Annotated in this window: 414 protein-coding genes, 8 tRNA genes, 3 pseudogenes, 2 CRISPR repeat arrays, 2 riboswitches and 3 other annotated features (2 of these 432 cut by a window edge); of the genes and pseudogenes, 342 read left to right on the top strand and 83 right to left on the bottom strand. The window is 40.1% G+C overall.

All coding sequences use genetic code 11. The annotated features are described in order from the left end of the window. On the top strand, positions 1 to 844 hold the 3' portion of the coding sequence (locus FR7_RS05650) for a zinc-dependent dehydrogenase (RefSeq protein ID WP_007931523.1). 197 nt of this gene lie to the left of the window's left edge; the window shows 844 of its 1,041 coding nt (coding positions 198–1,041); the start codon falls outside the window, past its left edge; the stop codon is at positions 842 to 844. Between the two features lie 58 nt (positions 845 to 902). Here the strand turns inward: FR7_RS05650 and FR7_RS05655 are convergent, their stop codons facing one another. Further along, entirely contained in the window at positions 903 to 1,667 is a 765-nt protein-coding gene (locus FR7_RS05655) for a DeoR/GlpR family DNA-binding transcription regulator (RefSeq protein WP_007931522.1), read from the bottom strand. Between the two features lie 392 nt (positions 1,668 to 2,059). Between FR7_RS05655 and fsa the strand changes: the two genes are divergently transcribed. The 5 genes from fsa to FR7_RS05680 all read left to right on the top strand — a co-directional run bounded on the left by fsa (position 2,060) and on the right by FR7_RS05680 (position 5,242). Then, positions 2,060 to 2,707, top strand: coding sequence for a fructose-6-phosphate aldolase (fsa, locus tag FR7_RS05660; RefSeq protein WP_007931521.1), 648 nt, complete (start codon positions 2,060 to 2,062; stop codon positions 2,705 to 2,707). Positions 2,708 to 2,789: 82 nt separating this feature from the next. Then, entirely contained in the window at positions 2,790 to 3,620 is an 831-nt protein-coding gene (locus tag FR7_RS05665) for a transketolase (protein ID WP_007931520.1), read from the top strand. A gap of 2 nt (positions 3,621 to 3,622) precedes the next feature. Then, entirely contained in the window at positions 3,623 to 4,591 is a 969-nt protein-coding gene (locus tag FR7_RS05670) for a transketolase family protein (protein ID WP_007931519.1), read from the top strand. Further along, positions 4,591 to 4,854 carry an HPr family phosphocarrier protein gene (locus tag FR7_RS05675; protein ID WP_007931518.1) on the top strand — a complete coding sequence of 88 codons (264 nt, stop codon included), beginning with the start codon at positions 4,591 to 4,593 and terminating at the stop codon, positions 4,852 to 4,854. Before FR7_RS05670 ends, FR7_RS05675 begins: the two co-directional genes overlap by 1 nt. Then, complete coding sequence (locus FR7_RS05680; RefSeq protein ID WP_017531431.1) at positions 4,844 to 5,242, top strand: phosphoenolpyruvate-utilizing N-terminal domain-containing protein; 399 nt, start codon at positions 4,844 to 4,846, stop codon at positions 5,240 to 5,242. The genes FR7_RS05675 and FR7_RS05680 overlap by 11 nt, the downstream gene beginning before the upstream one ends. Before the next feature lie 140 nt (positions 5,243 to 5,382). Here the strand turns inward: FR7_RS05680 and FR7_RS05685 are convergent, their stop codons facing one another. Together FR7_RS05685 and FR7_RS05690 are read right to left on the bottom strand one after the other, a co-directional pair. Then, positions 5,383 to 6,261, bottom strand: a complete 879-nt coding sequence (locus FR7_RS05685) for a hypothetical protein (protein ID WP_007931516.1) — start codon at positions 6,259 to 6,261, stop codon at positions 5,383 to 5,385. Between the two features lie 137 nt (positions 6,262 to 6,398). After that, complete coding sequence (locus FR7_RS05690; RefSeq protein WP_007931514.1) at positions 6,399 to 7,337, bottom strand: cation diffusion facilitator family transporter; 939 nt, start codon at positions 7,335 to 7,337, stop codon at positions 6,399 to 6,401. A 231-nt stretch (positions 7,338 to 7,568) separates the two neighbouring features. Here FR7_RS05690 and FR7_RS05695 point away from each other — a divergent pair, with 231 nt between their 5' ends. The 25 genes from FR7_RS05695 (at position 7,569) to FR7_RS05815 (ending at position 33,301) form a co-directional block, all read left to right on the top strand. Continuing rightward, positions 7,569 to 8,789: a Bcr/CflA family multidrug efflux MFS transporter gene (locus tag FR7_RS05695; RefSeq protein WP_007931512.1), complete on the top strand. Its 1,221-nt coding sequence runs from the start codon at positions 7,569 to 7,571 to the stop codon at positions 8,787 to 8,789. Positions 8,790 to 8,904: 115 nt separating this feature from the next. Then, positions 8,905 to 9,591, top strand: coding sequence for a GntR family transcriptional regulator (locus FR7_RS05700; RefSeq protein ID WP_007931511.1), 687 nt, complete (start codon positions 8,905 to 8,907; stop codon positions 9,589 to 9,591). Positions 9,592 to 9,880: 289 nt separating this feature from the next. After that, the gene (gene uxuA / locus FR7_RS05705; protein ID WP_007931509.1) at positions 9,881 to 10,951 is read left to right on the top strand and encodes a mannonate dehydratase; all 1,071 of its coding nucleotides are present in this window, start codon (positions 9,881 to 9,883) and stop codon (positions 10,949 to 10,951) included. A gap of 22 nt (positions 10,952 to 10,973) precedes the next feature. After that, positions 10,974 to 12,593, top strand: coding sequence for a mannitol dehydrogenase family protein (locus FR7_RS05710; protein WP_007931508.1), 1,620 nt, complete (start codon positions 10,974 to 10,976; stop codon positions 12,591 to 12,593). Between the two features lie 195 nt (positions 12,594 to 12,788). Next, entirely contained in the window at positions 12,789 to 14,078 is a 1,290-nt protein-coding gene (locus FR7_RS05715; RefSeq protein WP_007931506.1) for an MFS transporter, read from the top strand. Positions 14,079 to 14,100: 22 nt separating this feature from the next. Next, complete coding sequence (gene uxaC, locus FR7_RS05720) at positions 14,101 to 15,507, top strand: glucuronate isomerase (RefSeq protein WP_007931505.1); 1,407 nt, start codon at positions 14,101 to 14,103, stop codon at positions 15,505 to 15,507. A 103-nt stretch (positions 15,508 to 15,610) separates the two neighbouring features. Next, positions 15,611 to 16,558, top strand: coding sequence for a sugar kinase (locus FR7_RS05725; RefSeq protein WP_007931502.1), 948 nt, complete (start codon positions 15,611 to 15,613; stop codon positions 16,556 to 16,558). Between the two features lie 227 nt (positions 16,559 to 16,785). Continuing rightward, positions 16,786 to 17,949 carry an LL-diaminopimelate aminotransferase gene (locus FR7_RS05730; protein WP_007931500.1) on the top strand — a complete coding sequence of 388 codons (1,164 nt, stop codon included), beginning with the start codon at positions 16,786 to 16,788 and terminating at the stop codon, positions 17,947 to 17,949. A 257-nt stretch (positions 17,950 to 18,206) separates the two neighbouring features. Next, positions 18,207 to 19,187 (top strand): hypothetical protein, encoded by a 981-nt coding sequence (locus FR7_RS05735; RefSeq protein ID WP_007931498.1) that lies wholly within the window; start codon positions 18,207 to 18,209, stop codon positions 19,185 to 19,187. A 358-nt stretch (positions 19,188 to 19,545) separates the two neighbouring features. Then, the gene (nifH, locus tag FR7_RS05740; RefSeq protein WP_007931496.1) at positions 19,546 to 20,373 is read left to right on the top strand and encodes a nitrogenase iron protein; all 828 of its coding nucleotides are present in this window, start codon (positions 19,546 to 19,548) and stop codon (positions 20,371 to 20,373) included. A 35-nt stretch (positions 20,374 to 20,408) separates the two neighbouring features. After that, positions 20,409 to 20,735 (top strand): P-II family nitrogen regulator, encoded by a 327-nt coding sequence (locus FR7_RS05745; protein WP_007931494.1) that lies wholly within the window; start codon positions 20,409 to 20,411, stop codon positions 20,733 to 20,735. Positions 20,736 to 20,747: 12 nt separating this feature from the next. Further along, on the top strand, positions 20,748 to 21,155 hold the full coding sequence (locus FR7_RS05750) for a P-II family nitrogen regulator (RefSeq protein WP_007931492.1): 408 nt from the start codon (positions 20,748 to 20,750) through the stop codon (positions 21,153 to 21,155). 51 nt (positions 21,156 to 21,206) lie between these two features. Further along, complete coding sequence (gene anfD / locus FR7_RS05755; RefSeq protein WP_007931490.1) at positions 21,207 to 22,772, top strand: nitrogenase iron-iron protein, alpha chain; 1,566 nt, start codon at positions 21,207 to 21,209, stop codon at positions 22,770 to 22,772. Positions 22,773 to 22,784: 12 nt separating this feature from the next. Further along, positions 22,785 to 23,135 carry a Fe-only nitrogenase subunit delta gene (gene anfG / locus FR7_RS05760; protein WP_007931489.1) on the top strand — a complete coding sequence of 117 codons (351 nt, stop codon included), beginning with the start codon at positions 22,785 to 22,787 and terminating at the stop codon, positions 23,133 to 23,135. Between the two features lie 67 nt (positions 23,136 to 23,202). Next, positions 23,203 to 24,591: a Fe-only nitrogenase subunit beta gene (gene anfK / locus FR7_RS05765; RefSeq protein ID WP_007931488.1), complete on the top strand. Its 1,389-nt coding sequence runs from the start codon at positions 23,203 to 23,205 to the stop codon at positions 24,589 to 24,591. A gap of 163 nt (positions 24,592 to 24,754) precedes the next feature. Further along, complete coding sequence (gene nifB, locus FR7_RS05770; protein ID WP_007931487.1) at positions 24,755 to 25,678, top strand: nitrogenase cofactor biosynthesis protein NifB; 924 nt, start codon at positions 24,755 to 24,757, stop codon at positions 25,676 to 25,678. 33 nt (positions 25,679 to 25,711) lie between these two features. After that, positions 25,712 to 26,797 (top strand): homocitrate synthase/isopropylmalate synthase family protein, encoded by a 1,086-nt coding sequence (locus FR7_RS05775; RefSeq protein ID WP_007950390.1) that lies wholly within the window; start codon positions 25,712 to 25,714, stop codon positions 26,795 to 26,797. A 27-nt stretch (positions 26,798 to 26,824) separates the two neighbouring features. After that, positions 26,825 to 27,691 carry a beta/alpha barrel domain-containing protein gene (locus FR7_RS05780; protein ID WP_007931485.1) on the top strand — a complete coding sequence of 289 codons (867 nt, stop codon included), beginning with the start codon at positions 26,825 to 26,827 and terminating at the stop codon, positions 27,689 to 27,691. 40 nt (positions 27,692 to 27,731) lie between these two features. Continuing rightward, positions 27,732 to 28,277, top strand: a complete 546-nt coding sequence (locus FR7_RS05785) for a gamma-glutamylcyclotransferase family protein (protein WP_007931484.1) — start codon at positions 27,732 to 27,734, stop codon at positions 28,275 to 28,277. Positions 28,278 to 28,318: 41 nt separating this feature from the next. Further along, a complete protein-coding gene (locus tag FR7_RS05790) occupies positions 28,319 to 29,032 on the top strand; it encodes a type 1 glutamine amidotransferase (protein WP_007931483.1) in 714 nt (237 codons plus the stop codon). Beyond that, complete coding sequence (locus FR7_RS05795; protein ID WP_007931482.1) at positions 29,032 to 29,565, top strand: pyridoxamine 5'-phosphate oxidase family protein; 534 nt, start codon at positions 29,032 to 29,034, stop codon at positions 29,563 to 29,565. The genes FR7_RS05790 and FR7_RS05795 overlap by 1 nt, the downstream gene beginning before the upstream one ends. Positions 29,566 to 29,957: 392 nt before the next feature. After that, complete coding sequence (locus FR7_RS05800) at positions 29,958 to 31,196, top strand: ABC transporter substrate-binding protein (RefSeq protein WP_007931480.1); 1,239 nt, start codon at positions 29,958 to 29,960, stop codon at positions 31,194 to 31,196. After that, the gene (locus FR7_RS05805; RefSeq protein WP_007931478.1) at positions 31,187 to 31,873 is read left to right on the top strand and encodes a GTP-binding protein; all 687 of its coding nucleotides are present in this window, start codon (positions 31,187 to 31,189) and stop codon (positions 31,871 to 31,873) included. The genes FR7_RS05800 and FR7_RS05805 overlap by 10 nt, the downstream gene beginning before the upstream one ends. A 49-nt stretch (positions 31,874 to 31,922) precedes the next feature. After that, entirely contained in the window at positions 31,923 to 32,942 is a 1,020-nt protein-coding gene (locus FR7_RS05810) for an ATP-binding cassette domain-containing protein (RefSeq protein WP_007931477.1), read from the top strand. A gap of 155 nt (positions 32,943 to 33,097) precedes the next feature. Further along, complete coding sequence (locus FR7_RS05815) at positions 33,098 to 33,301, top strand: TOBE domain-containing protein (RefSeq protein ID WP_007931475.1); 204 nt, start codon at positions 33,098 to 33,100, stop codon at positions 33,299 to 33,301. A gap of 118 nt (positions 33,302 to 33,419) precedes the next feature. Here the strand turns inward: FR7_RS05815 and FR7_RS05820 are convergent, their stop codons facing one another. From FR7_RS05820 to FR7_RS05835, 4 genes are all read right to left on the bottom strand, one after another. Then, positions 33,420 to 34,124: an ATP-binding cassette domain-containing protein gene (locus FR7_RS05820; RefSeq protein ID WP_007931473.1), complete on the bottom strand. Its 705-nt coding sequence runs from the start codon at positions 34,122 to 34,124 to the stop codon at positions 33,420 to 33,422. A 16-nt stretch (positions 34,125 to 34,140) separates the two neighbouring features. After that, positions 34,141 to 34,809: a molybdate ABC transporter permease subunit gene (gene modB / locus FR7_RS05825; protein ID WP_007931471.1), complete on the bottom strand. Its 669-nt coding sequence runs from the start codon at positions 34,807 to 34,809 to the stop codon at positions 34,141 to 34,143. A gap of 150 nt (positions 34,810 to 34,959) precedes the next feature. Beyond that, positions 34,960 to 35,763 carry a molybdate ABC transporter substrate-binding protein gene (gene modA / locus FR7_RS05830; protein ID WP_007931469.1) on the bottom strand — a complete coding sequence of 268 codons (804 nt, stop codon included), beginning with the start codon at positions 35,761 to 35,763 and terminating at the stop codon, positions 34,960 to 34,962. A 378-nt stretch (positions 35,764 to 36,141) separates the two neighbouring features. Next, complete coding sequence (locus tag FR7_RS05835) at positions 36,142 to 37,077, bottom strand: substrate-binding domain-containing protein (RefSeq protein WP_007931456.1); 936 nt, start codon at positions 37,075 to 37,077, stop codon at positions 36,142 to 36,144. Between the two features lie 160 nt (positions 37,078 to 37,237). Here FR7_RS05835 and FR7_RS05840 point away from each other — a divergent pair, with 160 nt between their 5' ends. From FR7_RS05840 to FR7_RS05935, 20 genes are all read left to right on the top strand, one after another. Then, the gene (locus FR7_RS05840; protein WP_007931454.1) at positions 37,238 to 38,047 is read left to right on the top strand and encodes a beta/alpha barrel domain-containing protein; all 810 of its coding nucleotides are present in this window, start codon (positions 37,238 to 37,240) and stop codon (positions 38,045 to 38,047) included. Positions 38,048 to 38,114: 67 nt separating this feature from the next. Further along, on the top strand, positions 38,115 to 38,918 hold the full coding sequence (modA, locus tag FR7_RS05845) for a molybdate ABC transporter substrate-binding protein (protein WP_007931452.1): 804 nt from the start codon (positions 38,115 to 38,117) through the stop codon (positions 38,916 to 38,918). Between the two features lie 126 nt (positions 38,919 to 39,044). Continuing rightward, positions 39,045 to 40,499, top strand: a complete 1,455-nt coding sequence (locus FR7_RS05850) for a DEAD/DEAH box helicase (protein ID WP_007931451.1) — start codon at positions 39,045 to 39,047, stop codon at positions 40,497 to 40,499. Positions 40,500 to 40,714: 215 nt separating this feature from the next. Beyond that, on the top strand, positions 40,715 to 41,860 hold the full coding sequence (locus FR7_RS05855) for a tRNA nucleotidyltransferase/poly(A) polymerase-related protein (protein ID WP_007931450.1): 1,146 nt from the start codon (positions 40,715 to 40,717) through the stop codon (positions 41,858 to 41,860). 417 nt (positions 41,861 to 42,277) lie between these two features. Further along, entirely contained in the window at positions 42,278 to 43,966 is a 1,689-nt protein-coding gene (locus tag FR7_RS05860; RefSeq protein ID WP_007931430.1) for a methyl-accepting chemotaxis protein, read from the top strand. A 359-nt stretch (positions 43,967 to 44,325) separates the two neighbouring features. Then, positions 44,326 to 45,447, top strand: coding sequence for a YibE/F family protein (locus FR7_RS05865; protein ID WP_007931429.1), 1,122 nt, complete (start codon positions 44,326 to 44,328; stop codon positions 45,445 to 45,447). 73 nt (positions 45,448 to 45,520) lie between these two features. Then, a riboswitch (cyclic di-GMP riboswitch) is annotated at positions 45,521 to 45,606 on the top strand. An 81-nt stretch (positions 45,607 to 45,687) separates the two neighbouring features. Further along, positions 45,688 to 47,394 carry a methyl-accepting chemotaxis protein gene (locus FR7_RS05870; protein WP_007931428.1) on the top strand — a complete coding sequence of 569 codons (1,707 nt, stop codon included), beginning with the start codon at positions 45,688 to 45,690 and terminating at the stop codon, positions 47,392 to 47,394. Between the two features lie 300 nt (positions 47,395 to 47,694). Then, entirely contained in the window at positions 47,695 to 48,675 is a 981-nt protein-coding gene (locus tag FR7_RS05875; protein WP_007931427.1) for a GGDEF domain-containing response regulator, read from the top strand. Further along, entirely contained in the window at positions 48,644 to 51,307 is a 2,664-nt protein-coding gene (locus FR7_RS05880) for a chemotaxis protein CheA (RefSeq protein WP_237769506.1), read from the top strand. Before FR7_RS05875 ends, FR7_RS05880 begins: the two co-directional genes overlap by 32 nt. Further along, on the top strand, positions 51,304 to 51,732 hold the full coding sequence (locus tag FR7_RS05885) for a chemotaxis protein CheW (protein ID WP_007931425.1): 429 nt from the start codon (positions 51,304 to 51,306) through the stop codon (positions 51,730 to 51,732). The genes FR7_RS05880 and FR7_RS05885 overlap by 4 nt, the downstream gene beginning before the upstream one ends. A gap of 26 nt (positions 51,733 to 51,758) precedes the next feature. After that, the gene (locus FR7_RS05890; RefSeq protein WP_007931424.1) at positions 51,759 to 53,765 is read left to right on the top strand and encodes a methyl-accepting chemotaxis protein; all 2,007 of its coding nucleotides are present in this window, start codon (positions 51,759 to 51,761) and stop codon (positions 53,763 to 53,765) included. 56 nt (positions 53,766 to 53,821) lie between these two features. Continuing rightward, the gene (locus FR7_RS05895; protein WP_007931423.1) at positions 53,822 to 54,697 is read left to right on the top strand and encodes a CheR family methyltransferase; all 876 of its coding nucleotides are present in this window, start codon (positions 53,822 to 53,824) and stop codon (positions 54,695 to 54,697) included. Next, positions 54,675 to 55,049, top strand: a complete 375-nt coding sequence (locus FR7_RS05900; protein WP_007931422.1) for a response regulator — start codon at positions 54,675 to 54,677, stop codon at positions 55,047 to 55,049. The genes FR7_RS05895 and FR7_RS05900 overlap by 23 nt, the downstream gene beginning before the upstream one ends. Positions 55,050 to 55,052: 3 nt before the next feature. Next, the gene (locus FR7_RS05905; protein WP_007931421.1) at positions 55,053 to 55,526 is read left to right on the top strand and encodes a chemotaxis protein CheX; all 474 of its coding nucleotides are present in this window, start codon (positions 55,053 to 55,055) and stop codon (positions 55,524 to 55,526) included. Positions 55,527 to 55,984: 458 nt separating this feature from the next. Continuing rightward, a complete protein-coding gene (locus tag FR7_RS05910; RefSeq protein WP_007931420.1) occupies positions 55,985 to 56,422 on the top strand; it encodes a flavodoxin in 438 nt (145 codons plus the stop codon). A 336-nt stretch (positions 56,423 to 56,758) separates the two neighbouring features. Further along, positions 56,759 to 56,835: transfer RNA gene (locus FR7_RS05915), tRNA-Pro, on the top strand. Positions 56,836 to 56,858: 23 nt separating this feature from the next. Next, positions 56,859 to 56,933 (top strand) — tRNA-Gly (locus FR7_RS05920). 5 nt (positions 56,934 to 56,938) lie between these two features. Further along, positions 56,939 to 57,013, top strand: a tRNA-Cys gene (locus FR7_RS05925). Between the two features lie 50 nt (positions 57,014 to 57,063). Next, positions 57,064 to 57,152, top strand: a tRNA-Leu gene (locus FR7_RS05930). 311 nt (positions 57,153 to 57,463) lie between these two features. Then, positions 57,464 to 59,308 carry an APC family permease gene (locus FR7_RS05935; RefSeq protein WP_007931419.1) on the top strand — a complete coding sequence of 615 codons (1,845 nt, stop codon included), beginning with the start codon at positions 57,464 to 57,466 and terminating at the stop codon, positions 59,306 to 59,308. A gap of 137 nt (positions 59,309 to 59,445) precedes the next feature. Here FR7_RS05935 and FR7_RS05940 read toward each other — a convergent pair whose 3' ends face one another. Further along, complete coding sequence (locus FR7_RS05940) at positions 59,446 to 60,348, bottom strand: RluA family pseudouridine synthase (protein WP_007931417.1); 903 nt, start codon at positions 60,346 to 60,348, stop codon at positions 59,446 to 59,448. Between the two features lie 269 nt (positions 60,349 to 60,617). Between FR7_RS05940 and FR7_RS05950 the strand changes: the two genes are divergently transcribed. From FR7_RS05950 to trsM, 20 genes are all read left to right on the top strand, one after another. After that, positions 60,618 to 62,225, top strand: coding sequence for a gamma-glutamyltransferase family protein (locus tag FR7_RS05950; RefSeq protein WP_007931416.1), 1,608 nt, complete (start codon positions 60,618 to 60,620; stop codon positions 62,223 to 62,225). A 39-nt stretch (positions 62,226 to 62,264) separates the two neighbouring features. Beyond that, positions 62,265 to 64,163, top strand: coding sequence for a sigma 54-interacting transcriptional regulator (locus tag FR7_RS05955; RefSeq protein WP_007931415.1), 1,899 nt, complete (start codon positions 62,265 to 62,267; stop codon positions 64,161 to 64,163). 365 nt (positions 64,164 to 64,528) lie between these two features. Beyond that, positions 64,529 to 64,825, top strand: a complete 297-nt coding sequence (locus FR7_RS05960; RefSeq protein ID WP_007931414.1) for a UxaA family hydrolase — start codon at positions 64,529 to 64,531, stop codon at positions 64,823 to 64,825. A 17-nt stretch (positions 64,826 to 64,842) separates the two neighbouring features. After that, positions 64,843 to 66,003 (top strand): UxaA family hydrolase, encoded by a 1,161-nt coding sequence (locus FR7_RS05965; protein ID WP_007931413.1) that lies wholly within the window; start codon positions 64,843 to 64,845, stop codon positions 66,001 to 66,003. A 109-nt stretch (positions 66,004 to 66,112) separates the two neighbouring features. Next, positions 66,113 to 67,408 carry an MFS transporter gene (locus tag FR7_RS05970; RefSeq protein WP_007931412.1) on the top strand — a complete coding sequence of 432 codons (1,296 nt, stop codon included), beginning with the start codon at positions 66,113 to 66,115 and terminating at the stop codon, positions 67,406 to 67,408. Positions 67,409 to 67,444: 36 nt separating this feature from the next. Then, complete coding sequence (locus FR7_RS05975; RefSeq protein WP_007931411.1) at positions 67,445 to 68,722, top strand: nickel pincer cofactor-dependent isomerase, group 22; 1,278 nt, start codon at positions 67,445 to 67,447, stop codon at positions 68,720 to 68,722. A 270-nt stretch (positions 68,723 to 68,992) separates the two neighbouring features. Next, a complete protein-coding gene (locus FR7_RS05980) occupies positions 68,993 to 70,399 on the top strand; it encodes a sodium:solute symporter family protein (RefSeq protein WP_007931410.1) in 1,407 nt (468 codons plus the stop codon). Position 70,400: 1 nt separating this feature from the next. Next, a complete protein-coding gene (locus tag FR7_RS05985) occupies positions 70,401 to 70,826 on the top strand; it encodes a HutP family protein (RefSeq protein ID WP_007931405.1) in 426 nt (141 codons plus the stop codon). A 158-nt stretch (positions 70,827 to 70,984) separates the two neighbouring features. Beyond that, entirely contained in the window at positions 70,985 to 71,230 is a 246-nt protein-coding gene (locus FR7_RS05990; protein WP_007931404.1) for a hypothetical protein, read from the top strand. Between the two features lie 241 nt (positions 71,231 to 71,471). Continuing rightward, the gene (gene kduI / locus FR7_RS05995) at positions 71,472 to 72,299 is read left to right on the top strand and encodes a 5-dehydro-4-deoxy-D-glucuronate isomerase (protein WP_007931401.1); all 828 of its coding nucleotides are present in this window, start codon (positions 71,472 to 71,474) and stop codon (positions 72,297 to 72,299) included. Between the two features lie 106 nt (positions 72,300 to 72,405). Then, the gene (kduD, locus tag FR7_RS06000) at positions 72,406 to 73,164 is read left to right on the top strand and encodes a 2-dehydro-3-deoxy-D-gluconate 5-dehydrogenase KduD (RefSeq protein ID WP_007931399.1); all 759 of its coding nucleotides are present in this window, start codon (positions 72,406 to 72,408) and stop codon (positions 73,162 to 73,164) included. Between the two features lie 169 nt (positions 73,165 to 73,333). Further along, entirely contained in the window at positions 73,334 to 74,302 is a 969-nt protein-coding gene (gene kdgT, locus FR7_RS06005; RefSeq protein ID WP_007931397.1) for a 2-keto-3-deoxygluconate transporter, read from the top strand. 133 nt (positions 74,303 to 74,435) lie between these two features. Further along, positions 74,436 to 75,371, top strand: coding sequence for a sugar kinase (locus tag FR7_RS06010; protein ID WP_007931396.1), 936 nt, complete (start codon positions 74,436 to 74,438; stop codon positions 75,369 to 75,371). A gap of 199 nt (positions 75,372 to 75,570) precedes the next feature. Continuing rightward, positions 75,571 to 76,338: an IclR family transcriptional regulator gene (locus FR7_RS06015; RefSeq protein ID WP_007931395.1), complete on the top strand. Its 768-nt coding sequence runs from the start codon at positions 75,571 to 75,573 to the stop codon at positions 76,336 to 76,338. Positions 76,339 to 76,473: 135 nt separating this feature from the next. Next, entirely contained in the window at positions 76,474 to 78,480 is a 2,007-nt protein-coding gene (locus FR7_RS06020) for a sigma-54-dependent Fis family transcriptional regulator (RefSeq protein WP_007931394.1), read from the top strand. 430 nt (positions 78,481 to 78,910) lie between these two features. Continuing rightward, positions 78,911 to 79,936 carry a molybdopterin-binding protein gene (locus FR7_RS06025; protein WP_007931393.1) on the top strand — a complete coding sequence of 342 codons (1,026 nt, stop codon included), beginning with the start codon at positions 78,911 to 78,913 and terminating at the stop codon, positions 79,934 to 79,936. 64 nt (positions 79,937 to 80,000) lie between these two features. Continuing rightward, entirely contained in the window at positions 80,001 to 82,739 is a 2,739-nt protein-coding gene (locus FR7_RS06030) for a molybdopterin-dependent aldehyde oxidoreductase (RefSeq protein ID WP_007931392.1), read from the top strand. A gap of 112 nt (positions 82,740 to 82,851) precedes the next feature. Beyond that, on the top strand, positions 82,852 to 85,188 hold the full coding sequence (locus FR7_RS06035) for a pyridine nucleotide-disulfide oxidoreductase/dicluster-binding protein (RefSeq protein WP_007931391.1): 2,337 nt from the start codon (positions 82,852 to 82,854) through the stop codon (positions 85,186 to 85,188). A 9-nt stretch (positions 85,189 to 85,197) separates the two neighbouring features. Further along, the gene (locus FR7_RS06040; protein ID WP_007931370.1) at positions 85,198 to 85,398 is read left to right on the top strand and encodes a DVU_1557 family redox protein; all 201 of its coding nucleotides are present in this window, start codon (positions 85,198 to 85,200) and stop codon (positions 85,396 to 85,398) included. Beyond that, complete coding sequence (gene trsM, locus FR7_RS06045; protein ID WP_007931368.1) at positions 85,398 to 86,102, top strand: DVU_1556 family methyltransferase; 705 nt, start codon at positions 85,398 to 85,400, stop codon at positions 86,100 to 86,102. Before FR7_RS06040 ends, trsM begins: the two co-directional genes overlap by 1 nt. A gap of 238 nt (positions 86,103 to 86,340) precedes the next feature. Here trsM and FR7_RS06050 read toward each other — a convergent pair whose 3' ends face one another. After that, the gene (locus FR7_RS06050) at positions 86,341 to 86,793 is read right to left on the bottom strand and encodes a hypothetical protein (protein ID WP_017531254.1); all 453 of its coding nucleotides are present in this window, start codon (positions 86,791 to 86,793) and stop codon (positions 86,341 to 86,343) included. A gap of 139 nt (positions 86,794 to 86,932) precedes the next feature. Here FR7_RS06050 and FR7_RS06055 point away from each other — a divergent pair, with 139 nt between their 5' ends. The 8 genes from FR7_RS06055 to moaA are packed head-to-tail and all read left to right on the top strand — an operon-like array spanning position 86,933 to position 94,039. After that, on the top strand, positions 86,933 to 87,715 hold the full coding sequence (locus tag FR7_RS06055; RefSeq protein ID WP_007931364.1) for an XdhC family protein: 783 nt from the start codon (positions 86,933 to 86,935) through the stop codon (positions 87,713 to 87,715). Then, positions 87,696 to 88,007: an XdhC family protein gene (locus FR7_RS06060; RefSeq protein WP_007931352.1), complete on the top strand. Its 312-nt coding sequence runs from the start codon at positions 87,696 to 87,698 to the stop codon at positions 88,005 to 88,007. Before FR7_RS06055 ends, FR7_RS06060 begins: the two co-directional genes overlap by 20 nt. Before the next feature lie 30 nt (positions 88,008 to 88,037). Continuing rightward, positions 88,038 to 89,165 (top strand): DVU_1551 family NTP transferase, encoded by a 1,128-nt coding sequence (locus FR7_RS06065; protein WP_007931350.1) that lies wholly within the window; start codon positions 88,038 to 88,040, stop codon positions 89,163 to 89,165. Positions 89,166 to 89,199: 34 nt separating this feature from the next. Further along, complete coding sequence (gene trsS / locus FR7_RS06070) at positions 89,200 to 90,582, top strand: radical SAM (seleno)protein TrsS (RefSeq protein ID WP_007931343.1); 1,383 nt, start codon at positions 89,200 to 89,202, stop codon at positions 90,580 to 90,582. A gap of 36 nt (positions 90,583 to 90,618) precedes the next feature. After that, entirely contained in the window at positions 90,619 to 91,926 is a 1,308-nt protein-coding gene (locus FR7_RS06075) for a DVU_1553 family AMP-dependent CoA ligase (protein WP_237769507.1), read from the top strand. A 14-nt stretch (positions 91,927 to 91,940) separates the two neighbouring features. Further along, the gene (gene cobC, locus FR7_RS06080) at positions 91,941 to 92,537 is read left to right on the top strand and encodes an alpha-ribazole phosphatase (RefSeq protein ID WP_237714785.1); all 597 of its coding nucleotides are present in this window, start codon (positions 91,941 to 91,943) and stop codon (positions 92,535 to 92,537) included. Between the two features lie 28 nt (positions 92,538 to 92,565). Next, the gene (locus FR7_RS06085) at positions 92,566 to 93,006 is read left to right on the top strand and encodes a DVU_1555 family C-GCAxxG-C-C protein (protein WP_007931338.1); all 441 of its coding nucleotides are present in this window, start codon (positions 92,566 to 92,568) and stop codon (positions 93,004 to 93,006) included. A 52-nt stretch (positions 93,007 to 93,058) separates the two neighbouring features. Beyond that, positions 93,059 to 94,039, top strand: a complete 981-nt coding sequence (moaA, locus tag FR7_RS06090) for a GTP 3',8-cyclase MoaA (protein ID WP_007931337.1) — start codon at positions 93,059 to 93,061, stop codon at positions 94,037 to 94,039. A 242-nt stretch (positions 94,040 to 94,281) separates the two neighbouring features. Here the strand turns inward: moaA and lepB are convergent, their stop codons facing one another. Further along, positions 94,282 to 94,848 carry a signal peptidase I gene (lepB, locus tag FR7_RS06095; protein WP_007931335.1) on the bottom strand — a complete coding sequence of 189 codons (567 nt, stop codon included), beginning with the start codon at positions 94,846 to 94,848 and terminating at the stop codon, positions 94,282 to 94,284. Positions 94,849 to 95,202: 354 nt separating this feature from the next. On the opposite strand from lepB, the gene FR7_RS06100 reads away from it, so the two are divergent. The 13 genes from FR7_RS06100 to FR7_RS06160 all read left to right on the top strand — a co-directional run bounded on the left by FR7_RS06100 (position 95,203) and on the right by FR7_RS06160 (position 110,588). Continuing rightward, positions 95,203 to 95,550 carry an ASCH domain-containing protein gene (locus FR7_RS06100; RefSeq protein ID WP_007931333.1) on the top strand — a complete coding sequence of 116 codons (348 nt, stop codon included), beginning with the start codon at positions 95,203 to 95,205 and terminating at the stop codon, positions 95,548 to 95,550. A 220-nt stretch (positions 95,551 to 95,770) separates the two neighbouring features. After that, on the top strand, positions 95,771 to 96,760 hold the full coding sequence (gene galE / locus FR7_RS06105; RefSeq protein ID WP_007931331.1) for a UDP-glucose 4-epimerase GalE: 990 nt from the start codon (positions 95,771 to 95,773) through the stop codon (positions 96,758 to 96,760). Continuing rightward, positions 96,714 to 98,276 carry a UDP-glucose--hexose-1-phosphate uridylyltransferase gene (galT, locus tag FR7_RS06110; RefSeq protein ID WP_007931329.1) on the top strand — a complete coding sequence of 521 codons (1,563 nt, stop codon included), beginning with the start codon at positions 96,714 to 96,716 and terminating at the stop codon, positions 98,274 to 98,276. The genes galE and galT overlap by 47 nt, the downstream gene beginning before the upstream one ends. Before the next feature lie 128 nt (positions 98,277 to 98,404). Continuing rightward, entirely contained in the window at positions 98,405 to 99,259 is an 855-nt protein-coding gene (locus FR7_RS24550; protein ID WP_007931328.1) for a 3D domain-containing protein, read from the top strand. A 132-nt stretch (positions 99,260 to 99,391) separates the two neighbouring features. Next, positions 99,392 to 99,967: an anthranilate synthase component II gene (locus tag FR7_RS06120; RefSeq protein WP_007931327.1), complete on the top strand. Its 576-nt coding sequence runs from the start codon at positions 99,392 to 99,394 to the stop codon at positions 99,965 to 99,967. Continuing rightward, the gene (gene pabB / locus FR7_RS06125; RefSeq protein WP_007931326.1) at positions 99,967 to 101,367 is read left to right on the top strand and encodes an aminodeoxychorismate synthase component I; all 1,401 of its coding nucleotides are present in this window, start codon (positions 99,967 to 99,969) and stop codon (positions 101,365 to 101,367) included. The genes FR7_RS06120 and pabB overlap by 1 nt, the downstream gene beginning before the upstream one ends. An 11-nt stretch (positions 101,368 to 101,378) precedes the next feature. After that, on the top strand, positions 101,379 to 102,257 hold the full coding sequence (locus FR7_RS06130) for an aminotransferase class IV (RefSeq protein WP_007931323.1): 879 nt from the start codon (positions 101,379 to 101,381) through the stop codon (positions 102,255 to 102,257). Between the two features lie 263 nt (positions 102,258 to 102,520). Continuing rightward, a complete protein-coding gene (locus FR7_RS06135; RefSeq protein ID WP_017531255.1) occupies positions 102,521 to 103,135 on the top strand; it encodes a GntR family transcriptional regulator in 615 nt (204 codons plus the stop codon). Positions 103,136 to 103,611: 476 nt separating this feature from the next. Next, positions 103,612 to 104,769, top strand: coding sequence for an ABC transporter ATP-binding protein (locus FR7_RS06140; RefSeq protein ID WP_007931314.1), 1,158 nt, complete (start codon positions 103,612 to 103,614; stop codon positions 104,767 to 104,769). Next, complete coding sequence (locus tag FR7_RS06145; protein WP_007931312.1) at positions 104,763 to 105,407, top strand: ABC transporter permease; 645 nt, start codon at positions 104,763 to 104,765, stop codon at positions 105,405 to 105,407. Before FR7_RS06140 ends, FR7_RS06145 begins: the two co-directional genes overlap by 7 nt. A gap of 17 nt (positions 105,408 to 105,424) precedes the next feature. Continuing rightward, complete coding sequence (locus FR7_RS06150) at positions 105,425 to 106,321, top strand: ABC transporter substrate-binding protein (RefSeq protein ID WP_007931310.1); 897 nt, start codon at positions 105,425 to 105,427, stop codon at positions 106,319 to 106,321. A gap of 419 nt (positions 106,322 to 106,740) precedes the next feature. Continuing rightward, entirely contained in the window at positions 106,741 to 109,695 is a 2,955-nt protein-coding gene (locus FR7_RS06155; protein ID WP_007931309.1) for an EAL domain-containing protein, read from the top strand. A gap of 41 nt (positions 109,696 to 109,736) precedes the next feature. Next, positions 109,737 to 110,588: a pyridoxamine kinase gene (locus tag FR7_RS06160; protein ID WP_007931308.1), complete on the top strand. Its 852-nt coding sequence runs from the start codon at positions 109,737 to 109,739 to the stop codon at positions 110,586 to 110,588. Between the two features lie 67 nt (positions 110,589 to 110,655). Here FR7_RS06160 and FR7_RS06165 read toward each other — a convergent pair whose 3' ends face one another. From FR7_RS06165 to FR7_RS06175, 3 genes are all read right to left on the bottom strand, one after another. After that, complete coding sequence (locus FR7_RS06165) at positions 110,656 to 111,717, bottom strand: AbrB family transcriptional regulator (protein ID WP_007931307.1); 1,062 nt, start codon at positions 111,715 to 111,717, stop codon at positions 110,656 to 110,658. A gap of 240 nt (positions 111,718 to 111,957) precedes the next feature. Next, positions 111,958 to 112,731 carry a hypothetical protein gene (locus FR7_RS06170; RefSeq protein ID WP_007931306.1) on the bottom strand — a complete coding sequence of 258 codons (774 nt, stop codon included), beginning with the start codon at positions 112,729 to 112,731 and terminating at the stop codon, positions 111,958 to 111,960. Positions 112,732 to 112,948: 217 nt separating this feature from the next. Next, positions 112,949 to 113,551, bottom strand: coding sequence for a hypothetical protein (locus FR7_RS06175; protein WP_007931305.1), 603 nt, complete (start codon positions 113,549 to 113,551; stop codon positions 112,949 to 112,951). Between the two features lie 203 nt (positions 113,552 to 113,754). Here FR7_RS06175 and FR7_RS23780 point away from each other — a divergent pair, with 203 nt between their 5' ends. The 18 genes from FR7_RS23780 (at position 113,755) to FR7_RS06260 (ending at position 134,565) form a co-directional block, all read left to right on the top strand. Next, positions 113,755 to 113,910, top strand: a complete 156-nt coding sequence (locus FR7_RS23780) for a hypothetical protein (protein WP_007931304.1) — start codon at positions 113,755 to 113,757, stop codon at positions 113,908 to 113,910. Positions 113,911 to 114,383: 473 nt separating this feature from the next. After that, positions 114,384 to 114,668: a CC/Se motif family (seleno)protein gene (locus FR7_RS06180; protein WP_007931303.1), complete on the top strand. Its 285-nt coding sequence runs from the start codon at positions 114,384 to 114,386 to the stop codon at positions 114,666 to 114,668. 102 nt (positions 114,669 to 114,770) lie between these two features. Next, complete coding sequence (locus FR7_RS06185) at positions 114,771 to 115,685, top strand: TIGR01777 family oxidoreductase (protein WP_007931302.1); 915 nt, start codon at positions 114,771 to 114,773, stop codon at positions 115,683 to 115,685. 269 nt (positions 115,686 to 115,954) lie between these two features. Further along, entirely contained in the window at positions 115,955 to 118,147 is a 2,193-nt protein-coding gene (locus FR7_RS06190; RefSeq protein ID WP_007931300.1) for a DNA topoisomerase III, read from the top strand. Between the two features lie 389 nt (positions 118,148 to 118,536). Further along, entirely contained in the window at positions 118,537 to 120,381 is a 1,845-nt protein-coding gene (locus FR7_RS06195) for a HAMP domain-containing histidine kinase (protein WP_007931298.1), read from the top strand. A 23-nt stretch (positions 120,382 to 120,404) separates the two neighbouring features. Then, positions 120,405 to 121,097, top strand: coding sequence for a GNAT family N-acetyltransferase (locus tag FR7_RS06200; RefSeq protein WP_007931296.1), 693 nt, complete (start codon positions 120,405 to 120,407; stop codon positions 121,095 to 121,097). Positions 121,098 to 121,133: 36 nt separating this feature from the next. Continuing rightward, positions 121,134 to 121,850 (top strand): aspartate/glutamate racemase family protein, encoded by a 717-nt coding sequence (locus FR7_RS06205; protein WP_007931294.1) that lies wholly within the window; start codon positions 121,134 to 121,136, stop codon positions 121,848 to 121,850. 137 nt (positions 121,851 to 121,987) lie between these two features. Further along, positions 121,988 to 122,302: a pyrimidine/purine nucleoside phosphorylase gene (ppnP, locus tag FR7_RS06210; RefSeq protein WP_007931293.1), complete on the top strand. Its 315-nt coding sequence runs from the start codon at positions 121,988 to 121,990 to the stop codon at positions 122,300 to 122,302. A gap of 100 nt (positions 122,303 to 122,402) precedes the next feature. Beyond that, the gene (locus FR7_RS06215) at positions 122,403 to 123,644 is read left to right on the top strand and encodes a GDSL-type esterase/lipase family protein (RefSeq protein WP_237714783.1); all 1,242 of its coding nucleotides are present in this window, start codon (positions 122,403 to 122,405) and stop codon (positions 123,642 to 123,644) included. Between the two features lie 141 nt (positions 123,645 to 123,785). After that, positions 123,786 to 124,460 carry a response regulator transcription factor gene (locus FR7_RS06220; RefSeq protein ID WP_007931291.1) on the top strand — a complete coding sequence of 225 codons (675 nt, stop codon included), beginning with the start codon at positions 123,786 to 123,788 and terminating at the stop codon, positions 124,458 to 124,460. A 2-nt stretch (positions 124,461 to 124,462) separates the two neighbouring features. Then, positions 124,463 to 125,734 (top strand): sensor histidine kinase, encoded by a 1,272-nt coding sequence (locus FR7_RS06225; RefSeq protein ID WP_007931290.1) that lies wholly within the window; start codon positions 124,463 to 124,465, stop codon positions 125,732 to 125,734. A gap of 237 nt (positions 125,735 to 125,971) precedes the next feature. After that, the gene (locus FR7_RS06230) at positions 125,972 to 127,249 is read left to right on the top strand and encodes a TolC family protein (protein WP_007931289.1); all 1,278 of its coding nucleotides are present in this window, start codon (positions 125,972 to 125,974) and stop codon (positions 127,247 to 127,249) included. A 43-nt stretch (positions 127,250 to 127,292) separates the two neighbouring features. Further along, positions 127,293 to 128,378, top strand: coding sequence for an efflux RND transporter periplasmic adaptor subunit (locus tag FR7_RS06235; protein ID WP_007931287.1), 1,086 nt, complete (start codon positions 127,293 to 127,295; stop codon positions 128,376 to 128,378). Positions 128,379 to 128,392: 14 nt separating this feature from the next. Continuing rightward, positions 128,393 to 129,076, top strand: a complete 684-nt coding sequence (locus FR7_RS06240; protein ID WP_007931285.1) for an ABC transporter ATP-binding protein — start codon at positions 128,393 to 128,395, stop codon at positions 129,074 to 129,076. 4 nt (positions 129,077 to 129,080) lie between these two features. Then, positions 129,081 to 130,292, top strand: coding sequence for an ABC transporter permease (locus tag FR7_RS06245; RefSeq protein WP_007931283.1), 1,212 nt, complete (start codon positions 129,081 to 129,083; stop codon positions 130,290 to 130,292). Between the two features lie 301 nt (positions 130,293 to 130,593). Beyond that, positions 130,594 to 131,772: an MGDG synthase family glycosyltransferase gene (locus FR7_RS06250; RefSeq protein WP_007931281.1), complete on the top strand. Its 1,179-nt coding sequence runs from the start codon at positions 130,594 to 130,596 to the stop codon at positions 131,770 to 131,772. Continuing rightward, positions 131,772 to 132,509, top strand: coding sequence for a zinc dependent phospholipase C family protein (locus tag FR7_RS06255; protein WP_007931279.1), 738 nt, complete (start codon positions 131,772 to 131,774; stop codon positions 132,507 to 132,509). Before FR7_RS06250 ends, FR7_RS06255 begins: the two co-directional genes overlap by 1 nt. 322 nt (positions 132,510 to 132,831) lie before the next feature. Beyond that, positions 132,832 to 134,565 carry an ABC transporter ATP-binding protein/permease gene (locus FR7_RS06260; RefSeq protein ID WP_007931276.1) on the top strand — a complete coding sequence of 578 codons (1,734 nt, stop codon included), beginning with the start codon at positions 132,832 to 132,834 and terminating at the stop codon, positions 134,563 to 134,565. 222 nt (positions 134,566 to 134,787) lie between these two features. Here FR7_RS06260 and FR7_RS06265 read toward each other — a convergent pair whose 3' ends face one another. Beyond that, positions 134,788 to 135,345 (bottom strand): site-specific integrase, encoded by a 558-nt coding sequence (locus FR7_RS06265; protein ID WP_007931252.1) that lies wholly within the window; start codon positions 135,343 to 135,345, stop codon positions 134,788 to 134,790. Positions 135,346 to 135,512: 167 nt separating this feature from the next. Between FR7_RS06265 and FR7_RS06270 the strand changes: the two genes are divergently transcribed. The 3 genes from FR7_RS06270 to FR7_RS06275 all read left to right on the top strand — a co-directional run bounded on the left by FR7_RS06270 (position 135,513) and on the right by FR7_RS06275 (position 136,654). Continuing rightward, positions 135,513 to 136,115, top strand: a complete 603-nt coding sequence (locus FR7_RS06270; RefSeq protein ID WP_007931246.1) for an HD-GYP domain-containing protein — start codon at positions 135,513 to 135,515, stop codon at positions 136,113 to 136,115. Further along, entirely contained in the window at positions 136,115 to 136,273 is a 159-nt protein-coding gene (locus FR7_RS23785) for a hypothetical protein (protein WP_007931244.1), read from the top strand. The genes FR7_RS06270 and FR7_RS23785 overlap by 1 nt, the downstream gene beginning before the upstream one ends. Before the next feature lie 159 nt (positions 136,274 to 136,432). Continuing rightward, the gene (locus FR7_RS06275) at positions 136,433 to 136,654 is read left to right on the top strand and encodes a DUF1653 domain-containing protein (protein ID WP_007931242.1); all 222 of its coding nucleotides are present in this window, start codon (positions 136,433 to 136,435) and stop codon (positions 136,652 to 136,654) included. Positions 136,655 to 136,705: 51 nt separating this feature from the next. On the opposite strand, the gene FR7_RS06280 is transcribed toward FR7_RS06275, so the two are convergent. After that, positions 136,706 to 137,149 (bottom strand): Lrp/AsnC family transcriptional regulator, encoded by a 444-nt coding sequence (locus tag FR7_RS06280; RefSeq protein WP_237715522.1) that lies wholly within the window; start codon positions 137,147 to 137,149, stop codon positions 136,706 to 136,708. A gap of 102 nt (positions 137,150 to 137,251) precedes the next feature. Here FR7_RS06280 and FR7_RS06285 point away from each other — a divergent pair, with 102 nt between their 5' ends. The 5 genes from FR7_RS06285 (at position 137,252) to FR7_RS06305 (ending at position 143,842) form a co-directional block, all read left to right on the top strand. Continuing rightward, a complete protein-coding gene (locus FR7_RS06285; RefSeq protein ID WP_007931240.1) occupies positions 137,252 to 138,010 on the top strand; it encodes an MBL fold metallo-hydrolase in 759 nt (252 codons plus the stop codon). 236 nt (positions 138,011 to 138,246) lie between these two features. Continuing rightward, a complete protein-coding gene (locus FR7_RS06290) occupies positions 138,247 to 138,843 on the top strand; it encodes a DedA family protein (RefSeq protein WP_007931239.1) in 597 nt (198 codons plus the stop codon). A gap of 55 nt (positions 138,844 to 138,898) precedes the next feature. Further along, positions 138,899 to 140,539, top strand: a complete 1,641-nt coding sequence (locus FR7_RS06295) for a putative polysaccharide biosynthesis protein (protein ID WP_007931238.1) — start codon at positions 138,899 to 138,901, stop codon at positions 140,537 to 140,539. 525 nt (positions 140,540 to 141,064) lie between these two features. Then, entirely contained in the window at positions 141,065 to 143,461 is a 2,397-nt protein-coding gene (locus FR7_RS06300) for an anaerobic ribonucleoside triphosphate reductase (protein WP_007931237.1), read from the top strand. A gap of 81 nt (positions 143,462 to 143,542) precedes the next feature. Then, the gene (locus tag FR7_RS06305; protein WP_007931236.1) at positions 143,543 to 143,842 is read left to right on the top strand and encodes a putative quinol monooxygenase; all 300 of its coding nucleotides are present in this window, start codon (positions 143,543 to 143,545) and stop codon (positions 143,840 to 143,842) included. A gap of 265 nt (positions 143,843 to 144,107) precedes the next feature. Next, a CRISPR array of direct repeats spans positions 144,108 to 145,470; the repeat unit is 33 nt; unit sequence GTCACGCCTTGCGTATGGCGTGTGGATTGAAAC. A 209-nt stretch (positions 145,471 to 145,679) separates the two neighbouring features. Here the strand turns inward: FR7_RS06305 and FR7_RS06310 are convergent. The 3 genes from FR7_RS06310 to FR7_RS06320 form a co-directional block, all read right to left on the bottom strand. Next, positions 145,680 to 145,937 (bottom strand): Txe/YoeB family addiction module toxin, encoded by a 258-nt coding sequence (locus FR7_RS06310; protein ID WP_007931234.1) that lies wholly within the window; start codon positions 145,935 to 145,937, stop codon positions 145,680 to 145,682. Then, positions 145,930 to 146,187 (bottom strand): type II toxin-antitoxin system Phd/YefM family antitoxin, encoded by a 258-nt coding sequence (locus FR7_RS06315; RefSeq protein ID WP_007931232.1) that lies wholly within the window; start codon positions 146,185 to 146,187, stop codon positions 145,930 to 145,932. Before FR7_RS06315 ends, FR7_RS06310 begins: the two co-directional genes overlap by 8 nt. Before the next feature lie 143 nt (positions 146,188 to 146,330). Continuing rightward, the gene (locus tag FR7_RS06320; protein ID WP_007931226.1) at positions 146,331 to 146,561 is read right to left on the bottom strand and encodes a helix-turn-helix domain-containing protein; all 231 of its coding nucleotides are present in this window, start codon (positions 146,559 to 146,561) and stop codon (positions 146,331 to 146,333) included. A 262-nt stretch (positions 146,562 to 146,823) separates the two neighbouring features. On the opposite strand from FR7_RS06320, the gene FR7_RS06325 reads away from it, so the two are divergent. The 26 genes from FR7_RS06325 (at position 146,824) to FR7_RS06450 (ending at position 177,587) form a co-directional block, all read left to right on the top strand. Further along, positions 146,824 to 147,117: a hypothetical protein gene (locus FR7_RS06325; RefSeq protein WP_007931224.1), complete on the top strand. Its 294-nt coding sequence runs from the start codon at positions 146,824 to 146,826 to the stop codon at positions 147,115 to 147,117. A gap of 183 nt (positions 147,118 to 147,300) precedes the next feature. Further along, positions 147,301 to 148,044 carry a Fic family protein gene (locus tag FR7_RS06330; protein ID WP_017531534.1) on the top strand — a complete coding sequence of 248 codons (744 nt, stop codon included), beginning with the start codon at positions 147,301 to 147,303 and terminating at the stop codon, positions 148,042 to 148,044. 466 nt (positions 148,045 to 148,510) lie between these two features. Continuing rightward, positions 148,511 to 148,792 (top strand): hypothetical protein, encoded by a 282-nt coding sequence (locus FR7_RS06335; RefSeq protein ID WP_007931221.1) that lies wholly within the window; start codon positions 148,511 to 148,513, stop codon positions 148,790 to 148,792. A gap of 264 nt (positions 148,793 to 149,056) precedes the next feature. Further along, positions 149,057 to 151,597 carry a CRISPR-associated helicase/endonuclease Cas3 gene (locus FR7_RS06340; protein WP_007931220.1) on the top strand — a complete coding sequence of 847 codons (2,541 nt, stop codon included), beginning with the start codon at positions 149,057 to 149,059 and terminating at the stop codon, positions 151,595 to 151,597. 2 nt (positions 151,598 to 151,599) lie between these two features. Beyond that, on the top strand, positions 151,600 to 152,316 hold the full coding sequence (gene cas5c / locus FR7_RS06345; protein WP_007931219.1) for a type I-C CRISPR-associated protein Cas5c: 717 nt from the start codon (positions 151,600 to 151,602) through the stop codon (positions 152,314 to 152,316). After that, positions 152,313 to 154,244: a type I-C CRISPR-associated protein Cas8c/Csd1 gene (gene cas8c / locus FR7_RS06350; RefSeq protein WP_007931218.1), complete on the top strand. Its 1,932-nt coding sequence runs from the start codon at positions 152,313 to 152,315 to the stop codon at positions 154,242 to 154,244. The genes cas5c and cas8c overlap by 4 nt, the downstream gene beginning before the upstream one ends. Next, on the top strand, positions 154,241 to 155,146 hold the full coding sequence (gene cas7c, locus FR7_RS06355) for a type I-C CRISPR-associated protein Cas7/Csd2 (RefSeq protein ID WP_007931217.1): 906 nt from the start codon (positions 154,241 to 154,243) through the stop codon (positions 155,144 to 155,146). Before cas8c ends, cas7c begins: the two co-directional genes overlap by 4 nt. A gap of 3 nt (positions 155,147 to 155,149) precedes the next feature. Then, positions 155,150 to 155,857 carry a CRISPR-associated protein Cas4 gene (cas4, locus tag FR7_RS06360; protein ID WP_007931216.1) on the top strand — a complete coding sequence of 236 codons (708 nt, stop codon included), beginning with the start codon at positions 155,150 to 155,152 and terminating at the stop codon, positions 155,855 to 155,857. Then, positions 155,842 to 156,873 (top strand): type I-C CRISPR-associated endonuclease Cas1c, encoded by a 1,032-nt coding sequence (gene cas1c, locus FR7_RS06365; protein ID WP_007931215.1) that lies wholly within the window; start codon positions 155,842 to 155,844, stop codon positions 156,871 to 156,873. The genes cas4 and cas1c overlap by 16 nt, the downstream gene beginning before the upstream one ends. Before the next feature lie 10 nt (positions 156,874 to 156,883). After that, the gene (cas2, locus tag FR7_RS06370) at positions 156,884 to 157,174 is read left to right on the top strand and encodes a CRISPR-associated endonuclease Cas2 (RefSeq protein WP_007931213.1); all 291 of its coding nucleotides are present in this window, start codon (positions 156,884 to 156,886) and stop codon (positions 157,172 to 157,174) included. Positions 157,175 to 157,339: 165 nt separating this feature from the next. Next, positions 157,340 to 159,679: a CRISPR direct-repeat array (repeat unit 32 nt; unit sequence GTCACGCCTTGCGTAGGCGTGTGGATTGAAAC). 212 nt (positions 159,680 to 159,891) lie between these two features. Further along, positions 159,892 to 160,611 (top strand): DUF6904 family protein, encoded by a 720-nt coding sequence (locus FR7_RS06375; RefSeq protein ID WP_007931212.1) that lies wholly within the window; start codon positions 159,892 to 159,894, stop codon positions 160,609 to 160,611. Between the two features lie 110 nt (positions 160,612 to 160,721). Next, positions 160,722 to 161,261 carry an anaerobic ribonucleoside-triphosphate reductase activating protein gene (gene nrdG, locus FR7_RS06380; RefSeq protein ID WP_237714779.1) on the top strand — a complete coding sequence of 180 codons (540 nt, stop codon included), beginning with the start codon at positions 160,722 to 160,724 and terminating at the stop codon, positions 161,259 to 161,261. Between the two features lie 248 nt (positions 161,262 to 161,509). Next, the gene (locus FR7_RS06385; protein ID WP_007931210.1) at positions 161,510 to 162,241 is read left to right on the top strand and encodes a GntR family transcriptional regulator; all 732 of its coding nucleotides are present in this window, start codon (positions 161,510 to 161,512) and stop codon (positions 162,239 to 162,241) included. A 213-nt stretch (positions 162,242 to 162,454) separates the two neighbouring features. Further along, positions 162,455 to 163,888 carry an N-acetylglucosamine-specific PTS transporter subunit IIBC gene (gene nagE / locus FR7_RS06390; protein ID WP_007931209.1) on the top strand — a complete coding sequence of 478 codons (1,434 nt, stop codon included), beginning with the start codon at positions 162,455 to 162,457 and terminating at the stop codon, positions 163,886 to 163,888. A gap of 151 nt (positions 163,889 to 164,039) precedes the next feature. Next, a complete protein-coding gene (gene murQ / locus FR7_RS06395; protein WP_007931208.1) occupies positions 164,040 to 164,918 on the top strand; it encodes an N-acetylmuramic acid 6-phosphate etherase in 879 nt (292 codons plus the stop codon). Continuing rightward, positions 164,918 to 166,054: an N-acetylglucosamine-6-phosphate deacetylase gene (nagA, locus tag FR7_RS06400; protein ID WP_017531532.1), complete on the top strand. Its 1,137-nt coding sequence runs from the start codon at positions 164,918 to 164,920 to the stop codon at positions 166,052 to 166,054. Before murQ ends, nagA begins: the two co-directional genes overlap by 1 nt. Before the next feature lie 4 nt (positions 166,055 to 166,058). Then, positions 166,059 to 166,811 carry a glucosamine-6-phosphate deaminase gene (nagB, locus tag FR7_RS06405; RefSeq protein WP_007931206.1) on the top strand — a complete coding sequence of 251 codons (753 nt, stop codon included), beginning with the start codon at positions 166,059 to 166,061 and terminating at the stop codon, positions 166,809 to 166,811. Positions 166,812 to 166,827: 16 nt separating this feature from the next. Continuing rightward, positions 166,828 to 167,307 (top strand): PTS sugar transporter subunit IIA, encoded by a 480-nt coding sequence (locus tag FR7_RS06410; protein ID WP_007931205.1) that lies wholly within the window; start codon positions 166,828 to 166,830, stop codon positions 167,305 to 167,307. Positions 167,308 to 167,621: 314 nt separating this feature from the next. Next, positions 167,622 to 169,169, top strand: a complete 1,548-nt coding sequence (locus FR7_RS06415; protein WP_007931204.1) for an acyl CoA:acetate/3-ketoacid CoA transferase — start codon at positions 167,622 to 167,624, stop codon at positions 169,167 to 169,169. Between the two features lie 25 nt (positions 169,170 to 169,194). Then, positions 169,195 to 170,376 carry an acetyl-CoA C-acetyltransferase gene (locus FR7_RS06420; protein ID WP_007931203.1) on the top strand — a complete coding sequence of 394 codons (1,182 nt, stop codon included), beginning with the start codon at positions 169,195 to 169,197 and terminating at the stop codon, positions 170,374 to 170,376. A 103-nt stretch (positions 170,377 to 170,479) separates the two neighbouring features. After that, the gene (locus FR7_RS06425) at positions 170,480 to 171,619 is read left to right on the top strand and encodes an acyl-CoA dehydrogenase (RefSeq protein WP_007931202.1); all 1,140 of its coding nucleotides are present in this window, start codon (positions 170,480 to 170,482) and stop codon (positions 171,617 to 171,619) included. 75 nt (positions 171,620 to 171,694) lie between these two features. Further along, positions 171,695 to 172,483, top strand: coding sequence for an electron transfer flavoprotein subunit beta/FixA family protein (locus FR7_RS06430; RefSeq protein WP_007931201.1), 789 nt, complete (start codon positions 171,695 to 171,697; stop codon positions 172,481 to 172,483). Positions 172,484 to 172,501: 18 nt separating this feature from the next. Continuing rightward, on the top strand, positions 172,502 to 173,701 hold the full coding sequence (locus FR7_RS06435) for an electron transfer flavoprotein subunit alpha (RefSeq protein WP_007931199.1): 1,200 nt from the start codon (positions 172,502 to 172,504) through the stop codon (positions 173,699 to 173,701). A 179-nt stretch (positions 173,702 to 173,880) separates the two neighbouring features. Next, complete coding sequence (locus tag FR7_RS06440) at positions 173,881 to 174,741, top strand: 3-hydroxybutyryl-CoA dehydrogenase (RefSeq protein ID WP_007931197.1); 861 nt, start codon at positions 173,881 to 173,883, stop codon at positions 174,739 to 174,741. Positions 174,742 to 174,887: 146 nt separating this feature from the next. Next, complete coding sequence (locus FR7_RS06445) at positions 174,888 to 175,673, top strand: short-chain-enoyl-CoA hydratase (protein WP_007931195.1); 786 nt, start codon at positions 174,888 to 174,890, stop codon at positions 175,671 to 175,673. Between the two features lie 186 nt (positions 175,674 to 175,859). Then, the gene (locus tag FR7_RS06450; RefSeq protein ID WP_007931189.1) at positions 175,860 to 177,587 is read left to right on the top strand and encodes a methyl-accepting chemotaxis protein; all 1,728 of its coding nucleotides are present in this window, start codon (positions 175,860 to 175,862) and stop codon (positions 177,585 to 177,587) included. Between the two features lie 80 nt (positions 177,588 to 177,667). On the opposite strand, the gene FR7_RS06455 is transcribed toward FR7_RS06450, so the two are convergent. Together FR7_RS06455 and FR7_RS06460 are read right to left on the bottom strand one after the other, a co-directional pair. Continuing rightward, the gene (locus FR7_RS06455; protein ID WP_007941272.1) at positions 177,668 to 178,084 is read right to left on the bottom strand and encodes a MaoC family dehydratase; all 417 of its coding nucleotides are present in this window, start codon (positions 178,082 to 178,084) and stop codon (positions 177,668 to 177,670) included. 132 nt (positions 178,085 to 178,216) lie between these two features. Continuing rightward, complete coding sequence (locus FR7_RS06460; protein ID WP_007931187.1) at positions 178,217 to 179,614, bottom strand: GntP family permease; 1,398 nt, start codon at positions 179,612 to 179,614, stop codon at positions 178,217 to 178,219. A gap of 570 nt (positions 179,615 to 180,184) precedes the next feature. On the opposite strand from FR7_RS06460, the gene FR7_RS06465 reads away from it, so the two are divergent. The 6 genes from FR7_RS06465 (at position 180,185) to ilvN (ending at position 189,472) form a co-directional block, all read left to right on the top strand. Continuing rightward, positions 180,185 to 182,275, top strand: coding sequence for a sigma-54-dependent Fis family transcriptional regulator (locus FR7_RS06465; RefSeq protein ID WP_007931186.1), 2,091 nt, complete (start codon positions 180,185 to 180,187; stop codon positions 182,273 to 182,275). Between the two features lie 353 nt (positions 182,276 to 182,628). After that, on the top strand, positions 182,629 to 182,835 hold the full coding sequence (locus FR7_RS06470) for a hypothetical protein (protein WP_007931185.1): 207 nt from the start codon (positions 182,629 to 182,631) through the stop codon (positions 182,833 to 182,835). A gap of 90 nt (positions 182,836 to 182,925) precedes the next feature. Beyond that, positions 182,926 to 184,518 carry an ABC-F family ATP-binding cassette domain-containing protein gene (locus FR7_RS06475; RefSeq protein ID WP_007931184.1) on the top strand — a complete coding sequence of 531 codons (1,593 nt, stop codon included), beginning with the start codon at positions 182,926 to 182,928 and terminating at the stop codon, positions 184,516 to 184,518. 424 nt (positions 184,519 to 184,942) lie between these two features. Then, on the top strand, positions 184,943 to 186,646 hold the full coding sequence (locus FR7_RS06480; RefSeq protein ID WP_007931182.1) for a DUF885 family protein: 1,704 nt from the start codon (positions 184,943 to 184,945) through the stop codon (positions 186,644 to 186,646). A gap of 123 nt (positions 186,647 to 186,769) precedes the next feature. Then, positions 186,770 to 187,033 (top strand) — a binding site (T-box leader). 244 nt (positions 187,034 to 187,277) lie between these two features. Then, positions 187,278 to 188,978: a biosynthetic-type acetolactate synthase large subunit gene (ilvB, locus tag FR7_RS06485; RefSeq protein WP_007931172.1), complete on the top strand. Its 1,701-nt coding sequence runs from the start codon at positions 187,278 to 187,280 to the stop codon at positions 188,976 to 188,978. Next, complete coding sequence (gene ilvN, locus FR7_RS06490) at positions 188,975 to 189,472, top strand: acetolactate synthase small subunit (RefSeq protein WP_007931166.1); 498 nt, start codon at positions 188,975 to 188,977, stop codon at positions 189,470 to 189,472. Before ilvB ends, ilvN begins: the two co-directional genes overlap by 4 nt. Before the next feature lie 64 nt (positions 189,473 to 189,536). Here ilvN and FR7_RS06495 read toward each other — a convergent pair whose 3' ends face one another. Then, complete coding sequence (locus FR7_RS06495) at positions 189,537 to 189,995, bottom strand: DUF441 domain-containing protein (RefSeq protein ID WP_007931164.1); 459 nt, start codon at positions 189,993 to 189,995, stop codon at positions 189,537 to 189,539. Between the two features lie 305 nt (positions 189,996 to 190,300). Here FR7_RS06495 and FR7_RS06500 point away from each other — a divergent pair, with 305 nt between their 5' ends. From FR7_RS06500 to FR7_RS06525, 7 genes are all read left to right on the top strand, one after another. Then, positions 190,301 to 190,900: a TetR/AcrR family transcriptional regulator gene (locus FR7_RS06500; protein ID WP_071524675.1), complete on the top strand. Its 600-nt coding sequence runs from the start codon at positions 190,301 to 190,303 to the stop codon at positions 190,898 to 190,900. A gap of 92 nt (positions 190,901 to 190,992) precedes the next feature. Then, positions 190,993 to 191,121 (top strand): hypothetical protein, encoded by a 129-nt coding sequence (locus tag FR7_RS24410; RefSeq protein WP_007931162.1) that lies wholly within the window; start codon positions 190,993 to 190,995, stop codon positions 191,119 to 191,121. A 37-nt stretch (positions 191,122 to 191,158) separates the two neighbouring features. Further along, positions 191,159 to 192,031, top strand: a complete 873-nt coding sequence (locus FR7_RS06505) for a radical SAM protein (protein WP_007931161.1) — start codon at positions 191,159 to 191,161, stop codon at positions 192,029 to 192,031. Positions 192,032 to 192,353: 322 nt separating this feature from the next. Then, complete coding sequence (locus FR7_RS06510) at positions 192,354 to 193,493, top strand: acyl-CoA dehydrogenase (protein WP_007931159.1); 1,140 nt, start codon at positions 192,354 to 192,356, stop codon at positions 193,491 to 193,493. Between the two features lie 127 nt (positions 193,494 to 193,620). After that, positions 193,621 to 194,406 (top strand): electron transfer flavoprotein subunit beta/FixA family protein, encoded by a 786-nt coding sequence (locus FR7_RS06515; protein ID WP_007931157.1) that lies wholly within the window; start codon positions 193,621 to 193,623, stop codon positions 194,404 to 194,406. An 18-nt stretch (positions 194,407 to 194,424) separates the two neighbouring features. Continuing rightward, positions 194,425 to 195,621 carry an electron transfer flavoprotein subunit alpha gene (locus FR7_RS06520; protein WP_007931155.1) on the top strand — a complete coding sequence of 399 codons (1,197 nt, stop codon included), beginning with the start codon at positions 194,425 to 194,427 and terminating at the stop codon, positions 195,619 to 195,621. Between the two features lie 62 nt (positions 195,622 to 195,683). Beyond that, complete coding sequence (locus FR7_RS06525; protein ID WP_007931152.1) at positions 195,684 to 196,472, top strand: short-chain-enoyl-CoA hydratase; 789 nt, start codon at positions 195,684 to 195,686, stop codon at positions 196,470 to 196,472. Between the two features lie 68 nt (positions 196,473 to 196,540). Here FR7_RS06525 and FR7_RS06530 read toward each other — a convergent pair whose 3' ends face one another. Together FR7_RS06530 and FR7_RS06535 are read right to left on the bottom strand one after the other, a co-directional pair. Beyond that, complete coding sequence (locus FR7_RS06530; RefSeq protein WP_237769508.1) at positions 196,541 to 196,951, bottom strand: MarR family transcriptional regulator; 411 nt, start codon at positions 196,949 to 196,951, stop codon at positions 196,541 to 196,543. A 239-nt stretch (positions 196,952 to 197,190) separates the two neighbouring features. Then, complete coding sequence (locus FR7_RS06535; protein ID WP_007931148.1) at positions 197,191 to 197,862, bottom strand: response regulator transcription factor; 672 nt, start codon at positions 197,860 to 197,862, stop codon at positions 197,191 to 197,193. Between the two features lie 356 nt (positions 197,863 to 198,218). Between FR7_RS06535 and FR7_RS06540 the strand changes: the two genes are divergently transcribed. After that, positions 198,219 to 198,809 (top strand): hypothetical protein, encoded by a 591-nt coding sequence (locus FR7_RS06540; protein ID WP_237715524.1) that lies wholly within the window; start codon positions 198,219 to 198,221, stop codon positions 198,807 to 198,809. A gap of 65 nt (positions 198,810 to 198,874) precedes the next feature. Further along, the gene (gene lpxA, locus FR7_RS06545; protein ID WP_007931145.1) at positions 198,875 to 199,699 is read left to right on the top strand and encodes an acyl-ACP--UDP-N-acetylglucosamine O-acyltransferase; all 825 of its coding nucleotides are present in this window, start codon (positions 198,875 to 198,877) and stop codon (positions 199,697 to 199,699) included. 121 nt (positions 199,700 to 199,820) lie between these two features. On the opposite strand, the gene FR7_RS06550 is transcribed toward lpxA, so the two are convergent. From FR7_RS06550 to FR7_RS06560, 3 genes are all read right to left on the bottom strand, one after another. Then, the gene (locus tag FR7_RS06550) at positions 199,821 to 200,420 is read right to left on the bottom strand and encodes a nitroreductase family protein (protein ID WP_007931143.1); all 600 of its coding nucleotides are present in this window, start codon (positions 200,418 to 200,420) and stop codon (positions 199,821 to 199,823) included. A 162-nt stretch (positions 200,421 to 200,582) separates the two neighbouring features. Continuing rightward, positions 200,583 to 201,329 carry a YoaP domain-containing protein gene (locus tag FR7_RS06555; protein ID WP_007931141.1) on the bottom strand — a complete coding sequence of 249 codons (747 nt, stop codon included), beginning with the start codon at positions 201,327 to 201,329 and terminating at the stop codon, positions 200,583 to 200,585. Positions 201,330 to 201,421: 92 nt separating this feature from the next. Beyond that, a complete protein-coding gene (locus FR7_RS06560; protein ID WP_007931139.1) occupies positions 201,422 to 201,952 on the bottom strand; it encodes a CBO0543 family protein in 531 nt (176 codons plus the stop codon). A 203-nt stretch (positions 201,953 to 202,155) separates the two neighbouring features. On the opposite strand from FR7_RS06560, the gene FR7_RS06565 reads away from it, so the two are divergent. After that, positions 202,156 to 202,638 (top strand): CBO0543 family protein, encoded by a 483-nt coding sequence (locus FR7_RS06565; protein WP_007931137.1) that lies wholly within the window; start codon positions 202,156 to 202,158, stop codon positions 202,636 to 202,638. A 294-nt stretch (positions 202,639 to 202,932) separates the two neighbouring features. After that, positions 202,933 to 204,051, top strand: coding sequence for a trans-sulfuration enzyme family protein (locus tag FR7_RS06570; protein ID WP_007931135.1), 1,119 nt, complete (start codon positions 202,933 to 202,935; stop codon positions 204,049 to 204,051). Between the two features lie 212 nt (positions 204,052 to 204,263). Here FR7_RS06570 and FR7_RS06575 read toward each other — a convergent pair whose 3' ends face one another. After that, positions 204,264 to 205,961: a methyl-accepting chemotaxis protein gene (locus tag FR7_RS06575; RefSeq protein ID WP_007931132.1), complete on the bottom strand. Its 1,698-nt coding sequence runs from the start codon at positions 205,959 to 205,961 to the stop codon at positions 204,264 to 204,266. 412 nt (positions 205,962 to 206,373) lie between these two features. On the opposite strand from FR7_RS06575, the gene FR7_RS06580 reads away from it, so the two are divergent. The 4 genes from FR7_RS06580 to FR7_RS06595 all read left to right on the top strand — a co-directional run bounded on the left by FR7_RS06580 (position 206,374) and on the right by FR7_RS06595 (position 211,402). Next, the gene (locus FR7_RS06580) at positions 206,374 to 207,375 is read left to right on the top strand and encodes a DnaJ C-terminal domain-containing protein (protein WP_007931130.1); all 1,002 of its coding nucleotides are present in this window, start codon (positions 206,374 to 206,376) and stop codon (positions 207,373 to 207,375) included. A 40-nt stretch (positions 207,376 to 207,415) separates the two neighbouring features. Next, entirely contained in the window at positions 207,416 to 210,013 is a 2,598-nt protein-coding gene (gene clpB / locus FR7_RS06585) for an ATP-dependent chaperone ClpB (protein WP_007931128.1), read from the top strand. Positions 210,014 to 210,109: 96 nt separating this feature from the next. Then, positions 210,110 to 211,021: a 5'-nucleotidase gene (locus FR7_RS06590; RefSeq protein ID WP_007931127.1), complete on the top strand. Its 912-nt coding sequence runs from the start codon at positions 210,110 to 210,112 to the stop codon at positions 211,019 to 211,021. A 60-nt stretch (positions 211,022 to 211,081) separates the two neighbouring features. Next, on the top strand, positions 211,082 to 211,402 hold the full coding sequence (locus FR7_RS06595) for a carboxymuconolactone decarboxylase family protein (RefSeq protein ID WP_007931126.1): 321 nt from the start codon (positions 211,082 to 211,084) through the stop codon (positions 211,400 to 211,402). 73 nt (positions 211,403 to 211,475) lie between these two features. On the opposite strand, the gene FR7_RS06600 is transcribed toward FR7_RS06595, so the two are convergent. Both FR7_RS06600 and FR7_RS06605 read right to left on the bottom strand, forming a co-directional pair. Next, a complete protein-coding gene (locus FR7_RS06600; RefSeq protein WP_007931125.1) occupies positions 211,476 to 212,765 on the bottom strand; it encodes an aspartate aminotransferase type Ic in 1,290 nt (429 codons plus the stop codon). A 161-nt stretch (positions 212,766 to 212,926) separates the two neighbouring features. Continuing rightward, entirely contained in the window at positions 212,927 to 214,252 is a 1,326-nt protein-coding gene (locus FR7_RS06605) for an aminotransferase class V-fold PLP-dependent enzyme (protein ID WP_007931124.1), read from the bottom strand. A 213-nt stretch (positions 214,253 to 214,465) separates the two neighbouring features. Between FR7_RS06605 and FR7_RS06610 the strand changes: the two genes are divergently transcribed. Both FR7_RS06610 and FR7_RS06615 read left to right on the top strand, forming a co-directional pair. Then, complete coding sequence (locus tag FR7_RS06610) at positions 214,466 to 214,855, top strand: bacteriohemerythrin (RefSeq protein ID WP_007931123.1); 390 nt, start codon at positions 214,466 to 214,468, stop codon at positions 214,853 to 214,855. Positions 214,856 to 215,359: 504 nt separating this feature from the next. Beyond that, on the top strand, positions 215,360 to 216,661 hold the full coding sequence (locus tag FR7_RS06615) for a M18 family aminopeptidase (RefSeq protein ID WP_007931122.1): 1,302 nt from the start codon (positions 215,360 to 215,362) through the stop codon (positions 216,659 to 216,661). Between the two features lie 157 nt (positions 216,662 to 216,818). Here the strand turns inward: FR7_RS06615 and FR7_RS06620 are convergent. Continuing rightward, a tRNA-Arg gene (locus FR7_RS06620) sits at positions 216,819 to 216,895 on the bottom strand. Positions 216,896 to 217,090: 195 nt separating this feature from the next. Here FR7_RS06620 and FR7_RS06625 point away from each other — a divergent pair. Together FR7_RS06625 and FR7_RS06630 are read left to right on the top strand one after the other, a co-directional pair. Next, complete coding sequence (locus FR7_RS06625) at positions 217,091 to 218,014, top strand: YIEGIA domain-containing protein (RefSeq protein ID WP_007931121.1); 924 nt, start codon at positions 217,091 to 217,093, stop codon at positions 218,012 to 218,014. Positions 218,015 to 218,016: 2 nt separating this feature from the next. Then, complete coding sequence (locus FR7_RS06630; RefSeq protein ID WP_007931119.1) at positions 218,017 to 218,226, top strand: capping complex subunit for YIEGIA; 210 nt, start codon at positions 218,017 to 218,019, stop codon at positions 218,224 to 218,226. 71 nt (positions 218,227 to 218,297) lie between these two features. Here FR7_RS06630 and FR7_RS06635 read toward each other — a convergent pair whose 3' ends face one another. Continuing rightward, on the bottom strand, positions 218,298 to 218,963 hold the full coding sequence (locus tag FR7_RS06635) for a DUF421 domain-containing protein (protein WP_007931116.1): 666 nt from the start codon (positions 218,961 to 218,963) through the stop codon (positions 218,298 to 218,300). A 10-nt stretch (positions 218,964 to 218,973) separates the two neighbouring features. Continuing rightward, a complete protein-coding gene (locus tag FR7_RS23790; protein ID WP_007931114.1) occupies positions 218,974 to 219,111 on the bottom strand; it encodes a hypothetical protein in 138 nt (45 codons plus the stop codon). 195 nt (positions 219,112 to 219,306) lie between these two features. On the opposite strand from FR7_RS23790, the gene FR7_RS06640 reads away from it, so the two are divergent. After that, positions 219,307 to 219,729 (top strand): VOC family protein, encoded by a 423-nt coding sequence (locus FR7_RS06640; protein WP_007931112.1) that lies wholly within the window; start codon positions 219,307 to 219,309, stop codon positions 219,727 to 219,729. Between the two features lie 163 nt (positions 219,730 to 219,892). Next, the gene (locus FR7_RS06645) at positions 219,893 to 220,747 is read left to right on the top strand and encodes a Cof-type HAD-IIB family hydrolase (RefSeq protein ID WP_007931109.1); all 855 of its coding nucleotides are present in this window, start codon (positions 219,893 to 219,895) and stop codon (positions 220,745 to 220,747) included. Positions 220,748 to 220,943: 196 nt separating this feature from the next. Here FR7_RS06645 and FR7_RS06650 read toward each other — a convergent pair whose 3' ends face one another. The 6 genes from FR7_RS06650 to FR7_RS06675 form a co-directional block, all read right to left on the bottom strand. Beyond that, a complete protein-coding gene (locus tag FR7_RS06650; protein ID WP_007931100.1) occupies positions 220,944 to 221,162 on the bottom strand; it encodes a hypothetical protein in 219 nt (72 codons plus the stop codon). 252 nt (positions 221,163 to 221,414) lie between these two features. Then, entirely contained in the window at positions 221,415 to 222,116 is a 702-nt protein-coding gene (locus FR7_RS06655; RefSeq protein WP_007931098.1) for an energy transducer TonB, read from the bottom strand. 7 nt (positions 222,117 to 222,123) lie between these two features. Then, the gene (locus FR7_RS06660) at positions 222,124 to 222,531 is read right to left on the bottom strand and encodes an ExbD/TolR family protein (RefSeq protein ID WP_007931097.1); all 408 of its coding nucleotides are present in this window, start codon (positions 222,529 to 222,531) and stop codon (positions 222,124 to 222,126) included. Beyond that, the gene (locus FR7_RS06665; protein ID WP_007931095.1) at positions 222,518 to 223,165 is read right to left on the bottom strand and encodes a MotA/TolQ/ExbB proton channel family protein; all 648 of its coding nucleotides are present in this window, start codon (positions 223,163 to 223,165) and stop codon (positions 222,518 to 222,520) included. The genes FR7_RS06660 and FR7_RS06665 overlap by 14 nt, the downstream gene beginning before the upstream one ends. 92 nt (positions 223,166 to 223,257) lie before the next feature. Continuing rightward, complete coding sequence (locus tag FR7_RS06670; protein WP_007931092.1) at positions 223,258 to 224,508, bottom strand: TolC family protein; 1,251 nt, start codon at positions 224,506 to 224,508, stop codon at positions 223,258 to 223,260. 764 nt (positions 224,509 to 225,272) lie between these two features. Then, a complete protein-coding gene (locus FR7_RS06675) occupies positions 225,273 to 226,217 on the bottom strand; it encodes a helical backbone metal receptor (protein ID WP_007931089.1) in 945 nt (314 codons plus the stop codon). 344 nt (positions 226,218 to 226,561) lie between these two features. Here FR7_RS06675 and FR7_RS06680 point away from each other — a divergent pair, with 344 nt between their 5' ends. From FR7_RS06680 to FR7_RS06715, 8 genes are all read left to right on the top strand, one after another. Further along, the gene (locus FR7_RS06680; protein ID WP_007931088.1) at positions 226,562 to 226,750 is read left to right on the top strand and encodes a Com family DNA-binding transcriptional regulator; all 189 of its coding nucleotides are present in this window, start codon (positions 226,562 to 226,564) and stop codon (positions 226,748 to 226,750) included. A 328-nt stretch (positions 226,751 to 227,078) separates the two neighbouring features. Beyond that, positions 227,079 to 228,044: an ABC transporter substrate-binding protein gene (locus FR7_RS06685; protein WP_007931086.1), complete on the top strand. Its 966-nt coding sequence runs from the start codon at positions 227,079 to 227,081 to the stop codon at positions 228,042 to 228,044. Continuing rightward, positions 228,041 to 229,045 carry a FecCD family ABC transporter permease gene (locus FR7_RS06690; RefSeq protein ID WP_007931078.1) on the top strand — a complete coding sequence of 335 codons (1,005 nt, stop codon included), beginning with the start codon at positions 228,041 to 228,043 and terminating at the stop codon, positions 229,043 to 229,045. Before FR7_RS06685 ends, FR7_RS06690 begins: the two co-directional genes overlap by 4 nt. Beyond that, on the top strand, positions 229,042 to 229,848 hold the full coding sequence (locus FR7_RS06695) for an ABC transporter ATP-binding protein (protein WP_007931075.1): 807 nt from the start codon (positions 229,042 to 229,044) through the stop codon (positions 229,846 to 229,848). The genes FR7_RS06690 and FR7_RS06695 overlap by 4 nt, the downstream gene beginning before the upstream one ends. 72 nt (positions 229,849 to 229,920) lie before the next feature. Further along, the gene (locus FR7_RS06700; protein ID WP_007931074.1) at positions 229,921 to 230,469 is read left to right on the top strand and encodes a flavodoxin family protein; all 549 of its coding nucleotides are present in this window, start codon (positions 229,921 to 229,923) and stop codon (positions 230,467 to 230,469) included. Beyond that, the gene (gene hutW, locus FR7_RS06705) at positions 230,466 to 231,872 is read left to right on the top strand and encodes a heme anaerobic degradation radical SAM methyltransferase ChuW/HutW (protein ID WP_007931073.1); all 1,407 of its coding nucleotides are present in this window, start codon (positions 230,466 to 230,468) and stop codon (positions 231,870 to 231,872) included. The genes FR7_RS06700 and hutW overlap by 4 nt, the downstream gene beginning before the upstream one ends. A 183-nt stretch (positions 231,873 to 232,055) precedes the next feature. Continuing rightward, positions 232,056 to 233,999 carry a TonB-dependent receptor plug domain-containing protein gene (locus FR7_RS06710; RefSeq protein WP_007931072.1) on the top strand — a complete coding sequence of 648 codons (1,944 nt, stop codon included), beginning with the start codon at positions 232,056 to 232,058 and terminating at the stop codon, positions 233,997 to 233,999. 122 nt (positions 234,000 to 234,121) lie between these two features. Further along, positions 234,122 to 234,883, top strand: coding sequence for a ChaN family lipoprotein (locus FR7_RS06715; protein ID WP_237714778.1), 762 nt, complete (start codon positions 234,122 to 234,124; stop codon positions 234,881 to 234,883). Positions 234,884 to 235,029: 146 nt separating this feature from the next. Here FR7_RS06715 and FR7_RS06720 read toward each other — a convergent pair whose 3' ends face one another. Next, entirely contained in the window at positions 235,030 to 237,210 is a 2,181-nt protein-coding gene (locus FR7_RS06720; protein ID WP_007931070.1) for a TonB-dependent siderophore receptor, read from the bottom strand. A 408-nt stretch (positions 237,211 to 237,618) separates the two neighbouring features. Here FR7_RS06720 and FR7_RS06725 point away from each other — a divergent pair, with 408 nt between their 5' ends. After that, positions 237,619 to 238,611 (top strand): helix-turn-helix transcriptional regulator, encoded by a 993-nt coding sequence (locus FR7_RS06725; RefSeq protein ID WP_007931069.1) that lies wholly within the window; start codon positions 237,619 to 237,621, stop codon positions 238,609 to 238,611. Between the two features lie 305 nt (positions 238,612 to 238,916). Further along, positions 238,917 to 239,951: an epoxyqueuosine reductase gene (locus FR7_RS06730; RefSeq protein ID WP_007931067.1), complete on the top strand. Its 1,035-nt coding sequence runs from the start codon at positions 238,917 to 238,919 to the stop codon at positions 239,949 to 239,951. A 105-nt stretch (positions 239,952 to 240,056) separates the two neighbouring features. Here the strand turns inward: FR7_RS06730 and FR7_RS06735 are convergent, their stop codons facing one another. Beyond that, entirely contained in the window at positions 240,057 to 242,288 is a 2,232-nt protein-coding gene (locus FR7_RS06735) for a TonB-dependent siderophore receptor (RefSeq protein ID WP_007931065.1), read from the bottom strand. A 406-nt stretch (positions 242,289 to 242,694) separates the two neighbouring features. Between FR7_RS06735 and FR7_RS06740 the strand changes: the two genes are divergently transcribed. Continuing rightward, positions 242,695 to 243,678 (top strand): helix-turn-helix transcriptional regulator, encoded by a 984-nt coding sequence (locus FR7_RS06740; RefSeq protein ID WP_026084553.1) that lies wholly within the window; start codon positions 242,695 to 242,697, stop codon positions 243,676 to 243,678. An 85-nt stretch (positions 243,679 to 243,763) separates the two neighbouring features. Here the strand turns inward: FR7_RS06740 and FR7_RS06745 are convergent, their stop codons facing one another. After that, a complete protein-coding gene (locus FR7_RS06745; protein WP_337459438.1) occupies positions 243,764 to 245,779 on the bottom strand; it encodes a TonB-dependent siderophore receptor in 2,016 nt (671 codons plus the stop codon). A 274-nt stretch (positions 245,780 to 246,053) separates the two neighbouring features. Between FR7_RS06745 and FR7_RS06750 the strand changes: the two genes are divergently transcribed. Then, complete coding sequence (locus FR7_RS06750; RefSeq protein ID WP_007931061.1) at positions 246,054 to 247,040, top strand: helix-turn-helix transcriptional regulator; 987 nt, start codon at positions 246,054 to 246,056, stop codon at positions 247,038 to 247,040. Between the two features lie 146 nt (positions 247,041 to 247,186). Here FR7_RS06750 and ahpF read toward each other — a convergent pair whose 3' ends face one another. From ahpF to FR7_RS06765, 3 genes are all read right to left on the bottom strand, one after another. Then, entirely contained in the window at positions 247,187 to 248,716 is a 1,530-nt protein-coding gene (gene ahpF / locus FR7_RS06755) for an alkyl hydroperoxide reductase subunit F (RefSeq protein ID WP_007931057.1), read from the bottom strand. A gap of 12 nt (positions 248,717 to 248,728) precedes the next feature. After that, complete coding sequence (ahpC, locus tag FR7_RS06760) at positions 248,729 to 249,292, bottom strand: alkyl hydroperoxide reductase subunit C (protein ID WP_007931056.1); 564 nt, start codon at positions 249,290 to 249,292, stop codon at positions 248,729 to 248,731. A 275-nt stretch (positions 249,293 to 249,567) separates the two neighbouring features. Next, a complete protein-coding gene (locus FR7_RS06765; RefSeq protein ID WP_007931055.1) occupies positions 249,568 to 249,864 on the bottom strand; it encodes a hypothetical protein in 297 nt (98 codons plus the stop codon). Between the two features lie 746 nt (positions 249,865 to 250,610). On the opposite strand from FR7_RS06765, the gene FR7_RS06770 reads away from it, so the two are divergent. After that, positions 250,611 to 250,904: a hypothetical protein gene (locus FR7_RS06770; protein WP_007941153.1), complete on the top strand. Its 294-nt coding sequence runs from the start codon at positions 250,611 to 250,613 to the stop codon at positions 250,902 to 250,904. 84 nt (positions 250,905 to 250,988) lie between these two features. On the opposite strand, the gene FR7_RS06775 is transcribed toward FR7_RS06770, so the two are convergent. Beyond that, positions 250,989 to 251,672, bottom strand: a complete 684-nt coding sequence (locus tag FR7_RS06775; RefSeq protein ID WP_017531310.1) for a Crp/Fnr family transcriptional regulator — start codon at positions 251,670 to 251,672, stop codon at positions 250,989 to 250,991. A 145-nt stretch (positions 251,673 to 251,817) separates the two neighbouring features. Between FR7_RS06775 and FR7_RS06780 the strand changes: the two genes are divergently transcribed. The 7 genes from FR7_RS06780 (at position 251,818) to FR7_RS06810 (ending at position 259,250) form a co-directional block, all read left to right on the top strand. Further along, on the top strand, positions 251,818 to 253,779 hold the full coding sequence (locus FR7_RS06780) for a TonB-dependent receptor plug domain-containing protein (RefSeq protein WP_007931051.1): 1,962 nt from the start codon (positions 251,818 to 251,820) through the stop codon (positions 253,777 to 253,779). A gap of 46 nt (positions 253,780 to 253,825) precedes the next feature. Next, the gene (locus FR7_RS06785; protein ID WP_007931050.1) at positions 253,826 to 254,332 is read left to right on the top strand and encodes a hypothetical protein; all 507 of its coding nucleotides are present in this window, start codon (positions 253,826 to 253,828) and stop codon (positions 254,330 to 254,332) included. Further along, positions 254,290 to 255,429: a [Fe-Fe] hydrogenase large subunit C-terminal domain-containing protein gene (locus FR7_RS06790; protein WP_007931049.1), complete on the top strand. Its 1,140-nt coding sequence runs from the start codon at positions 254,290 to 254,292 to the stop codon at positions 255,427 to 255,429. Before FR7_RS06785 ends, FR7_RS06790 begins: the two co-directional genes overlap by 43 nt. Then, the gene (locus FR7_RS06795; RefSeq protein ID WP_007931047.1) at positions 255,429 to 255,989 is read left to right on the top strand and encodes a hypothetical protein; all 561 of its coding nucleotides are present in this window, start codon (positions 255,429 to 255,431) and stop codon (positions 255,987 to 255,989) included. The genes FR7_RS06790 and FR7_RS06795 overlap by 1 nt, the downstream gene beginning before the upstream one ends. Positions 255,990 to 256,265: 276 nt before the next feature. Then, a complete protein-coding gene (locus tag FR7_RS06800; protein WP_007931046.1) occupies positions 256,266 to 256,490 on the top strand; it encodes a CsbD family protein in 225 nt (74 codons plus the stop codon). Positions 256,491 to 256,529: 39 nt separating this feature from the next. Continuing rightward, complete coding sequence (locus tag FR7_RS06805; RefSeq protein WP_237715527.1) at positions 256,530 to 257,285, top strand: PRC-barrel domain-containing protein; 756 nt, start codon at positions 256,530 to 256,532, stop codon at positions 257,283 to 257,285. A gap of 252 nt (positions 257,286 to 257,537) precedes the next feature. Next, positions 257,538 to 259,250 (top strand): ABC transporter ATP-binding protein/permease, encoded by a 1,713-nt coding sequence (locus tag FR7_RS06810; protein ID WP_007931043.1) that lies wholly within the window; start codon positions 257,538 to 257,540, stop codon positions 259,248 to 259,250. Between the two features lie 101 nt (positions 259,251 to 259,351). Here the strand turns inward: FR7_RS06810 and FR7_RS06815 are convergent, their stop codons facing one another. Then, entirely contained in the window at positions 259,352 to 261,502 is a 2,151-nt protein-coding gene (locus FR7_RS06815; protein ID WP_007931042.1) for a TonB-dependent siderophore receptor, read from the bottom strand. 433 nt (positions 261,503 to 261,935) lie between these two features. Between FR7_RS06815 and FR7_RS06820 the strand changes: the two genes are divergently transcribed. The 5 genes from FR7_RS06820 to FR7_RS06840 all read left to right on the top strand — a co-directional run bounded on the left by FR7_RS06820 (position 261,936) and on the right by FR7_RS06840 (position 265,313). Continuing rightward, entirely contained in the window at positions 261,936 to 262,919 is a 984-nt protein-coding gene (locus FR7_RS06820; RefSeq protein ID WP_007931041.1) for a helix-turn-helix domain-containing protein, read from the top strand. Between the two features lie 124 nt (positions 262,920 to 263,043). Next, a complete protein-coding gene (locus FR7_RS06825; protein ID WP_237715528.1) occupies positions 263,044 to 263,289 on the top strand; it encodes a hypothetical protein in 246 nt (81 codons plus the stop codon). Positions 263,290 to 263,544: 255 nt separating this feature from the next. Then, positions 263,545 to 263,862, top strand: a complete 318-nt coding sequence (locus FR7_RS06830; protein ID WP_007931039.1) for a type II toxin-antitoxin system Phd/YefM family antitoxin — start codon at positions 263,545 to 263,547, stop codon at positions 263,860 to 263,862. 47 nt (positions 263,863 to 263,909) lie between these two features. Then, on the top strand, positions 263,910 to 264,161 hold the full coding sequence (locus FR7_RS06835) for a type II toxin-antitoxin system RelE/ParE family toxin (protein ID WP_007931037.1): 252 nt from the start codon (positions 263,910 to 263,912) through the stop codon (positions 264,159 to 264,161). A gap of 285 nt (positions 264,162 to 264,446) precedes the next feature. Further along, the gene (locus FR7_RS06840) at positions 264,447 to 265,313 is read left to right on the top strand and encodes an inverse autotransporter beta domain-containing protein (RefSeq protein ID WP_007931036.1); all 867 of its coding nucleotides are present in this window, start codon (positions 264,447 to 264,449) and stop codon (positions 265,311 to 265,313) included. A 74-nt stretch (positions 265,314 to 265,387) separates the two neighbouring features. On the opposite strand, the gene FR7_RS06845 is transcribed toward FR7_RS06840, so the two are convergent. The 4 genes from FR7_RS06845 to FR7_RS06860 all read right to left on the bottom strand — a co-directional run bounded on the left by FR7_RS06845 (position 265,388) and on the right by FR7_RS06860 (position 270,486). Further along, a complete protein-coding gene (locus FR7_RS06845) occupies positions 265,388 to 265,732 on the bottom strand; it encodes a type II toxin-antitoxin system RelE/ParE family toxin (RefSeq protein ID WP_007931035.1) in 345 nt (114 codons plus the stop codon). After that, positions 265,701 to 266,006 carry a type II toxin-antitoxin system Phd/YefM family antitoxin gene (locus tag FR7_RS06850; protein ID WP_007931034.1) on the bottom strand — a complete coding sequence of 102 codons (306 nt, stop codon included), beginning with the start codon at positions 266,004 to 266,006 and terminating at the stop codon, positions 265,701 to 265,703. The genes FR7_RS06845 and FR7_RS06850 overlap by 32 nt, the downstream gene beginning before the upstream one ends. A gap of 178 nt (positions 266,007 to 266,184) precedes the next feature. After that, positions 266,185 to 267,909 (bottom strand): ABC transporter ATP-binding protein, encoded by a 1,725-nt coding sequence (locus FR7_RS06855; protein ID WP_007931032.1) that lies wholly within the window; start codon positions 267,907 to 267,909, stop codon positions 266,185 to 266,187. A 378-nt stretch (positions 267,910 to 268,287) separates the two neighbouring features. After that, a complete protein-coding gene (locus tag FR7_RS06860) occupies positions 268,288 to 270,486 on the bottom strand; it encodes a TonB-dependent receptor (protein ID WP_007931031.1) in 2,199 nt (732 codons plus the stop codon). Positions 270,487 to 270,884: 398 nt separating this feature from the next. On the opposite strand from FR7_RS06860, the gene FR7_RS06865 reads away from it, so the two are divergent. Continuing rightward, entirely contained in the window at positions 270,885 to 271,871 is a 987-nt protein-coding gene (locus FR7_RS06865; RefSeq protein ID WP_007931030.1) for a helix-turn-helix domain-containing protein, read from the top strand. A gap of 78 nt (positions 271,872 to 271,949) precedes the next feature. Here FR7_RS06865 and FR7_RS06870 read toward each other — a convergent pair whose 3' ends face one another. Next, positions 271,950 to 272,765 carry an ABC transporter permease gene (locus FR7_RS06870; RefSeq protein WP_007931029.1) on the bottom strand — a complete coding sequence of 272 codons (816 nt, stop codon included), beginning with the start codon at positions 272,763 to 272,765 and terminating at the stop codon, positions 271,950 to 271,952. Between the two features lie 214 nt (positions 272,766 to 272,979). Between FR7_RS06870 and FR7_RS06875 the strand changes: the two genes are divergently transcribed. From FR7_RS06875 to FR7_RS06900, 8 genes and pseudogenes are all read left to right on the top strand, one after another. Then, on the top strand, positions 272,980 to 273,696 hold the full coding sequence (locus FR7_RS06875) for a helix-turn-helix domain-containing protein (RefSeq protein ID WP_237769509.1): 717 nt from the start codon (positions 272,980 to 272,982) through the stop codon (positions 273,694 to 273,696). A 409-nt stretch (positions 273,697 to 274,105) separates the two neighbouring features. Then, on the top strand, positions 274,106 to 275,398 hold the full coding sequence (locus FR7_RS06880; protein WP_007931027.1) for a PepSY-associated TM helix domain-containing protein: 1,293 nt from the start codon (positions 274,106 to 274,108) through the stop codon (positions 275,396 to 275,398). Between the two features lie 363 nt (positions 275,399 to 275,761). Continuing rightward, complete coding sequence (locus FR7_RS24610; RefSeq protein WP_369794452.1) at positions 275,762 to 275,836, top strand: putative holin-like toxin; 75 nt, start codon at positions 275,762 to 275,764, stop codon at positions 275,834 to 275,836. 453 nt (positions 275,837 to 276,289) lie between these two features. Further along, positions 276,290 to 276,412: a hypothetical protein gene (locus tag FR7_RS24415; protein WP_017531307.1), complete on the top strand. Its 123-nt coding sequence runs from the start codon at positions 276,290 to 276,292 to the stop codon at positions 276,410 to 276,412. Positions 276,413 to 276,480: 68 nt separating this feature from the next. Continuing rightward, positions 276,481 to 276,924 carry a PTS sugar transporter subunit IIA gene (locus FR7_RS06885; protein ID WP_007931026.1) on the top strand — a complete coding sequence of 148 codons (444 nt, stop codon included), beginning with the start codon at positions 276,481 to 276,483 and terminating at the stop codon, positions 276,922 to 276,924. A gap of 16 nt (positions 276,925 to 276,940) precedes the next feature. Beyond that, entirely contained in the window at positions 276,941 to 277,228 is a 288-nt protein-coding gene (locus FR7_RS06890) for a PTS sugar transporter subunit IIB (RefSeq protein WP_007931025.1), read from the top strand. A gap of 110 nt (positions 277,229 to 277,338) precedes the next feature. After that, a pseudogene (dapA, locus tag FR7_RS06895) lies at positions 277,339 to 278,187 on the top strand (4-hydroxy-tetrahydrodipicolinate synthase). Between the two features lie 281 nt (positions 278,188 to 278,468). Continuing rightward, positions 278,469 to 278,876: a TonB family protein gene (locus FR7_RS06900; RefSeq protein ID WP_237714773.1), complete on the top strand. Its 408-nt coding sequence runs from the start codon at positions 278,469 to 278,471 to the stop codon at positions 278,874 to 278,876. 144 nt (positions 278,877 to 279,020) lie between these two features. Here the strand turns inward: FR7_RS06900 and FR7_RS06905 are convergent, their stop codons facing one another. After that, on the bottom strand, positions 279,021 to 280,733 hold the full coding sequence (locus FR7_RS06905; RefSeq protein WP_007931021.1) for a SulP family inorganic anion transporter: 1,713 nt from the start codon (positions 280,731 to 280,733) through the stop codon (positions 279,021 to 279,023). Between the two features lie 208 nt (positions 280,734 to 280,941). On the opposite strand from FR7_RS06905, the gene FR7_RS06910 reads away from it, so the two are divergent. The 3 genes from FR7_RS06910 to FR7_RS06920 all read left to right on the top strand — a co-directional run bounded on the left by FR7_RS06910 (position 280,942) and on the right by FR7_RS06920 (position 283,097). Beyond that, on the top strand, positions 280,942 to 281,277 hold the full coding sequence (locus tag FR7_RS06910; protein WP_007931020.1) for an ArsR/SmtB family transcription factor: 336 nt from the start codon (positions 280,942 to 280,944) through the stop codon (positions 281,275 to 281,277). Positions 281,278 to 281,449: 172 nt separating this feature from the next. Continuing rightward, positions 281,450 to 282,625, top strand: coding sequence for an MFS transporter (locus FR7_RS06915; RefSeq protein WP_007931016.1), 1,176 nt, complete (start codon positions 281,450 to 281,452; stop codon positions 282,623 to 282,625). 94 nt (positions 282,626 to 282,719) lie between these two features. Continuing rightward, a complete protein-coding gene (locus tag FR7_RS06920; RefSeq protein ID WP_007931015.1) occupies positions 282,720 to 283,097 on the top strand; it encodes a hypothetical protein in 378 nt (125 codons plus the stop codon). Between the two features lie 143 nt (positions 283,098 to 283,240). On the opposite strand, the gene FR7_RS06925 is transcribed toward FR7_RS06920, so the two are convergent. The 3 genes from FR7_RS06925 to FR7_RS06935 all read right to left on the bottom strand — a co-directional run bounded on the left by FR7_RS06925 (position 283,241) and on the right by FR7_RS06935 (position 285,791). Next, on the bottom strand, positions 283,241 to 284,755 hold the full coding sequence (locus FR7_RS06925) for an HAD family hydrolase (RefSeq protein ID WP_007931014.1): 1,515 nt from the start codon (positions 284,753 to 284,755) through the stop codon (positions 283,241 to 283,243). A 145-nt stretch (positions 284,756 to 284,900) separates the two neighbouring features. Beyond that, positions 284,901 to 285,137 carry a hypothetical protein gene (locus FR7_RS06930; RefSeq protein WP_007931013.1) on the bottom strand — a complete coding sequence of 79 codons (237 nt, stop codon included), beginning with the start codon at positions 285,135 to 285,137 and terminating at the stop codon, positions 284,901 to 284,903. 21 nt (positions 285,138 to 285,158) lie between these two features. After that, positions 285,159 to 285,791, bottom strand: coding sequence for a hypothetical protein (locus tag FR7_RS06935; RefSeq protein WP_007931012.1), 633 nt, complete (start codon positions 285,789 to 285,791; stop codon positions 285,159 to 285,161). Positions 285,792 to 285,969: 178 nt separating this feature from the next. Between FR7_RS06935 and FR7_RS06940 the strand changes: the two genes are divergently transcribed. The 3 genes from FR7_RS06940 (at position 285,970) to FR7_RS06950 (ending at position 289,813) form a co-directional block, all read left to right on the top strand. Beyond that, the gene (locus FR7_RS06940; RefSeq protein ID WP_007931011.1) at positions 285,970 to 286,602 is read left to right on the top strand and encodes a hypothetical protein; all 633 of its coding nucleotides are present in this window, start codon (positions 285,970 to 285,972) and stop codon (positions 286,600 to 286,602) included. Between the two features lie 329 nt (positions 286,603 to 286,931). Next, entirely contained in the window at positions 286,932 to 289,151 is a 2,220-nt protein-coding gene (locus FR7_RS06945; protein WP_007931010.1) for a heavy metal translocating P-type ATPase, read from the top strand. Between the two features lie 239 nt (positions 289,152 to 289,390). After that, positions 289,391 to 289,813: a 2-thiouracil desulfurase family protein gene (locus FR7_RS06950; RefSeq protein WP_007931009.1), complete on the top strand. Its 423-nt coding sequence runs from the start codon at positions 289,391 to 289,393 to the stop codon at positions 289,811 to 289,813. 42 nt (positions 289,814 to 289,855) lie between these two features. Here FR7_RS06950 and FR7_RS06955 read toward each other — a convergent pair whose 3' ends face one another. After that, positions 289,856 to 290,404, bottom strand: a complete 549-nt coding sequence (locus FR7_RS06955; RefSeq protein ID WP_007931008.1) for a ferritin-like domain-containing protein — start codon at positions 290,402 to 290,404, stop codon at positions 289,856 to 289,858. Positions 290,405 to 290,622: 218 nt separating this feature from the next. On the opposite strand from FR7_RS06955, the gene FR7_RS06960 reads away from it, so the two are divergent. Continuing rightward, the gene (locus FR7_RS06960) at positions 290,623 to 291,591 is read left to right on the top strand and encodes a Gfo/Idh/MocA family protein (protein ID WP_007931006.1); all 969 of its coding nucleotides are present in this window, start codon (positions 290,623 to 290,625) and stop codon (positions 291,589 to 291,591) included. A 15-nt stretch (positions 291,592 to 291,606) separates the two neighbouring features. Here FR7_RS06960 and FR7_RS06965 read toward each other — a convergent pair whose 3' ends face one another. Continuing rightward, entirely contained in the window at positions 291,607 to 292,047 is a 441-nt protein-coding gene (locus FR7_RS06965) for a MarR family winged helix-turn-helix transcriptional regulator (protein ID WP_007931005.1), read from the bottom strand. Between the two features lie 644 nt (positions 292,048 to 292,691). Here FR7_RS06965 and FR7_RS06970 point away from each other — a divergent pair. The 3 genes from FR7_RS06970 (at position 292,692) to FR7_RS06980 (ending at position 294,795) form a co-directional block, all read left to right on the top strand. Further along, on the top strand, positions 292,692 to 293,396 hold the full coding sequence (locus tag FR7_RS06970; RefSeq protein WP_007931002.1) for a polysaccharide deacetylase family protein: 705 nt from the start codon (positions 292,692 to 292,694) through the stop codon (positions 293,394 to 293,396). A 101-nt stretch (positions 293,397 to 293,497) separates the two neighbouring features. Continuing rightward, on the top strand, positions 293,498 to 294,250 hold the full coding sequence (locus FR7_RS06975) for a hypothetical protein (RefSeq protein WP_007931001.1): 753 nt from the start codon (positions 293,498 to 293,500) through the stop codon (positions 294,248 to 294,250). A gap of 158 nt (positions 294,251 to 294,408) precedes the next feature. Beyond that, positions 294,409 to 294,795: a secondary thiamine-phosphate synthase enzyme YjbQ gene (locus tag FR7_RS06980; RefSeq protein WP_007931000.1), complete on the top strand. Its 387-nt coding sequence runs from the start codon at positions 294,409 to 294,411 to the stop codon at positions 294,793 to 294,795. A gap of 308 nt (positions 294,796 to 295,103) precedes the next feature. Here FR7_RS06980 and FR7_RS06985 read toward each other — a convergent pair whose 3' ends face one another. Further along, positions 295,104 to 296,504, bottom strand: a complete 1,401-nt coding sequence (locus FR7_RS06985) for a sodium:solute symporter family protein (RefSeq protein WP_007930999.1) — start codon at positions 296,502 to 296,504, stop codon at positions 295,104 to 295,106. A gap of 148 nt (positions 296,505 to 296,652) precedes the next feature. Further along, positions 296,653 to 296,858 (bottom strand) — a binding site (T-box leader). Positions 296,859 to 297,143: 285 nt separating this feature from the next. Between FR7_RS06985 and FR7_RS06990 the strand changes: the two genes are divergently transcribed. The 4 genes from FR7_RS06990 to FR7_RS07005 all read left to right on the top strand — a co-directional run bounded on the left by FR7_RS06990 (position 297,144) and on the right by FR7_RS07005 (position 300,621). Next, on the top strand, positions 297,144 to 297,677 hold the full coding sequence (locus tag FR7_RS06990) for a GrpB family protein (protein WP_007930997.1): 534 nt from the start codon (positions 297,144 to 297,146) through the stop codon (positions 297,675 to 297,677). A 141-nt stretch (positions 297,678 to 297,818) separates the two neighbouring features. Beyond that, a complete protein-coding gene (locus FR7_RS06995) occupies positions 297,819 to 298,808 on the top strand; it encodes an NADH:flavin oxidoreductase (RefSeq protein ID WP_017531303.1) in 990 nt (329 codons plus the stop codon). Between the two features lie 33 nt (positions 298,809 to 298,841). Next, positions 298,842 to 299,402, top strand: a complete 561-nt coding sequence (locus FR7_RS07000; protein WP_007930994.1) for a flavodoxin family protein — start codon at positions 298,842 to 298,844, stop codon at positions 299,400 to 299,402. A gap of 226 nt (positions 299,403 to 299,628) precedes the next feature. Continuing rightward, entirely contained in the window at positions 299,629 to 300,621 is a 993-nt protein-coding gene (locus FR7_RS07005; RefSeq protein WP_007930992.1) for a beta-ketoacyl-ACP synthase III, read from the top strand. 192 nt (positions 300,622 to 300,813) lie between these two features. Here FR7_RS07005 and zupT read toward each other — a convergent pair whose 3' ends face one another. Continuing rightward, positions 300,814 to 301,635 (bottom strand): zinc transporter ZupT, encoded by an 822-nt coding sequence (zupT, locus tag FR7_RS07010; RefSeq protein ID WP_007930991.1) that lies wholly within the window; start codon positions 301,633 to 301,635, stop codon positions 300,814 to 300,816. Between the two features lie 147 nt (positions 301,636 to 301,782). Then, a complete protein-coding gene (locus tag FR7_RS07015; RefSeq protein WP_017531302.1) occupies positions 301,783 to 302,106 on the bottom strand; it encodes a hypothetical protein in 324 nt (107 codons plus the stop codon). Positions 302,107 to 302,592: 486 nt separating this feature from the next. On the opposite strand from FR7_RS07015, the gene FR7_RS07020 reads away from it, so the two are divergent. The 4 genes from FR7_RS07020 (at position 302,593) to FR7_RS07035 (ending at position 308,390) form a co-directional block, all read left to right on the top strand. Then, a complete protein-coding gene (locus FR7_RS07020) occupies positions 302,593 to 303,417 on the top strand; it encodes a TIM barrel protein (protein WP_007942764.1) in 825 nt (274 codons plus the stop codon). Between the two features lie 173 nt (positions 303,418 to 303,590). After that, complete coding sequence (locus tag FR7_RS07025) at positions 303,591 to 304,172, top strand: TetR/AcrR family transcriptional regulator (protein ID WP_007930988.1); 582 nt, start codon at positions 303,591 to 303,593, stop codon at positions 304,170 to 304,172. A 109-nt stretch (positions 304,173 to 304,281) separates the two neighbouring features. Beyond that, the gene (locus tag FR7_RS07030; protein ID WP_007930987.1) at positions 304,282 to 305,346 is read left to right on the top strand and encodes an efflux RND transporter periplasmic adaptor subunit; all 1,065 of its coding nucleotides are present in this window, start codon (positions 304,282 to 304,284) and stop codon (positions 305,344 to 305,346) included. Then, entirely contained in the window at positions 305,343 to 308,390 is a 3,048-nt protein-coding gene (locus FR7_RS07035; RefSeq protein ID WP_007930986.1) for an efflux RND transporter permease subunit, read from the top strand. The genes FR7_RS07030 and FR7_RS07035 overlap by 4 nt, the downstream gene beginning before the upstream one ends. An 84-nt stretch (positions 308,391 to 308,474) precedes the next feature. Here FR7_RS07035 and FR7_RS07040 read toward each other — a convergent pair whose 3' ends face one another. Both FR7_RS07040 and FR7_RS07045 read right to left on the bottom strand, forming a co-directional pair. Further along, entirely contained in the window at positions 308,475 to 309,422 is a 948-nt protein-coding gene (locus tag FR7_RS07040; RefSeq protein WP_237715529.1) for a response regulator, read from the bottom strand. After that, the gene (locus tag FR7_RS07045; protein ID WP_007930984.1) at positions 309,419 to 310,711 is read right to left on the bottom strand and encodes a sensor histidine kinase; all 1,293 of its coding nucleotides are present in this window, start codon (positions 310,709 to 310,711) and stop codon (positions 309,419 to 309,421) included. The genes FR7_RS07040 and FR7_RS07045 overlap by 4 nt, the downstream gene beginning before the upstream one ends. 378 nt (positions 310,712 to 311,089) lie before the next feature. On the opposite strand from FR7_RS07045, the gene FR7_RS07050 reads away from it, so the two are divergent. Together FR7_RS07050 and FR7_RS07055 are read left to right on the top strand one after the other, a co-directional pair. Continuing rightward, positions 311,090 to 312,493 (top strand): DASS family sodium-coupled anion symporter, encoded by a 1,404-nt coding sequence (locus FR7_RS07050; RefSeq protein ID WP_007930982.1) that lies wholly within the window; start codon positions 311,090 to 311,092, stop codon positions 312,491 to 312,493. 97 nt (positions 312,494 to 312,590) lie between these two features. After that, positions 312,591 to 313,997 carry an aspartate ammonia-lyase gene (locus FR7_RS07055; RefSeq protein WP_007930981.1) on the top strand — a complete coding sequence of 469 codons (1,407 nt, stop codon included), beginning with the start codon at positions 312,591 to 312,593 and terminating at the stop codon, positions 313,995 to 313,997. Between the two features lie 45 nt (positions 313,998 to 314,042). Here FR7_RS07055 and FR7_RS24705 read toward each other — a convergent pair whose 3' ends face one another. Continuing rightward, entirely contained in the window at positions 314,043 to 314,138 is a 96-nt protein-coding gene (locus FR7_RS24705) for an IS3 family transposase (RefSeq protein WP_139181572.1), read from the bottom strand. A gap of 222 nt (positions 314,139 to 314,360) precedes the next feature. Between FR7_RS24705 and FR7_RS07060 the strand changes: the two genes are divergently transcribed. Next, positions 314,361 to 314,732: an FxLYD domain-containing protein gene (locus FR7_RS07060; RefSeq protein WP_007930979.1), complete on the top strand. Its 372-nt coding sequence runs from the start codon at positions 314,361 to 314,363 to the stop codon at positions 314,730 to 314,732. A gap of 186 nt (positions 314,733 to 314,918) precedes the next feature. Here FR7_RS07060 and FR7_RS07065 read toward each other — a convergent pair whose 3' ends face one another. The 6 genes from FR7_RS07065 to FR7_RS07090 all read right to left on the bottom strand — a co-directional run bounded on the left by FR7_RS07065 (position 314,919) and on the right by FR7_RS07090 (position 320,109). Then, on the bottom strand, positions 314,919 to 315,554 hold the full coding sequence (locus FR7_RS07065; protein WP_071524657.1) for an ATP-dependent Clp protease proteolytic subunit: 636 nt from the start codon (positions 315,552 to 315,554) through the stop codon (positions 314,919 to 314,921). 22 nt (positions 315,555 to 315,576) lie between these two features. Next, positions 315,577 to 316,419, bottom strand: coding sequence for an aldo/keto reductase (locus FR7_RS07070; RefSeq protein ID WP_007930975.1), 843 nt, complete (start codon positions 316,417 to 316,419; stop codon positions 315,577 to 315,579). A 154-nt stretch (positions 316,420 to 316,573) separates the two neighbouring features. Next, positions 316,574 to 316,984: a 3-hydroxyacyl-ACP dehydratase FabZ family protein gene (locus FR7_RS07075; RefSeq protein ID WP_007930973.1), complete on the bottom strand. Its 411-nt coding sequence runs from the start codon at positions 316,982 to 316,984 to the stop codon at positions 316,574 to 316,576. Between the two features lie 96 nt (positions 316,985 to 317,080). Beyond that, the gene (locus tag FR7_RS07080) at positions 317,081 to 318,403 is read right to left on the bottom strand and encodes a class I adenylate-forming enzyme family protein (RefSeq protein ID WP_007930972.1); all 1,323 of its coding nucleotides are present in this window, start codon (positions 318,401 to 318,403) and stop codon (positions 317,081 to 317,083) included. Between the two features lie 3 nt (positions 318,404 to 318,406). Next, positions 318,407 to 319,561, bottom strand: a complete 1,155-nt coding sequence (locus tag FR7_RS07085) for a thiolase family protein (RefSeq protein ID WP_007930971.1) — start codon at positions 319,559 to 319,561, stop codon at positions 318,407 to 318,409. Then, entirely contained in the window at positions 319,561 to 320,109 is a 549-nt protein-coding gene (locus tag FR7_RS07090) for a biotin transporter BioY (RefSeq protein ID WP_007930970.1), read from the bottom strand. Before FR7_RS07090 ends, FR7_RS07085 begins: the two co-directional genes overlap by 1 nt. A gap of 257 nt (positions 320,110 to 320,366) precedes the next feature. Between FR7_RS07090 and FR7_RS07095 the strand changes: the two genes are divergently transcribed. Beyond that, the gene (locus FR7_RS07095) at positions 320,367 to 321,779 is read left to right on the top strand and encodes an aspartate aminotransferase family protein (protein ID WP_007930969.1); all 1,413 of its coding nucleotides are present in this window, start codon (positions 320,367 to 320,369) and stop codon (positions 321,777 to 321,779) included. A gap of 100 nt (positions 321,780 to 321,879) precedes the next feature. Here the strand turns inward: FR7_RS07095 and FR7_RS07100 are convergent, their stop codons facing one another. Then, positions 321,880 to 323,685, bottom strand: coding sequence for a MutS family DNA mismatch repair protein (locus tag FR7_RS07100; RefSeq protein WP_007930968.1), 1,806 nt, complete (start codon positions 323,683 to 323,685; stop codon positions 321,880 to 321,882). A 244-nt stretch (positions 323,686 to 323,929) separates the two neighbouring features. Between FR7_RS07100 and FR7_RS07105 the strand changes: the two genes are divergently transcribed. Then, positions 323,930 to 324,535: a hypothetical protein gene (locus FR7_RS07105; RefSeq protein WP_007930967.1), complete on the top strand. Its 606-nt coding sequence runs from the start codon at positions 323,930 to 323,932 to the stop codon at positions 324,533 to 324,535. A 93-nt stretch (positions 324,536 to 324,628) separates the two neighbouring features. On the opposite strand, the gene FR7_RS07110 is transcribed toward FR7_RS07105, so the two are convergent. Continuing rightward, on the bottom strand, positions 324,629 to 325,462 hold the full coding sequence (locus FR7_RS07110) for a two-component system sensor histidine kinase NtrB (protein ID WP_237714772.1): 834 nt from the start codon (positions 325,460 to 325,462) through the stop codon (positions 324,629 to 324,631). Continuing rightward, positions 325,402 to 327,267, bottom strand: coding sequence for a GAF domain-containing protein (locus FR7_RS07115; protein ID WP_237715530.1), 1,866 nt, complete (start codon positions 327,265 to 327,267; stop codon positions 325,402 to 325,404). Before FR7_RS07115 ends, FR7_RS07110 begins: the two co-directional genes overlap by 61 nt. A gap of 331 nt (positions 327,268 to 327,598) precedes the next feature. On the opposite strand from FR7_RS07115, the gene FR7_RS07120 reads away from it, so the two are divergent. From FR7_RS07120 to FR7_RS07135, 4 genes are all read left to right on the top strand, one after another. Continuing rightward, positions 327,599 to 329,956, top strand: a complete 2,358-nt coding sequence (locus FR7_RS07120; RefSeq protein WP_007930963.1) for a hypothetical protein — start codon at positions 327,599 to 327,601, stop codon at positions 329,954 to 329,956. 15 nt (positions 329,957 to 329,971) lie between these two features. Further along, the gene (locus FR7_RS07125) at positions 329,972 to 330,739 is read left to right on the top strand and encodes an amino acid ABC transporter ATP-binding protein (protein ID WP_007930962.1); all 768 of its coding nucleotides are present in this window, start codon (positions 329,972 to 329,974) and stop codon (positions 330,737 to 330,739) included. A 93-nt stretch (positions 330,740 to 330,832) separates the two neighbouring features. Then, a complete protein-coding gene (locus FR7_RS07130) occupies positions 330,833 to 331,717 on the top strand; it encodes an SPL family radical SAM protein (RefSeq protein WP_007930961.1) in 885 nt (294 codons plus the stop codon). Between the two features lie 137 nt (positions 331,718 to 331,854). Next, a complete protein-coding gene (locus FR7_RS07135) occupies positions 331,855 to 332,226 on the top strand; it encodes a hypothetical protein (protein WP_007930960.1) in 372 nt (123 codons plus the stop codon). 26 nt (positions 332,227 to 332,252) lie between these two features. On the opposite strand, the pseudogene FR7_RS23155 reads toward FR7_RS07135, so the two are convergent. Continuing rightward, positions 332,253 to 332,366: pseudogene (locus FR7_RS23155) on the bottom strand (winged helix-turn-helix transcriptional regulator); the annotation flags it as partial. 104 nt (positions 332,367 to 332,470) lie between these two features. Here FR7_RS23155 and FR7_RS07140 point away from each other — a divergent pair. The 9 genes and pseudogenes from FR7_RS07140 to FR7_RS07180 all read left to right on the top strand — a co-directional run bounded on the left by FR7_RS07140 (position 332,471) and on the right by FR7_RS07180 (position 343,371). After that, positions 332,471 to 332,980: a flavin reductase gene (locus tag FR7_RS07140; RefSeq protein ID WP_007930959.1), complete on the top strand. Its 510-nt coding sequence runs from the start codon at positions 332,471 to 332,473 to the stop codon at positions 332,978 to 332,980. Positions 332,981 to 333,321: 341 nt separating this feature from the next. Continuing rightward, the gene (locus FR7_RS07145) at positions 333,322 to 333,873 is read left to right on the top strand and encodes a 3D domain-containing protein (protein ID WP_007930958.1); all 552 of its coding nucleotides are present in this window, start codon (positions 333,322 to 333,324) and stop codon (positions 333,871 to 333,873) included. 186 nt (positions 333,874 to 334,059) lie between these two features. Further along, positions 334,060 to 334,983: a peptidoglycan recognition protein family protein gene (locus FR7_RS07150; protein WP_007930957.1), complete on the top strand. Its 924-nt coding sequence runs from the start codon at positions 334,060 to 334,062 to the stop codon at positions 334,981 to 334,983. Between the two features lie 232 nt (positions 334,984 to 335,215). Continuing rightward, positions 335,216 to 336,385 (top strand): ROK family transcriptional regulator, encoded by a 1,170-nt coding sequence (locus FR7_RS07155; RefSeq protein ID WP_007930956.1) that lies wholly within the window; start codon positions 335,216 to 335,218, stop codon positions 336,383 to 336,385. A gap of 231 nt (positions 336,386 to 336,616) precedes the next feature. Beyond that, a complete protein-coding gene (xylB, locus tag FR7_RS07160; protein ID WP_007930954.1) occupies positions 336,617 to 338,107 on the top strand; it encodes a xylulokinase in 1,491 nt (496 codons plus the stop codon). A 43-nt stretch (positions 338,108 to 338,150) separates the two neighbouring features. Beyond that, positions 338,151 to 339,464 carry a xylose isomerase gene (xylA, locus tag FR7_RS07165; protein WP_007930953.1) on the top strand — a complete coding sequence of 438 codons (1,314 nt, stop codon included), beginning with the start codon at positions 338,151 to 338,153 and terminating at the stop codon, positions 339,462 to 339,464. Between the two features lie 56 nt (positions 339,465 to 339,520). Next, a complete protein-coding gene (xylF, locus tag FR7_RS07170; protein WP_007930952.1) occupies positions 339,521 to 340,600 on the top strand; it encodes a D-xylose ABC transporter substrate-binding protein in 1,080 nt (359 codons plus the stop codon). A 61-nt stretch (positions 340,601 to 340,661) separates the two neighbouring features. After that, positions 340,662 to 342,190 (top strand): annotated as a pseudogene (locus FR7_RS24425) (xylose ABC transporter ATP-binding protein). After that, positions 342,187 to 343,371 (top strand): sugar ABC transporter permease, encoded by a 1,185-nt coding sequence (locus FR7_RS07180; RefSeq protein ID WP_007930950.1) that lies wholly within the window; start codon positions 342,187 to 342,189, stop codon positions 343,369 to 343,371. The pseudogene FR7_RS24425 and the gene FR7_RS07180 overlap by 4 nt, the downstream one beginning before the upstream one ends. Before the next feature lie 161 nt (positions 343,372 to 343,532). Here FR7_RS07180 and FR7_RS07185 read toward each other — a convergent pair whose 3' ends face one another. Further along, on the bottom strand, positions 343,533 to 345,116 hold the full coding sequence (locus FR7_RS07185; protein WP_007930949.1) for an AsmA family protein: 1,584 nt from the start codon (positions 345,114 to 345,116) through the stop codon (positions 343,533 to 343,535). Between the two features lie 586 nt (positions 345,117 to 345,702). On the opposite strand from FR7_RS07185, the gene FR7_RS07190 reads away from it, so the two are divergent. From FR7_RS07190 to FR7_RS07225, 8 genes are all read left to right on the top strand, one after another. Further along, positions 345,703 to 346,350, top strand: a complete 648-nt coding sequence (locus FR7_RS07190; RefSeq protein ID WP_007930948.1) for a TonB family protein — start codon at positions 345,703 to 345,705, stop codon at positions 346,348 to 346,350. 214 nt (positions 346,351 to 346,564) lie between these two features. After that, complete coding sequence (locus FR7_RS07195; protein WP_007930947.1) at positions 346,565 to 347,749, top strand: FTR1 family iron permease; 1,185 nt, start codon at positions 346,565 to 346,567, stop codon at positions 347,747 to 347,749. Next, on the top strand, positions 347,746 to 348,300 hold the full coding sequence (locus FR7_RS07200; RefSeq protein ID WP_007930946.1) for an iron transporter: 555 nt from the start codon (positions 347,746 to 347,748) through the stop codon (positions 348,298 to 348,300). Before FR7_RS07195 ends, FR7_RS07200 begins: the two co-directional genes overlap by 4 nt. A gap of 180 nt (positions 348,301 to 348,480) precedes the next feature. Next, the gene (locus FR7_RS07205) at positions 348,481 to 349,743 is read left to right on the top strand and encodes a Fe-S-containing protein (RefSeq protein ID WP_007930945.1); all 1,263 of its coding nucleotides are present in this window, start codon (positions 348,481 to 348,483) and stop codon (positions 349,741 to 349,743) included. A gap of 14 nt (positions 349,744 to 349,757) precedes the next feature. After that, positions 349,758 to 351,041, top strand: a complete 1,284-nt coding sequence (locus FR7_RS07210) for an ABC transporter permease (protein WP_007930943.1) — start codon at positions 349,758 to 349,760, stop codon at positions 351,039 to 351,041. Beyond that, positions 351,038 to 352,177, top strand: coding sequence for an ABC transporter permease (locus FR7_RS07215; RefSeq protein ID WP_007930941.1), 1,140 nt, complete (start codon positions 351,038 to 351,040; stop codon positions 352,175 to 352,177). Before FR7_RS07210 ends, FR7_RS07215 begins: the two co-directional genes overlap by 4 nt. Positions 352,178 to 352,192: 15 nt before the next feature. After that, entirely contained in the window at positions 352,193 to 352,882 is a 690-nt protein-coding gene (locus FR7_RS07220; RefSeq protein ID WP_007930939.1) for an ABC transporter ATP-binding protein, read from the top strand. Next, the gene (locus tag FR7_RS07225) at positions 352,879 to 353,346 is read left to right on the top strand and encodes an FMN-binding protein (RefSeq protein WP_007930938.1); all 468 of its coding nucleotides are present in this window, start codon (positions 352,879 to 352,881) and stop codon (positions 353,344 to 353,346) included. The genes FR7_RS07220 and FR7_RS07225 overlap by 4 nt, the downstream gene beginning before the upstream one ends. A gap of 297 nt (positions 353,347 to 353,643) precedes the next feature. Here the strand turns inward: FR7_RS07225 and FR7_RS07230 are convergent, their stop codons facing one another. Then, positions 353,644 to 354,324, bottom strand: a complete 681-nt coding sequence (locus tag FR7_RS07230) for a LexA family protein (protein ID WP_007930937.1) — start codon at positions 354,322 to 354,324, stop codon at positions 353,644 to 353,646. A gap of 156 nt (positions 354,325 to 354,480) precedes the next feature. Between FR7_RS07230 and FR7_RS07235 the strand changes: the two genes are divergently transcribed. After that, positions 354,481 to 354,765, top strand: coding sequence for a hypothetical protein (locus FR7_RS07235; protein WP_237715531.1), 285 nt, complete (start codon positions 354,481 to 354,483; stop codon positions 354,763 to 354,765). 15 nt (positions 354,766 to 354,780) lie between these two features. Beyond that, positions 354,781 to 355,449: a DAK2 domain-containing protein gene (locus FR7_RS07240; RefSeq protein ID WP_007930933.1), complete on the top strand. Its 669-nt coding sequence runs from the start codon at positions 354,781 to 354,783 to the stop codon at positions 355,447 to 355,449. Between the two features lie 300 nt (positions 355,450 to 355,749). Here FR7_RS07240 and FR7_RS07245 read toward each other — a convergent pair whose 3' ends face one another. Further along, entirely contained in the window at positions 355,750 to 356,217 is a 468-nt protein-coding gene (locus FR7_RS07245; protein WP_007930932.1) for a hypothetical protein, read from the bottom strand. 512 nt (positions 356,218 to 356,729) lie between these two features. On the opposite strand from FR7_RS07245, the gene FR7_RS07250 reads away from it, so the two are divergent. The 12 genes from FR7_RS07250 (at position 356,730) to FR7_RS07305 (ending at position 368,777) form a co-directional block, all read left to right on the top strand. After that, complete coding sequence (locus FR7_RS07250; RefSeq protein ID WP_007930930.1) at positions 356,730 to 357,713, top strand: Gfo/Idh/MocA family protein; 984 nt, start codon at positions 356,730 to 356,732, stop codon at positions 357,711 to 357,713. Between the two features lie 189 nt (positions 357,714 to 357,902). Then, positions 357,903 to 358,088, top strand: coding sequence for a 4Fe-4S binding protein (locus FR7_RS07255; protein WP_007930928.1), 186 nt, complete (start codon positions 357,903 to 357,905; stop codon positions 358,086 to 358,088). Between the two features lie 15 nt (positions 358,089 to 358,103). Continuing rightward, positions 358,104 to 359,231: a 2-oxoacid:acceptor oxidoreductase subunit alpha gene (locus FR7_RS07260; RefSeq protein ID WP_007930926.1), complete on the top strand. Its 1,128-nt coding sequence runs from the start codon at positions 358,104 to 358,106 to the stop codon at positions 359,229 to 359,231. A gap of 19 nt (positions 359,232 to 359,250) precedes the next feature. Beyond that, complete coding sequence (locus tag FR7_RS07265; protein ID WP_007930923.1) at positions 359,251 to 360,069, top strand: 2-oxoacid:ferredoxin oxidoreductase subunit beta; 819 nt, start codon at positions 359,251 to 359,253, stop codon at positions 360,067 to 360,069. A 1-nt stretch (position 360,070) separates the two neighbouring features. Next, positions 360,071 to 360,598, top strand: coding sequence for a 2-oxoacid:acceptor oxidoreductase family protein (locus FR7_RS07270; protein ID WP_007930922.1), 528 nt, complete (start codon positions 360,071 to 360,073; stop codon positions 360,596 to 360,598). 317 nt (positions 360,599 to 360,915) lie between these two features. Beyond that, the gene (gene sufC, locus FR7_RS07275; protein WP_007930921.1) at positions 360,916 to 361,695 is read left to right on the top strand and encodes a Fe-S cluster assembly ATPase SufC; all 780 of its coding nucleotides are present in this window, start codon (positions 360,916 to 360,918) and stop codon (positions 361,693 to 361,695) included. Beyond that, the gene (gene sufB / locus FR7_RS07280; protein WP_007930920.1) at positions 361,688 to 363,094 is read left to right on the top strand and encodes a Fe-S cluster assembly protein SufB; all 1,407 of its coding nucleotides are present in this window, start codon (positions 361,688 to 361,690) and stop codon (positions 363,092 to 363,094) included. Before sufC ends, sufB begins: the two co-directional genes overlap by 8 nt. Positions 363,095 to 363,105: 11 nt before the next feature. Then, positions 363,106 to 364,209, top strand: a complete 1,104-nt coding sequence (gene sufD, locus FR7_RS07285) for a Fe-S cluster assembly protein SufD (RefSeq protein ID WP_007930919.1) — start codon at positions 363,106 to 363,108, stop codon at positions 364,207 to 364,209. Further along, complete coding sequence (locus FR7_RS07290; protein WP_007930918.1) at positions 364,202 to 365,428, top strand: cysteine desulfurase; 1,227 nt, start codon at positions 364,202 to 364,204, stop codon at positions 365,426 to 365,428. The genes sufD and FR7_RS07290 overlap by 8 nt, the downstream gene beginning before the upstream one ends. After that, positions 365,418 to 365,882 (top strand): Fe-S cluster assembly sulfur transfer protein SufU, encoded by a 465-nt coding sequence (gene sufU, locus FR7_RS07295; protein ID WP_007930917.1) that lies wholly within the window; start codon positions 365,418 to 365,420, stop codon positions 365,880 to 365,882. The genes FR7_RS07290 and sufU overlap by 11 nt, the downstream gene beginning before the upstream one ends. A 246-nt stretch (positions 365,883 to 366,128) precedes the next feature. Further along, on the top strand, positions 366,129 to 366,914 hold the full coding sequence (locus tag FR7_RS07300) for a polysaccharide deacetylase family protein (protein ID WP_007930912.1): 786 nt from the start codon (positions 366,129 to 366,131) through the stop codon (positions 366,912 to 366,914). Positions 366,915 to 367,280: 366 nt separating this feature from the next. After that, the gene (locus FR7_RS07305; RefSeq protein ID WP_007930911.1) at positions 367,281 to 368,777 is read left to right on the top strand and encodes a DASS family sodium-coupled anion symporter; all 1,497 of its coding nucleotides are present in this window, start codon (positions 367,281 to 367,283) and stop codon (positions 368,775 to 368,777) included. A gap of 26 nt (positions 368,778 to 368,803) precedes the next feature. On the opposite strand, the gene FR7_RS07310 is transcribed toward FR7_RS07305, so the two are convergent. Next, a complete protein-coding gene (locus tag FR7_RS07310; protein ID WP_007930910.1) occupies positions 368,804 to 369,532 on the bottom strand; it encodes a LytR/AlgR family response regulator transcription factor in 729 nt (242 codons plus the stop codon). Continuing rightward, on the bottom strand, positions 369,522 to 371,168 hold the full coding sequence (locus FR7_RS07315) for a LytS/YhcK type 5TM receptor domain-containing protein (protein ID WP_007930909.1): 1,647 nt from the start codon (positions 371,166 to 371,168) through the stop codon (positions 369,522 to 369,524). Before FR7_RS07315 ends, FR7_RS07310 begins: the two co-directional genes overlap by 11 nt. Positions 371,169 to 371,591: 423 nt before the next feature. Here FR7_RS07315 and FR7_RS07320 point away from each other — a divergent pair, with 423 nt between their 5' ends. From FR7_RS07320 to FR7_RS07480, 33 genes are all read left to right on the top strand, one after another. Further along, entirely contained in the window at positions 371,592 to 372,824 is a 1,233-nt protein-coding gene (locus FR7_RS07320) for an aminopeptidase (RefSeq protein WP_007930906.1), read from the top strand. A 229-nt stretch (positions 372,825 to 373,053) separates the two neighbouring features. Next, positions 373,054 to 373,860, top strand: coding sequence for a transporter substrate-binding domain-containing protein (locus tag FR7_RS07325; protein ID WP_007930904.1), 807 nt, complete (start codon positions 373,054 to 373,056; stop codon positions 373,858 to 373,860). Then, on the top strand, positions 373,847 to 374,539 hold the full coding sequence (locus FR7_RS07330; RefSeq protein ID WP_007930903.1) for an amino acid ABC transporter permease: 693 nt from the start codon (positions 373,847 to 373,849) through the stop codon (positions 374,537 to 374,539). Before FR7_RS07325 ends, FR7_RS07330 begins: the two co-directional genes overlap by 14 nt. A 269-nt stretch (positions 374,540 to 374,808) precedes the next feature. Then, a complete protein-coding gene (locus FR7_RS07335) occupies positions 374,809 to 375,432 on the top strand; it encodes a YczE/YyaS/YitT family protein (protein ID WP_007930902.1) in 624 nt (207 codons plus the stop codon). A gap of 84 nt (positions 375,433 to 375,516) precedes the next feature. Next, positions 375,517 to 376,161, top strand: coding sequence for a glucosaminidase domain-containing protein (locus FR7_RS07340; RefSeq protein WP_007930901.1), 645 nt, complete (start codon positions 375,517 to 375,519; stop codon positions 376,159 to 376,161). Between the two features lie 234 nt (positions 376,162 to 376,395). Continuing rightward, positions 376,396 to 377,580, top strand: a complete 1,185-nt coding sequence (locus FR7_RS07345; protein ID WP_007930900.1) for an efflux RND transporter periplasmic adaptor subunit — start codon at positions 376,396 to 376,398, stop codon at positions 377,578 to 377,580. An 11-nt stretch (positions 377,581 to 377,591) separates the two neighbouring features. Continuing rightward, a complete protein-coding gene (locus tag FR7_RS07350; protein WP_007930899.1) occupies positions 377,592 to 380,741 on the top strand; it encodes an efflux RND transporter permease subunit in 3,150 nt (1,049 codons plus the stop codon). 181 nt (positions 380,742 to 380,922) lie between these two features. Beyond that, positions 380,923 to 381,033, top strand: a riboswitch (TPP riboswitch). Between the two features lie 236 nt (positions 381,034 to 381,269). Next, on the top strand, positions 381,270 to 382,079 hold the full coding sequence (gene thiD, locus FR7_RS07355; RefSeq protein ID WP_007930898.1) for a bifunctional hydroxymethylpyrimidine kinase/phosphomethylpyrimidine kinase: 810 nt from the start codon (positions 381,270 to 381,272) through the stop codon (positions 382,077 to 382,079). Beyond that, entirely contained in the window at positions 382,069 to 383,301 is a 1,233-nt protein-coding gene (gene cytX, locus FR7_RS07360; protein ID WP_007930896.1) for a putative hydroxymethylpyrimidine transporter CytX, read from the top strand. The genes thiD and cytX overlap by 11 nt, the downstream gene beginning before the upstream one ends. Then, positions 383,265 to 384,077 (top strand): hydroxyethylthiazole kinase, encoded by an 813-nt coding sequence (thiM, locus tag FR7_RS07365; protein ID WP_007930894.1) that lies wholly within the window; start codon positions 383,265 to 383,267, stop codon positions 384,075 to 384,077. The genes cytX and thiM overlap by 37 nt, the downstream gene beginning before the upstream one ends. Continuing rightward, a complete protein-coding gene (gene thiE, locus FR7_RS07370) occupies positions 384,070 to 384,699 on the top strand; it encodes a thiamine phosphate synthase (RefSeq protein ID WP_007930892.1) in 630 nt (209 codons plus the stop codon). Before thiM ends, thiE begins: the two co-directional genes overlap by 8 nt. A 173-nt stretch (positions 384,700 to 384,872) precedes the next feature. Further along, positions 384,873 to 385,310 (top strand): peptide-methionine (R)-S-oxide reductase MsrB, encoded by a 438-nt coding sequence (msrB, locus tag FR7_RS07375; RefSeq protein WP_007930888.1) that lies wholly within the window; start codon positions 384,873 to 384,875, stop codon positions 385,308 to 385,310. 13 nt (positions 385,311 to 385,323) lie between these two features. Beyond that, positions 385,324 to 386,010: a DNA/RNA nuclease SfsA gene (gene sfsA, locus FR7_RS07380; protein ID WP_007930887.1), complete on the top strand. Its 687-nt coding sequence runs from the start codon at positions 385,324 to 385,326 to the stop codon at positions 386,008 to 386,010. Positions 386,011 to 386,195: 185 nt separating this feature from the next. Next, entirely contained in the window at positions 386,196 to 387,092 is an 897-nt protein-coding gene (locus FR7_RS07385; RefSeq protein WP_007930886.1) for a radical SAM protein, read from the top strand. 55 nt (positions 387,093 to 387,147) lie between these two features. Next, positions 387,148 to 388,521, top strand: a complete 1,374-nt coding sequence (locus FR7_RS07390) for a lipase family protein (protein WP_007930885.1) — start codon at positions 387,148 to 387,150, stop codon at positions 388,519 to 388,521. A gap of 209 nt (positions 388,522 to 388,730) precedes the next feature. Next, entirely contained in the window at positions 388,731 to 390,617 is a 1,887-nt protein-coding gene (gene pepF / locus FR7_RS07395; RefSeq protein WP_007930884.1) for an oligoendopeptidase F, read from the top strand. Between the two features lie 255 nt (positions 390,618 to 390,872). Continuing rightward, complete coding sequence (locus FR7_RS07400; protein WP_007930883.1) at positions 390,873 to 391,817, top strand: sugar-binding transcriptional regulator; 945 nt, start codon at positions 390,873 to 390,875, stop codon at positions 391,815 to 391,817. 130 nt (positions 391,818 to 391,947) lie between these two features. Continuing rightward, a complete protein-coding gene (locus FR7_RS23795) occupies positions 391,948 to 392,118 on the top strand; it encodes a hypothetical protein (protein WP_007930882.1) in 171 nt (56 codons plus the stop codon). Between the two features lie 74 nt (positions 392,119 to 392,192). Continuing rightward, positions 392,193 to 392,966: a sorbitol-6-phosphate dehydrogenase gene (srlD, locus tag FR7_RS07405; RefSeq protein ID WP_007930881.1), complete on the top strand. Its 774-nt coding sequence runs from the start codon at positions 392,193 to 392,195 to the stop codon at positions 392,964 to 392,966. A gap of 100 nt (positions 392,967 to 393,066) precedes the next feature. Next, on the top strand, positions 393,067 to 393,486 hold the full coding sequence (locus FR7_RS07410) for a transcriptional regulator GutM (protein WP_007930879.1): 420 nt from the start codon (positions 393,067 to 393,069) through the stop codon (positions 393,484 to 393,486). A 34-nt stretch (positions 393,487 to 393,520) separates the two neighbouring features. Beyond that, a complete protein-coding gene (gene srlA, locus FR7_RS07415; protein WP_007930878.1) occupies positions 393,521 to 394,090 on the top strand; it encodes a PTS glucitol/sorbitol transporter subunit IIC in 570 nt (189 codons plus the stop codon). A 16-nt stretch (positions 394,091 to 394,106) separates the two neighbouring features. Then, a complete protein-coding gene (srlE, locus tag FR7_RS07420) occupies positions 394,107 to 395,096 on the top strand; it encodes a PTS glucitol/sorbitol transporter subunit IIB (protein WP_007930876.1) in 990 nt (329 codons plus the stop codon). Positions 395,097 to 395,172: 76 nt separating this feature from the next. Next, positions 395,173 to 395,535, top strand: a complete 363-nt coding sequence (locus tag FR7_RS07425; protein WP_007930871.1) for a PTS glucitol/sorbitol transporter subunit IIA — start codon at positions 395,173 to 395,175, stop codon at positions 395,533 to 395,535. A 150-nt stretch (positions 395,536 to 395,685) separates the two neighbouring features. Continuing rightward, positions 395,686 to 395,909 (top strand) — a binding site (T-box leader). A gap of 50 nt (positions 395,910 to 395,959) precedes the next feature. Beyond that, positions 395,960 to 397,204, top strand: coding sequence for a threonine ammonia-lyase (gene ilvA, locus FR7_RS07435; RefSeq protein WP_007930870.1), 1,245 nt, complete (start codon positions 395,960 to 395,962; stop codon positions 397,202 to 397,204). Positions 397,205 to 397,252: 48 nt separating this feature from the next. Beyond that, positions 397,253 to 397,897, top strand: a complete 645-nt coding sequence (locus FR7_RS07440; protein ID WP_007930869.1) for an alanine--tRNA ligase-related protein — start codon at positions 397,253 to 397,255, stop codon at positions 397,895 to 397,897. Between the two features lie 216 nt (positions 397,898 to 398,113). Next, a complete protein-coding gene (locus tag FR7_RS07445) occupies positions 398,114 to 399,586 on the top strand; it encodes a sigma-54 interaction domain-containing protein (RefSeq protein ID WP_007930868.1) in 1,473 nt (490 codons plus the stop codon). A gap of 307 nt (positions 399,587 to 399,893) precedes the next feature. After that, a complete protein-coding gene (locus FR7_RS07450) occupies positions 399,894 to 400,199 on the top strand; it encodes a (2Fe-2S)-binding protein (RefSeq protein WP_007930867.1) in 306 nt (101 codons plus the stop codon). Continuing rightward, complete coding sequence (locus tag FR7_RS07455) at positions 400,196 to 401,284, top strand: NAD(P)/FAD-dependent oxidoreductase (protein ID WP_007930866.1); 1,089 nt, start codon at positions 400,196 to 400,198, stop codon at positions 401,282 to 401,284. The genes FR7_RS07450 and FR7_RS07455 overlap by 4 nt, the downstream gene beginning before the upstream one ends. A gap of 1 nt (position 401,285) precedes the next feature. Beyond that, entirely contained in the window at positions 401,286 to 401,729 is a 444-nt protein-coding gene (locus FR7_RS07460; protein ID WP_007930865.1) for a 4Fe-4S binding protein, read from the top strand. Beyond that, positions 401,726 to 402,004 carry a (2Fe-2S)-binding protein gene (locus FR7_RS07465; RefSeq protein ID WP_007930864.1) on the top strand — a complete coding sequence of 93 codons (279 nt, stop codon included), beginning with the start codon at positions 401,726 to 401,728 and terminating at the stop codon, positions 402,002 to 402,004. The genes FR7_RS07460 and FR7_RS07465 overlap by 4 nt, the downstream gene beginning before the upstream one ends. After that, entirely contained in the window at positions 401,997 to 403,145 is a 1,149-nt protein-coding gene (locus FR7_RS07470; protein WP_007930863.1) for an NAD(P)/FAD-dependent oxidoreductase, read from the top strand. Before FR7_RS07465 ends, FR7_RS07470 begins: the two co-directional genes overlap by 8 nt. Positions 403,146 to 403,192: 47 nt before the next feature. After that, the gene (pruA, locus tag FR7_RS07475) at positions 403,193 to 404,740 is read left to right on the top strand and encodes an L-glutamate gamma-semialdehyde dehydrogenase (RefSeq protein ID WP_007930862.1); all 1,548 of its coding nucleotides are present in this window, start codon (positions 403,193 to 403,195) and stop codon (positions 404,738 to 404,740) included. Positions 404,741 to 405,080: 340 nt separating this feature from the next. After that, on the top strand, positions 405,081 to 406,250 hold the full coding sequence (locus FR7_RS07480) for an ABC transporter substrate-binding protein (protein ID WP_007930861.1): 1,170 nt from the start codon (positions 405,081 to 405,083) through the stop codon (positions 406,248 to 406,250). A gap of 76 nt (positions 406,251 to 406,326) precedes the next feature. Here FR7_RS07480 and FR7_RS07485 read toward each other — a convergent pair whose 3' ends face one another. After that, positions 406,327 to 407,082: a DeoR/GlpR family DNA-binding transcription regulator gene (locus tag FR7_RS07485; RefSeq protein WP_007930860.1), complete on the bottom strand. Its 756-nt coding sequence runs from the start codon at positions 407,080 to 407,082 to the stop codon at positions 406,327 to 406,329. Between the two features lie 352 nt (positions 407,083 to 407,434). Between FR7_RS07485 and FR7_RS07490 the strand changes: the two genes are divergently transcribed. From FR7_RS07490 to FR7_RS07550, 13 genes are all read left to right on the top strand, one after another. Further along, positions 407,435 to 408,952 (top strand): CoA-acylating methylmalonate-semialdehyde dehydrogenase, encoded by a 1,518-nt coding sequence (locus FR7_RS07490; RefSeq protein ID WP_007930859.1) that lies wholly within the window; start codon positions 407,435 to 407,437, stop codon positions 408,950 to 408,952. A 33-nt stretch (positions 408,953 to 408,985) separates the two neighbouring features. Beyond that, positions 408,986 to 409,831 carry a class II fructose-bisphosphate aldolase gene (locus FR7_RS07495; RefSeq protein ID WP_007930855.1) on the top strand — a complete coding sequence of 282 codons (846 nt, stop codon included), beginning with the start codon at positions 408,986 to 408,988 and terminating at the stop codon, positions 409,829 to 409,831. Between the two features lie 91 nt (positions 409,832 to 409,922). Then, entirely contained in the window at positions 409,923 to 411,326 is a 1,404-nt protein-coding gene (locus FR7_RS07500) for an aldehyde dehydrogenase family protein (RefSeq protein ID WP_007930853.1), read from the top strand. A 51-nt stretch (positions 411,327 to 411,377) separates the two neighbouring features. Beyond that, on the top strand, positions 411,378 to 412,949 hold the full coding sequence (locus tag FR7_RS07505; RefSeq protein ID WP_007930850.1) for an acyl CoA:acetate/3-ketoacid CoA transferase: 1,572 nt from the start codon (positions 411,378 to 411,380) through the stop codon (positions 412,947 to 412,949). 189 nt (positions 412,950 to 413,138) lie between these two features. Beyond that, a complete protein-coding gene (locus tag FR7_RS07510) occupies positions 413,139 to 414,293 on the top strand; it encodes an iron-containing alcohol dehydrogenase (protein WP_007930847.1) in 1,155 nt (384 codons plus the stop codon). 62 nt (positions 414,294 to 414,355) lie between these two features. Continuing rightward, positions 414,356 to 415,372 carry a 5-dehydro-2-deoxygluconokinase gene (iolC, locus tag FR7_RS07515; RefSeq protein ID WP_007930845.1) on the top strand — a complete coding sequence of 339 codons (1,017 nt, stop codon included), beginning with the start codon at positions 414,356 to 414,358 and terminating at the stop codon, positions 415,370 to 415,372. Between the two features lie 12 nt (positions 415,373 to 415,384). Next, a complete protein-coding gene (locus tag FR7_RS07520; RefSeq protein WP_007930844.1) occupies positions 415,385 to 416,173 on the top strand; it encodes a 5-deoxy-glucuronate isomerase in 789 nt (262 codons plus the stop codon). A gap of 87 nt (positions 416,174 to 416,260) precedes the next feature. Continuing rightward, on the top strand, positions 416,261 to 417,157 hold the full coding sequence (iolE, locus tag FR7_RS07525) for a myo-inosose-2 dehydratase (protein ID WP_007930843.1): 897 nt from the start codon (positions 416,261 to 416,263) through the stop codon (positions 417,155 to 417,157). A gap of 65 nt (positions 417,158 to 417,222) precedes the next feature. Then, positions 417,223 to 419,160, top strand: a complete 1,938-nt coding sequence (gene iolD, locus FR7_RS07530; protein ID WP_007930842.1) for a 3D-(3,5/4)-trihydroxycyclohexane-1,2-dione acylhydrolase (decyclizing) — start codon at positions 417,223 to 417,225, stop codon at positions 419,158 to 419,160. A 350-nt stretch (positions 419,161 to 419,510) separates the two neighbouring features. After that, the gene (locus tag FR7_RS07535) at positions 419,511 to 421,004 is read left to right on the top strand and encodes a sugar porter family MFS transporter (RefSeq protein ID WP_007930841.1); all 1,494 of its coding nucleotides are present in this window, start codon (positions 419,511 to 419,513) and stop codon (positions 421,002 to 421,004) included. A 247-nt stretch (positions 421,005 to 421,251) separates the two neighbouring features. After that, complete coding sequence (iolG, locus tag FR7_RS07540; RefSeq protein ID WP_007930840.1) at positions 421,252 to 422,265, top strand: bifunctional inositol 2-dehydrogenase/D-chiro-inositol 1-dehydrogenase; 1,014 nt, start codon at positions 421,252 to 421,254, stop codon at positions 422,263 to 422,265. 186 nt (positions 422,266 to 422,451) lie between these two features. Continuing rightward, entirely contained in the window at positions 422,452 to 423,471 is a 1,020-nt protein-coding gene (locus tag FR7_RS07545) for a LacI family DNA-binding transcriptional regulator (protein WP_007930839.1), read from the top strand. Between the two features lie 100 nt (positions 423,472 to 423,571). Next, on the top strand, positions 423,572 to 424,405 hold the full coding sequence (locus FR7_RS07550) for a sugar phosphate isomerase/epimerase family protein (RefSeq protein WP_007930838.1): 834 nt from the start codon (positions 423,572 to 423,574) through the stop codon (positions 424,403 to 424,405). Between the two features lie 78 nt (positions 424,406 to 424,483). Here the strand turns inward: FR7_RS07550 and FR7_RS07555 are convergent, their stop codons facing one another. Then, a complete protein-coding gene (locus FR7_RS07555) occupies positions 424,484 to 425,248 on the bottom strand; it encodes a DeoR/GlpR family DNA-binding transcription regulator (RefSeq protein WP_007930837.1) in 765 nt (254 codons plus the stop codon). A 580-nt stretch (positions 425,249 to 425,828) separates the two neighbouring features. Here FR7_RS07555 and iolG (FR7_RS07560) point away from each other — a divergent pair. The 19 genes from iolG (FR7_RS07560) to FR7_RS07650 all read left to right on the top strand — a co-directional run bounded on the left by iolG (FR7_RS07560) (position 425,829) and on the right by FR7_RS07650 (position 449,757). Then, positions 425,829 to 426,854 (top strand): inositol 2-dehydrogenase, encoded by a 1,026-nt coding sequence (gene iolG / locus FR7_RS07560; protein ID WP_007930835.1) that lies wholly within the window; start codon positions 425,829 to 425,831, stop codon positions 426,852 to 426,854. Positions 426,855 to 426,957: 103 nt separating this feature from the next. Beyond that, positions 426,958 to 428,475 carry a sugar ABC transporter ATP-binding protein gene (locus tag FR7_RS07565; protein WP_017531548.1) on the top strand — a complete coding sequence of 506 codons (1,518 nt, stop codon included), beginning with the start codon at positions 426,958 to 426,960 and terminating at the stop codon, positions 428,473 to 428,475. Further along, positions 428,456 to 429,457, top strand: a complete 1,002-nt coding sequence (locus FR7_RS07570; protein WP_007930831.1) for an ABC transporter permease — start codon at positions 428,456 to 428,458, stop codon at positions 429,455 to 429,457. The genes FR7_RS07565 and FR7_RS07570 overlap by 20 nt, the downstream gene beginning before the upstream one ends. Positions 429,458 to 429,569: 112 nt before the next feature. Further along, a complete protein-coding gene (locus FR7_RS07575; protein WP_007950476.1) occupies positions 429,570 to 430,514 on the top strand; it encodes a sugar ABC transporter substrate-binding protein in 945 nt (314 codons plus the stop codon). A 216-nt stretch (positions 430,515 to 430,730) separates the two neighbouring features. Further along, on the top strand, positions 430,731 to 431,510 hold the full coding sequence (locus FR7_RS07580; RefSeq protein WP_237714771.1) for a hydroxypyruvate isomerase family protein: 780 nt from the start codon (positions 430,731 to 430,733) through the stop codon (positions 431,508 to 431,510). Positions 431,511 to 431,587: 77 nt separating this feature from the next. Next, positions 431,588 to 433,372 (top strand): methyl-accepting chemotaxis protein, encoded by a 1,785-nt coding sequence (locus FR7_RS07585; RefSeq protein WP_007930828.1) that lies wholly within the window; start codon positions 431,588 to 431,590, stop codon positions 433,370 to 433,372. A gap of 199 nt (positions 433,373 to 433,571) precedes the next feature. Next, entirely contained in the window at positions 433,572 to 434,660 is a 1,089-nt protein-coding gene (locus FR7_RS07590; protein WP_007930827.1) for a DUF362 domain-containing protein, read from the top strand. Between the two features lie 131 nt (positions 434,661 to 434,791). Continuing rightward, entirely contained in the window at positions 434,792 to 435,532 is a 741-nt protein-coding gene (locus FR7_RS07595; RefSeq protein ID WP_017531547.1) for a FadR/GntR family transcriptional regulator, read from the top strand. Positions 435,533 to 435,812: 280 nt separating this feature from the next. Beyond that, positions 435,813 to 436,724, top strand: a complete 912-nt coding sequence (locus FR7_RS07600) for a sugar phosphate isomerase/epimerase family protein (RefSeq protein ID WP_007930823.1) — start codon at positions 435,813 to 435,815, stop codon at positions 436,722 to 436,724. Positions 436,725 to 436,884: 160 nt separating this feature from the next. Then, complete coding sequence (locus FR7_RS07605) at positions 436,885 to 437,844, top strand: D-2-hydroxyacid dehydrogenase (protein WP_007930822.1); 960 nt, start codon at positions 436,885 to 436,887, stop codon at positions 437,842 to 437,844. A gap of 181 nt (positions 437,845 to 438,025) precedes the next feature. Then, positions 438,026 to 439,183 carry a glycerate kinase gene (locus FR7_RS07610; protein ID WP_007930820.1) on the top strand — a complete coding sequence of 386 codons (1,158 nt, stop codon included), beginning with the start codon at positions 438,026 to 438,028 and terminating at the stop codon, positions 439,181 to 439,183. Between the two features lie 255 nt (positions 439,184 to 439,438). Next, positions 439,439 to 440,584, top strand: coding sequence for an ABC transporter substrate-binding protein (locus tag FR7_RS07615; RefSeq protein ID WP_007930817.1), 1,146 nt, complete (start codon positions 439,439 to 439,441; stop codon positions 440,582 to 440,584). A 32-nt stretch (positions 440,585 to 440,616) separates the two neighbouring features. Continuing rightward, entirely contained in the window at positions 440,617 to 442,995 is a 2,379-nt protein-coding gene (locus FR7_RS07620; protein ID WP_007930814.1) for a cache domain-containing protein, read from the top strand. Beyond that, positions 442,982 to 444,547 (top strand): response regulator, encoded by a 1,566-nt coding sequence (locus FR7_RS07625; protein ID WP_007930813.1) that lies wholly within the window; start codon positions 442,982 to 442,984, stop codon positions 444,545 to 444,547. Before FR7_RS07620 ends, FR7_RS07625 begins: the two co-directional genes overlap by 14 nt. Positions 444,548 to 444,755: 208 nt before the next feature. Next, positions 444,756 to 445,166 carry an ATP-binding protein gene (locus FR7_RS07630; RefSeq protein ID WP_007930812.1) on the top strand — a complete coding sequence of 137 codons (411 nt, stop codon included), beginning with the start codon at positions 444,756 to 444,758 and terminating at the stop codon, positions 445,164 to 445,166. Positions 445,167 to 445,201: 35 nt separating this feature from the next. After that, positions 445,202 to 445,507, top strand: coding sequence for an STAS domain-containing protein (locus FR7_RS07635; protein WP_007930810.1), 306 nt, complete (start codon positions 445,202 to 445,204; stop codon positions 445,505 to 445,507). A gap of 15 nt (positions 445,508 to 445,522) precedes the next feature. Beyond that, positions 445,523 to 446,575 (top strand): SpoIIE family protein phosphatase, encoded by a 1,053-nt coding sequence (locus FR7_RS07640; protein WP_007930805.1) that lies wholly within the window; start codon positions 445,523 to 445,525, stop codon positions 446,573 to 446,575. Positions 446,576 to 446,660: 85 nt separating this feature from the next. After that, a complete protein-coding gene (locus tag FR7_RS07645; RefSeq protein ID WP_007930801.1) occupies positions 446,661 to 448,391 on the top strand; it encodes a methyl-accepting chemotaxis protein in 1,731 nt (576 codons plus the stop codon). 181 nt (positions 448,392 to 448,572) lie between these two features. Beyond that, a complete protein-coding gene (locus tag FR7_RS07650) occupies positions 448,573 to 449,757 on the top strand; it encodes a metallophosphoesterase (RefSeq protein WP_007930800.1) in 1,185 nt (394 codons plus the stop codon). Between the two features lie 80 nt (positions 449,758 to 449,837). Here the strand turns inward: FR7_RS07650 and FR7_RS07655 are convergent, their stop codons facing one another. Then, positions 449,838 to 450,251 carry a hemerythrin domain-containing protein gene (locus FR7_RS07655; protein WP_007930799.1) on the bottom strand — a complete coding sequence of 138 codons (414 nt, stop codon included), beginning with the start codon at positions 450,249 to 450,251 and terminating at the stop codon, positions 449,838 to 449,840. A gap of 206 nt (positions 450,252 to 450,457) precedes the next feature. Here FR7_RS07655 and FR7_RS07660 point away from each other — a divergent pair, with 206 nt between their 5' ends. The 6 genes from FR7_RS07660 (at position 450,458) to FR7_RS07685 (ending at position 456,386) form a co-directional block, all read left to right on the top strand. Next, positions 450,458 to 452,212: a DNA repair helicase XPB gene (locus tag FR7_RS07660; protein ID WP_007930798.1), complete on the top strand. Its 1,755-nt coding sequence runs from the start codon at positions 450,458 to 450,460 to the stop codon at positions 452,210 to 452,212. Continuing rightward, positions 452,169 to 453,974, top strand: coding sequence for a helicase-associated domain-containing protein (locus FR7_RS07665; protein ID WP_007930797.1), 1,806 nt, complete (start codon positions 452,169 to 452,171; stop codon positions 453,972 to 453,974). The genes FR7_RS07660 and FR7_RS07665 overlap by 44 nt, the downstream gene beginning before the upstream one ends. Before the next feature lie 55 nt (positions 453,975 to 454,029). Next, a complete protein-coding gene (locus FR7_RS07670; RefSeq protein WP_007930796.1) occupies positions 454,030 to 454,350 on the top strand; it encodes a BON domain-containing protein in 321 nt (106 codons plus the stop codon). Between the two features lie 11 nt (positions 454,351 to 454,361). Continuing rightward, positions 454,362 to 455,156 (top strand): HD domain-containing protein, encoded by a 795-nt coding sequence (locus FR7_RS07675; RefSeq protein WP_007930795.1) that lies wholly within the window; start codon positions 454,362 to 454,364, stop codon positions 455,154 to 455,156. Between the two features lie 41 nt (positions 455,157 to 455,197). After that, complete coding sequence (locus FR7_RS07680) at positions 455,198 to 455,725, top strand: arsinothricin resistance N-acetyltransferase ArsN1 family A (protein WP_007930794.1); 528 nt, start codon at positions 455,198 to 455,200, stop codon at positions 455,723 to 455,725. Positions 455,726 to 455,951: 226 nt separating this feature from the next. Next, the gene (locus FR7_RS07685; protein ID WP_237715532.1) at positions 455,952 to 456,386 is read left to right on the top strand and encodes an 8-oxo-dGTP diphosphatase; all 435 of its coding nucleotides are present in this window, start codon (positions 455,952 to 455,954) and stop codon (positions 456,384 to 456,386) included. A gap of 65 nt (positions 456,387 to 456,451) precedes the next feature. Here FR7_RS07685 and FR7_RS07690 read toward each other — a convergent pair whose 3' ends face one another. Next, positions 456,452 to 456,682 carry a hypothetical protein gene (locus tag FR7_RS07690; protein WP_007930792.1) on the bottom strand — a complete coding sequence of 77 codons (231 nt, stop codon included), beginning with the start codon at positions 456,680 to 456,682 and terminating at the stop codon, positions 456,452 to 456,454. A 273-nt stretch (positions 456,683 to 456,955) separates the two neighbouring features. On the opposite strand from FR7_RS07690, the gene dcuC reads away from it, so the two are divergent. From dcuC to FR7_RS07730, 8 genes are all read left to right on the top strand, one after another. After that, a complete protein-coding gene (gene dcuC, locus FR7_RS07695; RefSeq protein ID WP_007930791.1) occupies positions 456,956 to 458,323 on the top strand; it encodes a C4-dicarboxylate transporter DcuC in 1,368 nt (455 codons plus the stop codon). A 130-nt stretch (positions 458,324 to 458,453) separates the two neighbouring features. After that, positions 458,454 to 458,729 (top strand): hypothetical protein, encoded by a 276-nt coding sequence (locus FR7_RS07700; protein WP_007930790.1) that lies wholly within the window; start codon positions 458,454 to 458,456, stop codon positions 458,727 to 458,729. A gap of 104 nt (positions 458,730 to 458,833) precedes the next feature. After that, complete coding sequence (locus FR7_RS24145) at positions 458,834 to 458,974, top strand: hypothetical protein (protein WP_007930787.1); 141 nt, start codon at positions 458,834 to 458,836, stop codon at positions 458,972 to 458,974. A 41-nt stretch (positions 458,975 to 459,015) separates the two neighbouring features. Continuing rightward, positions 459,016 to 459,849 carry a polyamine aminopropyltransferase gene (speE, locus tag FR7_RS07710; protein ID WP_007930785.1) on the top strand — a complete coding sequence of 278 codons (834 nt, stop codon included), beginning with the start codon at positions 459,016 to 459,018 and terminating at the stop codon, positions 459,847 to 459,849. A 95-nt stretch (positions 459,850 to 459,944) separates the two neighbouring features. After that, positions 459,945 to 460,020, top strand: a tRNA-Asn gene (locus tag FR7_RS07715). Between the two features lie 5 nt (positions 460,021 to 460,025). Continuing rightward, positions 460,026 to 460,100, top strand: a tRNA-Glu gene (locus FR7_RS07720). 10 nt (positions 460,101 to 460,110) lie between these two features. After that, positions 460,111 to 460,186: transfer RNA gene (locus tag FR7_RS07725), tRNA-Val, on the top strand. 218 nt (positions 460,187 to 460,404) lie between these two features. Beyond that, on the top strand, positions 460,405 to 460,923 hold the full coding sequence (locus FR7_RS07730) for a transcription repressor NadR (RefSeq protein WP_007930781.1): 519 nt from the start codon (positions 460,405 to 460,407) through the stop codon (positions 460,921 to 460,923). Positions 460,924 to 461,109: 186 nt separating this feature from the next. On the opposite strand, the gene ldhH is transcribed toward FR7_RS07730, so the two are convergent. After that, positions 461,110 to 461,373: the final stretch of an L-lactate dehydrogenase (quinone) large subunit LdhH gene (ldhH, locus tag FR7_RS07735; protein ID WP_007930779.1), read on the bottom strand. Its footprint extends 1,905 nt past the window's final position; 264 of the gene's 2,169 nt are visible here — the last part of the coding sequence; the start codon falls outside the window, past its right edge; its stop codon occupies positions 461,110 to 461,112.

The following is a 461,373-nucleotide window of genomic DNA, read 5'->3' on the forward strand; positions in this document are numbered from 1 at the left end:
AGAAAATATCGGGAGTGAAGTGGAAGATTATCAAGTTGGGGATAAGGTGCTAGTAGTTCCTCAAATGACTTGCGGCAAATGTCATTACTGTTTGCAAGGCAAAAGCAATCTTTGTGAAGAAGTGTTATTGTTTGGCTATTCTCTGGATGGTGGCTTTGCTGAATATATAAAAATACCTGCACAAGCTGTAAATCGAGGAAATGTGATAAAGTTGGATGATACTGCAGATCTGGTGGATGCTACTCTTACAGAACCTTTATCTTGTGTTATTAATGGTCAAGAACATTTGCAGATTGGCATTGGTGATGAAGTTTTGGTCATTGGGGCGGGAGCAATTGGTGCTATGCATGTAGCCTTGGCTAAAGCAAAAGGGGCCGCAAAAATTATTCTTGCAGATGTAGCACTGGATCGGCTGGAACTTGCGGGAAAATGTGGAGCTGATTATCTTATTAATTCAAAAAGTGTAGATCTTATGCAAGAAGTAATGTCTCTTACCAATGGTAAAGGGGTCGATGTGGCAATTACTGCTTGCTCAGTGCCTATTGCCCAGTCACAAGGGCTGCAACTTCTTAAAAAAGGCGGAAGACTTAGCTTATTTGCAGGTTTGCCTAAAGATCATGCTATAAATCCTTTAGATATGAATCTTGTCCATTATAGAGAAATATCTGTTTATGGAGCCTATGCTTCAACCATACCTCAGCATATGACGGCCTATCAGTTATTGGCTAAGAAAATTGTGGATGGGAAGAAAATCATTACGAATGTCTTGCCAATGGAACAGTTGGTTGAGGGATTCGGTATGGTGAAAAAGGGCGAAGGGTTAAAAATTGTCGTAAAATTATAAAAAAATCACTGTTTGCTCGATGAAGAGCAAACAGTGATTTTTTTATTCATTGACCTTACTAGCCGATTAGAACATTGATGTTCATATTTCGTAATTGTGCAATTATTTCTGCTGGTGCACTGTCGTCGGTGATAAGGGTATCCATTTGATCAGTGGCAGCAAAAGAAGCCAGAGAAGAAGTGTCGAATTTACTGGAATCCATGAGAGTGACCAATTTAGCTGAAGACTCAACCATCCGTTTTTTTAGATCTACCTCATATACATTGAAATCCATCAGCCCGTCTTTTATCGTAAAACCGCTGGCGGAAGTGAACATGATATCAATTTTAAGCTGAGTTAAGATGTTGGTTCCTAATGTTCCCTCAAGAGCCGTTGAGCCAACCCGAATGACTCCGCCAAGCAGAATGACTGTTATTAAGGGATTATCTCTCAATTCGAGAGCTGTATAGATGCCATTTGTAATTACTGTTAAGCGTACTGGCATAGTTTTTAATAGTTTAGCAAATTCACGTATGGTAGAGCTTCCATCTAAAAGAATGCATTGACCATTAGTAACCAATTCAGCTGCTTTTTTGGCAATGGCGGATTTTTGATTCTGATTCTTTTGCTCTCGTACCGAAAAAAAGTTTTCTGGATCAACTTGTTCGGAGATAATAGCACCACCGTGAAACCTCTTAATAAGACCTTCTTCTTCCATCGTTTTCAGATCATTGCGCAGAGTAACCTCTGTAACACCTGAAAATGATGACAATTCTTTCACTGTAGCTTTTCCATGGCTACTGAGAAATTCGAGAATTTTTTTTCTTCTTTCAATTAAAAACATAGTTTCTCCTTGTTGATCGTTTATCATGTTCTTGCTTTATAAGCAAAGTATATAAAATATAGTCTGGCAAATGATTACGGTTAAGTAAATTCCCTAAAAGTTGTATATTTACAATTACAGTTATCATAGCAAAAACTAAGAAAACAATCAATACTAGATTCATTAAAAGAAAAAATAATAAAAAATAAAAAGAAAAAGCAAGAAAAAAGATAGTAAAAATAAGATAAAAGATAATAAAATAGTTGACAAAGTAAAGTCTAGTGATAAAATATAAGTAAGAACTTGCATTGCTAAATATTGTGGTTCATGATATTTAGAAATGCTGTACAATATCATTTATAATGTGTATCTTAACTCAGATTGGAAAAAAATATGTAAAAGGGGAGATTTTGATGAAAATATTTATTGATACTGCAAACGTTAGTGACATTGCTAAAGCAAATGATCTGGGAGTTATTCGCGGAGTTACTACCAACCCTTCCTTGATAGCAAAAGAAGGACGTAATTTCCAAGAGGTCGTGCAAGAGATATGCGCGATCGTTGACGGTCCTATTAGCGCTGAGGTTATTAGTCTGAAAGCAGACAAAATGGTGGAAGAAGCATTGCCTTTAGCTGCATTAAATCCTAATATTGTTATTAAAATTCCTATGACAATTGAAGGACTGAAAGCTGTTAAGGTATTGACAGCAAAAGGTATTAAAACAAATGTTACGTTAATCTTCTCTTCCAATCAAGCCTTGTTAGCTGCATCGGCAGGTGCCAGCTATGTAAGTCCTTTTATCGGGCGCTTAGAAGATATTAATGAAGATGGTTTAAAAGTGGTTGAAGAAATTGCTGCTATTTTTAAAATTTATGGTTTTAAGACGGAAATTATTGCTGCGAGCATTCGTACCGTGCGCCATGCTACACAAGCAGCCTTAGCAGGTGCTCATATTGGTACTATGCCTTATAGTGTAATTGAACAGATGGCTAAGCATCCTTTAACCGATGCCGGCATCAGCAAATTCTTAGCTGATTGGGAAAAAGTTAAAAATAAATAATATAGTAAAAGGTTGAAAGGTGAAATACGGCCTTAATTGGCCGTATCTTATCTAATGACAATCGGGAGGTATCGTAAATAGAGTGAATATTGAATTAATTAATAGTTTAACAGAGAAAACATTGAATATACGTAAGAATATTATTCGTATGATTACACAAGCGCAATCAGGTCATCCGGGTGGTTCCCTGTCGGCAGTAGAAATTCTGACCTATCTGTATTTTAAAGAAATGAATATTGATCCTTCAAATAGTAAAAATCCTAAGCGGGATCGATTTGTTTTAAGTAAAGGGCATGCGGCACCCGTATTATATGCTGCGTTAGCTGAAAGAGGGTTCTTTTCTGCCGATGAATTATTAACGCTGCGTAAAATAAATAGTCGATTGCAGGGACATCCTGATATGAAGGGAATTCCTGGCGTGGATATGTCTACAGGATCTTTGGGACAAGGATTGAGTGCTGCGGCTGGAATGGCTTTAGCTGGCAAAATCGATGGCAGCGCTTATCGCGTCTTTGCATTGTTGGGCGACGGTGAACTAGAAGAAGGACAAATATGGGAAGCAGCAATGTTTGCAGCTCATTATAAGTTGAATAATCTTACCATTTTTATTGATTTCAATGGTCTTCAAATTGACGGTTCGATTTCCGAAGTGTTATCACCTCTGCCTATTCCAGAAAAATGGAGTGCTTTTGGCTGGAATGTTATTGAGATCGATGGTCATGATCTCGAAGAAATCCATTGTGCTGTTCAAAGTGCCAAAGGAGTTCTTGATAAGCCAACTGCAATTATTGCTACTACCATTAAGGGAAAATGTATCAGAAAGATGGAGAATGCAGCAGAATGGCATGGGAAAGCTCCATCCATTAGCGAATGTGAAGAATTTTTATTTGAGCTGTCAAGGGGAGGGCTATAGAAATGGCAAAAGCTACACGAGAGGCCTACGGTGAGGCATTAGAAAAAATGGGTGGCCTTTGCTCTAATATTGTAGTGTTGGATGCGGATTTATCCAAATCAACGAAAACCTGCATATTTGCTAAAAGTTACCCTGAACGATTTTTTAACGTTGGTATTGCAGAACAGAATTTAGCGGGAGTTGCTGCAGGTTTGGCAGCAGCGGGAAAAATTCCTTTTATCTCTACATTTGCTATGTTTGCCAGTGGACGTGCTTACGAACAAATACGAAATTCGATTTGCTACCCGAAGCTAAATGTGAAAATTGCCGCCACACATGCTGGTTTGACAGTAGGGGAGGATGGGGCTTCTCATCAGTCGATTGAAGATATCTCTTTAATGCGCAGTATTCCTAATATGACGGTGCTAGTACCGGCTGATGGGAATGAAACCTGCCAAGCAATACAATTCGCTGCTGAGTATGATGGACCTGTGTATATTCGTTTAGGACGTATGGCAGTACCTGATCTATTTACAGAAGAATATAGGTTTGAGCATGGCAAAGCTGTTTGCTTAGTGGAAGGAACGGATGCAACCATTGCTGCAACAGGAATAATGGTTCATATTGCTAAAGAGGCTGCTGAAAAATTGCAAGCAGAAGGTTTCAGTATTAGAGTATTGAATATTCATACCATAAAACCAATTGATAAAGACGCGATTGTAAAAGCAGCAGAGCAAACAGGCGCTATTGTTACTTGTGAAGAACACAGCATTATTGGGGGGCTCTCCAGTGCAGTAGCAGAAGTGCTGGTGGAGAATCTTCCTGTACCGATGGAACGTGTTGGAGTACGTGATACCTTCGGTGAATCAGGCATTCCAAAAGAGCTTTTAAAAAAGTACGGACTTACTGTGGATGATGTGGTGTTGGCTGTTAAGAAAGTCATTGCCAGAAAACATAGATTACGATCCTATGAAAAGAAAGGGGAATTGTAATGGAACTCAATTTGCAAATTAAAAATAAGGCGGGGCTGCACGCAAGACCAGCAGCTATTTTTGCTCAAAAATGTTCTACCTTTAAATCCAACATTACGATAATAAAAGAGAATAAGCAGGCTAATGGGAAAAGCCTAATTAATCTTATGGGGTTAAGTGTAAAACAAGGAGATACAATCACATTGAAAATTGATGGACCCGATGCTGCTGAAGCAGGCGCTGCTTTGAAGAAAATCGTGGATGATAAGTTTGGTGAAGAGTAATAACAGAGGAAAAGGAGAAGAACCTGCAGCTTCTTCAGGAAGTATTATGAGCCAAAAAGCAAAAGAAAAAAATCGCTTTTTAGCGGCACAGCAAGCAGCGGAAGCAGAGATTATCAGTTTGCAGCAATTAAACGAAAAAGATAAAGAAGGGCAGGCTGAAGTTTTAGCTGTTCATAGGGAATTAGTGAGTTCCCGATCATTTAGTGATTCTGTTATGACTTTCATCAATAAGGATCATGCAAATGCAGAAGCAGCGGTGGAATATACTGTGAACGAAATTGTTTCTATGCTGGTTCTCCTCGAGAATGATTATATGCGGCAACGAGCAGTAAATATTAAGGAAATTGGCAATCGTTTATTGCGCCACTTACGAATAACAAAGACCTAGATTACCTTCACGCGAATCCATTCGTATTTTAGTGGAGATAGTTTTTTTATAATAAAATAGCTAGAAACCTTATTGAAAAGGTTTCTAGCTATTTTTGGTTTGTGTGACATTTATGCTATTAAAGGGGAAAGTGCCCAATCTTAACGATACGTTGCTGCGTAATTGGCATTATTTGTTCCACGTACTCCAGTAATATTCCAATCACCGCCTTGACTTCTCACAAGATCCATTTTAAAGCGTTGATTGGTATCTTGTTTTACCACTTGAACTGTGGCCCGATTGCCTGATTGGGAAAGAAGGGAAAAAGAATCACGGTTTGCATCAAATCCGTATCTGGCTGCAGAATCTTTAGCAACGGTTATAGGGCTGGTTTGGTAATAACCGGAATCATAATAGCCATTATAGCGATTGCTGTCACTGCCATAATAGATACGGCCATCTTTGTATACTGCCCGGTTATCGCTAGAACTTGGCCAGCTGCGATTGTGTTGATGCCAGCCATTTCTATTATTGTGCCGGGTATCATATTTACTGCCATTGCCATCATAGCGAGTATCATAACTAGCGCTGGCGTAAGTGCCTCTAGTATTCGTATTTTTACTGCTATCATACCGGGTATCATAACTGGAACCATTGTTATATCTGGTATTATATCTCGAACTATCATTATATCTGGTATCATAGCTGGCACCGGTATTATGTCTGGGAGCGTAAGTGGCATCATTGCTTGCTCTAGTAACATTTTTGTTATTACTGCCATTATACCGAGTGTCATAGCTGGAGCCGTTGTTCTGCCTCGTGTTATAGTGGGAACTATCATTATACCTGGTATCATAACTGGCACTTGCTTTGGTTTGCTCTATTTTTATAGGATGAATATTAGGATTTTCAGCAGCAAAAGTGGTAGCAGGAAGTGCAGTACCTGCAGCACCTGTCATAATAGCAGCACCTGCTAAAGCGGCAGCGTATTTTTTATATTTTCCACGGAGCATTTTTCGTTTAGATAATTTTCTTTCCATACATATCCTCCTCCTTTGATTTTATTTTTAGTCTTCCAAAAAGTCATTGTCAAAATTCATGGAAAATTAAACAAGAAAAAATAATAAAAAGCCTTCCAGCGTTATAGCTGAAAGGCTTTTTATTATTTTGTCTGCCCTTAAGTTCGTGTATGGACGGGCAGAGCTGCTTGCAGGCATGTTTCATGATTGAAGTCTGCTATTTCAATTTGGATCGTAGTGTGGTGAATTTGAAACTGGTCGCGAATGCTGCTGATTGCCTCCTGCAGGATAGTTTGGGCATTCTTGCTCTCTTCAATTAGCAGATGGCAGCTTAGTGAGTCGAGGCCGGAGGTGATTGTCCAGATGTGCAGATCGTGAACATCACGAACGCCATCGATACGCTGCAGGGACTCTTTTACTTCCAGCCAATTGATTGTAGGAGGCGTTCCTTCGAGCAGGATGTTCACCGATTCATTGATCACACCCCACGCGCTTCGCAGAATTAACAGTGCAACAATGACGCTGATGATGGGATCAGCCGTATACCAGGAGAAAAAATACATCAATAATCCTGCGATTATGGCCCCGACAGAACCAAGGGCATCGCCGAGAACATGAAGATATGCACTGCGGAGATTAATGCTCTTGTCCATATTTCCCTTTTTCGTCAATACGAGGGCACTTAATAAGTTGGCGAGCAGGCCGATCACAGCAATGGCGATCATGTAGATACTATTGACTGACGGCGGTGCGAAAAAGCGTCCGTAGGCTTCCCAAACAATCAAGCCGGCAATCATAAATAAAGTCACTCCATTGAAAAAAGCAGCCAGTATTTCAAAACGGTAAAATCCATAGGTTTTTTGGGGTGACGGCGGTTTAAGTGCCAGAACAGTTGCAAACAGGCTTAATCCCAGGGAGGTAGTGTCACTGAGCATGTGCCCGGCATCAGAGAGTAAAGCAAGACTGTTTGTAAACAATCCTCCCAGGAATTCAAGAACCATGATACCTGCAGTGATAATCAGTGATATTGTAAGTGCAGTACGGTTGTTTTTTACATGAAGAGGTCCTTCATGACTATGACCATGATGATGCCCCATATGATGCCTCCTTGTGTAGCGTTCAAAGTTTTCATTTTTCCATTATATCACAAAGTAGGACGACGCTTCTTGACGGCGATAATATTTCTCTTTACAATAAGGAGAAGATAATAAATTGCTGTTAGACATTAGTAAAAGTGCGGGCACTATTTGTCGTTAAGAGGAATAGTGCTTTTTGTTATTGTAGATTTTCTATACTGCTCACCTATATTTTAGAAAAGGATTGATGATATGAATTGTACCTTGCAAGATCAAGAAAATATAATAAAGGATAAGGGAAAATCCTCTGTCTTATGGATTGCGTTTCTCTTAGGAGCATTGGCTTCTTTTGGACCCTTATCCATTGATATGTATTTGCCTGCATTGCCGAATCTGGTCACTGAGCTAAATTCCAGTACCTCTTTAGCGCAGCTGAGTTTGACATCGTGTCTGCTGGGTATTGCCTTAGGGCAATTATTTGTGGGACCTTTCAGTGATGTATTTGGACGTAGGGGACCTTTATTAATCGGATTATGTATTTATGTTGTCTCGTCCTTATTATGTATGTTTGCCACTACAATTTGGACATTTATCACAATGCGCTTTATTCAAGGGGTAGCGGGATCAGCAGGAATTGTTATCTCGCGAGCAATTGTAAGGGATCTTTATTCAGGTTCGGAAATGACGAGGTTTTTTTCCCTGCTAATGTTAGTAAATGGAGTAGCCCCCATTCTGGCACCGATATTAGGCGGGCAGGTTTTGCAGGTTGCCTCTTGGCGAGGTATTTTTTTAGTACTGTTTGCTGTTGGAGTGGTCATGTTATTTGCCGTATTTTTGGGTCTGCGGGAAACGCTGCCTCTTAGCCGCCGCTCAAAGGGCGGTTTAAGAAATACGATACTTACTTTTCGTGAATTAATAAAAAATCGAACTTTTATGGGTTATGCACTAGCACAAGGTTTTGTAATGGCTGGCATGTTTGCTTATATCTCTGGTTCTCCTTTTATCCTGCAAAACATTTTTGGTGTTTCACCGCAGATGTTTAGTTTGCTTTTTGGGATTAACAGCATTGGCATCATTATTGCCGGACAAATTACAGGACGACTTGCAGGGCGAATTCCTGAAAAGAAACTTTTGATTACTGGGCTGACTCTTTCTTTTGCAGGCGGGGTTTTGCTGCTGATTATGATTCTAATTGGGGGAGGACTTTACTCCATCTTGCTGCCATTATTTGTGGTGGTTTCCAGTGTCGGGATTGTTGGCACCAGTAGTTTTTCCTTAGCCATGCAGGATCAAGCAAAAGCGGCAGGCAGTGCATCAGCTCTTATTGGAGTGTTGTCTTTTGTCTTTGGAGGGCTGATGGCACCTCTTGTTGGCATTAGCGGAAGTCATACTGCTATCCCTATGGGAATTACCATTGCGGTTGCTGAAACCGCTGCAGTATTATCCTATTTCTTTTTAGTCAGGCGTGCATAGTCTAGTATCTTAAATGACGTAATGTACTAGTTATATATATTTAGCTGGAAATGTGGAGGAAAAATTGATATACTAATATATTAGTATATCAATGAAGATGGATTTGGAGGACACTATGGAAGTAAGTATAATTGAAAAAAATCCGCGGGAATCTACGCGAGAATATGTATATCGATTTTTAAAATTTAATATAATGGAATTGAAATTAATTCCAGGCAGTGCTTTATCGGAAAAAGACATAGCGCAATTGTTAAATGTAAGCAGAACTCCGGTCCGAGAGGCATTTATCCAATTATCTCAGGAATATTTGCTCGATATTTTACCACAAAAAGGAACATATGTATCCCTTATTGATATTGAAAATGTTGAAGAATCCAAGTTTTTACGTGAAACCATTGAGAAGGCAGTCATGGCTATGGCTTGTGTTGATTTTCCAAGTGATAAGCTTTTTGAACTTCAATCCAATATTGCTTTGCAAGAATTATGCTTTAAGGAAAAAAACTATTTGCGGTTTTATGAACTAGATGAAGAAATGCATAAAATTATCTTTGTAGGCTGCAAAAAGGCACGGATTTGGTCCATGATTCAGCAGATGAATACACATTATAATCGAGTTCGAATATTGAATATAGCTGGCGGATATGATGCTCTGCCTGTCTTAAAGCAACATAAAGAAATTCTTCTTGCTATTAAGGAAAAAGATGGAGAACTGGGAATGAAGACGATTGATCTTCATTTAAATAAGGTGAAGTTTGATATTGAGGATCTGCGGAGGGATTATAAGGATTACTTTAAACAATAAACTAATCCTGCATTATACCGTTTTATAAATACTGTTGGCATAGCCACTTGAAAGAGATGTACTCTTTTGGGTGGCTATATTAATTGTAGGCATGATGCAGCAAAAAACTAAAAATACTGACTTTATTATAAAATACTGATAAATGGTATTTACACTAGTATGGTAGTATGTTAGAATTTGAGTAATAAACAAATGGGAATGAATTCTCCTTACGTTGATGAATTCGTAGTTATCGATAATGCTAGTACATCCATTTGTTATTTTAACTTTAAAGGGGGTCCGAATGTAAATGATTATGTCATTTCGTTGGTACGGCACAGAAAATGATTCCATATCCTTACAAAATATCCGGCAAATTCCTGGAATGAAAGGAGTAGTAGGAGCATTATTTGATGTTCCAGTTGGTGAAGTTTGGCCATTAGATAAAATCCTTGCATTGAAGAAGGAGATCGAAGATCAGGGATTATTACTGGAAACGATTGAAAGTGTTAATGTTCATGAAGATATTAAGTTGGGACTTTCATCACGAGATCAGTATATTGAAAATTACATCATATCGTTGAAAAATCTAGGGCAAGCTGGAGTAAAGGTGGTTTGTTACAACTTTATGCCAGTATTTGATTGGACACGAACCGATTTAGCCAAAGTGCTGCCAGATGGTTCAACTGCTTTGGATTTTGATGTTCGATTGATTCAAGGCAAAGATCCGCAAAAAATGGTAGAAGAAATGCAGGCAAATTCCAATGGATTTGAGCTTCCGGGCTGGGAAGACTGGCGCTTAAAAGAATTAAAACATCTTTTTGATTTATATAAAGATATTGATGAAGAAAGGCTATTTGGTCATTTAGAGTATTTCTTGAAAGCAGTAGTACCTGCCGCAGAGGAATATGGCATCAAAATGGCAATCCATCCGGATGATCCACCCTTCCCGGTATTTGGGCTTCCCAGGATTGTAACTTCCAAGAAAAATTTGAAAAGAATTGTTGATATGGTCGACAGCCCTAGCAATGGCTTGACCATATGCAGCGGATCATTGGGAGCAAATCTGGAGAATAATATACCGGACATTATTCGTTACTTTGGTGATCGCGTTGCTTTTGGACATGTGCGTAACGTACAGGTTCATGAACCTGGAATCTTTAATGAGACGGCTCATAAAGCGGATGAAGGTTCTATTGACATGTATGAAGTTATGAAGGCATTCCACGATATTGGTTTTACAGGGCCGATAAGACCTGACCATGGGCGAATGATCTGGGATGAAAAAGGCAGACCGGGTTACGGCTTATATGATAGAGCCTTAGGGGCCAATTATTTGTGTGGCCTTTGGGATGCTATTGTGAGAAGTGCGGGTAAGTAATAGAAGTGAAAGGAGCTTTGTCATGTTAGTCCTAAACAAAGAAAGTATAAAAGATACCAGCTTATGGGAACAAGCAGGCATAGAAAATTTGAATTTCAATCATGAGAAAATGACCGCTTTGACAAAGGAAAATCCTACATGGGTGCACTTCGGGGCTGGTAATATTTTTAGAGGATTTATTGCCATGCTGCAACAATCACTTTTGAATTCAGGAACAGTAGATTCAGGAATTGTTGTAGTGGAAACCTATGATAGCGAAATTATCGATAAAATATATGCTCCTTATGATAATTTAGGTTTGTTAGCCATTATGAATACCGATGGCAGCTTGGATAAAAAAATTATTGGCAGCATAGGCGAAAGTCTAGTGGGAGACCCCTCAAGAGCAAATGACTGGCAGAGAATACAAACCATCTTTTCGAAACCTTCGCTGCAGGTAGCAAGTTTTACAATCACAGAAAAAGGTTATAGTTTAAAGAATGCAGCAGGAAATTATTCTGCCGATGTACGGGAAGATATGAAGAAGGGGCCGGATAATCCAAAAAGTGTGATGGCTAAAATTGCATCATTAGCTTACACCCGTTATCAACATGGAGAGCTGCCAATTGCTTTTGTTAGTATGGATAACTGCTCCCATAATGGAGATAAACTTTATCGCGCTGTAGAAGCAATTTGTAGAAAATGGGTTGAGCTGGGTTTGGTGGAAGAGGGCTTTTTGAACTACATAAATACTCCGGAAAAAGTATCTTTTCCCTGGAGTATGATTGATAAAATCACACCTCGACCTGCCGAAAGCGTTAAAAACACATTGAATCAAAGTGGTTTTGGAAGTACAGATATTCTTTGTACAACAAAAAACACATTTATCGCTCCTTTTGTGAATGCCGAAAAGCCTCAGTACTTAGTAATAGAAGATAAGTTTCCCAATGGACGTATGCCGTTAGAGCACGTAGGCGTGATCTTTACTGATAAACAGACCGTAGATAGAGTTGAGAAGATGAAGGTGTGTACCTGCTTAAATCCCCTGCATACTTCTCTTGCAGTTTTTGGTTGTTTGTTAGGGTATACATTAATTGCCGATGAGATGAAAGATCCAAATTTAAGAAAATTGGTAGAAAAGATAGGCTACGAGGAAGGTATGCCGGTAGTTGTAGATCCGCAAATTGTGGATCCAAAAGCTTTTATTAAAGAAGTGATTGAAGTAAGGTTTCCTAATCCGTATATCCCCGATACCCCACAACGGATTGCATCCGACACATCGCAAAAAGTAGGAATACGTTTTGGAGAGACAATCAAAGCGTACTCTGAAAGGGTTGATTTGGATCCAGCGAGCCTTACCTTTATTCCTTTGGTAATTGCCGGATGGTGCAGGTATTTGATGGGAATCGATGACCAAGATGCTGAAATGAGTTTAAGTTCTGATCCATTGTTATCTACCTTAAAAACCTATATTTCAGGAATAAAAATGGGGAATGTAGAATCTGTGGGAGATTCTTTGCAGCCGATACTTTCCAATGAAGAAATTTTTGGTGTAAATCTTTATAGCGTTGGCTTGGGAGAAAAGATTGAAGACTATTTTAAAGAAATGATTTCTGGCCCAGGTGCTGTAAAAGCTACCTTACAAAAATATGTAAAGAATTAAAAAAAACATAGTATTACATAAGATGTATATAAAAGATAAACTCAGGAGCATCGGCTCAAAAACGCTTCTGGGTTTATCTTACAGAGAATGGATACTGTTGCTTGATCTAATGTAGATATAAAGAGAAAAAACAAAATCTTTACATTTATCAAAACATATTAAATTTGCTGAATTATTATTAGGAGGAATTTAAAAATGTTTAAAAAGTATCGGTGGAACATTGTACTCATGCTATTTCTAGGTAATGCTCTAAACTATGTTGATAGAACAGCCATGTCAGTTGCCTTACCAATATTGAATAAACGATTTGAATTGACACCTTTTGAATCAGGGTTGATTTTGAGTAGTTTTTTTGTAGGTTATGCCCTTTTTAATTTCGTAGGCGGTTATCTTTCAGATAAAGTGGGACCCAAGAAAGTTATGGGATCAGCCATGGTTGTTTGGTCACTTTTTTGTGGACTAACAGCAGGAGCATATAATTTTGTGTCATTGCTTATCGTCCGACTTTTCTTTGGCTTTGGTGAAGGACCAATTACCGCCACCACAAATAAGACTATGAACAATTGGATACCTGTCAAAGAAAGGGCGACTGCAGTTGGGATTTGTAATGGGGGTGCTCCCGTTGGCGGAGCGTTATCTGCTCCAATTGTCGCATTTGCCTCTTTGGCGTGGGGGTGGGAAGCAACTTTCATTATTTTAGGGGTAATTGGTTTCATATGGGCGTTAGTATGGTGGAAGGTAAGTGCTGATAAGCCAGAAGACCATCCCATGGTATCTAAGGAAGAAGTAGCAGAAATAAATGCAGGCAGGATTGAAATAGCAAGTACTGAGCCAACTGCTTCAGCTCAAGTTAAAGTTTCACTGCTGTCGATTATTAAGCAAAAGAGGATATTTGCTTTGTTGTTGGGAATGTTTGGATATAATTATACGCTATTCTTTTTTCTTACATGGTTTCCTACCTATCTAGTAGATGCAAGGCATCTGAGTATTAAGGAAATGGGCTTTGCTGCGATGATTCCATGGATAGCGGGAGCTATCGGCCAACTTCTTGGCAGTATTATTATTGACTATATATACAGGAAGACAGGAAAATTGCTCTTTTCCAGAAAAGTCGTTTTAGTGACTTGTCTGATGCTAGCTGCGCTATGTGTTGGCTTAACCGGTTTTGTTAATGATGTGGTGTCGGCGGTTTCTCTAATGACCGTAGGTATTTGCTTTTTATATTTACAGGCTACAACGTATTGGGCTATTATCCAAGATATTGTGCCAAGGGATAGAGTTGGCGGAACCAGCGGATTTATTCATGCAATGGCCAATGTTTCCGGAATCTTGGGACCATCAATAACGGGATGGCTGGTACAAACAACTGGTCAATATACATCTGCATTTGTGTTGGCAGCAAGTCTGGCTATGATAGGCGCATTAGCTGTTGCTTTCTTCGTAAATGGACCTAAAGTTCCTAAGAATCAGGAAGTAATTGTATAAAAATGAATGATAGGTGATATACATGAATGGATTTATGGATGAAAATTATCTTTTGGAGACAAAAACGGCTAAAAAATTATATTTTGAGTATGCAAAAGATATGCCTATTTTTGATTATCATTGCCATCTCCCTGTTCAAGAAATTGCAGATGACAAAAAGTTTGAGAATATAACACAGCTCTGGCTCAGTGGGGATCATTACAAATGGAGAGCATTAAGAGCTAACGGCATATCGGAAGAGTATATTACAGGCAATAAAAGTGATTATGAGAAGTTTAAAAAATGGGCTGAAACAGTTCCCTATACTATAGGAAATCCTTTATTCCAATGGACATATTTTGAGCTTCGACACTATTTTGGAATTCAGAATCAGCTAACCCTGGAAACTGCAGATGCAATCTGGAATAAATGTAATGATATGCTCCAGCAAGAAGATTTTTCAGCAAGAAATCTGATCAAACGGTCCAATGTCAAAGCCCTTTGTACAACGGATGATCCGGTAGATACCTTAGAGTATCATAAGAGGATAAAGGCGGATGAAACATTTGACGTAAAAGTTCTTCCAACATTTAGGCCTGATATGGCTTTAGAAGTTGGTCATGAGAAATTCCGTAACTGGCTGAATAAATTGGGGAATATTACTGGCATTGCCATTGAAACATTTGAGGATTATCTTGCGGCATTAAAACGTAGGATACAGGATTTTCACGAAGTTGGCTGCCGTTTATCTGATCATGGGTTACCGGAACATTTTTATAGGGAAGCCAATCTCGCTGAGATACATAACATATTTGATAAACGTTTTGATAAGCAAGCGATATCGATTGAAGAACAAGTTAAATTTCGTTCGGCAATTTTAATTTTTTTGGGAAAAGAATATGCACGGCATGGCTGGGCTATGCAAATCCACCTTGGAGCAATACGTAATACAAACACTAGAATGTTACGTTCAATTGGCATTAATACTGGCTTTGATACGATAGCAGATTATAATATTGCCGATGAATTATCTCTTTTCTTGGATGCACTAGATACAGTACAGTTACTTCCTAAAACAATCTTGTATTGTTTGAATCCTAGAGATAATTATATGCTGGCAGCGATGGCGGGAAATTTCCAAAGTGATATACCGGGGAAAGTTCAATTTGGATCGGCATGGTGGTTTAATGACCATGAAGAAGGTATGATCGACCAAATGAAGGCTCTGTCAAGCATTGGATTATTTTCCCGGTTCGTTGGGATGCTAACTGATTCCAGAAGTTTTATTTCTTACACAAGGCATGAATATTTTAGACGAATTGTATGTAATCTTGTAGGAAACTGGGTAGAGCAAGGCAGCTATTATCAAGATTTTGATTTCTTAGGTAAAATGATAAAAGGTATATGTTTTAATAATATTAAAGATTATTTGAATGTTGAAGTAGAGTAAACCTCACCCTAAAAACAGTACAAATAAGTTTACTGTCAAAAATCTGTTATGCTTGTCTATAAAAACAATAGGCAAACAATTGAAATGAGGTGCCGAAAAGCGTATGCCAGCAGTAATAACGATTGGTGAGAGCATGGTTCTAATGATTGCAGAGCAAAGCGGGCCGCTAGAATTTGTAACCAGTTTTACCCGTAAAGTTGCCGGCGCAGAATCGAATGTAGCCATTGGCTTATCCCGTTTAGGCCATCAGGCCGGATGGATTAGTTCCATTGGTGATGACCCCTTTGGTACATATATACGGAAGAACATTCGTGGTGAGGGCGTAGATACTGAACTTATTACGGTATCTCCAAACTATCGAACAGGTATGATGTTAAAAGAGCAAAGTGACATAGGTGATCCTAAAATTTATTATTATCGGGAAAACTCAGCTGCTAGCCATATGAATCCATCAGCCTTAATTGATAGTTATTTTGATAATGCAAAAATACTCCATATTACAGGTATCTTTCCTATGCTGAGTCCAGAATGTCAGGAAACAGCATTTGCTGCAATTGCCCTTGCCAAGGAGAAAGGGTTACTTATATCCTTCGATCCTAACATACGCAAACAACTTTGGAGGGGTGAGGAGTCAAGGCGCATACTATTAGAGATTGCGCAGCAAGCCGATATTATACTGCCTGGAATCCAGGAAGCGGAGCTATTAGTAGGGAGCTTGGAGTGGAAGGATATTTCAACAGCTTTCCATTCCAAAGGAATTCGCTTTGTCATTATGAAAGACGGCGCAGTAGGAGCATATTACTCAATGAAAATGGCAGATGATGAGATAATTGATGGGTATGAAAAGGGATTCGAAGTCAAACGTGTTGTAGATACTGTTGGTGCTGGTGACGGATTTGCAGTCGGTGTACTTTCCGGGATTCTTGAGGGACTACCTCTAAACGAATCTGTTCGCCGCGGAAATGCAATTGGTTCACTTGCTGTTATGGTAAAAGGCGATTCTGATGGCTATCCCACACGTAAAGAACTTGACGAATATCTTAGCAGGTAAGGCTAAAGAGTTTGTTGAGAAAGTTAAAGCTGCCCGTAATCGATAAAAAGTAAATATGCAGCGGTAGAATAATGCTTTGTAAATTGCGATTTCGTCATTTATAAAGCATTATTAATTTTTTTTGCAGGGGTGCAGAGAGTATATGTAGAAATCTGTAGTAAGCTATTAAATAAATACAATTGAAGTTAACTAAGGAATGAAAATTGTTTGAGGAGATGAAAGATCATATGATCCAGCAAGCTGAGCGCATGAAAGGATTGACATCAGCAATTTTTTCGCAATTAGAAGAACTGCAGAAGAAGGCAGCAGCCTCTGGTGTGGATATCATTCAACTTTCCATTGGAAATCCGGATATGGCTCCGGCACCACATATTATAGAAGCCATGAAACAGGCAGTGGAGTGCGGTGGTAATTATGGCTATACCTTATCCAAAGGTAAACCGGAACTGCTGCAGGCGATTGCCGGGTGGTATAATAAAAAATTTGATGTACAATTAGATCCCAATACCGAAGTTCATTCTCTGATTGGTTCTCAGGAAGGTTTGGCTCATATTGGACTTTGTCTGGTGAATCCAGGAGATGTAGTGCTTATTCCTGATCCGGGATATCCTATTTTCAGCACAGGTCCACATATTGCCGGAGCCCAGCTGCATAAGATGTGTTTAACTGCCGAAAATAATTATCTGCCAGATTTGGACGGGATTGACGAAGACATATTAAAACGTACTAAACTCATGATTTTGAATTATCCCAATAACCCATTAGCTGCTACGGCAACACGTGAGTTTTATGAAAAAGTGGTGGCATTGGCACATCAGTATCAGTTTGTGGTTTGTAGTGATTTTGCATATAGTGAATTAGTCTTTGATGATTATCGTCCAGAGAGCTTTTTGAGTATTCCAGGGGCGAAAGAAATTGGCATCGAGTTTAATTCCCTGTCCAAAAGCTATAACATGTGCGGCTGTCGGATTGCATATGTTGTTGGTAATTCCCAGGTTATATCGCTGCTGGGGCGTCTAAAATCAAATTTTGACTATGGAATATTTGCACCCGTGCAGCTTGCTGCAATTGCTGCGTTAACAGGTCCCCAGGATTGTGTAAGAGAAACGGCCGCAGCTTATCAAAGGCGTCGTGATATCATTGTGGATGGTTTTAATCGTATAGGATGGCATGTAGAACGTCCAAAAGCGTCTATGTACATATGGGCTAAGGTGCCTACAAAGCAAAGTTCTTTTGATTTTGCTGTTGACCTGCTCAATCATACAGGCGTAGCAGTCGTTCCGGGTAAAGCCTTTGGTGATTGCGGGGAGGGCTTTGTCAGAATTGCTTTGGTACAGCCAGAAGAGCGATTGGCGGAAGCAGTGGCAAGAATAAAGAAATGGCTGAGATAAACAAGACGTATCAAGGGGATGAGACTGTTGCTATTGCAGGTCATGAATTATAGAGAATAAGAGATGAAAATCAGAATATAACAACAATAATAAAACTAACTTAAATGTATTGCAATGCATAAAAACATGATGTATAATCAAAACAAGTTAAGTTAATGATGTTTAAGTTGTCTTTGGTTAAGAGTACAACGAAGTGCCGACCGAATGCCTGTGTGCATTCTGGTCGGCTATTACTTTTATAAGGAGGTGTGAGTATAGTGTCGGATGATAGCACATTTGTTTTGACAGGACTGCAGCTAGTGATAATGGGAGATGTAGAAGCGGATGCGCCAGATGGATCGATTGGGTTTACCAGGGATTCGTATTGGAGTGAGAAAAAGCAGGCTACTATTGTTTCTGAGACTATCCCTTCTGCCGCAAGTAATAACGTTGCTAGTGAAAAACTTAGAAATCTATTAATGACGATTTGTTTGGACTATCCCTTCTGGAATGATTTTCGTATATTGGATTTTTTTAATAAGCGCAGTATTTCTATGACAATGGAAGAGTTGCGAGATTTGCGCAGAGAATGTGGCATTGAAAGGAGAGAAGATGTTTGCCTGGAGTTAATGCGGCTCTATTTTAATAACGAAATAGAGTTAGACAAAAAACAGGTACAGTTTATCGAAAGGCTGAATCCGGCATTTCGTGATCGAGATTTTCTGGCAGATAGACCTGGTGAATTACTTGTATATGAATGTGTCTTTTTTCGAAGGTTAAATAAAATGTTTTATCTTCACTTAGTATTTGATTTATTTAATGGCTATGCTTTTGGTAAAGTGAGTCGTCGTTGCTCAGGAGAAATAGGATTAAAGCTGCTGCAGGAAAAAATTGTTCCCTTTTATCAAAGCAGAGGTTATGAGATTCATGGAATTTTACATTCTGTCAAATCGACTCGAGATCATTGGGAAGCAGAAGAAGCCAAAATTAAGGACAGTATTATAGCAATGGGCATTGAGTGGTTAGAGCCTAAGCATGAGTTTGGGATCATACAACGTTTTCAGCGAGATTTTTTAGATAGCTTTTTTAGTAATGCAGAAGCACTTGACGTATCATTATTAATGATTCAGCCAGCTTTTGATCGATGGATGATAAAATATAATGCCTTCTGTCCCTTTCATCAAAGGCGTAATCTCTTAGGTTTCGCGGATGAGTTAGAGAGTACAGGCAGGATATCTTTAGAAGCCAAATGTAATTGAAATCATAAAAACAATAAAAGCTTCATGAGTATTCGTGGTACTCATGAAGCAAAGTAAAAACCTTTATCAGTATTCGTGGTACTTGTAAAGGGAGTGAAAATTTTAATCCCAGTGGCGCTAGGTCTATTTGGTTTACCCATTTTTCACATATAAATAGGTCTCATTATTAATTGAAGGGGGTGATTTTATAGGAGTAAGCGATAAAATGCTTCATGAGTATTCGTGGTACCCATGAAGCCAGGCAAACTTTTTAATCCCAGTGGCACTAGGCTCATTTAATTTACCCGTAAATAGTATAACACTCCGTTTCTGTTTTTTCAACAAAGAGAATAAAAAAAGTAAAAGGTGGTTTTTGAAAATGACAAGAAAAATTGCAATATATGGTAAAGGCGGCATTGGTAAATCTACTACTCAACAAAATACTGCAGGAGCAATGGCGCATTTTTATGATCAAAAAGTATTTATCCATGGCTGTGATCCAAAGGCCGATTCCACTCGTCTGATTCTTGGCGGAATGAATCAAAAAACATTAATGGATATGCTGCGAGATGAAGGAGAAGAAAAAATTACCGTTGAGAAGGTTGTAAAAGATGGGTACTTGGGAATTCGCTGCGTGGAGTCAGGCGGTCCGGAACCTGGGGTAGGGTGCGCAGGTCGTGGTGTAATCACAGCAATTGACCTTATGGAAAAGAATGGTGCCTATACATCGGATTTGGATTTTGTGTTCTTTGATGTACTTGGTGATGTTGTATGCGGTGGATTTGCAATGCCGATCCGTGATGGCAAGGCGCAGGAAGTATACATCGTTGCTTCGGGGGAAATGATGGCCATCTATGCAGCCAACAATATTTGCAAAGGCCTTGTAAAATATGCAAAACAAAGCGGTGTTCGTCTTGGCGGAGTCATTTGCAACAGCCGTAAAGTCGATAAGGAAAGAGAATTCTTAGAAGAATTCACGGCTGCAATCGGCACACAAATGATTCACTTTGTACCTCGTGATAATATTGTTCAAAAAGCTGAATTCAACAAAAAAACAGTGGTTGAATATGATGCGGAATGTAACCAAGCGTTAGAATACGGAGAGCTGGCACGCAAGATCATCGAAAATAAGAATTTTGTGATTCCTAAACCTCTCAGTATGGATGAATTAGAAGCCATGGTTGTTAAATACGGTATTGCTGATTAATTGACTAACAAAAAAAATAGGGGGAGAACACATATATGATTATGGTTAGAGCAATTGTTAGACCAGATAAAAAAGAAGTAGTTCTTGACGAACTTTCCAGCGCTGGGTTTCATGCTGCTACTGTAGTAGATGTTGTAGGCCGCGGGAAACAAAAGGGGATCAAGTTTGGTGATGTTATATATGATGAAATTCCGAAAAGTCTTATTATGTTAGTCATTAATGATGAAGATAAAGAGGATGTACTGGATGTTATTATCCGCCATGCTAAGACCGGTGATGAGGGGGCTTTTGGCGACGGGAAAATATTTATCAGTTCCACGGACGAAGTGTATACCGTTTCCAGCGGCGTTGCTGGGCTATAGGGGGGCGGTCTTATGAAAGAAATTATAGCTGTAGTACGGATTAATAAGGTCAGTGCTACCAAAAAGGCATTGGTACAAGTAGGGGCTGCCGGTTTTACAGCTTTAAAGGTCATGGGGCGGGGCAGATTAGTAGAGGATAAAGCTGTAATTGCTGAACGTAGAGCGACCCTATTAGCCTTAGCTCAAAAAGATGATTATAATACGGAAAAGCTGATAACCGAATTCTTAGACGGGACTCGTTTGTTTCCCCGCAGGATGTTTACAGTTTTAGCTCATGACGAAGATGTGTCTAAGATTGTCGCGGCCATCATTGAAGCCAATAGAACGGATTACAATGTTGGTGATGGGAAAATCTTTGTATTGCCAGTGCTTGATGCAGTAAGGGTAAGAACGAGAGAATCCGGAGATGCGGCAATATAGTGGAATGATCATAACGTAATTATATTAGTAAAAAAAGAGGAGGAACCCAATATGCCATATCATAAATTTAAATGTAGCGAGTGTATTCCTGAAAGAGAAAAACACGCTGTTATAAAAGGTCCCGGCGAGGATATAACTTCGGCTCTTCCTCTCGGATACCTCAACACCATTCCGGGGTCGATCTCAGAACGCGGCTGCGCTTACTGCGGAGCAAAGCATGTTATCGGTACACCGATGAAAGATGTTATTCATATGAGCCATGGACCAGTTGGATGTACCTATGACACCTGGCAAACCAAACGCTATATCAGCGATAACGATAACTTTCAGCTTAAATACACCTATGCCACAGATATGAAGGAAAAACACATCATATTTGGTGCTGAAAAACTGCTCAAGCAGAATATTATTGAGGCATTTAAAGCATTTCCAACTATTAAGCGGATGACTCTCTACCAAACTTGTGCTTCCGCATTGATCGGGGACGATATTAATGCTATTGCAGCAGAAGTAATGGAGGAAATGCCGGAAGTAGATATCTTCGTTTGCAATTCTCCTGGCTTCGGGGGACCGAGCCAGTCAGGAGGACATCACAAAATCAATATCGCCTGGATTAATCAGAAGGTAGGCAATGTGGAACCTAAAATCACCAGTGACTATGTCATCAATTATGTAGGTGAATATAACATTCAGGGGGATCAGGAAGTCATGGTGGACTATTTCAGAAGAATGGGCATTCAGGTTCTTTCCACCTTTACTGGTAATGGCTCTTATGATGATCTTAGGTCTATGCATCGAGCGCATCTTAACGTACTTGAATGTGCCCGTTCTGCTGAGTATATCTGCAATGAGCTTAAAGTAAGATATGGGACACCACGGCTTGATATTGATGGATTCGGCTTTGAAGCATTGGGGACATCACTCAGAAAAGTGGGCTTGTTTTTTGGAATTGAAGACAGAGCTCAGGCGATCATTGATGAAGAAACTGCCAGATGGAAACCGGAAATGGATTGGTATAAAGAACGTCTGCAGGGTAAGAAAGTATGTTTGTGGCCGGGCGGTTCCAAGCTTTGGCACTGGGCTCATGCTATTCGTGAAGATATGGGTGTCAATGTTGTCTCTGTCTATACAAAATTTGGTCATCAAGGTGACATGGAAAAGGGTATAGCCCGGTGTGAAGAAGGTGCCCTTGCTATCGATGATCCTAATGAATTAGAAGCACTCGAAGCTTTGGAGATGTTAAAGCCTGATATTATCTTCACTGGGAAACGTCCAGGTGAAGTTGCTAAGAAACTGAGGGTTCCCTACCTCAATGCCCATGCCTATCACAATGGCCCTTATAAGGGATTTGAAGGCTGGGTCAGGTTTGCCAGGGATATCTACAATGCGATCTATTCGCCGATTCATCAGCTTTCCTTCGTGGACATCAGCAAGGATGAAATACCTGACCAGACAAGCTTCTTAACACAAAAGATGATCTCTGATGTGAATTTGAGTGAAGAAGTAACTGCTTCAAAAGAACTAAGAGAATATACGGGTAATTATGATACCATTACAGCATTGCGCAACAAGACGTATCCTGATTTCCCAGCAGAAAAAAAACTCTCAGCGGTATAAGGGAGGATAGTTATGGAGGATATGATGAAAGACAGAGTTGAGCAACTAGTAGATTATATTATGAAAAATTGTTTGTGGCAGTTCCACTCTCGTGCCTGGGACAGAGAGAAACAAAATGAGGGAATCTTGACGAAAACCATGCAGATATTATGCGAAGAACCTGTTGAAAAAGAAACTCCCATGGATAAAGTGTATTGGGTGGATGCCGTATGTTTGGCAGATGCTTTTAAAAAGCGTTATTCCTGGTTGGCTGCTTTGGACAAAGACGAAATCAAACTGCTCATGCAGGGACTCAAAGAGCGCATGGATTATTTAACGATAACAGGATCTCTTAATGCAGAGCTTACCGATCCTCATTATTAAAGTGTATAGATAAAAACTGTGCCGTCACGGCGGACGCAAAATGAAACGAAAAGGAAGGAGTATTTCTATGCAATGTGAAGTGAAAAACAAAGAGCGTGCCGGCGTTATCAATCCAATATTAACATGCCAGCCTTGTGGCGCGCAGTATGCCAGTATAGGAATAAAAGAATGTATTGGGATTGTTCATGGAGGTCAGGGCTGCGTTATGTTCGTCCGCCTGCTGTTCTCTCAGCATTTTAAAGAAAGCTTTGAGCTTGCATCTTCTTCCCTCCATGAGGATGGTGCAGTGTTTGGTGCTACCCATCGTGTGGAAGAAGCGGTAGATGTGCTCTTGATGCGGTATCCTCATGTGAAAGTTATACCCATCATCTCAACCTGCTCAACAGAAGTTATCGGTGATGATATTGATGGTGTCGTTTTGAAGCTGAATAACGGACTTTTAAAAGAAAAGTATGCTGGTCGGGAAGTTCATCTCATTCCCATTCATTCCCCTAGTTTTAAAGGGAGTATGGTGAGCGGCTACGATGTTGCGGTAAAGGACATTATAAGTCATTTTGCCAAAAAAGATAAACCAAACGGAAAAATTAACCTGTTCACTGGATGGGTGAATCCGGGGGATGTAACAGCAATTAAACATCTTCTATCCGAAATGCAGGTAGATGCCAATGTTCTTTTCGAAATCGAAAGTTTTGATTCTCCGCTGATGCCAGACGGCAACTCGGTATCTTATGGTAATACGACAATTGCGGATCTGACCGAAACAGCCGATGCCCTGGGGACGATTGCGCTAAACAGATATGAAGGCGGTCAGGCTGCTAAATATCTTGAAAATGAATTTGATATTCCGACTATTATTGGACCGACTCCGATCGGCATCCGCAATACGGATATTTTTCTTCAGAATGTGAAGAAAATGACTGGCAAGCCAATTCCTGAGTCTCTTGTTCGTGAGCGAGGCATTGCTATTGATGCACTGACGGATCTTACCCATATGTTTTTTGCTGACAAGAAAGTCGCTATCTACGGGAATGCTGATCTTGTCATCGGTCTTGCAGAGTTCTGTCTTGATCTGGAGATGAAGCCTATGTTGTTACTCTTGGGTGATGATAACACATCCTATCCCAACGATCCCCGCATTAAGGCACTGCAGGAAAACGTTGCTTTTGATATGGAAGTCATTATGAATGCGGATTTGTGGGAACTGGAAAACCGGATTAAAAACGAGGGACTCGAACTTGATCTAATTCTGGGGCACTCTAAGGGGAGGTTTATCTCCATCGATTACAATATTCCCATGGTACGTGTAGGTTTCCCCACTTATGACCGTGCAGGACTGTATCGTCATCCAGTTGTCGGCTACGCAGGTGCCACGTGGCTGGGTGAAGAAATGGCAAACACGCTGTTTACCGACATGGAATACAAGAAGAACAAGGAATGGGTTCTTAATGTTTGGTAAGCACATGGAATGCATAGGATTCTAAAGCAAGCAATGAATGTAAGATATATTCCGTTATGTATTGAGATTCTGCCAGTTCCTGATGATGATCAGGTTCTGGCAGAATCATTAAAAAGAGGATTCCGGTAGAGGATCAATATAGAAGAAGTTTGAGGTGAAAAATATGGATTGCCCAGGTTCAACGTCGGATACGAAAATGCAAACGGCTGCTGCTATGTTGGAGAAAACCCAGAAGCATCCTTGTTACTCCTTTGACGCTCATCAAAAATTTGCTAGGATGCATCTGCCTGTTGCGCCTTACTGTAATATTAGCTGTAATTATTGTAATCGTAAATTTGACTGTGTAAATGAGAGTCGTCCAGGTGTAACCAGTGAAATACTTACGCCACAAGCGGCCAAGAAAAAGTTTGACAGGGTAAGTGAAAAGGTTGAAGAGCTTAGTGTAGTAGGGATTGCAGGACCTGGGGATGCTTTAGCTGATTGGGAAAATACAAGGAATACTATAGAACTGATTCGTAAAGAAAAACCGCAGATTGTTTTTTGTCTTTCGACAAATGGCTTGCTGTTGCCTGAATATGCCCAGGAAATTGTAGAACTTGGCGTGAGCCATGTTACAGTAACGGTAAATTGTTTAGATCCTGCTATTGGGGCAAAGATCTATAAACATATTAATTACAAGGGACAGCATTACGAAGGAGAAGCGGGTGTTGCCATTCTGATTGCAAACCAATTGGCTGGTATTTCAAAACTCACAAGCCAGGGGATTATTGTAAAAATTAATATTGTAATGTTAAAGGGCATCAATGATCATCACATTCCAGAAGTGGTTAAGAAGATGAAGGAACTTGGTGTTTATATTACCAATATTATGCCGCTGATTCCAGCTCCGGGCAGTGTGTTTGAAAATTTCCCTCAGACTACCATGAAAGATGTTAATGAGATGAGAAATTCCTGTGAATTAGATGTCATGCAAATGCGCCACTGTAAACAATGCCGTGCAGATGCTATCGGATTGCTTGGTGAAGATCGTTCCCAAGAATTTCGGGATCATGAGGAATCCCTTACTGTTTTTCAACAGGTAATGTAATGCTAGTTAAAGATTGGAAGGAGAGTGGTCCAAATGAGACAGATGGTTATGGTGTCTGATCAGACGATCAATGAAGCATTACGCTTAGGTACATCAATGGCTGCTATTGAGTTGATGATACCGATTTTGAAAAAATATGGAATAGCAAACTTCGATGTATCTCTTGATTATTTGCCAAGTGATGGTGTTCCAAAGCAGCTTCTTTTACACCCGCTGCTGCGCTGTAAAATTCATTCTTCCTTGGACGAAATAGCAAAGGTCAGACAAATGGGATTTTCAAAAGTAATCCTTTCCTGGTTTCATCAGCCCTCTCAGTCTTCATTGGATCAACTTACAGAAGCATTAACGGCAGCCCAGGAATTTGCTCAGGAAATCTATTTATGTATTGAAAATGCAGAAGAACTTACTATACCTGAGTTAACTTCCTATTGGTCACTACTATCTCGTTATCGGGTGAAACGATTTATTTATCAAGATGTGAGAAGCAGCTTGGAGCCTTTGGGTGTCTGCCGAAAATTAGAGAGCTTGCAGCAGACAGTACCTTGTCCCATCGAATTTCATGGACATAATACCTATGGATTAGCTACTGCCAATAGCTTGGCAGCGCTAAGGTCAGGAGTTCAATATGTGGCAGCAGCAGTGAGTGGTATCGGATCGCCAAATCATGCTGCCATGGAAGAAGTCTTGATGGCGGTGAAACATTTATGGAAACAAGATCAAGTGCCGTCAGGAAGTTCCCTGACCGCAGATTGTATAGAGATACTATCCTATATGGGGATTTCACTGCCTGTTGATAAGGCTTTGATTGGCCGGGATGTATTCGCTCATGAATCAGGAATACATGTGGATGGCATTACCAAAAACCCGCTGCTTTATGAAGTCATTCAACCAGAGGAAGTGGGGCAAACCAGGCAATTGATCATTGGTAAGCATTCGGGAACTGCGTCTCTTAAAATAAAATTTTTGCAATGGAATTTAGAATTGGATCAGGCAGAAGCCTTAGAATTGTTAGAAAAGGTCAGGAGACTCGCATCTGTGCAAAAAAGACCGTTATCTGATTTAGAGCTGCATCAGCTATATTGGCGAAGGAATCAAATGGATCAAAGTCAGTTGGGGTAGCTTCCAGGGATAGAGGAGGATTGTACCATGGATGGTAAAATGGGATTCCAACTTGTTGACACTACCTTTCGTGATGGCGAGCAGTCAGCAGGGGTTGTTTTTTCTACTGAAGAAAAAATAAATATGGCGATTGCTTTGGATCGGGCTGGTGTTGCTTGGATTGAGGCTGGTACACCAGCAATGGGGCAAGAAGAGCAAGAAACCTTACGTTCTCTTTTGGCATTACCTTTGCGGACAACCTTAATTGCTTGGAATCGGGCAGAATTGGCTGATATTCGTGCATCCTTATCCTGTGGCTTTTCTTGTATTCATATTTCATTACCAGTATCTGATTTGCATATATCCCAAAAGCTGAAAAAAGATCGTGAATGGGTGATTCAGCAATTGAAGACGGCATTGCAGCTAGTCCAAAGTTATGGCTGTACGATTACAGTAGGTGCGGAAGATACTTCAAGAGCAGATTCTGATTTTTTCCTGAAATTTGCTGATGTTGCTGCTCAATATGGGGCCACGAGAATTCGATTTGCCGATACGGTAGGCTGCTTGGACCCGTTTATGACATTCGATCGTTTGCAGGATGTAGTCAAACGATGTTCCCTTCCTATTGAATTTCATGGTCATAATGATTTTGGTCTGGCTACAGCCAATACGTTAGCTGCCTTTCAGGCTGGAGTTCAGTTTGCAAGTGTTACCTTAGCAGGGATTGGTGAACGGGCGGGAAATGCATCCTTAGAGGAAGTTGTGGCTTCCTTGGAAAAATTTTATGGATATCATTGCGGCATTGAAGCAAGTCATTTAGGTTCATTAGCCGATTTAGTTGCGAAGGCAAGCAATAGACCTTTATTTCCTTATCGTCCCGTGGTGGGATCCGTTTGCCGAAAGACTATATTGTAGTGAGTACAAGGAAGTGTACTACCCAAAAGAGGAGAAAAATATGAAAAATATTGCTCATCATTATTTCGCCTATGGTTCGAATATGAATTTAATGCAAATGCAGCAACGATGTTTGAACCCTAAAGTGCTCGGAATTGCTCGTTTACCTGGATACAGAGTTGAATTTTATGGATATTCTGCCATATGGGACGGAGGACAGGAAACGGTAGTTACTGATCTTGATTCGGAAGTTTGGGGTGTGTTATACGAATTGCAGTTTTCTGATCGGGAGCAGCTAGACTTTTATGTAGACGCCCGTTTTGATGGAACAGGACAGTATTTTCACTATCCCTTGGATGTAATCGATAGTGAGCAAAGAGCAATCGATGCTGTGATTTATAAAAAAGATAAAGGCGGTGAAGAGACATCTCCTAGTGCAGAATATTTAAGTTTCATTATACAAGGTGCAAAAGAACAAGGCTTACCGGAAGGGTATATAGCATTATTGCAGAATAGAATAACCAAGCCCGCTGCATATGCGGTGCCTCTCGTGAGAAAATCGAAGTTCAGTTATATGAACATCAGTTGCGGCGATTGTGGTGAATAAAATTCTCTTTAAAATCCAGTTATGAAAGGATAGAAACAAGCATGAGACTCCATTATTTGCAGCATGTCCCATTTGAAAATCCCGGCAGCATTTTAACATGGGCAAAGGAAAATGACCATGTTATAACCAATACACAATTATATCAAAATGCCTCATTGCCAAAACAGCAGGATTTTGATTGGCTTGTGGTCATGGGTGGTCCAATGAATATTTATGAAGAAGAGAAATATCCCTGGCTTGCCGCTGAAAAGGCGTTCATCCGAGAAGCTATTGCATCTGGTAAAGTAATTATTGGTCTATGTCTGGGAGGCCAATTGATTGCCGACGTGATAGGCGGCAAAGTAACGCAAAACCCTTATAAGGAAATTGGCTGGCTTCCTCTCCAATTAAGTGAGAAGGCAAGGCTATCACCTTTATTTTCTTTTTTCCCTGAGCAGCCGATTGTTTTTCAGTGGCATGGGGATACTTTCAGTGTTCTGCCGGAAGATGCAGAGTGTATCGCCCAAAGTCAAGCCTGCAGGCATCAGGCCTTCATTTATAAAAAAAGAGTGTTTGGATTTCAATATCATATGGAGAACACATTGTCCATTATAGAAGGTCTTGTAGAAAATTGCCGCGACGAAATGGTACCGGATCTTTATGTGCAGACGCCGGAAGAGCTCCTAGCTCACCCTGAATATATCGAACAAAACAATAGGTGGATGAATCAGTTTCTTACACAGCTGGAAAAAATGTATAGAGAGGAGGAACTTTGATGCATCAGGTTAGTTATACCAAGAGAAATTGTACAGATCAAAATAAAATTGAAACATTTCTTTTGCAAGAAAGAGTGGGCGTACTTGGAATGGTAAGCGATAGTTTGCCCTATGCCGTTCCGGTAAATTATGTATGGCACAACGGTTCTATTTACTTTCATGGTATGGGTTCAGGGAAAAAGGTAGAGATCCTTTCTCAAAGTCCTCCTGTTTGTTTCACTATATATAAAGAACATGGAACAGTAACCGATCCGGTTCCCTGTCATGCCGATACATCCTATATGAGTGTTATGATTTTCGGTAAGGCTGAAAAGGTGACTGATTATGAAGAGGCTGCTGCGGTTCTTCAGGAATTGCTTGAAAAATTCATGCCTGAATATTATAGCCATCCCTTAACCAGCAATTTGATTGAGAAATACCGCTCGGGAATGGATGGGAATGGGGTTGCAGTTTATCGGCTAACGCCACAGGAAATGACGGCGAAAGAAAACGCGGTGGAAGCGGATCAATTGTTTAACCAAAAAGAGCAGTGATTCATGATAAATTCTTTGCTACTGTCAGTAATCGCAGAGGCGCAGAGTACGCTGAGGGGGATTTTTTAATCCGATTTATTTCTCCTCTGTGTTCTCTGCGCCTCTGCGGTTAAAAATATTGATCTTTTTTTTAGTTTACATAGAAGCCAACATTTTGCTGTGCAGCAGGATGTTGGCTTCTCTATGTAAATAAATAGATTGAAAGCGATGAAACATATGGGTATAATGAAAATAAACTAAAATCATCCTTTGTGTACAATGACGTACCGGTCGGATGTGCTGATGCACTCTGGAACCGGTTTTAATTTTAGGTAAGAGAAAAAAGTTAGTAATTAAAAACGATAAAAACGGATATTCTGTAAATGACCAGGCAGTAAAAGGGAGGGAAGGATATGGAGCAAATACAACTGACGATGACAATTGGTGAAATTATTAAGAACTATCCTGAAACGCGTGAGGTCTTCATTAATAATGGCTTTGCTATTTTTGCCGATGATACGGTAATACAGCAGCTGGGAGTAGTCCTAAAATTAAAAACGGCATTAAAAAGTAAAAATATAAATGAAGAATCTTTTATGAAACTGCTGCAAGGAAAAATTGCAGAAACAGACAGATATAAGAACTTACAAACGACAGTGCTTGAAAATGACACAAACCACTTAAATATGCTGTCCCTATTGCCTTGCCCATTAAAAGTTCCCATGCAAGGGGAATTAAAATTATTTCTGGACTATTTGCGTGAAGAAAAAAATCTGCCCTTGAATTACTGCATCGAATCTTTTTTCAATGATCATTTGGATTATGAGGATTATCTGGAGCATTTTGAAGAGGCAGATGAAATTCCTGATATTATCATGACTGCCGGCTACGGTTTTTTTTATAAAAACTTCATGGATCGCTTTGTTGCCAAAGGAATCTTTGCTGACGTGATCAATCGTCCCGTAAATTCTCGTCTGGCTGAGGCTGGTATCATTGATCCTGATGGGCATTTTACAGTGATTGGAGCCAATGTTCTTGTTATGGTAGTGGATCAGAATCGCTTAGGAAACATTCCTATGCCTAAGACCTGGGGGGATTTATTAAAACCTGAGTATGAAAACAAAGTAGTGATGCGCGGGCATGGTGATATTTTTTGTGATGTTGTACAGCTTAATTATTATAAAGATTATGGAGCAGCGGGAGTGGAGCAATTAGGACGGTCTGTAAAGTATGGACTCCATCCGGCACAAATGGTAAAAGAGCTTACCAGCAGCCGTAAAGATGTACCGCCGATTCATATTATGCCTTACTTTTTTTACAAAACCATGAAGGAGTCTGCTCATATAAAAATCCTATGGCCCGAAGACGGAGTCTTAATCTATCCGATATCTGTGCTGATTAAAGCGGATAAGATGCAGGAATTGCAAGAATTAGCGGAGTATCTGACAGGTCCGGAAATTGCACGGATTTGTGCAGAAGCGTATTTTCCGGCCACCCATCGGGATGTGAAGATGAACCTTCCTGAACATGTGAAATTAAAATGGCTGGGCTGGGATTTTATTAAAAATAATGATATGAAATACCTTGTGGAAACCATGAATGATACCTTTATGCGGGTATATCGCGGGGGAGGAAAAGAAGTATGCAGCTGATTACGGTTGCCGGACCACCCTCGGCGGGTAAAACTTCCGTTATGTTAAAGATCATTGAAACTCTTCAGGAAGAAACGCTGAGGGTAGGTGTGATCAAGTTTGATTGTTTGTCTACCCAGGATCAGATTCTCTATCAAAAAAAAGGCATCGAGGCAAAGATTGGTCTGTCGGGAAATCTTTGTCCAGACCATTTTTTTGTGAGTAATGTTCAGGATTGCTTACTATGGTCGCAAAAAAATAATTTGGATATGTTAATTACGGAGAGTGCTGGTTTGTGCAATCGGTGTTCTCCTCATATTCGTGATGTCATGGCAGTTTGTGTAATTGACAATTTGAGCGGTGTGAATACTCCAAGAAAAGTGGGGCCTATGCTGAAATTGGCCGATATCGTCATTATAACGAAGGGGGATATTGTTTCCCAAGCGGAGCGGGAGGTCTTTGCTTTTCGAGTGAAGCAGGCAAACCCAAGTGCAATCATTGTTCATGTAAATGGTATTACTGGTCAGGGTGCCAGGGAAGTTGGCCAGCTCTTTAAAGGAGCGCAAAGTGTGGATAGTCTTACTGATTATCATTTGCGTTTTTCCATGCCGGCAGCTACTTGTTCCTATTGCTTAGGACAAACTCGTATCGGGCAAAACTTTCAAATGGGAAATGTTCGCAAAATGGATCTTAGCTAGAAGCAGATCACATCATAGTAAGTAGGGTTATTAGGAAGGTGGAAATGCCATGTGGGATAGCTTGTCTGTAATGACAATAAAGCAATTATTTAGTTCGTATCCCTATGCAGCCGATTTTTTTTCGTCGCTGCCGAATCTAGAGCAAAGTGAGGAGTCTTCTGTTGGAGCATATTTCGCTGCAATCGAGGAAGATACATTGCAAGATTTAGGGATTGGCCGGCAAGAGTTTTTAGAGCAGTTTCTTTCTTTTATGCTGCAAATGGAAAAATTAAAAGAAGATAAGGTCAAAATTGAATCCATTACGATTATAGGCGGCAAGGACAAGCAGGGAAAAGCCGAAGACATAGAATTAACGATCCATGCGGGAGAAATTGTCTGTATTGTGGGACCTACTGGTTCCGGCAAGAGCCGATTACTTGCTGATATTGAATGGGTAGCGCAGCAGGATACACCAACCAATCGCAAAATATTGATTAATGGACAGCTGCCTGATATGAGGTGCCGATTTTCTGTTGAACATAAGCTGGTGGCTCAGCTTTCTCAGAATATGAACTTTATTATGGATCTATCTGTAGAAGAATTTGTCAGTATGCATGCAGAAAGCAGAATGCTGGAGAATATAGAAGAAGTGACCAGTCATATTATCGCTAAGGCCAACGAATTGGCCGGAGAACAATTTAACCCCGATACACCTGTTACCTCCTTAAGCGGAGGCCAGTCCCGGGCTTTAATGATTGCCGATACAGCCTATTTAAGCTCGTCCCCCATTGTGCTGATTGACGAAATCGAAAATGCTGGTATTGATCGTCAAAATGCTCTGCGGCTGCTAATTGATAAGCAAAAAATCGTATTGATGGCAACTCATGACCCGATATTGGCATTAATGGGGGATAAACGGATTGTGATTAAGAATGGGGGGATCAGTAAGGTTATTTTAACGTCTGAAAAAGAGCGTGGGAATTTAATCCTGTTAACGGCAATCGACCGTAAGATGTTAGCCATTCGAGAAGTGTTGCGCAGTGGTGGACATATTGATGAAATTCCAATGGCGTTGGAAGAAATAATCTGATAATAATAATGGTGAGAAAATAGTTGTAATAAAAGCAAATAAATACCTTTTTTTAGGTATATTTATGTTGAATATGATGTAGAATAATGCTAGAATTTGGAATAAGAAAGCCTGTCATTTTCAGGTAAGTACATATTAAGAGAGGAGATATTATTATGAAAATTAGCGGCAGAAACAAATTGCAAGGCATTGTTAAAGAAGTGGTTAAAGGCGCTGTAATGGCTAAAGTTGTGGTTGACTATAAAGGTGACGAAATTGTCTCTACGATTACTGTGGATTCCATCGATGATTTGGGATTAAAAGTGGGTGATGAAGTAACGGCATTAATTAAATCCACGGAAGTTATGATCATCAAGTAATACCCTTACAGATAAGAAGAAATGGATATAAAAAATAACAGTGCCGCCATCAATATTGATGGTGGCACTGTTTTGTTAAAGATAAAAAGATGCAACGGATTATAAAACATCTTTTTTACTAATAAAAGTATTGAAAAGAACTTCTTGTCGTTTTGCCGTTTCCATTCATATTCCAGGAAGGTGGCGGCTCAGATACTTGCTGTCCTTGGTGGAGAAATAAGACTTCACTGCCTATTGCCTGGGCTTCTTCTGGTGAATGGGTGACAAGGACGAAGGGAATGTTCCAGATTTCCTGCAGTCTTTTTAGCTCATCCTGTAATTCGTAGCGACTTTGGGCATCTAGAGCAGATAAGGGTTCGTCGAGCAAAAGGATCTGAGGTTCAGCCATTAATGCACGAGCCATAGCCACCCGTTGTTTTTCACCGCCAGATAATTGGCTTATGGAGCGGTGGGGGAGATGTTCGATTTTTAATAAAGTAATCAACTTTTCGTATAATTCATTGGCCTCTTGGCTGGGAGTTTTTACTCCATACCAAATATTATGCTTAACATTCATATGGGGAAACAGTGCGAAGTCCTGAAACATATAGCTGACATTTCTCTTTTTAGGTGGTAAATGAATTGCTTTCGTAGAAGAATAAAAAACAGTATCATTAGAAACAATACTGCCTTCATCGGGTTTCAGTAAACCTGCAATACAGCGCAAGATGGTTGTTTTACCACAGCCGGAAGGACCAAATAAAACAATTGTTTTATTTGGAGCAGTAAAGGAGATATTCAGAGTAAAATCAGATAATTTTTTTTTGATATCTACTGTTAGCATGATGTGCTCCTTCCTTTTAGTGCAAAGTAATGTTTTTTCCTTTCCAATGGTTTAATCCGAAAATAATAGAAAAGGTGATTACGCTGATAATGATTACATACATCCCTGCTGTTATTAAGTCATTTGATTCTGTGGCAAAATAAATTGCCAATGGAATAGTTTGTGTCTTGCCGGGGATATTACCGGCAATCATAATGGTAGCGCCAAATTCTCCCAAGGTTCTTGCAAAGGATAGTACCAAACCGGACACCAGCCCCGGCCAGGATAAGGGCATGGTAACTGTCCAAAATACCCGCCATTCGCTAGCTCCTAAGGTGCGGGCAGCATCTTCTAGTGTCTTATCGATACTTTCAAAGGCTGCCTTAGTACTCTGGTACATTAACGGAAAGGATACAACAGTACCTGCCAGAACAGCTGCAGATTGAGTAAAAATAATCTGCATGTCAAAATATTTCGTTAGAAGAATTCCGACGGGTCCTTGTTTACCAACTAAGATTAACAGTAAAAATCCAATGACGACAGGAGGTAAAACCAAGGGAAGAGTAAAAAAAGATTCGAGAGCTGCTTTGCCTGGAATATCGGTGCTGCGCATGACATAAGCCGATAATACGCCAAGAAAAAATACAAAGAGCACTGAAATAGATGCAACCTTGATTGAAAGAATAACGGGCTGCCATTCGACCATACGTTTTCACCTGCACCATCTTGTTAAATTTGTATGATATAAAACGCACTAAGGACTGCTTATATCTGGAAAGTGAAAGATACTATCGCTCTTTGCGCAATTTCTTATTCACAATATCCTGACGGCTAATCGTTAGTGCGTTTGAACTGATTATTTACTCATGGTAAAACCGTATTTTTCAAAAATAGCTTTGCATTCAGGAGTGCTTAAGTAGGCAAGAAAATCAGCAGCTGCTTTTTCTTGCTTGGTTCCTGATAAAACTGCCGCTGGATAAAGAATTGGCTGGTGAGATCCTTCTGGTGCAGTAGCTGCGATTTTCACTTTGTCACTGGATGCAGCATCTGTTTTATAAACGATACCCGCTTCTACGTTGCCTGTCTCCACATAGGTTAAGACGGTACGAACATCTTTGGCAAGAACCGCTTTGCTTTGTATTTTATCCCAGATTCCCAATTTCTTTAGAACTTCCTGTGCATATTGTCCTGCTGGTACCGATCCTGTTTCACCAATACTTACTTTTTGAACATCATCCTTTGTTAAATCTTCATATTTTGTGATGTTGAGGGTAGAGGCTGTAGGAACAATCACAACGAGTTTGTTCTCTACTAAGTTTTTACGTGTAGCCTTATTTACCAGGTTTTTTTCTTCTAAGTCATTCATCTGTTTTGGTGCTGCGGAAATAAAAATGTCAGCGGGAGCACCTTGTTCGATTTGCTTTTGTAAAGCACCTGAGGCTCCAAGATTATAGACCAGCTTAACATTGACATTTTTTGTTTCATAGTTCTTTTGGATTTCAGCAAGAGCATCCTTTAAACTGACTGCGGCAGAGACGTTTAGCTCAACTTTTTCTGGTGGTGTGGCTGGAGTTGCTGGTTTTTCACCACTGCATCCTGTAGTTATGGCAGCTAATATTAATAAGGCTGCCATTAAAAATAATAATAAACGTTTTTTCAATGAATTTTCCTCCCCGATTTTTAATTTGAATAATTCATTCTATAAAAAAACAACTAACTTAGCCCCAACAGAACTAGATTAGTTGATACAACATCGTATCTTTATATTAAATAAAACAAAGGCTGCAGATAATAATATTTATGTAAAATAATAATGACTTTATAACTAAAATACTACAAAATGATACCAGAGTCAATATAAAAGTCTTTGTTTTTATATTAGAAAGGGGTTGAAAGATATATAGCAGCAATGTATAATTGGTTTAAGTTTAATATAGTATTGTTTGGTTGAAATACAACCAATTCTGTGTACAAAGAAGTACCGGCTGAACATGATCATGTTCGCAGCCGGTACTTCTTTTATGATAAAAATAGAATATTAAAGTTCTGCCATTATATCGCCCATCTGGGATACATCATAGCCACCCATACCTGCGATTTCATTGCGGAATATAGGAGAACGCAATATTGACATCAAGGCTTGGAAGTGAGGTTTCTCTAAATCATGCCGTAACATAACTAAATCATAACGTTCTTTTTGCAATGGAATAAATTCAACATTCTGTACCTGCATCGCTGCCTTTTCAATACCTAACCCAACATCAGCATCACCTCGGGCAACTGCGCTGGCGATAGCAAGATGACTGGTTTCTTCCTGGCTATAGTTTGGAATGGCTCTAGGATCAAGTTTGAGTTGCTGAAACTTTTCATCAAGCAATACCCTGGCACCAGAGCCTCGTTCTCTATTGATGAAGCGAATATCTGATCGCAGTAAATCTGGCCAATTCTTTATATTCTTTGGATTGCCAGGAGCTACATAAAACCCTTCATAGCGATAGACTAAATTAATAATAAGTGCTCTTTGACCTGGCAGCAAATGACGAACATAGGGGGTGTTATATTCTCCAGTATCTCCATCCCAAAGGTGAGTAGTAATCAAATTAGCTGTACCGCGGTATAAGGCAATCAAGCCATCCATACTACCATTAAAGCAGCGCAAAGAACGAACTTGAGGCATCTGTTTTTCTAAATGACGTGTTAGCACGTCTAGAACAGCATCCTGTCCATAAATGATTAAACCATCTTGAGCGGCTAAAGAGACATTGGCAGTTTGAGCGGCAGGCGGTGCAGCTATACTATTTGTACCTTTTGCATTGTTCATGTATTTTTCCAGATCTGCTGCTTCTATGCGTAATTTACGGCCTATATGATAAGCAGTCAATTCGCCGCGTTTGATGAATTCATAAACAGTGAAACGTGAAATTTTAAGTATTTTAGCAACTTCTTCCGGGGTGTAAGCTATCGTATTTGCCATTTACTATCACCTCATAGGTTACTTGAATTTAATGTTTACAGCATATCTTATTTTCAATGATTTAACAACGGACAATCTGTAAATTCATGACCCTTTATAAAAAGAAAGATAGCTTCTAAAATATTTTGCACTAATTATAAAAATTTATAAGGAGGAATAAATGATGAAAATCTATCCATTAGAGCGTGGTTTAGAGGAAGATTGTCCCTATGCGGACATTACTACTGAGCTATTAGGAATCCAAGGGCAGGGACGATTAAAATTCGTCACTAGGGAGGAGGCGGTTGTTACTGGCATATTGCGTCTAAAAGAATTTTTTGAAGCCCAAAAGCTAGTGGTGCTGTTCTGGCAAAAATCCCGGGACTTGCTAAAATCAGGGGACACGATAATTGAGGTAATTGGTGATTTAAAAGTGCTTTTTAAAATGTGGCGGATCAGCCAAACCTATCTTACAGCTCTTTGTGCGATTGCGACAGAAACACGGAAAATTGTTGCGGCAGCGAAGGAAATCAATCCAGAAATTGAAATCGTCGTTGCCTGCCGAAAAGCACACCTGGGCATGCGGCAAGAAGAAATTGAAGCAGTTGAGGATGGGGGAGGATTATATCACCGCAATTCATTGAGCGATACGGTACTCATTACCCAAAATCATTTGAAAGTATTAGGGAAATTACCAATTGATATAAAATCATTTCATCATAAAATTGAAATTGAACCGCGTAATGAAGAAGAAGCGTATCAATGTGCTAGTTTTGCGGATGTTATATTGCTGGATCATTTTGAACCAGAGAGCCTGCAAATCGTAGTACAAAAACTTAAACGTTTGAATAGTCGGCTAAAAGTCGGCGTCGCTGGTGGGATTCAAGCCTCCCGGGTTAAAGAATTTGCAAAGTTTGTGGATATCATTGTTTTAAGTTCTGTCTTATATGCTGCTCCATTGGATTTCACATGCAAGATAGAACGTCTTTAATACATCCATCTCAAATTTAGACTTTTAACTTGTATTTAAGCGCTCAATGAATAAGGAGGAATACATGATGTCGATATATAGACTACATGCTATAGTATGTCTAATTGTATGTTTTATGGTACTTTCTTTTGTTGCAGGGTGCGGGAATGTACAGCCGGCTGCAGTTCCCTCAGTTCAGCCAGCAGAAATAAATGTATCGGCGGCTATGGGCCTTAAAGATGCCCTAGGGGAAATTCAAAAGAAATATGAAGCGGATCATTCTGTTAAAATTGTATTTAACTTGGCGTCTTCAGGGGCATTACAAACTCAAATCGAGCAAGGGGCACCAGCGGATTTATTTATTTCCGCTGCTAGTAAACAAATGGATGAATTGCAAAAAAAGAATCTAATTATTCCTGCTACGCGCAAGAATTTGGTCGGAAACCAATTGGTATTGATTGTACCTAAGACTTCTCAACTGGAGTTGCATAGCTTTCAAGATTTGACTAACGCAAGTGTTACTCGTTTTGGCATGGGTGTGCCAGAGACAGTACCAGCGGGTGAATATGCCAAACAGGTACTGGAAAAATTACAAGTATGGGAAACTGTACGAGAAAAAGCTGTAATGCCTAAAGATATTCATAGTGTATTGACTTATGTGGAGACAGGGAATGTAGAAGCCGGGATTGTCTTTTCTACCGTGGCGGCTGCAAGTGATAAAGTAAAAGTTGCTGCCATAGCGCCAGCGAATACCCATGAGCCAATCATATTTCTAGGTGCTGTCGTGAGCAGTGCTAAGCATCCTAAAGAAGCAGAAGCATTTTTACAATATCTGACGAGTTCGGATGGAATGGCAGTGTTTACTAAATATGGTTTCCAAGAGATGCAGTAAAGATAATCATATAAATAGCATTAAAATGATCCCCACTTGTAGGGATCATTTTCTATATTACTCAAAGCTATGCTATGATAGATAAGATAGATACGATAATTCAAAAAAATGAGGTTTTAAAATCATATGGACGAACAAAGCGTGGACAGGTTTGCTCTTAGTAAAGAAATAGCACAGGCATTAGAGGAATTAGGGTACGAGATACTTACTAAGGTTCAGGAAGAAGTCATACCATTGGCTCTTGCCCAGAAAGATATTATAGTGAGATCCCAAACGGGCAGCGGTAAGACAGCTGCTTTTGCTATCCCGATTTGTGAAAAAATAAGAGTAGAGCAAAAAAATCCCCAAGTGCTGGTTCTTACGCCAACACGAGAATTGGCAGTACAGGTAAAACAGGATATTGCCAATATCGGCAGGTTTAAAAGAATCAGGTGTGCTGCTGTTGTTGGCAGGCAGTCAATGGAAATACAAAAAAGGGAACTGAAGCAAAGAGTGCATGTGATCGTTGGGACTCCCGGGAGAACCTTAGATCATCTGGAAAGAAAAAGTATGAATGTAGAAGAAGTGCAGTACCTGATTATTGATGAAGCAGATAAAATGCTGGATATGGGCTTTATTGAGCAGATGGAAGCTGTCATAAAAATGTTGCCCGACGATAGGGTTACCATGTTATTTTCTGCTACTATGCCAGAAAAGATCCAGGAAATATGCAGTCAATATATGAAGAATCCGATAAAAGTAGAAATTGATTCAGAGAATCCTAGTTTACAGAACATTGAACAATGCTATTATGACGTAGAAGAAAATGAAAAGTTGACTTTGATTACGCAAGTGCTGCAGATAGAAAGACCGGGCACCTGTATTCTCTTTTGCAATACAAGAGACAAGGTGGAAATGCTGTTGACAAAGATGAAAGAGAAAGGCTGCTCTTGCGGCAGCTTGCATGGCGGCATGGAGCAAAGAGATCGTTTGGAATCCATTCAAAGTTTTAAAAGAGGGGAGTTTCAGTTTTTGATTGCGACGGATGTGGCGGCAAGAGGTATCCATATTGATGATATATCCCTTGTGGTTAATTATGATATGCCACTAGATAATGAAAGCTACATACATCGAATTGGCAGGACAGGAAGGGCTGGAAATGTAGGCACAGCTATTACTTTTGTAACGAGAATGGAATATAGGGATTTGCAGAGAATAGAGGAATATGTTCAGTATAAGATACCCAAAAAAGAATTGCCAACGATGTCAGAAATAGAAGAAGGACAGCTAAGTTCGAGTATCTATGATGGAATGGAGCCTGCACTAAAAATAGATAAAAGTGAAAAGTTAAATAGACAGATTACGAGAATTCGGATCAATGCCGGAAAAAAAGGGAAGATGCGCCCGGGAGATATACTGGGAGCTATCACTGCCATTCCAGGAGTTAATGGCAATGATATTGGCATTATCGATGTTCAAGATACCTGCTCCTACGTTGAAATTCTCGCCGATAAAGGCGACCTTGTAATAGAGGCGCTTCAAAGTACAAAAATAAAGGGGAAAATATATACCACAAAGAAAGTGAACTTTTCGAGAATGTAATAGGGCGCTTAAATCTGTCATTTGCGAACAAAGTGAAGCAATCTTTGGCAAGCAGGAGATTGCTTTGCTATGCTCGCAATTGACAAAAAAACGTGAAAAATGCATTGTAAATAGATCCTTTGTGTACTTTGCGCCTTTGTGGTTCGATTGGTTTTATATGTTTTAAAAGGACGTGTCAACATTTTCGGGGGAGATAAAAGGAGAAAGAAGACATTATGAGTGATAACGTATTAACTGAGAGAGAGTTCGCTCAAATCATTGCAGAGAATGGCGGGCGTGTATTTAGAGTCGGTGGTTGCGTCCGGGACAGCTTTATGGGCGTCACACCGAAAGATATTGATTTCAGTGTCGTTGGTATGGTTAAGAAAAATTTTAAAATGCTATTTCCCAAGGCGGAAGAATGTGGTAAGTCGTTTCCGGTTTTTCGCCTGGCGATAGACGGTATAAAGCGTGAAGTCGCCTTTGCTAGAACCGAGTGGAAAGTCGGCAGTGGTTATAAAGGGTTTAGAGTATCAGCCAAGCCAAAGATCACCATTGAGGAAGATCTTTTTAGACGAGATACTACTGTTAATTCCATGGCGCAAGATAGCTTAACAGGAGAAATTATTGATCCTTTCCAAGGGCGAGAAGATATAAGGGCTAAGGTATTACGAGCGACTAGTCAGCATTTCTCCGATGACCCAATGCGAGCTCTGCGTCTTGCTGGTCAATCCGCTCGGTTTGATTTTTCAATAGATCCAGCTACATTGCTTCTTGCCAGGGATGTCAAGGAAGAGCTGATTCACGAGCCTGTGGAACGGATGCTTGTGGAATTGGGCAAGGTTTTAGCAGAAGCATCCGAACCAGGGCGATTTTTTAAAGTTCTGGCAGAGACGCAGTTATTGGCGGTTACCTTTCAAGAAATCGCAGAGTTGCCTATAGACGATTTTGAAAAGGCAATGGCTGGGCTTAATTTAGTGGCAAAAGCTACAGCAAGCTCTAAATTACGATTTGCGTCCCTGGGTTTAGTGATGGATCAAATGCGTTTAGCACAATGGAATCAGAGAATGACTTTGCCTGGCGATTGGCTGGATGCGGCCCTTAAAGTGAATCAAATCACAGACTTTTTAGAAGAACCCACTCCTGAGAAAATCGTAGATACGATTGGAAAGTTAAGGCGTGGTTCTCTCCAAATTGAAGAATTAGATCTTATTATTACAGCGGCCAAGATAAAAGTCTTAACATTGGGGCCGCTAAAAGCTGCAATGGTCTTGCCTCAAGGGGAGAGTGTCCCTAAAACCTTACAGGGGAAAGAAATTGGTGAATGGCTGCGAAAAAAACATATTGAGGCTATCACCAAACAATTGAACAGCAGTTCATAATAAATCTACATTCATAAAAAACGTAGATAAATGGCTGCGTTATACCGAAACTCAATGAAATAGACAACATCAAGGTAACACAATTTGCTTATGTTACCTTGATGTTGTCTATTTTTAATACATTACGTCATTTTTTGGCGTTTTCCTTCTTCTGCCACGTAATATTTTGAAAAAATGGATTGATTTCCCGGGAATATTACATAATGTACCAACTTGAATTTAAAAAAACAAGTAGTTTCTCAAATTGTGTAATGTTTTTAAGATTATCTAAACGTATTTGGCTTTAATACTCTTATTTGATGTAACATAAGCAAATTGTGTTACATTAATATAAAAGCATTGGCAAAGCAGAGAATCTTTGACAAGCTAAAAGTCATTTTTAACAAATTTATTAAAGGGATAAGGTGGGAGAATTTTATGCGGATATCAATTAGCAAGCAAATACTATTTGTATGTATCATGATCGTTATAGCTTTTACAGGGCTTAACGTGTATACATATTATGAAATTAACAATGTGAAAGATGGCTATGATAATGTGCTAAAGCGAAGCGTTCCTTTAGTAGTTGAGGTTAAGGATCTTAATATTGAATTAAATGTTCAATCATCCCAAGTTCGAGGATATATTTTAACGATGAATCCTACATATATTCAAGGGTATGAAACCTCTAGAAAAAATATGGAGGCAACTTTGGTTAGCCTGGAAAAGAAGTTAATTACACCTGAAGGCAAAGAACAGGTAGCTGCTCTTAGGGCAGCACTAGCTGAATATCATAAGGTTTCTGATCAAGGAATTAATGCTCGTAAGACATTAGGTCAAGAGGAAGCCTTAAAAGCAGTAGCTGCTTCAGGAGCAAAAATCCAAGCCGCTGAAAAAAACATGATTGATACCGTAAAGTTTTTAACCGAACGAATGGATCTTAGAATACAACAAAATATTGATGCAACAGAAAACATGCAGATGCTGCTTGGAATTTTAGATGTAATTATCTTAATCTTGGCTTGCATTTTGGCGATCTTTTTGGCACGGCGTATTTCCAAACCTCTTGGGAAAGTAGCTGCATCAGCCCAAAGTATCGCCAGCGGTGATTTGCGAGTGGTTAATATTCAATATACTGCCAAAGATGAGATTGGCGATATGGTTCAAGCATTTACGGCTATGACTGATAATCTGCGCAATGTGGTAGGACAGGTGTCGAAATCTGCTGAGCAAGTAGCAGCAGCCAGTGAAGAATTAACAGCCAGTTCTGAGCAGTCCGCTCAAGCGGCAGGTCAAGTTGCTGAAACGGTTACGAATGTAGCCAGCGGTGCATCCAGCCAACTGGTGACAGTAGACCAAACGGTTTCAGTCGTAGGGGATATGGCATCAGCCATTACTCATATTGCCAACAATGCCAATCAGATATCTGCAAAATCAGAGGAAACGGCTCAGGTGGCAAGTGATGGTGGAGAGGCAGTGAACCTGGCAACGAAACAAATGCAGATCATTGAAGAGTCCGTTGCCCAATCCGCACAAGTCGTACAGCAATTAGGGATAAGTTCGCAGCAGATTGGTGAAATTGTCGATGTCATCAGCGGCATTGCCGGGCAGACCAACTTATTGGCGCTTAATGCTGCTATAGAGGCAGCCAGAGCTGGCGAGCAAGGACGAGGTTTTGCAGTGGTAGCTGATGAAGTACGAAAGCTAGCTGAGCAGTCCCAAGAAGCAGCGCAAAGAATCGCTGTCATTATCCGTGACATCCAAGCAGAGACTGGTAAAGCAGTAGCAGCCATGAATCAGGGAACGATTGAAGCCTCCAAAGGCACAGAGATTATTACGAGTGCTGGTGAACGATTTCATGCTATTACTACAATGATTGAACAGTTAAATGGTCAGATCCAGGATATTGGTACAGCTGCTGAGAAACTTTCCATTTCCAGCGGTGATGTTGTTTCTTCTGTAGATAGTGTGAAAAGCATAGCAGGTAATACAGCAGGAGATACCCAGACTATTTCGGCGGCAACAGAAGAACAATCTGCTTCTATGGAGGAAATTGCATCTTCCAGCCAAGCCTTAGCTAGTATGGCAAACGAATTGCAAGTTGTTGTTTCTCAATTTCGCCTATAAGTAAAAATTGGAGAATGACTTCTTAAATAAGGTTTTATCCTAGCTAGGTACCTTTCTCGTGAGGAATAGGTGCCTAGTTTTTCTTATAGTCTAAAAGTATAATTTGCTTCAAGGGACAACGTTAAACACAGAGACTGTGTTTCAAAATGGCTATGTTTTAAAGGGGGCGTCAGTCTTTTTCTTATTGCTTAGTCCGGTTTGCAGGAAAATATGTAGGTAGTAGTCGAATTTCTTAGATTAGGATTGTAAGAGTGTGATTCTAATTAATAGTGGAAGCATAAATTGCCTCTCAGGATAACATTATGCTTCTATTCATGTACGGCTATCACATTATATTTTTTATAACAAGGAGATCTTAAATGAAATTAAGACGCATTTTTCCCAGCTATATTTTAGTCGCTTTCATAGCCTGTTTACTTTTTGGTACCCTGCCCGTTCTAGGGGCAGGAAGTAATGCGGAATCCATTGAGTATGTAAATGGTGTAGTATTGACTATACAATCTTTGGATGTCACACCCAATAAAAAAGTAGGTATCAGCAGTAAAAGTTTAGTTACAGTCCTGCTCACGTCAGGAGCGGAGTCAGGTAAACAAGTACAAAGCATTAATTATATTACGAATCAGCCTTTATTTGACATCATTCCCAGCCCTGGCGATAAAATTATTCTTGCTGTAAGTGAAGTGCAGAATGAAAAACAGTATCATATTGCTGATTATAATCGTCTTTTTCCTACGTATGTCCTGGTTGGCCTCTTTGTTTTATCTTTATTAATTCTAGGGAAGACTATAGGTATCAAAACAATTTTTGTTATTTGTTTTTCGGTGGTCGTTATTCTTAAAGGTATGGTTCCTTTAATCCTAAATTATCATTGGAATTTTATCATTGCTACGATGCTTGTTTGTGCAGTGATTACAGCCATTACTCAAATTACCATTAGCGGCTGGAATGCAAAGACCTGGGGTGCTATTTTAGGAACCGTTGGCGGCGTACTTATCGCTGGTGTATTGGCTGCTATTTCGATTTCCTGGATGCATCTGACTGGGCTGGATAGTGAAGAAGCAATGATGCTAAAGGTGACGACTCTCACCTTTATGAACTTTCAAGAGGTACTATTTGCAGGCATTATTCTAGGATCATTAGGTGCTGTTATGGATGTTACCATATCCATTGCGTCGACTCAATACGAGATCAAGCAGTCTTGTCCTCATTATGGTTTTGCTGAAATATTCAACTCTGGTATCAATGTTGGGCGTGATGTTATGGGAACGATGGCAAATACCTTGATTTTGGCTTATACTGGCAGCTCCTTGCCTCTGATATTTTTGATTGCATCACAAGATAGTGTATCATTCATGCGAATTATGAATTTGAACATTGTCGCAACAGAGATCACAAGAGCCCTCACGGGAAGCATAGGGCTTATTTGCTCCATACCCCTAACAGCGATTATTACAGCATTTCTTTTGAGTCGAAAGTCGTGATATATACCCTTAATGCTAACAATCATGGGAGATGTTGACAGTTTATGTAATATAATGTAATATTGAGTAGAAAAATATATTGTGGCAAACTTATCAAAAGATAAGGACGCAAAGCCGTGGGTCTAAGGGAAGATATCCTATGATTGCCAGGTTGCCGATTCAATGTAGAATTGTAATTAGCACCAGTGCGTCTTGGCCTGGTGTTATATTTTTACATTTGTATTATTTTAGGAGGTTGGCGTGAAGCTAAAGGTTAAAGGGAAAATACTTGCAATTATCTTAATAATATCAATGGCAACACTTTTAGTTGGTTCTATCGGATATTATTATACCAACACGATGAGTAATGAAATGAAAATTATGTATAGTGAAAATCTGTTGTCGATTAAAAGGTTAAATGAAACGCGACATAATTTTAGAGCCGTCCATGGAATGATCCTGGAAATGATTTTTGGCAATCTCGATAAAGCAAGAGAAGATGCCTTGGTCACGCAGATGAAATCCTTATCGGCAGAAACAGACCAAACATTAAAGGCATATGAAAGTCAAAATTTGGGGTCCTTCGAACGAGAAAAGCTAGTAGTGCTAAAAGAAGCAATCGGTCAATATCGAACAGAGCGTCAAAAAGCTATCGAATTATCTCAGCAAGGGCGCAAGCAGGAAGCATATGTTTACTTCACCCAGCAGGCAGCCAGTAAATTGGAAATTGTCAATTCGACTCTTAAGGAGTTAGCTGACTTCATGTCAGATAAAAGTGAAAAGGCGAATAGTAAGGGGCAAGAGTATGCTGGATTTGCGGGAATCGTTATTTTCACATTAACAGGATTTTTTGTTCTACTCTGCTTGTTCTTAGGCTGGCGATTATCCAATGCAATTGCCAGAAGGTTAAAATCTGTTTGTATGTTTCTAAATGAGATCGAAAAAGGAAATCTTGGTGTAGAGAATATTAATGTGGTAGACCAGGATGAAATTGGTGATATTGGGGTTGGGTTAAATAGCATGGCTGGCAGCTTGCAGCGTTTGGTGCGCCAGGTCGCATCTTCATCTGAGCAAGTTGCTGCCTCGTCAGAAGAGCTGACAGCAAGCGCAGAGCAATCGGCTCAAGCTACGAATCAAGTAGCAGCGACGATTAGTGAAGTAGCACAGGGAGCTGAGCAGCAGGCAAGTGCAGTGAATGTTACGACTGTTGTAGTGCAGCAGCTTTCTGCAGGCATTGAGAAAGTTGCTGAGAATTCAGCAATCATAAGCGGCGTATCCGATCAAACCTCTAAAGCTACCCAAGATGGTACACAAGCCGTAAATGCGGCAATTAGTCAGATGGAAATCGTAGAGAAAACGGTGACTAAGTCAGCTCAAGTGGTGACGAGACTGGGAGAACGATCCAAAGAAATTGGACAGATTGTCGATACGATATCGGGAATTTCTGCTCAGACTAATCTTCTAGCGCTAAATGCTGCTATAGAAGCTGCACGGGCAGGTGAACATGGCAGGGGCTTTGCTGTTGTTGCTGAGGAAGTTCGTAAGTTGGCAGAGCAGTCCCAAGAAGCCGCCAAGAAAATTGCCGATTTAATTACGGAAACCCAGTCGGATACCGAAGAAGCAGTGGTTGCGATGAAGGAAGGCAGCCATGAGGTTAATGTAGGAGCACAAGTGGTTAATACCGCAGGGCAAGCTTTTAGGGATATATCAGCACTCATTGACCAATTAGCGATGCATATAAAAGAGACTTCAACTTCTATTGAAGAGATGGCTTCTGGCAGTAAACAGATTGTGGAATCGGTACATGACATTGATACGATTAGTCAAGAAACGGTTGGCAGGACACAAATCGTGTCTGCCGCCACCGAAGAGCAGTCGGCATCTATGGAAGAAATTGCTGCGTCCAGCCAAGCATTAGCTAAAATGGCAGAAGAACTTCAAGGGATTGTTAGACAATTTAGAATGTAGAAAATCTACCTGAATAGAAAACCTTTCTATAATACATAAAAAAACCCTACAGAGGAGACTTTTTTAGTGTCTCCTCTGTAGGGGATATTTTATATTAGAAAGGTTTTTATTATTTACTCATGGACACTTGTGATTTGCATGGTAAAGCATGATTCCCTTGATTTTTTGATCAAATCTCTTTAAAGTAGAAGGCAAGATAAATCATAATAAGATCTAGCGGATTAAAGCGAATCATTATATAGTAGTAAGACAGCTGCGAGTATAGAGCCGAGGATAATTTTAAAAATAAGGTGAGGTCAAATGAAAGTATTAATCATTGATGATGAAAAAAGCATTCGCACCATCCTTTCAGAAATGGTACAGCAATGGGGATATGAAGTGATCCTTGCTGCTGATGGTGAAAGTGGATGGAAGATATTCCAGATTATTAATGAGCCTGTTATTGTGCTCTTAGACTGGATTATGCCCGGTATAGATGGAGTGGAGCTATGTAAGAGGATAAAACAAGGCACAAAAACGTCCCATACGTATGTCATTATGCTGACAGCAAGAAAAAGCGATATAGAAGATATGGTTATTGGCTTTGATGCCGGAGCAGATGATTTTTTGACTAAGCCAATTGATCCAAGAGAACTGAGTTGCCGATTATCCGTTGGCAGCCGTATTTTAAGTTATCAATATGAATTAGAGCAACGCAATGCCACCTTATACGAGACTACACGAGTGATGGAAAATATTATGCGGGAGTTACAGACTGTAAATGGAAAGTTAAAAGATCTTTCTATGGAAGATGAAGTTACAGGTATTGCCAATAGACGATGTTTGGAAAACTATTTGGCTAAAGAGTGGTGGCACGCATTGCGAGAGAAAAAAATAATGACGTTTATCATGATTGATGTAGACTATTTCAAGCTTTATAATGATACCTATGGACATCTGGCAGGAGATGAATGCCTAAAAAAGGTTGCAGCAGTATTGGATCATAGTGTAAAACGCAATTCAGATATAAAGGCACGTTATGGCGGTGAAGAATTTGCAGTTGTTTTGTATGCTGCCGATTATGCTGGAGGACAAAAGATTGCCGAAAAAATCAGGTTAGCTGTTGAAGAACTGCAGATACCTCATAGTGCTTCTGCAATTAGTTCCTATGTTACGATTAGTTTAGGCGTTGCCACAATGATGCCAGATCCTGATTCCTCTTATGAAATGTTGATTAAGAAAGCTGATGATGCGTTATATCGGGCGAAACGTGAAGGCAGAAATAGATGGATTGCTGTTTGACTTAGGAAGAGGTGGTAGCATGCTGAAGGATGAAAAACTGATTCAGGAATTTGTTGTAGAGGCAAAAGAACATGTAGAAAAGATAGAGTCAGGACTGCTGTCCTTTGAACAAAAAGAGTATGATGAAAATGTGATCAATGCAATTTTTCGCTCGGCCCATAATATTAAAGGGACAGCAGGTTTCTTTGGCTTTCAGAAAATCGTTGAATTATCGCATGCCATGGAAAGTGTACTGGGAAAGATACGGAGCAGGGAACTTGCTCTCACATTTGACATCGTAGATGCATTATTAATGGCTAATGATGAGCTGCGGGAACTATTAGATCATATCACTATAAGTGAAGAACGAGACATTGCTTCTTTGGTAAAAAGGCTGCAGCATATTTATATAAGTGGAAAGGAAGCTCAGCTGATTGAACCATTAGATGATGGGGATGAGACCTTCATACCTGAAATACCCCAAAAAGCAGCAAAGAAGCACAAAGATGATGCCGATAACAAGATGATTAGTGAATTGGGAAAGAAAGGCCATAAAATATATAAATATGTACATGCACTTGATTCTCAACAGATTGATGTAGAGCGATTTTCTATCAATATGTCAAAGAGTATTCAGTCCATTGGAACCATCTTGAACTGTTATATTCGAAACAAGAATTTTGTAACAGAAGAGAATTTTTCGGGGCAAGAAATAGTATTTTTGTTTAGTACTGTGCTGGAAAAAGAACTGGCAGTAATGGCAATTGGTGCCAACCCAAGAGAGATTGAGGAACTTTCCATTTCCACTCAAAGTGCAGAAATTTTTCAACTATTATCGGAAACAGAAGACAAATCAGCTGATCCTAAAGAAGAGAAATTGCTTAATACTAAGCAGAGGGCTTTAGATCTTTCGGAAGAAAGAATTAAAAATGATTTGGTTGAAGAACGGATTAAAGTGGATGTTGCTTTACTTAATAATTTAGTAAATTTGTCTAGTGAAATGGTACTGGCAAGAAACCAATTGCTGCGATTATTAGAATCACATGTGGATGGGATACCGGGTATTCGCGCTGTTTTACAAAAGATTGATCATACCACCACCGAAATGCAAGAAAAGATTATGCGTACGCGGATGCAGCCCATTTCCATTTTATTTCATTCCATTCCACGTTTAGTACGTGATCTGTCAAAGAAATTGGGGAAAAGCCTTACACTAAAAATGGAAGGAAAGGAAGTGGAAATGGATAAATCCATTCTGGAAGGATTGATCGATCCATTTACCCATCTGATACGTAATGCATTAGATCATGGTATAGAAAAGCCTGAGATGCGAAAGGCTTCAGGGAAAGATCCTACTGCAATGATCGAGATAAAAGCTCGGCACGAAGGCGGTCGAGTGATTATCGATATCATGGATGATGGAGCAGGAATTGATATAGAGAAGGTTAAGCAGCAAGCTTTGCAAAAAGGGCTGATTGGACAAGATGAAGCAATGGATATCAGTGAAGGTAAAATGGCAGAATTAGTCTTCTCACCAGGTTTTTCAACCGTCTCTCAGGTAAGTGATATTTCAGGCCGGGGCGTAGGTTTGGATGTGGTCCGATCGAATATTGAAAAGTTTGGCGGTATTGTAGAGCTGCATACCTTAAAAGGAAAAGGAACGACCTTTCGTTTGCTGCTGCCGTTAACCTTAGCGATTATACCTTCTCTCATTTTAGCAGTTGGCAAGTATAATTTTGCTTTGCCTCAGACTCATTTACAGGAAATTGTGCGAATCGTAGATGGAAAAGAGGCAGGGAGATTGCAGTGGATTCAAGGGCGAAGAGTACTGCAGCTGCGTGGGAAATTGGTTCCCATTGTTCATCTTGCGGATGTAATTAGTTTGGAAAAAAACTTCGAAGTAACAAGCCCTATTACACGAATTCTGATTATAAAAATTGCCAAAAGAACCTTTGGTATCATTGTTGATGCCATTCATGGTCAGGAAGAACTTTTAGTAAAGCCCATGCCTAATCATTTAAAAGAAGTAAAAGTGTACTCAGGAGTAACGATCTTAGGTGATGGCAGTATTGCCATGGTTCTGGATATTGACGGGATTGCCAGTATGGGGAATTTAGTGTTTTCCGAAGAAGGGGTGGAAAGTTCTCAATCGGAAATGGTATCATTAGAGAACCAAATACAAGAGATGCAGGATTTATTGCTATTTCAATGTTCCGGACCGGAGATACTTGGCCTGCATTTGTCCATGATCGCAAGGGTTAACGAAATCAGCCCTCACCAGATCGAAGAGGTTGGGAATAAACAATACTATAATTCTCAAGGCGATATCATCCAATTAATCCGATTGGAACAGTATCTGCCAGTTGCTTCTAAAGAACAATCAGGTGAGAAAATGTATGTGATTACACCTAAAGGGAATAACCTTTCATTAGGTCTTCTGGTAAGAGCAATAAAGGATACAGTACAAGTAGATTCCTTGATGGTAAAAGGGGATATCCAAGGAAAAGGACTATTAGGATCCACGATCATCAATGAAAAAATCGTGCTGTTAGTGGATTTGCATGAAATCGTTGAGATGAGTGTTCCGGAGCAGTATGCCCAATTGAAATTTGATAAGGCAGATGTGCAAGTTTTAAGAGGAGAATTCTCATGACAGGAAAAATTTTAACCTTCTATCTTGGCGGCAGTTTGTGTGGCATTGATATAGTTTTTGCTAAAGAAATTAATCGAAATGTCAAGTATACGACTGTCCCAGGGGGGGCATCCCACGTAGTAGGTCTTCTGAATTTGCGTGGACAAGTAGTGACTTTATTTGACTTAGCCCAGATATTACATTTAAATCAGAAACAAGAAGATAAGCAAACAAAATGCATAATTCTAAAAGGGCTTTTTCAGGGAGATCATATAGGGTTTTTCATTGATAAACTGGCAGAAGTAATTGATATAACACCCGATATGTGCGAATTGCCGCCAGCAAATATAAAAAATCTGCAAGGACGATTTATATCGGAAATAGTAAAGTATAATAAAGAAATGATTTTAATGTTAGATATAAATAAAATATTTGATGCGATATAAATGGAACATGGGAAGGAGAAAAAGGTATGAAGTGGTTTAATGACTTAAATATTGGCAAAAAACTAATGATTTGTTTTATGCTGATTGTCTTTATTGCGTGTCTTATGGGGGTAATGGGAATACGTAATATTAAGGAAATAGAAGTGAGTGATCAGCAGTTATATGAGGTCAATACCATTCCTCTGGGAGATCTTGCTCAGGCGGCGATGTCCTATCAGCAGATTCGAGTGCTTGTCGGTCAATCCATTATTGAAACAGATACAGAGAGGAAAAAGCAATATCGTACTTCTATTGATGAATTGCATAATAAGATGAATATGGAATTGGCGGAGTTTGAACAAAGTATTAAATCGCCAATGGTTCGACAGGAATTTAATAAGTTGAAAATCATACAAGGTAAGTGGAGCGTTATTTTGGATGAAGCATTACGTCTTATCCAGGCAGGAGATAATCAGGCTGCTTATGCTATTTATGCCGGGCAAGGCAATCAATTTTCATTAGAACTGACTCAGCTTATTGATCGGTTAATTGATCTACAAATGGCACATGCAGGCGAAAAGGCAAGAAGTAACTCGGCAGAAGCGGAAGAGACAATTAAGAATATGGCGATTTTACTTGGTATAGGCTTTTTGGCAGCGATGAGTTTAGCTGTATTTATAACTAGGAAAATTACAGAGCCTGTGAAGGAACTGCAAAATCTCATGTCCCAGGTAGAAGACGGTAATCTTACCATAACAGGAAAAGCAAGTTCTCAAGATGAAATAGGGCAGCTGACGTTGTCTTTTAATAAACTCATTGAGACAATGCACCAAATGACGAAAGAAATCTATGACACCGTTATTGTTTTGAATCAATCCTCCAATAGCATGCTGATGGTTGCGGAGGTCGTAGCATCCAACAGTGAAGAAATGAGCGCTGTTATTAACAGTGCCAGTGAGTCTACAGAGGAAATCAATATAAGTGTTACTCATGAAGCGAATGCATCTTTGGAGTTAAACGGAAATATACACTCCATCTCTGTGGCCACGGAAGAAATTTCTTCAACCATTCATAGTCTGGCTTCTGCTTCTGAGCAGGCATCTGTCAGTTTAGATCAAGTAAGCAGTCTTATTGAGAAAATATCTGGAGGTATCAGCCTAGTTGCTGGTTCTGCCAAAGATGTATCAAGTTCTGTATCCGATGTGGTAATAGCTGTAAAAGAAATTAATTTTTCTTTAAATGAAGTGGGAAAAAATTGTCAGCAATCCATTTCCGTAGCCAAAGATGCAGAGCTGCGAGCACAGGAAACTACAATTATTATTCAGACTTTAAGCGGCGTATCAAAACAGATTGGTAAGGTAGTTAATTTGATCAATGACATTGCCGATCAGACTAATATGCTGGCGCTAAATGCAGCTATTGAAGCTGCAGGTGCAGGCGATGCAGGCAGAGGATTTGCTGTTGTGGCTAATGAGGTCAAGGAATTAGCCAAGCAAACATCAGGAGCAACAGATGAGATAAGAGCCCAGATCGAAGCGATGCAAGATAAAATGCAAGAGGCAGTACAAGCAGTAAATGGTATTACCCAGGTTATTGATGTAATGAATACGAATAGTAATAACATTGCAGCAGCTGTAACAGAACAATCTACTGTAGTGGGAGATATATCTTCTGCTGTGATTGTTGCTTCTGATAAGATACATCTGATCTCCAATGAAATTGGTGATATTGCAGAGAAATCCCGCCATGTAGCCCGAGGGGCTGGGGAAAGCACACAGGGAGTGAAAGAAATTGCTCATTCTGTCAGCGAATTGTCCTTAACAGCAGGGGAGTTGGCTAAAAATACAGAAGGTGCGTCGATAAAAATGAGTGAGGTAGCTAATACTTCCCAGAAAATCGCTGCCAACGTTGAAGAGATAGCCATTAGTATGAATGAGATCAATAAAGCCTCACATAACACAGCCAGCAAAGGAGTGGAGACCACTCAGGCTGCAGATGAGCTTGTCCTGGTTTCTGGAAAATTAGAAGAATTAGCAAAACGATTTCGAGTATAAAATCGACATTAAAAGAGTATAGAGACAATAAAAAGATATAGTTAGGGGGGATGATGATGAATGGACACCTATCTTCCCAGGCATTTCAATTATTTCAGAAATATATTGAAGAACACTGCGGCATTGTAATTCGAGATGAGAAAGCGTATTTGATTGAGAGCCGGCTTTCCAAGTTCTTAATACGATTTGGACTATCCAGCTTTGACGAATTATATAACATGCTGCGTCAGCAGAAGCAAGCCGCTTTGACAGAAGAAATTATTGATGCGATTACAACAAATGAAACATTATGGTTTCGAGACAAAACGCCTTGGGAAGTTCTAGAAGATCAGTTGCTGCCGAGATACATTGCAGCAATCAGGCAAGGTATGGGCGGAAAAATTCGTATTTGGAGTGCTGCCTGTGCTACCGGGCAAGAGCCCTATTCCATTGCTATGTGTATTGATCGTTATCTCCTGCGGCATGGAATTGCCGATATTACATTGAATCATTTCGAGATCGTAGCCACCGATATTTCACATACGGTTTTGCAGCTTGCTAAACTGGGAAAGTATGACAATATAACGATGGCTCGTGGAATGACCTTGGATTATCGGGAACAATATTTTCGCCAGGAAGGACGTACATGGCTGCTGGATGAAAGGATCAAAAACAGCGTTCAATTCAGGCAGTTTAATTTGCAAAATAGTTTTATAGGATTAGGATTTTTTGATTTGATCTTTTTTAGGTATGTAGCAATTTACTTTTCAGAAGCATTAAAAAAGGAAATCATCAAGAAAATTACGAACTCTTTAACTAAAGAAGGTGTGTTAATTCTAGGAAATTCAGAAGTGTTCCTGGATTATAACGAATACTTTGAAGCCGAGTATTATAAAAATGCTAACTTTTATACTGTGAGGGGTGGATGTTATGAAAATATTATCCGTAGATGACTCGGCCATCATTCGAAAAATTATACGCAGTGGCGTAGAGGTACTTGATTATGAATTGGTGGAAGCCGCGGATGGGATAGAGGCCTTAACCATTTTAGAGGAATCTTTTGAAGAAATTATTCTAATATTATTAGATTGGAATATGCCTGGTATGGATGGATTAGTTTTTTTAGAGAAAATTAAAAATACAGCATCTCTTAAGCATATACCCGTAATGATGGTTACTACAGAGAGTGAGAAAGAAAATATTATAAGAGCGATTCAGGCTGGAGCTATTAATTACTTAGTAAAGCCCTTTACCATTGAGGAACTAATGAAGAAAGTATTAGAATGTATGGGAGAGGGGAGGTAGCCTATGGAATTGCAGAAAGAATTATTTTTGCAAAAATGTTTAGCAGAGTCTGTTTCTGATGTTTTTAGCACTATGGTTGGAGTAGAACTCTGCCCGGTACAAGAAAAAGCAGCTGCTCCTAAAGGGTATAAAAGTGAAATTACAGGAGTGATGATGATTTTAAGTACCCATAATGCCTTGCTTTCCATAGCACTAAGCAAAAAAAATGCGGCGATGATTGTTTCCTTTATGACAGGCATTGCCTCTGTTGAATTGGCAGATGAAGAACTGTATGATGGCGTTGCCGAATTAGTAAATATGATAGCCGGCAGGGCAAAAGCCTTATTAGCAGGAACAGACTATCATTATCAAATCACACCTCCTCTTACCATTGTTGGTGAAAATCATTTCATTCTGTATAAAAAGAACGTATCTCAGCTCAGTATGGAATTTGAAGCCGGAGAAATAAAACTTCATTTAGATTTGACCTATTTATGAATGCAGGGAGTATAAGTTTCTACTGTTATATAAAAAAATAATGAACCGCGAAGACACGAAGAAATACAAAGGTCGCGAAGGGGTATTATAGCATTCACAGTTCTTTGTTTTCTTCGCATCTTCGCGTTTCAAATTGTTTTTAAGACTCTTAGTGTTTTTCTATTTTTTTTATTGACAGGAAAGAATCTTATTGATAGAATATAGTCATTGAATTGAGAATTAATATCAGAAACTCAATTACATACTTCACTGGCTATGTAACTACAAACTTCTTACATACAGCAGCTTATAACGTTTGAACAGCCCATTAGGGTATTTTTTTCAGTCCTGACATGATAATGAATATCGTTATCATGTCAGGACTGAATACAGGATGTATTCTCCATAAAAAATCAAAAGAATAAGCGAGTGTAAGTAAGAGGTTAAGGCAATCAAATAAAAAATGGGGGAATGAGTGTATGAAGAAGATTTCCGTTATTTATTGGAGTGGGACAGGTAATACTGAAGAAATGGCTAAAGCCATTGCAGCAGGCGCTGGGGTAGATGGAGTTTCGGTGAATTTACTTTCTGTGGATAAAGCGAGTAAAGATGATGTACTAAAATCTGATGCAGTAGCATTGGGTTGTTCTGCAATGGGCAATGAAGTATTGGAAGAAGGAGAATTCGATCCTTTTATTACGTCATTAGAAGGGGAAAATCTATCTGGGATTCCTTTAGTTTTATTTGGCTCTTTTGACTGGGGAGATGGTCAATGGATGAGAGACTGGGTAGAGCGAATGGAAGGACAAGGGGCTAAACTTGTAGATGAAGCCTTGACGATCCAAAACGCTCCTGACGATGAAGGACTTGCATCATGCAAAAAACTTGGAGCAAAACTTGCATCCGCTATCGCTTAAGGATAAAAAAACAATAAATCGCGAAGGTCGCGAAGAAATACGAAGAGCACGAAGGAATATTATTCTTCGTGCTCTTTCGCGTCTTCGCGTTTAAAAAGGTTTATTTTTTAAGGGGCAAATTTATGTTTTATAACATTAAAAAATTTACTATATAAAATGTTGTTGACGGATATTAATTCCTCTGCTATAATTAGAACTCGTCACCACAGTTTAAATTTTAACGATAATAACGGATGTTTTTATTAATAAATTACTGGTATATAGCAAAATAAAAAGACCATTGAAGATCGTTTTCTTTGAGAGAATGTTTTGCTGGTGATCCGGCCATTTTTTAAACGGGGCGTGGCTCAGCTTGGTAGAGCACCTGGCTTGGGACCAGGGGGTCGCAGGTTCGAATCCTGCCGCTCCGACCATTTTTATTTTCAAATATGTGATTGCGGGAATAGCTCAGCGGTAGAGCATCGCCTTGCCAAGGCGAGGGTCGCGAGTTCGAATCTCGTTTCCCGCTCCAATGATGGCGACATAGCCAAGCGGTAAGGCAGAGGTTTGCAAAACCTTTATTCCCTAGTTCAAATCTAGGTGTCGCCTCCAAAAAAATAGTTTACTACACTGCCTTTAACAGTTTGGCATATGACAAATATGCCGGGGTGGCGGAACTGGCAGACGCAACGGACTTAAAATCCGTCGGAGAGAAATCTCCGTACCGGTTCGATTCCGGTCCTCGGCACCACGTACATTTGAAGCTTCGCAAATCATGCGAAGCTTTTTTGCTGTTCCAAAAATGTATGAGCTGCAAAAGTTTTTTAGTATATTCAACGTTTTTTTACTGTTTATTAAAAGTTCATGAAAATATAACCTTTCTTGAAAAATAATAGGATATATAATCTCATAAAAAGCGTATAATAAATTCTGTAGACCTGCATCTGGTATTCAATTTAGGCAATACTTGATGCAGCTGGATTTTGAAAAGAAGGGACGGACTTATTACTAAAATGTAATGGCGTATATAGAAAAAGGATCATAAGGAGGTCTAGATTAAAGTTGATCAACATTGCTCGCCGCCTTCTCATTGGCAAGCCCCTTCATAATAAGGAAATGATGCATGAGCGGCTGCCCAAGTGGAAGGCTCTGTCCATATTTTCCTCAGATGCCCTATCATCGGTGGCCTATGGACCAGAACAAGCCTTACTCGTGCTGGTGGCCGCTCAAGGGATTATCGCTTATGGATATTTATCCCCCATCATTATTGCAGTATCGATTCTATTAATTATTGTGGCGTTATCCTATGTGCAAGTATCCCGGGCAAATCCTGGAGGCGGTGGTGCCTATGCCGTTGCCAAAAAGAACATTGGCGAGCTTCCCGCGCTAGTAGCTGCCGGTGCGGTTTTTGCTGACTACGTTCTAACGGCAGCTGTAAGTGTGGCCGCAGGAACAGCAGCCATAGTATCGGCTTTTCCCAGCTTAGCGGGTAGAGAAGTGGGAATCGATTTAGGTATTTTATTTTTCATATTGATGCTGGTGAACCTGCGTGGAATGCGAGAATCCTCCAACATGTTTGTATATCCGACCTATGCCTTTTTACTGGGGATGGTCGCTCTCATAGTAACAGGAATGTACCAAGCCATTACCCAGGATGGTGCCTTGCTGCCTGCTGCCTCCTTAGAAAAACAGCCCCTCAACATGGCAATGCTGTACATTGTACTAAGAGCCTTTGCCAATGGGTGCAGTTCCATGACGGGTGTGGAGGCAATTGCCGATAGTGTACCCTTATTTGAAAAGCCTGAAGCGAAAAATGCAATCATTACAACCTATTGGATGGCAGGCATCTTAGTAGTGATGCTAAGTGGAGTGACCTTCATGATGATGCATTTTCATGTCATTCCCATACTGGAAGTAACGGCTTTATCCCAGCTTGCAGAACATGTCTTCGGCAGATCCTTTGTCTACTATTACATTCAAGTTACGACGATGATTGTCTTATACCTGGCGGCCAATACAGCCTATAATGGTTTACCTGTATTATTGTCAATTGTAGCCAGAGATGGATATCTGCCAAGGTATCTTAGCTCTCGTGGCGAGCGTCTGACCTTTTCCAATGGCATTATCGTCATCACTGTTTCTGCCGCGGCATTAATCGTGGTCTTTGGAGGACATCTGGACCACTTAATCGCCTTATATGCAATTGGTGTATTTATCTCGTTTACCATTGCACAATGCAGTATGGTGGTTCACTGGAAGAGAGAAAAAGGAAGCGGCTGGCTGATCCGAGCTGTTGTAAATGGCATAGGAGCCATTGCTACCGGATTGGTTGTTATCATCATTACCCTCACGAAGTTTTCCCATGGTGCTTGGGCAGTATTAGTGTTCATTCCGGTGATGGTGTTCGTATTTAAGAAGATCCGCTCCCATTATGATGATATGGCAGAGCAGCTGCATCTTCCCTTGGAGGAAAACGTACAATATGATGATACCCTGATGGTGCGCAATTATGTAATAGTACCCATCTCATCCCCAACACGGGTAGTATATGAATCCTTAAAATTTGCGAAAACCCTGAGTAAAGACATTATTGTATTACATATTGCCAAAGACGAGGAGAGCGCTGCCAAAGTACAAATGAAGTGGGATCAATGGAACCCGGGGATGGATCTGGAGATCATTCAATCCCCGTATCGTCTGACCATTCAGCCCTTGCTGGATTATGTAGAAGCATTAAAAAAGAGAAAAAACCCCCAGGACTATATTACAGTTGTCATACCTGAATTTGAAACAAGGAAATGGTGGCACAGACTATTGCATAATCAAACAGGCTGGCTATTACACGCCATGCTGGTAATAAAAGAAAATGTAAGTGTGACAACCATTCCGTATCACTTAAATAAATAGGAAAAAACATTTAAAACCAAAGCTTTTGAAACGCGAAGATGCGAAGATGAATACGAAGGACACGAAGAATAAAAAAGAATCATTCTTCGTGTCCTTCATTTTTCTTCGCGTCTTCGCGTTTAAACGTTTTTTCTAGTTTAGGAATTTTCGCTTCGGCAAAAGTCAACAGCCCGGGTCAGGTCTGGGGGAAGAGGAGCTTGTACAGTAATCTCATTCTGATCTTTTACATGATGAAAGCTTACAGAAGATGCGTGCAAGGCTTGTCTGGTTAGCCAAGAAGTGCGTATGCCATACATGCCGTCTCCCAGAAGGGGGTAGCCGATATGAGCAAGATGTACTCGAATCTGATGAGTTCTTCCTGTATCTAACCGCAGCTCGATTAATGATGTCTCTGAAAAAGTATGGAGAGTATGATAATGGGTAATAGCCGGATCTCCTTTTTCCTTTACTGCACGTCGATTTGCCATAGTAGGATGAAAACCAATAGGAACATCAATAGTAGCGGAAGGAGGATGAACAATTCCCTTTACCAAAGCCCAGTAAACACGCTTTAGCGTTCTGTCTTTTAACTGCTGCTCTAAGATGAATTGGCTGCGATCGTCTTTAGCAAAAATTACGCATCCGGAAGTTTCCCGGTCTAATCTGTGTACAGGGCGAATAGTAGTGATTATGCCTTGCTGCTGCAGGTGGTAAGCCAGATAATTGGCCAATGTGCCCTTAGTAGTTTGCCCAGTGGGGTGAACAAGCTGATAGGCGGGCTTATTAAGGACTAGCATATAATCATCTTCATATAGAATCTCAACGCTTCCTTCCTCTGGCTCAACTCCGTAAGCCATATCCTGCGCCATAAGAACGCGTAAAACATCGTTGGATTTTACCTTTCTTTGGAGAAAAACTTTCTTTCCGTTTAAAAGGATCCCTTTTTGCCTTGTTAGCTTTTGAATTTTTCTTCCGGAATACTGCAAAATAGTTTTCAGATATTCTTCAAGGGTTAGACCCTCATGTTCCTTCATCACTTTATAGGTTGCAAATGATTTCATCTAGTGAGCCTTCTTTCTCTTGTAAGCAATTTGCTGGGAAGTTTAGTCATACTTATGTGCAATGATACAATATTTATTATCAAAATACAATCATGAAAAAAATAGGAAGATCAAAGAGCTGCGTAAATTCCAGAAGAAGGAAGATGCCTATCAGGGTAGAATAAATAACGTACAAGATCGTCGGAATATAGTTACGCTCACCCTTTACCTGCTTACGGCTAGATGGATTGTTTTTCAGGAGTTCACTATAATATCAGGAGGATGAACATATGGATTTTGATGCTCTTTCTTATCCTTTTCCTTCAAAGCGTACCGTGGTTTTTGCGAAAAATGGAATGGTTGCTACTTCCCAGCATTTGGCTGCGCAATCTGGACTGGATATTCTCAAAGTAGGCGGAAATGCCATTGATGCGGCAATTGCAGCTGCTGCCTGTCTAACAGTAGTGGAACCTACCTCTAATGGAATTGGTGGTGATGCTTTTGCCTTGGTTTGGGTAAAAGGCAAATTATATGGACTAAATTCCAGCGGACCTTCACCCCAAAGCATCTCTCTTGAGGCAGTGCGAAGACAAGGTTTTAAAGAGATGCCTGCGTATGGCTTTACCCCAGTGACGGTTCCCGGGGTGCCAGCTGCATGGGCAGAGCTGTCAGCGTGTTTTGGCAAACTACCTCTAAGTGAGGTGCTAAAGCCTGCGATTTCTTATGCTCAAGCAGGATATCCTGTCTCTCCTATTGTGAGTAAGTATTGGGCAATTGCATTTAAGAAGTATTCGAAATTTCTAAAAGGAAAAGAGTTTGCATCCTGGTTTACTACCTTTGCCCCCTTGGGCAGAGCTCCTTATGCCGGCGAGATTGTTCAATTATTAGATCATGCTGCTACCTTACAGGAAATTGGTGATACAAAGGGAGAGTCTTTTTATCGAGGTTCTTTAGCAGAAAAAATAAGTGAGTTCTCTCGAAGTTTTGGCGGGTATTTACAAGCTGATGATTTGGCTGCATATAAAGCAGAGTGGGTTCAGCCAATTAAAGTTGCCTATCGAGGTTATGAGGTATGGGAAATACCGCCTAATGGCCATGGATTGGTTGCCCTTATGGCATTAAATATATTAAATGGTTTACAGCTTAAAGGGCAAAATCCTATAGATGCTTATCATAAACAAATCGAAGCTATAAAAATTGCATTTGCTGATGGACAAAAATATATTGCCGATCCTAAGAATATGACAATAGGAGTTTCTGATTTACTTTCAGAGGGCTACGGACTGGAACGAAGAAAGTTGATTGGAGATGCTGCCATACTGCCAGAAGCAGGCAGACCTGATTCTGGAGGAACGGTATATTTAGCGACAGCTGATAAGGAAGGCAATATGGTATCGTATATTCAAAGTAACTATATGGGCTTTGGCTCTGGCCTCGTTGTGCCAGGAACCGGGATTAGTCTGCATAATCGTGGCAAAAATTTTTCCTTAGATCCCTTTCATGTCAATCGGCTGGAAGCTGGGAAAAAACCGTATCACACCATTATTCCAGGTTTTCTTACGAAAGATAACAAAGCCCTAGGTCCATTTGGTGTTATGGGAGCTTTTATGCAGCCCCAGGGACATGTCCAGCTGCTGGTCAATATGATTGACTATAAATTAAATCCGCAAGCTGCTTTGGATGCACCACGCTGGCAATGGAAAGAAGGCAAAAGTATTGATTTAGAGCCGGGTTTCCCGATGTATATGGCAGAAGCATTACTGCAAAAAGGTCATATTGTTAATCTGTCTCTTGAAACTGGCAGTTTTGGACGGGGGCAAGTCATCATAAGACAACAAAATGGCACGTTTGCTGGAGGTACGGAAGGTCGTGCCGACAGTGCAATAGCTGCGTGGTGAATGAGCTATTGGGGAATGTATGCATGATGGAGGTATAGTATGTCTGCCGATATTCTGCTGGTTGCTCCTTATCCGAGTCTAAAGGAATTAGCTGAAAAAGTAAAAATCCATAATGACATTTCCTTTGATATCGTTGTAGGAAACCTGAATGAAAATTGGGATGAAGTGGATTCGCTTATTAGGCAAGGGGTAAAGGTAGTTTTGTCTCGAGGGGGAACTGCACAATATTTGCGGGAACGATTAGATATTCCCGTTGTGGATATACCAGCAACATCTTTTGATATTTTAAGTGCAATTAGTCTTGTAAACGGCAAAGGCTTTAAAAAAATTGCGTTTATTACAACTAGAAATATTATTGTGAAAACGGAACATTTTAATGAGATAATGAATGTTTCTCTTTGTTTTGAGCCAGTTAAAAGTTCCAAGGAAATCCCTAGCAAAGTACAAGAGTTAATCCAAGAAGGATTTGAAGCAATTATTGGAGATGTCATTGCGACTCGACAGGCTGTTGCTCAGGGGATATGCGGTCAGTTATTAGAGTCGGGGTATGAGTCCTTGCTTTTAGGTCTTCAGGAAGCAAAGCAAGTTTTAGAAGCAGGTCAAAGAGAGAAAGCTCGCGTGAAACAAATGGAAGCTATTTTGAATATGATAACAGAGGCTGTCTTAACCATTGATAGACAGGGGCAGGTAACTTTATATAATACTGCAGCAGAGAAAGTATTTGGTTATTTAAAAGCGGATGTAATAGGGCATCAACTTCCAGAATGTATACCTGAAAGCAAGTTAATCGAAACTCTTCAACGTAGGAAAGAGGAAAAACACCTTTTAATTGAAATTAATCATAAAAAAATAATCAGTAATCGAATTCCGATAGTAATTGATGATGAAATTCATGGGGCAGTGGCTATATTTGAAGAAGTGAGCCACATACAAAATCTTGAGTTAGATATTCGTACTAAGCTAAATGAAAAGGGGCTGGTTGCCAAATATACATTTGCTCAGATTGAAAGTAATAGTTTACCAATTCAACAGGCGATAAAATTGGCAAGGCAATATGCTAATTCCGATGGAACGTTGCTAATCTATGGTGAAACAGGTACAGGAAAAGAGGTATTTGCTCAGAGTATTCATAATGAAAGCAAGCGTAGTGCAGGTCCTTTTGTCTCTGTTAACTGCGCTGCTTTAAATGAAGGTCTGCTGGAGAGTGAGCTTTTCGGATATGTTGGGGGAGCATTTACTGGAGCAAACAAAGGGGGAAAACTCGGCCTTTTTGAAATGGCTCATGGAGGTACTGTTTTCTTAGACGAAATTGGTGAAATATCTCTCAGCTTTCAAGCAAAATTATTACGAGTATTACAAGAAAAAGAGATAAGAAGAGTTGGTGGAAACCGCGTTATCCCTGTAAATATTCGTGTTATTTGCGCTACAAATCGAAGTCTAAGAGATGAGGTAAGTAACCACAAGTTTCGTGAAGATTTATATTATCGTTTAACTGTATTAGAGATCAATCTTCCACCTTTAAGGGAACGAAAAGCGGATGTAGTGCCAATGGCCATTACTTTCTTAAAGCAAGAGTGTATAAAAGAAAATAGAAATCTATTCTGGTATGATGATCACATCTTTCAGAGTCTTCTCAAATATGAATGGTATGGGAATGCACGGGAATTACATAATTTTATCAATCGGCTGGTAATTTGCAGTGATGCAGGTGAGCTGAAAGAAAGTTTTATAGAAGAAATGATAGATAAAAAGCTGGGTGAGAAGTGTTCTGATGAGCATATCAACATTCAAATTAGCAAGAATTTGAAGCAGATGGAAGCAGAAATAATTTTAAGAATGCTGCAGCGTTATGAAGGTGACAAAGACCGACTATGTCGAGAATATGGCATTAGCAAAACAACATTATGGAGAAAGCTCAATTTCAAAAATGAAAGATGATATTTCATTTTTGAATTATATCAATAAAAGTCTATTACAGTAGGCTTTTATTTTTTTGTATATCATACACTTTCAACGATAAGTTTCTCGAAGGAGAACGTTGAAGAGGCTTTGTATCTTTGTGTTTCAAAACGGCTTTGTTTTCAAAAGATGCGGCAGCGTTATTTCGTAATATTGGCATAAGACTTGCAATAAAATAATGATAAATAAGGATTATGGAGGTTATGAAATGTTTAAAGGTATCTTCACTCCTGTTATTACTGTTTTGAATGAACATGTAAGCAGATGGATATTATTAAAGAACTTCTGGCAAAGATCGGTATAGCGTAATTACTGATTAATTCAGTTTTGAGAGGAAATGAAAAATGGGAGAAACCAAAATTAACGCACTTATTATTAAAAGCACTGATAGTGTTGCTGTCGTTATTGAACCACTACAAGCGGGTACGATAGCTACGTACAAAGTAAAGGGGGAGGAGTTTAATATTCTCGTAAAGGAAAACATCCCGATTTATCATAAAATTGCTGTATTTGATATTGAAAAAGGGCAGGGATTATATAAATATGGTGAAAATATTGGATGTGCTTCACGTGCAATTCAAGCAGGTCAGCATGTTCATATACACAACTTAGAAAGTATGCGAGAAACGATAAAAAGATAGAAAGGAATTAAAGAAGAATGAATTTCTGGGGATACAAAAGACCTGATGAAAAAGTAGGTGTTAGAAATCACGTGCTGATACTGCCGACTTGTGCTTGTTCCAGCGAGACTTGTAGAATGGTTGCGATGCAGGTAAAAGGCACAATCAACATTAGCAATCAAAATGGCTGTGCTCAAGTTGAAGATGATTTAGCAATAACGAAACAAGTCTTAGCAGGGCTTGCTGCAAATCCCAATGTATATGGAACTGTACTTATTGGACTTGGATGCGAAAATGCCCAGGCAAAGGACATGGGAAAACTCATTCGTTCAAAAACGAATAAACCTCTTAAAACATTAATCATACAAGAAGAGGGAGGAACTATATCTACGATCAGAAAGGCAGTGGAATATGCACAGCAGATGGTGGAAGCTGCATCAGCATTAAAAAAAGAACAGTTTCCTATTGCTGAGCTTATCGTGGGGACCAATTGTGGCGGATCGGATCCGACATCTGGTTTGGCAGCTAATCCTGTAGTGGGGAATCTTAGCGATCAATTGGTTGATTTAGGCTCCACTTCGATTTTATGTGAAACCACGGAATTTATTGGGGCGGAACATATTTTGGCAAAGCAAGCTGACACGCCTCAAATTGCTCAGCAGATTTATGATATTATTAAACGCTATGAAGATCATTTAGCCAATGTGGGGCAAAGCTTACGCAATGGGAATCCATCACCTGGAAATAAAGAAGGTGGTATCACAACATTAGAAGAAAAATCATTAGGGTGCATTCATAAAGGGGGGCATAGACCTATTGTAGAGGTTTTGGACTACGCCCAATGCCCCACGAAAAAGGGCTTAGTGATTATGGATACCCCAGGGTACGATATTGCATCTGTAACGGGAGTTGCTGCGGGAGGAGCCCTGGTTATGGTCTTCACTACCGGCAGAGGGACGCCAACAGGAAATCCTATTATTCCAGTGATAAAAATCACAGCAAATCAATCCACATATGAAAAGATGAAAGATAATATGGATTTTGATGCCAGCCCTGTTATTCGCAGTGAAAAATCAATTGAAGAAATGGGAGCAGAGCTTCTTAAAGAAGTCCTTGCTGTTGCTAATGGAAAGGTTGTTAAAGCAGAAGTATTAGGCTTTAATGAAATTGCTATTAGCAGGCTGTGCAACTATGTGTAAGCATTAATAAAAGAAGACCTAGTCAGTAAATTTATTCAATATACAGAATTCTAAAACAATTAGAGCGGCAATTGTTTAGGATAATGGTATAGAAAAAGGAGGAAGAAAAGTGAACAAACACGTTTCAGAAAAAAGAACAAATGTCCGGTGGGTGATAGCTATATTTATGTGGGCGGCAATTGCCATTAATTATTTAGATCGTACAGTTATGTCTGCAGCAGCACCCAGTATGATGAAAGACTTAAATATTGGCCCAACTCAAATGGGAATTGTAATGTCTTCCTTTTTTTGGAGTTATGCCTTTTTTCAAATTCCTTCTGGTTGGCTGGCAGATCGTATTGGACAGCGGGTATGTTTAGCTGGATCCGTTGTATGGTGGTCTTTGGCTACGGCTGTAACGGCTCTGGCTAAAAGTGCAAATGGCTTAATTGGTGCTCGTATCTTTATGGGTATTGGTGAAGCTGGTGCGTATCCATGTAATGCTGGGGTAACAGCCAAGTGGTTTCCAGATAAAGAGCGTGGGCGAGTAACCGCTATATTCGATAGCGGTACTAAATTTGGTACCGCTTTCACGATGCCGTTAGTAGCTTGGATGGTAGCGGTATATGGTTGGCAATTACCTTTTGTAGTATGCGGCGCTGTTGGATTAATTTGGGCGGTATTATGGATGGCCTATTATAAAGATCCTGAACAACACAAATATGTAAATCAAGCTGAGTTGAAATATATTCGTGACGGTCAAGCAAAAAAAGAAGGTATTGATAATATTCAACCAATGAAATGGTATGAACTTCTCAAATATCGTAACGTTCTTGCAATGTGTTTAGGTTTTTTCTTATTCAATTATGCTATTTATTTCTTCATTACCTGGTTTCCTACCTACTTGGTTAAAGATCGGGGCATGCAGCTTATGACTATGGGATGGTTTGCCATGTTGCCACCTTTATGCGGTATTATAGCCCAGTGGACTGGTGGTATCTTGACTGACTATATGTATACGAAGACAGGATCACTAACAAAAGCGCGGAAGATTAATATGGTTGGAGGCATGCTTCTGGCTACATCAATCGCTTTCGCTGGCTTTGCAGAATCCAATACAGTAGCAATAGTACTACTTTGTGTATCTTATGGAGGTCTTGCTTTTGCAGCTAGTGCGATTTGGTGTTTGCCAGGCGATGTTGCTCCTCGTAACATGACCTCAGTGTTGGGTGGTATTCAGAACGCAGCTTCCAATTGTGGTGGTATTCTCGGTCCCATTGTAACGGGATATATAATCGCAACAACAGGTTCTTTTGTTACGGCTCTTATCATTTCAGGTATTTGTTGTCTACTGGGTGCACTTGTATATTTATTGATGCTCAAAGATATTAAACCAATTGATGTTCCTGGAGCGTCTATGAGATAGTTTTAAAAATACAATTCGGCGAAAGGAGAGAGTAAGTTGGATATTATCCAAGAGCTGCTACAAGAGATTCCTTTACCCCGTATGGTGAAAATACGTCAAGAATTTATTGCTGCTGAAGTGGTTGACGTGGCAGGTTCTTTGCAGCAGGAACTTGTGGCCTCTAATGTACTCGAGCAAATAAAACCTGGAATGAGCATAGCGATTGCTGTTGGCAGTCGTGGTGTTGCAGAAATTCCAACACTCACAAGAGTTGTTGTTGAAGAGATAAAAAAACATGGGGGCCGTCCTTTTTTAGTACCATCTATGGGAAGTCATGGTGGCGCTAATGCTGAAGGGCAAAAGGAAGTTCTAGAAAATCTGGGTATTACTGAAACCGTAGTAGGATGCCCAATTCGATCTTCGATGGAAGTTGTGGAAATTGGCTGCTTAGAAAATGGCTTACCTGTATATATAGACAAATTTGCTTCTCAAGCAGATGGAATTGTCGTAATTAATCGTATAAAGCCCCATACTGCTTTTCGTGGAAATAATGAAAGCGGAATATGTAAAATGATTACGATAGGTCTTGGTAAACAAAAAGGCGCGGAATCTTGTCATGCCTATAGTTTTAAATACATGGCAGAAAATATTTTGGAAATGGCCCAAATTGCTTTATGTAGGATGCCCATTTTATTTGCAGTAGGTACTGTGGAAAATGCCTATGATAAAGTTGCTAAAATTGTCGTGGCTCCTAAAGATGAAATTATTGAAATCGATCGCCAGCTTTTAATTGAAGCTAAAGCCAATATGCCGCGAATTTATTTTGATCAAATTGACGTTCTTATTATTGATCGAATCGGTAAAGATATATCTGGTGACGGTATGGACCCTAATATTACTGGACGCTATCCTACTCCTTATGCCAGTGGAGGTCCTAATGTCTCTAAAATGGTAGTATTGGATCTGACAGAACGCACTCATGGAAATGCAAATGGCATGGGGACGGCTGATTTTACTACTCAAAAATTAGTGGATAAAGTGAATTTTAAAATGACATATGCCAATGGACTGACTTCGACAGTGGTTGGTCCGACACATATGCCAATGGTGCTGGATACGGATCGTGATGCAATTCGCGCTGCAATAAAAACATGTAATGCTCTTGATTTATCAAAAGCTAGGGTTGTAAGAATTAAAGATACATTACATTTAGGAGAAATATGGATATCAGAAGAACTCATGGAGGAAGCTGAGAAGAATTCTTCTATTACTATTTTGAGTGAGCTGCAGGAAATGTCTTTTAATAGTGCTGGAAAGCTCAAGGATTTAGAGTGAAATATTGGCAGCTCTTTAGTCAGACAGCTTTGAAAATGATTTTAAAATTGTTTTCAAAGGCTGCCTGGCTATATAACCTGTATTTGACATGGAGCCACTGTTGCTTATATAATCATTATGTAGAATAGTAGTACTAAAAATCTGTAAGATGATGTTGTAGGATGGCAGAATGGTGAATGAAACGATGTGCACTCCTAGTGGGAGTGTTTTTTGTTTTTTGCCGAATTTTGCATATGAATTGTAGGAAGGTAGGAAGGTAGGAAGGTAAAGATGAATATTCAATTGGTTATCATTATTACTTATATTTTTGTTTTATTTGGTATTAGTATTTATGTAAAACGGAGGACTGAAAGTAGTACAGGTTTTCTGTTTGCTGGGCGAAAGCTTACTACTTTGCTGGTTGCGACAAATATCGCGGGTACAGCGATTGGTGCTGCTTCGACAATTGGTGTTGCAGAAAATGCATATCAGTTTGGCATCGCTGCTGGATGGTATAATGTCGCTTGGGCTGCAGGAGCCGTATTGATGGCAATGGTAGCAGCTGAAAAATACAGAGAAATGGATTGTACTACGATTCCGGAATTATTTGAACGCTATTATGATAAAAAAGGGCGAGCAATCAGTGTTTTGGGGATGATTACGATCCAACTGGTAATCACCTCATTACAGTACATTGCTGGCGGAGCGATTTTATCTTCTCTTCTGCCTGGTATATTTTCTTTTCAAGGTGGCATGATAACCAGTGCCATAGTCTTTATTGGAACGACTCTAATCGGTGGATTATGGTCGTCAGGCTTGTCGAATATTTTAAGTGTAACTTTGATTTATATTGGTGTGCTGATCAGTACAGTGACGACTGTTTCCAATCAAGGCGGTTTGAGCAGTATGGCTGCTGCTTTGCCTTCTAATATTGACTGGTTCAGCCCTCTTGGAGGCTTGGGGCTGGCTACTATTATTGGCTGGTTTGCCGTCATGATGACGCAGACGATTACTGCTCAGGGACCAGTACAGGTTGCTTGTTCAGCCGTTGATGGCAAGGCTGCGAAGAGAGGATTTTTATGGGGAGCTCTTTTGATGTTCCCAGTTGGCTTCTCCTGCGCTATTATGGGAATGGCTGCTAGAGTTGCCCATCCAGGTATGAACGCTACATTGGCTCTTCCCCAGATGATTATGGGGCTGGACCCTATCGTGTCTGGTTTGACACTGGCGGCACTTTGGGCAGCAGATGTTGCTACTGCTTGTCATATTTTGCTTGCAGCAGGAACATTATTTTCTCAGGATATTTACAAACGTTTTATCAATCCTAATGTGAGTGACAAGAAATATACGATTGTGAATCGTTATTCCATTCTAGGATTGGGGATTCTTACCTTATGGTTTGCATTTAATGCTGTAGGTATTGTTAAGACGATGCTGATTGGTCTAAGTCTGACTACCGCTTTTACATTGGTGTTTTTGTTTACCATGTTTGCACCGAGTCTTTGCCGTCGTAATTCAGCATTTTATACTACGCTGGCAGGTATGATCGCATTGTTTGCTTGGCAGATGTTCCCGGCAGTTCAAATTTTTGCACATCCCATTTATATGGAATGGCTGGTTTGTCTGATTACGTTCTTTATCGTAGCTGCAGTTGATAAAGAAAAAATTAAAGTTGTTGAAAAGAAGGCGGTTGCTTAAAGTGGAAATTACGAGTATTGATGTGGGAAGAGCGGCGATGGCTATGGCAATTAGTGAAGATCGACAAGATGAACAAGAAATTCGTCAGCGCCTAAATGCTCGTGGTATCTCTTCTGTCGCTGTTGATTTTGGCGGCGAATATTTACTATCTGTCAAGAAAATTATTGAACGTGCAGTGGTAGCAGCCCAGCGCCAGAAGTTGGTGAGTGCCAATCATGTAGGTGAAGGTGCGGTGGCTGGTGCGACTCATGCGGCTCTGGAGCAAATTACGTCGAAAGCCGCTGGACTGAATGTGGGCGGAAAAATCGGAATTGCCCGTTATGGAGAACATATTTGCGTAGCAATTTACTTTGGTGTAGGTGTATTGAATCTTAATGAAGTAGCGGTAGGATTGGCCCATCGTTCTTTGCCATTAGGAGAAGCATAAAAAAATAATATTGTGTTTTTTACAAAATTTACGAAATGTTTACAAGACAGTGTTAAGAATACGTGGTACTATGATAGTGGACAATCTATTATCAGGTTTGTTAAAAAAATGAACTTTACTTAGTCCTAAAAGATGGATAGAAAAAAGGAGTGTGTATTATGTGTGGTTGTGAAGAAAAAGATCCTGAATTAACGGATGAGATTCCAGTGTTGTTTACGGACGATATCGAAATTCTCGAAGACCGTATAGCGGATGTTATTATTGCTATGGGGCTGCCGGAAGAGCAGACTGGGGCAGTGCTAAGACTAATGAGTGACGCGTTAGAAGAACATCATTCCAATATTCTTGACACCTTTGAATACATTATAGCAGACGAAGATGATGAGGAAGAAATCAGCGAATAATCTCGTTGGTTAACCGCATCGTTACGAAGACCCTCTATAACCACAATGTGGTTATAGAGGGTCTTTTTTTTGTATATTCTATCCTCTCTGTGTCCTCTGCGCCTCTGCATTTTCTTTTATTCCACTTGATGGAATAAAATTATTATTTATGAGAAAAAAGAAGGAATTATAACCTGATGCACGAATATAATTTGTGTAAAATGAAAAACAAGTCCATATAGTGAGAAAAGGAGGTTTTTTTATGGATGTCAGACATAACGTTCATCCAGAAGATGCAAAACATTATACGACCCAGGAGCTGCGAAACCGTTTCTTGATTCAAGAGTTATTTGTGAAAAATGAAGTAAAGATGGTTTACAGTCACATTGACCGGATGATAACTGGTGGTGTGTATCCAGTTGAGCCTGTAGTGCTTCAAGCAGGAGCCAATATGGGGGTTGATTATTTCCTTGAACGACGGGAAATCGGAATCATAAACGTTGGCAATGCCGGTTCTGTCGTGGTTGATGGCGTGAAGTATGACCTTAATACTACTGATGGTTTATACATTGGTATGGGTTCCAAAGAAGTTAGCTTCTCTAGTGCAGATGCAAAGCAGCCAGCTAAATTTTATTTTAACAGTGCCCCGGCTCATAAGACGTATCCAACTGTAAAAATTGAAAAAAGCAACATTACTCCAAATCATCTAGGTTCCATAAACCAGTCAAATGAACGCAATATATATAAATATATTCATCCAGAAGGGGTTAAAAGCTGTCAGGTGGTAATGGGAATGACTGTTCTTGAACCAGGCAACATGTGGAATTCTATGCCTTGTCATACACACGATCGTCGTATGGAAGTATATTTTTATTTTAATCTTCCAGAAGATGCTATTGTATTTCATTATATGGGTGAGCCAACAGAGACTAGACATGTAGTGATAAAAAATGAAGAGGCGATTCTTTCTCCAAGCTGGTCGATTCATTCTGGGGTAGGTACACACTGTTATACATTCATTTGGGGTATGGCAGGAGAAAATCAAACTTTTGATGATATGGATCATGTTGATATAAAAACATTGAAATGATGCTAGTCATTTCAAGCGTTGGAAAGACTCAACATTTCCATTGTTTTAGGTGATGCAATGTATTACCGGTAAGATGACAAATAAAATATCAAATGGGGGTTTACACATGAGTACGATGTTTGATTTAACAGGAAAAGTGGCGATTGTTACTGGTGCAGCCATGGGGCTTGGTCAAGGAATGGCTCTTGCTTTAGCCAATGCAGGAGCGGATATTGTAAGCGTAGGTTTAGGTGATAATACCCAGACCCAGGAATTAATTGAAGGTGCCGGCAGAAGGTTCTTAGCAGTGGATGCGAACTTAATGAGCATTGAGGTCATTGCTCCTGTAATTGAAAAAGTGGTCGCAGCTTTTGGAAAGATTGATATCCTGGTTAATTGTGCAGGCACTATTCGCCGTGCAGATGCCATTGACTTTACAGAAAAAGACTGGGATGATGTTATGGATCTCAATCTTAAAACCGTATTTTTCTTCAGCCAAGCGGCAGCAAAACAATTTATTAAACAAGGACATGGCGGTAAAATTATTAATATTGCTTCCATGCTGTCTTTCCAGGGGGGGATCCGAGTGCCTTCCTATACTGGCAGTAAAAGTGGCGTAATGGGTGTTACTCGTCTGATGGCTAATGAATGGGCTAAGTACAACATTAATGCCAATGCAATCGCACCTGGCTATATGGCAACTGCCAACACTGCTCCGATTCGTGCTGATGAAAAACGTAATGCTGAAATCGTGAGCCGTATTCCGGCTGGACGCTGGGGATTGCCAGAAGATTTGGCTGGACCGGTAGTATTCTTGGCGGCGCCTGCTTCTGATTACGTGAATGGCTATACAGTGGCTGTTGACGGTGGATGGTTAGCTCGTTAATACAAAAAAGGATTTGATTAGGCAGCCATTAGTTAGTATCTATAGTTTTAACGCAGATAAGGTACTAGGCTGTCTGATCTGATTGCCATTGAATTCCGAATTTTCGCATATAATTAAATATTTCGTGTAGGTACGCAATTATAAATATTATGAAAAAGGAAGGTATATTATGAAAATCAAACAATCCATTGATAAAATTCCTGGTGGACTGATGTTGGTTCCCTTATTTATAGGAGCGATTTGTCATACCTTTTTCCCTGAATCGGGTAAATATTTTGGTTCCTTTACCAATGGGTTAATCACGGGCACGGTACCCATTCTGGCCGTATGGTTTTTCTGCATGGGTGCTGGTATTGATATTCGAGCAACAGGCACAGTACTGCGGAAATCCGGTACCTTGGTAATAACTAAAATTGCCGTTGCCTGGGTTGTTGCCGTTATAGCTGCTAGAATATTGCCAGGGGATGGGATACAAACAGGTTTTTTTGCAGGATTATCTACCCTTGCTTTAATTGCTGCAATGGATATGACTAATGGCGGTTTGTATGCCTCGATTATGCAGCAATATGGCAGCAAAGAAGAAGCCGGGGCCTTTGTATTAATGTCCATTGAATCAGGTCCTTTGGTGACAATGCTCATTATGGGGACTTCTGGTTTAGCAACATTTGAGCCTCGTTTGTTCGTTGGAGCTGTTCTTCCTTTCATAATTGGTTTTGCCTTAGGAAATCTGGATAGTGAACTGCGAGAATACTTCGGTAAAGCATCCAATGTTATGATTCCATTTTTTGCTTTTGCGTTAGGTAACACCATCGATCTGAATGTAATTGGAAAGACTGGCTTTTTAGGGATTATGCTGGGGATTTCTGTGATTATAGTTACAGGTATTCCATTAATGCTGGCGGATAAATTTATTGGCGGCGGAAATGGCACTGCAGGACTGGCAGCATCGAGTACGGCTGGAGCAGCCGTTACCAATCCTCTCATAATCGGTGAGATGCTTCCAGAGTTTAAAGCTGTTGCACAAGCTGCTACGGCGTTAGTTGCTACATCTGTAATTGTGACCTCCATACTGGTACCTGTATTGACTGCTTGGTGGAGTAACTATATGAAGGGTAAAGAACAATCTGTAGAAGCATAAATTGTGACGACGAGAAGAGGCATACTTTGTACGCCTCTTCTCATTAGATACTGTTGAAAGAGGGGACGTTTCTTAAACAAATACAACAGGCTAATCAATCATGAGGATTTAGTCTGAAAGCAGGAGGTAGAACATGAGCAAGATTCTTACAATTGGTGAGCCGATGGCACTTTTTGTAGCAGACCAGGAAGGTGATTTAAAAGATGTAGAGCATTTTTCCCGTTTTGTTGCTGGGGCAGAAGTTAACTTTTCAATTGGTATGGTGCGCCTGAAGCATGCAGTCACTTATATTAGCAAACTAGGCGACGATCCCTTTGGTAAACAGATAGAAGAATTCTTACAGAAAAATGGAATTGATACTTCTTATATAACCCACGATGCCCAATATTTTACCGGCATGCAGTGGAAGCAAAAGGTTACCAGCGGTGACCCTCACGTTTTTTCTCTGCGTAGAAATTCAGCGGCTTCACATATGGATGTAAGTACCATTGCAAAACTAAATTGGGATGGATTTGATCATATTCATTTAACGGGTATTCCGCCAGCCTTATCCGCCGGATGCCGGCAACTGGTGTATGAGCTAATTAAACAAGCCAGGGGAAAGGGCGTATCCATATCCTACGATCCAAACTTACGCCCTGGTCTTTGGGCAGATCAGAAAGAAATGATCCAGGTAGTTAACGATTTGGCATGCTTGGCAGATATTGTGATTCCAGGCATTTCAGAAGGCAAATTGCTTACTGGAAAAGAAGGCGTACAGGAAATTGCAAATGCCTATCATGCTGCTGGTGTGAAGACTGTTGTGATCAAACTAGGTGCAGAAGGCGCTTATACCAGTTCGGAGGGGCAGCAATTTTATACACCTGGTTTTCCCGTAACAAAAGTGGTAGACACGGTGGGGGCAGGGGATGGCTTTGCTGTTGGTTTAGTAAGCGGGATTTTAGAAGGCTTGTCCTTGCAGGAAGCTGTAAGACGTGGTACTGCAATTGGAGCTTTGGCAGTGATGTCTCCCGGTGATAACGATGGGCTGCCTGATCGGGACAGTCTTGCTGCTTTCATCCGAGTATAAGTTCTCTAATAAAATACTTTATGTCATGTCGTCCTCTTTTCAATTGTGCCCAGCAGCAAAAAGATAAGTATCAGTATATTCATTGACTAAGCTGTATTTGTTAGGATTCGATTCTTTATTATATTAGCTATATTCTATGAAAAAGTGATATAATAATACAATCATAATTGCTGTTGCATGATAAGGAAGGGGTATTGACATGGCTGGCAAGATAGAAGTTCAATCACTGCACAGGGCATTTGACATATTAGAAACGATTGGAAATAGTCAGATACCCATGAGTATTAAGAAAATTACAGAAGAAACGGGACTGCCTAAATCGACTGTATATCGTTTGTTAAATAACCTGGAAAATAGAAATTATGCTTTTTGCGATACGAATGGAAATTACCGGCTTGGATATCAGCTTCTGATGATGAGTCAATGGGCAGAAAAGGATTTTGAAATTAAAAATTTAGCTAAAGCTTCCTTAGAATCGTTAAATGCATTTACGAAAGAAACAGTGCATTTAGCCATTTTGCAAGGAAAAAGAGTCTTATATGTGGATACGGTGGAAAGTCCTTATTCTTCCCGTTTAGTTGCCAAACTGGGAACGACCAATTCTGTTCATTGCACAGCTCTTGGCAAAGCGCTGTTGATTAAACATAAAGATGCTGAGATATTAGAGATTCTCGAGGCGGAAGGTATGGAGAAAAGAACAGAACATACAGTAACAAAACCTCTTGATTATCTCAAGGAGATGGAAGTGGTTCGCAAGTTAGGTTATGCTCTGGATCAGCAGGAAAGCGAAATGGAAGGCAGATGTATCGGTGCTCCCATCTACGATAAGTCAGGAAAAGTCGTTGCAGCGATTAGCGTTTCGGGAATAGCCACTCGATTCTCCTTGGATTTCATTGTAAAAGAAGTAGTCGATAAACTATTAGATAGCACATTGCGGATTTCTCGTATTTTAGGTTATGTGGGCTAACTATAAAATGAAAAAATCACTCCTTACTTTGTACAGTAAGAAGTGATTTTTTTTGAAAGAGTATCTGCTATGATTGCAGGTTTCAATAAAATAATGGCGAAATTCATCACTATAATATTGATGAGGGTGGTTGCCATGAATATTAATAATAGTTATCAAGATGATACTCTTCCTAGCTGGGAACGATTTATTAATGGAGATAAGAGACAATATTCTACGCGTCCGCAAATTGTTGCATCATGGGTTCGATGTTATCAAGCCTGTATAAACCCCTATGATTATAGTACTCATAGGAAATTAGATGATGCTTCAATGTCAACCATGTTATTAGAGAAACAAGAGTTTATAAAGATTGCCAAGCCCTTTATGGTGAATCTTTATAAATTTGTTGAGGGTTCGGGTTTTGTGGTTGCTTTAACCGATGAACGCGGCTATATTGTAGAAATGTTTGGAGATGAGGATACTCTAAATAATGCAATGACCAGCAATTTTTTTCAAGGTGCTCTATGGAGCGAGCAATCAGGTACAAATGCCATTGGTACTTCATTGGTAATGAAGGAACCGATCCAAGTCTCAGGTGCTGAACATTATTGTCAGAGGCTTCATTGTTTGACTTGTTCAGCAGCTCCGATTTTTGATTATCAGGGGAAAATTATCGGTATATTGAATATGTCAGGTGCATCGTATCGATCTCATTTACATACCTTGGGAATGGTGGTAGCAGCTGCTGAAGCTATCATGGCACAGCTTAACATTCAGCGTAAAAATAAAGAGTTATCACATGCCAACAGCTGGTTAACCAATATATTTAATACAATGTCAGATGGAGTATTGATGGTAAATGACAGTGGTATTGTCAGCCAATTAAATCCAGCAGCCCAGGAAATTCTAAATACAACAGAGCAGGAAGTATTAGGATTGTCTATTGACCGGATATTTGGAAGTAAAACAGTTGTTACACAGCGTATGTTAAAAAATAAAGAACCCTATGAAGATATGGAATTTATGGTAAATACTAAAAAGAATATGTTTCATTGCTTAGCCTCTGGTGAGCCTTTGACAAATGAGCAAGGAAAAGTGATTGGCGGCGTTATTATTCTACGTCCCATCAAACAAATACAAAAGTTAGTCAATCGTTATAGTGGCTATTGCGCAGCCTTACAATTTAGTGACATTGTAGGAGAAAGTTTAGAAATACTAGAGGTTATAAGGGTGTCTTCTCTTGCCGCTGTAACATCATCTAGCATTTTACTGCAAGGTGAAAGTGGTACTGGTAAGGAAATTTTTGCTCAAGCTATTCATAATCGAAGCGAACAGCGTAATGGACCTTTTGTAGCTGTGAATTGTGGTGTAATCCCGCGGGAGCTAATCGGGAGCGAACTATTCGGTTATGCTGAAGGTGCCTTTACGGGAGCGATACGGGGAGGCAAACCAGGAAAATTTGAATTGGCTTCAGGGGGGACGCTATTCCTTGATGAGATTGGTGATATGCCTTTGGAACAGCAAATCGCTCTTCTTAGAGTGTTACAGGAAAAAAAAGTAATGCGTATTGGCAGTGATAAAGTAATTCCCGTCAGTGTGCGGGTAATTTGTGCAACTAATAAAAATTTATCCCAAGCGGTAGAAAAGGGAGACTTTCGTCAAGACTTGTATTATCGTTTAAATGTGATCTCAATTACGATTCCGCCTTTGCGTAATCGCGTGAAGGACATTCCTTTATTGTTTAAATATTTTTTAGATAAAATAGCAAAAGATCGGGGTATTATATATTACGTTGACCCAGCCGTCTTAACGTGTCTAGAGAAATTTGACTGGCCTGGAAATGTGCGCGAGCTTCAGAACGTTGTCGAACGAGCTGTGAGCTTAGCAGAGTCAGAACTCATTACCATAGCGCATCTTCCCATAGAAGTGTATGCTCCTCAAAAAGTAGTCCGGAGTCAGACGCAATTATCAATGCTTCCATCATTGAATGAACATTTTGGACGGGAACAGCGACGGCAATTATTAGCTGAAGCGGAGCGTCAAGAAATTTTAGTGCTTTTATCCAAGTGTGGCGGTAATGTAAGTGTAGTAGCACGGCAATTAAGGATTTCACGTAACACTCTCTATCGTAAAATGCACCTATATGCGATACAGAACTAAAAAAATGTATTTATGTCCCATTTGATTAACACAAATGGGACATAAATAGGACACAAGTAAGAATACCATCTTCTAATTATCTTGGAGGTGGTATTTTCCTATTGCTCAAGAAAAAATAGTTTAGCATTCCAGATACGTATATTTCAATGTTTTTACTGCATCATGAAACTTAGTTTTTTAATAGTGATTGATAAAACGATAATTGGCACAATATTTGCATTATTTATAAAAATAACACTAAGGCTGAGACTTGGAATAGATAAAGTCTCAGTTGTTCATGACCTTATTCAATGGGTCAGGTGAAAAAAGGAATACAGTGCTGCCAGAGGGGTAAAAAATGCAAAGCGCTGTCTTTCTTTTTACGCTTTGCTTTGCTGCGTACGCAAAGATATTGTGGATTGGGTCTACTTATACATGAGGAAGTGAGAAGATGAGAGTCATACCAGTGTGGGAGGCGGAAGGTACAGTATTGTGTCATGACATTACGGAAATTATTCCAGGTAAAGTAGCTGGGCGAGCATTTAAGAAAGGTCATGTTGTAAAAAAAGAAGATATATCCAAACTATTAAAATTGGGAAAAGAGCATCTTTATGTATGGGAAGTAAATCAGAATGTTATGCATGAAAATGATGCGGCTATGAGAATTGCTAAAGCCGTGGCAGGTCCAGGAATTATTTTAACAGCGCCAATAGAAGGCAAGGTGGAACTAAAAGCGCAAATCCCTGGGATGTTAAAAATTAATCTCGATGCCTTGGAAGAATTGAATGATATTAATGAAGTGATTGTTGCTTCTATTCATTCCCATCAGTTAGTTTCTGTCGGGGAAATAGTTGCAGGCTGCCGCGTGGTGCCGCTGGTTATCGAAGCTAATAAAATAAACAATGTGGAAAATATCGGCAGATTATCTTTTCCAGTCATGGAAATCAAACCTCTTAAACCTCTTAAAGTAGGAATTGTTACAACAGGCAGTGAGGTTTATCATGGGCGTATTCAAGATCAATTTGGTCCCGTTTTAGATAAAAAAATAACTGCATTGGGTAGCCGGGTATTAAGGCAGATCATTGTGGACGATGCTATCGACATGATTGATAATGCCATCAAAACATTAATACAAGATGGTGCTGAGATGATCATAACGACTGGGGGGATGTCAGTAGACCCTGACGATGTAACCCCGGCAGGAATTCGCTCAGCTGGGGGGCGAGTTGTTGCTTATGGAGCGCCAGTACTTCCAGGTTCTATGTTTATGCTGGCCTACATTGGCAGTATTCCAGTATTAGGCTTACCAGGTTGTGTAATGTATCGCAAAACTACCATTTTTGATTTGATCATTCCTCGCATTCTAGCAGGAGATGAGCTTAACCGCAAAGACATTGTACGTTTAGCTCACGGTGGTTTGTGCACTAATTGTGATCCCTGTCAATATCCTCACTGTGCTTTTGGTAAAGGCAACTGAGATTGGGAAATTTTAGGGGCATATTTCCTCTGAAATAATATGAAATCTTAAAGGAGAGTAGGAAATGCAAAAGAAGGTATTGCATGTTAATGGACTACCGCGAGTTTTAATCGTAAATCCAGAAACCAGTCTGGCAAGTGTACTTCGAGAGCAGCTCTTATTAACGGGCTGCAAAGTGGGCTGTAATCAGGGGCAATGCGGAACTTGTTCGATTATCATGGATGGAAAAGTAGTTCGCTCCTGCATTGTCAAGATGAAGAGAGTACCGGATGAAGCAAACATTACTACCATTGAAGGTTTGGCCAAACCAGAGAATCTCCATCCCCTGCAGGTAGCTTGGATGGCATACGGCTGTGCCCAATGTGGTTTCTGTAGCCCAGGGTTCATTCTATCGGCTAAAGTATTGCTGGACACTAACTCGGCTCCGAAGAGAGAAGATGTCCGTGAGTGGTTTCAAAAGAACCGTAATGCATGTCGATGTACAGGCTACAAGCCACTGGTAGATGCTGTTATGGCAGCAGCTAAGGTAATGCGGGGCGAAATGCACAAAGAAGATTTACTATATAAACCTGTTGGCAATAAAATTTATGGAACGACATATCATCGTCCTTCTGCTTTGCGTAAAGTTACTGGTACTTGGGATTATGGCGCTGATGTTGCGCTGCAAATGCCCCCAGGTACATTGCGAATGGCTTTGGTGCAAGCGGAAGTATCCCATGCTAATATTATGGGTATTGATACTGCAGAAGCTGAAAATATGCCTGGGGTATATAAGGTAATTACTCATAAAGATGTTAAAGGCAAAAATCGCATTACTGGTCTGATTACGTTTCCAACCAATAAAGGGGATGGCTGGGATCGGCCCATTCTTTGCGATGAAAAAGTATTCCAGTTTGGCGATGCTATCGCAATTATTTGTGCTGATACGGAAGAACATGCCAAAGCTGCAGCCCAGAAAGTTAAAGTTGATTTAGAAATTCTGCCCTCTTACATGAGTGCACCTGCTGCAATGGCTGCGGATGCGATTGAAATACATCCAGGCGTACCTAATATTTATTTTGAACAGGGTATTATAAAAGGCGAAGATACAGAGCCTATTATGAAACAATCAGATGTTGTAACTGTAGAAGTAGATACCTATTGTAGTCGTCAGCCCCATCTGCCTCTTGAACCGGATTGCGGATGTGCTTATTTTGATGAAGAAGGTCGTTTGACCATTCATTCTAAGAGTATCGGCCTTCATTTACATCATGCCATGATTGTTGCTGGGATTGGTATTGAACCTGAAAAATGCCGCATTGTTCAAAACCCTGCCGGCGGTACCTTTGGCTACAAATTCAGCCCGACCATTGAAGCGTTGCTTGGTGTTGCCTGCATGGCAACAGGAAAACCTGTTTCCCTTAATTTCACCATGTATCAGAATATTACGTATACGGGTAAACGTTCTCCTGGCTTTGTTAAATGTAAGCTTGCTGCTGATAAAACAGGGAAACTTCTTGCTATGGAAACGGACTGGTTTATTGATCACGGTCCTTATTCTGAGTTCGGTGATTTGCTGACTCTGCGTCAAGCTCAATTTACTGGTGCTGGTTATGATATACCCCGGATACGGGGCAAAGGTCGTACCGTCTGCACCAATCATGCCTGGGGATCGGCATTTCGTGGATATGGTTCGCCCCAAGCCTTTTTAGCCTCTGAAATAGCCATGGATGAACTGGCAGAAAAACTTGGCTTAGATCCATTAGAACTGCGCTTTAAGAATATTTACCGTCCAGGAGCTACTACACCTACGGGGCAAGTGCCTGAAGTATTTTGTTTTGAAGACATGATTAATACTCTCCGTCCTTTATGGGAAGAAGCTAAAAAACGGTGTAAAGAGCTCTCAACGTCGGAGAAAAAACGTGGCGTTGGTTTATCTCTTGGTATTTACGGCTGTGGTCTTGATGGCCCAGATAGTTCAGAAGCTTGGGTCGAATTGACAAAGAATGGCATAACCGTCGGAGATTCTTGGCAAGATCATGGGCAAGGTGCAGATATCGGAACCTTAAGCCATGCTCATGAAACTCTGCGTCCTCTTGGTATTAAAGCAGAGCAAATCAAGCTTGTGATGAATGACACTGCCTTTACTCCTAACAGTGGACCGTCTGGCGGCAGCCGATCCAACGTCATGACTGGTAACGCGATAAAGGTTGCCTGTGAAATGTTATTAAATGCTATGCGTAAGCCGGACGGTACTTACCGCTCCTATGATGAAATGGCAGCCGAAAATCTTCCTCTGCACTACAATGGTAAATGGACAGCATCGATGTGTACTGACTGTGACCCAGTTACGGGTCAAGGAAAACCTTTCCCCATCTACATGTATGAACTATTTATGCCTGAAGTGGAAGTTGACATGAAGACCGGGAAGGCTAAAGTCGTTAAGTTTACCACTGTTGCTGATATGGGAACGATTACGAATAAAACAGCTTGTGATGGCCAGATATATGGTGGTTTAGCGCAAGGTATTGGTCTTGCTCTTACAGAAGACTTCGAAGATCTTAAGAAACACACAAACCTGGTTAATTGTGGTTTGCCCTTCATTTATGATGTACCAGATGATATTCAAATTATCTATAATATTACTCCTCGCGAGCACGGACCTCACGGTGCAGCAGGTGCAGGCGAAGGTCCTTTGAGTGCTCCTCATCCTGGGATTCTTAATGCCATTTATAATGCATGTGGTGTACGTATTTATGCAATTCCTGCACTGCCCGAAAAGATAAAAGCCGGACTGGCAGCACTATCCACAAGGGACAAATAAGAGTTTCTATATAAATGTAACCTAAAACGAATTGAAACGTAAATTCAATTCGTTTTAGGCTTTCCAATATACGAATTTTATTGGCGTATATTATGAAGGAAAGGGAGATAGTATGGAACAAAAAGTCTTAAAGGAAAGAGAGCAGCAATGTGTTCAAGAGCAGCCTCCAGGATGTACAGCTGCCTGCCCGGTTCATGTTGATGTAAGAGGCATGGTTGCTGCTATTCAAAAAGAGGACTATAAAGCTGGAGTGCAATTATTATATAAAATGGTACCCTTTCCGCGAATCATTAGTAAAATTTGTGATCAACCCTGTCAGCAGGCCTGTAAGCGGCAAGAAATAGATGAGTCTATTGCAGTGAATGAGCTGGAAAAAAGCTGCGTGGATAATAGTAATGAATTGATTCTTAAAATCACACCAATGCCGCCTAAGGATAAAACCATCGCAATTATTGGAGCTGGATTAAGTGGCTTAACAGCGGCAGTTGAACTAGGCAAAAAGGGCTATAATGTTGTGATTTTTGAGGCAAAGAAATTATTAGGCGGGAGTATATGGGACATTCCCGAACATCAGCTGCCCAGGCAGAATATTGCTGATGATTTTGCCATATTAAAAAGAATGCCATTAGAAATTAACTTACATGTTATCGTGAATAATCATAAGAACTCAAAGACATCGTTAGATCATATAAGTGCAACTTTTGATGCTGTCTATTTAGCAACAGGCTGCATAGAAACAAATCCCCATTATTGGGGACTTGCTCTTGACGTGGGTGGAGGGATTGCCATTCATCCTGCAACGCTGGCAACGAACGTGCCCAATGTTTTTGCTGGGGGCAGTCTTTACTTGGGACCTGATCGTAAGTCACCAATTACCTCAATCTCTCATGGAAAAATAGCTGCAAATTCAATCGATCGTTACTTACAAAATGCTTCTCTCACAGCCAGTCGGGAAAAGGAAGGATCTTTTACTTCTTTACTTTACACAAATATTGCCGGAGTAGAACCGCAAAAGAGGGTACGAAGTGCTGATCCCAATAAAGGCTATACGACGGAAGAAGCAGTAAGGGAGGCGAAGCGCTGCCTATTATGTGAGTGTTTGGAGTGTGTTAAGGTTTGTGAATATCTGGCTCATTTTCACGCTTATCCAAAGCGGTATGTGCGGGAAGTTTATAATAATTTATCCATTGTGATGGGCGTTCACCATGCTAATAAAATGATTAATGCCTGTAATTTATGTGGTTTATGTGAGCAGGTTTGCCCGGGAAATTTGAATATGGGAGAAATTTGCCAAGAAGCAAGACGGATTATGGTCAAAAGAGGGAAAATGCCACCAAGAGTCCATGATTTTGCTTTACGAGACATGCAGTTTAGTACCAGTGAGAAGTTTGCATTCAGCAGACATCAACCAGGTTTTGCATCCAGCAGTACCGTATTCTTTCCCGGTTGCCAGCTCAGTGCCTCTTCGCCGGAACATGTAAAAAGCATGTACCAATTCCTTTGCAAAAAAATAACTGATGGCGTGGGTTTAATGCTGGGCTGTTGCGGTGTTCCAGCTGACTGGGCAGGACAAGAAAATTTATTTAAAGAAACAATTAAGGCCATTGAAGATAGTTGGCGGAAGTTGGGTTCTCCCAGGGTCATCACAGGCTGTCCCACTTGCTATAGTGTTTTTAAGCGTGAATGGCCTTCTATGGATGTTGAGTCAATATGGACAGTATTAGATAAAATTGGACTGCCGGATCAAAGAAAAAAGCCGCATACGTCATTAAAATTGGTGGTACATGATGCTTGCACCACAAGGCATGAAGCTGCCTTACAGCAAAGTATACGAAAAATTTTGCATACACTTGGCCACCAAGTGGAGGAATTGGAAAACAGTAATGAATTTACAGAGTGTTGTGGTTATGGCGGTCTTATGCTGTTTGCTAATAAAGAAATTGCCCATAAAATGATAAAAAAGCGCAGTCAACAGAGTGAAAACGATTTTCTTACTTACTGTGCAATGTGCCGTGATAATTTTGCCAGTAAAGGAAAGCAGAGCTATCACCTTTTGGACTTGATTTTTCCAACAAGGCAGCAAGATGTGGCTGGCAAAAAAGGTCCCGGCTATTCTGAGCGACAGGAGAATAGGGCAAGGCTGAAAAGGACGCTGCAAAAAGAGGTGTGGGGAGAGTTGGCAGACAAAGAACAGTGCAACGTTAAGTTGATCATTTCAGAGAATGTACGGCAGACCTTGGAAGAGTTGATGATTCTTGATAGTGATATTATAGCTGTGATTTCACAGGCAGAACATACTGGTAATAAATTTAAAAACATGGAAAATAACTCTTATATTGCATCTTTTAAACCTGCCAGTGTAACGTATTGGGTAGAGTATTCTCCTCAGGAAGATGGCTTCCTAGTGCATAATGCCTATAGCCACAGATTAGAGATAAAAGGATCATGAGGTGACTTTATGGATAAGCAAGTTCAGAATATCATTATATGTAATACTTGCGATATTCCTCTTGCATTAGGAAAGGTAACCCTAGCCTACTTGGGGAATGAGTTTCCTGTTGAACTTTATAAATGCCCGCAATGCGGGTTGGTATATATTCCTGAAGAGTTAGCAAAGGGGAAGATGGACCAGGTGGAAAAAGCACTGGAGGACAAATGATGGGCCAACATAGTGATCGTCTTACTACAGATTTGCATGGATGTAGTTCGAATGTATTTGAAAATAAGATTTTTGCTAACATGGCCGAAGGAGCCCGTCCAGGGGGATTACAATTAACACGGAGACTTGTTGATTACTGTAACTTTGACCATCGTTCTATAGTTGTTGATATGGGGTGTGGCACGGGAACTACTGTAGAGTATCTGCGGGATGTACGAGGAGTGCATGCCCTGGGTGTTGACTTGTCCACTCCATTATTGCAGCAGGGAAAAGAACGCAAGGCTGATTTACAGCTCATTCAATCATCAGGCGCAGACATGCCTTTTGCCGATCATTCTATTGATGGTGTCTTGGCTGAGTGCAGTTTATCGGTTATGCCTGATGTCTCTAAGGTTTTAACTGAAATCAATCGTATTCTTGTTTCTGGGGGGAAGCTTGCCATAACGGATCTTTATATCCGAGAAGGAGACTGTGATATACCCGGCATCATGACTCATAGTGATCTTTTTCAGATATTACAGAAGCATGATTTTAATATACTCGTCTTTGAGGATCAGACTGCTTTTCTAAAAGAATTTGTCGCAAGTTTTATTATGGAGCATGGCTCACTAGAAGAACTCTGGCAATGTACAGGAAAAAAGAAATTGGATAAAAAAATACCTGGATTAGGCTATTATTTGCTGATAGCGGAAAAAGGTTCGTGAGAAAGAGGTGCAAATTGGATACTCAAGCATGTCCCCGATGTAAGAATGAGCTGATAGATACTCTTCTTTATAAATGTGTGCGCTGTTTTACCGTATATTGCAGGGAATGTACAGAAACTAGTGAAGGGCGCCTTTGTCCGAATTGTAAAATGTCTCAGCGCATGTTACTGCCTTTAGAGCAATCGAAGATAAAAAAAGAATAAACATCTCACTTGAGATGTTTAATATGCCGGGCAGATTAAGATGTATCGCCGCAGCGAGGAATATCTGGTCCCTTGCCTAAGAGATCATTTACTTTGGTGATGGCTGTTTCTGAAAGAAAAACGATTTGGGAAGGATTGCCTTCCATTGTTTCGCCTGTCAAAAGTAAGCCATTGTCCGTTTCAAGATAGTTGATTGGTAGGCTGCGCCTAAAAACCCTGCCAGTATTATTGTCGATGATTTCGACAACAACGGAATCGGCTTCGATTTTATCTAAGAGATTACTTTCATCGGGAGTGTCTGAACCATATTTTTGGGACCATTGCTCAAGATGTTTAGCGGTGGTATCAAGATATATAGTATGTAATTCCTGCTGCAGAGTTAGTAGTTCACCATAACTTTCCCTATGATGATCAGCTAGTTGTTTTAGCATATCATTGCAGAAAGTAGTAAATTTCTCTTTCCATTGGGAATCATTGCTGTTATTCACTGTATCAACCTCCAGAGAAAATAAATACATATTGGCACTCATTCTATATGCTAATCGAATCGCAAGGTAATTTCAAGATAAATGTGATGAAGATTACCAGTAAAGGATGATATAACCTTCCGAATAAAGGAGGATTTATATGATATTTAGTAGTCTGCTTTCGGCTCAAAATAGTGGCAGAACCGCTGACTGTTTTACTGTTATTGCTAGCAGTCTTAATAATGACATTGGAAAAATGCTGATCATCCATCAAGACGGAAGAATAGAAAGTCAATTGGAAGGGATGATTAGGCAGCATGTATTAGATACGGTGAAAAATCTGCCATGGAGCAAAGCCATGATACTTTCCCTTGAAGATCAATCAGGAGAAACGTATCGGATTTTTTGGGATAGGATGACAACTAAATACCATGCGATTGTATTTGGTGGCGGGCATATAAGTCAACCCTTAGTCCAAATGCTTATCCAATTGGATTTTATTGTGACAATAGTGGATGATCGCCCTGAATTTGCAAATCAGGCCAGATTTCCAGGAGCACATACTATCATTTGCGAAAACTTCCACCAAGCTTTTAAGAAATTGGTCATAAGCACTGATACCGCTGTGATTATTGTAACCCGCGGGCATAGATATGATCTGGAATGTTTGCGTGCTACCATGGGTAGTAAAGCTCGATATTTGGGGATGATTGGCAGCAAGAAACGGGTAAAAGAAGTATTTGCTGTTTTGCGGGAGGAAGGAAGAGCAGAGGACCTTGAAGGGCGTCTAAAGGCTCCGATTGGTCTTGACATTCGAGCAGAAACGCCCGTAGAAATAGCCGTGAGTATTGTTGCTGAAGTAATTGGAGTTTTTCGCGGCGGTGGGTCTGGTCGGTCATTAAGTGGACCCAGGGAGGGAGACTATGGACTCAGAAATCCTTAACCGAATTTGCGAACTGCAGAATAAGGGGGAAAAAGCTGTCTTAGTCACTATTGTGGAAACTCGTGGATCAACGCCTCGTAAAGCAGGAAGTAAAATGTTGATTTTACCAGATGGTACCTCTTATGGAACCATTGGCGGCGGATGCGCAGAAGGGGAGGTCAGGCGCCAAGCGTTAACGGCACTAGATGTAAATTGCTCCAGCTTATATACAGTGAGCATGTTAAATGATATGGCTGCAGACGAGGGAATGGTATGTGGGGGTATCATGGAGGTATTTATTCAAATCATCTGAGGAAAAGAAGTAAAGCGCAGGTGAAATAGGATGTGGAATCAAGATAAAATGGGCGCAGTATTATTGGCAGCGGGCTATTCATCTCGTATGGTGAAATGTAAGTCGCTGCTGCCCTTAGGTGGTTTAAGAGTGATTGAAAGAGGAATCAATACATTTAGACAAGCCGGTATAATGGATATCACAGTGGTGGTGGGGCATTGGGCTGATGAATTGATACCTATATTGGATGAACTAAAAGTGTCCTATGTTTTTAATGAAAAGTATAGCGAGGGAATGTTCTCTTCTATTGTCAAGGGAGTGCAGTCCCTGCAGGCAGAAACCAAAGCCTTTTTCCTGCTGCCGTCAGATATGCCTTTGGTAAAAAGTCATACGGTGAGATTGTTGGGGCGGGCGTTTAATAAGATAAAGGCAGATATTATCTACCCTGTCTTCCAGAAACATCGGGGGCATCCTCCTCTAATTGGTGCAAATTGCTTTCCTGAAATTCTGTTGGGTAATACAAGGGGAGGCTTGCGTCAAATTTTAGAAAGACGTGAGGGGAACGCATATGAAGTAGAGGTATTTGATGAAGGCATATTGCTGGATCTTGACACTCATGAGGACTATCAGAAAATTATGACAGGATATCATCGTGGGGATATTCCGACGCAGGCTGAGTGTGAAGCAATCTTAGTGAAAATGAATGTGTCAGAGCCGATTGTGAATCATGGCAGAATGGTAGCAGAGATAGCGAGAAATTTGGCTCTTCGTCTGAATCAAATCGGTCTAAATATTGATGTTCACGCTGTCATAGCTGCTGGAAAGCTGCATGATTTAGCCAAAGGGAGGCCTAATCATGCTCAATTTGGTGGTAGAATACTAAAAAAATATGGATATTATAAGGTGGCGCAGATCGTTGCTGCACATACTGATATGGAAATGAATGAAAAAGCATTGCCAGATGAGGCGGCAGTCGTATATTTAGCAGATAAGCTGGTGAAAGGAGGCGGCATTGTGTCCATTGATGAACGGTTTTCTGCTTCTATGGACGAATATGCAGCAAGTGCAGAGGCGGTTGCTGTTATTAGAGAGCGCCGCTTGCGAGCTGAAAAGATGGAACAAACTGTTGAACAGCTGTTAGGCATTAGTCTGGTAATGGCAGCTAGAGACCTGTGCTGAATATGAGTTGAAGCTAGAAAGGTGGCTAACAGATATGCAGGATAAGGAAACTATATTAGGAATAACGGAAAGTCTTTGCCCAGAGTGTCTGCAGCGTATAAAGGCAAAAAGAGTTGAAGTAAGTCATAATGTTTACCTAAAGAAAACATGTAAAGATCACGGGGATTTTAGCACTGTAATTTGGCGGGGACAGCCGTCTTATACATCCTGGTCTGTTGCCAAGCTTCCTTCCAGGCCGCCTGTATGTGCAACCAATATTAGCCAAGGCTGTCCTTTTGACTGCGGCTTGTGCCCAGACCATCGTCAGCACACATGCTGTGTTCTGCTTGAAGTTACTAAGCGGTGTAATTTGCACTGTCCTATATGTTTTGCCACAGCAGGTTCCGAGGAAAATGATCCGGATAGAACAACAATTGAAGACTGGTATCGCCTATTATTAAAAAGTGGCGGTCCCTATAATATTCAGTTATCGGGAGGTGAGCCGACCTTAAGGGATGATCTGCCGGAAATAATAGCCTCAGGGCGAAGTTTAGGATATGATTTTATTCAAGTAAATACCAATGGACTAAGGCTGGCAAGGGACTATAGCTACGTTAAAAGGCTGAAAGAAGCTGGATTATCCTGTGTATTTTTACAGTTTGACGGAACCAATGATGAAATTTATGAGAAGTTACGAGGAACGGCCTTGCTGGCAGAAAAGCAGGCGGCTATTACTAATTGCGCGAAGCTGCAGCTAGGAGTAGTTCTTGTGCCGACATTAGTTCCTGGCGTGAATACACAAAATATCGGATCCATTATCCAATATGCTATTGAACAAATGCCGACAGTACGCGGCGTTCATTTTCAGCCTGTCAGCTATTTTGGCAGATATCCTCAAGAGCCTTCGGATAGAGAACGGATTACCATTCCAGAGGTTATAAACAAGATTGTAAAGCAGACTGCAGGAAAACTCCAGATAGAAGATTTTCGGCCCCCTAGGGGAGAAAATGCATATTGTTCCTTTCATGGCAATTTTGTATTAATGAATAATGGGGAATTAAAAGCGTGGTCAAATGCAGCTTCAAAGGGATGCTGCCAGCCCCAAGTAGCAGCTGTGGAAGCAAGAAAAGCTCGCACTTTTGTTGCTAAACGCTGGGCTGCGCCCCAAAAAGCAGAGAGGAGAGAGACAGACAATAAAGAGGAGAAATATGGTAATGACATTAATGTTGGCAGTATGGATGCTTTTTTAGATCGTGTGGAAAAGTATTCCTTCTGCATATCGGGCATGGCATTTCAGGATGTCTGGAATTTGGATCTGGATCGTTTAAGAGAGTGTTTCATTCATGTGGTCAGCCCAGACAGCCGAATAATCCCCTTCTGCGCTTATAACTTGACGGATAAACAGGGGAATTCTCTGTATCGTCCCTTAAAGAGGTGACTGTAGGTAATGAGGGTAACAGTACCACAAAACAAAATGTTTGAGGCTTGGAACGCAAAAAAAATGGGATTGGGTTCGAATTTAACCCGAGAGCAAATTGCTCACTATCAATTGCATAAAGTACGGCAAACTATTAAGCTGGCCTACGGGAACAGTCCTTTTTACCGTAAGCTATTAAAAAATTTTGTCAGCAAAGAAATAAATTGTATGGAAGATTTGCAGCAAATTCCTTTTACTACTGCGGATCATCTCAGAGAACAGGCACGGCAGTTTCTCTGTGTATCCCAAAGTGATATCAGCCGAATTGTGACATCAGATAGTTCCGGGACAACAGGTGAGGCCAAACGCATATATTTTACCGATTTTGATCAAGAACTAACGATTGATTTCTTTCAACATGGCATGTCCACTTTTTTGAAAAGGGGGGATCGGGTACTGATTCTGCTGCCAGGTGAACGTGTCGGCAGTGTTGGTGATTTACTGATCAAGGCACTGGAGCGGGCAGGAGTGGTGCCTATTCTTCATGGTCTTGTGCAAAATATTCCTAAAACAGTAGAGTTTATGGTACAGGAAAGAATTGACTCCTTAGTTGGAATTCCGATACAAGTACTGGCATTAGCTCGCTATGCTGAAATGACAAAAAAAGCTATTCAGCTTAAGAGTGCACTGCTCAGCACGGATCATGTACCTGACGTGATTATTCAGGAATTGATCCGCGTGTGGGGCTGTCAGGTATTTGAACACTATGGCATGACTGAAATGGGTTTGGGAGGCGGTCTGGACTGTGAAGCCCATGAGGGTTATCATCTGCGGGAAGCGGATTTGTATTTTGAAATCGTTGATCAAAGAGGAATACCAGTACCTGATGGGCAGGAAGGGGAAGTTGTTTTTACCACGCTGACTAGACAGGGAATGCCGTTTATTCGTTATCGGACAGGGGATCTATCAAGGTTTCTTCCTGATCCCTGTTCTTGTGGTACCATACTTAAAAGATTAGAACGGATCATCAGAAGAAAGGATGGTCTGGTTTTTCTCAAAAGCAATACATTTTTCACCATGTCGGATCTGGATGAAAAAATATTTGCGGTGGATGGAGTAATTGATTTTACAGTTACTGTTGATAGTCTGCAGCAGGCAACACAACTGGATGTTTCTGTTTGGTTATTAGGTCAGTCTAATGAGGCTGCTGAGCGTGCACTTTGGGACGCACTGTATGGTGTGCCAGCGCTAGTTCAGGCAAGAAAAGCGGGGCAGCTCTCCGTAAGTGTAAAAATAATTTGCAGTAAAGATACTTTTTTTCCCAGTGCCCCTAAAAGAAGGATTATGGAGTTGAAAGACAGCTGATGGAAAACAGGACGGTGTATTTGATTAGGCATGGAAAAATTAAATTGGAAGATAATCAGCGAAGGTATATTGGCCAACTCGATTTGCCATTAAGCCTGAAAGGCATACAGCAAGCTCAATGTTTAGAAACAATCTTAAAAGATATAGACATTGATAAGGTATACTGCAGTGATCTTTTACGTTCCCAGCAGACCGCTCAGATAATAGCTGGTAACAAAGCTATTCCAGTTATTGTGCGGAAAGATCTTAGGGAGATACATATGGGAAATTGGGAGGGGCGCACATTCTCTCATATTGTGAAGGAATATCCGGAGGAGTTTAAGGCGCGTGGAGCTGATATTGGCTATTACCGAGTGGCGGGGGGAGAAAGTTTTGCTGATTGTTACAAGCGTGTGATTGACGCGTTTCATGAGATTATGAATTCTTCGTCAGGTACTATTTTGCTTGTCGGGCATGCTGGAGTCAATCGGCTGCTGCTGTGCTATGTACTAGGAATGCCTTTGGCAAACCTTTTTAGAATGAATCAAGATTATGGTTCTTTGAATATCATCACTACAAGGAAATCTGGCTGGCAGGTAAAGTTAGTAAATGAAACAACCTGCAGAGGATAAGGATGCTTTTTTGAAGGGGGAATTTTTAATGTCAGGGGATGTAGCTGCTCGTATAACTAAGCTGCATATGCAAGGATTTCACTGTAGTCAGATTATGATCATGTTAGGGCTAGAAGAGCAGAAAAAAAACAATCCTGATTTAATACGAGCAATGACGGGATTAGCTGGTGGATTAGGCTTTAGCGGCAAAAACTGTGGGACCTTAACGGGGGCGGTTTGTTTATTAGGCTTGTATGGAGGGCGGGGAAGTCTGGAAGAGCGAGAGAGCCAACACTTAAATACTATGATTCAGGAATTGGTAGTATGGTTTGAGGAGACATTTGCCAAAGAGTATGGCGGCATTGATTGTCAGCACATTATGAATAATGATCCTTGGAATCGCTTGACCCGCTGCCCGGATGTAGTGATAAAGACGTATTTAAAAGCTGCGGAAATTCTTGAGGATAATGGCTTCCTCTCAGGTTCCTAACAATAGAAAGGTTAGAACCGTTAAAAATTCAACAGTGAGAGGAGTGAAAAAGATGCAGGACAGTTTTGGTCGTGTCATTGACTATTTGCGAATTTCCATTACGGATCGTTGTAATTTTCGCTGCAGCTATTGTATGCCCCCAGAAGGCGTTCCTTTACTTGAGCACTCTGAAATATTGTCTTACGAAGAGTTGCTTCGTGTGATTCGGATATTGGGACAATATGGCGTGAATAAGATTCGTATTACTGGTGGTGAGCCATTAATTCGCAAAGGGATAGTGGATTTCATTCGTGCTGTTAGAGAAATAGAAACGGTTGCGGATTTGGCAATGACAACAAACGGCAGCTTACTTGCAAATAGAGCTTATCAGCTTAAAAAGGCTGGTTTAGATCGAGTAAATATCAGCATTGACACTCTTAATCCAAAAGAATTTTCCCGTATTACAGGTGGTGGCCAATTGTCAGATGTGGTACAAGGAATAAAAAGCGCTATGAATGCTGGCTTGGCTCCCATTAAGCTAAATGTAGTTGTGACGGAAGTTTTTTCCATGGAGGATCTGTCTTATTTCATAAAACAAACCTATGAGTTTCCTATTGCAGTACGATTTATTGAATACATGCCTGTTGGACGCTGCGGTGTGAAAGCAGGATCTAGTATTAAGGCAATAAAAAACAGCATCAATACAGCAGGGTATGGTATGTTGGAAAAAGCGTTCAGTATAAAGGGAAATGGACCCGCCTATTATTATCGACTGCCCCGGGCAATGGGGGTATTTGGCTTTATTACGCCTATGACAGAGCATTTTTGTCATACCTGCAACCGCATACGTTTGACAGCCGATGGGAAAATTAAACCTTGTTTACTTGCAAACCAAGAATTTGATATTAAGCATGCCTTACGCAGTGGTACGAGTGACAGTAAAGTCGCTGAGCTGTTTGTAAAAGCGCTGCAAGGCAAGCCCCTTCATCATATTTGGGGCAATGATCGAGAAGGGACGAATTTGTTGCGAAATATGTCCCAGGTGGGTGGCTAAGGATAATGCAAAAAAAATAGTTCAGCGATAGTATCTATCTCTAAGCCGCAGCATAACAAAAAAACATCATTTATCTTAACAATAAATGATGTTTTTTGTAAGCATAGAAAGTATAAGTTTTTAGGTGCGGAAAAGGTGAGATATTATGAACCACGAAAAAATAAATAAAACCCCTTTGTGTCCTTTGCGTCTTTGTGGTTCCTTTTTTCGTTTTTATATGTTTAAAAGGACGCACAGCGTTTTTATAGTTTATAAACAACCTTGCCTAGGACTTGATTCTTTGGTACAGGGCCGATATAGCGACTGTCACTGCTGTTGTTACGATTATCGCCCATGACAAATACATGGTTTTCGGGAACGATTATCTTATTATCTGAAGTATAGCTCATGGGTTCTTTCGTATACGGTTCATCTAAGGCCATTCCATTTCGATAAACTTTATGGTCTTTAAATTCTAATGTATCACCTGGCTTGCCAATGACTCTTTTTACCCATACATGATGATCAGGCTCAGTGATCAGTTTCGTCATTGTTAAATATGTATGCATAGGATCGATTAAATCGTCTTTCCAGGTCCTTTCTCGCTGTACACGGCTGTCGATGATAATGATATCGCCGTATTCAGGCAATTGGCCTAAGGTATGAGGTATTTTAGAAACCAATAGATAGTTATTGCTTTGCAAGGTAGGTTCCATAGAACTGCCTTGAACCCTCGTAGGGTGGAACAAAAAGGCATTAATAAGCAATGCGCAGGTAAAGGCAATAACAATACTGTAGAGCCAGTCAAAAAGTTCTTCTTTTATATTCATAGAACTGCTCCTTATTTTGATAAGTATAGTAAAGTGATAATATACTGCTTGATCCAATAGCAAACAATCTATATAGCAACACAATACTACTATAGAATGTTACAAAAAACAATAGTAAGCAAAGAATCCTGCTGATTTTGTGAATTTTCAGTTAAATACTGTGATTTATAGATATGGACGATGTAGAGCAGGAATGATATACTATAATAAATAAATAGCAAAGATGATGCTGAGATTTCATCAATAAAGCAATGGCGCTAAAGACGTAAGTTTTTAGTGCCATTTTTAAAAGAAATACTCAGTGTAATCAAGAGAAATAAGTAGTTAAGTTTTTTTAGATTAAGGAGGAAAACTATGTTTGCATTAAACTTTCAGTCATCACATCATGAGGAGCTGCTGCAGAATCGGGTTAAGAACTGTACTGTTCGACTAGGGGATTTAAGGGATGTCTATGCGGAGAATTCTTTAGTTTGGATCACTTTTGGCAAAAAATTAAGTCCGAGAAGAAAATTGTACCAAGCTATTATTGATAAGATACTGATAAAGAAATTTTCTCAATTAACTGCTGATGATTTAATACATCAAAATCCCACTATCTCTACGACTGAGGAACTGATTAAATTTTTTGAAACCTTGTATTGTAAATCGATATCACCTAACGATATTGTAAGTGTTATTTACTTTTCAGAAGTAACCGAGTGAGTAAAAGAGGTGGATTAAGGCAGGGAAAAGGTATCGTATTAAATGTCCAGAAGCATTTAATACGATACCTTTTCTAAATTTTCCCCAGTCTCTTCCATTTGTGAAGGAGTTATCATTCTTTCGTTGAAAGAATGAAAGTGTAGCTAGAACCCTTAGTGTCCTTTGTGGTTCGATTGTTTTAAGTTCTATCCGGCTTTATTAAAAATAAGGAGGTCGAATCGTGAGTGTTTTAGTTTTAGGGGGAGCGGGATATATCGGTTCTCATGCAGTATATCAGTTAATTGAAAAAGGGTATGAGGTAATCGTGATTGACAACTTGCAGACTGGTCATGAACAGGCTGTTCATTCCAATGCAGCCTTTTACAAAGGGGATATTCGTGACAAAGAGTTTTTAAGACATGTATTTACCAAAGAGAGCATTCATGCTGTAATGCATTTTGCTGCTAGTTCCATGGTAGGAGAATCCATGGAGAAACCTCTTACATATTTTAACAATAATGTATATGGAGCACAGATTTTGTTAGAAGTGATGAAAGAGTTTAACATTAAAAATATTGTTTTTTCTTCTACGGCAGCAACCTATGGTGAACCTAAGCAGGTACCTATTACAGAAGATATGGCGACGAATCCAACCAATCCTTATGGTGAAAGCAAACTGGTCATGGAAAAAATAATGAAATGGTGTGATGTTGCTTACGGGATTAAGTATGTATCCCTTCGATATTTTAACGTAGCAGGAGCCAGGCGAGATGGAAAAATCGGTGAAGATCATAAGATGGAAACCCATTTAATACCCCTTGTACTTCAGGTTGCATTAGGACAAAGAGAATGTATTACCATTTTTGGTGAAGACTATCCTACTGCGGATGGTACTTGCATTCGTGATTACATTCATGTGGAAGACTTAATAGAGGCCCATATTTTAGCCATGAATTACAGTATCAAAGAACAAAAGAGTAATATATTCAACCTTGGCAGCAGTCAAGGGTTCTCCGTTAAAGAAATTATAGAGGCAGCCAGAAATGTAACAAATCACCCCATTCCTGTGAAAATTGGTGAAAGAAGGGCAGGTGATCCGAGTACCTTAATTGCTTCTTCGCAAAAAGCGAAAGAAATATTAGGCTGGCAGCCAAAATGTACATCCGTTCAGGATATTATTGGAGATGCTTGGAATTGGCATCAACGTCATCCATCTGGATATAATGGCTAAACAAAAGGTAAGGGAGATCGGTATGAATATATCTCAAATAATCCAGCAACTAATTGATTGTGTGCTAACGTTGAGATTTATTGAACAAGAGGATGAAATCTATATAAGAAATCAAATCTTATATCTTCTTGATATTCATGAGTTTACGGTGACGGAGCAGAGTAAAGATGATGCGAGTATACCTGACTTGTTAGAAAGATTAGTAGATTATGCATGTGAGAATGGCGTTATTAAAGATCTATTTGATGAAAAAGAAATACTAACCAGCAATATAATGAATTGTTTTATGCCAAAGCCCTCTACCGTAAACCAATATTTCTATGAGAAATATAAAAAAGATGCAAAGGCGGCCACCGATTATTTTTATCAATTGAGCAGAACTAGTAATTACATTCAGACCAAAAGAATTGCAAAGAACATGAATTATAAATATCCTACGGAGTACGGCGACATGGATATCACCATTAATTTGTCTAAGCCTGAAAAAAATCCCAAGGATATTATGCAAGAAAAGAGCATGAAAAGCACAAATTACCCTAAATGTTTATTATGTATTGAAAATGAGGGATATGCAGGAAGAATTGGATATCCTGCTCGAGCCAATCATCGATTGATTCGCCTCACCTTAGAGGGTGAGCCCTGGTATCTGCAATATTCACCGTATGTTTATTATAATGAGCACTGCATTGTGCTTTCTAAAGAACATCGTGATATGAAAATTGATCGCCAGGGATTCTTGCGTCTGGTATCTTTTGTGGAGCAGTTTCCCCACTATTTTGTCGGTTCTAATGCAGACTTGCCAATTGTAGGAGGATCTATTTTATCCCATGATCATTATCAAGGCGGCAGATATGAGTTTGCTATGGCAAAAGCAGCAGATGAGTATCGCTTTGCATTACAGCCCTTTCCCAATGTGAAAGGTGCAATTGTGAAATGGCCTATGTCTGTTATTCGTTTAAGAAGTGAAAAGGCTGAGGAGTTGGTAGCCGCTGCTGACTGTATTCTAGAGTCTTGGAGAGAATATGATGATCCAACTGCAGATATTTATGCATATACAGGAAAAACGCCGCATAATACGATTACACCCATAGCCAGAAAGCGGCATAATGTACTGGAATTGGATCTTGTATTGCGAAATAATCGTATCAGTGACGAACATGTCTTAGGAATTTTTCATCCTCACAGCGATGTGCAGCATATAAAAAAAGAGAATATTGGCTTAATTGAAGTGATGGGATTGGCAGTCTTGCCTGCAAGACTGATCCCTGAACTGCAGGAAGTAGAAAAGTACATACTCGGTAAGGAACATGAAATTGCGGAGTATCATAGAACCTGGGCAGAACAGCTGCGACAAAAATATAAAGAACAAGCTCATACAGAGAATATTGGAGAAATTATCAAAAAAGAAGTTACGGTTAAATTTATGCGGGTTTTAGAAGATGCTGGCGTTTTCAAACGCAATGAGCAGGGAATGGCTGCTTTTAAAAGATTTATAAAACAAGTAAATTGTAAGTAACAAAATGCAGATACTCCAAGGAGCATATAAATGGAGTATTTGTATTTTTTTCCTGAGAATAGTTAGAATGCCTAAAAAAAAACAGTTAATACTATGGATAATAACCTCGTAAAAAGGAGGCAATCCATATGAAACATATGGCTCATAAACGTATTTTACATTTAAAAAGAAGATATAAGCATATTGCAGCAGCATTTGCTGGAGCAATTCTTATATCATCGGCGTTATTGCCTGGTATACCTGTTTCTACCGCCCATGCTGCAATGAAGTCGAATGTTGGCAATACCCGGAATACCAGTGTAGAAAAAATGGAAAATGAAAACCGCGTCAAGAGTTTCGAAGGGAAGAAAGGGAAAAGAAACACCAGTGAAATAAAAAATACCATTAGACAAAATCTTAGAATGAATAAAACTCTGCCCGGGACTTTTTCGCAGACAAACAAGCGAACTAATCCATCGAATCCTCCCGCTTCATCTTCCCAAGAAAAAAATGCCTCAATAAAGCCAGAGTTAGCAAATAAGCCAACCCCTAAGGAGGCATCTCCAACTGTTTCTCCTGAAACAAAGGAGAAGTCAGAAAAAACAAAAAAAGATTCGCAAAAGTCACAGGACAATTCTGTTTCTAAAGAAAATACGGAGAAAAAGCAATCGAAAAATGCACCCAGCAAATATGAAAAAGTCTTGGATATTAAAGCAACTGCCTATTCTCCCGGTCCTTTAGATAACGATCAATGGGGTGACAAAACCTATTTGGGAACAACCATTCGTCCAGGAGTTGTTGCTGTAGATCCAAAAGTGATTCCCTTGGGTTCACGTTTATATGTTGAGTATCCGGATGGACATGGTGAATATGCAGTAGCGGAAGATACTGGCGGCGCTATTAAAGGAAATCGCATTGATATTGCTATAATGAATCGGGACAAAGCCACTGAGTTTGGCATAAAACCAGTAAAAGTATATGTGGTAAATACCCCAAAAGAATGAGGATAAATACTAAATAACCTGATCTTCCCTTTGGAAGTTCAGGTTATTTCTTTTTGAAATGATGAAGTTTTATGTCATAATAGACTATAGAAATGGAATTGCTTTTGAACAAAAGTTAGTATGGAGGCACTAATGATTCTTGTAATTGATAATTATGATTCCTTTGTGTATAATTTGGTGCAATATCTTGGTGAATTGGGACAGGAAATCCAAGTAGCACGTAATGATAAGATTACTATTTCTGAGATCCAGATGTTATCACCTAGTCATATTTTAATCTCACCAGGGCCTTGTACTCCCAATGAAGCCGGTATTAGTTTGCAAACAATCCAGCACTTTAAAGGCATTATACCTATATTAGGTGTATGTCTGGGACATCAGGCTATCGGTCAGGTATTTGGCGGCGACGTCATAAGGGCAGAACGGCTGGTACATGGTAAAACTTCTATCGTTTGTCATGATGGCAAAGGCATTTTTAAAGGCCTTACCAGTCCTGTGCGAGCTACTCGCTATCACTCTTTGATTTTAAAAAGGGAAACATTGCCCGAGTGTTTTACAGTTACGGCAGAAACAAAGCAAGGCGAAATTATGGGAGTGCGCCATAAAGAATATGCGATTGAGGGAGTACAATTTCATCCGGAATCCATATTAACGGAGCATGGGCATAGTATGTTGCAAAACTTTCTAGATATGAGGGGAATTGTATAGTGAAACCAATACTTCGTGAGATTACATCTGACTACTCTGCAGAAGAAGTATATGCATTGTTCTCGAACGAGGAGAATAGTGTCTTCTTAGACAGTGCTATGGATGTTGAAAATATGGGCAGATACTCCTTTATTGGCAGAGATCCTTTTTTATTATTTACCAGTAAAGATGCTAGGATTACGATTCAGGATAATGCAGGAAGACGCAGCGTAGCAGGGAATGCGTTTACAATTTTGAAAGAATTATTAGTTCAATATTCTACAGAAAAGCTTCCTCACTATCCACCTTTAGCTGGCGGGATTATTGGATACTTTGGCTATGAGATGGGATATTTGCTGGAAGATATAGCGAAAAATGAGCATAATAATAATAAGCTGCCTGATTGCTGTCTTGGTTTTTATGACACCATACTTATCTTTGATCAACATGAGAAAAAAACATATATTGCATCTACTGGTTTTCCAGAAAAAAATGAGAAGGAAAGGATAGGTAGAGCCAATCGCCGCATTGCGGAATGGATTGAACTGATGCAGCAAGCTTCTTTTTTAGACGTACCTCGCCAACCGATAGCGCAAGGTACTTATACGTCCCATTTTACCAAAGAATCCTATTGCAGCATGGTGGAGAAAGCCATTGCATATATTGGCGCAGGTGATATTTTTCAAGTTAATGTATCTCAACGATTTTCAGCGGATTTGACGGTGTCTCCTTTCGAGCTATATCGATATCTACGATATATTAATCCTGCGCCTTTTGCTTCTTATTTGAACTTTGGCGAGGTGGTGGTAGCAAGTACTTCACCTGAGCGATACTTACGATTAGAAGATAGAAGGATTGAAACAAGACCCATTAAAGGGACAAGACCTAGAGGCAGTGATAAACACTCTGACAGTCAATTAAGGCAGGAGCTTTTGGCTAGTGAGAAGGACCAGGCAGAATTGGTCATGATCATTGATTTGGAGCGTAATGACTTGGGGCGTGTCTGTGAATTTGGCAGCGTTCGTGTACCCGATCTAATTCGATTAGAAGAGTATCCCACTGTTTTTCATTTGGTGTCGACAGTGACAGGAGAATTAACCAAAGATAAAGGTATTTTAGATGCTGTCATGGCATCCTTTCCAGGGGGATCTATCACAGGGGCGCCAAAGGTTAGGGCAATGGAAATTATAGCTGAACTAGAGCCGGTAAAACGGGGAATTTATACAGGTTCTATCGGTTATATTGATTTTACTGGGGATGCGGATTTAAATATTGTTATACGCACGATTGTTATACAAGGAGGACAGGCATATTTTCAAGTTGGCGGAGGGATTGTTGCTGACTCCGTTCCAGAGCTTGAGTACATAGAAACATTGGATAAAGCACGAGCTTTGATGGAAGCTCTAGGATTTAAGGGATAAGGGGAAAAGATATGCACAATAGCTGGATTTATCTAAATGGCAAGTTGATATTAGGCAATGAGGCCGGCATCTCTCCCTATGATCATGGTTTTTTATATGGTCATGGTTTATTCGAGACTATGAGAGTATATAAGGGGCGAGTATTTTACTTCGCGGAACATGTAAAGCGTTTGCATGCAGGCATGAAAATACTAGGGTGGCCTGGCTGCCCTTCTGCAGATGAATTATCGAAAGCCATTTATCAAACGTTGCAGAGAAATGATTTGCAAGAAGCTACTGTTCGCTTAACCATATCCCGGGGGACGGGGGCAAGCCGCCCAGATCCCGCTACGTGTGGTAGTCCTACGGTGATCGTATTTGCTGCCCCCATTCAGCCTCTTGGCGATGATGCCTATAAGCGAGGATGGAGCTTGGCGACGGTCAATATTTGCCGTAATCTTACCTCGCCTTTATGTGCAGTAAAGGCAGCTAACTATCTTGATAATATAGTGGCAAAATCAGAAGCAAAAGATAAGGGAGCTAATGAAGCATTATTGTTAAATAGCATGGGTCAGGTTGCAGAAGGTACGATGTGTAATCTTTTTTTAGTGGTGGAAGGCAGATTAATTACACCTGATAAAAAAAGCGGTTTATTACCAGGTATTACTAGGAATATTGTTTTGGAACTTGCTCAGCAGGCTGAAATTACCACTGAAGAACGACAAGTAAGTCCTGAGGAACTACTAGGAGCTTCTGAAATTTTTATTACTAGTTCTTTACTGGAAATCATGGCAGTAACCACGTTGGACGGACGTAAAGTAAATCAAGGGAGAAAGGGTAAGATGACAGCCTTTTTAAGACGGCAGTATCAAAAACATATCCAGGAGTGGCTGTCAATTATAAGCGTATAGCTGATAAAATTGGTACTGGAGCCCTGTACTTTTTGTGAGGGTTCTTATGATGAAAATGGATAATTATCGGAAGATGAATAATGGAATATGTTATAATAACATAAGAGCTGCGACTGATGAGAGCTGATCCTGATGATGGCTCAAGAAGAAAGTAAAAAGATCTTGATTTCATGAATAGAATAGTATATGATTACAAATTGTTGAGATGTGTAAGTTATTAGCACATAGGGACTTATATGTAAAAGCAGAGGCGAAAAATGAGAATGAAAAGTAATATACCCGTATATGAGTCCATTGCAATGGATGTAGCGGAGCGGATTGTTAATGGTGAATTTGCTGTTGGTGATAAGATATCAGGACGTACATTGCTGGCTAGTCAGTACAATGTTTCTCCTGAAACCATTCGTAAGGCCATGGGGCTATTAGGCCAGGCAAATGTTGTTGCTGTATCTCAGGGAAAAGAAATTCTAGTACAATCCCAAGAGCAGGCGGAGGAATTCATACGGCATCACCTGTCCATGCATTCAGCGTATTCTTTAAAACAAGAGCTAGAATTTTTAATGGAAAAGAAAAACGAAATCAATAACCGCTTTGATGAAATTATCGTTCAAATTACGCGTTATACTGATCGGCTGAGAAATTTACAACCCTTTAATCCTGTTGAGGTATATGTTTCAGAAAATGCCAGCGCAGTAGGTCGTTCTGTTGCTCAACTTGGGCTTTGGCAGCGTACAGGTGCCACTCTTATTGCCATCAGAAGAGGAATGGAAGTCATCATATCTCCAGGATCAGGTGCACTTCTGCAAGCTGGAGATCGTTTAATCGTGGTTGGTTCCGGTGATATTTTGGAAAAAGTGAATACAGTACTGCAAGAATGAATGTAAAAAAGCCCTTTGATAAACAGCACATATCCTGTGATGCTTATCAAAGGGCTTTTTTACTATACTAATAGCGGTAAAGTAATAAACCGCGAAGGTCGCGAAGAAATACAAAGAACAGGAAGAGATATTATGGTTATTTCAAATTCTTCGCATATTCGCGATTCAAAATGGTTATGTTTTTAAAGTATCATCGATTTGTCATTGCGAAGCACTTTTCTCAAAGAATAAGCATTAATCAATACTAACAACTTCATTAACGTGGAAAAATTGCTAGTGTCTTGTACGACTAACAATTTTATGATATAGTATAAGTTGTCAGTTTAGGAATGCTATGAGAATCTCTTATAGTTTTGAAGATCTTTGTAACGAGTACCTTGTCAGCTTTAACACGGTAGGATAATAGACCGCTAGTATTCACTGATTTAGGGCTGATAAGGTACTAGTGCAAGATAATAGGAAAGAGGGGGATTTTAATGATACGTTTCGAAAATATAGTTAAAACTTATGAAAATGGGCGAACCGTGGTAGATGGTCTGAATCTGCACATTCGCGAAGGCGAAATACTAGTATTGATCGGTCCTAGCGGCTGCGGAAAAACGACAACGATGAAAATGATTAATCGTTTAGTGGAGCCAACGAAGGGAAAAATCTTTATAAAAGATGAGGACATTAGTAAATTAGACCCTGTCCAGCTGCGGAGAAATATTGGTTATGTGATACAAAATATAGGATTACTGCCTCATATGACAATCGCTGAAAATGTAGCTCTTGTTCCGAAACTGAAAAAATGGGATAAGGATGCCTATATAGCGCGTGTTAATGAATTGCTTCGCATGGTCAATCTTGATCCTGAAGTGTATGGCAGTCGTTATCCCAATGAATTAAGCGGTGGGCAGCAACAGCGAATCGGAGTTATTCGCGCAATGGCCGCTGATCCGCCAATTATCTTAATGGATGAACCATTTAGTGCATTGGATCCGATCAGTCGTGAGCAGCTGCAGGATGAACTGGTTCGACTGCAAGAAGTAATTTCTAAGACAATCATCTTTGTTACTCATGATATTGATGAAGCAATTAAGATTGCCAATCGTATTTGTATTGTTAAAGACGGCAATATTGTTCAAGTGGATACACCTGAGAAGATACTGCGTCACCCAGGGAATGAATTTGTTAAAGAGTTTATTGGTGTAAATCGGCTGCAAAAAGCAGAGGTATTGCCATCCATTCGGGACATCATGGCAAAACCAGTTACTGCACGGCCTAGCAAGGGACTTGCCGAAGCCATCGTGCAGATGAGAAAGCAGAAAGTGGATACGCTGCTTATCGTGGATTATAAGCAAAAATTACTTGGCAAAGTGAGTGTATGGGATATTCATAATAACTTTCAGAAGGAAGAAATTCTACTGAAAGATGTACAGAATCCCGTTATTCATAAAATAAATGTAAATCAGTCGTTAGCAGAAGCCTTACAAATCATTAGTAAACATCATATTGCCTATCTTCCTGTTGTTAGTGAAGAGAATGAATTAGTAGGGGTTATTACTCGGTCAAGCTTGGTAGATGTTATGGCTGAACGGTTCCAAGAAGTTGAGGGGGGGCTAGTCATTGAGGAAGGGGCGATTGTATGTTAACGGATCTTTTTAGTATTTTTCAAACTCGATATGAAGATATATTATTAGCATCCTGGGAACATTTGCAGCTAACCTTTATTGCTCTCTTTATTGCCAATCTGATTGCCATTCCCTTAGGTATTTTGTTGACACGTCATAAAAAATGGGCAGAGCCGATTATTGGTGTGGCATCAGTCTTTCAAACGATTCCTAGTTTGGCGTTACTCGGTTTTATGATACCTTTCCTTGGTATTGGCACATTGCCTGCCATTATTGCATTGACCATATATGGGCTGCTGCCGATTCTTCGCAACACCTATACGGGTATTGTCGGGGTAACACCTGCTGCCGTGGAGGCGGGTATTGGTATGGGTATGACATCAATGCAAGTGTTATTTATGGTGGAACTGCCGATGGCTCTATCTGTCATTATGGCGGGAATACGGACGGCAACTGTATTGATTATTGGGGTGGCTACATTAGCAGCACTGATTGGTGCAGGGGGGCTGGGCGATTTGATTTTCCGCGGTATTGCTATGGCAAATTCCCCATTAATCCTGGCTGGTGCACTTCCTGCTGCTTTTTTAGCAATTGCTTTTGATTTTGCACTAAAGCATTTGGAGGATAAAGCACAGCCAAAAGGATTGAGAAGATTATAAAACGAGGAGATGATAGCATGAGAAAGATTGTTATATTGTTACTTAGTGTTTTTATGGTCATGGTGTTTACCGGCTGCTCTTTGTTATCAGGTAAGGATAGCAATAAAGTTGTAATTGGCGGAAAAAACTTTACAGAACAAGATATCCTGGTCTATATGATGAAATATGTGATTGAAGATCAAACCAAAGTGAAAGTAGAAACAAAAGCTTTTCTTGGAGGGACCAGTGTTGTGGCTCAAGCAATTGAGCGTGGGGATATTGATATCTATGCTGAATATACAGGTACAGCGCTTATTAATCTTCTCGGGGAGCCGGCAATGAATGATCCTCAGGCTGCCTATGACAAAGTACAAAAAATGTACCAAGAAAAAAAGCAGATTGTTTGGCTTGAGCCTTTCGGCTTTAACAATACCTATACCTTATCTATGCGCAGTGACGAAGCGGAACGTTTAGGAATTAATAGCATTTCTGACCTGGCATCTAAGGCAGATGGGCTTATGCTTGGATGCACCTCAGAGTTTCTGGAACGAGCAGATGGGCAAAAAGGTTTAGAAGAGAAATATGGATTTAAATTTGGCGCTACCAGCGGCATGGACCCCGGCTTGACATATGCAGCAGTACGTGATAAAAAGGTTGATGTTATTGACGGATTTTCTACTGATGGACGTATTGTAGCATTTAATTTGAAGGTCTTAGAGGATGATAAAAAGTTCTTCCCTCCATATTATGCGGCCCCTATTGTACGAGCAGATGTGTTGGAAAAACATCCTGAAATTGCAGATGCGCTTAAATTACTGGCAGGAAAATTAAATGAAGAAGAGATGGCTAAGCTCAATGCAAAAGTAGATTTGGAACAACAGGATCCAAAGGCAGTAGCCAAAGAATGGCTGCAATCCAAAGGGTTAATTAAATAAAATAGCAAAAGAAGACTTGACCGCAGTATAGCCTGGTCAAGTCTTCTTTTGCTATTTATAGATGCCATTGATAAGGAAAAAGATGTTTCTGTAAGAATACATTTTATAGGTGAAAAAAGATAAGATTGCATGAACCACAAAGGCACAATGCCGCTGATGCGTCACACAAAGGAGTGCACAAAAAATAATAAAAACCCTTTGTGTCCTTTGCGCCTTTGTGGTTCGTTTATCTGTTTTAATTATAGAACTAAATGATTGCTATATCACTATATTTTTATTTATAAAGGTACGAGCGGAGGAAAATAAGTAGTATGGATAGAAGTTATGGAAAGTATTAGGAATGTAATGAAAAATTAAGGCCCTTTTTAGTTATGCAGCTTTTTACGCCATATTATTTATAGATGACTGGAGAGATGATCATGTTCCGTACAGTCCGAGAAAAATTAATTATTAGCTTCCTGTTAGTAGCGATGGTTCCTCTATTACTTTTAGGCTTTAGTACTTATATACAAATGTCGAATTCATTAAAAGATGAAATGGTACTTACTTCGAGTAACCAAATGACTCAATTGGATTACTTGATTGCCAATATGTTAAAAGGTATAAAAGAAGATACGCAAATGATGTCAGCTCTCCCTGCTGTTACCCAAGGAGAAAGTGCGGCGCCGATTTATTTTGATACTAAAGTAGATACACCAGTTACCTATCAAGAGCCAGGAGATTCGATTGACCACCGCATTTTTACCGAATTCTCTAGATATGCAACTACTCATCAGGGTGTGGCTTATGTATACTTGGGTACGGAATCAGGGGGATATATTCAATGGCCTGCTACAAAAGTAAGGAAGGCGGGATATGATCCGCGAAAACGCTCATGGTACCAGCAGTCCATTAAGAATCCAGATCAAATTATGATCTCAGAGCCATACCAATCATACCTTGGTGATAATTTTATTGTCAGTACAACCAATCCGATTAAAGATCAAAATGGGAAAATTATCGGCGTTATGGGGATTGATGTCAGCTTAGAGCACTTTTCCCGGATGATTGAAGAGAGTAATAAAAGCAATTCAGGCTATCAATTCATGTTTACCAGAGACGGGACTATTTTGGCTCACCCTGATCAAAATCTTCATTTCCAAAATATTTCTCTCTTAGCAATGGAAGAGGGAAATAGCCAGCAGGAAAATAGCGGTAAAATGGGTTTTAGTGATTACTATAAATTACTGCATGAGCCAGAAGGTTTTCTGGAAACGACGATCAATGGAACAAAAGTGTTTATCAACTTTCAAACCTCTTTAGCGACAGGATGGAAAATCGCTACCGTAATAGACGAATCGGTACTCATTGCTAAGAATCGGCATGTAGCACTTGTCACAGGTGTATTTATTTTGCTTTTGCTGCTTTTTACTTTTGGAGGAACTTTTTTCATAACCTTATATCTGACCCAGCCTTTAGAAAAAGTGGTTCATCATTTGGAGACGATAGGGAATGGAGACTTTGCACTGCGTATTTCAGATACGCTGCTAAAGCAAAAGGATGAAATTGGGAAAGTGGCGCAAGCAATAGACAGCATGCAGCAAAGCCGCTATCAAGCGGAAATGCAATTAACATGCAGTAATGAAGAATTGACAAGTTTATATGAGCAGCTGGCCAGTACTGAGGAAGAACTTCGTGCTCAATTTGATGAACTCTGGGATAAGCAGAATACAATAGAAAGAAGTGAAGAACGCTATCGGTTAGCAACAGAAGGAGCTAATGATGCTATATGGGACTGGAATATTCAAAGTGGAGAGATGGTAATATCAAAACGCTGGCTGAAAAAATTAGGGTGGTCTGAACAAGAGGAGGAAAACTTCTTATCATCCTGGTGGAAAAGCATTCATCCGGAAGACCAGCTCCAAACCCGTGAAAGTTTAAAGGCACATTTGAAAGGCAAAACAGAGGACTATTTATGGGAGTATCGCGTAAGAGGGCGATCCGGTAAATATTTATGGGTACTCACTCGGGGAAAAGCATTATTTAATGAACAGGGGGTTGCAATACGCATGGCTGGGTCCTATACAGACATCACGGAACATAAGATGCGTGAATTGCAAATTCAGCATATGGCGTATTATGATTCCTTGACCAATCTGCCTAACAGGGCATCGATTGCTGAGCATTTATCTGCAGAACTAGAGAAGAAGGAAGCGAAAGGTGCTATTTTATTTATTGATTTAGATAATTTTAAACTCGTCAACGATTCTTTTGGTTATGAAAATGGTGATCGCTTACTCGTTCAAGTAGCAACGAGGTTAAAGCAAATTGCCAAAAAATATTTTGTTGCCCGCCTAGGCGGTGATGAATTTATTATGATGGTGAAAGGCATTGTGGATGCTGCTACCATTGAGAACTTAGCTCAACATATTACTCTGGCAATTGATCAGCCCTTTGGCGGAGATAAAAACTATTTTATGGTCACTTCTAGTATTGGCATTGCATTATATCCTAAAGATGGCAATAAACCGGATCAGATTATGCGGAGTGCGGATTTAGCGCTTCATCAGGCAAAGAGGGAGGGGAAACGCTGTTATGCATGGTTCCAAGAAAAACTTGAACATGAGATGTTAGAGAAGCTGCGTATTGAGCAGGGGCTGCGGGCTGCCATTGAAAAGGAAGAATTTGTACTCCATTATCAGCCCATCATAGACTTACATACTGGTGAAACTGTTGGTTTAGAAGCGTTGATTCGGTGGAATAGACCAGAGCATGGTCTTGCTTCTCCTGATGTCTTTATGGCAGTTGCGGAAGAAAGCGGATTGATTATTCATATGGGAAAATGGGTTCTAAAGACAGCTTGTTTATTTGGTAAAGAACTGCGAGATCATGGGCGGGATATTTCTATCGCCGTAAATGTGTCTGTTAAAGAACTTTTGCAGCCAGATTTTGTAGAGCAGGTTGCAGAGGTTCTGGATGATACGGGCTTTCCGAGTTCTTATTTGGAATTAGAAATTGTTGAAACCTTACTGATTGAGAAATTTGAAGTAGCACTTCCTAAGCTTCACCATTTGCGGGCGATGGGAGTACAGATTTCACTTGATGATTTCGGGACAGGATATAGTTCACTCAGTTACCTCAAAGAGCTGCCGATTGACACGGTAAAGATTGATCGAACCTTTGTGATTGACGCCATGAAGAAAAGTGCCCATGCAGCGATTATCGAAACTATCATTGAACTGTCTCACCGCCTGCAATTAAAAGTAGTAGCAGAAGGAGTAGAAACAGAAGGACAGCGGTTTTTCCTGCGAAAGAAAAAGTGTGATAAAATCCAGGGCTATCTGATTAGTAAGCCAATGGAAAAGGAGAAAATCTGGCAGTACCTTGAAAATTGATTAAAAAATATAGGAGATTTATGTTTGAAAAGGAGAAAGTAATGCAATATTTCGTGCCCAAAGTGGCGGCTGTTCATGATATTTCCTGTTTTGGACGCTGCTCTTTAACAGTGATTATTCCCGTATTATCAGCAATGGGAATTCAAGTCTGTCCTCTGCCGACAGCTGTTTTAAGCACTCACTTAGGTGGTTTTAAAGACTTAGCATTTTGCGATTTTACAAATTATATGCCGGAATTTTTTCATCATTGGAAGAAAGAAGGAATTACTTTTCATTGTATTTACAGTGGTTTTTTGGCCTCAGAGGAACAAATTGATGTAGTACAGCACTTTATTGATGAATCTTCTTCCAACCATCCCTTGGTAGTTGTAGACCCGGTCATGGGGGATGAAGGGAAGTTATATTCTATTTATACACCTCATATGCAAGAGCGTATGAAGGATTTAGTTCGAAAAGCAGATATTGTTACACCCAATTATACCGAGGCATGTTTTTTACTGGGAGAGAGTTATCAGAATACAATTTATGATACCAAGAAAATGAAGAATTGGCTTATGGATTTAGGAGGCTTTGGTCCATCCAAGGTGATAATCACAGGAATTCCCTTTGTGAATGAGAAAATTCTTACCATAGGATATGACAAAAGAAAAAATACCTTCTGGGAAGTTTACAGCGACCACATTCCAGTCAAATATCCTGGAACAGGAGATATTTTTGCCAGTGTGCTGGTGGGGGCTTTGCTGCAGCAGGACTGTCTGTCAGCAGCTATGGAACGGGCAGCCGAATTTGTTAGGCTCTCCATTCAAAAGACCTTTGCCGCTCAGACTCCCTCCCGGGAAGGTGTATTGGTAGAAAAGGTGCTGCCTTGGCTTTGCCGAGATACCAGGCAATAAAACAGCAAGATTCGCCGGGGATATCGAAGATCCGGCGAATCTTGCTGTTTTTAGGTGGCATTGGATTTTAGAGGGTAGGCTGCAAGGTTTTGTGAACTGCTTTTTTCCCTAGCCACCATCGCAGCAGGGGAATCCCGATAAGCAGCATAGATAATAAGCGAAATAATTGGTAGGCAACAACCAGTGAAACATCAGCATGAACCGTCATGGCTGTGAGTCCCATCTCTGTTATGCCGCCGGGAGCAGTACTGATAAAAGCGGTTAGAAAAGGAATTCCATAGAGCTTCACCAGTATATAATCAATCCCTAATGAACCTGCAATGACAAAAATGACTCCTCCAAAACTATAGGAGACAATGGATTTCCAATTTGTTAATCCATCGAAAGTGATATCGGCTCCCATGCGTATTCCAATGAATATCTGTGCTAATGCTGTGATGTATTGAGGAAGATGAGGAGCGTTATAGCCTTGAATGATAAGGGCAATGGTTCCAATAACAGGTCCCATAAGATAAGGAGTGGGAATTCTGATGACTCTGGCTAGGAAGGCTGAAATAATACATACAATTCCAAAGGGCAGAAATTGTTCAAATTGTAAAGAGGCAGTAGATGCAAAAAGCGGCAGAGGGGTAGAATTGTTTGAAAGACCGTAAATTGCCAGCATTGGTACAATAAATACAACCGTTAGTACCCTGGTTATTTGCATAAGAGTAACGACAGCAACATCAGCACCATCAATTTCTTCACAAATGACAGCCATTTGGGAAAGACCGCCGGGTATACTGCCAACTAAACCATTTATCATCCCCACACCTGTAAAGCGGCAAGTAAACCATCCTGCCAAAAGGCTCAGTGTCATAGTAGTGAAGGTCGTTAGCAGCATGCCGGGGAGCTGGTCTAAAATTTGTTGACCGACCTGAAGGGTAAAAGGACTGCCCATAGCATAGCCAAGAAAAATCAGACCTATATTGCGTATGGATTTTGGCCAATGGATGGGTTTCTTTCTGATTGTCTTCCAAAGTAAGGTGGTCACCAAGGGACCGATGGTCCAAGGAAGAGGTATATGGGCGCTAAAAAAGATGATTCCTCCTATACAAGATAAGAAGAAAATTACAATATTATTTTTCATGTTTCGCCTTTCCAATCGATTTCATTGTAACTATTCAGCGGAATATTTACAAAAAAGTAATATAAATATAAAATACCATGAGATAGTTGCGCGGTCAACTATCTCATGGTATTTTATATTTATTTTTTCTCAGTGTTCTCTGCGGTTTGGTTTACTTTCTATGTTTTAAAGGACGCGCAGCGTTTTTCTTACAGCGGGAAGAATAGCGCTAATATTGCAAGTCCCAAAAGTACGGTCTAGTTAAATCCGTTGCCAAAGAGCAGCTAAACTGTCAGTATTATATTTTTTAACGGATTTTTCTTTAAGTGTGGCAAGGGTATCTGCGCTATATTGAATGGGTTGATTAGACAAAGATCCTGATTCTGTTAATTTCCAGCCGCTTGAAGTTTGGGATAGCGTAAAGGTCATAGCTGCTAAATCCGTATTGCCATGAAGGGTCATCCCATTTACAAGTTCTCGGGTATAGTAACAGGAACCAGTAATAGAAGTAGAATCAGCATCAGAAATATCAACATATAGAAGGGTAAAATGATCATATTTCGCTACCCAATTATCAAACTGCTCTTTTGTAAGCTGCCTGGACACAATATCAATTTCCTGCAGTTTTTCTAAGTCTTTTGTATTAAACGAATCCAATCTTTTTAGTAATAGTTGAATGGCTTTACGCTCTTCTGGGGCAATGGATGATGTAATTTGCGTTACGTTAGAGAGTTCTGCAATTTTTCCCCATTGGAAGGTACTCATGGTATTTACCTTCAGCTTTGCGTCAAATTGAATGATGAGCCCCTCTTTCTTAAATTTACGCGGTAAATTGATTGGCTGATATTTTACCCCATCGTCCCCGATTATGCCGTAAAAGCCTTGAATAGCAGTAGGGGCGGTTACTTGACCAGTCATATGAAAGGTGGTATTGACCTGGGCGGGATCTGCTGCCACAGCTAAGACAGCAGGAGAAAATACAGTAAGCATCAGAATTGAAAATAAACATAGACATCTTTTCGTAATTGTATTCATAAAGCACTCCTATGATTTTAAGTTTTATTGATGAATCGGATACATAGTATTAGGTAAAAAAGGCAATGAACCGCAAAAGTCATGAAGAAATAAAGGAGTGATTTAACCACAAAGGCGCAATGCCGCCGCCCGCGGCACACAAAGGAGTGCACAAAAAAATATAAATAACCCCCTTTGTGTCCTTTGCGTCTTTGTGGTTCATAATGTTTTATTTTTTTTATTCACCTTTAAGTGTAAGAGCATCGGCGGGAACTCTTTTATAAGGCAATTTTCCAATGAGCTCATCCATTGCTTTCCCGACAGAGTTGTAAAGGTTTGTGTCAACTCTCATGGGCTCTAAGCCAGAACTGGAAGCTCTTAGAGACAAATATGTACCGTCCTTGACCGTATATGCATAACATTTTATCAAGACTCTGGTATCCAAATAAGTATCATCATCATCAGAATAAAGACCCCAGAAGGAAGAGGTTACAGTTGCTGATTGGGCATCGACAAGTTCAATACCAATCACGATATCTGCAGAAAGATCGTTTGCCAGCTGTTCCATGGCAGCTTTATCTTTTAGATTTTTTAGCGTGTCTTTTTGTACTGCCCCAGCTGTAGATTCTACGGACATGATTTCATAAAAGGGAAATTTGAATTTATTCTTAACTTTTGTTTGTATCAATTCTAGAATCTCTTCATCTTGGCAATTCGCAGTATTGACTAAAGGTACCACAGCAACATGATACGTGTTATAAGCAAGAGCTGGTAAGGGGGTTAAAATAATATAAAGCTGCAGAAAAGCAATTAGAATCAAAAATTTCTTAAAACGAGTCATAATCTCACCTCATATAATTTTCTTTTCTAAATATAGGATATCATAAAGTACAAGCAGAAAGAAGACTTAATTCCGATTCGATTATTCCATTGGGTCATTCTTCTATATGATGTTATATTTTTTATCTCATGCTTGAAAACATAATAGGATTGCAAAGCATATAATACATAACCAGGGACGTTTGAAAAGAGGGGGGAATAGGGATGGAGTGGGTCAGCTTTGTAATGGATCATTCTGGTATTACTATTATTTTTTTACTGTTATGTTTGCTCTGTTTTAATTTTGGCAGCTTTATCTTTCTGCTATTGATTCTAGCGGCACTTTATTTTGGAGGATCATGGCTGTTAGGATGTATATAAAAAGCGCACCCTCATTGCAGATTAAAAACAAGTATTGCTAGTGCAATGAGGTGGGGATACAATAGTGGAAGAAGGAAGTAACATTAATTTGTCATTATCAAGAAAAGCCCTTTAAAAAGGGTATAGAAAATGCGTGGAAAAAAATAATCGAACCGCAGAGACGCAGAGAACACAGAGAAAAGATAGGGTTAAAAATCTCCTCAGCGTCCTCTGCGTCTCTGCGGTTAAATCGTTCTATTTGCTCTGTTCGTCATTATCAAAAAAGCCCCTTAAAAAAAGCATCGGATGTCTTTTCTGACACTCCTGTGATTTATTTCATGGCCGTTGCGAGCATCGCGAAGCAATTCCAGGTTTGCTGGGGAGATTCTTCACTTTGCTTGCAATGACAAAAGGACGCGAAATGTTGTTCGTATTGAGACAGACTAATGTATTATAAAAGGTTATATCTACTGGTAAGAGAGGAGAGGGAGGATATGCTTAGAATTAGTGATGCGGCCAAGGAGTATATACTTACGAAAAAGAAGCCTGTGTATGTGATCCAAAATGGCCCGACTGGACTTTGCTGTGGCAGTGTTGATTTTGGACCCTCTGTATATTGGGGAAATCCACCAATGGATCAGGAGTATACTATAAATGAAATTGATGGAATTACTGTATATGTGCCCCAGGATTTTTATACAAATGTTCCTCTTACTGTTGAGGTAAGAAGTTTCTTAAAAATTAAAAACTTATATATTGAAGGATGGAAAGTAATCTGACCCCTGTAAGTCCGATCTCTTTTGGGATACATAATGGAGGAGTTTGGCCAGATGAGTAGAAATGAAGGGTGAGAGAAGGATGACTAAAGGAGTGAGCAGCTGGTGAGTCTATTGATAACCGGAGGGACTGGCTTTGTAGGTCGAGCCGTTGTCAAACAATTAGTAGCCCGGGGAAATACATTTCAGATTGTCTCTCGTGACAGTAAGAATCACCCAAGAGACTCTATGGTTCCATTGCCTGAGCCGGGAAAACTATTCACTTCTGCTACGATTGCGGGGACAAGCTGTATTATTAATCTAGCGGGTGAAAGTATTGCAGGCAGCCGATGGAATTCCGTTGTTTGTCAAGACATCATAAACAGCAGAGTAAAAATCACTTCTTGTATTGTTGATAGCATTCTTCAGAATCAAAAAATGGGGCTGCCCTATCCCAAGGTATTAATCAATGCATCAGCGATTGGCTACTATGGCTCTCATCCTAAGCGGCGATTTACAGAAAGTAGTGGAAACGGTCACGGCTTCTTAGCCGATGTATGTCGAGCCTGGGAAGGGGAGGCTGTAAAAGCGGAAAGCTTGGGAGTACGTGTCCTGCGTTTACGATTTGGTCATGTACTTGGATTGGATGGCGGCATGCTGCCGAAGGTTACTCTGCCCTTTCGCTTTGGTGTTGGCGGTTATATTGGAGATGGACAGCAATGGATGTCTTGGATTCATCTTGATGATCTTGTGAACTTGATTCTGCAGGCAGTTGAGTGTGAAGACTGGCAGGGGGCGTATAATGCTTGTACTCCCAATGCTGTCACGATGCAGGAATTTATGGAAATACTGGGAAGAGTGCTGGGCAGTAAAAGCCGTACTCGTATTCCAGCTTTCTTAGCAACAATACTGTTCGGCGATATGGCACAAGAGGTCTTATTAAAGAGCCAGAAGGTGTATCCTAAGCGCTTGCTGCAGCAAGGCTATACCTTTCATTATCCTTGCCTTGCCGATGCCTTAACACATATCTTTAAAAAATAGAATCATAGTAATAATCCTGGCATTTTTCATAAATGCCAGGATTATTACTATGATTCTTATGCTTGGAACTCTATTTAAGGAAAGAACGTTTTCCATTTGTTGACTTGCTTTGAATGAGGAAGGTATAATTGGGGTACATTTTGACTTATAGCGTGTAAAAGATGTAATATAAGCATAGATTGTATAAAAAGGAAATAAACTCCTGCAAGAGAAACTTTGTTGAATCAAAAAGTTTTGCGAGAGCAGTTGTATAGGGAAAGGACTGTATAATGAGTAAAGTATTAGTGTTAGCGGAAAAACCTTCTGTTGGTAGGGATTTAGCCAGAGTATTACGTTGTAATCGAAAAGAAAATGGCTATTTTGAGGGAGAAAAACATATTGTTACCTGGGCATTAGGACATTTAGTAACCTTAGCAGATCCAGAAGTGTATGATGATAAGTATAAATCCTGGAAGCTGGAAGATTTACCCATGCTGCCCGCACAATTAAAACTGGTTGTCATTAAGCAAAGCGGCAAACAGTTCAACACGGTAAAAACACAAATGACGCGCAAAGATGTAAGTGAGATTGTAATTGCCACAGATGCGGGGCGGGAAGGGGAACTGGTTGCCCGCTGGATTATTGAAAAGGCACATATCAATAAACCCATTAAGCGGCTGTGGATTTCTTCCGTTACGGATAAAGCCATTAAGGAAGGCTTTAGCAAACTTAGGCCTGGCAAAGAGTATGAGAGTCTCTATGCTTCTGCCGTTGCCCGGGCGGAGGTGGATTGGCTTGTGGGAATTAATGCGACTCGCGCTCTAACATGCAAATACAATGCCCAGCTTTCTTGCGGCAGAGTACAAACGCCAACTTTAGCCATTATTGCAGCCAGAGAAGAGGAAATTAAAACCTTTAAACCAAAAGAATATTATGGAATTTCTGCAACTGGCAGCAATCATTTAAAATTAATTTGGCAGGATAAGAATACAAAAAATACGCGAACTTTTGATAAAAGCGTTTGTGAAGCACTATTAAATACGGTTAAAAATAAAAATGCTGAAGTGGTGGAAATCGACAAAGCTTATAAAAAGAAGTTTTCTCCCCAATTATATGATTTAACAGAACTGCAGCGAGATGGTAACCGTCTATTTGGTTTTTCACCAAAAGAAACTACCTCTATTATGCAAAGATTGTATGAGAATTATAAGGTGCTAACCTACCCTCGTACGGATTCAAGATATATTTCTACGGATATTGTCGACACCCTCAAAGACCGAGTCAAAGCATGCAGTGTAGGTCCTTATTCTCAAATAGCCTCTGCCATTTTGAAAAAGCCCATCAAAGGGAATTCCTCTTTTGTTGATAATAATAAAGTCTCTGATCATCATGCAATTATCCCAACAGAACAGATGCCAATGCTAAGTTCTATGAGTGATATGGAGAGAAAAATATATGATTTAGTTGTAAAACGATTTTTAGCAGCCTTATATCCGCCATTTGAGTATGAGCAAATCACTCTAAAAGCTAAAATAGGCGGCGAAGTTTTTATTGCCACGGGTAAAACGATTATTGCCCAAGGATGGAAGGCAATTTATGAACATGCTGGTGAGGACGATGAGGCAAAAGAAGATGTAGTAGAACAATTATTACCCAAGATCAATCGAGGGGACACTATATCGATTACTAATGTGAGTCTTACCAAGGGAGAGACGAAACCTCCTGCACCTTTTAATGAAGGTACCTTATTATCCGCTATGGAGAATCCTGTTAAGTACATGAGTAATGAAAGTGAAGCCTTGAAAAAAACCATTGGAGAAACAGGCGGCCTCGGCACGGTAGCTACAAGAGCGGATGTGATTGAGAAATTATTTAATAGCTTCTTAATCGAAAAGAATGGCAAGAATATTTTTATTACTGCCAAAGGAAAACAACTGCTGGCATTGGTTCCTGAAGATTTAAAATCCCCAGCCTTGACGGCTCAATGGGAACAAAAACTAGGCTATATTGCAAAAGGAAGCTTGAATAAAAATATCTTTATTAATGACATGAAAAAATATGCGCAAGTGGTTGTAAGTGAGATCAAAAACAGCCAAGATAAGTTTAGGCATGACAATCTTACTAGAACAAAATGTCCGGAATGTGGAAAGTTCATGTTAGAAGTGAATGGCAAGAAGGGAAAAATGCTTGTTTGTCAGGATCGAGAATGTGGGCATCGTAAAAATCTCTCCATAATAACGAATGCCAGGTGTTCTACTTGCCATAAGAAATTGGAGTTACGCGGTGAGGGTGAAGGGCAGATCTTTGTCTGCAGCTGCGGTTTCCGAGAAAAACTCTCTACTTTCAATGAACGAAAAAAGAAGGAAAGCACCAAAAGCTCAAAGGGAGAAGTTGCTAAATATATGAGAGAGCAAAGTAAAGGAAGCGATGGACCGTTTAATTCTGCTATGGCAGAAGCCCTGGCAAAATTGCAGCTAAAATAGAATCTGAAATGGAAAAGGCCAGTAACCTGCGAAGGTGCTGGCCTTTTTGTAGTATAGGATTTATAAGCTTTTGGAGCAAAAACACGAAACCGTGAAGTTAATAGTTCGCGTATGTTTACTTCGTGTTCTTTCTATTCTTCGCGTCTTCGCGGTTCAAAGGCTTTATTTTTTAAAGATGCAAAGTATTTTTCTTACTTAATTATTCTTAATACTGTTTAATTTTTGCAGTTAAATATATTTTCAAAATTTTTATTAGCAATATAAACAAGGAAATTTCAAATTAACGGAGAAGTTTACAAAAAGTTACATGTAATGCTATTCTTATCAAATTTTTTGGAAAAAGATAAAAGAGGCGACAAAATGATTCCTAAGTTTGTTTTGAGGTTACTATGAAAATAAAAAAACAATCTATCGGATTTCAGTTTATTGTATGGACATTATTAGTTTGTATCGCACCTTTCGTTGCGGGTGGACTCTATATAGAGAAGGTGATAACGAAGCAGGTACATGAGAATTTTGAATATTATACCTATGAAATATTAAGAAAAATACATAATAAGATTGATGATGGATCGATTAAACCAGTTTATGAGGCTATATCATTATTGGCGATGGACGACCGAACAGCAGAAGTCATTAAATTTATAGGCGATAAGCAAATTAAAAATCCTGAGATGCTTGACTCTAAGATTTATCAATTCGTTGTTAACTATTCGGGTATATTTCCCCGTATGATGCTCGTTGGGTTAGGGACAGAGCAAGGGGGATACTTAGAGTATCCTGGTTTTTTTACAGAGTCTGGATATGATTCTAGGTCACGAATGTGGTATCAAGAAGCAGTTAATCATAAAGGTACTGCTTATTTAACAGACCCTTATGCCATGAAAACGACAGGAGAAATAGTTGTTGCATTTTCACGTACTGTTCAATACAAAGATAAAATACTTGGTGTGGTAGTAGCTGGCTGGAATGTGGAAGATTTAGGAAAAAGGATAGAGGAATTTAAAATTGGGACAAATGGTTATGTAATTTTGCTAAGTCAAAATAATAAAGTTATTGTTTGTTCTAAGCATAATGAATGGCTGATGAAAACTCCACTAGAAATTGGTATTCCTGAGTTAGTTGATTTGGCAGATGATGGGAAGATATATCGTGTTATTATTGAAGGTAAAAGACAATTAGTCTCTGTTAATCGATCTCCTATATCAGGTTGGAAAGCCATCGCTATTATTGATGAGAGTGAATTAGCAGAGAAAGTAAGCCAAATAATGAAACCAATTTTTATTACTTGTATTGTGATGCTATTTTTAATTCTAGGCTCGATTTTTTGGATCACCAAAAAATATGTGATAGAGCCAATCAGTGAGTTAACTGAGGGGGTTACAGCTCTTAGTAATGGAGATTTGGAATTTAGGGTACCTTTAGGACGGAAGAATGAATTTGGTATCTTAGCAGTTGCTTTTAATGAGATGGCTGACAAATTGAAGGCTAATTTTAAAAAAATCCAGCAGCAAAATGAAATGATTTTATGGAATACAATTAGGCAAAAAGAAATAGAAAAGCAGATTGCCAGGCTTGATCGCTTAAATATCATTGGGGAAATGGCAGCAGGGATTGCCCATGAAGTACGTAACCCTATGACTACTGTACGAGGCTTCCTGCAAATGCTCGCCAAAAAAGAACATGATTCGCCTAACTTTTCTTTTTATGGTCTTATGATTGAGGAATTAGATCGGGCCAATAGCATTATATCAGAATTTCTATCTCTGGCAAAAAATAAAGCCGTTAATCTTGAATATGCAAATCTGAATCATATTATTGAAGCCATTATTCCTCTTATTGAAGCAGATGCCAGAATCAGTAATAAAAGTATTGTATTAGAATTAAGTGAAATTCCCGAATTGCTGATTGATGAGAAAGAAATTAGGCAAGTAATTCTTAACATGGTGAGAAATGGATTGGAAGCAATGGATGAGAAAGGAGAAGTCAGAGTAAGGACGTACTGTGAAGAGAATGCAGTAGTCATGGCTATTGCAGATCAAGGGTCAGGGATTAAAGTCGAAATATTAGAAAATATAGGAATTCCTTTTCAAACAACGAAAGAAAATGGTACCGGTTTAGGTTTACCTGTTTGCTATAGTATCGCAGCTAGACATAATGCTAAAATTAGCGTGAAAACAGGAGATGACGGGACGGAGTTCTTTGTTAAGTTTGAAAGGCTACAAGATAATTAATATCCATGAAGGGATTGAAAACAATGGCAGATGTAACAAAAATTGACGATAACAGTGGATATGATATCCAGGTCTTAAATGAAAGTCATTTAGCTCAAATCCTTTATTTACAGGAAATCATAGTTAAAAACTTATCTGATCCAACAATTTATTTTGCAGAACCAACACAGTTTTTTCATAAGCAAATCGCTATTGAAAAAAGCGTAATAGGTCTTTTTCAAAAGAAACAGTTAGTCGGTTTCCATATAGCTTCCTTTCCAGATTTAAATGAAGAGAACCTAGGTATTGACATTGGTATAATACAAGAGGAATATTTGCAGGTTGCCCAAGTGGGCCCACTTGCTGTACATCCGGATCATAGAAAGAGAGGACTTTTTAGTAAGCTCCTTGCAAAACATTTACAAATGATTAAAGAAATGGGATATAAGCATGTATGTGCTACGGTTGCCCCCGATAATTATCCATCTATAAAAGGTTTTATTGATAATGGTTTTGCCATTAGGCAGCTAAAAATAAAATTTAATAATCTACTTCGCTATGTAATGTATTTGGATTTAGAAAATTGTTTAAAGCAACCCCAGTATAGTGTACGAGTACTAGGCACAGATACTGAGTCACAGAAATTTATGATTAGTTTAGGTTTTTATGGATATGATGCCTTAAAAAATGAGAATGGTTTTGACATTGTTTTTGGCCGAGATGAAATGATAGTTTAAATTGATTAGTTGAATTAGATATAAGGGGGAGTTATTTTGAAAACTTGTGGTATTGTCGGCGGTATGGGACCGGAGGCAAGCGCACTGTTTTATATGAAGATTGTCAAACAATTTGTACATACTAAAGGATATCCTCCCATTCTTATGTATAGTGTTCCCGAACCTTTTCAAATCGCCGATTGTTTTTTACAACGTAACGAAGAGGGAAACTTGCTGGAACAACTTGTGATTGAAGGTATTAAGACAATACATGATAACGTGGATTTTTGTGTAATTCCTTGTAATACAGCTCATATTTATATCAATACAATTCGGCAGGTTTCAAAAGTTCCTGTGTTTAGTATCGTGGAAGAAACCTGCAGATATCTTAAACTGCATAAAATAAAAAAGGTAGGGATTTTAGCCACTACTGCATCTGTTGACAATCAACTATATACAAAACCCCTGTACGAGAGTAATATAGTTCCAATACTACCCGCGATATATCAGCAAAAAACTGTGTCAGAAATCATATATCGATTGGTAAAAGGAGAAATTTTAGCATCTGATAAAGCAGCATTACTGACGATTATCGGCAGTCTAAAGGAAATGGGTGCTGAATGTGTGATATTAGCTTGTACCGATTTACCTATTCTGCTTTCTCAGGATGATATTGATTTTCCTCTGTTTGATACCTTAGATATATTAGCAGAAGTAGCTAAAAATGCAATAATAGGTGAATATACAGTTGGTAATGCGTTAAGTACAGCATAAACATTATAAATTTAAGCTGCTCTTCAAAATTTCTATCTTTTGCATTTGATAACCGGTGTGTTACAATGAAAAAAAGCAAAAAATATAGATCGCCTACTACTGTATAATGAAGATGGGAAAGACAAGGGGGAAAACGCGTGGATCAATTTAAAAATGTTTCGATTGTAAAAAAGGCAAATGTATATTTTGAGGGGAAGGTAACGAGCCGAACTGTTCTTTTTGCTGATGGAACTAGAAAGACCTTGGGAATTATGCTGCCAGGGGAATATGAGTTTAGTACTGACGCTGCTGAAGTTATGGAGATTTTGGCAGGAGAGCTAGAAGTATTGTTACCAGGTGAAAGCACCTGGAATGTATATACAGGCGGAGATGACTTCCAAGTTCCAGCTAATTCACGTTTTTCGTTAAAAGTAAAAATCGTTGCGGATTATTGTTGTTCATATGAAGAATAATTCATGAAAAGAATGTAGCAGATACATACTGTTGTCACAAGCGTATGCTTGTGACAATCTTTATTTTTTGTACACAAAGAGAGGAGAACGTTTTTTGAGAGTGTTAAGGATCCTATTTTTAAGTATTGCGCTGTTTCTGGTAACGGTAAATGGCTATGCCCAAAACGATAAAATACAGCTTGTATGGCACAATGCTGAGGATGCAGTTATGTATGAATTGGAGATCGCCAATCGTCCCATTAAGAATAATAAGAAAGCTTCTGCCAAGCAATTTGTTTATAGTACAACCAAGATTTCTACTCCTGGTATTGAATTGGATGCAGCTTTATTTAAAGGCGAAAAACTAAAAAAGCTATATTATCGTGTTCGTCCTTTAGATTTCGATAAGAATCCTCGTGCTGCTTTTTCAGATCCGATTCCTTTAAGCGAAGGAGTTCTTAATCCTGTTAAGCCAACCATTACATCCAGCTTAAAAAAGAGTCACCCCCTGCCGCTATATCCTGTATATTCATGGATACCAGTATTAGGAGCTGATTCTTATGAAGTGGAAATATTGAGTGCTTTGCCAGAGAACCCCAACGGAGTGGAAGCATCAAAATATAGAATCCGTTCTTCTATAGTACAAGGCGGATTTGGATTTGATTATTATGACACTCATGCCTATGTAGAGCCAGGGACATTTTACTGGCGAGTACTTGCGTTAGATGAGAATCAAAAGCCGATTGGCAAGTATTCTGATGCAAGCCCATTGACCGTGAAAATAGGCAGCCAAAAATGGGCCGTGTTTGGCGATAGCATTACTCATGGGGGTGGAGCCATTTCGAATCCGCCATCGGATGAACGTTTTGAATATGTCTCATACTTGCCTTTCCCTGTGAAGAATTTAGGCAGAAGCGGAGATACCAGCGAGGCGATGGTGGAGCGTTTTGAACATGACGTACTTCCCTTTAAGCCTCAATATCTGTTTATTATGGGTGGAACGAATAGTATTCGTGGTGGCGTATCTGGAGAAGTAGTCATTGAATCCTTAGAATCACTAAAGAAAAAATGTGAGGAAAATGGAATCACGCCTATTTTCTTGACAGTCCCTCCTGTAAATCCTGAAAGAATACAGCGGGTATTTGATCAGTCAACTGCTGATAACTGGCAGGTAGAATTAGCGAAAGTGAATGCGTTTATTCGAAATCAATCCTATGCGATTGAAATTTATTCCCTGCTGGCAGATGAGGATGGAATACTGCCAGTAAAATATGCTCAGGATGGATTGCATCCTGACATCTCAGGTAAAAAAGTTATGGCTGATTCCATCAAGAATTTTTTAAAAAATCATCCCGAGCTGTAAAGCCGTACTGAATACATGCTATACAAAACACCGATTGCGAATTTTCGCATCGGTGCTTTTGCTTTTCGACCTGAATGCAGACGTTTTCTCTTGGATAAGCTATGTGTAATGAATAAAGGCAGGTCGTAAGGGGAGGCACTAGTGAGAATTTTAGTTGTAGAAGATGATCAGATGCTGCGGGAAGTGGTTGTTGCTGTGCTCAAAGAAGAAGAATACTTGATTCATGAGACAGGAAATGGCGAGGAAGGATTATATTTAGCATTGCAGAATGTCCATGACTTATTAATACTTGATATTATGCTTCCAGAAGTCAGTGGTTTAGAGATTGTAAAAACACTGCGTTTGCAGAACATTTCCATGCCTATTATGCTTTTAACGGCAAAGGACAGCGTACAAGATCGGGTAATCGGCTTAAATAGCGGTGCCGATGATTATTTGGTGAAACCTTTTGCCATTCCAGAGTTATTAGCGAGAGTGAAAGCCTTATTAAGACGTACAGGCATGGGAGGGAAAGAAGGAGAGCTTTTGTATGGCGACATCTCTGTGAATTTCAAATTAAGAGATGGCTTTGTAGATAAAAATGCTTTGCAGTTAACGAGTAAAGAGTATGATTTACTCGAATACCTGATATTAAACCAAGGTCATATCTTGACCAGAGAACAAATCTTTGATCGAATATGGGGCTTTGAGTCAGAAACCACGATTGGAATTGTGGATTTATATATTCACTATCTTCGCAAGAAATTAACGGCTCAAGGCAGCCAGATCGTAATACAAACGATTCGTGGAGCAGGTTTTATGATGAAGGAGAAGTAATCATGTTCCAGAAAACCTTACGAAGATTGACGCTGGTAAATTCCATAGTATTTTTAGTGATTTTTATTATTTTTGGCGGAACCTTGTATGGATACGTAGCCAGGCAGATTTTTGATGATATTGATGAATCCATGGAACGCAGAGTAAATGCTTTTCGCATTCCAAACATTCGTCTAAGGGATGGAGGACCGCCCCTGATTTTTTTTGAATCCCGCATACTGATTTTGCTGCGAGATATAGAGGGAAAGATTATCAATCTTCATACCTATCCCATTGAAGGATTACCACCCGAAGTTCTGGATTTTCTTGAAACAGCCAGTACCGAAAAATGGCAGACACCAAAAATCGATCATCATGTGTATCGCATTTTATCGAATCCCTATCCTTATACGGATGAGACCATTGTGTTTAAGGATCGTCCTATTAAAGTCAAAGATGTTATAGCCATTAGTATAGTTGACTCCGAGTTAGCCATGCTAAGGCGATTTTTAATTATTATATTCATTGGACAGCTTATTGGTATGACAGCCATTGTGTTAGGCAGTTATTATTTGGCTCGCCGTGCCTTAGTGCCCATTCAAGCGGCATGGGAAAAACAGCAGCAGTTTGTGGCTGATGCTTCTCATGAACTGCGCACTCCCCTTGCTGTTATCAAAAGTAATGCAGAACTCTTATTACGTAGTCCTGAGCATACCATAGAGTTAGAAACCATCCGCATTACTAATGTCATTCGAGAAACCATACGCATGAGCAAATTGGTTTCCACTCTTTTTACGTTAGCGAGAGCAGATGCAAATCAAATGGAAATTGAAGCAGTGCCGATACTATTAAATGAAATCATTGATAGGGTTGTAGAACAGTTTGTACCTTTGGCCCAGATGCAGGGTGTTTCCTTAGATGTAAAATGCAGTGATACAATCTGGTTGTCAGCAGACCGGGAAAGACTGCACCAATTATTCGTCATTTTATTAGATAATGCGATTAAATACACACCCCAAGAAGGGAACATCCAAATTATTTGCTGCAAACATTCTAGTAAGGTCTTAATCCAGGTGAAGGATACAGGATGTGGAATTTTGCCGGCTGATTTACCCTATATTTTTGAACGTTTCTTTCGTGGTGATAAAGTTCGTTCTCGTAAGAATGGGGGAGCTGGTTTAGGATTAGCCATTGCACAGTGGATTGTTGAAAAGCATGAAGGAAAAATATGGGTGGAAAGCCAGGCAGGCATTGGTACACAAGTCTATGTTACTCTTCCTATTGAAACATCATAATCAGCGAAAAGACACTTGAAAAGGTGTCTTTTTTTACTATCTGAATTTATAGATTTTTCTATCCTATCTATCTTTTCTCTGTGTTCTCTGCGCCTCTGCGGTTAAAAAACGTTTTCTTGTTTCACCATACAGTACTTACCAAGTGGAATCTAAAGAAAATCAAAAAAAAGAACAGTAGAATAAATTCAATAGTCACCGACTACTGATAGGAAGCAAATTTAAGGAGGACACATAGAAATGTCAAGAAAGAAAGCCTTCGTGAAACCTGCTGTTTTACTGGCAACTGGCTTGCTGGTTTTCAATACCGCTATACCTTTTACTGCTGCTGCCGAGCTATCGCTGGATGATAGTATTGCTTTGGCATTGCAAAATAATCCGTCGATTAAGATGGCAATTGCTGATAAAGATAAAGCGGTTTGGGGTATAAAGGAAAATGAAGGCGGTAAAATGCCGAATCTATCCTTGTCCAATAGTAATAATCGATCTGGTGGAGAAGCAACATCTACGGGTGAGAATTTTAACACCTCCCTTCGTGTAAACTGGCCTTTATATACCGGGGGAAGAACAGAAGGACTGATTGATCAGGCAAAATATAATGCGAATATTGCTACCGTTGGTGTAGCTAAAGTGAAAGAGCAGGTAAAGTTAGATACTACGACTGCTTATTTTAGTGTGTTACAAAATAATAAACTAGTAACAGTGAATCAACAGACTGTTGATAATCTATCAGAGCATTTGAAAAATGTTCAGGCTCAATATGAAGTAGGAACCATCGCCAAATCTGATGTATTGCGTTCAGAAGTAGAATTGGCAAATGCACAGCAGAATTTGACAAAAGCGCAAAATGCTTATGATGTATCCGTTGCGACTTTTAATAATATTATAGGCTTGCCTTTAGATAGTCAGAATACCATGAAAGATGATCTTGCTTTTTCCCAATATGATATGTCATTGGAAGACAGTATTCAAATGGCAAAAGAAAAGAGACCAGAAATCATGCAGTCTCAAGATACGATAAATGCAGCAAAAGCAGGCATTAAAGTTGCCGATAGCGGAAAACTGCCAACGGTGTCAGCAAATGGCACACAAGGCTGGAGCGGCTCTAAATTTCCTGGCGACAATAGCAATTGGACGGTTGGACTTTCTGCCAGCTGGGATATCTTTGATGCTGGCGTGACTAATGCCAAAATCAAAGAAGCCCAAGCAAATATGGAGAAAGTCAGCCACAGTGATCAGCAAACTCGTACTGCAGTTGAATTAGAAGTTCGTCAAGCATATTTAAGTATGAAAGAAGCGGAGGCTCGTATTGAAACCTCAAAAGTAGCGGTAGGCAAAGCCAATGAAGATCTTAAAGCTTCTCAAGCTAAATACTATGCTGGTGTAGGTACCAACTTAGATGTTATTGATGCGCAAGTGGCTCTTACACAAGCCGAAACCAATGCTACGCAAGCCGTATATGATTACAGTGTAAACAAAGCAAATTTGCAAAAAGCGATTGGAGCAGGCGTAGAATGAGCGCAGCCCTAAAAGCTGTTAATGATAAGCAGGAGGTACGAGTATGCCCTTGGTATGGAAAAAAGTTCTTGAAAATAAAGGATGGATTCTTGGCTTGATCTTTGTAGCAGCAATTGGTGGTGCTATTTATATCTATAAAGGAAAAACAACTCCCGTTCAGGTGGGACCAACCGTACAGGTAGAGCGTGGCGATATTTCTTCCATGGTTTCAGCTACGGGGACCATTTCACCGGTAAATCTCGTTGATGTTAGTTCTAAAATTACAGGTTTGATCAAAGAAGTAAAGGTTAAGGAAAATGATGTCGTATCAGTGGGGCAGGTGCTGTTGATGTTAGATGATACGCATCTGCAGGCACTTGTTTCTCAGGCCCAGGCTCGTTTATCCAACGCGACGGGTATCTATGAGCGTACCCAGCGATTAGAAGCACTTGGAGCAGTAACAACTCAGGCTCTTGATACCAGCCGCAGTGATTACAGTGTGGCCCAAGCAGCCTATGAAGATGCGGTATCTCAATTGAACGATACAGTGATTCGCTCTCCCATCAATGGGCAGGTTATTGGTAAGCCGACTCCTGCCGGTCAAGCGGTAGCACCCGGGGTATCAACACCGATGGTACTGCTGACAATCGCTGATATGTCAACAATGCAGATTGAAACTCAGGTGGATGAATCGGATATTGGGAAAATACAAGTCGGACAAAAGGTAACATTTACAGTAGATGCATATCCTGCAAAGACTTTCAGCGGAGTGGTATCGAATGTTTCGCAAAAAGCCACTGTTGTTTCTAATGTAGTCTACTATAATGTATTAGTCGATGTGGATGCTGCTGAGAACTTGCTGAAACCAACGATGACAGCCAGGGTTTCTATTCATGTGGCAGAAAGTAAAAATACGCTGGTTGTGCCCCTCGCTGCTGTTAAATCCAATAATAATGGACAATATGTAGTGGTAGTTAAACAAAATGTGTCGCAAAATGTAGCTGTTACTACTGGAATCACAGGCGATAGTAAAATTGAGATTGTAAGCGGATTATCCGAGGGCGATGAAATCGTGGCATCTTCGGCTAAAACGCAAACAACAAATTCTACCAAGGGCGGTATGAGGGTTGGTGGTCCTGGTGGCATGTAAAGGAGGGGCTTATCTTGTCGATTCTACTTTCAGAAGTTACTAAAGTTTACCAACTAGGCGGAGAACAGGTCAATGCCCTTGCGGGGATCACCTTAAATATAAGCCCTGGCGAATTGACTGCAATCATGGGACCATCTGGGTCGGGTAAATCAACGTTAATGAATATATTAGGATGCTTAGATCGGCCGACAAAGGGTTCGTATATACTGGATGGGCAAGAAGTAGCAACGCTCAATGATGATCAGCTTGCCATCACCAGAAACAAAAAAATAGGCTTTGTATTCCAAAGCTTTAATCTTCTGCCCAGGATGTCCACATTACAAAATGTGGCTCTGCCTATGGTGTATGCCGGAGTTGAAAAAAAAGAACGATTGGCACGGGCAGAGCAGGTTTTGGCAATGGTAGGACTGGAATCACGGATGAATCATCAGCCTAATGAACTTTCTGGTGGTCAGCGCCAGCGTGTTGCCATTGCCAGAGCGCTGGTAAATGACCCTACAATTATTATGGCGGATGAACCAACAGGTAACCTTGATACCAAGTCTGGTGATGAGGTTATGAATATTTTTTCAGAGTTAAACTCCCAAGGACGAACCATCATTCTGGTTACCCACGAACCAGACATTGCCGAGTATGCCGGGCGGGTTGTCTACGTTCGTGATGGGTTGATTGAACGGGATGAATGGAAAGTGAGGTGAGTTTGTGTTTAGTGAAAGTATTTCCATCGCCTTAGCGGGGCTTAAAGCAAATAAATTGCGAGCGATGCTTACCATGCTGGGGATCATCATTGGTGTTGGTGCAGTAATTGCTATGGTATCCATTGGGATGGGGGTCAAAGATAAAGTAGCGACCTCTATTGCAGGACTGGGCAGTAACTTGCTGGTGGTAACACCTGGTGCCTCTAATGCTGGCGGTTCCAGACAAGCCGCAGGATCCAGCATCACCTTGAATGAGAAGGATGCGTTGGCGATAAGCCAAGAGATATCAGGTATTAATCTGGTAGTACCAGCAGTTACTCGTTCCTATCAGGTGGTATTTGGCAATCAGAACTGGACCACAAGTATCCAGGGGACAACTCCTGATATTCAGGGGATACGTAATTACAACATAGAAGAAGGAAGTTTCTTCACGAATCAGGATGTAGAAACTCGAGCAAGAGTCGCAGTACTGGGAAAGACAGTGGCAGAAAACTTGTTTAATGGTGGAACTCCAATCGGACAAACCATTCGAATTAACAATGCACCCTTTCGGGTAGTTGGTGTATTAGAAGCCAAGGGGGAATCAGCCGGAGGCAACCAGGATGATACGGTTATCATTCCATTGAAGACAGCACAGGAACGTTTAATGGGGATTACGTACATTCAAAACATCAACGTTCAGGCAACTGGTACGGATGTGATTTATCAGGTTCAGGATGATATTACAACTTTGTTGAGGGCGCGTCATAAGTTAGCAGCAACGACTCCAGATGATTTTACCGTGCGGAATATGGTAGCGATCATGGAGGCTGCCGATGAAACTACCAGTATGATTACTTCCTTGTTAGCCGTTGTTGCAGGATTATCCCTCCTAGTGGGCGGTATTGGTATTATGAATATCATGCTGGTATCAGTGACGGAAAGGACACGGGAAATTGGCATTCGAAAAGCACTGGGAGCGCGATACCAAAATATTTTATTGCAATTTCTGATTGAAGCCATTGTAATCAGTGTCACTGGAGGAGTACTTGGTATTGTGCTAGGCATTGGTGCATCCTATGGAATTTCATCTGTCGCAGGCTGGAAAACAGTGATTTCGAGTCTGGCCATTGTGGCGGCCTTTGCCTTCTCCGTATTCATTGGTTTATTTTTTGGCATATACCCTGCTCGCAAAGCGGCATTGCTTGATCCGATTGAAGCCTTGCGATATGAATAATGTCATAGAAAACAGGCAGTTTCCTCATTATAAGGAAACTGCCTGTTTTCTTATAAGTATGAAAAGTAGTTAAATATCCCTTTGTGTCCTTTGCGTTTTTGTGGTTCAATCCGTTTTATTTTTTTAACGGGCGGTTGGAGTATTATAGAAATTATAACCGTAGCATTCTTCGCGGTTCAAAGAGTATTATTTTGAAAATCAAGGGATAATATTAACGAAATGTTAATGTAATCCTAATTTTTTTTTATTATGGTTATGATATTGTCAATATAGATACAAAATATTATTAAGAGGTGGGACTATGAAATCAAAAAAGATTCTCATCGTTTCAGCGTCAATTGGCAATGGACATATGCAAGCAGCTTCGACGATCGGCGAGGAGCTGCAGGCAGCTGATTCCTGCAGTGTAACAATTGTTGATTTCTTACAGGTTGGTCAATTTCGTTATCCTACATTAAATCGACTGCAAATCGAGCTGATGAATCTCATGAAATCGTCCTATTATGGAATTTTGAAAGTAGCTCCTAATTTGTATAAGGGACTTTATAGAATAACAGAGAATCAACAGACTCGCAAAATAATCGATTTTATAAATGCAGCCAATCGAAAAATGATGGCCGGTTTAATTGATGAGTATCGTCCCCACGGCGTGGTCTGTACCCATCCTTTCCCTCTTGGTGCGGCTTCTGCCCTGCGATATAAGAGAGGCAGCCATTTCACTCTTGCCGGCATCATTACCGATTTCGCAGTGCATCCTTGGTGGATTTCAAGCGGGGTTGATCACTATTTTGTTGCAAATAAAATGATGGCAAATGATCTGCAGGAATATGGTATTCAGAGGAATCAGATCACTGCCAGCGGTATCCCCGTTAACCGAAGCTTTATGCCTGCTGACAGGAGCATAAAAAAACAAGCTTCCCAAATTTTAGTTATGGGCGGAGGTTTAGGTTTTGGGTCCATGGAAGCAACATTGCGCAAGCTGGAGCAACTGTCAAAGCCTGTTCATATCACAGTTGTGGCGGGAAAGAATGAAAAACTAGAACAGCACCTAAGAGTATTAGCTGCCACATTGCATAATGAAATTACCGTATTACCTTTTTCGTCTCACATAGACTCCCTTATGAAGAAGGCAGATCTATTAATCACGAAACCTGGAGGGTTGACCTGCAGTGAGGCTTTAGCCGTGAATTTGCCCATGGTTTTACTTAACCCATTACCGGGACAGGAAGAAGAAAATGCGAACTATCTGCATTGCCAAGGATCTGCATTATGGGTACAAGAAGAGAATGATGTTGCGATAAAGGTTGCAGCCATTTTAAATGAAAAGTCAAATGTGTTAAAAGAAATGCAAGATAAATGCAGGGAAGTAAGCCCCCATAATGCTGGTAGAATAATAACTGAAAAAATAAATGGTTTTGTTGGAAACCGCCGAAAAAGGTTTACTGGCCTGGAATCTTGGCAGAAAGCGGGTGTTCAATAATGCTAAAAGCAGTAGTTACAACAAGTTTGAGAACCATGTCCTTTATGGAGCATCCAGTATGGCAGCAAATTGATTCTTCTTACTGTGTGACTCATCAATATTGCAATGATCAAGCCTTAGGTATTTTGCAGAAGAATGGATTTATAAAAGAGGCGATGTTACTCGCTGCATATTATCAACAGCTTCAGAATGGCGTAATCTGGGCTGATTTAAACTGGAAAAATATCCATCATTTCCTACATCCCACTACTCGCCGCGGGTTTTGGCATTTTTCCAATGCGGCATGTGATTATCAGCAGTTTTTTTCTATGGCGATCAAACATATACGGCAAGGTTGTATCGAAAGTTCCATTTTTTATTTAGGGGCTGCAGCTCACTTGGTACAAGATATGTGCGTGCCTCATCATGCAAAATGCCAACTGTTTGATGGGCACAAAAAGTATGAATTATGGGTGGAGAAGAACTTGCCGAACTTTTCTTTTACGCAAAATGTAGAGATTGATGGTACGAATCCTAGTGGTATTCTCGTGAAAAATGCAGCAACTGCCTTAGAATTATATTCCTATGTCAATGCAGAAGCTGAAATTGAACAATATAAACAAGCAACAGCGATATTATTGCCTCTGACCAATCAAAGTACGGCAAATCTTTTTTGTTATTTCTTTGCCAGAGTTAAAAAAATTCTTGGTGCTTCATCCCTGGACTCATTATTTAAAGATGCTTTCACTCCGTTTTAATTGCTGTCGATTGGAACTGGAGTATTTATTTAAAAACATAGAAGCAAGAGTCTTCTATTTCATGTATAAAGGTTAAGTGAAGGACGGTTATGCCTATCTAGGTATAACCGTCCTTTTTGCTATTATCAACAATTCGTCATTGGGAGCGTAGCGAAGCAATCCCCTACTTGCCTGAGAGATTGCTTCACTCTGTTCGCAATGACAAAAAGATACGTCTGCAACAAAAGAACTTCATTTACTGCCTAGGCAACTGGCAAAATTCCAAGTTTTTGTTATGGCCTTACTACTAAGTGAATATACAATAAGGAGGTGATAGAAATATATGAGGAGAGGGAAAGCTGCCTTATTATTAACTAGCTGGAAAATTGCCAGATCCTATTGGTTTTCAGAGGAAAAGTGGTCTGCTTGGGGATTACTCGTTACCGTTATTACCTTGAATCTGGGAATTGTATATATGTTAGTTTTAATCAACACCTGGCAAGTTAATTTTTATGAGGTTATACAAAGTCATAATTATCAAGGCTTTATGGAGTCCATTGGCCATTATTGTGTATTGGCTGCCTGCTTGGTTGTGGTACGAGGATATCAAATTTATACGCGAATGATGCTTCACATCGGATGGCGGCGATGGATGACAGAACGATACTTATCCGATTGGCTGGCTCACAAAACCTACTATTTATTACAGCTTTCTCAAGAACATGATATGGATAATCCTGATCAGCGTATTAGCGAAGATATCGAGATGTTTGTTTGGCTTACTCTTAGGCTCTCTTTAGACCTGTTGCAAGATTTAGTAACTATTTTGTCGTTTATTGTGATTTTGTGGAATTTATCAGGTATAATTACCCTATCCGTTGCTGGATATGAGATTCCTATACAAGGTTATTTGGTCTGGGTAGCTATGCTATATGCAATGGGGGGGACCTATTGGACAGTTAAGACAGGACGTCCTTTGGTTAAATTAGATTTTGACCAGCAACGTTATGAAGCTGATTTTCGTTTTAGCTTAATGAGATTAAGAGAAAATGCAGAAAGTATTGCTTTATATGGCGGCGAAAGGCAAGAAAAATGGAGCTTTCATCAAGGTTTCGGCAAAATTGTCGCTACCTATCAAAAGATTATGAAGGTTCGCAGGTCACTCACTTGGCTAACATCTTCCTATACGCAAGTTTCATCCATTTTTGCTTCGATTGCAGCGGCACCCCGTTACTTTACCAGTCAGATTCATTTAGGACAAATGTTTCAGATTGTAGATGCCTATCGACACGTACAAACAGGATTCTCCTTTGTTGTTGATAGTTTTACACTTCTTGCCCAGTGGCGGGCGGTCGTTAATCGCCTTAATAATTTTTTAGTAAGTATGGAAATGGTTCGCGGTCAATTGCCTAGAGCATACAAACTAAATATTTCCCGGGAAAAGTCCTCTGTATATTCGGCATGCAATCTTCAGATATTCTTACCAGATGGGTCTCTTCTATTAAAAGACTTATCCTTATCCATAAAACCTGCTGATAAATTATTAATCATGGGAGAATCAGGCTGCGGGAAAAGTACATTATTGCGTACTTTTGCTGGTATTTGGCCCTATGCTTCTGGCAAGATCATAGTACCTGATAAGCAAAAAGTAATGTTTGTTCCTCAAAAGTCGTATCTGCCTTGCAGTTCTTTACGGGAAACTCTGGTCTATCCAGATATCGTCAAGGAAGATAAGGATAAAGTAATGCGAGAGATTCTAGTCATGTGTAAGCTAGCCCATTTAACAGATAAATTACATATCGTAGCTGATTGGGGTCATACTCTTTCCTTAGGAGAACAGCAAAGGGTTGCTTTTGCCAGAGTGCTATTGCAAAAACCAAATTGGCTTTTCTTGGATGAAGCTACATCTGCTTTGGATGAGAGCACAGAGCAAGCCATGTATAAAATGATTGTTAGTACCATGTCAAATGCAGCCATTATAAGTGTGGGCCACCGCAGCACTCTGATGAATTATCATACTGCAAAAATGGAGTTAAATAGTATGGGAAATTGTGTAGTCACAAAAATTCGTAAATAGTAAATGATAATAGATTAAAAGATCGCACAAAAGGGAGGCTCCGCCTCCATTTTACGCGATTTTAAGAAGTCATTTATTCATAGTAATAACGTAACACAATATACTTGTGTTACGTCAACTAGAAAATTCCATAATAAAACATATTACGTCATTTTTTCTAATTATCCTTTTTTTTCTAGGAATTAAGATTTTTCTCGCTAAAATTTTATATGATCTTAGCTTTTATAAGTTTAAATTGATATAAACGTCATCTAATTCATCTTTTGTAATTCCAATATAAGCTAATGTTACATTTGGTGCAGAGTGATTTAGCAGTTTTTGGATTTTTGTGATATCTACTCCTTTTTTGTGCGCCCAATATCCAAAAGTTTTACGCAGTGTATGGGTGCCAATCGCATCATTAATACCGATTTCTCGTGCTGCACTATTAATAATTCGGTACGCCTGCACCCTGGTAATTGGCCAATTACCTTTTTTGCTTTTAAATAGACAACCATCACTAATTTGTATCGTATTAAGATATTCATCTATGGCTTTTTTACATGTATCGGACAAAGGGAAATCCTTACTTTTTCCTGTTTTCTTCTCTCTGAGCAAGATGCGATCTTTGCCCTTTACATCGGCTACTGTTAATAATAATAAATCCGATATGCGTAAGCCGCTATTAATACCTAAGACAAAAAGTAAGTAATCTCGTAAATTCTTATTCTTTAAATAAAATTTAATTTGATTGATCTGTGTTTTGCATCGTATTGGTTCTACATATTCGATTTCGATCACGTCCTATATCATGTTTCTTATCTGATTTTCAGTATACAATATGTTACTTTAATTTTCAAAAACAACATTTTTAGCATTGAGACAGATGATACTCCTTATCTCACTATCGATGTAACACAAGTATATTATGTTACATTGCTAGTGCTGCTTTTTTGAGGAGGAATGATATGCTTCAAAATTCAATTATAGATGACGATATCATATTTCAATATCCTTGTAAGACTCGATTAGAAATAACAAATTATCTATTAGCCTTAATTCATCAGCATGATGTAGATACTGCCAAGCACTCTTATAATGTAGCAAATATAGCTGTTCGCTTTGCAAGAAGACTCAATCTTTCCTCTCAAATGATTAAAGATATATCCGTTGCTGCATTGCTTCATGATATTGGAAAAATAAAAATTCCACGGCAAATTTTAAACAAACCTGAAAAATTAACTAAGAGTGAATTTGAAATTATGCAAAGGCATTCTCAATATGGTTTTGTAATTTTAAATCAGATACATCCATTGCAAGACATAGCAGAAGCTGTTTGCTGTCATCATGAAAAATTTGATGGAAATGGTTATCCCAGCGGCAAATCTGGGGATGAAATACCATTGATTGCACAAATCTTAAGTATTACGGATGTATATGAAGCTCTTACTTCAGATCGAACCTATCGTAAAGCAATGACCAAAAAAGAAGCTTTACAAGTGATTAATAGCGGCAGGGACACTCATTTTAATTCAGTATTGGTTAATATGTTCTTATTAGGAGGGTACTAATGGTGGAGTTCCATGAAAAAGTGGAGTTTCTTATCAGATTGTTGCAAGAAAATAACAACAATAACTATGATGAAGAAGCATTCAAGCAATTAGAAAACCTTTTAGAAGAATACGCACGAAATTATAAACCTCATCGTTATGCAAAAAATGCAAAGTAACCATATTCTTTATATAGAGGATAATCTAAATTCTGCAGCTTACTAGATTCATAGGATCTTGTAAGCCTTTTTTTTGTAAACGGCATAGTTGTCTTGCATAACAACTATGATAAAATAATAAGCAGATATATAGCCTGATAAGGCAGCAGGAGGATATAGATGATTACAACTGGTACATATCAACACTTTAAAGGTAATTTCTATGAGGTGCTTATGATTGCAAAACATAGTGAAACACAAGAAGATTATGTGGTATATCAAGCCCTATACGGAAAAAAGGGAAGGTGGATACGCCCCTTAGCAATGTTTGACGAAATGGTGGAGTTTGAGGGACAGACAGTGAAGCGATTCACATATATTGGACAAGCAAGTAGTAAGTAAAATGAGATAGCCTAGCTGCGTGAGACTAACCTATGATGGATGTTTACTCCATCATAGGTTAGTCTTCTTTACTGTTTGGATGGACAGATTAATTCGATAGTTACCATACACCAAAATGGCATCCAGCAAATGGTTGAGATCTTGCTGGTTCGATAAAGCTGCTTTTAGCCAATAGCAGCCTTCGCCGCTAATTCGATAGGCTTCTTTAATTTCTTCCTGCATAGATAAAAACTGTTGAAATGCAGCATGATTTGTCGATTTCATAAATACAGTAATAAAAGCCAGCAGGGGCTTGCCAAGCTTTTCCTGGTTCACTGTGATTGTAAAATCTTCGATGATTTCCATATCCTGCAGCCTTTTTATACGAGCAGCTACTGCTTGACCTGTTAAATGAACCATTTTGCCGATTTCCTGCCACTGCATGCGGGAGTTGTTTTGTAGATATTGTAGTATTTTCCAATCGGTTTGATCAAGCATCAGATCATTTCCTTTCATAGTGTAAGTAAAATGGGATGGATTATTTCATGGTACAATTGTTAAGAATGTGTTTATTCGTCATAATAAGAATAGGAATGATAAATAAAGGCAGGAGTTTATATGGAAATTCAATTAGTAAGGCATGCGACCCTATTACTAACAATCAATGATCGATTGTTATTGGTTGATCCGATGTTAAGTCCAGCAGAGGCTATGCCGCCTATTGTCAATTCAACAAATGAACGGCGCAACCCTCTTGTTCCCATCATGAATCCTCAAAATTTTTTGCAGCGGATTGATGCTGTACTTTTGACTCATACACATAGGGATCATTTCGATGATGCCGCTGCTCAGTTAGTGCCTAAGGGGAAGTTGATTTTCTGCCAGCCGGAAGATGAAATAAAATTACAAGCAGAGGGTTTTTCAAAGATCATACCTGTTCATGAGGAGTACCAATGGGAAGGAATCACAATGATTCGTACGGGAGGGCAGCATGGAACGGGAGAAATTGGTGCAAAAATGTCGCCTGTATCAGGTTATATTTTGCAGGCTAAGGGAGAGCCGATTCTTTATATCGCTGGTGATACGATTTATTGTCCTGAAGTAGAGAGGACACTTAAGACCTATCATCCTCATATAACCATTGTGAATGCAGGAGCAGCTCAGTTTTCTACAGGCGATCCAATTACCATGACGGCCCAAGATGTAGCCGCCCTTTGCCAATATGACAGGAATACGATCGTGGTTGCAGTTCATATGGAGGCGATGAATCACTGTCTTTTATCGCGGGAAGAACTTAAATCACATGCTGCAGCAGAAGGTTTAGCCGAAAGGATTGTCATTCCTAAAGATGGTGAAACATTCAGCTTTACAGCATAATCAATATAATGCATTAAAAATGTCATTGCGAACGTTAGTGAAACAATCTCCTTTTTGCAAAAGGGTTGTTTCGATATTGTTTGTAATGACATTTCTTTTTTGTCGTTTTTTATTACTATTGTTTGCAAAATTCTTCTAAAAGGAATAAAATTTCTATGTAGTGTATAGTAAGTAATTTTCAGATTCACACTAGATTAATGGGGTAGGTGTGATATAATTTATTTCTTGGGGGAATTATGGAAACTATCTTTCAATATGTAATTCATTTAATTGGGATATGGGGGTACCCTGCTGTTTTCATTGGTATGGCTTTAGAAAGTGCGAATGTACCCATTCCCAGTGAACTGATCTTTGGTTTTGCCGGATATCTTGTCTTTTTAGGCAGGATGGATTTCAATACAGCTGTAATAGCAGGTGTAGCAGGTGGACTGGCAGGATCGATTGTATCTTACTTGATCGGCTATTACGGAGGACCACCTTTTATTACAAGGTATGGCAAATATATTTTTGTATCCGAAGCCAAAGTAGCCATGGCTCAAAAATGGTTTGACCGCTATGGACTGCTTGCGGTATTTCTGGCTCGTCTGCTGCCGGTGATTCGTACCTTTATTTCTTTACCTGCAGGCTTTGCAAGGGTTCATTTTATTAAATTTATAGTGTATACTATCTTAGGATCTGTACCGTGGACCATTGCGCTTATTTATGCAGGTATGATGCTGGGGGCGAATTGGGAAATGATACGCAGTATTGGTCATGAGGCCAGTTTATTTGTAGCTGGTGCTTTGGTTGTGTTCATAATGTATTATATAATCAAAAAACGTAAGAATGCTTGAACATAATTGGATTGTGTGAATAGCAAGCATTACATTACGAAACAAAGGATATAAGATGACGGAAGAAAATGAAAAAAACAATAAGAATAAAGGAAGTTCCAATTCTTTTCTAAAGGGCACCTTAATATTAACAATAGGTGGCATTGTTGTAAAAGTGATTGGCTTTTTAAACTGGATCATCCTGTCACGGGTGCTGGGCGGTGAGGGAATTGGGCTGTATCAAATGGCTTTTCCCATCTATCTTTTGGCCTTAAGCGTATCCTCAGCAGGTATTCCCGTAGCCATTTCCATTATTACTGCGGAGAAAAGAGCCTTACATGATTTTATTGGTGCCAATCGTGTTTTTCGTATTTCGTTAACTGTATTAGTATTAACGGGACTGTTCTTTAGTTTATTATTGTACTTTGGTGCGGGTTTATTAATTGAATATCGCTTCATTCGAGATCCACGGGCGTATTATTCTTTATTGGCATTAGCACCTGCGGTTTTCTTTGTTACGATTTTATCCAGTTATCGAGGATATCTGCAAGGCTGCCAAATTATGACGCCGACAGCTGTTTCGCAAATTGCAGAACAATTGGTGAGAGTCATTACCATGCTGATATTTGCCAGCTTATTACTGCCAAAGGGCCTCGAATATGCAGCAGGAGGGGCGAGCCTGGGAGCTGCTCCTGGAGCTGTTGCAGGTCTTCTTGTACTTATTTATTATTATATGAAATTGCAGAAAAAAGGTAAAAAGCAAGAAACAGGACAAGTTTCCCAAAGGGCTCAGGAATCGAGCATGAGTATTATAAAACGACTTGTCAAACTTGCTCTGCCCGTATCCTTGTCAAGTATTATGCTGCCTATTGTTGCCAATTTTGATTTATTTATTGTTCCAGCCAGACTGGAAGTGGCAGGGTATACAGTGGAGCAAGCCACAGAATTATTTGGTTATTTAACAGGGATGGCGGTGCCTTTACTCAATTTATCAACGATTTTAACGGCTGCTTTAGCAACTAGCTTGGTGCCTGCCATATCGGAATCCTTTTCTTTAGGGAATATCAAACGAGTCTATCAGCAAACAGCTGCCGCCATGCGTGTCTCAAGCCTGGTTACCATTCCTGCTTTTGTTGCATTATGGATATTGGCAGAACCCATCTCTCAAATGGTGTATAATGCACCTCAGGCGAGTCATTCCATTAGCATCTTATCCATCGGCATTGTTCTTTTAGGCATACATCAGGTAACGACAGGAGTATTACAGGGGATGGGAAAAACGTCTGTCCCTGTGATTAATATGGGATTGGCTGCTGTCTTTAAAGTGATTTTGAATTGGACACTTACAGCGATACCTGACCTTGGTATTAAGGGGGCATCCTGGGCAACGGTAGCGGATATTGGAATAGCAGCAGCCTTAAATATTTATTTTGTACATCGACATGTGGGATATGCTCTTGATTTAAAAAGTCTAGTAAAACCAAGTATAGCAGCAGTTACTATGGGCGGCGTAATTTACTTTAGTTATGATGCCATTATGGCAGCTACTGCGCAGCTTGCCCTGGCTACATTGACAGCAATGGCTTTGGGCGTTGTGGTATATGGCGGAGTATTGTTAGTCATTGGCGGTATCAGTGAGAACGATATGAAGCAAGTTCCTATGATTGGATCGCGCTTAATTCCTCTATTGCGTAAATTTGGAGTACTTAAGGAGTAATTGATTGCCTTATTAATGCAAAAGGAAGCAATTTTAGAGCTGACTATACAGGAACATTAAAAGAATTGGCAGAGAATCTTGGTGAAATCATCAAAAAAACTAAGCAAATTTTATAGCGAATAAACCACCCGATTTCCTATAAAGATTAGGCCGAAGGAGTTAACTTTATTTGCCTAATCTTTTTGAGTTTATCTGGAGAAAACAGGGTGGGATTATCCTGGAAATTTACATAATCATAAAGAGTGCCATACAATATATAGTTTGTGATAAAAGTATTAATACTATATATTGTGTATTGAGCCATTTCTAAATATTATAAATAAAAAAAAGTCAAGTCTTGGTTAAAAATAAAATAGTGATATAATTACTTATGAAGAGCAAATTACTCCATTCCAAATGGATATTTTTTTTGCTGATTTTATGTGAAAAAAGGTGTATTTTTGCGAAACTACGTTGATTTAAAAAAAACGCAAAGAGTGAAGAACGGACAAAATTCATTAAAAAATAAGATGCAGGGTGGTAATTATGAGTAATTTTCAAGTTGTGAAGCGTGATGGCCGTGAAGTAGAATTTAATGGCGATAAAATTTTTGATGCAATTCAAAAGGCGTATACTGAAAATTTTGATGGTATAGTAAAAAAAGAAAAGATCCAGCTACTAACGGATAAAGTGTTTAATACGATTGCATCCAGATCGAATCAGCGTTTGTCAGTGGAAGAGATACAAGATATTGTAGAGGATGTCTTACTGCAGTCAGAAGAAGTGGCAGTGGCTAAGAAGTATATTGCATATCGGGCAAAGCGCACCCAAGTGCGGGAAGCCAACATGCGCTTAATGATTGATTATAAAGACATCACCTTTAAAGATGCAGAACAGGTTGACGGGAAAAGAGAGAATGCAAATGTAGACGGCAATACGGCTATGGGAACCATGCTGCAGTATGGAGCAACAGGATCGAAACAATTTGCCATTCACCATATTTTAAAGCCTGAACATGCCAAATTTCATCAGTCCGGCTATATTCATATTCATGACATGGATTTTGAAGCCATTGGTACTTTGACTTGCTGCCAAATTGATATTAAAACCTTGTTTCGTGATGGCTTTTCCACGGGACACGGACATTTGCGGGAGCCACAGGATATCATGAGCTATGCTGCGCTGGCGGCGATTGCGATTCAGAGCAACCAAAATGATCAGCATGGTGGACAATCCATCCCCAATTTTGATTATGGCTTAGCTGCCGGAGTTGCTAAAACCTTTATAAAATTATACTCGGAAAATATGAAGAAAATATTACTGATTGATTTCATGGAGTTAGATGAAGAAAAAATTACGGGCATTCTCGCAGCTACTGTGCATGAGTATAGCGGTGAGCAGGGCGATTATCCCCGTATTGGCGAAAAGGAATATCAAACTTATCATGCAAATGAGGCTCTGCGTTTGAAAAAGGCTTTACTCAGTCATGATATTCAGGCAGCAGATTCGGATATACAAAAAATTCAGGACTTCACCTACCGTTTTGCAAAAAAGGAAACAGTGAAGAAAACATACCAAGCCATGGAAGGGTTTCTTCATAATTTAAATACGATGCATTCCAGAGCAGGGGCGCAGGTTCCTTTTAGCAGTATTAACTTTGGGACAGACACTACCCCTGAAGGGCGCCTGGTAGTGGAACAATTCTTATTATCTGTAGAAGCTGGCTTAGGCAATGGAGAAACGGCTATATTCCCGATTAGTATTTTCAAAGTAAAAGAAGGCATTAATTATAATGCAGAAGATCCTAATTACGATTTATTTAAGCTATCCTGCCGCGTTTCTGCGAAACGGTTGTTTCCTAACTTTGTTTTCATTGATGCGCCTTTTAATCTTCAATATTACAAACCCGGCCGCCCTGAAACAGAGATTGCTACCATGGGATGCAGAACAAGAGTCATATCTTCGATCTTCCCTGAATCGGATGGCGTGGTATACGGCCGCGGCAATAATTCTTTTACCAGTGTGAATCTTCCTAGACTTGGAATTAAGCATGGTATTGCCCTGGGAGAAAGAACTCAGCCTGACATTGAAGGATTCTATCAAGAGCTGGATTCATTAATTGAACTGGTCATTCAGCAAATTCTAGATCGCTATGAAATCCAGAAAAATAAAAAAGTAAAGAATTTCCCATTCTTAATGGGACAGAATATCTGGTTTGACTCTGAAAAGTTAGATTGGGAAGATACTCTGGAAGATGTTATCAAGCATGGAACGTTAACCCTTGGATTTATTGGCCTTGCGGAAACACTGACAGCGCTTTACGGCAAACATCATGGCGAATCAGAAGCTGCTCAAGAAGCTGGTCTTCGAATTATTGGTCATATGAGAAAACGCATGGATGAAGCAGCAGTCAAATATCAGCAGAATTTTTCCCTGATTGCTACACCGGCAGAAGGTCTATCAGGACGCTTCGTAAAAATTGATGCAAAAAATTATGGCGAAATTCCAGGAGTAACAGATCGGGATTATTACACCAACGGTTTCCATGTTCCTGTATACTATGCTATTCCAGCAGCCAGAAAGATTGAAATCGAAGCTCCCTATCATGCAATGACCAATGCAGGTCATATTACCTACATTGAGTTAGATGGAGATTTAGTTAAGAATCTGGATGCCTTTGAAATGGTCGTACGTAAGATGAAAGAATGCGGTATTGGCTACGGCTCTATCAATCATCCCGTGGATCGTGATCCTAAATGCGGCTTTACTGGCGTGATTGGTGATCAATGCCCTAAATGTGGACGAGTAGAAGGAGAAGGCGGCATGGGATTTGAGCGCATTCGCCGTATCACTGGCTACTTAGTAGGAACCATGGACAAATGGAACGATGGCAAACGTGCAGAAGAAAAAGACAGAGTGAAGCATGGTGTGAGAAATAAATAGCCTTTTACAAATAATAGTAATAAACCTGGCAAAAAAATGTTACAATTAAAGAAATTGCTTAACAGAGGAGACTGTGAAAGTATGATTACATTAGTAGCCAATATGCAAGCAAAACCAGGTAAAGAAAAAGAACTGGAAGCTGCCTTACAGGTTCACTTTCCTAAAGTTCAACTTGAAAAAGGTACAGCAGCCTATGTGCTTCATCGTTCGACGGAAAAAGTAGGACAATTCTTCTTTTATGAAAAATACCAGGATCAGCAAGCGTTAGATTATCATGGGTCTACGCCTTACTTAAAAGAATTATTCAGCAGTATTGCTGATCTGCTTCTCGAAAAACCAGAAGTTAAACTATATGAAGAAGTGGCAGCCATTTCCCGATAAGTAACGTAGAATAGTGAAAAGTTCCTGCAAAGTAATGTTCTTTGCAGGAACTTTGTCTTTTAATGGGAAATAATGAGGTAATATGGGAAAGTCTCCTAATGCGAACCCTAAGTGCTCATCATTTTTGTAGGAGATTCGCAAACCAGATATAAGAAGGCGTTTGACCACTTCTTATATCAAAATTCTCTATTTAAATAAAGCACATTTCGGGGTTCGCAAAATCATAGGATTCAACCCAGGTAGTTATTGCATCTCACAATCGCCAGTCACGCCTTGCGTATGGCGTGTGGATTGAAACGTGTGTCTTGGGTAAATCGAAATAAACTGTATTCGTCACGCCTTGCGTATGGCGTGTGGATTGAAACCACGGTGCAGGAGTAGCTTTGTCTACCCTGTCCGTCACGCCTTGCGTATGGCGTGTGGATTGAAACAGCAACTTAGCCTTAACAGTAAAAGGCACATATGTCACGCCTTGCGTATGGCGTGTGGATTGAAACTGCTAAAGGGGGTTAGTGATTGCCTAAACAATGTCACGCCTTGCGTATGGCGTGTGGATTGAAACTATGATTGGTAAACAGAATGTATCAGCTACTAAGTCACGCCTTGCGTATGGCGTGTGGATTGAAACTTTAACTCGGCAATCTGCTTTGCTACTGAATCAAGTCACGCCTTGCGTATGGCGTGTGGATTGAAACGATCACCTCTTTGTATCTGCCACAAGTACAATTGTCACGCCTTGCGTATGGCGTGTGGATTGAAACAGCAAGCTCACTATTTGTAAACTGATCCAGCTTGTCACGCCTTGCGTATGGCGTGTGGATTGAAACATTCTTCCAACACCAAACCCGACTAATTTATTTCGTCACGCCTTGCGTATGGCGTGTGGATTGAAACTCATTGGCAGGTATCATTAACGAATAGTCGCCAGTCACGCCTTGCGTATGGCGTGTGGATTGAAACTCTTTGTGACGCTACATCGGCGAGTACTCCAACAGTCACGCCTTGCGTATGGCGTGTGGATTGAAACTACTGTCGTTACTAGCCTAGTTTCTTTGGCTGGGTCACGCCTTGCGTATGGCGTGTGGATTGAAACCATCTTTTTACTTAACCAGCTAAACATCCTCAACAGTCACGCCTTGCGTATGGCGTGTGGATTGAAACATCATCAGCGGGTTTACTACGCTCCCAAATAAAGTCACGCCTTGCGTATGGCGTGTGGATTGAAACAATCACGGTTACATGTGTCATTTTGCGTTGCTTAACGTCACGCCTTGCGTATGGCGTGTGGATTGAAACATCGTCTGGGTTATCAGTGCTTTGGCAGCAATCGTCACGCCTTGCGTATGGCGTGTGGATTGAAACGCAGTACTGCGTGACACAGATTGCCCAGCGGTAGTCACGCCTTGCGTATGGCGTGTGGATTGAAACAATGACGTTATCGCTGTTTGTAAAGGTTTAACTGTCACGCCTTGCGTATGGCGTGTGGATTGAAACCGGTAGTTATGGCTACTGGATTTATCGCGTAGTCTCGTCACGCCTTGCGTATGGCGTGTGGATTGAAACTTGACGATGGACCGCAAATAAAACATTATTTCGTCACGCCTTGCGTATGGCGTGTGGATTGAAACTTTGACCACTTAGCCGCCTTTAGTTTCATGGTGGTCACGCCTTGCGTAGGCGTGTGGATTGAAACGCTTTCATGATAGCCGCAATCATTGGACTCTGAGTCACGCCTTGCGTAGGCGTATGGATTGAACTCAATCAATAGCACATTGTTATTGAGATCTGAAAATAGGTAAAAAAAGAACCTTCAGTGTAAACTGAAAGGCTCCTATATTTAGTCATAATGTCCTCTGCATTGTACGATTTCAATGACTTCATCCTCAACCTTATAGATGAGTCGATGTTCAGTGGTAATTCTTCTGCTCCAGTAGCCACTCAAATCATTTTTAAGGGGCTCGGGTTTTCCTATCCCTTCATTGTAGTTACGGTCAATATCCTTAAGGAGTTCATTGATCTTCTTAAGAACCTTTTTATCAGTAGACTGCCAGTAAAGGTAATCATCCCATGCGTTATCCGAGAAAATCTTATTCATCCTCTATAAGTTCCCTGATTTTACCTTTACCAGCCTTTAATTGGGCAATGGACTCCAGAAGTCTGTCATAGGTCTTCTTATTGCTTCTGATATAAAGATTTTCCATAAGATTGTTATACTCATCCTCTGAGATCATAACGACATTTCCACCTTGTTTGCGGGTGATAATAATCGTTTCAAAGTCATTATTTGCTATATCACAATACGTTTTAAGGTTTTCCCGGACATTAGAGTAATTTACTGCTAACATAATAAACACCTCCTGTACTATATATTGTACAACTTAATAGTATATTATGCAAGTTATTTAATTTTGTTGTCTGCATAAAAATAGGATTCGCATTTTAGCGAATCCTATTTTTATAATCACTCTATGTATTGATGCGAAATAAACTACTTCCTATCAGGATTATCTGATCTTCCCACGAGATAATCAAGGGAAACGTCGAAGTAGTCGGCGAGGGCAACAAGAGTATCGGCAGAAGGAATATTAAGGCTTGTTTCAAATTGTCCAATAGAGCCTTTGTTCTTTAAACCAACAGCTTGGGCTAGTGCTTGCATAGATAATTTTTTTTCTGTTCGAAGTTGCTTTAATCTGTACGAAAAAAGTTCTCTGTTTAGCATAATAAAACCTCTTGACGTTTATTATAATTAAACGTATACTTTAAATTAAGTAGTTTAATTATAATAAACCTTATATTTCTATATACAAGATGAAGATCATTAACGTACGCAGTAAGATTGAATTTATATAGATTTAATTATACCTGATATTGCAAAGAGTTCCTAGTCACATTTAAAAATGGTTATATGAGACTGTTTACTATAATGCCTGTTAGTATAGAAATCTGGTGATTAATAACCAATAATAGTGGAGGGATTTACGATGGTAAAAAGTATATTCGATATACTGGTGACTGCTAGCGAGATGGAGAGTTTAGATGGCCTAGACTTGGAGAAAGTTTCTAGTGATTATTATCATGCCTATCAAAGAATGCTTAAATACCAGACACAAATTAAGCATGCATTGCCAGCAGAGATGCAGAAGATATTAATGGAACTGGATGATGAATATACTTGTATGCAGATAAGTAGTGGGGATGTATATTACCGTCAAGGATTTTCTGACGCAATGCGCTTGATAATGCAGACTTTAACATGGGGACCAGCAAGAAGTTGATATACGAAATAACAAAGGGCATAACTAAGTTGTTTCAAATATCATGTTGGGATATAATGGTATTGTAAACGGATTAGTAAAATGATTTTTGTAAGGGAAGAGTCTAAGGCTATTTCATCTTTAACGTATGAAGAATTGAATAAGATTAGTATAATAGTTGAGCAGTTTGGGAGGAGTGTTGGCGTGGACTATTCCTTGTTATTACAAACAATAGACGAGAAAAAAGCGATCTTAGATGGTAAGAAACCCTTTCCATACCATACGCTAAAAAGCCTTAGGGAAAAGTTATTAGTGGAATGGACATATCATTCTAATGCTATTGAAGGCAATACTCTTACTTTGTCAGAAACAAAGGTGGTTTTAGAGGGAATAACCATTGGTGGGAAAACACTGCATGAGCATCTTGAAGTAATCAACCACAAAGACGCCATTCACTATATAGAAGAAATTATAGCAAATCATGAAACTTTATCAGAATGGCAGATTAAAAATATTCACTCCCTGATATTAAAGGGAATAATGCCTGGAAATGCGGGCGTTTACCGCACCGAAAATGTATTCATAAGCGGTGCCGAGCATATTCCGCCTGCATTTGTACAAGTACCTGAGCAAATGACCCAACTAATGGAGTGGTATGCAGGAGAAGGTCAAACATTACATGTAGTGGAAAGGGCTGCTGTTTTACATAGTGAATTTGTAAAAATACATCCATTTGTAGATGGAAATGGTCGTACAGCAAGACTATTATTGAACTTCGAACTAATGAAACATGGCTACGTGCCAATCGTCATAAAGAAAGAGCAAAGGTTAGAATATTATAATGCTCTTGATCATTCCCATATTAAAGGGGAATATGATGTATTTATAAAATTGGTGGCTGGAATTTTGGAAGGTACTTTGGGTTTTTATATACGGCACATTAAGTAGTTATACTCTAAGAAATATTAAGTGAGAGGGTTATGGGTAAAAGACTAGGGCGATTACTGAGAAACCATAGCAACGAGCAGGTAAGTTAATTGACATTCCACTTACCATATGTTAATATTTACCATGTGGTAAGTGGAGGTAGAAATATCCTTGTGATGTTGTCGCGCATTTGCGTGTGGATTGAAATTATAGTTAATATATTGTATAGCGTTTATTCTTGCTAGCGCCTCATATAGAGGCGTAATTTTTTTATGTTATAAAAACCTTTTATAGATAATATATTGTATTAATAATAGAATTAAAAATAAAAGGAGGGATGGATTAGACTATAGAAGAAGAATTCCGAATATCTCTTTAATTAAGATTATAACTAATATGATAAAAAAGTATGGAGCTGGTTATAGTGCTTTACTTCTTTTTTTTAGTGATAAGGCGAAACGAATAGTTACATAAAAGAGGTGTTTTAATGCAAAAGCTTACTGGAAAATATAAAAAGATTACAGCAATCAAAAGAGTAAATGAAAACAATACATTTTCTATTAAAGTAACGCAAGAATCATTTTTGAAGTTCCCTAGGATTTATGATTTTATAGATACACTAAGTGGATATATCTATAAAATATTTTTAAATGGGAATTTGCTGAGCAAGAATAATCATGAGCTAAGCAAATTAAATAAAGAAAATATGGATTTGAAAGCCGAGAATTCCATGTTGAAAAAAATAACAGTTCACTATTTAGAAAAATAAAAATTAACTTTTTAATGGAGAACGTCTAATGTAATTGGAATTGGTCTTAACTTAAATTTAAGTGTATATAGTAATTGAAATAAAAATCCTGCAGCGTAATAGAATCTACTGCAGGATTTTGTATTTTAATGGTAAATAAAGAAGTAATAGGTATTTCATATTATAAATCTTAAAGAATTATCTTAAGTTACAAAGCTAATATAAATAATGAGATCTTTTAAATATACTGCTTAATTTGATGAAAGGAGAGTAACTAAAATAATTATGGATGATTATGAAACTAATGTAAACCTTGAAGGAATTCCTTTAAAGTTGATTTTTGTAGCACATGTTAGAGACTTGGACAAAAAAGTTCAAACATTGTGGGATCACTTGAGAGAAGTTTCGTATTTAACAGGTCAGTTTACAGAGAAGATAGGGCTTCGAAAACATGGAGAACTAATAGGATTATTGCATGATATTGGAAAGGCAAGCAGGGAATTTAATCAATATATTCGATCTGCAACAGGGCTTATTGGTCCGAATGACAGTGAATATATTGATCCAAAAGAAAAACGCGGAAAAATTGATCATGCAAGTGCAGGAGCACAAATAATACATCGTTATTTTTCCAATAAAGGTAGTGAGTATAAGTTTGTACTGCAAATTTTGTCACTAGCAATTGCATCTCATCACTCTGGCTTAATCGATTGTCTTACTATAGAAGGGAAAGATAACTACTCGAAACGAATGAATAAGATCAATGAAAAAACACGATTTAATGAAGTTGTAAAAAATATGGATAATTCGTTAAAACAAAAAATGGACGAATTAATGTTTGATAATGATTTCGCTCCTTGCTTCATTAAAAAAATGAGATCATTACAGGAAAAAAAAGATTCAGTAGAAACTATTAAATTCAAAGTGGGGTTATTAGCACGATTACTTTTTAGTTGTCTAATTGATGCAGATAGACTAAATACGGCAAATTTTGAATTTCCGAAGAATGAAATTTTAAGAAATCAAGGTAATTATGTGGAATGGTCTATTTTAATAGATCGATTAAATATTCACCTAGCCAAGTTTGAAAAGAATAAAAGCAAATCTGAAAAACAGAAAATAGTTAATTCTTTGCGAACCAGGATTTCTAACGAATGTATGAATTATTCTGAAGAAAAGAAAGATGTTTATCAACTTACAGTTCCGACCGGTGGTGGAAAAACTTTATCAAGCTTACGTTTTGCATTAAATCATGCAAAAAAACATCAGATGGATCGAATTATTTACGTCATACCTTATACCTCAATCATTGATCAGAATGCTGAGACAATAAGAAATATATTGGAAATTGAGCAGGAGGACGGTACTTATATTGGTGATGTGGTATTAGAGCATCATTCTAATTTAACGCCAGAAGAAGAAACTGATCGACAAAAGCTACTCGCAGAGAATTGGGATGCACCGGTCGTTTTTACAACGATGGTGCAAGTTTTAGAGAGTCTATTCGGTCATGGAACAAGAAACTCTCGGCGAATGCATCAACTTGCGAATGCAGTTCTCATATTTGATGAAATTCAAACTCTTCCTATTCGATGTGTACATCTTTTTAATATAGCAGTTCGTTTTTTTATACAAGGATGTAATTCGACGGTGGTACTCTGTACTGCAACGCAGCCTTTATTAGGCAAGGTGAAACCAATTGAAAAAGCATTACAAATTGCACCAAGGCAAGAAATGATGTCTGATGTCTCAAAATTATTTGAGGAATTAAAAAGAGTGGAAGTTTATGATAAATGTAAACTTGGTGGCTGGACGGAGGATGAAATTGCTAGCCTTGCAAAACAGGAATTAAAATTGACTGGTAGTGTTTTGATTATAACTAATACCAAAAAAAGTGCGAAAAATCTTTTCAGTTTACTTCAAGATCAACCTAATACCAAAAGATTTCATCTTAGTACAAATATGTGTCCAATACACCGTATGGAAGTATTGGATAAGGTAAAAGAGTGTTTAGAAGCGAATATTCCGGTTATCTGTATTAGTACACAACTTATTGAAGCTGGCGTTGATATTGACTTTGGTAGTGTTATTCGCTACTTGTCAGGTATTGACTCAATTGCACAGGCTGCCGGACGTTGCAATCGAAATGGGGCAAGATCACAAATTGGGAGAGTCTTCATCGTCAATCCCAAAAAGGAAAATCTAGATAAGCTACCAGATATTAAAATTGGCGGAAATATTACAACGCGTATACTTGAAGAATTTAAAACTGATCCAGAGCAGTTTGATAACGATATTATAGGTCCTAAGGCTATAAAACGTTATTATGAATATTATTTTCATGATCGAGCTAAGGAGATGAAATATGAAGTTGATAGTAAGTCCAGTGTTGGTAGAGCAGATAATTTATTCAATCTGTTATCTGCCAACCAAATATCAGTGCAAGAATATCAAAGAATGAATGACAATGCTTCTCCTGACTTGGCCTTATGTCAATCATTTATGGCAGCTGCAAAGTCATTTCAGTCAATTGATTCATCTGGGCGAGGTATTATTGTTCCATATAAAGAGGGAAAGGATATTATTTATGATCTTTGCGCAAGCAATGAATTAGAAAAGCAATATGCTTTATTAAAAAAAGCACAACGTTACTCCATTAATGTATTTTCATATTTATTTGATGAACTTGTGGAAAAAGAAATCATTCATGAAATACAAAAAGGATCAGGAATTTTTTATCTTAATGATCAGTATTACAGCGAAGACTATGGTATGAGTGACTCATCGGTGAATGAAATGGAAGTTCTTATTTATGGAGGTGTATGATGATGGAAAACAAAGTGCAATTTAAAGTTTATGGGAAATATGCCCTTTTCACAGATCCATTGACTAAAATTGGTGGTGAGAAATGTTCTTATCAAATACCAACTTATCAGGCGTTAAAAGGCATTATGGAGTCGGTGTACTGGAAGCCGACCATTGTGTGGATAATTGATAAAGTAAGAATTATGAAGTCAATACGAACGCAAACTCGTAGCGCTAAACCTATTAATTATGGTGGAGGAAATTCTTTAGCGATTTATACTTATCTTTCTGATGTAGAATATCAAGTTCAAGCTCACTTTGAGTGGAATCTGAATCGAGAAGATATGGTAAAAGATCGGAATGAGAACAAGCACTTCTTTGTAGCAAAGAGGATGATTGAGCGTGGGGGGCGAAGAGATATTTTTCTTGGTACACGTGAGTGCCAGGGATATGTGGAAAGTTGTGATTTCGGTGAAGGTGAAGGATTTTATGATTCTTATGGGGAGTTAGCTTTTGACCTAATGTTCCATGGCTTCGATTATCCTGATGAGCTAGGTGAAAATAAGCTTCAAGCAAGATTCTGGCGACCTAAACTAGTAAATGGTATTGTGGAATTTAATCGTCCAGAAGAATGTATTAATAAGTTTGTGAAACTAATGATGGCAGCCCCTCCTATTTCTATTGGATTGCAAGAGGAGGGTATTTTGGAAGGGTATTCCCAAGAGGAGGCTTTGCAATGAGTTGGATGCAAAAGCTTTATGAAACTTACGAAAATTGTGCAAGTGCGAAAGACACATCCCTGTTGTCAATCTGCCATACAACACAAAAGGCTCAAATTGAAATTATTATTGATAATGCGGGGAATTTTAATAGGGCGAGAGTAATTGCAAAAGATCAAGCGCGAACGATTATTCCTTGCACGGAAAGCTCAGGTGGAAGGGCTGGAATAAAACCAGAAGCTCATCCTCTTTGTGATAAACTGCAATATCTTGCTGGAGATTTCGCTATATATGGCGGAGAAGTAACGAAAGGCTATGCCAAAAATCCTACGGAACCATATGAAAAATATACAGAACTTTTGCAGCAGTGGTGTGATTCGGAATTTACTCATCCAAAAGCAAAAGCAGTTTTTGAATATGTTAAAAAAGGTAATTTAATAAAAGATTTGGTTGAGAGTAAAGTGTTATTTTTAGATGATAATAAAAAACTTTTAAAAGAGTGGAGAGGGGATACCAAGCAAGAAGTTCCAGAGATTTTTAAGGTTACCCAAAATTCAATACAAGGAGATGCTTTTGCACGATGGATAATTGAAATACCTACCGATCCGCAAAGCGCAGTCTGGACAGATGAAAGCTTATTTGACAGTTGGACGAGGTTTTATTTATCAACCAAAAAAACTAGTGGGTTGTGTTTGGTTACTGGGGTGAACATAGCTTTGTCTGATCAGCATCCAGCTAAAATAAGAAATGATGGAGATAAAGCAAAATTAATTTCCTCCAATGATATAAGCGGTTTTACCTTTCGGGGGCGTTTCTTATCTGCTGAACAAGCATGTGGTGTTGGATTTGAAGTAACGCAAAAAGCACATAATGCTTTGCGATGGCTTATTAATCGCCAAGGGTATAGGCGAGGAGATTTAGCAATAGTGGCATGGTCAACTGTTGGAAAAAAAATTATTGATCCTCTGGCTGATCCCTATTCTATATTCAATATTGATGAAATGGAAAGTGATTCGGAGATTTTAGCTGCAACTACTCAGGAATTAGCGATCAAGCTAAATAAGAAGATTGCTGGTTATCAAGGAGAAATCGGAAATACAGCAGGAGTTGTTGTCATGGGACTTGACTCTGCAACTCCTGGCAGGATGGCTATGACATTTTACCGGGAACTTACTGATTCTGATTTTTTACATAGAATTGAGGATTGGCATAAGTCATGTTGCTGGATTCATAATTATCATTCGAAAGAGATTATTGATAAAAAAACAGGAAAAAAGCAAAAAATCAAGGTTCGACTTGTTGGTGCTCCTACTCCCAATGATATTGTAGAAGCGGCTTATGGAAGTAAGGTAGATGATAAATTACGTAAGACAACTGTAATGCGTATCCTCCCTTGTATTATTGACGGAGAGAAGATTCCAAGAGATTTAGTAGAATCTGTGGTTAGGCGTGCCATAAATAGGGGAGCGATGGAAGCGTGGGAGTGGAATAAAACCCTCAGCATAGCTTGTGCGCTTTATCGAAAATATCAAGAGAAGGAGAATTATGAGATGGCTTTAGATGAAAAACGAGCAAAAAGAGATTATTTATATGGCAGATTGTTAGCCTTAGCTGATGGCTTAGAAGAGTGGGCATTAAGACAAGGAGGGGAAAATCGTCAAACCAATGCAGCTAGGTTGATGCAACGATTTGCGGATCATCCTTTTACAACGTGGCCTACTATTGAACTTGCGTTACTGCCTTATAAAGCTCGATTAGGGAAAAAAACTGCAAAAATTGAAGGATTAATATCAAAAGTTACGGCGATGTTTGAACCCGATGATTTTATAAGCGATAAAAAACTAAGCGGCGAATTTTTACTAGGATATCATTGCCAGCGAGAAGCAAGATGGTATGAAAAAAGTATAGACAAGGAAATTATATCAGAAATAGAGGAGGAAATAGTATGAGAACTTTGGAAAACAAAATTGATTTTGCAGTAGTCATAAATGTAAAAAATGCCAATCCCAATGGAGATCCTTTGAATGGGAACAGACCTCGTACAAACTATGATGGATATGGAGAAATATCTGACGTATGCATTAAAAGAAAAATACGAAACCGTTTAATGGAGATGGGAAAAGAATATTCTATTTTTGTTCAGTCAGATGACAATAGGGTGGATGGATACAGAAGCCTTCGTGAGAGAGCGGAAGGAGAATTGAAAGATGCTCTTAAAAATGAGGAGAATTTTCGAGAAGAAGCTTGTAAAAAATGGCTTGATGTTAGAGCCTTCGGACAAGTTTTTGCTTATAGTGGAGGAAAAAAAGGAAAGGGAAAAGCTAAGTCTGAAAGTGGTGAAGAGCCTGGGGATGACAAAGGTGTTTCCATTGGGATTAGGGGACCAGTTTCGATTCATCCAGCCTTTAGCGTTAGTCCCATAAGTATTTCCAGTATTCAGATTACCAAGAGTGTTAGTGGTGAAGGAGATGGGAGTAAGCGGGCCTCTGATACTATGGGGATGAAACATCGTGTAGATCATGGAGTATATGTATTTTATGGTAGTATAAATCCTCAGTTGGCTTCTAAAACCGGTTTCAATGACGTAGATGCCGAGGTTATCAAGCAAGCATTAAGTGAGTTATTTCAGAATGATGCATCTTCTGCAAGACCAGAAGGAAGCATGGAAGTCTATCAAGTCTATTGGTGGAGACATGATTCAAAGAATGGACAATATTCGTCTGGAAAGGTTCATCGCTCATTGGAAATTGTATTAAAAGATAGTGTGGCAGAAGCAAAGTCAATAGATGACTATAATATTACAATCCATCCGTTGGAAAATTTAGTGCCAGAAATTATTGATGGTAAATAAATCATGTTATCTATTGATTTAGAAGATGACTTTCTCATGCTCTCAGGAATCCAGCATATAGCTTTTTGTGAGAGGCAGTGGGCACTCATTCATATTGAGCAAGTTTGGGCGGAAAATGTTCGTACCGTAGAGGGGCAGCACCTTCATGAACGTACTGATGATCCCTTTGAAGATGAAACAAGGACAACCTTGCGGACAGTTAGAGCCATGCCGCTTATTTCAAGGAAACTGGGACTTAGAGGTATTGCGGACGTGGTGGAATTTCACCAGGAAAAGGAATTGATTGAAGGTAAGACTTGTCGTCTTGAAGGCAGAGAAGGTTGGTGGCGACCGATTCCTGTAGAATATAAGAGGGGGCGTCCCAAAAAGGATGATCGGGATGCTGTTCAATTGTGTGCCCAAGCCATGGCATTGGAGGAGATGATGCAGGTATCAATTGATACAGGATTTCTCTTCTATGCTCAAACGAAACATCGGGAAAAGATTTTGTTAGATGAAACCCTTCGTTTGCATACCGTAGAACTTGCCAGCCGCATGCAGCAGTTTTTTCGCGAAGGGAAAACACCGAAAGCAACCAAGGGAAAACGCTGCTCCCAGTGTTCTTTGGTGGAAGAGTGTCAGCCAACCTGGACATTGCGTCATCGTCCCGTCAAAGATTATCTGGCACGAATGTGCCGCGAGGAGGTGGATGACTCTTGCGACGGCTTCTAAATACATTGTATGTAACCTTGCCAGATGTTTATTTAGCCTGTGATGGCGAGAATGTACTGATTAAAGTCAATGATGAGATTAAATTTCGGGTTCCTGTTCACAACTTAGAAGGAATTGTTTGCTTCGGCTTTGCAGGAGCCAGTCCAAGATTGATGCATTTGTGTTGTGAGCGAGGTGTAGCCATTTCTTTCTTATCACAATATGGAAAATTCATGGGACGCATTACGGGTAATGTATCAGGCAATGTTCTACTTAGGCGAACACAATATCGCTGGTCGGATGATGAGATAGTGACGACCCGGTTATCACGCCGATTTATTGCCGCTAAAATTATGAATAGCCGGGCGGTATTACATCGTGTTTTACGAGACCATACTGAAGTGGTTGATAATGAAGCTCTGGAGAGAGCACTTCAATTATTAGCAAGGATGCCTGCGAAGTTGGAAATGGCACATCATGGTGATTCTATACGAGGCATTGAAGGAGAAGCAGCGCATCTCTATTTTTCTAATTTTAATCAATTAGTATTAAATCAAAAGGAAGCATTTCGTATGCTAGGGCGAAATCGCAGACCACCGACAGATCGAGTGAATGCTTTGCTATCTTTCTTATATACGCTGCTCACGCACGAAGTTGTAGCGGCTCTCGAAAGTGTTGGACTTGATCCCCAGGTTGGGTTTTTGCATAGGGATCGACCAGGACGACCTAGTTTAGCACTTGATGTCATGGAAGAATTGCGCCCGCATTTTGTGGATCGTCTAGCAGTGACGTTGATTAATCGCAATCAGATTACAGCAAAAGGCTTTGTCGTAAAGGAAAATGGTGCTGTGATTATGGATGATGATACTCGTAAGGAAGTATTGACTGCTTGGCAAAAGCGCAAACAAGAAGAGATTACTCATCCCTATCTGGAAGAAAAAATTCCTTTGGGTCTTGTGCCATATGTTCAAGCTATGCTGCTGGCGAGGCATATGCGTGGTGATTTAGAAGATTATCCGCCATTTTTCTGGAAATGAGGGTTTGGCAATGATGGTATTAATTACTTATGATGTAAGTGTGACCACCGATTCGGGAAAGAAACGTCTTCGCAGAGTAGCGAAACAATGTGTAAATTATGGTCAACGTGTTCAAAACTCAGTTTTTGAATGTTTACTTGACCCAGCGCAGTTTGCAGAGTTAAAGCATCGCTTGGAAAGCATAATCAATCATGAGACGGATAGCCTGCGATATTATTTCTTAGGAAGCAACTGGAAAAATCGCGTAGAGCATGTGGGTGCGAAATCAGGATATGATCCAGAAGGAGTTCTGATGATCTAATGCGAACCCTAAGTGCTCATCGTTTTCCTGGGGCATTCGCAGTCTAGAAGGTACAAGCCTTCTTGATGTTTATATAAGGAAAATCTTTTTAAAAATCGATATAATTTTCTAGTTCGCGAAATCATGTGTTTTGACCCATGGTTTTCTTATATCCCACAATTGCCAGTCACGCCTTGCGTAGGCGTGTGGATTGAAACCGAATATCTTTGTCTGCCACTGCTAATGCTAAGGCGTCACGCCTTGCGTAGGCGTGTGGATTGAAACTATAGTAACTCCGTTTGTTGTCTCTGAGCTTCCTGGTCACGCCTTGCGTAGGCGTGTGGATTGAAACCATATTATGGGGAGCCTTGAATTTCTTTTGCATAGCGTCACGCCTTGCGTAGGCGTGTGGATTGAAACGCTCCGCTGTTTGATCCTGTGTCATTCGAGCTGGTCACGCCTTGCGTAGGCGTGTGGATTGAAACTATGATTGGCGCTAACTCGGAGGCTTGGTATGCTGTCACGCCTTGCGTAGGCGTGTGGATTGAAACAAATAGCCAGTATACAGTCCGTTATCAGACGTAGTCACGCCTTGCGTAGGCGTGTGGATTGAAACATCTGTAAAGCTACCGTTGTCATGGAGTGTCGTAGTCACGCCTTGCGTAGGCGTGTGGATTGAAACTAAGTCCTCTCATGCCAATACCAATATGCCTGAGGTCACGCCTTGCGTAGGCGTGTGGATTGAAACTAGAGCTAGACATTGTTCTATCAAACATTTCTTTGTCACGCCTTGCGTAGGCGTGTGGATTGAAACAATTCACCAGTGCCGGCTTCAGCATCATTAACTTCGTCACGCCTTGCGTAGGCGTGTGGATTGAAACATCGTCTATGAAATCAAACAACGTAGGTGTATCAATGTCACGCCTTGCGTAGGCGTGTGGATTGAAACTGTCTGATGTGTTGACCATGCGTTATTTCTTAGGTCACGCCTTGCGTAGGCGTGTGGATTGAAACTTATTGTTTTGGCTAACACCGTTGGCGTATTGGTCACGCCTTGCGTAGGCGTGTGGATTGAAACTGTTCACCAGTTAACTGGTCTATGTATTCTTCGGTCACGCCTTGCGTAGGCGTGTGGATTGAAACATCATCTGCATTGTCAATAAATGCAGTTTCAACCAGGTCACGCCTTGCGTAGGCGTGTGGATTGAAACATTAGAAGTTGCTTTTTGGATAGCTTTGCAACTGTCACGCCTTGCGTAGGCGTGTGGATTGAAACCCTTAGTAATTGCCAAGGTGACGGTGTGAGCTTCGTCACGCCTTGCGTAGGCGTGTGGATTGAAACACAGAAGAAGAAAAGGAAATGCTTGAAAACTGGGTCACGCCTTGCGTAGGCGTGTGGATTGAAACTCAAATCTGCACCTCTAAAGATATAAGTCTTGCGTCACGCCTTGCGTAGGCGTGTGGATTGAAACAATGTCACATGAGTAACCTCTATAATTCGCCATTGTCACGCCTTGCGTAGGCGTGTGGATTGAAACATTGTTCGTCACTCCGTTTACCTATGATACACATGTCACGCCTTGCGTAGGCGTGTGGATTGAAACCATTTTGATCATTTATTAGGGGCTAAACCCCATTGTCACGCCTTGCGTAGGCGTGTGGATTGAAACTTATTAACTCTGTAGCCAACCATATTTGTTTTACCGTCACGCCTTGCGTAGGCGTGTGGATTGAAACTGCCAAAAACGAGCCGAATTGCTGGCAGGTGAACGTCACGCCTTGCGTAGGCGTGTGGATTGAAACTCACCAAGACTAGCTTTGCCAATAGCCTGTATACTGTCACGCCTTGCGTAGGCGTGTGGATTGAAACACGTATTTGAAATTCAAGGTTTAGACCACCAAGTCACGCCTTGCGTAGGCGTGTGGATTGAAACCAACTGAGTTGATGCTGTTTTTAAGTCCTGTTTGTCACGCCTTGCGTAGGCGTGTGGATTGAAACACGTATCTTAAAGCGATTGAAGCTCTACTACGGTCACGCCTTGCGTAGGCGTGTGGATTGAAACAATTAAACAATATTTTATAGAGCGATTTATTAAGTCACGCCTTGCGTAGGCGTGTGGATTGAAACAGATCTTCGGCAGCCAGTATAAAAGAGGAGTTGGTCACGCCTTGCGTAGGCGTGTGGATTGAAACATAGGTTTTATTTGTGACTACATCCATTCGTGCAAGTCACGCCTTGCGTAGGCGTGTGGATTGAAACATAATTAAAGATAATGAAAAACCTGAGCATAAGCGTCACGCCTTGCGTAGGCGTGTGGATTGAAACATGTAAAACTTGTTAGGGGTTACATTTCCTTTATTGTCACGCCTTGCGTAGGCGTGTGGATTGAAACCCCATTGTAAGGTATTTCCTTGTGCCACTTTTCTGTCACGCCTTGCGTAGGCGTGTGGATTGAAACCGTTTTTCGGGTTTCAACATCAACCCTCTGGTAGAGTCACGCCTTGCGTAGGCGTGTAGATCAAAACTGAGGTGGAATCTCATCCTATCTCCGAATGCTTGGTGTTTATCCAAAGCAGTTGGAGTTATAGAAGAAGAAATGGGAACATACTGTATGGAATGATTAAAGAGGCAAAGAGGAGCTTTGTGAGTACCATTATATTGCCGAGGGAGAAGTCTTAAAAATAAAAGATACATTATGTGTCAAAGAACAAAAAACTTACAAAGTTGAGGGATCATAATGATATTTGTAAAACATACCCCTAATCATGCAGGTGTGGCTATATATGGTGATTGTTTAGATTTTGAGGAACTTTATGGTGCACTGCATGATGTTGTTGGTAAGGAGAATCAATATGTTGCCTACCAAGGTGTTCGTATAAGAGTGTTAGGGTTCTGCTATGAGCTGCGCCATGCTTTAATGGGGAATCGGGAATTTGAATTTGTTGAGAATGGTATGGATGAGAATCGGATGAAAGAGTTAGCAATGATTACTCCTAAGAAAAATATATATATAGGCACTCATATTTTATGGCCGGAAATATTGTTTGTTATTATGTGTTTGAGTGATTTTATTTTGTTACGCCAGAAAAAAAACAAGTATCCAGAATGGGATGCGAATACTGCTGCGGTTCATAAGTTTCAGGCGGCGGTTGTAGAGTGCCTGAAGCAAGTAGTAACGGAGGCTTCCTATAAACGTATACTGAACATGATAACCCATGATTATACATGGTTTTACGGATATACAATACAGTATATTGATATTTTAAATGGTAAATTTCTGGCAATGAATAAGGAAAAGCGCTTAAAGAGTGTAGCAATCATAGCAAAGAGAATTGCAGAACCAGACGATGAATATAGAGAGGTGAGAGAGGAAGTTTTGGAAGAAGCTCTAAAATATAATTGTCCTGCAGATGAAATTCAATATGACTGGGACTATCCTGAAAACATCCAGTGGTGAATACGGATGAACAGGAGACGATTCTGGTTAAAAGTGATATACTATTATTTTGATTACGAATGGATAATGAGGGGAATCATTCCTATGATATTGACATATGAGATGATTTATTGTCTGAAAGTGTAAAACAGGGAGATTGGTGTGGTATGGTGAAAATTCGTTTAGCTTCTCAGATAACAACGGATTCGGTTGTAGATGGAAAGGGATTGAGAACGGTGATCTGGTGTCAAGGCTGTACTCATCATTGCCAAGGCTGTCACAATCTTGATACCCAGGATTTGAAGGGTGGTTTTGAACAAGAAATTGATGATGTGGTACAGACTGTTCTAGCGGTCAAACTGCAGTCCGGGGTAACATTTTCAGGTGGCGAACCAATGCTGCAGCCCGTTGCTTGTACTGCTATTGCTGAGCAATTGAAAAGTAAAGGCGTTAATATTTGGTGTTATACTGGTTTCACTTTTGAAGAGTTAATTAAGAGACCGGATTGTCTGGAATTTTTACAATACATTGATGTATTAATTGATGGCAAATTTGAATTAGCATTGAAAAGTTATGATTTGTTATTCAAGGGTTCTGCTAATCAGCGCATTATTGACGTTCCGGAAAGCCTAAAAGAGAAAAAAGTGGTATTGTATGAACCTTTGCCTTAAATAAAGAGATCATTGCTCGGCAAAAAAAGTGATAAAAAGTAACTGCAGAGGCGCAGAGAACGTAGAGATAGGATGAATATATCCCTCTGCGTACTCTGCGCCTCTGCGGTTAAAAAAATCGTACTCATTTAAATTTCAGAATAATCTTGAAAAAGATAATAGAAGTGTTATAATACAATTGTAAATGTATATACAACATGTCAACATGATGACATTTCAAATTTATGATAAATGTAAAGGTGGTAATCATGAAAAGAGTTGATAAAGATTCGCCGATTCCTTTGTACTATCAGTTGAAAAATATTATTTCCGAAATGATCGAAAATGAAGAACTAGCTGCAGATGAAGTCGTTCCAACAGAAAGAGAGCTGTGTGAATATCACGGAATTAGCCGAATGACTGCGAATAAAGCCATTGCAAGCTTAGTAAATGAAGGATTGCTATATCGGGAACGGGGAAAAGGAACCTTTGTTGTCAAAAACAAAGAAAAACATCCCCTGCATAATTTGCTGGGATTTACGGAAGATATGCAGCGGCGCGGCATGAGTATTCATACGAAAATAATTTCTTTTCAAAGAAAATCTGCAACGAAAAAATTGCAGCATGATCTGCAGTTGGAAGAGCAGGATGAAGTATTTGAAATTACCCGATTGCGCTCTGTTAATGATGAACCCTATGCCATTGAGACTGCTTATTTACCAACAGCACTTTGCGAGGGATTAACGGCTGAGGCGTTAGAGAATAATTCCTTGTATACCATTTTAGAAAAGCAGTTCGGTTTGCAGATTGAATATGCAAACCAGACCATCGAGCCTGTATTAGTAAATGATTATGAGAGTCAAATGCTGCAGGTAAAGCAAAAAACCTTAGCACTTATGTTTTCACGATTAACCTATACAAAAAAGAATATTCCCTTTGAGGTAACAAAGTCCATTTATCGCAGTGACCGCTATAAATTTGAAATAACATTAAAGCGATAATCGGTACTTGCTATGTGTATATAGGGCAAATTGCAAAGTGACATATGAATAGCACTAAATCGGCATTCTTTTATTCGATGACTAACATTCAGTGGAGTTAAAACTTCATCGAATCAAGTCTTCTTTATCTTTAGAAAGTACTATCAAGTTTTCTTTTTGCCAGGTCATTTTGTAGTTTGTAATGTATAAATAAAGAATAGGGGGTTCATAGTTGTGGGAAATTGGTTTGGGAAACTGCAAAAGATTGGTAAAGCGCTGATGCTGCCCGTGGCAGTACTGCCAGCCGCGGCTTTGCTGCTGCGTTTTGGTGCTCCGGATGTTCTTGATATTCCTTTTGTTATGAAAGCAGGAGGGGCTATTTTTGACAATTTGGCATTATTGTTTGCTATGGGTATTGCCATTGGTCTGTCTCATGATAATGGAGGCGCATCCGGTTTATCAGGTGCCATCGGTTATCTAGTACTTACCAATGGTCTAAAGACCATTAATCCTGATTTGAATATGAGTGTGCTTGGAGGTATTCTAAGCGGTTTGGTAGCGGGTTATTTGTATAATCGATTTTATAATATTAAGCTTCCTGATTTCTTAGGTTTCTTTGCAGGGAGGCGTTTTGTTCCCATCGTGACGGCAGCTGCAGGAATCGTTATGGCAGGAATTTTTGGCGTGATTTGGGCACCCATTCAAAGTATCATCCATAGCATGGGTGAATGGATTATTGGTGCAGGATCTCTAGGATTATTTGTTTATGGGATCTTCAATCGTCTGCTCATTCCTTTTGGACTTCACCACATTTTGAATAGTTTTGTTTGGTTTGTCTTTGGGAATTACACGGATGCCACGGGCAAGGTGGTAACGGGCGATTTAAATCGCTTCTTTGCCGGAGATCCCACAGCGGGCGGCTTTATGGCAGGTTTCTATCTCATCTTTATGTTTGCTCTGCCAGCGGCGGCATTGGCGATTTATACATGTGCAAAGCCTGAGAATCGCAGTAAAATCGGCGGTGCTCTATTATCAGTAGGATTTACAGCGTTCTTGACTGGTATAACGGAGCCTATTGAATTCATGTTTATGTTTTTAGCTCCGATGCTGTACTTCTTACATGCAATCATGACTGGCTTGGCGATGGCGTTAGTAAGTTCTATGGGAATTTTACATGGGTTTGGTTTTTCTGCAGGCTTGATTGATTTACTGCTGAATTGGGGTTTGGCAACGAAACCTGCTATGCTGGTTCCCCTTGGCCTGGGGTTTGCTGCTTTATATTATGTGGTATTTGTGTGGGCGATCAAACAATTTAACATCCCTACGCCTGGTCGTTTTGACGATGAAGCAGAGAATACGAAGTTAGACAATGTTGATAGCAGTGATTTCTCCATGAATCTTATAGAAAAGCTGGGAGGCGCAGAAAATATCGAGGTTGTCGATTCCTGCATTACTCGTTTGCGGTTAACTTTGAAAAATGCTGCTCTGTTAGATGAAAATGAGATGAAAGCATTAGGGGCAGCGGGTGTGATTAAGAGTGGCAACAGTGTTCAAATCATTGTAGGCACAAAGGCAGAAATGATTGCTGATGAAATGAAAAAGCTATTGATAGAAAGACGAAATCACATTACAAAAGATATACATAATACTTCAACACCTAATTTCTAAAAAGAGGTATATGGAATTGAAGGTTGGAGTTGATGCGTGCATATCTTCAAGATTCAATTCCTTTTTTCAATGAAATTCCAGGGAATACATAGGGCTAGGATTCATTGGAAGGTTACTCCCTTTGAATCAAGTCTCTTTTCAGGAGGACCATATGGAGCAATGGAATCAAGATACCATAGAGATTGATGAGGTTTCTACCATTGAAATGGTAACTATGTTTAATCGGGAAGATGAGAAGGTAGCTGCTGCCGTGGGAAAATGCACTGGGGTAATTAGTTCAGCCATCGACATCATCGTGGAACAGATGGTAAAGGGCGGGCGGCTGTTTTATATTGGCAGTGGTTCGGGGGGGAAGCTGGGACTGCTGGATGCAACCGAATGTCCGCCAACCTTTGGTACGGATGATAATACAGTGATTGGACTGATTTCTGGAGGAGAAGAAGCGCTCTCTGGCTGGCGGGAAGATACGGAAGATGACGAAGGTTTGGCAATCAAAGATCTTAAGGCAAAAGGTTTTGGAGGTCACGATGTATTAGTAGGGATTAGTGCCAGTGGCAATACGCCTTATGTAATATCGGCGGTTTCTTATGCGAAAGACATGGGAAATAAGACAATTGGAATCTGCTGTTCCTTATCTGGAAGGCTGGAACATATCGCTGATGTGTGTGTGGTAATGGATGTGGGACCGGAAGTCATCATGGGTTCTACCCGTCTAAAGGCGGGTACAGCACAGAAGATGGTACTCAATATGTTATCCTCTTGCGCTATGATAAAACTAGGGAAAACCTATCATAATTTAATGGTGGATGTAAGACCGATTAATCGTAAGTTAAAACAGCGAGTCCTGGATATCATCACTCTTGCTACCGGAAAAGGAGAAGCTCTTGCCCAGCAGGCCTTAACGAAGGCGAAAGGCAATGCAAAACTTGCCATTCTCATGCTGACATTGAATATCAACGCTACAATCGCTGACGCACTCCTTAAGAAACATAATGGATATTTGAAAAAAGCAATAAAGGATGAAGCATGATGAAAGCAATTGTGAATTCAAGAATTGTTACATTGCAAGGAATCCTGTTTAACCATGCAATTCTTTTTGATGATCGAATTAGAGGTATTGTAGCAGAAACCCAGTTGGGCAAGTTTACGATTTCTGAGCAGCTTGATGGGCAGGGGCAATACGTATCGCCTGGATTTATTGATATTCATGTACATGGCTGCAATGGGTTTGATACGATGGATGAAGATAAAAGAGCGTTAGCTGTCATTAGTGAAGGTCTTTTACAAACAGGTGTCACTTCTTTTATGCCAACAACCATGACCATGTCCATGGCGAGGCTTGGACAGTCCATCGAACATATTCGGCAGGCTATGAAAAGGAGCAGCGGCGCCCAGGTGCTTGGCTGCCATATGGAGGGACCTTTCATTCATGAGGAGTATAAAGGAGCCCAGGATAAACAATATATCATTACACCTGACTTGAAGAAGATTGAAGCCTATCTGGATTGCATTAAGATGATCACTATTGCTCCTGAAATTGCAGATAGTAAAGAATTTATTCAAGCTTGTGTGCAGAAAGGGATTGTGGTATCCATTGGGCATAGCAGTGCTACCTATGAACAAGGGATGGAGGCGATTGGAGCGGGAGTTTCTCATATGACTCATACCTTTAATGCATTGCCGCCCTTACATCATCGTTTTCCTGGTGCCATTGGAGCCGCCATGGATAGTGATATTACTTGTGAACTGATTGCTGATAATTTGCATGTCCACCCCGCGATGCAGCGGATACTGCTAAAAGTAAAAGGTCTGGGGAAGATGATTCTGATTACTGACGGGATGCGGGCCAGCCTCTTAGGTGATGGAGAATATGATTTAGGCGGACAGAATGTAATTGTGAAAAACGGGGAAGCCCGATTGACTGATGGAGTGATTGCAGGCAGTATATTGACTCTTAATAAGGCAGTGCGTAACTTCATGGAGAATACAGGGCTGGGCTTAGCAGAGGCGATTCAGCTGGTCACCCTTAATCCTGCCAGGCAAATCAAGGTGGACCAGGATAAGGGGAGTTTAGAAGTTGGCAAGCATGCTGATCTGATCTTATTTCGTGATGATCTGGAGATTTCCGCTGCGTTTGTAAAAGGAAACTTATTATTCAGGAGGTAAACCAGTGCGTATCGTAATTGCTAAAGATTATGAAGATATGAGTGCGCGAGCGGCAAGGATTGTGGCTGGCCAAATCTATTTAAAGCCTAATAGTGTATTAGGAATGGCCACCGGCAGCACTCCCCTTTTAATGTATAAAGAGTTAATTAAAGTGCATAAGGAAGTCGGTCTGGATTTTTCTGAAGTGATAACCTTTAACTTGGATGAATATTTAGGATTACCAAAAGAAGATGAGCAAAGCTATTATTACTATATGTTTCATCATTTCTTTAATCACATTAATATAAGAAAGCAAAATATCTATATTCCCGATGGTATGGCACAAGATGTAGAAGAAGAATGCAGAAACTATGATAGAAGTATTTTGAACATGGGAGGCATTGATCTGCAGATATTGGGAATCGGCAATAATGGACATATTGGTTTTAATGAACCGGATATCAAGTTTGAGGCTACTACCCATAGAGTTAAATTGGATGATGAGACAATTGAGGCCAATGCCCGGTTTTTTGCAACGATTGAAGAGGTACCGCGCTTTGCCATTAGCATGGGGATTAAGACGATTATGCACGCGAAAAAGCTTGTACTCTTAGCTAGCGGTGAAAATAAAGCAGAGGTGCTTTATCACGCACTGTTTGGAGGAATCACTCCTGAAATACCAGCTTCGATTTTGCAGCTTCATCAAGACGTTACTGTAATTGTAGAAGAAAGTGCGGCTCACTTAGTAAAGCATAAATATCAGAATCATAGAATATAAGTAGGAAGGTAGAAATATGTTTCAGTTATTTCAGCGAAATAAGGATCAGTTAATTCTCTTTGCTCCTGTTAAGGGGAAGGTTGTGGATATAACCAATGTTCCTGATGTTGTTTTCTCTAAGAAGATGCTAGGAGATGGTCTGGGGATTGAACCTGATGAAAATGTGATTACGGCACCTTGTGATGGTACTGTCATCCTGGTAGCAAAAACCCTCCATGCAGTCGCTATAGAAGCCCAAGGAGTCGAGATATTAATTCATATCGGCATTGATACCGTAATGTTAGACGGTCAGGGATTTACCCCTCATGTAAATACGGGAGATATAGTAAAACAAGGTGATGCGCTAATTACGTTTGATAAGGACTATATTCTTCAGCAAGGTAAATCTGTAATGACACCCATTGTACTTACTAATATGGAAAAGAGCGTGAACCGTGTGGAAAAAAGATTTAATAGCAGCGATGGAACAATTATGGGGATAGAAGTAAGAAAGTAAGAAATAATAAGATCGATAATGTTAAACATCCTCCTATCAATATAGGAGGATGTTTAACACTATCTATAGACATATGAAAAAAAGATGTACATAATTTTAGACAACTATGTATACATATATGGACGGACTCTTTCTTATGAACTGTCTATTGCAATAGTAGAAATATTAAGAATTAGCAGGAAAAATGCAAAAAGATGCTATGAGTAGGAGGTTTTAATAGGAATACTGCAGACACTGTTTTTTTTGCTCTTAGATTGGCATAATAATTGCATAAGTATTAGCTAAAGATAGCTTGGTAAGGAGAGTCGATAATAATGGCCAAGGTGATAAGTGCATTAGAAGCTGCAAAGCTTGTAAAAAGCGGTGATACAGTTGGTGTTAGTGGATTTGTTGGCAATGGACATCCAGAAGCATTAAGTGCTGCCATGGAGAAACGTTTTTTAGAAGAAGCTGGACCTCGTGATTTAACTCTGTTTTACTGTGCTGGTCAGGGAGATGGCAAGGAGCTTGGTCTGAACCATTTCGGTAATGAAGGTATGGTAAAAAGAGCCGTTGGCGGCCATTGGAACCTAGCTCCAAAGTTAGGTAAGCTGGCTGTAGAGAATAAAATTGAAGCTTATAATTTTCCTCAAGGTACGCTTGCTCATCTTGCCCGCAATATTGCAGGCAGAAAACCTGGGGTAATGACAAAAGTTGGTTTGCACACTTTTGTGGATCCTAGAGTAGAAGGCGGAAAAATTAATGACATTACCAAAGAAGATTTAGTTGAGGTCATCGAACTCGGCGGAGAAGAATGGTTATGGTATAAACCTTTTCCGATTCATGTAGCCTTGCTAAGAGGTACGAGCGCTGATGAAAGAGGCAATATTACCATTGAGCATGAAGCTGTTTCCTTGGAGATTTTGTCTTTAGCCCAAGCTGCTAAAGCATCAGGCGGTATTGTTATTGTACAAGTAGAGAGATTGGTAGCTAATGGCAGTTTATCTCCGATGAATGTAAAAATTCCTGGTATTGTTGTGGATTATATTGTAGTAGTGGAAGATATGAAACAGCATATGCAAACCTTTGCTGAACAGTATAATCCTGCTTATTCCGGTGAAATTGCAGTGCCTTTGTCAGCTCTAACTCCAATGCCTCTTGATGAGCGCAAAGTAATTGCCCGCCGTGCGGTAATGGAATTGATTGCTGATTCTAAGGTGAATCTTGGAATCGGGGTGCCGGAAGGAGTGGCTTTGGTAGCCAATGAAGAAGGCATCGGCAATAAAATGACCTTAACCGTTGAGGCTGGTCCAATTGGCGGCGTGCCTGCTGGTGGATTAAGTTTTGGTGCAGCAACCAATGCCGAGGCTATTTTAGATCAGCCTTATCAGTTTGATTTTTATGATGGCGGCGGTTTGGATTTAGCATATTTGGGACTGGCGGAAACGGATAAATATGGTAATATTAATGTAAGTAAGTTTAAAGGCCGTGTAGCTGGTTGTGGTGGTTTTATCAACATCACCCAAAATGCAAAGCAAGTCATTTTTTGCGGTACCTTTATGGCTGGCGGTTTGAAAGTAACGGTAACGGATGGCAAGCTAACTATTGTCAATGAGGGAAGAGCGAAGAAATTCATTGATCATGTAGAACAAATTACATTTAGCGGCAAATATGCTCAGGAAACAAAGCAAACGGTTATGTATATTACGGAGCGGGCAGTTTTTGAATTAACGAATGAAGGCATGATGTTGACAGAAATTGCACCTGGCGTCGATTTAGATAAAGATATTTTGGCATTAATGGATTTTAAGCCAATCATTTCGCCAAATCTGAAACTGATGGATGCACGTATTTTTCATAACGAATTGATGGGTTTAAAATAATTTTTCAAAGAGGATGGTGTCTGTAATGAGAGAAGTAGTGATTGTAAGTGCAGTAAGAACGGCTGTTGGCAGTTTTAATGGATCGTTGGGGTCTTTTTCTGCTGTGGAATTGGGCAGTATGGCAATCAAAGAGGCAATTGCAAGAGCGGGCATAGAAAAAGAGAAGGTTGATGAAGTTATTTTTGGTAATGTACTGCAGGCAGGTTTAGGACAAAATCCAGCTCGCCAAGCTTCGATCAAAGCTGGTATTCCTGTAGAAGTGCCATCGTATACTGTGAATAAAGTATGCGGTTCTGGCTTAAAAACAGTAAATTTAGCAGCACAGGCAATTATGTCTGGCGATGCTGAGATTGTTGTAGCTGGTGGTATGGAAAGCATGACAAACGCGCCGTATGTTCTTGATAGTAAAGCTCGTCAAGGCTTACGTATGGGACATTCACAAATAAAAGATACCATGATCCAGGATGGTTTGTGGTGCGCATTTAATGATTATCACATGGGCATTACAGCTGAAAATGTTGCAGCAAAATTTGGAATTACCCGTGAAGCCCAGGATCAGCTTGCGTTTTCTTCTCAGCAAAAAGCAATAAAGGCGATTGAAAGTGGAGCATTTGCAAAAGAAATACTGCCAGTTACCATCAAAGGCAAAAAAGGCGATACTATTTTTGATACGGATGAATATCCTAAGAGCGATGCAATGCTTGAAAAAATACAAGCACTGCGTACTGCCTTTAAAAAAGATGGTACCGTAACTGCAGGTAATGCTTCCGGAATCAATGACGGAGCAGCTGCTCTTGTATTAATGTCAGCTGACAAAGCAAAAGAATTAGGCATTAAACCGATGGCACGCATCCGCAGCTTTGCTGCAGCAGGGGTTGATCCTAGTATTATGGGAATTGGTCCAGTGCCTGCGGCACGCAAAGCATTGGCTAAAGCTGGTTTGTCAGTTGCTGACCTTGATCTGATTGAGGCGAATGAGGCTTTTGCAGCTCAATTTTTGGCAGTCGGTAAAGAGCTTGGTTTTGATCAGGACAAAGTAAATGTAAATGGTGGCGCCATTGCTATCGGTCATCCAATTGGTGCAAGCGGAGCTCGTATTTTGGTAACTCTGCTTCATGCGATGGAGGCAAGAGATGCAAAAATAGGCTTGGCAACCTTATGTATCGGTGGCGGACAGGGCGTAGCAACAATTGTTGAACGCGTCTAAGATCGTCTAATGTAGTCCTAATGTCGTGTCAATAGATAAGCTATTGACACGACATTGAAATAGATATGTGACATTTTTCACAAAAAAGAGGAGGCTTATCAGTATGCAATTTCAATTAACAGAAGATCAGCAAATGGTTCAAAAATTGGCACGTGATTTTGCAGAGAAACGATTGGCACCAAGTGTAGCAGAACGGGATGAAAAGGAAGAGTTTTCTCGTGAACTGTTCAATGAAATGGGAGAAATGGGTCTAACTAGTATTTGTTTTCCAGAGGCTTATGGCGGTGCTGCAGGTGATGTTTTAAGCTACATCCTGGCAGTGGAGGAATTATCAAAGGTAGATGATGGCATAGGCATTACTCTATCGGCTACTGTGTCCTTATGTGCATGGCCGATTTATGCTTATGGCACGGAAGAACAAAAGCAAAAATATTTAGTGCCGTTAGTAGAAGGCGAAAAGCTTGGAGCCTTTGGTTTGACCGAACCCAATGCGGGAACGGATGCAGCAGCCCAGCAAACTGTGGCAGTAGCTGATGGCGATGATTATATTTTAAACGGCAGCAAAGTATTTATCACCAATGGCGGTGAGGCTGAAACCTATGTGGTCTTTGCTATGACTGATAAATCAAGAGGAACAAGAGGGATTACTGCATTTATCGTAGAGAAGGATATGCCTGGTTTTACCTTTGGTAAAAAAGAACATAAAATGGGTATTCATACTTCCTTAACAAATGAATTAGTGTTCCAAAACGTTCGCTTGCCAAAAGAAAATATGTTAGGTAAAGTAGGCGAAGGATTTAAGATCGCAATGAGTACCTTAGATGGCGGTCGTATCGGCGTAGCTGCTCAAGCATTAGGAATTGCCCAGGGAGCTCTTGATCATGCCATTAGGTATTCCAAAGAAAGAGTACAATTTGGCAAACCGATTGCACATAATCAGGCATTGGCATTTATGATGGCTGATATGGCTACTAAAATTGATGCTGCCCGCCTTTTGGTATATCGCGCAGCCTATTTGAAAGATCAAGGATTGCCTTATTCCAAAGAAGCTGCTATGGCAAAATTATATGCATCTGATATTGCTATGGAAGTTACAACAGATGCTGTACAGATTTTCGGCGGCTATGGTTATAGTCGGGAATATCCAGTAGAGCGTTTAATGCGTAATGCAAAAATTACACAGATCTATGAAGGAACCAATCAAGTTCAGCGCATGGTTATTTCCGGAAGCATATTAAAATAATATTTTAATAAAAATTTTTGTAGGATTCATTTACTGCGATGTATGGTTTATGAAAAAAACAGGAGGACTTATGTGATGGACATAGTAGTTTGTGTCAAGCAAGTGCCTGATACTACGGAAGTGAGAATTGATCCGGAAACCAATACTCTTATTCGTCAAGGGGTCCCAAGTATTGTGAATCCCTTTGACAAAAATGCAGTAGAAGCAGCATTGCAGCTCAGAGAAAAGTATGGTGGTAAAGTCACCATACTTTCTATGGGGCCCCTACAGTCAAAAGAAGCATTAAAAGAATGTTTGGCAATGGGAGCCGATGAAGCAGTACTTCTAAGTGATCGGGCTTTTGGTGGTTCGGATACCTTGGCTACCAGCCATGCATTGGCAGCCGGTCTTCGAAAAATGGGTAAGGTGGATATTATTCTTTGTGGTAAACAAGCGATTGATGGGGATACGGCTCAGGTTGGTCCTGAAATTGCGGAACATTTAGGGATTACTCAGGTTACGTATGTTTCTAAAATTAACACAGTAGATGAGCAAGTGATTCGTGTGGAACGCGAGCATGAAGAAGGTTATGAAGTGATTGAGGCTCAAATGCCTGTTTTGCTGACGGTAGTGAAATCTATTAATGAACCGCGTTATCCTACAGTCAAAGGAACGATGAAAGCAAACCGCAAGGAAATACCTGTATGGACAGTAGATGATGTAGAAGTGGATCGGGATGCTCTTGGACTAAAGGGTTCACCAACACAAGTACGTCGTATTTTTACTCCTGAGCGTCGTGTGCAGGGTGAAATTATGCAGGCGGATACGGCAAGGGAAGCAGCGGCGCTACTTGTCAAGCGTTTAGTAGAAATAAAAATTATCTAAAAGTAGGGGGTGAAAAACATGGCTGTAAAAGTGAACCCGGAAGAATGTATTGGCTGTACTGCATGCGTCGGCGCCTGTCCATTTGGAGCAATTGTCATGGAAGATGGCAAAGCATTGATAACAGACGCCTGTACCGCTTGCGGTGCTTGTATAGATATTTGCCCGGTAGGGGCTATTCATCGTGAAGTGGAAGAAAAAAATGTTTCCATGAATAAAGACGATTTTAAAGGCGTATGGGTTTATATTGAACAAGTTGACGGACACGCACGCAATGTGGGGTATGAATTGTTAAATGAAGGCCGTAAACTAGCGGATGCTATGGGTCAGGAATTGGCAGGAGTACTTATTGGCGATAATGTCGATCAACTGACCAAAGAAGTGTTTGCCCGGGGTGCTGATAAAATTTATTTGGTAGAAGGCAAAGAATTTTCTCATTACAGTACAGACGCCTATACCATTACGTTGACGGATTTGATCCATACGTATAAACCTGCTGTTATTTTAATGGGGGCAACCAATGATGGAAGAGATTTAGGACCAAGAGTAGCTGGTCGGGTTGGTACTGGATTGACTGCGGATTGCACGAATCTTGGTATTGATCCGGCGACAGGCTTGGTAGCCTGGACTCGTCCTGCATTTGGCGGCAATATTATGGCAACTATTTTATGCCCTGACCATCGTCCACAGATGGGAACCATACGTCCTAATGTTTTTAAACGTTCAGCGCCGGATTATTCACGAACTGGCGAAATCGTAAAAGTAGCCAGTAAGGTAAAAATGACGGATATTCGTACTAAATTGCTGGAGATCATTCGCGAAGGCGTTGCATCGGCTAATTTAGAAGAAGCTGAAATCATTGTCTCAGGCGGCCGTGGTTTAACAAAGCCGGAAAGTTTTGCTTTAATTGAGGAACTGGCCGATGTACTGGGCGGAGCCGTAGGTGCATCCCGGGCAGTAGTTGATGCGGGCTGGAAGCCGGCACTCTATCAGGTTGGGCAGACGGGCAAAACTGTTGGTCCCAAAGTCTATTTCGCCTGTGGCATTTCCGGTGCCATTCAGCATGTAGCTGGAATGTCGTCCTCTGACATCGTAATTGCGATAAACAAAGATCCAGAAGCACCCATTTTCAAAATTGCCAATTATGGTATTGTAGGCGATGTAATGGAAGTCATCCCTGCGTTAATTGATGAGATTAAAAAGGTGAAAGCTGCGGGTTAGTTTGTCAATCACCGACTAGAAGGCAAGTTTTTTAAGAGTATAACATGATTGAACCGCAGAGGCGGACCTCTGTGCTCTCTGCGCCTCTGCGGTTCAAATCTTTTTAGGCTTTTTTGCGTATTTTTATTATCTAAGTAGTATTTATTATATTTTATTTAAAATTAGAGGAGGATTTTTTGATGGAAATTAAACGCGTATTAGTTATTGGGGCTGGACAGATGGGGAGCGGTATCGCTCAAGTTATGGCACAAGGTGGATTAGAAGTAATATTACGGGATATCAAAGATGAGTTTGTACAAAAAGGTATTAAAGGAATTGAAAAAAACTTAACTCGTGCAGTAGAAAAAAACAAATTGACTGCTGAAGAAAAAGAAGCAATCTTAAAACGCATATGTGGAGTGGTAGAATTAGATGCTGCTTCTTGCAATGTGGATCTTGTCATTGAAGCTGCTGTAGAAAATATGGACATCAAACGGGATATCTTTCAAACATTAGATCGATTATGCCCTGCTCATACTATTTTGGGAACGAATACTTCTTCCTTGCCGATTACTGCAGTGGGCGCAACAACCAAACGTGCAGATCGAGTAATTGGCATGCATTTCTTTAATCCAGCACCAGTAATGAAATTAGTAGAAGTCATTAACGGTTTGGCAACGAGTGAAGAAACTTTTGCTTCCGTAAAAGCTCTTGCAGAACAATTAGGCAAAACACCAGTAAAAGTTGCAGATTTCCCCGGCTTTATCGGCAACCGCGTTATGATTCCAATGATCAACGAAGCAGTATTCACTTTGATGGAGGGAGTAGCCAGCGCAGAAGATATTGATAATGTAGCAAAATTAGGTTTTAATCACCCAATGGGACCGTTGGCGCTGTCTGATTTAATTGGTAATGATACTGTGCTGTATATCATGGAAGTACTGCATGAAGGCTATGGTGATCCTAAATATCGTCCATGCCCGTTATTAAAGAAAATGGTACAGGCAGGTTACCTGGGACGTAAATCTGGTAAAGGCTTCTATGACTATACGTTAAAATAACATACATGATTAAGTAGAAACTTTGTTTCAAATAGCTTGGTTATGTGAAGAAGAGGGCAGGCTTATGCTAATGGATCGTAGATTGGCATAAGCCTTAGTCCTTGTTTTAAATACTAGGATTTATTAAAAATAGGAGAGTGCTAATTATGAGTCAGTATACCAATCTTTTATTTGAAGTTAAAGACAGCATTGGGATGATTACGTTACATAGACCGAAAGCATTGAATGCCCTTAATACAGAATTATTACAAGAACTAAGTAACCTATTGGATCGTATAAAAGAAGATACATCAATTGGAATTGTGATTCTTACAGGCAGTGGGGAAAAGGCCTTTGTGGCAGGAGCCGATATTGCTGAAATGCAAACATTAACTGCTATTGAAGGTCGTAATTTTGGCAAGATTGGTCAAGATGTATTTAATAAACTGGAAAGTCTGCCTCAGCCAGTAATTGCTGCCATTAACGGTTTTGCCTTAGGCGGTGGATGTGAACTGGCAATGGCATGTGATATTCGTATCGCTTCTGAAAAGGCGAAGTTTGGACAGCCAGAAGTTTCTTTAGGGATTACCCCTGGTTTCGGAGGTACGCAACGTCTGCCGCGGCTGGTAGGCAAGGGACGCGGGAAAGAATTAATTTATACGGGTGATATAATTGACGCAGGGGAAGCCTATCGTATTGGCCTGGTTAACAAAGTTGCAGCTCCTGATGAATTGATGAATGCAGCCAAGGCTATGGCAGAAAAGATCTTATCGAGAGCTTCTGTTGCTGTACAGCTGTCAAAAGCTGCTGTAAACGAAGGCCTAAATATGGATCTTGCATCAGGCATTGCCTATGAGGCGGAAGTCTTTGGCTTGTGTTTTGCCACAGAAGATCAAAAAGAAGGCATGACTGCATTTGTAGAAAAAAGAAAAGCCAATTTTTCTGGAAAATAAATTTTGATCATCGAATAAAATGAAAAATGGCATTTAACGTAACCTCTTTCAGATGCATGCAGTAGAAATACATGTAGTTACTGAAAGAGGTTTTTTAAAAATAGATGGTGTTCTATGACTTTCGATAGAGGCGAAAATCAGCGTTTTCTGTTAAAATTAATCAATTAAGGCAAAAGGAGGCTGAAAATGAAGATTGGTCAAAAAATTTCATTGTCTTTAGCAGTTATTCTAGGTTTAATCGTAATTATGGGGATTTATTCTATATGGTCGTCTGATAGAATAAAAGATGGTGTTGGAGATATACAATCCAGTAATGCCAGAGCCATTATTTCAGCAAAGGCTGAAAATGAATATACTGGCGCAGTATTAGAGATCAGACGCTATATAGCAGATGGAGATGAAAAATACAGCAAGAACTTTGAGGACAAGTTAGGATCAGTCATTGAATTGGAAAAGCAGCTGCTCAGTATAACGCCCCAGGGAAAAAGAGCAGATGTAGAGAAACTAATTGATGATACCGAAAAGTATAAAAGTGGCGTCGTCACTAGATTGATTCCTGTATTGCGGGAACAATATAAAGAAAAAACCGCTGGAAATCAGTTAAGGGCAAATGACCTATCTCAAACAAGCGGTATTATAACCCGGGAATTGACCCCTTTTGCTCAAGCAATACAGCAAGCCCTCCATACCAGCGTTGAGGCCAATTCTAATGATGCAATTGCAGAAGTTAGCCAGGTCAATCAAAAAGTATCGAGTGGTATTTATACCGCCATTGTATTAAGCCTTGTTGCACTCGTATTTGGGATCATACTCAGCATTTATTTAACGAAGCAGATTACTTCACCGATCAGTAAAATCACCAATGATATCGATCTCATGGCAGGTGGAATTTTTACAGGCAAAGATGACCCTATACTAAAAGCCAGAAGTGATGAATTTGGACATGTAGCAGATTCTCTTTCCAAAATGAAAATGAATTTGAAAGCCCTTATTGTAAATGTGCAAGAAAAGACAGAGCTGCTCGCCAGTTATTCTGAAGAATTGTACGTTAGTGCAGAACAGTCTGCTCAGGCTTCTGGTCAGGTAGCTGATTCGATTATGAATGTAGTGGCAGGTACCGATAAACAGGCAAAATCCATCCATACCACTTTAGCGGTAGTGGAAAAATCGGCAACGGATTCTAAGATGGTAGCTAGTAATGCGCAAAATACGGTTTCAACGTCCGATGCAGCTACTGAAGCTGCTGTAGAGGGCGAAAAGCTGATCACCTCAGCACAGCGTCAAATGAATAGTATTGAAACTACAGTTGGAAGTTCAGCGCAAATCGTAGAAAAATTGGGCGAACGCTCTAAACATATTGGACAAATTGTAGATACGATTACGGGAATTGCTGGGCAAACCAATCTTTTAGCACTCAATGCTGCCATTGAAGCAGCTCGTGCAGGAGAGCAGGGCCGGGGATTCGCCGTAGTAGCAGAAGAAGTACGAAAGCTGGCAGAGCAATCGGAAGATGCCGCCAAATTAATTGCACAATTAATTGGAGAGATTCAGCTTGAGACAGACCAAGCTGTTGCAGCTATGCATAGTGGCACGGAAGAGGTACGAATTGGCGGTAAAGTTGTAGCCGATGCTGGAATTGCCTTTCAGAACATCATACAGCTTGTGAAAGTCATTACCACTGAAGTAACCGAAATCGCTAAATCAGGGGAAGATGTACTAGCCAGCAGTCAAGAGATAGTTGAAATCGTTCGTGAAATCAACGAAGTCACCCAAGACACTGCAGCGCAAACCCAGACTGTATCTGCGGCAACGGAGGAACAAACTGCGTCTATGGAAGAAATAGCAGCAACTAGCCGTAGTCTTACTACCATGGCCGAAGAACTGCAAGTAGCAGCACATAAGTTTAAGATTTAAGAGTACATAGTAAAAAGTCTCTTGGCATCACATTGTGAATGCCAAGAGACTTTTTTCATGGTAGAGAAAGAGCAATTAACTTATTTCTTCATGACAGTGGCTTTACCATCAATCACAATAGTTCCTTCTTGATTGGTAACGAAGGTTCTAAAGATCAAACGATTTTTTGCTTCAATTTTTTCGATTACTTCTACGGTAGCCGTTACGGTATCGCCAATTTTTACAGGAGCTTTGAAGGCTAATTCCTGCCCCATATAAATCGTATTTGCACCAGGTAAGGTAGTGCCTAGCACTGCCGAAATGAAGCCTGCTGACAGCATACCGTGAGCAATACGTTCTTTAAACATGCTGGTTTTAGCAAACTCAGCATTCACATGTACGGGATTGAAATCCCCAGTTAGACCAGCGAATGTATATACATCATATTCTGTTACCGTTTTAGACATGCTGGCTTTGTCCCCAACTTGAATATCTGCAAATTTTACGTCTTGTATCATGAATAATACCCTCCCTTAATTGATTCGTATACTCTTGAAAAAGCAATCCTAGAGTATACCTATATCAGGCAAAGGATGAGTAATGCTCGTCCCTTGCCGTCCTAAATGAGACTTTTCGAAGAGACTTACTGATTATAGTATTCCAGTAGTCGTATGAATCAAAATAATTACAAATACCATCAAGGTTTTGATAGCAGTCAGTACGAAAATATCGCCATAAGAATCTTTATGAGTCATTCCGCAAACTGCAAGCAGAGTGATTACAGCACCATTATGAGGTAATGTATCCATACCGCCGGAAGCCATGGATGCTACTCTGTGAAGGATTTCAGGAGACATGCCGATGGAATTTGCCCAGGCTAACCAATCCTTTGCCATTAAGTCCAGAGCAATGGACATACCGCCAGAGGCAGAACCAGTAACACCAGCAAGAATATTTACCGTTACTGCTTCGGATACGAGAGGTGAGCCTCCCACTTTAATACTCATTAACGCATTGGAAATATTTTTAAAACCGGAAAGGGAAGAAATTACATTACCATAACCAACTTCAGATGCAGTGTTCATAATTGCTAACAAGGAACCAATGGCACCAGCGTTTAAGGATTTGGCTAATATGCCTTTACCTAGGTTGTTGAAACCAAGAGCAATTGCCAGCAAGATACCACATACTAGGGCAATAATGAGTGACCAGATACTAATAACATTTTTAATAGAAGCGGCAGTTAAAGGAAGTTTCATTGCTTTAAAAGGTTCAAGCATATTGGGATCCCATGTGAAGACTTGTGTCATTACATAGTTTACAACTAATACTGTTAACAATGGCAGAATCGCAACTTTGAAAGAAGGCAGCTTAATTGCAGCTGAAGCCTCGGGCTCATTTAATGTGTGTGCGCCATAGCCTTCACCGCGGTCTGCAGCTTGTTTACTGCGACGTTCTAACCAGAACGTACCCAAGGTAAAGATCAGGACACCGCCAATAAGACCTAAGATCGGTGCAGCATAAATGTTAGTACCAAAAAAGTTAGTGGGGATTAAATTCTGAATTTGCGGAGTACCAGGCAGGCAGTCCATCGTTGCAGTAAAAGCTCCTAAGGCAATTGCAGCTGGTAATAATCTTTTAGGAATATCAGCTTCTTTAAATAATGCGGACGCAAAAGGATATACTGCGAACACAACTACGAACAAGCTTACGCCGCCATAAGTAAGTGCTGCACCAGCTAAAACAACTGCTAAAATAGCACGCTCTTTTCCTAAAGATTTCATAATAGTGTGAGCGATGCCTTTGGCAAGGCCAGTATCTTCCATAATTTTACCAAAGACAGCACCTAATAAGAATACAGGGAAAAAGGATTTAATATAGGTGACCGCTTTTGCCATAAATAGTTCTGTATAAGCGGGCATTAATGGCAGTCCAGACAGAGAGGCTGCTAACAAAGCAAACACAGGGGCAAACAGGATAACAGAAAAACCCCTATACGCAAAAAACATTAAAAGAAATAAACTTAAGATAATACCTACTACTTCCAAAATGATGACCTCCTCTATTTTAGTTTAATTATGAACCTAAAAGCAAGCTATTGTCTTGATAAGCCTCCTTTCATTATATCTCTAAATATATGCAAATTTTGTGCCAATTCAAATTAGGGTGAAAATTAGTAGTTTATTGTTTTTTAGATGAGTATCTGTATAGATATATAGACAGTATGTACAAGAAAAGAGACATATATTTAGAACATAATAAATAATAGCTTTTCCAAGAGCCTCTCCTTTTATTCCAAAAGGATACAATTGCTGAAGTTGCGTTAATAATTATATAGGGAGTATAAGCGTTACCCTTTGTGCCCTTTGTGTCCTTTGTGGTTCAATTCGTTTTATCCGTTTTAAAAGGCGTTATATTTTATCCTTTAGTATTCTTCGCACCTTTCGGTTCAAAATGTTTTATTTTTAAAAGAACGCGCAGTGTTTTACTTATTATAATTGAAATATTGTAAATTACCTATTGTATTGATGATGTCTAAGAATGAGTACACCAATTAGCAGGAATAATAAAAGAAATGTCTAATGGCTTATTGTATAGAAGACATTTGGAGGTGGGAAATGCGCATACGGGATTTAATGAACATGAACGTAGTAACGGTGTTGCCTACTATGATGTTGAAGGAAGCTGCAGTCATTCTTAATAATGCTGGTACAGACAAAGCATTAGTCGTTGATGATGATGGGAAATTAATCGGATTCATTAGCCAAAGAGGATTTATTAAGGCGGTAGCGATTAGTAAGATAGAGGATCTTTGTGTTCAAGATATTATGACGAATCGTGTCGTTCCTTTGCTATATACGAAGAGCGTTAGTGAATTAAAAGAAGAATTTACCTTGAATCAATGCCCGTTTTTTCCTGTGGTAGATGGGGAAAATCGTCCAATCGGCATATTGCATCAAAACGATGTAGTTACCTATTTATCAGACAGATCCTTGCTATTAGTAGAAGAAACTCAAGCTATTATTCAGTCTTTGTATAATGGTGTTACTGCAGTAAATGCGGAAGGAATTGTGACGTTATTCAATGCTGCTGCAGAATTTATTACTGGATTAACAGCTGATGCCGTAATTGGACATCATGTAGATCATGTATTACCAAATACGAGGCTTAGCCGGGTATTAGAAACAGGTGAGACCGAAGTCAATCAGCAGCAGACCATTGCTAACTGTACAATTATTACGACACGATCGCCAATTTTTAATGGCAACAAAGTGATTGGAGCAGTGGCTGTTTTTCAAAATATTACAGAATTGCAGACCGTTGCTGTTGAATTAGAGAATGTAAAGAATTTAAAGAGTACCTTAGAGTCTGCAATTGAAAGCTTCTTTGAAGGCATTGTAATTGTCGATCGGAGCGGTAAAATCACAATGATTAATCAATCCTATTGTGATTTTCTCGGAGTCGAACGGGAAAGGGTCATTGGTCTGCATGTGGTTGACGTGATTCCCAATACACGTATGCATGTGGTTGCCCAAGACGGTAAAGCAGAAATTACAGAAATCCAAAGGATAAACGATCATAACTGTGTAGTAACTCGTATTCCGATTGTAAAAGATGGTGAAACAGTTGGGGCAGTGGGAAAAGTTGTATTTAAAGATGTGAAAGATTTAAAAATACTATCAAATAAGCTCAATAAGCTAGAATTTGAGTTAGAGTATTATAAGGAAGAGCTGCGTAAAGCCTATGGAGGTAAATATACCTTTGACAGTATCATTGGGACAAGTGAGAAAATGCAATGGATGAAATCCATTGCGATGAAGGCCGCTAAAGGAAATTCTACAGTACTAATATTAGGAGAAAGTGGTACTGGAAAAGAAGTATTCGCCCAATCCATTCATAATGGAAGTATCCGCAATAATGGTCCTTTTATTAAAGTGAATTGTGCGGCTCTTCCAGAAAACCTGTTGGAAACAGAATTATTTGGCTATGATGAAGGAGCCTTCACAGGGGCAAAAAAAGGCGGGAAACCAGGTAAGTTTGAACTCGCAAATCGGGGGACGATCTTCTTGGATGAAATTGGGGACATGCCAATTTCCATGCAGGTCAAATTGCTCAGAGTGCTCCAGGAGCGAGAGTTTGAACGGGTCGGGGGAACCAAGACGATAAAGCTGGATCTGCGGGTGATTGCTGCTACCAACCGAGATTTGACAAAAATGATTGAAAAAGGTGAGTTTCGTCAAGATTTATATTATCGTCTGGATATTATCTCCTTAGCCATCCCTCCATTGCGGGAACGTACGGAAGATATACCCGCGCTATGTGACATGCTGTTAAAAAAAATTAACAAGCGGGTGCAGCATGATGTTGAAGGAATCGCAGCAGCAACATTAAAGCTGTTAATGGCTTATAAATGGCCAGGCAATGTTCGCGAACTGGAAAACGTGTTAGAAAGAGCATTAAATTTGATGGATGATCATGAAGTGTTAATTGCTCCTGAACATTTACCTCCTATAGTAAAGAAAGTGAATAAAGAAAGCGAACCCATTGAAGTTTCCGATAATTTGGCTGGGATGCTGGATGATACGGAAAAGCAGGCAATTTTAAAGGTATTAGAAGAAGCCGGCGGTAATAAGAGTAAAGCGGCGAAGATTTTAGGAATCCATCGATCGGGATTTTACCAAAAGTTACAGAAACATAATATTAAATAAGACGGTTTACGATTTATACAAAAAAATAATAATGATGTTGACATGATAAAATAATAATGTTATAATGACAAAGATCAATATCGAAAGCTAAGAGCCGTCATATTTGACGGCTTATATTTATATAGAAATTGCAAAAGTAATCGAGTATGTTCTAGCAAAGCAATACAAAAAGTCGATTGTAAAAAATGATTGGTAGATTAGAGTTGTGCTCCTTTAAAAAAGAGTAATCATAAATCCTATCTCTGCATATCCTATAAAATGGTGGTAATGTTGATTAAGTACATAGTGGGCAAATTTACAAGGTGTGTTGTATCATTACCGCTATAGTTTATAGGTTATTAGGGAGGATTCAAATGAGAATAGAACAGCGTATCCAGCAGCTTTATAAGAAGTTGTTAAAACTAGGATATTATCCATTTCAAGTACAAAGTATTATACACTTTGCGATTGGCAATAACGATGTAGAGGCAGCAACTGCTGCTGATAAAATTAAAGTTGTTAATATCTTGGAAGACTATGAAAAATTAGCATATAATTTTTCTCTTGCATATAGTAAATAAGTAAATAAAGAGCCTAGTAGGCTCTTTATTTCTGTCAATTTTAAATAAGTAGATTTTAAGTACCATTAAAAAAGGAAGGCTGGTAAAAATATGATTAGTACAAGTGGTTTGACGTTACGGTATGGAAAAAGGGCATTGTTTGAGGATGTCAATATAAAATTCACGCCAGGCAATTGTTATGGATTAATTGGTGCCAACGGTACAGGAAAATCGACTTTCTTAAAAATATTATCAGGTGAAATTGAGCCCAATTCTGGTGAAGTTATTATTTCATCTGGAGAACGCCTAGCCGTTTTGAAACAGGATCATTATGAATTTGATGAATTTGATGTGCTGAAAACGGTTATTATGGGACATGCCAGACTTTTTGAAATTATGGAAGCAAAAGAAGTATTATATGCGAAAGCCGATTTTACAGACGAAGATGGTATAAAGGTTGGCGAATTAGAAGGTGAATTTGCTGAACTCAACGGCTGGGATGCGGAAACAGAAGCAGCCCGCATGTTGACTGGTCTAGGAATTGGAGAAGAGCTACATACGAAATTAATGAAAGATTTAAGCGGCAATGAAAAGGTCCGGGTCTTGTTAGCTCAAGCTTTATTTGGCTCTCCGGACATTTTGCTGCTGGATGAACCGACAAATCATTTGGATGTAGAATCCATTCGCTGGTTGGAAGAGTTTCTGTATAATTTTGATAACACAGTTATTGTGGTATCCCATGACCGTCATTTCTTAAATAAAGTTTGTACTCATATTGCCGATATTGATTTTAGTCAAATTCAGCTGTATGTAGGTAATTATGATTTTTGGCAGCAGTCAAGTGAACTTGCATTGAAAATGGCTAAAGAAGCCAATAAGAAGACTGAAGAAAAAATGAAAGATCTGCAAAGCTTTATCCAGCGTTTTAGTGCGAATGCTTCCAAATCAAAGCAGGCAACGTCACGTAGAAAACAATTGGATAAGTTGACGCTGGAAGATATCAAGCCATCATCCCGTAAATATCCATATATCGCTTTTAAACCAGACAGAGAAGCAGGAGATCAACTATTAACCGTTGAGAATCTTTGCAAAACCATTGATGGGGAAAAAGTGCTGAATAATGTTAGCTTCGTTGTTACAAAAGCAGATAAAATTGCTTTCGTTGGGGCTAACAGCTTGGCGAAAACGACACTGTTTAAGATCTTAATGGGTGAAATGGAAGCGGACAGCGGTGAATTTAAATGGGGTGTCACTACTTCCCAGGCTTATTTCCCAAGAGATAATGCGGAGTATTTTAATAGTACATTAAACCTGGTAGACTGGCTCAGACAATTTTCTCGGGACCCGGACGAAACTTTTGTTCGAGGATTCTTAGGTCGTATGTTATTTTCCGGTGAGGAAAGTCAAAAAGCTGCCAATGTATTATCCGGTGGTGAAAAAGTACGGTGCATGCTGTCTAAAATGATGCTGAGCGGCGCCAATGTACTGATTTTTGATGAGCCGACAAATCACTTGGATTTGGAGTCTATCACTTCATTGAATAATGGTTTAATCAGCTTTGAGGGAACCATGCTATTTGTTGCTCATGACCATGAGTTTGTGCAAACCATTGCCAATCGTATTATTGAAATTACGGAAGATGGTATCATTGACAAACGTATGACCTATGATGAATATTTGGAAACCGTGGCAACTAGAAAATAAGAATCATTATGAGCACGTACTTCACTTATGAGGTGCGTGTTTTTATGTGAAAGAATAACGAATCGCGAAGGTCGCGAAGAAATGCAAAGGGCACGAAGGGGTTTTCTTCATAGCATCAGAATTTATAAGTTTTGGAGGATGAAAGTACCATTAATCTGTCATTGCGAACAGAGTGAAGCAATCTCTTAACAAGGAGGGGATTGCTTCACTCTGTTCGCAATGACAAAAGAAGGAATATTATGAATATTTTAGTCTTTTGATTCTTCTTCGTGTCTTCGCGGTTCAAACGGTTTTATTTTTTTAGGATGCAAAGTGTTTTTCTGATAAAATGGATATTGTAATTGTTTTTTACATAAAAGTATATACTATATAGATAGTAAGAATTTCTAAAACAGTATAGCTTTAACAGCAGGAGGATATTAGGATGAGAGAATATGATATTTTAATCGAAAAATTTCATGATTTCTTTACTCAGGATGGGAACGCTTGTGTGAGTCTGGGAGTCAATAAGCATTTGGATGATCTGCCTAATCCTAGCTTGGAGAACGCTGCACTACGTATTGCTGCAGGCAAGAAATTATTAGCAGATATTATAAGTTTTCCTAAAGGGGTATTGGAATTTGATCAAATCCTGGATTTAGATTTGGCGGCATTGGCTGTTGAATTTGCCATATATAGTCTCACGTATCGCTTTAATGGTAAAACCCAGCTGCAGCAAAAACCCACTGCAGGTGCTGATATTAGTGATGGAATGTTTCTGCTGTTCATCAACGATCCTCGTCCTTCTCACGAAAGACTGGATCATATTACGGCCCGCTTGGAAAAAGTACCTCAATACCTGGAGCAATTGCTTTTAACGTTAGATACACCTGTAGAGCGCTGGGTCAGCATGGATATTGAAAAAGTAAATGGACTGCCAGAATTCTTTGAGACTCTTTATAATTGGGCGAAGAGTGAGCAGTACAATCAGTTAGAAAGGCTGGCAGCTGCAAAGCAGCAAGCTAATGATGCTTTAGAGGAATATATAGCAAAACTCAAAGCAATGCCTACAACCACCAATTTCTTTATTGGGGCAGAACAGGCTAAAACATGTATTGCATTACGAGGCATTGATAAATCCCTGGAAGAATTACATACAATGGCTGTCCAGTTTTTACAGGATACTGGAAAAGAACTGGAACTTTTGAGTGGGAAGTTAATTGATAAATACAGCTTGCCGCCGACTACTACTTTGGAAGAATTACATACTTTTTTGAACCAGCGATATCAGGTAAAGCTTACCCATAAAGATTCCTTCTCTGATATCCTTTTACGATATAAGGAGGAAAAGGATAAGATTATCAAGTATCTCCAGAAAAAAGAGCTGTTTCCCATCGGGGAAGGACAGGATATGCTGATTATGCAGACACCTGCTTTTATGGCTCCTTCTATTCCAGCTGGAGCTATGGTTTCTCCGCCGCCATTTCGCCCTGGTACAAAGACCAGTGTGATTTACCTTACACTGAGTCAAGAGTTATTAGATGAGCATACGGAACTATCCATCCCTTCGATGATGATCCATGAGGGGATTCCTGGGCATCATTTACAGCTTGCTACTGCAGCGAACCATCCATCCGTAGTGCGACGGCATTTTGATGCAATGGAGCATGCAGAAGGCTGGACCACGATGCTGGAAGATTATATGCTGGATATTGGGTATATGGGTGAACTAACTGATGAAGCCCGCTTTTGTGCGAAAAGGGATATTTCCAGAATTGGTGCGCGAGTGGCAATTGATTTATACTTCATGACAGGAGATATAAAATATTTAGATGTAGGTATTGATGTGGATGTAACTTCTGATGATCCTTTTATCAATGCTGGTAAACTGCTGCAAAAAGTGACTGGATTTGTGGGAGGCAGAGTACAAGCGGAATTAAACTGGTACTCTCAAGAAAGAGCCTATCCTCTTTGCTACCTTACGGGTAATAAATTGGTGTGGGAATTAAAGACAGATATGGTCAAAGCGCAGCAAGGCAAACTCGAGGGATTCGAGTTGGATAAAGTATTTCACAGTATGTATCTGAAGGCGGGAAATATGCCTGTTGCCTTTTTGCGCAAGGTATTTGAACATGAAAAGCTGCTGTAATACAAATGGATTTACAAGGAAAAATGTGAAGTGATTATAGGTTTCTGTAATTAAATGTCCATTTCATAAAGAATGTTGTTGACAGTGTGAAGAATTTTTTGTATTATAATCAAAAAGAAGACTATAATGACGATGAATGGAAGAGTAATTGTATTGGTAATATTCACAGCGAGCTGGAGATGGTGTAAGCCAGTAATATGAAATACAATGAAAATCATCCACGAGTTGCGGGCTGAAGAATTAGTAAGCTGCGCCGGGCCTCTTTTAGAGGAATTGCTGCCCGTTATTGCAGCGAGGTATAGAGTATTTATGCTCCGTACCTATGAGATATTATGGTTTATTCCATAATAATTTGGGTGGTATCGCGGATTAACCTCCGTCCCTTTATAAGGGACGGAGGTCTTTTATTTTACTCTGGTTTATAAAATTCATAGTATTTTCTTACGATATTAGAATGAATATGATTTTAGTGGAAGAGAAAAGAAAGAATGATCTAACCGCAGAGGCGCAGAGAACACAGAGAAATGATGGATAGGGTTATAAATTTACCCCTCAGCGTACTCTGCGTCTCTGCGGTTCAAAAACGGTTTAATTTTTTAATTCTTATTAAGAAAATAAGGAGGAATTTACTTTGAAAATGTTGGGAGCGGAAGTTGTAATTGAATGTTTGAAGGCGGAAGAGGTGGATATTGTATTTGGTTATCCTGGAGGAGCTGTTTTAACTCTTTATGATGCATTATTTAAAACTGATTTTCCCCATATTTTAACTCGGCATGAACAAGGAGCGGTGCATGCTGCGGATGGATATGCCCGGGCAACGGGTAAAACGGGTGTCTGTTTTGCTACCTCTGGTCCCGGGGGAACCAATCTGGTTACTGGTATTGCAACGGCGTATATGGATTCGATTCCCTTGGTAGCGATTACTGGTCAGGTAGGAGTGTCTTTGATTGGCAAAGATTCTTTTCAAGAAGCGGATATTTGTGGTATTACTACCCCTATTACCAAACATAATTATTTAGTAAAAAAGATTCAGGATTTGCCTGGTGTAATGAAAGAAGCGTTTTATATTGCACGCACCGGACGGCCAGGGCCAGTCCTGATAGATATTTCTAAAGATGTTTTCAATGATACGCTTGATTTTGTATATCCTGAGACTGTCTGTCTTAGAGGATATCGATCTTTATTTGCCGGTGATTCTAACCAGATTGATTTAGTGATTGAATCCTTAGAAAAAGCAGAAAAACCGGTAATTTTTGTAGGCGGCGGTGTTAATATTTCAGGCACATCAGAAGAAATGCGCAAAGTGATTAACCTAACTGGCATTCCAGTCATAGCAAGCTTAATGGGATTAGGCTGTATTCCCAGTGATGCACCTGAACACTTGGGAATGGTGGGAATGCATGGAACCTATGCTGCCAATATGGCGACAATGGACTGTGATCTTCTTATGGGTATTGGAGTTCGTTTTGATGATCGGGTTACCAGTCTGGTTCAGAACTTTGCTCCTAAAGCAACGATTATACATTTTGATATTGATCCAGCCGAGGTAAACAAGAATGTCCGTGCTGATTTAAAAGTAATAGGAGATTTGCGCTGGTCTTTGCCTCTTTTGTGCGAAAAAATAGCGGAGCGCAGTTTAACGAAAAAACAGTGGGCAAAAGCAGAATGGGTGGATTTAGTACAGGAATGGAAGCGGGAAAAGCCTTTGGCATCAAGTTTGCCTGCAGGAGGAATTCGGCCGCAAACTGTGATTGAGAAGGTCAGTGAGCTCACTCAAGGTGAAGCCATTATTGTAACAGATGTTGGTCAGCATCAGATGTGGACTGCCCAATCTTATAATTTTAATACACAGCGTTCCTTCCTGACTTCTGGTGGACTAGGAACCATGGGATATGGCTTGCCAGCTGCAATTGGAGCGCAGATAACCTTACCGGAGAAGGATGTTGTATTATTTACTGGTGATGGCAGTATTATGATGAACTGTCAGGAGCTTGCAACGCTTGCTGATAATGGTTTGCCAGTGAAAATTATCGTCATGAATAATCAGGTGCTTGGCATGGTCAATCAATGGCAGCGCATGTTTTATGGGAAACGCTATTCCCATTCCAGTACGAAGGGGTGTACTGATTTTGTGAAGCTTGCTGAAGCTATGGGAGTTGCTGGTCTTAGAGTAACCAAATCAGAAGAGTTAAACATTGTACTGGAAAAAGCTTTGAAGATGGAAGGTCCGGTGCTGGTTGATGTTCTGCTGCCGGAAACTGAAGATGTATTACCGATGGTTGCACCAGGAGGGCGTCTGGATCAAATGGTCTTAAGGGGGATAATTGGATGAAATATATCTTAGCTGTTTTAGTAGAGAATCGGCCGGGGGTATTAACTCATATATCAGGACTCATCAGCCGCAGGGCCTTTAATATTGAAAGTATAGCCGCAGGGCCTACTGAGGAAGTTGATACAACGCGAATCACCATTGGTGTTGAGGTGGAGGATGAATTTGAATTAGAGCAGGTAGTTAATCAATTGTCAAAACTCGTTAATGTGATTAAGATTGCAAATATCACATATGTAGATTCCATTCAGCGTGAACTGGCTCTCATTAAAGTTCGTGCCAACAAAGCTAATCGATCAGACCTTGTTGATGTTGTAGAAATTTTTCGTGCTAAAATTGTAGATGTAAATAGAGAGACCTTAGTCGTCGAATTATCCGGTGAAGAATCTAAAATTGATGCTTTGTGTGAGGTATTAACTGATTTCGGCATTCTTGAAATTGTTCGTACAGGAAGAATTGCAATCTCTAGAGGACCGGTTCCTGCAAAAGATATGTAGACAAATGCTAAAAAAGGACTATAAAAGCCCAGTGCCGCAGCAGCGGCACTGGGCTTTTATGCTTTTAATTTTTAAACAACCCTATTGCACTGATAATCAAAGATACTATTCCACCTGCAATTAGAGGACCGACTGCCAGCCCTTGGAAGAAACACACTCCCACAATGGTACCAACAACTAAAGCCGTTACTGCTTCTGGCGATTCTTTCATAAAAAATACACCTTGGGCAGCGATCCAGGCGACGAGAATGCCAACAAAAATGGCCACTAAACCAATGGGGGTCTTAAATGCTTCCAAGATTCCGCTGATAGATATGCGTCCTTGAGCGATAGGTGTTAATACGGCCAAAGTTAAAATGGTAATGCCAATCGTAATGCCATGATCTTCGATATAAGGAAACCATGTATGAAAGCCTAACAGCTTTATTAGAAGCAGTATGAGTGCAGCAATTGATACAGAGTGGTTATTGCCAATAACGGATAAACATAAAATTATCAAAATAGGTAGGTTTTCCCAATTCATTTTTTCACATCCTTATGTAGTTGCATTGATCAATAAATTGTATAGTGTTATATAAAAACAATAATGAACCGCGAAGATGCGAAGAAATACAAAGGACGCGAAGGGGTGTTACAGTATTTTAATCCTCATATTCTTCGTTGTCTTCGTGTCTTCGCGGTTCAAAAGGTTTTATTTTTTAGTCGCTCAGTGTTTTTCTTAGTATGGCAGAACTTACTTATATATCATACTAACCTTAGTCAAAAAAGTCTAATAGAATCCTAAAAAAAATGTTTGACTTTTCAAGACGACTGGTCTATTATTTAAGTATGAAAAACACGACAAAAGAGAAATTAATTAAAGCAGGAGCCAAAGCAATGGTAGCAAAAAGCTATCATGCGGTAGGAATACAAGAAATACTAACAACAGTAGATGTTCCGAAAGGATCGTTCTATCATTATTTTGAATCGAAAGAAGCCTTTGGTATAGCCATTATTGAATATTACGGAGAACAATTAGCCAAGTCCATCGCAGAAAAATTAGCAAATGAAAAGGGCTCTCCTAGAGAAAAAATACAAAAGTATTTTTTAGGTATTCGGGATTATTATGCCATACATGGCTGCGGCAGAGGATGTTTGGTTGCTAAATTGGCAATTGAAGTGGAAAACCCCAGTGCTGCTATGGGAGATGCATTAAAACGGGAATTTGATAAATGGACAGCACTGTTTGCGTCTTGTATAAGAGAAGGCCAGAAAATGGGGGAAATATCATTGGAGTATGATGCAGAGTCTATGGCAGAATTCCTATATACCTCATGGGAAGGTGCACTCATTCGTATGCAAGTGAATCGCGATCTTGCACCAATTGATAAATTTATTGAACATTCTTTTGATCGAATCATACCAAGGCAGAAGCATGTGGTGAACTAGATTCCTTCACCACATAACAATTTGTGGGATAGGGGTGAATTATACACATTTATAGACGACCAGTCTATTTTAAGAGGGAGGTGACCCTACCTATGCAATATTTTGTAACTTATGATATAACAGGATTATTGCTCTATCTTATGGATTCTCAGGGGATGCAGCAGTTGTTTCTTGATTCTGCTGATAGCAGACCTCTTTTCTTGAACGCCAATTGTGTTTAAATAAAAAGATAAATTCGTAGTAGAAAGGAGCCGTAGTATGCGTTATGAAGGCGTTGTTTATCGCCCGCCTAGTGAAGCCGGCAGCTTACTGATTCAGGCTACTATTGGTTGTCCCCATAACCAATGCACATTCTGCGGAATGTATAAAGAAAAACAATTTCGCATTCGGTCGGTTGCTGATATTAAAGAAGATTTGAACCAAGCACAAAAAGTGTATCGGAATACAGTGGAGACTCTTTTTTTCCCCGACGGCAACACCATCCTGATGAAAACCTCTGATTTGGTAGAAATCATTCATTACGCGAAAGAGACTTTCTCCGGTTTACAGCGTATTACCATGTATGGTTCTTCTAAATATATCTTACGAAAATCAGAAGAGGAACTGCTTTTATTGCAGAAAAGTGGCCTTACTCGAATTCATTCTGGTATGGAATCAGGCGATGACATTGTATTAAAGCGAATTTGCAAAGGTGCAAGTGCTAAGGAGACGATTCTGGCAGGGCGTAAGGTAAAAGAAGCGGGAATTGAACTTAGTGAATATGTCATGCTGGGGATTGGTGGAAAAGAGCGTTCTATGGAGCATGCGCAAAATAGTGCTAAGGTACTCAACCAAATTAACCCGGATTTTATCCGTCTTCGTACATTCATTCCTATGGCAGGGACTCAGCTGTATGAAGAGTATCGCCAAGGGGCATTTAGACTGCTGAGCGCCCATGAAGCATTACGAGAGACTAGATTATTTATTGCCAGCCTTGAAGTAACCAGTATGTTATATAGTGATCATCATTCTAATTACGCCTATGTGAATGGGCGATTGCCTGCAGCAAAAGAAGAGATGCTGCAAACCACTGATCATTTGCTGACATTGCCAGAAGAGCATTTTCGTCCGCCTGAAGTGGGAAATCTGTAAATGATGTCATTATACAAAAAATGATTTTTATTCGATTATGGTCTTGCAATTCTCCAAAGCATGGATTAGTATTTAGAATATACAGTTAATTTTTAGGAGTTATTTTCTTCAATGTTACGTCATAAATTTTCACTCTAGTCTAAAAATTATACTGTTTTATGTTAATCATTTAGTTTGCATGCAAGATATGTTGATGCAAACTAAATGATTTGATAGATAGGAAATAAAGTATTTTTTGATTTTTAATGATTGGTGGCTTACGCCAAATGGCGTATCACATAGATTTTGTCATAATAATAATAAAATGTGGGAGGAAGAAACTATGAATTTTGAATTGACCAAAGAGCAGGAAGACATTCGGAGCATGATAAGAGATTTTGCTGAAAAATCGGTGGCACCGACTGCGGCAGAGCGGGACGAAAAAGAATATTTTCCCCGTGAAATCTTTGACCAGATGGGTGAGCTGGGAATTTTAGGACTGCCGTATCCAGAAGAGTACGGTGGTGCAGGAAGTGACTTTTTATCCTATGCCATGGCAGTCGAAGAAATATCTCGTGTATGTGCATCAACAGGTATTGGACTTTCGGTGCATGTATCATTGTGTTCCTGGCCCATTTTTCACTATGGAACCGAAGAACAAAAACAGAAGTTTCTCAGACCATTAGCAGAAGGGACAAAGTTAGGGGCTTTTGGTTTGACGGAACCTAATGCCGGCACCGATGCAAGCGCTGCTACTACGACCGCAGTGAAAGATGGAGACCATTATATTTTGAACGGTGCTAAAATCTTCAACACAAATGGCGGGGAAGCAGAAATTGAAGTGATATTTGCCTCTACTGATAAAGCAGCTGGTTTAAAAGGCATGAGCGCTTTTATCGTTGAGAAAGGTACTCCCGGTCTTAGCTTCGGTAAAAAAGAAGTAAAAATGGGTATTCGATCTTCTGTACAACGTGAAGTATTTATGAAAGACTGCCGTATTCCAGCTGCTAATTTGCTGGGGAAGGAAGGGCAGGGTTTTAAGATTGCGATGACTGCCTTAGATGGCGGACGTATTGGTGTTGCGGCTCAATCTCTTGGTATTGCCCAGGGAGCTTTGGAACAAGCCATTAAGTATTCCAAAGAGCGGGTACAATTTGGCAAACCAATCTCCAGCAATCAGGCAATTGCATTTAAGATTGCTGATATGGCGGCTAAAGTGGAGGGAGCAAGGCTGCTCGTGTATCGTGCTGCCTATCATAAATCCCACCATCTTCCTTATTCAAAAGAAGCAGCTATGGCAAAATTAGTTGCATCTGATGCTGCTATGTCCGTTACAACGGATGCTGTACAAATTTTTGGTGGTTATGGCTATACTCGTGAGTATCCAGTAGAACGCATGATGCGTGATGCTAAAATCACACAAATATACGAGGGAACAAATGAAGTTCAGCGTATGGTTATTTCAGGTGCTGTTTTACGATAAGAATTACTCGCCAGGATAATCTGCTATGGGCAATGCCCTATCTAAATGAGATATGAGTTTTTAAAGAGATAGGGCATTGTGTAAGGTTTTATATAAAAATGCATTAATTATATTAGGAGGCGAAGAGATGGAAATTCTTGTTTGTATTAAGCAAGTTCCTGATACTGCCGAAGTAAAAATCGATCCAGTAACCAATACGTTGATCCGACAAGGGGTACCCAGTATTGTAAATCCTTTTGATAAAAATGCCTTGGAGGCTGCCCTGCAATTAAAAGATAAACATGGCGGTAAGGTTACAGTGATTTCTATGGGACCGCCTCAGGCGAAAGAGGCATTGAGGGAATGTTTAGCCATGGGTGCTGATAACGCCATATTAGTCAGTGATCGGGCTTTTGGCGGATCGGATACATTAGCTACCAGCTATACCTTAGCGGCAACCATCCGTAAGATTGGTACATATGATTTGATATTCTGTGGTAAGCAAGCCATTGATGGTGATACTGCCCAAGTCGGGCCAGAGATTGCAGAACATTTGGGGATTGCACAGATTACCTATGTAGCTAAAATTGAAGTGAATGGTGATACCGTTTCCGTAGAGCGTGAGTATGAGGAAGGCTATGGCGTCATCGAAGGAAAATTACCTTTGCTGATATCAGTGGTAAAATCCATTAATGAACCCAGATATCCTACGATTAAAGGAACAATGAAAGCCAATCGGGCCGAAATCCCTGTATGGACCATGGCTGACCTTGATGTAGATGAGCAAAAGCTTGGTTTAAAAGGATCGCCTACTCAAGTCCGCAGAATTTTTACACCTCCTCAGCGTACGGAAGGCGTGATCATTCAAAAAGATACAGCATGGGAATCGGTTGCTGTATTGATTCAAAAACTATCGGATGCTAAAATTATATAAAAGAAGGGTGACAGGACAATGGCTATAAAAGTAAACCAAGAAGAATGTATTGCCTGTGGTGCTTGTTTATCTGTATGTCCCTTTGGTGCCATTGTAATGCAGGATGAAAAAGCGTACATAACGGAGGCATGCACTGCTTGCGGTGCTTGTGTTGATACTTGTCCAGTAGAGGCAATCCTTCGTGAAGAAGAAGATAAAGTTGTGGCTATGGATAAAAGCCAATACAAGGATGTTTGGGTATATCTGGAGATTGGTGAAGGAAAACTGCGCAATGTTGGTCTGGAACTACTTGGCGAAGGGCGTAAATTGGCAGATGGTATGGGACAAAGCTTAGCGAGTGTTCTGATTGGACATAACGTTGAAGGGTTAGCGCAAGAAGCTTTTGCAGCAGGTTCTGATAAAGTATATTTGGTAGATGCTGCTGAATTAGCCCAATATAATACGGATAGTTACACTGCAACCTTATTTGATTTAATCAGTAATTATAAACCGTCTGTTATTCTCATGGGTGCGACGAATGACGGACGGGATTTTGGGGCACGTGTTGCATGCCGTGTGGGAACTGGGTTAACGGCAGATTGTACTGGTCTTGGCATTGATGAGGCAACTGGATTCGTTTCCTGGACTAGACCAGCATTCGGCGGTAATATCATGGCGACAATTATCTGTCCGGATCATCGTCCTCAGATGGGGACTGTTCGCCCTTCCGTATTTAAGAAGCCAGTGTTAGATTATAGTAAAAAAGGCGAACTGATTCGCGTAGCCAGCAAAATTAAGCAAGAAGATATGCGGACGAAGCTTATCGATATGATTCACGTTTGTACCGTATCCTGCAATTTGGAAGAAGCTGAAATTATCGTATCTGGCGGGCGAGGTATGTGCAAACCTGAAAATTTCTCACTTGTGGAAGAGTTGGCCAATGTTCTTGGCGCTTCCGTAGGGGCATCCCGTGCTGCTGTAGATGCGGGATGGAAGCCGGCATTGCATCAAGTGGGGCAGACGGGAAAAACCGTAGGACCGAAGATTTATTTTGCCTGTGGTATATCCGGTGCTATTCAGCATTTGGCAGGTATGTCATCATCTGATCTTGTCATTGCGATTAATAAAGATCCTGATGCACCAATCTTTAAAATGGCTGACTATGGTATCGTCGGCGATGTATTAGAAGTATTGCCGATATTAACGGAGGAATTTAAAAAAATAAAGAGCGCTTGATTTGATGCAATTTTAAATAAAAAATCAATATTCCTATTAAATAATAAGGAGAGGTGTTTGTTATGGGAGAGTATACAAATTTATTAGTCGAGATCGATAGTGAGGGTATTAGTACGGTCACCATTAATCGTCCAAAGGCTTTGAATGCGTTAAATGCTGCAACTGTACATGAACTGGATCAACTGTTTGATGAACTAGCTGCTAATGATGCTGTAAAAGTGGTCATCGTTACTGGCAGTGGCGAAAAGTCTTTTGTTGCCGGAGCGGATATACTTGAAATGAAGGATAAGACCGCTGTAGAGGGGCGGCAATGGGGGCAATTGGCACAAGGCGTATTTAATAAAATTGAGAATCTTCCCAAACCTGTTATTGCGGCAGTCAATGGCTATGCCTTGGGTGGAGGTTGTGAACTTGCCATGGCTTGCGATATTCGCATTGCTTCGGAAAAAGCCAAGTTTGGTCAGCCAGAAGTGTCTTTAGGCATACCGCCAGGATTCGGTGGAACCCAGCGGCTGTCACGCTTAGTGGGCAAAGGCAGAGCCAAGGAATTATTGTTTACTGGTGATATGATTGATGCTGCTGAAGCCTATCGAATTGGTCTGGCAAATCAGGTGTCAGTTCCCGAAGAACTAATTGGTAAAGCAAAAGCAATGGCTCAGAAAATAATATCAAGAGCACCAATTGCCGTACAAGTTTGTAAAACAGCAGTCAATAGAGGTCTTGACGTGGATCTGACGTCAGGAATCGCCTATGAAGCAGAAGTTTTCGGTCTTTGTTTTGCGACACAGGATCAAAAAGAGGGCATGACTGCTTTCATTGAAAAACGCAAAGCAAACTTTATTGGGAAGTAAAATATTGGTGTAATAAAAATAAGGTGATAGAGGCATTGCGCCTCTGTCACCTTATTTACCATATCATATTAGCTGTTGAAATTAATGAGAATGCGTTTCAAAATGCTGCGAAACATAAAGATTTCTGCTTCACTGGAGCCTTCTAACATTTTACTTTCAATCTGTTTCATTAATTGCAATATTGTTGCTTTATGGATTTTCGCTTTTTCTGTTAAAATGATTTGGTAAGAGCGGCGATCGTTGGGAGTATCAATTCGCATCACAAAGTCTGTCTTTTCTAAACGATCAATTAGACCAGTAAGTGTTGAATTGTCTAACAAAACATTCTTGCTAAGTTCTGATATGGAGATATTGTCTTTTGTGAACAAGGAATAAAGCACGACCAGTTGTCCTGGTGAGATTTCTAAACCCGATTGATCTAACATTTTCTTTGTATAGGAAAAATGTTTTTGTTCTGATTTTGCTAAAAGAATACACATACTATCAAGGATCTGGAGCAATATCGTATTCACCTCTGAATCATTATTGTAATTTGTATGCAAATTTTATGTATATCAATTATTCTATACAGTTTTTAAGTATTGTCAATAAAGAAGATTGCAGTATAGGTGGAGTTACTCCAGAGATCAATTTACGATAGGACAAAGAAACTAGACCATGTCTTAAAAGATGGTCTAGTTTCTTTGCGTTTGTGAAGTAGTGTATTGCTGTTAAAAGATCATATACACGTATCTTCTTGTAGAAAATATCCGACCCCTCGCACTGTTTTTATATTAGATGAGTTCAATTTCTTTCGTAGATAATGAATATAAAGGTCGATATTGGCGATATTGGTTTCAGAGTTGTAGCTCCAAACCTTTTCCATAATTCGTTCCTTGGTAATAACTTGACCAAAATTGCGCATCAGCATTTCTAAAAGTAATGATTCCTTCATGGTGAGATGGATGGATTGGTTGCCTTTTATTACCTTGCCTTTTAACGGATGAAGAGTAAGACCTGCGGCACAAATATTATCTCCAACAAAATCTTTGTTTTTTCTTCGACTCAAGGCACGCAGCCTAGCCAGCAATTCTCCTGTGAAAAATGGTTTTGCCAGAGAATCGTCAGCACCAGCATCTAATGCTTCAATTCGATACTTTGGCATACTTTTTTCAAGAAGAAAAAGAATAGGAGTATTAATTTTTAGACTACGGATTTTCTTTAAAAAGGAGATGCTGTTACTGCATGGCAAAGAGCGGTACAGGAGGATAATATCATGGACTTGCGTTGTGGCTATTTCCACCCCTGTTTCTTCATCTCCTGCAGTATCAACTGCATAACCATGCTTTTTTAAGAGCTGGAACATCGTTCCATTGCTTTTTGATTCGTCTTCCATTAGTAAAATTTTCATCGCTTACCCTCTTATGGTAACTTCCTTGTCTAAATTAGCCTTCCTTGGATTATTTTTCTATTTTAAAAAAAGAATGTTTGAATTAGATTTGATATTTTCATAAAAAATGAGATTATTCGACATTAAATGGATTATTATTCCTAGAATAGCAATTAAATTGTAAAAAAAACAAATTTTTGATAAATTTATAAACTTTCAATGAAAAAAACAAGACAGCTACGATACAATCAATAGTATTAATACGTCTAACCTTGTTCTATAGGAAAAGGAGACGATGAAGGCATCATATAACAAGAAGAAAATGGATGAAGGAGTGCAGGATGTTGCATATAGCTAAGACATTTATATGTTGTATTATGTTTTTGGAAATTATATTTGGCTTTGGGATTTGTTCCGCTCAAATTGGTGTATCGGATATGTATCAGGAAGCGCTATGGATAAACCTGGATCTTTCCAAAGAACAAAGAGATCAAATTGATGGAATTATTCTAGATGCAGACAAGCAAATGAGAGCTGTAAGAGGGAAACAAAAAATGGTTGATGATCTATATAAATTTGATGATTTATACAACTATGCGGATTCCTTAAGCCAAATGAAAGAAATTCGCATGGATGCAGGCAGTAAAATTACACAAGTGCTGCCTTTAAAAGACCGAGAAATTTTTGAAAGTCAATTGGAGGAAAGCCAACAGCTTACAGAACAATATACGATGATGATGTTACAATTGGATCTTACGGAAAATCAGCAAACTGATATTGTTAAGTCCTTGATAAAATCCCAGCAGCGAGTATGGTCTGTTGTTTCTGATACCTCTCTATCATGGGAACAGAGAAGGCAAAAATTAAAACGCGTAAATGCCATAAATCTAATAACTGGTAAGTTAACAACGACTCAGCGATCAGCGTGGAAAAAATGGAATCAATCACTTAATTTAATGAACTTATAACATATAGTGTAGAGTTTTAGTGTTTTTCATTGGTCCATTAACTTAAATAAGGCGGTGCATTAAGTGTGATACAAAATCAAGCTAAAATACTGGTTTTGAATAAAATACATGAAACGGCAGTAATTTCTCCAAATGCTAAACTTGGCAAAGACGTTGAGATTGGACCTTGTGCGATCATTGGAAACCATGCCAGCATAGGAGACGGTACTAAAATAGGAGCAAATGCAGTAGTTGACAGCTGGACAAGCATTGGCAGAAATTGCAGGATTCATGCAGGTGCATCCATTGGATCGGATCCACAGGATAAAAAATTCATTAGTGAAAAAGGGTATGTGAAGATTGGAGATCATACGCATATCAGAGAGTTTGTAACCATTAACAGAGGGATTGGCAAAGGGCGAAAAACACAAATCGGTTCTAATTGCCTGCTATTGGCATATAGTCATGTAGCTCATAATTGTCTGATAGGCAACCATGTAGTGATGTCAAATGCTGTTAACCTGGCTGGTCATGTAGTAGTGGAAGATCGAGTTACGATTGGTGGTTTTGCAGGAATTCATCGGTTTGTAAAAATAGGACGAAATGCTATGATTGGTGGTTTTTCTAAAGTGGTACAAGATGTGCCTCCTTATATTATGGTGGATGGAAATCTCGCCCGGATAGCAGGCCTTAATAAAATTGGAATGGTTCGCGGGGGCGTTGAGGAAGATACCCGTAAAGTGATGAAGCGTGCTTATAAACTGCTATATTATTCGGGACTTAGTATAGAACAAGCATTAGAGGCAATGGAGCAGGAACTGCCCAAGTCGGAGGAATTGGAGTCCTTCATAACATTTTTACGCAATTCAAAAAGTGGAATCTGCCAAAAGGTATCTAAACACAAACGCTAAGAAAGCATGATGCGCAAAACATTATCAGTAATTCGCTGTATAAGGAATTAATCCTCCATACAAACCATAAAAAAACAGATCGACCCCCTGGCAGGGAATCGGTCTGCTTTTATCTTTTATCTTATTTGAACACTTTAATGCGTTCGTCTAATGGTTTAAATTCTTTCTCACCGGGATCTGCAGTTGGTTTTCCAAAAGGAAGCTGTGCAATCAATTTCCATGTTGTTGGAACATTCCACTTTTGAATGACTTGCTCTTCGATCAGAGCACCATAATGCTGCAGGGAAGCGCCGAGTCCTTCTGCTTCTAATCCAGTCCACACGACTAATTGCACCATGCCGGAAGCATGATGTGACCAAATAGGGAAGTTGTCTTTATAAAGAGCAAATTGAGTTTGAAGATCTTTAATCACAGTTTCATCTTCGAAAAACAATACAGTACCATATCCACTCTTAAAAGAATTTATCTTTTCTTCCGTAGGAGCAAATGCATTTTCAGGAACAATCTTTCTAAGAGCTTCTTTGGTAATATCCCATAATGTATCGTGCTGCTCTCCTAGTAATAAGAGTATTCTAGCACTTTGTGAATTAAATGCAGATGGAGTATGCTTTACAGCAGCTTCAATGATTTCTTGTATCTTCTCATAGGATACAATTTCTTCTTTACTAATACTATAAATCGAACGTCTTGCTTTTAAAGCGGCATAAAAATCTTTGGACATGACTGACACCTCATCTTTACATTTTAATTTTTTATATTTCTAAGCAGGCTTGTATAGAAACCGCCTAAAATAATTGTTTAATGCTTCTTATAGTATTAGTCAAAGTTTTTTCGAAAAAGATACGGCTTCTGCAGCACTTTATAAAAAAAATATGATTTTTCTTTAATTCGAGAGCAATTTGAGAAGTTTAGCTTTATTTAATATTTCATGAGTTATAAATGTACCATTAAAAAAAACACTATAACTTGTTATTGGACAAGTGTGGTTTTGAGCTTGCTCTTTTCTGGTAAATTGATGAACTCGAATGGGTACGGAAGAATCCTTGGAAAGTAAAAGAGCTTCTTGAGCGTAATTTACAGAAAAAGGGCATTGGGCTGTATAATAGATGTCTAAACCATGTCCCAAGTCAACTCTTAGAGTTTTGGCATTGTCACGAAAATAAGGTATAGGGGATGTAGAATGAAATCTTTTTGCCAATAACTCAAAGTAGGGAGGTGCTGTATCACATACTTCAAAACCGCTTTTTAATAAGAATTTTTTATCGGATAAATAGGGTTTTTTCTTGTTACTAGAAATCACGGCAATGCCATGCATGTTTTTAGCATCTTTTTCACATTCTTCTAATAGTTTTTTCCCCCAGCCTTGTCCCTTAAATCTGCCAGCCACCCAGTGGCAATTAATGATCATATAGCCAGGGGCATGAATGGGAACCCAGGCATTTGCGGCGGGAAGATATTCAATAAATACTTTACCCCGCTCATTGAGGCGCTTGAACTTTAAACCTTCCAAAAACTGATTTCTGAGCCATTCCTTTTTAAGACGTACACCGGATTCTGATTGTTTATCAGAAAGGCAGCAGCAGATATGCTCTTTATGTATAGTATCATTTGTTATATCTATGATCTTCATAATAATACTCCAAGTTAAAATCCTTATGTAATATATTTACCATTATACTTGAAAAACCTTCACCATGTCGGGTAAAAACTGAAAAAAATAGACTATTTCATCTCAGCTGTATGAAAATCAAATACAAATAATATGATCGCTGCTAACAAGAATGTGATAGACCAGGCCAAGAAGGGTTTTGAATGATGAATTTTTACAAAGGAAAAAAGAGCAACATCAAACAAGGTTGATATACGCCACGACCAGCCATTTTGATAGGAGATTCCTCCTAACGTGTAATCGATCAATTCAATGGTACTAAAAATGAAAACCCATAAGGCAAAATAAGCATATTGAATCAGCCTTCCAGATGAAGGAAAACGGGATAAGAAAATAAATACCGTAGCTGGTAGGGCAATATAAGAGTTAAGTAATTCAACGACAGTAGATGTTGTTACAAAAAAGTCCGGACCAAACCCCCATAAAATATGATGATAGGTCAAGAGGGAGGAGGTTAAATTCACAACCATGACAAAAAGCATAGTTGGATAATAGCTCTGGAGATTTTTCCAATCTCCAAAGCTATAAACGCCGATGATAAAAGCACATACTAATAAAAGCCTGAAAATAAACAACTCTATCATTTAGCATCCACCTTATTATATTACTTATACAATAGTGTATGTAACCCCTGCATGTACTAATTCTTAATGCGTTAAGAAAATAATGAGCCCTAAAGGTTGAAGCGTTTTTCTCATAAACAAAAGGAGCGTTGAAGGATAAAATAAGGTAATTTGTACAAAATAATAATCTTAAAGACTCTATGAACAGTGGGGGATATACAGAAATGTTTAGTGCAGAGACGATTATTACTATAATTGCAATAGTAATTACATTGTTATTGTTGATCTTCGCCGTTGATTGGCGATATTTTCGGGATTGGATTGTGGTTTTTCTCTTTAAATCCGTTATTGACTTCGCATGGGGAAGTCCAGTTGTGAATTTAAAGTTATTGGACTATCCGATTCGGTTGCTGCCCCATTACTATAACACAAGCATCTTATTTGAATTATGGGTATTTCCCACTGCGTGTATTTTATATAATCAAGTTACAAGAAAACGAGGTTTATGGCCGATCATTTATTATGCAGCGATATTTAGTGCAGTCATTACTGCCATCGAATATCCTATTGAATTATATACTAAGCTGATTGAATATTTAGATTGGAGCTGGTTTACTAGTTTTTATACGATCATGATTACATTTTTATGTTCAAGAGCTTTTATAGCTTTTTTCCGTTGGGGTTGTAATTATTTTGGGTGTAAGTAACAATTTCAATTAGCTTCAACAAAAACATAAATGAGATTCGCGCAGCAAATCCTAGCCAATTGCTCACATATTAGTAGACAGTCCTTTTGATAAGTGATAAACTACTGTCATATAAGTAATGAGATCGTAGAGCATCCATAACAGCATAGGAACATTTTATCTCAATGACGAGGAATGAAATAGCTGATCAGAACTATGAAGGCTAAAGTACGGATTAAACCGGCTTTAACCTTTTTCTTTATTCAATAAGATGTTATAAAAATGATTTTAAACAATATACGAGGAGGATGGGATATGAAAATTGAAACAAAAGCAATTCATCTTGGGCATGAAATCGATAAAGAGACAGGTGCAATAGCACCTCCGATACATTTGTCGACAACCTTTGAACGTGACGCAGATGGCAGCTATCCTCGTGGTTATGTTTATAGCCGTTTAAGCAATCCGAATCGAGATGCTTTGGAAAAGTGTTTGTGTGGTTTAGAAGGGGGAGAAGGAGCCGCTGCATTTTCCTCTGGTTTAGCAGCTATCTTGAATGTATTTCAGGCATTGCTTCCTGGAGATCATGTCATCGTATCTCAGGACTTATATCATGGAACTACGCGTATATTGCAAGATATTTTAGAACCCTGGGGACTACAAGTAAGTTATGTGGATGTAAATGATTTTTCTCAAGTTCGGGCAGTGATTAAAAGCAATACTAAGATTATCTATTTGGAAACTCCTTCGAATCCTTTGTTAAAGATAACCGATATCTCTGCTCTATCAGCCATTGCTCATGAAGCAGGAGCCCTTTGTGTTTGTGATAATACTTGGCCGACTCCGATGCTGCAGAGACCTTTGGAATTGGGAGCTGATATTGTTGTCCATTCTACGACTAAATATTTCGGCGGACACAGTGATGTTTTGGGTGGTGCTGTAATCAGTAAAGTAAAGGATGCTTTTTTTGATAAAATTCGCATGCTGCAGCAAATCGGCGGAGCAGTACCAGCCCCCTTTGATTGCTGGCTGGTACTGCGGGGCATTCAGACCTTAAACTGCCGTATGAAAAATCATTCGGAGAATGCCTTAGAGATCGCCAAGTTTTTACAAAAACATCCTAGAGTCGAAAAAGTATATTATCCAGGGCTAGTCGATCATCCAGGACATGATATTGTATTGCGGCAGATGAGTCAATTTGGTGGAATGCTGTCCTTTCAAGTGCGAGGCAATAGAGATGAGGCTTTGGCATTTATCGGACGGTTAAAGATCATTCAAAGAGCGACAAGCCTCGGTGGGGTAGAAAGTCTAATTGAACATCGGGCTTCCATTGAAGGACCCCAGAGTAAAACTCCTGATAATTTACTGCGATTCTCAGTAGGATTGGAAAATATAGATGATCTGATTGCCGATCTGAATACTGCATTAGGATAAAATAATTTGCGAAAGAGCAAGTATAAATACCCTAAAATATAACCGAACCGCAGAGGCGCAGAGAACACTGAGAAAAGATAGGGTAAGGATTTTCTCTCAGTGTGCTCTGCGTCCTCTGTGGTTCAGCGTTCTCCTTAGCAAACTATTCTAAGCTAAAAAAATAATATTGAAGACGTGCCGTATATATTTACAGCACGTCTTCATTTTTTTTACTAGATTTTAAAAGTAGAAGCTACTTCGTTCAGTTCGGTAGCAAGGGAGGCTAATGATTCAGCATTTGTACGAATTTCATTCATGTTATTTTCTTGCTGGTTAATGGTTTGTGCTACAACGTTGGTATCTGTAGAGGTCTGGTGAGCAATCGAGCTGATCCGCTGAATATGAGATGCTACATTCTGGGTTCCTGAGGCTGTTTCAGCAATGACTTGCGTGATTTGTCCAATACCCGATTTCACAATTGATAGTTTCTCATGAATTAAATCAAATTCTTTTTGTGTCTGATCAACAAATTCTTTCCCTTTGGCTACTTCCTCATTTGCTTTTTCTACCACTCCTACTGCAGTTACAATCTCTTGACTCATGGAATTTATGATGATGGCAATATCGGTAGTGGCATTAGCTGATTGCTCAGCGAGCTTGCGAACCTCATCCGCTACGACTGCAAATCCTCTGCCTGATTCACCAGCCCGTGCCGCTTCAATGGCTGCATTAAGGGCAAGAAGATTTGTTTGTGCAGCAATTGAGTTGATGACTTCTACGATACCTTTGATCTTGTCAGATGAATCAGAAATTTTATCCGTTGCTGTAGTGATTTCTACCATAGCAGTACTTACATTTTTATTCTGGCTGACCACGTTACCCAGTAACTCCATTCCTTTCTGGGCTTCATTTACAGCGTTGTTTGTATTGGTGCTTACTTCCAAAGCTTGTGTGTTCATCTCTTCACTTCCGGCATTAATTTGTGCAAGAGTGCCAGAGATATCATCAATGCTATGAGAATTTTCATTTGCACCTGCTGCAATCTCATCCACAGTGGAGGCAACAATAGAGACGGAGGCGGTATACTCTTCTACAGTCGCGTTTAATTCTTGACTGGAAGAGGACAACGTATCTGTACTCAACTGAAGGGTAGTGACCATTTTTTTTAAGTTATTTTTCATGAGAATGATTTCTTGGTTCATGTCACCGATTTCATCATTAAGGGTTGAAGTAATATCGGCAGTACTCAAATCAAAATGGGCAATATGACTTAATGTTTCTTTTAAGTGATTGAATCGACGGCTCATATGATTGCTATACCAAAAGATTAATCCGATTACGAGAATTAAAACGCCTATATTGGCTATAATTGCAAAGGAATTTTGGGATTTGACACTTGCATCAATATAAGTTGTTTGTTCTTTAATAATACCATCTTGAACTGCAAATAAATTGTCAAAGTCTTTATCAAGATCTTCCGAGGTCTTTACCATGAACTTGATTTGCTTTGCCATTTCAGGCCTATCTCCGGCTTTTTGTGCAAGGATGATTTTATCGCTGTAATCGCGAAAATGGATCACATTGTTAAGAGTTTGATCCGCAGCCGTTTGAGCGGCATCATTGGCAGCTGCCTTACGATAGGCTGTCAATAATTTGATCACTTCAGCAATTTCCGTGCGATACGCATTTTCATACTGTGGGTCATTGTATTGGGTATATTTTAAGCGATCAATGCGAGCCCGTTGCAGCTGGGCAAAGGCTTCTCGAATTTGGAAAGCTTCTGGAATACTGTAGGATTGAACCTTTTCTACCCTATTTCCCATATCACTGAATTTGTAAGAAGAAAATAGAGACAACGCGATTAACAGAACAACCGAAATTAGAAAAATACCTAATAGTTGAAACTTAATTGACCATCTTCTTTTTTCCATATACTTACCCCTAACAAAATTATTTTCTTGCAGAATCGTCCTTTAACTAGGAAATTGAGATTTGTTCTCACTGAACTGGTTGAAAAAAATAACCATTTTTGGCTGATGAAGCACTTTGGTTTATAGTTAATTTAACCAATAAAATCTTTTTCTGTCAATATAAAATGTAAACTTATAAAAAATAAAAGTCAAATGGTCAAATAAAAACATTGACTTTTAATAAGAAAGATTGATAAAATATTAGTAAGGAAAATGGTTAATATTATGTAAAATACACAGGATTTTTGGATTAAGATCAAATTCTATTGCCCCAAAACACAAGGAAGTATAAAAATCACAGTATTGATGCAAAATTTGATAAAACAGCTGCAAGAAATAAATCTGCAGCTATTGGAGAAAGTAGGTGAAAGGTATGAAATTTATTGACTATTATGAAGTTTTAGGTGTGCCAAAGACCGCCACTGATAAAGAAATTAAAACGGCATATCGTAAACTAGCCAGGCAATATCATCCTGATGTGCAAAAAGGGAAGGAAAAGAAAGAGGCAGAAGAAAAATTTAAACAAATCAATGAGGCATATGAGGTATTAGGGGATGCTTCCAAGCGGGAAAAGTATGATACATTAGGAGAAAACTGGAGGATGGGTCAAGAATTTCAGCCGCCACCCAATGCTTCCGGGTATCAGACGTATCATATGGATGGAATGGATGGCTTTGGTTTCAGCGATTTTTTCTCCTCCATTTTTGGGCAGGAGTTTTCTAGACAGTCAGATGGTTATGGGAGAAGTTATCAGGCAAGGCAGCCTAGATACGAAGGGGACGATGTGGAAGCCACAATCAGCCTGACAGTGGAAGAACTGATGACGGGAGCAGAAAAAGAAATTCAAATTCATGTACCAGTCATTTGTGCTGCCTGTGAAGGACAGCGTTTTACCAGCAGGGGCGTATGCACTGCCTGTAAAGGGGCAGGAGTCATAGAAGAACACAAAAAGCTAAAGGTCAAAATTCCTGGCAAGTCTTATCCTGGCACTGTGCTTCGTCTAAAAGGAATGGGGGGCAAAGGTTCTAATAATGGTGCAAATGGTGATTTGTATCTTCATGCAGAGATGAAACCTCACTCCAATTGGCGTGTTGTCAACCAGATCGACTTAGAGGGTGATTTGACGATTTATCCGGAACAAGCTGTTTTAGGAGATCTGGTTTCTGTGCATACTCCATCAGGGATAGTTGAAGTGAAGATTCAGCCAGGAACCCATTCTGGTCAGAAACTTCGTTTAAAAGATAGAGGATTTAAGAAGAATGCAACGTTAGGGGATTTGTATATAAAAATTCAGATTGATATTCCGCGAAATCAAAGGAAGGAAGAATTGGAGCTTTATAAACAGATTTTCGCCCTGCGGCACAAAGAAATATGATTAAGGTTGTTATGCTCGTTATATAGAGGAGGTAAATAGTATGAATCAAGAACAATACACGCAAAAGGCATTGGCTGCCCTTTCGGAAGCGCAGCAGTTAACTGCGCTGCATTACCAGCAAGAAGTAAGTACCAGGCATTTATTATTAGCACTAGTCAAAGAAGAAGATGGTATGATTGGGCAAATTTTGTCTCAATCACAAATTGATGTTAAACTCTTAAAGGCCAAGGTAGAGAAATTAATCACGAATCAGCCTTCTGTTCGCGGTCAAGAGGGCAGTTTGCGAATGAATACGGCAATGATTCGGGTGCTGGGATTAGCGGAAAAAATTGCATCCGGCATGAAAGATGAATTTATCAGTACAGAACATTTATTACTAGCTGTTGTAGAAGACGGTGATAGTGATGTAGTGGAAGTCTGTAGGGAATTTGGGCTGCATCGCAGCCGTATTCAGCAGATTGTAAAGGAATATCGTCAAGGACAGCGGATTACCAGCGACAACCCTGAAGAAGGATACCAGGCATTATCAAAATATGGGCGGGATTTGACCGAAATGGCTAAACAGGGAAAATTAGATCCTGTTATTGGTCGAGATGAAGAAATTCGCAGAGCAATAGAAATACTATCTCGCCGAACCAAGAATAATCCTGTGCTAATCGGTGAACCCGGGGTTGGAAAGACAGCGATTGTAGAAGGGTTAGCTCGGCGCATTGTAGCTGGGGATGTACCAGAAACGTTGAAAAATAAAAGCTTATATTCCCTGGATCTTAGTTCTTTAGTGGCTGGTGCCAAATACCGGGGTGAATTTGAGGAACGCTTGAAAAATGTTTTAAATGAAATTGCTAAATCAGAGGGAAAAATTCTCTTGTTCATTGATGAACTTCATACGGTAGTGGGAGCTGGTGCTGCGGAAGGAGCTATGGATGCTGGCAATATTTTAAAACCCATGCTTGCAAGAGGTGAACTTCGTTGTATTGGTGCTACCACTTTGAATGAATACCGTAAACATATTGAAAAAGATGCTGCTTTGGAACGTCGTTTCCAACCGGTCCTTGTGGATCAGCCTACAGTAGAGGATACGATTTCCATACTAAGGGGCTTAAAGGAGCGTTATGAAATTCATCATGGCGTTCGAATCAAAGACAGTGCTCTGGTGTCGGCAGCTGTACTGTCAGATCGCTATATTTCCGATCGCTTCTTGCCTGATAAAGCGATTGACTTGGTTGATGAGGCTGGTGCGAAATTACGTACAGAAATTGATTCAATGCCCAGTGAACTGGATGAGATTCTGCGCCGGGTTATGCAGCTTGAAATTGAAGAACAGGCTCTTAAAAAAGAGAGTGATGCTTCTTCCTTGGAGAAATTGAATACGATTCAAGAAGAACTAAAAAATCTGCGTCAAGAAACAGATGTGCTGAAAGTCCAATGGCAGGGAGAAAAGGAAGCTATACTGCGTCTGCGTGGTTTGAAAAAGGAAATTGAATCTGTTAAAGCGGAGATGGAGACTGCGGAAAGAGCTTATGACCTTACTCACTTGGCAGAGCTCAAATATGGTAAACTGCCAGAGCTGGAAGCACGGTTAAAGAATGAAGATGAATTACTAAGCAAAAAACATAATGACAAAGTTCTGTTAAAAGAAGAAGTCGGTGAAGATGATATCGCTAAGATTGTCAGCCGCTGGACAGGTATTCCGGTTAGTCGCATGTTAGCGGGAGAACGAGAAAAACTGGCGAATTTAGAAAGTATTTTGCATACGAGAGTCGTAGGTCAGGAAGATGCTGTGCAGGCTGTCAGTGAAGCCATCATCAGAGCGCGGGCAGGAGTGAAAGATCCGAATCGTCCAATTGGCTCCTTTATCTTCCTTGGTCCAACAGGGGTCGGTAAAACGGAGTTGGCAAAAACCCTGGCAGAAGTATTATTCGATGATGAGCGCAGCATGATTCGTGTAGACATGAGTGAATATATGGAGAAACATACCGTGGCTCGCCTAATTGGTGCTCCTCCAGGTTATGTTGGTCACGATGAAGGAGGACAATTAACAGAAGCGGTACGCCGTCGCCCCTACAGCGTAATTTTGCTGGATGAGATTGAAAAAGCTCATAGTGACGTATTTAATGTGCTGCTGCAAATATTAGACGATGGACGATTAACAGATGGAAAAGGCAGAACCGTAAATTTTAAAAATACAGTGGTTATAATGACCTCCAACTTAGGATCGGCTGAAATTTTACAAAATGAATTCGAGAGGGCTAAAGAAAAAGTTCTTAGCATGCTCAAGTCTCATTTCAGACCTGAATTCTTGAATCGCATTGATGATATTATTGTCTTTAATGCCCTTACAGAGCAGCAAGTTAGTAAAATTGCAGGAATCCTATTGGAAAACTTGAATAAGCGTTTGCAAAAGCAGATGAATATTACCTTGGTTTGGGATGAGGCGGTTTTAACTTTACTATCCAAGAAAGGGTATGATTCTGCATTTGGTGCTCGACCACTGCGCCGCCAGATTAGCAGGTCTATCGAAACAGAATTAAGCAAAAAAATAGTCCGTGGTGAAATCATGGAAGGCGGTACCGTGAAACTAAAAGCGCAAGACGGCACAATTCTCTTAACCCCGGCAATAGATGCTGTAAGTCTTTAAAATAATAAACTCCTGCAAAACATTTTGCAGGAGTTTATTATTTTATGGTAAATAGAATGAAGTATTAAAGTCATTATCCAAATGGGAGGACTGTACATGCCAGTTACATTAGATGGAAAGTTAGTAATTGCCATCTCTTCACGTGCTCTTTTTGACTTAGATGCCAGTAATAAGATTTTTGAAGAAAAAGGAGAAGAACCCTACACAAAATATCAGATTGAACATGAAAATGAGCTGCTGAATCATGGAGTAGCCTTTCCATTAATAAAACGGCTGCTGAAGCTGCGAGATCCTGAAACGGGAGAACCTATGGTAGAAATTATTCTAATCTCCAAAAATGATCCTAATACTGGCCTGAGAGTTTTCAATTCCATAGAGCAGCATAAATTGGATATTACCAGGGCTGCATTTACCAGGGGACGATCGCCATATAAGTATTTAAAAGCCTTTAAAGCCGATTTGTTTTTATCTGCCAATCCAGAGGATGTGTCACTTGCCCTGGCAAATGGGCATGCCAGCGCTACCATTTATGCAGGAACTTATGTAAAGCAAGAGGACGATATGGAGGAAATCCGCATTGCTTTTGATGGTGATGCAGTTATATTTAGTGATGAAGCGGAAAAAATATATCAGCAGATGGGATTAGAAGAATTCAAAAAACATGAAGCAGAAAAAAGTGAAATACCGCTGCCTCCTGGTCCTTTCATGTCTTTTTTAACGGCCTTAAATAATGTGCAGAAGGCTTATAAAAATAAGGAGAAGAAGACAATACGAACAGCACTTGTGACAGCACGAAATGCACCAGCCCACAAAAGAGCAATCAAGACATTGCGGTCATGGGGAATTACAGTGGATGAGGCTTTCTTTTTAGGAGGATTGGATAAAGCAGCCATTTTAGAAAGTTTTAACCCCCATATCTTTTTTGATGATCAGCATACCTACTGCATTAATGCATCAAAAGTAGTGCCAACAGGGCATGTACCAAGCGGTGTAACAAACAGTTACTGATTAGTGAATATAAGAAAAAAAGCTATTCCAAGAGAAATACATCGTATAGGAGGACTAGAAATGAAAGATAGATTGTTAATAAGTAATGCCTTTCAGACTTTTTTAACAGAGGCTCCAGAACATCAAAAAGTATGGATGGAGACGGTAAAAAAGTGGGGTGAGGCAAGCCAGCTGGATAAGAAAACAGAAGCTCTTTCCTATCTATCTGTATTAGCAGCATTAAGGCTGGAAGGCGGACTGCCTTTTCATGTAAAACAAGCGAAAGCAGTAGGAGCGACCAGAGAAGAAGTCATAAGTGCTATTCTAGTGGGACTGCCAGCAGCAGGAAACGTAGTGATCCAATCCTTACCAATCGCTTTAAATGCCTATGATCAGGAATAAGATTATACTCAAAAGGCCCCGTATATCAAATACGGAGCCTTTTAGCATTTACATATATTCATATAATAATGATTTACAATCCTCTAGCAGCTAATTCCTGCTCTGCACTAACTAACTTTATGCAGAGTACGACCAATTCCATAGCCTGTTTTAATTCTGACAATGGAGGGAAGGTGGGAGACAGACGAATATTTTTGTCTTCGGGATCTTTGCCATAAGGGTAGGTAGCACCAGCAGGAGTGAGTAGGACACCGGCGGCTTCCGCTTTTGCTACGATTTTTTTTGCACATCCTGTAAGAGTGTCGAGACTGATAAAGTAGCCGCCTTGCGGCTTGCTCCATGAAGCAATGTTTTCGCCGCCCAGCCCTAATTCTAAGATATCCAGGACTAAATTAAATTTAGGCTTAATAATGGCTGCATGCCGTATCATATGTTCCTTTATGCCGGCTTCATTTTTGAAAAAGCGGACATGCCGCAGCTGATTTAATTTGTCAGGTCCGATGGTTTGTATATTAAGCTGTTTTTTAAGCCAATTAATGTTGTTGGCACTACTGGCCAGCATAGCAATTCCAGCTCCAGGGAAACTAACTTTAGATGTTGAGGCAAATTCAAAAACACGGTCAGGATGACCTGCGGTACTGCAGGTTTGCAGAATATCAAGTAATGTGCCAGGGGTATCTGTGAGATGATGTACTGCATAAGCATTATCCCAGAAAATACGAAAATCAGGTGCTTTGGCAGGCATTGCTGCCAAACGTTTTACAACGATATCAGAATAGATAATACCGGTGGGATTACTATACTTTGGTACACACCAAATGCCTTTAATTGCTGGATCGGAGGCCACTAAACTTTCAACTTGGTTCATATCAGGACCATCATCTTGGTAATTAACCCTGATCATTTCAATTCCTAAGTGCTGGCAAATGGCAAAATGCCGATCATAGCCAGGGCTGGGACAGAGGAATTTTACCTTTGGCAGCTTACTCCAAGGAACATCACTTTCTGGCAGGCCATGCAGCATGGCGCGAGAAATTAAATCATGCATCATGTTTAAGCTGGAATTACCCCCAATGATAATTTCCTCGGGTTTGGCATCTAAAATCCAAGAGAAAAGTTTCTTTGCTTCGGGAATGCCGTCGATTCCGCCATAGTTTCGGCAGTCAGTTCCATTTGAAGCTTTATAATCGGATTTGGTAAGGCAATCTAAAAGATCAGCAGAAAGATCTAATTGCTCGGTGCAGGGTTTTCCCCGGGACATATCTAATTTAAGGTTTTGCGCCTGAAAATCTTGATAGCTCTTAGATAATTCAGCATAATAGCCTTGTAATGTGGTGTTACTCATGTCTTTCAATTTACTCATTTTTACATCTCTCCTTCACATTCTTTCATTATATTGGAACTAGTAAGCCAAAGGCAATAGGTTTTCACAAAAACGAGAGTATGTATTCTGAATACGTATGAGAGACAATGATCGTTTTTCATACTAAAGCAAAAAAAAACTTACTAATTTAAGTAAGCAGTTTAACATTCAGATTGATATTTCTCTTTGTATGCCTGTTTATTTTGGGCAATTTCACTTAATAAATCAATAAAGAGATCGATTTCATTACTGTTATTATAGAATCCTAGGCTTAGCCGTACTAGTCCAGGAAAAGGAATATCAGGTTGCTGTTGATAATAGGTTAACTTTTTAGGGGTTAGACCTAACAGTTTTTCAACATAGGGATGAGCACAGAATAGACCGCTTCTTACAGCGATACCCCCTTCATAGGAGAGCATCTTTGCTAATAATTCATGATGGATACCTGGAAGAGCAAAAGAAATGATGCCTAGTCGATCTTCATTCTTTTCAGCGCAGCAATATAATCTTAGATCAGGAATGGATGTTAATTTTTGAATGGTATAGTGGATCAGTTCTTGTTCGTATTGATCAATGACATTCATGCCAATCGACATTAAGGTTCTAATTGCTGCTGTTAACGCTACTACACCCATAACATTAGGTGTGCCTGCTTCCTCTTTATGAGGAGAAAGAGACCATTCGATAAATTGATGTGAAACTAATTCTACTGCACCGCCGCCTTTACAAAAAGGCTCTTGTCTTTCGAAGGTTTCCTGGGGACCAATGAGAACTCCGATGCCAAAGGGGGCGTACATTTTATGGGCAGAAAATACGAGATAATCGATGTGTTCCGGAGAAGCATGGTCTTTCATATCAATCGGGGAATGAGGTGCCAATTGTGCTCCATCTACAAGAATTTTTGCGCCATGCTGATGAGCTAATCTGGCGATTTTATGAATTGGATTTTTATAGCCAGTTACATTAGAGGCTCCAGCAACAGCGACTGTTTTTACTCTTCCTCTATACTTTTTTAGTTTCATTTCTAAATCTTCTAAAGAAAACATGCCGTTTTTATCGATCGTAACATAATCAATAGTAAATTTATCTCTCCAAGGCAGATCATTCGCTAAATGCTCCATATCGGAGGCGAGGATGACCTGCTTATCATCTTTTTCTGCTAAAACATAAGACAGCAAATTAATAGACTCAGTGGTATTTTTTGTATAAATAACAACATCTTTCTGATGATCTGCATTCACGAAGCTTTTAATCACGTCTCTTCCTTCTTCATAGATGTCAGATGAAAGCAGGGATTTGTAACCTGTACCGCGGTGAATGGATGAATACCAGGGGGCAAAATTAATTATTTCGTCCATGACTGCATGTAGGGGGGGAGTGGTTGCTGCATTATCAAAATTAATGTAAGTAACGCTGCTGCCATTGATTAAGGGCACTTTTTCCTCTACTCCGACTACCAAATTTCTAAGATTTGAGTGTAGTATCATATTGTGTCCTCCAATCTGATATTGGATACTCTTCATAAAGTATTTACACTATATGTTATTCTATGCATAAACCAAGGGATTTTACACAAGGCAATAGATAAAAAAATTAAAAAAAGAGTGATAAATTTGCTGGAGAATAGAGGAAAATCAATGAAAAGAAAGAATAATGTCTTTACATTAAATGATTAAAATGTAAAGGGGGCTGTTACAGTCATGGTAAAATGGGAAGACAAATATAGCCTGGGAGTAGAATCTATTGATGAACAGCATAAAGAACTATTTCGAATAGCAAATCGAATTTATGAGCTTTTGAAAAATGAAATGATCTTGGATAAATATGATCATATTATGGAAATCATTGACGAGTTAAAAAACTATACAGTAGATCACTTTAAAGATGAAGAAGAGTATATGAAAAGTATTGGCTATAAAAAGTTTCTTTCCCATAAGGTTGCACACACTGACTTTTTAGATAAAATGGAAAATATCGACGTCAATAAAATTGATAACGGGCATAATGAATATTTACTAAGCATATTAGATTTTGTATGCCTTTGGCTTGTGGAACACATTATGAAAGAGGACAAACTAATCGTGGCCTAATCATTTTTTTACATAAAAAAGTATTCCTAGGAGAACAAAGCCCTCCTAGGAATTTTTGCGATATATCGTTATGTAAAAAATAATGAATCGCGAAGACACGAAGAAATGCAAAGAACACGAAGAGATATTTTATATGTTTTATATCTTCACAGTTTTAACGTAAATGCTTTCCCCTTCGTGTTCTTCGCCAATCTCTGTGTCTTCGCGATTCAAAGGTTTTATTTTTAAAAAGGCTCGGCACCGTTTATTGATATGCACGTTATTTTACAATTGTAATTGTACCGGCTTTTCTTGGCGCAGGTTTAGGAGTACTTCTTTCGGGGAAACCTAAGGCGGCAGACCCATAAATCCTATGTTCAGGAGGTACTCCTAATTCAGTTAAGATTGTTGTCAAAACTAAAAAGCAATTTGCAGGATTTTTATCTTCAATGGTAAATACAGGGAATAGGTATCGAACTGTTATCTGTGAACTGCTTCAATAAATGAAATGGGAGGTTTATGAAAATGATAGAAGAATTAGAGTTTGCTCAGGAACTTATTGACTTTATTTATGAAAGTCCAACGGCTTTTCATGCTGTGGATACAATAAAAAAGCGACTGCATCATAGCGGTTTTATAGAAGTTCGGGAAGATGAAACATGGAATCTTAAAAAAGGTGGTAAATATTTTGTAACCAAGAATGATTCTGCAATAGCTGCTTTTGTTCTGGGAATTGGAAATCTGGAGGAGCGGGGCTTTAAGATAATAGGAGCGCACACCGATTCACCGACGTTTAGAATTAAGCCTGCACCAGAGATGGTTAGTGAAGGAAACTATATCAGACTCAATACAGAAGTGTATGGCGGTCCTATCCTAAACACCTGGCTGGATCGTCCTTTAGGTGTAGCGGGAAGAATTACGGTAAGAAGTGAAAATATCTTGTATCCAGCAACTAAGCTTGTAAATATAAAAAAACCGATCCTTATTATTCCGAACCTTGCAATCCATATGAACAGAGAAATTAATAAAGGTATAGAACTAAATCCGCAAAGAGATACACTGCCACTTTTGGCCCATGTAAATGAAAGGTTAGAAGCGGGAAATTATCTGCTCAATGAGATTGCAAATGAATTGAAGGTAGACGCAGCAAGTATTATTGATTTTGATTTATACCTTTATGAATACGAAAAGGGCAGTATCATTGGTCTTGCTAATGAGTTTATATCATCAGGAAGATTAGATGATTTAGCGATGGTTCATGCAAGTCTGGAGGCACTCTTAAGAGCCCCGGCAGCACAAGCAACAAATGTACTGATTGCCTTTGATAATGAAGAAATAGGAAGTAGGACCAAGCAGGGAGGAGATTCACCATTTCTTTCTACGGTCTTAGAAAGGATATTGATATCCCAGGGCAAGGGACGAGAAGAATTTTTTCGATCACTGGCAAAATCTTTTATGATTTCTGCAGACCTTGCCCATGCCGTACATCCTAATATGGGGGAAAAGCATGATCCTGTAAATAGACCTATTTTAAATAAAGGACCTGTGATTAAAATTAGTGCCAAGCAAAGCTACACTACCGATAGTAATTCTGATGCAGTTTACGAAGAAATATGCAAAAAAGCAGGGGTACCTGTACAAAAATTTCTTAATCGCTCTGACTTAGCAGGCGGCTCCACCATTGGTCCTATTACATCGGCTCATTTAGCGATACGCTCTGTGGACATGGGAACTCCTATACTTGCTATGCATTCTGTCAGGGAATTGGGCGGGGTCTTAGATCATACGTATGTAACAGCATCTTTTGAAGAATTTTATAAGTTGTAAGGATCAATAAGCAGGACGCTGATGCGTTCTGATAACAATAAAATATTGTGAATCGCAAAGCTGCCTATTACTTACTAGATGAGAAGTGACAGGCAGCTTTTATTATTAAATGAACATAAGAAAAGCCTTCGCAAAACTTGCGAAGGCTTAATTTACATGGTGACCCCGGAGGGATTCGAACCCCCGACCTATTGATTCGAAGTCAAGTGCTCTATCCAGCTGAGCTACGGAGCCATTTAAGTCACATAATCCATTGTAACGAATGACAGCTGAAATGTCAATTTTTTATTAGTAATATTAAATTGAGGATTTTTTTATTGGATCAAAGAAATAATAATTATTACATCTGATTTCTTAAAAGGTAGACGGATTTAAGTACGGTTTTCCGTTGATGAATGACAAGATGAAATATGAAAGTGAGGCGATATAATGGATGGACGCGGACCAATGATTATATCTACTGAAGATTTGTGGTTAATCATTATCGCAATCGCAATGGGAACAATGGCAAGGCTGCTTGTACTAAAGGTCGATTATAAACAATATCCTTCCTACCCCAATGGAGTTCTCATTCATGTAGTGCTGGCATTTGTAGCCGCATCCATTGGAGCCGTTGCCATTCCAGCTATCAAGTCGAACAATTACACGGCTGTCACTTTTCTTGCATTGGCTGTTCAAAATTTTCGTGATGTTAGAAAAACGGAAAGAGAGAGCTTGAAAGATTTGGAGGAGACCGAGTACACTCCTCGTGGGAATGCGTACATAGATGGAATCGCCAAGACTTTTGAAGCAAGAAATTATTTTGCATTGGTTGTTTCTCTGTCGTCGGCTGCTTCTATGGAGATCGTTGCTGCACTGCACATCGGTATAATGTTTCAAGTGGTGGCAGGGGTTCTTGCCGGATATATTGTTTATCAGGTAATTAGCAGATTTTCCAAGGGGAAAAGTGTCGGGGATGTTGCAGCTGTTCGTCTTGCCGAAATAAAAGTAGAAGGCTGCGAAGTTTCTGTAGAAGGTACCTTTGTAACCAATCTTGCAGGAACTCAGAATGCTCAGAAGATGATTGCGAAGGAAGGAGTAGCGGTTATCATTGAACCCAACCAGAAACATTCTGCTATTGCACTTCATAATTTTGGGCAGCGGAAGGCAATTCTTTTTGAAGCGACTCGGACACTTGGGGCTAAGCGATATAATTTCACACGCAAAGATTATGAAACGGGGAGAATCATCATATTATTTGTACCTATCGTTAGAGATCTTGAGAAACTGATTGACGTAGTTAAGAATACACCATTATTGGAATCCGTTAAAAAGAGTCATGCCGTATTACGATCAAAAGCAGTGGAGGATTAAATATGGGAAATGAAAGTTCACAAAAGCAGACAGCAGCAATCATTGCTGCTGTTACTCTCTCAAATCATAAAATACTAAGTGCAGGTGAAGCATTCGTCCTTGAGGCTAAGGATGAAGAAGAGCAGCAAAAGCTAACACTTGAGATAGCAAAGACAGTAAAAGGGGATGTAACACAATTGAGTAATGGGATCTATTTGATTCTTAAAAGTTAAAAAATAAGAATTTGTAACTTTAGGGGGACGTTGTACACGGAGGACACATCAGTGCCTCTGTGGTTTACTTTCTATTTTTTAAAGGCTGCCCAGCCCAGAGTTTTTTTATCGTTGTCTACTAATTTTTCAAAAACATCTTCTTCCGAGTGGGGATCTCTTATTTCATTTCCAATAGGTGCTGGAGGAGGAGCATCGAAAGCTTCATTAGAATGATTTGTTATAGATTTTTCGATGTTTGCCAATCGATCAAGCAAGCGTTCAAATTCCCAGCGGTCAACAGGTTGTAATTCATCCTTGAGTATAAATCCAAATCGTCCATTGGGTTCAATGGTTCCCCATTTTACATCAGATACTTTAGAAATACTTGCTTGACGAAGTTCCATTTCTAGTTGTTGAATTGTCATTCGAACTTGTTTGAGCCTTTCTCGTTTCATTTCTCCATTTTCAATGAGCACTACAGGATGTCCGGTAAAAATTTTCTTTAAGAATGGAAATCTGATTTCAGAGTACTCAATTGCGATCAGAGTAAACACAGCAACTGCAACTAGCACAAAGGTATCGATTAGTTCAGCTCCTACAAGGGGTTCAATTAGAACGGTACCCACTGCTAACATGACTACCGTTTGTGCTACGGTCATTTGGGCTAGGGATTTACGTCCTGCAATGCGTAAAATAAGTGTGCCGTAAAGTATCGTGAGCAAGGTTTTCCAAATAAGGGAGAAATCAAGAGTACCCAATTTACATCACCTAAACTAAATTTTTAGTAGTACAAATCCAGTCAGCTTCCTTGGCGTAAGATTTCTCTAAAGTAAGATTTGCATTCACGCCACAGCCAAAAGAAATTAGAAATAAAGTGCCAAAGAATTCGCCAAATACATTTGTCATATTTCCTCCTTGAAACGATGTGATGGTTATTTAGTAATCTGCAGATACAGTATTAATATACGCATTACTTTATTTGCTATACAGATTCAGCAGTTATCTTTGGCAGAACGCATACTTATTGTTGGAGCGCTGGTAGACAAGCAGTTTAAAGTGTAGGATAATAAAACCTAGAATAACATTACTGGGGGTGTTTTTGTGCGACAAAAGTTAAACTTAATTACCTTAGGAGTGAAAGAGTTAGCTGTATCTCTTGAGTTTTATCGGGATGGCTTAGGCTGGAAACCTTCCAATGCGAGTCAGAATAGTATTATTTTCTTTGATTTAGGCGGTGTGGGTTTAGCCTTGTATCCTAGGAATTTACTTGCAGAAGATATAACCGTAAGTGCAGAAGGTACAGGTTTTTCAGGAATTACGTTAGCACACAATGCTAAAAGTATAGAAGAGGTTGATGCGGTTTTATTTAAGGCTGAAAAAGCAGGTGCAAAGATCATAAAAAAAGCCCAGAATGTTTTCTGGGGTGGTTATAGCGGTTACTTCGCCGATCCTGATGGTCATTTATGGGAAGTTGCCTGGAACCCCATGATCAGCTTTGATGAAAAAGATGCTTTAATCTTGTAATAACTGTTTTAATTCTTTATAAAGCTGTACTAATACAGTTTAACTTATTGTAATTGAGGAGTATGATACATTACGATATAATGATGCAAGGGTCTATTATACGAAGATATGTATTGAAAATAAAAAAATGATGAGCACTCATTTCTAGTGTAGGTGATAAATTATGAAATTAATCGTATCTGATTTAGATGGCACTTTTCTGGATTCGAATCATGAGGTTATTGAAGAAAATGTTGCAGCCCTTAAGGCAGCTCAAAGCAAAGGAATGGAAATTGCGATTGCAACAGGCAGAAATTATGGAAATGTTTTGGCGCTATGCCAACGTGCCGGACTTAAACCTCACGTAATATCAAATAATGGTGCATTTGTGTATGATAAAAATGGAAATCAGATAAAAGCGATTGGTTTGGATAAAGATCACGTAAAAGAAGCTCTTGATTGGCTTAACTATCGTAAGTATTTCTATACATTATGTACGGATCATTTCGTATACATCCCAGCTAATGCGCATACGATCTTAACCCGTGATTATGAAAATGCAATTAACCATGTCAAGAAGATGACACCTGAGAAGCTTAAGGAAGGAATCGATATTTTTCTAACCTTAGATAGTGCAGTGTTTGTCAATAATTTTAATGAAGTGCTAGAGCAAGATTTTGTTTTTGGTAATATTTCAGCGATCACTTTGGATGGTGATAAGTTGCGTCATGGGAGGGAGTATTTTAGTAATTATGCAGGTATGTCAATGACCATAGCGGGCAAGGATATTTTTGAAATGATTCATCCCTCTGCATCCAAAGGTAATGCATTAGAGGCTTTGACAGCACATTTAGATATTTCGTTAGATCATGTAATGGCATTTGGTGATAACTATAATGACATTTCTATGCTGCAAAGAGTCGGTTTCAGTGTAGCAGTTGAAAATGCGGAAGACGACGTCAAAAAAATCTGTAAGTATGTATCTCTTTCGAATGACGATAAGGGTGTAGCCTATATGATACACAAGCTTCTGGGTTAAAAACATTAAACCGCGAAGGTCACGAAGGAATGCAAAGGACACGAAGAGGTATTAGGGTTAATCAAATTTTTCATAGTCTTCGCATCTTCGCGTTTCAAAATGTTTTATTTTTTAAGAATAAAATAAAAGCCTTGCAAAATTCTAATAAAGAATTAGCGAGGCTTTATAAGATAAACAACCATACTGCAGTCCCCATTTAATGATGTCGATTCTTTAAGAATAGATTATGGGCAGCTTCGATTACTGCACAAAGTAAGAAAAATATACAGACAATAGTACCTGAAAATTTAAGAACATCCACTGCGATGGAACATAACAGATGCCATGATCCAACAATTGGTGCAATAAGATAAATTACTAAGAAGATTGTTGAGGATAATAGTAATAAATAAGCTGATGGATAGTTATTAAACATATTATCATCTCCTTGGTTTGATTATATCACTCCGCATAAGCGTAGTCTAGATATTAAGCTGAATATTTTGAAAATTATAACAAAAAAATAGTAAAGCTTCTGTTACAATATAGTATGATGTAAGTTATAAAAAAGGCAGAGAAAAAAGAAAGTATACATGAAAAGCACAGAGTACACGAGGGGAGTTGAATTCCTTCGTGTACTCTGTGCTTTTATGTATCGAACTAAAATCCTATGATTTTTATGATATTTCTACTTCAAGCGAAAGGATACTGGCAATGATGTATAACATGCTACTGTTTTGCCGCTATCCCTATCTTTAGCCGGTACGAATCTCCATTTTGCTACTGCAGTTACTGCTGCATCATCTAGGGATGAATGACCAGTAGAGCGGCTTACAGAAATTTCACCAGGACGACCATTTGCTAGAATCTGCACTCGTAGTACCGCAGTACCTTCCAAACCAGCCTGTCTGGCATCTGATGGGTAGGAGGGATCTACTTTGGATAAGATACCTGGTGCAGCAATACCGCCGCGGGAACCGCCGCCGCTTACTGGGGCAGATGCTGCAGTACTGCTAGAACTGCTAGTTTCGCTGGATGATGACGAGGAGGAGGAACTTGGCGCTTCAGCCTCCGTCATGGTCATATCGCTGGCTGTAACAACAGCCTCTGATTTGACAACTGGAGTAGGTGTTTGAATTTTTTCTACTGGTGCTGCTTCCGTTGGAATTGGTTTTGGTATATCCTGGGAATGCTGAGGCTCCGGTAGAGATGGACTATTTCCAGCTCGATCTGCCGGGTCACTCATTAAATCCATTTCTAGGATGACCTCTTCTTGTACTGGCAAGGAAGCTGTAAATCCAGAAGCGATATAGCCCGCCGTCACCAAAAGGATAATATGAAGGAAAAAAGATACAGCCATGGCTTTACGCCAATGAAATGCATAGGACATAGCTGATTTACCTCACTTTCTCTGCCGCTACCGATACTCGGTGAGCTCCGGCTAACTTTAGTTCGTCCAGAACGGCGATTACTTGACCGTATGGTACTTGTTTATCGCCTCTTAGGACAAAAACATTATCCGGTTGTTTTCCCAGTTCCAGACTGACTCGTTTAGCCAGCAAGTTTAGCGGTATTTCTTCCTGATTAAACATTACACTGCCATTATCCAGGACTGTAATATTTATACTGCTGGGTTTATCCTGCTGAACAGATGCTGCCTGGGGCAGATTCACTGGAATGGTGTGCTGCTCTACCATATAAAGAGTACTCATCATAAAAAACACTAATAAAAAGAAAATAATATCAATCATAGGGATAATCATCAATTGTGGTTGACTATCTACTCGTAAACTACGCAATCTCATGTGTTTCTCTCCGTGCTGCTTTTTTTAATGGCATATAGCTGATGACTAATGCGGCTGTTTGCTCAATATCACTGATCATACGGTTAACTCTTCGAGAAAAGTAGCTGTGGGAAACAAGAGCCAATGTCGCAACACTAAGACCTGTTGCAGTGGCAACTAGTGCCTCTCCGACACCGCCTGTAATGGCCATAGGCTGTCCAGACTGTACGTTAAATACGCTAAAGGAATTGATCATGCCGATAACGGTTCCTAATAGCCCAAGCAGTGGGGCCAGAGTAACAATCGTGCTCAGATCATCCAGGCGTTCCCGCAGACGATCAGCTGCTAATGTGGCACTGCTTTCCAAAGCATTTTCTACTTGACCGTTTCGCTGGGAAGCCAAAAGCCCTGCTAAGGTTACTTGTGAGAGTGTATGTGGCTTCTGCTCACATAATTGAATGGCATCATTCAAACGCTGCTTTTCCAATAAAGGCTGCAGTGCCTGATGAAAGACCTGTGTGTTAGCAAATGTATTTTTGTAATACAAAACGCGTTCGACGGCAATTGCCACCACGAATAGCGAGCAGATCGCTAAAAGATACATGACAGGACCGCCCTTGTGAAACAATTCTATTGAATGATTTAAAAATTCCATAATTATATTAGCTCCTTATAAATAATTTTTGTGAGTATATTTTAGCAATAAAAAAAATGTATTGCAAAAGCAAAGCAGCAGCGTCAGACTGCTTACCATGAAACAGGCAGCATACCAGTAGCTTGCAGTAGTTTTACCCGGCATTTGTGGTAATCATAGAGGGCATTCACATTGCTGGCTTTAGCCTCGGCCAGTATACTATAGAAATTTAGAACATCCTCATTATTGGCTTTTTCAGATTGGAACTCCGCAATAGCGGTTTCATAATCCTCTGTGGCTTTACCAAGGAATTGAGCAGTTTCCTTCATTGCAGTATCAGCTTGTTGAAAGTAATAGAACGCTTCTCTGGTTTCTTGAGTGATTTTCTCAATTTTCTGTTCCAGGCACTCTTGCGCTTTCGCTTCTTCTAAGCTGGCCTGGCGAACTTCTATATTAGCTCGACCAGCATCAAACAAGTTAGTGGATACACTAACAGTGGTGTACCAATACTGTTCTGGCAGCCACAGGTCACTGGCGACAAAGAGTAAGTAAACATTAGGACGCTTGTTGCTGGCAGCGACTTTTATACCCCATTGAGCTACGTTCTGTTCTTTGCGGGCTTGCTTTAAATCATTGCGCTGGCGTAATGCGGCCTGGATGGCAAGATCCAAGGTTTCAGGGGCAGACTGTCCCGGTATTTCCGACAACGTCAATTCCTGATCTGGCTTAAGCTGGAGAAGGCTTATTAGCTGACTAGTGACTAACTGGCGCTCATTATGTATACGAATGTAATTTTGCCGGGCTTGTGCCAGTTTCGCTTCAGTTCGCTGTACATTTCTTTTAAAGTCATTTTTCGTAGCATCCTGAAGTTTGATTTGTGTCAAATGCTGGGTCAGGTTTTCTACAGCCAATTTCGCTAGATCTTCGCGGTTCTTAGCTTGCAATGCATTGTAATAAGCCAGCATTGTACTAGCAGTTACCTGCTGCTTGGTATGTTCCAGATTATCAGCAGTTCCCTCATAAAACTCTTGTGACTGCATTACCAAGCTTTTGGTTCTACCTCCATCAGACAAAGGAAGTTTGGCTGTCAAGTAGTTGCCGTATTCCGGCTTAGGTGATTTTTCAATTTGGGTCTGCTCATGGGTCATACTGACGGTAGGCCAATAAGTAGACTTATTTTTCTTGATTTCCAAGGAGGCTTTGGCCGCATCTAGCTCCGCTATTTTTACTGCATGACTGCGGGTTAGCGCCAAGTGTATGCTCTCAGGAAGGGTGAGGGCAAGAGGGGCGGTATAGCCCCAGTTTGGTGCGCTCCAGCAAAGAAGAGTGATGCCGGCACAGAAAAAAGTCCGACGAAAGTTCATACATTGCTGTCTCCTTACATTTTAGTATGCCACCAGTATGGAGGTATGGCATAGCTAGCAGGGGAGCAAATATGCCAAACTATGATTGAATTTAAAAAGATATTCCACATCTGACAAAATGACTAGTGTTCTTTTCAAAGCACAGTATTAACTCAACTGGAGTGAGCCTATCTGCACTTATCAGCGGTGTATCCGCCGACACGATCGTCTAATTCAACTCCTTTACGTTTTTTAAAAAATTGGTTAGATTAGCAGGAATGATATTTGATATAAATAATCATTCTCGATACATCTAAATGGCAAATCGTAAGCACGAGTTAAACTGTATTATTTTATGATAATTAACTTGTGTTGAAAACCATTATAGCAAGAAGTTTTTATAAATGTCAATCACTATAGAACTTAATTATCAGAGGTTGAAAAAATAGTTGCAATTGCCATAACGTGAGAACCAATCTCATATTTGAAGGTGTTTAAGTAGTAATTATTTTGTTAAAAAGGAGCATTTTTAAATCAATTTGGGTTAGTATATAACTTGAAATATTATCCATATACTATGCTTATAACGGTTCGATTATTCCAGTCATCAGTTACAAGTGCACTTTAGTATGTCGATTTGTATTCACTTTGTGATCCAAGAGGTATGACGGATTGCTATTCTATTTATATAGAAGCATTTTGCAAATTTAAGTTTCCAGTGATTCGTTTTGGGTGGTTTTACCCAGCTGGGTTGCGGTAAGTTCATTCTAATGAGCCCTGCCAAGTTATTGATATAATAAATTGGACAGATAGTCAATGGCTTCATCCACCCGGCTGCCGGGGTTAACAGCAAACAGGCAATATGGCAATTGGTAGACCCGATTTTCCTGTACAGCTTTTAACTTTCTCCAGCTAGGGTGAAGTGCCAATTCATTGCGAATTTGGTCGCTGACCTTAGTATCATAGCTGTGAGTAATGAGCAGGATCAGGTCTGGATTGGTCTGGAGCGCAATATCGAGACTGAGGGGAGCATATCCCAGGGGATTGCCACCGCCTACGCTCTGGACAACATTCTTTGCATTGAGGCGGCAGAGAAGATCGCCGATAAAACTGTTTGGCAGCGCCATATGAAAACTTTCAGCAGATCCCCAGACAACGAGGACTTTTGGAGAGGGTTTATTTTTGCTTTTTGCTTGGACCTGCTGCAATTTGCTGTCCAAACGATGAATCACTTGATATGCTTGCCGCGAATGATCTGTCAATTCACCATAAAAGCGCAGGGTTTGGCTAATCTGCTGGTAATTATTCAATCTTTGAAGGTATACTAAAATACCTGCTTTTTCTAATGAGGTGAGGATTGGCTGACGCAAATGAATATCAGTAGTCAAAACTAAGTCAGGTTTCAAAGCGATAATTTGATCAAGGTTGGGAGTTGGTGTCTCGCCAACAGATGGCACATCTTTAATTTTTTCCATCAGATCCGATGACAGAGCCATAGTACTGGGGCGACCGACTAATTCCCCGCCAACGGCATAATATAAATCAACATTAGAAGCGTTAAGAGCGATAAGCCGCAGCGATCTGCCCTTTCTAATTGTTTGTATTAAACTGCATTTTGGACACTGAATTTCAATATACTTTACCTGTCCTTTGAATAGCAGCCTGTTGCATTTCGAACAACGGCATTCATTTGAACCAGTGTTATTTATCATGTTATGATGTAGTTTCATGATATTCCTCCATTAGCAGCAATTAATATATAAATAAAAAACTCCGTGCGAAATACGATTTCATCACGGAGCTCTGGGCTCTCTTTGCTTACATTCATTTTCTATAATGATTATTGTTCTCATTATAGAAAATGAATGTAATTTTGTCAAGAATCACTTGTGCAGAAGTGAAGGGCAGGGTGATTGCCCCAATATATATTTTTATAAAAATAAATTGACTTTGATAATGATTATCAATATACTAAATAGTAAAGGTAAATCCTTCCTTCTCCTGCTATAGGGGAAAATGAATGCCGCAACTTACAGAAGTTGATTTTAAGATCGTATAATTTGGAGTGATGTACATGGAGATAAAGGATAAAGACTTGCGATATGCGAAACCAAAGTGGCCGGAAGTACGCTGTGGTCAATGTAATCGCTTATTATTTCGTGGAATCGTTGAAGATATGGAGATTAAATGCTCACGATGCGGCACAATTCAGTGTATAGGTGGTTGTAAACAAGAAACCAGAATGAACGTTTGCAGCAGGTAAGCTGGAGTTGATGAGAACATTGTTATATTCTTAAAAAAAGATATTGACTTTGATAATTATTATCAATATACTATAGAACAATAATAGCATTTGGTGGTTCTGTACGAAACAACACAATACAAATGGTTAGCAAGATAACCGATTAGAGAGCCAAGAGCTCCGTGCCAGTAGTAATACGCACGGAGCTTTCATTTATTTTAAAAATAACAGCAGCTGAATTCACAGTTGCTTATTAAATGAGGTGATGCAGTGATTTATAACGTATGGCATAAATAGACCCGGGATAGTAAGAGCCATGCTCGTGAAAATAAAGAAGTGAGGTGTAAATATGAATAGAATGACTGGAGGAATAATCGTTTTATTATTGGCTGTCAGTGGTTTTTTCTTGTTTAGAGGGCAGTCAGAACCGGTGGTAAATCAGTTATCAGCCCGGTATGGTGTAACTGACAGTGCTGGCAGACAGGTGGAAATCCCCCGACAGCCCCAGCGGGTGATTGTTTTAAATGCTTCGAATCTGGAACTATTTTATGCAGTCGGCGGGAAAGTAGTTGGACGTCCCACTACAGAGGCTTTGCCACAGGCTGTTAAGGATGCTGTCCAGCAGGTTCCGACTGTTGGCATTACGCCTAATCCTAATATTGAGCAGATTATAGCGCTGAAGCCTGATTTAATTTTAGGAGTTAACATGCCGTTTCATCATAATTTGATTCCAGTATTAGATAAAGCGGGAATTCCCATTCTCCTGCAATCCCTTGAAAACTATCAGCAAATTATCGATACACTGCGTTTTTATGGTGATCTAACAGGAAAACCGGATCAGGCAGACGCACAAATCAACCAGATTCAGTCACGCTACGAAGAGATAATGAATCATAATAAAGATCGTGTGGCTCCTACAGTAGTTGTTGTATGGGGATCGCCGGAAAGCTTTAATATGGCAACATCCCGCAGCTTTAGCGGCGATTTGCTGAAACGTCTGGGAGCGGTTAATATTGCTGATCAGGGAGATGACGGTGGTGGGCAAATGGGCTATGTACCATTAAGCATGGAATATGTTGCAAAGCAAAATCCGGATATGGTTTTTTTGATTACCCATAGTTCTGATGAAAAAATCAATGAGAAGTTTCGCAATGAATTGACTAATCATCCTGCATGGCGGGGGCTAAAGGCCGTCAAATCCAATCAAGTTCATCAGTTGCCCTATCGTTTATTTGCTGTAAATCCTGGTACGCAGGTGGGTGAGGCCTTGACTGTTTTAGCTGGGTTTTTATATCCGGAGGTGGCGAAGCAATGAGAGAAGTTGCAATCGACCCTCGTGGGACTTGGCGAACGGGGATCAGTATAATCGGACTGGTTGCGCTGGTGGCCGCCTTATTTTGGGGGATCAGAGTGGGAACTGTACCTTTTAGTGCTTATGATATCTGGAATGTATTTATTGCTCCGGCCAGCAATGAAGCTTATCAAATTATCTATAATATCAGGGTACCCCGGGTATTGGTTGGTGCGTTAACCGGGATCAATTTAGCTTTGGCCGGCTGCATCCTGCAAGGGGTGCTGCGCAATCCTTTAGCCGACCCTGGAATTATTGGAGTATCCGCGGGAGCTGGTCTGGCAGCTATGTCTGTAATGATTTTATGGCCTGGGCTTATGGCATTGGTGCCGGCGGCTGCTTTTGTTGGAGCGCTGCTGGCTGCTGGAATCGTGTTTTTATTGTCCTGGGATCGGGGGATACAGCCTCTTAGGCTGATCTTAGCCGGTGTGGCCCTGGCTGCCTTCTTTGGCGGCGGCATGAGTGCTCTTATGGTCTTTCACTCCGATAAAGTGCAGGGGACGGTCAACTGGATGGCTGGGGGATTTCAGGGGCGCAGCTGGAATCATGTGCAGATGATTCTGCCTTACAGCTTGATCGGAGTTTTAGGGACTATGCTTTCTTACCGTCATTTAAATGCATTGCAGTTAGGTGATGAAGTTGCCAAAGGTTTGGGAATCAGAGTGGAAAAAGCACGATTTTTCCTGGTTGTTTTGGCAGCCTTGCTGGCAGCTTCGGCAGTCAGCGTGGCAGGTCTCTTAGGCTTTGTTGGACTTATCATCCCTCATATTGCCCGCATGTTGGTCGGTTCGGATTTTGAGTATCTGATGCCCTGTGCAGCCGTACTGGGAGCTACGATTGTAGTGGCTGCGGATACCGTCGCCCGTACCATATTCAGTCCGGTGGAAGTACCAGTAGGAATTTTTATGGCTTTTTTAGGAGCTCCGTTCTTTATTTATTTACTGCGAAAGGGGATGCGGCGATGAGTCATACCATTGAAGCCCAGTCTATTAAACTTGGCTATGGCAGCAAGGTAATCATTCCAGAAATGGATATTGTAATCGATAAACCGGAAATCATCTCAATTATTGGACCAAACGGATCAGGAAAATCCACCTTATTGAAAGCATTAAGCCGAATATTGAGTCCTTTGGCTGGCTGCGTATTGCTGGATGGCAAGGATATTCATCAATTGCAACCGGTACAGGTAGCTAAAATCATGGCGATACTGCCTCAGACAGTACATGCGCCAGGAGACATGACAGTTTATGATCTGGTGGCTTATGGTCGTATGCCTTATAAAAAAATGTTTGAAAAATTGGACAGTAATGATCAAGAGTGTATGGCAGCGGTACTGGAAGCCACTGGTATCCGGCAAATGCTGCACCGGCGGCTGGACAGTTTGTCGGGAGGGGAAAGGCAGCGGGCTTGGCTGGCTATGGCCCTGGCCCAGGAGCCTCGCTTGCTTTTATTAGATGAACCGACAACCTATCTGGATATTCATCACCAACTGGAATTAATGAAGCTGGTTCGCAAACTGCATCAGGATATGCAGATTACCGTTATTATGGTTCTGCATGATTTAAACCATGCAGCTCGCTTTAGCCAGCGTATGATTGCGGTCAAAGACGGTCTGCTATTTGCGGATGGGCCAGTGGAAGAAGTATTTACTGTAGAAAATTTACGGGCTTTATACGGAGTCGAAACAACGATTATGACGATTGAGCAAGGAGGGAGTTCGCATCTTGTCTGTTTTCCTCATGACAGCTGCCTGAAGCAGAAGGCATGATTATGCACTGACTGTATATGAATAATAGCACAGTTGTAAAATAGGATTTTTAAAAAATAGGGAGGTTTTTCTATGCAAACGTTAGTTGTTTATTCCAGTCTTACGGGCAATACCAAAAAAGTGGCAGAAGCGATCTATGAAGTTTTTGGTGAAAAGGCCGCCTTGTTTCCAGTTGAAATGGCACCCGCGCCGACAGACTATGATTTTGTGATAGTCGGCTTTTGGGTTGATAAAGGAACAGCCGATAAGAAGGCCCAGGAGTATCTCAAGACCATTCAGGATAAACCAGTTGCTTTATTTGCTACATTAGGGGCCTATCCTGATTCAGAGCATGCTGCCAGCAGTCTCAAAAATGCAGCTGCATTCCTGGATGCCAGCAATCAATTGGTGGGAACTTTTATATGCCAGGGGAAAATAGATCCGAAGCTAATTGAACAATTTAAAAACATGCCGGGAAATCATCCTCATGCTGCTACCCCAGAACGGATGGAACGCTATAAGAAAGCTGCCAGCCATCCTGATGCCAGCGATCTAGAGGCAGCTCAGGCTATTTTTGCAGATATAAAAAATAGCTTGAATCGAGTTGCAGGGCAGGAAAAAGGTGAGGTGACTGCCTCTTGAGGGGAAGTAGACTAAAGCAAATTCTGGCAAACATGAGCCCAGAGCAATATGCCTTGACCGTTGGCACAGCAGCCGAAGAGTCGCTGGTAGAAGCCTTTGTAAAACGCCGGGTCGTTCATGCCGGCGTCAGAGGAAAACCGATCATGCCGGTAGAATGGCAGGCGACATGGCAGTCTTTACTGGAGCAAAAGCCAGAACCAGAGCAACGTGTAGCATATATCCATATTCCCTTTTGCCGGCATCGTTGTCTATATTGCGGTTTTTTTCAAAACTATTCAGCGGCAGAGCTGGAAGCCGTTTATATTGATCATTTAATTAAAGAACTGCAGATGAGCAGAGATAGTCCTTATTTGTCCAGTAGACCGGTTAATGCCGTATTTATCGGCGGTGGGACTCCCAGTACTCTGGCACCTCAGCAGGTTGCCAGGCTGCTGGATGCTATCCGGGACTGTTTGCCCCTAGCCAATGATTATGAATTAACACTAGAAGGGAGGGTTAACGACTTAGTTCCAGATAAAATGGAAGCTTGGCTGGATCATGGGGTAAATCGCGTATCTATCGGTGTTCAGTCCTTCAATCCAGAAGTACGGCGAGGGGTTGGCCGGCTGGATGATACGCAGACGATTCTTAAGAGGCTGGAACTGCTAACCAGTTATAATCAGGCTGCCGTTATTATTGATTTGATTTATGGTCTGCCGAACCAGACTAACCAGGTTTGGGCCAATGATATCAACCTATTGAAAACGGCAGCCATTGATGGAATGGATTTATATCAGTTAAACATTTATGAAGACAGTGCCTTGCAGCAGGCCATCAATTCCGGTAAGCTGCCGCCGGCAGCTACAACGGCCCAGCAGGCTCGAATGTTTGCTGCGGCCGAAGCGGAACTGTCAGCCCATGTATTTTCACGGCTCAGTATTTGCCACTGGAGGAAGACCAATCGCGAGCGAAGTATATACAATACCCTCACGAAGGCTGGTCACAGTGTAATTCCCTTTGGCGCCGGTGCCGGCGGTAATATTGGCGGTGTGGCTATGTTTTTAAATCGGGATGTCGGTAACTATATTAAAAGTATTGAGCAAGGTCATAAACCAGTTGCTGGCATGCTGCTGCAGCCAGCCGACAGTGGTTTGCACAATATGGTTATTGGACAACTCGAGCGCGGCTATTTACAACTTAGTGCCTTAGCAGCCTGCTATGGACCTGCTGTTTTGGAATTAGAATCATTACTGGAGATTTGGCAAGGGCGTGGGCTTCTTGAATTTGGTCCATCAGTAGCTCGACTGACGGTAGCTGGTCAGTTTTGGTATATGAATATCGCCCAGTCAGTATTAGAATGCTTGCATGCTCTGCTAGATGGTGAACATTCGGTGGAAGTGCAGCCTATAGCGGCCCAAGGCTAGTTGCCGGGTCCTTTTTAGAGAGCCTGTGAGCTCCATGACGGTTTATTACCGCATGGAGCTTTGCTATTTTCTGTTACCAATAACTTAAGTTAATGAAAGGAGTCGATTATGAACTCAAGTTAGCTCATAGATAAAGTGATAAAGTTGTCGATTTTACTACAATATAAGAAAGGAAGATAGTATATGAAAATGAGACAAAATCGGAGAAAAGGCAAAGTGGCGTTATTAAGTTTCGGTATTATGGCGGTATTGAGTCTGCCGGCTTACGCTGAGGAGGAACCTTACCAGTTTAGTGAGGTAGTGGTTACTGCCACCCGGACCAAGCAGAATGTGAAGGATATACCAGCCAGTGTTGAGGTCATTACCCGGCAGGATATCGAAACCATGGGTGCTGACAGTGTAGTAGCGGCATTGAAGCTGGCCATGAACTTAAATCTTTCTGAAGCGGGAATGACAGGTAATCAGGTTAGTTTGCGTGGTATGAACACGAACCAGTCCCTAATTTTGATTGATGGTCGACGTATGGCAGGGGAAGATACGGGATCAACCATGAATTATTACGAATTAAACCGGATTAATATTAATAATGTGGAACGGATCGAAATCGTACGGGGACCCGTTAGTTCTCTTTATGGATCAGATGCTTTGGGCGGCGTCATCAATATTATTATGCGTAAATCGGAAAAGCCACAGACTACCGTGGGTTTGTCGAACAGCAGCAAGCAACAGAACGCTTCCTTCCGCTTTGACTTAGGTAAAGAAGGGAAATGGTCATGGGTAGTTGATACACTTTTTACTGAGATTAAAGAGAGGACACGAACAGATAGTACGAATATGTATGGACCGCGCCAGTTCTATAATATCAGTGGAACATACGATATGTCGGAAGGTAAGAACCTGGATGTCTTTTATGAAAGAATGAGTGAACATTTGAAATCAGGATTTACTGATGGCAGCAGAGATTATTATACCAATACGAGAAATTCCTACGGTATCAATTATCGTGGTATCAATTCACGAGGGAATTATGAACTGCGGACTTATTTTAATCAGCTGGAAAAAAATAATGATACATTGCTTGAAGGTGGAACCTATAGTGATTTTGACAGAGCAAAGTATAAAACCTGGGTAGTTGATGGGAAAAATACGGTGAAATTGGATGATGAACATGTACTGACATTTGGTGGTGAATACCGGTCATCTGAATATCGTGGGACCCGGCTGGAAGACAATGGTGATCATGCTTCTACGATTATTGAGCATGGAATAAGCAAACCCATATCAGAAAAAGAAATAAAATATCAGGCTGCCTATGTACAAGATGAATGGACTGTTAATAACAAACTGTTAATTATTCCATCCCTGCGGTATGATAACAGTAATAAATTTGGCGATGATTTTAGTCCTAAAATTGGTATGACTTACAAAATGGATAATAATTATCGTTTTAAGGCGAATTTTGGGAAAGGGTTTAAAGCACCCAGTGTCAGTGAGTTATATATGCAAATGACTCATCGCCCGATACCCAACATGACTGTTATTGTTGCTGGTAATCCAGATTTAAAACCGGAAAAATCGACTAATTATGATATAAGCTTCGAAGGAGAAAGAGGAAGTGATTTTGGAAAAGTAACCTACTTTTATAACGATGTTACCGACCTGATTGGAACAAACGACACAATGAGTTATATTCCTGGGACTGGGATGGTTTATAATTCCAAATACATCAATATTGATAAAGCTAAGATAAGAGGCATTGAACTTGAAGCTGGAAGGCATCTGAATGATAAATTTACGCTGAAATCTGCTTATAATTATCTGGACGCTGAAAATTCCAAAACCCATGAACGCCTGAGCAGCAGGGCAAAAAACAGGTATTCCCTGCAGCTGCATTATGATGATATTCAAGATACGGGAATCAGTGGTATTCTATGGCATGAATGGGTGCGTGATTACCGCTATGTTGAGACTGATTACAACTATAATACGTTAAACTTTGTGATCAACAAAAAATGGAATGATAAATATGACTCCTATTTTGGTATTGATAATATTCTCGATAAAAAAATCGATGCACTGATCCTCGAAGGCCGTTTGTGGAGATTTGGCATGAATATAACAATATGAAGCTAATAATGAGATCCATTATACTGTTTATTGCCATATGGATGACGTTTTTTTCTGTTCTGGCAGAAGCGAATTCAGCTGTTTACCAGTGCTATGAGACCGTTTCCGGGAAGACTGTGTCAGTGGATGATGTCAGTCAGCTAGTACGGGATTACAATGTCGTGATATTCGGCGAATACCACGACAATCAAGTCCTTCATCGTCTGGAAGAGGAGTTGCTGCGAACTGTTTATGCCCAACACTCCACGCTGGCCGTCTCCCTGGAAATGTTTGAGCGTGATGTGCAGCAACCGCTGAATGACTATCTGGCCAGTGACATAACCGAAACTGCTTTCTTAGCCCAGTCCCGTCCCTGGCCAAACTACCAGAGTGATTACCGGCCCTTAGTCGAGTTTGCTAAAAAGGAAGGACTGCAAGTGCTTGCGGCCAACATTCCCCGACCGATGGCCTCGCACTATGCGAGACAGGGTTCACTGGAAGGGGTTGAAGAAACGATGCGGCAGTATCTGCCTGCAGTTCACCGCGCTCCTGACGGCGAATACAAGCAGCGCTTCTTTGCACAGATGCAGTCCGTAAAGGCTATGCCCAAAGAGCAAATGGAGGCATTTTATCGCGCTCAGTGCCTAAAGGATGATACTATGGCCGAAAGCATTGTAGAGCATCACCACCGTTACCCTGATAGGAAAATCATCCATTACCAGGGGGATTTCCATGGCCGCTATCGGCTGGGCGTCGTCGAGAAACTCCAGGCGCTGGAACCGGGTTTGAGAATTCTGGTTATCACACCTGTCCTTGTGGATGACTTTGAGGACGGATCAGCCAAGGCCAGGAATCTGCAGGCAGACGGCGACATCGTGGTATTTGTTAAACGAACAACACTTTAATCTGAGAATTGGAAGCGTATGGCAGGCATAAGCGGCCAATAAAACGAATAGGTTGGTGAAGTTTGACTAGGGGAAAGTAAAACGCCAGGGATACCGTTACGGTATCCCTGGCGTTTTAGTACTTTTGTCTAAACCTGGCAGTTTTCTTACCAGCGATACGTGGCAGTCAGTGTGACTTTACGCCCGGTATCGACGGAATCATAATAAGCCCAATAGTCGGCAGATGAGACGACATACTGCTTGTCGAAGACATTCGTGACATTGAGGGCATAGCGCCAGCCATTGGTATCATAACGAACCATGGCATCAGTTAAGACGGAGCCGCCAAATTTGCGGGTGTTATAGTAGTTGTAGCGGGAACCGATATAACGCAGCCCGCCGCCGAAGCTCCAGCCTTCTGCTGTATCACCGGGTTTTACCGTGTCCAGCCATAGAGAGGCGCTGTGTCGGGGTACGTTTTCCGTGCGGCGGCCGACTTTGGCTGCATCGCTGTCTTTAGTGATTTTATTATTGAGTAAAGTATAGGCCAGAGTCAGGTTGACTCCTTTGAAAGCCTGCATGTTGGCTTCCAGTTCCAGACCTTTAGAAGCCACTTCGCCGGTTTGTATTTGAAAAAAGGTATCTACAGGGTCGGTGGTGAGGACATTTTGCTTGCGCAGATCAAAGATCGCTGCCGTAAAACGGGCATTCATCTTCTTCGGCTCATACTGCACGCCAAGCTCATATTGTTGTCCAGTAGTTGGTTTGAAAGCCTTCCCATGCCGGTCGCTGCCGCCCTGACCTTCAAAGGATTCGTTGTAACTGATATAAGGCATTACGCCATTACCGGCGTCATAGACGATACCGGCGCGCCCGGTAAAAGCGTTCTGATCGGTAATGGTAGTGGTGCCGTTGGAGACGTTTCTGAAAATATTATCATAGCGGTCATAGCGTCCGCCCAGCACAGCGGTCCATCTTCCGCCGAATTTAAGCTGGTCCTGCAGGTAATAACCATTTTGCTTGGTTTTACCTGCGGTAATATAAGAATAAGCGGGCATGGTGATGGCTTGTCCGTAATTCATAGTAGATAAATCCAGGTCTGGGGCTGATCCGCCGCCCCAGCGCCAGTTGTATTCGCCTTCCTGATAATCAAATCCCAGCAGGGTGGTATGGGTGACTGCGCCGCTGGACCATTTGGCCTGAAAGTTAGTGTCGATGGAATCAGAACTGCCGTATCTGCCGGTTGCCTTGGTGGATCGGCTGATCGTTTGGTTAGCGGAGTCCAGAGAATCTGCCGTTACTCCTCGCTGGGTCATTGAGGTATGAAAATGACTGGCAGTTTGGGTCATAGACCAGATATCATTGATTTTGTGTTCTAAGATATAGCCGATTTGGCTTTGGTTTCGAATGGCGCGGTCAAAATCCCCCTCACCAAAATAAGTCTTGCTGGAAATACCCGAGCCATAAAAGGAGCTGCCAGGCAAATAGTTTCTTCTGTACAATTCTTCCGTAGTTCCTTTTAAATCATCTTTATTAAAATAGCTCAATAAAGTCAGGCTGGTGTTTTCAGCAGGTTTCCAGGTCAGGGCTGGGGCGATAAAAGAATGCTCTTTTGTGCTGGAATCGGTGTACAAGTCTTCTTTGGATTTCAGCGCCGTCAGACGAAACAGCAGTTTGCCATCCTCGGTTAACGGACCGCCAAGATCCAAAGCACCGCTAAACTTGTCACTGCTGCCGGTCTGCAGTTGAATCTCTCTCAGCGGTTCGGTTGTCGGTCGTTTGGAAACATTGTTGATGATGCCCCCGGGGCTGCCTGCGCCATAGAGGATTGAGGCCGGACCGCGCAGCACTTCGACCCGCTCCAGGCTGTACATATCAAAATCACTGGCGTAGTAGCTGCCTAGGCGGCTGGAACCATTGTTATAGGCGCCGTCATAACTAAAGCCGCGGATGTTTAATCCATAGGTTTGTCCCTCCCCGGAATGAAATAAAGACGTCACTCCCGGGGTATACCCCAGGGCTTCGGCAAAGTTGGTAACGCCGCGGTTGTTCATTTGCTCCCGGGTGATGATGCTGATGGATTGGGCAGTTTCGCTTAAAGGGGTGTCGGTCTTAGTGCCAATCGTGCTGTGCTTGGCGATATAGCCTTCTTCCTTGAGTCGTTCATCCGTCACTTCGATGCCTTCCAGGATAAATTCACGTTGACTGCTGTCTGTCTCTGCAGCAGTTTGTTCTGGAGTTGAGGCCACTTCATCCGCTGCGTTAGCGGTCATAGGCAAGTGCCAGAGCAAGCTGCTGCTCAGTAAGGCATAGAGCAGGCTTTTTCGGGTACGGGAGGTTTTTTTCATACCATCAATCCTTTGCTATTGTATTATATAGTGAATAATTCCGAAAGTAATATCGATAAGAATAATCAATATCACTTATAAATAACAAGTTAGCCAACTTAACAAATTCTTGATGACTAGCCTGGGCACATTATAGCAAGGCAGTTCCAGTGGCGTCAACGCCTGATAATGACGGGTTACAGAGGTTTAAGAAGTGGGTTGTCATGAGACAAATAGAGAACTGTTATCAACGGACCGAGGGTAAAAGGAGGAATTTTTGCGAATAGAATGTGCAGCCTTATGTCAATTTAGGACAGGGATATGGAGCTTGGACTAGTTCTGTTTAGACAAAATTCATGCTATCATAAGTAATAACAGTAAGATACTGTGAGCGATAATAGCAGAAGACTGAAAGAAGGGAGGCGGACAGTGGATACAAATGAGTATTTGACAGGAAATGCTGGACTGGCCGGGCAGCTGAGCTGCAGCACAAGAGGCTTTGGCAATGGCGTACTTTATGGGCTGCCGCCGCAAAACGGCAATAGCTGGCTGGTTGATATTCATCCGGCGGCTGGTCTGTTTTTTACCGATGCTTACTTTACCCTGCTGGAGCCGGTGGTTAGGGAATACCAAATGGAGCAGCCGGGTTTATGGTTGTGGTCAGTAGCCAGTGGCGATATCACCATTGTCGAGAATGGTAAAAAAACACGCAAACTGGAACCAGGCATTCATGTACTGGTCAATCAGGGAAAGCCGTTCAAGATTATTTATGGAACCGAACAGCCGATGTGGTATACTAGCATGCTGGTGTTTCATGATTGTCTTGGTCGTTATCTAAAGGCTCACCCGCTGGAGTCACCTTTTTATCTGGCTGAAGCAGCCTGCTGGAAGCCGTTTCAATACAATACTCCCGATGTTGTCATGGTGTTTGAGCAGCTGAAATATGCGATCCGCAATGGAGACGCTCCACCGCCGTTTATGTATTATGAAAGTAAGCTGGGGGAACTGTTGTCTCTCATTGTGCGTAATATGCAATACCCGCATTTATGGGAAGACTACTTGAAGAAAAACCGCAACCAGAAACATCTGACGTATCAAAACAGAAAATATATCTGGAAGGTTAAAGAAGAGCTAGATAAGAATATCCTCCAGCCGCCTTCCATGGAGCAGCTTATTGTCCTTGCCGAAATGGGGGCAACCAAGCTGCGGCAAAGCTTTAAGCTCTGGTACGGAATCACCATTGCCGAATATATTAGGCAGGAAAAACTAAAGCATGCGCTGCGGCTGCTGTCCGTTGACGATTTGAGCATCAGTAATATTGCTGCAACCGTTGGCTATGAGAGTGCCAGCAAGTTTGCGCTGGCCTTTAAGAAAGTCTATCATGTTACTCCTAGTGAGGTCAGAAAATCATTTCTAATCTAATGGTACTAAATATTAATTTGATAAAGAAAAAAAGATGGAGTGCATGCAGCAGCATGTATGGGACAGGTCCTTGTCCCAAATGGACAGAGACATATTTGAAAAATAAAGGTAAAAGTGTAAAATGCAATAAGCTTTCATTATACTTGACACATTGTAGGTAGGACGATTATAATGTGTGTATATACACACAATGATTTTTTGGTGTATATACACTTAAGGTTCAATACTTAAGATTAAGATGTGATTATAAAAATGGAAATGTAAAATGAATAGGTATAACAACTAATGGAAAGGGCGTTGAATAAATGAATCGATTAGCATCGGAAATAAAAAGTACAGCACTGAATATGGGCTATGAAAAGTGTGGCATTATTAAGATCTCTGCTATGTCTGGTTATGAAGAGAAGCTTAATGAGCGAGTGAAGCGTATGCCAGAAACAAAACAATTTTATGAGAAATTTTATCGTTTTGCTCATTTGCAAGATGCGTATCCATGGGCAAAATCCATTGTTATCTGCATAAGTGAATATGGAAAATATCACGTACCAGAAAACCTGCAAGGTTTGATTGGTAAAGCTTATTTGTTTGATAGTAGAAGAGATGAGCAATCGAAAGAACTTCAGAATAGCTTGAAATTTGAAGAATATATGCAGGGCATGGGGCTTAAAACGGAAGCTGAAAGGAAATTTGGTGTCACGGCATTACGCTGGGCAGCAACAAAAGCAGGACTTGGCGTAGCTCGTAGAAATAATTTCTTTTATACGGAATCAGGGTCATGGATACATTTGGAAGCCTGGTTGATTGACAAGGAGTTGGAATTGATCGAAATACCAACAGTGAAGGCATGCTCTGAGCATTGTAATCGGTGCGTTAAATCCTGTCCAACAGCTTCTTTAGCACAGCCATATACGATGAATCCTGCATCATGTATTTCATTTCTCACCACATTTGGCGGTAGGGACTTATCACATGAAAAGTGTAATGGGCAAATAGGAGGTTGGGTTTATGGGTGCGATGTTTGCCAAGATGTTTGTCCTATGAATAAAAATCGTTGGAGTGGAACAGAAGAGTTTCCAGCTTTAGAGGAATTGAGTGAACATATATCCCTAGAAAAAATTCTAAGAATGGACTATGCTTTTTTAGAGCAGGTAATACAAGCTAAATTCTGGTATATCAATAAAGAGGATGTTTGGAAATGGAAAGTCAATGCTATCAATGCTATGGTAAATAACTATAAAGAACAATATAAGGAATATATCGTTGGTGCTTGTAATGACAGCCATGCAAAGGTAAGAGAGATGGCTCAATGGGCAATTAAAAAAATGAATCTACTAGTATAGTGCTGTAAAAATATTGGTGGGACAAAGGGACAGGTCCCTTGTCCCAGAAACAGACACATTTGAGAAATCAACGCGTAAGTGTAAAATGCAATGAAGGCGAAGTACCTACCAGCGGCGGGTGGCTGTCAATCTGAAAGTGCGGCCGGGACTGACGGTTTCATAGTTATCACCGGTCCAGGAGCCGATGACATATTCTTTGTCAAACACATTGTGAACATTGAGGGCGTAGCGCCAGCCGCCGGCGTCATAGCGGATTAGGGCATCGGTCAGTACGACGCCGCCTAATGTAACGGTATTATAATAATCATACCGGGAGCCAATATAGCGCAGGCCTGCGCCAAAGCCCCAGCCTTTATTTCTTTCATCTTTCATTGCTTCTGGCGCAGCGGTATCGAACCAGAGGGAGGCACTGTGCCTCGGGACGTTTGCTGTGGTCTTGCCAAGAAGAGCAGCATCGTTGTTTTTGGTCACTTTATGTTTGGGCATGTAGGTGTAGGCAGCAGTAATATTAAGACCTTTTAGAGCGGCAATATTAGCTTCTAGTTCCAGGCCCTGAGCGGTGACTTCGCCAGTTTGAACTTGAAAACTTTCGTTTGATGTATTTAATGGATCGCTAGTTAAAACATTTTGCTGGCGCAAGTCGAAAATGGCGGCGCTATAGCGGATATTGCTATTTTCCGGTGCGTATTGCACGCCCAGTTCGTATTGGCGGCCAGTGGTTGGATCAAAGGTTTTGCCGTGGCGGTTTGTGCCGGCCTGGCCCTCAAAGGATTCATCATAGCTGATATAAGGGAACAGCCCGCCGCCAGCATCATAAACCAGTCCTAGGCGACCGGTAAAGGCGCTTTGGTCAATGCGAGTGTGTTCATCCGTTTTGATATTGCGCGTGTCTTGGTCGAATTGGTCGTAACGACCGCCGGCAATTGCTGTCCAGCGTTGACCGAATTTTAGCTGATCCTGGACATAGAAGCCGGTTTGCTTAATTTTGATATCTGCCGAAGTCCAGGAGGCTAATGCAGTGGGAGTCGTAACCCCTTGTCCGTAGTTTAGGCTGTTAAGGTTAAGAGATGGCGCTAAACCTGACCGCCAGATATAGCCATATTCATTATTTTGATAATCAAAGCCTAATAAAGTGGTATGGTCTACTGCACCGCTGGACCATTTCGCCTGAAAGTGAGTATCAATGACATTAGAGCTGAGATCGGTTTGAGAATAATATGCTGTACGTTTGGCGATACCATCCGTTACGCTGTCTATCGACAGGTATTTGAAATCTGCGGAAATGTCTGAGTGACGGGCACTTTGGGTTACCGACCAGATATCGTTAAAGCGGTGCTCAAAAATATAGCCGATTTGCTTATCATCTCTGATAAAGCGGTCATAGCCCGGATCACCGTAAAAACCGGTACCGGAGTAGCCGTATAGCTCGTGTCCGGGTAAGTAGCGGTACGGATTGGTATCGTAGCTGCCTTTGATATCGTCTTTCTGGTAATGAGCCAGAAGGGTCAGGCTGGTATCATCGTCAGGTTTCCAGGTCAGAGCAGGGGCGATCATTTGCCGCTTAGCGCTGCTGTAGTCTTCTGGCAAGTCTTCGTCGGAAGTACGGGCAGTCAGCCGGAAGAGCACATTGCTTTTTTCATTCACTTCACCACCTAGATCAATGGCTCCACTAAGCTGGTTGTCGTTGCCGGCTTGGATTTGAATTTCTCGCAGTTGTTCGTTGGTGGGGCGTTTGGAGACCTGATTGATAATCCCTCCAGGGCTGTTGGCCCCGTAGAGAATACTAGCCGGGCCGCGCAATACCTCGATGCGTTCAAAACTATAGGGGTCGTAATTGGACTTAGAAAAGCCTCCAACTGACATGCGCAAGCCATCCGTATAAATGGAATAGTCGGTGAACCCGCGGCTATTGGCCCTGAAGAACCGAGAATCCCGATTGTAGGTGGCGTCACTAAAGCCGGGGGTGTAGCCTAGAGCGTCAAACAGATCGGTTACGCCGCGGGCTTCCATCTGCTCTTGGGTAATGACGCTAATAGAGCGGGCGCTTTCTTCAAAGGGGGTGTCAGTCTTGGTTCCGACACTGCTGCGTTTAGCGACATAACCTTTATCGGCAGCAGCATCTTTATTAGCTGTAACTTCCACGCCTTCCAGACTAAATTCCTGCTGACTTGCAGTTGCTTCAGCAGCTTGTTCATCAGCAGAATGTACTGTTGGCGGTGCGGTTTCCTTTGTTTCATCTGCTGCGTAAACGGGCGCAGGCAGATGCCAGAACAGGCTGCTGCCAATCAGGGTATAGAGCAAGCTTCTTTGCGCTGCCCGGGATACGTATTTCTTCATGCTTTCTTCGACTCCCTCTGTGATAGAATAATAACAATAATCATTATCAATAAAATTCCTGATTGAAATGCTAAGTTAGTTTTTGATAAGCCGGCTCTGGCTAACTTGTGGCTAATTATAGCAAGGTAATTTTATGTTAGTCAACGGTTGGACAGATGATGAATTGCTATGTAGAAAAATAAAGTAAGCTGGATTAAACGAGAAAAATTCTCATATTTAGAACTGTTAATAGAATCTTTTTGCGTTTTCTTGACATGATCTTATGTAATTTAAGCATAGCAAATTATTGTATCAGTTATTTAGTTTGCAAGAGCAACATGGTATGATACATATAGATTGTAAGATAAGGATCAGCGCGAATAAGCATATTTTGCCGATGAAACGTAGCAGTGGAAAGGATGCGGGTATGGGTACTAATGAATATTTTAGCGGTAACCGCGAATTGGCGGCGCAGCTGGGCTGCATGACAGACAGCCAAAATCATGGAATTGTCTATCGGCTGCCCCCGGAAATAAGGGACAACTGGCTGGTAGATGTTCATCCTAAGCCTGGTTTGATTCTCAGCAACGTTTACTTTACACTGTCACAGCCGGTCAGCAGAGTGTATGACATTGAGCAGCCCGGTCTATGGCTGTGCTCCTTTGCCCGAGGTGATGTTACTATCTTAGAAAAGGGCAAGAAAAGCAAACGGCTGCAACCCGGCATCCATTTGTTGGTCAACCAAGGGCAGTCATTTAAAATTACGTTTGGCAGTTCAGAGCCCATTTGGTACACCGCGGCTTGGATTTTCTCTGATTTCATTGCCAAATATCTAAAAGACAGGGAATGGGAAGAGCCTCTTACACTGGCTGATGCTTTAAGCTGGCCAAGCCATTACTACAATACCCCTGAACTGGTTATGCTGTTCGAACAGCTTAAATATGGTATCAGAAATACTGACAAACCTCTGATGTATTTTGAAGTTAAGATTATGGAGATCCTGTCCGCCATTTTGAGTAGCGTTCAGTTTGAAGGGTATTCGGAAAAGTTTTTTCAAAAAGAACGTCCTAAGTACGTTACTTATCAAAACAAAAAATTTCTCTGGCAGGTCAAAACTGAAATTGATAAGGATATTCTGGTGCCGCCTTCAGTTAAGCAGTTGGCAGCTATTGCCGAAATGGGGACAACCAAACTGCGTCAGTTGTTTAAGTCTTACTATGGCGTGACCATCGATGGCTATGTACGGCAAGAGAAAATGAATTATGCATTGCGGCTGTTATCCCATGACGACATGAGCGTACAAAATATCAGCACTTTTCTAGGATATGGATGCCCTAGTCGGTTTACGGCAGCTTTTAAAAAAATCCACGGTTTCACACCCCAGCAGTTTCGGAAGTCACTGACTTTGTAATAGGCCTTTGGCTTTAGCAAAAAAGACATCACTAGCTGCCAGAGCAACTGTGATGTCTTTCTCAGTTATTTGCTTGTCGTAATGGTTACCACCTGTACGTAGCTGTCAGCCGGAAAGTGCGGCCTGGGCTGATATATTCATAGCCATCACTAGTAAAGGAGCCGGTGACATATTCTTTGTCAAACAAATTGTGCACATTGAAGGCATAGCGCCAGCCGTCGACGTCATAGCGGACCATGGCGTCGGTTAGTACCACGCCGCCCAGCTTGACGGCATTGGAATAGTCGTAACGTGAGCCAATGTAGCGAAGTCCTGCTCCAAAGCTCCAGCCTTGCTCCACGTTTCCCTGCTCATCCCGTGGGGTGGCAGTGTCGAGCCAGAGGGAAGCACTGTGTTTAGAGACATTGGCTGTCCGGCGGCCAATATTTGCGGCAACGGTGTCTTTGGTGATTTCATGTTTGGGCATGTAGGTATAGGCGGCGATAAGATTTAAGCCTTTCATAGCCGCAATACTGGCTTCCAGTTCCAGTCCCTGGGCGGCAATTTCTCCAGTCTGGATTTGAAAAGATTGACCAGGGGCATTTAGTGGGTCGGCAGTCGCTACATTTTGTTTGCGCAGATCAAAAATTGCGGCAGTGAAGCGGGCGTTGCTGTTTGCCGGTGTATATTGTACGCCTGCTTCATATTGCCGGCCAGTGGTCGGGTCAAAGGCTTTGCCGTAGCGGTCGTTTCCAGCCTGACCTTCAAAGGATTCATCATAACTGAGGTAAGGAAATAATCCATTGCCAGCATCATAAACCAGTCCCAGGCGACCGGTAAAGGCATTTTGGTTAATGCGGGTATGGGCTTTCGTTTTGCGGTTTAGCATATCACTGTCATAACGGTCATAGCGGCCGCCGATAATTGCTGTCCAGTTCTGTCCAAATTTAAGTTGATCCTGGAGATACCAGCCGGCTTGCTTTACTTTGTATTTTCGCATAAAAGTGAAATCTGGATCGGTGACCGTCTGGCCGTAGTTCATGGCAGTAAGATCAAGGTCTGCTATGCTGCCCCAGGCGTAGTTATAGTCGTAGCCGGTATTTTGGTAATCAAAGCCAAGGAGTGTAACATGTTTTACTGCGCCACTGGACCAGTCGGCTTGAAAGTGCGTATCAATACTATTGGCGCTCAAGTCGGCAGTAATGTATTCTGCTGAGCGGCTGGCGATGCCATTAGTTACGCTATCTACGTAAATAATCCTGGAAACCTCATCAATATCTGAGTGACGGGCGCTTTGGGTTACTGACCAAGTATCGTTAAAACGGTGTTCAAAAATATAGCCGATTTCCTTATCGTTTCGAGTGTATCGGTCATAACCGGGCTCGCCGTAAAAACCGGTGCCGGAGTAGTTGTATAATCCGTGACTTGGCAGGTAACGGTACGGATTGATGTCGAATGAGCCCTTGATGTCGTCTTGCTGGTAATGTGCCAGGATGGTCAGGCTGGTGGCATCATCAGGCTTCCAGGTCAGGGCGGGAGCGATAAAATGCCTCTCGGCTCTGCCATAGTCCATTGATGTATTTTCATCAGAGGCGCGGGCGGTCAGCCGGAATTGTACATTATCCTGGTCATTTACCGTACCCCCCAGATCAATGGCTCCACTGAACAGGTTATTGCTGCCTGTTTGGAGCTGGATTTCTCTTAGCTGTTCACTGGTCGGCCGTTTGGAGACCTGATTGATGATGCCTCCAGGATTTCCAGCGCCGTAGAGAATTCCGGCAGGGCCGCGCAGCACCTCAATTCGTTCAAAGCTATAGGTATCATAGTTGGGATTTGCGACACCAGCTCCCTGGAGCATTCGCAGACCATCCGTGTGAGTAACAAAATCGTTGTTGAAGCCACGGATTTGAGCTGTAAAGCGTCGAGCATCCCGATTATAAGTTGAGTCGCTGAATCCCGGTGTATAACTTAAGGCATCAAACAAGTCGGTAACACCGCGGGCATCCATTTGCTCCTTGGTAACCACGCTGATGGAACGGGCGGTTTCCTCAAGAGGTGTGTCGGTTTTGGTGCCGGCACTGGCTAACTTGTGGCTAATTATAGCAAAGCAATTTCTGGTCAGTCAATGACTATGAGACATGCCAGCAGATGGGTAGGGGAATCTGGGAAAGTGGTTTGGGCGCGATTCTTTCTCGTATCCTGAGGGATGGATATACTTCTGCCGCGTTTTTACGGTATAGTCCCCTGGAATTGAGGAACGAAATATTGCATTGGGAATTGTTTCGTTTGAAATAGTTATTATGTTATGATAAAGAAAAAAAGCGAGTCAGTGTAACCGTACAATAAGGTGATTTATTTCAGCGATTGACATTTGCTGATGTAGAAAGGGAGAGGCCATGGGAACGAATGAGTATTACAGTGGCAACAGAGAATTGGCAGTGCAATTAGGCTGTTCTGTAAAGAAATATCGTACAAAAGGAATAAAATATATCCTGCCGCCGGAAAACGGTGATAGTTGGCTGATTGATGTTCATCCTGCGCCCGGCTTGTTTGTTACGGATGCTTATTTCAGTCTGCATCAGCCGGTTACCCGGATCTATGAGATTGAGCAGCCTGGCTTGTGGTTGTTTTCCCTGTCAACTGGTGATGTGACGATTATGGAGCAGGGGAAAAAAAGCAGACGCCTGCAGCGTGGCATTCACTTACTGGTTAATCAAGGCAAGCCATGTAAGGTGATTTTTGGCAGTTCGGAAACCATCTGCTATACCAGTACCTGGATTTTCGCTGATTTTCTTGCTGACTATCTTAAGGAACGGGGCCGGGGGGAAGAGCTGAGGGTAGAGGATGCCCTAACCTGGCTAAGCCACTTTTATAATACACCTGAGGTTCTGATGGCCTTTGAACAGCTTAAATATACAATTCGAATTTCCATTGCACCCTTTATGTATTATGAAAGTAAAATCATTGAAATTCTGTCGCTCATTCTGTGTGGTGTGCAGAATCAAGGTTATTCGGAGATGTTTATAGCACCAAAGCGGCCCAAGCACCTGACGTATCAAAATATCAAACTCCTTTGGCGGGTTAAGGAAGAACTGGACAAGGATATTTTGTCTCCGCCTAATGTAGAGCAGCTGGCTCGTATTGCGGGGATGGGCACAACTAAGCTGCGTCAGGCATTCAAAGTATATTATAAGTTGACCATTGCCGATTATGTGCGCCAAGAAAAAATGAATTACGCGCTGCGCTTATTGTCCAATGATGAGATGAGTGTTCAAAATATCAGTACTTTTTTGGGTTATGCAAGCCCCAGTAAGTTTACCGTTGCATTTAAGAGAGTGCATGGGTTTACACCCCGGGATGCCAGGAAGACGTTTAATATTTAAGAGTACGTTATGATATCCGAAGAGGTAGTACTTCTAAATAGTGCTGCAGGTGCTTTTAGAGGATATGAGAGACCTAGTAAGTTTAAAATGATTCATGGCAAAAAGAAAAAGACGCAAAGGCTTTTTAAAGCTTTGCGTCTTCAAAATCAATTCCGTATTAAGTAGTCGAATGCGCCCAGTGCCGCATTGGCTCCAGACCCCATAGCAATAATAATCTGCTTATAAGGAGCCGTTGTGCAGTCTCCCGCGGCAAACACTCCCGGCACATTGGTCGCACCGCGGCTGTCTACAATGATCTCACCACATTGGTTGCGTTCTACTGTGCCATCCAGCCAGTCGGTATTCGGAATAAGACCGATCAGGATAAATACCCCCTGGAGTTCCAGATGATGTATATCTCCTGTACTGCGGTCAATGTAAGAAAGACCGTTGACCTTATCCGTACCAGTAATTTCTTTCGTTTGCACATTTTTCAAAACCGTTACATTCGGCAAACTGTAAAGGCGCTGCTGCAACACAACATCCGCTTTCAGTTCCGGTAAAAATTCCAGCACAGTCACATGCTCCACAATACCGGCCAGATCAATTGCCGCCTCAATACCAGAGTTGCCTCCGCCAATAACGGCTACCGGTTTTCCTTTAAATATAGGGCCATCGCAATGGGGGCAGTAAGCCACACCTTTATTTTTAAACTCGGCTTCTCCCGGTACGCCAATATTGCGCCAGCGGGCTCCTGTAGAGATAATGACTGCTTTGCTCTTTAAGACAGCACCACTTTCCAATTCAACTTCGATCAGCTCTTTCTTCTCCAAGCGTCTGCCGCGCTGCAGCTTCATTACATCAATCGGGTATTCTTTCACATGCTCCTCAAGATTTGCCGCCAGTTTAGGACCTTCTGTATATCTTACCGTGATGAAGTTTTCAATTCCAAGGGTATCCTTAACCTGACCGCCAAACCGTTCGGCAGCAATCCCGGTACGAAGTCCTTTTCTTGCCGCATAAATAGCTGCGCTGGCTCCAGCCGGACCGCCTCCCACAACAAGAATATCGAAGGGCTCTTTTTCTTCCAGTTCGGAGACAGCAGAACCATCACTGAGTTTGGCAAGTATTTCCTCGGCATCCATACGACCGCTGCTAAAAAATTCACCATTCAGATAAACCGAAGGCACCGCCATAATCTCTTTGGTCTGCACTTCCTCTTGAAAAGCAGCACCATCGACCATGGTATGTGTAATGCCCGGATGAAGGACACTCATAAGATTCAGAGCTTGAACTACCTCTGGACAATTATGGCAGCTCAAGTTGATATAGGTTTCAAAATGATACGTACCCTTAATCCCTTTAATCTGATCGATGATTTTTTGCTCAACCTTCGGCGCTCTGCCGCTGACCTGCAGCAACGCCAGCACCAAAGAGTTAAACTCATGCCCCAAAGGAATACCGGCGAAGGTTATTCCACTGTCTTCTCCTGGGCGATGGATGCTGAAACTCGGTGTTCTGGGCAGCTTTGTTTTCTCGATTGCGATCATGGGAGACATCGAGGCGATTTCATCTACCAGAGCGATCATGTCACTAGATATAGTATCGCTGCCTGCACTAACTTTAATCAGCACATCGCCTTCCATCAACTGAAGATATTGAGATAATTGTTCTTTTATATCCTGATCTAGTAACATTGAATCCACCTCTTAAATCTTCCCTACAAGATCCAGGCTTGGTTTCAGTGTGGCAGAACCTTCCTTCCATCTAGCCGGGCAAACCTCGCCAGGATTTTTCCGAATGTATTGTGCGGCTTTAATTTTATTAACCAATGTGCTTGCATCACGACCGATGCCGCCTGCATTGATTTCAACTGCCTGCACGATGCCATCAGGGTCGATTATGAATGTCCCGCGATCAGCAAGACCGTTCTCTTCAATCAGCACTTCGAAGTTTCTTGACAACGTATGAGAAGGATCACCAATCATTATGTAGGTGATTTTTTTTATGGTTTCCGAACTGTCATGCCAGGCTTTATGGGTAAAATGAGTGTCCGTGGAAACAGAATATACTTCCACACCCAGTTCTTTTAGCGTAGCGTATTGATTTTGTAAATCCTCAAGCTCTGTAGGGCACACAAACGTAAAATCTGCCGGATAGAATAAAACTACGCTCCATTTGCCTTTGAAAGCCTCTTCTGTAACTTCAACGAACTTTCCATTGTGGTAAGCCTGCGCTTTAAACGGTTTTACCTCTGTTCCAATTAATGACATAATAAATTACCTCCAAATATAAATTTTAACTAATAATTAATGCTTGGTTGATGAATCAACTAAACGATAATTATTATCTCTTGATTCATATTATCTTATCTATTTCATTAAATGTCAATAGTCAAAATGAAAAAAATTTATAAATCAACACGAAGGATTCTGTTACCCAACAAAACGAGCAGAGCAGGGACAGGGAAATCGAGATGCAGCTAAGTTCTGTAGGTATAAATAAAACCTGCTGATATTCTCAGCAGGTTGAAGTGTCTTATTAACGTTTATTTTACGATTTTCAATAGTGCGATATCTGTTTCAGTTTGAAAAAGTTTATTGTTTATCAAATCAATTTTAGTGTCAAGCCTTGTTATCGAATCCTTTGTTGCCGTTCTTGCGACATCTTGAGATAGGGCAGAGATAAACCTTGTGCTTTCCGCGAGTTTACTATCAATGTTATTTAAACGATCATTATTGATCAGTACCGCCTGTTCGATCAGATCAAGCTTCTTACTCATCTTATCTTGACTCTCAAATAGTTTATTTTGCCCTTCTAGTAATTGCTGCAAGATCTTTTCCATGGCTGTACCTTCCATTTAAATCGTTAATTTATTGTATCATAGGTAATTATGCTTGTACAATGAGGATATTTTATTTATACAAATTGCTGGAAAGCCGGAGAAACGAAATGAATATCGTAAAGCCTTTGAAATTCTAGTGCAAATCAGTATAAACTAATGAGCAGGATCAATCACAAACCTACGTACTTTTTTGCTTGCAATCCCAACAAAAAGTACTATAATTAGTAATAGGTGGAAATTAAAAAGTCGCCGTGTCCTAAGAGTGTTAGAGCACTCCTAGGCACGAGCAGGTGTGTTGGCACCTACACGTAACAGCTAAACTGTCCACGACGACAGATTTATTATACCGTGAACGTTTCTTGATTACAAGCAAAGGTATGTTCGAGGCGGTATCATAGAGAATGTAGTTTTGGCAGAGGCTAGCGGCTGTATTGAGTCATCGATTTGTCCTATCCAGTAACAGGCTGTAATTTCGGCAGGAACCTTTCTCATAAAGGGGATTTTCTGCGATGTGTTTGTGGTACCCCAATCAGCCGGGTTATCGGATTTGGATACAAACGACGAAACAATAGCGCATGTGTAGGTTATAAAAAACCTGGCATGCGCTTTTTAATTTCCCCATTAATAAGGCTGTTGCTGGATGTTCCCACAAGGGTGGGCTTGCATCCTCACACAGCCAAAATGGGGGAATATAGAGTGATATTCAATCATTGCAAGTTGTACCTTATTGCAAAGGAGTTATTGCGATGAGGATTTTTGAAACAGCTGCGCGAGGGTTAAGACACATGCATGATGCAGAAGAGCTAAGATGCTTAGAGAATGTTTCAGAAGGGTATTATCAGGCAGAGCAGGCAAATGATCAGTTGAAAAAAAGGTTATTGGAAATCTTGCCGAAAGAGGGCATAGAAATTGTGGACAAATTGCAGGAGAACTTTACGGAGAAAGAAACTCTTGCAGGAGAAATCTATTATAATCAAGGATTCTGTGATGCCGTAAAGCTCATCGTGCAGTCGTTAGCATGGGAGCCGGTTCGAAGGTAGAAAGCAAAAGAAGCAAGGGATGATTCCTTTGCTTCTTTTGCTTTTCAACAGCTCTATTTCCACATCAAAATGCTAAAAAGCAGCTTATTCATTCAGCATAGCTTCCAGTTGCCTCCTGTTCACAATGGTAATCGTTCGATTATTTAATGTAATAATATCGGTTTTACATAAATTCCTCAATTCCCGGCATAGTGAGGGGCGGGGTACATTGAGATGCTCGGCCCAGGCTTTTTTGGAATAGGGTAGTTCAATCACCTGGGCCATTGGATTTTGGTTTATACAATGCAATAAAGAAAAAGCAATTTTACTTTGGATCGAGCAATAGGATAACAATTCTATTTTGGTATTCAACATGATGAGCTTATTAGACATAAGCTGCAGAAGGTTGGTCAAAAGACTGGGATTGCAGCCCAGAGCCTGGAACATATACTGCTTGGGCAGCAGCAAAATATCAGTTGTTTCCCGTGAGGTTACCTGGCAGGGATAGGTTGGTATGGTAGAGAAGACAGTACCCTCAGCAATAATTTCGCCTCTTTCCTTATAAACCAGATTGATCATCCGACCCGACTGAATGACTTTTTGGACCTCTACACTGCCAGTGAGAACAATGCCGACATGAGTAATCTGCTGATCCATCCGAAAAATAAGTTGGTTTTTCTTATAGCGGTTTATACTGTAGTTTGTGCCAGCTAAAAACTCCCTGATTTGCAGGGTAGAGTAATTTTTAAACAACGGGCAGTGAGCGATAATTTCAAGAATATCAGACATAGTTATCACCAGCTTGTCAAAATAATGTAACATGGGCTACGAAAATTATACATTCATTCTATTATAATAATAAACAGATGTAAATGATAAAGAATTTCATTATCAGTAAAATCGTTGTAAGGATGTAAAGTTAGGGAGGATGAAGATGAAGAAGAAAACCGTATGTGCGTTCTTGTCACTGCTGCTTACTGTCCCTGTTGTTCAGGCCCAGGAAAGCGAAGAGGAGGTATTCCCTCTGTCCGAGGTAATTGTAACTGCTACTAAAACCAGCAGGGAGGTGAAAAGTGTTCCTACGGCAGTTCAGGTCATAACCAAAGCCGATATCGAGGCACGGGGGGCACAGACGTTAAAAGATATCATCAGTACAGCCACCGGTATCAGTGTGATGCGATCAGACGGTAAAAATGCGATTTCCATTCGCGGTTTCGATTCCAGGTTTTCAATGATTTTGATTGACGGCAAGCGGATTGCTTCGGAAATTGACCAAAACTATGAACTGGAGCGCATTGATCTGGATAATGTAGAACGTATTGAGATCGTCCGCGGGCCTGCCAATTCACTTTATGGTACGGATGCGTTGGGCGGTGTGGTAAATATTATTACCAAGAGCCCTGTCGAGCAAGCCTTTACCTTGCGGTTTGATCATGGAGCCTATGGGGGCAATGAGGGAGCAAGAGATAATTATCATTTTGCCTATGACTCCGGCAGAATCGGCAAATACGGTATCACCATCTCAGGAGCCCAATTAAAGAATGATGCTTCCTTTAAGGATGATGGGACAACCTATGCGCCCTTTGGCAAAATCAATAACTTCAATACCAAGATGGATTATCACATCAGTGAAAATGAAATTTTTACATTTACAGCGGCTTATATGGATGAAGATACGCGGGAGCATGTTTTTAAACAAACTCCGGCTGGCAAAGTCAAAACGGAGGTTCATGATGACAATGAGCGAACCGAATATGCACTGAGCTACAGCAAGCAACAGGATGATGCATCCGTATTTTTTCGGGCCTACTTATCAGATTATTATAAGAATGTAGATGTACATAATCTTGCCAACAATAAGTTTATGAACTTCGGTAAATCCCACCGTACGGTTCCCGGTTTTGAAGCACGCTTAAGCAAGAACTATGGAGCCGATCATTTGCTCACCTTTGGCGGTGAATACCGGCCGGAAAAATTTCGCGGAACGGGGGTAAGAACCGGCGAGGGCATTTATACAGAAACCTACAAAGACCCGGTTTCTGGGGAAATAAAAACCCTGCCCGGCTCAAAAGTTGATATCGATTATTCAGCTCTGTATGTCCAGGATGAATGGCAGGCGTCTTCTAAGCTGCTTGCGGTTACGTCGCTGCGGTATGATGACAGCAATAAATTTGGCAGCAATGTAAGCCCCAAGCTGGGACTTACCTATCAGGCGGCTGATGATCTTAGGGTTAAGCTGAATGTCAGTAAAGGATTTCGCAGCCCTACCCCGAATCAGCTGTATATTAATTCCCAGGTAGTACGCAACGGTAAGGCAATGACTTTACTTGGAAATCCCAACCTGGATTCGGAAGACTCCAATTCGTATGAGCTTTCCTTAGAGCGGGACTGGGGGAAGACTACGGGTAAAATTACCTATTTCACCAATAAGGTCAGCAACATGATTGAAGAAGATATGATAGACAGCAGTACGATTCAATATAAGAACATTGATAAGGCCACTATCCAGGGCATGGAAGCTGAGGTTGTCTATCCGCTGTCGGCAAAAATGCATTGGACGACCAGTTATACCTATCTGGATGCAGTAAATGATACGGATGGAAGCAGGCTCTTTAACCGGGCCAGGCATAAAATAGCCTCCCGCTTATCCTATGTGGAGCCGTCAGCAGGTTTACGGGCTAATTTATGGGCTGAGACCTACAGCAATTATCTATATGAAGCTTCGGCGGGCGTCGGCAGGAACAAATCCTATACCTTATGGAACTTAAATCTGGAGAAAGCAATCAGCAGCAACAGTGCAATCATTGTGGGAGTGGATAACCTATTAAATAAGCAGGATGACGATTTATCAATCCAAGGCGCTTATATCCACACCAGCTACAAAGTTAAATTGTAACTTTCGAACTGGCTGCAGCCTATACTCAAAAACGGAGGCGTAACCAATGTATCATAGACTGACTAGAGCCGCGCTTTTGCTGGCACTGATGATTGCACTGCAATCCATCAGGCTGTTCGTACCGATTCCATTTTTTATCTCGATGTTTGTTATCGGCAGTGCGGTAAACGCCTGCCTGCTGCTGGCAGTGGAGAAAAGCGGCTGGAAGTCTGCAATCGTGCTGGCTGTAGCTGCGCCGACGGTTGCGGCTCTACAGCAATTTTTACCAAGTCCGTTATTTATTTTTCCCATAGCTGCTGCCAATGTAATGTATGTTGCCAGCTATCGGATGCTGTTAACCGTCAATCGCTGGCTGGCAGTTGGTGCAGCTGCCAGTTTAAAGATGGTGGGCATGTACATGGCAATTTCAATCCTGGTGGAGCTGATGAATGTATCGGACAAACTAGGGGCTGGTCTGAAAATGATGTTTGGTTACCCTCAGTTGATCACTGGAGCAATTGGAGGAGTACTATGCTATATGATAATGAAAAGACTGGAGGGAGCCAGGTCATAACGGCCAACACATACAATAAGTACAAAAGCAGGGAAATGCTGCTTTTGTCCGGCTGCCGAGAGTGCCATATCTGTCTACAGCAATGTCCCTTACATAAAGGGAAGGGGGCAGGAGTGACAATGGAAATGGCTCTGACCCAGGGGTGTATTAATTGTGGTCTTTGTCTGGGAATTTGCCCGCAAAAAGCCATTGGCTACCAGGACGATATGGAATTGTTTCTGCAGGATTTGGCAAGGGGCAGGCAAATCTCTTTATTGGTTGCCCCGGCTGTTCAGCGTCACTTCAGCGATTATCGGCAGGTATTTGGTTTTTTGCAATCCCTGGGTGTAAGAAAATTTTATAATGTAGTATTGCGGGCGGATATTACCCTGTGGGCCTATGTCCGGATCTTAGAAAGTAATTATGGCAAGCCCTTTATCTCATCGCCTTGCGCGGCTGTAACTGACTATATAATGAACCATGTGCCGGCGTTGCGCCCTCATTTGATGCCTGTGTATAGTCCGCTGGTGTGCAGTGCTGTGTTTTTAAAAAAATATCGGCAGCTTGATGATGATCTGGCATTCCTGTCACCCTGTATTGGGAAACGTGGGGAACTGCGGCAAAGCGGCAATAAGGTTCGATATAGCGTTACTATTGGCAAGTTAAAGCAATATATAGTGGAGCGGGGCATTGATCTGAGTCGGTATGAGGCTGTGGATTTTGCTGATAGCAATGAAGGGCAGGGAGTCACGTTAGGAGCAAGGGGCAGCGTGTGCGCAAGTCTTAGAGAACAACTTTCCGACAAGCTGTTTAGAAAAATCAGCGGCAGCGGAGTATATCCCTATTTGATGGAATATGAAGCTGCTCTTAAAGCTGGTGAGCTGCTGCCTGATTTGCTGGAAATATATAATTGTAAGGCAGGCTGTGATAGCGGTACAGGTACTGGTGAAATGCCGCCGGGGGGCGCCCCGTCTAAGGCAGCGTTTGACAATGCTGACTTAAAGAAGGAGACGGCAGCAGCCTTTGATTCTTTTAACCGCACGCTTAATATAGCTGATTTTATTTGGCCGGAGATAAAACGTTATGATACGCATGGAAAAGACAGGGGGAGGATATAATGCAAGAGGCTCTTAGGATTAAAGATGGCAATGATGTTTTGTTGATAAGCTATGAGGATATGCTTAAATACCACGGGCGGCAATTTATTGGCGGTGTGGCTTTGGCTTATAAACTGCTGGAATTGGCTTTGCGTGAGTTAGTACCAGATGAGGTTCCGGTGCGCGACCGGATTACGATAACTTTGGGGGTATATGGACCGGGCATTATTGATGGTATTGAAATGGTCACCAGAGCCATGAGAAGAAATGCGTTACTGGTTGAACCGCAGCTGGCTGCTGATAAACTGGCACCTGATGCGGCTGACGGACAGGGAGGCAAGTATTATTTTGAAATTGCTTATGACGAGGAGAAACTCAATATTACCCTAAAGCCGGGATTGCTGCCGGATGAATTTATTCGGCTTGCTTATAAGACTCATGATAAGACGCTAACCGAAGGGGAACAATTGCGTTTACAGGATCTTAAAGAAGAAATTGCTCAATTCCTGCTCATGCAAAAGCCAGAAGACTTATTTGATTACTGTCGGACGAAGCTGTCCGATCCATACTGCAAAAAGTGAAAAAATCATCCCTTCGTCTTAGTAACGGAGGGATGATTTTTTTATAATTTCAAGAAAGAACCGATCCGTGCAAGATTGTTCGCTAATGTAGTGCTAAAGAGGTCAACGCTGTTAAGATCATCATGAACCCTTACCCCACTGCTTCAAGCATAGCAAAGATTATGGGGAATAAGGTGTGCTGGCACGTTTATTGCAATAGTAATGTGTGTGACTGTATTGGAGATACATTATTTTAGAACTAGGATTTTGGAAAAAATTAAATGAGGAGTGACGAATATGAATGAAGATATTTTAAAAGGAAAATGGAAAGAACTTAAAGGGAGTGTAAAAGAAAAGTGGGGTAATCTCACAGATGATGATCTTACTGAGGTAGAGGGAAAAGAAGAAAAATTGTTAGGGCTTTTGCAGGCGAAATATGGATATACCAAAGACAAGGCTGAGGAAGAATACAAGGGATTTATCAGTGGCTACAAAGATGGAAAATCCTCTAATAAGAAATGAAAGTCCAATGAGAGCAGATACAAAAAATAGAAAAGGAGGATGATTATATTGCTAAACAAAGCCAAGACACTTTCAGGCTACACACTACATAGCTCCGACGGGGACATAGGAAAGGTGAAAGAATTTTATTTCGATGACCATCACTGGGCTATTCGCTACCTGGTCGCCAATACAGGGAACTGGATTACGGGCAGACAGGTGTTGATCTCCCCATATGCACTGGCTGCTGTGAATAAAGAAGAGCAGTACATCACCATCGATTTGACAAAAAAGCAGATTGAAGAAAGCCCATCCTTGAACAATGACAAGGTCGTTTCACGACAATTTGAAAAGTCGTACAGTATGTATTATGGAATGCCGATGTATTGGAACGGCCCGGATGTATGGGGTGCTTATCCTAATATTGTACGTGACCCTAAAATGTGGAATGAATCCACCCCAAGTGAGAAATCCTGGAATCCGAATTTGCGAAACACTTCCACTGTGACTGGCTATAGTATCCAAGCTTCAGACGGTGAAATTGGACATGTTGAGGATTTTGTTATTGATGATGAGACATGGGAGATTCGTTATCTAGTTATTGATACACAGAATTGGTGGCCAGGGAAAAAGGTTTTGGTTGCACCGCAATGGATCGAACGGGTAAGCTGGGATTTATCCACAGTATTCATCAACCTTTCCCGCGATGCCATCAAGCAGTCCCCGGAATACAGCGCGGAGGCTCTGTTGAATCGGGATTATGAGGACGCAATGTATAAACATTATCATCGTCAAGGGTACTGGATGATGAAATAGTTACCACAAAGCATCTTCGTTACAATAAACAATTACCTCCTAACCTCTATTAAAGAGAATGGTTGGTTCTAGTCATAACCTTTTTGCCGTCTTTACCTTTTTTAAGGTGAGACGGTTCTTTTCTATGAAAAAAAGCATTTGGAATTGAGTGAAATAAAGCCAGAACACAATTGACACTGATTATCGTTATCGCATATAATTAGGTTCATAATTGGCAGTATCAAAAAGGATGCGTTTGAAGGGTGAGCAAAGGTGGAGCATTTTACCCTATTACAAGGGATATGGAAGGTTGGTAACCATTATTGGCGATCGAAAGCAAAAAACTATGCGATATTGCTATTGCTGGTTATTATTGGGCTGAATATTACCAGTGTTTATATTCAGGTGTGGTTGAATCAATGGCGCAATGTGTTTTTCAATACATTACAGAACAGGGATATGGCGGCATTTCTGGATTCCTTATATCTTTGGGGAGGGTTGATACTGGCGGCTTGGGCGGTAAGTGTCTACCAGAACTATCTTCGTCAGCTGCTGGCGGTGAGTTGGCGCAACTGGCTGACTGATCGGCTATTGGGGGAATATTTGCAGTCAAAAAAATATTATTGTCTGCAGCTTCAGGATAATGGTATTGATAATCCGGATCAGATGATTTGTGAAGATGTAAAATTATTCATTGATTCCCTTTTGACGATTTTTTTGTGGTTCTTGTACAATCTTGGAATCCTATGCAGTTTTACATTGATTCTGTGGGAGTTGTCAGGCAGTTTTTCTTTGTCCTGGGGGGAGTCGAGTATCACAATTCCCGGTGATATGGTTTGGATTGCCGTAGGATATGCTTTGATGGTGAATTGTGTTATGGGGAAAATGGGTCATCCCCTGGTACAACTCAATTTTCTGCAGCAGCGTTATGAGGCAGATTTTCGTTTTGCCTTAGTGCGCCTGCGGGAATATGCAGAAGAGATTGCCTTGTATTCAGGAGAGAAGCGGGAACGCCATTTGCTCAGGAATTATTTTAAAAAAGTGTATGATAATCTTCATAAATCGATAAAACGCCAAAAAATCTTAGACAGTTTGATTTTTTTCTTGTGCAGGGGTACAGAGCCTCTTCCCTACATTGTAGCGGTTCCGCGCTTTTTTAGCGGAGAGCTGCAACTGGGAGGACTGATGCAGGTCACGGGAGCTTTTGAAAAGGTACAACGGTCGCTCCTGTTTTTTTCTAGTTGGTATAAGGAGATTACGGAACTAAAAGCCATTGTAAAACGATTGGCTATTTTGATGGATACCATGGAAGAATTTAAGAGATTGGATCAGAAGCAGGCAATTCGGATTATGGATGCTCCTGACTCGGCTTTTTCAGTAGAGAACCTGAATCTCAAGCTGCCAAATGGGGAGTTATTGTTGGACAACTTCGCCATGAGGCTGCAGCCTGGTGAATCGTTGCTGATTACCGGATCATCTGGCTGCGGCAAAAGTACATTGATCAAGGCAATTGCTGGGATTTGGCCTTTTGGCGAGGGGCATATTCACATTCCCCAGAATCAGCAGTGTTTGTTTTTACCCCAGTCGCCCTATTTACCTGTCGGGACCTTACGGGAAGCGCTGCTTTATCCACGCTCCAGTCAGGAATATTCAGAGGAAGCGATTCAGGGGATTTTGAAGAAATGTTGTTTGGAGCATTTACTGGAACGCTTGGATGATCAGGAGAACTGGTCCCATGTTCTTTCCCTGGGCGAGCAGCAGCGCATTGCCTTTGCCCGGGCCATTTTACAGCGGCCGCAGTGGCTGTTTCTGGATGAGGCTACTTCTGGATTGGATGAAGCTACGGAGAAAAAGCTATATAGTCTGATCCGCAGCGAGTTAAAGGGCACGGGAGTAATGAGCGTTGGTCATCGTAAGGACTTAATTGTCTATCATCAGAAAATCCTGACCATTAAAGGAAAAGGATGCTGGGATTTAGTGGCCTAATAGAGCTGCGTAAAGGAGGACACTCTGACGTAAAATTAGTGTTAAAATAAGGACCACCCATTAGACAGGTGGTCCTCATTTTATGTAGCTATATTTTCAGACTACCAACGGTGGGTTGCGGTCAGTAATACTGTCCGTTCTTCACCTGCGTATCCATAGGATGCCTCGTACTTCTTATCAAATAAGTTTCGGACATTGAGGGCGTAATGCCAATCAGCCAAGTCATAGCGGATTAAGGCATCGGCTACCACCACGTCGCCGAGTTTAACTGTATTCGCAGCATTGTACCGGGAACCAATATACCGTACTCCTGCGCCGTAGCTCAGACCTTTAGAAATCGTGTTTGGTGTGGCAGTATCTAGCCACAGGGCAACATTATGCCGTGAAACACTCTGGGGTCGAAGACCAATTTCCGTAGGGGCGCTGCTCTTAGTCGTTTTGGCATCCAGCAATGTATAGGAAGCTGTAAGATTCAAGCCTTTAAAGACAGGCATGTTGGCTTCCAATTCCAGGCCTTTGGAGGTGATTTCGCCTACTTGTACGTTAAACCACTCGCTGGAAGTGTTCAGTGGGTCAGAGGTCAACACATTTTGTTTGCGTAGGTCGAAAATGGAGGCTGTAAAACGTGCATTCATTTTCTCTGGTTCATATTGAATGCCTAGTTCATATTGTTTGCCTGTTGTTGGGTCGAAATTTTTACCATGGCGATCTTGACCTTCCACTGGCTCAAATGATTCAGAGTAGCTGATATACGGTGACAGCCCACGACCAGCGTGATATACCATTCCCACGCGCCCCGTAAAAGCATCAGCCGTCTGACGTGTCCTTACGCCAGTCTGAGGGTTAACGGCGTCACGATCATAATGATCGTGGCGCCCGCCGAGCATCGCTGTCCATTTATCGCCAAACTTAATCTGGTCCTGGGCATAAAGGCCGGTTTGTTTAACGGTAGCCTTATAGATCAACGAAGTTTCTGGCTTAGTCAAAGATTGACCATACTTCAAGTTGTCAAGGTCGATATCCGCGGTACTGCCACCTTCGCCGTAACGTCTTTCTAAATCACCCTTCCGATAGTCAATTCCCACAATAGATTGATGGTTTAAAACGCCGCTCTTCCATTTAGCCTCACCATAGGTATCGAAGGTATAGGAATCTGCGGTTTCATCGTAAATATACAATGGACTCAGTGCCATGGTGTGTCCATCGGGCTGTAGATTCGCTGAGTTCATATTATAGACCATTCCCACATGACCATAGCGAAAATTTTGATGAAGAGACCAGACATCATTCACCTTGTGATCTAGGAGATAGCCGTAATAGTATTGCTCCCGGTCATAACCAGTCCAGCCTGGTATGCCTAAAAAATATTTTTTAGAAACCCCATAAAGATTATCACCAGGATGATAAATACTATTTCCAGTATTTCCATCGTGTTGATCTTTAAGGTAATGAGCCTGGAAGGTCACGTTGGTGTTCTTGCTGATTTTCCAGGCAAGAGAGGGGGCGATGAAGGTACGTTTGGTACTACTATAGTCATCTGATAAATCCTGGTCACGAGCCAGCGCAGTCAAACGGAAGGTTAGGTTTTCCTGTCCATCTACCTGCCCTCCAAGATCAAGGGCGGCACTGCGAAAGTGGTCGCTGCCACCCTGTAGTTGTATTTCCCGCAATGGTTCGGCTGTTGGTCGTTTGCTTACCCAGTTAAACATACCACCAGGCGAACCGCCGCCGTAGAGGGTAGAAGCAGGGCCACGCAGAATTTCTAGGCGGTCCATGCCGTAAGGCTCAAAATCCCATATTGCGAAATCGTTGCCAAACAAACTCAAGCCGTCCACCCGAGTACCCTCATAACCGACACTAAATCCTCGCACATAGCTCCAGTTCCAGCGTGAATCGTTACCATACGGTTGGGCAGTGATACCAGCACTATATTCCAGAGCCTGTGCTAGGTTAATAACACCACGGGCGCTTAGCTGATCCCGTGTTACTACACTGATGGACTGCGGTATATCGTGGAGCGCTGCATCGGTCTTGGTACCGATTGTGCTGCGTTTGGCCACGTTATCTTTGTCTGCCGTTACTTCAACGCCTTCCAATGTAAATTCAGATTGAGGCGCAGCGGTATCGGCGACAGTACTTTGAGGTTCAATGGCCTCTTCGGCGGAGGCAGCATTAGGCCACTGCCAGAGTAGGCTGCTGCCTAGCAAGGCATATAGCAGTTTTTTTCTGGCATGAGATGTTGTTTTTTCCATAGTATCGACTCCTTGGTTCATCAGGGTGATTTTGCTGCTGGCCTAACAGCAAAAATCATATGATAAAAATAATCAATATCAATAAAATTGCTTATTACATTCACTAGTGACAGCTAGCCCTACTAGGATTAACAAGTAAAGGACTAACCTGGATCTATTATAGCAAGGCTTTTTTTATAGAGTCAATTGAAGGAGGAGTCGATTTCTTGGGGTGTAAAGAATCAAACAGCAGCTTATGATGTGAGAATAATTATCATGTAATAGGATGCTGATTGAGATAGTTTTGCGATTTTGAACCGTATCCTGGTGGTATTTGGCAGTATGAAATTATGATACAGGTTACTTTTTTCTACGGATTCCATGTTATGATAAAGAAACAGATTGCGTGAATTTAACTCTAATGTCTCGCGAATTATTGGAAAGGAAGATCGCCGTGGGAACGAATGAATATTTGACGGGCAGTGCAGAACTGGCCGCCCAGTTAGGCTGCACCCAAATTGATCAGAATAATGTTGTTGAATATCAGTTACCGCCAGAACATGGTGACAGCTGGCTCATGGAAGCACATCCTGCTGCCGGATTATTTGTTACTAACGCCTACGTTACTTTGCTGAAGCCCGTTGTCAGGGAATATGATATCAGGCAGAATGGGCGGTGGTTATGCTCGTTGACTGGCGGCGCTATTACGATTCTAGAGCCTGGAAAGAAAGCACGGCGGCTGCAGCCCGGTATTCATTTAGTGCAGACAGGAAGGCAGCCATTTAAAATGATATTCGGCGCTGATGCACTAATTGGGTTTACCAGCATTTGGCTGTTCGATCACTATATTCATATTCATTTGCAAGATAAACCAGTAGAGCCGTCTTACAATTTCACTGATTATGGTGCTTGGCAATTTGCCCAGTATAATACTCCGGACATTCTGCTGATATTTGAGCAGCTAAGGTATGCAATAAGAATTGCCGGTGTACCGTTAATGTACTACGAGAATAAAATCGGCGAATTGCTGGCATTGATTATACGTAATGTCCGTTATGAATGGTTTTGGAAAAGGCAGCTGCAAGAGGAACGGCGCCGTTATGTCACGTATCAAAACAAGAAATATATGTTTCTGGTCAAGGAGGAACTGGATAAAAACATTTTAAATCCGCCCTCAATTAAGCAGCTTACAGCCGTTGCCGGCATGGGGACAACCAAACTGCGTCAATGTTTTAAGAAAATCTTTGGAGTTACCATGGATGAGTATCTGCGTCAGGAGAAGATGAAAGAAGCCATGCGGCTGTTGTCAAACGATGACCTGAACATTAAAAATATTGCGGCGGCAGTAGGCTATAAAAACAGCAGTCAATTGATCACCAACTTCAAAAAAGTACATGGCTTTACGCCTAATGAGTTTCGGAAGTTGTTCGGTTTGTAGGCTGAAAGTGGATTATGAAAAGTTCTAATTGGAAAGTATTTTTGTAGTGGCAATATGAGAAATCAGTTATAATAAGAACCATAGAATAAAGCTTTTGAAGCTGAATAAGTGTAGTGATTGGAGAGTGGCACATTTGGCTAATAAAAATTTGAAAAAAATTGTTTTACAGGTTGTAGACAACCAACTCAGAGAGAATAATCCACCAATAACGAAGATTACATTTGAAAGACTGCAACAATCCGGATATACAACGCAGCAAGCAAAAGAAAAAATTAGTGCTGTCTTGCTAGAAGAGATGTACGATGTGCTGAAGACTAAACAGCCATATAATGAAGAACGATACAGTAATAAATTATTGAAGTTGAAATAGTATACTGCCGTGAGAGAAAAATTATGGATATTAGAGAAAGCCACAGGAGAAAGATTACGGGAATTAATAAGGCAAGGTAACAATTAGACATCTGTAAAAGCAACAAGTAATGAATGTAGATTAGTCAATAAATAAAACGATTTTAATCTTATTAAAATCATTTTATTTATTGATTGTAGAAAAGTGTTGTGATATATTATTACTAGGATTATAAATTAATGTAGTAGACTTAGACGAAAGGTAGAGTGAGCAGTTATGAAAACGATAATTCGTCCTTTAACTGATCTTAGTAAAAATATGACGGTTATAGATGATTATGCTGTAAAGAAAAACCTTCCCGTTTATATAACGAAGGGGGGATCTAGCTATCTAGTTGTCTTGAGTCATGATCATTATGAGAAAATGCAAGAGGAAATTGCTTTCTTGAAGCGCCTTGCAACTGCGGAAGCTGAAAGCCGTCGTGGTGAGCTGATAGATGTTGACGATCTAGGAAAAGACCTTGATAACATCATATTGGAGGAGTTTCGCCATGACGACAGAGAGAAATCAGTTCCCAGGGAACTTGAAAGTTAAGTTTACTCCAACGGGCTGCACAGGAAGTGAGGGACATAATTCGCCACATGGCGAAGGAAAGTCCCAAAGCAGCACAGCATGTGCGGGAAGCTCTTATAAGTAAAACAAAAGAAGTGCTCACAGCTAACCCTTTTCTCGGCAGGCTGTTGTCTGAATATCCTGAATACGAGAAAAAGGGTGTTAGACGTTATTTACCTTTGGCGCACTATTCTATATTATATTTTGTGACAAATGATACAGTGGAGATATGGCATGTTTGGGATAATCGTCGTAACTGGACAACTTTATTTGATGATTAATGAATACTTTAAAATAGACATTGCAAATTATTGACTAGGAAGATAATAAGAACGTCCCTTGCTGTCTAGTAGCTATTTTTGTAAAGAATAAGGCTGCTCGGAACGGTTTTGATAATTGTTCCGGGCAGTCTTAGTTAAATCTTATGGTGGAGTTCGCTGTAAATCAAGAGGTAAGGGGTGGCTTATAAAGCGAGAATGATAACCATTACTTGGAAGAAATTCGGCAATCATTCCAGATACATACAGGGCTTGTTAGCATAGTTTCAGTTAAAAGGAAGGATGCAGATGAGAAAGATAATATCGATTTTGATGCTTTTATCCATATTGCTGCAGCCCATTAGCTCTGCGGAGGAGGTTAGCGTAGAAGATGGATTAACCAGGGTGGGAAATTCGTATATTATTCAGGGGATTCAAGAGTTTAAACGAAATGATCTTCCTACCTGGCTGCAGCTTACGGATATTGGGTTCCGTTTTCAAACAGACGGCGCACCAATCTATTCAATCGAAACCATTCAGCCAATTGGGGTTCCCTCCGATCAGATTACCAATTTCACGCAGTTCAGATTGGGCAATGATTTAAGTGCAGGTACAGTGGCTAATTTTGTCCTTGGACGGCGTATCCTTTCGGCTGATAAGACGTCAATGTATACTGTGAATACTTTTTATGATCATGGATTCAAATATGGACATGGCCGGGTTGGAGGAGGTCTTGAATATGCTAACGGACGTAACAAATACCAGGCCAATATGTATTATACTGTTTCCGGTGAAAAAATGGTTGATCCTTCCAATGCAATTTACGAGCGTGCTTTGAGTGGGTATGATTATTCCGTTGGAACTACGTTTGCATATGCACCATGGGCACAAGTGTACATAAAAGGGTATTCGTGGGATTATAATAATTCCATTGATGATGTTGATTTTAAGATCTATACACAATTGCAAGTCACTCCGAGGCTGAATATTGAATTCGGCTATTTGGATGATAACGGCGGGGAGCATTATGGAAAGATATTGTATTCCCTTGGACACAAAGGACCGGCAATGATCGAAAAAGGCAAAAAGATCTTCAGAAGTGAGGATGGAAAGACCATTTTTGCAACAACATCCCTAGAGAAAGTCCAACGTAAAAATGATATTTATGTAGAATGATTCATAAAGAATTCGTGACAGGAAGAAAGCCATTTCTCTATATGCTAAGAGAAACGGCTTTTTTTTGATTTATCTTACTTTAGTAATTTTATTGGTGTATTCAACCATAAATTCTGTCGGGTATCTACGACATATACAATATGAATATTTTCCCGTTCAACTAGGTACAAAATCGCATGATGCTTATATACCGGAGCCTTATGATATCCTATTTCTGCGAAAGTAGGTAAATTGTCTGGGATACCATACATATATGGATTTTGACCGATAATCTGTAGTTTTTCATAAACTGCATCCCTAAATTCTTTGGCGGCCGGAGGATAGTTCATGGCATCCACATAAAAGTCTACGATTTCCTTAATATTTGCTACGGCATTAGGAGTTATATTAACCTGATACTTGCTGTCCTGACTGTTCATGTATACGCTCCTTTAGGTACTGGTCAATGTCAGTCATCGCTGTATCCAATGGCAGAGATTTGCCTTGTCGGATTTCAGCCTCGGAGCGTAGCAAATTTTCATACATGCTGATTTTTGCTGATAGTTTTTCGTAATGGCTGCTGCTCATGATAACCATGTGATTTGATCCATTTTTAGTAAGATGGACAGGCGTATCTTGGTCAATCGCAAAGGCTTCTACATCTGCCATTCTTTTCGACAATTCACTAATGGGACGGATAATCGTTTTAATCATGCTTCCACCTTCTTTACTGATTTTTCTTTATTATACCCTGAATTTCGGAAAATATAAAGAAAATCTTCCGAAACAAGAACGTTTATATCTTAATAGAAAAATACGTAGGCAGCACAAAAGCCATCACTGCATCTCTGGCAAAGAGATGCTGGTGATTGGCGTTTGTGAATCGTAATGCCTAAATATCTTGGGCTGCATGCAGGCGGGCGTAGATGCCTTTTTTCTTGAGCAGAGTTTCATGGGTGCCTTGCTCGGCAACGCCTGTGCCTTCCAGTACTACGATTTGGTCGGCGCTCTTAATGGTTGATAGGCGGTGGGCAATCATCAGGGTGGTGCGCCCTGCGGACAATATGGACAGTGCCTGCTGGATCGCTGCTTCTGTCTGATTGTCTAGGGCCGAGGTTGCTTCGTCCAACAGGAGAATGGGTGCGTCGCGCAGAAGTGCTCTGGCAATAGCAAGCCGCTGTTTTTGTCCGCCGGAAAGCTTTACGCCCCGCTCGCCAATATAGGTGTCATAGCCATGCTCCAGATCCATGATAAACTCATGAGCCTGTGCCTTTTGGGCGACAGTTATGATCTGTTCTTTTGTCGCATTTCTGCAGCTATAAGCAATGTTTTCAAACACCGTACCAGTAAATAAGTATACATCCTGCAGTACCATGCTGACATTATCCCGCAGGCTTTTTAAGGATACATCTTTAAGGTCGCAATTATCAATTAAGATGCTGCCCTGCACCGGATCATAAAAGCGATTGAGAAGGCTGACCAGCGTGGTTTTGCCTACGCCAGTCGGACCAACCAGCGCAACAGTCGTACCCGACTGGATTTTCAGATCAAAATTTTTTATAATAGGACTGCCTTCAATATAATGAAAGGTCACATGGCGAAACTCGATATCACCCTTCATATTTGTTAACTGGGTAGGATTTATTTTTTCCTTGATACTGCTTTCCTCATCCATGACTTCAAAGACACGTTCACAACCGGCAATCGCAGTATGCAGCTGTTCGTTGACGTCTGACAGCCTGGTAATTGGCTGATAAAATAAACCGAGATACAAGATGAAGCCCACGATATCCGCAATAGAAACTTCACCTATCGATGCCAGATAACCGCCATAGATAATGATGATGACGGTGCCAGCTGCACTAAAAAAACTAATAAAGGGATGGAACAGTTCTCCCAGCCGCATGGCGTTTAGAAAGGTATTGGATTGCCTGCGGGCCAACATTCCGATCTTGCGAATCTCGTATTCTTGCTGATTAAATACCTGTATTTCTTTTACGCCGGACAGATTATCCTGTAAAGCGCCATTTAAGTCACCAATGGCCTTTTGGTTCAACCGGAATTTCGGCAGGACAACGCGGGCATAAAAGATATTGATCAAATACAGAAAGGGAGTTGTAATAAAGCTGGCGGCAGCCAGTTTCACATTGATGGAAAACAATATGGCTGCCACGGAAAGGAAGATAAAAACATTGATGATTAAATCAGGTATTGCATGGGCAAGCAATAGTTCGACGTTGGCAGCGTCATTCATAATACGACTGACGAGCTGTCCAGTTTGCTTGTCATTAAAATAGTTAAGGGACAAGTGCTGCAGTTTATCATAAAGTGCTGTTCGCAGATCAGCGAGGTAATGGTAGGCGCCGTAATGGGCCGAATATCCCCGGGTAAAGGAGCATAATGCCTGTAAGGCATAGGCGGCCAGCAGGTTCAGTCCCATTTTCGAAGCTTTGGCTGCAATTTCTGGATCGCCCTTTGTCGCAAGGTCCGTCAATTCCTTTATCACCCATGGTGCATATAATTGCGTAAGAGTTAATACTATGATAGAGATCATCGATAAAATAAGGTAGCCCCAGTATTTTTTGGCACCAAGGATAACCCGGATACATACTTTCATGGTAACGGTAAACCTGCCTCTCAAGTTTTAGAATCATCAGTGATACCGTGCAGATGTCACCCTGGTGACTCCTTGGTCATTATAGCAAGTTGATTTTATATGCGTCAATTACTGAGGAAGATGAGTGCAGCAGGTTGGAGAGCAGGCTGAGGAACCTATCAAGTGAGTGTTCTTCACATTTCAGCAACCATATATGCAGCTTTTATCTTGTTAAATTAGAGTATAATTAAATTATTTTGGGATCATACTCAAGAGGGTGAGAGGGTGATTGATAAAAAACGTGAATGAAAAAGGCAGTACCTTTCCTAAGGGAATGGTACTGCCTTTTGATGTGGAGGACCCCCCGTTCTTTAGACAGCGAATCCTTCTTGTGATCTACTATAGATCCACTGTTGCTGACAATAATAAGGTACGTGGTGCGCCAATGGCCAAGGCTCCTCCGGTAGTTCCTGTCCAATGACGCTTATTTAGTACATTGGTTACAGTTGCCCGGATGGTCACTGGTGTGCCAGACTGGTTGAAAGTATAGCGTGCACCGACATCAAAGCGAGTCCAGGGCGAAACTTTAAGCGTGTTGGCGCTATTGAGGTATTGAGAGCCATTGTATACTGCCCTGGCTGTCATTGTCAGTCCAGGCTGGAATGGAACGTCCCATTCAGCGCCTAGCGTAGCGGTCCAGCGCGGTACGCCGACGGGTTCATTGCCGTCATAAGTATCATTGGCCGTCTTGACCATTTGACCATCCAGCAGCATAAGACCGCCCATCAGGCGGGTTCCCTTGACCGGTTCACCAAACAGACTCAGTTCCAGACCGCGATGACGCTGCTCACCATTCACGCTGTAGATCAGCGTATCTGGATCGGTCAATCCACTGGGCTTCTTAATTTGAAAAGCACTTAATGTGGTGGCAAAAGTACCAGCATCAATTTTTATGCCAGCTTCATATTGTTTTGACTTATAGGGGGCGAAAACTTCACCGGCATTGACTGCAGTGCTTGGCGCAGTGGGGCCTTGCTGCAGACCTTCAATATAGTTGCTGTAGAAGGACAGGTTAGGCCTGACCTTCACGACTAACCCCACTGCGGGGGTAGTGGCGCTTTCATCATAACTTGTGGCATTTGACCAAGTGGAAGCAGCATTATCGATTTGCACTTGCTGGCGGCGAACTCCCAGTGTTAGTTGCAGGCGGTCATCCGGAGTGGATAGTGTGTCAGCCAGAACAATACTGGAAAGGATTGTTGAAGATGCTTTTGGTGTCCCTTTTAAAGCTTCCAGGGGGGAGCCGTACACGATGTCGTAGATATTTGACGGAATACCATTGACTGTTCTGAAATTTTGATACAAGTCAGCTTCCAGCCGGGTGCCGCTCAACACTAATTGATGACGGACAGCACCAGTGGAAAATTGACCGCGAATTCCCAGTTCTTCGGTCTGGGAATTCGTCTTACTGGGATAGTTATAAAAATATTGGCTGAAATCGCCCGCAGCATTGTTGATCGTTCCTCGGGAAAATAAATATTCAGTGCGGCTGCGGCGCATACCGGCAGAGGCGAATGCTGTCCATTGCTGGTTCAGGTCAAATTCACTGTGCAGGACACCAAAAGTATCTTTGCTGCGAGCATAAGCCCAGGGGGAATCAAAATTGGTTGTATTTTTAGGCACTTTAGGCACAGATACGCCACTGGCCAAATACATGACCGTACTTGGAGCATCAATATCATTTTCCTGATATCCCAGATCAAGAGAAGTGCGCAGACGGTCCTGCCGGTAATCAAGAGCAAGCGTTGCAGCACTTGTTTTTTGTGATTCGCCGTCAAATCGCATGTCGCCATTGCGATAAACACCATTAAACCTCACACCGAACTCTTGATTTTCCCCGAAGCGGCGTCCAATATCCAGATGTCCTCCCAGTTGGCTGTCGCCGCTGTAACTGGTCGTCAGTCTGGTAAGCGGTTCTTCGCCAGCCCGTTTGGGGATAAGATTGATGCTGCCGCCGATACCACCCGTCGGCGACATGCCGTTTAGAAGGGCACCAGGACCTTTTAATACTTCAACCCGTTCGACAAATTCCGTACCAGAAGAGTACAAAGGAGCAATGCCATATAAGCCGTTAAAGCCAACATCCTCGTTTAATACGGGAAAGCCGCGGATCGTCCACATCCCATAATAAGAAGCATAGGCATTGGAGCGTACCGATGGGTCATTGGTCAGTACATCGGTGAGGTTTTTCGCCTGCTGGTCTTCCATCAGCTCGGTGGTATAGCTGGTGATAGCAAAGGGGGTATCCAAAAAGTCTTTATTGCCAAGCAGGCCCACCTGGCTGCCGCGTGCTATCTTACCACCAGCATAAGCAGGCGGCAAGCCTGTTCTTCGGTCGCGATCTGCCGTCACTTCCAGACCTTCCAGTGTAAATTCACGTTGGTTATCAGCGGTTTCTGTCACCGATGCTTGCTCAGCATCCGGTTTTTCTGTATCTTCTCCGGCAGCATAGACAATTACTGGCATATGCCAGAACAGGCTGCTGCCAATTAAAGCGTAAAGCAAGCCGCGGATGGCAGGGGAAACTCTTTTATTCATTTTTTCTCGACTCCCTTATATCGTGCATATATCGATAAAAATAATCATTATCACTATCTTTTGCAATTCATTCTGTTCAGCGATGTAATTAATTAACCACCTTTCTTAACTATGGAATTCAAGCAGCTTGTGGCTCATTATAGCAAGGTGAATCTTTCTTCGTCAATCACTGCCAGAGGAAGGGAGAGGAGGTATAGAACCTGCCATCAATCAGCTTGTGGCGATAATGATTATCAGGGGTGTCCAATGTTTATTTAGACCGCAATTTTATAAAAAAGGACCATGCTTATATCAATATGGACTAATTTTGTATTTGTTATCAGATGTAATGCATGTTATCCTGAAAGCAACAAATGAAAAAGATCAATTCACTTTCCCTCTAAAGAAAGGATGATAATATGAATACACAGAATGATGACCTGCTGGGAAGCGAGGGACTGGCAGTGCAATTAGGCGCTAAAAAGAATAATTATAGAAATGGCATTCTATATAAACGGGAGCCAGAAGCTGACAATAACTGGCTTGTTGATATTCATCCTGCGTCAGGGCTGGTTCTAACCAGAGCTTATTTTAAACCAACTGAGACAATTACTAGAATCTACACCTTTCCAGACAATTGCCTGTGGTTATGTTCTTTCGACTCCGGCAACCTAACCATTACTGAAAAAGGCAAAAAGGCTCGGCAGTTACAGCCGGGCATGCATCTCCTTGTTCATCAGGGCCAGCCTGTCAAGGTAACCTTTACCGCTCCTAACCGGCAGGTTTACACCAGTATTACGATATGTGATCATTTTATTGCCGCGTACTTCAAAGATCGGCCTCAGGAACAGCTCTTTACCGCGAAAGATGCTTTGGCCTGGAGCCCACTCCAGTATGATACTCCGGAGATTATGTTGATTTTTGACCAATTGAAATGTGCCGTTATAAATGCCCAAATCTCTTTGGTTTATTATGAGGGTAAAGCAATTGAGCTTCTTTCCATCATTCAGCGTAATCAGGAGCATGAGATAGGTTGGAAGAAATATCTGAAGGGCGAGCGTAAAAATCACCTGAGTTATCAAAACCGGAAGTACGTTTGGTTGGTCAAAGCGGAACTGGATCGGAATATCCTTGCACCACCTAAACTTGACAAACTGGCGATTCTGGCAGAAATGAGCGTGCCCAAACTTTATCGTTGTTTTAAACGGTGGTATGGAATGACCATCGCTGACTATGTACGAGGGGAAAAAATGAAATATGCCATGCGCCTGCTGTGGAACGATGAGCTTAGTATAAAAAATATTGCCGAAACGGTGGGTTATGAAAGCCATGGTAAGTTTACCGCCGCCTTTAAAAAAGTCCATGGCTTCACTCCCAGCCAATTTAGGAAATCCTTTAATTTATAGTAGCAGCAAGATGTATCGACGCGAAAAAGGCAGCACCTTTCCCGAGGGAATGGTGCTGCCTTTTTTTATCAAAAACAATTACTCATATTTCAACGCATCAATCGGATGTAAACAAGAAGCCTTATACGCAGGGTAATAGCCAAAGCCGATTCCAACAGTTGCCGAGAAGACAAATGCCAGAATAATGGATGTAGCAGTAAATAGCGGCGGGGCTTCGGTAAAGGAAGCCAGCATATATCCTGTTAATACTCCCAGCAGAATCCCTAACATACCGCCAAGCATGGACAAGACAAATGCCTCCAGCAAAAACTGCAGTCGAATTTCTTTCGCTTTGGCACCGACAGCCATCCGGATTCCGATCTCCCGAGTACGCTCTGATACAGATACCAGCATGATATTCATAATGCCGATCCCGCCCACTACAAGAGATATAAAGGCGATAGAGCCAAGCAGCATGGACATGATGGTTGTTGTCTTGCGCCGCGCCTCCAGGAACTGGCTTATATTTCTTACTGCAAAGTCATCAGCTTCTCCGGCTTTTATCTTATGCCGCTCACGCAGCAATGACTCTGTCTCATGCTGAATAAACTGCAAGGAGTTCATCGAAACGCCTTTAATGAAGATCATGTCGATACGCCCCGGCGTATTCCAGCGAACCAGCCTGCTTTGGGTTGCAGTTACAGGTACCAGCACAAAATCATCCTGGTTATTGCCCTTGGTATTTTGCCCCTTGGAGGCAAACATTCCGACAACAGTAAAGGGTACGTTATTAATTCGTATCGACTTGTCCAGCGGCTCAAGCAACCCTGTTGCCTGTATGACAGAACGGATGCTGCCCCGGGAAGCGCCCATCGTTTTATATTGTATTTCCTCTCCGCTGATTCTTGCTGTCATATAATATCCGACGCCCAGTAAGACTAACACCATGGTGAGAACTATCTATAATACAAAAAAGTGATGTCTTCGGTGTTAATAGTAATAATTGTTCTCAATCCGGATTGTCTCAGTATAACAAGGCAATTTATTGAGACAATTGACGATTTTATCATGTTATAATAAAAAAGTAATTGGCAGATCGACGTAGGCAGTCTGCGCCTCTTGTGGAAGGATGATGATTGTGGAAACCAATGAATACAGGTTAGGCAGTAGTGGACTGGCGAAGCATTTGGGATGCAAAGAAACCCGTGACGGCGATGCACATATTTATTGCCTGCCGCCGGCTTATAACGACTATTATACAAGTGACCGCAGCGGAGGTTACCTTTTGGATACTCATCCGTCACCAGGCTTGGTGGCCAGTTATGCTCGCTTTATGGTGAAGGAAGTAGTAACGTACAGCTATGGGGTTGTGCCAATGGGCGTGTGGATTTGTTCCGTAGAACGGGGCAATATTACCGTGATTGAACCAGGGAAAAAAGCCAGGCGGCTGAGGCGGGGCATCCATATACTGGTTCACCGGGGACAGACGGTTAAGCTGGTTATTGGTGCTGATGAGCCGGTTTGGTGGACAAGTGTGCTGGTATGTGATGACTTTCTTGCAGCCCATGTACGGGGGGATTTGATTGATGGGCCCTTTCAGCTTGAGGAGGCTTTGCACTGGCAAAGTCAGCACTATAATACACCGGATCTAGTGGTGGTATTTGAGCAGTTAAAGTACGCCCTGCGCGGTGAAGCGCGGATGCAGGCTGCACGCTTAATGTCACACAGCATGACGATGCAGGAGATTGCCGCCGCGGTGGGCTATGAAAGTGCCGGAAAGTTTGCGATGGTGTTTAAGAAAACCTATGGAATGACGCCCCGTGAGTTTAAAAAATCCTTATTTTGATGTTGGAAAGGTATTATAAATACTCCGAAATGATATATTTATGCTCTTTTATATCACGACAATATTTGCGTTACCGTAGTAATACTGCTGGTTATCTTGCTTTTGTAAAGGGGGACAGGTTTGGTTGGAGTCGTTTATACTGGGCTGGAATACTTGAAGAATGAATGTTATACTAATTAAAAGTTGTCAACTTTCAGCTGATTTAGCATGCTGCATAATTGAAAAGGGCTGTGGATGGAAAAATTTTTAAGCATTTGATGATAATGATAATTATTATTGAATGCTTTCTGCATGACGATTGCTTGAGAAAAAAATCGTATCCAGCTGCTGCAAAATTTACGCCGCAATACGCTGAACCATTTACATAGGGTCGTTCTGGTAATGTAGGCAGGAGGAGATTTTCTAAACAATGAAATATTGGTATAAAATCCACAAATGGGCGAGTTTGATCTGTGCACTTTTTCTGTTTAGTATGTGTGCAAGCGCCTTACCCCTGATTTTTGGCCGGGAAATAACGGCGTTTAATCAGGTTAGTGTACCTACGGCTTCAGAAGCATCCTTAGCGGATGTGACAAAGCTATCTGTGGGCAAGCAGGCGGAAGCAGTGCTGGAAGGTTACCCCGACTACAATCTGCGTGCTGTCTATCTGGATCATGAAAAGCATATTAACGGCTTTTCCTTGCGGTCTCAAGATAAGGGCTATGAGTATATTCGTCTAGATTTGAACACAGCCCGATTCATAAAACGGTCTAATGAACAAGTGAGGTATGAGGTGATTCCGAAATTCATGGAATTTGCCTATCGGATGCATGTTGATATGTATCTCGGGTCATTCGGCAGGAACTTGTTCGGAGGAATGTGCGGATTGAGCGTTGTAGCTTTAATCTCAGGCATCTGGCTGTATGCACCCTTTATGAAAAACATCTCCTTTGGGACGATTCGTTCTTCCCATCGGCGCATCTATTGGATGGACTGGCATAAATTACTGGGGATTGCCACACTTTCCTGGACAGTATTATTAAGTGTAAGCGGCTTTGTTTTTATATTTGCAGGTCCGATTCATAATGCTTGGAATGAAAGTATACGCAAAGAATTCTTGATTGAGTATCAAGACAAGCCTTTTTCTGTCCAGCGTATTTCTATTGATGAGGCAATCAAAACGGCCCAAGCCGCTTTGCCTGACCGCAGAATAACGGGGATTGAATTGCCCCAGGAAGACGGAAAAATGCGCTGGCATTATACAGTTCGCACACAGGGGGAAGGTTTGGCTGCACACTTCAATAAGCCTGTCTGGGTTGATGCGTCTACGGGAAAGGTTACTGCCGTCATTCAGCAGCCTTGGTATATCCAGACGCTTTCTATGGCTAATCCAATTCACTTTAGCAATCATGACACCTTACCGCTGAAAATCTTATGGTTTATTACGGATGCCTTGACCTGCATTATGATCATCACTGGCATTTATGCCTGGTTTGTCAAATTCAGGTCGAACAAAAGCAATGGGGCGAATAAGCAGCAGGCGAAAGCGATTCCTCCAGTACGGCAGTCGTCCAGGCAAATTTGGCTGCTGCCAGTGGTCATTATAGTGATTACGTTGTTCGGAATTATCGCGCCTCTGGCTGGAAAGGAATGGAGTGCCATATCGGCTGTTGCTCTGGCAATACCCCTTGTACTCACCGCATATTACTGGCTGCGCAGTTAATTACGGGCAAAAAAAAAACTTACTGTACCTTATGATAAAAGGATGCGGTAATAGTTCTTTTTTATAAAAAGTATGAGTCGGAGAAGAACGTTAAACACAGAGGGCGCAAAGATCCACAGAGGACACAGAGAAAGCCAAAAAACAGTGATGAAATGCGAAGGACGCGAAGGGGTATTATAGATAATCCTTCGTGTTCTTCATATTCTTCGCGTCTTCGCGGTTCAAAAGGTTTTATTTTTTAGACGTGTACTTCTTTCTTATAGGCAAAATTTCTGATCTTTTCATCTGGTAGATTATGCTATAATAATTGTACAGGTTGTATACGGAGCGGTTGGCACTCCCGTAATAAGGGGGTGATGCTTAATGACTACATATGAGTCCTTAGTTGTGATGATTATGTTTGCTACTTTAGTAGTTTTAGTCATAAAAGGCAAGTAACCGCTCCTAGCCAAAGGTAAGCGGTTACTTATTGTAACTAACTCTTTTGGGCTAACCGTTTCCGGTTAGACATCCTGTGGGGCTGGCGTGTTTCGAGCACGTCAGTCCTTTTCTTATATTATACCCATTGAAATAAAAATATACAATCGTTTAGGAAAAATCTTTCTTTCAGGATCCATTTACTTGCAGTCACTTTGACATCTCCTGGGATATTATTGACTGGGCAGTTAATTATGGCGTAAAAAGGACGGTAATGGTTCTTTCTAACTTATTAAAAGTATGAGTTGAAAAACGTTAAACTGGCTGCATTTCATTTTCCAATGAGTCAAGTGCCTTCGACTAAGTGAATATGCAGGCTTTAGGTTGTACTTCCACAAGCTGTGGAAGTTTAATGTCTAGGTGGAGCGTTGAGGTGCTGTTATAATCAAATTGTAGCAAGCGAGGTGTAAGGTATTGGATATTCAGAGCAAAAGGATTTTAAAAATACTGGAACTGTTTGATATTGAAAAAAAAGTACTTGATAGTGCGAGTATGGCTGCTTTAATTGGTGTAAGCTCAAGGACGATTCGCCATTGATTAAAAATGCCAAATTTGAAGTGTTGATAGAAAAACTTGGAGAATAGTAGGAAAAGGGGCTAGGGTAGATGTTAAAGGATTTGACCAGTGAGAAGCTGATTCGTTTGAATATTGATGCGAAAGATTGGGAAGATGCAGTCCGTCAAGCAGCTGATGCCTTGTTGCAAAATGGCAAGATAAAGTCATCGTACATTGAGACGATTATAAAGACGGCTAAAGAGGGGGGGCCTTATTTCGTTCTAACGAAGCATGTTGCCTTACCTCATGCCAGGCCGGAGGCCGGAGCAATTGAAAGTGCTATCGGTATTGCAACATTAAAAGAGCCGGTTGTATTTGGAAATAAAGAAAATGATCCGGTGAAATATTTATTTTGTTTGAGTGCTCTAGATAATGAAAGTCATATCAATACTTTGGCAGATTTGACGGGATTGTTGGAACACAAAAAATTTTACGAGTTCCTGGATCAAGCGAAAGATGCGTCAGAGGTAATGCAGTATATTAAAAATTTATAAAAAAGGGGTATACAAAATGGAATTTAAAGGGTTAGTTGCTTGCCGTGCAGGTGTAGGATCAAGTTTGATGCTAAATATCAAACTCAAACAGGTGATTAGTGAGAATAAGCTTCCCATCAAGATTGAACATGGTTCGCTGGATGCAGTTGCAGGTTTTAATGGAGCTTTGATTGTTACCTTGAGCGATGTTGCCAAAGAATTGGAATCAAAGAAATTGCCGCAGAAAATTATTGGTATTGACAATATTATGAACAAAGTCGAAATTCTGACGAAATTAAATGCTTTTCTTGCTGAAGCCAAATAAAAAGAACAAGATGTAATGGATGTCAATTTTGGATCTGATGCTCCTATGTTAGTGTGACATAGGAGTTTAAGTCCAGCATAACCCAATAAAAACACCAGTCTTATGTGGCGATGGTCACTCCTTTTGATGAAAATCAAGCAATTGATTTTCAGGCGACAAAACAATTGGTTAACAAATTAATTGCTGAGGTGTTTATGGGATTTTTATTCTTGGGACAAATGGTGAATTTCATCTGCTAAACAATCAAGAAAAAGTAGACTTTGCCAAATGTGTTATTGAGGAAGTGGGTAAAAGAGTTCCGGTTTATGTTGGCACCGGCGGGAATAGCACTGCGGAAGTGATTGCTTTATCTAAAAAAATGGAACAAATTGGTGCCGACGCATTGTCAGTCATCACCCCATATTTTAGTGCCATCCCAGGAAGAACTGCTTTATCATTATAAAGCGGTTGCTGCAGCCGTAACGATTCCGATTATTTTATACAACATTCCTAAAAATACAGGAATTAATATTGCCGTTGAAACCGTTGCCGAATTAGCAAAAGTTGACAACATTATCGGTATTAAAGACAGCAGTGGTAATATTGACAATATAGAAGGCTATATAAAGGCAACAAAAAATCAAAAGTTTGCGGTGCTTTCCGGCTCGGATTCCTTGATTTTAAAAGCACTTAAAATTGGTGCCAAAGGGGCTATTGCAGCAACAGCCAATCTTTTGACGAAGAATGATGTTGCCATCTATGAAAACTTTATGAATAGCCGGTTGGAAGAAGCAGAACAAGCACAGCAGCAGATTGAAATGCTGCGCAGTGTCTTGAAATTGGCGACGGTTCCCTCTGTACTAAAAAAATCTTTGGTATTATCCAATATGCCTGTTGGCTTATGCCGGTTTCCAGTTAGAGAACCAAAGGCGGAAACAATGCCGAAAATAAAGGAAATGCTGACATATTACGGTTTATAAAATGCGCTGGTGCAAAAATACAGTTAGAATCGATTTAAACGGTTCTAACTGTATTTTTTATTTGTTTCTAAGACGACTATTGGCTTTGAAACAAATACCAAGATATTCGAAGACTTTAATTGACAATGATTTTCATTGTCTCTATAATGATAAAGAAGGCTAAATAGAGACGGTTTTAACTAGGGCGGGCTGATAAGCTTTTGGACTGGCATGGAGCAGGACGAGTGTTCTGATTTCAAAATAGATAAAAAAGGTAAAGAGGGTGTATTCGTGTGAAAAAAATGCAATTTATTGTAGTACTCATGTTATTATTGACAACAGGAATGTCAGTAACTGCTTTCGCTAAAGACAAACCTCAAGTGACACCTCCCCAGATTATTACGTTGGCGGCGATTTCTTTGCCTCAGGATGTGAAGGAAAAATACGCAGAGCAAACAGTATCTGTGAAGGTTAAGGCAACGATATCTGTGAATGGAACGGTAGATGGCGAGGTGAAGATCATTACTAGTTCTGGAGATGCTGCCTTTGATACTGCAGTGATTGAATCAATCCAAAAGTCAGTGTTCAGTCCTGCCTATAGTGATACTACGGCAATTTCGTCTTCTATTATTATTCCCTTGCATGTTAAGGTAGAAAAAATTATACCGGAAGAACAGGCAAATGGTGAAGCCCAGCCGATTGCAGAATAGTTTTTCCGTACTGTACTACAGAGGATGAATGATTGTAAGATACATATAAGCAAGGCAATATGTATTGAACTTTAAATAGGTGTGAAATGGAATGAAACCTCTTACAAAGTATCCATGTTTGTAAGAGGTTTCATTCCATTTTCATTATTTTCTATCTAACACGCATTCATTTCCATTTATTTTTTGACAGGTGTTGCAATGGTTTTTATTAATCTGCTCTAGTGCATAGGCGATTGCATGATTGGTGTGAGGAAAGAAACGGTCTTGTCCAATCTGATCATAAAGACCAGTTTTTTTCATTTTTTTCTCCGGTTGTTCATTTAAACCAGAAATCAAGACGGTGATGCCCTTTTTCTGGATATTTTCTACGATCATGCGTAAATGGTTTTCTCCCGTAATGTCCATAATTGGAACTCGGCTCATGCGTAATATAATAATTTTAGGATCATAGTGAATTGTACTCATGATGCTTTCTGAAAACATTTGCGCTGCCCCAAAGAATAAAGGGCCTTCAATGCTAAAAATGCTAATTTGGGAACAATCATAGGTATGAAGTGCATTTTGGTCTGCGATATCAATTAAATGGTTCTCGTGATCGGGTATAACTTGTGTTACGACCATGATTTCACTCATTCGTTTGATGAACAGCATCATCGTAAGTAATAAACCAATTTCCACAGCTACCGTTAAGTTTGCAAATACGGTAAGGAAGAAGGTAATAAGTAAGACTCCGGTGCTTAAGGATTTGACTTTTGCGATACTAATAAAGGCTTGATGCTGACTCATATTATAAGAAACAACCATTAAAACAGGAGCCATGCTTGCTAGTGGAATAAGACCTGCATAGGGCGCAAGAGCGAGCATCGTAAGGAGTACGAAGATGGCGGAAATTATAACAGAGTATCGTGTTGCCGCGCCAGATTTAATATTGGTTGCCGTACGGGCAATGGCACCTGTAGCCGGGATTCCCCCAAATAAGGGAATTACTATATTGGCGATACCTTGTCCTAGTAATTCACGATTGCTGTTATGCTGTGTACCTGTCAGACCATCGGCTACAACGGCAGATAGTAAAGACTCAATGGCACCTAATATAGCTATTGTAAGAGCTGGCTGAAGCAGCAGCTGTACTTTTTCGAGTGTAATGTCAGGAAATTGCATATGAGGTAAATCGCTGGGGATTCCACCGAAAGCAGAAGCGATAGTAATTACATCGTTTGGAAAGAATAAAGTTGCGGTCATTGTCGATAGGATGAGTCCAACGAGAGAACCAGGCACTTTTGGTAGAAATCGAGGTGTTATGAGAATCACTGCTAGGCAAATGACTGCAGTTAATGTACTATAAGGATTAATCGTATCGAAGTGGGTTATGATTTCCTGCATATTAGATAAAAAGCTTTCATGACGTTCAAGGCCAGTTAAACCAAAGAAGTTAGAAATCTGGCCGGCAAAAATGTTGACAGCAATACCGGCTGTAAAACCAATGGTAACAGAGCGGGGAATGAATTTAATCAGAGATCCCATATCTAAAAGTCCCATGACAACCAGTATGATTCCGGATAAGAATCCAGCAATCAGAAGGTTCTCAAATCCGTAGGTGAGTACAATGGAAAGCAAGATAGGAATAAAAGCACCGGTAGGACCAGCAACTTGATATCTGCTTCCACCAAATAGAGCGACTAGGCAAGCTGCAATAATTGTGGTATAAATACCATTTTCAGGATTTGCGCCAGAAGCAATTGCGAAGGCCATGGCTAAGGGCAGAGAAATCACACCTACTGTCAGACCTGCTAATAAATCTTTCTTAAAAAATCTAGTAAAATAACGTTTTAGTGGTATTCTAATAGCGCGTGTCATGTAAATCCCCTTTCAGTCCGAAAAACAATATGCTCATTATTATACACCTCTATGCAAAAAATGTGAAACATTATTATATTGAAATATAGATAGATACATAGTATCATATATTCAATTAATACTATATAGTTATCTTTGAATATGAATTATAAAGTTATCATTATGAAGTGTGGACAAAAGAGGTTTTGGTGCAGAAGGAGTAGACAGTATGAATAGAGAAATCCAAGAGTTTAAGGCTGATTTTTTTAAAGCATTATCTCACCCATTGCGAATTAATATTTTAGAGATCCTATGTGATGGCGATAAGAACGTCAATGAGCTGCAGTCACTATGTGGTGTTGGAGGGGCCGTTATTTCCCAGCAATTAGCGATTCTTCGCAATAAAAACATTGTTAAAACCCGCAAAGATGGAACACGAGTATCGTATTCACTGCAAGATCCCATGATTCAAGAGCTGCTGGTGATAGCACGTCAAATTTTTAATAATCATCTGGTTAATACCATCAGTAAGTTTGATCGTCTTCAGATGGAATCAAAGCCTTAACGTTTAAAATTAGTACGTAATAAGGGGTAAGTTCGTTGTATAATAGGAAGCGAGGCAAGAAAGAATCCTGCAAAGTACTTTACTTTGCGGGATTGAATATTTCATAGTAAAGAGGGGGCTATCCTTCGTTTTATTTCATATAAGATATCACGTTGACTAAAAGGGGTTATTCATGGCTAATTCATTTCAGATTTTTAAGAACCAACAATTTCAAAGTATTGCAATTTCTCATTTCAATACCATTCTTGGTACTTCCTTATTGGTTCCTGTATTACCAGTTTTTTTACACAATAGCGGATTCAGTGAGACGCAAATTGGGATTATTATGGGCGCTACGGCAATGAGTTCTCTCATTATAAGGCCGTGGATCGGCTTTCAAGTGGATACTAAAGGCAGTCGCCCAGTGATTCTCCTTGGACAAATTGTACTTATTTTATCAACTGTTGGTTACTGGTGGGCGACAAGTTTTTTGGGCTTTTTTGTTTTACGATTCCTTTACGGTATTGGGCAGGCCTTTTATGGTACAGGAGCAGTTACCTTTGCCAGCAGTATCGGATCAGGGGAAAGTAATTCCAACTCGATTGCCATGTATACGTTAACTACCATGTGTGGTCTTGGTCTTAGCATGAGCATGGCTCAGGTAGCTTTTGATAATTTTGGATTCTATGCACTTGTTGGTATTAGTGTTATTCTAATTGGGATTGCTTTTAATGTGATGAAGTGGCGCTCTCAGCCAATTCAGCTAGCTGCGAGAAATGTTGTTCGAGCACCATTTATGGATGTACTGAAATCCAATGTTGTTTGTGCGACGACTCTTTCTCAGTTTGCAGCAAGTTTTGCTTTTAGTGCAGCTCTAACCTTTATCCCACTTGCTTCCATTGATAAGGGTGTTGATTTTTACTCTCTTTTCTTTATTGCTTTTGCCATATCCGTGATTTTTTCCCGTGTTTTTGTACAAAAGATAGGTCATATCTTAGGGCTCTTAAATGCGACACTATATGCGAGTATTACAATGTTGCTCGGTATCGTATTGCTATTGATTACTATTTCGCCTATGATACTGGTTCTTTCAGGACTTCTGTTTGGGCTAGGATTTGGTGTTGTTTATCCCACCTTGGTTTTACTTTTAGTAGAGCGAATCCAGCAAACGAATCGAGGTACTGCTCTAGGTATTATGATTGCAGCTGGTGATATTGGAACGGCTCTTTCTGCCGCCATATTGGGCGGTGTAGCTGAGCATCTGGGATATTTCGTTTTATTTTCAGCGACAGCGTTACTATTGGCAATATGTACCTACTATTTTTATTCAATATTGGTTAGAAGTGATGACAAGATTAGTGATAATTGATGATAATGTATTATGGAATGAATCCTTAAATTAAAATACATAAAGCTTTCATACTACGGGAAAATTAGAATAAGTGCGAGGAGGTGTAATGTATATGAATTTTTTGAAATTTGGTGCCAATTTATTCAGCAAAAATTCTCTCTTGTTATTGTTGGCCGGTGGTATTGTTCTAGCTTTGCTGTCGGATCGCCGCAATCTACGGTCTGGTGCAGTGAAGGTGACTAAAGGGGCTTTAATTGCCAAAGACGAAGTGAAAAATGCAGCAGCAAAAGTGAGTGCCAGAGCTTCTGATTTTGTAGAAGAAGCGCGTCAAGTTCGAGGTGTTTCACCTTGTCGTGGTGCAGTGGCTAGAGAAAAAGGGCACCGGATAGCCGTTGCTACGACTGCCAAGATATTGACATTGAAAGAAGCGGCACAAGCTGAATTTAAAAGTATTGTAGATGAGGCGAAAAGACGTCGTGCCATTCGCTAAAGTAGATCTTATATGTTCTTGAGGGCAGCGAAATAATGAAGTAACTGCAGAAGCACAGAATATGCTGAGAGATTTTTATTTGATCTTTTCTCAGTATTCTGTGCTTCTGCGTATTTTATTATGTTTTTTATAATCCTAGCGATTCAAAATGGTTTCTTACCAGACAACGAGCATTTTGAGTTCATAATGATTGCCAATGTACTGATATTCAGCAGTAATCCTGCAGTTATTGGAGTAATGAGTGAGGCAGCAGCTAGTGCCACACCAGCTATATTGAAGACCGTAGCAAAGGATACATTTTGACGAATGACCTTGTTCATATATCTGCTAAGATAGATGATTTCAGCCACTTTTCGAGGATCATCATTCGCAATCACGATATCAGCGGTTTCAATTGCCTGAGCTGTTCCCTTTCTGCCCATAGCGATGGCAACATCACTGGCAGCAAAGGCGGGAGAGTCATTTATCCCGTCTCCGATCATTACAATCTTCTTTCCTAGGGCTTGCAAATCGTTAATCATTTTTACTATATCGTCAGGAAGCATAGCATGCCGGTTAGCAGTACGATCGCCCTTTATCACACGAATATCCTTGATACCTAAAGAATGCAGCTGGTCTATTCCTGTATAGCATTCATGTTCAAATAATACTGTATCAACGTCTCCTAGACGTTCTAGAACATCAATCTGCTTTATAAAAACTCCTTTCTCCGCTGCTTGTCTGACTGCAGAATGCATTGCTGCGTCTTTGGATAGGGAAATCGCAGCAGGGCACCCAGCAAGTAATATGGCGAGGCTGCGCATAAAGTTTCTTGTTAGAACAAAGTTAATTCCTGAAATCGCCAAGGAATACCATATGGTTTTTTCAGTCAATAAAGAGGATGAAGGTTTTTTTTCTTCATTTTTATGAGCGGAGATGTTATTTTTCACTTCTGTATCTTTGGGACTGAGGTTCTCTTTTTCTTCATACGGGCTGTTTTGTGCCTGCAGCTGTTTTCTCATAAGAAGATTCGATATGCTTTTATGGGAATTTTCCTGCGCTGCTGTACCAAGCCAATAGGTTAACTGGACTAGCCAGAGCACGGACAATCCAGTAATACTTTCTCGTATGGTTAGCAGTAGTAAGGTAGGCAGGAACAAAAGCAATTCATAGTTCATATTGTGTTTTTTTGCCACTGTTTCAAAACGGTTACGTAAGATGGGGTAGCCAGCGATTAAAGTTGCAAGAGCAGCAAAACTGAAAATTTGTGGGGAAGAAGACAGGGTAGATTTGCCTGCAAAAAAGCATTTGGTGATTAGTCCTGCTAGAATGAGACCTGTTGCTAAGGCGTAGGTCCCCGGTGATTTGATAAGTTCTGGAGGATGGTTACAGCTCATTTTTATGCTCTTATGCATAGTGGACTTTTGTATCGAATACCTTTGCTCTATTGCAGAAATCAATGACTGAATTTCAGTTAGACAAGTATGAGCTGGATTAAAATAAATAAGCGCTCGGCCTGTTAATGGATTTGCTGTTACGGAATAAATATATTTTTCTTTTACTAATCTTGTTGCTATATAGTGAGCAAAAGAAGGGCTTTGGAGAAGTGATTTAATGGATATTCGTAACCGTCCTGGCAATAAATTGTATTGGCTTGTTGTAAGACTAGCTGCTGCCAATGAAAAGCGTCCTCCTTTTGGATTAAAATACTTTTTTGGAAAAACAACCAGTTATAGCCATAAACAGACAAAGGATGATGGAGCGTGAAAGAATCAACAGCAAGGAATGATTCCCTGCTGTTAATGTAAATAAATGTGCCGCTGGCTAAAAAAGTTTTAGACGTGTCCAGGAGATACCAGCAAGTAAATTGTCTTTCGATTCTTTACTTGTTTTCTTGATATAACCGAAAAACTGACCCAGGAATTCTTCCCAAATGGTAACTACTTCTCCCTTTATTTCTGGTGAGTGTCGTCTTAGTTCAATACTCATATCAATTGCTTCATGCAGTTCACGATTTGCATTTGTGATTTTCTGGCGTAACATTTCAATCGTAATAGCCACTTGTTCCTCCTGATATATGGATTAGTTAGGATCAGCTTTGGTGGTATCGAGTGTTTCTTCACTAGTTTCTTCTAGATCTTCATCGACCTCATCAAGCGAGTCCTTAAAACGCTCAAATTGAGCTTCGCTTACCAGATCTTCAATGTCTTCCCGTACACCGCTGAAAACTCCCTGTGCCTGCTCTGTTAATCCGATTACACCTTGCACTGCTTTCACAGCTAAGGGACGAAGCTTTTCTCTAACACTCGGCATCAAAGCGGCTGCTACAACAACAGCTCCAATCCAAAAGGTTACATTATGCCCAGTACGCATTTTAATTTCGTGATTAAAGCAGCGTTTTCTTCTAGTTAAGCCATTCATTCCCGGTCCTGTTTCTACTAAGTCTGTTAGTTCTGCCAATTCCAGCAGTTCTTTACGTTCCTTGCGGATCATCTGCATCAATGCTTTACGTGCATAGGGATCGGTAACTGTGTTTAATTTCTGTTCATATATACGTATGGCGGCTAATTTCGCCTCAAAGACTTGTTCAAGCCCCAAGGTCGTCTCCTCACAGCAAGTTTCCATAGCTCGCGCACGCAGGAGCTGCCCTCTGCTTTGTTTTACTTTAGACTTTATTTCATATTCGTTATATGATCCTGTTTCTATATCGGACATTATAACCCTGCCTTTCCAAAATTATGCGATGTAATCATTAGTATTGTTCCCATGTTTATCCATGTTATATACGTTTTTTCATAAGATTTTTTTGATATATTATATTGACTGGGTATAATTTTCTGTAGTATAATCAATAATAGTGATAATGATAATTGCTATCATCAGGAGGCGGATTATGCCTATGTCAATATATATAAAACCAATTGAAGCATTACAGCTTGAATGTGCAAACGATATACGGGGGGAATTTTGTCAGATACGTTCACGAATTTCTTCTTTAGAAATTCATAAATTGGCGGATTCTTTGTTTTGCCAAAATTCTCTTGCATGGCCTGCAGTTTTGTTAGAGCTGCAGAAAGGAAGAATGTTAGATCGGCTCCTTAATAAGCTAAATGGAAAAGTGAAAGCCCATGGTTTTTCATACGAGAGAAATTTAGCATTAAAAGGACCTTTTCCCGCCCTTTCTCTCAGGTCATTACTGCCTGCAGTTCATGAACATCGCTCTGCATTACGAGCTACCCGCTGTGTTGAATTCTTGGGCAATAAAGCTTGCAGTTATTCTTTGAAATCAGTCACGAAAGGTATATTTCCTTTTCAGGTCGATGTAGCAACCTTAGCCATGGAAACCTTAGGGTGCTCCAGCAAACAGCAAATGAAATCAGCATTGCTTGACCTCTCTGAACGGATTAAGGGATGTATTTTGAATTTCCTCTATGATTGGGAGAACTTAATCATGAAGCAAATTCGTGAACAGCTGTTAACCGTTAAGCAAAATTCCTATTTGTCGATTACAGAAGCAGCAGTATAATAAAAAGTTGTATTCCATATAATACATTCTAGTGGGTGATGATCCTGCTAGACACTCTAAAATCCCAGTGTCTGGGATTTTTTTGCGTTTATTAGAGGATCGTTCTTTTCTTGTAGTATAAGAATTTATAAGTTTAGGGGAACGTTAAACACAGAGGGCACAGAGTTCGCAGAGAGCACAGAGATTTTTAACTTTATCTATTTTTTCTCCGTGTTCTCTGCGCCTCTGTGGTTCAGTTTACTTTCTATGTTTTAAAATACACGTAATGTTTTTCTTGTGCTGAGAGCGACTTGGTCATCGGATAAATACCTAAAAGGGGGAAACGTTGTTTGGCTGCACCATATCTGCAAATTGTTCACAAAATACCTGGGCGTATTCGTATATATCATTCTAGAATAAAACAGAATCCTAAGTTTGCGTCACAGCTTGAAGTACTTTTGAGGAAGCAAAAAGGGATTCAAGAATGTAGCGCAAATCCTAAGTCGGGTAAGATCTTGATTCAATACAATCAGGCTATGACTTCTGAAGGCGTTTTATGGTCCTTTTTGCAACAGTACATCAAACAGGATTCTAAGCCCCAGATTTTAAAAAGGCAGAAGGCAAAACCTTTTGAAGTAGAGGATGTGTCCATTCCTACCCAAATTGCTTTAGTGGCTATTGGCGGTTTAACATTGCTTTATCATCTGTTTCGTTATCTGTTTCGTCCAGGACCTCTTTCCGTTAATTTGTTGAGTCTAACCAGTTTGGTGACATTAATTACGGCTTTTCCCATATTACGCAGTGGTATCGAAAATCTTTTTCTGCGCCGGGTTTTAAATAATGAGATTTTGATTGGAACGGCCATTATTTTGTCGGTATTGTTAAGAGAAGGGGCTACCGGCTTAGTGGTTGTATGGCTGGTGAACCTCAGCACCTTAATCGAAACCCTTACACTGGATCGATCACGCCGTACGATTCGGAGTATGCTGGAAGGCAATCAAAAAGACGCCTGGATTGTTGTAAATGGGCAGGAAGTCATTATACCCATTTCTCAACTAAAGCAAGAAGACATCGTATCCATAAAACTTGGCAGCAAAATTCCGGTAGACGGAATCGTTATAAACGGTGAGGCGGTAGTCAATCAAGCAGCATTAACAGGAGAGCCTGTACCTGTGCACAAGCAAGTTGGTGATAGGGTATTGGCTGGTTCCACAATTGAACAGGGGACATTGTATGTTAAGGCAGAGCAAGTGGGGGATCAAACATCCGTTGCCCGTGTGATACATCTTGTTGAAGAGGCGGCTCATTCTAAAGCTCCCATACAAAAAATGGCAGATGCCTATTCTGCTCGTCTCATCCCAAGTTCATTTCTTTTGGCATTGCTGGTGTTTCTGCTAACAGGGGATATCAGAAGAACGATGACTATTTTGATTGTTGCTTGCCCCTGCGCGGCAGGACTAGCAACGCCTACTGCTCTTAGCGCAGCAATTGGGAATGCTGCCAGTCGGGGGATTTTAGTGAAAGGCGGCCGTTATCTAGAGGAAGCAGGAAAAATAAATTTTTTACTATTTGATAAAACGGGTACGCTGACAGAAGGAAAACCTGCCGTTGCTAACGTCATCCCGATTCATAAAGGATATGATACCAATTCTATTTTAGCCTTAGCTGCCGGGGCAGAGGCGAATGCAAATCATCCACTGGCAAATGCAATTAAAGAAGCTGCAAAAGAGCAAGGAATTGATTTACCCTGTATTCCTGACAGTGAAATGGCAATTGGTCGGGGTGTGAGGGCCACGATTGATGGCACGGTTGTTCACGTTGGAAATTTCTCATACTTAAGTCAGATGGGCATAAAAATTCCTCCACGTATTCCTTTTGCCATGCAAAACAAGGCTGAAAGTGCAACGTTAGTATACGTAGCTAGTGGAATGGCTCTTATTGGAGTCATTGTGATCGTAGACTCTCTTCGCCCAAATGCAGAGAAGGCTATTCGCAGTATTAGAGAAGAGGGGATTACAAACATTGGAATTATCTCTGGAGATGCGGATACAGGGGTAAAAGAGATTGCTGATCTTTTAAGATTGGAGAAGTTTTGGACTAATATGCTCCCACAGGATAAATTTAATATAATAAAATCCTTGCAGGAAGAGGGATATGTAGTGGGGATGGTCGGAGATGGAATTAATGACTCTCCATCCTTAGCTCTTGCCAATGTTGGCATTGCTATGGGGGTAGGTGGGGCCGATGCGGCGATTGAAACAGCTGGTATTGTTCTGAGAGAGGATAATCCAGAAAAAATTGTGGAAATCATTCGCCTTGGTAAGAAATCCTTACAGATTATCAGGCAGAATTTTCTTTTTGCTATTGGGGCAAATATCATTGGATTAGGGCTTGGTTCTGCGAAATTAATTTCACCATTTATCGCAGCTGTTTTGCACAATGCAAGTACCCTGGCAGTTGTAATGAACTCCACACGGCTTCTTTCCTACTCTCCCCAGCAGCCTGGCCCAGAGACTGTCCTTTCTCCCGCCAATCAGAAAAAGTATGAGCTGCCCTATAAAAAAGAATAAAAAATAATAATGAACCGCGAAGACGCGGAGAATTGCAAAGACACGAAGGAGTATTATAGATTTTCAAACTTCGTGTTCTTCGTAATCTTCGCGTCTTCGCGGTTCAAATGTTTTATTTTTTAGGATGCATTAGCATTTTTCTTACAATAGTACGCGGTTTAGACCATGGGGGAGTTTTGTATTATAATAGGAAATAGTACAACTTAGGTACGAGTTTAGATGAAAAGGATCATGATAGAATGATAATCGTAAGTGCTTGTTTAGCAGGTGTGGGATGTAGATACAATGGTTCGTCATACTCAGTTCCGCAAATTATAGAAATGGTAGTACAAGGTAAGGCTATACCGATCTGTCCTGAAATACTTGCTGGGTTGCCGACTCCTCGTCCTCCAGTAGAGCAATGTGAAGGAAAGATCATCTCTTTAAATGGTGATGATCAGACAGCTCCATATAGGGCGGGTGCCAAAATGGGCTTAGAAATTGCAGTAGTAAGCGGGTGCCAAAAAGCGATACTGAAATCCAAGTCGCCTACTTGTGGCGCAGGGTGGATCTATGATGGTACATTTTCGGGAAATTTGATTTCTGGTGATGGTATCTTTGCCAAAATGCTTAAAGATAAAGGCATAGAAGTCTGTACAGAAGAGATATACTGCAAAGGTTAAGATTCATCAATCGAAAATTAGTCTTGGTGTTTCCAGTAACAGTTAGTCATAAAAAGTAGTGCAAAATTCATCTCTGCATGTTTTGAATAATTGTAAATGGTGCTCCTCATCAAGAATAATACGTTCCAGTAATTCTTGAATAAAAGGATCATCAATGAGATGTTGGTGCCTTCTGTAATTTTGGATTGCATCCATTTCGTGCTTCATATTTGCCGATAATTTATCATAAACGGTATCGCCATAGTATACAAAATCGGCATTCCAAAATCGAGTCAATCCATGATCATTGCTATGCATGACTGGATATTTACCAAGTAAGCGAATGGTTTTACCCAATAAGGCTAAATGATGCATCTCAACGATGGCGATTTGGTGTGCAAGTGTTGCGATCTTGGTATGACAATCTTCCAATGTAAGGTAATGATATATATACTGGTGAATTGCTGTTAATTCTCCAGAAATGCCAGCATAGTCTTCTAATAAAATAGATGCATAGTAGGGGTTTTTACCCATAACTCTGGGAGTCGGATAAGGATCAGGCAAGGAATAAAGTTGTTTTGGATGTTGCTCATGATTCATTTGATTTTTCACAGCAAATCACTCCCTGCATAGTAGTAGATGAATCATTTTATGCCAAAATAGATAGGAGTAGTCCTTTCAACTGTGCTTTCTTATAAAAACTCCTGCAAAGTTGTTCGCTTTGCAGGAGTTTTGCATTGTATTGTGAAAATAGTATAAATTGGAAGAATATAAAAGAAGCAGCAATGTGGTAAGAACTTCGTTAGAAAAATCTTTTTTGAGGTGAGGATATGACTACATTAAAATGGGGAATTTTAGGTCCTGGGGCAATCGCCTTGGATTTTGCAAAAGCAATCAGGGAAGTGAATGGCAGTATCTATGCAGTAGGCGCAAGAAATCTTGAAAAAGCAAAGGCCTTTGCAAGTATTTATCATATTGAAAAGGTCTATGGCAATTACGAAGAAATGCTGAATGATCCTGGAATTGATGTAGTTTATATCGCAACGCCTCATAGTAATCATTATGAATTTATTATGAAGAGCCTTAATAACAATAAGCATGTATTTTGTGAAAAGGCTATTACAGTGAATAGCAGGCAGTTAAGGGAAATTGTTGCTACAGCAGAGCAAAAGAATTTAGTCGTTGCAGAAGCTATGACTGTGTATCACATGCCATTATTTAAAAAGCTGCGTCATATTGTTACCTCAGGGCAAATTGGCACACTTAAAATGATTCAGGTATCTTTTGGGAGCTGCAAAGAATACGATGTTACCAATCGATTCTTTAGTAAAGAATTGGCAGGGGGCGCACTTCTTGATATTGGGACGTATGCTTTGTCTTTTGCTAGATACTTCCTTTCCAGCCAACCTTACGAGGTACTGACTACAGCGAAAAAGTTCGAAACGGGTGTAGATGAGCAGTCAGGTATCCTGCTTAAAAACGCTAAGGATGAAATGGCAGTGATTTCTCTAACGATGAGGGCAAAAATGCCAAAACGAGGCATTATAGCAGGAGAATTAGGATTTATTACAATCGATAATTTTCCAAGAGCATCAGAGGCTGAGATACATTATCTAGACGGAAAAGTAGAAGTGATAAAAGCGGGTGAAACAGAAAAAGCATTGGTATATGAAGTGGAAGATATGAATCAGTGCATCTTGAACAAAGCTAAAATGGATACCATGGAATTATCCATAGATGTCATGGAAATCATGGATGAAGTTCGATCTCGGTGGGGAATACGATATCCCTTTGAATAAAGCAGTTAGTCTTTATTAAGGAACTAATGCCTCTAGTTTTGAAAGTAATTTAACTAGTACAGCCAGATCGGTTTCTCCCAAATAGTCTTTAATAGAGGCCTGGGCTTTATCCCAGAGCTGGGATGCATTGTTTGTGGTGATTGTTCCTTTGGGAGTCATCACCACTTGTCTCGTTCTAGGATCTTGACCAGGAGTGATTGTTATCAAGTCATGATCTACTAATGGTTTCATGTTCCGATTCAATGTTGTTCGATCAATGCGCATGACGTTGGCCAATTCGCTGATCGTGATCGGCTCGACTTGTTTAAGATGCTTTAATAAGGATAATTGACTAATGGTAAGTCCGCTAGGTTGTAGAATCTTATCATAAAAATGAGTAACGGCTCTGGAGGCTCGCCTAATATTCAAGCAATTACAAGGGCTGGGTTTCTTAAGATGTTCATGATTTTTTTTCATTGGATAATCACCTTTCTTATGGAATATTGCAGCGTTTAGCCGTATGTATATGCACATATGATGATTTTATTGTAAAGGGAATGATGCAGCCTGTCAATAAACAAATAAATTAACTCTTGACAAGTAAAAATAAATAGTATATATTGTAAAAAAGCTGATCAAAAAAAATTGAAGGCAAAAAGTTCTAACAGAACTTTTTGCCTATTTTATTTATTATAAGTGTACCTCCTCTGCATTTTTATGAGTTTGATTCGTTTTATTAGTAAAAAAAATGGAAAACTATACCTTTCGGTAGAGGTAATCATTCTCAAAATGATTTATGCTAATATTAGGAAGAAATGGAAGGGAAACAAATCAAAAGGAAATTAGGTGATTGAATGAATATTCATGAATTGCATCAAATTAAAAATGTAGCACTCCTTGTTGGAGTTATATATCTTTTAAAGTTCTTAGGGATTGTAGAAGCATAGAAAGGTACTAAAAAAATGCTGCACCAAGAGTTGCTCTTAAATGGAGCAGCTCTTGGTGCAGCATTTTATAATTCTATCTTAGTATATTTTCTAATCATTATGCGTATAAACATATTAGCGTTGGAAATTAAACTTCACCTGCAGTAAGATTACTTTAACATAAAGGAGTTACTGATGAAAATACGCAGAGGAATGTTATTTGGGACTTTCTTTTTTTTTGCGGTATTGTTAGCTGGAAAGGTAGAAGACCATTTAATTGATATATCCGATGTGATTTGGAAAGTGCCTACTTCTCGCAAGGTCGTTGCATTAACATTTGATGATGGACCCGTTAATACCACCACTCCGGAAATTTTAAATATATTAAAAGAAAAAAATATAAAGGCGACTTTCTTTGTAGTGGGAGAACAGGTGAAACGGTTTCCAAATCTTATATCCCAAGAGGTTGCAGACGGACATGAAGTTGGTAACCATACCTACAGTCATCCCATGCTGACGAGTTTACAAGAAGGGATGGTTGAGGAGGAATTAAGAACTACAGAAAAAGAAATATTAGAAGTGGCACCGAAACCAACGCTCTTTCGACCTCCGGGAGGAATTAGTAATAAGAAAATTATAAAGATTGCAAGAGAGAGTGAATACAGCACTATTCTTTGGACAATCGATCCGATTGATTGGCGTTCTCCTTCTCCTCCTGTTGGGGAGATTGTAGATTTAGTGGTCAAAGAGGTTAAACCCGGAAGTATTATTCTTCTCCATGATGGAAAATATCCATCCACGACACCAGAAGCCCTTTGGTTTATTATTGAAAGTCTGGAGTCTCGCGGCTATGAGTTTGTAACAGTTACGGAATTGCTTCAGTATTATGAAGAGAAATAACCAGAGGGTCATTGGATAAAATGATTTCAATTATTACCATTCTCCCTTATAATAGAAATAAAAAATACATATACAAGTCATTTTAAAAGGAGGAATATACTATGAGTACTGCAATAAAGATTTTTATTGTAATGATATATATTCTTTCTGGAATTTCTCCAATTGCCTTAGCAAAGCAGACAGAATGGAAGGAGAACGCTTACGACTTCACAAAAGTGAAAACAATTCTAATTATGGATACTGAATTTATGTATGACGGATTTGATATTAGCGGCAAAAATCAGTTTCATAACTATCCGGATACGCAAATGAAGATCGAGGATATGTTGGCGAGCAGATGGGAAAAGGTAACTGGATTTCACTATGTCACTTTGCCCTATATAATAGAAAGAATAAAGACTGATCCTAATATTCCAGCAGATGCTGTAATAGGACCTGATATGTCGGAAGATCTAATTAAAGCAATACCCAAATATGCCGACCTTGTATTATTTACAGAGATTCATGATTTTGGCTGGTTCTATGAACATTATGATTCGTATTATTCAACAGAGACTGTTATTGACAGAGTTCGATATGGAGGAGTAACTGCAGATGGAAAAGCATATTCTGGCTGGATGGAAGTTCCAAGATCCGTTGTTGTTCACTATGATGCCGGTTATCGGATTTACGATAGCGCCGACCTGCGATTTCGAATTGTTGATGCTCGCACTTGGAAAGACGTATGGAAGTATTCTGATAGAAGAGACCGTATATCCAGCGCTTTTGGAAGAGAATACGATCGTTCTGGCCCGGAATCAGTAATGAAACGTATTTTAAATGTAGCTTTTGATAAACTGCCTTTTAAAAAATAAAGCATTTTGAACTACAAAGGCACAATGCCGCTAGCGCGGCACACAAAGGAGTGCACAAAAATATAAATAGAACCCTTTGTGTCCTTTGCGTTTTTGTGGTTCGATTCGTTTTATGTTTTTTAAAATATGTATAATTATGAGTTATATGGAGGCTTACTATGCTGAAAGAATTTACGATTCACACTCCCCGGGAGGGATTTATTGATATTACTGGTCAGGTGGCAGATCTATTGAGACAACATCAGGGTGAGAAAAATTTGTGCCAAGTTTTTGTCTCTCACACGACGGCAGGAGTAACGATTAATGAGAATGCTGATCCAGATGTGATAAAGGATATGTTGCTTGCACTTAATCATATGGTACCCGAACTGGATTATCAGCATGGTGAAGGGAATTCGCGTGCTCATGTGAAAGCGTCTATGATTGGGTCATCCGTCACCATTCCCATAGTGAATGGAAGTCTCTATTTGGGAACTTGGCAGGGGATTTATTTTTGCGAATTTGATGGTCCGCGAAAACGAAAGGTTTATGTAACGATCTTGTAGCATAATGTTATTCTATAAGAAGCTTAATTCTTACTTAGGGGTATGCATTGAAAATAAAAAACGTCTGCAGGAATTCTCGTATGTAGAATCCTTGCAGGCATTTTTTATAAGATAAGAATGTATAAGTTTTAGATAAAGCATTGTAACCGCGAAGACACGAAACCGCTAGCGCGAACACGAAGAACACAAAGAAGAATCGTTATAAGGAAACTTCAAAAACTTCGCATTCTTCGCGTCTTCGTGTTTCAAAGTGCTTTTTTCTCTATGTCTTATTTAAAGGACGCGAAGCATTTTTCTTATTGCTTTTATTATGCGCATTCAGAGGCTGTAATAACCTTTGAATCCAGCAGATACGTTAATAAGAAGGTTCCGACACAAGCAATCCATTCCAGATAAATCACATGAGGGAAGATGCGGACGGAAGGAACGGTCTGCCAGAGGATTAGAACCACTAAGCTTACCATAATGGTATAAAATGCAGCGTTTCTGCGGCAAAGAGAGGGAGCGAATAAGGTAAAGAGAACAATCACACTAAAGGAAGCCGTTAAGCTAAGACCAATCATGAGAGTCGTGATAATACCGCTGATGGTCATAGCGAGAATCAGGGTTAATAACCCTAAAATAAGTACAGATGCCTTTGTAACAACCAGAAATGTTTTATCGCTGACATCGGGATTAACAAACTTTTTATAAATGTCTTGGGAAAACAAGGTTGCTGAGCTGAGGAGCAGACTACAAGCTGTGGATACGTCAGCTGCCCATAAAGCTGCTAACGTAATCCCTGCCAATACAGGGTTTAATGACATGATAGTCATTGGAAGGGCCATGGCAGGGCTTACATCGGGAAACATAGTTTTTGCGATGATGCCTAGCAGTGCACTGACAAATCCAATTGGCAGCATCATCAAGCCGCCAATTACAAAACCACGGCGTGCTGTTTGGACATCTTTAGCTCCCAACGAGATCTGAATGATGCTCTGCAGAGATAAGTTGACAGTTACTAATACGAGTATCCAGGTGATAATACCAGTGATACCTACACCGTCAAAGAAGCTGAGATAAGGTACATTTGCAGGCAGCTGAGCTTCAATGTTTTTAAGACCGCCTGCATGTGTTACGCTGACAATGGTAGCTAAGATAATGCCGATGTATTTTAATGATACGTTTAAAAGATTGGAAAGACTCGCTGACCACATGCCGCCAGTCATCGTAACACTAATAAATACGACGGCGCTTGTAAGCATGCCGGTAGTGAGTGTGAAGATTTCAGGCATTAAAGCACAAAGGATACTGCCGCCTGCCAGGTATTGAAGCGACATAACGACTAGTTGAATGAGTATCTGACAGGCAATACCTGCGATCATCCCTTTTTTATCATAGTATCTGCCTAACAGTTCGGGTATCGTGGTGATATTAAGCTGACGATATTTTTTAGCAACCAACATTCCCATGGTGATGGCTCCAAGCCCCCAAGCCGTTGTATACCAGCCTGCAGAGAGGCCGACTTTATAAGCTTGTTCTGCCACACCAATGGTTGACGCTCCGCCAACTGCAAGACCTACAATGGATACGGTAATCAATGGGGTTGTAAGCTGCCTGCCTGCCAGAATATAATTGGTGGCACTGCCAGCAGACCGCCGTTGAGCAAAATAACTAATAATAAAGAGCAGCAGAATGTATATGCATACAATTAGAAATGGAATATTCATGTGTAAACCTCCTTAAGGTATAGAGTATTTTTCATCTATTTTCTTTTATGCCAGCTATAAAAGAAAAAACGCCCCTCTATAAAGAGGGACGATAGTGACCGTGGTACCACCCAAATTTGATCATAGACAAAATAAAAAGCGATACCGTATAAGGGACGAATCACCGCGGTACCACCCTAGTTTGATCATAAGATCAGCTCTATGTCTGTAACGTAGACAATACGGCAAGACCTACTGTATTTTTCAGCCTGCAGTTCGGGAAGGAACTTCATTGTGTATTTCAACTAGTTTACACCAGCCACTAGCTCTCTGCATGAAAAAGGCACAATTACTTTTTTCCGTCATCACCAATATCGTATATAGTATTGTTTACGATTATAATGTTTTGACATACGATTGTCAATACCCAATGTACTGCTGTTTTCATATTTTGATGTTTTTTTAGTATTAACCTTCAAACTGTATCTTTTCATTCGAGAAATCGTAATCGTATTTTATCCTTAGGATTTAATACATTAGGAGAAGCTCTTGCAAAATAATCTTAACTTTGCAGGAGTTTTGTTATTTAATGGCAAACATATCATAAAAGGTAATATTTGGTAAAAAGTTAATAATGGCTATCAATTTGGAGGAGATCATATGAAAAATGCAATGAAAGTTATGGAATGTGGCTGGGATTGGGGACAAGCTTTTGAGAAAGAAAAAAAGAATATACGGATGATCCTTGGCTCTCATGCAGTGGCTATTGAGCATGTAGGGAGTACAGCGATTCCTCAGCAGGAAACAAAATCGGTAATTGCTATCTTGATTGGTGTTGTACCTTTTAGAGGATTTGACTTTTATCAATCGATGTTTAGTTTAAAGGACTATAGCTATATGCAAATCGATATGAATGATCGATACTTATTTAAAAAATATGAGAATGGCATTTGGACACATAACTTGCATATTGTTCCTTACGATGATGATTTTTATTTGCGCAATGAATTTTTGCTGCGTGATTATTTGCGTGATCATCCTGAGCTCGCCTTTGAATATGGTGAAGTCGAAAAGTGTTTCAATAAAAGGAATGGCGGTAACATTGCAAAATTTACCCGATCAAAAATTGGGTTTATACAAAAGATAATTGACGCTGCCAGAAGAGAAAAGGGTTTATCCTTACAGCATGTTTGAGTATTTTTGCAGTATAAGGCAGATTTACAATAAATAGGTATATAAAAGGACACTATGATACATATAAGTATGTACTTGAGATTTGACGTGATAGTATATATAATTTGTGATACGTATCATATAGAAATGGGGTATGCATGTATGGTCAAAGTTTCCGACGAGATCATTATAAGAGGAAAGAAAATAAAAAACCGAATTGTTATGCCGCCGATGGTATGTTTTTCCTTTAAGGGCGATAATGGAGGTATGTATGGTGAGCAGTATGTTGATCACTATACCAAAAGAGCAAAAGGCGGTACCGGTTTGATCATTGTACAAGCAACTCCTGTTGCAGGTGCGGCAGAGCAGCTTGGAGTTTGGAGTGACGAACAGATGAAGCCTCTGGAGAAGATTGCCCAAAACTGCCATAGCTATGGTTCTACTGTAATGATGCAGCTTTCCTGTGGAGATGTGGACATCAATGAATTATCACAAGAACAGATTCATAAGATGCAAAGTGACTGTATTGCAGCTGCCGCAAGGGCAATACAAGCAGGATTTGATGGTGTTGAATATCATTTTGTCCATGGGTATACATTATGCAGATTTTTAGACCCAACCTTCAACCAAAGGAACGATTGCTATGGTGGTGCTTTAGAGAATCGAATGCGCTTTCTGATGGAGATCATGGAGCAGATTCGTGATGCTGTTGGCGAAGAAGCCATTGTTAGCGTTCGTATGGGAGGCAATATTCCTGACGTAGCAGGGGCAATTGATGTTGTCAAGGCTTTCGAGGAATTAGGGATTGATCTCCTTCATGTTTCCTTTGGTATGAAAGAGCCTGTGGGTGATGTTCCTGCTGAGTTTAAATGCAGTACAATTGTATTCAACGGCAGCGAGATTAAAAAGCATGTTACGATTCCCGTTATTGCTGTGTCAGAAATCTTTACTGCAGAGCAGGCAAATTTCTTAATTGAAAATGACTATGTGGATTTTGCAGCAGTAGGCAGAGGGATATATGCTGATGAAAACTGGGCAAACAAGGTTCTTGCCAAGGAGCCTATTAGGCAGTGTCGCAACTGCGGAGGATCAATAAGAAAATGCTTGTGGTTTACGGACCACACCAAATGTCCTGCAAAGAAGATTAGCTGATTGATGTAGATATCCAAAGATGGAGGTATACATATGGCAAAAATTCTTGTTCTTAATGGCAGTCCGCGTAAGCACGGTTCCACAGCTGCAATGGCAGAAGAAATCAGCAGAGGGGCAAGTGAGCAAGGGGCTGAGATTAAGTCTTATTACCTTAATGCTATGAATATAACAGGCTGTCAGAGTTGTTACGCCTGTAAAGGAGAAAGCCACCGCTGCATCCTGCAGGATGATATGCAGGAATTGTACGATGAAATAGCCGGTGCCAACGGCATCATTTTTGCTACGCCCGTATATATGTGGCAGATGACAGCACAATTGAAACAGGTGATTGATCGTTTGTACCCTTTCATAAAACACGATTATTCCAGTTACTTAGCTCCCGGCAAGAAGGTCTTGCTGGCGATTACACAGGTCAGACCTGATACTTCTATGTTTCACCACTATTTTGAACATATGGGTAAGAATCTTTCCTTTCTTGGTTTTGGCCTTTACAAAATTCTCATCGCTGGAGGAACACGTAAGCCGGAGGATTTGCACAAACAAAGGGAAATAATGGCGGAAGCCAGGCGAATGGGTGCCTGGCTTGCTGAATAGAAAGAAAGTTAAGCAAAATTTAATAAAAGAGCAAAATTGGATGGCACCAGGTATCAAAGGATATCTGGTGCCATTTTATGACTCATTATTTCGTCATTCCGTGGTATGGTTGTAAGTATATAGTAAAATATATTGCCTGGTATTAATACCAGGTGCTATAATAGGGATTAGAAGTGGCATTTTTTAAGAATAACCTAAGAGTTTTAAATAATGGGAGGGCTATGAAATGAATAAAAAATGCGTTGGCATTATTGGTCTAGGGTCTTATGTGCCTCAACGGATCATGACAAATAAGGACTTGGAAGAAAGAATGGATACCTCTGATCAATGGATTGTTGAGCGTACAGGGATTCATGAACGGCGTGTTGCGGCAGAGAATGAATCTACGTCAGATTTGGCTGCTAAAGCAGGTCAAAAAGCATTAGAGGATGCTAAAATTTCCCCAGCGGAAATAGACTTAATTATCGTAGCAACGGCGTCGCCGGATATGGTGTTTCCGGCAACAGCATGTGTAGTGCAGGAGAATATCAAAGCGGTAAACGCTGCTGCCTTTGATATTTCTGCAGTTTGTTCCGGTTTTTTATATGCCATGATAACCGGCAGTCAATTTATTAAAGCAGGTACGTATCGTAAAGTCTTGGTAATTGGTGCAGAAACCCTGTCTCGATTTACGGATTGGAGCGATCGTAATACGGGGATGCTGTTTGGTGATGGAGCAGGAGCTGCTGTTCTAGGTGAGACACCAGAAGGCTATGGTATCCTAGGAGTGGATTTAGGGGCAGATGGCGGTGGTGCAGAGCTTTTGAAAATACCGGCCGGTGGTTCACGTCATCCTGCAACCATGGAAACGATACTTCAGAAACAGCATTTTATTTATATGAATGGAAATGAGGTTTTTAAATTTGCAGTCAAGGTAATGGGAGAAACTACACTCAAGGCCTTGAAGAATGCAAACCTTACTGCCAGTGACATCACATATCTTGTGCCTCATCAAGCCAATATTCGCATCATCCAATCAGCAGCGAAAAGGCTTGGTATACCAATGGAGAAAGTAGTTGTAAACATTAATAAGTATGGAAACACTTCTGCAGCTTCCATACCAATTGCTCTTGATGAGGCTGTAAAGTCAGGAGCAATTAAATCGGGTGATATTGTTGCGTTAGCAGGATTTGGCGGAGGATTAACCTGGGCGTCCAGCATTATGAAATGGTGCAAATAAAAATTAGTGGATGCATAGCGTTTTCCTTATAGTATCAGAATTTATAAGTTTAGGGGAACGTTGAACACAGAGGGCACAGAGTTCGCAGAGAGCACAGAGATTTTAACCGTATCTATTTTTTCTCAGTGTTCTCTGCGCCTCTGTGGTTCGGTTTCCTTTCTATTTTTTAAAGGACGCATAGCGTTTTTTTCATCACATAAATAGTAATAGACTGACAGCCATGAGCATCATCCCTAAGACTAGACCATAAATGGATAAATGATGCTCCCCGTATTCCCGGGCAGTAGGCAATAATTGATCTAATGAAATAAAGACCATGATGCCGCCCACACCTGCAAAAACGATACCAAAGAGGGTATCTGTCATAAAAGGCGCTAAAATCAAATATCCAATAATTGCACCAGCAGGTTCTGCTAATCCGGAAAGAAAAGAGTAATAGAAGGCTTTTTTATGACTGCCTGTTGCGTAATAAAGAGGAATCGATACTGCAATTCCTTCTGGGATATTGTGAATGGCTACAGCGATAGCGATGCTTACACCTAGAGCAGGATCTTGTAATGATGCAATTAACGTTGCAAATCCCTCTGGAAAATTGTGAATAGCCACGGCTAGAGCTGTAAAAGTCCCCATGCGAAGCAATTTTTTTTCATTGGTAGGAAGCATTGCTTTTTCTGAGTCGGCAATTTCTTCAACACTATGCATTTCATGTGGATTTTCATGGGAAGGAATTAGTTTATCAATTGCAGCAATAAACAACATACCCCCAAAAAAGGATATCACGGTAATCCACGATCCCATTTTCTCGCCAAGCCCTAGTATTAGAGAATCCTGCGCTTTTCTAAATATTTCTATCATGGAAACATAAATCATTACACCTGCTGAAAATCCTAACGCGAGTGAAAGAAATTTTTTATTGGTTCGTTTTGTCAAAAAGGCCAGTGCACTTCCGATTCCTGTGCATAACCCGGCAAATAGAGTAAGACCAAAAGCTGCCCATAGATTTTCTGTCGCCATATTATATGCCTCCCTTTTTTGCTCTTATTCTATTTTTTTCTTTTACTTTCCTGCACTGGAGCCATCTTAGATTGGTGGTAGGGTGTAATCAATTAAACAGAAAATAAGACCGTGCAAAGATCATGAAACCTTGTACGGTCTATCCTATTATCTCTTTAATTCATTAATTTGTTTTTGTAATTGCTCAATTTGGTCTTGTAGTTTTTTTACCTCTAACTCTAATTTTTCAGTGGATTTTTTTTCTTCCTCGTTTTGCTGTGCGCTGATGGCGTCATTAATTAAGACTCTTTGGGCGGCAATGACAAGCATCACTTGTGCTGCTTCCAATAAACCATTTGCTAAAAGATTAATTTCATCGATCGTTAAGGACTGTGCCATAATAATGCCTAATAGATAAAAAAGTAGAGCGATTTCTTCTGGAGTTAAGTCATAAAATAAGGAATCATCTGGTACTTCTTTATACTCTTTCAACAAATTGCACCCCATTAAATGGGAATTTAGTATCAATATAGCATGTGAGCCATTCATAAAATTAGACCAGATGCGTGTTAATTTAACGCCATTGCACCTGTAAAGCCAGTACGTCGGGCTGTTCCAATCTCTTGGAGAAGAAACATATCTAAATCTGAGGTTTTTATATTAGGATAAAAATAAAAGGACAGCGGTACTAGCAGTAGGGTGACGCTATGATTAAATAGTAAGGATTTCACCCAGAAGAAATTACTGAGTATTTGTTCATCTCTGCAAGAGGTGGTATATATTAGAAGAAGCTATGCTGAACTATATGAAACGTATAATCGAAGCATTTGTGAATCAGACTAACGAAGAATCATAGAATTGGTTTGTACATAGTGCTCTAGGAACTATTTCCTCGGAAATGGTTATGCAGCTGTTGAGGTGATACTCATTCTGATCGCTGTGGGTAATGTAGGATAAAATGGCATATTAACAGGGAAGGTGAGGGGGATAAATAGACTTCTTTTTGGGATATCTGGTCTTCCTATCGGTAATGGTCATAAATTTAACTATGCGTCCGGGATAACCTATTTGAAAGGGTTTGGTCTTGATGCAATGGAACTTCTTTTTGTCAGGTCTGTCAATGTATCGGATAAGAACAAAGATGCTATATTGGAAAACAAACTCAAAAATGACTTTTATTTATCGGCTCATGGATCCTATTATATAAATTTAAATGCAGATGAATGGAAGAAACAAGAGGAATCAATGCAAAGAATCATAAATGCGGCAGAGGCTCTAGCCAAAGTCCAAGGGCGAAGTCTTATTTTCCACCCAGGATTTTATCTGAAGGATTCTAAAGAGATGACGTATGATACGATACGACAAAATTTATCCAGACTGCCATATAAAGGAATTGATTATCGATTAGAGACTACTGGAAAAGGAACGCAATTCGGAACACTTGAAGAATTAGTATCTTTGTGTAAAGAAGTCAGTTCGTGCAAACTATGTGTTGATTTTGCTCACATACATGCGAGAAACAACGGCAGCTTAAAGGGGTATGATGATTTTGCCAAACTACTTCAATATATAGCAGATGAATTAGGGCAGGCTGCTTTACATGATCTTCATATTCATATGGGGGGAATTCAGTACAGCGAAAAAGGTGAGAGGCATCACCTTCCCTTAGAGGAAAGTGACTTTAACTTTAAAGCCTGCTTACAAGCACTAAAAGATTTCAATGTGAAGGGCTGTGTTATATGTGAAGGTCCAAGAGTTGAATACGATGCTTTATTGTTGAAAAAGACATACGAAACATTATAATAACAGGAATTACTATTTGGCGGAAGAAGAGCAATGGAATAATGTCCTCTCGATCTTTTCTCTGCTTTTTTTATTGCATTTTGGAAACTAAAATACTATAATAGTTTATGGGTAGGGAGATTAATGGAAAATTTCTTATATCGAAATTCAATAATAAACAGCAGGTGATCATTATGGATGATATAAAAAATAATATTCTTGATAAGGCCAAAGATAGATTGGATCGTTTTGGCTTTAAGAAAACGACAATGGACGAAATCAGCAGAGATTGTAAAATTTCTAAAAAAACAATTTATGAGCATTTTAAAGATAAAGAAGATCTGTTTACTTGTTTAATAACAAGGGAATGTCATAAAACTGTGGAGATTTTGTTTTCTCAAGTGTGTGAAATCGCCGATCCATTAGAGCGATTAATTCACCTCATTAAAAGTGCAATATCTTACTTTAATGAAGATACCTTTGTAACCAGGATACTAAAGAATGATGATGCTTTGTTCTCAGCCTTTTTGAGCCGAAAATATCATACACTGATTGATCAAGAAATTATCACTCGGATTGCTGCTATTGTTAATGAAGGAAAACAACAAGGGCTTTTTCGGGAAGTGGATGAAAAGGTGATAGCATATGCCGGTTTTAAACTGTTCCAATCTTTTAGTTATATGCGAACGGGCCAATTTCTCGCAAATCAAGATAAACAAGAGTATTATACAGATGTATTAATTGATTTTATTGTTCATGCACTTGTGAAGAAATAGCAGCTGTATGTTTCGTTCATGATTCGTTCAATCATGTTATACTTTACCCTCGATAAACTATAACACTAAAATAGTTTATCGGTAATAATATAATAGGGAGGTAATCCACGTGAAGAAAAGTATCATAAATACCATTGTAATTTTAAGTATTACATCGTTACTGGTTTCTGGTTGTTCCAAGGCAGCCACAACGACAGAAGACATACCTCTGGTTCGTTCAGAAACAGTAAAAATAAACAGTTCCGGCCAAAGTGCAAACTACTCTGGTGAAGTTCGCGGTCGCTATGAAACCCAGCTTGCTTTCCAAGTAAGTGGGAAAATTATAAAAAGAAATGTTGATCTTGGCAGTAAAGTGAGTCCTGGCGATGTATTAATGGAAATTGATGCTAAGGATATTCAGCAAAATGTCAATATTTCTTCGGCTCAAGTTTCTTCTGCCCAGTCCCAGCTGCAATTAGCTGCAGCAAATCTGGAACGTTATCGTACTCTCTTTGAGCAGGGAGCGATCAGTCGTGCCCAATTGGATCAGTATCAAAATAATTATGAGGTTGCTCAGTCTGCTGTTCGTCAATCTGCCGCTCAATATACCCAGGGCAGCAACCAGTTAGGTTATAGCACACTAGTTGCTGACAGCGGTGGTGTTGTTTCCAGCATCAGCGTAGAAGCCGGCCAGGTAGTAAGTGCGGGCCAGGCAGTACTTACCCTGGTTAAGGATGGAGAGAGGGAAATTGAAATTAATGTTCCAGAAAATCGAGTGGATGAGCTGCGTAAGACTGAGCAAATTCAAGTTGTCTTCTGGGCCTTGCCGAATGTGACGGTCCAAGGAAATATTAGAGAGATTTCACCAATTGCTGATAAGGTATCTAGAACTTATAAAGTACGCATTAGTTTAGTCAATCCTCCTGCTGACATCAATTTAGGAATGACAGCCAATGTTATGATTGTCCAAGCCGGCGGTCAGCCGGTTACCTATATTCCTCTTTCGGCCATTTACCAGACTGGGGACATTCCACATGTATGGGTTATTGTCAATGAAGCGGTAACCTTGCGTCCTATCAAAGTAGGTGCTTTCGGGGATAATAAGGTTCAAGTACTGGAAGGACTCCAGGATGGAGATGTTATTGTTACGGCAGGAGTGCAAAAGCTGCATGAAGGAGAGAAGGTGCGCATATGAAGAACCTGAATTTAACCCAGTGGGCACTGAATCACAAACAATTAGTTTATTTCTTGGTAGTAGTGACTTTTATTATGGGGATCTTTTCCTATCAGCAGCTGGGGAGAATGGAAGATCCTGATTTTGTTATTCGTCAAATGATTGTATCTGTATCCTGGCCTGGAGCCAGCGCTCTTCAAGTAGAAGAACAGGTTACTGACAAAATTGAAAAAAAACTGCAGGATGTGCCGGGTATTAACTATTTAAGAAGCTATTCTCAGCCGGGAAAAGCTGTTATTTATGTCACATTAAAAGATACGGTAAATGAAAAAGACGTCCGTCCTACTTGGCTGGAAGTGCGGAATATGGTAAATGACATGAAAAGCACACTGCCTCAGGGGATAGCAGGACCTTCTTTTAATGACCGCTTTGACGATGTATTCGGCTGCATTTATGCTATTACCTCCGATGGATACAGCTATGAAGAAATGCGGGAAAATGCGGAGCAAGTACGCAGGACGCTGCTTGGAGTCAAAAGTGTTAAGAAGGCAGATTTAATTGGTGTACAAACGGAAAAAATCTATATTGAGATGGAAAATAGCAAATTGGCCCAGCTTGGCGTTGACCCCAATTTGATTATTAATGCTGTGAAAACACAAAGTCCTATGGCAGCGTCCGGTATGGTAGAAACCGCAACGGATAATGTGTATTTGCGGGTTAGCGGGATATTTGAGAATATAGACAATCTTAAGAACCTGCCGATTCGTGCCAATGATCGTACCTTCCGTTTGGAAGATGTAGCAAAGATTCAGCGCAGTTATACCGAACCGATGGAACCCAGGATGTATTATAACGGTCAGCCGGCAATCGGTATTGCCCTTGCTATGGATAAAGGCGGTAATGTACTTACTTTGGGAACAGATCTGGAAAAAACCATAAAGCAAATTAAGCAGGATTTGCCTCTTGGCCTGGAGATTCATCAGGTTTCGAATCAGCCAGAGGTCGTTAAAGAATCCATTGGCGAATTTACTAAATCCCTTAAAGAAGCGATTATCATTGTGCTGGTTGTTAGCTTCTTAAGTCTTGGTGTTAGAGCTGGGATCGTTGTGGCCCTATGCATTCCCTTGGTAATAGCCGGCATTTTTGCATGTATGCAAGTCTTTGGAATTGATCTTCACAAAGTCTCCTTAGGGGCGCTGATCATTGCTTTGGGCCTCTTGGTTGATGATGCTATTATTGCGGTAGAAATGATGACGGTAAAGCTGGAACAGGGCTGGAGCAAATTCGATGCTGCCTGCTATGCCTATACGGCAACTGCTTTTCCGATGCTTACGGGGACGTTAATCACTTGTGCAGGTTTCATTCCTATCGGATTTTCGAAAGGGGCTGCATCAGAATTTACCAGCAGTATTTTTACGGTAGTAACCATTGCGCTATTAATTTCATGGCTTGTATCGGTTTTAGTAACTCCTTTGCTGGGGTATAAGCTTATTAATCCAAAAGCAAAAGAAGACAAAGCTCATGATCCATATGATTCGAGATTTTATCGATTCTTTCGCAGGATACTTACTTGGTGCTTGTATCATCGTAAACTAGTACTGGGGATTACCATAGCATGTTTTATTAGCTCCCTTGGTCTGCTTACACTTATAAAACAAGAGTTCTTTCCGCCATCTGTACGTCCCGAACTGATTGTAGAGATGACGTTACCGGAAGGCTCTTCTTTACTTGCTACTCAGCAGGAAGCCCAAAGACTTGCCGAGCAGCTTCAGGATGATCCTAACATTAACAATTACAGTTATTATGTGGGGCAAGGAGCGCCTCGTTTTGTACTAACTTCTGATCCGAAACTGCCGGCAGCCAACTATGCCCAGTTTGTCATTGTTGCCAAGGATTTAGAGGCACGGGAGGCATTAAATACTAAAATTAATACCATTTTTACAGAGGATTTTGCGAATGTGCGGGGACATGTAAAATTCATTCAAACGGGACCGCCTTCTCCTTATCCTGTTATGCTAAGGGTTAGCGGATATGACCATGAACAGGTGCGAACCATTGCCAAAGAGGTCAGTGATGTGATGCGCGCAAATTCAAATCTGCATAACATTAATTTTGACTGGAATGAAAAAAATAAAGTCATGCATTTGTCAGTTGATCAGGATAAGGCAAGGCTGCTAGGGATTAACAGCCAAACCTTAGCCCTTGACTTACAAACGCAGTTATCAGGAGCATCCATTGCGGAGTTTTACGAACAGGATAAAACGATCGGTATTGTCTTTCGCATGGATTCTCAAAATCGCAAAGATCTTTCTGCCATTAAAGATCTTCCCATTCATATTGGCAGTGGCAAATTTGTTCCTCTCGATCAAATTGCCAAAATCAGCTATGATGCGGAAGACGGGATGATTTGGCGGCGTGATCTCAAACCGACTATCACCGTTCAGGCTGATGTAAGACCAGAAATAACGGGGAATGATGCAACTAAAAAAGTATATGAAGACCTTGCAGCCCTGCGTCAGAGCCTGCCTCCCGGTTATAGTATTACGATTGGCGGTTCTCTAGAGCGCAGTCAGGAATCCATGGAGTTCTTGCTTAAGCCTGTTCCGGTGATGATACTCATTATTGTAACTTTGCTGATGATTCAGCTCCAAAAAGTTTCCCTTATGATCCTAGCTGTCCTCACGGCACCTTTAGGCATTATCGGAGTCAGCCTCTCTATGCTGCTCACTCAGCGGCCAATGGGATTTGTCGCGGAGCTTGGTATTCTAGCCCTTAGCGGCATGATCATTCGAAACTCAGTTATCTTAATCGATCAGATTGAACAGCATATCAAAGCGGGTGAAAGCCCCTGGGATGCTATCATTGACTCTGCTATATTAAGATTTCGTCCCATTATGCTTACAGCAGCAGCTGCCATATTGGGCATGGTTCCTTTGATCCCCAGTACTTTCTGGGGACCCATGGCAGTAGCCATTGCCGGTGGATTGCTGGGCGCGACGATTTTAACATTATTAGTATTGCCCACCATGTATGCTGCCTGGTTTAAGGTGAAATCGAATGACTAAAAAATGTAAAGATCAATTGTAGAAAACAATGAACTCCTGCGAGGCTGTTGAAGCTTTGCAGGAGTTCATTGTTATAAGCAGGATTTAAGAGAGTAAGTTATTGGCTTTTTTCGCTTCAATAAATAATACTTTCACAAACCTTTTAATATTAATACGTGAATTTCCAATAGACGGTTTTATATTACTTTGTAAGTTGAGCATTATTTTTCTAATTTCGGTAAAATCAAAAAACTTCGGAGTATACTCTTCAAACGTTGGATTGGTATAATCTATAATGCCAAGAGAGGCTAAATGGGTTATTCCTTGAAAGATTGTTCTGCGTACTCGCTGTTCTATGGCTTTAGCTTCTTTCTTTATGTCATTTGGATTAGGTGTTTTCATACCTAGTTTTTTCATTGCTACACTAGTAAAAATATCTTTTAATGAAGGGAATTCGTGATTAATCGGTTCTTCATTTTCAGATATGCATAAATAGTCTAGCATGTCCAGTAAGTCTTTACTGCCGCTTTCCCCGATCATTCCCAGCTGGGCAAGTAAATCTTGTCCTGAGGCACTAATAGCATTTCTTTTTGTTGTGATCGGTGTGGATGTATGAATGACTTTTTCAGAATTTAATACATTTAGGTTCTTTTCAATATTGCATATGACATTTTGCAGTCGAATGTGTTCCATCACATTTTGAATGATGCTGAGCACTTCAAGTCGATTGATGGGTTTCGTAATATAATAATGTACACCAAGAGAATAGGCATTGCCGATCATTTCTTTATCTTCTACTTGCGAAAGCATAATAATTCCACCCTTGTAGGTGGGGATCAACTCACGGACAGTTTGAATTCCATCGCGTATCGGCATTAATAAATCAATAATCAGGATATCAATGGCTTTCACCGTTAATAAGTTGCCGTCAATAGCGGCACCATTTTCTGCTTCTCCAATTACCTCTCCAAGATCATAATCCTCAATTATTTCAGCTAGCATAGATCGGATCGCTTCATCATCATCGACAATAAAAAAACGCATCGTAATCATCCTTCCTTTATTACACTTTGCAGTGGCAGTTGTATGATAAACACTGTTTCATCAGTATGAGGAGCGTCTTCCAGGGTAATACTGCCATGTAAGCTAGTTGTTAAATCCTTGATATACGGTAGGCCCATACCAGTCGAGGGATTACCTGACGGATCAAACTTAGTCGTGTAGCCAGGTTTGAAAATAAGGTTTCTTTTCTTAGGGGGGATTCCTGCTCCAGTATCGGCTACCCGAAAGGCAATGCATTCACCGATTCGATAAAAAGATATTTTGATGAAGCCAGAATCTTTAATAGACTCCACCCCATTGGATACTAAATTATTGACAAGGGATAAAACAGTAGAGACATGTAACGGCGGTAACAAATTATCAATTTGCAAATCAAAGATAATGTTTTTTTCCAAGGAACGCGCATATTTTTGATGGGATTGCAGGATAATATCCGCCAGTTCTGAAGCAGTCATATAGTCATGTAATTTACCATCTGATATTAACTGGGCGATACTGGCATAGATTCGCTGATTATCCTTTTTGATTTCATGAACTTGACCGGCGATCCCTAGTATGCTTTGTGCTAAAGTGTTCTTATCAAATGGCAATTGGGAGTTGTGCAGATCTTTATATAAGTTATAACAATCCCGGGTAATATTTTCCGCATTTTGTAAAGATTTTCTAAGCTGGATGCCTTCTTTATACAAATCGGAAATCAGCAGGAGCATATGCTTATTTTGTTCTCTTTGCTGTTCTACTACGACTTCTGCATGGTGTAAATTTATGATAAAAAAGAAGCTCAGAATAAAGAAATTGCGTATGACGGCAATAATTAAGATTTTGCTGATAATGGGGAAAGTAAGGATAACCGCTGCATTTGAAGAGGTCAAAGAGAGCATCAGCTCCACGATACTAGCGATTATTTCTGCAAGGGTGGATAACAGTCCGATACGCATTGGCTGGTTATATAAATCCTTGGCTTTTGCCAATTGAAAAATAAGGGAATATGTTACGTAATAAAAAAAGGTTGGGACGCGAAGCATAAAACTAGAGGAGAATGTGCTGTCAATCGTACTTAGATCTAATACTATGCGAAACACTAGAACGGAGAAGCCTACTAATAATCCGGATAAGGCAAAAGAAGTGCTGCGTAGCCATAGTAAAAAAAATAAAAAGATTGGTGAGCCAAAGCTAACACGAAAGGAACTGAATTCATGGTCAAAAGGATAAAATTTGAGTTCGCCAACTAAGGGGACAATTAGGATCATTAACAAAACTGAAAGCCATGTTCTTTTCATTATGATATACCTCATTGGTTTAGAGTCGTAGTCTGTGCAGTAGCCTATATTGTCGTTGCTTATACATGATACAAAATACATTATACATGATAAAAGAATATTTTGTGATTTCTCAGGCAATTTTAAAATAAAATTTAAAAAAATATAGGTTTATATTGGATTTTATAGATCGTATGATAGAATCCAATTGTAGCAATTGCCACCTAATTCTGAAAAATCACCATAATACAAGAACTTGATAAGGAGGAGGATAGTCATAATTTTTTTGTTTAAAAATGTATACAAAATACTGTATTCCTAAATTAACAAGCATATTAAACTCTTGTTAAGCTATTATCCATGTTTTTCTTATATATAAGATTAAGGAGGTAACGGTGATTGAATTGTAAAATAGTACGAGGTCTAATTTGTATTTTTATTGGACTGGCCATTTGGTTTAGTCCCATTCCTGAAGGCATAAAGCCTGCAGCATGGCATTTGTTAGCTGTATTTACAGCAACGATAGCCGCCTTTATTTTACAGCCAGTAGCGATTGGCACAGCATCTATCATTGGGTTAACAACAGTGGTTATTACCGGTGTTCTGACTCCTGGACAAGCTCTTGAAGGGTTTAGTAATACGGTCATCTGGCTCATCGTAGCAGCGTTTATGTTTGCTAAGGGTTTTATTAAGACGGGCCTTGGTCGGCGAATTGCGTATATTTTGATGAGCAAGTTTGGCGATAGTACGTTAAAGTTAGCTTATACTATGGCTGCAACGGACTTTATTGTTGCACCATTTACCCCATCGAATACTGCCCGAGGAGGAGGCATTATCTATCCGATAACCCGCAGTTTATGTACAGCGTTTGGCTCTGAACCTGGTCCTACTGCTGGTAAGGTAGGAAAATTCTTAATATTTAGTTCGTATAATAGCGTTATTATTTCAGCATCCGTATTTTTGACTGGTGCATCGAATAATGTTGTCGTTATGAAGTTAACCCAAGAATTATTTGGGCAAACCATAACTTGGTCCCAATGGTTTATAGCGTGTATCTTTCCAGGCATAGTATGTACCATCTTGATACCATATATTTTATATAAGATTTACCCGCCAGAATTGAAGAAAACACCAGAAGCTAAAGAACTGGCACGAAAAGAATTGATGAGTATGGGTATTATGAGTCGAGATGAAAAAGTACTTCTGCTAATCTTTGGCGGTGCTCTTGCTCTTTGGTCTACTAGCAGTATTACAGGTCTTGATTCAGCCTTTGTTGCTCTTTTAGGTTTATCTTTTATGCTGATCACCGATGTTCTCAATTGGGATGACATCTTGAGTGAAAAGGGTGCTTGGGACGTTCTCGTCTGGATGGGCGTTTTAGTTAATATGGCAGCCTATCTTGCCAAGCTTGGTCTTATCACTTGGTTTGCTAAGCTTGTAGGAGCACAATTAGTAGGAATTCCTTGGGTTACAGTGCTTGTTGCACTAAGTATTGTTTATACTTTTATCCATTATGGTTTTGCTAGTAATACGGCGCATGTTATGGCTCTTTTTAGTGCTTTTGCTACGGTAGCTGTAGCTGCTGGCGCACCAGTACTTCTAACCGCAATTCTCTTAGGGGTATTTGCCAATACTTGTTCAACTTTGACTCATTACGCTTGCGGAGTATCGCCGATTTTCTTCGGTTCGAATTATATTACACAAAGTGAGTGGTGGCGACTTGGTTTTATTCTGTCTATACTGCATTTGGTGATATGGCTAGGAGTTGGTGTTCCATGGATGAAGGTTATTGGTATTTGGTAAAGCGTCATGCAGTGTTTGGCAGTAGAAAAGATAAGTGATAATTAGAACAAAAGTAGTTTGACTTCTACACACAACAAAATTATAGGGGGAAATAGCGATGCATTTAGAACATGATTTTTTAGGTGAAATGGAAGTTCCAGATAATGTTTACTATGGAGTACAAACCCTGCGGGCTATGGAAAATTTTAAGATTACAGGTCAAAAATTAGATTCAGATTTTGTAGATTCTCTGGCGATTGTAAAAAAAGCGGCGGCAAAAGCTAATATCCTTACAGGTCGTCTGGATAAAATCATTGGAGAAGCAATCATTGCTGCTGCGGATGAAATTATCAGTGGTAAATTACATGATCAGTTTTGCGTAGATCCAATTCAAGGCGGTGCTGGAACTTCTGCAAATATGAATATGAATGAAGTTCTTTCGAATCGTGCATTGGAGTTAATTGGTGATAAAAAGGGTAATTACGAACGTATTTCACCAAATAATCATGCCAATATGGCCCAATCAACGAATGATGCATTTCCGACCGCGATTAAGGTTTGTGCCATTCGTAAAGGTCGTATTCTCGTTTCATCTCTGCAGAATCTAGCTCTAGCCTTAGATGAAAAGGCAGAAGAGTTTCAAGATGTTCTCAAAATGGGTCGGACTCATTTGCAAGATGCAGTACCCATCACCATGGGGCAAGAATTTGCTGCTTATGCTTCATCAGTTAGACGTGGTGCTGAGCGTGTAGAAGATGTTTTACGGCGTTTATATAAAGTAAATATGGGGGCTACAGCTGTTGGTACGGGGCTCAATGCGGAACCTGAGTATATTCGTGAGGTAGCCAAGCAATTAGCCGAGATGACTCAAGAACCATTTGTAACGGCTGATAATCTAGTCGATGCTACGAATAATACAGACGTTTTTGCTGATGTATCTGGAGCGATGAAAGTTACCGCGTTGGCTCTGATTAAAATAGCAAATGATTTTCGCATGATGGCCTCTGGTCCACGCTGCGGACTTAATGAGCTTGATTTACCAGCACGTCAGCCTGGTTCATCCATCATGCCTGGTAAAGTGAATCCAGTGATTCCGGAAGTTCTAAACCAGACTTGCTATCAGGTTATTGGCAATGATTTGGCTGTGACGCTAGGTGTTGAGAATGGACAATTTGAATTGAATGTAATGGAACCTGTGATGGCATTTAATATCTTCAATTCCATGATGTATTTGACAAATGCCGTTGATGCTTTCAATACATTGTGTGTACAAAATGTAAAAGCAAACAAAGAACAATGCGAAGCATGGTTAGAAGGAAGTGTTGGTATTGTTACAGCTCTTCTGCCTCACATTGGATATGAAAACTCCTCTATGTTGGCTAAAGAGGCTTATAAAACTGGACGTCCAGTAAGGGAACTTATTCTGAAGAAAAGATTATTGACTCAAGAAGCGATGAATATTATTTTATCTCCAGAGGAAATGACGCAACCTGGTATAGCTGGTAAAAGGTTAGTTAATATGTAATAGAAAAATGAATTGCCCCTGTCAAGTAGACAGATGAAAAAAATGTTATGCAACTAAGGTCTGATTTCGATACTCTATCGGAGTCAGACCCTTTAATCTGTAATCTTCGTATGAAACTTCTGCAAAAAATACATCTAGGATTTAATGATTCTCCAGAATCTTTTCATCGGACCATTATCAATACATCTGCTAACGCAGAGCGTATTTTGAGTACTGGTTCGAGTGCGCGTGCACATATCATAAGATGTCTTGCAGGAGTTTCTGCTTTTATAATAAAAGAAAAAATGATAATATGGAAAGTAGCAAGGTGTTTGATTTCTAAAAGATCATTACATGGGTAATCCTATCCAAAAGGGGGCTAACATGATACATAGAAAAAGATACTTGTATGTATTCCTGACTGCTTTATTTATGTTGAATGCAGTGCTAGGGATTTGCAGCGCTTCCGAAAGAATTAGTTCGGATTCAATAAAGTTTCAAAGAACGGGGTGGAATTTTGATTCTAAAGGGGCAAATGTTTTTGTTGGAACGCTGAAGAATGTTTCCGGGAAAGATATCGAATTCATCGGGCTAAGGTGTGGCTTTTATGATGCCAAAGGAGTACAGCTCGATCATGGTGTTGTCATACTGCGGGACGTTTTAAAGGACGAATATGCTGCATTCGAGTTCTATCCCTCTGCTCCAGATGGAACAGTTACAGCTACCATATCAAGTGTAGATGTATATATCAAATAATAAAGCTGACACGTTCTTAAAAAATAAAACGATTTTATATATTTTTGTGCTCTCCTTTGTGTGCCGCATCAGCGGCATTGTGCCTTTGTGGTTCATAAAATCTTACGTTTTTCACCTACAATGCATTAACCCCTGCAAAACTCAGATGAGAATTTGCAGGGGTTATTTTGGGTTGTATCTTAGTGATCAGAGATTCTTTAGCTCTGTCGATTCGGTAATAATTTGATTTACAATACCGTATTCGATTGCTTCTTGTGCGCCAAGCCAGTAATTTCTTTGCGTGTCTTTTTCTATCTTTTCTAAAGGCTGGCCAGTGCCATCACTAATTAGTTTGTTGATTCTAGAGCGCATTTTAATAATTTCATCCGCTTCAATTCGAATATCACTGGCTTGACCCTGGACTCCTCCCAGAGGCTGATGAATCATATAGCGAGTGTTAGGCAGGGAAAAACGATTTTCTTTAGCCGTTGCCAGATAAATGGTGATGCCGGCGCTGGCAACCCAGCCAGTACCAATCACGATGACGCGTGGTTTAATAAATTTGATCATATCGTGAATGGTATCGCCAGCCTCAACATGCCCTCCTTGGCTGTTAATAAACAACTTAATTGGCTGATCTCCCATTTCTTCTAAGATCAATAACTGGGCCATAACTTTTGCTGCTACGGCTTGATTAATTTCACCGGAAATAATAATCGATCGGGTTTTTAATATTCTTTCCTGCAGTTTCTCCTGAGAACTTTCTTTTTCATGATGTTCCACAATATCATTCCTTTCTTTTGAAGTGAGCACCACTTTATGGAAAGAGTGGTGCTGCTTCATATCTATCTATTTGACCATTGCATTAAAAATTAAAATTGTCAGGATCAGAACCAACACGCTGGTTTTCATTTAAAGCATCGATTTGTTCCAGATCTTCTTTGGTCAGCTCGAAATCAAACACATTTGAATTTTCAATAATACGGTGTTCCTTTATTGATTTGGGAATGGTTACGACATCATTCTGCAAGTCCCAGCGTATGATCACCTGAGCTATTGATTTGCCGTATTTGTCAGCAATCCCTTGCAATATAGGATTGTCTAACAGCTTGCCCTGCATCAAGGGAGACCATGCTTCAAACTGGATGCCTTGTTCTTTACAAAAGGCCCGCAGTTCTTTTTGTATGAGGCGGGGATGAAATTCCACTTGATTGATCATTGGCTTGATGGTAGAACCTTGGAATACATCTTTCAGATGATGAACATGGAAATTACTGACGCCGATAGCGCGAACACGTCCTTCATGATAGATGCGTTCTAAGGCTCTCCATGTATCTTTATATTTTCCTTTTACTGGCCAGTGAATCAGATATAAATCCAGATAATCTAAATCAAGTTTTATCAGGCTTGTTTGATAAGCTTCTAAGGTGGAGTCGTATCCTTGATCTGCATTCCAGACTTTTGAGGTTACAAACAGGTCTTCTCTGGCAATACCAGCTTCCTGCAAACCCTCTTTAATACCTTGACCTACGCCTTCCTCATTTCCGTAAATAGCTGCTGTATCAATACTTCGATAACCATATTTGATGGCAGTCCTTACCGCGTCAACAACTTCAGAACCTTCTTTTACCTTAAAGACTCCTAAACCAAGCCAAGGGATTTTTACTCCATTGGCTAATGTGATTGTATCTTGCAGATTCTTTGCCATAATACGATAACCTCCTACTTTTTATTAGTACACGTTACATATCTACTAAAGAATACCATTTATATGTTGAGTATATAGTTGATCTTGAATTTCCACAAGTAGGCACTTTTAGGTGACATGTATTGTATCAGCAGCAGGCAAGGGAAGCTCACATTTACAACTTGAGACACAGCCAGGTTGCTTCTAGAACTTTCTTTCCGTCACAGGAAGCAGTTCCGGTTTGTTTGAGTATTTTATCGGTAATCCTAAGATTCTTCACGATCATGGTAACTGGGATATTGGGCTCAACAGAATCGAAAAAATGAGCAGTTTCGATGGATGCTAATCCCCATAAGGCTTTAGTAAATAGACCTGTGTCATTGACTCCTGCACCGCCGCATTGCACGATGGATTCAATCAAAATGGAATGAGGCACGATTTTTTTGCCAGGAAAATACTCCTGAAAATATAGAAAGGTTGCATCATAGGTTTTCTTTCCTATGATCTCATCTCGATTTGCAGAAATAATTTCATCAACAAATAAAAATGGATAGCGCTGTGGGAGCAATGTTTCAATAGCTTTCATGTACGAAGACCTCCTAAAAGAATCTGTCTACTCTATAGGTGACAGTTCATTGGGGAATTAAAAGGTCAGATTCTCTAGGGAGAGATTCTGACCTTTTTATGATGTGTAAATGTTTTGATTCTTTATGTTGATTCTATCAATTTTTCCATTTGAATTCAATGGTATTTCATCAAGGAAGATAATTTTTTGAGGACAATAATGGGGACGCAATTTCTTATGACAAAAATCTAGGACATCGCCAGCCGTCAGAGCTGGCTGATTTTTAACAATCCATGCACAGACTTTTTGTCCCCGTAATGGATCAGCAATTCCTCCGACAACAACTTGAGCGATTCCAGGGCATTGAAGCAGAGCTGTTTCTACCTGCTCTGGGATTACTTTGATGCCTCCAGTATTGATGATGCCATGCTTACGTCCCAATAAATATAAATAGTCTTTCTCATCTAAGCGGCCCAAATCCTCTACAGATGCTTTTGGTCGGTAGGCGGGAGCGACATAGGGACTTTCGATCCAGATGATATCATCTTCAATTGAGATTGTTACGTGAGGGAATGCCCGGCCTACGGAATCGGGGCGTTCTAAAAGATCTTTGGTATTGGAGTAACTTACATGACCTAGCTCACTGGCACCATAATATTCAAAGATTTCTGCTGATGGAAAGTACGCTAGGAGGGCTTGGAGAGTCGGCAGATCCATCTTTGCTCCACAGGTTACTAGTGAGTGCAGCTTTGGCAGTGGAGCTTTCATATTCTTAAGCAAAATTTTATAGTTTGCAGGCACCATAAAAATAGCACTTATGCAATGCGATTCTATTTCTCGCACCCAGGTGCGAGGCATGTGCGTGCTGGCAAACATAACAGTGCCGCCTTCAAACAGAACATGCAGACAGGCATTTAAGTTGGCAGTATATACCAGGGAACTGATTAAATAGAGAGTATCTGCATTTGAAAGTTGAAAAACCATGCTTTGACTTGAAAAAGCCCTGGTCCAGCTTTGGTGGTCACGCCATATTAACTTAGGAGTTCCGGTGCTTCCCGAGCTCAAGGCCCCTAAAAAGAGATCTTCGGGGTGAACCTCTGGCAGTAATGGAGCAGAGGCGGCTGGAAGCTGAAAACTTTCATCGATATACAGTGTTAATTGATGAGTGTCCATAAGAGCTGCACAGACTTCTTCCGAGGTGGAAGTATCGATGAAGACACAAGCTCCTCCTGCTTTGATGATCCCAAAGAAATAACATAGCTGGGAAAGCGGGTCGGCAAGTTTAAGCAAAACTTTGTCACCCTTTTTTATTTGCACAGCAAGGTGATGGGCTAGATCATCAACTTGTTGTGCAAATTCCCGATAGGTAAGACGTATTTTGCCATGTATGAGACAAATTTTATCTTTTGGCTTTGCATGTAAACCACTATAAATCAGCATTTTTTAACACCTTTCAATAAGGGTTGCAATTCCCATGCCTCCTACGGCTCCAATCGCAGCAATTCCCCGCTGGCCGTTTACTTGCTGCAAGGCTTTTAGTAAATGCAGCAAGATGATTGCTCCGGAGGCTCCATAGGGATGACCATAGGCTAAGGCACCTCCCAGAATATTGGTCTTATCCAGACTAAAATTCAATTGACGGCAGCAGGCCAGGATTTTTACGGCAAAAGCCTCATTCATTTCAAGGGCATCGATATCCTTTACTTGTAATTTATTTTGCCGCAATAATTTTTGAATGGAGTCAACGGGTCCTAATGGGAAAAGGTTGGGGTCACAGCCACAGCTTGCTGTACCAGTGATCATTGCTTGCGGCTTTAAATTATATTTTTTTACCGCATTTGAAGAGGCCAGGAGGATTATGGCGGCTCCATCATGTTTTAAGCAGGTATTTCCTGCTGTGATTTTACCTTCTGCCTTAAAAACCGGCTGCATTCGCTCTAGGAGTTTCAGACTCATACGGTTTCTGATACATTCATCGGAATCAATAAGTTTTCCTGCTGTTTGGATAGGAGTGATGATATCATTAAATACATCTTGTTCTTTTGTAATAGAGGCTCTTCTATGACTTTCAAGAGCGAATGCATCCATATCTTCTCGAGAAATGGACAGATATTCTGCAAGGTATTCTGCTGCATCCCCGACTTCTGGATCACCGATTGCTGGAGTGGAGAAGGGGGCTCTTTCATAATATACATGTTCTCCCTGAAAGCGCGGGTCAGCAGGATTAAACTGCCGTCTAGGAGCCAGGCTGGTGCTTTCCACGCCTCCGGCGAGTACTAGTTCAGCCTGACCCGATTGGATTTGACTAGCGGCCAAGTTAATGGCACTTAATCCGGAACCGCACTGGGTATCAACGGTAATGGCAGGAATACTGTAAGGCCAGCCTGCTGCAAGCACCGAAACCCTGGCAATATTACCGCCTGGGCCTATAGCATTTCCTAAGATGACTTGATCGATGTCTTTTGGCGATAGGTTATATTTATGAATTACTTCATTTAAGATACTAGATGCGAGCTGTTCAGGCAGCAGATCTTTTAAGAATCCGTCCGTTTTTCCTATGGGGGTTCTCAGGCCGCCAATCATATATACTGGATTCATCAGCGTGACCCAGCTTTTTGGAGCTGCCGATTCACAGCTGTGCCTACAACCGTTGCGACAAAGGCTTTAAATAAATCTCCTGGTATATAGGGAAGAGCACCGACAGTGAAGGCCTTTTCTAATCCCATGCCTGTAACAAAACCTAGCCATAGTACTCCGAAGGTATAAACAATGATGATACCGCCTAATACATTTACGAGAGCCAGACGCCATTTGTTGTTGCTTTGTCCTTTTAATAGGGCAATCACAATAGCTCCAGCTAAGAAGCCAAGGAGATATCCACCTCTCGGACCGACAATAATGCCAATTCCCCCTGTCATACCTGCAAAGACAGGCACGCCTACGGCACCAAGCAGTAGAAAGGTCAATACGCTGTAAGCAGCTTGTCTTACTGTTAGTATGCTGCCTGCCAGCATTATGGCCAGAGACTGACCTGTGACAGGAACAGGACTAATTGGCAGTGGTATGGCAACTAGTCCGAGCACTGCGATTAAAGCTGCGAAAAGTGCTGCATAAACAAAATCAGTTACGTTATTTTTTCTTGACATTATTTTCCTCCATGATCAGCATAAAACATGTTTTAGCCGTTCTAATATTCATAACTCAAGAAAAAGTATAAATGAATCAGATCATCTAGTCAACCATATGAATAAAAAAGGTTAACTAAAGTTGACTGGGTAAAACTGCATCATTCTTTCAATTGGAGAATGAGAAGATTTAGAGGGAATAACTGCTAGTATGGAGAATATTTTAATGAATGAATGTGTACAATATGTGCACATGTTTTAGATAAGGAGGAGTAGCAGTGGAAAGACAAATCAGAGAGGTAATGCCTGAGTTTTTAGGACTTAAGGAAGCGATGGAGTTATCCCGGGAGGAAAATCGGGATAACCATCGGAAATTTATCAATCCGGAGTTAGTCAATCTTTTGGGGCTTTTGAATTTTGACAAGTCCTTTGTGAAAGCGCAAGGGGTATCGATATGGGATAGAGAAGGTCATGAATACTTGGATTTTTTAGGGGGATATGGGGCATTGAATTTAGGTCATAATCATCCTGAAATCAATGCAGCCCTTGAAGCAGTGCAGGAACTTCCCAATTTGCTGCAAGCATCGTTAAATCCTTTAGCAGGAGCATTAGGACGAAATTTAGCCTTATTCACTCCTGGGGCACTGCAGTACTCATTTTTCTGCAATAGTGGGGCAGAAGCAGTGGAAGGTGCCTTAAAACTAGCTAGAGCGGCGACTGGAAGAATCAAATTTATTTCTTGTGAGAGTTCTTTTCATGGAAAATCCTTAGGGGCTTTATCGGTAACAGGCCGACAGAAATATAGGAAGCCTTTTGAGCCCTTACTGCCAGGTGTCGACTTTATTCCTTATGGAGACGCCGAAGCTCTGGAAAGAGCATTGAACCAGCATGATGTAGCGGCTTTTATTGTAGAGCCCATTCAAGGTGAAGCCGGAATTATTGTGCCGCCGGAAGGCTATTTGAAAAAAGTTCGGGATATTTGCAGCCATTATAATACACTGCTGATTTTGGATGAAATCCAAACCGGGTTTGGACGTACAGGAAAGTTGTTTGCCTGCGAGGAGGATAACATTGCTCCTGATATTTTATGTCTATCCAAATCATTTGGGGGCGGATCAACGTCATTAGCTGCCTATACCACAACGGAAGAGATATGGAAAAAAGCCTATGGCAGCGTTGAAAAGGGAACACTGCATACTTCGACTTTTGGTGGAAATTCCCGGGCGGCAGCAGCCGGAATTGCTACTTTAGAAATTCTGTATAGAGATGATTTATCCCGTCAGGCAGCAGAAAAAGGCAAATATCTCATAGAGAAATTGCAGGAGCTGCAGCAGAAATATCCTTTTCTAAAAGAGGTTCGCGGCAGAGGACTTTTCATTGGACTTGAATTTGCTCAGCCGGAGAAGGGATTGCTCAATCGATTGACAGGGGGAGCCTTAGAAAAATTAGCCAGTGAATATTTAGGCGCTATGGTAGCAGGAGAACTTTTAAATAAACATCGGATTATTACAGCTTATACGTTGAATAATCCCAATGTAATACGTTTAGAACCGCCTCTCATTGTATCCTATGAGCAGCTTGATCAATTACTGGCGGCCTTGGAAGAAATCTTCGCAAATAATAAGGGCTTTGGCGATATGGTGATAGCCAGCAGTAAAACGATATTAAGTTCCTTCGTCAAAAAATTCTAAGGCGATAGATGCTAAAATAAATAAAAGAAATGGAGTATAGGGATTGGCTTGCTTTGTATGAAAGCAGCTTGTTCCTATACTCCATTTTCTGACTCATAATCTATTCGGCATCATACAATTCAATGCCTACCATTCGCATCAAATATTTTGCATTGGTAGTTGTGCAGCGCCCACTGCGAAGTTTGTAATCAAACTGTATTTCGTTATTTACATAGCTTTCAGTGAAGTGATAATTCACGATTTTATTACCAGCCTCATCTTCTAAATTGCAGAGTTCAAAATCATGGGTGGAAATGAGTCCAATTACCCATGGCTTATTTAAATTCTTTAATACACTGGTAGCTCCAACTAGTCTATCGATTGAATTGGTGCCGCGAAAGATTTCATCAATTAAAAAAATCATGTCCTGCTTTTTATGTGAAAAGTCGATGATCATTTTTATGCGCAGCAGTTCGGCGTAGAAGGTGGATATGCCACTGTTTAAATCATCACTGATTCTCATAGACGTAAAAACATTCATAATGGAACATTCCAGCTTAGCAGCGCAGACAGGGGCTCCGCAATAAGCCAAAACCAGATTGATTCCGATTGTCCGTAATAGAGTTGTCTTTCCTGACATATTCGATCCGGTTATGACACAGAGATTATTTTTGATTTCAATATTGTTGCGTACACTTTTATCTTCAACGAGTAAGGGATGTCCAATGTCTGCTGCGGAAAATACCAGATCCTGTTCAACGAAATCTGGAAAGTTCCATTGAGGATGTATTTGTAAAATGACGCCTAGACTTGCAATGGCTTCAAATTCGCCGATGATCTGAAACCATTTTCGGATCATTTTACCATTTTCTTTCTTCCAAGCTTCTAATGCAAATACACAATGAAAATCCCACAGTGAAAGAAAGTTCATAAGGCAAAATGAAATGAAATTATAACGAAGCTCGCTTGCAGCAACAATTCTTTCAAGCTGTCTTATTTGCAGTGAGGCAGATTTTTCAGCGTGATACAATTCTGTTTGCAGGTGCATTAAGTATTCATCCTGAAAGTTTTCTTTTTCAATTAGCTGAATGAAGTGATGGAACGCTTTAATTTTTTCTTTAAATTGAAACACCGTGTATAAGGTCAATGCATTCTTTGAAAATCCAATGGCTGTAATCACCATTTGTATAATAATTAGTATTAGCGGTACATAAATCGAAATCGAAAAGCCATTAAAGAATAAAACCATCGTTAGAATTGTTGCTGCAGGTACGATATAAAATATAATTTGCAGCAGCTTTGTATATGACGGGGAGGATTCTTCTGCGTAAGCAATTAAAGTATCCGGATCATTCTTAACTTCAGCAGTAAGCATGCCTATGCACTGTAATTCTTCTAGGAAGTTGTCCTTTTGTGCCATTTCAGTTACAGAATTCTGACGTTTTTTTATGAGTGGGATATTTTTCTCAGGAGCAGCAAGAAGATCTCGTAATTGCTTTCTGCCATGGAAAGTATATGTAACATTCATCCACTGAAATAAGGATTTTGCTCCGAAGAGATCCAGATCACTTGTATAGGGATGGTTAGGATCTATAAATTCCTGCCCGTTATCTGTGAATTCAATCCAGCTTCCATCCATTCGGCTAAGATGCTTTTCATTTATTTTAATTTTGCAGATGAGCTTATTGAGTTCTCTTGTGATCTTTTGATGCTTGAACACAAAATAACAAAAGAGAAGAAGGGATAAAAATAAGGCAGAATAACCATAAAGGGATTCGGTTTTAAGAAATGCGAAGCCAGTAATTCCTGCACCTATTAAAAACACGAGCATTCGTATATTGCTAGTCCGATTAAATCGCTTGATATGCTTTTCTTTTTGATCTTGATAATATTGCAAGCGATTTATAAATTTAATATTGGTTGACATATGTCCTCCTTAAATAGTGAACAACCTACAGGATGATGTAGATCGTCTATTATTAATATTATTTACCATTGGAGTATAAAATCCTTTAAAGTATCGGTGTAAGTGTAGTATTTTTGCTTAAGGTTTAGTCTTGTGGAAAGTATTGCTAAGTGGTAAAATTGGAGATATTACTATTGAAATAGTAATGATCATTATGTTATTGAGTGACTAAATAGTCATTTTATTTAATTTGAGCGGAGGTTTTATGTTGAAATATTGTAAATGGCTCTTACTTGCCGGTGTTTTATTGTCATATTTCATTACCCCTTATCTGCCTGTTTCGTGGGGGTGGGAAAATAGTCTGTTAGAATGGCTGCAGGTTGCCATATTAGTGCTTGGTCTGCTTTTAACTTGCACGTGGTGGCAGGAAGCCAGATCGACGGAAGATATTCCTGCTGCGCGCTTTCTGATGTGGGCTGTACCTTTATGGGTATTGATGATTGGCAGGGAATTAAGCTGGGGGAGAGTATTTTATCCTAGTGGTTTTCATGCGATTGATGGTCCTTCATTTCTTCCGCTATCCCAATTGCCTTATGGTGCCTTTGTCAATCCGCTGATTGCAGTAATAATAGTAGTGTGGCTATATGGGGTCATAAAATACGGCTTATATAAAGTTCCCTATACACTAGTGAAAGAACACAAATTTCCCGTTACTGCGCTGGTAATTACAATTTTTGCATTTGTATCTGCAGAGCTGGGCGAAAGGCATTTGCATCTTCAAAATATGGAAGAATTTGATGAGTGTTTTGCCTATCTAGGTTTAATCTTAACTGCTTATTGCGTGAAAAATGCTTTACGTAAGTCAATATAAAGTATTGAGCCAGTATCTAAAACGTTAGATACTGGCTCAAGTTATTTTTAGCATTCAGCTTGTCTTAGCTGCTTGCTGTTAAATGTGCAGTACTCATGTTTTGGCAACCGGAAATTGAATATAAAAGGTCGTTCCCTCTTCATGGGTATTAACCGTAATTGCAGCATTATGACGTCTTGCGATGTTATAACAAGTGGGAATGCCAAGCCCGGTTCCGCTAGCCTTAGTACTTAGAAAGGGTGTACCCAGATCTTTTACGATATCAGCAGGGATACCGCAGCCGTTATCTTCAATCGCTAAGACGACTTGCCCTTCCTCAAGATAGGTTAATATGCTGACCTTGCCGTTAATTCCTGTGGCCTCAAAGCCGTTGCGGACTAAATTTAAGATGAGTTGCCGGATCTCATTGGTATTCAATAGAATGTTAGGTAAATTAGGATATAAGTGCGTTCGGAAAGACTTTGCCTGGGAAGCAGCATCAGCTTCCAGCAATGGACTGAGAGTACGGATGACTTCATTTAAGTCATGGGCAGCTAAAGGTGCTGCTTTATTCTTGGCTAAGGATAGGAATTCGGTAATGATCTGATTGGCCCGGTCTAATTCCTCAATCATTAGTTTAAATTTAGACTTTTCCTCGGAGTAATTCTTTTTTTGAGCGAGCAGCTGCAGATAGCCCCGCACAGTCGTCATTGGATTACGAATCTCGTGAGAAATTCCTGCTGCGATTTGAGATACCAGCTTCATTGTATCTAGTCGGCCTAGTTCTTCCTGTATCTTTTTCTCTTCTGTTATGTCCTTATCGATTTCAATGATCTCCTGAGAGCCGCCCCTTATATTTTTACGCAGAAGCCAGCAGCTTCTTACTGTTACTTGTTTATGGTCTTTAGTTGTATGGATGAGTTCTCCCACCCATTTGCCCTTAGCCACCACTTCTTCATTGATGCTGGCAATTGGTATGGAAATTGGGTTTTGAGTAAGGTATGGGATATCTTAGATAAGGCCTCGTCTTCTGTCCATCCGTAGCCTCGTGCAGCGCCTTGCCCCCAAAAGCTGATTTTTCCGTTCAGGTCGTGTATAAATGTATAATCGGGGTCCAGGTTTAATAAAAGAATTTGTTCCTCAAGCAATTTTCGATATTCCAGTTCTTTTTGTTCAATTGCTTTATGCTCTGTTATATCTCGAAAATAGATGGAAAGCCCCTCTGGTGAAGGATAGGCATGTACCTCTAACCATGCGTCAGTACTGGCTGACTTTGCTTCGAAATGGACGGCAGTATTTTCTTTCTTAGCTTTATGGTACTCATCGTAATACGGTTGGACATTCGTAAAGCAATCCCATATTTTTTTGCCCAGCATATCTTGGGAATTGCAAAACCAGAATTTTTCGGCAACGGAATTAATGTAGGTATACCGCCATTCATTATCCAATGCGAAAAAACCATCTGTAATACGTTCTAACATTTGGTGTATTTGGTCATAAGCGAAAGCTGCTTTTTTTTGTGCTTCGATTCTAACCAGATTTTCTGCGTGAAGCTCATCAATTGTATTTTCCAATTTTTTGTGAACCCACCAGTGGGAGACTGCGGCACCAATTCGTTCCCCCAGCATCTCTAAGTAATTGATCATTTCTTTGGTGAATAAATTTTTTCGACTGTCGTTGATTTGTATTAGACCGATGATCTTTTCCTTGATTTTGAGAGGGACGAGCGCAACGGATTCATAAGCACAACAACGACCTCGCATTTTGCCCTGCAGATTTTCCCGTGGTGTTTGTGCTACAAGTTCTGAGGTACTATTTGACCAGAAACTACCGCCTGTTGAGAAAAATGACATCGAAGGGTTTATGCGGCCTCGTATTACATTTCCGCACATGCATTCCAATAAATATTGACCATTCTCACAAAGGATGCGATTGTTCATTTCGTCCTTTGCACACAGGCTTTTTTCTTGTAAAATAAACTCTTCTGTAAAACCTTCCCATACAAAGTAGGGATAATCCCCCCCATCCTCTAATCTCATGGCGATTGCCTGACACTTTGTGATATTGCGTATAGAAGTTATGGCAGCAGAGAGTGCTTTTTTAAAATCCTGCAGACCAATTAGTTCAGAAAATAGCCTGTGTCCCTCAATTTCTTTGAGCAATTCTTTCGTAAGGGCACGATGGCGTTCTTCATTTTCCCTCATTTCTTCTTCAGCTTGCGTATGTTTAAAGATATCCAGCGTTTGCTGTGCTAGTAAATCCAACAGTTGAAGGGATTTAGTATCTGGTTGGTGAGGAGTACGGTGATAGGTGGATAAAATCCCCAACAATTGACCCGTACGATTGAATATAGGGATGGATTGCATGGAGCGTATACCAGCCGCTAACATGACTTCCAGAGACTGAGAATCAACAAAGGAATTTTGAGTGATATCTTCAATAATGATATGTTCGCAGCACTTAGGAGTCAAACCGCAGGCAGTTTGACTTTTGTGGGGGCTGTTAAAGTAACTAAGAAAGGAATGATCAAGACCACGATGAGCAATGATTCGGATAACATCGGAGCTTTCATCAAGAAGTTGAAGGGTACCTCTGTCAGCTTGCATGATCCATATTGCTGTTTCAATGATCTCATCGAAAATTTTTTTCATCCCTTCTTTACGCATAACGCATAAGCTGATATTATGCATCTTTTTCATAACGGTTAGCTCAATCGACTGATCTTCTAGCTTTTCATACATTAATTCGTCCACACTCCTTAGCAGCTATCTTCAAATAGTAAGAAATTGTCTTTTTCTAGTAGTGTAATTGCTAAATAAAAATTGTAGATACGTTCATACCACATTGGAAAAATATACTGTGATACACTTCGTTTTATAGTAGGTCATTTCCTTTTAGATTTACATAATTTTTAATTATGGGAATGTAAGGAGTCAAAGATCAGCAAGCCGAGGCAATAAAATTTCTTTTTTTGATGACTAAGAAAAGAAGAACCTGCAGATACTCTTACATATCGACAGATATTCTTTATTGTAAATAAAGAAGGGATATTGAACCACAGAGCACACAGAGGGGGGAGTATAGGTGGCAGCTGTGTTAGCTAAAACATTTGTGCGTACTTTCTTTTCCAACTCTTTTAACCGAGATATTGTGATACTCTTGATTGTTAGTATTATCATTGGATCATCCTTGGCGAATCTAATCGCCATGTCAGCAAATACATATTTTTCTGCAACGATATCTACTCTTGTTGGCGACTACGGAGAATTTGATCTGCTGATTAATGTAAGAGAAGAGATGAAACAAAATGGTCAGGCTCAGATAGAAAAAGTAATTGAACAAGTTTTTCCTGGAGGAAAGATAAAAGAGGGGCCAACCTTAAATGGGCTGACCAGTTTTTTAGTGGGCTTACCAGCAGAATATAAAACAAAACAAACCTATGAAAGCATTGACAGTATTTTTGGCAGTGTTCCAGGCCGATCGGGGATTAGTATTATGACTGAACCACGAGTAACCTTAAAGGCGGTGCCAGAAGGAGCAAAAAATACAATTATTGAACAAATTATGCAGATTGATGGCGTACTATTTGCTTTTCGCGATGGCGGGTCCGTTACTGTTATTATTCAATCCATTAGTAAATCGGCTACGGTCAATGCCGAGATTGAAAAATTACTCAATCAATACCATACAATTGATATTGCATTTCCAGTTGGCAGTGAACCTGAGAACTCTATGCGCTTAGGTGAGCAGATTGCCAATGCAATACGAGATGAAAAGGGAGTTGGCTACGCTGAAAGCGTTTCCGTGGACAGCAAAAGCAGCGATATGGTGTATCTAGTGAGTTCGATGATCGAGCTAAAACGTTTTTTGACTGCTTTTGCTACCAAAGCTGCTATTACTCCAGCAGCTGGAGTTACGTTTATGCTTGGTGATATCATTGCATTTCAGGGAACGGCTGCCAGTGAGCTTGTTTCTGGTGCACCCCTGGATTCCGCAAATGTGCTAGTAAAGGTAACAATGGTAAAGAGCGGTGGCTCAGCTGAAGGGATGGTTATACAAGGTGACGGAACCCAAGCGGCCAATGGGCAAGGACATGCTGTTCTTAACAATGTTATTGGAAATCTTGTGGGAACAGCTATTTTTCATAATCCTCGTACTCAATTAGGAAATGCTTTGAAAGAAACATCGAGCTTGGTTCTTCAAATTCCCAAGATTGCTCAAGATGCTCAAAATATGACTGGCGTCGCCAATAATGCGCTGAATAGCTACAGCGGCAGTATTACTGCTGTAGAAGAGACATTAAGCAGCTTAGCTAAGGCAGAAACAACGATTGAAGCAGCAACAAGCGGTTTAGCAAAGCTCGATACCAGTGCCATTCAGCTGCAATTGACGAATTCTTCACGTGCTATGGGCAGCCTTGTCAGCACTTTGCAAATCATCCGATTATTAAATCCTGAGGTATCATCTTCTATTAACCAACTGACTGCAACACAGCAAAATCTAGTGACTCTGCAAGATACGCTGAGTGCAGTTGATAATGTGGCAGCTGATGCCCGCCGGGCACGGGCGGCTATTGATGGGATTGTAGCCAATGGCAATAGTATGGTCACTAATTTACGTACATTTGATGTGAATGGAGCTCGCCAAACCCTTAGTGAAACAGGTACTGGCATTACTAGGCTGCAGCAGTTTAACACACCCCTTATTGCAGAGCAGTTACAGTATTTAGGAGCAGCCGTTCCTAATTTGAAAGATGAGGAAATCACACGATCAGCCAATCTAATGGATCAGTTTATTGCAGGGCAGGTAATACCCAGCCAGCGTATTCAAATCCTGACAAAAAGCAATATTACGACAGACTTTGCAGGACCTATTATCTATCGGGTAGTGGGGCATAGCAATGTGTCATTATATACTTCTGCTGTGGGCATCATTGAGCCTGATCCCCGGGCCGAAGTCATGACGATTTTGATGCAGGTGAAAGCGATTTTAGCCGGCATGGTTTCGCTGATTGCTGTGATGATATTCTTGACTCTTGATCATACAGCCGTTATGACCGTCATTCGACGAAAATGGACAGTTAATCAAGCACCTCGGGCCAAAGGGCTCAGAAGAGTGGTGCAAGGTGTAAAAAATAGTTTTACTGCACCGGAATGTATCTATGGTATGGGGATTGGTGCACTATTGCTTACGGCAATGTTTGTCTTGTCTGGTGGTGGAATTCCAAATTTGCCGTGGATTGGCGTACCATTTTTAGGAGCGGTTATGGGGTTATTACTCGCTAATAATGCAGAAAAAATTAGTCCAATTGCCATTGATGAATTGACTGCCGGGGAGTCACTTGGACTATCTTTTGATGAGGTAATGCGAGAAATTGTTATACCTAGTGGGCGCCCGGGACTCTTGCAAACCATGAATCGCCGTAAAATGAAGTTTAAATAAGCTGGGTGGATTAAGATGCTTGTTATTCAAAATCTTTATAAACAATTTGGCAGTTTAGTAGCTGTTAATGAATTTAATCTTAGGGTAAAAACCGGGGAAACCGTCGTACTAATGGGACCATCTGGATGCGGGAAATCAACTGCCATTCGCACAATTAACCGTTTAGTAGAGCCGGATCGCGGCTCTATCATGCTAAATGACTCTAATATTCTTGCAATGGACCCGGATGAATTGCGGCAAGCCCGCAAACGCATTGGTTTTGTATTTCAGCATTTTAATCTGATTGGACGTTTAAGTGCCCTTGAAAATGTTATGTTAGGATTAGTGATGAGCGGCGCAGAACGGGAAAATGCTGAAAGTCGGGCAACAGAGTCGTTGCGTAAGGTTGGTTTAGATAACCATTTGGATCACAAACCAGATCAGCTGTCAGGCGGGCAGCAGCAGCGTGTGGGAATTGCCAGAGCACTGGCTTATGAGCCGGAGCTTATGCTGTGGGATGAGCCTACTGCGTCCCTAGACCCAATTCTAGTACGTGAAGTATTAGTAGTAATGGAAGAGTTAGCCCGCTATCGTGCCAGTACTATGATTGTGGTAACTCACGAATTGCCTTTTGCCCTGCGGGTGGCTGATCGAATTATACTTATGGATCATGGAAGCATTGTGGAAGAAGGCAAACCCTCACAAGTGTTTGTTAGTCCTGTCTCGGATATTGGAAAAAAGTACAAAGAATTGATTGAATACCAGATGAATACCAGTGCACAAAGCTTAGCCGGTAAGCCGTAAGAGTTTATATGTCTTACTGTCAGTCTTGCCGAAAAAGTTGCTTAATGATAAAATGAAACATGCTTTAATTTATTGTTGAAAGTGGTTTATAAAATGGAATTTATACCTGCAAAAACAATTATATCTGGTTATAATACGGGTGATAATTGGTTTGGGAAAAATTATAATATGAATATTTACAAAGGCTGCTGCCATGGGTGTATTTACTGCGACAGCCGCAGTAAATGCTATCAAGTGGAAAATTTTGATGAGGTAAGGGCAAAGGAAAATGCTCTTGCTTTAATTTCATCTGAGTTGAAATCAAAACGCAGGACTGGCGTGGTAGGGACCGGTGCAATGAGCGATCCATACAATCCTTTTGAAAAGAAATATGGTTTAACAAGAGGAGCTATAGAGTTAATTCATGCTAACCGCTTTGGTATTTGTATTGCCACCAAAAGTGACTTGATCATAAGAGATATTGACCTATTAAAATCCATAAAAAAGCATTCACCAGTGATTGTCAAGATTACCATTACCACTGTGAATGATATACTTTGTAAGAAAATAGAGCCGAATGTAGCAAACTCTTCCAGGCGTTTTTCTGTTATTAGACAGCTTGCAGAAAATGGAATTTTTACAGGAATATTACTTATGCCCGTACTTCCATTTTTAGAGGATAATGAGCATAATATCAGTGAGATGATTCGCCTTGCACATGAAAATGGAGCTAAGTTCATATATCCCTTGTTTGGAGTAACCTTAAGGCAGAATCAAAGAGAATGGTATTATCAAAAGCTTGATGAGCACTTTCCCGCTCTTCGGCAAAAATACATTAGTCAGTTTGGCAACGAATATGAATGCCCTTCGCCAAACGCAAAGCTGCTGTGGCAGTTGTTTCAAAATCAATGTAATCGATTTGGGATTCTTTATAAAATGCATGATATTATCAAAAGCTATAAAAAAGGGTATGAGGGTCAGCAGCTTTCATTGTTCTAAAAGCTAAAATAGTATAAGTCCTGCAAGAATTCAAAAAGAGATTCTGCAGGACTTTATTGTTATATTTTTTTCGTCGCAATGAAAGAAAAACTATAAATATTGGGAATCCTATAAAAAAACGAGTATGTGAGGTAATCATGTATTGTGATTTTTGTGGTAAAAAACCTTCTTATAATGCAAAATACTGTCGTTACTGTGGTCAGAAATTAAAAGAATATTTAGGTGATACGCAGCCATTGCCTGTTATCAATGAAGCAATGATGCATGGTTATAATGCTAAAACGCAAATCATGATTGCTGCACCCGAACCATGGTATAAATCAATAATTCCTAAGAAAGCAATAACCAAGCGATCTAAAGCATGGCAATTTGCATATGACTTGTTTGCTTTGGGGGTGCTTGCCGGGCTGGTATATATATTGGCAACATTTAAAACGATTCAGGAGTACCAAGGTTTAACAGCACTCTGGGGCGTACTCTGGGCCAGCTACATATGGTGGAAACGTTAAGGCACATTTGGCTTGGCAAGAATGGATTAGTCGTCTATGTGTAAGTGCCCCCATTTGCACATTTCCTCTAAAATAGGCATAAGAGATAGTCCTTTTTCCGATAGAGAATATTCTACTTTGGGTGGAATCTGATGATATTCTAGTAGCACACGAAAAGGTGCATACTATACTTCTTTATATATTTATATTATCATATATACATAAAGATTTTGTAAAGCAAAATGAAAATAAAGGAGATTATAACATGACTATATTTAATGAGATTAAACCTGAGGAATTTGAACAGAGCCCTTTCAAATTGATAGGGAAAGACTGGATGCTGATTACTGCAGAAAAAGATGGAAAGCAGAATACCATGACCGCTTCTTGGGGTGGATTTGGTGTAATGTGGGCAAAAAATGTCGCTTATATTGTGATTCGCCCACAACGTTTCACTAAAGAGTTTATCGATCAATCCGATACCTTTTCCCTTACTTTTTTTGATGAAAGTTTTAGAACAGCCTTAAGTTATCTTGGAGCAAAGTCCGGCAGAGATGAAGATAAAATAGGAAAATCGAATCTGACGGTTCTTCATGCAGATGGAATTCCGCTCTTTGAAGAAGCAAATATAGCGATTCTTTGCAAAAAATTATATGCGCAAGAATATAAACCTGAATGCTTTATAGCAAAAGATCTTAACGAAAAATGGTACCCCGATAAGGATCACCATACTTTATATATTGCAGAAGTTACTAAAATTCTTGTTAAAAAGTAATGAATACTTTGCTGGTATAAAACCCATCGCTGTTGTCTACTACATAACTTAGATACTATTCAAAAAAAACACTGGAATCTCCAGTGTTTTTTTATCAGATAAGAATTTATAAGGTTAGGGGGACGTTAACCGCAGAGGACACAGAGAGCACAGAGGTTTTTAACCTTATCTATTTTTTCTCAGTGTTCTCTGCGCCTCTGCGGTTCGGTTTACTTTCTAGGCTTTAAAGGACGCGTAGCGTTTTTTCTTATACTTTGCATTTTTGTGTTGCAATTCGTTTTTATATGTTTTTAATATTTACATTCATCTTTGGTAAATACTAATCACTAGGAGGGGATCGTATGAAAGAAAAAAAGCATTGCAAAACAAAGCGCCATTATAAGAAGATTGCAGCTGCGATTGGCAGTGCTGCTGTTGTTGCGGCTTCCATTATTCCTGGCATAGCTTCCATTCTTCCATCTTCTGGGACTACCGCACCAGAGGCATCACCTGTTACGCAAGAAGCTACGCCTCATCAGGCAGATCAGCTTGCACAAAATCAACCGTCAGAAGAAGCGGAGGCAAAGCAGGTTTTAAACATTACAGCAACTGCATATGCTCCAGGACCTCATGACAACGATCAATGGGGTAATAAGACTCATATGGGAACACAAGTCAGACCTGGTGTAATCGCGGTAGATCCTAAAGTAATTCCCCTCGGTTCACGAGTCATGATAAAATATCCTGATGGAACGAAAGAGTACGCAGTAGCAGAGGATACGGGCGGAGCGATTAAGGGGCATCGGATTGATATAGCAAAATGGACTGTAAAAGAAGCCTATCGATTTGGCATTAAACCGGTGAAAGTATATGTATTGCAGACTCCGACGCAAAACAGTAGAAATCAGGCATAATTCCATAGCCTTTCTTGCTGCACAGCAAAATAATGGGGTCTATATAATAACCTTAGCCAAATCGTTGGCTAAGGTTGTATTTTTTGCAGCAATGAGAAATTGTCACCTTGTTTTGCAATCTTACATAGGATAGAAAAGAGAGTATCTAGGAATGGGGTTTGAAAATCAGGAAGGAGGGCTCTTTTTATGTCGATTCCAAGTGAATTGCAACTGTTTTTCTGGGTCGTAGGATCTCTTCTAGCGGCAAATGTATCGATGATGGCATTTTTTGTGTTGTTTGCCAGGTTATCTGAAAGCAAGCTAAAAGGAGTGATCCGAAGGATCATTTTGGAGCTGGATGAATTTGCAGATAAAATGGAAAACAGTGAAAAACGAAATCGAGCGATACAGCAAATAAATGAACTACTAGGATGGAAAAAAATTGTAATTCCATCGGTACTCATTGGCTGGGTTATTGATATGGAGGTTGCTGCAATTCGTGAAATGCAGCAATCCATCGATTCATCTAATCGAACAGCCACAAGACAAGTAACACTGACAGAGCTGAAACAACTGGCCTCGCAGAGCAAAAACACTCTTTGGTCGGCGGCCAACAGCATGAATCGGGATGTAAAATTATATCTGCACTGGTCAGCAGGACACTATGGTCAATTTTTCGATGAGTATCATATTAATATCGACCAGGATGGCAGTATTCACGTTACTACGAATGACTTCTCGCAAATAAAATCCCATACCTATAAAAGAAATACAGCTTCCATTGGTATTTGTTTAGCCTGCTGCTACGGTGCGACGACTGAGGATTTTGGCAGTGAACCGCCAACAGCATTACAGATCGAGTCTATAAGTCAAGTGATCGCTGTGCTGTGTAAGGCACTGGATTTGACAGTTGATATTTATCGTGTTATGACCCATGCAGAAGCAGCAAACAATCTCGATGGCCTAAATCCAGGCTATGAAAGCAATGGTTATCCTGATGGGAAATATGGACCTGGTTTTAGTTGGGAGCGATGGGACTTGTGGTATATTCCCGGTGTTGCAAAAGGGGAAGGCGGCAACGTTTTGCGTGGAAAAGCAATTTGGTATCAGCATAATGGAGTAGGCTTTTAAAAGCCTACTCCCCGTTTTGGTCAAATATGTTTGCTTCGTGTTCTTCCTATTCTTCGCGTCTTCGCGTTTCAAAGGTTTTATTTTTAAAGGACGAAGTGTTTTTTACAAAAAGTTATGAAAATAAAATTAGTGAGCAGGAATCTAACGGGGATGCAGCGAAGAGAAACAACAATTAGTTTGTTTATTCAATAAACTAATTGTTGCAAATATAGGAACAGGACAGAGGATAAATATGAAAACTGCTGATCAAGTGTTAGTAAAACAGATTAATAAAATGATTGTATTAAATATCATATATAAAAAAAGACCTATATCCAGGGCAGAAATTGCGAAAGTCACCGGACTCAATAAGTCAACGGTGTCTGCTTTAGTGGATGAACTGCTTACAGAAGAGTTGGTTTTAGAAATGGGAACGGGTGAATCACAAGGCGGTCGAAAGCCAGTCAATCTTTCAATTAATAAAGAGGTTGGCAATATTATTGGTATTGATTTAGGAGTCAATTACATCTTAAGTATTATGACAAACTTTGCAGGGGAAATTATTTGGGAAAAGCGCATTGATTTGCTGCACACCCACAGTTTGCCGGGACAAAGGATTGCCGATTTGCAAACCTTAATTCAGGAAACGATTGAGAATGCATCCCAGACGGTCCGCGGTATCATTGGCATTGGAATTGGTGTCCCGGGTATTGTAAATTATGAACAGGGACTCATTTTATCGGCACCTAATTTAGGGTGGGAGAATATTGAACTTAGGTCAATTATTGAGCAGAAATTTGGCGTTCCGGTGTTTATTGATAATGAAGCCAATGCTGGTGCCATTGGGGAAAAATGGTTCGGCGCAGGGAAAAGAGCAGATGAGTTCTTATATATTAGTGCAGGCACAGGGATTGGAGCGGGGATTATTATTAATAATGAACTTTATCGCGGATCAAGGGGATTGGCGGGTGAAATTGGGCATATGACAGTCTCTCTTGATGGGGTACCTTGCTCTTGCGGCAATACAGGCTGCTGGGAAGAATATTCTTCAGAAAAGGCCCTATTCCGCTATATGAAAGAGCATATATGTGTGGAGGACCTGACCATATTCAATGTTATCGATAATGCGATTGCAGGGGACGATGTGTCTCGTAGGGCATTTGAGTATGTAGGTAAATACCTTGGTATTGGTGTGGCTAATCTAATTAATGCATTCAATCCTCAGCTTGTCATCATTGGAAATAGCCTGCCTTTAGCAGGTGATATTCTGATGGATGAATTGAGAAAAGAGGCTGGGAAACGCTGTTTTGCCTCAAAATATTTTTCGGTAAAAATACTGCCTTCTCAGCTTAATATACATGCCTGTGCAATGGGAGCTGCTGCATTGGTCATTTCCAGACTCTATGCATCACCGGTTTCATAAATATGCTTTTGGCAGCTGCTAACTAAAATATTTAGTTTTAGTTAGCAGGAATATGCATGTAAACATCGAATTAGTTTATCTGACCAACAAACAATGAAGATAATCGTATGAATGTAAGAGAGGTGATACCATTTCGCTATATTTTTTTATTTAGTTAGTTTATCGGAGCAACGAACTTATGCAGAAGTAAGGAAAAAGTTGTCGAATGATTAAAGGGGGGGATAAGGCGGAATGAGCTTTTTAGGAATTGATTTAGGCACATCTTCTGTAAAACTGCTGTTATTAAGTAAAGCGGGAAGTGTATTACGAACAGTAGCAAAAGAGTATCCTGTCTATTATCCTAAGGTCGGTTGGGCGGAACAAAGTCCTATAAATTGGTGGAATGCTGTCCGTGAAGGAATTCGGGAGATTTTGACTGAGCCTCAAGAATTACCAGATAAAGTGGAGGGAATTGGCTTAAGTGGACAGATGCATGGCTTGGTTCTGCTTGATAAAGACAATCGTGTGCTGATGCCGGCCTTATTATGGTGTGACCAACGTACTCAGGAAGAATGTGATGAGCTGAATGAAAAGTTAGGGTCAAAATTGTCCGAATATACAGGCAATAAGGCACTTACGGGATTTACCGCTCCCAAGGTTCTATGGGTAAGGAAGAATCGTCCAGAGATTTATGATCAGATTGAGCACGTCTTATTGCCCAAAGACTACATACGATGGAAATTGACAGGGGAATATGCAACAGATACATCCGATGCATCGGGAACCTTGTTTTTTGATGTAGCTCATCGTTCTTGGTCGTCAGAAATGCTTACTATTCTGGGGTTATCAGAGGAAAAAATGCCTAGATGCCATGAATCCTATGAGATAACAGGCAGTGTAACAAGGCAGGCTGCACAGGAAACGGGACTTGAAAGTGGTACGATTGTTGCCGGAGGCGGTGGTGATCAGGCGAGCGGCGCGGTAGGTACAGGTGTGGTAACGGTCGGTACGGTGTCGGTGGCATTAGGCACCTCGGGGGTGGTATTTGCCTGCCAGGAGAATTATTCTGTTGACAGCGAAAATCGCCTGCACTCTTTTTGTCATGCCAATGGAAAATGGCATGTCATGGGAGTCATGCTATCTGCTGCTTCCTGCTTGAAATGGTGGGTGGAAGAAGTCTGTCAATTAGACAATGCTGGTTATGCTGTCTTGCTGGAAGAAGCAGCAAGAGTTTCCCCTGGGAGCGAGGGACTGCTCTTTTTGCCCTATCTGATGGGTGAACGAACTCCCTATAGTGATCCAAATGCCAGGGGAACTTTTGTGGGGCTGACTATGACTCATGGTCGAGGGCATATGACTCGGGCCATTTTGGAAGGTGTCAGTTTTGGCCTGCGTGATTCCTTGGAGATCATCCGGGAGCAAAACATTCCTATTTATGAGATTCGAGTGAGCGGCGGCGGAGCGAAAAGTCTTTTATGGCGTCAAATACTGGCTGATATTTTGGGTCTGCCCATTCATGTGGTAAATTCGGTAGAAGGACCTGCTTTTGGCGCTGCCATATTGGCTGCAGTAGGAGCTGGAGAGTTTGCCGGTGTGGAAGAGGCGTGCAGCGTGATGATCAAAACCGTGGAACAAAGGGAGCCGATTGCAGCTAATAGAGAAAAATATAATTCTTTATATGAGGTTTACCATCAATTGTACGGTGCACTTCAAGATTCCTTCGAAAAACTCAGTGTGATCTAAGGATGACAGCTGCAAACTGTATATAACAACAGGAGGAGAAAAGATGGAATATTTTAGTGGGATAAAAAAAATTACCTATGAGGGTCCTAAGTCTCAAAATCCGCTGGCTTTTAAGTATTACAATCCGCAAGAATTGGTGGCCGGCAAAACCATGGAGGAGCACTTGCGGTTTTCAGTTGCTTATTGGCATACGTTTACTCATGATGGTTCCGATCCATTCGGCAGTGGGACGATGCTAAGACCTTGGGATATCTATAAAGGAATGGATAGAGCCAAAGCACGAGTGGAAGCAGCCTTTGAGCTGTTTGACAAACTGGATGTTCCTTTCTTTGCATTTCATGACAGGGATATTGCCCCGGAAGGTGCGACACTTAAGGAAACGAATGGGAATTTAGACCAGATTATTACTATGATAAAAGAATATTTGAAGACAAGTAAGGTCAAATTGCTCTGGAATACGGCGAATATGTTTACTCATCCTCGTTTTCTTCATGGTGCGGCTACTGCTTGCAATGCGGATGTATTTGCTTATGCAGCTGCTCAAGTGAAAAAAGGATTGGAAACAGGCAAGGAATTGGGAGCAGATAACTATGTATTTTGGGGCGGCCGGGAAGGTTACGTAACCTTATTGAATACGGATTTAAAGCTGGAACTGGATAATTTGGCACGATTTTTCCATATGGCGGTGGCGTATGCCAAGGAAATCGGCTTTTTCGGTCAGTTCCTAATTGAACCCAAGCCAAAAGAACCAACAAAACATCAATATGATTTTGATGCGCAAACAGCCATGGCATTTCTGCGGAACTACAATTTACAGGACGATTTCAAGATGAATATTGAAGCGAATCATGCTACGTTGGCCGGTCATACCTTCCAGCATGAATTAAGGATTAGCCGGATCAACGGTATGCTGGGATCCGTTGATGCCAATCAGGGAGATATGCTGCTAGGCTGGGATACGGATGAATTTCCCACAGACTTGTATGAAACTACGCTGGCGATGTATGAGATTCTGGAAAACGGAGGCTTGGGTAAAGGCGGTTTGAATTTCGATGCTAAGCCACGCCGGGAATCCTTTGAACCGGAAGATTTGTTTTATGCCCATATAGCCGGGATGGATACCTTTGCCAGAGGATTAAAAGTGGCTGCCAAACTAAAGGAAGATCAGGTATTTGAAAATGTAATTGGAAAACGATACAACAGCTTTAAGGAGGGGATTGGCCTTGCAATTGTAGAAGGCAAGGCAGATTTTCATATGCTGGAAGCCTATGCACTGCAGAATAAGCCAATTGTGAATCAATCGGGCCGTCAGGAACAAATCAAAGGAATCTTAAATCAGTATCTATTAGAAGTGTAATGGTTGGGAATTTGGGGAGATAGGGACTTGATTTTAATAATAGGAGGGAATAGATTGTGTTTAAGAAAAATAGTATGAGATTATTAATTACGGTGTTGGTCTGCATTACTTCTTTATTCATGATGGTCGGATGTACCAAGCAAGAAACAGCTGCTTCCAAAGACTCCTCTCAGAAAAACAAGACTGTGAAGATTGGTCTTAGTATGGATGATTTACGATTGGAAAGATGGCAGCATGACAGAGATATGTTTGTTGCCAAAGCCAAAGAACTTGGTGCAGAAGTGGTTGTCCAGTCAGCTAATGGGGATGATCAGACCCAGTTCTCACAATGCGAGAATTTAATTTCCCAGGGCGTAGATATCTTGGTCATTATCCCGCACAATGGTGATGTTTTGGCGCCGATTATCGAACAGGCCCACAAGGCTGGTATTAAAGTATTAAGTTATGACCGCCTAATTACAAAATCTGATGTAGATTACTATATTTCTTTTGACAATGTGAAGGTCGGCGAATTGCAGGCTAAAGCTATTACTGACCTGGTACCTAAAGGCAACTATTTCTTAATGGGCGGTTCTCCCGTTGACAATAATGCAAAACTCTTTCGTGAGGGGCAAATGAATGTTCTTAAACCATTCATCGATAAAGGGGATATCCAGATCGTTGGCAACCAATGGGTAAAAGATTGGCTGCCGGAAGAAGCTCTTAAGATCATGGAGAATGCACTAACGGCAAACAATAATAAGATTGATGCTGTGGTAGCATCTAATGATAGTACTGCCGGCGGTGCCGTGCAAGCTCTAGGTGCACAAAATTTAGCAGGAAAAGTACCCATATCCGGACAAGATGCTGAATTGGCTAGCTGCCAGAGAATTGTAGAAGGAACGCAGACCATGACCGTCTACAAACCTATTAAACTTCTAGCACCTTCGGCAGCGGAAATTGCGGTGAAAATTGTCAAAGGGGATCAGATCAAAACAGATGGTGTAGTCAATAACGGCAGCAAAGATGTTCCCTCTATTCTCTTGACGCCCATAGCTGTGGATGCCAAAAATATGGCGGATACGGTTATTAAAGATGGCTATAACAAATTGGAGGATGTATACAAAAACGTTCCTAAAGACAAATGGCCTAAGTAATCACTCAAATTGCAGGTGGGGTTGTATCCCACCTGCTCAATTTAAATATGAGGGGATAAAAATGGACGATTTGATTTTGGAGATGAAGGGAATTATCAAAGAATTCTCTGGCGTAAGAGCCTTAAATAATGTATCTTTTGCTGTAAAAAGAGGTGAGATTCATGCTTTATGCGGTGAAAATGGTGCCGGTAAATCAACATTAATGAAGATACTGAGCGGTGTATATCCCCACGGCTCTTATCAGGGGATATTGTTTTTAATCAGGAGAAAATGATGATTCGAAATATTTCTGATGCAGAAAAAGCCGGTATTGCAATCATTCATCAAGAATTAGCTTTATTTAAAGAACTTCCCGTATATGAAAATATTTTTATCGGTAACGAGATTAGCTCTCATGGGCGTATTCACATACCGGCAATGTTATCAAAAACGCAAGAACTTTTAAAGGAAATGAGGCTGGATGTCAATCCTTACACACTGGTAAAACAATTGGGAACAGGTCAGCAGCAGTTGATTGAAATCGCCAAGGCGTTATCAAAAAATGCTACTTTGCTTATTTTGGATGAGCCCACAGCTTCCTTATCCGAGGGAGAAGTAGAGATTCTGATGGATATTTTGGGACGGTTGAAGGTTAAGGGCGTTACTTGTATTTACATATCTCATAAACTGGATGAAGTCCTTCGATTAGCGGATACAGTGACCGTTATCCGTGACGGACGTTCTATTGGCTCTAAAGTAACCCGTACGCTGACAAAGGACGAGATTGTGGAGATGATGGTAGGCCGGGAAATTACCGATTTATATCCTAAAGAGGTACATAGTACAGAGCAAGAGGTTTTTGGGGTTAAAAATTATACGGTATATGATGTAAGTGATCCCAATAGAAAGCTAGTCGATAATGTTAATTTTTCCTTAAAGCGGGGTGAAATTTTAGGCTTTGCCGGCTTAGTAGGGGCTGGGCGTACGGAACTAGTATCATCAATTTATGGTTTTCATAATGGAAAATGTCATGGGGAGGTTTATCTGGAAGGGAATCGATTGTCTATTCAACACCCGAAAGATTCGCTGCAGCAGGGAATTGCTATGGTGCCCGAAGATCGCAAGCGCCATGGTATCATAGAGATTATGTCTGTCAGGGAAAATATGACACTGGCTACTATTGAGAAGTATCGATTGCCAATGGATTGCATTGATGATTGTCAGGAACTAAGAGATGCAAACGATTATATCGCAAAATTAAAGATAAAAACACCTGGATTGGATACTTGTATTAAAAACTTAAGCGGCGGAAATCAGCAGAAGGTTGTATTGGCAAAATATTTGCTGCGTAAATTGAAGGTGCTGATCTTGGATGAGCCAACCCGCGGCATTGATGTTGGTGCAAAATATGAAATTTATAATCTGATGAATCGTTTGGCTGCAGATGGTATCGGTATTATTATGATCTCTTCTGATTTGCCGGAAGTTCTGGGAATGTCTGATCGAATACTGGTCATGAATGAAGGGCGGATAAAAGGCGAATTCTTGAACCATAAGAATTTGGACCAGGAACAAATAATGCATTGTGCTGTAGGGGGGACTACTGCGTGACAACAGAGCTGAAGAAAGAAGCAGTTGGGATGGGCAGTGAGAAAAAAAGATCCTTGGCATCCATGTTTCATTTTGATGTAAAGACATATACTATGATTTTAGCATTAGTGTCGATTTGGGTTATCTTTACCATGGCAACAAACGGGGATTTTCTAACCTCCAGGAACTTGTCTAACTTATTTCGACAAATGTCTATTACGGGGATTTTATCCATCGGTATGGTTTTTATCATTATTGCAGGACATATTGATCTGTCAGTCGGGTCGCTTATGGGACTGCTGGGCGGTATTACAGCTGTTCTTAATGTTTGGCTCAAAATAGATGGAATTTTAGCGATCGGGATTACCCTCGTACTTGGCTTGTTGATTGGTCTTTTTAATGGCTGGTTAATTGCTTACAAAAAAATACCGGCTTTTATTGTCACTCTAGGGGGGATGCTGGTATTTAGAGGTATATTAGTAGGTATGACTAAAGGAACTACCGTTGCCTCTCTTGACCCAAGTATCCGTTTTGTGGGGAATGCATATCTAGTTGATGGGATTGGAATTTTCCTAGGTATAATCGCTGTTGCATTTCTTGTTTATAACTCTTTCTCAAGTCGAAAACTTCATTCCCAATACGGTTTGGCAGTCCCGTCAATGTCCGTTGAGATTGCAAAAATTGCTTTTGCCGCAGTAGTAATTGGTTTACTTATTATCATTCTTAATTCTTACCAGGGGGTTCCTGTGCCGGTGCTCATTCTGGCAATCATGGCTGTTGCCTTTTCTTACGTTTTGACTAAAACCGTATTTGGCCGCCGAGTGTATGCAATTGGCGGCAATGCAGAGGCGGCTAAATTATCAGGTATCAATGTTACGAAAATGACATTGAGTATATTTGCCATTAATGGCTTATTGGTTTCTATTGCCGGAATACTCCTTTGTTCCCGCTTGAATGCAGCTTCGGTAGCGGCTGGGCAAAATGCTGAAATGGATGCCATTGCGGCCTGTGTCATCGGGGGAGCCAGTCTGATGGGCGGTTTAGGCAGCGTCGGTGGCGCGATTGTCGGTGCGCTGGTAATGGCAAGTTTGGATAATGGTATGAGTATGCTAAATATCGAAACTTTTTGGCAGTTTATTGTGAAAGGGTCTATATTAGTACTAGCTGTTTGGGTGGATATTGCTACAAAAAATAAGCGGTAGCGTATGAAGGTAATAATACTGGAGAAAGACAACTTCCTGCAAAGTGTATTAACCTTGCAGGAAGTTGTCTTTCTTTTTTTCACAACATTTTTGTGTCCTTTGCGTCTTTGTGGTTCAATTCGTTTTATATGTTTTAAAGAACTCACAGCATTTTCTGAAAATCAGCGTATTAGCTTTTCGAGGAGTTTATTAGTCACCGCTTGCTTTAGTTCTCCTTTGGAGACAGGAATATCTTGCTGTTTCAGCCTTTCTAGGGCTTCTTGGCTGAGTTGCTCAGGATAGATGGTTCCATAAGCAGTTTGAATGGCGATTCCAGAAATATCCGTAGTAGTTCCTTTCTTTACAAATAAGCCTGTCATCTTCTGAAAAGCAAGCCCATAAGTTTTGCCGTCGTGGATGCTAAAGTTTCCTCTCGTGACAGCCGTCTCACCTTTACCGCTGACGTGGCCGTTAAAGGCAAGGGGACCTTGAACATCTTTATCTGTCAATTGTGAACTGTTAAGACCTTGTCCGGTTACATCCAGTTCGTAGCTTTGATCTTCTGTCATTACCGTTCCACTGGCTGCTAAATTTCCCTGATAGGCTGTGCCTTGTACCTGCTGCAGCAGTACTGTATCGTCCGTATAACGAAAGTTCCCTGTAACGCCGTTGACTGCCATACTACTGAAACTGATTTGAGGCAGACTGAAATTACCTGTGATATTAGGCTGCGCAACTGGTCCGGCAATTTGCACTTGCAAGGCTAGCGGACGCGTTGCTGTAATTCCTGATACAAAAGCGGCAGGGTCAGCATCTGGCAGAGTCAAAGAAAAATCAAGGATGCCCGTACCATCCATCCAGGAAATAGTACCTTGACCTTGTGCCGGTTGACCAGAAATCAATAGGCTTACGTCTTTGAAATGCAGTCCTGTTTCGTTACTGCTGAACTTTCCCTGTCCTTCCTGTATTCCCACTTTACCATTTAATTTCAGATCAGAGAAACTGCCTTCTGCCTGATAATGCAGCGTTCCTTTGGTATCTTGTTTTACAGTAATCTGTAATGGCTGTATCGTGCCCGCTTCCAGAGAATAGGCTGTATCCGTAAAAAGCTCTTTAAATTTGAGTGCATCAAGAGTATCAATTTGGATGTTAAAATCTCCGGGAAGATTTTCTCCCCATTGTCCGTTTACGTTCACTAGGCTTTGATCTGCTTTACCTTTAAGAGAAATTGTCATCTCCGGGTTGTTTTGCCAGTCAATCGTACCTGTTGCATTTTCTAATAATTGAGAAAACAGAGGGGTTTCAATATGTATTTTTCCGTCTTCTAATTCGACTTTACTGCGAAAGGATGTTGATTCATCCTGTTCTTTTTTGAGTAAGTCATCCCAGTTAAAATGATCATTGGACTGTTTGAACCATAGTTCCCCACGCTCTAATGTAACTGTTTCAATCTTGGGGAGTCCGAGGCTGCCGCCGGTCAAATCAGACCAGCGATACTGCATTCTGATTACTGGAACCTGGGCTAAAAGTGCCCCCTGCTGATCATAGAGAGAGACATTTTGGATTTTAATGCGGCCAGACAATGATAAATCAACGCTTCCCACTGTCAGCTGTCCATTAATTTGCTGGCTGACCCGCTGAATAAGGGTGTCTTGTATATCCTGTCTAATTTTAACGGCAAATACTTGCCAAATAACAAGCACTATACAGGCCATACTTAGTACAATGAATGTGATTCGCTTATGTGCTGTTATCCAATCTTTCATGTAAGCTCCCTTCGGCGTTAATGGTTGCCTGTTTAATAATAAATATCATAAAAATTTAATTCTTGTTTTTTTGCCAGATTCCTTTTTCCTTTTTCCTTAAAAAAGAGGAATTAATCAGAGATTTTGTAAAGGATGGAAAAGAAGAGACACTTAAGAAATGTACGACAATGTGCTGAATGTAAGGAGTTTGTGGACTAAAGGTAATGAAGAGGATTGATTTATAAATGGATATGATCCTAATTATTACCTGAAAAAAAACAATAAATTTTAAAAACGTTAAACAAAAAACAAATTAAATTCAAAAAAATACTAGGAAGGTATTTACAATATGAAGAGAGTATCATAATATTAAAGATAATAATTTTCATTTTCAATAGAATGAAGAACAAAATATTATATTGTAACAGTAGTGTTATAAATTCGGACAAAATTTGCAAATAAATGAATTTGATTATCATTATTAAATTCATTTATTACTGATTTTACATTTAAATTTTGGAATATAGTTGCATGAAATTATTATACTTTCAGAGAGTGCTTCGTTATGAAATATAGTATATTAAAAGGGAAGTGAGGTAGAGATTCAATGATGTTTTATAAGAGCAGCTGGCATAAAGCAATTGCTTTATCTATTTTTTTACATATTTTTCTTTGGGTAACAACTGGTTACTTGGCTTTTCGAGAACAAGATGTTCCTCTTGTTGATGAAGAAGTGATGGAACTGAGTTTAATCGATATGCCTGGTGATGATATAGCAGAGGCGGAGCCACAGGTTGCAGCAGCAGCACCGCCGATACCAGAGGTTCCGATTGAGCCGGATCCTCCTCCAGAACCTCAGCCGCCGGTTGTTGAGGATGATATAGCGGAAAAGGTAGTAGAACCTGTAAAAGTGCCAGAAACAAAAGAAGAGACTGTTGTTTCACCTGATAAAGTAAATGCTGGCGGAAAAAAAATTGGCTTTGGGACTCCGCCAATCGTATTAGTAAAAGTTGATCCTGTGAATCCTCCAGAGATGAAAGAAGTCGGCCGTAAAGTTAATGTTGTGCTGCGGATGCAAATTTTAAAGAATGGATTGCCAGGCAACGTATCAATAGCAGTTCCGTCTGGATATAAAAGTATTAATGATGCAGCCATAGCCGCAGCTAAAAAATGGAAATTTGAACCTGCAAAAGACAATGAAGGCAGGCCAATCGTTTGTCTTACCATATTAACGATTCCCTTTACTGTAGACTAGTGACTTTACGAAAGAAATCCACATCTTGACAATAAGCATATTTAGCAGTATTATTTCTAAGTGAGAATGATTATACATATCGTTGTTGAAAATATTTCCATATTATATATATGAAATATTTCGATTCTAACAAATGGTGGAAAGTCTCATTGCTATTAAATGATAATGGATTTTATTATCGTCTAAGACAATGATTATAGAAGGAGGTGAAAATATGCGTAAATGGTTATTTGTCGTTATTATGGCATTTATATTAATTAGTCAGGGGATGGTTTCAGCAGCTCCTAAATGGGATGCTGTCGTTGACAAAATAGAAAAAACGCTGGATCAGTCTCTAACTGTGTATACAAGCGGAGACACAGCTGGAGCCAAGAAAATAGTAAATGATGCGTATTATGGAATGTATGAAAAAGATGGTTTGGAAAAGGCGGTAAATTCGACTGTTTCCGCTAAAAGGGCCAACTTGACTGAATACAAGTTCAGTACTATAAAAAAATTAATGACCAACCAAGCGCCTGAGGCAGATGTTAAAAAGCAGATTAAAGAGATCATTGGAATGATGCGTGAAGACGTTGCTCAAATGGATGGCGGCGGTAAACAAAGCAGTTCTATGGCAACTTTTTGGCCGGCTTTTCTGATTATGGTTCGTGAAGGCGCGGAAGCGATTTTGGTTATTGGTGCTATTCTTGCTTATCTGATTAAGTCGGGAAATGGTGACAAGACGCAGGTTATCTATAATTATTCTGGGGCCGCTATCGTAGCGAGCTTTTTAACGGCTATTTTATTCCGCTCTGTGATTAATCTCAGTGGTGCCAGCCAGGAAATTGTGGAAGGCATGACTATGCTGGTAGCGGTGGTTGTTCTTTTGTCCGTTGGACATTGGATGAGCAGCAAAGCAGATGAAAAATCATGGGGAAATTATATTGAAGGCCAGGTAAAAGATTCTCTGACTAAAAATAATACTTTTTCCTTGGGAATCGCTGCTTTCTTAGCCGTGTATCGTGAGGGTGCCGAAGTTGTATTGTTCTATCAGGCACTATTTAATGATGCGGGTGATGATATGCAGATGATTTGGCTGGGATTTGGTGCGGGATGTCTCGCTTTAGTCGTGATTTTTGCAGTAGTTCGCTATGGCAGTCTGAAGCTTCCATTGAAACCTTTCTTTCAGGGAACTAGTATTTTAATGTTTATTTTAGCAATTAGTTTTGCTGGTGGCGGAGTGAAAGAGCTGCAGGAAGGAGGTTTAGTTGGAGTTACGCTTCTGGAGGGGATGCCCATGTTTGATCTTTTGGGAATCTATCCGACAGTAGAAACTTTGTTGCCACAATTCTTTCTTGTAATAATGGTTATTGGAAATAGTATCTATCAAAAAAGAAAAAATAGGGAGGTCGTATTATGAATTTGAAAAAGTTTTTATCAATGACTTTTGTTGCCTTGGCAGTGTTTGGATTATCAGTAGGACAATCTTTTGCTGCCGGATTCCAGGAATATCCCGTTGGTGATGACATCGAAGTGCCGGAAGCAGGGTTTAAAGTTGCTCTTGTTTATTTTCAGCCAGTAGAAATGGTGCCAGCAGGTATGGGATTGTCGCCTGATAAGTCAGATATTCATCTGGAAACAGATATTGCAGCTATTGAAGGCAATAATACCGGTTATGGTGTTGCTGAATTTATTCCTAATTTGACTGTACATTACAAATTAACGAAGAAAGGTACTGGAGAAGTGATCGAAGGTACTCTTATGCCGATGAATGCCAGTGATGGACCACACTATGGTGCGAATATCAAAATGAAGGGTGCCGGTACATATGATGCAGCCTTTACAATTGAGAGCCCAAATCGCCAAAATTACTTGTTGCATGTTGATAAAGAAACAGGCGTTGAAGGTCGTTTCTGGACCAAACCAGTAGTTCTACATTGGGATTTCGACTATATTCCTAGAAGTTGGTAAAAAAAAAACTGGCGGTCCGGGATGATTTCCCGGACCTTTTTTATAATTTAAGAATTTCATAATGTCCCGATCCTTGCACACAGAGAAAAATATTCTAGGGTGTGCTTTGTGTCTTTATAGTTCAAAAGGATGTAAGGCTATTTTAGTATAGTTAGAAAATTAAAATGAAAGGAGAACAATATGCTGCAAAGTATACTGCAAAACATGATACCGACCATGCAGAATTTAGCCATTGCTTTTATCCCTTTAGCGATGTTGCTGGCTCTGGCTAGTAAGGATGAGTCGGGAGCGTTTAAAAAGTGGATTTGGCGCGGGATCCTTTGGGGAATCATGGGTGCCGCTTTTATTGCAACGGTAAGGTTAGGTACAAAAGCTGTAAAGCGGGAAGTGTATGAAGGTTTGGTTCTTATATTGGGGCTGATAGGCGAAATGTCACTGCTGGGATTTCTGTGGTGGAATGTTAGACAGGGGATTTCTCTAGATAAGTATAAGTTCGCAGGTGGTGCTTCTTGTATTGCTGCTGCTGCCCTGCTGCTGTATCATGGATTGGATTTTATTCTTTTTCCCATTGAGATGATTACCTTCACCAATGAGATCATCAGCCTAGAGTTTCTCATGAAAATGATTGGATTTTTGTTAGGAGGGCTTTTGACCTGGTTGACGGGCCTGGCAATTATCCGAGCTGCAAGTATTTTGCCGACTCAAAGGATCATTGCTATTCTTGCGGCGCAGCTTTTGGTGGTTATGGCGAAGCAAGCTCTTATTGTAGTGCAGATCATGGCCGTAAGAAAAATTTTCTTAACCACGAAACAAATGACGCCAATTATAGGACCTTTGATTAATCATCAAGTTTGGTTCTTATATGCACTTCTTGCAGTTACATTGCTTTTGCCAGTGGTGCTGATCTTGCAGCGCAAGCCGGAAAAGCCTATAGGGCTTAATCCTGCGCAATACAGAAAAATACTAATGCAGACTCGCAGGAAAATGCGCTGGAGCGGAGCGTTAGCTTTAGGTGTATGTGCTATGTTTCTGGTTTCAAGCGTTGGTATGGTATATGCCGATGAAAAAGTTGAAATTGTTCCAGCAGTGGCCGTAGTTGCCGAAGGGGAGCAAATTCGTATTCCTCTGGAAAAAGTTGATGATGGGCATTTACACCGCTTTTCGTATCGCTCATCAACAGGCGAAACCGTACGGTTTATCGTGATTAAAAAAAGTGGTTCCGCTTATGGTGTTGGACTGGATGCTTGTGAGATTTGCGGACCAACAGGTTATTTTGAACGGGATAATCAGGTGATTTGCATGTTGTGCGATGTTGTAATGAATACAGCAACCATCGGTTTTAAAGGCGGATGTAATCCAATTCCCCTGGCATATAAGGTAAGTGAAGGAAAAATGAACGTACCTTTAGAGGCTTTAGAGCAAGAAAAGAGTCGATTTAAGTAAAGGAGGATTAAGTCATGTTTTGGGAGATGCTGAAAGGAGCTCTTGTTAGGCAGAGCCGAAAGATGTTTATGGTAGCTCTTACCATTGCATTGGGCGTTTCGCTGACAACAGCCATGCTGAACGTAATGCTTGATGTAGGCGATAAGGTGAATCGGGAACTGAAAGCGTACGGAGCAAACATTACTGTAATTCCTCGGGCGGCATCCGTCTTGCGGGATGTTTATGGAATAGAAGCCAGTTCTGGAAAGACAGGGCAGTATTTGCAGGAAGCTGATGTCGGTAAGTTAAAAACTATTTTCTGGGCTAATAATATTGTTGCATTTTCTCCTTTACTCGAAACGAAGGCTACTGTCGGTTCAGATGATATAACCGTAGTAGGGACCTGGTTTAACCGGCCATTAGAGCTGCCTACAGGTGAAGTTGTGGAGACCGGAATTAAAGAACTAAAATCCTGGTGGGCAGTTGAGGGAAATTGGATCAATGATACTGACATTAAGGGAGCAATGGTTGGTTCTACATTAGCGCGAAAATTAAACCTTCAAATCGGTGATTCGGTGGAGATTGCCTTGCCAGGAGGTACCCAGCGGGAAGCGCTGACTGTGCAGGGGATTTTTAATAGCGGCGGTGCTGAAGATGATCAAATTTTTGTGACCCTGCCTTTTGTTCAGCAAGGACTAAACCTTCCTGGTAAAATTGGCAAAATAGAAGTAAGCGCTATAACGACGCCAGAGAATGATTTAGCCCGCAAAGCAGCCCATGATCCAAAAAGTCTTTCCCTGAAAGAATGGGAAACCTGGTATTGTACAGCTTATGTAAGTTCAATTGCTTATCAAATCGAAGAAGCTGTTGGCGATTCCCGTGCCAAGCCAGTTCGGCAGGTTGCTGAATCAGAGGGGACGATTCTGCAAAAGACACAGCTGTTAATGCTATTGATCACAGGGCTCAGCTTAGCTGGATCAGCTCTGGGGATCTCCAATCTTTTAATGGCTAATATTATGGAACGCAGTCGGGAGTTTGGTTTGCTTAAAGCACTTGGTGCAACCGATCGGGATGTTTTACTGCTGACTCTCACGGAAATTATGACAACGGGTTTAGTTGGTGGTATTGCAGGCTATTTTTTAGGCTTGGGATTTGCTCAAATTATTGGTCACAATGTATTTGGTACCGCCGTTGCAATTAATGCAATGGTCATTCCTTGGGTCATTATTTCAGTAATTCTAATTACTTTGGTCGGTAGCCTTCCGGCTATGCGAATGCTTTTATCGCTGCGTCCGGCAGCAGTACTTCATGGCAGGTGATAAAGATGACAAAATATTCAATGTACACGAAGATGATCTGGAATGCCTTGCTTCGCCGTCGGTCTCGCATGTTGATTGCATTATTGGCTGTGGCGATTGGCGCGACTGTCGTATCAGGGCTTGTTACCATTTATTATGATGTTCCTAGGCAAATGGGCAGGGAGTTTCGCTCCTATGGTGCTAATTTATTGTTAACGCCAGATGGTGATCAACAGGTGATGGCGCAAAACCTGGTTGCCAATGCGACTACGCTTTTGCCCTCAGATAAGCTAATTGGCATTGCCCCATATTTGTATGATCGTATTAAGCTAAATGAACAGCCTTTTCTAGTTGCAGGTACGCATTTCCAGGCTGTAAAGAAAGTAAGCCCTTACTGGCAGATCCGTGGTGAGTGGCCAGCGGATCAGTCTGAGGATATCGTGATTGGTGCTGAAGTGGCAGAACGATTAGAAATTGAACCAGGACAGCAAGTGACTCTCGCGGCAGCTGGCAGCGAAACTGAAAAGAAAGTGAAAGTTGCTGGCATTCTTCGGACAGGGGGTTCGGAAGAAAACTTTATTTTTCTTGATCTGTCTTTGCTCCAACAGATGTTGAAAAAGGAAGGTGTGATTAGTATTGCTCAGGTCAGCATTACGGCTAATGAGGCAGAACTAAACACATTAACACAACAAATTGGAGAGCAAGTTCCTGGTGTGGCACCGCGTTTAGTGAAACAGGTGACCCAGTCGGAGCAGACGGTTCTTGGAAAGCTGCAGGCGTTGGTTTATCTAGTCACAATTGTAGTATTGCTGCTTACTCTAATTTGTGTAGCTACAACGATGATGGCAGTTGTTACAGAGCGGCGTAAAGAGATTGGTTTAAAGAAAGCGCTGGGTGCGGAAAATCGCAGCATTATCCTTGAGTTTTTAGGGGAAGGTCTGGCATTAGGAGCCTTAGGCGGTCTGCTGGGAACGATTTTAGGTTTCTTTTTTGCTCAAGCGGTAAGTGTCAACGTTTTTGGCAGGATGATTTCATTTCAGCCCTTGATTGCGCTATTAGCATTGGTTGTTTCTATAGCAGTTACCGGCTTAGCATGCCTAATCCCGGTAAAAATTGCAACGGAAGTTGAACCAGCGATTGTACTCAGAGGCGAGTAGAGGAGGTTAATGAATATGAGTTTACTAGAATTGCATAATGTATCGATGATTTATGGAAGTGTGAAGGCCCTTCAAGGGATTGATTTAACAGTAGAAAAGGGTGAATGGCTGGCACTGATGGGGCCATCCGGATCTGGTAAGACGACCCTAATGAACATAATCGGTTGTATGGATAAAGCCTCCACAGGATCCATTGTTTTGGACGGTGTAGATTTTACCGATGTTACTGCAGGGAACCTGACAATGCTCAGGCGAGATAAAATCGGACTGGTATTTCAGCAGTTTCATCTGATTCCTTATTTAACAGCAGTAGAAAATCTGATGGTAGCTCAATATTATCATAGTATGCCTGACGAACAAGAAGCCTTAGTGGCTTTAGAGAGGGTTGGACTCAAAGAAAGGGCTCGTCATTTGCCTAGCCAGCTTTCTGGCGGCGAACAGCAGCGGGTGTGTATTGCTCGCGCTCTAATTAACTATCCTATGTTGATCTTAGCCGATGAACCAACGGGTAATTTGGATGAAACCAATGCTAAAATTGTATTAGAATTTTTTCAGCAGCTTCATCGCGAAGGGCATACCATTATTATGGTTACCCATGATCCGAAAGTTGCCGAGCTGGCTGAACGGTGCATCGTCTTGGAGCATGGCCGCATAGCCAATCGGAAAGACCGTAGAATCGTCTGCAGGGAGGAAGAAGTCTCATGAGAAGATGGTTATGCATGGCTGCAGCAGGAGTATTAATCGGGCTTCTCCTTACTGGCTGCAGTAGTAATCAAAAAGCGAATACTGTTCACAATGACAGCAGCCATAGTGAGCATAGCCACAGTTATAAGGATGGCACCTATACAGCTAAAAGCAGCCCTGATGAACGGGGAGCAGTAGGTGAAATAACCCTTACTATTCAGCAGGGGAAAATCGCTAAGGCAGATTATCGAGGAATTCAAAAAGATGGTAAGGTCAAGGATATAGATTATGGAAAGACGAGTGGGAAAATTGAAAATCCTGAATTTTATCAGAAAGCGCAGCAAGGGGTAAAAGGTGCAGCTGCCTATGGGCCCAAGCTGATAGAAACGCAAAATATCGATCAGGTAGATTCTATTTCAGGAGCAACCGTTTCTCATAAGCAATTTACTGAAGCTGCAAAATCAGCATTAGATCAGGCAAAATGATCACTTTTCTTTTCAAAAAAAATAAGCGAAGGAAATCGTAAAATCGATTTTCTTCGCTTATTTTTTGCTATGCTAAATTTTGAATTAAAAAGCATAATTCATAATGCGCGTTTTGCGGCACGGAAAAGAGAATTCGTAAAAAAGTGGTGAACCGCGAAGGAATCGAAGAGATGCAAAGAACACGAAGGATAATATGAATGCTTTAACCTTCGTGTTCTTCATAGCCTTAGCGTCTTCGCGTTTCAAAAGGTTTATTTTTACGTCTCTTTTCCCTACGCCTCTACGGTTCATTTATGTTTAATGATTCCGAAATGTCTTTTTCAAGATGCCAAAAATGTTAACGAATTTGACAGGGACTTTTTTTCGGGGATATTTGTTATTGGCAGGTACCAGTTCTACAAATTCATCATCAATGACATAAACGTACTTTAGTGTTGCATACAAATCAGGTGTATTTCCTGAAATTCCAACTGCACAAATCTGTCCATGATCAAAGGTACGCTGTTTCTTTATGAGGGCTAAGTCTCCATCAAAGATTCTGGCACCTTCCATGCTGTCGCCTTCCACACGTAAGATGAAAAAGTTATGAGGCTCGCTATTTAGCCATTTACTTGGCAGATCTTCGTAATATTCAATGGACTCACGGGCTATGCAAGGTGCACCTGCAGGTATATGTCCGAGAACTGGAACGGCGTACGTGGATGCTACTTCTACTGCATTCAGGGGGGTATCCATATTACAAGGCAGATAACCTGCTTTTATCATTAGATCTTCGAAAGAACAATTGAGATGTGGGGCTAATTTTCCTAAGGTCTGTGGGCTTGCTTTTTGTTCTCCGGACTCCATTCTGGATATCGTAGTATTGCTTACGCCTGAAAAAATTGAAAGCTGCCGCTGACTTTTAAAGCCACTATCTTCTCTTATTTTTGAAAACCATAAGCCAAAATTCTTTAGTTGTTCATTCATTTTATCGATCATCGTAAGCACCTCCTTGTTTAGTATAAACTTTTCTGTTTCGTATACGCAATAAAAAAGATGTTGCGATAACGAAATGTTTTTTAAAAAAGTTATTGCGTAAGCAATGAGGTAATGATAAGATGGTGTTGCGATGGCGATACAATCAAGAGAAGGGAGGTGTATACTTTGACGCGAAGAAAAGAATTAACCGTAAAACTCAATATAAAAGCATTTGAGGAAAATCAGAAAAAATATAACCTCAATGAAGAAGGGAAATGTGCCGAGTGTATGGAGATTAGTCCATCTCAGCTTTGGAAGGTGAAAACGGGTATTCATGACCCAGGCAAGGATTTTATTGCAGGTGCATTAAAAGCGTTTCCTAACACTTCTTTTGATGAATTATTTTTTTTGCCTGGAGTGTCGCGCCAGCGAGATGAATTCCCAAAAGATAAGGCGATATAAGGAGGTGGTGATAAATTGATTGTTTCGTTAACGACAGAAGAGACCAGGCAGATGTTTCTTCATCTTTCAAAGCAAATCATTGTAAATCAGCCATTGCTAATAGAGTTAGATAAAAAGATTGGCGGCAAAGCCCATGGAGGGGAGATTGCAAAAGGTTTTAGTGCGATAATACATACTCTCTCCCAGCAAAGATCCTTTCATATTAATGATATTTTTACGGATAGTGGAATAGCAATGCTTAGCTCCAACAAAGGCTTCTCAGGTATTATTTTTGGTACTTTATTTTTGGGTGGCGTAAGTGGAATGCCTAGTATTGATAAACTTCATGCAAAACAATTGTCCGCTATATTTGATAAAGCATTACAGACTCTTAAAGCATGGGGAGCAGACCATATCGATGGTAAAATCATAATTCATACATTTGAATCTGCTGTTGTTGCTTTTCGTCACGGTGTCAAGGAAGGTGACACCCTTCTTCAGGCTTTACAGGTAGGTGAGATTAGTGCTAAAGAGGCTATGGAGCATTTAAAACATTATCAAACTGGTTTTGATCCTGGGATGTATAGTAGTGAAAAGGTAGTATCCTATTATGATCCTGGTGCTGTAACTGTTTGGCTTATTTTAAAATCCATGCGTGAATGGGTTGCATCATTAGAAAATGTGAGGTCGACCATGAATGCTTAGCTCCAAGGAAAAGAAAGGAATTATGAGATGATGTTTGTTTGTTAGACTCTCTACTTTGAATAAGTAGAGAGCTTTTTTCTTACTATAAGAATGTATAAGTTTTGGAGGATGAAAGTAACATATATCTGTCATTGCGAGCAGTAGCGAAGCAATCTCTTAGCAAGAGATTGCTTCGCTATCACTCGCAATGACAGAGGACGAGCGTTTTTCTTATTTAATATGCTAAGATTAAGAAAGCGATAAAAAGGTCGTCCCAAAGCTTTCGCCTTATGGGACGACCTTTTTACTTATTTGTATTGCTTATTGGACTGTTACCCAGAGTTCACTGGCCCGAGCCGTTTCTGAGGTGTTTGGAATAACGGTAAGTTTACCTTTACCTGGGGCGATGGCTGTAAATATGGCTTTACCAGTGTCTGGGCCACCCGTTTCTTGTTTTAGTATATCGCCGACGAAGTATTCACCTGATGAGGTGAAGCGTGTATTCTGGGTAAGACCTGGCGTCGGTTCAAGGATTAATTTTTGACCTACTTTTAACATCAGATTATTGGCAGATAACTGTACTTTTTCGTTATCACTGTAGTTATAGACAACTTTAACATCTTTCAGGTCGTCTACTGGTTTGGTAGGAACGCTTGGAGTTGTTGGGGAAGGATTCGGATCAACAGGAGTAACTGGGTTAAGATTTGTGCATCCTCCCAGAAAAAGAGCCGCTGATAGGAATAAGCCTATAGTAAGATTCATCCATTTTCGATCTTGCATACTTTTCATAAGAACCTCCTATTGTCATTTACAGTAGATTATGTAGATTACCTATAGATTTACCTAAAATGATGATAATATGCAAATTTTTTAACAGTATTTGATGTTTTAAGAAGGTCATTTGAATAGCAGGTATTATTATAATGATAATAAACATTGTTTAAGGTTTAAATTTTAACTTCTATATAAAATAGGCAGGGGATTAGAAATGAAGGAAGAATGTATATTTAATGCGGGTATAATAAAAAATCCTGCCTGCTTCTTTACCAACTTGGCACAAGCCAAGTCTTTTCTTATAAGTAGAGAGCGTATAGTGTTATAGGTAGAAAAAGACAAGCGGTATGAACCACAAAGGCACAATGCCGCTGCTGCGGCACACAAAGGAGTGTACAAAAAAGTATAACTAAAACCCTTTGTGTCCTTTGCGTCTTTGTGGTTCAAATGGTTTTAGTTTTTCACCGTGCAGTGTTTTCTTATTATCATTCTTAGGTAGATATTCTTGTATCAGGAGGAGGATAATTATGGTTCGCTTTGGTGTAGTAGGTACGAGTCGGATTGTTGATGATTTTATTCGGTGTGCCAGACTGCATAGTGAATTTTCCTTAGAGGCTGTTTATTCCAGAACGGAAGAGCAGGGGAGGCTTTTTGCAGAACGCCATGGGGTGAAAAATCGGTTTACTTCTTTACAGGAGATGGCCCAGAGCAATCAAATCGACGCAGTATACATAGCGAGTCCTAATGCCTTACATGCCAAGCAGGCGGTACTGCTGATGTCTCATGGAAAGCATGTGCTTTGTGAAAAGCCCATTGCTTCTAATCGCAAGGAACTATCCATGATGATAGAGTCTTCACGGCAGCATCAGGTACTATTAATGGAGGCAATGAAAAGTACTTTTTTGCCAAATTTTCAGGCTGTTAGGCAATACCTTCATAAAATCGGTGCAGTGAGAAAATTCTTTTCAAACTTTTGCCAATATTCATCTAGATATGACGCCTATAAGACGGGAGAAGTGCCAAATGCTTTTAATCCTGTATTATCGAATGGGTCGATCATGGATATTGGCGTTTACTGTATCTATCCTGCTATCTATCTTTTTGGCAAACCAGAGAAGGTGATAGCGAACGGGATTATGTTAGACTCTGGCGTTGATGGTGCAGGCAGTATTGTTCTTCACTATCCTGATAAGGAAGTTATCATATCTCATTCGAAGATTACCAATTCCCAAGTCAGCAATGAAATACAGGGGGAAGAAGGCAGCATTGTAATTGATAAAATATCAACACCGAAAGTGGTAAAAATCTTTTATAATAATGGCTCAATTGAGGATATTGGGCAAGAACAATGTAATGATTTTATGTATTATGAGGTAAAGGAGTTTATTTATTTAATAAACAATCATAAAATAGAGTCAACTATGAATTCCTTGCAGCTATCTTTAGATGTAATGGAAGTCATGGATGATTGCAGAAAGCAAATCGGTCTTGTTTTTCCAGCAGATGTGTAAAAATATAGGTGTGACTAAATACAATTGCAGCGTTATTTGACAAAAATGACGAATACATTGGTTTTTGACGTATGTCTTGCCTTTACAGTTTTACATATTTCATATATATTATGTCTTATACCCTTGTAATGGGACGCAATTATCTAAGTATCTCTAGTATAATACAAGAGAATGATGGAGGTGAAAGGTATGGCTATAAAAACCATAGGAAAGCATTGTAAGGGCTGTGGAGTTTGTGTAACTTTCTGTCCTAAACAAGTATTAGGGTTAGATGCTCTAGGCAAGATTACAATTGTAGATGAAACAAAATGTATTACCTGTAAACAATGTGAAATGCGTTGTCCTGATTATGCAATATTTATAGAAAAAAAATAAGGGAGTGATTTATAAGTGGCAAAGGTACTGCTCTTGCAAGGAAATCAAGCTTGTGCTGAAGGTGCGATCGCTGCGGGTGTTACGTTTTTCGCAGGTTATCCGATTACACCATCAACGGAAATTGCTGAGATAATGGCGAAACGCCTGCCAGAAGTTGGTGGCAAATTTATTCAAATGGAAGATGAGATTGCAGGCATTGGAGCGATTGTTGGTGCTTCTCTGACTGGTAAAAAAGTATTGACAGCTACAAGTGGTCCTGGTTTTTCTTTAAAACAAGAATTTATTGGATATGCAACGATTGCAGAAGTTCCCATTGTAATCGCCAATGTACAGCGGGTAGGTCCGAGTACCGGACAACCGACAGCTCCTGCCCAAGGAGATATGATGCAGGCAAGATGGGGAACCCACGGTGATCACCCTGTTATTGCTCTGACTCCAGCAAGTGTGCCAGAGTGCTTTACTCTGACCATTAAGGCTTATGAACTATCAGAAAAATATCGCATGCCTGTTCTATTGATGCTAGATGAGATCATTGGACATATGCGTGAAAAAATAGAGATTCCTGATTATGATACCATTGAAAAACCTGTCCGCAAGGGTCCACGAGTAGGCCCTAATGAGTTTAAAGCCTATGAGCCGGATAGTGATGGTGTACCTCCTATGGCTGATTTCGGTACAGGCTATCGCTATCATGTAACTGGCTTAGTACATGATGAAACAGGCTTCCCCAATGGGTCTCCCGCAGCCACTGAAAAGCTTCTTAAAAGACTGCATGAGAAGGTAGAACGTGATATTGATAATATCACTATGTATGAAGAATATAAACTGGATGATGCTGAAATTGCGATTGTGACCTATGGGGGAACTGCGCGTTCTGCATATGCAGCGATTGATATGGCTCGTGAAGAAGGTATTAAGGTAGGCATGTTCCGCCTAATTTCCGTATGGCCTTTCCCTGAAAAAGAGATTGCCCAATTGGCCCAGAAAGTGAAAGTGATTGTTGTTCCTGAGCTTAACTACGGTCAAATGGTGGGTGAAGTCAAAAAAGCTGCGGAAGGCAAAGTGCCAGTAAAACCAATGTCCAAATATGACTCTGAGCCAATTTCACCAAAAGAATTATTAGCATTTGTGAAAAATCTTTAATTTAGGGAGGTAAAATAGATTGGAAAAATTAATTGAAAAATACTATCGCCCTCGCTTGCCGCATATTTGGTGTCCAGGCTGTGGCAATGGTATTGTTACCAGTTCTATTATAAAAGCGATTGATAAACTAGGACTTGATCAGGATAAAACCGTAATTGTATCCGGTATCGGCTGTTCCTCAAGAGCATCAGGTTATCTGAATTTTGATACGGTTCATTCGCTGCATGGTCGTGCGCTGCCTGTAGCTACGGGTATTAAACTGGCTGATCCTGAACTAAATGTAATTGTTATTACTGGTGATGGAGACGGCACTGCCATAGGCGGTAATCATTTCATCCACACTGCTCGCCGTAACATTAATTTAACGGTTATTCTATTCAATAACAACATTTATGGCATGACAGGCGGTCAATATTCACCACTAACGCCAACGGATAGTAAAGCAACAACTGCGCCTTATGGCACCTTAGAACGTGCGTTTGATATTGCAGAATTGGCAAAAGCTGCTGGCGCTACCTATGTAGCTCGGGGCACGGCTTTTCATGCCAATATGCTGGTAGACGTGATCGCCAAGGGTATTAGTCATGATGGATTTTCTTTGATTGAGGCCGTGACCCAATGTCCGATCTATTTCGGTCGTCAAAACAAAAAAGGCGATGCATCTGCGATGCTTAAAACCCAGCGTGATAATGCGGTTACAGTAGAAGCAGCTAAAAAACTAAGTCCGGAACAACTGGAAGGAAAATTCAAAATCGGTGTGCTGCATCAAAGTGAGGCACCGGAATATACAAAACAATACCAAGGAATTATTGATAGAGCACAGAAAGGAGCTAAATAATATGATTGAAATGCGTTTATCTGGCTCTGGCGGACAGGGATTAATTTTGGCAGGCATTATTTTAGCAGAAGCAGCCTTACTTGATGGTAAGATGGCTATTCAGTCTCAGTCTTATGGACCAGAGGCAAGAGGCGGTGCTAGTAAATCAGAAGTTATTATTTCGGAAAAAGCAATCCACTATCCAAAAGTAACTAATCCTAATCTTGTTTTGGCAATGACCCAGGAAGCGGTGGATAAGTACTCAAAGGATTTACCTGCTGATGGCATATTGATGATAGATACAACCTTTGTCAAAAAAGTACCAGATCATTTGAAAAATGTATATCATCTTCCCATTACGGAAAGAGTGACAGCAGAGCTTGGAAAGGCACTATTTGCGAATATTGTTGCTTTAGGAGCGATTGTAGCCACAACGAAAGCAGTGAGTGTTGAATCCATTACAACAGCGATTCTTCACCGAGTTCCAAAGGGGACAGAAGACATTAACAAACGTGCTCTTGAACTTGGCATAGCATTAGCTGCTAAATAGAGAGAGCGTTTCATAGATTTCGATTCGTTAGGTTGGTTTTGTAATAAAGGAAGTAGACGTTTTAGAAACGTTGAACCGCAGAGGACACAGAGGACACAGAGAGGTATTTTTTACCTTATCTATCGTTTCTCTGTGTTCTCTTTTTATTTTTACGATGTTTTAACTGAATATTTTTACAAATCTTGTATGGCTTGACACGCCGTAGAAAAAAGAATAAAATAAATTTAATTCCCAGCAATTCACTATGAATACTAGGGATTAAACCCTGAAAATAGTTAAAAATAATAAATGATAGATAGAAATAATGAGGTGAAATAATGGCAGAAAAACTCTTAGCAATTCATGGGTTACACGCAGCCGTTGAAGGCAAAGAAATCTTAAAAGGCTTGAATATTGAAATCAATAAGGGCGAAGTTCATGTTATTATGGGTCCTAACGGTTCCGGCAAATCGACGTTAGTGAATTTGATTATGGGCCATCCAAAGTATGAAATAACTGCTGGTTCCATTGCTTTTGAGGGGGAAGACATTACAGCTTTAAAAACCTTCGAAAGAGCCAGAAAAGGAATCTTTCTATCTTTCCAAAATCCTGAAGAAATACCTGGGATAACGGTAGAAAATTTATTGCGGACAGCGAAAAATGCCATAACTGGTGAAACTATAAAAATTATGGCTTTTAAGAAAGAGCTGAAACAAGCTATGGAGACCTTGAAAATAGATAATACATATGCAGCACGACATGTAAACGTCGGCTTTTCAGGCGGAGAAAAGAAAAGAAATGAAATATTACAAATGATGATGCTCAATCCGCAATTGGCCATGCTGGATGAAACGGATTCGGGCCTGGATATTGATGCTGTTCGTATTGTTTCCTCAGGGGTAAAACACTTTAAAAACGAACAGAATGCAATTTTAATTATCACACATAATACCAAGATTCTTGAGCAATTAGACGTAGATTATGTTCACATCTTAATGAACGGGAAAATTCTCCAGACGGGTGATGCTTCCTTGATATCCCAAATCAATGAAAATGGTTTTCTACATCTGGGAGGAGACGCTCTGGATTCAGGTGAGGTGAATACGCTCCATGGATAAGAAGAAGACTGTTATTGAGGATATTGACCGAGGTCTTTATGATATTAAAAATGAAGATCACTATCGTTATAAAGCTTCAAAAGGATTAACTTCTCAAATTGTGCTGGATATTTCCAAAGAAAAGAATGATCCGGAATGGATGCGAGAATTTCGCCTTCGTTCTTTGGAAATTTATAATCAAATACCAATGCCGACATGGGGGCCCTCTCTGCACGAACTGGATATGGATGATATTGTTACCTATGTTCGTCCAGATACAGAAATGAAGGGTAAGTGGCATGAGGTTCCTGATGATATTAAAGATACATTTGAACGTTTGGGAATTCCCCAGGCTGAACGAGAATCATTAGCTGGTGTAGGAGCTCAGTACGATTCTGAAGTAGTTTACCACAGCGTCAAAGAAGAACTGGTTAAGCAAGGTGTAGTCTACACCGATATGGAAAGTGCCCTAAGAGAGTATGAGCCTATGATTAAGGAATATTTCATGAAGCTTGTTACACCAAATGATCATAAATTTGTAGCTCTGCATGGGGCTGTTTGGTCAGGTGGTTCCTTTGTCTATGTTCCGCCTGGTGTTCAAGTGGAAATACCGCTGCAGTCTTATTTTCGTTTGAATTCCCCAGGGGCAGGGCAGTTTGAGCATACATTAATTATTGTGGATAAAGGGGCGAAGCTTCATTTTATTGAAGGCTGTTCGGCTCCTAAATATAATGTTATGAATCTGCATGCAGGATGCGTCGAGTTATACATAAAAGAAGATGCGAGTCTGCGCTACTCTACCATCGAAAACTGGTCGAGAAATATGCTGAATTTAAATACTAAACGTGCCTTGGTCGAAAAAAATGGCAGCATTGAATGGGTTTCTGGTTCTTTTGGTTCTAAGATTTCCATGCTGTATCCCCGTAGTATTCTCAAGGGAGAAGGAGCACGAGCAGAGTTTAACGGCGTCACTTTTGCGGCTGGCGGGCAGGTGCTGGATACAGGGGCGGCTGTGATTCATGCAGCACCGTATACCTCTTCCAATATTAATTCCCGGTCTATTTCCAAAGGCGGAGGAGTTGCTGTTTATCGTGGTGCGGTAAAAGTAGCACCTAACGCTCACCATTGCAAATCCTTGGTAAGCTGCGAATCTTTAATGCTTGATGATCTTTCTCGTTCTGATACTCTGCCGGTCATTGATATTCAAAATGATGAGGTAGATATTGGTCATGAAGCCAAAATTGGCAGAATCAGCGAGGAGGCTATTTTTTATCTCATGAGCCGGGGTATTAGTGAGCAAGAAGCTAAAGCCATGATTGTAAGAGGGTTTGCAGAACCGATTGCCAAGGAACTTCCCTTGGAATATGCTGTGGAAATGAATAATTTAATTAATATAGAACTGGAAGGCACCATTGGATAGGGGATGATGATATGGAAAAACTACAGAAGAATATAAATCCGATTCCAGTAAAAACCTGGAATTGGCTAGGTGTTAATACTGCTGTCCTTGAAGCTGATATTCCTGCTATAACGGATTACTCCAAGCAGCCTGTAACGAAAGGCTCAGAAAAGGGCGTAACCATTACAGATATCCGCTTGCATAGAGATACTATTAAATTTATGGAAAAGAAAATGGATGCGGGCGCAAGTGAGGAAATGAGAGACTTTGTTAAGAAGAACCACAACAGCGGTTATTTCATTGAAATAGAAGAAGGGGAGAAAATAGAAACTCCTATTATCCTTCAATATGACTTAGATGAGGAAAACCCAACCCTGATAGATGACCACTTTATCCTTGCTCATGAAAACAGCGAGGCGACCATTATCATCAACTATACATCGTCCTGTATTCAAAACGGTTTCCACAGTGGTGTGACTAAAGTCTTTGCTCAAAAAGGAGCCGTTGTTCATTTAATTAAAGTGCAAATGCTGGCTGACCAAGATACTCATGTCGATGCCATTAGTGCGATCACTGATGAAAAAGGACAGATTGATTTTACCTTGATAGAACTAGGTGCCCTACAAACCATTACAGGCTGTCGAACACAATTGGTGGGGAAAAACAGCACTGGAACGATTCATTCTCTCTATTTTGGTGATAAGAATCGTAAAATTGATATTAATTATGTACAGACCCATCAAGCCCCAGAATCTTTGAGCAGCATAGAAGCACGAGGCGTACTCTTAGATCACAGTCAAAAAGTCTTTAAAGGCACATTAGATTTTATTAAGGGGTCCAGCGGCTCTAAAGGCAAAGAAGAGGAATATACGGTTTTATTAAGTCCAAACGTACGAAATCGCTCGACACCACTGATGCTGTGCGGAGAAGATGCGGTTGAAGGACAGCATGCTGTCAGCACAGGAAAAATGGATGAAAATAAACTCTTTTATCTAATGAGCAGAGGGCTTAGTGATGTAGAAGCAAAAAAATTAATTATCGAGGCTGACTTTCAGCCTATTCTGGAAAAAATACCAGTGATCGAATTGAGAGATGCAATCTCTACGTATTTAAGGAGGCGGCTACATCATGTCTAATAATTACGTCAATGATTTTCCTATCTTGCAAAAAACGATGAATGGAAAACGGCTTGTTTACCTTGATAATGGGGCTACCACTCAAAAACCTCTTTCGGTCATCAATGCTGTTCAGGAATATTATGCAGCCTTTAATGCCAATCCCCATCGGGGTGCTTACGAGTTAAGTGTTAAGGCTACTCAAATTTATGAAGATGCTCGAGAGAAGGTTAGAAAGTTCCTAGGGGCAGAAAAAACAAGTGAAATTATTTTCACTAAGAATGCCACTGAGTCTTTGAATTTATTGGCTTATAGCTATGGTATGACCTTTATTAATCCCGGTGATGAAATTGTTATTTCCATTGCTGAGCATCACAGTAATATTGTGCCTTGGCAGCAGGTGGCGAAAGCGAAGGGAGCTACCTTACAATATTTGTATGTGAATGAAGCAGGCGTTCTGACAGATGAGGAAATCGAAAAGAAAATTAGCAGCAAAACCAAAGTCGTAGCGGTTACCCAGGTATCAAATGTGCTTGGAATAATCAACCCCATTGAAAAGATTGTGCATAAGGCGCATAGTGTGGGGGCTGTTGTGATTGTTGATGGTGCACAAAGTGTTCCTCATTTTGCCGTGGATGTAAGAGCATTGGATGTTGATTTCTTAGTCTTCTCGGGACATAAGATGCTGGCTCCTATGGGGGTTGGCGTGCTATACGGCAAAGAGCATTTGCTGGATAAAATGCCGCCTTTCTTAAGCGGCGGCGATATGATTGAGTATGTATGGGAGCAGGATACTTCTTTTGCACCACTGCCAGCTAAATTTGAAGCGGGAACTCAAAATGTGGGAGGAGTCTTAGGACTTTCAGCAGCCATAGACTACATTGAGAAGGTTGGTTTTTCCAATATAGAACAGATTGAAGAAGAATTAATTCATTATGCGATACCAAAGCTTCAACAGCTACCTTTTATTACTCTTTATGGATGTGATGATCTTTCGAAAAAGACCGGGGTAATATCTTTTAATGTAAAAGATATTCATCCTCATGATGTATCCTCCATTTTGGATGCCGATGGAGTTGCTATACGAGCTGGTCATCATTGTGCCCATCCTTTGATGCAATATCTTGGAGTGAATGCAACATGTCGTGCTAGTTTCTATTTTTATAATACACGTGAAGATGTAGATGCATTAATAAATGCCTTAGGACGTGTCAGGGGAGTGCTTGGCTATGGATCTTAGTGAGATTTATACGGAAATTATTGCAGAGCATAATAAATCAAAGAGAAATAAAAAGCAGCTGGAAAATCCTACGGTGATCCTAAAGGGCAGAAACCCAAGCTGCGGCGACGAAATAGAACTCGCATTAAAGGTAGAGAAGAATATCATCCAAGATGCATCGTTTACAGGGGTTGGCTGCGCGATTTCCCAAGCTTCTACATCGATGATGATTGACTTGATTCGCGGGCAGACCATCGAAAAAGCACAGCTGCTGATTGATACCTTTCTAGGCATGATCAAACGGGAAATCACAGAGGATGATCAATTGGAAATATTAGATGAGGCAGTTGCCTTACAGAATATTTCCAACATGCCTGCCAGAGTGAAGTGTGCCGTTTTATCATGGCATACCCTGGAAAGTGCGATTACAACGGAAGAAGGAAATACAAGTAAAAGCAGTCAATTACCCCATTGAATGACTGCAAGATACACCAAAAGAAGACTCATTCTCGAATGAGTCTTCTTTTGTGTACGCAGAGAGGAAAATTTGTTTCTATCTTTTCTCAGTGCTCTCTGCGTCTCTGCGGTTTTCTTCGCGTTTCAAACGATTTTTTATTTTAAAGACGCCCAGCTTTTTTCTTATTCTTTTCTTGTCAGGATGGTTGGTGTCATTGGCTGTATAAAAGACAGAAGGCTGTGTTAAGCTAACAAGGGGGATATGATGAACAAACAGAAACTTTTACTGCTCTGTGGTTTGCTTAGCATCATTTTTTTAGTAACGTCTTGTACTCCTGCGAAAAAACCAGAAACCCGGGTAGTTCCTGAGATCGGGGAGGAGATAACTCCAACCGATAATGATAAATATAAGAGGGGGCATAATATTCCTGGAAAGTTATATTGGGCCGGCAGTGCACATGATAAAAAGATTGCCTTAACCTTTGATGACGGGCCAGAGAATGACTGGACGCCTAAGATTCTGGCAATTTTGAAAGAAAAGGATATAAAGGCAACTTTCTTTGTGATTGGCAGACAAGCTCAGGTATATCCAGATATGTTAAAGAAAATTGATGAAGAAGGACATATTATTGGTAATCATACCTTTGATCATGCTGATCTAACAAAGCTGGATGCCCCAGGCGTAACAAAAGAAATCGCAGAATGCGCCCTTGTGATCAGTCGCATCATTGGGAAAACACCTACACTAGTACGACCGCCCTTTGGTTTTCATAACGAAATAGCAGATACTGCAATTTATTCCAGGAATAATAAGATTATTTTATGGTCCTTGGATACGGACGACTGGCAGGGACCAGATGCTGCAACTGTTAAGGAGCGGGTAGTGCCTAAAATGAAAAATGGCTATATCATTTTACAGCACAATGGGGTCAATCCTCATTTAGGCGGCAGCGTAGAAGCCTTACCAATTATGATTGAAGAATTAAAAAAACAAGGATATGCATTTGTTACCATTCCAGAATTATTAGAACTTCAGCCTTATGAAAAATAAGATGCAGCAGAATGTCTTTAAGATAAGGGGGTTCTGCTTTTAATTTAATAAATCCGGGGCTGCTCTCAAAAATGCAAAGAAATGAGGACAGCCTCGTTATTATTGAGGATATATTTAAGCGAAAATAAGTATTAATTCATTCAAGGTATCATGCTTTTCAAACGTTTCGGCCCGCATATAAGCATTTCAGACGGCTATTTTGGTGTTTGGGTTCAATTATCTAGTTACATTGAGGCGTAAATAGTATGATATAAGATAATGTTGGAGGTGAAGAATATGGCTATAGAAACCATAGGAAAGTACTGTAAAGGCTGTGGCGTTTATGTATCTTTAGCGTTAGTTAGTAAATCATAAGGAGGATGTAGAATGGCGGCACCAGCTAAGTTAGAAATTCAATCTGTAGAACAATCATTTCTAAAACGTTTTGGTTTAATTATAGGTGCATTAATATTACTTGGCATTGTTCTTATACCTACCCCCGAAGGATTACCTATAGCAGGCCATAGAATGCTTGCTATTCTAGTCTTCTCGGTTATTATTTGGATGACAGACACGATATCTTATCCGGCTAGTGCTGCTGTTATCATGGCGTTAATGGCTTTCCTGGTTGGAATATCTCCTAATGAGTCTGATCCAAAAACAATAATAGGAACGGCTCAAGGCTTAAGGATGGCATTAGACGGTTTTAGTAATACGGCACTCGCATTAGTGGGGGGAGCTCTTTTTATTGCAGCTGCCATGATGCAGACGGGGTTAGACAAAAGAATTGCTTTATTTGTTCTATCAAAAATCGGCGCTAAAACCAATAGGGTATTAATTGGTGTAATATTGGTGGGATTTATTCTTAGCTTCTTTGTACCAAGTACTACTGCACGCGTGTCTTGCATGGTTCCTATTGTTATGGGGATTATAGGGGCATTTGGTGTAGAACATAAGAGTAAGTTTGCTGGCATGATGATGATTGCCGTAGCACAAGCGGACAGCATTTGGAATGTAGGAATTAAGACGGCAGCTGCTCAAAATATGATTGCATTGGGCTTTATTGAGAAGCAGCTCGGTATTTATATTAGCTGGCTGGATTGGTTTATTGCTGCTGTTCCTTTTTCCATTTTTATGTCCGTGGCTTTGTATTACGTGCTAATGAAAATGATGCCACCTGAAACAGATGAAATTGCAGGTGGAAAAGAAGCGGTTGCTAAAGCTTTGACTGAACTTGGACCTATGAAATCAAATGAAAAGAAGTTAATGATACTATCGGTAATACTTCTTGGTTTATGGGCAACAGAGAAGATTCTGCATCCCTTCGACACTTCTTCTACGACCATTGCTGCCATTGCAATTATGCTATTACCTGGTATTGGTATTATGACCTGGAAGGAAGCTCAGTCTAAAATACCTTGGGGAACACTACTCTTATTCGGGGTTGGTATTAGTCTTGGTTCGGCACTTCTTTCGACCAAAGCTGCTACATGGCTTGCAAAGATTATTGTTACCATTTTTGGCTTGCAGACGATGCCAATATTAATGATTCTGGCAGTGTTATCAGCATTTCTTATTATTATTCACCTTGGATTTGCCAGTGCTACGGCGCTGGCGGCAGCTATGATACCTATTATTATATCCATACTGCAGGGCGTGAAGACTCCGGGAGTCAATGTAGTAGGAATGACGATGATTTTACAGTATGTTGTGAGCTTTGGTTTTATTTTACCTGTTAATGCGCCGCAGAATATGGTGGCCTATGGTACTGAAACCTTTGAAGTAAAGGATTTTATCAAAACAGGTATTCCATTGACCGTTATCGCCTATCTTTTGATTATGATTCTAGGGGCTACGTATTGGAAGTGGCTGGGATTAGTTTAAAATAAAAGGAAGCAGTAACATTCCTTTTATTTTAAACCCATGGCATTCTTAAGCAGTTTTACCTTATTTCGGCTGACCGGTACTTCTTCTGACTTAAAATCATCCATTTTTAATAAATAACTTCCATGGAACCAAGGAATAATCTCTACTATTTTATTCAAATTTACAATGAATTGACGATGGATACGTAAAAAAGACGAGTTTGAAAGAAGACTTTCAATTTCTTGTAAATTTAATGTCGTTTTATATTCCTTTGTCTTGGTTCGAATATAGACATCTTTATCTTTGACATAGGCAAAGACTACATCTTGTTTGTCTAAAGGAATAATTTTGCCTTTAGCTATAACGCAGATTTTATGTACTATATTCTGTGGGCGTGGGGGTGAATTAGGAATTAGATTTCTTATTTTGTTTAAGGTATGATCCATTTGTCCTTCTGTAACTGGTTTTGTAATATAGCCTACAGCTGGTGTGTTGAAAGCTTCTAAGGCATGTTCAGTAAATGCGGTAATAAAGACAATGAGAGGAGGATGTTCTAACGTATTTAATTCTTGGGCTAGTTCTAAGCCGGACATACCTGGTATTTTTATATCAAGAAATACAAGTGGACAATTATTTTCGATGAGATAGGAAAGAGCCTTTGAGGCATTATTAAAAATAGCAGTGACTTCAATATCAGGATGTTTTTTTAGAAGATATTCGATTTCATCACAAATCGGTTGCTCATCATCAACAATTACAGTTTTAATACGCATGCTGTATTGCCTTCCTTTCATAAGGTATACGAATGGTTGTTACAGTCCCATATCCAGGTTTACTGTCAATGTTTAGACCATAGTGCTGTCCATAGATGCCTTTTAATCGCATGTAGACATTTCTTATGCCAATTCCTTCTGAGTGGGTGGCGAAAAGTCGCTCTACCTTATCCATATTCATACCGATGCCATTGTCAGTGACACAGATTACAACATCATCTTCTTGCCGATAGACATCAATAGAAAGGACACATTCTGCTATTTTAGGAAAAAGACCATGCTGAATGGCGTTTTCGGCAAGGGGCTGAATGGATAAAACAGGTATCTTAGTATGTAAGAGATTCGGGTCTATATTAGTTTTAATCTGCAAACGTGATCCAAACCGTGACTTAGCAATTTCAAGATAAGCATGAATCGTATTAATTTCTTCCTCTAATGTTACAAAATCTTCATGATTGGTAAAATTATAATGAAGCATTGTTGCCAGATGCTCTAACAGTTTTCGGGCAGTGTCGGGATTGGTTCGGCAGAAGGACATAATAATATTGATCGTATTAAATAGAAAATGAGGATTGATTTGGGCCTGAAGAGCCTTAAACTCTGCTTTTTTTCGCATTTTCTTTTGATGATCTATTTCAGCTAACTCAATTTGCCCTGATAATAGCTTGGCTACACCGTCAGCAATTCGAATATCCATTTCTGAAATAACCCTGCCTGCTGAGCGTGACAGTTTTATCGTTCCTGCTACTGCTCCATGGGCTGTTAATGTGGCAACAACAAAAGAGTCTGATACAAAATCATCAGGTATGTCTTTGACGATTTTTTGCTTAGCAGCAAGAGGGGATTCAATAGTATGATTTTGAGATTCACTGCCAATAAAAGCAAGAACTTCCTTATTGTTGGATATAGAAACAGCATCCATTTTAGTTAATTCATAAATGATTTTCCCTGTTTCTTTGGCAGAGGTGAGGGTTAGCCCATGACGTAAATAGGGGAGAGTGCGATGGGCTATTTCCAGGGAAAGCTCTGCAGCCTTAGCCCCATATAATTCTTGCTGGATTTGAATATCTTTAATAATTAACATAAAAACAGACGTTCCCAACACAGTAACCAGGGTAGTTGGAAAGGCGATAAGCAGCTCCAGATTCCAGGCTGCTTCAAAGGGTTTAGCAAATACAAGTACCAAACTTTTTTGTAAAACCTCTACCATAAAGGCTACTAATGCTGCTGTTTTCCAGGTTAGGTTATTTAAGCCAATTTTATGACGAATCATACCCGCAAACAATCCGCCCAGGACAGTGGCTATCGCACAAACTTCCGCAGTAAATCCACCCACAAGATATCGATGAATGCCAGCTATAATTCCCACACTAAATCCAACAAGGGGACCGCACATGATGCCGCTCATCAATGTACCGACTAGCCTCATGCTAGCTAATGCCCCGCCAATCGGCACACCATTAAATGTACACAAGCTGGATAAAACTGAAAAAATAAAAGTCAGTACAGCCCAATTTTTAAAAGTAAAGGGATTGTGAACACATTGTATAATATAAGGAGTTCGTCCGAAGAGATAAGCAGCCATGGCAATCAGTGCCATGTCACTTAAGAGATCAAAAATTAACTTCAAATCCATAAAAGCCTCCATACAGTAAAAGTTAAATAGTCAAAAGGAGGAATCTATTGTTGCATAAAAGATAGAAATGTGTGTTAAGCTAAAGATATATTTTTGTCGACAGCTTCTTAACTTTGCATTTTTGTGCTTTAAAATTCATATCATCAAAAAGGTAATTGAACTATTTTTCTCAGCTCAATTGTACATAGTATTATTATGTGTGCTGCCTTATTAACTAGGATGGTTGTTACATCGTATATTGAATGTTACAATAAGAAAAATATACCTTTTAAGTTTATTACGCGATGGATGCTAACTTTTCCTTTGCAGGTAAAAGGATAGGATTGTGAAAAATCTTTGTAGTAAAAGTGTTGATGAGGTAAATATGAGGGGAGTGAAACGTAGCGATTTCTATCTCGTTTGATAGAAATTAGCTAGGGCAAAATGATGGATCATACAATGCTGGAAAAATATGCACGTCTTATTGTAAAAACAGGAGTTAATATTCAAAAAGATCAAACCTTGGTAATTGCTTCGCCCATCGAATGTGCTTTTTTTGCCAGGATGATAGCCCAGTATGCTTATGAAGAGGGCGCAAGAGATGTTGTTGTTGCCTGGAAAGATGAGTTATTGTCTAAGATTCGATTCCTGCAGGCACCGGAAGAGGTGTTTGAGGAGTTTCCAGAATGGCAGAAGGATTTTTATTTGTCTTATGTAAAACAAGGAGCCGCTTTTGTCAGTATTGCCGCATCTGATCCTGAACTTCTCAAGGATGTGAATCCTGGAAGATTAGTAAAGGTGCAGAAAGCCAGCAATACGGCACTTAAAGAGTATAGAGAAAGATTGATGAGTAATAAAAATACCTGGTGTGTTGTATCCATTCCTACTAAATCCTGGGCTAAAAAAGTTTTCTCTGAATTATCAGAGGATGAAGCGGTTGCCAAGCTCTGGGATGCGATTCTTAAAACGGTGCGAGTCGATACTCAAGATCCGGTAGCAGCTTGGGAAGAGCATAAGCAAAATTTAAAGAAAAGTTCAGATTTCTTAAATTCAAATCAATTTCAGTATCTGCAGTATAAAAATTCATTAGGTACGGATTTGAAGATCGAACTTCCGAAGAATCATATATGGCTTGGCGGTTCGGAATATACTCCGGAAGGATTGGAATTTGTCGCTAATATGCCAACGGAAGAAGTATTTACGTTACCTAAAAAAACAGGTATTCAAGGTACCGTTGTAAGCTCAAAGCCATTAAATTATAATGGCAACGTCATTGATCATTTTTCTCTTACGTTTAAAGATGGGAAGATCGTTGACTTTACTGCTGAGCAGGGGTATGAGATTCTAAAAGGACTGATTGAGACAGACGAGGGTTCTTATTATCTTGGTGAAGTGGCTTTGGTGCCTTACAATTCACCAATCTCCAATTCCAACATTCTATATTTTAATACGTTATTTGATGAAAACGCTTCATGCCACTTGGCTATAGGAAAAGCGTATCCTGTATGCATCAAAGATGGTGAGAACTTGGCAAAGGAAGAATTAGAAGCATTAGGTGTTAATGATTCTTTGGTACATGTAGATTTTATGATTGGAACCAAGGATCTTGAAATCATTGGAACAACAGCAGCAGGGAAAGAAATACCCGTATTTAAAAATGGTGATTTTGCGTTTTAAGATAAAAATTCCCGCCATTTGAAGTGATAAAAAAATTGACAGATGTATTCTAGAATGATAAGATATTGATAATTTACTAAGTTGTTACGTTATCCCATTGCTGATCAGAAATCTGAAGGCTGGGCGCATGTTTATTTGCGCTAGCCTTCTTTTTTTATACTACTCTTAACAGCAAGGGAAATGATAGCAGAGCAGCTATCCGTGAATCATTTTGGGAGGGGTATATATAATGAAAAAAAGAAATTTAGGGATTTTTCTGATTTTTTTATTGACGGTATTTGCGATTGGGTGCAGTTCACAACAAACAACCAAAGTGGAGGAAACAAAAAAACAGACCTTATTAGAAACGATTCATCATCGCGGCACGATTAAAGTTGGTACAGAAGGGACGTACCCTCCTTTTACCTTTAAGAATGAAAAAGGGGAATTAGAGGGATTTGATGTTGACATTATCAATGAGGTAGCCAAACGGTTACATGTTAAAGCTGAATTTGTCCCCACTGAGTGGAAAGCCATGTTTGTTGGACTTGACTCAGAACGATTTGATGTAATTGCCAATCAAGTAAGTATTAATGAAAAAAGGCTGGAAAAATACGACTTTTCTGCTCCTTATACGGTTTCAGGTGCTCAAATCATTATTAATAAAGATACAACGGATATCAATACAGTAGAAGATTTTAAAGGACGTAAAATCGGTGTTACGCAGGGCAGCAACTGGGAAGAAATTGCTAAAAAAGCAGGGGCCAATATTCAGCATTATAAAGGTGCCAATGAGATATTCGCAGACGTAGCAGCAAAACGCATTGAAGGTTCAGTAAATGATCGACTGTATATTGCAGAATATCTTCTGAAAAATCCTAACCCAAATCTTAAAGTAGGAGGAAAAACCTTTGATACTGCAAAGATGGGATTTGCTTTTCGGAAAGGATCTCCTGAACTTATTGAAGCGGTAGATAAGGCACTCCAAGAAATTCAAGCAGATGGTACCTATTTAAAGATATCCCAAAAGTGGTTTGGCGAAGATGTTAGCAAATAGAGAGTGGGATATTGTCATTGCCTCCTTATCCGTACTGGGAGAGGGGGCTATGGTTACAATTTATCTAAGTGTATTAGCCATGTTAGGAGCCGTTATGGTAGGCTTAGCAGTAGCATTGATGAGGATTTTTAAGATCAGGATCTTCGAAGTGATTGCCAAAGTCTATGTATCCTTTTTCCGCGGTACTCCTCTATTAGTACAATTGTTAATATTGTATTTTGGCTTAACTTCCTTTCATATTATGCTGGAACCTTTTCCTGCTGCGCTTATCGGGCTTATTTTGCATTTTGGTGCTTATATTTCAGAAATATTTAGAGGCGCAATTGTGTCCATACATATAGGACAATGGGAAGCTGGCCGATCTCTTGGCATGAGTACAATGCAAGTACTCCAAAAGATTGTTTTGCCTCAGGCGCTGCGAATCTCCATTCCCTCCTTATGGAATTGTTTGATTGATATTTTAAAATCATCTTCACTGGCTTCTGTTATAACCGTTCCTGAATTGACGCGGCAGGTGGAGGAACAAAGTTCAGCTCAGTTTGTCTTTATGCCGTATTTTCTTACTCTGGCTGTGTTTTACTGGGTAATGGTTATTGCTATGGGGTGGGTTCAAGAATGGCTGGAGAAAAAGCTTATGATACCGGGAGGATCATCATTAAGCAGGCAAGATACATTATAGGTTGAACATCCTGCAGATATTATCCTTGATCTTGAGCAAGCCATGAAGTAAGATAAGAAAATAAGAATAGTGGAAGCATTGTTAATTAACATCAACAATGCTTCTTTGTTTTCATGAATTAGTAAGCAGCAGGCTTTGAAGCGGGAAGTTTGTCATCATATATTGATAACTTCTATATAGCATATTTTATACAAATACAGCATCAACTCTATCCTATGTGTATTTACAGATTCAGAGTTGAGACTGTACTGACAGGAGGAAATCAACGGATGATAAAAAGACTCTTTTTCTTATTTTTGGGATTATTTCTTTTTGCTCTTGGAATTGTAATGACCATTAAGAGCAATTTAGGGACATCACCATGGGATGCTCTTCATATAGGACTGATTCATTTTCTTCCGTTGACCTTAGGGCAAGTATCCCAGTTAACAGGAATTTTAGTGATTATTGTCAGTTACTTTTTAGGAATGAAGCCAGGCTGGGGCACCATTGCTAATATGTATTTCATCGGTTTTTTTATGGATGTAATTATGGATAATAGGTGGATTCCTGATCCTACATCTTGGTTATTCCAAAGCGGACTCTTACTGGCAGGTATTTTAATTATTGGCTGGGGAAGCTTTTTTTATCTTTCTGCTGCTCTGGGGGCCGGTCCTAGGGATAGCTTCATGGTGGGAGCGGTTACTAAAACAGGTTATCCAGTGTGGAAAGTCAGAACTGTCATTGAAAGCAGTATTGCAATTTTAGGCTACTTTCTAGGAGGACCGATTGGTATTGGTACCATCATTATTGCTTTGACGTTGGGACCTTCCATTCAATGGGCTTTTTCCCTTATGGGTAAAAAGGCTCAGGAGATAGAGCATGATTCTTTAAGGATTCGGTTAGAACAATAAAAGGAAAAATGGCAGCAGGATTATATAGATCTTTGTAAAATAGTTCTTTTATATGGAAGGAATGTGATTTATGGGAGGTAGAAAGTGAGGAAATTTAGCTTTATTAAAATATGTTTTGGGTTGATGGTTCTTTGGATATGGGGATTATCGAATACCTTTGCTTTTGAAATTTTTCAGCCTGCAATGGTTAAAAAAAGTTATTTTACAAATGACGTTGTAGTTGATTTTACGATTATGGGATCATCAATTGCGACGCAAGAACAATGTGTAACATATCTTCTAAAGCGAAATCCCTTGCCTTTGCTTACAACCACTCCTAAGCAGTTGGTTGAGCATTATTACCAAGAGGCAGGATTGGAAGGAATCCGGCCAGATTTAGCATTTGCACAAGCATTACATGAAACGGGCAATTTTCGTTATGGCGGTGATGTGATACCATTACAGAATAATTACTGTGGACTGGGAACAACAGGCAACGGTGTTAAGGGGGCGTGGTTCCCTTCAGCGCAAGTTGGTGTTAGGGCGCAGATTCAACATTTGTTGGCCTATACGACAAAACGGCCGCCAGCACTATCGATTGTTGATCCCCGATATAATCTAGTAAAGAGTACGGATAAGTTCGGGCAATCTCTTACATGGACGGATTTAAACGGTAAATGGGCTGTCCCTGGAAAAACTTATGGACAGATGATATTAAAAATTCATGAAAAAATTTTAATGGGAGAATAATCAGAAAAAGGTGTCTTTTTTGACATCTTTTTTAAATCTTCAACTTTAAAAAAAAAGTGATTTGCAGGAAGGGATTGTAATAAATTCGTCGAATAAAAATAAGATTGACTGAATAGTCATTTTGAAAAGGAGTGATTTCAATATACAGGGGAAAATTCTACCTTACATAAGGTATATTCCATAAAGGTGTTTATGATGTGAATACAACAGTGGAGTAACAGCAGGTAAAAATTAGTGTTAGCAGAGTTAAGGGAGGTAAATAATTTGGTTCGCATAAGTTCAAAAGTAAGATGGCGCAATTATATGGCATTAATTATTTTTAGTATGGTGATAATAAGCGGCTGCAGTAAGCAGGCAGCACCGGCACCGCAGGCTGTGGAAGTAAAAGCGATGCAGGTAGTTCGGAAAGATACTCCAATTGCATATGAATTTGTCGGTACTATAGAAGCAAAAAATGAAGTCCAAGTACGGGCTAAGGTTTCCGGTAATATTGTGGATAAAATGGTAACCGGCGGAGCTGAAGTAACTGAGGGGCAGCCAATATTTCGCATTGACAGCCGTCAATATAACTCCGCATTACTGACAAATCAGGCAACAGCTGCTCAAGCAGAAGCCTTATTGGCGAAAACACGTAAGGATGTTGACAGATACAACCAGCTTGCTTCGCAAGGTGCCGTTTCCCAACAAACCTTGGATAATTCATTGGCAGAAGAAAGGCAAAATGCTGCTGCAGCCAATGCCAATTGGGCTAAGGTGCAGCAAGCACAACAAGATCTTGAGGACACAACGATACTTTCTCCCTTGAATGGCAGGATTGATATTAACGATTTAAGCATTGGCAGCTTTGTATCGGCAGGATCGACCATTATGGCTACAATCTCTTCTGTTGATCCAGTCATGGTAAAGTTTAGTATGAGTGAAAATGAATATTTACAATTTGCTAAAAATAAAGGTGCTTCTCCAGCAGAATGGGGAGGGGATTTGAAGCTGATTCTCAGCGATGGATCTGCCTATCCACTCACTGGGCAAATTGAACAGGTAGATAAAGGATTAGCAACTGGCACAGGTACACTGAGTTTTAAAGCATCTTTTGCCAATCCTGACAAGCTTCTGGTTCCCGGTATGTTTGCTCGTGTTGCGGTACAAAGTGAAGTGCGCCCAGGAGCCTTATTAATTCCGCAAAGAGCTGTTCAGCAGATGCTGGATAAGACCCTTGTTACTGTTGTGGGTGAAGGAGATAAAGCAGAAACACGGGTAGTTAAGATGGGTACGAAAGTTGGCAATATGTGGGTAGTAGAAGAGGGCGTTACTGAAAACGACCGCATTGTTGTAGAAGGCTTTCTGAAGACTCCGCCAGGAACACCTGTATCTGTAATCATGATCGGCCCGGATGAGTTACAAACTCCGGCGAAGCAATAGGAGGTAATCTGGTGGCTAAGTTTTTTATTGAACGTCCCATTTTTGCGATTGTATTATCGATCGTTATTACATTAGTTGGTTTAATCTCAGCATTCAATCTGCCGATAGCCCAATATCCGCAGATTACGCCGCCGCAAGTTAGTGTAAGTGGTAATTACACTGGAGCAAATGCTGAAGTTGTAGAACAGACAATGGCCCAATTGATTGAACTGCAAGTCAATGGGACAGAAGATATGGTTTCCATGCAGTCAACAAGTTCTGACTCCGGTTCGTACTCTTTGACGGCAAAGTTTGATTTAAGTAAAAACGCTGATATGGCAACAGTGCAAACTCAAAATCGGGTTGCACAAGCCAATGCGTCACTGCCTGCTGAGGTTACTGCAACAGGTATTACGACTCGTAAGGTTTCTCCCGATAATTCTCTGATCTTTTCCTTATGGTCTCCAAAGGGAAGCTATGATAGTACGTTTCTAAAGAACTATGGTAGTATCTACCTTATCGAAGAGCTGAAGAGAATCAAGGGCGTAGGGAATATTATGGAATATGGTGCTGATTATGGGATGAGGATCTGGCTGCAGCCAGATAAAATGGCGCAGTTAGGACTCACGGGGAGTGATATTTCTAGTGCGATTACTACCCAAAATGTGCAGGCTCCGGCAGGAACCATTGGCCAAAGACCTTCTGCTTCCCAGCAGGAATTTCAATATACAGCCCGGGTACAAGGTCGTTTGACTGAGCCTGAAGAATTTGAAAATATTATTGTCAGCTCTAAAGATAACAATTTCATTCGCATAAAAGATGTCGCCAAGGTTGAGATGGGCTCTAAGGAGTATGGCTTCCAGAGTTTCCTGAATGGTCATCAATCGGTAGCCTTTGCGGTTCAGCTTACTACCGATGCAAATGCATTAGACACCATTACGAAAGTACAGGAAGCCTTAGAGGTAGCATCAAAGAAATTTCCATCAGATGTTGCTTATTATTCCATCGTTGATAATACCAAGTATGTGCGTGAATCCATGAAAGAGGTTGCCAAAACCTTTGCAGAAGCTCTGGTACTAGTGCTTTTAGTCGTATTTTTATTTTTGCAAAGCTGGCGTGCTACTCTTATTCCAATGCTTGCTATTCCCGTTTCTTTGATTGGGACCTTTGCTGCATTTATGGTGATGGGCTTTTCTATCAATACGCTGACTCTTTTTGCCATGGTATTGGCCATTGGGTTGGTAGTTGATGATGCGATTATTGTAATTGAAGCAGTCGAATATCATATGCGCTATACGGGCCTTAGCCCAAAAGAAGCAACGAAATTGGCCATGAGTGAAGTGTCGGGTCCTGTTGTTGCCATTGCTTTTGTGCTGGCATCTGTGTTTATTCCTGTAGCCTTTTTTGGCGGAACTACAGGTGTTTTATACAAACAGTTTGCTTTGACCATTGCGGTATCCATGGCATTGTCTGCCATTGTGGCGTTGTCTTTGACACCAGCTCTTTGCGCATTAGTGTTAAAACCTCATGATCCCAATGCCCACTCAGGCATGCTGGAAAAGTTTTTTAACAAATTCAATGATGCATTTGAGGCAACCGTAGAAAAGTATGGCAGTGGTTTAGGAAAGCTGATTAAACGATCTGCTTTAGGTATTGTTTTCTTGGTAGTGCTATTACTTGTAACTGGCAAGCTATTTCAACTGGTGCCATCTTCCTTTGTTCCTAGTGAAGACCAAGGATTCTTTATTACCAGTGTAAGCTTGCCAGAGGCGGCAAGTGCGAATCGTACTGCTACTGTAGCGAATAAAATAGCCGATGATATGCGTGCTCAGCAAGGCGTATCGGATGCCATTGTTATTCAAGGCTATGATATTTTAGCTGGTGCTGCCAAAGCCAACTCTGCAATTATTTTTACAAAACTTGCAGATTGGGATGAACGAAAGGCACCTGGTTTAGGCGTTCAAGATCAAGTTATGAAAACCTTAGCGAATAGTGCTCATGTTCCTGAGGCGAAGGTTACTTCCTTTAATGCTCCTTCATTGCCCGGTATTGGTACCGTAGGCGGCTTTACCATGATGATCCAAGATAAAGGTGGTAATACCATTGAGGAAATGGATCGGATATCCAAAGAATTTATGGCCGCTGCTCGTACACGACCGGAAATTGGTATGATTTATTCTACTTTTGGCATTGATACTCCTGGGTATCGCTTTGAAGTAGACCGGGAGAAGGCAGAGCAGTTAGGTATCCCGGTAAATGATGTGTTTACTGCTTTGCAGACCTTTCTTGGCGGCGTGCAGGTCAATGATTTTAACCGTTTTGGTCGATCCTATAAAGTCGTTATGCAGGCGGAACAAAAATTCCGTAATGATGTAGACGGTACTCGTTTCTTCTTCGTCCGTAGCTCTTCTGGCGCTATGGTGCCACTTAATACTTTATTAAAACCGCAAGTGATTACTGCTCCTTCTTCCATTAAACGCTTTAATGGCTATAGAGCCATTCAGGTGGGGGGAAATCCAGCGGCTGGTTATAGTTCTGGGCAGGCCTTAACGGCATTGGAAGAAGTGGCAGCACAAACATTGCCTAAAGATTTTGGTTATGAGTGGACCGATCAGAGCCGTGAAGAAAAAGTATCAGCTGGTCGTGCTCCTTATGTTTTTGGTTTTGCGCTGCTGTTTGTATTCTTATGTTTGGCAGCTCTTTACGAAAGCTTTGGTATTCCTTTTGCAGTTTTGCTCTCAGTCCCTACAGGTATCTTTGGAGCAATTTTCTTCCAATATGCTCGTAATTTGCAAAATGATGTGTACATGCAAATTGGGATGGTTATGCTCATTGGATTGGCGGCTAAGAATGCAATTCTAATTGTAGAATATGCCAAAGTTAGGGTTGATAAGGGAATGGATCCTGTTGCAGCCGCTATTGAGGCCGCTAAATTACGGTTACGTCCTATCATAATGACGTCATTGGCTTTCATTATTGGATGTTTGCCTCTTGTAGTTGCTACAGGTGCTGGTGCTGGTGCAAGAAATTCTATGGGAACGGCAGTTGTTGGCGGCATGCTGGCAGCAACCATCCTGGGGATATTCTTGATCCCTGTACTATTTGTCCTGATTGAGCAGGGCGTAGGTTCCATTAAAAAATTTAAGAAGCATAAAAAAGAGATTGATGTTGATGTTTCTTAATGTAGACGATCTTTAGTCGTCGGATAAACCCGCTTTTTATAAGCGGGTTTATTTTCTTTTAGTTGGCAGACCTGCGATTTAGGTGAATCTTTGGCGGCAGCTTTGCAAAGGATAAGCCAATTGTAAAATACTTTGGTTGAAAAGAGTAGTAAGATATGTTACGATGATCCTGAAAAGAATATTTCACGTCAAGGGGAGCTGGATGAGCCGGCTGAGAGATAGATCTGAAATCTATGACCCTTTTTAACCTGATCTGGGTAATGCCAGCGGAGGGATGAGCGATAGAGTCTTTGTATATGCTAAAGCGCATCCTTATGGATGTGCTTTTTTATATATTCGCAGCTTAAATTTAAAAAGAAATGTTGAGAGGAAAAACAAATGAAAAAGGAACCGCAGAGGCGCAGAGAGCACAGAGAAAGATGGCGGAATAGAGATTTATACTCCCTCTCAGCGTTCTCTGCGCCTCTGCGGTTCAATCATTTTTATAATTTAAGTACAATTTTGTGATTTCAATAAGGGGGAATTTATATGAAGAAGGTACTAACGATAGCTGGTTCTGATTCAAGTGGCGGGGCTGGGATTCAAGCCGATCTGAAGGCTTTTTCGGCACATGGAGTATTTGGCATGAGTGTGATTACAGCAGTGACAGCACAAAATACCCAAGGAGTATTTGCTGTACAGGATATTGATGTAGCTGTGATTGATAAACAGATTGAAGCTATTTTTGATGACATTACAGTAGATGCTGTGAAAATCGGCATGGTTTCCCGTACGGAAACGATTAAAGCCATAGCAAATGGTCTTAAAAAATATAATGCCCAGAACATTGTCGTAGATCCCGTAATGATATCGAAAAGCGGTTACTATTTGTTGCAGCCCGAGGCGGTAGAAGCATTGATCTCTTATCTGCTGCCCTTAGCATCAGTTGTAACGCCTAACATTCCCGAGGCAGAAGAAATTAGTGGACTAAAGATTCATAGCTTGAAGGATATGGAAGAAGCTGCTAAATTCATTCATCAATTAGGACCAAAGTATGTACTGCTAAAAGGCGGACATCGGGAAGATGATGCTACCGATATTTTATTTGATGGAGAAAGCTATCAGCATTTGAGTACACCTCGAATTGCTACACAAAATACCCATGGCACAGGCTGCACCTTGTCGGCTGCAATTGCTGCCAATTTGGCTAGGGGGTATTCTGCGCAAGAAGCAGTTTCTAAGGGGAAGGAATATATTCACACGGCGATTGAACACTCTTTTGCCATTGGTAAAGGTGTTGGTCCTGTTCATCATTTTTATAATTTATATAAAGGCGCAGGTATGTTAAATGACGAATGAAACAAATAATACATTAGGTTTTAAGCACTTTTTATTTTTATGGTTTGGTGCGGCAGTATCCATTGCTGAAATTTTAACAGGAGGGTTATTAGCTCCTCTTGGGTTTCAAAGCGGAGTAATGGCCATTGTGATTGGTCATGTGGTTGGTGTGATTATTTTGGTGCTGGGCGGTATTATTGGTACCCAGGAACGGATACCAGCTATCGTCTCTACCCGTATTTCTTTTGGCGTATATGGATCTTATTTATTTTCTGTGTTAAATGTGCTGCAGCTTGTAGGGTGGACAGCAGTTATGATTATTGCGGCAGCCCGGTCAGCTAATGAAATCAGCAAAATGCTGTGGGGAATGGATCAGCTTTCTCTTTGGAGCATGGGGATTGGCGGCTTAGTTCTTCTGTGGATCGCTCTTGGCAGAGAGGACGGCTTAAAGAAAGTGAATATGGCAGCCGTATTTTTGTTGTTTGGCATTACGGTACTCTTAAGTAATGTAGTATTTAAAGATAGTACCGCTTTAAATGCACCGCCTATGGGAGGAATGTCTTTTGGTGAGGCATTAGAATTGAGTATTATTATGCCATTGTCCTGGTTGCCGCTGATTGCTGACTATACACGCTTTGCGAAAAGTAAAACAAGTGCAGCTTTGGGCAGCGGGCTAGGTTATTTTATTGGCAGCTGCTGGATGTATCTGATTGGCTTAGGCGCTGCTATTATTGCAGGCAATCCCGAACCTTCTGCTATGATGCTGGCAGCTAATTTAGGATTATCAGCTCTAGGCATTATTGTGCTGGCAACAGTAACAACTACTTTCTTAGATGCTTATTCTGCTGGGATTAGTTTTACTAATATTTTTCCGAAGCTGGATGAGAAACGAATTGCTTTATTTATGACGGTGATTGGCACGGGTATCGCTTTGTGGGTGAATATTGAGCAGTACGAAAATTTCCTCCTTGCCATTGGATCTGTTTTTGCTCCATTATTTGCGGTACTATTAACTGAGTATTTTATTATTAAAAACAGGCAATTGCGTCCAGACCTTCTTGTAAATTGGAGTGCTCTGGCAGTTTGGGCCTTAGGAGTTATTATGTATCATCAGTTTATTACCATGGAGTTTGTACTGGGAGCGACCATGCCGGTTCTACTCCTTACATCACTACTTTATAAAATCATTTGGGGGTATACAAAAGAATGGAAATCCTGCAAAAAATATCCGACAGCCTCATAACTGTAAAAACCAAAAAGCCTCTGGTACATCATATTACGAACTATGTGACAGTGAACGATTGTGCCAATATAACTCTGACCATTGGTGCTTCTCCTGTTATGGCAGATGATATAGGAGAAGTAGAAGAAATGGTTTCCTTTGCTTCGTCTTTGGTATTAAATATAGGAACTTTAAATTCGCGAAGTATTGAGTCCATGCTGGCGGTTGGCAAAAAGGCGAAAGAACGCGGCATTCCTATTGTTTTTGATCCCGTGGGAGTGGGAGCAACCAGTCTTCGAACTGCCACTGCCAAGCGAATCATAGAAGAAGTTGGGCCGTCGGTCATTCGCGGCAATATGTCGGAAATGAAGATTTTGGCTGGATTGGAGGTACAGATTAAGGGGGTTGATTCGACTGCTGATGAAGAGGATGGAAAAACAGTAGCCAAACTCCTTTCTAAAAAGCTTAACTGTGTAATTGCGATTACCGGAAAGCAGGATATCATTGCTCAGGGAGATCGAGTTTGCTTGATTGATAATGGTCATCCTATTTTATCTCAAGTTACAGGTACAGGATGTATGGCTACATCATTGGTTGCTTCTTTTTGTGGAGCAACGGAGGATTGGTTTGTGGGAGCGGCAGCAGGCATTATGATCATGGGCTTAGCCGGGGAATTGGCACAGCAGTCTTTGCAGGCAGGAGAAGGAATCGGCACGTTTCGGATGCGGCTGTTTGATGCCGTGTGGGCTATGACACCTGAGCTTATGAAGAAAGGCGGTGTCATTTCCAATGGATAAAAAAGCAGTTGATTACTCATTATATTTAGTAACAGATCGAGAGTTACTGGGGAATAAGGATTTAGCGGCAACAGTGGAAGAGGCTATTAAAGGAGGTACTACTTTAGTACAGATTCGTGAGAAGAATGTGTCTACTTTAGATTTTTTTGAGTTAGCCTTGGTGGTAAAACAGATTGCTGGAAAATATAATGTCCCTTTCATCATCAATGACCGGATTGATATTGCTTTAGCGATTGATGCTGACGGTGTACATATTGGACAAGAAGATATGCCTTTAGCAGTAGCACGAAAATTACTTGGTCCTACTAAAATAATTGGCGTATCTGCCTCTACTTTGGAAGAAGCTGTAAAAGCCCAGGATGGAGGGGCGGACTATTTAGGAGTCGGCGCCGTATTTCCTACCAGGACAAAAAGCGACGCTGATCATGTGAGTTTAGCAGCTTTGCGAAGAATAAAAGAGGGCGTCTCGGTGCCGGTTGTTGCTATTGGCGGCATTGATAAGGATACTATTCAGCGTGTGATAGAGGCTGGCGCCGATGGAGCAGCCGTTGTATCAGCGATTATTGCTTCTGCTGATCCTTATCAGGCAGCGTGTAACCTTCGCCATATTATAAAAAAATAAGAACATAACACGATAGTCCTGCAACAGTTTATTATAAAGACTTTGCGGGACTTTTTGTTAAAAAACAAGGGTTGTGTAGTTCCTGATAGTATGGTATAAAAGACATAGGTTAATCTCATTGAATAAGGGCAGGCTATAGGAAAGAAGCGCACTTGAAAAGAGGAGTGTTATGAATGAAAGATAAGGAAGGACTAAAGCGTACACTCACTAAAATTCAATATGAGGTAACACAAAATCAGGCAACAGAACCTGCTTTTCAAAATGAATTTTGGGATCATACCCAGGCTGGTATTTATGTGGATGTTGTATCGGGAGAACCTTTGTTTACTTCTTTAGATAAATTTGATTCTGGCTGTGGATGGCCTAGTTTTACCAAGCCTATTATGGAAGAGGTCATCAAGGAGAAACAGGATGTCAGTCATTTCATGATTCGTACAGAAGTGCGCAGTAAAACAGGGGATTCTCACTTAGGGCATGTATTTAATGATGGTCCTGCACCCCATAAATTACGCTATTGTATTAATTCGGCAGCACTGCGTTTTATCCCTAAAGAAGATTTAGAAAAAGCAGGATATGGACAGTTTGTTCCGTTGTTTAATAAGGAGAAATAAATGGCAGGTATTCATGAAATATAGTCATATCGTACAAGGTATTTTTATAAAGCGTGTCAATCGCTTTATTGCCCATGTATTAGTTGACGGAATCGAAGAAGTGGTTCATGTCAAAAATACAGGCAGATGTCGGGAACTTTTTATTGCTGGAAGGATCGTGATACTGGAGCGAGCCAAAAATCCAGAGCGAAAAACCAGATTTTCGATCATTGGCATCTACAAAGAGAATTGCTTGATTAATATTGATTCACAAGTACCCAATTCTGTTGTTTTTGAAGCATTGCTGGCTAACGGTATTTCGGAAATTACAAACACTACTATGGTGAAAAAAGAAGTAACCTATGGAAAGTCCAGATTTGATCTTTATTTTGAGTCAGCCGATTGCCGAGGATTTATTGAAGTGAAAGGTGTCACCTTAGAAGAAAATGGTCTGGTAATGTTTCCTGATGCTCCTACACTGCGAGGAACTAAACACGTGCTTGAAATGATGAAAGCAGTGGAGGAGGGGTATAAGGGGTACATTTTCTTCCTGGTCCAGATGAAAGGGGTAAAAAGTTTTAGCCCTAACAATAAAACGGATCCGGGTTTTGCCGCAGCCTTACGACTTGCTGCTCAAAAAGGCGTCATTCTGCTGGCATATGACTCCTTAGTCACTGAGGATGAAATCGTAATCGGGGATAGAGTGGAGATAGTATTGTAATGATATGTAAAAGTATAAGTTTTTTAAGGAGAACGTTTAACACAGAGTGCACAGAGATCCACAGAGATCCACAGAGGTGTACGCTGAGGGTATTATGTTTTTATTCTATCTATCTTTTCTCTGTGTTCTCTGCGCCTCTGCGGTTTCGATCCTGTTTTATATGTTTTTATTAGGGAGGGAAGTGTATGTATTTTGATACTGCCGGGGGTCCTGTGTTTCGTCCGCCCAGTGAAGCGGAAAGTTTTATTTTAAGAGTAACTATCGGGTGTTCTCATAATCGCTGTACCTATTGCAATATGTACAGAAGTGTTGATTTCCGCATGCGAACGATGGATGAAATTATGGCGCAAATTAACCATGCGGGACAATATAAGGATTTTATTCGCCGTATTTTCTTAGCAGATGGTAATGCTCTTGTTTTGCCGACGGAGACACTATTGGAGATTTTAAGAGTACTGAAAGAGCGTTTTCCAAAACTGCGCAGAGTATCCTGTTATGCAGGACCCAATGATATTTTGCGAAAAACACCAGAAGAACTGCAACACTTATCAAAAGCAGGATTAAAACTGGTGTATTATGGAATGGAGTCGGGTGATGACGAAGTACTGCGTCATGTAAATAAAGGGGTTACCGCACAACAATCTATTGAGGCAGGGCAGAAAGTAGTGGCTGCTGGCATCAAATTATCTTTAATGGTAATCATTGGCCTTGGAGGGAAGGCAGGTTCTAGGCAGCACGCCTATCATACTGCTCAGGCAGTAAATGCCATTCGTCCTACAATGCTGAGTGCTTTAACGTTGATGATGTACCGGGGAAGTGAGCTGCGAGCTGAATACGAACGTGGGGAATTTGAAATTCTATCGCCGCCGGAAATCATGGACGAATTGCATGAGCTGATTCATGCCATTGATCTACCTAGTGAATCTCATTGTTTGTTCCGCAGCAACCATATATCCAATTATGTGGCTTTAGCAGGTACGCTGCCGCAAGATAAAGAAAAATTGCTGTCTGACTGCAAAAAGGCGATCGAATATTTGTCGACTATGACAGAGTGGGACCCTTATAATAATGTTGAACAATAGACAATTGATGTGTAGTACTGCCATTGTTATCTAATAGGAAAGGAGGCTAGGAGTAGTGGGAGATGGTATTTTGAAAAAAATGATAAATTATATATGTTTAATCACTATGATACTGCTGCTTTCTCAGCCTGTCATTGGCAGTGCAGGAGCATTGGAAGATTATGAAGAGGCCAGGAGCCTATATTTAGCTGCTGTTGCCTGTACTGCTGCATATAGTGATCGAGAAGGAAATATTGCCAGGAGTGCTCTGGAACAAAATGGCTGGAAAGTACAGTCCTATAGAGAAAAAAGTGATCAGGCAGATGTTAGGTTCTTGGTTGCTAGAAAAATTCAGCAAGGAGATACAGTGCCTTCTTATTTGCTTTCTGTAGTGGGGACTGAAAATGTAAAAGACGTTAAAGTCGATTTGCGTGTGAGTAAGGTTTATTTTGCTGGGAAAACTCTTGAAGAATTCACCGCTAATTCCCTGCTCAAAGATATACCGGATTCCGCTCCAAAGGTGCATAAGGGCTTTAACCAATATGTTCAGACGGGATTCAGTAGAGAAATACTTGCAGAAGGTGCCAATTCTGAAAAATCATTGCTGGAAATGTTGCTAGGCGATAAGGATAAAAAAGTATATTTAGTAGGCCACAGTTTAGGCGGTGCTGGAGTTACCATTGGTGGAGCAAGGCTTCTTGATATGGGGGTAAAGCCGGAGCAGATTGAAGTGATTACCTTTGGTGCGCCAGCAGTAGGTAATAAAGCGTTTCGTGAGAAGTTTGAACCTGCTTTGCACCTTACGCGCGTTGTGACCACTGGCGATCCTGTAACTGGAGCATTGCAAAAACTAGTGGGGGGATATGAGCAGTTTGGTCGAGAAATTCGTTGGCAGACCCCAAGTAATCAAGATGCTGATCCACATCAAATTACTTTATATCTGGATTTGGCGATTAAGAATTATTACCAGAAAAGACAGCAGGCTGTAGCAGCGGGAGAATTGTCAATACCAAACGAGACAACATATACTCCTGGCAAGCCAAGAGTATATGTTGCACCCATCAAAAACCAATTGCCGGAAGAGCTGCGTGGAGAATTTTCTTATATGAAGGAAGCGCTGTATGATGAATATCGAAATACGTTGCCCGGATATGTATTAGACACAGGGGAAAAAAGTAATGATGTCTTTAAAAAAGCAATGGCTGCTGATTGTGATTGGGTGGTAGTATCTGAAATTCAGGGCCATACGGTTAAGAATGAGGAGAATACAAGTTATATTACGTTGGAGCAGCGTGTATATCAGGCAAAGAGTGGTGCTATTGTTACTGTGGCCAGTTACGGGAGCAGCACGCGGGATCTTACCTCTCTGGAAGCTCTTATTCATAATACCAAGAATATGAGTCAGAACAGGCAGGATTGGTTAGGGACGTTTGATAAAAATACAATTTAAGATATCGCTTAGTAAGAAAGTTACTCTTCTTTATAGGAGAGTAACTTTCTTTGTATTTAAGAGTTATTCAAATCGAAATAAACTAATTGAAATACGCAATAGAGGATAAAATTTTGTGAAATGAAAATATTAGAAGAGATATACAGGAAAAAACAGCAGAACTCATAATATATATATAGTAGTATTTTTCAGTGAAGGAGAATCGTTCAATGTCAAAACAGCCTCATTTAGTTCCTTTTGCTCTTAGCCTCATGTTGCTTTCGACATCCAGTGCTATGGCGGCAGGAGCGGAAACGTTTCAAATTCCCAGTCGCGAGGAAATTGCAGCTGAGTATAAATGGCATCTTGATGATTTGTATGCCAGCGATGAAGAGTGGCAGGCGGATTATGATAAGGTAAAAGAAATGCTGCCTAAAGTTGGTGAATATCAAGGAAAGCTGGACCGCTCAGGAAAGAACCTGTTAGCCTGCCTCACGCTTAGGGATGATATTTCCCAAATTACGGGGAAGCTATATCCTTTTGCTCGAATGCATCAAGATGAGAATACGGCGGATAATAAATACCAGGCATTAACTGGTAAAGCTCAATCCTTGAATATTGAAGTAAATGCTGCTACTGCCTTTATTGAGCCTGAGATAGTGGCGATACCAGCAGAGAAACTGAGAAAAATGCAAAGTAAGGAAAAGGGGCTGGAGGTTTACAGCTTCTATTTAAAAAGTTTGATACAGCAAAAAAAACACGTACTATCCCAGCGGGAAGAAGCATTATTATCTCGGGCAGGAGAAGTAGCTGCCACTCCGGCAACTATTTTTAATATTTTAACAAATGCGGAAGTAAAATTTCCTTCGATTCAGGATGAACGAGGGCAAGAGGTTCCATTAAGTGAAGGCCGCTATAATAATTATCTGCGTTCTCCCGATCGTCGTGTACGTCAGGATTCATTTGTCGGCATTCTAGGTGCTTATAGTCAATATCGTAACACTTTGGCGGCAACACTGAATGGGCACGTCAAGCAGCATGTGTTTTTTGCTCAGGCTCACAACTATCATTCATCCCAAGAAGCGGCTCTTATGCCAAATCATATTTCTGTAGAAGTATATGATAATCTTATTACTACAGTAAATCACAATCTGGCTCCTCTGCATCGTTATGTGTCACTTAAGAAGAAAGCGTTAGGTGTAGAGGACATACATATGTATGATTTATATGCGCCAATGGTAAAAGATGTGGAAATTCGGCTATCCTATTCGGAAGCTTTGGAGCTTGTTAGGAATGCCTTGTCTCCTCTTGGCAAGGAATATATAGAAAACTTTAACAAAGGAATTTCTTCTCATTGGATTGATGTGTATGAGAATCAAGGTAAACGTTCAGGTGCTTATTCTTGGGGGGTTTACGGCGTCCATCCTTTCGTATTTTTAAATTATAATGGACAATTTAGTGATGCATCCACCCTTGCCCATGAGATGGGGCATGCACTGCACAGCTTTTATAGTGCTGAGAAGCAGCCCTATCCTACAGCGGATTATGTTACTTTTACAGCCGAAACCGCCTCTACTACGAACGAGATATTGCTCATTGATTATATGCTGGCAAAAACAACGGATAAAAAAGAAAAAATGTATTTGCTGAATCAATACTTAGAAAATATTCGCACTACCTTATACCGGCAGACGATGTTCGCTGAATTTGAAAAAGAGATTCATGATCGAAGTGAAAAGGGTGAGACATTGACTGCAGATCTTATGGAGGAGATCTATCATGATCTTAATGTAAAATACTTTGGTCCGGAAATGATTGTAGATAAAGAAATTGATATTGAGTGGGCTCGGATTCCACATTTTTATCGAAATTTTTATGTTTATCAATATGCCACAGGATATTCTGCTGCAACGGCCTTTGCTAAGCAGCTTCAAACCGAAGGCGAAGCTGCCCAAGAACGATATACGAACAATTTTCTAAAAGCAGGCGGTTCTGATACGCCAATCCGTATTTTAAAAAATGCTGGTGTTGATATGTCCACCCCTCAGCCAATTGAAATTACGTTACAGAAGTTCAACAGGTTATTAGATGAATTAGAAGCTTTATTATCTGAATAATAGAAAGTGTTACTAAAGTTGAAGATATTATAGCTTTGAACAGATACCCTCTTAATAAATGCGAGTATAGATAAAATATACAACGCATTTACTAAGGGGGTTTTTAATTATAGATGGAAAATTATTTATTTAAGGTATTGTAATTTTTCAAATAATATATTAATATATAAACATGGAACGAAAGTTATATACTATCACAAATGTGACAGTGTGCAAAAAAATCAATAAACCATATAAGGTTAGAAAGGTATACTAATGCTTAAGGTAGATAGACGGTTACTTGTGAAAGTTTCCCAGATGTATTACATAGAGAATATGAATCAAAATGAAATAGCTAGTAAGTTTGGTATCAATAGAACTACTGTAAGCAAGTATCTGAAAAAAGCAATGTTAGCAGGAATTGTGCAAATTTCTGTTGTAAATGATTTGTATGAAAGTTTGGAAACCGCATTGGAAAAAAAGTTTGGATTAAAAGAAGTATATATTGTGCCTTCAAGCTCAGACCCTGGTGAGGTAAAAAATAATCTTGGAAAAGCGGGAATCGGTTACTTAAAGCGAATCATAAATGATGGTGATATCGTAGGGTTTGCCTGGGGAACGACCATTGGTGCGTTATCGAATCTAGCTTCTGTAGAGAAGTGTGATATCGTTAATGCTGACATGGTTCCTCTAGTGGGGGGACCTGAAAATTTAGATAGCGAATACCATGTAAACACCATTGTATATAAAGTTGCAAATGCTTTTAAAGCCAAAAGTCATTATTTGTATGCACCTGCTATTACCGGAACGACAGAAACTAAATCAGCTATCATGCAAGATGCTAATTGTAGTAAAATCGTGAAGTTATGGGATGAAGTGAGTATTACAATATTAGGAATTGGTGCACCAATACGATCTTCCAACTTAGTCTGGTCTGGCTCTTTTGGCAAAGAATACAGCCGTATGCTGGAAGATGCGGGGGTAGTAGGCGACATTTGCTCAAGGTTTTATGATGTTGATGGCAATGTGGTGGATACGGTATTAAAGGATAGAACCATAGCGATTGATTTGGAAAAGTTAAGGAATGTAAAATATTCCATAGGAATTGCGTCCTCGCCGGAAAAGGTGCCTGCTATATATGGAGCTATGAAGGGGAAATTTATAAATGTGTTAATTTCTGATGAAAAAACTGCTAAATTACTAATTGATTTTGCTGGCTAAGATGAAAGATAGCTTAGTTTTAAATGATTATGTAAGGGCCATGGGCTAAGCATAATGCTGCTCATGGTTTTTATATACCATTTTTACAAGATGCAGGGTATCAAAAATGTGGTTTAGGAGGATCTTCTATATGGCTAAAGAGATAAAAGCAGTTCTGCAACCAGGGGATAAGATATATACATTATTTGAATATAATGAAGTAGTAATCAGAGGGAATAAAGAAAGCTTTATCATACGAATAGAAAAAGTAGAAGAAAGCAAAAGAAATATGTATCGTCAATATGTAAGAGCCATGGGCTAAGCATTGATTGCTTATCTCATGGCCTTTTTGTATATGAAACAATATAAAAAAAACATTTCAGGAGGTAGTTAGCTATGGTAAAGGTTGCACTTGTCGTTGGTGGAGGAAGAAGTTTAGGAGAATATTTAAGTAAGCATATGGCGAAGGAAGGATATGAGGTAGCTGTTGCAGACTTGATATATGAAAATGCACAAAAGGTTTCAGATGATATCAATGCTAGCGGTGGTAAAGCAATTGCAGTAGGGGTGAATGCTTGTAGTGAAGATGAAGTAAAAGCAATGGTACAAAAGGTTGTAAAGGAATTAGGAAGAGTGGACTTATTAATATACAATGCAGGAATAGCCAAAAGCTGCAAGATTACTGAATTCGAATTACGAGAATTTAATCGAATTGTAGATGTTAATTTAAATGGATATTTTCTTTGTGCTAGAGAAGTAGCGAAAGTAATGATAGATAGAAATATTAAAGGAGCTATTATTGAAATAAATTCTAAATCGGGTAAAACGGGAAGTAAATTTAACAGTGGCTACTCAGCGGCAAAGTTTGCAGCTGTTGGTTTAACGCAAAGTTTAGCTTTAGATCTAGCGGATGATAATATAAGAGTCAATGCAATGATGCTTGGCAATCTTCTGGATTCAGATTTATTTGAAAGCTTGCTGCCCCAATATGCAGTTAAATTAGGAATACCAGAATCACGAGTAAAGCAAACATATATAGATAAGGTGCCATTAAAGAGAGGATGCACTTTTGAAGATGTTGCAAATGTAGTTGCTTTTTATGCGTCAGAAAAAGCAAATTATTTAACAGGGCAATCTGTAAATATAACTGGTGGACAAGTAATGCACTGAGAGGATGTGTCAAAAAAACAAGTTAATTAGTAGTTAAAATAGCTGAACAGTAAGATAATAGTTAATGAAAGTAGGACTTGAGATTAAAGGGGGAAACTATATGCTGTGGTTTGTTCTTCTTGCTGCAGGGATGTGGATACTTCAAGGAGTACTTGGTTTTTGGCAATTGAGACATTTTAATCAGCGATTTAAATTATTGAGAAAAGAAGGCAGAGTCGTTATTGGCAAGTCTAAAGGCCGTGTTACCGCTGGGGTTGTGCTGATGTTTTGTCTTGATCAAGATTGCAATATTATCAGGGGCGAAAAAATGGAAGGGTTTTCAATTTTTGCTAGATTGAAGCCTTTTAATTGCTTCAATCATTTAAATTTATTAGCCCTTGAAGAAGGTAAATGTTACGGATTAGATAAATCAGCGAGCAAGGCAGTAATGAACGCTATTGAAAATTATAAGGCGTTTATTAATATAGCGAAATCTGGTATGGAGGTGGCTGGAACAGAAAATACAAGAATCACTGTGTAATGGCATTAAAAAAAATATTGAGAGAAGGTATCGTATGGACATTTTCATTGTGTTGGCCAAAGGGTTTATCGGCATGTTTAATGAAGGTGGCAAGGTTTTTGTAAGTATGATAACTGGAATAATACCTACGTTAGTTATGTTGCTTGTAGCCATGAATGCTCTAATTCGATTTGTCGGGCAAGAGAAAGTTGAAAAGCTCGCTCATTTGTGTGGTGGCAATCCTATATCTAGATATCTTATTTTACCAGTAATAGGAACTTTTTTCTTTTGTAATCCAATGACTTTATCGTTAGGAAAGTTCTTGCCTGAAAAATATAAGCCCAGTTATTATGCTGCATCTTCTTTTTCTTGTCATAGTATGAATGGTTTATTTCCACATATAAATCCTGGAGAATTATTTGTTTTTCTTGGAATTGCGGCTGGGATAACTCAATTGGGTTTATCAACGGTTGATTTAGCAGTAAGATACTTTCTTGTTGGAGTTGTGACCAATTTCTTTAGAGGATGGATTACTGATTTTATTACCGCATATGTTGAAAAACAACAAGGCGTCAAGTTAAAAGCTGAAGTGAGTACTGTACAGTCGACTGGCTTCACGATTTAGGAAGGGGGGATTGGAAATGGCGAATTATAAATCAGTTATTATAACGGCAGGACGAGGCGGCTTTGGTGGACCATTAGTGATTCAGCCTAATGATACCAAGAATAAGATTGTCAATATTACCGGTGGTGTCATTTCATCTGTTGCAGAAAAGATAGCTGAAATGACAGGCTGCGCAGTGGTAGATGGATTTAAAATGAAAGTGCCTGATCCTGAAATTGCTTGTGTAGTCATCGATTGTGGAGGAACTTTACGATGTGGAATATATCCTCAAAAAAGGATTCCAACAATTAACTTGATGCCGTCTGGCCCCAGTGGACCTTTGGCAGAACATATTACGGCAGATATTTATGTATCTGATGTCAAAGAAGTAAATATAAATTTTAGCGATGGAACTATCCAGAATGCGATTTCTGAAGATAGTAGTGCTAAAAAGTCTAAGTATGATACCCAGAAGAAAATCAGCGAACAGACTACTGCTGGTGTTATGGCCAAAGTCGGAAAGGCTATGGGTGGTATAACTGCTACATTTTATCAAGCCGGCCGGGATGCTATCAATACTGTCTTAAAAACTATATTGCCTTTTATGGCGTTTGTATGCATGTTAATTGGTGTTGTACTAAGTACGGGCATTGGTGATACTTTTGCTAAAGTACTAATACCGTTAGCTGGAACCATCCAAGGGTTGGTTTTGCTGTCTGCAATATGTTCTTTTCCTTTCTTATCTCCATTTCTAGGGCCGGGTGCTGTAATTGCTCAAGTAATTGGGGTGCTGATTGGCGTTGAGATCGGTAAAGGCACGATTCCACCTCAATTGGCGCTGCCGGCGCTTTTTGCAATCAATTCCCAGGCCGCTTGCGATTTTATTCCAGTCGGTTTAGGATTGGCTGAAGCGGAAGCCGAAACAGTAGAAGTAGGTGTACCTTCTGTATTGTATTCGCGCTTTATTACTGGACCTACGACAGTATTGGTTGCCTGGGCTGCTAGCTTTGGTCTCTACGCAAAATAAAAAGTGAAGAAGCAATGGATGGATATAATTCCATTGCTTTTTTTAATATTTAGGCGCTATTATGGAGGTGTAGTCTATGAGAATTATATATAATACTATGGTTACTACTATTGGCGAACTTGTATCAGCATTTTACAAGGAGAAACTGATCATTATTTTCAAAGATAATGCTCCGGAGGAATTGGCTGATTATTGCGTATTACATGCTGGCAATATGCTTTCGGATTGCGTTAAACAGGGCGATGTTTTAGTCATAGCTGGTCAAGAATATAGAATTGTATATGTAGGCGATGAAGTGCAAACCAACCTGCAAAATTTAGGGCATATAACCTTACGGTTTGATGGTACTACGGAAGGACTAGGCGGAAGTGTATATCTTGAGGACAAGGCACTGCCTGTCATAAAAATTGGCGATACTATTTCTATATACAGAAAATAGACAGTTGGTATGCAATTAACATTTCATGGAATACAAAGGTATTTACTAGAAGAACAAGAAAAGTATAAGATTACGAAATTAACATAAATAATAAAAATATATTGACATTAGTAAAGGTAAAATGATAGAATTCATTCCAAAGCATAATGAAGAATAGTAATGACGGAATAAGTAAACCACTTGCAAATTTTCAGAGAGTCGGCATACGGTGGAAGTCGACAATGAGCGGTGGAAGAAGATCCCTCCGGAACTGTGTTTCTGAACGTTAGTAAGAAATACCGGGTTAGCCACGTTATTTGGCTTAGGTTTGATAGAACTGAAGAGGCATTGTTGTGCAATAAAGGTGGTAACGCGGGTAATAACTCGTCCTTGGATATATTCAAGGGCGAGTTTTTTTATATTCAAAATCATTTGGAGGTAACTTATGTTGAAGCAAAATAATAGCATTTTTCATGTAGCTAATTCTCGTGTATCGATTGAAGATATTTATGCTGCAGAAAAAAAATTACAAGGTATAATCAAAAAAACAGAGCTCATTGAAAGCCCAGTGTTTAGTAATGAGTGTGGAAATCTGGTATTCATTAAACCAGAGAACCTACAAGTTACAGGTGCATTCAAAATCCGCGGAGCCTTTAATAAGTTGAGTAAGTTAAGTGATGAGGAAAAAAGCAGGGGAGTCATCGCTTCCTCAGCGGGAAATCATGCCCAGGGGATTGGCTATGCAGCTCAATTACTAGGTATTAAGGCTACTGTTGTGATGCCTGCAACCACGCCCATTATTAAAGTGGAAGCTACAAGAAATTATGGAGCAAATGTTGTATTATACGGCGATAGTTATGATGAAGCTTATAAAAAAGCCAGAGAACTGGAGACCGAACATAACTATGTTTTCGTGCATCCCTTTGATGATTTGGATGTAATTCTTGGTCAAGGTACAGTAGCTTTGGAAATTTTGAATCAATTAGAAGATGTTGACGAGATTTTAGTTCCTATAGGCGGAGGCGGTTTAGCAAGTGGCATTGCATTTGCGGCGAAAATGCTAAAGCCAAGTATCAGAATTATCGGAGTTGAGCCAGAAGGTGCATGCTGCATGAAAAAGTCTTTGGCTGAGAATCAAGTAATAGAGCTGGAGAGAGTGGATACCATAGCAGACGGTGCTGCTGTAAAAAGGGCAGGTACATTAACTTTCGAATTTATCAGAGAGTTTGTTGACGAAGTCATTGCTGTTTCTGATTTTGACATTGCAGAAGCAATACTGCTTTTAATCGAAAAGCATAAGCTGATTACGGAAGGAGCAGGGGCGCTGTCCTTGGCTGGTTTAAAGAAATTGTCTTCCAAGAATAAAAAAATCGTTTGTTTAGTCAGTGGCGGTAATATTGATATTTTAACGATTTCGGCTATCATTAATAAGGCCTTAGTATTTAGAGGAAGGCTATTTTGTTTTACCATCAATTTACCCGACAAACCAGGAGAATTATTACATGTGGCAAAAATTATCTCTGAATTAAATGCAAACGTAATAAAACTGGATCATAATCAATCCAAAGTGATGGACAGCTTTAAGCAGGTTCAGCTGGAAGTTACTGTAGAGACAAATGGACATAGTCATGTAGAGGAAATTGAAGCTGCTTTTCAGCGAAATAGCATTGAGATTCAAAAGATTTACTAATAGATTGCAATCTTTGACTGCAGTGAGAATATACAATGAGGTGAATGTATGACTGTGAAAAAGTTATTTTGGAAAGATCCTTACTTAAAACAATGTACTGCAACGATAATGACTGTCGATGGTAATCGTATTACTCTTGACCAGACAATCGTGTTTGCTTTTTCTGGCGGCCAGGCATCGGATTCGGGGACCATTCATGGTTATGCTGTGTTAACAGCCCAAAAAGTTGCAAAAGAAATTATTTATGAGATTGATGTATCCCATGATTTGCAAGTGGGACAGCAAGTGAATGTGGTTATTGACTGGGATAAACGTTATAGAATCATGAAACTTCATTTTGCCGCAGAAATTGTACTGGAGCTGATGGTTCAAAATTTTAATAATCCTAAAAAAATCGGCGCCAATATAATGGAAGAAAAAGCAAGAGTGGATTTTGAGTGGTGTGGAAATATTTCAGAGGTCTTGCCCTTATTGCAAAAGAAGATGGAGGAAATTATTAATTCCAATTCTCCCATTTTAAGTTGTTTTAGTGATGAAGAGCGGGAAATCAGATATTGGGAAATCAAAGGTTTTGGCAAAGTTCCTTGTGGCGGAACTCATATAAAAAATACTGGTGAAATAGGCGCTGTCTTGCTAAAAAGAGGAAAACGTCTTGGTGCTAATAAAGAAAGAATTGAGATCTATTTACGCTAAATTATGAAGAGTTAAAAATTAGGTATTGCCTATTATAATTCTTTACCTTATAATGAAAGAAAAAAGTGTCAATTAACTGACACAAGCAAAGACGCTTGTACAGGGACTAATTTTAGTTCTGTATAGGGCGTCTTTTTTGTTTAGCAAAGTTTATAGTAATCCTTCATAATGCAGAGAGTGAAAGTGTTTATTATATGATAAGGGAGGCGTGCTTTTATGAATTCTCAGTATCCTTTGCCGATTGAGGAATTTCGCAGTTATCTTGAAGCAGACCAATCAGAAAAAGTAATAGAGAGTTTTCAGCAGCTTTTAACCTTATATGAATTGCAGCAGGCTAGGCTGGAAGCACTATTAGATACAGTTAATGAGGCGGTATGCATTATTGATGAATCAGATAAAGTAGTAGTGTGGAATCATCATGCTGAGCTTTTATATGGAATTGCCGCTGATGAAATTATTGGGCGTCCTATCGAAGGTTTCTTTTCCAATTTAATGCTAACTAAAGTGATGAAAGAACGCCGCACCGTGCATGAACAATACCACACTCCTTGTCCTGATACTCATGTATTAATTAACGCAAGACCTGTGAAGTTATCTGGTCAGGTGATCGGCGGAGTTTGTGCGGAACGGGATATTACAGAAGTAGTGCAGCTAAATCAAAAACTATCCCAGACTCATCAGGAAGTACAAACCCTAAAACAAGAAATTGATAAAATTCATTCCCAGTCAGATTCCTTTTCGACGGTTTATGGTCATAGTGCCGCTATTCGCGAAGCGGTTAGTATTGCCAGGCGTGTTGCAGCAACGGCGGTTCCAGTATTACTGCGTGGAGAAAGCGGCACAGGAAAAGAATTATTTGCCCGTGCTATTCATGATGCCAGTCAATTTACGGGTCCCTTTATTGCTATAAACTGTGGAGCGATTTCTCCTAATCTATTTGAAAGTGAATTGTTTGGCTATCAGCCCGGTGCATTTACGGGAGCTGACCGCAAAGGAAAAGTGGGGTTATTAGAGCAAGCGAATGGAGGAACTCTCTTACTCGATGAGCTGGGAGATATGCCTAAAGACATGCAGGTAAAGCTACTAAGAGTTCTGCAGGATAAGAGTTTCTATCGTGTGGGCGGCAGCAAAGCGATTCATATTGATGTTCGTATTATTGCTGCTACCCACCGCAATTTAGAAGAAATGATTAAGAACGGTGAATTTCGCGAGGATCTATATTATCGTTTGAATGTAGTGGCGGTATCCCTGCCTTCATTGCGTGACAGGTTAGATGATATACCCGAATTAGTTCATAAGGGTGTTTTGCATTATGGCACAATTCATAATAAAAAAATCTCAAAAGTGAATCCTGCACTCATGGCATCTTTTATTCAATATCCATGGCCTGGAAATATTAGAGAGTTATTCAATGTATTAGAACGGCTGGTGATTTTAGCTGATAGTGACCAATTGGGGATCGATAACCTGCCAGCTACCTTCTGCCAATTGGATTTTCCTATGGAAAGTATAGATCCCTGTGCTATGGAAGGCAGTTTGTTGGAAAAAACGATAAGCCTAGAAAAAGAAGTGATTGCTAAAGTTTTGGCAGAATTCCATTTTAATAAAGCAGCTGCAGCAAAAAAACTCGGTATCCCTCGCAGCACCTTATATTACAAAATGCAGAAGCTGGGACTAGAATGTCAATAAACTGACGCTATCGTCGAATGGTAGATGAAAAATGTTGTTATAAAAGGTCATTATTAAAAATAGATACAGAAAAAAGTGCCGAAAAGAATATGATCGGCACTTTTTTCTATACTAATAGGCTAGAATGATTGACACAGAGAACACAGAAGGAGATTTTTAACCCTTATCTATGTTTTCTCTGTGTTCTCTGCGCCTCTGCGGTTCGAAGCTGTAGTAGTGTTTTCTCTGTTTTCACTAAATTTATAATATAAAAAATATATAGTTGGCACGGTTATTGCATTAGGAATAGGGCAGGAGGTGTTTAACTATGAGAATTGTCAACCATCCAATACTGACATTTCCAAAACAAGATATGGTGACCTTCACATTGAATGGTCAAACGATAGAGGGAATAGCGGGAGAGCCAATTGCTGCTGCACTACATGCGGCTGATGTAAAGGTATTGCGTCATAGTCATGGACGTCACCGTCCTCGTGGTCTTTTTTGTGCCATTGGCAACTGTTCATCTTGTTTGATGACAGTAGATAAAATTCCGAATGTACGGGTTTGTATTGAGCCCCTTCGCGCTGGTATGGTAGTAGAGACCCAAGAAGGGAAGGGGAAGATCGTATGATAACAACAGAGATCTTAATCATAGGAGCTGGTCCGGCTGGTTTAATGGCTGCCATTCATGCTGCAGAGGCTGGTGCAAAAGTACTGCTTGTCGAACGGGCAGATCGTTTGGGCGGGCAGTTAATAAAACAAACTCATAAATTTTTTGGTTCAAAAGCAGAATTTGCCGGAGAACGTGGAATGGATATAGCTGAAAAATTGATCAACTGGAGCTCAGATATTTCAGGTATCACCATATGGAAGAACGCTGTAGTACTGGGAATCTATCCAGATGGCGTAGTTACGATTTCCCATGAAGGTGCTTTTTGCACAGTCAGTCCTAAAAAAATTATTATTGCAACGGGCGCTTCGGAAAAAACTATGGCTTTTCCTAATAATGATCTGCCAGGCATTTATGGCGCAGGGGCAGTCCAAACCTTAATGAATGTTCACGGAGTAATACCGGCAAAAAGGATACTCATGATTGGTGCTGGCAATATTGGTGTGATTGTAGCCTATCAATTACTGCAGGCGGGTGTTGAAGTTGCAGGCATTGTAGAAGCGGCACCCCAAGTTGGCGGTTATCGTGTTCATGCTGCTAAGCTGCAGCGTCATGGTGTACCCATTTATACATCTCATTCGATACAATCAGCCCATGGCGATTCCTGTTTGGAAGGTGTTACGATTTGCCGACTGGACGAACAATGGCAGCCGATTGAGGGAAGTGAACAATATATTGCTGTAGATGGGCTCTGTTTGGCGGTAGGATTAAGCCCCTTGACAGAACTGTTGTGGCAGGCGGGCTGTGAAATGAAGTTTGCAGCAGAATTAGGCGGTTATGTACCATTGCGTGATGCCAATATGAAAACAACTCATGAGAATATCTATGTAGCTGGTGATGTTTCAGGAGTCGAAGAAGCCTCAGCAGCTATGGTAGAAGGAAAATTGGCAGGCTTGTATGTTGCATCTGTTTTAGGACATAAAAAAGATTCGTTTACAAAAGAGTTTCAGACTGCAAAATCACAACTGAGTGCCTTGCGCTCTGGTCCAGCAAGTGTGAAGATTTGTACGGGACTTAGCAAAGTTGTTTTAGAGGAGGTTGGATAAAATGCCATCACAAGAACGTTTTGCGAAAGGTCCAATCGCTTTATTTGAATGTATGCAGCAAATCCCCTGTAATCCTTGTGCTGATGCTTGCCCACGGGGTGCCATTACCGTAAAAGAAATTAATGACTGTCCTTCTTTAAATGAAGAACTTTGCAATGGCTGTGGAGTGTGTATGACTCACTGCCCTGGGTTGTCTATCTTTGTTGTTGACTATACTTATGGAAAAGATGCGGCCTTAGTTAAAATTCCCTATGAATTTTCTCCTTTGCCGGAAGCGAAAACCGTTGTTGATGCTTTAAATCGACAAGGTCAATGTATCGGTACCGCCCAGGTCATTCGGGTGCAAACATCACCAAATAAAACTAATATTATTTGGCTGTCTGTGCCCCGGGAATTAGCTATGGAGGTACGCAGCATTCACCTTAAGAAAGGAGAAACATCATGAACCATAATGATATTATTATCTGTCGTTGTGAAGATATAACCTTAGGGGAGATTAGAGAGCAGATTGCACAGGGAAAACATACTCTGGAAGAAATAAAAAGAGCTTGCCGTTCCGGAATGGGCCCTTGCCAAGGAAGAACTTGTGCTCCTCTTATTGTGAGTGAAATTGCCAAGGCCACAGGAAAGCCTGTCGCACAGATTCCTCTGCCTACGTTTCGTCCTTCTACCTCTCCCATTAAGATGGCTTCTTTGTTAGGAGGAGATCAACATGATTAAGAATGCAGATGTTGTGGTAATTGGCGGCGGTGTCATCGGCTGTTCCACTGCCTATAACTTAGCTAAATTAGGTGCAGGTAAAGTAGTCGTATTAGAAAAGAATTATTTAGCCAGTGGTGCTACAGGGCGCTGCGGTGCAGGCATGCGAATGCAATGGGGCACAGAGACCAATTGTCTTTTGTCTCGTGAAAGTGTTAAGATGCTCTCCCATTTACCAGAATTGCTGAATGTGGATGTAGATATTGAATTTACCCAAAATGGTTATTTAATGCCCGCTTATTCGGAGAAAATGGCAGAACAATTTAAAAAGAATTTGGTACTGCAAAATTCTCTTAACATTCCTGCACGTTGGGTGACGCCAGAGGAATCTTTGGAAATTGTCCCTTTTTTGAATACAAAAGGAATGTTTGGCGCTACCTATTGTGCAGAAGATGGCCATTGTAATCCTTTTAAAGTAACAGAAGCTTATGCCCAAGCTGCTAAAAATTTAAATGTTGAGATTTATACTGATACGGAAGTGCAAGGCATTATAACGAAGAACGGTAAAATTATTTCCGTCCGCACCAATCAAGGCAATATTCAAACGGATACGGTTGTAAATGCGGCAGGAGGTTATGCAAAGACTGTCGGCCGTATGGTTGGCGTTGAACTTCCAATTTTTCCAGAACGTCATGAAATTTTGGTAACAGAACCTGTAGAACCTACTATGGGACCCATGGTTATGAGCTTTTATCACAATTTGTATTGTCAGCAAAGTCCTCATGGCAGTTTTATTATGGGAATTGGTCATCCAAATGAACCGGAAAGTTATAATATAAAATCCAGTTGGCAGTTCTTACGTGATATGGCTGAGCGGCTTGTGGAAATTCTGCCGCCTTTGGCAGGGCTAAATGTCGTTCGGCAATGGGCGGGATTATATGATATGTGTCCTGACCGCACACCGATATTAGGCAGCAGTCCTGCGCTCAATCGTTTCTTCACTGCTGCAGGCTTTAGTGGTCATGGTTTCATGATTTCACCTATCACAGGTCAATTAATGGCAGAGATGGTAGTGGGAAAACCTACGGCCTTTCCTATCCAAATGTTTGATGCTGGGCGGTTTGACCGCGGAGAGTTATTTATAGAGCCATCTGTTGTGTGAGCCAATATGTATCATTACATTAAAATATGAAAGTGAGGAATTTAAAAATGATTACAGAATACAAAAATGAACCTTTTACTAACTTTGGTCTGCCAGAAAACAAAGCTGCTATGGAAAAGGCATTGGCTGGGGTGCAGTTGGAAAAAGCTTCTCATTACCCACTTGTTATCGGCGGAGAAACTGTTGATACAGAAGCGCGTATTACGTCGATTAATCCTTCCAACACATCTGAAATTGTTGGTACCGTTGCCCGGGCCAATATAGATTTAGCTGAAAAAGCAGTGCAGGCCGCCAATAAAGCATTTGCTTCATGGCAGTATGTAGACCCCGCAGAACGATCTTTGTATTTGTTTAAAGCTTCTGCTATTTTACGCCGGCGTAAATTTGAGTTTTCCGCTTGGTTAGTGGAAGAGGCAGGAAAAACATGGGCGGAAGCGGATGCCGATACTGCAGAAGCAATCGATTTTATGGAATACTATGCTCGCCAAATGGATAAGTATGCAAAAGGCATGGAAGTAATACCTTATCCTGGAGAACAGAATGAGTGTGCCTATATTCCTCTCGGTGTTGGTGTTGTAATTCCACCATGGAATTTTCCTTTAGCCATTTTAGCAGGAATGACAGCAGCAGCTATTGTAGCTGGTAATACGGTGATTATGAAGCCTGCAAGCTCAACGCCTGTAATTGCTGCTAAATTTATGCAGTTGTGGGAAGAAGTCTCTTTGCCTGCTGGTGTTGTGAATTATCTTCCCGGCAGCGGTGGAACGATTGGCGATTATTTGGTATCTCATGCTCAAGTGCGCTTTATTAATTTTACAGGTTCTAAAGAAGTCGGACTTCGCATTAACAAGTTAGCTGCTGATTTGTCCCCAGGGCAGAAATGGATTAAAAGAGTCGTAGCTGAAATGGGCGGTAAAGATTCTATTGTTGTAGACAGTGAAGCTGATCTTGAAGAAGCAGCAGCTGGAATTGTTGCATCTGCCTTTGGTTTTCAGGGACAAAAATGTTCTGCCTGCTCTCGTGCTATTATCGTGAAAGATGTATATGATGCAGTACTGGCGAAGGTAGTAGAAAAGACGAAAGCACTTAAGATTGGTGCTGCCAGCAGCCCTGAAAGTAATATTGGTCCTGTAATCGATGAAAACTCTTATAAAAAGATTTTAAGCTATATCGAAATTGGTAAAACAGAAGGAAAACTAGAGTGCGGTGGATCTACGGCTGGTGATCAAGGCTACTTTATTGCACCAACTGTATTTTCAGGGATTTCTCCCGAGGCCCGCATTTCCCAAGAAGAGATATTTGGGCCCGTGCTTGCGGTGATTCCTGCTGATGACTTTGACCATGCTCTTGCTATTGCCAATGGTACTGAATATGGCCTTACTGGCGCTGTGTATTCAAAGAGCCGTGCTAAACTGGAAAAGGCTCGCCGTGAATTTCATGTAGGCAATCTATATTTTAACCGTAAGTGCACAGGTGCTTTAGTCGGTGTTCATCCTTTTGGCGGTTTTAATTTGTCAGGTACAGACTCTAAAGCGGGCGGTGCTGACTATTTATTGCTCTTTTTACAAGCAAAATCGATTTGTGAAAAGTTATAAATTAAAGTTTATTTATCGCTGTGCTAACTTCCAAGGTGAGTGTTAAGAGTAGTATTTGTTTTTACGAAATATTAAAAAAATGTACTGAAAATGTTTTAAAAAATATAAAATGTTTTTTTAGAAAAAACACTTGTCAAGTTGAGAAGCGCACGGTATAATAAAAAACAAATATAACAAAAGCAAAACAAAAGAATAACAATAAAGCAATGGTGCTTTAAATAAGGGAAGCTTTCTCTTATTTGAAGCGCCTTTTTCGATATCTTTTTGGGGGTGGTAGGGAAGAAGGTAAGGGTATAGTATAAGAAACTTAGAAATAATACGATTATTAAGGGGGATTATTGTGTTTAAAAGAATGAATGCTAAATGGTTATCTTTATTCGTTGTTGCTATTTTAGTTGCTGGACTAGTAGCTGGGTGTGGTGGAAGTGCTAGCAAAGACATTAAAATTGGTGTTGTGTATGAATTGACAGGAAATACTGCATCCTTTGGTACAGCTGCTGCCAATGGCGCGAAACTGGCATTTAAAGAAATCAATGCTAATGGTGGCGTTTTGGGCAAACAAATCCAAATCGCAGTTGCCGATAACAAAGGTGAACCATCTGAATCCTCTAATGCAATGACAAAAGTTATTTCTCAAGATAAAGTAATTGCTGTTACTGGTTTTACTACCAGCTCTAACGGTATTGCAGGTTCAACCGTTGCTGAAGCGAATAAAATCCCATTTGTCGCCGCTGCAACAACGAATCCTAAAGTAACCTTAGATGAGAATACTGGAAAAGTTAAAAACTATACCTTCCGCGTATGTTTTATTGATCCTTTCCAAGGTACTGTAGGAGCAAATTTCGTATTAAACTCTCTTAAAGCTAAAAATGCTGCTGTCATGATTGATAACTCTAGCGATTACAGCAAAGGCTTATCTAAATTCTTTAAAGATGCTTTTACTAAGGGCGGCGGTAGCATAGCTATCGAAGAAGCGTATTTACAAAATGACCAGGATTTCAAAACGCTGTTAACAAAAATTAAAGCTTCGAATCCAGATGTAATTTATGTGCCTGGCTATTACGGCGAAGTAGGAAAAATCATAAAACAGGCTCGTGAAATCGGTATCACCGTACCATTTGTTGGCGGCGATGGCTGGGATTCACCTAAACTGGCTGAAATCGGTGGACCAGATGCTCTTAATAATACGTACTTTACAAATCACTATTCTGTAGAAGATAACAGTCCTAAATCAAAAGCATTCCTTGATGCTTTCCAAAAAGAATATGGTCAAGTGCCAGATGCAATGGCTGTTCTAGGTTATGATGCAGCTTATGCTTTAGTAGATGCCATTAAACGGGCTAACAGCACGGATTCCGAAAAAATTCGTGAAGCACTTGCCAATACAAAAGATTTCCAAGGTGTAACTGGTTCCTTAACATTAAATGATACCCATGATGCAATCAAAAGCGCTGTAATTATTGAAATGAAAAATGGTAAACAAGTATATAAAGAAACTGTAAAACCTTAATAAGAATAATAAAGAAACTGCCAGGGATTTTATTCCCTGGCAGTTTCTTTGTTGTTCTTTTGCCATACATGCATTCCTAAGGAGCAATTAATGTAATATGATTGCTCCTAAAGAAGTCCGTATATTCATCATCTGGTTTTTGATTAGTTACAAATACTTGTATATCTTTTAAGTCGTAATACGTTATTAACGATACTTTACCGAGCTTCGTATCATCTGCCAATAGTATTTTTTTATCGCAGTGTTCTACAATATATTTTTTTATATCGTACTCAAGAGATGAGGAGTTTGTGATTCCTTTTGCAATTGAGATCCCTGTTGTAGCTAAAAAAGCTTTAGAAATATTATATTTTTTCAAGGAGCTTACTGCTCCTGAATCAACAAAAGAATTCGTTCTTCTAAACAGTGTTCCCCCTGTAGAAATCACATTTAAGTTCTGATACGGGAGAGATTTTAATATCACATGTAAATTATTGGTGACAATGGTTAGATTCTTGACATCTGACAAGTAAGGTATCATATGCATCGTAGTTGTCCCAGAGTCGATATAAATGATATCCCCATCTTCAATTAATGTACTAGCAAGTTTTGCGATAATTAATTTGGCATCTTTGTTTTTGACTTCTCTGGATTCAAAGGGCTCAGTCGTTTTCTTGTCTGTTAAAATAATGCCGCCATAGACTTTTTTAATTTTGCCTTGAGACTCTAGCTGATTAATATCTCTTCTCATTGTGTTTTTGGAAACATTGAACACGCTGCAAAGCTCTTCAATGGAAGCTCGTTCTTTTTCAAGAATATAGTTTTGAAGTTCGTTAATTCTATCTTCTTTCACGTTATAAACTCCATTTCACATTAATTTGTCTTATATCGTATTAGCCCTCTTGAGGCTAAATATAACCATAATACTATTACCATGATACCATAATATGATCAAATATGTAACTGAATTTTCTTGCAAAATTAAGACTTGCATTAAAGTTATAGAATATACTATAATATAACCAAAATATAATAACAATATGACAAGTATTAAACAATAAGTAACAAAAAATTTCTAGAATGTAATCAAATAGAGGCAATATAAGGAGGGGACAGGAAAGAAATTCGAAGATCGTGGTTAAAGATGAGGTTTTGTATTAGAAGTAAGGGATAAATGATTCCATATAAAAAGGAGAATGTTGATTATGACAATAGCAAAATTAAAGTATAGCGTAAATGGAGAATGGAAAGAATCGGCAACAGCTACCTATATGCCGATTACGGATTCGAATACAGGAAAAGTGATTGCCGAGGCGCCATGCTGCACCGTTGACGAAGTCAATCAAGCAGTTAGCGCAGCAAAAAATGCATTTCCTGCTTGGTCTTCGACACCTGTATCAGCAAGAGCTCAGCTTATGTTTAAGTATAAAGTCATTTTGGATGCCCACCTGGAGGAGCTAGCCTTGCTGGTAACTACGGAGTTAGGCAAGAATCTCAATGAAGCTCGCGGCGATGTTTTAAAGGCTATTGAAGTGGTAGAGTTATCATGCTCTGCTCCTGTTATGATGCAAGGTGATTCGTTGATGAATGTTTCTCATGGTCATGACACGGTTATGTATAGAGAACCTGTAGGTGTATTTGCTGGTATTGTGCCCTATAATTTCCCTGCGATGATTCCCTTTGGCTGGATGATTCCTCTCTGCATCGCTACAGGTAATACCTTTGTACTTAAAGCCGCCAGTCATGTTCCTCAAACCGCTGTAAGAATGTTGGAACTCTTAATTGAGGCAGGACTGCCTAAGGGTGTTGTCAACTTGGTTACTTGCAGTCGAAAAGAAGCGGAAACGCTGCTGAAACATCCGGATGTTGCAGGTATTTGTTATGTTGGCTCCACTTCAGTAGGTCTTCATATTTATTCCACTGCGGCAGCTCATGGCAAGAGAGTCCAAGCTTTATGTGAAGCTAAAAATCATGCTTTAGTTCTTAAAGATGCTGCTTTAGAAATGGCTGCTACAAGAGTTATTAACTCAGGTTTTGGCTGCGCAGGACAACGCTGTATGGCTCTGCCGGTGGTTTGTGTGGAAGAAGAAGTGGCCGATGAATTCGTTGCTCATCTGGTAAGGCTTGCAAAAGAGCTTAAAGTAGGTCCGGCTTATGATCCTTCCTATGACTTAGGACCTGTTGTATCAGCTGAACAAAAACAAAGTATTGTAAATTGGATTCATAAAGGGGTTGAAGAAGGGGCCAAACTGATCTTAGATGGCAGAGATATTGTTGTTAAAGGCTATGAAGACGGTTTCTTTCTGGCACCAACTATTTTTGACCATGTAAAACCAGGAATGACGATTGGCGATATTGAAATTTTTGGGCCTGTTGTATGTATTAAACGCGTAAAGAATTTTGAAGAAGGTCTTGCTGTAATGAATGCAAATCCATTTGCCAATGGTTCCTGCATTTTTACCCAGAGTGGCTATTATGCAAGAGAATTTGCAGCGAAAACCCATGGCGGCATGGTTGGAATTAATGTAGGTATTCCTGTTCCTCTTTCTGTATTCCCTTTTGCAGGGCATAAGAAATCTTTCTTTGGTGACTTGCATTGTATGGGCAAGGATGGTGTGGCTTTTTTCACGGAAGCTAAATGCGTAACTAGCCGGTGGTTTAATGAAGAAGATAAGAAACATACCAAAGTGGATACTTGGGAAGGTACTATGACTCGTAAGTAAAGGAAAATAGCTGAATTTGAAAGGAGGCAAATAATGTCTTTAGTTACATTGGATAATGCATTGAAAAACATTCGTGAAGAAAAATATGGAATTGGTGCTTTTAATATAGCAAATATGGAAATGGTTATGGGAGCTATAAAAGCAGGGGAGGAATTAAATTCTCCCATTATTCTGCAAGTAGCAGAAGGGCGGCTGAGGTATTCTCCACTGCATCTTATTGGTCCTGTGATGGTAGAGGCGGCTAAGAAAGCTGCCATTCCCATTGTTGTGCATCTGGATCATGGTGCTAGTATGGACGTGATTGCCCAGGCGCTGCAGCTGGGATTTAGTTCGGTAATGTTTGATGGATCCGCTTATCCTTTGGAAAAAAATATTGAAATGACAAATAAAGTCAAGAGAATGGCTGCGGAATATGGTGCCTCTGTGGAAGCGGAAATCGGTAAAGTTGGCGGCAGTGAAGGGGATTATGAAAATGTGGAAGTGCTGATCACTTCTGTTGCTGAAGCCAAAACATTTTATGACGAAACGCAAGTTGATGCATTAGCGGTAGCAATCGGAACAGCCCATGGGCATTACAAAGAACAGCCTAAATTGCAGTTTAAACGGTTAGAGGAAATTGCTCAGGCGATCGATTGTCCTTTGGTCTTACACGGTGGCTCAGGGCTTACTCCTGATGATTTTAAAAATTGCATACAGCATAAAATCAAAAAAGTGAATATTGCTACAGCATCTTTTGAAAATGTTGCTCAAAAAGTTAACCAATTGTCTAAGGGGTCGAAAGATATTACGTTCTTTCAATATCTTGATACTGTGCTTGACGCGACATATGAAAATGTTAAAAACCATATTTTGATTTTCGGCAGTCAAAATAAAGCATAAAAATCCTTATCTTAAGTAAAGGTATTCATTCAAAGGTATTTGTGAAGTATTTGTAGTGAGTTTATAAAATTATAAAGTAAGGAGAACTCGTATGAATAAGCCGGTACATTTAAATACAGAGGATTATATTGCTAGTTTAATTGTAAGAGCACGTCAAGCTCAAAATATCGCCAGTGGTTACAGCCAAAAAAAGGTAGATGAACTGGTTACTGCTATTGTATGGAATATTGTAAAAGATGGACCAGCGCAAGAGATTTCTCAAATGGCTGTTGATGAATCAAGAATGGGTAATTATGAGTCTAAATATGCCAAATTAATGACGAAATGCAAAGGTACCCTTCGAGATATGAAGGGAAAAAAATCCGTTGGCATTATAGAAGTAGATGAAGAAAAAGGGATTTTTAAGGTAGCCAAACCCGTAGGAGTCGTCGCAGGAATACTGCCATGTACCAATCCGGAAGCTACACCTGTAATCAAAGCCATTATGGCAATTAAGACAAGGAATGCGATCATCCTTGCACCCCATCCCCGGACGAAAAAAACGAATACCCATATTGTGAATATCATACGAACTACACTGAAAAAATACAATGCTCCAGAGGATTTAGTCGTTGGCATTGAAGAACCGACTCTTGAATCAACAAACGAATTGATGAAACAATGTGATCTAGTTGTTGCAACAGGCGGTGGAGCATTAGTAAAGTCAGCTTATTCATCGGGAACTCCAGCTTATGGCGTTGGACAAGGAAATTCGGTTGTTGTAGTAGACGAAACTGCTGATTTAAAGGATGCTGCAAATAAAGTGATGCGCAGTAAAACTTTTGATTTTGCTACGAGCTGCTCTACCGAAAATTCGCTGGTCATTCAGAAAAAGATATATGCTGAATTTATAGCATGCCTTAAAGCCGAAGGCGGTTATTTGCTTAGTCCGGAACAAAAAGCAAAACTGCAGCAAGCCATGTGGGTGGATCATCATTTAAATGCTAAGATTATTGCTCAGTCAGTGCAGACAATTGCTAGTGTGGCCGGGATAAACATACCAGAGGATTGTAAATTTATCATGGTGGAAGAGAGTCAAATTGGTCCGGAAGCTCCTTTTTCTGGTGAAAAATTATCTATGGTAGTAGCTTTATTTCAATATGATCATTTCCAAGAAGCAATTGATCATGTAAATGAGATTACCAACTACCACGGAAGAGGGCACTCGTGTGGAATTCATTCTTTTAATGAAGAACATATCAAGCAGCTGGCGCTAGCCACGAAGACCAGCAGGATTATGGTCCGCCAGCCTCAATGTCTGGCTAATAGCGGCGCATGGACGAATGGTATGCCAATGACGTTGACCTTAGGCTGCGGAACTTGGGGTGGAAATGCCTCATCCAGCAATATTACTTGGAAAGATCTGCTTAATATCACATGGGTTTCGTCCCCAATCGAGCATAATATGCCAACGGATGAAGAAATATTTGGTGAAATCATGCTTAAAAATAAATAAAATTTGTTGCTTTGGTTTGGTGTAAAATTACGATAGGAAAAGGGGTGTGTTATGGTCAAGATCGTTACTGCGGCAGAAGCGGCTAATCTTATTGAAGATGCTGCTACGATTGCTACGAGTGGTTTTGTTGGTAGTGCAAATCCTGAGGCACTAACGACTGCGTTGGAAGAACGATTTCTAAGAGACGGTAGGCCATGTAATTTAACGCTTGTGTATTGTGCGGGGCAAGGGGATGGGAAGGATTGCGGAGCCAATCATTTCGGTCACGAAAATATGGTAAAAAGAGTAGTTGGCGGACATTTTAAGACGGCTCCAAAACTCAGTCAATTAGCTGTTGATGAAAAAATTGAGGCTTATAATTTTCCTCAGGGGACGCTTACCCAGTGGTTTCGTAATGTAGCCGGCAAGAAGCCGGGTGTTATTACGAAAGTTGGCTTGAATACCTTTGTTGACCCAAGGATTGAGGGTGGAAAAATTAACAAAAAGACCACACAAGATCTTGTAGAAGTGATTGAGTTAGGTAATGAGGAATGGCTGTGGTATAAACCTTTTCCAATCGATGTTGCTTTTATTCGTGGCACTACGGCCGATGAAAATGGGAATATTTCCATTGAAAAGGAGTGTGTCTCCCTAGAGCTATTATCCATTGCCCAAGCTGCCAGAAATTCTGGAGGAATTGTCATTGTACAGGTAGAACGTATCGTTAAGTCTGGCAGCTTGCATCCCATGAATGTAAAAGTTCCAGGGATTGTAGTTGACTATATTGTAGTAGCAGAGCAGGCGAATCATAAGCAGACATTTTCGGAAATCTATAATCCTGCTTATTCAGGAGAAATGAATATATCAGCTTTGTCAGATAGCTGTGCAATGCGACTAGACGAACGAAAAGTGATTGCCCGTCGTGCTGCGATGGAATTGATTCCGAATGCAATTGTTAACCTTGGTATTGGTGTTCCTGAAGGGGTCGCAATCGTGGCAAATGAAGAGGGGCTGGGAGACATGATGACTCTTACCGTTGAAGCAGGCCCGGTAGGCGGGATCCCTGCTGGCAATCTAAACTTTGGAGCTTCCAGTAACCCGGAAGCGATATTGGATCAGCCTTATCAATTTGACTTCTATGATGGCGGTGGCTTGGATTTAGCTTTTCTGGGGTTAGCAGAAACGGATAAGCATGGAAATATTAATGTAAGTAAGTTTAAAGGCTGTCTAGCTGGCTGTGGTGGTTTTATTAACATTACTCAGAATACAAAAGAAGTCATCTTTCTTGGTACCTTTATGGCAGGAGGTTTAAAGGTCGAAGTTGCAGATGGCAAATTACATATCATTACAGAAGGGCGAAATAAAAAGTTCTTGGATCATGTTGAACAGATTACATTTAGTGGAAAATATGCTTGGGAAAGTAAGCAATCAATTCTCTATATTACTGAGCGGGCAGTATTTCGTCTAACTCCTGATGGTATGGTTTTAATTGAAATTGCTCCGGGAGTCGAGCTTGAGAAAGATGTATTAGCACATATGGATTTTGAACCGATTATAGCTCGGGATCTTAAAACCATGGATCCTCGGATTTTCAGAGAAGAAAAGATGGGACTCGGTGGGATGTTGTCAAAATGTACAAAGTAAGCTCTTATTGAGATGTTAATTACTGAAAATTTATAATGTTAAAATATTTTAAAAAGAGTGATAATTTAATATTGCAATTACTCTTTAAATATACTAGAATGTAACTATAAAATAATAATCAACATCTTAATATAACCATAATGTTATCAAAATATACAAAAAATGCGTGTACAAAAAAGGATGATGATTATGTCGAATGTATTTTTAATTCCAGGAACTATTATTTCGGGGAATGAGGCATTAGAGAAATCTGGTTCTTATTTGAAGAAATCTGGAAATAAAGCTCTTATCGTTACTGATAAAATAATGGTGAGCATTGGAAATGTTCAAAAATTAATCAATTTATTAGAAAAACAAAAGATCGGATATGAATTGTTTGCAGAAATCAATAGTGAGCCTACCGATAAAATGGTTTATCAAGGGGTTAAAACGTATAAAGAAACGAATTGTGATTTTCTGATCGCTATAGGCGGAGGCAGTCCGATTGATACGATGAAAGCAATTGGTGCCATGCTGACAAATCCAGGAACATTAGCCGACTATATGGGAAAAGAAATCACTACTCTGCCACCTACGTTAATTGCCATACCAACAACGGCTGGAACTGGTTCAGAGGCGACACAATTCACCATCATATCAGATACACAAACTGAGGTGAAAATGCTGCTAAAAGGAGCACCATTATTACCAGCAGTGGCGATTGTAGATCCAGAGTTAACCCTTACCTCACCGCCCAACGTTACGGCAGCGACTGGTATTGATGCTTTAACTCATGCCATAGAAGCATATACATCTAAGAAATCCCAGCCAATGTCAGATACTTTTGCAGTGTCAGCAGTTAAAAGGGTTTTTAAAAATTTGTTAACAGCATATAAAGATGGCAAGGACATTGAAGCAAGAAAAGAAATGTCCATAGCAGCACTTGAAGCTGGTATTGCTTTTAATAACTCTTCCGTAACAATTGTCCATGGAATGAGCAGGCCCATAGGAGCACTTTTTCATGTGCCTCACGGTCTATCAAATGCAATGCTGCTTTCTGAATGCTTAAAATTTGCTTTGGGTGGAACTCCGGAACGGTTTTGTGATTTAGCGAGAGCAACGGGAATTTATGAAAACAATATGAGTGACTTGCAAGGCGGGCAAGCCTTTATAAAAGAAGTAGAAAAATTATGCGCTCAATTGCAGGTTAGCACGCTGGAACAGTTTGGCGTAGATAAGAAAAAATTCTTTGATCAGTTAGATAAGATGGCAGAAGATGCCTTAAAGAGCGGCAGCCCGCAAAATACAATAAAAAACGTTGAAAAAGAAGACATAATCAATATTTACAAAGCTCTATGGAAGTAAATTGATAAAAGTTAAATGTTGAAAGAACTAAATCAAATACAAAGCAAAAAAAGGAGGATAAAATGAAACATCTTGAATTTGATAACAGCCGAAAGTTTGACATTGTACCTATTGGGAGAGCCGCAATTGATTTTAATCCTGTGGATATAAATAGAACCCTTGCCGAAAGTACAACTTTTAAAAAGTACCTAGGCGGATCGCCAGCTAATATAGCAGTCGGTTTAGCTAGATTAGGTAAAAAAGTAGGATTCATAGGAAAAGTATCAAAAGATCGATTTGGTGAATTTATTATTGATTATTTTAATAAAGAAGGAATCGATACATCACAAATTTATAAGGCGGAGAATGGTGAATCACTAGGTCTTACTTTCACGGAAATATTGAGTCCTACGGAAAGCAGCATTCTAATGTATCGCAATGACATTGCTGATTTAAGTTTAGCAGTAGAAGAAATTGATGAAGAGTATATAAAAAATGTGAAAGCAATTGTTGTATCCGGAACTGCATTGGCAAAAAGCCCTTCCAGGGAAGCCGTATTAAAGGCTTTGGAATATGCGAAGAAACACAACACAGTGGTTATTTTTGATGTTGATTATCGTGCATATTCATGGCTGAATAAAGATGAGATTGCCATTTATTATTCTATCGTTGGTAAGAGCAGTGATTTAATTATAGGATCAAGAGAAGAGTTTGATCTGATGCAAGGACTGATGACCAAAGAGAGCAGTGATGAAGAGACTGCGAAACGATGGCTTGCATATGGAAATAAAATTGTCGTGATTAAGCATGGAAAAGATGGTTCAACTGCATACACGACAGATGGAAAAAAATATAATATTAAACCATTTCCCGTTAAACTTCTTAAGTCTTTTGGAGGAGGCGACGCTTATGCATCAGCCTTTATCTATGGACTGTTGGAAGGTTGGGACATGATTGACTGTTTAGAATTTGGCAGTGCTTCAGCTGCTATGTTAGTAGCTAGTCATAGTTGTTCCGAAGCAATGCCAACGGTTGAGGAAGTAACAGAATTTATAAGAAAGAGCAAAGAGGAACATGGAGAGATGGTAGCAAGAATATAGGAGGATAACATTATGATTCACAATATCGGTGAGTTAAAATATGGCTTAAATTCATTATGTGAAGTCAATGGAAAAAATAAAGAAATGCTAATGGATATCAGCATTGTAAAGCTCGATAAAGATTCCCATGAATCCTATTATCAGCAGCATAAAGAAATTGCTATTTTGCTGCTAGATGGCAAGATCAAGATAAAATGGTCTGCTAGACAAGAAGTGATTGAAAGAAGATCGGTATTTGACGAAGATCCTTGGTGTTTGCATGTTCCAAAAGAGACAGCGGTTACTGTAGAATTTTTAGAGGCAAGTGAAATACTCGTTCAATGTACTGAAAATGAGAATAGTTTTGCAGCTAAGCTATACAGTCCTGCTGACTGTCAAAGTGATATTTTTGGTGAAGGCGTTTGGAATGATGTTGCAAGAAGAGTCGTTAGGACCGTATTTGATTATCGTAATGCCCCTTACTCCAATATGGTTATGGGCGAAGTAATAACCTATCCCGGTAAGTGGTCGAGTTACCCTCCTCATCATCATCCACAGCCAGAAGTGTATTACTACAGATTCAATAAACCACAGGGATTTGGTTTATGTCTAGTCGGTGAAGATGCTTATAAAATACAAGATAATAGCTTTTTAGCAATACCGGGAGGCTTAGTCCACCCCCAAGCATCTGCTCCAGGCTATGCGATGTATTATTGCTGGATGATCAGGCATTTGGAGAATAATCCATGGACTGATCGAATTGATGATGAAAAGCATACATGGTTACTAGATAAAAATGTGAAAATATGGCCGGACAAATAAGAAAAATAATAATCTGGGACCAATATTTGCAATACTTGAAAAGATCTGAATGCCAAGGGGAATCAATTGTGAAGTAGGAGGAAGGGTATGTTTAATAAGGAAACAGTGAAATTAGGAATTGCGCCCATTGCTTGGACAAATGATGATATGCCGGATCTGGGGAAAGAAAATACTTTTGAACAATGTATAAGCGAAATGGCTCTTGCTGGTTTTACTGGTTCAGAAGTAGGTTGTAAATATCCCAAAGATGTAAATGTTTTGAAAAAGGCCCTTAATTTAAGAGAATTACAAATAGCAAGTGCTTGGTTTAGTGCCTTTTTGACAACAAAGCCATATGAAGACACGGCAAAAGAATTCATTTTACATAGAGATTTTCTGCATGCCATGGGAGCTAAAGTCATTGTAGTATCGGAACAAGGTCATAGTATACAAGGAAAGCTGGATATTCCAATATTCACAGGAAAATATAATTTAAATGATGAAGAGTGGCAGAAATTTGCAGAGGGCTTAAACAAATTAGGTGCTTTAGCAAAAGAAAAAGATATGAAATTGGTTTATCATCATCATATGGGAACTGTAGTTCAGACTACGGAAGAAATAGACCGACTTATGAATATGACAGATGAAAACTTGGTGTATCTATTATTTGACTCAGGACATCTAGCGTATTCAGGGGAAGATTTTATTTCCATATTAAAAAAATATGTTAACAGAATTAAGCATGTTCATTTAAAAGATGTGCGTCCAGAAATGCGAGAGAAAGTTAGAAAAGAAAACTTAAGTTTCCTTCAAGGGGTTAGAGCAGGTGCATTTACAGTGCCAGGAGATGGATGCATCGATTTTGGGCCAATCTTTACGATTTTGTCTGAAAATAAGTATGAAGGATGGCTGTTGGTAGAGGCAGAGCAGGATCCGGCACAAGCAAATGCTTTTGAATATGCGCAAAAGGCTAGAAACTATATCAAAGAAAAAATAGGGTTTTAAAAAATCCATAGGGTAGATGATTTCGTCATTCAAAGGTAATGAATAATGATAGGCGAGGTGGCATTATGAAAAAAATACGGCTTACAGTTGCTCAAGCACTTATAAAATTCCTTAATAATCAATACGTTGAATTTGATGGTGTGGAAAGGAAATTTGTCAAAGGTATCTTCACCATTTTTGGTCACGGTAATGTAATCGGATTAGGACAGGCATTAGAGCAGGATGCAGGTGATCTAATCGTTCATCAGGGGCGGAATGAACAAGGGATGGCGCATGCAGCTATCGGATTTGCCAAACAAAAGTTTAGAAAACAAATATATGCTTGTACATCATCGGTAGGACCAGGGGCCGCCAATATGATAACAGCAGCAGCGACTGCAACCGCCAACAGAATTCCTGTATTATTCTTGCCAGGTGATGTATATGCCACCCGGCAGCCAGACCCTGTTTTACAGCAAATCGAACAATTTCATGATTTTTCAATTAGCACAAATGATGCTTTTAAAGCAGTAAGTAAATACTGGGATCGAATTTCTCGCCCGGAGCAACTCATGACTGCCTGCATTAATGCAATGAGAGTATTAACAGATCCGGCAGACACTGGAGCAGTGACAATCGCTCTGCCTCAGGATGTGCAAGGAGAAGCTTATGATTATCCAGAGTATTTCTTTCAAAAGAGAGTTCACCGAATCGAAAGAAGGCCTGCAACGAAAGAAATGATTCAAGATGCAGTTGCCCTTATTTCGAAGAAAAAGAAACCCATTCTAATATGCGGCGGTGGAGTAAAATACGCAGAAGCGGCAGCCGTATTTAAGCTCTTTGCTGAGAAGTTCAATATTCCTTTTGGAGAAACACAAGCTGGCAAAGGTGCAATCGTCTGGGATCATGAGTTAAATCTTGGCGGAATCGGTGAAACAGGCAGTCTGGCAGCAAACACAATTGCGAAAGAAACAGATCTTGTCATTGGTGTAGGTACGCGGTATACAGACTTTACAACCTCTTCGAAATGGATATTCCAGAATCCAGAGGTAGACTATTTAAATATAAATGTAGCTGCTTTTGATGCTTATAAATTGGATGGTGTAAAAGTGGTCGCTGATGCAAAGGCTGCTTTGGAAGCATTAACGGAAGAATTAGAAAAAATAGACTATCAATCAGCCTATGAAACTCAGATAAAAGATGCTAAAGATAAATTGAAGGCAGAAGTAGATCGAGTATATGCAGTGGAATATACAGGTGAAGGTTTTGTTCCTGAAATTGATGATCATCTTGACCGTGCCGTTTTAGAAGAGTTTAAAAAGGTAACTGGTTCCTGCTTAACCCAGTCAAGAGTCTTAGGCGTATTGAATGAACTGCTCGGTGAGACTGATATTATCGTTGGCGCATCAGGAAGCTTGCCGGGAGATCTGCAGCGAGTTTGGCGGGCAAAAGGAACAAATACCTACCATATGGAATATGGATTTTCCTGCATGGGATATGAAGTAAATGCAAGCCTGGGTGTGAAATTGGCTGCACCAGATCAGGAAGTATATACATTTGTTGGTGATGGTTCCTATATGATGCTGCATTCTGAATTACCGACTTCTATTCAGGAAAGAAAAAAGATCAATGTGATACTATTGGATAATATGACATTTGGTTGTATCAACAATGTACAAATGGAACATGGAATGGGAAGCTTCGGTACTGAATTTAGATTTAGAGACAAAGCAAGCGGCAAGTTAGATGGCGGATTTGTGCCTATTGACTTTGCTATGAATGCAGCTTCTTATGGATGCAAGACGTATACCGTTAAAACAGTAGATGAACTGAAGGCTGCAGTCATTGATTCGAAAAAGCAAACTGTTTCTACGCTGATTGATATAAAAGTGCTGCCTAAAACCATGGTGCATAAATACAATTCATGGTGGCGAGTTGGTGTTGCGGAGGTTTCTACCAGCGAAAAGATTCAGGAAGTGTATAAAACAATAAGAAAGAATATTGATCAGGCTCGGGAGTATTAACATCAGTTAAATAAATATCCACAAGCAGTAAGTCATAAATAATGATCATTGTTCGAATCGATCATTTTTAAATGAATAACTCAAATAATTGTAGAAAATTGTGAATCTTATTTTATGGCTTACGTTTGCTTGTATCTAATCTCTATAGGATAATGAAACCGAATTTACGGTTCATTATTAAAAAATGCCCTCAACGTGCCCGGGCACTTTAATTTTACGAATATTTCATTTAATTATTATTTTTAGAATTATCACAACGGCTATGAAGGCATAGAAAAATGAAATAATTTTGTATTTAATGGAAATCATCCGTTGAATAAATAGTGAAAATGGATAGGGAGGAAAGTAGTATGAATGGACAGGTAAGTACAGCTTCCGGAACCGAGACAGCGGCATCCAAGGAACCGAACTCATCAATGAATGGAAACCAACGTACCCCCAAGTCATTTTTAAAAAGGATTACATTTATATCAACATTTGGAGGACTGCTTTTTGGGTATGATACGGGTGTTATTAATGGAGCATTGCCGTATATGTCTCAAGCTGATCAATTAAACCTAAACGCATATACAGAAGGTTTGGTTGCCAGTTCACTTCTGTTTGGAGCTGCACTAGGAGCTGTGGCAGGGGGCTTTTTTTCCGATAAGAATGGTCGTCGAAAGAATATTCTTTCTTTAGCAGTAATATTCTTTATTGCTGCACTTGGATGTACTTTTGCCCCCAGTGTACCCATCATGGTTGGATTTCGGTTTTTGCTTGGCTTAGCTGTAGGGGGAGCCTCTGTTACGGTACCCACCTATTTAGCTGAAATGTCTCCTTCGGAGAATCGGGGCCGCATGGTTACTCAAAATGAATTGATGATTGTTACAGGGCAGCTTTTAGCTTTCGTTTTTAATGCCATTATCGGCGTTACATTAGGTCATGAAGCTCATGTTTGGCGTTATATGTTAGTTATTGCTTCGATCCCCGCTGTGGTCTTATGGTTTGGCATGCTTGTAATGCCGGAAAGTCCTCGTTGGCTTGCATCAAAGGGCAGAATTGGAGATGCATTACGCGTTCTTCAGCAAGTACGTGAAGAAAATAGAGCTCAAGCTGAATTGAATGAAATTCAAGAGACACTTGCAGAAGAAGCCGAACTCAAAAAAGCGACTTATAAAGATTTGACAATTCCTTGGGTGCGTCGAATCGTATTCTTAGGGGTTGGTATTAGTGTTGTTCAGCAAATTACAGGGGTTAACTCCATTATGTATTATGGAACGGAGATTTTAAGAAATGCCGGATTTAGCACAGAGGCAGCCTTAATTGGTAATATTGCAAATGGTGTCATTTCGGTAGTGGCTACGATTGTAGGAATTTGGCTGCTGGGGAAAGTGGGGCGTCGTCCTATGTTGTTGGTCGGGCAAATCGGAACTACTACAGCATTACTGCTGATTGGAATCTTTTCATTAACCATGCAAGGATCTGCAATGCTTCCATTTATTGTACTTTCATTAACGGTAACCTTTTTAGCGTTTCAGCAAGGTGCCATTTCACCAGTGACATGGCTTATGCTCTCCGAAATATTTCCATTGCGCTTACGGGGACTTGGAATGGGTGTATCCGTATTCTGTTTATGGGTTATTAATTTCTTAATTGGTTTGAGTTTTCCTGTATTATTAGCAAAGTTGGGATTATCCACAACCTTCTTCGTATTTGTGGCTTTAGGGCTTATTGCAATAACATTTGTAAATAAATATGTACCAGAAACAAAAGATCGTACTCTTGAACAACTTGAGTGTGATTTCCGTAATTTTGATAAGCCAAAAAATAAGGTTGTTCAAGCATCGATTATCGATTGTGATTAACTATCTGACTAACGGCTATTATCTGAACGTTTTAAATTATACGAATAGATTGACAACAGATATAGCCTGTCGTATACTTATACCATCAACGTGCCCGAGCACGTTGATGGTATAAGCAACAATTTGAATTGACGGTTCACATGGGAATGCAGTTATAAATAACATCATTAAAAATGAAAAGGTTTATGCAGAAGTTACTCTGTAACTTTTGATAATACTATCTAAAAATTTAAGGGGGAAAAAGATTATGACATTAAGAATAGGCGTTATCGGTACAGGTGCCATTGGCGAGGATCATATTCGCAGAATCACCAACACACTATCAGGTGCTAAGATTGTAGCAGTGACTGATGTGAACGTAGAGCAGGCAAAGGCTGTTATTAAGAATCAAAAATTAGATGCAAAGCTTTATGAATCAGGTCATGGTCTCATTCAGGCAAAAGAGGTTGACGTGATTTTAGTAACATCCTGGGGACCTACCCATGAAGAATTCGTATTGGCAGCAATTGCCGCAGGTAAACCTGTATTTTGTGAAAAACCGCTGGCAACGACGGCAGAAGGTTGTGCCAGAATTGTTGAGTCTGAGGTGAAACATGGCAAGCGTCTGGTTCAAGTTGGCTTCATGCGTCGCTATGATAAAGGATATTATGCATTGAAAGATGTCGTTACAGCTGGAAAAATTGGTGAACCATTAATCGTGCATTGCGCACATCGCAATCCCGTGGTAGGAGATAACTACACCACAGACATGGCAATTACAGATACCATGATTCATGAAATTGATGTTTTACGCTGGTTATTGGATGATGATTATGTTTCTGTCCAAGTGGTGTATCCAAGAAAAACCCAAAAAGCATCGAGCCATTTGCGTGATCCACAAATTATTTTAATTGAGACTGCAAAAGGAATTCGTGTTGATGTAGAAGTTTTCGTTAACTGCCAATTTGGATACGATATTCAATGTGAAGTTGTGGGCGAAACGGGTATCGCCAGATTACCTGAGCCAGCCAACGTACTTATGCGCAGTGAGGCAAAGCGTTCCGTAGAAATTCTTACTGATTGGAAAAAACGATTTATCGAATCTTACGATATTGAGCTGCAAGGATTTATTGATGCCGTTAACCAGGGACAGCCAAACGGTCCTTCCGCCTGGGATGGATATGCTGCAGCAGTGACTGCGGATGCATGCGTCAAAGCGCAGCAAACAGGTGAAATCGTTCCGGTGACCATGAAACAACGTCCTGCATTTTATAATAAATAGTGAGACATAGTTTTAGGGCAAGGACCTGAGACACTAGCCAGAATAAAAAAAGAATTATTATAAATTAAGGTGGTTGTTAAAAGCTTCGTGCATTATCGAAATCGCATAGTAATCAACGTCTCATGGACTTATTTTTGATTGAAATTTCCAAAGAAAAATCATATAATTCATGTGAGGTGGAAGTTTATGCGAGTCACGATTAAATCGGTAGCGGAAGCTGCCAATGTTTCAAGAGGTACAGTAGATAAAGTGCTAAATGACAGACTTGGTGTAAGTGATGAAGTAAGAGAACGTGTTAGAAGTGTAGCCAAGGAACTCGGCTATACCGTAAACTTAGTTGGCAAAGCCCTGGCCTTTCAAAAAAATCCAATAAAAATCGGAGTCATTATTTTAAATAAAAAAGATGAGCTATTTCATGAGATTTATGAGGGGATTATGCTGGCTCATGATGAATGGAAAGATTCAGGCATTATCATAGAGTGCTGTGTAATGCAGAAGGTTGATGTAAATGAGCAAATAAATTATATAAAAGAGCTGGAACAGAAGAATATTCGAGCCCTTGCATTATCTCCTCTAGATGAAGAAGCAGTAACGAATGAATTAAATAGACTTGCCGAGAAAGATATAAAAATTGTAACCTTTAATACGGACGTTCCTGGTATCAACAAAATGTGTTTTATTGGACAGGATTTGAAAAAAGGCGGGCGTGTGGCCGGGCAGTTAATGGGAGATTTATTGCCTGCTGGCGGAGAGGTAGCAATCATAACAGGAACTGCTAAAATTAGGGGATTAGGGGAACGAAAAGCAGGTTTCGAAGAGATTATTTCCGCAGAATATCCTGCCATAAAAATCGTTGATACGATAGAGCTTGCCAATGATAAAGCTTCCTATGCAGACACAGTAGAACTTTTTGCAGCACATCCGAATCTCAATGGGATTTTTATAACTGGCAGAGGAATCGAAGGCGTTGGCAGAGCCATTCAGAAGCTCAATAAAAAGAATGTGAAATTTATATGTTTTGACTTGCTTCCTGAAACCATTCAGCTAATAAACGATAAAACAATCGATTTTACGATAACACAAGAGCCATTGATGCAAGGATATTTACCCATTAAGATTCTCTTTGAATATTTTTTCCTTAATAAAATGCCAGAAAAAGAATATTTGTACACCAAACTTGAGATTAAAATTAGAGAAAATATTTGAAAATTATTTTAGACTTTGTATATTAAAAATTTACCCTAAAAAGAGCCCGAGCACGTTTGATTCAAAGGCAAAAAATAGCTATATTTAGGAGGAGAAAAGAATGAAATTGTGTTTTAACCAAGCGACCACCATGGTAAAGTCATCACTGGAATTAGATTTACAATTCTGTGAAAAACATGGTTACGATCTAATTGAAATCAGAACCATGGATAAATTAAAGGATTATCTAAAAAATCATAGCATTGAAGATCTGGCAAATTATTTCAAGACACATAAGATTAAACCATATGCATTTAATGCCTTAGTATTCTTTAATAATCGAGATGAAGCAGGCTATAAAGAAATAAAAGAAGAATTGCAGTACATGTGTAAAGTCGGACAAAAAATTGGCTGCCCCAATATCGTTGTGGTTCCTCTTGTAGGTACCGACAAATTCACTTACGCACAAATCAAAGAAAGTTCTGTAAAAGTCTTACATGAATTAGCAGATATTGCTGAAAAATATAGCATCCGGCTTGCTATTGAATTCGTAGGGCATCCTCAATGTACGATCAATACTTTTGGTCAAGCCTATGACATTGTGCAGGCTGTAAATCGAAATAACGTGGGTCTGGTCTTAGATTGTTTCCATTTTCATGCAATGGGCTCAAGAATGGAAGATCTTAAAAAGGCTGATGGATCAAAAATCTTTATATTACACATTGATGATACCGAGGATTTTCCGATTGGCATCCTAACGGATGTTGATAGAGTGTGGCCAGGTGAAGGTGCAATCGACCTTAAAGGTATATTGACTACTTTGAAGGAAATCGGTTATAAAGAAGATATGGTATCTGTAGAATTATTCAGACCGGAATATTATGAGCTTGAGGTAGAAGAAGCAATAAAAATTGCCAAAGAGAAAACGTTAGCGGTTGTAGGGAAATATTTTTGATAGTAAATAGAGCCTAGTGTGAAATATAAAGGTACCCGATCTTGTTGAGATGAGACTTAACAAGATCGGGTACTTTTATCAAGGTGTTAAGAGGGTAATATTATTTGCCGCAAAAAAATCTACATATTCATTGGGGGGAAGTGTATTGGTGATAAAATAATTAAAGTCTTCAAGCTTACCATAGGTCATTAAGGATGCGACGTTTATTTTGGTGCAGTCGACTAATAAAGCAGTTGTTGTGCTATTTTCAATTAAATAGCGCTTAATTTCAGTTTCAAGAGGAGATATATTTGTTACACCTTTTGTCAACGAGATACCTGTTGAAGCTAAAAATGCTTTTTCGATATTGTAATTTCTAAGAGATGTTGTTACTCCAGTACCAGTGAGGGAATTAGTTCCTCGATAAAGCACCCCGCCGGTAGAAATTACATTCAAGTTCGGATATGGAATAGAAGCAATGATAGCGTGTAAATTGGACGTGATAATCGTTATATTTTGTTTATTGGCCAAGAAAGGAATCATATGTATCGTCGTGGTTCCAGAATCAATAAAAATAACATCATCGTCATCTACTAAATCACTTGCGAGTTTTGCAATCTGACTTTTTTCTGCCTGGTATTTTATCTCCCGGGATTCGAATGGTTCGCGAGATTCAACACCATTTTTCTGATTGATGGTAATACCGCCATATACTTTTTTTATGGCACCCTTTTTCGCCAATTCGCTGATATCCCTTCGAATTGTATTTTTCGAAACTTTAAAGACATCACATAGTCGATCTAAGGAAACATGCTCTAATTGACGCGTATACTTTTCGATTTCGCTAATTCGATTGATTTTCAATTTCGTACCTCACATTACGTATTCTTTTAATATTATATGCAATTGTAACACATTATACAAGTTCAATTATAAAGAGATGAGTAAGTTATGATTATATATTATAATAAATAGTTGTAATCTTTTTAGTTATTAGCTTATAGAGAAAGATGCCGCCTAGATTATATCTTAACAATTCCTGTAGGAAATCCTTATATATTAATAAGTATATTCAATTGAATAAATATTTGCAATATTAAGAAATGTGTATTGACAAAGATTAAAATCTATAGTAATTTGAGTATGAGTTGGTTAATAATTTACCAATTGATATCAAGATATAACAATCATATGAACATTATATGATTGTAATTTGATAAAGTATATGTAATATCCGTTTTATCTTTCGGTTAAGACAATAAATCGTGTATATTTTAAAGTATATAATAATTTGATAGGGCAATGGCTAGAATCCAATAGGTGTGCCGGGTTTGAAGTATCACAAAATTCGAAATTAATATAGCTTATACTGCCAATAAACGTTTGGTGGATATAAAGCAATATTAAGATAAAAAACTGTGAAATATGGAAAGGTGGCATTATTATGTTAAAAATCGGTATTATTGGAGCAGGCAGAATTGGCAAGGTACATGCAGAAAGTATTACTAAATATGTTAAAGGAGCAGAAGTAATATTCATTGCTGATCCATTTTTGGATGAGGCTACAAAACAATGGTCCACATCATTAGGAATTCAGCATACAAGCAAAGACTATCATGATATTTTAACAAACCCAGAAATTGATGCTGTGTTGATTTGCTCATCAACGGATACCCATTCACAAATTTCTTTAGAAGCGATTAAAGCTGGTAAACATGTATTCTGTGAAAAACCTGTTGATCATGATGTAAACAAAATTAAAGAAGTACTTAAGGCAGTGAAAAATGCTGGTACTAAATATCAAGTTGGCTTTAACCGACGATTTGATCATAATTTTAAAGCAGTCAAAGAAGCAGTCGATGCGGGAAAGATTGGTAGGCAGCATATCATTAAAATTACTTCAAGAGATCCAGAGGCACCACCTATTAGCTATGTTAAAATCTCAGGCGGCATGTTTTTGGATATGACAATTCATGATTTTGATATGGTAAGATATCTTTCCGGCAGCGAAGTGGTAGAAGTGTATGTAATGGGAGGGGTATTAGTAGATCCCGAGATTGGCGCAGCAGGTGATATTGATACAGCCATCATCACCATGAAACTTAAAAATGGTGCAATGGCGGTTATTGATAACTCGAGACGTGCGGTGTATGGCTATGACCAACGTGCCGAAGTATTTGGCTCCGAAGGTGCTGTTGCAGTTGGTAATGATAAATCTTCTACAGCGGTCCTTAGTACAAAAGAAGGTGTTGTATCTGAAAAACCGTTATACTTTTTCCTGGAAAGATATATGCAGGCATATACCAGTGAAATTCAGGAATTTGTTGCTGCAATCGTAAATAATACCGATGTGCCAGTGAATATTACAGATGGTTTAGAGCCTGTGATTATTGGGCTGGCTGCTAAAAAATCTTTGGATGAAAATCGGCCTGTTACAACAGCCGAAATCAAAAATATCTTTGGTTTATAAAACCCTTATCTTGTTAGGTTAAAAAATGAAAGTATCTACAGGAACGGCTGATATGAAATATGTTACTGCTATAAAAGCATTCGATGTATCGGGAGGTTTATGTATGAGTGAATACTTTTTAAGTCTCAAAGGGATATGTAAAAGATTTCCTGGTGTAAACGCCTTAACAGATGTCAGTTTGGATATTAAAAATGGTGAAATTCATGCTCTTTGCGGTGAGAACGGAGCAGGGAAATCCACGTTTATTAAAATACTAACAGGTGTATATCAAAGCAATGATGGTGAGATGCTCTGTGAGGGCAAGATCGTTCGATTTAATAATACGAAAGAGTCATTTTCTTTAGGGATTACAGCAATTTATCAGGAATTAAGCATATTGCCCAACCTGACAGTTACAGAAAACATTTTTCTAGGTCGAGAGTTACGCACTTCAGGATTTGGCTTATTAGATTACCGTAAAATGAATCATTTGGCAAAGACGGCTTTACTGGAGCTGGGAATTGACATTGATGTAACTAAGACGGCTAGTGAATATACAATGGGATATCAACAGATGATTGAAATTGCTCGTGCGTTAATTGCCAATGTGAAGCTTATTATTATGGATGAACCAACATCCAGTCTGTCTGGTCGTGAAGTTGATGTTCTGTTGAAAAATATACATAAGCTAAAAGAAAAGGGCATTGCAGTTATTTATATTTCCCACCGATTAGAAGAAGTACTGGCCATAGCTGATCGTATTACAGTGATCCGGGATGGCTGTAAAATTGGAACGATGGAAAGAAGTGAAGCGGATGAAGAAAAAATTATTCGTTTAATGGTAGGACGCACTCTGGAGGAAAAATTCCCTAGACACCAAGCTCAAAAAGGTGATATTGCTTTAAGGGTTAGAAATCTAAATCAAAGAGGCAGACTAAAAGACATCTCCTTTGACTTGCATAAAGGAGAAGTGATTGGCTTTGCGGGATTGGTTGGCGCAGGGCGCACCGAATTGGCAAGAGCCATTTTTGGCGCAGACAAGATTGATGGCGGAATAATCGAAATATTTGGAAAAGAAGTTAAAATTAACAGCCCAAAGGATGCCATTCATCATGGTATGGCTTTTCTTACAGAAGACCGTAAGGGGCAAGGACTAATTCTTATGCATGATATTATTGTTAATTCCACTTTAACGGGTCTGAAGAAATTTTGCAAGTTTGGATACTTTATCGATCAAAAAATGGTAGTTGCTGAAGTTGATGAGATGATGCGTGAGCTGCAAATTCACCCTGCTATTCCAAAGATGACGACTCGTTTGTTATCGGGCGGTAATCAGCAGAAGGTAGTCATTGCTAAATGGTTGTGCTCAAAGGCAAAAATATTTATTTTTGATGAACCGACCCGTGGTATTGATGTGGGTGCCAAGGTTGAGGTTTATAATCTCATCAATCGTCTGGTTAATGAAGGAGCGGCGGTGATTGTCATTTCTTCTGAATTACCCGAGGTTATGGGAATTAGCGATCGTATTCTAGTGATGAACAGTGGGAAGATAACAGGTGAATTTTCTTGTTTAGAAGTTACACCAGAGGAAATTTTAAAAGCTGCTACAGGAGGTATTAATCATGAATACAAGCACGCCTGAAGTTCAAGGTCATGGGGGTACCCAAAAAACACAATTTCGTCAGCTGATAAAAAAAATGGGGTCGCTAATTGGGTTAATTGGTTTATCACTGATATTGACCTTTGCATCCCCTTACTTTTTAACAATGGATAACATTATGAATGTTGCCAGGCAATCAGCAATAAATAGTCTTATTGCGATTGGCATGTTATTAGCGATTTTAACAGCTGGAATTGATTTATCAGTCGGCTCGATTTTAGCGTTGAGTACCGTTATGATGGGGATTGTTGTCGTAAAGATGGGAATGTCTCCTATTATCGGAGTGGCTGTATGTTTGGGGATTGGTTTACTACTTGGGTGGCTTAATGGAATGATGCTAACTAAAATGTCTCTGCCCCATCCTTTTATCTCTACATTAGGAACGATGAATGTTGCTCGGGGATTAGCCTTAATCGTAACAGCGGCTTCACCTATTTCGAATTTTCCCACGTCGATACAATTTCTGGGAGCCGCTTTTATCGGTCCGATTCCAGTTAGTTTTATCTTGGTTTTAGTTGTGTATGCTGCATTTCACGTTTTTCTTAATTACACTACAGTTGGACGTTATATTTATGCGGTAGGCGGCAATCCGGAAGCGACACGTTTGTCAGGGATTAGTATTGACAGGGTTTTAATCATTGTATATACCATTAGCGGTCTAATGGCAGCTCTAGGTGGACTGGTTCTTGTCGGACGAGTCAATTCGGCATACCCTTTAGCAGGATTAGGGTATGAATTTGATGCCATTGCAGCATGTATTATTGGCGGTGCCAGTTTTATGGGAGGTGAAGGTACTGTTTGGGGAACGTTAATTGGTTCCATGATCATGGCAGTATTACGAAACGGTTTGAATCTTTTGAGTGTTTCCGCTGAAATGCAGACAGTAGCCATTGGTATTGTTATTATTCTTGCAGTATATATAGATGTGCTGCGGCATAAAGCGGCTGCAAGGGTTAAAGCCTGAAGATAAGAGATGTACAGGCTGACGATACCATGTTGAGGAGGTGAAAAGAAGAAGGAAAATTGTACTGTTCACTAACATTCTGGAACTATAAATTGAGAAAAGAGGGGTTAGAATGAAAAAAAACATGTCTTTGTTGGCAGCATTGTTTTTGATGGTCGCTCTCATAGTTACTGGTTGTGGTAGTACCCAAACCCAAACGCAAAAAGAACCCGAAAAAATAAAAATTGGGGTTGTAGTAAAAGCCTTAAATAGTGATTTTTGGAAAACAGTAGAAGCTGGAGCGAAAGCAGCAGGCGAAAAATACGGTGTTGAAGTAAAAGTTCTTGGTCCTAATACAGAGACAGACGTGACGGGGCAGATTTCCTTGATTGAAGATCAAGTTACGAGGAAAGTAAGTGCATTAGTCGTAGCTCCTTCACAAGCTGCTAGTGCAATCCCTGTTTTTAATCGCGCTAAAGAAGCTAAAATCCCTGTAATCCTTGCTGATACGGATGTAGCATGGGATGATAAAGTTTCCTTTGTCGGTACTGGTAACTTTAATGCTGGCAAGCTGGCAGGGGAGTATTTTGGGAAAAAACTTCCTAAGGGATCGAAAATCGTTATTTTGCGTGGAGCCCTAGGTGATCCTACTCATGACGAACGTGTTAACGGTTGCATCGAAGGGTTAAAATCTGTAGGTTTGGAAGTGGCTGTAACCCAGCCTGCTAATAGCGAACGTGCCATGGCAGTAACCGTAATTGAAAATATTCTGCAAAGTAAGCAAGAATTTGCAGGTGTTTTTACCACTAATGATGAGATGGGGCTAGGAGCAGCCAAAGCCTTAGAAGATGCTGGCAAGAAAATGATTGTCGTTGGCTTTGATGGTTCGCCTGATTCATTGGCTGCTATTAGTGCTGGAAAACTGGATGCTTTTGTTGCACAAAATCCCTATAATATAGGCTTTAAAAGTGTTGAAGCGGCTGTTAAAGTCGTTAAAGGTGAAGCCATTGAAAAACGAATAGATACTGGTACGGAAATTGTCAATGCAGAAAATGTTAACGAAAAAGTAAAGAAATAAAAAAGTTATCAGGTAAATAAAAATTTAAGAAAAACTAGGAAATCCTTTACAAGCGCATGCATAATGCTAGTCAGGATTTTATTAAGTGAATATTTTACATAATGCATGTGCTTGTAAAAAGTAACAGCTGTTTTATATTTAGATAGTATTCAATGTTTGTATTGCGAAAATTGATACTGCAGGGCTATAAAACCTATGATTGGATGTGTTGTAATTATGAAAAAGTCAGCATGTATTGAAATGATGTTTACGGAAGTTCCATTTGAAGAAAGATTTTTATTGGCAAAAGAAGCGGGGTTCCAATATATTGAATTTTGGTCATGGAAAGATAAAGATATAGAAAAGATAAAATTATTATGTGAGAAATATGACTTGAAAATTGCCAGTTTTTCAGGCGATCAGGATTTTTCGATGGTCCATCAAGAGGAGAATGAAGCTTATATTAATTTTGTTATGGAATCAATAAAAACTGCTATATTTCTTGACTGTAAGTACCTTGTACTGCATTCTAACGCTTTGGGAGAAGGCGGAAAAGTAGTCAATGCTTTTGATGAAATAAATGGAAATGAAAAATTCGCTAATATGGTACATGTTTTAAGCAGATTAGCTCCGATTGCGGAAAAACATGAGATTACGTTGGTATTAGAAGCATTGAACACGCACGTAGATCATGTGAACAATTTTTTAGCATATACAAAGGATGCTGCGGCATTAATTGCGATGGTTAATTCAAAGTACATAAAGATTTTGTATGATGTTTACCATATGCAAGTTAATGAAGGGAATATCATTGATTCCATAACGCGATATATAAAATTAATTGGTTATATACATGTAGCCGATGTTCCAGGCAGAAATGAGCCTGGCACTGGAGAAATAAATTATAAGAATGTAATGGAGCGCTTAAGACAGCTTAATTATGATGGTATTGTGGGTTTCGAACTTTTCCCCTCACGAACTTCTATGAAAGTGGCCGGAGAATTACTAGCGCTTTAAGCTTTATAGTGTGTATATTGGTTCTACAATAGGCCATTTCTCTAATGTCAGCTTTAAAAGACTAGGAGTGAGGAAAAATGAATTTCTCTAATTTTTGCAAACAGAAAATTAGACTTCCACGTTTTTATGATACAAAAAAATGGCAATATAATCGTTTTCCTATTGGGAGAAAGTTATATTTAGGATTTGGAATAATCGTTAGTCTTATCGTTGCACTGCTGGGATATACATATCATAATTTTTCTGTTGAGTCGAAGAGTGTCGTTGCTAATATCCATACCTATGAGGCTTTGAATGAGACAAGTGCTATTATGGTTAACTTGGTGGATATGGAGACGGGAGTGCGAGGTTTTATTTTAACTGGTAAAGAGGAATTTTTGCATCCTTATAAAAGCGGAAAAGAAGCCTATCAAGAGCATATTAGTAAACTTAAAGAGTTGACAACGAGTTCCACCCAGTTAGAACGTCTGCGCTTTTTGCAGGAAAAAACGCAGAATTGGGAAGCGAGAGAATTAACACCATTGCTTTTTATGAAAAATCAGGCGGGTAATGAACACGTCAAAATGGATACGATGATGCGTCACATCCAAACTGGGTTTGGTAAAAACGATATGGATGAAATTCGCAAAACTCTTATGGAATTTGATAATGAGAAGCGAAAGAATTTAGAAAATCGATCTCATGAATTGCAAGTGCTGGAAGAGTTCACACGGAAAGCTATGATTGTTGGCGGAGTGGCGTCTATTGTTGCCGGAGTATTATTTGCTTTGGTTATTACGGGCGCAATCACGAGACCTGTTAACATATTGGATCGTGAACTTCACAAACTGGTTTTAAATGGTGGTGACTTAACACAGATTATTCACGTGGATAGTAAAGATGAAATTGGCGATCTTGCTCAGACGATTAATAAGTTTTTAGCTGATATACGTCAGATTATGATACAAGTATTGGCAAGTTCTGAAAATGTGGCAGCATCAGCTGAGCAATTAACAGCAAGCTCTCATCAATCCGCACAGGCTGCAAATCAAGTTGTTGCTGTTATTAGTAATATTGCTGACGGTGCTAAAAACCAAACAAAGGAAGTAAATGCTGTATCTGCTGTTATTGAACAGATGTCAGCTAAAATCAAAGAAGTTGCAACTCATTCTGATGAAGTAGCGACTATTTCAGATAAAACTTCAATTGCAGCGCAAAATGGCGGACAAGCCATTGAGAAAGCAATTCAGCAGATGGCTAGTATTGATGAAACCGTAATGCATTCTTCAAAGGCTGTATCTAAGCTTGGCGAAAGTTCCAAGGAAATTGGTGAAATTGTCGCTACTATTTCAGGTATTGCAGGTCAAACGAATCTACTTGCTTTGAATGCGGCTATTGAAGCAGCCAGGGCGGGAGAGCAAGGGAAAGGTTTTGCTGTAGTAGCAGAAGAGGTTCGTAAGCTTGCGAATCAATCGGAAGAAGCTGCTAAGAAAATTAAAAGCTTGATTGATGAAATTAAAGTAGATGCAGATAACGCTGTAATTGCCATGAATAATGGTACCGAGGAAGCTAAGAATGGTATACACGTAGTTAATTCAGCTGGAGTGGCATTTAGAGAAATTATTACACTTGTTGCAGATGTTTCTAGCCAAATTCGGGATATTTCATCTTCCATCCAGCAAATGGCTTTGGGGAGTCAACAAATTGTATCTTCGGTACATGGAATACAGATGCTCAGCATAGAAGCTGAGGATTACACTGAAACGGTATCAGCAGCGAGTGAGGAACAGTCTGCTTCTATGGAGGAAATCGCAGTATCTAGTCAGGCATTGGCAAATTTATCAGAACAGTTAATTAACGCAGTGAATAAGTTTAGTGTTTAGCAGTAGATGTCTAGTTTCTTGAGACAAACGATTAGCAAATAGATCTAATTTACACATGCTAAAATACTTAAAAGCAATACGTAACATTTTACGATGTTACGTATTGCTTTTAAGTATTTTTTGATGGCAATATTGATTTAATAATGGAATTTTGGTCAAAAATGTGATACATTGTTAGAAAATCAAAAGGAGGAGAACCATGGAAAAAAATGAAATTCATGTTATGTATGGCACGGATTCCCGGAAAATGACTTATGAAATGCTTGAGAACATTCAGCTTATAAAAGACTTGAATGCAAAGATGCATATTGGCATAAAGCCAAATTTGGTTGTCGCAAAACCTGCCAATGAAGGAGCAACAACTTCACCTTTGATAGTGGAAGGCGTGATTCAGTATTTGCAAAATCATGGGTGTATGAACATTAGCATCATGGAAGGTTCCTGGGTAGGGGATAATACGAAACGGGCCTTTAAGGTTTGCGGCTATGAAGATCTTGCAAGAAAATATAATGTACCTCTTTATGACTTAAAAGAGGACTCTTCGGTCATACGGAAAGTGGGAGATTTAGAATTAAATGTTTGTCAAAAGCCACTGCAAGTTGATTTTTTAATCAATATTCCAGTATTAAAAGCCCACTGCCAGACACTAATGACTTGTGCATTAAAAAATTTAAAGGGATGTATTCCTGATAAGGAAAAGAGACGGTTTCATGCTTTGGGCCTTACGAAGCCAATTGGATATTTAGCAAAAGCGATTCCCATGGGATTAATTATTGTTGATGGTATGGCCGGCGATCTTACCTTTGAAGAAGGGGGGAACCCTGTGCAGATGGATCGTATTCTGCTTGGAAAAGATCCTGTATTGATGGATACTTATGCAGCATCCTTATTAGGGTACACAAAAGAGGAGATCGAATATATTGAGGTAGCTGAGAGCATGGGGGTAGGTTCCGGCAATCTTTCTGCAGCAAAAATACAAGAGTATAATGTAGGGCTTAAGAAAAGCAGTGCAGTTAAACCGTCTAATAAGGTACGGTATTTGACAAAGAAAGTAATAGCCGAAAGTGCCTGTTCAGCTTGTTATGGCAGTTTGGTTCATGCACTGCAGCGCTTGGATGATAAAGATATGTTAAAAAAGATCAAGCAGACGATTTACATTGGACAGGACTTTCAAGGCAAGGAACTGCAGGGGATTGGTATTGGCCGCTGTACGAATAAATGCACACGATATGTAGTAGGCTGTCCTCCCACCGCAGCTGATATTATAAAAGTATTGGAGTCTGTCTAATTACTGATTGCAATTGTCATTAATTGTAAATTTAAAAGAGAATTCATAAAAAGAGATAATTACATAAATTATTATTAGTTGTTAAGCAGGATTTTCAATTTTTAATGCGAATAACCAATACAAGTGGTAGGATGACCGTGTTATCTTATAAATCGAAATCAGGAGGGGCTGTTCTGAAATTTCAATCTGTAAAACAAACGAAAACCTATGCTGAAATTGTTGGGCAAATCAGCAAGCTTATTGAACAAGGCGAACTAGAGCCAGGTGAACGCCTTCCTTCCGAAAGAACATTGTCTTCAGCCTTGAATATTGGACGGCAATCTCTTAGAGAAGCACTCAGTGTCTTAGAAGCAATCGGTTTATTAGAGGTAAGACATGGTATCGGGACTTTTGTAAGACAGGATGCAGTATCAAATTTGACGACAATTCCTAAAGAGGATGAAAGTTTGATGAATCCTTTTGAATTATTGGAAGCAAGACGAGTAATCGAAGTAGAGTTAGTTAGCCTTGCGGCAAAGAGGGCTACAGAGCAAGAGATTGAAGAAATGGAAAAGGCTTTGGAAGCTTTAAAAAATAATCTGGATGAAGGGCAGCATGCTTTTGAGCTGGACCGGAAAGTTCACTTGGCATTTGCACGAGGTGCAAAGAATGAAATATTATATCGCACAATGCTTGAGATAACCAATCAAATGAGTAAGCATTTGTGGACAATTATGAAAGAGAAAAGTTTAGAAGTTTTAGGACGCGGCGAGAAATACCATAAAGAACATGAAAAAATTTTTAATGCTATAAAAAGCAGAGATTCAAAAATGGCTACACATGCAATGCTTGAACACCTCAAGAATATAGAACGTGCTTTTTTACAAAGATAATGTAGGTAGAACAGTCGAGATGGAATGACTGTTCATTATCTTTGAAAGAGTTTAAGATTATTTTTTTGTGTTAGGTGGTACGATCACCTAGACAGTTGATTATCAAAAAAGTATCTAGATGGTGAAAATACTGCAGTTCTTTTGATTTACTGTTTTAAATACAGTATTAGTTGGTATATTGCCGTGTATTTCTTTCTAGGAATGTTCTTTGATTCCTAGAAAGTTACAAAATATTTTATTCATAGGTATATCGTAAAAATGAAATGGGAGGTATTTACAAATGATTGAATCTATGAAAAAATACATGCAAGTCGGAATCGTAAATTTTATGGCCTATCCTGCGACGATAAAGGGGGAAGGTCCTATCTTGGAAGCAGCTAAGAAAATTGCAGCAGATGATTATTTTGATGCCATTGAACTGACCTGGATAAAAGACAAAGACATCCGCAGACAAGTGGCACAAGTCGTTAAAACCGCTGGCTTAACAGTAGGCTATGGCTGCCAGCCAAGGCATCTGACAACAGGCTTAAACATTAACTCCCTGGATGAAAAAGTACGTATAGAAGCCCTGGCTTCCTTAAAAGAAGGTGTGGACGAAGCCTATGAATTAGGCGCTGTAGGTTGTGCCTTTCTTTCGGGAAAATATGAAGAAGCCAAAAAAGAAGAAGCCTTTGCGGCCCTCGTAAAATCAACCAAAGAACTATGTGCCTATGCCAAAGCAAAAGGAAATCTAAAAATTATTCTCGAAGTATTTGATTATGACTTTGACAAAAAATCCTTAATCGGCCCTGCTGCTCTTGCCAAACGTTTTGCCCAAGAAATTCGAGCTGAATATGATAACTTTGGGCTCATGGTAGACCTAAGTCATATTGCCCAATTACATGAAACCGTTGAAGAAGCCATACTGCCAATTAAAGACTATATTGTTCACGCTCACATAGCCAATTGCGTGGTTGAAAACCCATCCATGGAAGGCTATGGAGACTTACATCCCCGCTTTGGTTTTCCCAATGGTGTTATCGGTGTAGACGAAATCGTCCACTTCTTGCGCGTACTCATGGACATCGGCTTTATCAGTGAAGAAAATCGTCCCATTGTAAGCTTCGAAGTAAAACCCTGGGGGGATGAAGACCCAGACCTGGTAGTTGCCAATGCAAAACGAGCTTTAAACCTAGCCTGGGCTAAACTATAAAGTCTCATTTAGGACGGCAAAGGATGAGCATAACTAACGCTTCGCCGTTTTACTTAACCTACGCTTTTAGTTATGCTCATCCTTTGCCTGTTTACTGTTTACAGCTATATATGGTTGTTTTTCGAGAATATACTATAAAAAAATGGAGGAAGATCCTATTATGAAAATCGTTGTATTAGATGGCTATACCCTAAATCCTGGTGACTTAAGCTGGGATGGTCTAAAAGCACTCGGTGAAGTGGTGGTCTATGACAGAACACCAGCTGACAAAACCATTGAAAGAATTGGGGACGCCCAGATCGTTTTCACCAACAAAACCGTTATTGATCAAAAAGTCTTTGCTGCCTGCCCGAATATCAAATTTATCGGCGTATTGGCAACGGGTTACAACGTGGTAGATGTGGAAACTGCCAAAACAAAAAGCATACCCGTAGCCAATATTCCAACCTATGGCACCACTGCCGTATCGCAAATTACCATTGCTTTGCTGCTGGAAGTATGCCATCACATTGGAGAACACAGCCGAAGTGTACTAAAAGGTGACTGGACCAATTGCCCAGACTGGTGCTACTGGAACTATCCGCTCATCGAACTTGCCGGTAAAACACTGGGTATTATCGGATTCGGCAGAATTGGTCAGGCAACCGCGAAGATTGCTCAAGCGTTGGGAATGAAGGTATTAGCCTTTGACTCCTATGAAATTGAAGAATTAAAAAGCGATACCCTGCAGTATGCAAGTCTTGATGAACTATTGGCAAACTCCGATGTCATTTCCCTGCACTGCCCGCTGTTTGACAGCACCAAAGGCATTGTGAACAAAACGAATATTGCCAAAATGAAAGATGGAGTTATCATTATCAATACCTCCCGGGGTCCTTTGATTGTGGAAGAAGACCTGGCAGAAGCGTTAAACAGCGGCAAAGTATATGGAGCGGCATTGGATGTTGTTTCCTCTGAACCGATTAAAGCAGACAATCCATTACTCACTGCAAAGAACTGCATTATTACGCCTCATATTGCCTGGGCACCAAAAGAATCCAGATCCAGACTGATGGATATTGCAGTGGATAATCTAACAAAATTCTTGGCAAATACACCGGTGAATATTGTGAATCAGTAAGAGTTGCTAGATAAAATACATTGGCTGTGTAGAAGGTTTTATTTCACTAGAGATAATAGTAAACATAGATTAATAATTGGTAAAATGATAAAATAATAAGAATAAGAGTATGAGAATGATTTCATACTCTTATTTACATGGAGTATCATAGATATCTAGATTGATAAAGGATGTGATGGATATGCGTATTGTCGTGGCCCCCGATTCATTTAAAGGAAGCGCGTCAGCTGTAGCTGTAGCAAATGCTATGGAGGCAGGAATATTATCCGTTTTCTCAGATGCCGAGGTAATTAAAGTACCAATAGCGGATGGAGGAGAAGGTACAATTGAAGCTCTTGTTGTAGCTACTGGTGGACAAATCATTACAGAAACTGTCCTTGGACCATTAGGAAATCCGCTGGAGGCTCATTGGGGGATACTTGGCGATGGGGAAACCGCTGTCATTGAGATGGCAGCTGCGTCAGGATTGCCTTTGGTACCCCAGGACAAGCGCAATCCTCGCATCACTACTACTTATGGTACAGGTGAATTAATAAAGGCGGCTCTTGATCGAGGAATTCGCAAATTAATCATTGGAATAGGCGGCAGTGCAACGAATGATGGCGGAATGGGAATGGCTTGTGCTTTAGGAGCAAAATTTCTGGATGCTGTTGGCAACTCCCTGCCTAGTGGAGGAGCGGCATTACAGCAGTTAACAAAGATTGATGTGAGTCAAATGGATGTACGTTTAGCAGAAACGACAGTAGTCGTTGCCTGTGATGTTGATAATCCTTTATGCGGACCCCGGGGAGCATCGGCTGTTTATGGTCCGCAAAAAGGTGCTACGATAGAAATGATTGCTGAGTTAGATGCGGCATTAGCAAAATTTGCTGCGATTGCTAAGCAGGTTATAGGAAAAGATGTGGCCCAATATCCAGGGGCAGGAGCTGCCGGCGGTCTTGGAGCCGGCTTACTGCTTTTTACCAATGCAAAGTTATTGCCTGGTGTTGAGATTATACTTGAGGCGGTACGCTTTTCTGATATTGCCAGAGAAGCGGATGTTATCATTACTGGTGAAGGTTGCACTGATTTTCAAACTGCTTGCGGGAAAGCTCCAGTAGGTGTAGCGCGCATTGCTAAAGCGCACGATGTTCCTACTTTTTGTTTATCCGGTAGTTTAGGTAAAGGATCTGAAGAAGTATATTCCAGTGGGATTAGTGGTTTAATGAGTATTATTCCTTCGCCAATGAATTTAGCTGACTGCATGACAAATGCTCCTGAATTGATAGAAGCAGCAGCAGAACGATTATGCCGCATTATAAAAACGAGCATGGAGCTGGGGATAAACGTAAAGAAATAAGAAAGAGAGTAAAGCTCATATCCCAACATGGGATATGAGCTTTACTTTCTTTTGTGGTCTTCTCAGTTGTAAAAAAATGAGAAAATAGAGTAGAAGTATAATGCTTAAAGAACAAGTATTTTCTAATAATAAACAAAAAATTGACAAATTTAGCAAGGAATTAAGACGATCCTTGTGGAACCAAGTCATATATATTTTTTGTTGATCGTGTAAATGATTGGCAGTGACTAATGGATAGGAAAGGAGTTAATGGCCATGGGCAGCAGGCTAATTGCTAGTATTTTTATTATAGGATTTGTTTGGCTTGGCAGCGGGTGCAGCAGTAATACGATTGGGCAGCAGAGTAAGACGGATGACATTATCATTGCCAGTGCCAATCCCATGACCGGCAACTCTAAAGAGTTTGGCAGCATGAAAGTAAAAGCCATTCAATTAGCTTTAGAGGAAGCAAATGCAGCTGGCGGCATTCAAGGCAGAAACATTACATTATTGGTGGAGGATGATGCCAGTTCACCAAAAGAAGCTCATAATTTGGCAGGAAAAATAGTAGCAGACCAAGCTGTAGTAGCAGTGCTTGGTCACTGGAACAGCGCTAGTACCATGGCAGCTAGAAACGTATATAATGGTGCAGGAATTCCTGTAATTACCGATTCGGTAAATAAAACGATTACAGATGGTACAACACCCTATATGTTTAGAATCATTCCAACAGATAAGGCAGAAGCAGAAGGCCTGGGAGAATATTCTTTTTATCAGCTAGGCTTAAAGAAAATGGCGATTATTTACGTCAATAATGATTACGGCAAGGGAATGAAGGATTATTTTCGTGAGAAGCTGCAGCGCATTGGCGGTGAAATTACAGCCATTGAAATCTTTTCGGAAGGACGAACTACTGATTTTTCTTCTGAATTGTATAAAATAAAGTATTCAAAACCCGATGGAATTTTTATAGCGGGATATTCTTCGGAAGCAGCATTTGTTGTTCGTCAAGCGAGAGAGATCGGGATAGACCTTCCAATCATCGGTACAGATGGAATTAGCTCAGAAGAATTTATCTTGCTAGGTAAAGAAGCGGTGGAAGGCGTACGTTTTAATGGTTTTTTTTATAATGGCATACAGGAGAATGGATCTGAAGAATTCATAAAACGTTTTCAGGATCGCTATCATAAAGAACCTGACAGTTATGCAGCCTTGGCTTACGATTCAGCTCAATTGTTGATTCAGGCGATGAAAAAGAGTGGTGCCAGCCGTGAGGGGATTTATGATTATCTTAGTAAGGTGGAAGATTTTCCTGGTGTTACAGGGCGTATTACTTTTGATCAGCATCATGATGTGAACAGAAAAATGATGATCTTGACGATTCGAAATGGAAAGATTATCAAGGATGATATACAGCCTTAAAGGAGCCGATCTTGAAGGGGAGGATCCATAGCATGAAGATTCGTTCTCAGCTGCTTTTAGTAATGGTGGTATCATTATTCCTGATGACTTCACTCGTTACTGGTGTACAGATGTATACTGCTTACATCCAAGAGAAAGAAAGTATGCAGGGAATTCTACAAAATCAGGCTACGCAATTTAGTAACCAAGTGGAAATGTGGTTTACTCTTATAAAACAAGGCGGTCACCTTTTTGTAAGTGAATATTTTGTTCAAAATGCAACTCAGCAAGAAATGCAAAAGCTTTTGGGAAATATGCATAATGAACTAAATGCTTTTGATGATCTTATTGTAGTAAAGGCAAATGGAGAAATCACTAATATCTATCCTCATAATCCCAGTGCAATTGGAAAAAGTTTGGCGGGTTACAGTTACTTCCAAGATACCATTACATCGAGAACCTCCCAAATTAGTAAGTTGTTGATTAGTCCTACGACTGGGAAACCTGTCATTGTCATTACCCAGCCGATCATAAAAGAGAATGGGGAGTTAACAGGGGTATTATTACAAAATATTAAGTTGGATGTATTACAGGACATAAGTGAAGATGCAAAGATTGGTCAAACAAGTCAAACACTTGTTTTTACTTCCGATGGAAAAGTAATTGTACCGCAGCATATTGAACCTGCGGGGCATATTTCCTATGTTCCAAGTGAGCTTACTGATTTATTTAAAAAAGATTTGCGCAGTATAAGCCAGTTTACTAGAAATAATACAGAGATAGTTTTGGCTGCCACTAATCGTGTAAAAACTCCAGGCTGGGGCATTGCTGTTACTATTACAGAAAAAGAAGTATTACAAGGTTTCTATGATAGTATTAAATATGGCATAGTCACCTTCTGTATTATCTTTTTGTTGCTTTCTTTGGTTTCTCTCTTGATTTTCAATACGTTATTTCGTTCGATTACTACGGTAACAAAACATTTTACAAGTATGAATGAGGGGAATTTTGTTTCTGCAAAAATCAGTGAAGAGATCATTCGCTCTGCTCCTCAAGAATTGCAAGAATTATGTACAACTTTCAATACCATGTCACAGACGATTCAAAAGAATATGGATGTAATACAGAAAACAAACAAAGAACTGATGGTCAGCGAAGAGCGCTGGCAGCTGGCCTTGCAGGGGAACAATGAGGGGATTTGGGATTGGGATATAAAAACTGACAAAACTTTCTTTTCTGCCAGAGTGATGCAAATGTTTGGATATGATGATGCAGAAGTTTTTAAAAGTATGGAGGAATGGCGAAAGAGAATCCATCCAAATGATTCTGAAAGGATTGAGCAGTGTCTGCAGGATTATCTTGGAAAAAAAACAGACTTTTTTCGTGGGGAATATCGTTTTTGCTGCAAGGATCATAGCTTTAAATGGGCATTTGTCAGCGGGCAGGCAGTCTGGGATGAACAGTGTATGCCATTGCGGGTTGTTGGCTCGATCAGTGATATTACGCAGCGTAAAATAGCTGAGGAAGCACTGCTCCAAGCCCATGAGCAGCTAGAGATCAAGGTAGAACAACGAACTAAAGATTTGCTGGCGATGAACGAAGAATTACAAGGCGTAAATAAAGAATTACAGTATACTTTGGAGAACTTGCAACAAACTCAGACACAGCTAGTGCATGCGGAGAAGATGGCTTCTCTTGGCAGTTTAGTTGCAGGGATTGCCCATGAAATTAATACGCCAGTAGGAGTGGGGGTAACGGCTACTTCTCATTTACAAAAGGTAACGAAGGACTTTGTTGATTTATACGCTGCTGGCGATCTAAAGCGTCGAGACTTATCAAATTATTTAGCCGATTCCGAAGAAGCCTTATCCATTATTTTTTCTAATTTAGAACGGGCATCCCAATTAATTCGTAGTTTTAAACAAGTTTCTGCAGATCAATCGAGTGAAGCCAGACGTGTTTTTAATATTAAACAATATTTGAACGAAATATTATTAAGTTTACACCCAAAAATTAAGCGAACGCAGCATAAAATTATCGTTCAATGTGATGAAACTTTACAAATTGATAGTTTTCCAGGAGCCTTTGGACAAATTATCACCAATTTAATTATGAATTCTTTAATCCATGCCTATGATCCTGATCAAGGAGGAAGGCTTACCATTACTATTTTGGAAGATGCAAACATCATATCTCTGATTTATTCTGATGACGGAAAGGGCATGAGCAAAGAAGTGGCATCGCAAATCTTTAATCCTTTTTTTACCACAAATCGAGGCATGGGTGGAACTGGTTTAGGATTATATATTTTATATAACCTTGTAAAACAACAGTTTAATGGAACGATTGAATGTGAGAGTCAATTGGGAAAAGGAACGAAATTTATAATTAACATTCCAGCTGAGAGGAGGGTACGTAATGGCAAAGAATGATGATGAACTATTATTTGAAAAATGGGAGGAGGAACTTCCCGTATCAGAAAGTGAGTTTTCACCTATTCATAGGGGGAAATGGAAGGTCTTAATTGTTGATGATGAAGAAGAAGTTCACCATGTAACCAAATTGGCACTTCGCCGCTTTACTTTTGATGCTAAGGCAATAGAGTTTATCAGTGCTTATTCAGCAAGTGAAGGGCGAGGTTTATTAGTGGAGAATCCGGATATAGCTGTGATATTGCTGGACGTGGTCATGGAGGAAGAAAATTCAGGCTTGCAGTTGGCTCGCTATATTCGCAATGAATTACAGAATCGTTTAGTTAGGATCATTCTGCGGACTGGTCAGCCTGGTCAGGCTCCGGAACATGATGTGGTAGTAGAATATGATATTAATGATTATAAGGAAAAAACAGAGCTAACATCGCAAAAGCTGCATACTACCTTAGTAACAACCCTGCGTTCTTTTCGGGATTTGAGTATTATTGATATGAATCGCCGCAGTTTAAAGCAAATCATTGATTCATCAGCTACTATTTTTCAGCTTCAATCGATGACAAAATTTGCTTCGGCGGTATTATCACAGCTGGTGACGATTCTGCACCTGAATCCTAATGCATTGTATTGTCATGCATCTGCCTTTGCCGCAACAAAAGAAGGAATAGATGATTTTTGTATACTGGCGGCAACTGGTACCTATGAAAAGTTGATTGGTACTAAGTTGCAGAAAGATATAGAAACGAAAGTAGGACAAGATATTGAAGCAACTTTTCAGCAAAAGAAAAGTTTGTATTTTCCGGATCGTTTTGTAATTTACTTTTGCAGTAAACAAGGTTCAGAAAATGTAATCTACTTAGATGGTGTCGCTTCTTTAAGTATTTGGGATAAGGATTTAATTGAGGTTTTTTGCACCAATGTATCTATTGCTTTCGACAATATTTATTTAAATGAAGAGGTAGAAGATGCACAAAAGGAAATTCTCTTTACATTAGGAGAGATTGCTGAAGCACGCTCTCAGGAAACAGGATGTCATGTGAAAAGAGTTGCTGAAATTGCAAAATTATTAGCATTAGCTTATGGCCTTTCTCCTGAAGAAGCAGAAAATTTGCGTTTAGCTGCTCCGATTCATGATGTCGGTAAGTTGGCAATTCCAGATGCGATTTTAAATAAACCAGGTAAACTGACTCCTGATGAATTTACCATTATGAAAAGGCATTCTCCTGTAGGCTATGAAATGTTAAAAAGATCAAAGCGTTCCATATTAAAAAGCGGAGCCCTTATCGCTCATGAGCATCATGAGCGATATGATGGCAGCGGATATCCACGAGGACTGGCAGGGGAAGAAATCCATATTTATGGTAGAATTGTTGCATTGGCAGATGTTTTTGATGCCTTGAGGAGTGAGCGGATTTATAAAAAGGCTTGGCCATTAGATGAGATACTGCATTATATTGCCAAAGAGCGGGGAGCTCATTTTGATCCTAAACTAGTGGACCTTTTTATGAATAAGTTGGATGCAATCTTGCAAATTTGTGAAAAATTCCCGGATTAATAAAGAACTAATGAAAACTATCTTGACATTTTAAGCTATAATCCTTTGTTTTTTATAAATTAAATAATAAATAATGGAAGGTATTTGAAAAATAAATGGCGAATTTTATCAAATAAACCTGGTATATCAGAGAACAGAGAAAATAGATACATTGTTAGTAAGTATTAATAAAAAACGATATTTTATCAAAATGGGGAGGTAAAAAGTAATGTACTCTTTTTCCTCACTTGCAGAATTTGCGATTCTGCGGGATTCAATAAAAAGAGAATTGGTTCAAACGTGTGAAGAGGACGCCCTTCGTCTATTTATTGCCATCAATGAAGGGGTTAATAATGCAATTTTTCACGGTAATAAGGAAGATAATACTAAAAAGGTACAGATTATTATAGAAAGATCACCAGAAGATGTACAAATTATTATTCGCGATGAAGGTGACGGGTTCGTAAAGACGAAAAAAACTGCTGGCATGGAATTATGGGATGAAAATGGGCGAGGCCTTGATTTAATAGGTCTTTATGTAGATTCTTGTTGGTGGAACACCAAAGGAAATGAGATTACCTTAGTAAAAAAAATTAATCCTGCCTATTGTAAACCTTTTAGAACTTATACCAGTTTATAAGATGAGGAAATTGAACATGGAGAGGGGATACACAATTGGAGATTACTACAAATATTAGTGAAAAAGAAGTGATTGTAACCTTATCTGGAAGTATGTATGTGGAGGACGCTGCCGTATTACGAGAAAAGCTGATGGGTTTCATAGAATCTGGATATAAACAATTTATCATCAAACTGCACAATGTAGATTATATTGATAGTTCAGGTCTTGGTGTACTTGTCGCGATACAAAAGAAGGTGCTGCCGAAAGAAGGGCATGTAACCTTAACAGGTGCCAAAGGTGTCGTAAAGGAATTATTTGAATTAACAAGATTAAACAAGGTATTTACGATGCAAGCATAGTAAGGAGTTAAGTAGATGAGTGTTTCACAGGGGATTTTTAGCGGTATGTGTGATTATTGCCAGCGTTTTGATCTGTTTAACATGATCAATGATGCACTGCTATTAATCGATTTTGAAGATGGAAAAATATTATTTATGAATCAAAAGGCACTGACGCTGTATCAATATACCCAAGAAGAATTTTTGACCTTGTTCGCGGATGATATAGCAAACAGTTCAATGAGAACATTGCGAGAAAATATGGAGTTAGCTAAGACGCATAAAGAGGGGTATATTTTTACTACCAACCATATTAAAAAAGATGGAACTATTTTTAAAGTAGAAGTAAGTGCCCGTTATATGAAGTTACATGGAACTCCTGTTTTTGCTGCTGTTATAAGAAACCTTACCTTTGATGGAAAAATGCGGGAAGAAATTCAAATGGCTGGTAAAGTGCAGCATAGAATGCTGCCACGAGATTTAGAAAATGAATTATTTCGTATCCGATCGGTTTATCAGCCTCATCATTATGTGAGTGGAGACTTATATGATTTTGTTTATGAAGAAAAATCTCAATTGCTGTTTGGCATTATGATTGATGTTATGGGGCATAGTGTTGCAGCTGCACTGCAGACGAGTATCCTAAAATATCTTTTTTTAAAAGCGATTAAGAAGAACATTACAATAAATGACAGACTGGCATGGATTAATAAAGAAGTGATGCCCTTTTTTAAAGGGGGACAATTCGCCGGTGTATTTTTATTTGAGTTTGATTTCATGTGCAATACTCTCACCTATGCAGCGGGAGGAATTAATCATTTTATCATCTTAAAAGAGCAAGGACCACACATTATAAAAACCCCCGGACTTTTCTTAGGGATTAATGAAGATGAGGTCTATGATCAGGGAAGTTATCATTTTACATCCGGTGAGAGTTTTCTATTTTTAACAGATGGTTTGTTTGAGAGAATTGTCCAGCCTATGGATCATGAGCTGGATTTTTGGAGTATTCACGAATTGTCCAAAAAAATTCTTAACAGTGGTGAATGCAAGGATGATGCTTCAGGTGTGGGAATTTTAATTCGCTAAAAAAGGTTTTATAAAATGACTATTTCAAGATTGGTCAAATCTTTTCATAGTTGAAAAAATAATGATCAAAGGTGATGAGTTTAAAATGAAAATAAAATTAAAGATAGGTGCCAAAATTGCTGTTAGTTTTGCAATTGTAATTGTCTTGATTTTTATTATGGCAATTAATTCATTTATTTCATTAAATGATGCAAAAAATGATTTGGAAAACATCAATCAGGCAAATGTCCGCATGGCGATTGCTGATGCCATTACGATTCAATATAAAATCACTGTATCTGACCTTCGTGCGTATGCCGCCTATGGAGACGATATCTATTTAAATCGAATTAATAATGATTTTGAAAAGGTTATACAGCTGGAGAACGATTTTTTGGCACTTGCCAGACCTGAGAAAAAGCAGGAATTTCAAGCTGTAATTGATGAAACGATGAAGTATAAAAATACAATTATAGCAGAGTTTGTGCCACTTGCTAAAGAGTATAATCTACTAATTGCAGCAGGTGATTACAGTAAAGCACAAGAAACCAAAGTAAAATTGGCAGACTTCGCAAAGCGGGTCGCACCTCAATCCCAGGCAATTGAAGAGGCACTGGACGGATTTGCTCAAAGTAATGTTGAAGTGGCAAATGGTTCTATAAAAGAAAGCATAAGTTCCAATAATACTGTAATTATTACTTCTGGAATCATCAGTTTTGTGGTGCTAGTGTTGGGCATCATTATTGCAATTACCTTAACGAATATGATTCGCAGACCTGTTGTCAAGCTCACTGAAATTGCGCATCAATATGCAAATGGTGATTTGCGCAGCCAAGTTGAAGTTGCCAGTTCCGATGAAATTGGTGAATTGTCAGCTTCTCTGCAGGAAATGCATAAAAACTTCGTGGAAATGATTACGAATATTCGATCTGCCTCAGGGCAATTAGCGAGTGCGTCAGAGGAAATGGCGACATCGACGGAAGAGGTAACTTCTTCTAGTGAAGATGTATCTAAAAATATGCAGCACTTAGCGCAAGAAGCAGATTTAGGCAATCAATCCATGCTGGAAGCATCTCAAGCATTAGTAGAGTTATCCAGTCTCATTCAAATTGCAAAATCAAAATCGGAAAATACCATTACAAATTCCGAGAATACATTGCATGCAGCAGAAGAAGGGCGAGAAAGAGTTACTGAATCAGTGAAAAAAATGGATAATATTAAAGAGCAAACGCAAAATTCCAGTCAAGTCATTGAAGAACTTAACACCTATTCACAGCAAATTTCACAAATTACAAATACCATTACCAACTTGGCTAAGCAGACCAATCTTTTAGCTCTTAATGCGGCGATTGAAGCTGCCCGGGCGGGGGAACATGGACGAGGCTTCGCCGTTGTTGCCGAAGAAGTACGTAAATTGGCAGAACAATCGGATCAAGGTGCTCAAGAGATTACGTCCTTAGTAAAGATGGTCACTGAAAAAACAAACCTTGCAGTGACAGCCATGGCTCAAAATGCTGTTGAGGTAGATTCTGGTGTTTCGACTGTTAATGAAGCGGGAGGCGCTTTGGATAGTATTTTGCAGGCTGTGAAGCAAACCGTGACAGAAACAAAAGATATCGGTGATGTAACTTCTTCGGAAGTTGCAAGTTCCGAGCAAATCGTAAAATTAATTAATGGTCTTGCAACGATGATAGAAAGTGTTGCAGCTCATGGTGAAGAAATTGCAGCCTCTTCTGAGCAGCAGTCAGCGGCTATGCAGACTGTAGCAGCTAGTGCGGAAGAAACAAGCGCTATGGCTCATCAGTTAAGAACTTCTGTGGAGAAGTTTAAACTATAAAAGAAATGGCGAGAGTGGTTCCAATTAAAAGAGAATAGTAAGAAGATCTTGTCGATGATAAAACAGTCTGGCAAGGTCTTTTACTGTTTTTTAATGCTTTACACAAAATCAAGGATAGGAAAGAAGGGATCTCGGAAATAATGTCCTTAGATGATATAAATATATAGTTGGAGGATCATGAATGGTAACAATATATAGTATATTAGTCATCGTTATGCTAGCCATATTCTGGGTGAATTGGCGTTTACTAACTCAATGGTTTCTTAATGGAAATTTTTCTAGTAAAAATTATATGTATTGGCTTGTAACGGGACTTGCTTGGTTCTTTATTAACTATAATTGGTGGTTCCAGCCAGATGCTGCTTTTTTCTATCGATGGATAACCCCGGTTGTTGATTTTGCTTACGTTTGGATTATCAGCGGAGTTGTTTTGCTTTGCTTTTTTCCTGTATTATTTGCCATAAGACGGTTGCTAAATCTTACGAATGTTAAAAAAGAAACTGGTAAGATGGATGTCAGTCGTCGTACATTTTTGCAAAGTGTACTTTATGCTGCACCTGTATTATCCTTAGGAATAAGTGCTAAAGGCGTATATTCAGCAGAAAAGGAAATGGTAATCGAGCATGTAGTGCTGCCTTTTGAAGGACTTTCTCAAGAGTTAGCAGGGTTTAAAATAGCACAAATTAGTGATACCCATTTAGGACCATTTTTTAGTTTGGAACGATTGGATGAAGTATTGCAACTGATTATAAAAGAAAAACCAAACATGGTAGTGATAACAGGAGATCTAATTGATGATTTGAATTTACTTGACGCAGCAGTAATAAAACTTAGCGAGTTCTGCTCCTTAATACCCTATGGTGTTTATTTCTGCTGGGGTAATCACGAATATTTTCGGGACATTAATCGGATTAGCAGAGCTTTGCACAATAGTCCGATCCATGTTCTGAGAAATGGTAATATTCCGGTTCAGGTAGGAGGAACGACTGTATATATATTAGGTGTTGATTATCCTTGGCCAAAAGATCTTGGAGAAAAGGAACGAACACGGCAACAATTTATGGCAAAGGCTGAACAGAATATACCGAAAGATGCTTTTAAAGTATTATTGGCACATCATCCCGATTTTTTGTTTAATGCTTTTGCATCCCAAATACCACTTACTCTATCAGGGCATACCCATGGAGGACAAGTTAATATCTTAGGAAAGTCCTTACTGCCGGTAAGTTATCATTATATGCGTGGGCTTTATCAGGAAAATCATTCCTATGGATATGTTAGTCCAGGGACAGGACAATGGATACCCTTTCGTCTTGGTTGTCCACCTGAAATTAGTGTATTTACTTTAACAGTTAAGAATCCGTAATGGCATAATGATAAACAGGCTTTGCTTTTATACTGAAAAGAGCAAAGCCTGTTTATCATTATATGTTATTCGCTGTTTCTTTATAGAACTACTAACGGATATAATTCTGTATTTTCCTTATCCACGCGCCTTTGAAGGGCTGTGAAGACTTTTTGCGATTCAATAAGAAAGGCCGCCGGATTAGCAGAAATTTTATTTGTAGTGGCAAAGTTGTTTTTAAATTCTTCAAATACTTGGGCTAAGCCGCCCATTTCTGTGTAAAATTTTTGACTGATGTTTTTAATGTTAAGATTATTGTGATTCATTAAAGACGGATATAAAAATTTGTCTTCACTTATGGCATGAATTTTAAGTTTTCCTGATAATTGATTTAGCAGTAATGCAATAGCAGCCGCATTAGCTTTTACCTGTTCTTCTGATCTATGTATGGATATTTTCCCCATTAAAACGAAAAAATCCTGATGTTGTCTTTCTAAATTTCCTGTATCAATCATGGTACATCCTCCATATCATTCTTTTTCACTTCTTATATTGTAAGTATAGAGCAAAGCATGTATAGATACTGTGATGCTTGTCACAATAATAGAATTGAATCTAATTCTTCTTTATCTTTTGACGAATCCTTTTAAGCGTCGTACAATATAAGGATATAGCATGTGATTAAAGGCCATTACATAGCATGTATTATTAGGAGGTAAATGTGGTATATAATCCAACAAATCCAATGATTGTTCAAGGCGATTTTTCTGTATTGCTGGAAGCATATCATCCCGATTTTGAAATCGTTCGCAGCGGATTGTCTGCGTTTGCAGATTTAGAAAAAAGTCCTGAACATATCCATACATATCGTATTACTCCTTTATCTTTATGGAATGCTGCAGCTACGGGTCAGACAGCGGCTCAGGTGCTTGAATTTTTATTAACGTATGTGAAATTCCCTTTGCCGAATAATGTGTGTCGTGACATTGAAGGCTACATGAGTCGTTATGGTCTGGTAAAACTAATGGCATATCCACCAATGATCGCAGAACATGAAGCCGATGAGCTTACTGTGCCTGGAGAATTTTTATATCTTTACTCCCAGGATATTCCTACAATTATGACCATTGCTGGACATAAAGAGACAAAGGCTATCTTTACTGCAAAATTAGATGAACACACCTTGGTTATTCCAGCAGGAAAACGAGGGATTATAAAACAGCTTTTGGTAAAAATCGGTTATCCCATTGAGGATTTGGCCGGTTATGTTGATGGTGAAAAGTTAGCAATAGCATTACGGCATACGGATCTAGCAGGACGAGAATTTTTCCTGCGGGATTATCAGAGGCAGGCTGTGGATCTTTTTTATGATGGCGGTCGAGAGACGGGTGGATCAGGAGTCTTGGTTTTACCTTGCGGTGCAGGAAAAACGATCATTGGCATCGGCGCAATGGAAAAGGTTGGAATGAATACACTGATTTTAACAACCTCAACCAGCGCTGTACATCAATGGATGCGAGAAATTGTGGAGAAAACAGATTTGCCTGCAGAAATAGTAGGCGAATATTCTGGAGATAGAAAGGATATCTGCCCAGTAACAGTTACCACGTATCAAATGGTAACCTATCGCCCTGTTAAAAATGGTCCCTTTCCTCACTTTGAAATTTTTAATGCCCGGGCTTGGGGATTGGTTATTTATGATGAAGTACATACTTTGCCAGCCCCTGTTTTTCAAGTTACAGCTGAATTGCAGGCAAAACGCAGATTAGGTTTAACAGCTACCTTAGTAAGAGAAGATGGTAAGGAAGCTGATGTCTTTACCTTGATTGGTCCCAAAAAGCTTGATGTTCCATGGACTGAAATGGAGAGCGCCGGTTGGATTGCTACAGCAGTCTGTACAGAAGTACGTGTGCCCATGGATTTTTCTCTGCGTATGGAGTGTGCCCAAGTTCCAGAACGAATAGCCTATCGCATGGAAGCGGAAAATACTTCTAAGTTAAAGGCTATCGAATATATCTTGCATAAACATGCTGGAGAAGGTATATTGATTATTGGTCAATATATAAAGCAGTTAGAAGGGATTGCCGAGTATTTTGGATTTCCCCTCATCACTGGCAAGATGCCAACAGTAAAACGTGATGAGTTGTATGAAGCATTTCGCAATCGAAAAATTCCAGTACTGATTGTATCAAAAGTAGCTAATTTCGCCATTGATCTGCCGGATGCCGCAGTAGGTGTGCAGGTTTCTGGAGCTTTTGGCTCTCGCCAGGAAGAGGCTCAGCGCTTGGGCAGAATCTTGCGGCCTAAAGATGATGGTCGATCGGCTTATTTTTATAGTGTAGTCTCTAAGGATTCTCGGGAACAGGAATTTGCTCACCATCGTCAATTATTTTTAACAGAGCAGGGATACCAGTATCAAATTTTGGATTTTGATGAAACATTGGCAAGGGAAGGAATGGGGAATTTTGCCAAATAAAAAATTATCCTTACGTTTGGATCATGCATATACCTTAGAAGAAATCTATGCATTGAATAAAACAGCCTTAAATAAAATGTGTTGGTTATTTGATGTAAGCGGCTGGGTGGGTAATGTTCCTAAATTACTACGTGAGGCTATCTTCCATATCCCACGATTTGCAGGTGTATATCATGAATTGAGAGAAGAAGAGCAAAGTATAATGGCTTTTCTATGTGAATTCGCTGGCAAGCCAGTCGCTATAAATCAAATATATGAAAAGTATTCTTCGACAGTGCCTGTGAAAAAAATTGATGCTGCAGTTACCGACTTGCTGCAAAAGGGATGGCTGCTAGAAGGGCAGATGCCTCAGTCTCTGTTAGCTATACCCGACTTTAAGAAAACACTTGATAAAATGTCTGCATTTTATTATTTCTTAGAAGCGCAGCTTCCGGCCACGCATTCTGCAATTGATAGCGGAGGACAGTCTCTTGCGGATTTGATTGAGCTATCCGCATTTTTGTATATAGAAAAACCAAAACTTACTGTGAAAAAGTTCATGGCAAAATCCGTATTGCGTCGTTTAATGTCACGCTTAAGCTCTGCAGCAGCTGACGAATGGGAAGAAGCCGCTGATGAAAATTTATATACGAATATGACACGTATGCTTTTAGGGATTTTACAGGAGATGGGAGCCTTAAAGGTTGTAGTTGATAAAGGTGACTATTGCTATTATCAATTAAATGGGGAAAAATGGGATGATTTCATTTTTTCGCCGGCATCCCATCGCTTACTCTATATTTTGAGCTGGCAAATCTCTCGTATTCAATATCATAAGGGAGGGAGTCTTCCTTTTATTGCTAATTTATTAAAATATGCAGCCAAGGTAAACGGAACATGGTTAACTGGCGCGTCTTTAATGATGAAAAGCATTACAGATGAATCTTCGGTGCTTTTTCATGATAAAGATCCTTTTAGCAGTGAAGAGTGGTTAGAGGCAGTTGTATTAGAGCCATTTATGTATTGTGGATTATTTGAAAAGACTACGGCCGAACTGCCAACTCAATGGCTGATGGAAGGGAAAATGCCGCGAAATTTCTGGCGATTGACTCCTTTGGGGTTAGCTTTGGCCGAGTGGCTGGCAGAAGAGAAAGACCCAGGTAAGGCTATTAGCCAAATGGTTAAAATCGATTTGTATCATAAAGATACGGAAGTCATTTTTGCACTTTTATTTGATAAATGGCGGCAGGTTTTACCCATTGAACTGGAGCAGCAGCTGATCATTCAGCCAGATCTTTCCTTTTTCGTTCCGAAAAATGTAAGTCCTTATGTGGTGTGGATGTTATCGGTTTTTGCTGAGACTCAGGTTCAGGATTATGTATATCAAGGAGAATTTACTCGCAGCAGCGTACTTCGCGCGTTAAAAGGAGGAGCTTCAGTTGATGATTTATTTGCGCTGATTGCTGATCATAGTAAAGTACCTCCCGCGGAGAATGTGTTGTGTACACTACAGCAGTGGGCCACGGCTTATGATAAAACCTTATTTTCCAGAGCAATGATATTGGCTTGTGATACTCCCGAAATGGCGACGGAGATTCTTGCGCAAAGCAAATTATCCAATTGGGTGATTGGTTTGGTTGGTCCCCAGGTTTTACTGATAAAGCCAGATGGAGAAGGGGCTATTCGTAAATGGCTAGAAAAGAAAAATTGGGTACCAAGACCTGGAGTCACTGCAGGAGAAGGGTTATATACCTGGTTAACAGCAGGAAAAAACGAAAAGTAATTGGATTTGTGCTATAATATAGGTATAAAATTCTAGATGATAGGGTGAATGAAATATGGCGAAAATACCAAAAAATTTAAGTGACACAGCTATGTTTGGTGATTACAAAGAGAATCTAACTTTTGAAAATGAAAATTATGCAGAAGAAACAGCAGCTCCTCAGCCTGTAAAGGGAATACAAAAAGATAATAAGAATTATGAAAGTGAGTTTTTTACGCCAGAGTTGCAGGAAAAGGTAGGAAAAGCATTACTGGAGTTAAAAGTTAAACTATATAAGGAAGGCATTGTTGATTTTGATGTTAAGGTAACAACCCAGGACAAGCAAATCATATTAACAGGCGTTCCTAGTAAAGCGGAAAAGAAAAAAGCCAAATAAGCGGAGGTCCCATGAAGGAACATGCTTTTTTATTTCTTAAAAACTGGTTTCATGGTTATGTTGAGGGTTTTTATTCTACTGATGAGCAGTTGCAATTTCACATTCGATTAAAAGAAGAGCATACGATGCGAGTATTGGAAAATGCAGTGAGAATTGGTACATGGTTAACTTGTTCTTTTGAACAGATGCAGCACATCAAAATTGCTGCTTTACTTCATGATATTGGAAGATTTCAGCAATATCAGACGTATAGAACCTTTAATGATGTAATGTCTGTGAATCATGCTCAGCTAGGATTGGACGTATTGCAGGAAACGGGCAGTCTGCAGGCTGCAGGACTAAGTGATCAAGAAAAGAGGATTGTGAAAAATGCTGTACTATACCATAATCGGCGTCAGTTGCCAATCGGTGAAAATGAAGAGTGGCTAATTCCTGCAAAGATTATTCGTGATGCCGATAAGATAGACATCTTTTCCATGTTAATCACGAAAGATAAGGATAATAAGATCCCTCTGCCCCAGGAGTTAGGAAATGCTGATGTGTATTCAGCAAAGATCGTTGAGGATATACTACAGGGGAAATTAGTGGAGTATCCAGACATTAAGACAGGAAATGATTTAATGCTTTTTCGTTTGTCTTGGATATATGATATCTACTTTTCCTATTCTTTTTCCTATATGGTAGAGCAAGGGTACATTGATAAGCTGATTGCTGCTCTGCCTGCTCGAGAGGAGATTGCGTGTGTGCATCAGTGTTTACGGCAGTATGCCAGAGAGCATGCTATTTCAAAGAATGATTTTGATTAGCAATCAGAAACCAAGGAGTAAGAAGTAGGAGTGAGGGGAAGATGCAGGAAACGTTAGAATTGCCTGAAGGTACGTTTTTTATTCGGATTGCTTCGCTAAGTGATATTGAGCAAATTACGGAAATTTATAATCAAGGCATACAAGATCGAATTGCTACATTAGAAACCAATACAAAAAGTGTTGAAGAAATGGCAGAATGGCTGAGAAGCAGGAGTTCCAGACATAAAGTATTAGTAATAGAAGATACAGAGAATAAGATAAAAGGCTGGGCTTCGCTCAATGTTTTTAATGCCAGAGAATGTTATCGGGGTGTTGCTGACTTATCCATTTATATTAAAAGAGAAGAACGGAATAAGGGGTTTGGCAAACATTTATTATTGGCCTTAATTCAAGTGGCGAAAAAGGAAGATTTTTATAAGATGGTGCTGACTACGTTGGCTGTTAATCGTACAGGCCATAAACTCTACCATTCTCTTGGTTTTACAAAGGTTGGTACTTACGTAAAACAAGGAATGTTAGATGGAAAATGGATTGATGTACACGTTATGGAAAAATTTTTATTAGAATAAATACTGGCATTTTCACAACTGTCTTTATAGACTGTTGTTTTTTATTGTGTCTATACGATATATGATGTAAATAACTTGAATATAAATTGTTACTGCCAGAGGGGGGAGTATTTCCCGGCAATACTTTTCTTGCTATGCAAGCTTAGCTATGGGGTGATAAGAGGATATGACCGGCACTTTTTAAAAGAAAGAAGATGAGAAAATGTATACAACCACACTCTGTTTTTTGCTTAAAAAAGATAAAATTTTACTGGGGATGAAAAAAACAGGTTTTGGTCAAGGAAAATATAATGGATTTGGTGGTAAAATTAAAGAGGGTGAAACAGTATTGCAAGCAACTGTACGGGAGCTGGAAGAAGAAAGTGGTATACAGGTGGAGGAGAAGCAATTGGAATACGCAGGTAAACTGGATTTCATTTTTCCTGCAAGCCCTCAGCTGCGGCATGATGTACATATCTTTCAAGTGCGTATCTGGCAGGGGGAACCAGTAGAAACGGAAGAAATGAAACCTCAATGGTTTTCACAGTCCGATATCCCTTATGATGAAATGTGGCAGGATGACATCTATTGGCTGCCTGCAGTCTTGGCAGGAAAGACCATAGAGGGTACAGTAATCTTTGCCGAAAATAATGAAGATGTGGCTGAAGTCAATTTTATATAGTAAGATTTAAGAAAGAAAGCCTTTTCTATGCTGCAAAACATAGGAAAGGCTTTACTCTAATCAAGCTAGAAAGAACTGCGTCCTAATCGAGGGTGATATACTGGTCTTAAGCTGAGTTTTAATATAAAAGATAAGGCTTGTTTCATGTTGAGATCTTGCCGTCCCTTAGGTGTTTCAAGAACGCATAAGGGCTCTTCCATGCCAATTTCGCTGGCTGGCAGATATACATATTCTGCGGTGTTATTATCACCAAAAATAGTGCCTGTCTTAAGATGTGCTATTGTCATTCTACTCATAGGTACCTCATAATATAATTTATAGTGTTTTATTGATTATATAATATTCGCCAAGTAAAAGTAACTAGATATTGAAAAATGTATCTTACAATTAAATTTATTAAATTTTCAAAATATATAATAAATTTAATTGTAAATGAAATGTACACCTGCAGGAGAAAATGAAGATCTATAGAACTATATATAATGTATTTTAAATACATTTACTGTAGGAAAATGAGTTGGTCTTCAGATGGTAAAGCGGAAAGGGATATATAGGAGGAAGGAATAAAAATGTTAGGAATATTATTAGCACTTATTGTGACGTCAATGGTTGTCTACATGATTTTAAAGCAATACAAGACACAAGCTGTTTTAGTTTTTGGTGGTCTTATTCTTATGTCATGTGCTGTTATTTTTGGTTTGGGAACGATTTTGCCAGCTAAGGAGAGTACGGGACTCATTTGGTTTGATTTGTTTGAATTTATTAAAAAGACGCTGAGTGGCAGAGCCGCTGGTCTTGGTCTTAGTATTATGGCAGTAGGAGGTTTTGCCCGATATATGGACCATATTGGAGCTAGCAAAGCCTTGGTGAATATTGCCATAAAGCCATTGCAAAGACTTCATGCCCCCTATGTAATGTTGGCTGCGTGTTATTTAGTTGGTCAGGTATTAGGTTTGTTCATTAACAGTGCCTCTGGTTTAGGCATGCTGCTCATGGTTACCATGTTTCCTATTTTAGTACGTCTTGGCGTCAGTCGATTAGCTGCTACGGCGGTGATTGGTACTACTTTGTGCTTGGATTGGAGCCCTGGAGATCCTGGCAGTGTCTTGTCAGCCAATACTGCTGGTATGGACATTGCGACTTATTGGACTCAGTATCAAATTCCCGTTGCTTTAACGGTAATGGTGGTAGTTGCGGTATTACATTATTTTGTCCAACAGTGGTTTGATAAAAAACAAGGACACATTGTAGAGCGGACAGATATAGTCGCGAATAAAACAGAAGAGGAACTTCCTCCAGGGATCTTTGCCTTATTGCCTGTTGTGCCTTTAGTACTGATTTTAGCCTTTAGTGATATTGGCATTAAAGGAATCAAAATGGATATTGTGAATGCGATGTTTATTAGTTTATTTGTATCTATGATTTTTGAGTTTCTTCGTAAAAGAGATGTTAAAAAAGTCTTTGCTGATCTGCAAGTTTTTTTTGACGGCATGGGCATTCAGTTTGCTGCTGTAGTTACCTTGGTCGTAGCGGGGGAAACTTTTGCTCAAGGGTTAAAATCAGTGGGAGCCATTGAATCGATTATTAGTTCTGCTCAATCAGCAGGTTTTGGTGGAGCTGGCATGATTATTGTCATGGTATCGATTATTGCAGTATCATCTGTGGTCATGGGGTCAGGCAATGCACCATTCTTTGCTTTTGTAGCTTTAACTCCTGTTGTAGCCGCTAAGATGGATATTGCTCCAGTTTTGATGCTATTGCCAATGCATTTTGCTGCAAGTATTGCCCGCAGTATGTCCCCAATTACTGCGGTTATTGTAGTCGTTTCAGGTATTGCAAATGTATCGCCAATTGATGTAGTAAAACGTACGTCGATTCCCATGATTGGTGCCCTTATTGTGAATGTGGCTGCTACCTTTATTTATTTCTATCGATAATCAGGATGTAAGAGGCCCTCTCATTTTGTCTTTGAGGATAAAATGAGCGGGCCTCTTTTACTTGTATTGAATAGGATAGAGAAAAGACTATTTATTAGTGGATACTTCTACTTGTGGAGGGTGAGATATAATGTGGCGAAATATTCAACAGGTTATTTATTTCCCGAATAAATGTATTGGAGCCTATACTGCAATTTTTATTATAATTTGGCTAGGGGCTTGGATTATGAATGGATTAAAAGATACACAATTTGATTTATTTCAATTTCGTGATACTTATATTTGGCTGATGACACAATTGAATGCGACACATGCAATTAATTCTATCTGGAATACGCCGAAGGGGACTTGTCCAGGTGATTTAGGAATAAAAGACGATACGACAGGTAAGTCTAATTGTAGCTAGTACATTGCGTCATATAAAGCATTGGAAAAGTCGGTATGAGTTAAGGTTGATGCTGCATTAGGTGATTGGGGAAAAGAAATAGACCTTTTCCCCAAGGCTATTTTATGATAGAATTTATGGATATAGAAGAATTTGGGAAAGAAAGATTTTTTATAATGATTGCAATGACGGGCGGTATATTGCGAAATGATACTGGCTGTAATGAAAAAGAACTCATAAAAGTGGACATAAAGCCTCTAAAATAAGAGTGATCATCGATAAAATAAAAAGTTGGAGGGAAGCAAAGATGAACCTATGGATTAGCGAGGCGCAAACAAAAGACTTAGAATTACGAGCGCGGGTAAAAGAAACATTATTTATGGGAAAGTCTGATTTTCAGGAGATCGCGGTAGTGGATTCTCACCAATTCGGCCGCATGTTAGTGCTTGATGGTGTATTTCAAACATCGGTGACTGATGAATTTATTTATCATGAAATGATCGTTCACGTTCCTTTATATACCCATCCTAGCCCTAAGAAGGTGCTAGTTATTGGCGGTGGCGATGGCGGTACAATACGTGAGGTTGTAAAGCATGAGTGTGTTGAGAAAGCAGAAATGGTTGAAATTGACGGTTTAGTGGTTGATGTCTGTAAAAAATTTCTGCCGGAAATTAGTGAAGCTATGATTCATAACCATCCTAAATTGGAGCTTAAAATTGGTGATGGAATTTCTCATATGAAACAGGCTGAAAATAAATATGATATTATTATTGTAGATTGCTCCGATCCTATAGGCCCCGGTAAAGGCCTATTTACACCTGCGTTTTATACTAATGTGTATAAGGCGTTAAAAGACGATGGACTGTTTGTACAGCAAACAGAATCTCCTTTTTATCACCAAGAGTTAATTACATATGTGAATAAAGAGATTCGCCAGTTATTTCCTATAACTAAAATGTATTTGGCGAACATTCCTACTTACCCTAGCGGATTACATTGCTTTACCATGGGTTCCAAGAAATATGATCCGATTCAATCTAGTGTGGAAAATCAGCAAGGGCTAACTACTCGATATTACAATAAAGACATTCACAGAAGCTCATTTGTGCTGCCGAATTTTGTACAAGAATTATTGAAATAAGACTGATCACTACTTTTTCGTAATAAAATTTTAAAAAGTTAGTTTACCCTATTGCATTTATGGTTAAGATAATATATAATGATAAATGTTGTTATTCCTCGATAGCTCAGTTGGTAGAGCAATCGGCTGTTAACCGATCGGTCGTAGGTTCGAGTCCTACTCGAGGAGCCATATGTGGCCCGTTGGTCAAGCGGTTAAGACACCGCCCTTTCACGGCGATAACGGGGGTTCGATTCCCCCACGGGTCACCAACATAGTTACGGGCGATTAGCTCAGCTGGGAGAGCGCCTGCCTTACAAGCAGGATGTCGGCGGTTCGATCCCGTCATCGCCCACCAAATTAGAGATGATAATGGGTATTAGAATGAAGATTCTGATACTCATTTTTTGTTATCATCATCCTATGTAATATGGATCAAGATAGACAATGAGCAGGAAAAAATCCATTTTGACCGAATTGTGAAAGTGAAAGGGTTCTGTTTGCTAAAAGGCATATCAATTAAGATGGCTGTGAAGCTTTCTTAATGTAAATAGGAAGTATAGGGGGCATAGTATAATGGATGCAAGAGAGCGACGAGGACGATTGTTAGAGAAACTAAGGGCAGCAGAGCAGCCATTGACAGGAACTTGGCTGGCAAAAGAGCTAGGTGTCAGCCGTCAAGTGATTGTCACTGATTTTGCTATTTTACGTGCTGCAGGAAATGTGATATATGCTACGCCTCAAGGATATCTATTGCCATTAGTAGAAAGTTCTAAGAGTATTAAAGCTACCCTAGCCTGTAAGCACGGCCAAGATGAATTAGAAGAAGAACTATCTATTATTGTAGACAATGGTGGCAAGGTACTGGATGTCATTGTAGATCATTCCTTATACGGTGAGTTAAAGGCGAACTTAATGTTAGGATCTCGTCGTGAAATCGGAGAATTTCTGCATAAGTTAAAAGATGGCAAGGCAGAGCAGTTAGCAAGTATCACTGGTGGCGTACACTTACATACCATAGAGATACCTAATGAAGAAGTCTTGACTAAGATCAAAGAAGAGTTAAAGAGCAAAGGCATTTTAATGCTGTCTTAAAAAAACATATGAAAGCGAACCGCAGAGGCGCAGAGAACACAGAGGAAAGATGGAGAATAGAGTTGGAAAATACCCCTCAGCGCACTCTGCGTCTCTGCGGTTAGGGTTCTCCTTACAGAAACTTTGCGAACAGAGCAAACAATAATAAGAGGTTGAGAGCAATCGCTCTCAACCTCTTATTATTTACTAGTCTTTGATTTGTTCGGCAATAATTTCTGCAACATGCTTGATTTTAACATTAGGAGCTTGTTTATCCAATCCACCTTGAATTTGCATCATGCAAGCTGGGCAGGCTACAGCAATTACTTCAGCGCCGCTGTCTTTAATATTATCAATTTTCTTTTTTAAGATCGGCATAGATAGCTCTGTATACTTCACACCGAATGCGCCAGCCATACCGCAGCATTTATCGCAATCTTTCATTTCCACGAAATCATAACCAGGTGCAGA

It is taken from the genome of Pelosinus fermentans DSM 17108, assembly GCF_000271485.2.
Classification (GTDB): domain Bacteria; phylum Bacillota; class Negativicutes; order DSM-13327; family DSM-13327; genus Pelosinus; species Pelosinus fermentans.

What these genes read in the sequence shown, in the direction of transcription:
- FR7_RS05655 (WP_007931522.1), bottom strand. Translation starts at nt 1,667, where the DNA reads ATGTTTTTAATTGAAAGAAGAAAAAAAATTCTCGAATTTCTCAGTAGC.
- fsa (WP_007931521.1), top strand. Translation starts at nt 2,060, where the DNA reads ATGAAAATATTTATTGATACTGCAAACGTTAGTGACATTGCTAAAGCA.
- FR7_RS05670 (WP_007931519.1), top strand. Translation starts at nt 3,623, where the DNA reads ATGGCAAAAGCTACACGAGAGGCCTACGGTGAGGCATTAGAAAAAATG.
- FR7_RS05675 (WP_007931518.1), top strand. Translation starts at nt 4,591, where the DNA reads ATGGAACTCAATTTGCAAATTAAAAATAAGGCGGGGCTGCACGCAAGA.
- FR7_RS05685 (WP_007931516.1), bottom strand. Translation starts at nt 6,261, where the DNA reads ATGGAAAGAAAATTATCTAAACGAAAAATGCTCCGTGGAAAATATAAA.
- FR7_RS05690 (WP_007931514.1), bottom strand. Translation starts at nt 7,337, where the DNA reads ATGGGGCATCATCATGGTCATAGTCATGAAGGACCTCTTCATGTAAAA.
- FR7_RS05695 (WP_007931512.1), top strand. Translation starts at nt 7,569, where the DNA reads ATGAATTGTACCTTGCAAGATCAAGAAAATATAATAAAGGATAAGGGA.
- FR7_RS05700 (WP_007931511.1), top strand. Translation starts at nt 8,905, where the DNA reads ATGGAAGTAAGTATAATTGAAAAAAATCCGCGGGAATCTACGCGAGAA.
- uxuA (WP_007931509.1), top strand. Translation starts at nt 9,881, where the DNA reads ATGATTATGTCATTTCGTTGGTACGGCACAGAAAATGATTCCATATCC.
- FR7_RS05710 (WP_007931508.1), top strand. Translation starts at nt 10,974, where the DNA reads ATGTTAGTCCTAAACAAAGAAAGTATAAAAGATACCAGCTTATGGGAA.
- FR7_RS05715 (WP_007931506.1), top strand. Translation starts at nt 12,789, where the DNA reads ATGTTTAAAAAGTATCGGTGGAACATTGTACTCATGCTATTTCTAGGT.
- uxaC (WP_007931505.1), top strand. Translation starts at nt 14,101, where the DNA reads ATGAATGGATTTATGGATGAAAATTATCTTTTGGAGACAAAAACGGCT.
- FR7_RS05725 (WP_007931502.1), top strand. Translation starts at nt 15,611, where the DNA reads ATGCCAGCAGTAATAACGATTGGTGAGAGCATGGTTCTAATGATTGCA.
- FR7_RS05730 (WP_007931500.1), top strand. Translation starts at nt 16,786, where the DNA reads ATGATCCAGCAAGCTGAGCGCATGAAAGGATTGACATCAGCAATTTTT.
- nifH (WP_007931496.1), top strand. Translation starts at nt 19,546, where the DNA reads ATGACAAGAAAAATTGCAATATATGGTAAAGGCGGCATTGGTAAATCT.
- FR7_RS05745 (WP_007931494.1), top strand. Translation starts at nt 20,409, where the DNA reads ATGATTATGGTTAGAGCAATTGTTAGACCAGATAAAAAAGAAGTAGTT.
- FR7_RS05750 (WP_007931492.1), top strand. Translation starts at nt 20,748, where the DNA reads ATGAAAGAAATTATAGCTGTAGTACGGATTAATAAGGTCAGTGCTACC.
- anfD (WP_007931490.1), top strand. Translation starts at nt 21,207, where the DNA reads ATGCCATATCATAAATTTAAATGTAGCGAGTGTATTCCTGAAAGAGAA.
- anfG (WP_007931489.1), top strand. Translation starts at nt 22,785, where the DNA reads ATGGAGGATATGATGAAAGACAGAGTTGAGCAACTAGTAGATTATATT.
- anfK (WP_007931488.1), top strand. Translation starts at nt 23,203, where the DNA reads ATGCAATGTGAAGTGAAAAACAAAGAGCGTGCCGGCGTTATCAATCCA.
- nifB (WP_007931487.1), top strand. Translation starts at nt 24,755, where the DNA reads ATGGATTGCCCAGGTTCAACGTCGGATACGAAAATGCAAACGGCTGCT.
- FR7_RS05775 (WP_007950390.1), top strand. Translation starts at nt 25,712, where the DNA reads ATGAGACAGATGGTTATGGTGTCTGATCAGACGATCAATGAAGCATTA.
- FR7_RS05780 (WP_007931485.1), top strand. Translation starts at nt 26,825, where the DNA reads ATGGATGGTAAAATGGGATTCCAACTTGTTGACACTACCTTTCGTGAT.
- FR7_RS05785 (WP_007931484.1), top strand. Translation starts at nt 27,732, where the DNA reads ATGAAAAATATTGCTCATCATTATTTCGCCTATGGTTCGAATATGAAT.
- FR7_RS05790 (WP_007931483.1), top strand. Translation starts at nt 28,319, where the DNA reads ATGAGACTCCATTATTTGCAGCATGTCCCATTTGAAAATCCCGGCAGC.
- FR7_RS05795 (WP_007931482.1), top strand. Translation starts at nt 29,032, where the DNA reads ATGCATCAGGTTAGTTATACCAAGAGAAATTGTACAGATCAAAATAAA.
- FR7_RS05800 (WP_007931480.1), top strand. Translation starts at nt 29,958, where the DNA reads ATGGAGCAAATACAACTGACGATGACAATTGGTGAAATTATTAAGAAC.
- FR7_RS05805 (WP_007931478.1), top strand. Translation starts at nt 31,187, where the DNA reads ATGCAGCTGATTACGGTTGCCGGACCACCCTCGGCGGGTAAAACTTCC.
- FR7_RS05810 (WP_007931477.1), top strand. Translation starts at nt 31,923, where the DNA reads ATGTGGGATAGCTTGTCTGTAATGACAATAAAGCAATTATTTAGTTCG.
- FR7_RS05815 (WP_007931475.1), top strand. Translation starts at nt 33,098, where the DNA reads ATGAAAATTAGCGGCAGAAACAAATTGCAAGGCATTGTTAAAGAAGTG.
- FR7_RS05820 (WP_007931473.1), bottom strand. Translation starts at nt 34,124, where the DNA reads ATGCTAACAGTAGATATCAAAAAAAAATTATCTGATTTTACTCTGAAT.
- modB (WP_007931471.1), bottom strand. Translation starts at nt 34,809, where the DNA reads ATGGTCGAATGGCAGCCCGTTATTCTTTCAATCAAGGTTGCATCTATT.
- FR7_RS05835 (WP_007931456.1), bottom strand. Translation starts at nt 37,077, where the DNA reads ATGGCAAATACGATAGCTTACACCCCGGAAGAAGTTGCTAAAATACTT.
- FR7_RS05840 (WP_007931454.1), top strand. Translation starts at nt 37,238, where the DNA reads ATGATGAAAATCTATCCATTAGAGCGTGGTTTAGAGGAAGATTGTCCC.
- modA (WP_007931452.1), top strand. Translation starts at nt 38,115, where the DNA reads ATGTCGATATATAGACTACATGCTATAGTATGTCTAATTGTATGTTTT.
- FR7_RS05850 (WP_007931451.1), top strand. Translation starts at nt 39,045, where the DNA reads ATGGACGAACAAAGCGTGGACAGGTTTGCTCTTAGTAAAGAAATAGCA.
- FR7_RS05855 (WP_007931450.1), top strand. Translation starts at nt 40,715, where the DNA reads ATGAGTGATAACGTATTAACTGAGAGAGAGTTCGCTCAAATCATTGCA.
- FR7_RS05860 (WP_007931430.1), top strand. Translation starts at nt 42,278, where the DNA reads ATGCGGATATCAATTAGCAAGCAAATACTATTTGTATGTATCATGATC.
- FR7_RS05865 (WP_007931429.1), top strand. Translation starts at nt 44,326, where the DNA reads ATGAAATTAAGACGCATTTTTCCCAGCTATATTTTAGTCGCTTTCATA.
- FR7_RS05875 (WP_007931427.1), top strand. Translation starts at nt 47,695, where the DNA reads ATGAAAGTATTAATCATTGATGATGAAAAAAGCATTCGCACCATCCTT.
- FR7_RS05885 (WP_007931425.1), top strand. Translation starts at nt 51,304, where the DNA reads ATGACAGGAAAAATTTTAACCTTCTATCTTGGCGGCAGTTTGTGTGGC.
- FR7_RS05890 (WP_007931424.1), top strand. Translation starts at nt 51,759, where the DNA reads ATGAAGTGGTTTAATGACTTAAATATTGGCAAAAAACTAATGATTTGT.
- FR7_RS05895 (WP_007931423.1), top strand. Translation starts at nt 53,822, where the DNA reads ATGAATGGACACCTATCTTCCCAGGCATTTCAATTATTTCAGAAATAT.
- FR7_RS05900 (WP_007931422.1), top strand. Translation starts at nt 54,675, where the DNA reads ATGAAAATATTATCCGTAGATGACTCGGCCATCATTCGAAAAATTATA.
- FR7_RS05905 (WP_007931421.1), top strand. Translation starts at nt 55,053, where the DNA reads ATGGAATTGCAGAAAGAATTATTTTTGCAAAAATGTTTAGCAGAGTCT.
- FR7_RS05910 (WP_007931420.1), top strand. Translation starts at nt 55,985, where the DNA reads ATGAAGAAGATTTCCGTTATTTATTGGAGTGGGACAGGTAATACTGAA.
- FR7_RS05940 (WP_007931417.1), bottom strand. Translation starts at nt 60,348, where the DNA reads ATGAAATCATTTGCAACCTATAAAGTGATGAAGGAACATGAGGGTCTA.
- FR7_RS05950 (WP_007931416.1), top strand. Translation starts at nt 60,618, where the DNA reads ATGGATTTTGATGCTCTTTCTTATCCTTTTCCTTCAAAGCGTACCGTG.
- FR7_RS05955 (WP_007931415.1), top strand. Translation starts at nt 62,265, where the DNA reads ATGTCTGCCGATATTCTGCTGGTTGCTCCTTATCCGAGTCTAAAGGAA.
- FR7_RS05960 (WP_007931414.1), top strand. Translation starts at nt 64,529, where the DNA reads ATGGGAGAAACCAAAATTAACGCACTTATTATTAAAAGCACTGATAGT.
- FR7_RS05965 (WP_007931413.1), top strand. Translation starts at nt 64,843, where the DNA reads ATGAATTTCTGGGGATACAAAAGACCTGATGAAAAAGTAGGTGTTAGA.
- FR7_RS05980 (WP_007931410.1), top strand. Translation starts at nt 68,993, where the DNA reads ATGAATATTCAATTGGTTATCATTATTACTTATATTTTTGTTTTATTT.
- FR7_RS05990 (WP_007931404.1), top strand. Translation starts at nt 70,985, where the DNA reads ATGTGTGGTTGTGAAGAAAAAGATCCTGAATTAACGGATGAGATTCCA.
- kduI (WP_007931401.1), top strand. Translation starts at nt 71,472, where the DNA reads ATGGATGTCAGACATAACGTTCATCCAGAAGATGCAAAACATTATACG.
- kduD (WP_007931399.1), top strand. Translation starts at nt 72,406, where the DNA reads ATGAGTACGATGTTTGATTTAACAGGAAAAGTGGCGATTGTTACTGGT.
- kdgT (WP_007931397.1), top strand. Translation starts at nt 73,334, where the DNA reads ATGAAAATCAAACAATCCATTGATAAAATTCCTGGTGGACTGATGTTG.
- FR7_RS06010 (WP_007931396.1), top strand. Translation starts at nt 74,436, where the DNA reads ATGAGCAAGATTCTTACAATTGGTGAGCCGATGGCACTTTTTGTAGCA.
- FR7_RS06015 (WP_007931395.1), top strand. Translation starts at nt 75,571, where the DNA reads ATGGCTGGCAAGATAGAAGTTCAATCACTGCACAGGGCATTTGACATA.
- FR7_RS06020 (WP_007931394.1), top strand. Translation starts at nt 76,474, where the DNA reads ATGAATATTAATAATAGTTATCAAGATGATACTCTTCCTAGCTGGGAA.
- FR7_RS06025 (WP_007931393.1), top strand. Translation starts at nt 78,911, where the DNA reads ATGAGAGTCATACCAGTGTGGGAGGCGGAAGGTACAGTATTGTGTCAT.
- FR7_RS06030 (WP_007931392.1), top strand. Translation starts at nt 80,001, where the DNA reads ATGCAAAAGAAGGTATTGCATGTTAATGGACTACCGCGAGTTTTAATC.
- FR7_RS06035 (WP_007931391.1), top strand. Translation starts at nt 82,852, where the DNA reads ATGGAACAAAAAGTCTTAAAGGAAAGAGAGCAGCAATGTGTTCAAGAG.
- FR7_RS06040 (WP_007931370.1), top strand. Translation starts at nt 85,198, where the DNA reads ATGGATAAGCAAGTTCAGAATATCATTATATGTAATACTTGCGATATT.
- trsM (WP_007931368.1), top strand. Translation starts at nt 85,398, where the DNA reads ATGGGCCAACATAGTGATCGTCTTACTACAGATTTGCATGGATGTAGT.
- FR7_RS06055 (WP_007931364.1), top strand. Translation starts at nt 86,933, where the DNA reads ATGATATTTAGTAGTCTGCTTTCGGCTCAAAATAGTGGCAGAACCGCT.
- FR7_RS06060 (WP_007931352.1), top strand. Translation starts at nt 87,696, where the DNA reads ATGGACTCAGAAATCCTTAACCGAATTTGCGAACTGCAGAATAAGGGG.
- FR7_RS06065 (WP_007931350.1), top strand. Translation starts at nt 88,038, where the DNA reads ATGTGGAATCAAGATAAAATGGGCGCAGTATTATTGGCAGCGGGCTAT.
- trsS (WP_007931343.1), top strand. Translation starts at nt 89,200, where the DNA reads ATGCAGGATAAGGAAACTATATTAGGAATAACGGAAAGTCTTTGCCCA.
- FR7_RS06075 (WP_237769507.1), top strand. Translation starts at nt 90,619, where the DNA reads ATGTTTGAGGCTTGGAACGCAAAAAAAATGGGATTGGGTTCGAATTTA.
- FR7_RS06085 (WP_007931338.1), top strand. Translation starts at nt 92,566, where the DNA reads ATGTCAGGGGATGTAGCTGCTCGTATAACTAAGCTGCATATGCAAGGA.
- moaA (WP_007931337.1), top strand. Translation starts at nt 93,059, where the DNA reads ATGCAGGACAGTTTTGGTCGTGTCATTGACTATTTGCGAATTTCCATT.
- lepB (WP_007931335.1), bottom strand. Translation starts at nt 94,848, where the DNA reads ATGAATATAAAAGAAGAACTTTTTGACTGGCTCTACAGTATTGTTATT.
- FR7_RS06100 (WP_007931333.1), top strand. Translation starts at nt 95,203, where the DNA reads ATGTTTGCATTAAACTTTCAGTCATCACATCATGAGGAGCTGCTGCAG.
- galT (WP_007931329.1), top strand. Translation starts at nt 96,714, where the DNA reads ATGCTTGGAATTGGCATCAACGTCATCCATCTGGATATAATGGCTAAA.
- FR7_RS24550 (WP_007931328.1), top strand. Translation starts at nt 98,405, where the DNA reads ATGAAACATATGGCTCATAAACGTATTTTACATTTAAAAAGAAGATAT.
- FR7_RS06120 (WP_007931327.1), top strand. Translation starts at nt 99,392, where the DNA reads ATGATTCTTGTAATTGATAATTATGATTCCTTTGTGTATAATTTGGTG.
- FR7_RS06130 (WP_007931323.1), top strand. Translation starts at nt 101,379, where the DNA reads ATGCACAATAGCTGGATTTATCTAAATGGCAAGTTGATATTAGGCAAT.
- FR7_RS06135 (WP_017531255.1), top strand. Translation starts at nt 102,521, where the DNA reads ATGAAAAGTAATATACCCGTATATGAGTCCATTGCAATGGATGTAGCG.
- FR7_RS06140 (WP_007931314.1), top strand. Translation starts at nt 103,612, where the DNA reads ATGATACGTTTCGAAAATATAGTTAAAACTTATGAAAATGGGCGAACC.
- FR7_RS06145 (WP_007931312.1), top strand. Translation starts at nt 104,763, where the DNA reads ATGTTAACGGATCTTTTTAGTATTTTTCAAACTCGATATGAAGATATA.
- FR7_RS06150 (WP_007931310.1), top strand. Translation starts at nt 105,425, where the DNA reads ATGAGAAAGATTGTTATATTGTTACTTAGTGTTTTTATGGTCATGGTG.
- FR7_RS06155 (WP_007931309.1), top strand. Translation starts at nt 106,741, where the DNA reads ATGTTCCGTACAGTCCGAGAAAAATTAATTATTAGCTTCCTGTTAGTA.
- FR7_RS06160 (WP_007931308.1), top strand. Translation starts at nt 109,737, where the DNA reads ATGCAATATTTCGTGCCCAAAGTGGCGGCTGTTCATGATATTTCCTGT.
- FR7_RS06165 (WP_007931307.1), bottom strand. Translation starts at nt 111,717, where the DNA reads ATGAAAAATAATATTGTAATTTTCTTCTTATCTTGTATAGGAGGAATC.
- FR7_RS06170 (WP_007931306.1), bottom strand. Translation starts at nt 112,731, where the DNA reads ATGAATACAATTACGAAAAGATGTCTATGTTTATTTTCAATTCTGATG.
- FR7_RS06175 (WP_007931305.1), bottom strand. Translation starts at nt 113,551, where the DNA reads ATGACTCGTTTTAAGAAATTTTTGATTCTAATTGCTTTTCTGCAGCTT.
- FR7_RS23780 (WP_007931304.1), top strand. Translation starts at nt 113,755, where the DNA reads ATGGAGTGGGTCAGCTTTGTAATGGATCATTCTGGTATTACTATTATT.
- FR7_RS06180 (WP_007931303.1), top strand. Translation starts at nt 114,384, where the DNA reads ATGCTTAGAATTAGTGATGCGGCCAAGGAGTATATACTTACGAAAAAG.
- FR7_RS06190 (WP_007931300.1), top strand. Translation starts at nt 115,955, where the DNA reads ATGAGTAAAGTATTAGTGTTAGCGGAAAAACCTTCTGTTGGTAGGGAT.
- FR7_RS06195 (WP_007931298.1), top strand. Translation starts at nt 118,537, where the DNA reads ATGAAAATAAAAAAACAATCTATCGGATTTCAGTTTATTGTATGGACA.
- FR7_RS06200 (WP_007931296.1), top strand. Translation starts at nt 120,405, where the DNA reads ATGGCAGATGTAACAAAAATTGACGATAACAGTGGATATGATATCCAG.
- FR7_RS06225 (WP_007931290.1), top strand. Translation starts at nt 124,463, where the DNA reads ATGTTCCAGAAAACCTTACGAAGATTGACGCTGGTAAATTCCATAGTA.
- FR7_RS06230 (WP_007931289.1), top strand. Translation starts at nt 125,972, where the DNA reads ATGTCAAGAAAGAAAGCCTTCGTGAAACCTGCTGTTTTACTGGCAACT.
- FR7_RS06235 (WP_007931287.1), top strand. Translation starts at nt 127,293, where the DNA reads ATGCCCTTGGTATGGAAAAAAGTTCTTGAAAATAAAGGATGGATTCTT.
- FR7_RS06250 (WP_007931281.1), top strand. Translation starts at nt 130,594, where the DNA reads ATGAAATCAAAAAAGATTCTCATCGTTTCAGCGTCAATTGGCAATGGA.
- FR7_RS06255 (WP_007931279.1), top strand. Translation starts at nt 131,772, where the DNA reads ATGCTAAAAGCAGTAGTTACAACAAGTTTGAGAACCATGTCCTTTATG.
- FR7_RS06260 (WP_007931276.1), top strand. Translation starts at nt 132,832, where the DNA reads ATGAGGAGAGGGAAAGCTGCCTTATTATTAACTAGCTGGAAAATTGCC.
- FR7_RS06270 (WP_007931246.1), top strand. Translation starts at nt 135,513, where the DNA reads ATGCTTCAAAATTCAATTATAGATGACGATATCATATTTCAATATCCT.
- FR7_RS23785 (WP_007931244.1), top strand. Translation starts at nt 136,115, where the DNA reads ATGGTGGAGTTCCATGAAAAAGTGGAGTTTCTTATCAGATTGTTGCAA.
- FR7_RS06275 (WP_007931242.1), top strand. Translation starts at nt 136,433, where the DNA reads ATGATTACAACTGGTACATATCAACACTTTAAAGGTAATTTCTATGAG.
- FR7_RS06280 (WP_237715522.1), bottom strand. Translation starts at nt 137,149, where the DNA reads ATGAAAGGAAATGATCTGATGCTTGATCAAACCGATTGGAAAATACTA.
- FR7_RS06285 (WP_007931240.1), top strand. Translation starts at nt 137,252, where the DNA reads ATGGAAATTCAATTAGTAAGGCATGCGACCCTATTACTAACAATCAAT.
- FR7_RS06290 (WP_007931239.1), top strand. Translation starts at nt 138,247, where the DNA reads ATGGAAACTATCTTTCAATATGTAATTCATTTAATTGGGATATGGGGG.
- FR7_RS06295 (WP_007931238.1), top strand. Translation starts at nt 138,899, where the DNA reads ATGACGGAAGAAAATGAAAAAAACAATAAGAATAAAGGAAGTTCCAAT.
- FR7_RS06300 (WP_007931237.1), top strand. Translation starts at nt 141,065, where the DNA reads ATGAGTAATTTTCAAGTTGTGAAGCGTGATGGCCGTGAAGTAGAATTT.
- FR7_RS06305 (WP_007931236.1), top strand. Translation starts at nt 143,543, where the DNA reads ATGATTACATTAGTAGCCAATATGCAAGCAAAACCAGGTAAAGAAAAA.
- FR7_RS06310 (WP_007931234.1), bottom strand. Translation starts at nt 145,937, where the DNA reads ATGAATAAGATTTTCTCGGATAACGCATGGGATGATTACCTTTACTGG.
- FR7_RS06315 (WP_007931232.1), bottom strand. Translation starts at nt 146,187, where the DNA reads ATGTTAGCAGTAAATTACTCTAATGTCCGGGAAAACCTTAAAACGTAT.
- FR7_RS06320 (WP_007931226.1), bottom strand. Translation starts at nt 146,561, where the DNA reads ATGCTAAACAGAGAACTTTTTTCGTACAGATTAAAGCAACTTCGAACA.
- FR7_RS06325 (WP_007931224.1), top strand. Translation starts at nt 146,824, where the DNA reads ATGGTAAAAAGTATATTCGATATACTGGTGACTGCTAGCGAGATGGAG.
- FR7_RS06335 (WP_007931221.1), top strand. Translation starts at nt 148,511, where the DNA reads ATGCAAAAGCTTACTGGAAAATATAAAAAGATTACAGCAATCAAAAGA.
- FR7_RS06340 (WP_007931220.1), top strand. Translation starts at nt 149,057, where the DNA reads ATGGATGATTATGAAACTAATGTAAACCTTGAAGGAATTCCTTTAAAG.
- cas5c (WP_007931219.1), top strand. Translation starts at nt 151,600, where the DNA reads ATGGAAAACAAAGTGCAATTTAAAGTTTATGGGAAATATGCCCTTTTC.
- cas8c (WP_007931218.1), top strand. Translation starts at nt 152,313, where the DNA reads ATGAGTTGGATGCAAAAGCTTTATGAAACTTACGAAAATTGTGCAAGT.
- cas7c (WP_007931217.1), top strand. Translation starts at nt 154,241, where the DNA reads ATGAGAACTTTGGAAAACAAAATTGATTTTGCAGTAGTCATAAATGTA.
- cas4 (WP_007931216.1), top strand. Translation starts at nt 155,150, where the DNA reads ATGTTATCTATTGATTTAGAAGATGACTTTCTCATGCTCTCAGGAATC.
- cas2 (WP_007931213.1), top strand. Translation starts at nt 156,884, where the DNA reads ATGATGGTATTAATTACTTATGATGTAAGTGTGACCACCGATTCGGGA.
- FR7_RS06375 (WP_007931212.1), top strand. Translation starts at nt 159,892, where the DNA reads ATGATATTTGTAAAACATACCCCTAATCATGCAGGTGTGGCTATATAT.
- FR7_RS06385 (WP_007931210.1), top strand. Translation starts at nt 161,510, where the DNA reads ATGAAAAGAGTTGATAAAGATTCGCCGATTCCTTTGTACTATCAGTTG.
- murQ (WP_007931208.1), top strand. Translation starts at nt 164,040, where the DNA reads ATGGAGCAATGGAATCAAGATACCATAGAGATTGATGAGGTTTCTACC.
- nagA (WP_017531532.1), top strand. Translation starts at nt 164,918, where the DNA reads ATGAAAGCAATTGTGAATTCAAGAATTGTTACATTGCAAGGAATCCTG.
- FR7_RS06410 (WP_007931205.1), top strand. Translation starts at nt 166,828, where the DNA reads ATGTTTCAGTTATTTCAGCGAAATAAGGATCAGTTAATTCTCTTTGCT.
- FR7_RS06415 (WP_007931204.1), top strand. Translation starts at nt 167,622, where the DNA reads ATGGCCAAGGTGATAAGTGCATTAGAAGCTGCAAAGCTTGTAAAAAGC.
- FR7_RS06420 (WP_007931203.1), top strand. Translation starts at nt 169,195, where the DNA reads ATGAGAGAAGTAGTGATTGTAAGTGCAGTAAGAACGGCTGTTGGCAGT.
- FR7_RS06425 (WP_007931202.1), top strand. Translation starts at nt 170,480, where the DNA reads ATGCAATTTCAATTAACAGAAGATCAGCAAATGGTTCAAAAATTGGCA.
- FR7_RS06430 (WP_007931201.1), top strand. Translation starts at nt 171,695, where the DNA reads ATGGACATAGTAGTTTGTGTCAAGCAAGTGCCTGATACTACGGAAGTG.
- FR7_RS06435 (WP_007931199.1), top strand. Translation starts at nt 172,502, where the DNA reads ATGGCTGTAAAAGTGAACCCGGAAGAATGTATTGGCTGTACTGCATGC.
- FR7_RS06440 (WP_007931197.1), top strand. Translation starts at nt 173,881, where the DNA reads ATGGAAATTAAACGCGTATTAGTTATTGGGGCTGGACAGATGGGGAGC.
- FR7_RS06445 (WP_007931195.1), top strand. Translation starts at nt 174,888, where the DNA reads ATGAGTCAGTATACCAATCTTTTATTTGAAGTTAAAGACAGCATTGGG.
- FR7_RS06450 (WP_007931189.1), top strand. Translation starts at nt 175,860, where the DNA reads ATGAAGATTGGTCAAAAAATTTCATTGTCTTTAGCAGTTATTCTAGGT.
- FR7_RS06455 (WP_007941272.1), bottom strand. Translation starts at nt 178,084, where the DNA reads ATGATACAAGACGTAAAATTTGCAGATATTCAAGTTGGGGACAAAGCC.
- FR7_RS06465 (WP_007931186.1), top strand. Translation starts at nt 180,185, where the DNA reads ATGCGCATACGGGATTTAATGAACATGAACGTAGTAACGGTGTTGCCT.
- FR7_RS06470 (WP_007931185.1), top strand. Translation starts at nt 182,629, where the DNA reads ATGAGAATAGAACAGCGTATCCAGCAGCTTTATAAGAAGTTGTTAAAA.
- FR7_RS06475 (WP_007931184.1), top strand. Translation starts at nt 182,926, where the DNA reads ATGATTAGTACAAGTGGTTTGACGTTACGGTATGGAAAAAGGGCATTG.
- FR7_RS06480 (WP_007931182.1), top strand. Translation starts at nt 184,943, where the DNA reads ATGAGAGAATATGATATTTTAATCGAAAAATTTCATGATTTCTTTACT.
- ilvN (WP_007931166.1), top strand. Translation starts at nt 188,975, where the DNA reads ATGAAATATATCTTAGCTGTTTTAGTAGAGAATCGGCCGGGGGTATTA.
- FR7_RS06495 (WP_007931164.1), bottom strand. Translation starts at nt 189,995, where the DNA reads ATGAATTGGGAAAACCTACCTATTTTGATAATTTTATGTTTATCCGTT.
- FR7_RS06500 (WP_071524675.1), top strand. Translation starts at nt 190,301, where the DNA reads ATGAAAAACACGACAAAAGAGAAATTAATTAAAGCAGGAGCCAAAGCA.
- FR7_RS24410 (WP_007931162.1), top strand. Translation starts at nt 190,993, where the DNA reads ATGCAATATTTTGTAACTTATGATATAACAGGATTATTGCTCTATCTT.
- FR7_RS06505 (WP_007931161.1), top strand. Translation starts at nt 191,159, where the DNA reads ATGCGTTATGAAGGCGTTGTTTATCGCCCGCCTAGTGAAGCCGGCAGC.
- FR7_RS06510 (WP_007931159.1), top strand. Translation starts at nt 192,354, where the DNA reads ATGAATTTTGAATTGACCAAAGAGCAGGAAGACATTCGGAGCATGATA.
- FR7_RS06515 (WP_007931157.1), top strand. Translation starts at nt 193,621, where the DNA reads ATGGAAATTCTTGTTTGTATTAAGCAAGTTCCTGATACTGCCGAAGTA.
- FR7_RS06520 (WP_007931155.1), top strand. Translation starts at nt 194,425, where the DNA reads ATGGCTATAAAAGTAAACCAAGAAGAATGTATTGCCTGTGGTGCTTGT.
- FR7_RS06525 (WP_007931152.1), top strand. Translation starts at nt 195,684, where the DNA reads ATGGGAGAGTATACAAATTTATTAGTCGAGATCGATAGTGAGGGTATT.
- FR7_RS06530 (WP_237769508.1), bottom strand. Translation starts at nt 196,951, where the DNA reads ATGTGTATTCTTTTAGCAAAATCAGAACAAAAACATTTTTCCTATACA.
- FR7_RS06535 (WP_007931148.1), bottom strand. Translation starts at nt 197,862, where the DNA reads ATGAAAATTTTACTAATGGAAGACGAATCAAAAAGCAATGGAACGATG.
- FR7_RS06540 (WP_237715524.1), top strand. Translation starts at nt 198,219, where the DNA reads ATGTTTTTGGAAATTATATTTGGCTTTGGGATTTGTTCCGCTCAAATT.
- FR7_RS06550 (WP_007931143.1), bottom strand. Translation starts at nt 200,420, where the DNA reads ATGTCCAAAGATTTTTATGCCGCTTTAAAAGCAAGACGTTCGATTTAT.
- FR7_RS06555 (WP_007931141.1), bottom strand. Translation starts at nt 201,329, where the DNA reads ATGAAGATCATAGATATAACAAATGATACTATACATAAAGAGCATATC.
- FR7_RS06560 (WP_007931139.1), bottom strand. Translation starts at nt 201,952, where the DNA reads ATGATAGAGTTGTTTATTTTCAGGCTTTTATTAGTATGTGCTTTTATC.
- FR7_RS06565 (WP_007931137.1), top strand. Translation starts at nt 202,156, where the DNA reads ATGTTTAGTGCAGAGACGATTATTACTATAATTGCAATAGTAATTACA.
- FR7_RS06570 (WP_007931135.1), top strand. Translation starts at nt 202,933, where the DNA reads ATGAAAATTGAAACAAAAGCAATTCATCTTGGGCATGAAATCGATAAA.
- FR7_RS06575 (WP_007931132.1), bottom strand. Translation starts at nt 205,961, where the DNA reads ATGGAAAAAAGAAGATGGTCAATTAAGTTTCAACTATTAGGTATTTTT.
- FR7_RS06580 (WP_007931130.1), top strand. Translation starts at nt 206,374, where the DNA reads ATGAAATTTATTGACTATTATGAAGTTTTAGGTGTGCCAAAGACCGCC.
- clpB (WP_007931128.1), top strand. Translation starts at nt 207,416, where the DNA reads ATGAATCAAGAACAATACACGCAAAAGGCATTGGCTGCCCTTTCGGAA.
- FR7_RS06590 (WP_007931127.1), top strand. Translation starts at nt 210,110, where the DNA reads ATGCCAGTTACATTAGATGGAAAGTTAGTAATTGCCATCTCTTCACGT.
- FR7_RS06595 (WP_007931126.1), top strand. Translation starts at nt 211,082, where the DNA reads ATGAAAGATAGATTGTTAATAAGTAATGCCTTTCAGACTTTTTTAACA.
- FR7_RS06600 (WP_007931125.1), bottom strand. Translation starts at nt 212,765, where the DNA reads ATGAGTAAATTGAAAGACATGAGTAACACCACATTACAAGGCTATTAT.
- FR7_RS06605 (WP_007931124.1), bottom strand. Translation starts at nt 214,252, where the DNA reads ATGATACTACACTCAAATCTTAGAAATTTGGTAGTCGGAGTAGAGGAA.
- FR7_RS06610 (WP_007931123.1), top strand. Translation starts at nt 214,466, where the DNA reads ATGGTAAAATGGGAAGACAAATATAGCCTGGGAGTAGAATCTATTGAT.
- FR7_RS06615 (WP_007931122.1), top strand. Translation starts at nt 215,360, where the DNA reads ATGATAGAAGAATTAGAGTTTGCTCAGGAACTTATTGACTTTATTTAT.
- FR7_RS06625 (WP_007931121.1), top strand. Translation starts at nt 217,091, where the DNA reads ATGGATGGACGCGGACCAATGATTATATCTACTGAAGATTTGTGGTTA.
- FR7_RS06630 (WP_007931119.1), top strand. Translation starts at nt 218,017, where the DNA reads ATGGGAAATGAAAGTTCACAAAAGCAGACAGCAGCAATCATTGCTGCT.
- FR7_RS23790 (WP_007931114.1), bottom strand. Translation starts at nt 219,111, where the DNA reads ATGACAAATGTATTTGGCGAATTCTTTGGCACTTTATTTCTAATTTCT.
- FR7_RS06645 (WP_007931109.1), top strand. Translation starts at nt 219,893, where the DNA reads ATGAAATTAATCGTATCTGATTTAGATGGCACTTTTCTGGATTCGAAT.
- FR7_RS06650 (WP_007931100.1), bottom strand. Translation starts at nt 221,162, where the DNA reads ATGTTTAATAACTATCCATCAGCTTATTTATTACTATTATCCTCAACA.
- FR7_RS06655 (WP_007931098.1), bottom strand. Translation starts at nt 222,116, where the DNA reads ATGTCCTATGCATTTCATTGGCGTAAAGCCATGGCTGTATCTTTTTTC.
- FR7_RS06660 (WP_007931097.1), bottom strand. Translation starts at nt 222,531, where the DNA reads ATGAGATTGCGTAGTTTACGAGTAGATAGTCAACCACAATTGATGATT.
- FR7_RS06665 (WP_007931095.1), bottom strand. Translation starts at nt 223,165, where the DNA reads ATGGAATTTTTAAATCATTCAATAGAATTGTTTCACAAGGGCGGTCCT.
- FR7_RS06670 (WP_007931092.1), bottom strand. Translation starts at nt 224,508, where the DNA reads ATGAACTTTCGTCGGACTTTTTTCTGTGCCGGCATCACTCTTCTTTGC.
- FR7_RS06675 (WP_007931089.1), bottom strand. Translation starts at nt 226,217, where the DNA reads ATGAAACTACATCATAACATGATAAATAACACTGGTTCAAATGAATGC.
- FR7_RS06680 (WP_007931088.1), top strand. Translation starts at nt 226,562, where the DNA reads ATGGAGATAAAGGATAAAGACTTGCGATATGCGAAACCAAAGTGGCCG.
- FR7_RS06685 (WP_007931086.1), top strand. Translation starts at nt 227,079, where the DNA reads ATGAATAGAATGACTGGAGGAATAATCGTTTTATTATTGGCTGTCAGT.
- FR7_RS06690 (WP_007931078.1), top strand. Translation starts at nt 228,041, where the DNA reads ATGAGAGAAGTTGCAATCGACCCTCGTGGGACTTGGCGAACGGGGATC.
- FR7_RS06695 (WP_007931075.1), top strand. Translation starts at nt 229,042, where the DNA reads ATGAGTCATACCATTGAAGCCCAGTCTATTAAACTTGGCTATGGCAGC.
- FR7_RS06700 (WP_007931074.1), top strand. Translation starts at nt 229,921, where the DNA reads ATGCAAACGTTAGTTGTTTATTCCAGTCTTACGGGCAATACCAAAAAA.
- FR7_RS06710 (WP_007931072.1), top strand. Translation starts at nt 232,056, where the DNA reads ATGAAAATGAGACAAAATCGGAGAAAAGGCAAAGTGGCGTTATTAAGT.
- FR7_RS06720 (WP_007931070.1), bottom strand. Translation starts at nt 237,210, where the DNA reads ATGAAAAAAACCTCCCGTACCCGAAAAAGCCTGCTCTATGCCTTACTG.
- FR7_RS06730 (WP_007931067.1), top strand. Translation starts at nt 238,917, where the DNA reads ATGAATCGATTAGCATCGGAAATAAAAAGTACAGCACTGAATATGGGC.
- FR7_RS06735 (WP_007931065.1), bottom strand. Translation starts at nt 242,288, where the DNA reads ATGAAGAAATACGTATCCCGGGCAGCGCAAAGAAGCTTGCTCTATACC.
- FR7_RS06740 (WP_026084553.1), top strand. Translation starts at nt 242,695, where the DNA reads ATGGGTACTAATGAATATTTTAGCGGTAACCGCGAATTGGCGGCGCAG.
- FR7_RS06750 (WP_007931061.1), top strand. Translation starts at nt 246,054, where the DNA reads ATGGGAACGAATGAGTATTACAGTGGCAACAGAGAATTGGCAGTGCAA.
- ahpF (WP_007931057.1), bottom strand. Translation starts at nt 248,716, where the DNA reads ATGTTACTAGATCAGGATATAAAAGAACAATTATCTCAATATCTTCAG.
- ahpC (WP_007931056.1), bottom strand. Translation starts at nt 249,292, where the DNA reads ATGTCATTAATTGGAACAGAGGTAAAACCGTTTAAAGCGCAGGCTTAC.
- FR7_RS06765 (WP_007931055.1), bottom strand. Translation starts at nt 249,864, where the DNA reads ATGGAAAAGATCTTGCAGCAATTACTAGAAGGGCAAAATAAACTATTT.
- FR7_RS06770 (WP_007941153.1), top strand. Translation starts at nt 250,611, where the DNA reads ATGAGGATTTTTGAAACAGCTGCGCGAGGGTTAAGACACATGCATGAT.
- FR7_RS06775 (WP_017531310.1), bottom strand. Translation starts at nt 251,672, where the DNA reads ATGTCTGATATTCTTGAAATTATCGCTCACTGCCCGTTGTTTAAAAAT.
- FR7_RS06780 (WP_007931051.1), top strand. Translation starts at nt 251,818, where the DNA reads ATGAAGAAGAAAACCGTATGTGCGTTCTTGTCACTGCTGCTTACTGTC.
- FR7_RS06785 (WP_007931050.1), top strand. Translation starts at nt 253,826, where the DNA reads ATGTATCATAGACTGACTAGAGCCGCGCTTTTGCTGGCACTGATGATT.
- FR7_RS06790 (WP_007931049.1), top strand. Translation starts at nt 254,290, where the DNA reads ATGCTATATGATAATGAAAAGACTGGAGGGAGCCAGGTCATAACGGCC.
- FR7_RS06795 (WP_007931047.1), top strand. Translation starts at nt 255,429, where the DNA reads ATGCAAGAGGCTCTTAGGATTAAAGATGGCAATGATGTTTTGTTGATA.
- FR7_RS06800 (WP_007931046.1), top strand. Translation starts at nt 256,266, where the DNA reads ATGAATGAAGATATTTTAAAAGGAAAATGGAAAGAACTTAAAGGGAGT.
- FR7_RS06805 (WP_237715527.1), top strand. Translation starts at nt 256,530, where the DNA reads ATGATTATATTGCTAAACAAAGCCAAGACACTTTCAGGCTACACACTA.
- FR7_RS06815 (WP_007931042.1), bottom strand. Translation starts at nt 261,502, where the DNA reads ATGGAAAAAACAACATCTCATGCCAGAAAAAAACTGCTATATGCCTTG.
- FR7_RS06830 (WP_007931039.1), top strand. Translation starts at nt 263,545, where the DNA reads ATGAAAACGATAATTCGTCCTTTAACTGATCTTAGTAAAAATATGACG.
- FR7_RS06835 (WP_007931037.1), top strand. Translation starts at nt 263,910, where the DNA reads ATGGCGAAGGAAAGTCCCAAAGCAGCACAGCATGTGCGGGAAGCTCTT.
- FR7_RS06840 (WP_007931036.1), top strand. Translation starts at nt 264,447, where the DNA reads ATGAGAAAGATAATATCGATTTTGATGCTTTTATCCATATTGCTGCAG.
- FR7_RS06845 (WP_007931035.1), bottom strand. Translation starts at nt 265,732, where the DNA reads ATGAACAGTCAGGACAGCAAGTATCAGGTTAATATAACTCCTAATGCC.
- FR7_RS06850 (WP_007931034.1), bottom strand. Translation starts at nt 266,006, where the DNA reads ATGATTAAAACGATTATCCGTCCCATTAGTGAATTGTCGAAAAGAATG.
- FR7_RS06855 (WP_007931032.1), bottom strand. Translation starts at nt 267,909, where the DNA reads ATGAAAGTATGTATCCGGGTTATCCTTGGTGCCAAAAAATACTGGGGC.
- FR7_RS06860 (WP_007931031.1), bottom strand. Translation starts at nt 270,486, where the DNA reads ATGAATAAAAGAGTTTCCCCTGCCATCCGCGGCTTGCTTTACGCTTTA.
- FR7_RS06865 (WP_007931030.1), top strand. Translation starts at nt 270,885, where the DNA reads ATGAATACACAGAATGATGACCTGCTGGGAAGCGAGGGACTGGCAGTG.
- FR7_RS06870 (WP_007931029.1), bottom strand. Translation starts at nt 272,765, where the DNA reads ATGACAGCAAGAATCAGCGGAGAGGAAATACAATATAAAACGATGGGC.
- FR7_RS06875 (WP_237769509.1), top strand. Translation starts at nt 272,980, where the DNA reads ATGATGATTGTGGAAACCAATGAATACAGGTTAGGCAGTAGTGGACTG.
- FR7_RS06880 (WP_007931027.1), top strand. Translation starts at nt 274,106, where the DNA reads ATGAAATATTGGTATAAAATCCACAAATGGGCGAGTTTGATCTGTGCA.
- FR7_RS06885 (WP_007931026.1), top strand. Translation starts at nt 276,481, where the DNA reads ATGTTAAAGGATTTGACCAGTGAGAAGCTGATTCGTTTGAATATTGAT.
- FR7_RS06890 (WP_007931025.1), top strand. Translation starts at nt 276,941, where the DNA reads ATGGAATTTAAAGGGTTAGTTGCTTGCCGTGCAGGTGTAGGATCAAGT.
- FR7_RS06900 (WP_237714773.1), top strand. Translation starts at nt 278,469, where the DNA reads ATGCAATTTATTGTAGTACTCATGTTATTATTGACAACAGGAATGTCA.
- FR7_RS06905 (WP_007931021.1), bottom strand. Translation starts at nt 280,733, where the DNA reads ATGACACGCGCTATTAGAATACCACTAAAACGTTATTTTACTAGATTT.
- FR7_RS06910 (WP_007931020.1), top strand. Translation starts at nt 280,942, where the DNA reads ATGAATAGAGAAATCCAAGAGTTTAAGGCTGATTTTTTTAAAGCATTA.
- FR7_RS06915 (WP_007931016.1), top strand. Translation starts at nt 281,450, where the DNA reads ATGGCTAATTCATTTCAGATTTTTAAGAACCAACAATTTCAAAGTATT.
- FR7_RS06920 (WP_007931015.1), top strand. Translation starts at nt 282,720, where the DNA reads ATGAATTTTTTGAAATTTGGTGCCAATTTATTCAGCAAAAATTCTCTC.
- FR7_RS06935 (WP_007931012.1), bottom strand. Translation starts at nt 285,791, where the DNA reads ATGTCCGATATAGAAACAGGATCATATAACGAATATGAAATAAAGTCT.
- FR7_RS06940 (WP_007931011.1), top strand. Translation starts at nt 285,970, where the DNA reads ATGCCTATGTCAATATATATAAAACCAATTGAAGCATTACAGCTTGAA.
- FR7_RS06950 (WP_007931009.1), top strand. Translation starts at nt 289,391, where the DNA reads ATGATAATCGTAAGTGCTTGTTTAGCAGGTGTGGGATGTAGATACAAT.
- FR7_RS06960 (WP_007931006.1), top strand. Translation starts at nt 290,623, where the DNA reads ATGACTACATTAAAATGGGGAATTTTAGGTCCTGGGGCAATCGCCTTG.
- FR7_RS06965 (WP_007931005.1), bottom strand. Translation starts at nt 292,047, where the DNA reads ATGAAAAAAAATCATGAACATCTTAAGAAACCCAGCCCTTGTAATTGC.
- FR7_RS06970 (WP_007931002.1), top strand. Translation starts at nt 292,692, where the DNA reads ATGAAAATACGCAGAGGAATGTTATTTGGGACTTTCTTTTTTTTTGCG.
- FR7_RS06975 (WP_007931001.1), top strand. Translation starts at nt 293,498, where the DNA reads ATGAGTACTGCAATAAAGATTTTTATTGTAATGATATATATTCTTTCT.
- FR7_RS06980 (WP_007931000.1), top strand. Translation starts at nt 294,409, where the DNA reads ATGCTGAAAGAATTTACGATTCACACTCCCCGGGAGGGATTTATTGAT.
- FR7_RS06985 (WP_007930999.1), bottom strand. Translation starts at nt 296,504, where the DNA reads ATGAATATTCCATTTCTAATTGTATGCATATACATTCTGCTGCTCTTT.
- FR7_RS06990 (WP_007930997.1), top strand. Translation starts at nt 297,144, where the DNA reads ATGAAAAATGCAATGAAAGTTATGGAATGTGGCTGGGATTGGGGACAA.
- FR7_RS06995 (WP_017531303.1), top strand. Translation starts at nt 297,819, where the DNA reads ATGGTCAAAGTTTCCGACGAGATCATTATAAGAGGAAAGAAAATAAAA.
- FR7_RS07000 (WP_007930994.1), top strand. Translation starts at nt 298,842, where the DNA reads ATGGCAAAAATTCTTGTTCTTAATGGCAGTCCGCGTAAGCACGGTTCC.
- FR7_RS07005 (WP_007930992.1), top strand. Translation starts at nt 299,629, where the DNA reads ATGAATAAAAAATGCGTTGGCATTATTGGTCTAGGGTCTTATGTGCCT.
- zupT (WP_007930991.1), bottom strand. Translation starts at nt 301,635, where the DNA reads ATGGCGACAGAAAATCTATGGGCAGCTTTTGGTCTTACTCTATTTGCC.
- FR7_RS07025 (WP_007930988.1), top strand. Translation starts at nt 303,591, where the DNA reads ATGGATGATATAAAAAATAATATTCTTGATAAGGCCAAAGATAGATTG.
- FR7_RS07035 (WP_007930986.1), top strand. Translation starts at nt 305,343, where the DNA reads ATGAAGAACCTGAATTTAACCCAGTGGGCACTGAATCACAAACAATTA.
- FR7_RS07040 (WP_237715529.1), bottom strand. Translation starts at nt 309,422, where the DNA reads ATGATTACGATGCGTTTTTTTATTGTCGATGATGATGAAGCGATCCGA.
- FR7_RS07045 (WP_007930984.1), bottom strand. Translation starts at nt 310,711, where the DNA reads ATGAAAAGAACATGGCTTTCAGTTTTGTTAATGATCCTAATTGTCCCC.
- FR7_RS07055 (WP_007930981.1), top strand. Translation starts at nt 312,591, where the DNA reads ATGCATTTAGAACATGATTTTTTAGGTGAAATGGAAGTTCCAGATAAT.
- FR7_RS07060 (WP_007930979.1), top strand. Translation starts at nt 314,361, where the DNA reads ATGATACATAGAAAAAGATACTTGTATGTATTCCTGACTGCTTTATTT.
- FR7_RS07065 (WP_071524657.1), bottom strand. Translation starts at nt 315,554, where the DNA reads ATGAAGCAGCACCACTCTTTCCATAAAGTGGTGCTCACTTCAAAAGAA.
- FR7_RS07070 (WP_007930975.1), bottom strand. Translation starts at nt 316,419, where the DNA reads ATGGCAAAGAATCTGCAAGATACAATCACATTAGCCAATGGAGTAAAA.
- FR7_RS07075 (WP_007930973.1), bottom strand. Translation starts at nt 316,984, where the DNA reads ATGAAAGCTATTGAAACATTGCTCCCACAGCGCTATCCATTTTTATTT.
- FR7_RS07080 (WP_007930972.1), bottom strand. Translation starts at nt 318,403, where the DNA reads ATGCTGATTTATAGTGGTTTACATGCAAAGCCAAAAGATAAAATTTGT.
- FR7_RS07085 (WP_007930971.1), bottom strand. Translation starts at nt 319,561, where the DNA reads ATGAATCCAGTATATATGATTGGCGGCCTGAGAACCCCCATAGGAAAA.
- FR7_RS07090 (WP_007930970.1), bottom strand. Translation starts at nt 320,109, where the DNA reads ATGTCAAGAAAAAATAACGTAACTGATTTTGTTTATGCAGCACTTTTC.
- FR7_RS07100 (WP_007930968.1), bottom strand. Translation starts at nt 323,685, where the DNA reads ATGTCAACCAATATTAAATTTATAAATCGCTTGCAATATTATCAAGAT.
- FR7_RS07105 (WP_007930967.1), top strand. Translation starts at nt 323,930, where the DNA reads ATGTTGAAATATTGTAAATGGCTCTTACTTGCCGGTGTTTTATTGTCA.
- FR7_RS07125 (WP_007930962.1), top strand. Translation starts at nt 329,972, where the DNA reads ATGCTTGTTATTCAAAATCTTTATAAACAATTTGGCAGTTTAGTAGCT.
- FR7_RS07130 (WP_007930961.1), top strand. Translation starts at nt 330,833, where the DNA reads ATGGAATTTATACCTGCAAAAACAATTATATCTGGTTATAATACGGGT.
- FR7_RS07135 (WP_007930960.1), top strand. Translation starts at nt 331,855, where the DNA reads ATGTATTGTGATTTTTGTGGTAAAAAACCTTCTTATAATGCAAAATAC.
- FR7_RS07140 (WP_007930959.1), top strand. Translation starts at nt 332,471, where the DNA reads ATGACTATATTTAATGAGATTAAACCTGAGGAATTTGAACAGAGCCCT.
- FR7_RS07145 (WP_007930958.1), top strand. Translation starts at nt 333,322, where the DNA reads ATGAAAGAAAAAAAGCATTGCAAAACAAAGCGCCATTATAAGAAGATT.
- FR7_RS07150 (WP_007930957.1), top strand. Translation starts at nt 334,060, where the DNA reads ATGTCGATTCCAAGTGAATTGCAACTGTTTTTCTGGGTCGTAGGATCT.
- FR7_RS07155 (WP_007930956.1), top strand. Translation starts at nt 335,216, where the DNA reads ATGAAAACTGCTGATCAAGTGTTAGTAAAACAGATTAATAAAATGATT.
- xylB (WP_007930954.1), top strand. Translation starts at nt 336,617, where the DNA reads ATGAGCTTTTTAGGAATTGATTTAGGCACATCTTCTGTAAAACTGCTG.
- xylA (WP_007930953.1), top strand. Translation starts at nt 338,151, where the DNA reads ATGGAATATTTTAGTGGGATAAAAAAAATTACCTATGAGGGTCCTAAG.
- FR7_RS07185 (WP_007930949.1), bottom strand. Translation starts at nt 345,116, where the DNA reads ATGAAAGATTGGATAACAGCACATAAGCGAATCACATTCATTGTACTA.
- FR7_RS07190 (WP_007930948.1), top strand. Translation starts at nt 345,703, where the DNA reads ATGATGTTTTATAAGAGCAGCTGGCATAAAGCAATTGCTTTATCTATT.
- FR7_RS07195 (WP_007930947.1), top strand. Translation starts at nt 346,565, where the DNA reads ATGCGTAAATGGTTATTTGTCGTTATTATGGCATTTATATTAATTAGT.
- FR7_RS07200 (WP_007930946.1), top strand. Translation starts at nt 347,746, where the DNA reads ATGAATTTGAAAAAGTTTTTATCAATGACTTTTGTTGCCTTGGCAGTG.
- FR7_RS07205 (WP_007930945.1), top strand. Translation starts at nt 348,481, where the DNA reads ATGCTGCAAAGTATACTGCAAAACATGATACCGACCATGCAGAATTTA.
- FR7_RS07210 (WP_007930943.1), top strand. Translation starts at nt 349,758, where the DNA reads ATGTTTTGGGAGATGCTGAAAGGAGCTCTTGTTAGGCAGAGCCGAAAG.
- FR7_RS07220 (WP_007930939.1), top strand. Translation starts at nt 352,193, where the DNA reads ATGAGTTTACTAGAATTGCATAATGTATCGATGATTTATGGAAGTGTG.
- FR7_RS07225 (WP_007930938.1), top strand. Translation starts at nt 352,879, where the DNA reads ATGAGAAGATGGTTATGCATGGCTGCAGCAGGAGTATTAATCGGGCTT.
- FR7_RS07230 (WP_007930937.1), bottom strand. Translation starts at nt 354,324, where the DNA reads ATGATCGATAAAATGAATGAACAACTAAAGAATTTTGGCTTATGGTTT.
- FR7_RS07245 (WP_007930932.1), bottom strand. Translation starts at nt 356,217, where the DNA reads ATGAAAAGTATGCAAGATCGAAAATGGATGAATCTTACTATAGGCTTA.
- FR7_RS07250 (WP_007930930.1), top strand. Translation starts at nt 356,730, where the DNA reads ATGGTTCGCTTTGGTGTAGTAGGTACGAGTCGGATTGTTGATGATTTT.
- FR7_RS07255 (WP_007930928.1), top strand. Translation starts at nt 357,903, where the DNA reads ATGGCTATAAAAACCATAGGAAAGCATTGTAAGGGCTGTGGAGTTTGT.
- FR7_RS07270 (WP_007930922.1), top strand. Translation starts at nt 360,071, where the DNA reads ATGATTGAAATGCGTTTATCTGGCTCTGGCGGACAGGGATTAATTTTG.
- sufC (WP_007930921.1), top strand. Translation starts at nt 360,916, where the DNA reads ATGGCAGAAAAACTCTTAGCAATTCATGGGTTACACGCAGCCGTTGAA.
- sufB (WP_007930920.1), top strand. Translation starts at nt 361,688, where the DNA reads ATGGATAAGAAGAAGACTGTTATTGAGGATATTGACCGAGGTCTTTAT.
- sufD (WP_007930919.1), top strand. Translation starts at nt 363,106, where the DNA reads ATGGAAAAACTACAGAAGAATATAAATCCGATTCCAGTAAAAACCTGG.
- FR7_RS07290 (WP_007930918.1), top strand. Translation starts at nt 364,202, where the DNA reads ATGTCTAATAATTACGTCAATGATTTTCCTATCTTGCAAAAAACGATG.
- sufU (WP_007930917.1), top strand. Translation starts at nt 365,418, where the DNA reads ATGGATCTTAGTGAGATTTATACGGAAATTATTGCAGAGCATAATAAA.
- FR7_RS07300 (WP_007930912.1), top strand. Translation starts at nt 366,129, where the DNA reads ATGAACAAACAGAAACTTTTACTGCTCTGTGGTTTGCTTAGCATCATT.
- FR7_RS07305 (WP_007930911.1), top strand. Translation starts at nt 367,281, where the DNA reads ATGGCGGCACCAGCTAAGTTAGAAATTCAATCTGTAGAACAATCATTT.
- FR7_RS07310 (WP_007930910.1), bottom strand. Translation starts at nt 369,532, where the DNA reads ATGCGTATTAAAACTGTAATTGTTGATGATGAGCAACCGATTTGTGAT.
- FR7_RS07315 (WP_007930909.1), bottom strand. Translation starts at nt 371,168, where the DNA reads ATGGATTTGAAGTTAATTTTTGATCTCTTAAGTGACATGGCACTGATT.
- FR7_RS07320 (WP_007930906.1), top strand. Translation starts at nt 371,592, where the DNA reads ATGATGGATCATACAATGCTGGAAAAATATGCACGTCTTATTGTAAAA.
- FR7_RS07325 (WP_007930904.1), top strand. Translation starts at nt 373,054, where the DNA reads ATGAAAAAAAGAAATTTAGGGATTTTTCTGATTTTTTTATTGACGGTA.
- FR7_RS07330 (WP_007930903.1), top strand. Translation starts at nt 373,847, where the DNA reads ATGTTAGCAAATAGAGAGTGGGATATTGTCATTGCCTCCTTATCCGTA.
- FR7_RS07335 (WP_007930902.1), top strand. Translation starts at nt 374,809, where the DNA reads ATGATAAAAAGACTCTTTTTCTTATTTTTGGGATTATTTCTTTTTGCT.
- thiD (WP_007930898.1), top strand. Translation starts at nt 381,270, where the DNA reads ATGAAGAAGGTACTAACGATAGCTGGTTCTGATTCAAGTGGCGGGGCT.
- cytX (WP_007930896.1), top strand. Translation starts at nt 382,069, where the DNA reads ATGACGAATGAAACAAATAATACATTAGGTTTTAAGCACTTTTTATTT.
- thiM (WP_007930894.1), top strand. Translation starts at nt 383,265, where the DNA reads ATGGAAATCCTGCAAAAAATATCCGACAGCCTCATAACTGTAAAAACC.
- thiE (WP_007930892.1), top strand. Translation starts at nt 384,070, where the DNA reads ATGGATAAAAAAGCAGTTGATTACTCATTATATTTAGTAACAGATCGA.
- msrB (WP_007930888.1), top strand. Translation starts at nt 384,873, where the DNA reads ATGAAAGATAAGGAAGGACTAAAGCGTACACTCACTAAAATTCAATAT.
- sfsA (WP_007930887.1), top strand. Translation starts at nt 385,324, where the DNA reads ATGAAATATAGTCATATCGTACAAGGTATTTTTATAAAGCGTGTCAAT.
- FR7_RS07385 (WP_007930886.1), top strand. Translation starts at nt 386,196, where the DNA reads ATGTATTTTGATACTGCCGGGGGTCCTGTGTTTCGTCCGCCCAGTGAA.
- pepF (WP_007930884.1), top strand. Translation starts at nt 388,731, where the DNA reads ATGTCAAAACAGCCTCATTTAGTTCCTTTTGCTCTTAGCCTCATGTTG.
- FR7_RS07400 (WP_007930883.1), top strand. Translation starts at nt 390,873, where the DNA reads ATGCTTAAGGTAGATAGACGGTTACTTGTGAAAGTTTCCCAGATGTAT.
- FR7_RS23795 (WP_007930882.1), top strand. Translation starts at nt 391,948, where the DNA reads ATGGCTAAAGAGATAAAAGCAGTTCTGCAACCAGGGGATAAGATATAT.
- srlD (WP_007930881.1), top strand. Translation starts at nt 392,193, where the DNA reads ATGGTAAAGGTTGCACTTGTCGTTGGTGGAGGAAGAAGTTTAGGAGAA.
- FR7_RS07410 (WP_007930879.1), top strand. Translation starts at nt 393,067, where the DNA reads ATGCTGTGGTTTGTTCTTCTTGCTGCAGGGATGTGGATACTTCAAGGA.
- srlA (WP_007930878.1), top strand. Translation starts at nt 393,521, where the DNA reads ATGGACATTTTCATTGTGTTGGCCAAAGGGTTTATCGGCATGTTTAAT.
- srlE (WP_007930876.1), top strand. Translation starts at nt 394,107, where the DNA reads ATGGCGAATTATAAATCAGTTATTATAACGGCAGGACGAGGCGGCTTT.
- FR7_RS07425 (WP_007930871.1), top strand. Translation starts at nt 395,173, where the DNA reads ATGAGAATTATATATAATACTATGGTTACTACTATTGGCGAACTTGTA.
- ilvA (WP_007930870.1), top strand. Translation starts at nt 395,960, where the DNA reads ATGTTGAAGCAAAATAATAGCATTTTTCATGTAGCTAATTCTCGTGTA.
- FR7_RS07440 (WP_007930869.1), top strand. Translation starts at nt 397,253, where the DNA reads ATGACTGTGAAAAAGTTATTTTGGAAAGATCCTTACTTAAAACAATGT.
- FR7_RS07445 (WP_007930868.1), top strand. Translation starts at nt 398,114, where the DNA reads ATGAATTCTCAGTATCCTTTGCCGATTGAGGAATTTCGCAGTTATCTT.
- FR7_RS07450 (WP_007930867.1), top strand. Translation starts at nt 399,894, where the DNA reads ATGAGAATTGTCAACCATCCAATACTGACATTTCCAAAACAAGATATG.
- FR7_RS07455 (WP_007930866.1), top strand. Translation starts at nt 400,196, where the DNA reads ATGATAACAACAGAGATCTTAATCATAGGAGCTGGTCCGGCTGGTTTA.
- FR7_RS07460 (WP_007930865.1), top strand. Translation starts at nt 401,286, where the DNA reads ATGCCATCACAAGAACGTTTTGCGAAAGGTCCAATCGCTTTATTTGAA.
- FR7_RS07465 (WP_007930864.1), top strand. Translation starts at nt 401,726, where the DNA reads ATGAACCATAATGATATTATTATCTGTCGTTGTGAAGATATAACCTTA.
- FR7_RS07470 (WP_007930863.1), top strand. Translation starts at nt 401,997, where the DNA reads ATGATTAAGAATGCAGATGTTGTGGTAATTGGCGGCGGTGTCATCGGC.
- pruA (WP_007930862.1), top strand. Translation starts at nt 403,193, where the DNA reads ATGATTACAGAATACAAAAATGAACCTTTTACTAACTTTGGTCTGCCA.
- FR7_RS07490 (WP_007930859.1), top strand. Translation starts at nt 407,435, where the DNA reads ATGACAATAGCAAAATTAAAGTATAGCGTAAATGGAGAATGGAAAGAA.
- FR7_RS07495 (WP_007930855.1), top strand. Translation starts at nt 408,986, where the DNA reads ATGTCTTTAGTTACATTGGATAATGCATTGAAAAACATTCGTGAAGAA.
- FR7_RS07500 (WP_007930853.1), top strand. Translation starts at nt 409,923, where the DNA reads ATGAATAAGCCGGTACATTTAAATACAGAGGATTATATTGCTAGTTTA.
- FR7_RS07505 (WP_007930850.1), top strand. Translation starts at nt 411,378, where the DNA reads ATGGTCAAGATCGTTACTGCGGCAGAAGCGGCTAATCTTATTGAAGAT.
- FR7_RS07510 (WP_007930847.1), top strand. Translation starts at nt 413,139, where the DNA reads ATGTCGAATGTATTTTTAATTCCAGGAACTATTATTTCGGGGAATGAG.
- iolC (WP_007930845.1), top strand. Translation starts at nt 414,356, where the DNA reads ATGAAACATCTTGAATTTGATAACAGCCGAAAGTTTGACATTGTACCT.
- FR7_RS07520 (WP_007930844.1), top strand. Translation starts at nt 415,385, where the DNA reads ATGATTCACAATATCGGTGAGTTAAAATATGGCTTAAATTCATTATGT.
- iolE (WP_007930843.1), top strand. Translation starts at nt 416,261, where the DNA reads ATGTTTAATAAGGAAACAGTGAAATTAGGAATTGCGCCCATTGCTTGG.
- iolD (WP_007930842.1), top strand. Translation starts at nt 417,223, where the DNA reads ATGAAAAAAATACGGCTTACAGTTGCTCAAGCACTTATAAAATTCCTT.
- FR7_RS07535 (WP_007930841.1), top strand. Translation starts at nt 419,511, where the DNA reads ATGAATGGACAGGTAAGTACAGCTTCCGGAACCGAGACAGCGGCATCC.
- iolG (WP_007930840.1), top strand. Translation starts at nt 421,252, where the DNA reads ATGACATTAAGAATAGGCGTTATCGGTACAGGTGCCATTGGCGAGGAT.
- FR7_RS07545 (WP_007930839.1), top strand. Translation starts at nt 422,452, where the DNA reads ATGCGAGTCACGATTAAATCGGTAGCGGAAGCTGCCAATGTTTCAAGA.
- FR7_RS07550 (WP_007930838.1), top strand. Translation starts at nt 423,572, where the DNA reads ATGAAATTGTGTTTTAACCAAGCGACCACCATGGTAAAGTCATCACTG.
- iolG (WP_007930835.1), top strand. Translation starts at nt 425,829, where the DNA reads ATGTTAAAAATCGGTATTATTGGAGCAGGCAGAATTGGCAAGGTACAT.
- FR7_RS07565 (WP_017531548.1), top strand. Translation starts at nt 426,958, where the DNA reads ATGAGTGAATACTTTTTAAGTCTCAAAGGGATATGTAAAAGATTTCCT.
- FR7_RS07570 (WP_007930831.1), top strand. Translation starts at nt 428,456, where the DNA reads ATGAATACAAGCACGCCTGAAGTTCAAGGTCATGGGGGTACCCAAAAA.
- FR7_RS07575 (WP_007950476.1), top strand. Translation starts at nt 429,570, where the DNA reads ATGAAAAAAAACATGTCTTTGTTGGCAGCATTGTTTTTGATGGTCGCT.
- FR7_RS07580 (WP_237714771.1), top strand. Translation starts at nt 430,731, where the DNA reads ATGAAAAAGTCAGCATGTATTGAAATGATGTTTACGGAAGTTCCATTT.
- FR7_RS07585 (WP_007930828.1), top strand. Translation starts at nt 431,588, where the DNA reads ATGAATTTCTCTAATTTTTGCAAACAGAAAATTAGACTTCCACGTTTT.
- FR7_RS07590 (WP_007930827.1), top strand. Translation starts at nt 433,572, where the DNA reads ATGGAAAAAAATGAAATTCATGTTATGTATGGCACGGATTCCCGGAAA.
- FR7_RS07595 (WP_017531547.1), top strand. Translation starts at nt 434,792, where the DNA reads ATGACCGTGTTATCTTATAAATCGAAATCAGGAGGGGCTGTTCTGAAA.
- FR7_RS07600 (WP_007930823.1), top strand. Translation starts at nt 435,813, where the DNA reads ATGATTGAATCTATGAAAAAATACATGCAAGTCGGAATCGTAAATTTT.
- FR7_RS07605 (WP_007930822.1), top strand. Translation starts at nt 436,885, where the DNA reads ATGAAAATCGTTGTATTAGATGGCTATACCCTAAATCCTGGTGACTTA.
- FR7_RS07610 (WP_007930820.1), top strand. Translation starts at nt 438,026, where the DNA reads ATGCGTATTGTCGTGGCCCCCGATTCATTTAAAGGAAGCGCGTCAGCT.
- FR7_RS07615 (WP_007930817.1), top strand. Translation starts at nt 439,439, where the DNA reads ATGGGCAGCAGGCTAATTGCTAGTATTTTTATTATAGGATTTGTTTGG.
- FR7_RS07620 (WP_007930814.1), top strand. Translation starts at nt 440,617, where the DNA reads ATGAAGATTCGTTCTCAGCTGCTTTTAGTAATGGTGGTATCATTATTC.
- FR7_RS07625 (WP_007930813.1), top strand. Translation starts at nt 442,982, where the DNA reads ATGGCAAAGAATGATGATGAACTATTATTTGAAAAATGGGAGGAGGAA.
- FR7_RS07630 (WP_007930812.1), top strand. Translation starts at nt 444,756, where the DNA reads ATGTACTCTTTTTCCTCACTTGCAGAATTTGCGATTCTGCGGGATTCA.
- FR7_RS07640 (WP_007930805.1), top strand. Translation starts at nt 445,523, where the DNA reads ATGAGTGTTTCACAGGGGATTTTTAGCGGTATGTGTGATTATTGCCAG.
- FR7_RS07645 (WP_007930801.1), top strand. Translation starts at nt 446,661, where the DNA reads ATGAAAATAAAATTAAAGATAGGTGCCAAAATTGCTGTTAGTTTTGCA.
- FR7_RS07650 (WP_007930800.1), top strand. Translation starts at nt 448,573, where the DNA reads ATGGTAACAATATATAGTATATTAGTCATCGTTATGCTAGCCATATTC.
- FR7_RS07655 (WP_007930799.1), bottom strand. Translation starts at nt 450,251, where the DNA reads ATGATTGATACAGGAAATTTAGAAAGACAACATCAGGATTTTTTCGTT.
- FR7_RS07665 (WP_007930797.1), top strand. Translation starts at nt 452,169, where the DNA reads ATGAAACATTGGCAAGGGAAGGAATGGGGAATTTTGCCAAATAAAAAA.
- FR7_RS07670 (WP_007930796.1), top strand. Translation starts at nt 454,030, where the DNA reads ATGGCGAAAATACCAAAAAATTTAAGTGACACAGCTATGTTTGGTGAT.
- FR7_RS07675 (WP_007930795.1), top strand. Translation starts at nt 454,362, where the DNA reads ATGAAGGAACATGCTTTTTTATTTCTTAAAAACTGGTTTCATGGTTAT.
- FR7_RS07680 (WP_007930794.1), top strand. Translation starts at nt 455,198, where the DNA reads ATGCAGGAAACGTTAGAATTGCCTGAAGGTACGTTTTTTATTCGGATT.
- FR7_RS07690 (WP_007930792.1), bottom strand. Translation starts at nt 456,682, where the DNA reads ATGAGTAGAATGACAATAGCACATCTTAAGACAGGCACTATTTTTGGT.
- dcuC (WP_007930791.1), top strand. Translation starts at nt 456,956, where the DNA reads ATGTTAGGAATATTATTAGCACTTATTGTGACGTCAATGGTTGTCTAC.
- FR7_RS07700 (WP_007930790.1), top strand. Translation starts at nt 458,454, where the DNA reads ATGTGGCGAAATATTCAACAGGTTATTTATTTCCCGAATAAATGTATT.
- FR7_RS24145 (WP_007930787.1), top strand. Translation starts at nt 458,834, where the DNA reads ATGATAGAATTTATGGATATAGAAGAATTTGGGAAAGAAAGATTTTTT.
- speE (WP_007930785.1), top strand. Translation starts at nt 459,016, where the DNA reads ATGAACCTATGGATTAGCGAGGCGCAAACAAAAGACTTAGAATTACGA.
- FR7_RS07730 (WP_007930781.1), top strand. Translation starts at nt 460,405, where the DNA reads ATGGATGCAAGAGAGCGACGAGGACGATTGTTAGAGAAACTAAGGGCA.